This is a genomic window from Pseudomonas sp. NBB (assembly GCF_032701105.1).
Lineage (GTDB): Bacteria > Pseudomonadota > Gammaproteobacteria > Pseudomonadales > Pseudomonadaceae > Aquipseudomonas > Aquipseudomonas asiatica.
In genome coordinates this window covers 113,721-507,500 of sequence record NZ_CP103994.1, presented here as the reverse complement: position 1 = coordinate 507,500, position 393,780 = coordinate 113,721, and the positions used below count along the sequence as shown (strand labels likewise).

310 protein-coding genes, 6 tRNA genes, 7 rRNA genes and 8 pseudogenes (2 of these 331 running past the window's edge) are annotated in these 393,780 nt (G+C 62.2%); 163 read left to right on the top strand and 168 right to left on the bottom strand.

The window, feature by feature from the left end:
* Positions 1-986, bottom strand: the 5' portion of a protein-coding gene (gene tyrS, locus NY023_RS02200; protein WP_013970622.1) for a tyrosine--tRNA ligase. Its footprint begins 214 nt before the window's first position; the window shows 986 of its 1,200 coding nt (coding positions 1-986); it begins with the start codon at positions 984-986; the stop codon falls past the left edge of the window.
* A 213-nt stretch (positions 987-1,199) separates the two neighbouring features.
* Between tyrS and NY023_RS02195 the strand changes: the two genes are divergently transcribed.
* The gene (locus tag NY023_RS02195; RefSeq protein WP_013970621.1) at positions 1,200-2,621 is read left to right on the top strand and encodes a peptidoglycan DD-metalloendopeptidase family protein; all 1,422 of its coding nucleotides are present in this window, start codon (positions 1,200-1,202) and stop codon (positions 2,619-2,621) included.
* 4 nt (positions 2,622-2,625) lie between these two features.
* Positions 2,626-3,717: an anhydro-N-acetylmuramic acid kinase gene (locus tag NY023_RS02190; protein WP_013970620.1), complete on the top strand. Its 1,092-nt coding sequence runs from the start codon at positions 2,626-2,628 to the stop codon at positions 3,715-3,717.
* 59 nt (positions 3,718-3,776) lie between these two features.
* Here NY023_RS02190 and erpA read toward each other — a convergent pair whose 3' ends face one another.
* Together erpA and argC are read right to left on the bottom strand one after the other, a co-directional pair.
* The gene (gene erpA, locus NY023_RS02185; protein WP_015268740.1) at positions 3,777-4,127 is read right to left on the bottom strand and encodes an iron-sulfur cluster insertion protein ErpA; all 351 of its coding nucleotides are present in this window, start codon (positions 4,125-4,127) and stop codon (positions 3,777-3,779) included.
* Between the two features lie 146 nt (positions 4,128-4,273).
* Positions 4,274-5,308 (bottom strand): N-acetyl-gamma-glutamyl-phosphate reductase, encoded by a 1,035-nt coding sequence (gene argC, locus NY023_RS02180; RefSeq protein WP_013970618.1) that lies wholly within the window; start codon positions 5,306-5,308, stop codon positions 4,274-4,276.
* 141 nt (positions 5,309-5,449) lie between these two features.
* Here argC and hemJ point away from each other — a divergent pair, with 141 nt between their 5' ends.
* The 6 genes from hemJ to NY023_RS02150 all read left to right on the top strand — a co-directional run bounded on the left by hemJ (position 5,450) and on the right by NY023_RS02150 (position 9,876).
* Complete coding sequence (hemJ, locus tag NY023_RS02175; RefSeq protein ID WP_003258833.1) at positions 5,450-5,875, top strand: protoporphyrinogen oxidase HemJ; 426 nt, start codon at positions 5,450-5,452, stop codon at positions 5,873-5,875.
* A gap of 28 nt (positions 5,876-5,903) precedes the next feature.
* The gene (locus NY023_RS02170; protein WP_013970617.1) at positions 5,904-6,860 is read left to right on the top strand and encodes an NAD(P)H-dependent flavin oxidoreductase; all 957 of its coding nucleotides are present in this window, start codon (positions 5,904-5,906) and stop codon (positions 6,858-6,860) included.
* 67 nt (positions 6,861-6,927) lie between these two features.
* The gene (locus NY023_RS02165) at positions 6,928-7,710 is read left to right on the top strand and encodes an SDR family NAD(P)-dependent oxidoreductase (protein ID WP_013970616.1); all 783 of its coding nucleotides are present in this window, start codon (positions 6,928-6,930) and stop codon (positions 7,708-7,710) included.
* Positions 7,711-7,773: 63 nt separating this feature from the next.
* A complete protein-coding gene (locus NY023_RS02160; protein WP_013970615.1) occupies positions 7,774-8,112 on the top strand; it encodes a histidine triad nucleotide-binding protein in 339 nt (112 codons plus the stop codon).
* A gap of 65 nt (positions 8,113-8,177) precedes the next feature.
* Positions 8,178-8,825: a 2-polyprenyl-3-methyl-6-methoxy-1,4-benzoquinone monooxygenase gene (gene coq7, locus NY023_RS02155; RefSeq protein WP_003258825.1), complete on the top strand. Its 648-nt coding sequence runs from the start codon at positions 8,178-8,180 to the stop codon at positions 8,823-8,825.
* Between the two features lie 10 nt (positions 8,826-8,835).
* Positions 8,836-9,876, top strand: a complete 1,041-nt coding sequence (locus NY023_RS02150) for a hypothetical protein (RefSeq protein WP_013970614.1) — start codon at positions 8,836-8,838, stop codon at positions 9,874-9,876.
* Positions 9,877-9,964: 88 nt separating this feature from the next.
* Here NY023_RS02150 and NY023_RS02145 read toward each other — a convergent pair whose 3' ends face one another.
* A complete protein-coding gene (locus NY023_RS02145) occupies positions 9,965-10,393 on the bottom strand; it encodes an OsmC family protein (RefSeq protein ID WP_013970613.1) in 429 nt (142 codons plus the stop codon).
* 191 nt (positions 10,394-10,584) lie between these two features.
* On the opposite strand from NY023_RS02145, the gene crp reads away from it, so the two are divergent.
* Positions 10,585-11,229, top strand: coding sequence for a cAMP-activated global transcriptional regulator CRP (crp, locus tag NY023_RS02140; protein WP_012270218.1), 645 nt, complete (start codon positions 10,585-10,587; stop codon positions 11,227-11,229).
* On the opposite strand, the gene NY023_RS02135 is transcribed toward crp, so the two are convergent.
* From NY023_RS02135 to NY023_RS02120, 4 genes are all read right to left on the bottom strand, one after another.
* Entirely contained in the window at positions 11,226-11,930 is a 705-nt protein-coding gene (locus NY023_RS02135) for a biotin/lipoate A/B protein ligase family protein (RefSeq protein ID WP_013970611.1), read from the bottom strand. The genes crp and NY023_RS02135 overlap by 4 nt on opposite strands.
* Positions 11,931-12,096: 166 nt before the next feature.
* On the bottom strand, positions 12,097-12,930 hold the full coding sequence (trpC, locus tag NY023_RS02130) for an indole-3-glycerol phosphate synthase TrpC (RefSeq protein ID WP_013970610.1): 834 nt from the start codon (positions 12,928-12,930) through the stop codon (positions 12,097-12,099).
* The gene (gene trpD, locus NY023_RS02125; RefSeq protein ID WP_013970609.1) at positions 12,927-13,976 is read right to left on the bottom strand and encodes an anthranilate phosphoribosyltransferase; all 1,050 of its coding nucleotides are present in this window, start codon (positions 13,974-13,976) and stop codon (positions 12,927-12,929) included. The genes trpC and trpD overlap by 4 nt, the downstream gene beginning before the upstream one ends.
* A 9-nt stretch (positions 13,977-13,985) precedes the next feature.
* A complete protein-coding gene (locus NY023_RS02120) occupies positions 13,986-14,579 on the bottom strand; it encodes an aminodeoxychorismate/anthranilate synthase component II (protein ID WP_003259809.1) in 594 nt (197 codons plus the stop codon).
* Positions 14,580-14,947: 368 nt separating this feature from the next.
* Here NY023_RS02120 and estP point away from each other — a divergent pair, with 368 nt between their 5' ends.
* Positions 14,948-16,828, top strand: a complete 1,881-nt coding sequence (estP, locus tag NY023_RS02115; protein WP_013970607.1) for an esterase EstP — start codon at positions 14,948-14,950, stop codon at positions 16,826-16,828.
* Between the two features lie 246 nt (positions 16,829-17,074).
* The gene (locus NY023_RS02110; protein WP_013970314.1) at positions 17,075-18,028 is read left to right on the top strand and encodes an IS110 family transposase; all 954 of its coding nucleotides are present in this window, start codon (positions 17,075-17,077) and stop codon (positions 18,026-18,028) included.
* 103 nt (positions 18,029-18,131) lie between these two features.
* Here NY023_RS02110 and trpE read toward each other — a convergent pair whose 3' ends face one another.
* The 9 genes from trpE to NY023_RS02065 form a co-directional block, all read right to left on the bottom strand.
* Positions 18,132-19,613: an anthranilate synthase component I gene (gene trpE / locus NY023_RS02105; protein ID WP_013970606.1), complete on the bottom strand. Its 1,482-nt coding sequence runs from the start codon at positions 19,611-19,613 to the stop codon at positions 18,132-18,134.
* A gap of 69 nt (positions 19,614-19,682) precedes the next feature.
* Complete coding sequence (locus NY023_RS02100) at positions 19,683-20,501, bottom strand: phosphoglycolate phosphatase (RefSeq protein ID WP_013970605.1); 819 nt, start codon at positions 20,499-20,501, stop codon at positions 19,683-19,685.
* Positions 20,498-21,172 carry a ribulose-phosphate 3-epimerase gene (rpe, locus tag NY023_RS02095; RefSeq protein ID WP_013970604.1) on the bottom strand — a complete coding sequence of 225 codons (675 nt, stop codon included), beginning with the start codon at positions 21,170-21,172 and terminating at the stop codon, positions 20,498-20,500. Before rpe ends, NY023_RS02100 begins: the two co-directional genes overlap by 4 nt.
* 194 nt (positions 21,173-21,366) lie before the next feature.
* Positions 21,367-22,194, bottom strand: a complete 828-nt coding sequence (locus NY023_RS02090; RefSeq protein WP_013970603.1) for an ABC transporter permease — start codon at positions 22,192-22,194, stop codon at positions 21,367-21,369.
* 11 nt (positions 22,195-22,205) lie between these two features.
* Positions 22,206-23,453, bottom strand: a complete 1,248-nt coding sequence (locus tag NY023_RS02085; protein WP_013970602.1) for an ABC transporter permease — start codon at positions 23,451-23,453, stop codon at positions 22,206-22,208.
* A gap of 157 nt (positions 23,454-23,610) precedes the next feature.
* Positions 23,611-24,645, bottom strand: a complete 1,035-nt coding sequence (locus NY023_RS02080; RefSeq protein WP_013970601.1) for an ABC transporter substrate-binding protein — start codon at positions 24,643-24,645, stop codon at positions 23,611-23,613.
* Positions 24,646-24,685: 40 nt separating this feature from the next.
* The gene (locus tag NY023_RS02075; RefSeq protein WP_012270208.1) at positions 24,686-25,810 is read right to left on the bottom strand and encodes an ABC transporter ATP-binding protein; all 1,125 of its coding nucleotides are present in this window, start codon (positions 25,808-25,810) and stop codon (positions 24,686-24,688) included.
* Between the two features lie 296 nt (positions 25,811-26,106).
* On the bottom strand, positions 26,107-26,739 hold the full coding sequence (locus NY023_RS02070; RefSeq protein ID WP_169774891.1) for a response regulator transcription factor: 633 nt from the start codon (positions 26,737-26,739) through the stop codon (positions 26,107-26,109).
* A gap of 7 nt (positions 26,740-26,746) precedes the next feature.
* On the bottom strand, positions 26,747-29,134 hold the full coding sequence (locus NY023_RS02065) for a PAS domain S-box protein (protein ID WP_044046875.1): 2,388 nt from the start codon (positions 29,132-29,134) through the stop codon (positions 26,747-26,749).
* 94 nt (positions 29,135-29,228) lie between these two features.
* Between NY023_RS02065 and NY023_RS02060 the strand changes: the two genes are divergently transcribed.
* Positions 29,229-30,227, top strand: coding sequence for an alpha/beta hydrolase family protein (locus NY023_RS02060; protein WP_044046874.1), 999 nt, complete (start codon positions 29,229-29,231; stop codon positions 30,225-30,227).
* 139 nt (positions 30,228-30,366) lie between these two features.
* Here NY023_RS02060 and NY023_RS02055 read toward each other — a convergent pair whose 3' ends face one another.
* Genes NY023_RS02055 through NY023_RS02045 form a run of 3 tightly spaced genes read right to left on the bottom strand, consistent with a single transcriptional unit; the run spans position 30,367 to position 32,823 of the window.
* Entirely contained in the window at positions 30,367-31,134 is a 768-nt protein-coding gene (locus NY023_RS02055) for a TerB family tellurite resistance protein (protein ID WP_013970597.1), read from the bottom strand.
* Position 31,135: 1 nt separating this feature from the next.
* Positions 31,136-31,807: an N-acetylmuramate alpha-1-phosphate uridylyltransferase MurU gene (murU, locus tag NY023_RS02050; RefSeq protein ID WP_013970596.1), complete on the bottom strand. Its 672-nt coding sequence runs from the start codon at positions 31,805-31,807 to the stop codon at positions 31,136-31,138.
* Positions 31,804-32,823, bottom strand: a complete 1,020-nt coding sequence (locus NY023_RS02045) for an aminoglycoside phosphotransferase family protein (RefSeq protein ID WP_013970595.1) — start codon at positions 32,821-32,823, stop codon at positions 31,804-31,806. The genes murU and NY023_RS02045 overlap by 4 nt, the downstream gene beginning before the upstream one ends.
* A gap of 130 nt (positions 32,824-32,953) precedes the next feature.
* Between NY023_RS02045 and NY023_RS02040 the strand changes: the two genes are divergently transcribed.
* The 11 genes from NY023_RS02040 to NY023_RS01990 all read left to right on the top strand — a co-directional run bounded on the left by NY023_RS02040 (position 32,954) and on the right by NY023_RS01990 (position 46,971).
* The gene (locus NY023_RS02040) at positions 32,954-35,758 is read left to right on the top strand and encodes an LPS-assembly protein LptD (RefSeq protein ID WP_013970594.1); all 2,805 of its coding nucleotides are present in this window, start codon (positions 32,954-32,956) and stop codon (positions 35,756-35,758) included.
* Positions 35,739-37,058, top strand: a complete 1,320-nt coding sequence (locus NY023_RS02035) for a peptidylprolyl isomerase (RefSeq protein ID WP_013970593.1) — start codon at positions 35,739-35,741, stop codon at positions 37,056-37,058. The genes NY023_RS02040 and NY023_RS02035 overlap by 20 nt, the downstream gene beginning before the upstream one ends.
* Positions 37,055-38,044: a 4-hydroxythreonine-4-phosphate dehydrogenase PdxA gene (pdxA, locus tag NY023_RS02030; RefSeq protein ID WP_013970592.1), complete on the top strand. Its 990-nt coding sequence runs from the start codon at positions 37,055-37,057 to the stop codon at positions 38,042-38,044. The genes NY023_RS02035 and pdxA overlap by 4 nt, the downstream gene beginning before the upstream one ends.
* Entirely contained in the window at positions 38,041-38,841 is an 801-nt protein-coding gene (gene rsmA / locus NY023_RS02025; protein ID WP_013970591.1) for a 16S rRNA (adenine(1518)-N(6)/adenine(1519)-N(6))-dimethyltransferase RsmA, read from the top strand. Before pdxA ends, rsmA begins: the two co-directional genes overlap by 4 nt.
* A 205-nt stretch (positions 38,842-39,046) precedes the next feature.
* Positions 39,047-39,427: a Co2+/Mg2+ efflux protein ApaG gene (gene apaG / locus NY023_RS02020; protein WP_013970590.1), complete on the top strand. Its 381-nt coding sequence runs from the start codon at positions 39,047-39,049 to the stop codon at positions 39,425-39,427.
* Positions 39,427-40,293, top strand: coding sequence for a symmetrical bis(5'-nucleosyl)-tetraphosphatase (locus NY023_RS02015; protein WP_013970589.1), 867 nt, complete (start codon positions 39,427-39,429; stop codon positions 40,291-40,293). Before apaG ends, NY023_RS02015 begins: the two co-directional genes overlap by 1 nt.
* Positions 40,294-40,307: 14 nt before the next feature.
* Positions 40,308-40,637, top strand: coding sequence for a thiosulfate sulfurtransferase GlpE (gene glpE, locus NY023_RS02010; RefSeq protein ID WP_013970588.1), 330 nt, complete (start codon positions 40,308-40,310; stop codon positions 40,635-40,637).
* A gap of 283 nt (positions 40,638-40,920) precedes the next feature.
* The gene (locus NY023_RS02005; protein WP_013970587.1) at positions 40,921-42,843 is read left to right on the top strand and encodes a PrkA family serine protein kinase; all 1,923 of its coding nucleotides are present in this window, start codon (positions 40,921-40,923) and stop codon (positions 42,841-42,843) included.
* A gap of 129 nt (positions 42,844-42,972) precedes the next feature.
* Entirely contained in the window at positions 42,973-44,244 is a 1,272-nt protein-coding gene (locus NY023_RS02000) for a YeaH/YhbH family protein (RefSeq protein WP_013970586.1), read from the top strand.
* Positions 44,241-45,809 carry a SpoVR family protein gene (locus tag NY023_RS01995; protein ID WP_013970585.1) on the top strand — a complete coding sequence of 523 codons (1,569 nt, stop codon included), beginning with the start codon at positions 44,241-44,243 and terminating at the stop codon, positions 45,807-45,809. Before NY023_RS02000 ends, NY023_RS01995 begins: the two co-directional genes overlap by 4 nt.
* A 55-nt stretch (positions 45,810-45,864) precedes the next feature.
* Positions 45,865-46,971 (top strand): multifunctional CCA addition/repair protein, encoded by a 1,107-nt coding sequence (locus tag NY023_RS01990; RefSeq protein ID WP_013970584.1) that lies wholly within the window; start codon positions 45,865-45,867, stop codon positions 46,969-46,971.
* A 206-nt stretch (positions 46,972-47,177) separates the two neighbouring features.
* On the opposite strand, the gene folK is transcribed toward NY023_RS01990, so the two are convergent.
* Together folK and folB are read right to left on the bottom strand one after the other, a co-directional pair.
* On the bottom strand, positions 47,178-47,687 hold the full coding sequence (folK, locus tag NY023_RS01985) for a 2-amino-4-hydroxy-6-hydroxymethyldihydropteridine diphosphokinase (RefSeq protein WP_013970583.1): 510 nt from the start codon (positions 47,685-47,687) through the stop codon (positions 47,178-47,180).
* A complete protein-coding gene (gene folB / locus NY023_RS01980) occupies positions 47,678-48,034 on the bottom strand; it encodes a dihydroneopterin aldolase (RefSeq protein WP_004375185.1) in 357 nt (118 codons plus the stop codon). Before folB ends, folK begins: the two co-directional genes overlap by 10 nt.
* Before the next feature lie 74 nt (positions 48,035-48,108).
* Here folB and plsY point away from each other — a divergent pair, with 74 nt between their 5' ends.
* Positions 48,109-48,678 carry a glycerol-3-phosphate 1-O-acyltransferase PlsY gene (plsY, locus tag NY023_RS01975; RefSeq protein ID WP_013970581.1) on the top strand — a complete coding sequence of 190 codons (570 nt, stop codon included), beginning with the start codon at positions 48,109-48,111 and terminating at the stop codon, positions 48,676-48,678.
* 3 nt (positions 48,679-48,681) lie between these two features.
* Here the strand turns inward: plsY and tsaD are convergent, their stop codons facing one another.
* Entirely contained in the window at positions 48,682-49,707 is a 1,026-nt protein-coding gene (gene tsaD, locus NY023_RS01970; RefSeq protein WP_013970580.1) for a tRNA (adenosine(37)-N6)-threonylcarbamoyltransferase complex transferase subunit TsaD, read from the bottom strand.
* A 204-nt stretch (positions 49,708-49,911) separates the two neighbouring features.
* On the opposite strand from tsaD, the gene rpsU reads away from it, so the two are divergent.
* From rpsU to nicA, 6 genes are all read left to right on the top strand, one after another.
* On the top strand, positions 49,912-50,127 hold the full coding sequence (gene rpsU / locus NY023_RS01965; protein ID WP_003255575.1) for a 30S ribosomal protein S21: 216 nt from the start codon (positions 49,912-49,914) through the stop codon (positions 50,125-50,127).
* A gap of 303 nt (positions 50,128-50,430) precedes the next feature.
* Complete coding sequence (dnaG, locus tag NY023_RS01960; RefSeq protein WP_013970579.1) at positions 50,431-52,413, top strand: DNA primase; 1,983 nt, start codon at positions 50,431-50,433, stop codon at positions 52,411-52,413.
* Positions 52,414-52,480: 67 nt separating this feature from the next.
* Complete coding sequence (gene rpoD / locus NY023_RS01955; protein ID WP_013970578.1) at positions 52,481-54,331, top strand: RNA polymerase sigma factor RpoD; 1,851 nt, start codon at positions 52,481-52,483, stop codon at positions 54,329-54,331.
* Between the two features lie 212 nt (positions 54,332-54,543).
* Positions 54,544-58,287 (top strand): bifunctional diguanylate cyclase/phosphodiesterase, encoded by a 3,744-nt coding sequence (locus NY023_RS01950; protein WP_013970577.1) that lies wholly within the window; start codon positions 54,544-54,546, stop codon positions 58,285-58,287.
* A 494-nt stretch (positions 58,288-58,781) separates the two neighbouring features.
* Positions 58,782-58,857, top strand: a tRNA-Ile gene (locus NY023_RS01945).
* A 123-nt stretch (positions 58,858-58,980) separates the two neighbouring features.
* The gene (gene nicA, locus NY023_RS01940; RefSeq protein WP_044046873.1) at positions 58,981-60,837 is read left to right on the top strand and encodes a group II intron reverse transcriptase/nicotine-degrading enzyme NicA; all 1,857 of its coding nucleotides are present in this window, start codon (positions 58,981-58,983) and stop codon (positions 60,835-60,837) included.
* A gap of 200 nt (positions 60,838-61,037) precedes the next feature.
* Here nicA and nicB read toward each other — a convergent pair whose 3' ends face one another.
* On the bottom strand, positions 61,038-61,976 hold the full coding sequence (gene nicB / locus NY023_RS01935) for a 6-hydroxy-3-succinoylpyridine 3-monooxygenase (protein WP_004375200.1): 939 nt from the start codon (positions 61,974-61,976) through the stop codon (positions 61,038-61,040).
* A gap of 458 nt (positions 61,977-62,434) precedes the next feature.
* On the opposite strand from nicB, the gene NY023_RS01930 reads away from it, so the two are divergent.
* A complete protein-coding gene (locus NY023_RS01930; protein WP_013970574.1) occupies positions 62,435-62,896 on the top strand; it encodes an Lrp/AsnC family transcriptional regulator in 462 nt (153 codons plus the stop codon).
* Between the two features lie 13 nt (positions 62,897-62,909).
* On the opposite strand, the gene NY023_RS01925 is transcribed toward NY023_RS01930, so the two are convergent.
* A complete protein-coding gene (locus NY023_RS01925; RefSeq protein ID WP_013970573.1) occupies positions 62,910-63,200 on the bottom strand; it encodes a hypothetical protein in 291 nt (96 codons plus the stop codon).
* A 611-nt stretch (positions 63,201-63,811) separates the two neighbouring features.
* Here NY023_RS01925 and NY023_RS01920 point away from each other — a divergent pair.
* The 9 genes from NY023_RS01920 to NY023_RS01880 all read left to right on the top strand — a co-directional run bounded on the left by NY023_RS01920 (position 63,812) and on the right by NY023_RS01880 (position 74,083).
* Positions 63,812-65,494, top strand: coding sequence for a flavin monoamine oxidase family protein (locus NY023_RS01920; protein ID WP_013970572.1), 1,683 nt, complete (start codon positions 63,812-63,814; stop codon positions 65,492-65,494).
* A gap of 14 nt (positions 65,495-65,508) precedes the next feature.
* Complete coding sequence (locus NY023_RS01915) at positions 65,509-66,303, top strand: carbon-nitrogen hydrolase family protein (protein WP_013970571.1); 795 nt, start codon at positions 65,509-65,511, stop codon at positions 66,301-66,303.
* Positions 66,304-66,460: 157 nt separating this feature from the next.
* Complete coding sequence (gene pqqF, locus NY023_RS01910) at positions 66,461-68,761, top strand: pyrroloquinoline quinone biosynthesis protein PqqF (RefSeq protein ID WP_013970570.1); 2,301 nt, start codon at positions 66,461-66,463, stop codon at positions 68,759-68,761.
* Between the two features lie 158 nt (positions 68,762-68,919).
* A complete protein-coding gene (gene pqqA / locus NY023_RS01905; RefSeq protein WP_003243383.1) occupies positions 68,920-68,991 on the top strand; it encodes a pyrroloquinoline quinone precursor peptide PqqA in 72 nt (23 codons plus the stop codon).
* A gap of 78 nt (positions 68,992-69,069) precedes the next feature.
* A complete protein-coding gene (pqqB, locus tag NY023_RS01900) occupies positions 69,070-69,981 on the top strand; it encodes a pyrroloquinoline quinone biosynthesis protein PqqB (protein WP_024086143.1) in 912 nt (303 codons plus the stop codon).
* A gap of 153 nt (positions 69,982-70,134) precedes the next feature.
* The gene (gene pqqC / locus NY023_RS01895; protein WP_024086142.1) at positions 70,135-70,890 is read left to right on the top strand and encodes a pyrroloquinoline-quinone synthase PqqC; all 756 of its coding nucleotides are present in this window, start codon (positions 70,135-70,137) and stop codon (positions 70,888-70,890) included.
* Entirely contained in the window at positions 70,887-71,162 is a 276-nt protein-coding gene (gene pqqD / locus NY023_RS01890) for a pyrroloquinoline quinone biosynthesis peptide chaperone PqqD (RefSeq protein ID WP_004375207.1), read from the top strand. The genes pqqC and pqqD overlap by 4 nt, the downstream gene beginning before the upstream one ends.
* The gene (gene pqqE / locus NY023_RS01885; RefSeq protein WP_013970567.1) at positions 71,134-72,294 is read left to right on the top strand and encodes a pyrroloquinoline quinone biosynthesis protein PqqE; all 1,161 of its coding nucleotides are present in this window, start codon (positions 71,134-71,136) and stop codon (positions 72,292-72,294) included. Before pqqD ends, pqqE begins: the two co-directional genes overlap by 29 nt.
* Positions 72,260-74,083, top strand: a complete 1,824-nt coding sequence (locus NY023_RS01880) for an alpha/beta hydrolase family protein (protein ID WP_041506294.1) — start codon at positions 72,260-72,262, stop codon at positions 74,081-74,083. The genes pqqE and NY023_RS01880 overlap by 35 nt, the downstream gene beginning before the upstream one ends.
* A 134-nt stretch (positions 74,084-74,217) precedes the next feature.
* Here NY023_RS01880 and NY023_RS01875 read toward each other — a convergent pair whose 3' ends face one another.
* Both NY023_RS01875 and NY023_RS01870 read right to left on the bottom strand, forming a co-directional pair.
* Complete coding sequence (locus NY023_RS01875) at positions 74,218-74,376, bottom strand: YqaE/Pmp3 family membrane protein (RefSeq protein ID WP_009681539.1); 159 nt, start codon at positions 74,374-74,376, stop codon at positions 74,218-74,220.
* Between the two features lie 153 nt (positions 74,377-74,529).
* Complete coding sequence (locus NY023_RS01870) at positions 74,530-75,810, bottom strand: aspartate aminotransferase family protein (RefSeq protein WP_013970565.1); 1,281 nt, start codon at positions 75,808-75,810, stop codon at positions 74,530-74,532.
* Positions 75,811-76,018: 208 nt separating this feature from the next.
* On the opposite strand from NY023_RS01870, the gene NY023_RS01865 reads away from it, so the two are divergent.
* Positions 76,019-76,942 (top strand): LysR family transcriptional regulator, encoded by a 924-nt coding sequence (locus NY023_RS01865; protein ID WP_004375209.1) that lies wholly within the window; start codon positions 76,019-76,021, stop codon positions 76,940-76,942.
* 252 nt (positions 76,943-77,194) lie between these two features.
* On the opposite strand, the gene NY023_RS01860 is transcribed toward NY023_RS01865, so the two are convergent.
* From NY023_RS01860 to bioB, 9 genes are all read right to left on the bottom strand, one after another.
* A complete protein-coding gene (locus tag NY023_RS01860; RefSeq protein ID WP_013970564.1) occupies positions 77,195-78,973 on the bottom strand; it encodes an acyl-CoA dehydrogenase C-terminal domain-containing protein in 1,779 nt (592 codons plus the stop codon).
* Positions 78,974-79,096: 123 nt separating this feature from the next.
* Entirely contained in the window at positions 79,097-80,380 is a 1,284-nt protein-coding gene (locus tag NY023_RS01855; protein WP_013970563.1) for a sensor domain-containing diguanylate cyclase, read from the bottom strand.
* Between the two features lie 315 nt (positions 80,381-80,695).
* Positions 80,696-82,501 (bottom strand): phenylacyl-CoA dehydrogenase, encoded by a 1,806-nt coding sequence (locus NY023_RS01850; RefSeq protein WP_013970562.1) that lies wholly within the window; start codon positions 82,499-82,501, stop codon positions 80,696-80,698.
* Positions 82,502-82,787: 286 nt separating this feature from the next.
* Positions 82,788-83,084, bottom strand: coding sequence for a hypothetical protein (locus NY023_RS01845; protein WP_013970561.1), 297 nt, complete (start codon positions 83,082-83,084; stop codon positions 82,788-82,790).
* Between the two features lie 230 nt (positions 83,085-83,314).
* A complete protein-coding gene (bioD, locus tag NY023_RS01840) occupies positions 83,315-83,995 on the bottom strand; it encodes a dethiobiotin synthase (protein WP_013970560.1) in 681 nt (226 codons plus the stop codon).
* A gap of 10 nt (positions 83,996-84,005) precedes the next feature.
* Positions 84,006-84,824, bottom strand: coding sequence for a malonyl-ACP O-methyltransferase BioC (gene bioC, locus NY023_RS01835; RefSeq protein ID WP_023662347.1), 819 nt, complete (start codon positions 84,822-84,824; stop codon positions 84,006-84,008).
* Positions 84,817-85,548, bottom strand: coding sequence for an alpha/beta fold hydrolase (locus tag NY023_RS01830; RefSeq protein WP_013970558.1), 732 nt, complete (start codon positions 85,546-85,548; stop codon positions 84,817-84,819). The genes bioC and NY023_RS01830 overlap by 8 nt, the downstream gene beginning before the upstream one ends.
* Positions 85,541-86,713: an 8-amino-7-oxononanoate synthase gene (gene bioF / locus NY023_RS01825; RefSeq protein WP_013970557.1), complete on the bottom strand. Its 1,173-nt coding sequence runs from the start codon at positions 86,711-86,713 to the stop codon at positions 85,541-85,543. The genes NY023_RS01830 and bioF overlap by 8 nt, the downstream gene beginning before the upstream one ends.
* 1 nt (position 86,714) lies before the next feature.
* On the bottom strand, positions 86,715-87,773 hold the full coding sequence (bioB, locus tag NY023_RS01820) for a biotin synthase BioB (protein WP_013970556.1): 1,059 nt from the start codon (positions 87,771-87,773) through the stop codon (positions 86,715-86,717).
* A gap of 89 nt (positions 87,774-87,862) precedes the next feature.
* On the opposite strand from bioB, the gene NY023_RS01815 reads away from it, so the two are divergent.
* From NY023_RS01815 to rarD, 4 genes are all read left to right on the top strand, one after another.
* The gene (locus NY023_RS01815; protein WP_044046872.1) at positions 87,863-88,594 is read left to right on the top strand and encodes a ComF family protein; all 732 of its coding nucleotides are present in this window, start codon (positions 87,863-87,865) and stop codon (positions 88,592-88,594) included.
* Between the two features lie 157 nt (positions 88,595-88,751).
* Positions 88,752-89,516, top strand: a complete 765-nt coding sequence (locus tag NY023_RS01810; RefSeq protein ID WP_024086132.1) for a TOBE domain-containing protein — start codon at positions 88,752-88,754, stop codon at positions 89,514-89,516.
* Between the two features lie 162 nt (positions 89,517-89,678).
* Positions 89,679-90,653 (top strand): serine/threonine protein kinase, encoded by a 975-nt coding sequence (locus NY023_RS01805; protein ID WP_013970553.1) that lies wholly within the window; start codon positions 89,679-89,681, stop codon positions 90,651-90,653.
* A gap of 64 nt (positions 90,654-90,717) precedes the next feature.
* Entirely contained in the window at positions 90,718-91,605 is an 888-nt protein-coding gene (rarD, locus tag NY023_RS01800) for an EamA family transporter RarD (protein WP_013970552.1), read from the top strand.
* A gap of 332 nt (positions 91,606-91,937) precedes the next feature.
* Here the strand turns inward: rarD and NY023_RS01795 are convergent, their stop codons facing one another.
* Positions 91,938-92,456 (bottom strand): glycine cleavage system protein R, encoded by a 519-nt coding sequence (locus NY023_RS01795; RefSeq protein WP_013970551.1) that lies wholly within the window; start codon positions 92,454-92,456, stop codon positions 91,938-91,940.
* 451 nt (positions 92,457-92,907) lie between these two features.
* Between NY023_RS01795 and NY023_RS01790 the strand changes: the two genes are divergently transcribed.
* Positions 92,908-95,085, top strand: a complete 2,178-nt coding sequence (locus NY023_RS01790) for a malate synthase G (protein ID WP_015268691.1) — start codon at positions 92,908-92,910, stop codon at positions 95,083-95,085.
* A 147-nt stretch (positions 95,086-95,232) separates the two neighbouring features.
* On the opposite strand, the gene NY023_RS01785 is transcribed toward NY023_RS01790, so the two are convergent.
* Positions 95,233-95,772 carry a response regulator gene (locus tag NY023_RS01785; RefSeq protein ID WP_044046871.1) on the bottom strand — a complete coding sequence of 180 codons (540 nt, stop codon included), beginning with the start codon at positions 95,770-95,772 and terminating at the stop codon, positions 95,233-95,235.
* Between the two features lie 116 nt (positions 95,773-95,888).
* Here NY023_RS01785 and NY023_RS01780 point away from each other — a divergent pair, with 116 nt between their 5' ends.
* From NY023_RS01780 to NY023_RS01745, 8 genes are all read left to right on the top strand, one after another.
* A complete protein-coding gene (locus NY023_RS01780) occupies positions 95,889-97,826 on the top strand; it encodes a DUF294 nucleotidyltransferase-like domain-containing protein (protein ID WP_024086130.1) in 1,938 nt (645 codons plus the stop codon).
* Positions 97,823-98,533, top strand: coding sequence for a PolC-type DNA polymerase III (locus tag NY023_RS01775; RefSeq protein ID WP_013970547.1), 711 nt, complete (start codon positions 97,823-97,825; stop codon positions 98,531-98,533). The genes NY023_RS01780 and NY023_RS01775 overlap by 4 nt, the downstream gene beginning before the upstream one ends.
* A 243-nt stretch (positions 98,534-98,776) precedes the next feature.
* Positions 98,777-99,295 (top strand): RNA polymerase sigma factor, encoded by a 519-nt coding sequence (locus NY023_RS01770; RefSeq protein WP_013970546.1) that lies wholly within the window; start codon positions 98,777-98,779, stop codon positions 99,293-99,295.
* Positions 99,292-100,248 carry a FecR domain-containing protein gene (locus tag NY023_RS01765; RefSeq protein WP_041506297.1) on the top strand — a complete coding sequence of 319 codons (957 nt, stop codon included), beginning with the start codon at positions 99,292-99,294 and terminating at the stop codon, positions 100,246-100,248. The genes NY023_RS01770 and NY023_RS01765 overlap by 4 nt, the downstream gene beginning before the upstream one ends.
* Positions 100,249-100,467: 219 nt before the next feature.
* The gene (locus tag NY023_RS01760) at positions 100,468-102,903 is read left to right on the top strand and encodes a TonB-dependent siderophore receptor (RefSeq protein WP_013970544.1); all 2,436 of its coding nucleotides are present in this window, start codon (positions 100,468-100,470) and stop codon (positions 102,901-102,903) included.
* Between the two features lie 141 nt (positions 102,904-103,044).
* Positions 103,045-104,157, top strand: a complete 1,113-nt coding sequence (locus NY023_RS01755; RefSeq protein WP_044046870.1) for a PepSY-associated TM helix domain-containing protein — start codon at positions 103,045-103,047, stop codon at positions 104,155-104,157.
* Positions 104,154-104,339: a hypothetical protein gene (locus NY023_RS01750; protein ID WP_003258635.1), complete on the top strand. Its 186-nt coding sequence runs from the start codon at positions 104,154-104,156 to the stop codon at positions 104,337-104,339. The genes NY023_RS01755 and NY023_RS01750 overlap by 4 nt, the downstream gene beginning before the upstream one ends.
* Positions 104,340-104,405: 66 nt before the next feature.
* A complete protein-coding gene (locus NY023_RS01745) occupies positions 104,406-107,225 on the top strand; it encodes a dermonecrotic toxin domain-containing protein (RefSeq protein ID WP_013970542.1) in 2,820 nt (939 codons plus the stop codon).
* On the opposite strand, the gene NY023_RS01740 is transcribed toward NY023_RS01745, so the two are convergent.
* The 8 genes from NY023_RS01740 to glnE form a co-directional block, all read right to left on the bottom strand.
* On the bottom strand, positions 107,186-108,628 hold the full coding sequence (locus NY023_RS01740) for a lipopolysaccharide kinase InaA family protein (protein WP_013970541.1): 1,443 nt from the start codon (positions 108,626-108,628) through the stop codon (positions 107,186-107,188). The genes NY023_RS01745 and NY023_RS01740 overlap by 40 nt on opposite strands.
* Complete coding sequence (locus NY023_RS01735) at positions 108,628-109,380, bottom strand: lipopolysaccharide kinase InaA family protein (protein WP_003258637.1); 753 nt, start codon at positions 109,378-109,380, stop codon at positions 108,628-108,630. The genes NY023_RS01740 and NY023_RS01735 overlap by 1 nt, the downstream gene beginning before the upstream one ends.
* The gene (locus tag NY023_RS01730; RefSeq protein WP_013970540.1) at positions 109,377-110,111 is read right to left on the bottom strand and encodes a lipopolysaccharide kinase InaA family protein; all 735 of its coding nucleotides are present in this window, start codon (positions 110,109-110,111) and stop codon (positions 109,377-109,379) included. Before NY023_RS01730 ends, NY023_RS01735 begins: the two co-directional genes overlap by 4 nt.
* Positions 110,111-110,917, bottom strand: coding sequence for a lipopolysaccharide core heptose(I) kinase RfaP (gene rfaP / locus NY023_RS01725; protein WP_013970539.1), 807 nt, complete (start codon positions 110,915-110,917; stop codon positions 110,111-110,113). Before rfaP ends, NY023_RS01730 begins: the two co-directional genes overlap by 1 nt.
* Positions 110,914-112,038 carry a glycosyltransferase family 4 protein gene (locus tag NY023_RS01720; RefSeq protein ID WP_013970538.1) on the bottom strand — a complete coding sequence of 375 codons (1,125 nt, stop codon included), beginning with the start codon at positions 112,036-112,038 and terminating at the stop codon, positions 110,914-110,916. The genes rfaP and NY023_RS01720 overlap by 4 nt, the downstream gene beginning before the upstream one ends.
* Positions 112,038-113,096, bottom strand: a complete 1,059-nt coding sequence (gene waaC / locus NY023_RS01715; protein WP_013970537.1) for a lipopolysaccharide heptosyltransferase I — start codon at positions 113,094-113,096, stop codon at positions 112,038-112,040. Before waaC ends, NY023_RS01720 begins: the two co-directional genes overlap by 1 nt.
* The gene (waaF, locus tag NY023_RS01710; protein ID WP_013970536.1) at positions 113,097-114,146 is read right to left on the bottom strand and encodes a lipopolysaccharide heptosyltransferase II; all 1,050 of its coding nucleotides are present in this window, start codon (positions 114,144-114,146) and stop codon (positions 113,097-113,099) included.
* Positions 114,147-114,369: 223 nt separating this feature from the next.
* The gene (gene glnE / locus NY023_RS01705) at positions 114,370-117,303 is read right to left on the bottom strand and encodes a bifunctional [glutamate--ammonia ligase]-adenylyl-L-tyrosine phosphorylase/[glutamate--ammonia-ligase] adenylyltransferase (protein WP_013970535.1); all 2,934 of its coding nucleotides are present in this window, start codon (positions 117,301-117,303) and stop codon (positions 114,370-114,372) included.
* Positions 117,304-117,686: 383 nt separating this feature from the next.
* Between glnE and aceE the strand changes: the two genes are divergently transcribed.
* The 5 genes from aceE (at position 117,687) to NY023_RS01680 (ending at position 126,498) form a co-directional block, all read left to right on the top strand.
* Complete coding sequence (gene aceE / locus NY023_RS01700; protein ID WP_003258640.1) at positions 117,687-120,332, top strand: pyruvate dehydrogenase (acetyl-transferring), homodimeric type; 2,646 nt, start codon at positions 117,687-117,689, stop codon at positions 120,330-120,332.
* A gap of 13 nt (positions 120,333-120,345) precedes the next feature.
* Entirely contained in the window at positions 120,346-121,986 is a 1,641-nt protein-coding gene (aceF, locus tag NY023_RS01695; protein WP_013970534.1) for a dihydrolipoyllysine-residue acetyltransferase, read from the top strand.
* A 359-nt stretch (positions 121,987-122,345) separates the two neighbouring features.
* The gene (locus NY023_RS01690) at positions 122,346-125,036 is read left to right on the top strand and encodes a putative bifunctional diguanylate cyclase/phosphodiesterase (RefSeq protein ID WP_023660611.1); all 2,691 of its coding nucleotides are present in this window, start codon (positions 122,346-122,348) and stop codon (positions 125,034-125,036) included.
* Positions 125,037-125,202: 166 nt separating this feature from the next.
* Complete coding sequence (gene msrA, locus NY023_RS01685; RefSeq protein ID WP_003257532.1) at positions 125,203-125,871, top strand: peptide-methionine (S)-S-oxide reductase MsrA; 669 nt, start codon at positions 125,203-125,205, stop codon at positions 125,869-125,871.
* Between the two features lie 3 nt (positions 125,872-125,874).
* On the top strand, positions 125,875-126,498 hold the full coding sequence (locus NY023_RS01680; RefSeq protein WP_013970531.1) for a glutathione S-transferase: 624 nt from the start codon (positions 125,875-125,877) through the stop codon (positions 126,496-126,498).
* A gap of 165 nt (positions 126,499-126,663) precedes the next feature.
* Here the strand turns inward: NY023_RS01680 and creD are convergent, their stop codons facing one another.
* The 4 genes from creD to NY023_RS01660 form a co-directional block, all read right to left on the bottom strand.
* On the bottom strand, positions 126,664-127,992 hold the full coding sequence (gene creD / locus NY023_RS01675; protein WP_013970530.1) for a cell envelope integrity protein CreD: 1,329 nt from the start codon (positions 127,990-127,992) through the stop codon (positions 126,664-126,666).
* Positions 127,993-128,182: 190 nt separating this feature from the next.
* Positions 128,183-129,619, bottom strand: a complete 1,437-nt coding sequence (gene creC / locus NY023_RS01670; protein ID WP_013970529.1) for a two-component system sensor histidine kinase CreC — start codon at positions 129,617-129,619, stop codon at positions 128,183-128,185.
* Positions 129,619-130,299: a two-component system response regulator CreB gene (gene creB / locus NY023_RS01665; RefSeq protein WP_013970528.1), complete on the bottom strand. Its 681-nt coding sequence runs from the start codon at positions 130,297-130,299 to the stop codon at positions 129,619-129,621. The genes creC and creB overlap by 1 nt, the downstream gene beginning before the upstream one ends.
* Before the next feature lie 93 nt (positions 130,300-130,392).
* Positions 130,393-130,893, bottom strand: a complete 501-nt coding sequence (locus NY023_RS01660; RefSeq protein ID WP_003257529.1) for an ATP-dependent zinc protease — start codon at positions 130,891-130,893, stop codon at positions 130,393-130,395.
* Positions 130,894-131,075: 182 nt separating this feature from the next.
* Here NY023_RS01660 and NY023_RS01655 point away from each other — a divergent pair, with 182 nt between their 5' ends.
* Positions 131,076-131,963, top strand: coding sequence for an acyltransferase (locus tag NY023_RS01655; RefSeq protein ID WP_013970527.1), 888 nt, complete (start codon positions 131,076-131,078; stop codon positions 131,961-131,963).
* Positions 131,964-132,208: 245 nt separating this feature from the next.
* Positions 132,209-133,558: an APC family permease gene (locus NY023_RS01650; RefSeq protein ID WP_024088008.1), complete on the top strand. Its 1,350-nt coding sequence runs from the start codon at positions 132,209-132,211 to the stop codon at positions 133,556-133,558.
* Between the two features lie 214 nt (positions 133,559-133,772).
* On the opposite strand, the gene NY023_RS01645 is transcribed toward NY023_RS01650, so the two are convergent.
* Positions 133,773-134,354: a DUF2780 domain-containing protein gene (locus NY023_RS01645; protein WP_013970525.1), complete on the bottom strand. Its 582-nt coding sequence runs from the start codon at positions 134,352-134,354 to the stop codon at positions 133,773-133,775.
* Positions 134,355-134,550: 196 nt separating this feature from the next.
* On the opposite strand from NY023_RS01645, the gene NY023_RS01640 reads away from it, so the two are divergent.
* Positions 134,551-135,456, top strand: coding sequence for an RHS repeat-associated core domain-containing protein (locus NY023_RS01640; RefSeq protein ID WP_080563728.1), 906 nt, complete (start codon positions 134,551-134,553; stop codon positions 135,454-135,456).
* Between the two features lie 145 nt (positions 135,457-135,601).
* Here the strand turns inward: NY023_RS01640 and NY023_RS01635 are convergent.
* The 4 genes and pseudogenes from NY023_RS01635 to fdhA all read right to left on the bottom strand — a co-directional run.
* A pseudogene (locus NY023_RS01635) lies at positions 135,602-136,072 on the bottom strand (IS5-like element ISPa26 family transposase); the annotation flags it as partial.
* A gap of 59 nt (positions 136,073-136,131) precedes the next feature.
* A pseudogene (gene ltrA / locus NY023_RS01630) lies at positions 136,132-137,399 on the bottom strand (group II intron reverse transcriptase/maturase).
* A gap of 521 nt (positions 137,400-137,920) precedes the next feature.
* Positions 137,921-138,433, bottom strand: a pseudogene (locus NY023_RS01625) (IS5-like element ISPa26 family transposase); the annotation flags it as partial.
* Positions 138,434-138,626: 193 nt separating this feature from the next.
* On the bottom strand, positions 138,627-139,826 hold the full coding sequence (fdhA, locus tag NY023_RS01620; RefSeq protein WP_023660606.1) for a formaldehyde dehydrogenase, glutathione-independent: 1,200 nt from the start codon (positions 139,824-139,826) through the stop codon (positions 138,627-138,629).
* A gap of 271 nt (positions 139,827-140,097) precedes the next feature.
* On the opposite strand from fdhA, the gene NY023_RS01615 reads away from it, so the two are divergent.
* Positions 140,098-140,430 carry a hypothetical protein gene (locus NY023_RS01615; RefSeq protein ID WP_023660605.1) on the top strand — a complete coding sequence of 111 codons (333 nt, stop codon included), beginning with the start codon at positions 140,098-140,100 and terminating at the stop codon, positions 140,428-140,430.
* Positions 140,431-140,436: 6 nt separating this feature from the next.
* Here NY023_RS01615 and purU read toward each other — a convergent pair whose 3' ends face one another.
* The 6 genes from purU to NY023_RS01585 all read right to left on the bottom strand — a co-directional run bounded on the left by purU (position 140,437) and on the right by NY023_RS01585 (position 148,005).
* On the bottom strand, positions 140,437-141,294 hold the full coding sequence (gene purU, locus NY023_RS01610; RefSeq protein WP_013970522.1) for a formyltetrahydrofolate deformylase: 858 nt from the start codon (positions 141,292-141,294) through the stop codon (positions 140,437-140,439).
* Between the two features lie 12 nt (positions 141,295-141,306).
* Positions 141,307-141,939 (bottom strand): sarcosine oxidase subunit gamma, encoded by a 633-nt coding sequence (locus NY023_RS01605; protein ID WP_013970521.1) that lies wholly within the window; start codon positions 141,937-141,939, stop codon positions 141,307-141,309.
* Between the two features lie 182 nt (positions 141,940-142,121).
* Complete coding sequence (locus NY023_RS01600; protein WP_013970520.1) at positions 142,122-145,139, bottom strand: sarcosine oxidase subunit alpha; 3,018 nt, start codon at positions 145,137-145,139, stop codon at positions 142,122-142,124.
* Complete coding sequence (locus NY023_RS01595; RefSeq protein ID WP_013970519.1) at positions 145,136-145,471, bottom strand: sarcosine oxidase subunit delta; 336 nt, start codon at positions 145,469-145,471, stop codon at positions 145,136-145,138. The genes NY023_RS01600 and NY023_RS01595 overlap by 4 nt, the downstream gene beginning before the upstream one ends.
* 14 nt (positions 145,472-145,485) lie before the next feature.
* Positions 145,486-146,736 (bottom strand): sarcosine oxidase subunit beta family protein, encoded by a 1,251-nt coding sequence (locus NY023_RS01590; protein WP_003255680.1) that lies wholly within the window; start codon positions 146,734-146,736, stop codon positions 145,486-145,488.
* Positions 146,737-146,751: 15 nt separating this feature from the next.
* Positions 146,752-148,005, bottom strand: coding sequence for a serine hydroxymethyltransferase (locus NY023_RS01585; protein WP_013970518.1), 1,254 nt, complete (start codon positions 148,003-148,005; stop codon positions 146,752-146,754).
* Between the two features lie 338 nt (positions 148,006-148,343).
* Between NY023_RS01585 and NY023_RS01580 the strand changes: the two genes are divergently transcribed.
* Positions 148,344-149,384 carry a threonine aldolase family protein gene (locus tag NY023_RS01580; RefSeq protein ID WP_013970517.1) on the top strand — a complete coding sequence of 347 codons (1,041 nt, stop codon included), beginning with the start codon at positions 148,344-148,346 and terminating at the stop codon, positions 149,382-149,384.
* A gap of 153 nt (positions 149,385-149,537) precedes the next feature.
* Here NY023_RS01580 and NY023_RS27655 read toward each other — a convergent pair whose 3' ends face one another.
* From NY023_RS27655 to NY023_RS01565, 4 genes and pseudogenes are all read right to left on the bottom strand, one after another.
* On the bottom strand, positions 149,538-150,266 hold the full coding sequence (locus NY023_RS27655; RefSeq protein ID WP_371867753.1) for a methyl-accepting chemotaxis protein: 729 nt from the start codon (positions 150,264-150,266) through the stop codon (positions 149,538-149,540).
* 135 nt (positions 150,267-150,401) lie between these two features.
* Positions 150,402-151,430: pseudogene (locus NY023_RS27650) on the bottom strand (cache domain-containing protein); the annotation flags it as partial.
* Positions 151,431-151,653: 223 nt separating this feature from the next.
* A complete protein-coding gene (locus NY023_RS01570) occupies positions 151,654-151,956 on the bottom strand; it encodes a cell division protein ZapA (protein WP_013970515.1) in 303 nt (100 codons plus the stop codon).
* Positions 151,953-152,183 carry a hypothetical protein gene (locus NY023_RS01565; RefSeq protein WP_003257514.1) on the bottom strand — a complete coding sequence of 77 codons (231 nt, stop codon included), beginning with the start codon at positions 152,181-152,183 and terminating at the stop codon, positions 151,953-151,955. Before NY023_RS01565 ends, NY023_RS01570 begins: the two co-directional genes overlap by 4 nt.
* A gap of 274 nt (positions 152,184-152,457) precedes the next feature.
* Between NY023_RS01565 and NY023_RS01560 the strand changes: the two genes are divergently transcribed.
* Positions 152,458-154,083, top strand: coding sequence for a methyl-accepting chemotaxis protein (locus tag NY023_RS01560; RefSeq protein WP_013970514.1), 1,626 nt, complete (start codon positions 152,458-152,460; stop codon positions 154,081-154,083).
* Between the two features lie 135 nt (positions 154,084-154,218).
* On the opposite strand, the gene gbcB is transcribed toward NY023_RS01560, so the two are convergent.
* Positions 154,219-155,319, bottom strand: coding sequence for a glycine-betaine demethylase subunit GbcB (gene gbcB / locus NY023_RS01555; protein ID WP_015268654.1), 1,101 nt, complete (start codon positions 155,317-155,319; stop codon positions 154,219-154,221).
* Between the two features lie 294 nt (positions 155,320-155,613).
* Here gbcB and gbcA point away from each other — a divergent pair, with 294 nt between their 5' ends.
* Positions 155,614-156,906, top strand: coding sequence for a glycine-betaine demethylase subunit GbcA (gene gbcA / locus NY023_RS01550; protein ID WP_013970512.1), 1,293 nt, complete (start codon positions 155,614-155,616; stop codon positions 156,904-156,906).
* Positions 156,907-156,979: 73 nt separating this feature from the next.
* On the opposite strand, the gene NY023_RS01545 is transcribed toward gbcA, so the two are convergent.
* The 7 genes from NY023_RS01545 to NY023_RS01515 form a co-directional block, all read right to left on the bottom strand.
* A complete protein-coding gene (locus tag NY023_RS01545) occupies positions 156,980-157,867 on the bottom strand; it encodes an RHS repeat-associated core domain-containing protein (protein WP_080563727.1) in 888 nt (295 codons plus the stop codon).
* A 675-nt stretch (positions 157,868-158,542) separates the two neighbouring features.
* Complete coding sequence (locus tag NY023_RS01540) at positions 158,543-159,313, bottom strand: electron transfer flavoprotein subunit beta (RefSeq protein ID WP_013970511.1); 771 nt, start codon at positions 159,311-159,313, stop codon at positions 158,543-158,545.
* 10 nt (positions 159,314-159,323) lie between these two features.
* Entirely contained in the window at positions 159,324-160,556 is a 1,233-nt protein-coding gene (locus tag NY023_RS01535) for an electron transfer flavoprotein subunit alpha/FixB family protein (protein ID WP_013970510.1), read from the bottom strand.
* Positions 160,556-162,508, bottom strand: a complete 1,953-nt coding sequence (gene dgcB / locus NY023_RS01530) for a dimethylglycine demethylation protein DgcB (protein ID WP_013970509.1) — start codon at positions 162,506-162,508, stop codon at positions 160,556-160,558. The genes NY023_RS01535 and dgcB overlap by 1 nt, the downstream gene beginning before the upstream one ends.
* 177 nt (positions 162,509-162,685) lie before the next feature.
* Positions 162,686-164,746, bottom strand: coding sequence for a dimethylglycine demethylation protein DgcA (gene dgcA / locus NY023_RS01525; protein ID WP_013970508.1), 2,061 nt, complete (start codon positions 164,744-164,746; stop codon positions 162,686-162,688).
* 15 nt (positions 164,747-164,761) lie between these two features.
* Entirely contained in the window at positions 164,762-165,292 is a 531-nt protein-coding gene (locus NY023_RS01520) for a DUF5943 domain-containing protein (RefSeq protein ID WP_013970507.1), read from the bottom strand.
* 77 nt (positions 165,293-165,369) lie between these two features.
* The gene (locus tag NY023_RS01515) at positions 165,370-166,347 is read right to left on the bottom strand and encodes a dipeptidase (RefSeq protein ID WP_003257506.1); all 978 of its coding nucleotides are present in this window, start codon (positions 166,345-166,347) and stop codon (positions 165,370-165,372) included.
* Positions 166,348-166,634: 287 nt separating this feature from the next.
* Here NY023_RS01515 and NY023_RS01510 point away from each other — a divergent pair, with 287 nt between their 5' ends.
* From NY023_RS01510 to NY023_RS01495, 4 genes are all read left to right on the top strand, one after another.
* On the top strand, positions 166,635-167,036 hold the full coding sequence (locus tag NY023_RS01510) for a lysozyme inhibitor LprI family protein (RefSeq protein WP_013970506.1): 402 nt from the start codon (positions 166,635-166,637) through the stop codon (positions 167,034-167,036).
* Between the two features lie 115 nt (positions 167,037-167,151).
* Complete coding sequence (locus NY023_RS01505) at positions 167,152-167,868, top strand: hypothetical protein (protein ID WP_230397048.1); 717 nt, start codon at positions 167,152-167,154, stop codon at positions 167,866-167,868.
* A gap of 66 nt (positions 167,869-167,934) precedes the next feature.
* Positions 167,935-168,486: a hypothetical protein gene (locus NY023_RS01500; protein WP_013970504.1), complete on the top strand. Its 552-nt coding sequence runs from the start codon at positions 167,935-167,937 to the stop codon at positions 168,484-168,486.
* 394 nt (positions 168,487-168,880) lie between these two features.
* Complete coding sequence (locus tag NY023_RS01495) at positions 168,881-169,132, top strand: bacteriocin immunity protein (protein ID WP_038408553.1); 252 nt, start codon at positions 168,881-168,883, stop codon at positions 169,130-169,132.
* A gap of 120 nt (positions 169,133-169,252) precedes the next feature.
* On the opposite strand, the gene NY023_RS01490 is transcribed toward NY023_RS01495, so the two are convergent.
* Positions 169,253-170,197 (bottom strand): GlxA family transcriptional regulator, encoded by a 945-nt coding sequence (locus tag NY023_RS01490; protein ID WP_024088002.1) that lies wholly within the window; start codon positions 170,195-170,197, stop codon positions 169,253-169,255.
* Between the two features lie 147 nt (positions 170,198-170,344).
* Here NY023_RS01490 and choX point away from each other — a divergent pair, with 147 nt between their 5' ends.
* From choX to NY023_RS01465, 5 genes are all read left to right on the top strand, one after another.
* Positions 170,345-171,289, top strand: a complete 945-nt coding sequence (gene choX / locus NY023_RS01485; protein WP_013970502.1) for a choline ABC transporter substrate-binding protein — start codon at positions 170,345-170,347, stop codon at positions 171,287-171,289.
* 121 nt (positions 171,290-171,410) lie between these two features.
* Entirely contained in the window at positions 171,411-172,295 is an 885-nt protein-coding gene (locus NY023_RS01480; protein WP_024088001.1) for a 3-keto-5-aminohexanoate cleavage protein, read from the top strand.
* 18 nt (positions 172,296-172,313) lie between these two features.
* Positions 172,314-173,279, top strand: a complete 966-nt coding sequence (locus NY023_RS01475; protein WP_013970500.1) for an L-carnitine dehydrogenase — start codon at positions 172,314-172,316, stop codon at positions 173,277-173,279.
* Positions 173,280-173,289: 10 nt separating this feature from the next.
* Positions 173,290-173,766, top strand: coding sequence for a thioesterase family protein (locus NY023_RS01470; RefSeq protein ID WP_013970499.1), 477 nt, complete (start codon positions 173,290-173,292; stop codon positions 173,764-173,766).
* Between the two features lie 420 nt (positions 173,767-174,186).
* The gene (locus NY023_RS01465; protein WP_003257487.1) at positions 174,187-174,444 is read left to right on the top strand and encodes a hypothetical protein; all 258 of its coding nucleotides are present in this window, start codon (positions 174,187-174,189) and stop codon (positions 174,442-174,444) included.
* A 119-nt stretch (positions 174,445-174,563) separates the two neighbouring features.
* On the opposite strand, the gene NY023_RS01460 is transcribed toward NY023_RS01465, so the two are convergent.
* Positions 174,564-175,670 carry a GlxA family transcriptional regulator gene (locus NY023_RS01460; protein ID WP_015268639.1) on the bottom strand — a complete coding sequence of 369 codons (1,107 nt, stop codon included), beginning with the start codon at positions 175,668-175,670 and terminating at the stop codon, positions 174,564-174,566.
* A 457-nt stretch (positions 175,671-176,127) separates the two neighbouring features.
* Positions 176,128-177,504, bottom strand: a complete 1,377-nt coding sequence (locus NY023_RS01455; RefSeq protein WP_013970497.1) for an L-serine ammonia-lyase — start codon at positions 177,502-177,504, stop codon at positions 176,128-176,130.
* A 453-nt stretch (positions 177,505-177,957) separates the two neighbouring features.
* On the opposite strand from NY023_RS01455, the gene NY023_RS01450 reads away from it, so the two are divergent.
* The 3 genes from NY023_RS01450 (at position 177,958) to choV (ending at position 181,010) form a co-directional block, all read left to right on the top strand.
* Positions 177,958-178,905, top strand: coding sequence for a choline ABC transporter substrate-binding protein (locus tag NY023_RS01450; protein WP_003257486.1), 948 nt, complete (start codon positions 177,958-177,960; stop codon positions 178,903-178,905).
* An 81-nt stretch (positions 178,906-178,986) separates the two neighbouring features.
* Positions 178,987-179,835: a choline ABC transporter permease subunit gene (gene choW, locus NY023_RS01445; protein ID WP_169774667.1), complete on the top strand. Its 849-nt coding sequence runs from the start codon at positions 178,987-178,989 to the stop codon at positions 179,833-179,835.
* A complete protein-coding gene (gene choV, locus NY023_RS01440; protein ID WP_003257485.1) occupies positions 179,832-181,010 on the top strand; it encodes a choline ABC transporter ATP-binding protein in 1,179 nt (392 codons plus the stop codon). The genes choW and choV overlap by 4 nt, the downstream gene beginning before the upstream one ends.
* A 117-nt stretch (positions 181,011-181,127) precedes the next feature.
* On the opposite strand, the gene hisF is transcribed toward choV, so the two are convergent.
* From hisF to NY023_RS01410, 6 genes are all read right to left on the bottom strand, one after another.
* Entirely contained in the window at positions 181,128-181,898 is a 771-nt protein-coding gene (hisF, locus tag NY023_RS01435) for an imidazole glycerol phosphate synthase subunit HisF (RefSeq protein WP_013970495.1), read from the bottom strand.
* Between the two features lie 10 nt (positions 181,899-181,908).
* Positions 181,909-182,646: a 1-(5-phosphoribosyl)-5-[(5-phosphoribosylamino)methylideneamino]imidazole-4-carboxamide isomerase gene (gene hisA / locus NY023_RS01430; protein ID WP_003257484.1), complete on the bottom strand. Its 738-nt coding sequence runs from the start codon at positions 182,644-182,646 to the stop codon at positions 181,909-181,911.
* Between the two features lie 27 nt (positions 182,647-182,673).
* Positions 182,674-182,934, bottom strand: coding sequence for a DUF2164 domain-containing protein (locus NY023_RS01425; protein WP_013970494.1), 261 nt, complete (start codon positions 182,932-182,934; stop codon positions 182,674-182,676).
* Positions 182,935-183,573, bottom strand: coding sequence for an imidazole glycerol phosphate synthase subunit HisH (gene hisH, locus NY023_RS01420; protein WP_013970493.1), 639 nt, complete (start codon positions 183,571-183,573; stop codon positions 182,935-182,937). It abuts the gene before it with no gap.
* Complete coding sequence (gene hisB, locus NY023_RS01415; protein WP_003255736.1) at positions 183,574-184,167, bottom strand: imidazoleglycerol-phosphate dehydratase HisB; 594 nt, start codon at positions 184,165-184,167, stop codon at positions 183,574-183,576. It lies immediately after the preceding gene.
* A 238-nt stretch (positions 184,168-184,405) separates the two neighbouring features.
* Positions 184,406-186,067: an OFA family MFS transporter gene (locus NY023_RS01410; RefSeq protein WP_013970492.1), complete on the bottom strand. Its 1,662-nt coding sequence runs from the start codon at positions 186,065-186,067 to the stop codon at positions 184,406-184,408.
* A gap of 305 nt (positions 186,068-186,372) precedes the next feature.
* Between NY023_RS01410 and NY023_RS01405 the strand changes: the two genes are divergently transcribed.
* The 6 genes from NY023_RS01405 (at position 186,373) to NY023_RS01380 (ending at position 191,807) form a co-directional block, all read left to right on the top strand.
* Positions 186,373-188,619, top strand: coding sequence for an AsmA family protein (locus NY023_RS01405; RefSeq protein WP_023661917.1), 2,247 nt, complete (start codon positions 186,373-186,375; stop codon positions 188,617-188,619).
* Positions 188,616-189,683: an A/G-specific adenine glycosylase gene (gene mutY, locus NY023_RS01400; RefSeq protein WP_013970490.1), complete on the top strand. Its 1,068-nt coding sequence runs from the start codon at positions 188,616-188,618 to the stop codon at positions 189,681-189,683. Before NY023_RS01405 ends, mutY begins: the two co-directional genes overlap by 4 nt.
* The gene (locus NY023_RS01395; protein WP_003257478.1) at positions 189,680-189,952 is read left to right on the top strand and encodes an oxidative damage protection protein; all 273 of its coding nucleotides are present in this window, start codon (positions 189,680-189,682) and stop codon (positions 189,950-189,952) included. Before mutY ends, NY023_RS01395 begins: the two co-directional genes overlap by 4 nt.
* 90 nt (positions 189,953-190,042) lie before the next feature.
* Positions 190,043-190,118 (top strand) — tRNA-Phe (locus tag NY023_RS01390).
* Positions 190,119-190,325: 207 nt separating this feature from the next.
* On the top strand, positions 190,326-191,306 hold the full coding sequence (ppk2, locus tag NY023_RS01385; RefSeq protein ID WP_013970489.1) for a polyphosphate kinase 2: 981 nt from the start codon (positions 190,326-190,328) through the stop codon (positions 191,304-191,306).
* Positions 191,307-191,363: 57 nt separating this feature from the next.
* Positions 191,364-191,807 carry a hypothetical protein gene (locus NY023_RS01380; RefSeq protein WP_013970488.1) on the top strand — a complete coding sequence of 148 codons (444 nt, stop codon included), beginning with the start codon at positions 191,364-191,366 and terminating at the stop codon, positions 191,805-191,807.
* 181 nt (positions 191,808-191,988) lie between these two features.
* On the opposite strand, the gene gabP is transcribed toward NY023_RS01380, so the two are convergent.
* Entirely contained in the window at positions 191,989-193,374 is a 1,386-nt protein-coding gene (gene gabP, locus NY023_RS01375; RefSeq protein WP_013970487.1) for a GABA permease, read from the bottom strand.
* A gap of 665 nt (positions 193,375-194,039) precedes the next feature.
* Between gabP and NY023_RS01370 the strand changes: the two genes are divergently transcribed.
* The 5 genes from NY023_RS01370 to NY023_RS01350 all read left to right on the top strand — a co-directional run bounded on the left by NY023_RS01370 (position 194,040) and on the right by NY023_RS01350 (position 198,373).
* The gene (locus tag NY023_RS01370; RefSeq protein ID WP_003257472.1) at positions 194,040-194,813 is read left to right on the top strand and encodes an ABC transporter ATP-binding protein; all 774 of its coding nucleotides are present in this window, start codon (positions 194,040-194,042) and stop codon (positions 194,811-194,813) included.
* Between the two features lie 11 nt (positions 194,814-194,824).
* Positions 194,825-195,577, top strand: a complete 753-nt coding sequence (locus NY023_RS01365) for an ABC transporter substrate-binding protein (RefSeq protein ID WP_013970486.1) — start codon at positions 194,825-194,827, stop codon at positions 195,575-195,577.
* Positions 195,578-195,631: 54 nt separating this feature from the next.
* The gene (locus tag NY023_RS01360; RefSeq protein ID WP_013970485.1) at positions 195,632-196,324 is read left to right on the top strand and encodes an ABC transporter permease; all 693 of its coding nucleotides are present in this window, start codon (positions 195,632-195,634) and stop codon (positions 196,322-196,324) included.
* Positions 196,324-197,013 carry an ABC transporter permease gene (locus NY023_RS01355; RefSeq protein WP_013970484.1) on the top strand — a complete coding sequence of 230 codons (690 nt, stop codon included), beginning with the start codon at positions 196,324-196,326 and terminating at the stop codon, positions 197,011-197,013. Before NY023_RS01360 ends, NY023_RS01355 begins: the two co-directional genes overlap by 1 nt.
* A 124-nt stretch (positions 197,014-197,137) precedes the next feature.
* Positions 197,138-198,373 carry a methyltransferase gene (locus tag NY023_RS01350; RefSeq protein WP_013970483.1) on the top strand — a complete coding sequence of 412 codons (1,236 nt, stop codon included), beginning with the start codon at positions 197,138-197,140 and terminating at the stop codon, positions 198,371-198,373.
* A 323-nt stretch (positions 198,374-198,696) separates the two neighbouring features.
* Here the strand turns inward: NY023_RS01350 and NY023_RS01345 are convergent, their stop codons facing one another.
* Positions 198,697-198,972: a DUF3077 domain-containing protein gene (locus NY023_RS01345; RefSeq protein ID WP_013970482.1), complete on the bottom strand. Its 276-nt coding sequence runs from the start codon at positions 198,970-198,972 to the stop codon at positions 198,697-198,699.
* A 563-nt stretch (positions 198,973-199,535) separates the two neighbouring features.
* Between NY023_RS01345 and NY023_RS01340 the strand changes: the two genes are divergently transcribed.
* From NY023_RS01340 to NY023_RS01330, 3 genes are all read left to right on the top strand, one after another.
* Positions 199,536-199,784 (top strand): hypothetical protein, encoded by a 249-nt coding sequence (locus NY023_RS01340; RefSeq protein ID WP_003257464.1) that lies wholly within the window; start codon positions 199,536-199,538, stop codon positions 199,782-199,784.
* Positions 199,785-199,882: 98 nt separating this feature from the next.
* A tRNA-Thr gene (locus NY023_RS01335) sits at positions 199,883-199,958 on the top strand.
* A 152-nt stretch (positions 199,959-200,110) separates the two neighbouring features.
* On the top strand, positions 200,111-200,317 hold the full coding sequence (locus tag NY023_RS01330; protein WP_013970481.1) for a DUF3079 domain-containing protein: 207 nt from the start codon (positions 200,111-200,113) through the stop codon (positions 200,315-200,317).
* 109 nt (positions 200,318-200,426) lie between these two features.
* Here the strand turns inward: NY023_RS01330 and NY023_RS01325 are convergent.
* Together NY023_RS01325 and NY023_RS01320 are read right to left on the bottom strand one after the other, a co-directional pair.
* Positions 200,427-201,778 (bottom strand): IS3 family transposase gene (locus NY023_RS01325; RefSeq protein ID WP_372241189.1). Its coding sequence is split into 2 segments (ribosomal slippage): positions 200,427-201,307 and positions 201,307-201,778, totalling 1,353 coding nucleotides; the frame shifts between segments, so codons are not numbered across the junction.
* A 445-nt stretch (positions 201,779-202,223) separates the two neighbouring features.
* Positions 202,224-204,521, bottom strand: coding sequence for a TonB-dependent siderophore receptor (locus tag NY023_RS01320; RefSeq protein ID WP_013970478.1), 2,298 nt, complete (start codon positions 204,519-204,521; stop codon positions 202,224-202,226).
* Positions 204,522-204,661: 140 nt separating this feature from the next.
* On the opposite strand from NY023_RS01320, the gene NY023_RS01315 reads away from it, so the two are divergent.
* From NY023_RS01315 to NY023_RS01305, 3 genes are all read left to right on the top strand, one after another.
* Positions 204,662-205,381, top strand: a complete 720-nt coding sequence (locus NY023_RS01315) for a response regulator (protein ID WP_023661060.1) — start codon at positions 204,662-204,664, stop codon at positions 205,379-205,381.
* A gap of 1 nt (position 205,382) precedes the next feature.
* A complete protein-coding gene (locus NY023_RS01310) occupies positions 205,383-206,771 on the top strand; it encodes an ATP-binding protein (RefSeq protein ID WP_013970476.1) in 1,389 nt (462 codons plus the stop codon).
* A 115-nt stretch (positions 206,772-206,886) separates the two neighbouring features.
* On the top strand, positions 206,887-208,554 hold the full coding sequence (locus NY023_RS01305; RefSeq protein WP_013970475.1) for an FMN-binding glutamate synthase family protein: 1,668 nt from the start codon (positions 206,887-206,889) through the stop codon (positions 208,552-208,554).
* A 117-nt stretch (positions 208,555-208,671) separates the two neighbouring features.
* Here the strand turns inward: NY023_RS01305 and NY023_RS01300 are convergent, their stop codons facing one another.
* Positions 208,672-209,991 carry an OprD family porin gene (locus NY023_RS01300; RefSeq protein WP_013970474.1) on the bottom strand — a complete coding sequence of 440 codons (1,320 nt, stop codon included), beginning with the start codon at positions 209,989-209,991 and terminating at the stop codon, positions 208,672-208,674.
* A gap of 505 nt (positions 209,992-210,496) precedes the next feature.
* On the opposite strand from NY023_RS01300, the gene NY023_RS01295 reads away from it, so the two are divergent.
* Complete coding sequence (locus NY023_RS01295) at positions 210,497-212,575, top strand: TonB-dependent receptor (protein WP_013970473.1); 2,079 nt, start codon at positions 210,497-210,499, stop codon at positions 212,573-212,575.
* Between the two features lie 132 nt (positions 212,576-212,707).
* Here the strand turns inward: NY023_RS01295 and NY023_RS01290 are convergent, their stop codons facing one another.
* Both NY023_RS01290 and aguA read right to left on the bottom strand, forming a co-directional pair.
* Positions 212,708-212,905, bottom strand: coding sequence for a hypothetical protein (locus NY023_RS01290; protein ID WP_080563721.1), 198 nt, complete (start codon positions 212,903-212,905; stop codon positions 212,708-212,710).
* A gap of 184 nt (positions 212,906-213,089) precedes the next feature.
* Positions 213,090-214,196: an agmatine deiminase gene (gene aguA, locus NY023_RS01285; RefSeq protein WP_013970472.1), complete on the bottom strand. Its 1,107-nt coding sequence runs from the start codon at positions 214,194-214,196 to the stop codon at positions 213,090-213,092.
* 279 nt (positions 214,197-214,475) lie between these two features.
* Here aguA and rfbC point away from each other — a divergent pair, with 279 nt between their 5' ends.
* The 4 genes from rfbC to NY023_RS01265 are packed head-to-tail and all read left to right on the top strand — an operon-like array spanning position 214,476 to position 218,736.
* Complete coding sequence (rfbC, locus tag NY023_RS01280) at positions 214,476-215,021, top strand: dTDP-4-dehydrorhamnose 3,5-epimerase (protein ID WP_013970471.1); 546 nt, start codon at positions 214,476-214,478, stop codon at positions 215,019-215,021.
* Between the two features lie 42 nt (positions 215,022-215,063).
* Positions 215,064-216,878, top strand: coding sequence for an ATP-binding protein (locus NY023_RS01275; protein ID WP_024087997.1), 1,815 nt, complete (start codon positions 215,064-215,066; stop codon positions 216,876-216,878).
* Positions 216,875-218,281 carry a sigma-54-dependent transcriptional regulator gene (locus NY023_RS01270; RefSeq protein WP_013970469.1) on the top strand — a complete coding sequence of 469 codons (1,407 nt, stop codon included), beginning with the start codon at positions 216,875-216,877 and terminating at the stop codon, positions 218,279-218,281. The genes NY023_RS01275 and NY023_RS01270 overlap by 4 nt, the downstream gene beginning before the upstream one ends.
* Positions 218,281-218,736, top strand: coding sequence for a YiiD C-terminal domain-containing protein (locus tag NY023_RS01265; protein WP_013970468.1), 456 nt, complete (start codon positions 218,281-218,283; stop codon positions 218,734-218,736). The genes NY023_RS01270 and NY023_RS01265 overlap by 1 nt, the downstream gene beginning before the upstream one ends.
* A gap of 171 nt (positions 218,737-218,907) precedes the next feature.
* On the opposite strand, the gene cysQ is transcribed toward NY023_RS01265, so the two are convergent.
* Together cysQ and nudE are read right to left on the bottom strand one after the other, a co-directional pair.
* A complete protein-coding gene (cysQ, locus tag NY023_RS01260; RefSeq protein ID WP_013970467.1) occupies positions 218,908-219,726 on the bottom strand; it encodes a 3'(2'),5'-bisphosphate nucleotidase CysQ in 819 nt (272 codons plus the stop codon).
* Positions 219,723-220,289 (bottom strand): ADP compounds hydrolase NudE, encoded by a 567-nt coding sequence (gene nudE, locus NY023_RS01255; protein WP_013970466.1) that lies wholly within the window; start codon positions 220,287-220,289, stop codon positions 219,723-219,725. Before nudE ends, cysQ begins: the two co-directional genes overlap by 4 nt.
* A 64-nt stretch (positions 220,290-220,353) precedes the next feature.
* On the opposite strand from nudE, the gene yrfG reads away from it, so the two are divergent.
* Positions 220,354-221,016, top strand: a complete 663-nt coding sequence (yrfG, locus tag NY023_RS01250) for a GMP/IMP nucleotidase (protein ID WP_003257447.1) — start codon at positions 220,354-220,356, stop codon at positions 221,014-221,016.
* A gap of 111 nt (positions 221,017-221,127) precedes the next feature.
* Here yrfG and lysM read toward each other — a convergent pair whose 3' ends face one another.
* Positions 221,128-221,568, bottom strand: coding sequence for a peptidoglycan-binding protein LysM (gene lysM, locus NY023_RS01245; RefSeq protein WP_013970465.1), 441 nt, complete (start codon positions 221,566-221,568; stop codon positions 221,128-221,130).
* Between the two features lie 185 nt (positions 221,569-221,753).
* Between lysM and fdhD the strand changes: the two genes are divergently transcribed.
* The 3 genes from fdhD (at position 221,754) to NY023_RS01230 (ending at position 225,735) form a co-directional block, all read left to right on the top strand.
* Positions 221,754-222,584, top strand: a complete 831-nt coding sequence (fdhD, locus tag NY023_RS01240) for a formate dehydrogenase accessory sulfurtransferase FdhD (RefSeq protein WP_013970464.1) — start codon at positions 221,754-221,756, stop codon at positions 222,582-222,584.
* A 5-nt stretch (positions 222,585-222,589) separates the two neighbouring features.
* Positions 222,590-224,935, top strand: a complete 2,346-nt coding sequence (locus tag NY023_RS01235) for an FdhF/YdeP family oxidoreductase (protein ID WP_024087994.1) — start codon at positions 222,590-222,592, stop codon at positions 224,933-224,935.
* A 317-nt stretch (positions 224,936-225,252) separates the two neighbouring features.
* The gene (locus NY023_RS01230; RefSeq protein ID WP_013970462.1) at positions 225,253-225,735 is read left to right on the top strand and encodes a glycine zipper domain-containing protein; all 483 of its coding nucleotides are present in this window, start codon (positions 225,253-225,255) and stop codon (positions 225,733-225,735) included.
* A 55-nt stretch (positions 225,736-225,790) separates the two neighbouring features.
* On the opposite strand, the gene NY023_RS01225 is transcribed toward NY023_RS01230, so the two are convergent.
* The 3 genes from NY023_RS01225 to hslO all read right to left on the bottom strand — a co-directional run bounded on the left by NY023_RS01225 (position 225,791) and on the right by hslO (position 229,066).
* Entirely contained in the window at positions 225,791-226,231 is a 441-nt protein-coding gene (locus NY023_RS01225; protein ID WP_013970461.1) for an acyl-CoA thioesterase, read from the bottom strand.
* 214 nt (positions 226,232-226,445) lie between these two features.
* A complete protein-coding gene (locus NY023_RS01220) occupies positions 226,446-227,987 on the bottom strand; it encodes a phosphoenolpyruvate carboxykinase (RefSeq protein ID WP_013970460.1) in 1,542 nt (513 codons plus the stop codon).
* Positions 227,988-228,166: 179 nt separating this feature from the next.
* Positions 228,167-229,066, bottom strand: a complete 900-nt coding sequence (gene hslO, locus NY023_RS01215) for an Hsp33 family molecular chaperone HslO (protein ID WP_013970459.1) — start codon at positions 229,064-229,066, stop codon at positions 228,167-228,169.
* A gap of 121 nt (positions 229,067-229,187) precedes the next feature.
* On the opposite strand from hslO, the gene NY023_RS01210 reads away from it, so the two are divergent.
* Entirely contained in the window at positions 229,188-229,982 is a 795-nt protein-coding gene (locus tag NY023_RS01210; RefSeq protein ID WP_023662013.1) for a phosphatase PAP2 family protein, read from the top strand.
* A 129-nt stretch (positions 229,983-230,111) separates the two neighbouring features.
* Here NY023_RS01210 and NY023_RS01205 read toward each other — a convergent pair whose 3' ends face one another.
* Positions 230,112-230,513 carry an RNA-binding S4 domain-containing protein gene (locus NY023_RS01205; RefSeq protein WP_013970457.1) on the bottom strand — a complete coding sequence of 134 codons (402 nt, stop codon included), beginning with the start codon at positions 230,511-230,513 and terminating at the stop codon, positions 230,112-230,114.
* Between the two features lie 175 nt (positions 230,514-230,688).
* Between NY023_RS01205 and NY023_RS01200 the strand changes: the two genes are divergently transcribed.
* Both NY023_RS01200 and rimK read left to right on the top strand, forming a co-directional pair.
* On the top strand, positions 230,689-231,105 hold the full coding sequence (locus NY023_RS01200) for an ATP-dependent zinc protease (RefSeq protein ID WP_230491514.1): 417 nt from the start codon (positions 230,689-230,691) through the stop codon (positions 231,103-231,105).
* Positions 231,102-232,007, top strand: coding sequence for a 30S ribosomal protein S6--L-glutamate ligase (rimK, locus tag NY023_RS01195; RefSeq protein WP_013970455.1), 906 nt, complete (start codon positions 231,102-231,104; stop codon positions 232,005-232,007). Before NY023_RS01200 ends, rimK begins: the two co-directional genes overlap by 4 nt.
* A 114-nt stretch (positions 232,008-232,121) precedes the next feature.
* Here the strand turns inward: rimK and NY023_RS01190 are convergent, their stop codons facing one another.
* Positions 232,122-233,435 (bottom strand): ATP-binding protein, encoded by a 1,314-nt coding sequence (locus NY023_RS01190; protein ID WP_013970454.1) that lies wholly within the window; start codon positions 233,433-233,435, stop codon positions 232,122-232,124.
* Between the two features lie 13 nt (positions 233,436-233,448).
* Complete coding sequence (ompR, locus tag NY023_RS01185; protein ID WP_012270052.1) at positions 233,449-234,189, bottom strand: two-component system response regulator OmpR; 741 nt, start codon at positions 234,187-234,189, stop codon at positions 233,449-233,451.
* A 217-nt stretch (positions 234,190-234,406) separates the two neighbouring features.
* On the opposite strand from ompR, the gene NY023_RS01180 reads away from it, so the two are divergent.
* The 4 genes from NY023_RS01180 (at position 234,407) to NY023_RS01165 (ending at position 239,477) form a co-directional block, all read left to right on the top strand.
* A complete protein-coding gene (locus NY023_RS01180) occupies positions 234,407-236,731 on the top strand; it encodes a Tex family protein (RefSeq protein ID WP_013970453.1) in 2,325 nt (774 codons plus the stop codon).
* Positions 236,731-237,114 carry a PaaI family thioesterase gene (locus NY023_RS01175; RefSeq protein ID WP_003257433.1) on the top strand — a complete coding sequence of 128 codons (384 nt, stop codon included), beginning with the start codon at positions 236,731-236,733 and terminating at the stop codon, positions 237,112-237,114. Before NY023_RS01180 ends, NY023_RS01175 begins: the two co-directional genes overlap by 1 nt.
* A gap of 153 nt (positions 237,115-237,267) precedes the next feature.
* The gene (gshA, locus tag NY023_RS01170; RefSeq protein WP_024087993.1) at positions 237,268-238,845 is read left to right on the top strand and encodes a glutamate--cysteine ligase; all 1,578 of its coding nucleotides are present in this window, start codon (positions 237,268-237,270) and stop codon (positions 238,843-238,845) included.
* Complete coding sequence (locus tag NY023_RS01165; RefSeq protein ID WP_013970451.1) at positions 238,845-239,477, top strand: TetR/AcrR family transcriptional regulator; 633 nt, start codon at positions 238,845-238,847, stop codon at positions 239,475-239,477. The genes gshA and NY023_RS01165 overlap by 1 nt, the downstream gene beginning before the upstream one ends.
* Before the next feature lie 97 nt (positions 239,478-239,574).
* Here the strand turns inward: NY023_RS01165 and NY023_RS01160 are convergent, their stop codons facing one another.
* From NY023_RS01160 to NY023_RS01125, 8 genes are all read right to left on the bottom strand, one after another.
* Positions 239,575-239,790, bottom strand: coding sequence for a molybdopterin-binding protein (locus tag NY023_RS01160; protein ID WP_003255829.1), 216 nt, complete (start codon positions 239,788-239,790; stop codon positions 239,575-239,577).
* 40 nt (positions 239,791-239,830) lie between these two features.
* Entirely contained in the window at positions 239,831-240,643 is an 813-nt protein-coding gene (gene ssuB / locus NY023_RS01155) for an aliphatic sulfonates ABC transporter ATP-binding protein (protein WP_013970450.1), read from the bottom strand.
* The gene (ssuC, locus tag NY023_RS01150) at positions 240,640-241,437 is read right to left on the bottom strand and encodes an aliphatic sulfonate ABC transporter permease SsuC (RefSeq protein WP_013970449.1); all 798 of its coding nucleotides are present in this window, start codon (positions 241,435-241,437) and stop codon (positions 240,640-240,642) included. The genes ssuB and ssuC overlap by 4 nt, the downstream gene beginning before the upstream one ends.
* 10 nt (positions 241,438-241,447) lie before the next feature.
* Positions 241,448-242,596 (bottom strand): FMNH2-dependent alkanesulfonate monooxygenase, encoded by a 1,149-nt coding sequence (gene ssuD, locus NY023_RS01145; RefSeq protein ID WP_013970448.1) that lies wholly within the window; start codon positions 242,594-242,596, stop codon positions 241,448-241,450.
* Positions 242,597-242,655: 59 nt separating this feature from the next.
* Complete coding sequence (locus tag NY023_RS01140) at positions 242,656-243,621, bottom strand: sulfonate ABC transporter substrate-binding protein (protein ID WP_023660886.1); 966 nt, start codon at positions 243,619-243,621, stop codon at positions 242,656-242,658.
* 84 nt (positions 243,622-243,705) lie between these two features.
* Entirely contained in the window at positions 243,706-244,299 is a 594-nt protein-coding gene (ssuE, locus tag NY023_RS01135; protein WP_024087992.1) for an NADPH-dependent FMN reductase, read from the bottom strand.
* 288 nt (positions 244,300-244,587) lie between these two features.
* The gene (locus NY023_RS01130) at positions 244,588-245,226 is read right to left on the bottom strand and encodes a peroxiredoxin (protein WP_013970445.1); all 639 of its coding nucleotides are present in this window, start codon (positions 245,224-245,226) and stop codon (positions 244,588-244,590) included.
* Between the two features lie 165 nt (positions 245,227-245,391).
* Positions 245,392-246,726 (bottom strand): OprD family porin, encoded by a 1,335-nt coding sequence (locus NY023_RS01125; protein WP_013970444.1) that lies wholly within the window; start codon positions 246,724-246,726, stop codon positions 245,392-245,394.
* Positions 246,727-247,234: 508 nt separating this feature from the next.
* Between NY023_RS01125 and tauA the strand changes: the two genes are divergently transcribed.
* The 4 genes from tauA to tauD are packed head-to-tail and all read left to right on the top strand — an operon-like array spanning position 247,235 to position 250,740.
* Positions 247,235-248,206, top strand: a complete 972-nt coding sequence (tauA, locus tag NY023_RS01120) for a taurine ABC transporter substrate-binding protein (protein ID WP_013970443.1) — start codon at positions 247,235-247,237, stop codon at positions 248,204-248,206.
* Between the two features lie 27 nt (positions 248,207-248,233).
* Complete coding sequence (gene tauB / locus NY023_RS01115; RefSeq protein WP_013970442.1) at positions 248,234-249,022, top strand: taurine ABC transporter ATP-binding subunit; 789 nt, start codon at positions 248,234-248,236, stop codon at positions 249,020-249,022.
* On the top strand, positions 249,019-249,858 hold the full coding sequence (gene tauC / locus NY023_RS01110; RefSeq protein ID WP_013970441.1) for a taurine ABC transporter permease TauC: 840 nt from the start codon (positions 249,019-249,021) through the stop codon (positions 249,856-249,858). The genes tauB and tauC overlap by 4 nt, the downstream gene beginning before the upstream one ends.
* A 48-nt stretch (positions 249,859-249,906) precedes the next feature.
* Positions 249,907-250,740, top strand: a complete 834-nt coding sequence (gene tauD, locus NY023_RS01105; protein WP_015268590.1) for a taurine dioxygenase — start codon at positions 249,907-249,909, stop codon at positions 250,738-250,740.
* Positions 250,741-250,866: 126 nt separating this feature from the next.
* On the opposite strand, the gene betT is transcribed toward tauD, so the two are convergent.
* Together betT and epsC are read right to left on the bottom strand one after the other, a co-directional pair.
* Positions 250,867-252,828, bottom strand: coding sequence for a choline transporter BetT (betT, locus tag NY023_RS01100; RefSeq protein ID WP_164842874.1), 1,962 nt, complete (start codon positions 252,826-252,828; stop codon positions 250,867-250,869).
* A 322-nt stretch (positions 252,829-253,150) separates the two neighbouring features.
* Positions 253,151-254,083 (bottom strand): serine O-acetyltransferase EpsC, encoded by a 933-nt coding sequence (gene epsC, locus NY023_RS01095; RefSeq protein WP_013970438.1) that lies wholly within the window; start codon positions 254,081-254,083, stop codon positions 253,151-253,153.
* A 390-nt stretch (positions 254,084-254,473) separates the two neighbouring features.
* On the opposite strand from epsC, the gene tcyJ reads away from it, so the two are divergent.
* From tcyJ to NY023_RS01045, 10 genes are all read left to right on the top strand, one after another.
* Positions 254,474-255,268: a cystine ABC transporter substrate-binding protein gene (tcyJ, locus tag NY023_RS01090; protein WP_013970437.1), complete on the top strand. Its 795-nt coding sequence runs from the start codon at positions 254,474-254,476 to the stop codon at positions 255,266-255,268.
* Positions 255,265-255,933 carry a cystine ABC transporter permease gene (gene tcyL / locus NY023_RS01085; RefSeq protein ID WP_013970436.1) on the top strand — a complete coding sequence of 223 codons (669 nt, stop codon included), beginning with the start codon at positions 255,265-255,267 and terminating at the stop codon, positions 255,931-255,933. The genes tcyJ and tcyL overlap by 4 nt, the downstream gene beginning before the upstream one ends.
* Positions 255,934-255,935: 2 nt before the next feature.
* Positions 255,936-256,694 carry an L-cystine ABC transporter ATP-binding protein TcyN gene (tcyN, locus tag NY023_RS01080; RefSeq protein WP_013970435.1) on the top strand — a complete coding sequence of 253 codons (759 nt, stop codon included), beginning with the start codon at positions 255,936-255,938 and terminating at the stop codon, positions 256,692-256,694.
* Between the two features lie 238 nt (positions 256,695-256,932).
* On the top strand, positions 256,933-257,880 hold the full coding sequence (locus tag NY023_RS01075; RefSeq protein WP_038408539.1) for an IS110 family transposase: 948 nt from the start codon (positions 256,933-256,935) through the stop codon (positions 257,878-257,880).
* A 319-nt stretch (positions 257,881-258,199) separates the two neighbouring features.
* On the top strand, positions 258,200-259,441 hold the full coding sequence (locus NY023_RS01070; RefSeq protein ID WP_013970433.1) for an SfnB family sulfur acquisition oxidoreductase: 1,242 nt from the start codon (positions 258,200-258,202) through the stop codon (positions 259,439-259,441).
* Positions 259,442-259,592: 151 nt separating this feature from the next.
* Positions 259,593-260,774 carry an SfnB family sulfur acquisition oxidoreductase gene (locus NY023_RS01065; protein WP_013970432.1) on the top strand — a complete coding sequence of 394 codons (1,182 nt, stop codon included), beginning with the start codon at positions 259,593-259,595 and terminating at the stop codon, positions 260,772-260,774.
* Positions 260,774-262,165 carry an LLM class flavin-dependent oxidoreductase gene (locus NY023_RS01060; protein WP_013970431.1) on the top strand — a complete coding sequence of 464 codons (1,392 nt, stop codon included), beginning with the start codon at positions 260,774-260,776 and terminating at the stop codon, positions 262,163-262,165. Before NY023_RS01065 ends, NY023_RS01060 begins: the two co-directional genes overlap by 1 nt.
* A complete protein-coding gene (locus tag NY023_RS01055) occupies positions 262,158-262,958 on the top strand; it encodes a MetQ/NlpA family ABC transporter substrate-binding protein (RefSeq protein ID WP_013970430.1) in 801 nt (266 codons plus the stop codon). The genes NY023_RS01060 and NY023_RS01055 overlap by 8 nt, the downstream gene beginning before the upstream one ends.
* A 1-nt stretch (position 262,959) precedes the next feature.
* A complete protein-coding gene (locus NY023_RS01050) occupies positions 262,960-264,069 on the top strand; it encodes a methionine ABC transporter ATP-binding protein (protein WP_013970429.1) in 1,110 nt (369 codons plus the stop codon).
* On the top strand, positions 264,059-264,703 hold the full coding sequence (locus NY023_RS01045) for a methionine ABC transporter permease (RefSeq protein ID WP_008096606.1): 645 nt from the start codon (positions 264,059-264,061) through the stop codon (positions 264,701-264,703). Before NY023_RS01050 ends, NY023_RS01045 begins: the two co-directional genes overlap by 11 nt.
* Before the next feature lie 93 nt (positions 264,704-264,796).
* Here the strand turns inward: NY023_RS01045 and dibA are convergent, their stop codons facing one another.
* Positions 264,797-266,692 carry a phosphodiesterase DibA gene (dibA, locus tag NY023_RS01040; RefSeq protein ID WP_024087991.1) on the bottom strand — a complete coding sequence of 632 codons (1,896 nt, stop codon included), beginning with the start codon at positions 266,690-266,692 and terminating at the stop codon, positions 264,797-264,799.
* A 146-nt stretch (positions 266,693-266,838) separates the two neighbouring features.
* On the opposite strand from dibA, the gene desA reads away from it, so the two are divergent.
* Together desA and NY023_RS01030 are read left to right on the top strand one after the other, a co-directional pair.
* Positions 266,839-268,023, top strand: coding sequence for a delta-9 fatty acid desaturase DesA (gene desA / locus NY023_RS01035; protein WP_013970427.1), 1,185 nt, complete (start codon positions 266,839-266,841; stop codon positions 268,021-268,023).
* A gap of 101 nt (positions 268,024-268,124) precedes the next feature.
* A complete protein-coding gene (locus NY023_RS01030; protein WP_013970426.1) occupies positions 268,125-269,153 on the top strand; it encodes a GGDEF domain-containing protein in 1,029 nt (342 codons plus the stop codon).
* Between the two features lie 214 nt (positions 269,154-269,367).
* Here NY023_RS01030 and NY023_RS01025 read toward each other — a convergent pair whose 3' ends face one another.
* On the bottom strand, positions 269,368-270,600 hold the full coding sequence (locus NY023_RS01025) for a response regulator (protein WP_024087988.1): 1,233 nt from the start codon (positions 270,598-270,600) through the stop codon (positions 269,368-269,370).
* Between the two features lie 244 nt (positions 270,601-270,844).
* On the opposite strand from NY023_RS01025, the gene NY023_RS01020 reads away from it, so the two are divergent.
* Complete coding sequence (locus tag NY023_RS01020; protein WP_158308184.1) at positions 270,845-275,605, top strand: dermonecrotic toxin domain-containing protein; 4,761 nt, start codon at positions 270,845-270,847, stop codon at positions 275,603-275,605.
* Between the two features lie 66 nt (positions 275,606-275,671).
* Here NY023_RS01020 and gabT read toward each other — a convergent pair whose 3' ends face one another.
* The 11 genes and pseudogenes from gabT to NY023_RS00965 form a co-directional block, all read right to left on the bottom strand.
* The gene (gene gabT / locus NY023_RS01015; RefSeq protein WP_013970423.1) at positions 275,672-276,949 is read right to left on the bottom strand and encodes a 4-aminobutyrate--2-oxoglutarate transaminase; all 1,278 of its coding nucleotides are present in this window, start codon (positions 276,947-276,949) and stop codon (positions 275,672-275,674) included.
* A 183-nt stretch (positions 276,950-277,132) separates the two neighbouring features.
* Positions 277,133-278,575 carry an NADP-dependent succinate-semialdehyde dehydrogenase gene (gene gabD / locus NY023_RS01010; protein WP_024087986.1) on the bottom strand — a complete coding sequence of 481 codons (1,443 nt, stop codon included), beginning with the start codon at positions 278,573-278,575 and terminating at the stop codon, positions 277,133-277,135.
* Between the two features lie 339 nt (positions 278,576-278,914).
* Positions 278,915-279,113, bottom strand: a pseudogene (locus NY023_RS01005) (aryl sulfotransferase); the annotation flags it as partial.
* Between the two features lie 104 nt (positions 279,114-279,217).
* Positions 279,218-279,493 carry a DUF971 domain-containing protein gene (locus tag NY023_RS01000; RefSeq protein ID WP_024087985.1) on the bottom strand — a complete coding sequence of 92 codons (276 nt, stop codon included), beginning with the start codon at positions 279,491-279,493 and terminating at the stop codon, positions 279,218-279,220.
* Positions 279,493-280,458 carry a HEAT repeat domain-containing protein gene (locus NY023_RS00995; protein WP_013970419.1) on the bottom strand — a complete coding sequence of 322 codons (966 nt, stop codon included), beginning with the start codon at positions 280,456-280,458 and terminating at the stop codon, positions 279,493-279,495. The genes NY023_RS01000 and NY023_RS00995 overlap by 1 nt, the downstream gene beginning before the upstream one ends.
* Positions 280,455-281,306, bottom strand: a complete 852-nt coding sequence (locus NY023_RS00990; RefSeq protein WP_024087984.1) for an ABC transporter ATP-binding protein — start codon at positions 281,304-281,306, stop codon at positions 280,455-280,457. Before NY023_RS00990 ends, NY023_RS00995 begins: the two co-directional genes overlap by 4 nt.
* The gene (locus tag NY023_RS00985) at positions 281,306-282,088 is read right to left on the bottom strand and encodes an ABC transporter permease (RefSeq protein WP_013970417.1); all 783 of its coding nucleotides are present in this window, start codon (positions 282,086-282,088) and stop codon (positions 281,306-281,308) included. The genes NY023_RS00990 and NY023_RS00985 overlap by 1 nt, the downstream gene beginning before the upstream one ends.
* Before the next feature lie 15 nt (positions 282,089-282,103).
* Positions 282,104-283,510 carry an ABC transporter substrate-binding protein gene (locus tag NY023_RS00980; protein ID WP_013970416.1) on the bottom strand — a complete coding sequence of 469 codons (1,407 nt, stop codon included), beginning with the start codon at positions 283,508-283,510 and terminating at the stop codon, positions 282,104-282,106.
* A 120-nt stretch (positions 283,511-283,630) separates the two neighbouring features.
* Entirely contained in the window at positions 283,631-283,876 is a 246-nt protein-coding gene (locus tag NY023_RS00975; RefSeq protein WP_008096634.1) for a ferredoxin family protein, read from the bottom strand.
* Between the two features lie 143 nt (positions 283,877-284,019).
* Positions 284,020-285,744: a fumarate reductase/succinate dehydrogenase flavoprotein subunit gene (locus tag NY023_RS00970; RefSeq protein WP_013970415.1), complete on the bottom strand. Its 1,725-nt coding sequence runs from the start codon at positions 285,742-285,744 to the stop codon at positions 284,020-284,022.
* Complete coding sequence (locus NY023_RS00965) at positions 285,741-286,490, bottom strand: GntR family transcriptional regulator (RefSeq protein ID WP_013970414.1); 750 nt, start codon at positions 286,488-286,490, stop codon at positions 285,741-285,743. The genes NY023_RS00970 and NY023_RS00965 overlap by 4 nt, the downstream gene beginning before the upstream one ends.
* 380 nt (positions 286,491-286,870) lie before the next feature.
* On the opposite strand from NY023_RS00965, the gene NY023_RS00960 reads away from it, so the two are divergent.
* From NY023_RS00960 to NY023_RS00885, 16 genes are all read left to right on the top strand, one after another.
* Positions 286,871-286,947, top strand: a tRNA-Arg gene (locus tag NY023_RS00960).
* Positions 286,948-287,119: 172 nt separating this feature from the next.
* Complete coding sequence (locus tag NY023_RS00955; RefSeq protein WP_024087982.1) at positions 287,120-288,595, top strand: SrfA family protein; 1,476 nt, start codon at positions 287,120-287,122, stop codon at positions 288,593-288,595.
* Positions 288,596-288,615: 20 nt separating this feature from the next.
* A complete protein-coding gene (locus NY023_RS00950; RefSeq protein ID WP_024087981.1) occupies positions 288,616-291,693 on the top strand; it encodes a virulence factor SrfB in 3,078 nt (1,025 codons plus the stop codon).
* Positions 291,690-294,398 (top strand): virulence factor SrfC family protein, encoded by a 2,709-nt coding sequence (locus tag NY023_RS00945; RefSeq protein WP_013970412.1) that lies wholly within the window; start codon positions 291,690-291,692, stop codon positions 294,396-294,398. The genes NY023_RS00950 and NY023_RS00945 overlap by 4 nt, the downstream gene beginning before the upstream one ends.
* 5 nt (positions 294,399-294,403) lie before the next feature.
* Complete coding sequence (locus tag NY023_RS00940; protein WP_013970411.1) at positions 294,404-295,444, top strand: hypothetical protein; 1,041 nt, start codon at positions 294,404-294,406, stop codon at positions 295,442-295,444.
* Positions 295,441-297,390, top strand: coding sequence for a vWA domain-containing protein (locus NY023_RS00935; RefSeq protein WP_013970410.1), 1,950 nt, complete (start codon positions 295,441-295,443; stop codon positions 297,388-297,390). The genes NY023_RS00940 and NY023_RS00935 overlap by 4 nt, the downstream gene beginning before the upstream one ends.
* 6 nt (positions 297,391-297,396) lie before the next feature.
* A complete protein-coding gene (locus tag NY023_RS00930; RefSeq protein WP_013970409.1) occupies positions 297,397-298,095 on the top strand; it encodes an ABC transporter ATP-binding protein in 699 nt (232 codons plus the stop codon).
* Positions 298,079-299,302 (top strand): ABC transporter permease, encoded by a 1,224-nt coding sequence (locus NY023_RS00925; RefSeq protein ID WP_013970408.1) that lies wholly within the window; start codon positions 298,079-298,081, stop codon positions 299,300-299,302. Before NY023_RS00930 ends, NY023_RS00925 begins: the two co-directional genes overlap by 17 nt.
* Positions 299,292-300,842: a formylglycine-generating enzyme family protein gene (locus NY023_RS00920; protein ID WP_013970407.1), complete on the top strand. Its 1,551-nt coding sequence runs from the start codon at positions 299,292-299,294 to the stop codon at positions 300,840-300,842. The genes NY023_RS00925 and NY023_RS00920 overlap by 11 nt, the downstream gene beginning before the upstream one ends.
* Positions 300,843-300,867: 25 nt before the next feature.
* Positions 300,868-301,602, top strand: a complete 735-nt coding sequence (locus NY023_RS00915) for a hypothetical protein (RefSeq protein ID WP_013970406.1) — start codon at positions 300,868-300,870, stop codon at positions 301,600-301,602.
* Between the two features lie 13 nt (positions 301,603-301,615).
* Positions 301,616-302,119, top strand: a complete 504-nt coding sequence (locus NY023_RS00910) for a hypothetical protein (protein ID WP_013970405.1) — start codon at positions 301,616-301,618, stop codon at positions 302,117-302,119.
* Between the two features lie 46 nt (positions 302,120-302,165).
* On the top strand, positions 302,166-303,398 hold the full coding sequence (locus NY023_RS00905; protein ID WP_013970404.1) for a hypothetical protein: 1,233 nt from the start codon (positions 302,166-302,168) through the stop codon (positions 303,396-303,398).
* Between the two features lie 8 nt (positions 303,399-303,406).
* Positions 303,407-304,672 carry a VWA domain-containing protein gene (locus NY023_RS00900; RefSeq protein WP_013970403.1) on the top strand — a complete coding sequence of 422 codons (1,266 nt, stop codon included), beginning with the start codon at positions 303,407-303,409 and terminating at the stop codon, positions 304,670-304,672.
* A 498-nt stretch (positions 304,673-305,170) separates the two neighbouring features.
* A protein-coding gene (locus tag NY023_RS00895) for an IS3 family transposase (protein WP_085982910.1) occupies positions 305,171-306,333 on the top strand; the annotation gives its coding sequence in 2 pieces (ribosomal slippage) (positions 305,171-305,426 and positions 305,426-306,333; 1,164 coding nt in all).
* A 16-nt stretch (positions 306,334-306,349) separates the two neighbouring features.
* The gene (locus NY023_RS00890) at positions 306,350-307,147 is read left to right on the top strand and encodes a transposase (protein ID WP_316927878.1); all 798 of its coding nucleotides are present in this window, start codon (positions 306,350-306,352) and stop codon (positions 307,145-307,147) included.
* Positions 307,148-308,005: 858 nt separating this feature from the next.
* Positions 308,006-308,443, top strand: coding sequence for a CBS domain-containing protein (locus NY023_RS00885; protein WP_013970400.1), 438 nt, complete (start codon positions 308,006-308,008; stop codon positions 308,441-308,443).
* 6 nt (positions 308,444-308,449) lie between these two features.
* Here the strand turns inward: NY023_RS00885 and NY023_RS00880 are convergent, their stop codons facing one another.
* The 3 genes from NY023_RS00880 to NY023_RS00870 form a co-directional block, all read right to left on the bottom strand.
* Positions 308,450-309,088, bottom strand: coding sequence for a hypothetical protein (locus NY023_RS00880; protein ID WP_024087980.1), 639 nt, complete (start codon positions 309,086-309,088; stop codon positions 308,450-308,452).
* 69 nt (positions 309,089-309,157) lie between these two features.
* Positions 309,158-309,400 carry a DUF2789 domain-containing protein gene (locus tag NY023_RS00875; protein ID WP_013970398.1) on the bottom strand — a complete coding sequence of 81 codons (243 nt, stop codon included), beginning with the start codon at positions 309,398-309,400 and terminating at the stop codon, positions 309,158-309,160.
* A gap of 61 nt (positions 309,401-309,461) precedes the next feature.
* Positions 309,462-309,920, bottom strand: a complete 459-nt coding sequence (locus tag NY023_RS00870) for an aminoacyl-tRNA deacylase (RefSeq protein WP_024087979.1) — start codon at positions 309,918-309,920, stop codon at positions 309,462-309,464.
* Between the two features lie 99 nt (positions 309,921-310,019).
* Here NY023_RS00870 and NY023_RS00865 point away from each other — a divergent pair, with 99 nt between their 5' ends.
* Together NY023_RS00865 and NY023_RS00860 are read left to right on the top strand one after the other, a co-directional pair.
* Positions 310,020-311,366 (top strand): NfeD family protein, encoded by a 1,347-nt coding sequence (locus NY023_RS00865; protein WP_013970396.1) that lies wholly within the window; start codon positions 310,020-310,022, stop codon positions 311,364-311,366.
* 2 nt (positions 311,367-311,368) lie between these two features.
* Entirely contained in the window at positions 311,369-312,121 is a 753-nt protein-coding gene (locus tag NY023_RS00860; protein ID WP_024087978.1) for a slipin family protein, read from the top strand.
* A 110-nt stretch (positions 312,122-312,231) separates the two neighbouring features.
* On the opposite strand, the gene NY023_RS00855 is transcribed toward NY023_RS00860, so the two are convergent.
* Both NY023_RS00855 and abc-f read right to left on the bottom strand, forming a co-directional pair.
* Positions 312,232-312,864, bottom strand: a complete 633-nt coding sequence (locus NY023_RS00855) for a LysE family transporter (protein ID WP_024087977.1) — start codon at positions 312,862-312,864, stop codon at positions 312,232-312,234.
* 134 nt (positions 312,865-312,998) lie between these two features.
* Positions 312,999-314,909 (bottom strand): ribosomal protection-like ABC-F family protein, encoded by a 1,911-nt coding sequence (gene abc-f / locus NY023_RS00850; RefSeq protein ID WP_024087976.1) that lies wholly within the window; start codon positions 314,907-314,909, stop codon positions 312,999-313,001.
* Positions 314,910-314,959: 50 nt separating this feature from the next.
* Between abc-f and NY023_RS00845 the strand changes: the two genes are divergently transcribed.
* Positions 314,960-315,442 (top strand): TIGR02444 family protein, encoded by a 483-nt coding sequence (locus NY023_RS00845; RefSeq protein WP_013970392.1) that lies wholly within the window; start codon positions 314,960-314,962, stop codon positions 315,440-315,442.
* On the opposite strand, the gene NY023_RS00840 is transcribed toward NY023_RS00845, so the two are convergent.
* Entirely contained in the window at positions 315,418-316,437 is a 1,020-nt protein-coding gene (locus tag NY023_RS00840; protein WP_013970391.1) for an AlgP family protein, read from the bottom strand. The two genes, NY023_RS00845 and NY023_RS00840, sit on opposite strands and share 25 nt — an antisense overlap.
* A 378-nt stretch (positions 316,438-316,815) precedes the next feature.
* On the opposite strand from NY023_RS00840, the gene NY023_RS00835 reads away from it, so the two are divergent.
* The gene (locus NY023_RS00835; RefSeq protein WP_013970389.1) at positions 316,816-317,454 is read left to right on the top strand and encodes an FKBP-type peptidyl-prolyl cis-trans isomerase; all 639 of its coding nucleotides are present in this window, start codon (positions 316,816-316,818) and stop codon (positions 317,452-317,454) included.
* 9 nt (positions 317,455-317,463) lie between these two features.
* Here the strand turns inward: NY023_RS00835 and NY023_RS00830 are convergent, their stop codons facing one another.
* From NY023_RS00830 to NY023_RS00800, 7 genes are all read right to left on the bottom strand, one after another.
* Positions 317,464-317,934 (bottom strand): Rsd/AlgQ family anti-sigma factor, encoded by a 471-nt coding sequence (locus NY023_RS00830; RefSeq protein ID WP_013970388.1) that lies wholly within the window; start codon positions 317,932-317,934, stop codon positions 317,464-317,466.
* A gap of 231 nt (positions 317,935-318,165) precedes the next feature.
* Complete coding sequence (locus tag NY023_RS00825; protein ID WP_013970387.1) at positions 318,166-318,672, bottom strand: disulfide bond formation protein B; 507 nt, start codon at positions 318,670-318,672, stop codon at positions 318,166-318,168.
* Between the two features lie 222 nt (positions 318,673-318,894).
* Positions 318,895-320,133 carry a heme biosynthesis protein HemY gene (locus NY023_RS00820; protein WP_013970386.1) on the bottom strand — a complete coding sequence of 413 codons (1,239 nt, stop codon included), beginning with the start codon at positions 320,131-320,133 and terminating at the stop codon, positions 318,895-318,897.
* Positions 320,130-321,230 (bottom strand): uroporphyrinogen-III C-methyltransferase, encoded by a 1,101-nt coding sequence (locus NY023_RS00815; RefSeq protein WP_024087972.1) that lies wholly within the window; start codon positions 321,228-321,230, stop codon positions 320,130-320,132. Before NY023_RS00815 ends, NY023_RS00820 begins: the two co-directional genes overlap by 4 nt.
* A gap of 45 nt (positions 321,231-321,275) precedes the next feature.
* On the bottom strand, positions 321,276-322,043 hold the full coding sequence (locus NY023_RS00810) for a uroporphyrinogen-III synthase (RefSeq protein ID WP_013970384.1): 768 nt from the start codon (positions 322,041-322,043) through the stop codon (positions 321,276-321,278).
* The gene (gene hemC, locus NY023_RS00805; protein WP_013970383.1) at positions 322,040-322,981 is read right to left on the bottom strand and encodes a hydroxymethylbilane synthase; all 942 of its coding nucleotides are present in this window, start codon (positions 322,979-322,981) and stop codon (positions 322,040-322,042) included. The genes NY023_RS00810 and hemC overlap by 4 nt, the downstream gene beginning before the upstream one ends.
* 196 nt (positions 322,982-323,177) lie before the next feature.
* On the bottom strand, positions 323,178-323,921 hold the full coding sequence (locus NY023_RS00800; RefSeq protein WP_013970382.1) for a LytR/AlgR family response regulator transcription factor: 744 nt from the start codon (positions 323,919-323,921) through the stop codon (positions 323,178-323,180).
* A gap of 296 nt (positions 323,922-324,217) precedes the next feature.
* Between NY023_RS00800 and argH the strand changes: the two genes are divergently transcribed.
* On the top strand, positions 324,218-325,612 hold the full coding sequence (gene argH / locus NY023_RS00795) for an argininosuccinate lyase (protein WP_024087971.1): 1,395 nt from the start codon (positions 324,218-324,220) through the stop codon (positions 325,610-325,612).
* 147 nt (positions 325,613-325,759) lie between these two features.
* Here the strand turns inward: argH and NY023_RS00790 are convergent, their stop codons facing one another.
* Positions 325,760-326,422, bottom strand: coding sequence for a glutathione S-transferase (locus NY023_RS00790; protein WP_013970380.1), 663 nt, complete (start codon positions 326,420-326,422; stop codon positions 325,760-325,762).
* Between the two features lie 147 nt (positions 326,423-326,569).
* On the opposite strand from NY023_RS00790, the gene NY023_RS00785 reads away from it, so the two are divergent.
* Together NY023_RS00785 and NY023_RS00780 are read left to right on the top strand one after the other, a co-directional pair.
* Complete coding sequence (locus tag NY023_RS00785; protein ID WP_013970379.1) at positions 326,570-326,878, top strand: hypothetical protein; 309 nt, start codon at positions 326,570-326,572, stop codon at positions 326,876-326,878.
* 69 nt (positions 326,879-326,947) lie between these two features.
* Positions 326,948-327,193, top strand: a complete 246-nt coding sequence (locus tag NY023_RS00780; RefSeq protein ID WP_013970378.1) for a TIGR02647 family protein — start codon at positions 326,948-326,950, stop codon at positions 327,191-327,193.
* 34 nt (positions 327,194-327,227) lie between these two features.
* Here NY023_RS00780 and NY023_RS00775 read toward each other — a convergent pair whose 3' ends face one another.
* The 9 genes from NY023_RS00775 to NY023_RS00735 form a co-directional block, all read right to left on the bottom strand.
* Positions 327,228-329,171: an FTR1 family protein gene (locus tag NY023_RS00775; RefSeq protein ID WP_044039949.1), complete on the bottom strand. Its 1,944-nt coding sequence runs from the start codon at positions 329,169-329,171 to the stop codon at positions 327,228-327,230.
* Between the two features lie 147 nt (positions 329,172-329,318).
* Entirely contained in the window at positions 329,319-329,570 is a 252-nt protein-coding gene (locus tag NY023_RS00770; RefSeq protein ID WP_024087969.1) for a DUF3077 domain-containing protein, read from the bottom strand.
* Complete coding sequence (locus NY023_RS00765) at positions 329,567-329,842, bottom strand: hypothetical protein (protein ID WP_013970375.1); 276 nt, start codon at positions 329,840-329,842, stop codon at positions 329,567-329,569. Before NY023_RS00765 ends, NY023_RS00770 begins: the two co-directional genes overlap by 4 nt.
* A 423-nt stretch (positions 329,843-330,265) precedes the next feature.
* A complete protein-coding gene (locus NY023_RS00760) occupies positions 330,266-331,684 on the bottom strand; it encodes an efflux transporter outer membrane subunit (protein ID WP_013970374.1) in 1,419 nt (472 codons plus the stop codon).
* Positions 331,681-332,556: an HlyD family secretion protein gene (locus tag NY023_RS00755; protein ID WP_013970373.1), complete on the bottom strand. Its 876-nt coding sequence runs from the start codon at positions 332,554-332,556 to the stop codon at positions 331,681-331,683. Before NY023_RS00755 ends, NY023_RS00760 begins: the two co-directional genes overlap by 4 nt.
* Positions 332,553-332,765 carry a DUF1656 domain-containing protein gene (locus tag NY023_RS00750; RefSeq protein ID WP_003255905.1) on the bottom strand — a complete coding sequence of 71 codons (213 nt, stop codon included), beginning with the start codon at positions 332,763-332,765 and terminating at the stop codon, positions 332,553-332,555. The genes NY023_RS00755 and NY023_RS00750 overlap by 4 nt, the downstream gene beginning before the upstream one ends.
* Complete coding sequence (locus tag NY023_RS00745) at positions 332,762-334,849, bottom strand: FUSC family protein (protein ID WP_013970372.1); 2,088 nt, start codon at positions 334,847-334,849, stop codon at positions 332,762-332,764. Before NY023_RS00745 ends, NY023_RS00750 begins: the two co-directional genes overlap by 4 nt.
* Complete coding sequence (locus NY023_RS00740; RefSeq protein ID WP_013970371.1) at positions 334,846-335,298, bottom strand: MarR family winged helix-turn-helix transcriptional regulator; 453 nt, start codon at positions 335,296-335,298, stop codon at positions 334,846-334,848. Before NY023_RS00740 ends, NY023_RS00745 begins: the two co-directional genes overlap by 4 nt.
* Positions 335,299-335,543: 245 nt before the next feature.
* On the bottom strand, positions 335,544-336,338 hold the full coding sequence (locus NY023_RS00735) for a tetratricopeptide repeat protein (protein ID WP_024087968.1): 795 nt from the start codon (positions 336,336-336,338) through the stop codon (positions 335,544-335,546).
* Positions 336,339-336,545: 207 nt separating this feature from the next.
* Here NY023_RS00735 and NY023_RS00730 point away from each other — a divergent pair, with 207 nt between their 5' ends.
* Positions 336,546-337,106, top strand: coding sequence for a WYL domain-containing protein (locus tag NY023_RS00730; RefSeq protein ID WP_013970369.1), 561 nt, complete (start codon positions 336,546-336,548; stop codon positions 337,104-337,106).
* 109 nt (positions 337,107-337,215) lie between these two features.
* Here NY023_RS00730 and NY023_RS00725 read toward each other — a convergent pair whose 3' ends face one another.
* The 9 genes and pseudogenes from NY023_RS00725 to NY023_RS00685 all read right to left on the bottom strand — a co-directional run.
* Positions 337,216-338,079 carry an ABC transporter permease gene (locus tag NY023_RS00725; protein ID WP_013970368.1) on the bottom strand — a complete coding sequence of 288 codons (864 nt, stop codon included), beginning with the start codon at positions 338,077-338,079 and terminating at the stop codon, positions 337,216-337,218.
* 14 nt (positions 338,080-338,093) lie between these two features.
* Entirely contained in the window at positions 338,094-338,957 is an 864-nt protein-coding gene (locus tag NY023_RS00720) for an ABC transporter ATP-binding protein (protein ID WP_013970367.1), read from the bottom strand.
* Positions 338,958-338,963: 6 nt separating this feature from the next.
* Positions 338,964-339,983, bottom strand: a complete 1,020-nt coding sequence (locus NY023_RS00715; RefSeq protein ID WP_013970366.1) for an ABC transporter substrate-binding protein — start codon at positions 339,981-339,983, stop codon at positions 338,964-338,966.
* Positions 339,984-340,001: 18 nt separating this feature from the next.
* Complete coding sequence (locus tag NY023_RS00710; RefSeq protein ID WP_013970365.1) at positions 340,002-340,901, bottom strand: TauD/TfdA dioxygenase family protein; 900 nt, start codon at positions 340,899-340,901, stop codon at positions 340,002-340,004.
* 198 nt (positions 340,902-341,099) lie between these two features.
* The gene (locus tag NY023_RS00705) at positions 341,100-341,441 is read right to left on the bottom strand and encodes a hypothetical protein (RefSeq protein WP_013970364.1); all 342 of its coding nucleotides are present in this window, start codon (positions 341,439-341,441) and stop codon (positions 341,100-341,102) included.
* Between the two features lie 183 nt (positions 341,442-341,624).
* Positions 341,625-357,623: an immunoglobulin-like domain-containing protein gene (locus NY023_RS00700; RefSeq protein WP_316927877.1), complete on the bottom strand. Its 15,999-nt coding sequence runs from the start codon at positions 357,621-357,623 to the stop codon at positions 341,625-341,627.
* An 800-nt stretch (positions 357,624-358,423) separates the two neighbouring features.
* Positions 358,424-358,894 (bottom strand): annotated as a pseudogene (locus NY023_RS00695) (IS5-like element ISPa26 family transposase); the annotation flags it as partial.
* Between the two features lie 59 nt (positions 358,895-358,953).
* Positions 358,954-360,221: pseudogene (gene ltrA / locus NY023_RS00690) on the bottom strand (group II intron reverse transcriptase/maturase).
* A 521-nt stretch (positions 360,222-360,742) separates the two neighbouring features.
* Positions 360,743-361,255: pseudogene (locus tag NY023_RS00685) on the bottom strand (IS5-like element ISPa26 family transposase); the annotation flags it as partial.
* A gap of 421 nt (positions 361,256-361,676) precedes the next feature.
* Here NY023_RS00685 and NY023_RS00680 point away from each other — a divergent pair.
* Both NY023_RS00680 and NY023_RS00675 read left to right on the top strand, forming a co-directional pair.
* Entirely contained in the window at positions 361,677-363,833 is a 2,157-nt protein-coding gene (locus NY023_RS00680; RefSeq protein WP_024087966.1) for a type I secretion system permease/ATPase, read from the top strand.
* On the top strand, positions 363,823-365,196 hold the full coding sequence (locus NY023_RS00675; protein ID WP_013970358.1) for an HlyD family type I secretion periplasmic adaptor subunit: 1,374 nt from the start codon (positions 363,823-363,825) through the stop codon (positions 365,194-365,196). The genes NY023_RS00680 and NY023_RS00675 overlap by 11 nt, the downstream gene beginning before the upstream one ends.
* A 221-nt stretch (positions 365,197-365,417) precedes the next feature.
* Here NY023_RS00675 and NY023_RS00670 read toward each other — a convergent pair whose 3' ends face one another.
* The 3 genes from NY023_RS00670 to lapG all read right to left on the bottom strand — a co-directional run bounded on the left by NY023_RS00670 (position 365,418) and on the right by lapG (position 369,342).
* Entirely contained in the window at positions 365,418-366,368 is a 951-nt protein-coding gene (locus tag NY023_RS00670; protein ID WP_013970357.1) for an IS110 family transposase, read from the bottom strand.
* A gap of 255 nt (positions 366,369-366,623) precedes the next feature.
* The gene (gene lapD, locus NY023_RS00665; RefSeq protein WP_013970356.1) at positions 366,624-368,570 is read right to left on the bottom strand and encodes a cyclic di-GMP receptor LapD; all 1,947 of its coding nucleotides are present in this window, start codon (positions 368,568-368,570) and stop codon (positions 366,624-366,626) included.
* 10 nt (positions 368,571-368,580) lie between these two features.
* A complete protein-coding gene (gene lapG / locus NY023_RS00660; protein ID WP_013970355.1) occupies positions 368,581-369,342 on the bottom strand; it encodes a cysteine protease LapG in 762 nt (253 codons plus the stop codon).
* 204 nt (positions 369,343-369,546) lie between these two features.
* Here lapG and NY023_RS00655 point away from each other — a divergent pair, with 204 nt between their 5' ends.
* The 4 genes from NY023_RS00655 (at position 369,547) to NY023_RS00640 (ending at position 374,392) form a co-directional block, all read left to right on the top strand.
* On the top strand, positions 369,547-370,236 hold the full coding sequence (locus tag NY023_RS00655) for a GntR family transcriptional regulator (protein WP_013970354.1): 690 nt from the start codon (positions 369,547-369,549) through the stop codon (positions 370,234-370,236).
* Positions 370,237-370,347: 111 nt separating this feature from the next.
* Entirely contained in the window at positions 370,348-370,851 is a 504-nt protein-coding gene (locus tag NY023_RS00650; protein ID WP_013970353.1) for a sigma-70 family RNA polymerase sigma factor, read from the top strand.
* Positions 370,852-370,855: 4 nt separating this feature from the next.
* Positions 370,856-371,812 (top strand): FecR domain-containing protein, encoded by a 957-nt coding sequence (locus tag NY023_RS00645; protein ID WP_013970352.1) that lies wholly within the window; start codon positions 370,856-370,858, stop codon positions 371,810-371,812.
* Between the two features lie 165 nt (positions 371,813-371,977).
* Positions 371,978-374,392, top strand: coding sequence for a TonB-dependent siderophore receptor (locus tag NY023_RS00640; protein ID WP_013970351.1), 2,415 nt, complete (start codon positions 371,978-371,980; stop codon positions 374,390-374,392).
* A gap of 243 nt (positions 374,393-374,635) precedes the next feature.
* Here NY023_RS00640 and rrf (NY023_RS00635) read toward each other — a convergent pair.
* The 11 genes from rrf (NY023_RS00635) to NY023_RS00585 form a co-directional block, all read right to left on the bottom strand.
* A 5S ribosomal RNA gene (gene rrf, locus NY023_RS00635) occupies positions 374,636-374,751 on the bottom strand.
* Between the two features lie 108 nt (positions 374,752-374,859).
* A 5S ribosomal RNA gene (rrf, locus tag NY023_RS00630) occupies positions 374,860-374,975 on the bottom strand.
* 129 nt (positions 374,976-375,104) lie between these two features.
* Positions 375,105-377,997 (bottom strand): 23S ribosomal RNA (locus NY023_RS00625).
* 318 nt (positions 377,998-378,315) lie between these two features.
* A 16S ribosomal RNA gene (locus tag NY023_RS00620) occupies positions 378,316-379,852 on the bottom strand.
* A 448-nt stretch (positions 379,853-380,300) separates the two neighbouring features.
* Positions 380,301-380,416 (bottom strand): 5S ribosomal RNA (rrf, locus tag NY023_RS00615).
* Between the two features lie 130 nt (positions 380,417-380,546).
* A 23S ribosomal RNA gene (locus NY023_RS00610) occupies positions 380,547-383,439 on the bottom strand.
* A gap of 250 nt (positions 383,440-383,689) precedes the next feature.
* A tRNA-Ala gene (locus tag NY023_RS00605) sits at positions 383,690-383,765 on the bottom strand.
* A gap of 24 nt (positions 383,766-383,789) precedes the next feature.
* Positions 383,790-383,866, bottom strand: a tRNA-Ile gene (locus tag NY023_RS00600).
* A gap of 85 nt (positions 383,867-383,951) precedes the next feature.
* Positions 383,952-385,488: ribosomal RNA gene (locus NY023_RS00595) — 16S ribosomal RNA — on the bottom strand.
* Together the 16S, 23S and 5S rRNA genes with 2 tRNA genes alongside form the textbook arrangement of a ribosomal RNA operon.
* Before the next feature lie 723 nt (positions 385,489-386,211).
* Positions 386,212-387,432, bottom strand: a complete 1,221-nt coding sequence (locus tag NY023_RS00590) for a CaiB/BaiF CoA transferase family protein (RefSeq protein ID WP_013970350.1) — start codon at positions 387,430-387,432, stop codon at positions 386,212-386,214.
* A 14-nt stretch (positions 387,433-387,446) separates the two neighbouring features.
* Positions 387,447-388,628: an acyl-CoA dehydrogenase gene (locus NY023_RS00585; protein ID WP_013970349.1), complete on the bottom strand. Its 1,182-nt coding sequence runs from the start codon at positions 388,626-388,628 to the stop codon at positions 387,447-387,449.
* 161 nt (positions 388,629-388,789) lie between these two features.
* On the opposite strand from NY023_RS00585, the gene NY023_RS00580 reads away from it, so the two are divergent.
* A complete protein-coding gene (locus NY023_RS00580) occupies positions 388,790-389,695 on the top strand; it encodes a LysR family transcriptional regulator (protein WP_013970348.1) in 906 nt (301 codons plus the stop codon).
* Positions 389,696-389,825: 130 nt separating this feature from the next.
* Here the strand turns inward: NY023_RS00580 and NY023_RS00575 are convergent, their stop codons facing one another.
* Positions 389,826-390,122 (bottom strand): hypothetical protein, encoded by a 297-nt coding sequence (locus NY023_RS00575; RefSeq protein ID WP_144084452.1) that lies wholly within the window; start codon positions 390,120-390,122, stop codon positions 389,826-389,828.
* Here NY023_RS00575 and NY023_RS00570 point away from each other — a divergent pair.
* The 4 genes from NY023_RS00570 to NY023_RS00555 form a co-directional block, all read left to right on the top strand.
* Complete coding sequence (locus NY023_RS00570) at positions 390,115-391,236, top strand: Re/Si-specific NAD(P)(+) transhydrogenase subunit alpha (RefSeq protein ID WP_013970347.1); 1,122 nt, start codon at positions 390,115-390,117, stop codon at positions 391,234-391,236. The two genes, NY023_RS00575 and NY023_RS00570, sit on opposite strands and share 8 nt — an antisense overlap.
* 11 nt (positions 391,237-391,247) lie before the next feature.
* Positions 391,248-391,562 carry an NAD(P) transhydrogenase subunit alpha gene (locus tag NY023_RS00565; protein WP_013970346.1) on the top strand — a complete coding sequence of 105 codons (315 nt, stop codon included), beginning with the start codon at positions 391,248-391,250 and terminating at the stop codon, positions 391,560-391,562.
* A gap of 2 nt (positions 391,563-391,564) precedes the next feature.
* Complete coding sequence (locus NY023_RS00560) at positions 391,565-393,016, top strand: NAD(P)(+) transhydrogenase (Re/Si-specific) subunit beta (RefSeq protein WP_013970345.1); 1,452 nt, start codon at positions 391,565-391,567, stop codon at positions 393,014-393,016.
* A gap of 186 nt (positions 393,017-393,202) precedes the next feature.
* Positions 393,203-393,780, top strand: the 5' end (the start) of a protein-coding gene (locus NY023_RS00555; RefSeq protein WP_013970344.1) for an acetyl-CoA hydrolase/transferase family protein. It continues 916 nt past the right edge of the window; only the first 578 of its 1,494 coding nucleotides appear in the window; it begins with the start codon at positions 393,203-393,205; the stop codon falls past the right edge of the window.

The window sequence follows — 393,780 nt, the reverse complement described above, 5'->3', positions numbered from 1 at the left end:
TCGACCTCCGGCAGATCTTCCGGCAACTCGCCTTCCTTCATGCGGTTACCCGCGGCACGGTGAGCATTGGCCGCAGCCTCTTCGCCATGGAAGCGTGCAACGATCTCTTCCGCCAGCTTGATCTTGATGTCGCGCGGATTAGCGCCATTGGCGACGTCGGTACGGAACTGCTCGATCTCTTCCATGGAACGGAAGCTCAGCAGCTCGAAGTAGCGCCACATCAGGGTATCCGGGATCGAAACCAATTTGCTGTACATCACCCCCGGCGCTTCCTGGATACCTACATAGTTACCCAGCGACTTGGACATCTTCTTCACGCCGTCGAGCCCTTCGAGCAGCGGCATGGTCACGATGTTCTGCGCCTCCTGGCCATAGGCGCGCTGCAGCTCACGCCCCATCAGCAGGTTGAACTTCTGGTCGGTACCACCCAGCTCGACATCTGCCTTCAGCGCCACCGAGTCATAACCCTGCACCAGCGGGTACAGGAACTCATGGATGGCAATAGGCTGGTTGGTGGTGTAGCGCTTGTCGAAGTCATCGCGCTCGAGCATGCGCGCCACGGTGTACTGCGATGCCAGGCGAATGAAGTCGGCCGGGGTCAGCTTGTCCATCCAGGTGGAGTTGAACGCGACCTCGGTCTTGGCCGGATCGAGGATCTTGAACACCTGCTGCTTGTAGGTCTCGGCGTTTTCCAGCACCTGCTCGCGGGTCAGCGGCGGGCGCGTGGCGCTCTTGCCGCTCGGGTCACCGATCATGCCGGTGAAGTCACCGATCAGGAAGATGACCTGGTGCCCCAGGTCCTGGAACTGGCGCAGCTTGTTGATCAGCACCGTGTGCCCAAGGTGCAGGTCAGGCGCGGTCGGGTCGAAGCCGGCCTTGATGCGCAGAGGCTGGCCGCGCTTGAGCTTCTCCACCAGTTCCGACTCGACCAGTACTTCTTCCGCACCGCGCTTGATAAGCGCCAGCTGCTCTTCAACCGACTTCATAGACAAACCCGCAAGGCTCAGATTCAGGGGGAGCCAACCATACAAGATCGGCCGTCAATTACAAGTTTCGCAAAGGAATGTGACCCGAACACACGCTTGCGGCGTCTACGCGCCCTTGCGTGAAAATGGATTTGGTTATATTTTATACAGTTATTTCATCTTCATCATGTCATTCATCTTTTCCATTTCACCTTTTTCAAAGTCACCTTGCCCATGACCAACGAACCGCCTAAAGCGCCCCCGCTTTATCCGAAAAGCCATCTGTTGGCCGCCAGCGGCATCGCCGCCCTGCTCAGCCTGGCCCTGCTGGTGTTTCCCTCCAGCGAAGTGGAAGCCAAGAAAACCACCCTCAACCTCGAGCTGGAGAGCCCTGCCGAGCAGTTGAAGGACGAATCCCGCGCTGCGCCCCTGGTGCAGGCAGAAGGTGAGCAAGGCTCGCCATTCGCCCAAATCGAAGAGACCACCCCCGAGACCCAGAAGGCCGAGCAGGAAGCCCCTGCCGCCGAACCGGTCGTCGAAGCCGCCAAGCAACCCAGCCACCGCGAAGTCACTGTGGCCCGGGGCGATACCCTGTCCACCCTGTTCGCCAAGGTCGGCCTGCCGAGCAACGCGGTGCACGACCTGCTGGCCAGCAACAAGCAGGCCAAGCAGTTCAGCCAGCTCAAGCACGGCCAGGTGCTGCAGTTCGAGCTCGACAAGGACGGCCAGCTGGCCAGCCTGCACAGCAAGGTCAGCAACCTCGAAACCATTCGCCTGACCAAGACCGACAAGGGCTATACCTTCAACCGCGAGATCAGCAAGCCGGTTGTGCGTACCGCCTACGCCCACGGCGTGATCAAAAGCTCGCTGTCGGCCTCGGCCCAACGTGCCGGCCTGTCCCACAGCATGACCATGGACATGGCTCGCGTGCTGGGTTACGACATCGATTTCGCCCAGGACATTCGCCCGGGCGATGAATTCGACGTGGTCTACGAGCAGAAGGTAATGGACGGCAAGGTCGTCGGCACCGGTAACATCCTGTCCGCGCGCTTCACCAACCGCGGCAAGACCTACACCGCGGTGCGCTATACCAACAAGCAGGGCAACACCAGCTACTACACCGCCGATGGCAACAGCCTGCGCAAGGCCTTCATCCGCACCCCGGTCGACTTCGCCCGCATCAGCTCGCGCTTCTCCGCCGGCCGCAAGCACCCGATCCTGAACAAGATCCGTGCCCACAAAGGCGTCGACTACGCCGCCCCACGCGGCACTCCAATCAAGGCAGCCGGTGACGGCCGCATCGAGCTGGCCGGGCGCCGCGGTGGTTACGGCAACACCGTGATCATCCAGCACGGCAACCGCTACAAGACGCTGTACGGCCACATGCAGGGCTTTGCCAAGGGCATCAAGACCGGCGGCTCGGTCAAGCAGGGCCAGATCATCGGCTACATCGGCACCACCGGCCTGTCCACCGGTCCGCACCTGCACTACGAGTTCCAGGTCAATGGCGTGCACGTCGACCCGCTGAGCCAGAAGGTGCCGATGGCCGACCCGATCGCCAGGAACGAGCGCCAGCGTTTCCTGCAGCAGAGCCAACCCCTGATCGCCCGCATGGATCAGGAAAAGGCCACCCTGCTCGCAGCGAACAAGCGCTAAGCCCATGGGGCTCTACCTGGGGGTGATGTCCGGCACCAGCCTCGATGGCCTGGACATTGCCTTGATCGAACAAGGCGAGCAGCTCCAACTGCTCGCCACCCACTACCTGCCCATGCCCGGCGACCTGCGCCAGGAACTGCTGGGCCTTTGCAGCAGCGGCCCTGACGAGATCGCCCGCGCTGCACTGGCGGAAAACCGCTGGGCCAGCCTGGCAGGCGAAGGCATCCGCGAGCTGCTGACCAGGCAAGGGCTGCAGGCCGGAGCCATCCGCGCCATCGGCAGCCACGGCCAGACCATCCGACACGAACCTGCACGCGGCTTTACCGTGCAGATCGGCAACCCGGCGCTGCTGGCCGAGCTTACCGGCATCAGCGTAGTCGCCGACTTCCGCCGGCGCGATGTGGCCGCCGGTGGCCAAGGTGCGCCACTGGTGCCGGCCTTCCATGAAACCCTGTTCAGCCACCTGGGCCAGCGCCTGGCAATTCTCAACGTGGGCGGCTTCAGCAACCTCAGCCTGATCGAACACGACAAGCCAGTCCACGGCTTCGACTGCGGCCCGGGCAACGTGCTGCTGGATGCCTGGATCGAACGCAAGCGCGGCCAGGCCTACGATGCGGATGGGGCTTGGGCTGCCTCGGGCTTGGTGCGAGCCGACTTGCTCAGCGCACTGCTGGCCGACCCGTTCTTCGCCGGAATCGGCCCGAAGAGCACCGGACGCGAAGTATTCAACCTGTCCTGGCTGGAAGGTCACCTGGCCCGCCTGCCTGCTTACCGCGACGAGGACGTACAGGCAACTTTGCTGGAACTGACCGCACGCAGCATCATCGACTCGTTGAGCAACGCCCAGCAAGGCACCGAAGCGCTGCTGGTCTGCGGTGGCGGTGCGCGCAACGGCGCCCTGATGGCACGCCTTGGCCAGTTGCTGCCCGACGCCCGTGTCGCCAGCACCGGCGCCCATGGCGTGGACCCGGACTGGGTCGAAGCCATGGCCTTCGCCTGGCTGGCCCACTGCTGCCTGGAAGGCATCGCTGCCAATCGCCCTAGCGTGACAGCGGCCAAGGGCCTGCGCGTACTCGGCGCAATCTACCCGGCCTGAACCTTACGCCAGAAAGCAAAACGCCGCGCAATTGCGCGGCGTCTTCGTATGGCCAGGCCTCAGATCGAGAACGAGGAGCCGCAGCCACAGGTGGTGGCAGCGTTCGGGTTCTTGATCACGAAGCGCGAGCCTTCCAGACCTTCCTGGTAATCCACTTCGGCGCCGGCGAGGTACTGGAAGCTCATTGGGTCGACCACAAGGGAAACACCTTCGCGCTCGACGATGGTGTCGTCTTCGGCCACGTCCTCATCGAAGGTGAAGCCATACTGGAAGCCCGAGCAGCCACCACCGGTGACGAACACGCGCAGCTTCAGACGATCGTTGCCTTCCTCGGAAACCAGGTTCTTCACCTTTTGCGCAGCGCCGTGGGTGAATTCCAAAGCGGTAGGGGTGAAGGTTTCGACGCTCATGTTGATTCTCCCGGCGTGGTAGCCGCCATAAAACTCGATGACGCGCATTATCCGCTTTCCCGAGAAAATCGGTCAAGAATTGTGCGGCTTTAGTCGCGACCTACAAAAAGGCCCGCACGACGCGGGCCTTTTCGAATGCTGGCGGCTTACGGCAGCAGGCCGGCGTGTGACAAGCCCATGCGCTCGTCCAGGCCGAACAGGATGTTGAGGTTCTGCACTGCCTGGCCGGACGCGCCCTTGACCAGGTTGTCGATCACCGACAGCACCACCACCAGGTCACCACCTTGCGGGCGATGAACGGCAATGCGGCAGACGTTGGCACCGCGCACACTGCGGGTTTCCGGATGGCTGCCAGCCGGCATCACGTCGACGAACGGTTCGTTGGCGTAACGCTTCTCGAACAGCGCCTGCAGGTCGACCGAAGTGTCGGCGACGGTAGCGTACAGGGTGGCGTGGATGCCACGGATCATTGGCGTCAGGTGCGGCACGAAAGTCAGGCCGATATCCTTGCCAGCGGCCAGGCGAAGACCTTGGCTGATTTCCGGCAGGTGGCGATGACCCTTCACTGCATAGGCTTTCATGCTTTCGCCGGCTTCGCAGAACAGCGAGCCCACCGCCGCACCGCGGCCAGCGCCGCTGACACCCGACTTGCAGTCGGCGATCAGGCGCGACGGGTCGGCCAGGCCAGCTTCCAGCAGCGGCAGGAAGCCCAGTTGGGTAGCAGTCGGGTAGCAACCCGGCACAGCGATCAGGCGCGCCTGGCGAATCTTCTCGCGGTTGACTTCAGGCAGGCCGTATACCGCGTCCTTGAGCAGCTCTGGCGCACCGTGCGGCTGGCCGTACCACTTGCCCCACTCGGCGGCGTCCTGCAGGCGGAAGTCGGCCGACAGGTCGATCACCTTGGTACCTGCCGCCAGCAGTTCGCCAGCCAGGGCGTGGGCAACACCGTGCGGGGTGGCGAAAAACACCACGTCGCAGGCGGCCAGGGTCTTGCTGTCCGGCACGCTGAACGCCAGACCGTCATAGTGGCCGCGCAGGTTCGGGTACATGTCCGCCACTGCAACGCCCGCCTCGGAGCGCGAAGTGATGACCGCCACTTCGGCCTGTGGATGCTGTGCCAGCAGACGCAACAGTTCGACGCCGGTGTAACCCGTGCCGCCGACGATACCGACCTTGATCATAACGCTTGCCCCTTATCAACGAGCCGTCTGGAAAGCGCACGATAATAGGGGCGCAAGGCGCCTGTAACAACTCTTCGGGTGACCCTTCGGGCGCTTGACCACTACTATCTGACGACCGTGAATACCTGAAGGAACTCCCCCATGCTTTACCTATGGATCAAAGCGCTGCATATCGTCAGCGTGGTCTGCTGGTTCGCCGGCCTGTTCTACCTGCCGCGGCTGTTCGTCTACCACGCCCAAAGCCAGGACAGCATCAGCCAGGAACGCTTCGTGACCATGGAGCGCAAGCTGTTTCGCGGCATCATGAACCCGGCGATGATCGCCACCTACGTATTCGGCGCGTGGATGCTCTATCTCACGCCCGGCTGGCTCAGCCAGGGCTGGCTGCATGCCAAGCTGACCCTGGTCATCCTGCTGACCGTCTACCATCACATGTGCGGCGCCCAGCGCAAGCGCTTCGCCAGCGGCAGCAACACCCGCAGCCATGTCTACTATCGCTGGTTCAACGAAGTACCCGTATTGTTCCTGCTGGGTATCGTAATTCTGGTGGTGGTCAAACCGTTTTGACATAGCCACCCGCTCAAGGAGCCTTGCCATGTCGCTACCTGCCTCCCTCGAACAACGCCTGCGCCTGCCCGTGGTTGCCGCACCGATGTTCCTGATCTCCAACCCCAGGCTGGTACTGGCCTGCTGTTCCAACGGCGTGGTCGGCAGCTTCCCGGCCCTGAACCAGCGCGACAGTGCCGGCTTCAAGGCCTGGCTGGAGGAAATCGAGGCAGGCCTGGCACTGTTGCAGGCGCCAGCACCCTATGCCGTCAACCTGATCGTCCACCCGACCAACCCGCGCCTGCAGGCCGACCTGGCCTTGTGCGTGGAGCATCGCGTACCGATCGTCATCACCAGCCTCGGCGCGGTGAAGGAAGTGGTCGATGCCGTACATGGCTACGGCGGCCTGGTGTTCCACGATGTCACCACCCGCCGCCATGCCGAGAAAGCCGCCGAAGCCGGCGTCGATGGCCTGATCGCCGTCGCTGCGGGCGCAGGCGGCCATGCTGGCACCTGGAGCCCGTTCGCCCTGGCCGCAGAGATTCGCCAGTTCTTCGACAAGACCCTGCTGCTGGCCGGCTGCCTCAACCACGGCCACGAGATCCTCGCCGCGCAAATGCTGGGTGCGGACCTTGCGTACATGGGCACCCGCTTCATCGCCACCGCAGAAAGCCAGGCCCCGGGCGCCTACAAGCAGATGCTGCTCGATTCCCATGCCGCCGACATCATCCACACCCCAGCGGTGTCCGGCGTCCCTGCCAGCTTCCTGCGCCCGAGCCTGGAGCAAGCTGGCTACGACATGGATAACCTCAAGGGCGGCCACGAGCAAGGCAAGCTCAAGCCGATCGACGATGAAGCCAAGGCCTGGAAGACCGTGTGGTCGGCGGGCCAGGGGGTCGGCGGTATCGACGACCTGCCCAGTGCCAGCGCGCTCATCGGACGGCTGCATGACGAGTACCGGGACGCTCTGGAGCGCTGCCAGGCCCTGCGCGACCGTACCTTGTAGCAAAAGGCAACACCTTGACTGGCCAAGCTGTACACTAGGCGCCCTCTTCAGCCCCCAGGAGCCTTGCATGACCCGTTACGCCATGATCACTGGTGCTTCCAGCGGCCTGGGCCTCGCCCTGGCGGAAGCCCTGGCGCGGCGCGGGCGCAACCTGATCCTGGTGGCTCGCCAGCGTGAAACGCTGGAGCCGGTGGCCATCGAACTGACCCAACGCTTCGGTGTCGAGGTGCTATTCCGCGCCTGCGATCTGAGCCAACCGTTACGCCTGTCAGGCTTCGTGCTTGAACTGGAGGAAGGCGAGCGACGTATAGACCTGCTGGTCAATTGTGCCGGCCTGCGCACCTACGGGCCATTCCTGGCCCATGAGTGGGCGGACGAGCAGGACTTGCTGGAAGTCAACGTGCTGGCCCTGAGCCGCCTGTGCCACGCCATCGGTAACCTGATGGCCGTGCAGGGCGGCGGACAGATCCTCAATGTCGCGGGCCTGGCAGGGGTGGCGCCTGGCCCGTGGATGGCCGCCTATGCCGCTAGCAAGGCCTATGTACTGAGCTTCTCCCAGGCCTTGCGTGAAGAACTCAAGCGCACCGGCATCAAGGTTTCGGTACTGTGCCCAGGCCCGGTGCACTCCTCGCGCCGGCGCATTCCGCGGCTGGATGGCAAGCCACGCTGCCTCAGCCCTGAGGAAGTTGCGCTGTACACGGTACGCGCGCTGGACAAGAACCGCGCGCTGATCATGCCCGGCCGGCGCAACCGCTGGCTGGCGTTCGCCCCGCGTCTGCTGCCGCGCTGGCTGGTGCGCAAGCTGGCCGGTGCCATCCACCGCCGCTATTGCCCGGTTGGTATGGAATAGCTACTGGGCGAGCGGCGCCCGGCTGAGTACACTCGGCCCGACCCTCACCATGGAGCAAGTGCTGTGGACGATTTATTCATCAAGATCATCAACCGGGAAATCCCGGCGAAGATCATCTACGAGGACGACCAGGTTCTGGCGTTCCACGATATCGCCCCCCAGGCGCCCGTGCATTTTCTGGTCATCCCGAAAAAGCACATCCGCACTCTCAATGACTTGACCGAGGAAGACAAAGGCCTGGCTGGTCACATCTTGTTCACCGCCCAGCGCCTGGCCAAGGAACTTGGCTGCGAAGAAGGCTTCCGCGTAGTCATGAACTGCAACGAGCAAGGCGGCCAGACCGTCTACCACATCCACATGCACGTGCTTGGCCAGCGCCAGATGCACTGGCCACCGGGCTGATCCACGGCAAGCGACCCTGCCACTATTGCGGTAAACTGTCGGGCACATTCTTGCGGAGGTGCCCGATGGCTACCGAACGTCACTACTCGCCGCTCGACCGCTTGTTGCTGCAGGCCGATACCGCCATGCGCACCTTGCTGCCCTTCAGCGGCCAACCCGCCCGCCCATCGCCGGCCATCGTCCAGCCGGACGTCGACCTTGACGAACAGCAGGCCCGCCATGTTGCCGGGCTGATGCGTATCAACCACACCGGTGAAGTGTGCGCCCAGGCGCTGTACCAGGGCCAGGCCCTGACCGCCAAGCTGCCCGAAGTGCGCAAGGCCATGGAACATGCCGCCGAGGAAGAAGTGGACCACCTGGCCTGGTGCGAACAGCGCATTCGCCAGCTGAACAGCCACCCCAGCGTGCTCAACCCGTTGTTCTACGGCATGTCGTTCGGTATCGGTGCACTCGCCGGGCTGGTCAGCGACAAGGTCAGCCTGGGCTTTGTCGCCGCCACCGAGCATCAGGTGTGCAAGCACCTCGACGAGCACCTGGAGCAGATTCCGCAGGAAGACGAAAAGTCCCGGGCCATCCTCGAACAGATGCGCGTCGACGAGGAACAGCACGCCGAGTCTGCACTGGAAGCCGGCGGTTATCGCTTCCCTGCTCCGGTTCGCTTTGGCATGAGCCTGTTGGCCAAAGTCATGACCAAGAGCACCTACCGTATCTGAAGGCATCACCATGACGGACCGTTTCGACGCCAAGGACCTGGCGCGCGCCGTGCAAGCCGGCATTCTCCAGCCGGGCCAGGACCAGGCCCTGCTGGCATTCCTGCGCCAGCGACCAGCACAGCGTGGCAGCTTCCAGCTGGCCCATGTCGCGTTCTACTTCGGCGCCATGCTGATCATGGCAGCCATGGGCTGGTTGCTCACCGAAGCCTGGATGCGCATCGGCGACTGGGCGCTACTGCTCATCGCCAGCCTCTATATTCTGCTGCTCACACTGTTCGCCGTTAACCTGCAACGGCGCGTACAGCCCGTCGCGGCCGGGGTACTGGCGGCGGTGGCGGTCAGCATCGTGCCGTTGGCGGTGTTCGCCATCGAACGGCTGGCCGGCTGGTGGCCAATGGATGATGCGCAGGCGAACTATCACCAGTACTACACCTACGTGCAGGGCGGCTGGCTGGCAATGGAAGCAGCCACGGTACTTGCCGGGCTGTTGATGCTGAGGCTGATCCCCTACCCGTTTATCGTCATGCCGATTGCCGTCGCCCTGTGGTTCATGTCGATGGACTTGAGCGAATGGTTTTTCGGCTCGCCATTCAGCTGGGAACAGCGCCGCGAGGTTTCGCTGTGGTTCGGTCTGGGCTTGCTGGTGCTTTTTGTTGGTGTGGACGGCCGCACCCGCGAAGACTATGCCCACTGGGGCTACCTGGCCGGGCTGGCGGCATTCTGGGGCGGGCTGACGCTGGTGGACAGCGGCAGCGAGCTGGGCAAGGCCCTGTACTGCCTGATCAATATTGCCTTGATGGGAATGGCGGTGCTGTTGCGCCGGCCGGTGTTCATGGTGTTCGGGGCGTTGGGTGTGGCGGCTTACCTGGGGTACCTGTCGTACGAGGTGTTTGCCGACTCGCTGCTGTTCCCGGTGGTGGTGACCCTGATCGGGCTGGGGGTTATCGGGCTGGGGCTGGTTTACCAGAAGCGGCGGGAGCGGTTGAGCCGGGTGATGCGCGATTGTTTGCCGGGATGGGTGCGGGCTGCGCTGCCGGCGCTTCGCAGCTGAAATTGCCAGGGCCGCTCCTACAGGTGGTACGCGATCCCTTGTAGGAGCGGCCTTGTGTCGCGATGGGGCGCAAAGCGGCCCCAAAATGTCAGCCTTGACCCAGCTCTACAATCTCGTACCCGTGGCTAATCTCAACCCCGGCACGCTCGAGCATGATCGAAGCCGAGCAATACTTCTCCGCCGACAGCTCTACCGCACGCTTGACCTGGGCCTCCTTCAGCCCACGCCCCTTCACCACGAAGTTCATGTGGATCTTGGTAAACACCTTCGGGTCTTCGCTGGCACGCTCGGCCTCCAGGAACGCCTCGCAGCTTTCCACCGCCTGGCGCGACTTCTTCAGAATGCTGACCACGTCAAAGCTGCTGCAGCCACCCAGGCCCAGCAACAGCATCTCCATCGGGCGCACGCCCAGGTTACGGCCACCGGCCTCGGGCGGGCCGTCCATCACGACGACATGGCCGCTCCCCGATTCGCCGAGGAACATCGCCTCACCGGCCCACTGGATACGTGCCTTCATCTACCCGGACTCCTGATTTACGAAAAAGGGTGTCAGCTTAGACCTTGTACGGCTGTGGGAAAAGTACGAGTCATGTCGGTTTAGTACCGAAACATCCGGTAGTGTCTGATAAGCTGGCGCCAAATGACTGGCGCACTTCGCCAGCCAACCTTTATAAAAAGCCTATGCGTCATGTCGAACAGGATTTCGTGATGGTTGCTTCCGCCCTACCCGCCAAGATCAAGAACATCGACAAGCTGCTGGTGCACTGCCAGCGCCGTCGCTATACCGCCAAAAGCAACATCATCTGCGCCGGCGACCGGGCCGAGACACTGTCGTTCATCATCAAGGGTTCGGTCACCATCCTCATCGAGGACGATGACGGCCATGAAATGATCATCGCCTACCTCAACAATGGCGACTTCTTCGGCGAGCTGGGCCTGTTCGAACCAGTCGAAGGTGAACAGCAGCGCAGTGCCTGGGTGCGCGCCAAGACCGAATGCGAAGTGGCCGAAATCAGTTATGAGAAATTTCGCGAACTGGCGCGCCAGGACCCGGAAATCCTTTATGCCTTGGGCAGCCAGATGGCCCAGCGCCTGCGCAACACCACGCGCAAGGTCGGCGACCTGGCGTTCTTCGACGTTACCGGGCGTGTCGCCCGCTGCCTGCTGGAACTGTGCAAGCAACCCGACGCCATGACCCACCCCGATGGCATGCAGATCAAGATCACTCGTCAGGAAATCGGCCGCATCGTCGGTTGCTCGCGGGAAATGGTCGGCCGCGTCCTCAAGGACCTTGAAGAACGCAGCCTGGTGCAGGTCAAAGGCAAGACCATGGTGGTCTACGGTACCCGCTAGTCCCTGGGCAGGTCGGCCAGCACCTTGGCATAGGCCTGCGACAGCCGCTCGAACCATGGGGCCGCAGGCGCCACTTCGTGCAGGGCGATGTGCGCATCGGCGCGGCAGCGCTGCTCCAGCTCGCAGCACTCGTTGAAGCGGTTGACCGCAGCCACCATCGAATCACGCTCGTTGTCCAGCAGCAGCGCACCGTGCACCAGCACCACCGGGCGCTTTCCACCCAGCCCCTGGCGCCAGCGCTGGGCGGTGCCCACCAGTTTGCGGCCATTGAGGTTGACGTTGTAGCGGCCATCGCAGAAGGCGCCGTCGATTTCGCCCACCGACGCCACCCCGCCCCACTCGCGCAGCACCTCACACAGCGGCAGGCAGAGGCGCTCGTAGGCGTTTTCGATACGGCCGTGGTCGCCTTCGCTGCGGGGGGCAACATAGACCAGGGCTACGTTCACCGTGGAGTGTGACTGCGGCACCGGTTCGCCGCCGGTTTCGCGCAGCAGCACCGGCCAGCCGGCAATCGCCAGCTCCGCGCAGGCGGCTTCGAAGTTTTCCAGACGGCTCATGCGCCGGGGCATGACCAGGGCGTGGTCGGTCGGGCGCCAGAACAGCACGCCACTGTCGCACTCCCCGCGGCAGACGGCGGCCAGCAATTCCTGTTCGGCGTGCAGGCCTTGTTCTACGGTCAGGGCCAGGGGTTGATCGGTCATTGATCCACCTATGTGTTTTTTTTACCGGCCTCTTCGCGGGCTCGCCCGCTCCCACAGGAATTCCACAGATGCCAAAGCCGGTGATCATCCTGTGGGAGCGGGCGAGCCCGCGAAGGGGCCATTACAGACATACAAAAAAGCCGGCAATAACGCCGGCTTCATTCGGTCAGTCCAGTTGCTGAACAGTCTTCTTCACCTGTTCCGGGAAGAACAACCGCTGCAATTCAAGCCCTGGCTGCTCGGCGCGCATGAATGCCTCACCTACCAGGAACGAGTAGACCTCATTGATCGCCATCAGCTCCACATCGGCCCGGTTCAAGATGCCGCTCTCGGTAACCGCCAGGCGATCACGCGGAATACGCGGCAGCAGGTCGAGGGTGGTTTCCAGGCTGACCTCGAAGGTGTGCAGATTGCGGTTGTTCACCCCCACCAGCGGTGTATCCAGGGTTTTCAACGCGCGCTCCAGTTCATCGCCATCGTGCACTTCCACCAGCACGTCGAGGCCAACATCCTTGGCCGTGGCCGCCAGTTCGGCCATCTTCACGTCATCCAGCGCCGACACGATCAGCAGCACACAGTCCGCGCCCAAGGCCCGGGCCTCGACAATCTGGTACGGATCGACCATGAAGTCCTTGCGGATCACCGGCAGCGACACCGCCGCGCGGGCCTGCTGCAGGTACTCGTCGGCGCCCTGGAAGTAATCCACATCGGTCAGCACCGACAGGCAGGTCGCCCCGCCCTTCTCGTAGCTGACGGCGATTTCCGCCGGCACGAAATTCTCGCGAATCACGCCCTTGCTCGGCGAGGCCTTCTTGATTTCGGCAATCACCGCCGGCTGCTTGCGCGCGGCTTGCTCGATCAGGGCCTTGGCAAAGCCACGCGGGGCGTCGGCAGCCTTGGCCAGGGCCTCCAGTTCGGCGAGGCTGACGCGCGCGCTGCGCTCGGCCACTTCCTGAAACTTGCGGGCAATGATCCTTTCCAGCACCGTCGGCACACTCATGCTTCGTTCTCCACCTTGAATACTGCAGTAAAGGCACCCAGCTCCTGCAGCTTCTCCCAGGCCAGCCCGGTGTGCAGAACGTCGTGGGCCAGTTCCACACCGGCTTTCAGGCTCATGGCATGGTCAGCGGCATACAGCGCCGCGCCCGCATTGAGCACGATCATCTCGGCGGCCTTCTGGCCGTTTTCGGTCTTGCGTCGGCCCAGCGCATCGCGGATCAGCTCCAGCGACGCCTGCGGGTTCTCGACGGCCAGGCCGTGCAGGCTCTGGCTCTTCATGCCGAGGTCTTCCGGCTCTACCCAGTATTCGGTGATTTCGCCATTTTTCAGTTCGGCGACGAAGGTCGGCGCAGCCAGGCTGAACTCGTCCAGGCCGTCTTTCGAGTGCACCACCAGCACGTGCTTGCTGCCCAGGCGCTGCAGCACTTCAGCCAACGGGCGGCACAGGGTCTGGGCGAATACCCCGACCACCTGGTGCTTCACCCCGGCCGGATTCGTAAGCGGGCCGAGCATGTTGAACAGGGTGCGCAGCCCCAGGTCGCGACGCGGGCCGGCAGCGTGCTTCATGGCCGAATGATGGCTTTGCGCGAACATGAAGCCGATGCCCAGGCTATCGATGCAGCGGGCCACCTGGGTGGGCGTCAGGTTCAGGTAGATACCGGCGGCCTCCAGCAGGTCGGCACTGCCGCTCTTGCCTGATACCGCGCGGTTGCCATGCTTGGCCACGGTGCAACCTGCCGCCGCCAGTACGAACGACGAGGCGGTGGACACGTTGAAGATGTTGGCGCCATCACCGCCGGTACCGACGATATCGACCACGCCATCGAGGCTCTGCAGTTCGACCTTGTCGGCCAGCTCGCGCATCACCGACACCGCACCGACGATCTCGTCGATGCTTTCGCTCTTCATGCGCATGCCCATCAGGAAGGCGCCGATCTGCGCTTCGCTGCACTGGCCGGTCATGATCTGGCGCATGACGTCGCGCATTTCTTCGGTTGAAAGGTCCAGCTGGCCGACGATACGGCTCAACGCACTCTTGATATCCATGTTCGATCCTTAGCGGCGGCCGCCGGTCTGCTTGAGGAAGTTGGCGAACAGTTCGTGGCCCTGTTCGGTCAGGATCGACTCGGGGTGGAACTGCACCCCTTCGATATTCAGCGTCTTGTGGCGCAGGCCCATGATCTCGTCGACCGAACCGTCAGCATGGGCGGTCCAGGCGGTCACTTCCAGGCACTCGGGCAAGGTTTCGCGCTTTACCACCAGCGAGTGGTAACGGGTAACGGTCAACGGGTTGTTGAGGCCGGCGAACACGCCCAGGTCACGGTGATGTACCGGGCTGGTCTTGCCGTGCATCACCTGGCGGGCACGTACCACATCACCACCAAAAGCCTGGCCGATGGACTGGTGGCCCAGGCATACACCGAGAATCGGCAGCTTGCCGGCAAAATGCAGGATGGCCTCGATGGACACGCCCGCCTCACTCGGCGTGCACGGGCCTGGAGATACGACGATGCGCTCGGGGTTGAGGGCTTCGATCTGGGCGATGGTCATTTCGTCATTGCGAATGACCTTTACCTCGGCACCCAGCTCGCCAAGGTACTGAACGACGTTGTAAGTGAATGAGTCGTAATTGTCGATCATCAGTAACATCGGGTTAAACCTCTTGAATCTACTGACTTCAAAATTCGAACCTTCCTGCTTCTGCCAAAGGCGCAGCTTGGCCATTCAGGGGCGGTGGACAGGAAGGCAAACGGGGGCGGGCCGGACGGGCCGGCAGGGGATAAAGTCAGGCGCGCCAACGCCAACGGGCGTGGGCCTTGATAACGCGCATCAAGAGTTTGCTGACGATCAACACAGGATAGGTCTCGCTCATACGTTCCGGCACAGTAGCCTACCGGGGCGGCGGGCGCAATATGCCCGTAAACACGGGGAAACGAATGGACTTGGGAGGGATGCACTGCGATTTGCTAAGGTCGATGGGGTTGTCCTGATAAAAACAAAGAAAAGGATGTTCCCTGATGCGAAAAGCACCGTTATTGCGCTTTACCCTCGCCTCATTGGCGTTAGCCTGCAGCCAGGCCTTTGCTGCACCCTCGCCCTACTCCAGCATGATCGTGTTTGGTGACAGCCTCAGCGACGCTGGGCAGTTTGGCGGGGTGCGCTTCACCAACCGCGATGCCAATGGCAATTATGCGCCAGTGTCACCGATGATCCTGGGCGGGCGGCTTGGTGTGAGCCCGACCGAGCTTGGCCCCTCCACCTCCCCGGTCAATCCGGTGCTGGGGCTTCCCGACGGCAACAACTGGGCAGTCGGTGGCTACACCACCCAGCAGATCCTGGATTCGATCACCAGTACCTCCGAAACCGTCATCCCGCCAGGGCGACCCGGCGCCGGGCTGGTACTGCGTGATAAACCGGGCTACCTGGCCAACGGTCTGCGCGCCGACCCCAACGCGTTGTATTACCTGACTGGCGGCGGCAATGACTTCCTGCAAGGCCTGGTCAACAGCCCGGCCGATGCCGTGGCCGCCGGCGCCCGCCTGGCCGCCAGCGCCCAGGCTCTGCAGCAAGGCGGCGCCCGCTACATCATGGTCTGGCTGCTGCCCGACCTCGGGCAAACACCGAACTTCAGCGGTACGCCGCAACAAAACCCACTGTCGCTGCTATCCGGCGCGTTCAACCAGTCGCTGCTCAGCCAACTGGGGCAGATCGATGCCGAAATCATTCCGCTGAACATCCCTGTGCTGCTGAGCGAAGCGCTGGCCAGCCCCGAACAGTTCGGCCTGGCCAGCGGCCAGAATCTGGTCGGCACCTGCTACAGCGGCGAAGGCTGTGTGGAAAATCCGGTGTACGGCATCAACGGCGCCACGCCAGACCCGACCAAGCTGCTGTTCAACGACTCGGTCCACCCGACCATCGCCGGCCAGCAACTGATTGCCGACTACGCCTATTCAATCATCGCCGCCCCCTGGGAACTGACCTTGCTTCCGGAAATGGCCCACGCCAGCCTGCGCGCTCACCAGGACGAACTGCGCAACCAGTGGCAAACACCCTGGCAGGCAGTTGGCCAGTGGCAGGCCTTCGTTGCCACCGGCGCCCAGGACCTGGACTTCGACGGCCAGCGCAGCGCGGCCAGCGGCGACGGCCGCGGCTACAACCTGACCCTGGGCGGCAGCTACCGCCTTAACGATGCATGGCGCCTGGGCCTGGCCGGAGGCGTGTACCGGCAGAAGCTGGAAGCCGGCGCACAGGACTCGGACTACAAGCTGGACAGCTACCTTGCCAGCGCTTTCGCCCAATACCGCCAGGACCGCTGGTGGGCCGACGCGGCGCTTACCGCCGGGCACCTGGACTACAGCGACCTCAAGCGCACCTTCGCCCTTGGCGTGAACGACCGCAGCGAAAAGGGCGACACCAATGGCGAGGCCTGGGCGATGTCGGGGCGACTGGGCTACAACCTGGCAGCCGAGAGCAGCAGCTGGCAGCTGGCACCGTTCATCAGCGCCGACTATGCGCGGGTGAAGGTGGATGGCTATGACGAGAAGAGCGGGCGCTCGACGGCGCTGGGTTTCGATGACCAGGAACGTACATCACGCCGTTTGGGCGTGGGGTTGCTGGGTAGCGTGCAGGTGCTGCCAGGTACTCGGCTGTTCGCCGAGGTGGCGCAGGAGCACGAGTTCGAGGATGACCAGCAGGATGTGACGATGCACCTGACCAGCCTGCCGGCGAACGATTTCACCCTGACAGGGTATACGCCGCACAGCGACCTGACCCGGGCGAGCCTGGGGGTGAGCCATGAAGTGGTGGCGGGGGTGCATTTGCGCGGCAACTATAACTGGCGCAAGAGTGATGAATTGACGCAGCAGGGAGTGAGCTTGGGCGTCAGCGTCGATTTTTGAATTGATGGGGCCGCTTTGCGGCCCTTCGCGGGCTCGCCCGCTTGTATGGTTAGACTTGAAGGGGTGGTGGGACTAAATGCCCGATTCTGACTGTTCACAGCAGTACAGACCGTGGGAGACATCGCCCCACCCCTTCCACCAAAGCGCCGATAAAGAATGCATCGTTTGCAAGCGACGATAGAAACAAGCCAGCGCCTCTTGGTGAAACCCCTTCAAGCCGAAAAACCATAACGTGAGGAGCGGCCCATGGCAATGCAGGTAGGTAAGTTGATCGTGGGTGCGGATGTCGCGAAAGCTGAGCTGGTTATCCACCACGATGATCGCGACGAGATCATCAGGCTCAAAAACTCCAAACTCGAGATCAGAAGGTGGCTCAAGCAACAACCCCTCAACACCGCTATCGCTGTTGAGGCGACCAACGTCTATCACTTGGACCTGGTTGAATTGGCCCACAGCCTAGGCTTCGAGGTCTATGTCATCGATGGTTTTCAATTGAGCAACTACCGGAAGAGTGTTGGGGGACGGGTTAAAACCGACCCCTCCGATGCTCGGTTGCTGTCCCGTTTTTTAAAAAATGAAGGCGAGGACCTTCGCCCTTGGAGCCCGCCTCCCGCTGTCTACGGCAAGCTTCAGAGCCTCTTGCGACGCAGAGCCGCCTTGGTGACTGCTCGTACTGCAATGACTCAGAGCTGGGCTAACGAAAGCCTTTTGAAAGCCGCCTTCGAAACTTTTGTGAAGTCGATAGATCGGCTGGATCAGTTGATTCAAAAGAAGATTAAAGAAGTACTGCGAGACGCTGGGCTGCAGGAACAAGTCGCTCGCTGCCAGGCAGTAGAGGGCATTGGTTTTCTCACCGCCGCAGCATTGGTGATGGCTTTTACAAGGGGCGAGTTCAAAAGCAGTGACTCGTACATTGCATTCCTAGGAATGGATTTACGAGTCAGTGATTCCGGACAGAAGAATGGGCGACGTCGCCTCACCAAGCGAGGTTGTTCAGAAATTCGTCGCTTATTGCACAACGCTGCGATGGCGGCCAGCAGATCGGCAGCCTGGAAAGGGCTTTACGAACAGCATCGGAGCAGTGGTAAAGCAACAACCCAAGCGTTGGTAATCCTGGCAAGAAAGCTCGCGCGGGTGGCATTCGCCCTGATGAAAAATCAGGACGAATACGTCACTAAAGGCGCGAAACTGGCTTGCTGAAAACCATAGAATCTCCCACAGGTATTGCACAGGCCTTGCAGCATGTGATTTCCCTGTGGGAGCGGGCATGCCCGCGAAGGGCTGCAACGCAGCCCCGATCAACTTATTTGGCCGAAGTCTGCTCAGCCAACGCCACCGCGCGGAACATCGCTCGGCGCTTGTTGATGGTCTCTTCCCATTCCAGCGCCGGCACCGAGTCGGCAACGATGCCACCCCCGGCCTGCACATGCAGCTCACCGTCCTTGATTACCGCGGTACGGATGGCAATGGCGGTATCCATGTTGCCGTTCCACGCGAAGTAACCGACGGCACCACCGTAAACCCCACGTTTGACCGGCTCCAGCTCGTCGATGATCTCCATCGCGCGAATCTTCGGCGCACCCGAAAGCGTACCGGCCGGCAGGATCGCCCGCAGTGCGTCCATCGCCGTCAGCCCTTCGCGCAGCTGGCCAGTGACGTTGGACACAATGTGCATCACGTTGGAGTAACGCTCGATCACCATCTTCTCGGTCAGGCGCACGCTGCCGGTCGAGGACACGCGACCGACGTCGTTACGGCCCAGGTCGATGAGCATCAGGTGCTCGGCAATTTCCTTGTCGTCCGACAGCAGGTCGTCTTCCAGCGCGCGGTCGGCCTCTTCGGTAGCACCACGCGGGCGGGTGCCGGCAATCGGGCGTACGGTGACCAGGTTGTCCTCGACGCGTACCAGCACCTCGGGCGAGCTGCCGACCACATGGAAGTCGCCAAAGTTGAAGAAGTACATGTACGGCGTCGGGTTGAAGCAGCGCAGCGCGCGGTACAGGTCGATAGGCGCCGCCTTGAAGTCGATCGACATGCGCTGCGACGGTACCACCTGCATGCAGTCACCAGCCAGGATGTATTCCTTGATGCGGCCGACGGCGTTCTCGTAATCCTCGCGGGTATAGCTGGAGCGGAATTCCGGCTCGGCAGCCTGCGGGCCACTCAGGTCCAGGCCACGGCGTGGAGTGATCGGCTGACGCAGGGTTTCCAGCAGGCCTTGCAGGCGTGCCTGGCCCTGTTCGAAAGCCTGCTCTTCCGCCGGATCGACCAGCACGATCGCGTGCATCTTGCCCGCCAGGTTGTCGAACACCACCACCGCATCGGACACCATCAGCAGGATATCCGGCACACCCAGCGGGTCCGGGTTGGGGCTGGCGCCCAGGCGCTTTTCCACATAGCGCACGCAGTCGTAGCCGAAGTAGCCGACCAGGCCGCCGTTGAAGCGCGGCAGGCCAGGGATATCGGCGACCTTGTAACGGTCCTTGAAGGTTTCGACGAAGGCCAGCGGGTCTTCGACATCGTGGCTTTCCACCTCCACGCCATCCTGCAGGATGCTGACGTGGTAACCGTGCACACGCATCACGGTGCGCGACGGCAGGCCGATCATCGAGTAACGGCCCCATTTCTCGCCGCCCTGCACCGATTCGAGCAGGTACGAGTTGGGCTGGTCGGCCAGTTTCAGGTAGATCGACAGCGGCGTGTCAAAGTCGGCCAGGGTTTCGCAGGCCAGGGGAATGCGGTTGTAGCCGGCAGCGGCCAGGCGCAGGAATTCTTCGCGGGTCATGGGTAGCCTCGTGGCAAGCAGCAATAGGTCAGGCAAACGGACGGGCCGGCACGCGCCGGCAGGCTGAAGTCAGGCGCGCCAACGCCAACGGGCCAGGGCCTTGATGACTTTCATCCAGAATTTGCCGGTAACCGCCACGGTGGACTCTCTGTCTTGTGAGGCTTGAAGGTCCGCCAACGTTATCCCAGTGGCCGGGTCTGCGCAACCGGGCAGCAATGCACGCAGGTCGTCGATCACCAGGCTGGGGGATTCGTCGTGGATCGGCCGGCCATGGTTGTAGCCGTAGGTCAGGCCGACGCACTGCACGCCAGCCGCCTTGGCCGCCAGCACGTCACTGCGTGAATCGCCGACAAACAGCGACTGCTGCGGGGTGACACCGGCCATCTGCATGACGAACAGCAACGCCGCAGGGTCGGGCTTTTTCTGCGGCAGGGTGTCGCCACCGATGATCCAGCGGAAGTAGTTGCCGATCTTCATCTGGTCCAGCAGCGGGCCAACGAAGCGCTCGGGCTTGTTGGTGATCAGAGCCATCTCCACGCCCTGCTTGCGCAGCCAGCGCAGGGTGTCCTGCACACCGGGGTAGACCACGGTCAGTTCGTGGCTTTCGGCATAGGCATCCATGAACAGCGCCAGCGCCTGGTCGGCCAGCGCATCTTCCACGGCAGCGTGGTCGATGCCGCCGGCCAGCGCCCGGCGCACCAGCACCTGGGCACCGTTGCCCACCCAGTGGCGCACCGCCTCCAGGCCGGCAGGCGGGCGCCCCAGTTCGAGCAGCATGCGGTCCACGGCGGCGGCCAGGTCTGGCACGGAATCGATCAGGGTACCGTCCAGATCGAACATCACCAGCCTGGGCAGCGTCCCCGGGAACAGCTGCTCGAAGCCGCTCATGGGCGGGCCTGAGCCAGTTCGGCACGCATCCTGGCGATGACTTCCTGGTAGTCCGGGGCGTTGAAGATTGCCGAGCCGGCCACGAAGGTGTCGGCGCCAGCGGCAGCGATCTCGCGGATGTTGTTGACGTTGACGCCACCGTCGATTTCCAGGCGGATATCACGGCCGCTGGCGTCGATCAGCGCACGCGCCTCGCGCAGCTTGTCGAGGGTGCCAGGGATGAACTTCTGCCCGCCAAAGCCAGGATTGACGCTCATCAGCAGCACCATGTCGATCTTGTCCATCACATACTTCAAGGCATCCAGGCTGCTGGCCGGGTTGAACACCAGACCGGCCTTGCAACCACCGTCCTTGATCAGCTGCAGCGAACGGTCGATGTGCTGCGAGGCCTCCGGGTGGAAGGTGATGTAGGTGGCGCCAGCTTCGATGAAGTCGCCGATGATGCGGTCGACCGGGCTGACCATAAGGTGCACGTCGATCGGGGCGGTGACGCCGTAATTGCGTAGAGCGGTGCAGACCATCGGACCGATGGTCAGGTTGGGGACGTAGTGGTTGTCCATCACATCGAAGTGGACGATGTCGGCACCCGCGGCCAATACCTTGTCGACGTCCTCGCCCAGACGGGCGAAATCGGCGGAGAGAATGGAGGGGGCAATAGCGTAGGGCTGCATGGCGCACCTGTTGGCAGAATCACGGTGGCGCGCATTGTAACCCAGGGAAGCGGATGAAGGCTGATTAGCATCAACCTGTACCGACCTCTTCGCGGCTAAAGCCGCTCCCACAGGGACCGCGCAGGCATCGAAAGCTGCACAAATCCTGTGGGACCGGCTTTAGCCGCGAAGAGGCCAGCACAGGCAACATACCTTCAACCAGGCTGCTGGGTCCTCAGCTTCTCGCTACGCCCACGCAACCACTCCAGGGTCAGCAGCAACACTACCGAGAAGGCAATCAGCAAGGTCGCCGCCGCGGCAATGGTCGGGCTCAGGTTCTCGCGAATACCACTGAACATCTGCCGCGGCAGGGTCGCCTGCTCCGGCCCGGCCAGGAACAGGGTCACCACTACTTCGTCAAACGACGTGGCAAAGGCGAACAATGCCCCCGAAATCACCCCGGGCGCGATCAGCGGCAGGGTCACCCGGCGGAAAGTCAGCAGCGGCGAGGCGCCCAGGCTGGCTGCCGCGCGCACCAGGTTGTAGTTGAAGCCCTGCAAGGTCGCCGACACGGTAATGATCACGAACGGCACGCCGAGTACCGCATGCACCAGAATCAGCGAGGTGAAACTGTTGCCCATGCCCAACGGGGCAAAGAACAGGTAGCTGGCCACACCGATGATCACCACCGGCACCACCATCGGCGAAATCACCAGCGCCATCACCAGCGACTTGCCCGGGAAGTCGCCACGGGTCAGGCCGATGGCCGCCAGGGTGCCGAACACCATGGCCAGCACTGTGGCTGCCGGGGCGACGATGATGCTGTTCTTCAAGGCCCGCATCCACTCGGCCGAGCCGAAGAAGTCCTGGTACCACTGCAGCGAGAAGCCCTGCAGCGGGTACACCAGGAAACTACCACTGTTGAACGACAGCGGCACTATCACCAAGACCGGCAGAATGAGGAACAGCAGGATCAAGCCGCAAAGAATGCGCAGGCTGTAGAACCACACCCGCTCCACGGGCGACATGTAAGGGCTCAGCATGACAAGGCTCCTCAGCTCAGGCGCAGGCGGCTGGCGCCGACCAGCCAGCTATAGATCAGGTACAACAGCACGGTCGCCAGCAGCAACAGCCCGCCAAGTGCGGTGGCCATGCCCCAGTTGATGCTGGTGTTGGTGTAGAAGGCCACGAAGTAGCTGACCATCTGGTCATTCGGGCTGCCCAGCAGTGCCGGGGTGATGTAGTAGCCGATGGCCAGAATGAACACCAGCAGGCAACCAGCGCCAACCCCGGCGTAGGTCTGCGGGAAGTAGACCCGCCAGAAACTGGCGAACGGGTGGCAGCCCAGCGAGATCGCCGCACGCATGTAGCTCGGCGAAATGCCCTTCATCACGCTGTACAGCGGCAGGATCATGAACGGCAACAGGATGTGCACCATCGAGATGTACACGCCGGTGCGGTTGAACACCAGTTCCAGCGGCTGGTCGATGATGCCCATGGCCATCAGCGCGCTGTTGATCAGGCCGCCCGACTGCAGCAGCACGATCCACGCCGCCACCCGCACCAGGATCGAGGTCCAGAACGGCAGCAGCACCAGAATCATCAGCAGGTTGCTCTGCCGGGTCGGCAGGTTAGCCAGCAGGTACGCCAGCGGGTAGGCCAGCACCAGGCAGATTGCGGTAATCACCACACCCATCCACAGGGTGCGGGCGAAGATGTCCAGGTAAATGGCCTGGTCCGGGGTGGCCTTGGCCAGTTCGCCAAGGTCATCGATACGGTGGTCGAGCGAAGCCAGCAGGTAGAAAGAGGTGACCGTACTGGTGTTGCGGCGGATTGCCTGCCAGTAGGCCGGGTCGCCCCAACGCTCGTCGAGAGCCTGCAAGGCATCTTTATACGATGCGGGTTCGCTCTTGAACGGCAGGGCCCGCGCGGTCTTTGCCAACAGGCTGCGGTAACCGGCAAGCTCCATGTTCAGGCGCTTGGAAAGGTCGCCCAAGGTCTGGTTCTTGCGCGATTCGGCCAAATCCTGGCTCAACGCCTTGTAAACGTCCTCGCCTGGCAGGCTCTTGCCATCCCACTGGGTGATGACGCCAACGGTGCGCGGCAAGCCGCCAACCACTTCCGGGTTGCCGACGCTCTTGTACAGCAGCGCCGCAATAGGCACCAGGAACACCAGCAGGAGAAACAGCGCCAGCGGCGCGATCAACGCCTGCGCCTTCCAGCGGTTGACCCGCTCGGCATGCTTGAGGCGCTGCTTGAGACTTGGACCTGCGCCTTCTTTGAGGGGCACTGCAATGGCCATGGCGAACTCCGCGATACGAACTGAAAATGGGGCTGCTGCGCAGCCCATCGCAGGCAAGCCAGCTCCTACAGATACTGCGCTGGCTCCAGGGCAGCGGCCCCCTGTGGGAGCTGGCTTGCCGGCGATGGGCCGCAAAGCGGCCCCCTACACTGGTCGTTTACTTCTTCGCCGCCCAGGCGTTGAAGCGCTGCTCCAGCTGCTCGCTGTTGTCGGCCCAGAAGGCCACATCGATCTGCACCTGGTTGGCGATGTTTTCAGGCGTGGTCGGCATGTCCTTCTTCACATCGTCCGACAACAGGCTCACGGCCTTGGAATTGGCCGGGCCATAGGCGATGTTCTCGGAGTAGGTCTTCTGCTGCTCGGGCTGCACGCTGAAGGCGATGAATTTCTTCGCTTCCTCAACATCCTTGGCACCTTTCGGGATGGCCCAGGCATCGAAGTCGTAGATGCCGCCGTTCCACACCACCTTCAGGTTGCTCTCTTTCTGCACCGCAGCGATGCGGCCGTTGTAGGCAGAGCTCATGACCACGTCACCCGAGGCCAGGTACTGCGGCGGCTGGGCGCCGGCTTCCCACCACTGGATGCTTGGCTTGAGTTCGTCAAGTTTCTTGAAGGCGCGGTCCACACCCTCTTTGGTGCCCAGCACCTGGTACACGTCCTTCGGCGCCACACCGTCGGCCATCAGGGCGAATTCCAGGGTGTACTTGGCACCCTTGCGCAGGCCGCGCTTGCCCGGGAATTTCTTGGTATCCCAGAAATCGGCCCAGCTGGTCGGTGCGGTCTTCAGCTTGTCGGCGTTGTAGGCCAGCACCGTGGACCATACGAAGAAGCCCACGCCGCATGGCTGGATGGCACCCGGCACGTAGTCGGCCTCATTACCGAACAGGGCCGGGTCGAGTTCTTCGAACATGCCCTCGTCACAGCCGCGGGCCAGTTCTGGCGACTCAACTTCCACCAGGTTCCAGGACACGCTCTTGGTGTCGACCATGGCTTTGACCTTGGCCATCTCGCCGTTGTACTCGCCTGCGACGATCTTGCCCTTGCCGGCCTTCTCCCACGGTTCGTAGAACGCCTTCACCTGGGCCGCCTTGTTGGCACCACCAAACGAGACAACAGTCAGGTCTGCTGCCATGGCCTGGCCAGCGGCGAACAGCCCCAGGGCCAGGGCGGTCAGTTTCAACTGCTTGCGCATTATTATTCTCTCCACAGTACAGGGTTGGTGAAGCAATCCATCAATGGGCTTCGGCAATCGGATCGAGCGCGCGGGCGTGCTCCACCTCCCAGCCCAGCGGTACCACATCGCCCACGGCCAGGGCCGGGTCGAGCTCGGCAATCGGCTGTTTCACGAAGAAATCGCCCTTGCCGCAAACTTCCAGGCGCACCCGCACGTGGTCGCCCAGGTAAATGAATTCCGCCACCCGGCCCGAGAAACGGTTAACACAGCTTTCGCTGTGGCCATTCAGGCGCACGCGCTCCGGGCGGATCGACAGGGTCACCGGCTCGCCGGCCTGGCCGACATTCACCGCCAGCGCCTCGACCCGCTCGCCACGCGGCAACTGCACCTGGCAGCGCTTGCCATCACTGGCCAGCAAGGTGCCGTTGATGCGGTTGTTCTCGCCGATGAAGTTGGCGACGAAGGTGTTGCAGGGTTCTTCGTACAGCGTGCGCGGGTCGGCGATCTGCTGGATTTCGCCCTGATGGAACACGGCCACCCGGTCGGACATGGTCAGCGCTTCGCCCTGGTCGTGGGTCACATACACCACGGTCACGCCCAGGCGCTGGTGGATATGCTTGATCTCCATCTGCATGTGCTCGCGCAGCTGCTTGTCCAGCGCGCCCAGCGGTTCGTCCATCAGCACCAGCTGCGGCTCGAACACCAGTGCGCGGGCCAGGGCCACACGCTGCTGCTGGCCGCCGGACAGCTGGCCGGGGTAACGCTTGGCGAAGGCATCGAGCTGGACCATGTTCAGCACCCGCTTGACCCGCTCGCTGATGTCGGTCTTGCTCAGGTTGCGCACGGTCAGCGGGAACGCCAGGTTCTCGGCTACGGTCATGTGCGGGAACAGCGCGTAGTTCTGGAACACCATGCCGATGTCGCGCTTGTGCGGCGGCACGTTGTTGATCGAACGCCCGGCCAGCTGGATTTCACCGGCGGTGGGGGTTTCGAAGCCGGCCAGCATCATCAGGCTGGTGGTCTTGCCCGAGCCGGACGGGCCAAGCAGGGTGAGGAACTCGCCCTTGCGAATATCCAGATTGAGGTCTTTGACGATCAGCGACTCGCCGTCGTAGCTCTTCTGCACACCACGGAAGCTGACCAGCGTTTCGCTGGTTGCAGCGTTCGACTTCGCCTCGCTCATGCCTGCACCTTCTTGTTGGATGACTGCGTAGGCATAGACTAGACAAGCGGCAAGCGCCGGAAAATCGGGGGTGCTGAGAGAATGCCATCATCCGGATGGAAGATTTGTTGTAGGGATTCCCCTACAAAGATGGCGGGTTTGGAATATTTCTCTCAGCCCTCCGGCACGCCCCTGTGGGAGCGGGTTCACCCGCGAAGAGGCCAGCCCAGGCACCGCAGATGGCAGGTCAGGCCCTTTCGCGGGTAAACCCGCTCCCACAGGGATTCGCTACAGGACGCAGGAAGCGCATGTCGCAATCAGACCAGCTTGTGCTCCATGGCGTACTTCACCAGCTCAGCCAGCGAATTCACTTTCAGCTTCTGCATCAGGCGCGCCTTGTGGGTGCTGATGGTCTTGCTCGACAGCGCCAGTTGCTGGGCGATGTCGTTGACGTTGGCGCCCTGGGCCAGGCGTTCGAACACCGAAAACTCTCGCTCCGACAGCAGGGTGTGCAACGGCCGCGACTCGGTCAGGCCCACCTCGAAGACCATACGGTCGGCCAGCGCAGGGTCGATATAGCGCCCGCCAGCGGCAACCCGGCGAATCGCGGTCAGCAACAACGCTGGGTCGCTGTCCTTGGTGGCATAGCCCGCCGCTCCGGCCTTCAGCGCCCGCGCCGCCATCTGCGCTTCATCGTGCATCGACAGCATCAGGATCGCCGGGGCGTCCTGCAACGCGCGGATTCGCGGAATCGCCTCCAGGCCATTCACGCCCGGCATCGAGATATCCAGCAGTACCACCTCGCACGGGGTATGGCGCAAGGTTTCCAGCAACTGCTCGCCGTTACCGGCCTCCCCCGCCACCTGCATGTCCTTGGCCAGGCCAATCAACTGCTTGATGCCCTCACGGACAATGGTGTGGTCTTCGGCCACCAGCACTCGAATCACGATCGCTCTCCTACTCCAACGGTATGGCCACGCTCAGGCTGGTGCCTTCGCCCGGTTCACTGTCCAGCGCCATGCTGCCGCCCAGCATCAGCACCCGCTCACGCACCCCTACCAGGCCGAACGATGTGGGCCGAGGCTGGTCGCGGCAAAAGCCCTGGCCGTCATCGCTGACGGTCATGCGCAATTGCCCGTGCTCACGCACCAGTTCGATCTCCACGCTATGCGCCTGGGCATGGCGCATCACGTTGGTCAGCGCCTCCTGGAGGATACGGAACAGCCCGATGGCCTTGGCATCGCTCAATGCTGGCAGATTATCCGGTACTTGCACCAGGCAGGGGATCTGCGTGCGTGCTTCAAAACGCCGCGCCTGCCATTCGATGGCCGAGGCGATGCCGGCATCGAGAATCGGCGGGCGCAAGGCGGTGGCCACATCGCGCACCAGCTGGAACAGTTGGGCGATCAGGCGTTTCATGCTGGTCAGGCGCTCGTTCAGGCCCGGGTCCAGCTCGGCGAAGGCCAGCTCGCACATCGACACCTCGAGCTTGAGCACGGTCAGCATCTGCCCCAGCTCATCGTGCACTTCCCGGGCGATGCGGGCCTTTTCTTCCTCACGCACGCTCTCCAGGTGGGCCGACAGTTCACGCAGCTGCTCCTGGGATTTCGCCAGCGCCAACTCGGCCCGCTTGCCCTGGGTGATGTCCCACACCACACCATCCCACACCACCTGGCCGTTGCCCAGGCGCCGGGTGCTGGCCTTGATGTCGGCCCAGCGCTGTTCACCCTGGCGGGTGAGGATGCGCCCCTGCCAGGACCAGTCCTGGTCGCTGGCCAGGGCCAGGTCCTGCACTCGGTGGTAATCGGCGCGGTCCTCGGGATGTACCAGGTTGCGCAGGCCCATCTGCGGGTGCTGGATCTCGCTAGGCGAATAGCCCACCAAGGCCTCGCTGCCCTCGCTGATGTAGGGGAATTCCAGGTCGCCCTCGGCCGGGTCGCGCTCCAGGCGGAACACCAACCCCGGCACGTTGCCGGCAATGCCCTTGAGCCGCGCCTCGCTTTCGCGCAGGGCCGCAAGGGCGCGGTGGCGCTCGGTAGCATCGGCGAGGTAAACCACAAGGTACTCGGAGTCACGAAAGCGCAGAAAACTCAGCGACAGCTCGACCGGCAGCAGGCTGTGGTCAGCCCGGCGACACTGCGTCTCGAACTGGCCGACACCGCCCGCCCCGGTGCGTGCGCCCTTCCACAGCTCCAGCCAGCGGTCCATGGTCAGGCTGGGTTCAAAGTCGCTCAGCGGCCGCTCCAGCAGCGCGCCTTCGCCGTAGCCCAGCATGCGCTCGGCGGCATGGTTGGCGTAGCGTACGTGGCTGTCCCAGTTGACCCAGAGGATGCCCACCGTGCTCTGGTCGATGGCAAACTGACTCAGGCGCAACGCTTCTTCGCGCAGTTGCCGCTCCACAAGACTTTCGCGCGTGGCCAACAGGCTGCGCTCCAGCTGGCGCTGTTGCCGACGCTGCCACACCAGGGTGGCCAGCGCGCACAACAGCAGCAAGCCGAACAGCAGTGCCAGGTTCTTCCAGAATCCTGTCGACTCGCTCAAGCGTGGGTACTTTGGCTGCAGCCAACGCTGGTGCAGTTGCTCCAGTTCCTTGGCCGGCAGCGCCTGCAGGCCACGCTCCAGCACATCAGCCAGCAGCGGCCAGTCGCGCCGCGAACCGATGCGCAACAGTTGCGGCAGGCCGATATCGCCGACCACAGCCAGCTCGCCGAACTCGCTTTCGCGCGACAGGCGGCTGAGCTGAGCTTCATCCAGCACGGCGAAACTGGCCTGGCCGCCCACCACCAATTGCAGGGCCTCGCGCTCGTTGGGCACCCCTTGCAGGTTGAGGTTGCTGTAGTTACCGCGCAGGTAGTCCGCCAGTTGGCTGGGCATGCGCACCGCCACCCGCTGCTCGGCTCCGAGCGTTTCCAGCTCCACGGCCATCGTCCCGGTGCGCGGCCCCACCACCAGTTGCGGCACGCGCATGTAAGGGTCGCTGAACAGCCACAAACGCAAGCTGGCAGGGGTCTGGGTAAGCCCCGGGGCAAAGTCGATTTCGCCGGCCTGCAGGGCATGCTCGAGGCTGGCCTGGTCGGCGAAGTTGCGCCAGGTAAGGTCCAGCCGCAGCGCCTGCGCCAGGCTGCTCACCAGTTCCACGTTGGCACCGTACAGTTGCTGCAAGCGCCGGTCGAACTGAGCGTAGGGCGCCTGCAACACCAGGCCGACACGCAGGCTCCGATGTGTATCCAGCCATTGCTGCTGGGCAGGTTCCAGGGCAACCGTGGGCACCGCCTCCGGTCTGGCCAATGCAATCAAGGGCAGCCACAAGCAGCCGATAACCAACAGGCGACGCACTCGCTTCATCTACACGCTCGTCTTGGCAAAGCGGCCATGCAGCATGGCCGTCACGGGCAAATACCATTAGGCTGCCGGTATCATTCTGGCCCCGGGTTGACTCATGTCCACACTTTATCGCACGACGCTGGCAATGTGCTGCCTGGCCTCGATCCTTCCACTCGGCGCCCTGGCCGCCGATGCCGAAAAACCATCCACCACCACCGAGGCACCCGTTGCCCAAGCTCCTCGCCCACCGCTGCTGGAACGCAGCCAGGAGGATGCCCAGGCACTTGAACGGCTGGTGCCCAAGGCCGAACAGCAGACCCTTCAGGCCGGTGCCGACAGCTTCCTGGCCTTGTGGAAACCGGCCAACGACAGCGATCCACAAGGCGCGGTCATCATCGTCCCGGGGGCTGGCGAAACGGCTGACTGGCCGAATGCGGTCGGCCCGCTGCGGCAGAAGTTCCCCGATATCGGCTGGCACAGCCTGAGCATCAGCCTGCCCGACCTGCTCGCCGACAGCCCGCAGGCGCGGGTCGAGGCCAAGCCGGCTGCCGAGCCGCAGCCAGACAAGGGCGAAAGCGCCCCGGCCAAGGACGTACCAGCCGATGCCAATGCCAACGTCGCCCAGGCTACCGCAGCCGATGCCGACACCGCAGAGAGCACTGACGCCAAACAGGCCAGCGAACAAACCGACCCAGCCGATGCCGAGCGCATTTTCGCCCGCCTGGATGCTGCGGTGGCCTTTGCCCAGCAGCACAACGCCCGCAGCATCGTGCTGATCGGCCATGGCAGCGGCGCATATTGGGCGGCCCGCTACCTGAGCGAGAAACAGCCACCGCAGGTGCAGAAACTGGTGATGGTTGCCGCGCAGACACCGGCGCGGGTGGAGCATGACCTGGAAAGCCTGGCGCCAACCTTGAAAGTGCCGACTGCCGACATCTACTACGCCACCCGCAGCAGTGACCGCAATGCAGCCGCACAGCGCCTGCAGGCCAGCAAGCGGCAGAAGGACAGCCAGTACCGACAGTTGTCGCTAATTGCGATGCCAGGGAACAAGGCGGCCGAGCAGGAGCAACTGTTCCGCCGGGTGCGGGGGTGGATGAGCCCACAGGATTGATCCAGGAATGCTGGGGCCGCTTTGCGGCCCTTTCGCGACACAAGGCCGCTCCCACAGGTGCCGCGCAAAACCCGAGGGCTGCGCAGTACTTGTGGGAGCGGCCTTGTGTCGCGAAAGGGGTGCGAAGCGCCCCCGCTTTTTAAAGGCCCCGCCGCTTGCGGATCATGGCATAAGCCTGATGCAACTCCCGGGTCCGTTCAGTCGCTTCACGCACCTGCGACTCACTGGCACCAGTACCCGCCAGCTTGTCCGGGTGATGCCGACTGACCAGTCGACGATACGCCTGCTTGACCTTGTCGCCATCGGTATCCGCCTCGACCGCCAGCAAGCGCAACGCCGCCGCATAGGTCATGGCGACCCCTTCCGGCCCCGCCGCCTTGCGTGGCTCGTACTCCAGCGACATGGCCTGCACCTGCCGCCGGCTCAGGCCCAGTTTCTGCCCCCAGTCCAGCAGCAGTTCACGCTCCTTGTTGCCCATCTTGCCGTCGGCCCAGACCATGCGCCAACAGGCACGCAGGGTACCTTCGGCCGCATGCGGCTGCTGGCGAATGCGCCGCAGGTGCCCACCCAGCCGGTCCTTGCCCGCCTTGCCGCGGTTGAACGCAGCAATCGCACGCAGCCGAGCCGCTTCGGCCAGGTCCAGGCGCACCATCTCCTGGCGTGCCTGCTGAATATGCTGCTCGCCCACCCGGCCATCGCACTTGGCCAGGCGCCCGAGCATCACGAACAGCAATTCGTCGTCCTGCAACGCCGGGCGCCCGCCCAGGCGCTCGCGCATGTCCTCCCAGCCTTGCAAACGCAGGCGACGGTCCATGGCCTGTCCGAGCAACGCCCCGAGCAAGGCCCCGGGGATGCTGGCAACGGCAAAGCCGGCACCGACACCAATCACCGTGCTTGGCCACCACATGTCAGGCACGCTCGCCGATCAGGCGCTCGGCCTCGGCCAAGCGTTCGAGCGTACCGACATCAACCCAGTGCCCATGGTAGTGCTCGCCACTGACCTGGCCCGCAGCCATGGCCTGACGCAGCAACGGCGCCAGCTTGAAGGCGCCAGGCTGGCAGCCTTCGAACAGCGCCGGGTGCAGCACCGACAGGCCACTGAAGGTCAGCGTGCCGGGCGCATCGTCACCATCGACCACCCGCTCGCCCACCAGGCGGAAGTCGCCGCGGCCGTGATGGCCTGGGTTGTCGACCAGCACCAGGTGAGCCAGGCCTTGCAGGGGAGCCTGCAGGCGCGCGAAGTCGTAGTCGGTCCAGACATCGCCGTTCACCAACAGGAACGGCGCGTCACCCAGCAATGGCAGGGCCTTGAAGATGCCACCGCCGGTTTCCAGCGGCTCTCCTTCGGGCGAATAGTGGATGCTCAGGCCGAAACGGCTGCCGTCACCCAGATGGTCCTCGATCTGCTGGCCGAGCCAGGCATGGTTGATCACCACCTCGGTGACGCCCGCCGCAGCCAGGGCCCGCAGGTGGTACTCGATCAATGGCTGACCGGCGACCGGGACCAGCGGTTTGGGGGTGTGCAGGGTAAGCGGGCGCATGCGCTCGCCCTTGCCCGCTGCCAGGATCATTGCCTTCATGCACGCGCTCCGGCCCGCAACTCGGCAATCAGCTCACTCAGCTCCGCCAATTCGGGCCGGCGGCTGATCACTTCTTCTATATAGGCGAAGAAGCGCGGTACGTCGCCCAGGTAACGGGGTTTGCCGTCACGGTGGCAGATACGGGCGAAAATACCGATCACCTTCAGGTGGCGCTGTACACCCATCAGGTCGCTGGCACGCTGGAACGCCTCGAAATCGGCCTGCACCGGGATGCCGGCAGCCTGCGCCTTCTGCCAGTAGTCGCGCAGCCAGCCTTCGACCCGTGCCTGCGGCCAGCTGAGGAACGCGTCCTTGAACAGGCAGGTGATGTCGTAGGTGACCGGGCCATACACGGCATCCTGGAAGTCCAGCACGCCGGGGTTGGGCGTGCTCTGCATGAGGTTGCGCGGCATGTAGTCGCGGTGCACCAGCACCTTGGGCTGGGCCAATGCGCTGTCGATCAGCAGCTGGCTGATTCGTTGCCAAGTGGCTTTCTGGGCATCGCTGAAGGCCAGCCCAAGCTCACGACCCACGTACCACTCCGGGAACAACTCGACTTCACGGCGCAACAGCGCATCGTCGTAGCTGGGCAACGGCGCGTCCATCGGCAGGCGCTGGAACGCCAGCAGCGCGTCGATGGCATCGGCGAACAGGCCGTCGGCGTTGTCCGCATCAATGATATCAAGGTATGTCTGGTGGCCCAGGTCACCCAGCAGCAGGAAGCCACGTTCCAGGTCCTGGGCATGGATCAGCGGCACGTGCACGTCGGCGCTGGCCAGCAGGTGATCGATGGCGACGAACGGTCGGCAGTTTTCCTGCGGAGGTGGTGCATCCATGATCACGAAGCTGTGGCCGGCACCCTGCCAGCGGAAATAACGGCGGAAGCTGGCGTCGCTGCTGGCCGCGGTCAAGCTGCCTGCAGGCACGTCGCCCCAGGCATTTTTCCGGAAAAGATCATTGAGCTGCTCATCGAGCCAGACCGTCAGTTGTTGCAGGCGTACATCGTGTTCAGGCATTACAAGGGTCTCCGACGGCCCTAGCCGTCAAGCGGGTCATGCTTTATTATCCAGCATCTTTTTCAGACCATCGAGAGGCGTGCGGCCCCACACGCGGGCAGATGGCACGCAGGAAGCCCGGACTAATAAGATGGCATTGAAATCCCCCGCGTTTCGTAGAAAGTTTCCGTTGCTGGTAACCGGCGGTCTGCTGGCCCTGCAACCTCTGGCCACGTCTTACGTGGTGGCAGCCGAACAGTTCGACTGCCAAGTGTCCGCCTCCGGTGGTTGGGACTGCAAGCCCAAGACCCCAGCCAACAACCTGCCGCCGCGCCCGGTGCACGAGGGTGCTGCCGTCAGCACCGGCACCGAAGCCGCGAGCGAAGGCGAAACCGCGGATCGGCCGATGCTGGTCACCGAGGCCAAGGGCCGTGGCCTGAAGTCGCGTAGCGAAGACTACAGCCACCTGGACTGGGTTCCGCGTGAAAAGCTCACTGCCGCACAGCTGGCCGAAACCGGCCCGTACTGCGGTGGCGCCTACATCGAGCCAACCCGCCCTGGCATGGCCGACACCACGCCGAAGGACGAGTCGCCGACCTACATCAACGCCAAGGTATCCAAGTACCAGCAAGAGCAGCAGATCGCTACCCTCGCCGGTGACGTGGTGATGCGCCAGGGCAGCATGCAGGCCGAGGCCGACGAGGCCAACCTCTACCAGACCGAAAACCGTGGCGAGCTCAAGGGCAACGTCAAGATCCGTGACAACGGTTCGCTGGTGGTCGGTGACGAGGCACAGATCCAGCTCGACACGGGCGAAGCCCAGGTCGACAACGCCGAATACGTGATGCACAAGTCGCACATCCGCGGCAGTGCCCTGTACGCCAAGCGTGGCGAGAACGCCATCATTCGTCTCAAGGACGGTACGTACACCACCTGCGAACCGGGCAGCAACGCCTGGCAGTTGAAGGGCAACAACATCACCCTGAACCCGGCCACCGGTTTCGGTACCGCGACCAACGTTACGCTGCGGGTCAAGGATTTCCCGGTGTTCTACACACCGTACATCTACTTCCCGATCGACGACCGTCGCCAGTCCGGCTTCCTGCCGCCATCGTTCAGCAGCACCAGCGATACCGGTTTCATGCTGGTCACGCCGTACTACTTCAACCTGGCGCCGAACTACGATGCCACGTTGTACCCGCGCTACATGACCAAGCGCGGCCTGCTGATGGAAGGCGAGTTCCGCTACCTGACGCCTTCCAGCGAAGGCCAGTTCGGTGGCGCGTACCTCAACGACAAGAACGACGACCGCAAAGACCAGACTGACTACAAAGAGCAGCGCTGGATGGTCAACTGGCAGCACAAGGGCGGGCTGGACGAGCGCCTGATGACCGAGGTGGACTACACCGACATCAGCGACCCGTTCTATTTCCAGGACCTGGAGTCTGATCAGATCGGTGTTGAAAGCAAGGACATCCTGGATCAACAGGGTGCACTGACCTGGCGCGGCGACAGCTACACCGCGCGACTGAACGTGCACGCCTACGAAATGGCGACTATCTCGCAGATCACGCCGTACGATCGCCTACCGCAGATTACATTCAATGGCAAGCTGCCGTTTGAGCCGGCCGGGCTGAACCTTGCGTATGAGACTGAGGCAGTTCGGTTCGATCGCGACTTGAAGACAGGTCCGGTCTATAACGAAGATGGAATATTGGACACTACAGCTGGCCCCGACGGCCAGCGCCTTGATGAAAATATCGCAGGCATCGCCCGCGCTAACGGCACACGCCTGAATTTCGCCCCATCGATCAGCCTGCCAATGGAAGCCAGTTATGGCTACCTGACACCAAAACTGAAATACGCCTATACACACTACGATCTTGATCTGGACAGCGAAGGCAAAGCCGGCGCGATCACCCTTAAAAATCAGGACCCGGTGGCATACGGTACTTACAGCGGTACGGTGAACCGTGATGTACCAATTTTGAGCGTAGACAGCGGACTGTACTTCGACCGCAATACGTCATTGTTCGGTACCAACTATAAGCAGACCCTCGAACCGCGCATGTTCTATCTCTACGTCCCGTACAAGGACCAGAGGGACATTCCGCTGTTCGACTCGGGTGAAACCCTGTTCAGCTACGACTCGCTGTTCCGCGATAACCGCTTCAGCGGCACTGATCGCATCGGTGACGAGAACAAACTGTCACTGGGCGTGACTACTCGCTGGATCGAGGAAAACGGCTTCGAACGCCAGAACTTCAGCATCGGCCAAGCGCTTTACTTCAAAGATCGCAAGGTCCAGCTTCCGGGCATCAACTATCGTACCCGCGAATCGTCGAACTCCGATGTGTCGCCGTATGCCCTGCTGTACAACTACTACTTCAACCGTGACTGGCGTTTCAATTCGGACTTCAACTGGGACCCGGACAGCCGCAGCACCCGCTCGGGCAGCGCAATGTTCCACTACCAGCCTGAAGAAAACCCGAACAAGGTCGTCAACCTCGGTTATCGCTATCGCAATGACACAATCGCCTACGACTCGACAACGGGCAAATGGACAGAAGGCGGTAGCTATGGCAACCCGGGCGACCCGAACTACATCAAGGACTACTACAAGATCCAGCAGCATGACTTCTCGGTCATCTGGCCGATCGTTCCGCAGTGGAGCGTCATCGCTCGCTGGCAGCATGACTACAACCGCAACCGCACCCTGGAAGCCATGGGCGGTTTCGAGTACGACAACTGCTGCTGGAAGCTGCGTTTGATCAACCGTTACTGGATCGATTACGACGACTTCAGCCAAGCCCTTCCGACAAACGAAAAGGGCGACCACGGCATCTTCCTTCAGATCGTGCTGAAAGGCCTCGGTGGTGTAGTCGGCAACAAGGTCGAATCTTTCCTCGACCAAGGCATTCAAGGTTATCGTGAACGTGAAGACCAAGCTTATTGATCGACTGCGCCCGGCGTTGCTGGGCGTTGCATTGCTGAGTGGCGCGGTGCATGCCGCGGTGCAACCTCTTGATCGCGTGGTGGCCATCGTCGACAACGACGTGGTCATGCAAAGCCAGCTGGACCAGCGTGTCCGCGAGGTCCAGCAAACCATTGCCAAGCGCGGCGGCGGCATGCCGCCTGCCGGTGCGCTGGATCAGCAGGTGCTGGAACGCCTGATCGTCGAGAACCTGCAGTTGCAGATCGGCGAGCGCTCCGGCATCCGCATCACCGACGAAGAGCTGAACCAGGCCATGGGCACCATTGCCCAGCGCAATGGCATGTCGCTGGACCAGTTCCGCGCCGCCCTGGCTCGTGACGGCATGTCGTTCGACGACGCCCGTGAGCAGGTCAAGCGCGAGATGATCATCAGCCGCGTGCGCCAGCGCCGCGTGGCCGAGCGTATCCAGGTCTCCGAGCAGGAAGTGAAGAACTTCCTCAACTCCGACCTTGGCAAGATGCAGATGTCGGAAGAGTACCGCCTGGCCAACATCCTGATCCCGACCCCGGAAGCGGCCAACTCGGAAGCCATCCAGGCCGCCGCACGCCAGGTTGGCGATGTGTACCAGCAACTCAAGCAGGGCGCGGACTTCGGCCAGATGGCCATTGCCCGCTCCGCCAGCGAAAACGCCCTGGAAGGCGGCGAGATGGGCTGGCGTAAAGCCGGCCAGCTGCCACCAGACTTCGCCAAGATGCTCAGCAGCATGCCGGTTGGCGAAATTACCCAGCCTATCCGCATCCCCAGCGGCTTCATCATCCTCAAGCTCGAGGAGAAGCGCGGTGGCAGCGAGAACGTGCTACGTGACGAAGTGCACGTTCGCCACATCCTGATCAAGCCGAGCGAGATCCGCAGCGAGGCGGCCACCGAGCAACTGGCCGAGCGCCTGTACGATCGCATCAAGAGCGGCGAAGACTTCGGCGAGCTGGCGAAGAGCTTCTCGGAAGACCCGGGTTCGGCGCTCAACGGCGGCGACCTCAACTGGGTTGACCCGAACAGCCTGGTACCGGAATTCCGTGAACAGATGGCCAACGCCCAGCAAGGCGTCGTGACCAAACCGTTCAAGACCCAGTACGGCTGGCATGTCCTGGAAGTGCTGGGCCGTCGCGCCACCGACAGCACCGAGCAGGCTCGTGAGCAACAGGCCATGAACGTACTGCGCAACCGCAAGTACGACGAAGAACTGCAGACCTGGCTGCGCCAGATCCGCGACGAGGCCTACGTTGAAATCAAGCTGCCTGGCGCTGACCAGGCCGCCCAGTGAAGCCCCTGCGCTTCGCCGTCACCCCCGGCGAGCCGGCCGGCATAGGCCCTGACCTGTGCCTGCTGCTCGCCGCAGACGCCCAGCCCCACCCCCTGATCGCCATCACCAGCCGTGACCTGCTCGCCGAGCGGGCCACGCAGCTGGGGCTGGCCGTCAACCTGCTGCCGGTAGCGCCGGGCCTATGGCCCGAGCAGCCGGCGCCAGCGGGTAGCCTGTACGTCTGGGATACCCCCCTGGCGGCCCCGGTAGTGCCGGGCCAGCTCGACAAGGCCAATGCCGCGTTTGTGCTGGAAACCCTGACCCGTGCCGGGCAAGGCTGCCTGGACGGGCATTTCGCCGGGATGATCACCGCCCCTGTACACAAGGGCGTAATCAACGAAAGCGGTATCGCCTTCTCCGGGCATACCGAATTCCTTGCCGAGCTGACCCACACCGCGCAAGTGGTGATGATGCTGGCTACCCGTGGCCTGCGCGTGGCCCTGGTTACCACGCACCTTCCACTGCGCGACATTGCCGACGCCATAACTGCCGAGCGCGTCGAGCGTGTAACCCGTATCCTGCATGCCGACATGCGCGACAAGTTCGGCATTGCCAACCCGCGTATCCTGGTGTGCGGCCTCAACCCGCACGCGGGCGAGGGTGGCCATCTAGGCCGCGAAGAAATCGACATCATCGAGCCGACCCTGGCCCGCCTGCGCACCGAAGGCATGGACCTGCACGGGCCGCTGCCGGCCGATACCCTGTTTACCCCCAAATATCTGGAGCACTGCGATGCGGTGCTGGCGATGTACCACGACCAGGGCCTGCCCGTACTCAAGTACAAAGGCTTCGGCGCTGCGGTCAACGTGACCCTGGGCCTGCCGATAATCCGCACGTCGGTCGACCACGGCACGGCCCTCGACCTGGCCGGCACCGGCAAGGTCGACACCGGCAGCCTGCGCGTCGCGCTGGAAACCGCCTACCAGATGGCCGAGAACCGACCATGAACGAGCAATACCAACACCGGGCGCGCAAGCGCTTCGGCCAGAACTTCCTGCACGACGCCGGCATCATCGACCGCATCCTGCGTGCCATCAACGCCAAGGCCGGCGAACATCTGCTGGAAATCGGCCCAGGCCAGGGCGCCTTGACCGAAGGCCTGCTGGGCAGCGGGGCGCAACTGGACGTGGTGGAACTGGACAAGGACCTGGTGCCGATCCTGCAGCACAAGTTCGCCGACCGCAGCAATTTCCGCCTGCACCAGGGCGACGCCTTGAAGTTCGACTTCAACCAGCTAGGCGTGCCACCGCGCAGCCTCAAGGTAGTGGGCAACCTGCCCTACAACATTTCCACCCCACTGATCTTCCACCTGCTCAGCCATGCCGGGTTGATCCGCGACATGCACTTCATGCTGCAGAAGGAAGTGGTCGAGCGCATGGCCGCCGGCCCTGGCGGTGGTGACTGGGGGCGTCTGTCGATCATGGTGCAGTACCACTGCCGGGTCGAGCACCTGTTCAACGTTGGCCCTGGCGCATTCAACCCGCCGCCGAAAGTGGACTCGGCCATCGTCCGCCTGGTGCCGCACGAAGTGCTGCCGTACCCGGCCAAGGATGCAAAGCTGCTGGAGCAAGTGGTACGCGAAGCCTTCAACCAGCGTCGCAAGACCCTGCGCAACACCATGAAAGGCCTGCTCGATAGCGCGGCCATCGAAGCTGCCGGCGTGGATGGCAGCCTGCGCCCTGAACAGCTGGATCTGGCCGCCTTCGTGCGCCTGGCTGACCAGTTGGCCGATCAGCAAGCCTGATATCGCGTGTACCGTCCTCTTCGCGGGTAAACCCGCTCCCACAGGTACTGCAGCCCTCAAAATCTGCGTAGCACCTTGTAGGAGCGGGTTTACCCGCGAAAGGGCCGGGACAGACCACACAAATCCCCAAGCCCCTCACCGCTGGCCCTTCCCCCTCTCAATGGCCTAGACTGCATTATTGCGTCAGTTTGCCCAAGGCCCTTGCATGTCCGACCCTCGCTATAAAATCGACGTCAGCGTCGTGACCCGCTACCTCAAAGAACAATCCGACCCCGAAAACAGTCGTTTCGCTTTCGCCTACACCATCACCGTGCAGAACAATGGCTCGCTGAAGGCCAAGCTGCTGTCGCGCCACTGGCTGATCACCAACGGTGACGGCGAGGTCGAGGAAGTGCGTGGCGCCGGCGTGGTCGGCCAGCAGCCCAACATCGACCCGGGCCAGAGCCACACCTACAGCAGCGGCGCGGTCATCAGCACCCGCGTGGGCACCATGCAGGGCAGCTATCAGATGTTCGCCGAAGACGGCAAACGCTTCGATGCCGAGATCGCCCCCTTCCGCCTGGCGGTGCCCGGGGCACTGCACTGATGGCTACCTACGCCGTCGGTGACCTGCAGGGCTGCCTGCAGCCACTCAAATGCCTGCTCGGACGGGTCAACTTCAACCCCGCCGTCGACCACCTGTGGCTGGTCGGCGACCTGGTCAACCGCGGCCCCGAGTCACTGGAAACCCTGCGCTTCCTTTATTCGATCCGCCAGTCGCTGGTGTGCGTGCTGGGCAACCATGACCTGCACCTGCTGGCCGCCTGGCATAACGTCGAACGCCTGAAAAAAAGCGACACCCTGCGCGAGATCATCGAAGCGCCTGACGCCGACCAGCTGTTCGACTGGCTGCGCCAGCAAAAGCTGCTGCATTACGACGAACCCCGCGGCATTGCCCTGGTTCACGCCGGCATTCCACCGCAATGGACCTTGGGCAAAGCCCTGGAGTTGGCTGCCGAGGTCGAGGAAGTGCTGCGCGACGACGAGCGCCTGAAACTGTACCTTGACGGCATGTACGGCAACGAGCCGAACAAGTGGAGCAAAAGCCTCACCGGCATCGAACGCCTGCGGGTCATCACCAACTGCCTCACGCGCATGCGCTTCTGCACCGCCGAGGGCAAGCTCGACCTCAAGAGCAAGGAAGGCCTGGATACCGCCCCCAAAGGCTACAAGCCCTGGTACGCACACAAAGGCCGCCGCTCGCGCCACGTGAAGATTATTTTCGGCCACTGGGCCGCCCTTCAGGGGCAGGTCAACGAGCCCGGCATCATCGCCCTGGACACCGGTTGCGTGTGGGGCGGCGCCATGACCCTGTACAACGTCGACAGCGGCGAATATCACCGCTGTGACTGCAGCGACGACGGCAACTTACGCCTCCCCGCCCAAACGCCTACACTGAACGATCAATCCTGAAGGAAGCCGTACCCATGAGCGAATTCAAGCGCATCCCTCCCGAACAGGCCCTGGCCCTTCGCGCGCAAGGTGCGGTAGTCGTCGACATTCGCGACCCGCAGGCCTATGCCGCCGGCCACATCACTGGCGCCAAGCATCTGGATAACCATTCTGTCGCCGAGTTCATCCGCAATGCCGACCTCGACGCCCCAACCCTGGTGGTGTGCTACCACGGCAATTCCAGCCAGAGTGCTGCGGCCTATCTGGTGAACCAGGGTTTCTCGGACGTATACAGCGTCGACGGCGGCTTTGAGCTGTGGCGCGCCACCTACCCGGCCGAAACCGCCCAGGGCGCTGCCGAATAATTTTTTCATTTTTACTGCAGCCCGCGCCCCATGCGGGCTTGCGGCTTATCTGACGAACGGTCGTTCGCAACTTCTCCGCCCCTCGCCCTTGACCTTGCGGATAACCAACTATTCTTAAGCGCAGGCCATCCAGAAAAAGGGGAGAGCCGGTACACCGGCGTGCGGGTCATCGGTAGCGTTACAGGGTGTTCTGGGGGGTATACAGCAATCGGCAGCCCCGGTTGCATGCCAGCATCAGCTGACTGATCCGGCGTCGTCTCCACGTATCGAGCGAGGTGACGTCATGAGTATTTTTAGCCACTTCCAACAACGTTTCGAGTCTACGCGCCAGGAAGAACTCTCGCTGCAGGAGTACCTCGAGCTGTGCAAAGAGGATCGCAGTGCCTACGCATCGGCGGCCGAACGGCTGTTGCTGGCCATCGGTGAGCCGGAGCTGATCGACACCTCAACCAACTCCAGACTGTCGCGAATCTTCTCCAACAAGGTTATCCGCCGCTATCCGGCCTTTGCCGACTTCCATGGCATGGAAGAGTGCATCGACCAGATCGTGTCCTACTTCCGCCACGCCGCCCAAGGCCTGGAGGAAAAGAAACAGATCCTCTATCTGCTGGGCCCGGTGGGCGGCGGTAAGTCGTCGCTGGCCGAAAAACTCAAGCAGCTGATGGAAAAGGTACCGTTCTACGCCATCAAGGGCTCGCCGGTATTCGAGTCGCCATTGGGCCTGTTCAATGCTACCGAAGACGGGGCCATTCTCGAGGAAGAGTACGGCATCTCGCGGCGCTACCTGAACACCATCATGTCGCCTTGGGCCACCAAACGCCTGCAGGAGTTCGGCGGCGACATCAGCAAGTTCAAGGTGGTGAAGCTGTACCCGTCGATCCTCAACCAGATCGCCATCGCCAAGACCGAACCTGGCGACGAGAACAACCAGGACATCTCGGCCCTGGTCGGCAAGGTCGATATCCGCAAGCTCGAGGAATTCCCGCAGAACGACGCCGACGCATATGCCTATTCGGGCGCGCTCTGCCGGGCCAACCAGGGCCTGATGGAATTCGTCGAGATGTTCAAGGCCCCGATCAAGGTCCTGCACCCGTTGCTTACCGCCACCCAGGAAGGCAACTACAACAGTACCGAAGGCCTCGGCGCCATCCCCTACTCCGGGATTCTGCTGGCTCACTCCAACGAATCGGAGTGGCACACCTTCCGTAACAACAAGAACAACGAGGCGTTCATCGACCGGATCTACATCGTCAAAGTGCCGTACTGCCTGCGCGTCAGCGACGAAATCAAGATCTACGACAAGCTGCTGATCAACAGCTCGCTGGCCAAGGCGCACTGCGCGCCAGACACGCTGAAAATGCTCGCCCAGTTCACCGTGCTGTCGCGCCTGAAAGAGCCGGAAAACTCCAACATCTACTCGAAGATGCGGGTGTACGACGGGGAGAACCTCAAGGACACCGATCCGAAGGCCAAGTCGATCCAGGAGTACCGCGATGCGGCAGGCGTCGACGAAGGCATGAACGGCCTATCGACCCGCTTCGCATTCAAGATCCTGTCCAAGGTGTTCAACTTCGATCCGCATGAAGTGGCCGCCAACCCGGTGCACCTGCTTTATGTGCTGGAGCAGCAGATCGAGCAGGAACAATTCCCGGCCGAAGTGCGCGAACGCTACCTGCGCTACCTGAAGGAATACCTGGCCCCGCGCTACATCGAGTTCATCGGCAAGGAGATCCAGACCGCCTACCTGGAGTCCTACAGCGAATACGGCCAGAACATCTTCGACCGCTACGTTCTGTACGCAGACTTCTGGATCCAGGACCAGGAATACCGCGACCCGGAAACCGGCGAAATCCTCAACCGTATCGCCCTCAACGAAGAACTGGAGAAGATCGAGAAGCCGGCCGGCATCAGCAACCCGAAAGATTTCCGCAACGAAATCGTCAACTTCGTGCTGCGCGCCCGCGCCAACAACAACGGCAAGAATCCGAGCTGGCTGAGCTACGAAAAGCTGAGGGTGGTGATCGAGAAGAAAATGTTCTCCAACACCGAAGACCTGCTGCCGGTCATCAGCTTCAACGCCAAGGCAAGCAAGGAGGACCAACAGAAACACAACGACTTCGTCACGCGTATGGTGGAGCGTGGCTACACCGACAAACAGGTTCGTCTGCTGTCGGAATGGTACCTGCGGGTCAGGAAATCGCAATAAAGCGACAAGCTACCCACCGCGCGCCAGGGCTGCCATGCCAGCCCTGGGCGGCGGCAGCTGCTTTGCTGCCTTTATGTGCAGCAGCTCGTAGCTTGAAGCGTGCAGCTGTTCCCAGCTACCGGAGGGACCATGAGCTACGTTATAGATCGACGCCTGAACGGCAAGAACAAGAGCACGGTGAACCGCCAGCGCTTCCTGCGGCGGTACCGCGAACACATCAAGAAAGCCGTCGAAGAGGCGGTGAGCCGCCGTTCCATCATGGACATGGAACATGGCGAGCAGATCAGCATTCCGGGGCGCGACATCGACGAACCGGTGCTGCACCATGGTCGCGGGGGCAAGCAGACCATCGTGCATCCAGGCAACAAGGAATTCACTGCCGGTGAACACATCCCAAGGCCACAAGGCGGCGGCGGTGGCAGCGGCCGCGGCAAGGCCGGCAACTCCGGCGAGGGCATGGACGACTTCGTCTTCCAGATCACCCAGGAAGAATTCCTCGAGTTCATGTTCGAGGACCTCGAGCTACCCAACCTGGTCAAACGTCACCTGACCGGGGCCGACACTTTCAAGACCGTGCGCGCCGGTATCGCCAACGAAGGCAACCCGTCACGCATCAACATCGTGCGCACCCTGCGTTCGGCCCATGCCCGGCGTATCGCCCTGACCGGCAGCAGCCGCGCATTACTGCGCGAAGCGCAAAAGGAACTCGCCCGCCTGAAGGTCGAGGAACCGGACAACTTCACCGATATCCAGGAAGTCGAGCACGAGATCGAACGCCTGAAGGCACGCATCAACCGCCTGCCCTTCCTCGACACCTTCGACCTCAAGTACAACCTGCTGGTCAAGCAGCCCAACCCCAGCTCCAAGGCTGTGATGTTCTGCCTGATGGACGTGTCCGGCTCGATGACCCAGGCCACCAAAGACATCGCCAAGCGTTTCTTCATCCTGCTGTACCTGTTCCTCAAGCGTAACTACGACCGCATCGAAGTGGTGTTCATCCGCCACCACACCAGCGCACGTGAAGTCGACGAGGAAGAATTCTTCTATTCGCGGGAAACTGGCGGCACCATCGTTTCCAGCGCGCTGAAGCTGATGCAGGAGGTCATGGCCGAACGCTACCCGGCCAGCGACTGGAACATCTACGCCGCCCAGGCCTCCGACGGCGACAACTGGAACGACGACTCGCCGATCTGCCGTGACATCCTGGCCAAGCAGATCATGCCGCATGTGCAGTACTACACTTACGTTGAAATCACCCCGCGTGAACACCAGGCGCTGTGGTACGAATACGAGCGCATCGGCGAAGCCTTCCCCGACACGTTCGCCCAGCAGCAGTTGGTATCGGCCGGCGATATCTACCCGGTCTTCCGTGAACTCTTCCAGCGCAGGTTAGCCACATGACCGCCAGAGCACAGAGACGCCAACCTATTTCCACCGGGTCCGAGTGGACGTTCGAACTGATCCAGACCTACGACCGGGAAATCAGCCGCCTGGCCGAGCGTTACGCCCTGGACACCTACCCCAACCAGATCGAGGTCATTACCGCCGAACAGATGATGGACGCCTACGCCTCGGTCGGCATGCCGCTGGGTTATCACCACTGGTCCTACGGCAAGCAGTTCCTCAGCACGGAGAAGTCCTACAGCCGTGGCCAGATGGGCCTGGCCTACGAGATCGTGATCAACTCCGACCCGTGCATCGCCTACCTGATGGAAGAAAACACCATGTGTATGCAGGCACTGGTGATTGCCCATGCCTGCTACGGCCATAACAGTTTCTTCAAGGGCAACTACCTGTTCCGCACCTGGACCGACGCCAGCTCGATCATCGACTACCTGGTGTTCGCCAAGCAGTACATCGCCCAGTGTGAAGAGCGCCATGGCATCGATGCCGTGGAAGACCTGATCGACTCTTGCCACGCCCTGATGAACTACGGCGTCGACCGCTACAAGCGGCCTTATCCGATTTCCGCCGAAGAGGAGCGGCGGCGGCAGAAGGAACGCGAGGAGCATCTGCAGCGGCAGATCAATGACCTTTGGCGGACCATTCCGAAGAGCGCCGACAAGGGTAACGAGCGCGATGATGCGCGCTTCCCCGCCGAACCGCAGGAAAACATCCTGTATTTCATCGAGAAGAACGCCCCGCTGCTGGAGCCCTGGCAACGTGAAGTGGTGCGCATCGTGCGCAAGATCGCCCAGTATTTCTACCCGCAGCGCCAGACCCAGGTGATGAACGAAGGCTGGGCGACATTCTGGCACTACACGCTGATGAACGACCTGTACGACGAGGGGCTGATCACCGAAGGCTTCATGATGGAGTTCCTGCAGTCGCACACCAGCGTGGTATTCCAGCCCGGCTTCGACAGCCCCTACTACAACGGCATCAACCCCTACGCACTGGGCTTTGCGATGTATACCGACATCCGCCGCATGTGCGAAAACCCGACCGAAGAAGATCGGCGCTGGTTCCCCGACATTGCCGGCAGCGACTGGCTTTCTACAATCAAGTTCGCCATGAGCAGCTTCAAGGACGAGAGCTTCATCCTGCAGTACCTGTCGCCGAAGGTCATTCGCGATCTGAAGCTGTTCAGCATCCTCGATGACGACCAGCGCGACGACCTGTATGTACCTGCCATCCACGACGAGGCCGGCTACCGGACCATTCGCGAACTATTGGCGGCGCAGTACAACCTGGGCAACCGCGAACCGAACGTGCAGATCTGGAGCGTTGACCGCCGCGGCGACCGCTCGCTGACCTTGCGTCACCAGCAACACAACCGCAAACCGCTGGGCGATTCTACCGATGAAGTGCTCAAGCACCTGCACCGCCTGTGGGGCTTCGACATCCACCTGGAGACCGTCCAGGGCGAGCAGGTGATGAAAACCCACCACATGCCACCACGCGGCGAGCACGGCGAAAGCGCCGACTATGGCCGCATGGATCTGGCTGTCATTCACCACCTCTAGTGCAACTTCAAGGCTGCCGACGGGTTATCCTGTCGGCAGTTATGGAGAGCTGCACATGCACATCTACAAAGTCGGCGGCGCCGTGCGCGACCGCCTGCTCGGCCGCCCTGTCAGCGATATCGACTGGCTGGTGGTCGGCGCCACGGTCGAGGAAATGCACGCCAAGGGCTTTCGACCGGTTGGCGCTGATTTCCCGGTGTTCCTGCACCCGAAAACCGGCGAGGAATACGCCCTGGCGCGCACCGAGCGCAAGAGCGGGCGTGGCTACGGCGGCTTCACTTTCCACGCCAGCCCCGATGTGACCCTGGAAGAAGACCTGATCCGTCGTGACCTGACCATCAATGCAATGGCCGAGGACGAGACGGGTACGGTGTACGACCCCTATCACGGCCAGAGCGATCTCGATCAGCGCCTTTTACGGCATGTTTCCCCGGCATTCGCCGAAGATCCTTTGCGCGTGCTGCGTGTTGCGCGCTTTGCTGCCCGTTATGCGCCGCTGGGTTTCCGGGTTGCCGATGAGACGCTTGAGCTGATGCGTCAGATCAGTGCCTCTGGCGAATTGCAGGCGCTGACCGCCGAGCGCAGCTGGAAGGAAATCGAGCGGGCGCTGATGGAGGCGCAGCCGCAGGTGTTCTTCCAGGTGCTGCATGCTTGTGGGGCCCTGCAGGAGCTGCTGCCAGAGCTTGGTGACGCCCCCCAGGCCCTGGCGGCGCTGGAACAGGCGGCAATGCATGAAAAGCCCCTGCATGTACGCTGGGCCTGCCTGCTGCAGTCGCTGACACCGGCCGCGATCAAAGCCATCAACCAGCGCCTGAAGGCGCCGCGGGAGTGCCAGGAGCTGGCGCTGCTGACGGGTGAGTGCCTGAAGCTGGGCAACCAGGCGCAGGAGCTGCCTGCCACGACACTGCTGGAGCTGTTGCAGAAGTTCGATGTGTACCGGCGGCCACAGCGGTTCGAAGACTTCCTGATCGCTTGCGAGATGACAGCGCTGGGCGAGGGCAAAGCGGGTCATCCACAGGCCGACTACCTGCGAGAGGCAGCGGCGGCGGCGCGGGCAGTGGATGTCAAGCCGTTGGTGCAGGCAGGGCTGACTGGCCAGGCCTTGGGTGAAGCGCTCAAAAGTGAGCGGCTGAAAGCCCTCGAAGCTTACAAGCTCGGTTGAACATACCGGCCCCTTCGCGGCTAAAGCCGCTCCCACAGGGACTGCGTGAGCCTGAGCGAGCATGGCCGCGAAGAACTCAACTCAGTGGATGGCACCGGCTACGCCGGTGTTCGCGGGCTCGCCCGCTCCCACAGGAACCGCGCATTTTCTGAGCCTCGCACCAAACCTGTGGGAGCGGCTTTAGCCGCGAAAGGGCCGGTACAGGCTTACGCGGGAGTCAGCTGCAACCCACGCCACTCAAAGGCAACCGGCGCCAGCACCTGATCAATCCGCGCCTCCTGCCACAACTGCGCCATTGTCTTGCCTACCCCCGGATGCACAAGCTCCGGCGCCAGCAGCGACAGTGGCCACAGCACAAAGGCGTTCTTCAGGATCTCGGCCCGAGGCAACACCAGCCCATCGAACGTGCCGTGCAAGTCGTCATACATCAGCACGTCGATATCCAGCGGCAGCCCCTTGCGGTCCGGGGCATAGCGGCCATTGTCGGCCTCGATGAACTTCAACCGGCGGTCCAGTTCGATCAACGGCAACGCAGTCTGCCCAGTCACCACGAAGTTGATGAACGGACCGCTCTTGATCCCCACCGCCTGGCTTTCGAACGCCGGCGAGCAGCGCATGTCGGTCAGGATGCCTGCCAATGCATCGAGCCCGGCGCACAAATGCACCTCGCGATCAATGTTGCTGCCAAGGCCTAGGTAAACCGTGCTCAGAGACATCCGCGCTCGATCTCCACGCCAACACCGCCACGGGCCGCCGGTACCGCACCCGGCTTGGTCAGCTTCAACCGCACCCACGGGATGTGGAATTCTTCCATCAGCGTCGCCACCAGGCGCTCGGCGAAAGTTTCAACCAACTCGAAACGCGCCTGTTCGGCAAACGCCTGGATACGGGCCGACACACTGGCATAATCCAGCGCCAGGTTCAGGTCGTCACCCGCCGCAGCCGGGCGGTTATCCCAGGCAAAGCTCAGGTCCAGGCGCAAGCACTGGCGAATATCCCGCTCCCAGTCATAGGCACCGATGACGGTATCGACTTCCAGGCCTTCGATGAACACTCTGTCCAAGCACTTCTCTCCACAGCACGACAAGGGCGACTGGCGCCGTTAGAATCAGGGCGTCCTCGCCCGGAATAGTTAGCATGTTTTGGTTACTGGCGTTGCTCGCCTACCTGCTCGGCTCGCTGTCCTTCGCCATCGTCCTCAGCCGCCTTACGGGCAGCCCGGACCCGCGTTCCAGCGGTTCAGGCAATGCCGGCGCCACCAACATGCTACGCTTGGCAGGCCGCAAACTGGCGATCCTGACCCTGCTTGGCGACCTGTGCAAGGGCCTGTTGCCGGTATTGCTCGCCCGCGGTGCCGGGCTGGACCTGCACGCGCAGGCCTGGGTTGGCGTGTGCGCAGTGCTGGGCCACCTGTTCCCGCTGTACTTCCGCTTCCAGGGCGGCAAGGGCGTGGCAACCGCCGCCGGCATGCTCATGGCCCTGTACTTCCCGGCCGCGCTGCTGGCCATTGGCGCCTGGCTGCTGACTTTCTACCTCACCCGCACCAGCTCGCTGGCGGCGCTGATCGCCACACCGCTGACCTTGCCGTTGCTGGCCTGGCGCGAGCCAGAGGCCCTGCTACCGATCACTGTGCTGACGGCGATGATCGTATGGCGCCACCGCAGCAACCTTCGCGACCTGTTCGCAGGCCGCGAACGGCACTTCTAACGCTTAAACCGGCGGCAACTGCTCCATCGGCCAGCGTGCCTGCACGCTGATTGCCAGGTCTTGCTGTTGCCCGGCCAACAACCGCTGGCAGCCGGCATAGGCGATCATCGCACCGTTGTCGGTACAGAACTGCGGGCGCGCGTAGTACACGTTGCCCTTGATGCTGCCGAGCATGTCCTCGAGGGACGCACGCAGTGCCTTGTTGGCGCTGACGCCACCGGCAATGACCAAGCGCTTGAGGCCAGTCTGTTTCAACGCCCGCTTGCACTTGATGGTCAAAGTCTCCACCACCGCCTGCTGGAATGCCAGGGACAGGTCGCAACGGGTTTGCTCACTGTCGTCGCCGGCATCGCGGCACTGCTGCCAGGTGTTCAGGGCAAAGGTTTTCAGGCCGCTGAAGCTGAACTCCAGGCCCGGGCGGTCGGTCATCGGCCGCGGGAACACGAAGCGGCCAGGCACGCCGCGCTCGGCCAGGCGGGCGATTTCCGGGCCACCGGGGTAGTTCAGGCCGATCAGCTTGGCGGTCTTGTCGAACGCTTCGCCGGCGGCGTCGTCCAGGCTCTCGCCTAGCAGCTCGTACTGGCCGATGCCATCGACCCGCACCAGCTGGGTGTGACCACCGGAAACCAACAAAGCGACGAACGGAAACTCCGGTGGGTTTTCCTCCAGCATGGGTGCCAGCAGGTGGCCTTCCATGTGGTGTACGCCAATCGCCGGGATGTCCCAGGCAAAGGCCAGCGCCTGGGCACAGGAGGCCCCCACCAGCAGAGCACCGACCAGGCCAGGGCCCGCGGTGTAGGCGATGGCGTCGATCTCGGTGGCGACGCAGCCAGCCTCATCCAGCACCTGGCGGATGAGTGGCAGCATGCGCTTGACGTGGTCGCGCGAGGCAAGCTCAGGCACCACACCGCCGAACACGCGGTGCAGGTCGATCTGGCTGAACAGCGCGTCGGCCAACAAACCGCGTTCGCTGTCGTATAATGCGACGCCAGTTTCGTCGCAGGATGTTTCCAATCCCAGTACTAGCATGGGTTCGTCCCTTGTGGGGGCTGAATTCGAAGCCGCGCATGATAGTCCCCGTGTCGGATGCCGACCAGCGGTTTTCGATCAGAGGCTTTGCATTCCGGCTTGCTAAGGGTTAACATCCGCAACCCTTGAAAACCGACGTTCTCCAGCACACCTTTGTTTTGCCAGGAGCACGTCTACCCCGGTAATGAATTAAGGTAGCCCTGGATGCCAGCCGTCAAAGTTAAAGAGAACGAACCCTTCGACGTAGCTCTGCGTCGTTTCAAGCGCTCCTGCGAAAAAGCCGGTGTACTGGCTGAAGTTCGTAGCCGCGAGTTTTACGAGAAGCCGACCGCCGAGCGTAAGCGCAAAGCAGCTGCTGCTGTTAAGCGTCACGCCAAGAAAGTTCAGCGCGAACAGCGCCGCGCCGTTCGTCTGTACTAATACAGACGTTCTACGCAAAGCTTCTGCCCTGCCCGGCTAACCGCCGGGCGATTGCAGTGGTCGCTTCAAACTTGAGCAGCTAGCTCAAGGCCCTGCACAAGCTTCATGCGAACTGCACATGGGCAACCTGCCTGAAACGTCAGAGCTGGTCCTCCTTGTTGTATGACCAGACGTGCACGTCCGACTGACGAGCCCTCAGGGGCTGGCGACGAGCACACATTCCCTCGCACTTTCCCAAGCGGCACTCGCCCCATTCGGCGCGTGAGCGATTAGACTTGCCAGCTGCCAGATGACGAGACTGCCATGGCCGGGCTGATTCCCCAGAGTTTCATTGACGACCTTATCAACCGCCTCGACATCGTCGACGTGGTGAGTTCGCGCGTCCAGCTGAAAAAAACCGGCAAGAACTATTCCGCCTGCTGCCCGTTCCACAAGGAAAAAACCCCTTCCTTCACGGTCAGCCCCGACAAGCAGTTCTACTACTGCTTCGGCTGCGGCGCCGGCGGCAACGCCCTGGGCTTCGTAATGGACCACGACAACCTGGACTTCCCCCAGGCGGTCGAGGAGCTGGCCCGCGCCGCCGGCATGGAAGTACCCCGCGAGCAAGGTCGCCGCGACCACAAGCCGCGCCAGCCAACCGATTCGCCGCTGTACCCGCTGCTGGACGCCGCCTCGGAGTTCTACCGCCAGGCCCTGCGCAGCCACCCGACCCGCAAGGCAGCGGTGGATTACCTCAAGGGCCGCGGCCTGTCCGGGGAAATCGCCCGTGACTTCGGCCTGGGCTTCGCCCCGCCAGGCTGGGATAACCTGCTCAAGCACCTGGGTGCCGACACCCTGCAGCAGAAGGTGATGATCGATGCCGGCCTGTTGATCGAAAACGCCGAAAGCGGCAAGCGCTACGACCGTTTCCGCGACCGGGTGATGTTCCCGATCCGCGACAGCCGCGGACGCATCATCGCCTTTGGTGGCCGAGTGCTCGGCGACGACAAGCCCAAGTATCTGAACTCCCCGGAAACCCCGGTGTTCCACAAGGGCCAGGAACTCTACGGCCTGTACGAGGCACGCAAGCACAACCGCAACCTCGACGAAATCATCGTCGTCGAGGGCTACATGGACGTCATTGCCCTGGCCCAGCAGGGCCTGCGCAACGCCGTGGCCACCCTCGGCACCGCCACCAGCGAAGAGCACCTCAAGCGCCTGTTCCGCGTGGTACCCAGCGTGCTGTTCTGCTTCGACGGTGACCAGGCCGGGCGCAAGGCCGCCTGGCGCGCCCTGGAGTCGACCCTGTCGAACCTGCAGGACGGCCGCCGCGCGCGCTTCCTGTTCCTGCCCGAAGGCGAAGACCCGGACAGCCTGGTGCGCGCCGAAGGCACCGACGCCTTCATGGCCCGCATCAACCAGCACGCCCAGCCGCTGGCCGATTACTTCTTCGAGCAGCTAAGCGTCGAAGCCGACCCGCGCTCGCTGGAAGGCAAGGCGCACATGGCGACCCTTGCCGCACCGCTGATCGAAAAGATCCCCGGCGCCAACCTGCGCCAGCTGATGCGCAACCGCCTTAAGGAAATCACCGGCCTCGACCCGCAGCAGGTCGAGCAACTGGCGCAACACGCCCCGGCCACCAGCAGCGTGCCGGACTACGACCCTGGCTACGACTATGACGCCATGGCCAGCTATACCCCCGATTACGGCGACATGCCGCAGCACGACTTCGCCCCCGTTCATCAGGAACAGGAGTGGAAGCCGAACAAGGGCGCTGGCAAGAAGCAGTGGGGCGACAAACCCTGGGACAAGAACCGCAAGGGTGGCAAGCCATGGCAGCAGCGTGACGAAGCACCACCACGCGTACCGGCCCCGGTCGAGCCGCCCACCCTGGCCGCCCTGCGCACCTTGCTGCACCACCCTCTGCTGGCCGGCAAGGTGGAAGATGCCAGCCACTTCGCCGATGAAGAACACTTGTACAGCCAGCTGCTGGTGGCACTGATCGAAGCCGCGCAGAAAAATCCTGGGCTAAGCTCTATGCAGTTGATCGCACGCTGGCACGGCACCGAACAGGGGCGCCTGCTGCGGGCCTTGGCGGAAAAGGAATGGCTGATCGTGGCCGACAACCTTGAACAACAGTTTTTCGACACTATAACTAGCTTGTCCGCCCGCCAACGCGAGCGCAGCCTGGAACAACTGCTCAGGAAATCACGTCAAAGCGAATTGACCAGCGAGGAAAAAACCCAGCTCCTCGCCCTGCTGAGCCGGAATGTTCCCGCACAAACGCCGACCTCATCTGGCGCGTGAGGCCCATGCTCGGGTATAATCCTCGGCTTGTTTTTTGCCCGCCAAGACCTTCAGTGGATAGGGTGTTATGTCCGGAAAAGCGCAACAGCAGTCTCGTATCAAAGAGTTGATCACCCGCGGTCGTGAGCAGGGCTACCTGACTTACGCGGAGGTCAACGACCACCTGCCTGAGGATATTTCAGATCCGGAACAGGTGGAAGACATCATCCGCATGATCAACGACATGGGGATCAACGTATTCGAGAGTGCTCCGGATGCGGATGCCCTTCTGTTGGCGGAAGCCGACACCGACGAAGCCGCGGCCGAAGAAGCCGCTGCTGCGTTGGCGGCAGTTGAAACCGATATCGGCCGCACGACCGACCCGGTGCGCATGTACATGCGCGAAATGGGCACCGTCGAGCTGCTGACCCGCGAAGGCGAGATCGAAATCGCCAAGCGTATCGAGGAAGGCATCCGTGAAGTCATGGGCGCCATCGCTCACTTCCCGGGCACTGTCGACTACATTCTCAGCGAATATGACCGTGTCACCAGCGAAGGCGGCCGTCTGTCGGACGTTCTCAGCGGTTACATCGATCCTGACGACAATATCGCCGCGCCGACCGAAGAAGTGCCGATCCCGGGCACCAAGGCCGCCGCTGCGAAGGAAGAGTCCGACGACGACGAGGACGAATCCGAAAGCGGTGACGACGAGGAAGAGGCCGAGAGCGGCCCGGACCCGGAAGTCGCCCGTCAGCGTTTCGGCGCGGTCAACGACCAGCTTCAGGCCACCAACAAGGTTCTGAAGAAGAATGGTCGCACCCACCAGGAAAGCATCGACGCCCTGCAGGCCCTGGCCGATTTGTTCATGCCGATCAAGCTGGTACCGAAGCAGTTCGAGGTACTGGTAGAGCGTGTTCGTGACGCCCTGAACCGCCTGCGCCAGCAGGAACGCGCCATCATGCAGCTGTGCGTGCGTGATGCCCGCATGCCGCGTGCCGACTTCCTGCGCATGTTCCCGAGCAACGAAACCGACCAGACCTGGAGCGGTGACCTGGCCAAGCGCAACACCAAATGGGCTGCCGCCCTGGGTGAAAAGGACGCTGCCATCGTCGCTTGCCAGCAGAAGCTGATCGACCTTGAGACCGAAACCGGCCTGACCGTTGCCGAGATCAAGGAAATCAACCGTCGCATGTCGATCGGTGAAGCCAAGGCCCGCCGCGCCAAGAAAGAAATGGTCGAGGCGAACCTGCGTCTGGTGATCTCCATCGCCAAGAAGTACACCAACCGTGGCTTGCAATTCCTCGACCTGATCCAGGAAGGCAACATCGGCTTGATGAAAGCGGTGGACAAGTTCGAATACCGTCGCGGCTACAAGTTCTCGACCTATGCCACCTGGTGGATCCGCCAGGCGATCACCCGTTCGATCGCCGACCAGGCGCGCACCATCCGTATTCCGGTGCACATGATCGAGACGATCAACAAGCTCAACCGTATTTCCCGCCAGATGCTGCAGGAAATGGGTCGCGAACCGACCCCGGAAGAGCTGGGCGAGCGCATGGAAATGCCTGAGGACAAGATCCGTAAGGTACTGAAGATCGCCAAAGAGCCGATCTCCATGGAAACCCCGATCGGTGACGACGAAGATTCGCACCTGGGCGACTTCATCGAGGACTCGACCATGCAGTCCCCGATTGACGTGGCCACGGTCGAAAGCCTCAAGGAAGCCACTCGTGACGTGCTCTCGGGCCTGACCGCACGCGAAGCCAAGGTGCTGCGTATGCGCTTCGGTATCGACATGAACACCGACCACACCCTCGAAGAGGTGGGCAAGCAGTTCGACGTGACCCGCGAGCGGATCCGTCAGATCGAAGCGAAGGCGTTGCGCAAACTGCGCCACCCGACTCGCAGCGAGCATCTGCGCTCCTTCCTCGACGAGTGATGACAAAACCCCGGCCTAGGCCGGGGTTTTTCTTTTCCGGCCCTGCGCGATCCCTGTGGGAGCCGGCTTGCCGACGATGGGCTGCGCAGCAGCCCCATTTCCTCATTACCTCCCCCTTCCGACAGCCAGAACACAAAGCCCGTCCTTCCACCGCACACCTACAGCAATGCCCGTCTACACTCGACTTCATACCACTTGAATGTGAGGCCGCTATGCCGCTGATGCCGGCCATCCTGTTGCTGCTCCTGATTTTGTGGAACACAGCGGCCGGCGCCCTGACCCTGACAGACGAGGAGAAAGCCTGGTTGGCTGCCCACCCGCAGCTAAGCCTGGGTGTAGACGCCTCTTGGCCACCGTTCGAGTTTCGCGACCAGGAGGGCCGGTACCAGGGATTGGCCGCCGATTACATCGCCACGATCCAGCAACGCCTGGGCGTGACGCTCAAACCGGTCGAACCCAGCAGCTGGACCGAGGTACTGGCGCAAGCACGCGAAAGCCGCATCGACCTGCTGCCCGGCATCATGTCCACCCCCGAACGCCAAGGCTACCTGGCCTTCACCCGGCCGTACCTCGACTTCCCCATCGTAATCCTCGCCCATAAAGGCGGTGCACAGCCGCGCAACCTGGACGACCTTTACGGCCTGAAGATCGCCGTGGTCGAAAACTACGCCCCGCACGAACTGCTGCGCACCCACCACCCAGACCTCAACCTGGTGGCTCTACCTAACGTCAGCTCCACCCTGCAGGCCCTGGCCACCGACGAAGTGGACGCCGTGGTCGGTGACCTCGCTTCAAGCATCTGGAGCCTGCGCCAGCTCAAGCTCGACGGCCTCTACGTCAGCGGCGAAACGCCCTACCGCTACCAACTGGCCATGGCCGCCCCGCGCGACAAGAAAGTACTGGTCGGCATACTCGACAAAGTGATAGCCGACATGAGCAGCAGCGAAGTCAGCCAGATCCAGCAACGCTGGGTGGGCAATGTGGTCGACCAACGGATGTTCTGGTCGGACCTGCTGGTGTATGGCCTGCCCACGGTGCTGGTATTGATGGCCGTGCTGGCAGCGGTCATCCGCATCAACCGCCGGCTCAGTTCGGAAATTTCACGGCGCATCGCCCTGGAGCAGGAACTGCGCAGCAGCGAGTACCACTATCGCAGCCTGGTCGAGAGCCTGTCCGCCATAGCCTGGGAGGCCGACGCCAACGACTTCACCTACAGCTACGTCTCGCCCCACGCAGAAGGCTTGCTCGGCTACCCATTGGCCGACTGGCTCAAACCTGGCTTCTGGCGCAGCATCCTGCACCCGGAGGATGCCCTCTGGGCCCAGGCCTACTGCGACAGCGAGACTGCCGCCGGCCGCGACCACAGCCTCGACTACCGGGTGATCAGAGCCGATGGCCAGCCACTGTGGGTACGCAACATCGTCAGCATGATCGAGCATGGCCACCAGCCGGTGATGCGTGGCCTGATGATCGACATTAGCGAGACCAAGCGCACCGAGGACGCCCTGCGCCTGTCCGAACAGAAGTTCGCCTCGGTGTTCCAGCAGTGCCCCGACATCCTGCTGATCGCCCGCCACAGCGACGGCTGCCTGCTGGAGGTGAACGAGGCCTTCGAAGAGCAGATCGGCCTCACCCCGAACCAGGTAATTGGCCGCACCGCCACCGAACTCAACCTGTGGGGCGTCGAAGGCGACGGCCCGCGGCTGCTCGAACGCCTGCACCAAGGCGGTATCCGCAACCTGGAAATGAGCTTCCGCCGCAGCAACGGCCAACTCTTCACCGGCCTGACCTCGGCCGAAACCTTTGAACTCGACGGCAACCTCGCGTTCGTGGTGGCGGTACGCGATATCAGCCAGCTCAAGGAAACCCAGGAGCAGCTACAAACCTCGGAAGAGAAATTCGCCAAGGCCTTCCATGCCTCGCCCGATGGCCTGCTGCTGTCACGCCAGAGCGACGGTTTGCTGCTCGAAGTGAACGAAGGCTTCTGCCGCCTGACCGGCTATGACCTCAGCCCGACCATCGACCAGACCTCGCTGGACCTGGGCATCTGGGTCGACCTCAACGAGCGCAAGCGTCTGGTCCAACAGCTAAACCGCGACGGCTTCGTACGCGACTTCACGTGCCACCTGCGCCGCAGCGACGGGCAGATTCGCCTCTGCGAACTCTCTGCACGGCCGCTGCCGATTGCTGGCGACGACTGCATACTGACCATCGCCCGCGACATCACCGAGCGCCATCTGATGCAGGAAAAGCTGCAGCTGGCCGCCACCGTGTTCGAGAACACCGCCGAAGGCGTGCTGATCACCGACATCGACCAGCACATTAGTGCCGTAAACCGCGCCTTCAGCGAAATCACCGGTTACAGTGAGATCGAAGCCCTCGGCCAGACCCCACGCCTGCTCGCCTCCGGCCAGCACGACAGTGCGTTCTATGCCGCCATGTGGCACCAGCTGACCGATGAAGGCCATTGGCAAGGCGAGATCTACAACAAGCGCAAGAACGGCGAACTGTACCCCGGCTGGCTGACCATCAGCGCCGTGCGCAACAGCGAGCGCGAGATTACCCACTTCGTCGCTGTGTTCGCCGACATCTCCAGCCTCAAGCACGCCCAGGCCAAGCTTGACTACCAGGCCCACCACGATCCACTGACCGGCCTGCCCAACCGTGCCCTGTTCGAGAACCGCCTGCAGGCCGCGCTCACCTGCGCGCAGGTCTCCAACCGCAAGGGCGCGGTGCTGTTCCTTGACCTCGACCGTTTCAAGCACATCAACGACAGCCTCGGCCACCCAGTCGGCGATCTGCTGCTCAAGGGCATCGCCCAACGCTTGAAGGAGCAGGTGCGTGATGTCGACACCGTGGCCCGCCTGGGTGGCGATGAGTTCATCATCCTGCTGCCCGGCCTGCACAAACCCAGTGACGCCAGCGCCATCGCCAACAAGCTGCTGACCTGCTTCAACGCGCCGTTCCAGGCTGGCGAGCATGAGTTCTTCACAAGCGCCAGCATCGGCATCAGCCTTTATCCACAGGACGGCACCGACGTTGCCACACTGATTCGCAACGCCGACGCCGCCATGTACCGCTCCAAGGCCAAGGGCCGTAACCGCGTCGAAGCCTACACCCTCGACCTCACCGCCCAGGCCAGCGAACGCATCGCCCTGGAGCACGAACTGCGCCGCGCCATCGAACGCAACGAACTGAGCCTGTGCTTCCAGCCCAAGCTCAGCCTCAAGACACAGAGCCTGGTCGGTGCCGAAGCGCTGATACGCTGGAGCCACCCGACCTTTGGTGAAGTGCCGCCAGAGCACTTCATTCACCTGGCGGAAGAGAACGGCACCATCCTCCAGATCGGTGACTGGGTACTGGAGCAGGCCTGCCGGCAGATGCAGGCGTGGAAGATGCACTACGAACCCTTCGGCCCGTTGTCGATAAACCTCGCCGGCGCCCAGCTGCGCCATCCCCATCTTGCCAGGCGCATCGAACAGTTGCTGAAGCACTACCAGCTCACAGCCGGTGACCTGCAGCTGGAAATCACCGAAAACTTCATCATGAGCCAGGCAGAGGAAGCCTTGGCCGTGCTGTACCAGCTGAAGAAACTGGGCGTGCAACTGGCCATCGACGATTTCGGCACCGGTTATTCATCGCTGAGCTACCTCAAGCGCCTGCCGCTGGACATTCTCAAGATCGACAAGTCGTTCATCCGCGGGCTGCCCGACGATCCTCATGACGCCGCCATCGCCCGCGCCATCATCGCCTTGGGCCGCAGCATGCAGCTGACCATCATTGCCGAGGGCGTGGAAAACCAGGCCCAGCAACGGTTCCTGGCGGCAGAAGGCTGTGAGCAGATCCAGGGCTACATCGTCAGCCTGCCCCTACCCCCGGACGAGTTCGCGGCGACGTTTCTTCGCATAGCACTATCGGATCTTTCAGATGGCACAGGTGCGAAACCCTCGTTATAATCCGGCCACTTACTGAGGGCCTATAGCTCAGTCGGTTAGAGCAGAGGACTCATAAGTGCGCCGTAAGATGGCGCAACAACGTTGTGGTGAAAGCCATACCCCTGTGGCATTTGGGGTTAAACCAGCGGCTTACCGGACCGGGAAACCGGGTAAGGGAACAGAGCATGCCGTGAAAAGGCCTCCTGCGGGTGAGTTTCACACCCAAGAGAGGAGGTCAGGTAGGTAGGTCATGGTCAAGGCTGTATTGCTTGAAGCATAGGTGAAGTGTGGGACGTTCGGGCACCGGGGTGGCATGAGACTGACGCCATTCCCGCTGGATGGAGAAAGACGATTATGAGCTTTCCCCAAGCCACTCCAGCGGCACTAGCGCAGGTAGCGCGAAAGACAACCGAAAGTGCGACCTAAAACCTATACGCGTTGTTGTGTTAACTGCGGGATCACCTAAGGGGAGCAATTCCTACGGTGACGGAAGTTTCGTAGTACCTGTTTGTATTGGGCCGGTAGCATAACGGTTAATGCAGCGGCCTCATAAGCCGTTGAGTGCGGGTTCAAATCCCGCCCGGCCCACCATCTTCCAGACGGTGGCGCCATTCACCGTCCTCAGCTACCACACTGCCCAATCCTATACGTCCGGCTAATCCCCGGAGAAAGGGAAGGGAACTAGGACGCAACTGTCTTAAGGAGAGTGTAGGTATGCGCGATGCAGAACAAAGCTTCACTCGAATTGAGGCTATCAGAAAGGCTAACTCAGACCCATCCTATGTAAATGATCGAATCTATAGACTGATGTACAAGGAAGATCTGTACATCGCAGCCTATGAAAAGATCAAGAGCAAGCCGGGCAACATGACGCCGGGTCAAGATGGCACAACTTTGGATGAGTTCTCGATCAGAACGATCAGGAACATCATCAACAAAATGAAGGACGAAAGCTTTACCTTCAGAGGAGCCAGAAGGGTACTAATCCCCAAGGCTAATGGGAAGACACGTCCGTTGTCCGTCGCCCCACCTACAGACAAAGTTGTCCAGGAGGTCATCAGATCTATCTTGGAAGCTATTTACGAACCCACGTTCAGCAAGAATAGCCACGGTTTCAGGGCGGGGAAAAGTTGTCACACTGCTCTCAAGCAGGTAAGAGAGTCATGGTCTGGAGTTACTTGGGTTATCGAAGGAGACATTAAAGGCTGCTTCGACAACATCTCGCACTCTAAGCTCATCGACCAACTCCGCCTGCGTATCAAGGACGAACGATTTATCAACCTGATTCGGAAAGCCCTAAATGCAGGGTATTTCGAAAACGGAGCCTTCTTCTCTGCAACCCTGGGAACTCCCCAAGGAAGCATCATCTCACCGATTCTGGCGAATGTATTCCTAGATCAGCTGGACCGAAAGGTCGAGCAGCTCATCAAGGATCATCACCAAGGTGAGGAAGGGGATAAAATTACCGACCCAGCTTACCGTAAGCTGCAAAGGCAAAAGACCTCCCTTCGGAAGAAAGCGGAAAAACAGGAAGGCGCGGAAAGGGACGCTACTCTCTCCCTGGCTAGGGAAGCGAATAGCAAACTCCTATCCATGTCCCCCTACCTGACCCGCAACAATGGCTTCATCAGGGTGAAATACGTCAGGTATGCTGACGACTGGATCATCGGCGTCAACGGGCCTAAGCTCCTGGCCGAAGAACTCAGAAGCGTAGTGGGTGAGTTTCTAGAAAATGCGGGTCTCGAACTTAGCATTGAAAAGACGCACATTCGACACGCCAAGAGCGAAACGGCGAAATTCCTGGGTACTAACCTTCGAATAGGAAGCGAAAACTCTAAGATAATGAAGGTTCTTCGGAACGGCAAAAAGTTTCCTAAACGAGTCGCTGGATGGACTCCGGTCATGTACGCTCCAATGAACGAACTGATCGCCAAGCTCCACTCCCGAGGGTTCTGCGACCCTAAGGGTAATCCCACGACAGTTAATAAGTGGATCTTCCTAGACGATAACCAAATCGTTGAGCAGATAGGATCGGTATGGCGAGGCATCATGAACTACTATTCTTTTATAGATCAGTTCTCTATGCTCAGCCGAATCCAATTCATCTTGCAACACGCAGCCGCCAAGACTCTAGCTACGAAACATAGATCGTCGCGTAGCAAAATTTTCTCTAAACACGGAGCCAACCTTCGTGTTAGGATAAGAGACAAGGCTGGAAATGTAATTAGGCAAGTAGAGTTCCCGCTGATAAAAAGCTGGAAAACGTCCCCGAAACGATTTAAGATCGGCACAGTGGACACTAACTTCCTGGAGAGAAGTCTTAGACTGCGAACCAGGTCGAAACTCTACTCACCATGCGTGATATGTGAGAGTGGCGATAGAGTAGCCATGCACCATGTGAGGCACATCAGGAAGATGGGGCAAGAAATCAAAGGATTCAAGCGGGTACTAGTCTCCCTAAACAGGAAACAAATCCCTGTCTGTCATGAATGCCACCTGAAGATTCACCAAGGCAAATATGACGGAATCTCCTTGAAGGACTTCGCCCTGCCTCACACGGCAGCAGCATGATGCGTCTGGAGAGCCCAGTGCTTGGAAACCTGCACGCTGGGTTCGGAGGAAGCTGGTTGGTATCCCTCGTGGAGCTGGTCAGCCATCCTACTCCTTTGGTCCACGGTTCGAGTCCGTGTGGGCCCACCAGATAACTCAAAGGCCTACGTTGCAAAACGTAGGCCTTTGTCTTTTCGGGGACTGCAGTCATGTTCTCCTGACTAGGGCAACTCCTCTTGCTGGGCTATCCAGCTGTGTATGTACTGAAGAACCCGTGTCGCACCTTCGGCAGTTTCCACCAGCTCTATCGGCCGCTCACCACTGAGGAACTGATTGGGCTGCTCCATCCACTTGAACGCTGCCGCCCTGCTTCCGCGTACAGGAATGGCCAAATCCAGAATTTCCTGCAGCAGTTCAGGTTGCCCATACCAGGACTCCGGCTTGATGGTTGGTTTCCTCCCTGGAATCACTCTCGGTAGCTGACAGGCCGCAAGCTCGCCTGAATTGATGTGCTCTCGCTTCCAGTGCGCAAACTTGATCAGGTCGGTATTCGCCGAGCGGTTTTGCCCCGACGTCGGCACAACCACGCCAATCCGCACATCTGTGTGAGCACGAATCATCTGAAGTGCAGGAGCGATGTCAGTATCGTTGGTAACGATGACGGCATGGTCAACCTGCCCCGTGATCGAATCATGGTAAGCCTGGAGGGCCAGATTCACGTCGCTCTGTTTCTCCTCCACCTTCCAGGCCTGGATTTCCCGGCACTCACGCGGAGCCTTGTCCGGATTTTCAGGGTCGACGATCTTCACCTTCATTTTATTGACGGCGTAATAACCTTCGATGAGCTCTATTCGACCATCATGCAGCTTGCGCAAAGCGGTGTGGTAGCGAGCTTGTGACGACACCGAATCGCCAGCACGGGCGACCGACTCGATGATCTTTGCCGTGAAATATTTGATCGAGGGGGATTCCAGGAGCCGCCATGCCCTGATCTGGCCATGGTTGTCCGTGACCAGTATGGAAGGCAAGATGTGCTTTTCAAAGAGAGGCAACAGGTCGAGCCACTTGTACGGTGTGCCGCGCAAGCAGCCGTAGTAGAAGTTGTAGCCGTCGATATAGATACGAGTGCGCAGAGGCTCAGAATCAAGCTTTCTCTGCATTTTTTGCACTCCAGAAACGAAAAAACCGGCTTAAGCCGGCTTTTTCCCCCTCCAACCAGATGGTCATGCCACGCCGGTCGTGAGGGTTAGTTGTTGTCGGCAGTATTGCGCAATGAGGGAGCTGATGCAAGGTGGTAGGCTGGCATCCTCGTCCTCCGAAACACAACGTTCGTGAGAGGGCCATTCTCTGCTCAGGCATGGCTATCTAAACAGCTATAAATCGTTAGATTTTGTGAGCTCCTATTCCACCCTAGACCGCACCTCGACCTGCCGGACCAATCGAGCAGTTCTGTCATTGCGCCCGATGCTTACATGCCGGCGCAGCAGCTGTAGGAGCGGCCTTGTGTCGCGAAGCGGCCCCGGGATTGCAGCACTGATGCAAAGCATGGACAACTGTCTACCCTTGCCCTGCTTACCGCAGGCTAGCTAGGCTAGCGGGTCAACCGTAGAGACTCGCCATGTCGGATTCCCGCTCCATCACGCTGGATGAAATCGATCGCCAGCTGATCGCCCTGTTGCAGATAAACGCCCGCGAAAGCGTCGCCACCCTCGCCCGCCAGCTGGGCATCGCTCGTACTACCGTCAACTCGCGTCTGGAGCGGCTGGAGAAGAACAAGGTCATCTCCGGCTATGGCGTGCGCCTGGGCCAGCGGGTTATGGGTGGTGGGCTGCAGGCATATGTGGGGATCAAGGTGCAGCCGCGCTCGGGCAAGGAGGTGGTGCGGCGCCTGAGTGCCATGGGCCAGGTACAGCAACTGTGCGCAGTGAGCGGCGAGTTCGACTATGTGGCCTGGCTGCGTACGGATTCGCCCGAGCAACTGGACCAGTTGCTCGACCAGATCGGCAGCGTCGACGGGGTGGAGAAGACCACCACGTCGATCATTCTTAGCAGCAAGGTGGACCGCGGGCAGCCTTTCTGAACCTGGCTGGCGGTCAGGCCTCCTGGCCGTCGAGCAGGCCTTCCAGAACCGCCGAAAGGCTTTCGGCGGAATGCTGCATCGACCAGACGATGTCACGGCTGCGCTCGGGGGCGTGATGCTGGGCGTAGTCGGTGGCGATCTGATTGAGGCCACGGGCCAGCAGGCAGGCGTGGACCAAGGCGTCTGCAGCGTCGATGCCGGGGCGTATGGCGAATAATGGCGGATGGCTGGATTCGCAGTTGCAGAAGGTTTTTTCTGCGGTGGGTTTCAGTTTTTCGGGTTGGTCGGGTAAGCGGTTGGTCATGGTATAGCCTCCAAATCACAAGGGTGATCGGCGGCCAATCGCATCCTTCTCACGGGAATTGGGTGGCAGCCATGCACGAGGTGAGAACCGGCGAACTTGGAGGCGCGTCCCGGCCAGGCAAAGCCTGCCCGCGCACAGCTGCCATAGCAGTGCGCCTCCAGAACGGTCCGCGGGTTCTCACGCCCGATCGCCGAATTTCCGGCGACCCAGTGAAGTTAACGATGAAGCGATTCCCGCGATGCCAGACCAAGGCGATAGGGGGCGTAGGGTAATTCGTTATTTCCCGGCATGGGTGTAGGCACTGTCTGATCGACCGCATGGCAAGGGCAACACAGCCCCCCTGTGGGAGCGGGTTTACCCGCGAATGCGTCGGTAGATTGACTGCAGCATTCGCGGGTAAACCCGCTCCTACATAGACCGGTTCAACTCTCGATTACTCAATCGCGCTTTTCGTCATAATACCTATGAATACCTTCATTTCGACGACACAAGCTACATTCAGACAACAATCTGCACCTTAATAACGAACACCCCACTCCCTAAAATGGCCTCCAGGCATCTCCTATACTCAGGCTCCGCCCGCTGCGCAGCCTCTCTGGCAAGGTCACTTCATGAACAAGAAAAACCGCCACCCCGCCGATGGTAAAAAACCCGTCACCATCTTCGGCCCGGATTTCCCCTTCGCCTTCGACGACTGGCTGGAACACCCCGCAGGCCTGGGCAGCATCCCGGCCGAGCGCCATGGTGAGGAAGTGGCAATCGTGGGCGCCGGTATTGCCGGCCTGGTGGCGGCCTACGAGCTGATGAAGCTGGGCCTCAAGCCGGTGGTGTACGAAGCATCCAAGCTGGGTGGCCGGCTGCGCTCGCAAACCTTCAACGGCACCGACGGGATCATCGCCGAACTGGGCGGCATGCGCTTCCCGGTGTCGTCCACTGCCTTCTACCACTACGTGGACAAGCTGGGTCTGGAGACCAAACCGTTCCCCAACCCGCTGACCCCGGCCTCGGGCAGCACGGTGATCGACCTGGAAGGCCAGACCTACTACGCCGAAAAACCCACCGACCTGCCCAAGCTGTTCCACGAAGTGGCCGATGCCTGGGCCGACGCGCTGGAAAGCGGTGCCCGGTTCGCCGACATCCAGCAGGCCATCCGCGACCGGGACGTACCGCGCCTGAAAGAGCTGTGGAACAAGCTGGTACCGCTGTGGGATGACCGCACCTTCTACGACTTCGTCGCCACCTCGCGTTCGTTCGCCCAGCTGAGCTTCCAGCACCGCGAAGTGTTCGGCCAGGTCGGCTTCGGCACCGGCGGCTGGGACTCGGACTTCCCCAACTCGATGCTGGAAATCTTCCGCGTGGTGATGACCAACTGCGACGACCACCAGCACCTGGTAGTGGGCGGTGTAGAGCAGGTACCGCAAGGCATCTGGCGCCATGTACCGGAGCGCTGCGTGCATTGGCCGGAAGGCACCAGCCTGAGCGGGCTGCATGGCGGCGCACCGCGTACCGGAGTCAAGCGCATCGCCCGCGCCGCCGATGGCCGCCTGGCGGTCACCGATAACTGGGGCGACACCCGTCACTACAGTGCCGTGCTCGCCACCTGCCAGACCTGGCTGCTGACCACCCAGATCGACTGCGAGGAATCGCTGTTCTCGCAAAAGATGTGGATGGCCCTGGACCGCACCCGCTACATGCAGTCGTCGAAGACCTTCGTCATGGTCGACCGGCCGTTCTGGAAAGACAAAGACCCGGAAACCGGCCGCGACCTGATGAGCATGACCCTCACCGATCGCCTCACCCGCGGCACTTACCTGTTCGACAACGGTGACGACAAGCCGGGGGTGATCTGCCTGTCGTACTCGTGGATGAGCGACGCGCTGAAGATGCTGCCGCACCCGGTGGAAAAACGCGTGCAACTGGCCCTGGACGCACTGAAGAAGATCTACCCGAAGACCGACATCGCCGGGCACATCATCGGCGACCCGATTACCGTTTCCTGGGAGGCCGACCCGCACTTCCTCGGCGCCTTCAAGGGCGCGCTGCCTGGGCACTACCGCTACAACCAGCGCATGTACGCGCACTTCATGCAGCAGGACATGCCTGCCGAACAGCGCGGCATGTTCATCGCCGGTGACGACGTGTCGTGGACGCCGGCCTGGGTGGAAGGCGCGGTACAGACATCGCTGAATGCGGTGTGGGGTATCATGAATCACTTCGGTGGCCGCACCCACCCGGACAACCCCGGCCCAGGCGACGTGTTCGACGAAATCGGCCCGATCGCCCTGCCGGACTGAGACAAGGAGGCAGCATGCGCATCGCTCTGTTCCAGGGCGCACCCAAGCCACTGGACGTGCCCGGCAACCTGCAACGGTTGCGCCACCAGGCGCAACTGGCGGCCGAACGCGGCGCCAGTTTGCTGGTGTGCCCGGAGATGTTCCTGACCGGCTACAACATCGGCCTGGCCCAGGTCGAGCGCCTGGCCGAGGCCGCCGATGGCCCGACGGCCATGGAGGTGGTGGAAATCGCCCAGGCGCACCGCATCGCCATCGTCTACGGGTATCCGGAGCGTGGCGATGATGGCGCGATCTACAACAGCGTGCAGTTGATCGATGGTCACGGCCGCAGCCTGAGCAACTATCGCAAGACCCACCTGTTCGGCGAGCTGGACCGCTCGATGTTCAGCGCAGGTGCCGATCACTTCCCGGTGGTGGAGCTGGATGGCTGGAAGGTCGGCCTGCTGATCTGCTACGACATCGAGTTCCCGGAGAATGCCCGGCGCCTGGCGCTGGACGGTGCCGAGCTGATCCTGGTGCCGACGGCGAACATGTCGCCGTACGACTTCATCTGCCAGGTGACCGTGAGGGCGCGGGCGCAGGAGAACCAGTGCCATCTGGTGTATGCCAACTATTGCGGCTCGGAAGGCGAGATCCAGTATTGCGGGCAGAGCAGCATCGTCGGCCCGGATGGCAGCCTGTTGGCCATGGCCGGGCGGGACGAGTGCCAGTTGCTGGCGGAGCTGGAGCATGAGCGGGTGGTGCAGGGGCGGGCGGCGTTTCCTTACCTGAGCGATCTGCGCCAGGAGCTGCACCTGCGTAAAGGCTGACAGGGGCCGCTGGGCGGCCCATTCGCGGGTAAACCCGCTCCCACAGGGTAAATCACAGGCCTGAAAGCTATGCCGTGCCTGTGGGAGCGGGTTTACCCGCGAAGAGGCCGGCCCTGCAAACAAATGGGTTAGCATGAACACCTGCCCCGGAGTTTCCATGCCTGACGCCACCCGCCACCTCACCCTCGCCAACGGCCTGCAGCTGACCCTGCGCCACGCCCCGCGCCTGAAGCGCTCGGCCGCGGCCCTGCGGGTGCACGCGGGTAGCCACGACACGCCGACCAAATGGCCCGGCCTGGCCCACTTCCTGGAGCACCTGTTCTTCCTCGGCACCTCGCGCTTCCCTCTCGACGACGGCCTGATGCGCTATGTGCAGGCCCTCGGCGGCCAGGTCAATGCCAGCACCCGCGAACGCACCACCGACTTCTTCTTCGAGGTCCCGCCCAGCGCCCTGGCCGGGGGGCTGGAGCGCCTGTGCCAGATGTTGGCCGAACCAGACCTGGGCATCGAGCGCCAACGCCGCGAACGCGAAGTAATCCACGCCGAGTTCATTGCCTGGTCGCGCAACCCTCAGGCCCAGCAGCAGTTCGCCTTGCTGCAATCGGCAGCGCCCGGCCATCCATTGAGCGCTTTTCATGCCGGTAACCGGCATACCCTGGCCTTGCAGGATCCTGCCTTCCAGCAAGCGCTCGGTGGCTTTCACCAGCGCTTCTACCAAGGCGGCCAGGTCACCCTGAGCCTGTGCGGCCCGCAATCGCTGGATGAACTGGAATTGCTGGGCCGGCAGCATGCCAAGCTGTTCGCAACAGGTGAACGGGTGCCACAAGCTCTGCCACCGCCTTTATCGACGTCCGATACGCACCTGCTGTTCAGCCACGAAAACCTGCCGGCAGGTGCCGAGCAGGCCCTTGAGTTGCTCATCGCCTGCCTCGGCGATAGCCGCCCAGGCACCTGGCTGCATGCACTTCGCCAGCGTGGCTGGCTGCAAAGCTTCAAGGCCGAGGCGCTGTATGCCTTCGCCGGGCAGTTGCTGTGGCACATTGACCTGAAGCTGAGCGAGGACGCCTGCCCAGAGGAAGCCGATGCCCTGTTGCAGGGCTGGTTCGGCTTCATCCGCCAGGCCGCCCCTGAGCAATTGAGTGCCGAATTCGAGCTGCTGCAGCAAAGCCGCGAACGCAGCGCTAGCGCGCTTGAGCTGGCCCGCCGGGACAGCGCCGGCCAGCCGTTCAGCGGTTTGGACACACAAGGCTTGCAGGCGCTCCGTGCCCTGCTGGAAGGCCTGCCGGGCCGCGCACATGGGCATTGGCAACTGCCCGCAGTCGACCCCTTGCTCCTGGCCGACTTGCCTGATGCCAGGCCGCACCCGCTGCCAGCGGCACTGAAAGTCAGCGACCAGCTGCCTGGTGCTCGTCAGTACGCGGCGCTGTACCTGCGCTGGCATGTCCCTTCGCCGTTGCGCCAGCGCCTGCATGCGCTGCTCGAACGCGCCTTGCACCCCCTGCAGGAGCGCTGCGAGCGCGTATCGGCGCAGTTGCAGTTCAGTGCCGCTGGCGAATACTGGCAACTTCGCTGCGCCGGGCTGCCGGCAGCGGTACTGCGCACTGTAGACCAAGCCTTGGCGCTGATGCGCAAGCCCCCGGCAGGCAGCTGGCTGCCCAGTTCGACGCAGCCTCCGGCACTGATTCCCATCCGGGCCCTGCTCAAGCAGCTGCCCGACGCCGTGCTGGGCGCCACGCCTGAACCTGCTGCGGCCTGCACCCTGGCACAGACGCATCTCGACAAACTGTGGCAGCAAGCACGCTGGCACGGCCTGGCTGCCGGCTTCGACGATGGCGCCCTGAACGCATTGGGCACCGTGCTGCAGCACTGCCCTGGGCAAGGCTCAGCGCCTGGCCCTCTGCCCGCCTTAGCCAACCACCGTTGGCAACATGCCGAAGTACCCGGCAGTGAGCATGCCCTGCTGCTGTTCTGCCCACTGCCAGCGGCCATGGAAGCCGCTGGCCGCCTGCTCGCGCAGTTGCTGCAAGGGCCGGTTTACCAACGGCTACGGGTAGAACTGCAACTCGGCTATGCGGTATTCAGTACCTTTCGTCAGGTAGAGGGTGTCGGCGGCCTGCTGTTCGGGGTCCAGTCGCCTCATGCCAGCCAGGTACAGATCCTCGACCACCTGCTCACCTTGCTGCGCCAGGGCGTTACCCTGGCCCCTGCCGCTCGTCAGGCCCTGGCCGGGCAATTCGATGAACCGGCGATGGGCAACGCCGAAGTCGCCGAATGGGCGTGGCAGACATTCCTGGCCACACAACCCGGCAGGCTGGATGCGCTGTGCAGGTCTATCCTGAAAACGCGGCAGACGGATCTGGACCAGTTGCTGAACCACTTGCTCGATAAAGATTCCACTTGGCTATGCCTTGCCAACGCAGTCGCACCAGATACTTCCTGGCTGGGTACAAACCCATGATTGTTACGAAAACCGCAACGGAGTTTTCGAATAATTAACCTTTCGGTACAAATTTTTCTTGTAAGATAGCGCAATCCCAACCTTGGGAACCTCCAGCCAATGGCGGTACCCAAGTAGTAGCTGACAAACCCACCCCCTCATCCGGAAGGAGTAATTCCATGTGGACCAAACCTGCATACACTGATCTGCGCATCGGCTTCGAAGTCACCATGTACTTCGCCAACCGCTAAGCCCGGCTTACGGTTCAACGCCTCGGCCTGCCGGGGCGTTTTCGTTTTTTCGCTACGGTTTCTGCAGAGAGAGTGGCCATGTACATCCAGGTTCTCGGTTCCGCCGCCGGCGGCGGGTTCCCACAGTGGAACTGCAACTGCGTCAACTGCAAGGGCTTGCGTGACGGCACCCTGCGAGCCACGCCACGCACCCAGTCGTCCATCGCCCTGTCCGACGACGGCGTGCACTGGGTGCTGTGCAATGCCTCGCCCGATATTCGTGCCCAGCTCCAGGCCTTTGCGCCGATGCAGCCGGCCCGCGCCCTGCGCGACACCGGCATCAACGCCATCATCCTGCTGGACAGCCAGATCGACCACACCACCGGCCTGCTCAGCCTGCGCGAAGGCTGCCCGCACCAGGTGTGGTGCACCGACATGGTCCACCAGGACCTGACCACGGGCTTTCCGCTGTTCAACATGCTCAGCCACTGGAACGGCGGCCTGCAGTGGAACCGTATAGAGCTGGAAGGCAGCTTCGTCATCGACGCCTGCCCCAACCTGCGCTTCACCCCGTTCCCCCTGCGCAGCGCCGCGCCGCCCTACTCGCCGCACCGCTTCGACCCGCACCCGGGCGACAACCTTGGCCTGCTGGTCGAGGACACCCGCACCGGCGGCAAGCTGTTCTACGCCCCGGGCCTGGGCCAGGTGGACGACAAGCTGCTGACGATGATGCACGGCGCCGACTGCCTGCTGGTCGACGGCACCCTGTGGGAAGATGATGAAATGCAGCGCCGTGGCGTGGGCACCCGCACCGGCCGCGAGATGGGCCACCTGGCGCAGAACGGCCCAGGCGGCATGCTGGAGGTGCTGGATGGCTTCCCGCGCCAGCGCAAGGTACTTATCCACATCAACAACACCAACCCGATTCTCGACGAAGACTCGCCCGAGCGTGCTGAAGTGCTGCGCCGGGGTGTGGAAGTGGCCTTCGATGGCATGAGTATCGAGTTGTAACAGCCAGATCGCACAAGCAACACAGGCCCTGTGGGAGCGGGTTCACCCGCGAAGAATCCCACACAGTGTATGGCACCGGCTTCGCCGGTGTTCGCGGGTAAACCCGCTCCCACAGGGATCGCGCCGAGACTCAGCTATACAGGAGCCAGCCGAATGAGCGACGCACTGCCAATGTCCCCTGCCGAATTCGAGCAGGCCCTGCGCGCCAAGGGCGCCTACTACCACATCCATCACCCGTACCACGTGGCGATGTACCAGGGTCGCGCCACCCGCGAACAGATCCAGGGCTGGGTAGCCAACCGCTTCTACTACCAAGTCAACATCCCGATGAAGGATGCCGCGATTCTGGCCAACTGCCCGGACCGCGAAGTACGCCGCGAGTGGATCCAGCGCCTGCTCGACCACGATGGCGCGCCCGGCGAGGACGGTGGCATCGAAGCCTGGTTGCGCCTGGGCCAGGCCGTGGGCCTGGACCCTGACCAGCTGCGCTCCCAGGAACTGGTACTGCCCGGTGTGCGCTTTGCCGTGGACGCCTACGTCAACTTCGCCCGCCGGGCCAGTTGGCAGGAAGCGGCCAGCAGCTCGCTGACCGAGCTGTTCGCCCCGCAGATCCACCAGTCGCGCCTGGACAGCTGGCCGCAGCACTACCCGTGGATCGACCCGGCCGGCTATGAATACTTCCGCACCCGCCTGGGCCAGGCCCGGCGTGACGTGGAGCACGGCCTGGCGATTACCTTGCAGCACTACACCACCCGCGCGGGCCAGGAGCGTATGCTGGAGATACTGCAGTTCAAGCTGGATATTCTCTGGAGCATGCTCGACGCCATGAGCATGGCTTACGAGCTGAACCGCCCGCCCTATCACTCCGTCACCCAGGAACGGGTGTGGCACAAAGGGATCCCCCTATGAGTTTCGACCGTAATCAAGTGCCAGCCTGGCGCCCCGGCTACCGCTTCCAGTACGAGCCGGCGCAAAAGGGCCATGTGCTGCTGTACCCAGAGGGCATGATCAAGCTCAACGACAGCGCAGCCCTGATTGGTGGCCTGATCGACGGCCAACGCGACGTTGCCGCGATCATCAGCGAACTCGAACAACAGTTCCCCGGTGTCCCGGAAGTGGCCGATGACATCGAGCAGTTCATGGAGGTGGCCCGTGCCGAACACTGGATCGTCCTCGCCTGAGTTACCGCCCACGCCCGCAGTCGGCCTGCCGCTGTGGCTGCTGGCCGAGCTGACCTACCGCTGCCCGCTGCAGTGCCCGTACTGCTCAAACCCACTGGACTTCGCAGCCCAGGGCCAGGAGCTGAGCACCGAGCAGTGGTTCAAGGTGATGGCCGAAGCCCGGGAAATGGGTGCCGCGCAAATCGGTTTCTCCGGCGGAGAACCGCTGGTACGTCAGGACCTCGCCGAACTGATCGGCGAGGCCCGCCGGCTGGGCTACTACACCAACCTGATCACCTCGGGCATCGGCCTGACCGAGGCGCGCATCGCCGACTTCAAGAAGGCCGGCCTGGACCATATCCAGATCAGCTTCCAGGCCAGCGACGAGCAGGTCAACAACCTGCTGGCCGGCTCGAAGAAGGCCTTTGCGCAAAAGCTGGAAATGGCCCGTGCGGTGAAGGCCCATGGCTACCCGATGGTGCTCAACTTCGTCACCCACCGGCACAACATCGACAAGATCGACCGCATCATCGAGCTGTGCATCGCCCTGGAGGCCGACTTCGTCGAGCTTGCCACCTGCCAGTTCTACGGCTGGGCCCACCTCAACCGGCTGGGCCTGCTGCCAACCCGCGCGCAGCTGGAACGGGCCGAACGCATCACCAACGAGTACCGGGACAAGCTCAAGGCCGAGGGCAACCCGTGCAAGCTGATCTTCGTCACCCCGGACTACTACGAGGAGCGCCCCAAGGCCTGCATGAATGGCTGGGGCAGCCTGTTCCTCACCATCACCCCGGACGGCACCGCCCTGCCCTGCCACGGCGCGCGCCAGCTGCCGGTGCAGTTCCCCAACGTGCGCGACCACGACCTGCATCACATCTGGTACGACTCGTTCGGCTTCAACCGCTTCCGTGGCTATGAGTGGATGCCCGAACCCTGCCGTTCCTGCGACGAGAAGGAAAAGGACTTCGGCGGCTGCCGCTGCCAGGCCTTCATGCTCACCGGCGATGCCAGCAACGCCGACCCGGTGTGCGCCAAGTCGGCCGACCACGGCATCATACTCAAGGCCCGCGAGGAGGCGGAAACCGCCCAGCTCACCATTGAAGAGATGACCTTCCGCAATGAACGAAACTCCCGTGTCATCGTCCGCGGCTGAGTTCAGCGCGGCCCAGGCAGTTGCCGCCGGCACCGACTTCGCCGAACTCAAGGTCAGCGCCGCGGGGCTGTTCTGGAACGAGTTTCGCCCGGCCGATGGTGCCTGTCGCATCTGGCACTGGCAGCACCAGCAGGCCCGCTGCCTGACACCTGATGGCTTCAGCGTACGTAGCCGGGTGTACGAATACGGCGGTGGCAGTTTTTGCCTGGGTGGTGATGGGCTGCTGTTCGTCAATGAAAAGGACCAGCAGGTCTATACCCAGGCCCTGGAAGGCGCGGTACCGCGCGCCCTGACTGATGATGCCAGCTGCCGCTACGGCGATGTGCAGTGGCACGACGGCCTGGTGCTGGCGGTCGAGGAGCAGCATGGCGAACGGGTCGAGCATCGCTTGGTCGCCCTTTGGGAACAAGCTCGCGAAGTGCTCGCTGAGGGGGCCGACTTCTATGCCTCACCTACGGCGAGTATCGACGGCCAGCGCCTGGCTTGGGTCGAATGGGACCGCCCGGCACAACCCTGGACCGTCACCAGGCTGATGTGCCGCACACGTGATGCAAGTGGCCACTGGGGGCCCCCGCAATGTGTGGCCGGCGCTGACGAATCGCTGCAGCAGCCGCGCTTCGATAGCGAAGGCCGACTCTACTGCCTGTCTGACCGCAATGGCTTCTGGCAACCTTGGGGCGAGGTCGATGGCTGCTGGCAGGCCCTGCCTGCCGAGCCCGCGGACCACGCTGCGGCACCCTGGCAACTCGGCGCCAGCACCTGGTTGGCACTGGGACAGCAAAGCTATCTGGCCAGCTGGTTCGAAGACGGCTTCGGGCAACTGGGGCTGCGTACTGCCGATGGTAGCCTGGAGCGTTTCGCCAGTGCCTACACGCGTTTTCGCAGCCTGGCCATGGATGCCGAACACCTGTTTGCCATTGCCGCCTCGCCGATCAGCCCGCCGGCGGTCATCGCCATCGCCCGCAGCAACCACGAGGTCAGCGTATTGGCTGGTGGCGCCGAAGTGCTGCCGGCAAGGCATATCAGCCTGCCGCAGTCGATCCACTACGGCAGTGACGGCCAGCGCGCCCATGGCTTCTTCTACCCGGCAGCCCGCTCGCAAGGTGCCGCGCCGTTGGTGGTGTTCATCCATGGCGGGCCGACTTCGGCCTGTTATCCCGTGCTCGACCCGCGCATCCAGTACTGGACCCAACGCGGCTTCGCCGTCGCCGACCTGAACTACCGGGGCAGCACCGGCTATGGCCGTGAATACCGCCAGGCCTTGCACCTGCGCTGGGGCGAAAGCGATGTGGCCGATGCTTGCGCGGCTGTGGAATACCTGGCCGGACGTGGGCTGATCGACAGCCGCAAGGCGTTCATCCGCGGCGGTAGTGCGGGCGGCTACACCACCCTATGTGCCCTGGCGTTCCATGATGTGTTCCGCGCCGGTGCCAGCCTGTACGGGGTCAGCGACCCGGTTGCCCTGGGCCGGGCCACCCACAAGTTCGAAGGGGACTACCTGGACTGGCTGATCGGCGACCCGCTGCAGGATGCCGAGCGCTATCGCCAGCGTACGCCGCTGCTGCATGCGGGGCAGATCAAGGTACCGGTGATTTTCTTCCAGGGCGAACTGGATGCGGTGGTGGTGCCGGAGCAGACGCGGTCGATGCTGGCGGCACTGCAGGCTAACGGGATCGAGGCTGAAGGGCACTTCTATGCGGGGGAGCGGCACGGGTTCCGCAAGGCGGAGAACCTGGCGCATGCCTTGGAAGAAGAGTGGAAGTTCTATTGCCGGGTGTTGAGGGGCTGAGCCTCTGGGGCCGCTTTGCGGCCCATCGCGACACAAGGCCGCTCCCACAAGCGATCGCGCAAACCCGAATGTTGCACTTTACCTGTGGGAGCGGCCTTGTGTCGCGAAAGGGCTGCAGAGCAGCCCCAGCAATTTCAGCGCTTGGCGATGATATACACCGCATGCACGATCCCCGGAATGTACCCCAGCAAGGTCAGCAAGATATTCAGCCAGAACGCCCCGCCAAACCCCACCTGCAGAAACACGCCCAGCGGTGGCAGGATGATGGCGATGATGATGCGTATAAAGTCCATGCGAGTCTCTCCTGAAGGGGTTACATCAGAGACTAGCCGCCCACCACAGAGGTTCAACAGGCAAAAAAAAACGCCCCGGGCCGAATGAAACAGGCCAAGGGCGATGCGCAGGAACGCCAGACGGTTCGTAGAATTCTCGATGTCACCAGGCCGCTAGGCTGGCATTTCACGGCGGGCCTGCTGCTGGGCATGCAGACGGGCAAAGGCACGGGCCAGGCGCAGCAGCATTTCGTCGATGTTGCCCTTGCTCACGGTCAACGCTGGCGAAAAACGCACCACATCCGCCCGCGGTGCGTTGAGCAACAGGCCTTCATGCAAGGCAGCCGCCACCAGCTCGCGGGCCAGGTTTTCTTTCATCTGCAGGGCCCACAGCAGGCCTTGCCCGCGCACTTCGCCCTGGCCATAGCGCCCGGCCAGCCGGCTCAGGCCTTCACGCAGGTGGCGGCCGTTGTCCTGCACCTGGGTGAAGAAGCCAGGCTCCAGCACGGTATCCAGCACGGCCAGGCCGGCGGCGCACATCAGCGCGTTGCCATGGTGGCTGCCTTCCAGTTCGCCAGGCTCGACGCAGCACGCCGTACCCCGGGCCAGCAAGGCCGCCAGCGGCACGCCACCGCCCAGGCCCTTGCCCAGGGTGATGATGTCGGCGCGCACGCCGTAGGTTTCCTCAGCCAGCAGCGCGCCACAGCGGCCGATGCCGGTCTGCACCTCGTCGAGGATCAGCAGGATGCCGAGTTCGCGGCACAGCGTTTCCACACCCTTGAGGTATTCCTGCGTGGCCGGGATGACACCCGCCTCGCCCTGGATCGGCTCGAGCATGATCGCCACGGTGCGCGAGTCCACCTCGGCGTGCAGCGCCGCCAAGTCGTTGAACGGCACCTTGCTGAAGCCCGGCAGGCCCGGCTCGCAGCGGTTGCACGGCAGCGGGTCGGACGCCGACAACGCGCCCAGGCTGCGGCCATGGCAGGCCTGGGTGGCGGTGATGATGTGATAGGCGCCGTTACGGTGCAGCTGGCCCCACTTGCGCGCCAGCTTGATCGCACCTTCGCAGGCTTCGGCGCCGCTGTTGAGCAGGTAGGCCTGGTCGCTGCCGGTGCTCTGGCACAAGCGGTTGACCAGCCCCAGCAGGCCACGGCTGTGGAAGCCCGAGCCCGGGTTGATCAACGCCTGGGCCTGGCTGCCCAGCGCCTTCACCAGCACACTGGGGCTGTGGCCCAGGCTGTTGACCGCACCACCCTGGGTGAAATCCAGGTAGGCATGCCCTTCGTTGTCCCACAACCAGGAGCCCTGGCCACGCACGAATACCTGCGCTGCGCGTTCGGTGCTGGGCATGAGGCACTCACGCGACAGCTGTGGCGCTTCCGGCACGATCACCGGCGCACGCTTGGGCTCGGCGACTGCGGCAGGGGCCGGGCGGCGCAGGTTGAACAGGTTCATCAGGGCTCCAACCAATCACGACAGGGGCGGTCACGGTGCGGTCTTGGTGCGGCACTCGATATTTTGCCTTGCCTATCAAAAGTGTTTTTCATCCGGAGTAACAATCGATCGATTCATCGCTGTAACCCGTTGGAATACGGCGATAGACTAGGCCTCGCGAGGGGTTTCGACCATTTCGTTTTTCCAGCATTTTCGATAAGTATCACTTATGGATTTTCGCCAACTGCGTTATTTCGTCGCGGTATATGAAGAAGGCCACGTGGGCCGCGCCGCCGAGCGCCTGTCGCTGTCCCAGCCAGCGCTTTCCCAGCAGATCCGCCAGCTGGAGCACAGCCTCGACCTGAGCCTGTTCGAACGCAGCAACAAGCGCCTGCTGCCGACTCTGGCCGCCCACACTCTGTACAACCACGCCCTGCCGTTGCTCGATGGCCTGCAGCGCGCCCACGAGGCCATGCGCAACTTCAAGGGCCAGTCGCTGCGTACCTTGGCCATCGGCGTGCTGCAGACCGTGCGGCCGAGCCTGGTGCCGCAGCTGCTCGAACGCCTGCGCAGGGCACAGCCGCACCTGGTGGTGCAGATCTACGAATTGTCAGGGCTGGAGATCGAACGGCGCTTGCTCAATGGCAGCCTGGACATCGGTATCAGTTACCTGCCGCCACGCCAGCCGGGGCTGCATGGTCTGCTGCTCTATGAAGATGAACTGCAACTGGTCATCCCCGCCACCCACCCGCTGAAGGACTTCAAGAAGGTGTCCATTCGCCAGGCCGCCGAGCTGCCCATGCTGATGCTGGGCGAGGAATTCCAGATCCGCCAGATCTGGCAGGCGCAGCTGGCCAGCCAGGGGCGTCGGCCGCAGGTGCAGGCAGAGATGAACAACATGGCGGGGATTCTCGACAGCCTGGCCCATACCGCGCTGGCCACCATCTTGCCGGGGCGGGCCAAGGAGGCCGCCGAGGATGACCAGGGGCTGCTGTGGAAGCCGTTGAGCGAGCCACGGGTACCGCTGAAGGTTGGCTTGGTGTTCCGCGATGCCCAGCGCCAGCAGGCCTCTGTGGAGCTGCTGCGCACGTTGCTGGAGGAAGAGACGGACGCCCGCCTGTTGGGTGCATCACCGTTGGATGTGCTGGGCTGAAAAACACGCGCACAAAGAAAACCCCGCCGAAGCGGGGTTTTCCAGACTGTTTCCCTGTGACATCCGTATCGCCCCGCCATCCTGGCAGGTGGTCCTTCGTCGTCGTCCTTGATCTGTCCTTTGCGCTTCCTGCGCAACGTCCATGTGGTAAAGAATAACCGTGGATCCAATCTGAGAACAGTGGTGAAAAGTCACCACGTTGTGTAGGAAAAAGCTTACACGGCAGGGACTGCTACGCAGTCCCCATATCTGTCAGAACTGTTCGGCATCCAGCAGGTACAACGACTCACTCCCCGCCTTCACCGAAGCCACCAGCGAATTCACCCGCGGCAGCAACCGCGCAAAGTAGAACCGCGCCGTACCCAGCTTGCCCGTATAGAACGCTTCATCCCCCTCACCCGCCTTCGCCGCCCGCGCCATCAGTGCCCACATGTAGGCGTAGGCGACATAACCAAAGGCCTGCAGGTACTCGACCGAAGCCGCCCCGATTTCGTTCGGGTTGCCCTTGGCCTGTTCCAGCACCCACTCGGTCAGCCCGTCGAGCTGATCGAGACAGGCACCCAACGGCTTGGCAAATTCATCCAGCTCGCTACCTGCGCTGGCAATGAACTGGCGAATCTCGTCGGAGAACAGCCGGTAGTATGCCCCACCACTGGCCACCACCTTGCGCCCCATCAGGTCGAGGGCCTGGATGCCGTTGGTGCCTTCGTAGATCTGCGTAATGCGCACATCGCGCACCAGTTGCTCCTGCCCCCATTCGCGAATGTAGCCATGCCCGCCGAACACCTGCTGGCCGTGCACCGCGCACTCCAGGCCCAGGTCGGTGAGGAAGGCCTTGGCAACCGGCGTCAGTAGTGCCACCAGTTCTTCGCTGCGCTTGCGCACGGCGGTGTCTTCGCTGAACTTGGCACTGTCCAGCTGCATGGCCACATAGCTGGAGAAGGCACGGCCACCCTCGATCAGCGCCTTCATGGTCAACAGCATGCGGCGCACGTCCGGGTGGACGATGATCGGGTCAGCGGCCTTGTCCTTGGCTTGTGGCCCGGTCGGGGCGCGGCTCTGCAGGCGGTCGCGGGCGTACTCCACGGCATTCTGGTAGGAGCGCTCGGCCGACGCCAGGCCCTGGATACCAACGCCAAGGCGCTCGTAGTTCATCATGGTGAACATGGCCGCCAGGCCCTTGTTCGGCTCACCGACGATATAGCCGACCGCTTCATCGAAGTTCATCACGCAGGTGGCCGAGGCCTGGATACCCATCTTGTGCTCGATCGAGCCGCAGGTGGCGGGATTGCGCGCCCCCAGGCTGCCATCTTCATTGACCAGGAACTTCGGCACCAGGAACAGCGAAATGCCTTTCGGCCCCGCCGGTGCGTCCGGCAGCTTGGCCAGCACCAGGTGGATGATGTTCTCGGTCAGGTCGTGCTCGCCGCCGGTGATGAAGATCTTGGTGCCGCTGACCTTGTAGCTGCCGTCGGCCTGGGGCTCGGCCTTGGTGCGGATGATGCCCAGGTCGGTACCGGCGTGCGGCTCGGTCAGGCACATGGAACCGGCCCACACGCCGGCGTACATGTTTGGCAGGTACTTTTCCTTCAGCGCTTCACTGGCGTGGGCATTGATCGACAGACAGGCGCCAGCAGTCAGCATCGGGTACAGGCCGAAGGACAGGCTGGAGGCGTTGACCATTTCCTCGACCTGGGCCGAGATGACCTTGGGCATGCCCATGCCGCCGAACAGCGGGTCGCCACCCACACCCACCCAACCGCCTTCGGCGTAGGTTTTGTACGCCTCGATGAAACCGGCTGGGGTACTTACCGCGCCGTTTTCCCAGTGACAGCCCTCTTCGTCGGCGGCACGGCTGAGCGGTGCGATGGACTTGGCGGTAACCTTGCCGGCTTCTTCCAGCACGGCCATGGCTGTGTCGGCATCGACAACCTCGGCCAACCCGGGCAACTGCGCCCACTGCTCGGCCACGTTGAAGACTTCATTCAGTACGAAGCGCATGTCGCGCAGGGGCGCTTTATATTCAGCCATGACAACCTCTCGCTAGTCGGGTCGGGGCGGTCTCGGGGAACCGCGACACTGGGTTGCAGGCAGTGTAACCGAACAACTTTTACGAGACATAGGGTCATCAATAGACCGTATAGTCTGGCTCGGTCACGCCGTGCGCACCGCCCCTCGCTGCGCTTGTTGCCCATGAACCATGACACAATTACGCCCTGCGCCCTTGGCGCTGTACAGCGCCTGGTCGGCGGATTTCAGCACCGCTTCGGGGTTACGATGATCGGCATGGCGCTCCGCCACACCGATGCTGATGGTGACCGACACCGTACCCCCACTGCTGCCCGCCCGCCGCTGGCGCCCGGCGGTATCATCCTGCGGACGGTTGTGCTGGTCGCGCAGGTGCATCACATAGTTGGCGATCATTTCGCGCACGGCTTCCACATGGGGCACGCATTCCTCGGCGGTCTTGCCGGCAAACACCAGAGCGAACTCCTCGCCGCCATAGCGGTAGGCACGGCCACCCCCGGTTACCTTGGACAGACGGCTGGCAACCAGGCGCAGCACCTGGTCGCCGACGTCGTGGCCGTGGGTGTCGTTGAATTTCTTGAAGTGGTCGACATCGGTCATGGCGATCACATAGTTGCGTCCCAGGCGGTGCATGCGCTCGTTCAGCGCACGGCGCCCCGGCAGGCCGGTCAGTTCGTCGCGGAAAGCCATCTGGTAGGCCTCGTGCGCCACCGCTGCGGCGATCATCAGCATGACCTGGCTGCACATGATGTTCAGGGTAAACGGCAGGATGAAGGTTTGCGGCAACATCCAGAAGATACCCAGCAGGCCCATCACCTGCGCAGCGTGGAGCGGCCGTGGCGCACGCAGGTATTGCACCACCAGCAGGATGAACACGCCGAGGAACAGCGGATAGACCATCTGGATCAGACTCATCCATTGGCCATGCAAGGTTGGCCAGCGGATTTCCGCCAACCAGGTCAGTAGTGCTTGGGGGTAGCTTTGCTCCAGGGCCACCGCCACGCTACCGACGGCGAACAGCACGGCGCCACGGGCGACCAGGTCCTGCAGCAGGTGGGTGCGCTCCTGCCAGGCACCATACAGCCCGAACAGGGCGGGTAGCAGCAGGCACACGAGATGGAAGATCACCGCCGCGTCCTCGCGAACGCGGCCATGGTCACGGTAGAAGTCGGTCTGGGTGTCGAGCAGGTAGTAGGCGATGTACACCGTAAGCATCAGGAACAGTTCGCGCTGGCGACGGTACACCGCACAGTAGGCGCCACCCAGCAGCAGGACCAAGGTGGGCAGGACGTTGAACAGCGATGTGAAAAAGACACTGAGGTCTCTCACATAGGCCGCGGCGAGTCCTGCCAGCAAAAGAATCAGCGAAGGCAGGAAGTGGCTCGCGCGAACAGCGTTAAAACGAAACAAGGGTAATCTCCAACCCGGCAGATCAATGATGGCATTGTGCCCTTACTTCATCGGCAGTGCACATGAACAGTTGAGTATGCGGATTGAATGAACAGGAAATTCCGGCGTGCACGCGATCATTGTGGGAGCGGCCTTGCGTCGCGAAAGGGGCGCGAAGCGGCCCCAGCTTTTTGTATCACAGCCGAAATTGCCGGGGTTGCTACGCAACCCTTTCGCGACGCAAGGCCGCTCCCACAGGGGATAGCGTTCAGCTTTCCAGAATGTAAAAACCCGCCTGCCGGTGAAGGCAGGCGGGTTTGCTTTACAGCGGCAGGATCAGTACGACAGACCGAAGTGCTCTTCGTCCATCGCCATCAGGTTGTTGGCACCCGACAGCATGGTCGCCACATGGGTACGGGTACGCGGCAGGATGCGCTGGAAGTAGAAGCGCGCGGTCTGCAACTTGGCGGTGTAGAACGCTTCTTCGCTGGTGCCGGCAGCCAGTTTCTCGGCCGCCAGGCGGGCGATGTCGGCCCAGAAGTAGGCCAGGCAGGCGTAGCCGGAATACATCAGGTAATCGACCGAGGCCGCACCCACTTCTTCGCGGTCCTTCATGGCGGCCATACCCACTTTCATGGTCAGCTCGCCCCATTCCTTGTTCAGCGCCGCCAGCGGTTCGACGAACTCCTTGACCGCTTCGTTGCCCTCCTGCGCCTGGCAGAACTTGTGCACGATCTTGGTGAAGCCCTTCAGCGCTTCGCCCTGAGTCATCAGCACCTTGCGGCCGAGCAGGTCCAGGGCCTGGATGCCGGTGGTGCCTTCGTACAGCATGGAAATGCGGCTGTCCCGTACGTTCTGCTCCATGCCCCATTCGGCGATGAAGCCGTGGCCACCGTAGATCTGCACGCCATGGTTGGCTGCTTCGAAGCCGACCTCGGTCATGAACGCCTTGGCGATCGGGGTCAGGAACGCCAGCAGGGCATCGGCCTTCTTGCGCTCTTCTTCATCCTGGCTGTACTTGACGATGTCCACCTGCTTGGCAGTGAAATACACCATCGCGCGGTTACCTTCGGCGAAGGCCTTCATGGTCAGCAGCATGCGACGCACGTCCGGGTGGACGATGATCGGGTCAGCAGCCTTGTCCGGTGCTTTCGGGCCAGTCAGGGAGCGCATCTGCAGGCGCTCACGGGCGTACTTCAGGCCACCCTGGAACGCGACTTCGGCGTGGGCCAGGCCTTGCAGCGCGGTACCCAGGCGAGCGGTGTTCATGAAGGTGAACATGCAGTTCAGGCCTTTGTTGGCCGGGCCGATCAGGTAGCCGGTAGCGCCGTCGAAGTTCATCACGCAGGTGGCGTTGCCGTGGATACCCATCTTGTGTTCGATCGAGCCGCAGCTCACGCCGTTGCGCTCGCCCACACCGCCTTCGGCGTTGGGCAGGAACTTCGGCACGATGAACAGCGAGATGCCCTTGGTGCCAGCCGGTGCGTCCGGCAGGCGGGCCAGGACGATATGGACGATGTTGTCGGCCATGTCGTGCTCACCGGCCGAAATGAAGATCTTGGTACCCGACACCTTGTAGCTACCGTCGGCCTGTGGCTCGGCCTTGGTGCGCAGCATGCCCAGGTCGGTACCGCAGTGCGGCTCGGTCAGGCACATGGTGCCGGTCCACTCGCCGGATACCAGCTTGGTCAGGTAGGTGTGCTGCTGCTCGGGGGTGCCGTGCGCAGAGATGGTGTTCATCGCGCCATGGGACAGGCCCGGGTACATGCCCCACGACCAGTTCGCACCGCCGACCATTTCGCTCAGCGCCAGGCCCAGCGACTCCGGCAGGCCCTGGCCGCCGTGCTCGACGTCATGCGCCAGGCTCGGCCAGCCGCCTTCTACGAACTGTTCGTAGGCCGCTTTGAAGCCGGTCGGGGTTTTAACGCCCGCCTCGCTCCAGGTGCAGCCTTCCTGGTCACCCACGCGGTTCAGCGGCGACAGCACCTGCTCACAGAACTTCGCGCCTTCTTCGAGGATCGCGTCGACCATGTCGGGCGTGGCGTCCTGGCAACCCGGCAGGCTCTGATAGTGCGCCTCATAGCCGAGCAGCTCGTCGCGAACGAAGCGGATATCACGCAAGGGGGCTTTGTAATCAGGCATTGCGATGAACCTCTAGGTGAGTTCTGTGGGGTGACCAGCACTTGGCGGCCGTCGATCAAACAGTTGTTTGAAACTTACGTTTAGCTCCGCCTTATGTCAAGGATGGACTATGGTGCCATTTGCGCCACGAAAAATGGCAAAAGCGTCAATCAATGATAAGTCCCCCTGTGGGAGCGGGTTTATCCGCGAATGGGCCAGCCCGGAAAACAGAGGTTTCCGGGCGGACGCATTCGCGGGTAAACCCGCTCCCACAGGGATAGCGTTATGTTCGGGAAGGGCCGCCGGGTCAGGCGTAGGTGTCGATGATCCGGCCGAGCATTTCGTCGGATGCCTTGGCGACCTTTGCGCCAAGCTCTACTTCGAGTTTGCCCAGAGTCAGCTGCACGGTGCTGGTGGCCAGGTCCATCTGCTGGCTGCGGTCGACCGCGCGCAGGCGTTCGGCCTGAAAATCGCTGGACTGGCTGGTGGCGCTACGTTCGGCGGTGGTGCTGGCGATCTGGCTGGCAGCCTGATCGACGCGGTTCTGGCCGGTCTGGACTGCGCTCAGGCCCGCGTAATAGGCGGAGCTACCGGTGATGTCCATGTCAGGACTCCATTGACGCTGGATGACGAACAGGCCCAATTAAAGCAGGCCAGGGGTGAAAAGGCCCGTTTAAATCCCTAATGGCCTGGTGCCATTTGATAGGCCCTGGGTATTCCTGCACGGGCCTCTTCGCGGGTAAACCCGCTCCCACAGGGTCTCCACAGTTTTCGAGACTTGTGCAATACCTGTGGGAGCGGGTTTACCCGCGAAAGAGCCGGGCCTGGAAACGGCTAATCCAGAAGATCCAGCTGAAGGTGTTCAGCAACCATGTCGGCACTGGCCTGCTTCAACTTGGGCACCCGCCCCAGGCATGGCGCCGGCAAACGCTCGGCCAGGCTGGCCAGGTTCTCTTCCAGGCGCGAAGTACGCGGCTCGATGATGTTCGCCACCCATCCAGCCAATTGCAGCCCGTCACGCTCGATCGCCTCAGCGCTTAACAAGGCATGGCTGATACAGCCCAGCCGCACCCCGACCACCAGAATCACCGGCAGCCGCAGGGCCACCGCAAGGTCGGACAGGTTTTCCAGCCCCGACAACGGCACGCGCCAGCCTCCGGCTCCCTCGATCAGGGTGAAATCGGCATTTTGTTGCAGCACATTCCGCATCGCTGCCAGCAGGTCCGACACGGCCAGCGTCACCCCTGCCTCACGTGCTGCCACATGCGGCGCAATCGCAGGCTCGAAGGCAAACGGGTTGACCTGTTCGTAGGGCAGCTTGATCGTGCTTTCATCAATCAGCGCCTGAGCGTCGCTGTTGCGCAAGCCTTTGGGCGTCATCGTGCAACCGGAGGCCACCGGCTTGGCCCCCAGCGTGCTCAAGCCTTGCGACCGTGCCGCATGCAACAGCCCGGCAGCGATGGTGGTCTTGCCAACATCGGTATCGGTACCGGCAATAAAATAGGCCTGGCTCATCTCGCTCCCCTTAAGCCTGTGGCTTGCGCAACACACCATAGACCACCTGGTAGGTGGCTGGCAGCCCCTCGGGCTGGCGAAACGCCTCGTAAGCCTGCAGCAGGCCCTGCATGCGGGCCCGGCCGGTAAGCCCGGAAGGCCGGCCAGGGTTCAGGTTGTGGGCGCCGAGTGCCTTGAGCTCATGGGTCAGGCTGCGTACATCCGGGTAGTGCAACACGTGCGGGCAGCGCTGCAGCCCAAGCTGCTCGAAGCCGCTGGCTGCGCACAGGCGCTGATAGTCCTCGAAACGGCGGAAGCGGTTCACATGCACCAGGCCATCCACCACCTGCCAACTGGCGCGCAGTTCATCGAGGGTACCCACACACAAACTGCTGAAGGCCAGCACGCCGCCTGGGCGCAGCACTCGCAGCGCTTCTGCCAGCACGCTGGCGAACTGGCCGCACCACTGCACGGCCAGGCTGGTGAACACCAGGTCGACACTGGCATCACGCAGCGGCAAACGCTCGGCGTCACCGGCCACGTGATAGAGCGCCCCGCCCTGTTCGTTGCGGGCATGGCACAACATGCCCTCGGCGATATCCACCGCAACGCCGCTGGCCTGGGTGAACCGCTCGGCCAACGCCCTGCTGAAATGACCGGTGCCGCTGCCCAGGTCCAGCCAGCGTGACGGCTGCAGGCCTTCCGGCAACTGCTCCAGCAAGCTCGAACCCACCGCACGCTGCAAGGCTGCCACGCTGTCGTAGCTAGCTGCGGCGCGGGAGAACGAGGCCGCTACCTGGCGCTTGTCGGGCAGCGCGCCGGGTAGGGTCGGACGGGAAAGGTCAGTCATCGCCACTCTCATGCAGGAAACTCTTGATGCCCGCCGCCAGTTCCTGCGGGTATTCCAGCAGGAACGCGTGGGAACTGTCTTCGACCAGGCCCACTTCCACATCGGGCAGCAGCTCGCTCAGCGCTTTTGCCGCCTCTGCCGGCACCAGCGCATCGCTGCCGGCGAACAGGTGCAGTTGCGGGCCACCGTAGGCCTGCAGTGCTTCGCGGGTATCCAGCTTGGCCAGCACTTCAAGGCCGGTGGCCAGGTACAGCGGGTCGGTGTCCGGTACGCCGACACCCAGTTGGCGCAGCAGGGTGCGCGGTTGCAGGGCACCGTCACTGCACAAGGTACGGAAGCGCTTCAGGGTGACCTGGGTATGGCTGCGGCAGCCGTCGAGGAACGTGCCAAAAGTGTCTTCGGCCATGCCGTGGGGCCAGTCGGGGCGAGCCACGAAACTGGGGTTGCTGGCCAGGGTCAGCAGGCCGCAGCAATGGTCACCGCGCTTGTGCGCCAGCGCGCTGGCCAGCATGCCGCCTAACGACCAGCCACCCAGCCAGACATCACTCGGCAGCTTGCGGTCGAGGTGGTCGACCCAGGCCTGCACATCGCTGTGGGCCAGTTCCGGCAAGGGCACCAGCTCTACCTGCAGGCGGGCGTCCTGGCCACGCAGGCTGGCGGCCAGCGGCTCCAGGGAAGCAGTGCCCAAGCCCCAGCCAGGCAACAGAACAAGTCGATTACGCATCGGCGCTCTCCAACTGTGGATAACACTCGGCCAATGCATTCAACAATAGCTGCACCTGCGCCTCGCTGTGCGCGGCGCTCAATGTCACCCGCAGGCGTGCGCTGCCCGCCGGCACGGTGGGCGGGCGGATGGCCGTCACCAGCAAGCCGCGCTCGCGCAGCATGCGTGACAGGCGCAGGGCCTTTGCGCTGTCGCCGATGACGATGGGCTGGATCGGCGTCGGGCTGTCCATCAATTCCAGGCCGATCTGCTGTGCACCTTCACGGAACTGGCGGATCAGCGCGGCCAGGTGCTCGCGGCGCCAGGTTTCGCGGCGCAGCAATTCCAGGCTCTTGAGGGTGGCGCAGGCCAGCGCCGGTGGCTGGCTGGTCGTATAGATGTACGGGCGGGCGAACTGCACCAGCGCCTCGATCAGCTCTTCGCTGCCGGCCACAAAGGCACCGGCGGTACCACAAGCCTTGCCCAGCGTACCGATCAACACAGGCACATCCTCAACGCCCAGACCGAAGTGCTCGACGATACCGCCGCCCTGGGTGCCGAGGGTGCCCAAGCCATGGGCATCGTCAACCATCAGCCAGGCACCGCGAGCGCGGGCGACATCGGCCAGCGCCGGCAGGTCGGCCAGGTCGCCGTCCATGCTGAACACGCCATCGGTCACTACCAGGGTATTGCCTACGGCCTTGTCCAGGCGGCTGGCCAGGCTGGCCGGGTCGTTGTGCAGGTAGCGGTTGAAACGGGCACCACTGAGCAACCCGCCATCCAGCAGCGAAGCGTGGTTCAGGCGGTCCTGCAGCACCGTGTCGCCCTGCCCCACCAGCGCGGTGATGGCGCCCAAGTTGGCCATGTAGCCGGTGGAGAACAGCAGCGCGCGCGGGCGCCCGGTGAGTTCGGCCAAGGCCTCTTCCACCTGATGGTGCGGCGTACTGTGGCCGATCACCAGGTGCGAGGCACCGCCACCGACACCCCAGCGCTCGGCGCCGGCCTGCCAGGCGGCAATCACCTCGGGGTGGTTGGCCAGGCCCAGGTAGTCATTGCTGCAGAAGGCCAACAAACGCTGGCCATCGACCACCACTTCCGGTCCCTGCGGGCTTTCCAGCAGTGGCCGCTGCCGATACAGGTCTGCGGCGCGCCGTTCGGCCAGGCGCGCCGCCAGGTCAAAGGCCATTTCAGGCAGTCGCGGCGTTGTAGAACATCTCGCTGCTGCGCTGCTCGACCAGCGCCTGCTCGATGGCCGCCTGGTGCACTTCGTCGGCGTGCTCTTCACGCGCTTCGGGCTTGATGCCCAGGCGTGCGAACAGCTGCATGTCCTTGTCGGCCTGCGGGTTGGCGGTGGTCAGCAGTTTTTCGCCGTAGAAGATCGAGTTGGCGCCAGCCATGAAGGCCAGGGCCTGCATCTGCTCGTTCATCTGCTCGCGGCCGGCGGACAGGCGCACGTGCGACTTGGGCATGAGGATACGGGCCACGGCCAGCATGCGGATGAAGTCGAACGGGTCGACGTCCTCTTCCTCGGCCAGCGGCGTGCCGGCCACCTTGACCAGCATGTTGATTGGAACCGACTCCGGGTGTTCGGGCAGGTTGGCCAGCTGGATCAGCAGGCCGGCGCGGTCGTCCAGCGACTCGCCCATGCCGAGGATGCCGCCGGAGCAGATCTTCATCCCGGCATCGCGCACGTAGGCCAGGGTCTGCAGGCGCTCGCTGTAGGTGCGGGTGGTGATGATGCTGCCGTAGAACTCAGGCGAGGTGTCGAGGTTGTGGTTGTAATAGTCCAGGCCGGCCTGGGCCAGGGCCTTGGTCTGCTCCTGGTCGAGCTTGCCGAGGGTCATGCAGGTTTCCAGGCCCATGGCCTTCACGCCTTTGACCATCTCCAGCACGTAGGGCATGTCTTTGGCCGACGGGTGCTTCCACGCCGCGCCCATGCAGAAGCGTGTAGAACCGATGGCTTTGGCGCGGGCGGCTTCTTCCAGCACCTTCTGCACTTCCATCAGCTTCTGTTTTTCCAGCCCGGTGTTGTAGTGGCCGGACTGTGGACAATATTTGCAATCTTCCGGGCAGGCGCCGGTCTTGATCGACAACAGGGTCGAAACCTGCACGCGATTCGGGTCGAAATGCGCGCGGTGCACGGTCTGCGCCTGGAACAGCAGGTCATTGAACGGTTGCTGGAACAGCGCCTTGACCTCGGCCAGGGACCAGTCGTGACGTGTTGTTGCAGTTGTGCTGGCGCTCATTGGCGTTTCCTTGTTTAGGCTGAAGCAGGCGCCGGGACAGGAAAGCCCGCCAGCGCATCACGGATAGCTCGCATAGTCATGGAAGGCCTATGAACTGTCAACCATACTGGAAAATGCTGGTTTACAAGTGCTCACTTATTAACCAATCGTGTTTGCTGTGCGATGAACCTGCCGAGCAGGCCTACCCGCTGTGCGTCGCCTGCGAGCAGGAACTGCCCTGGCTGGGCGATCATTGCCTGCGCTGCGCCCTGCCATTGCCGATAGCCGGCCTGACTTGCGCTCAATGCCAGCGCCGCGCACCGGCCTTCGAGCAGGTGCTTGCACTGTGGCATTTCGGCTTTCCGGTGGACACGCTGATCAGCCGTTTCAAGCACAACCGCCAGTGGCCCTTGGGCCGCCTGATGGCCGAATTGCTCGCGCATGGGCTGCTGCACCGCTTTACCGAAGGGCTGCCGCGCCCCGACCTGTTGTTGCCTGTACCCTTGGCCAAACGTCGACTACGGGAGCGGGGGTTCAACCAGGCGGGGATGCTCGGGCGCTGGCTGTCGTCGCACGTGGGGGTACGTTGCGACGAGCGGTTGCTGCTGCGCACACGGGAGACACCTGCGCAGCAACAACTGGACGCCAAGGCCAGGCGCCGCAACTTGCGCCAGGCGTTTACCGTCACGGGCAAGCTGACGGGCAAGCATGTCGCCATTATCGATGACGTGTTGACCACCGGTGCGACCGCGCAAGCGGTTGCCGAAGTGCTGCGCAAGGCCGGTGCGCGGCGGGTGGATGTGTATTGCCTGGCGCGTACACCGAAGCCGGGGTATGTATGACTTGTGGGAGCGGCCTTGTGCCGCGAAAGGGCTGCGCAGCAGCCCCAGGATCTCCGCCACAGCAAAAATCGCTGGGGCTGCTACGCAGCCCTTTCGCGACACAAGGCCGCTCCCACACAAGCTACACTTCGCTGCCACTTACAATGACCGAATGCCCATGCCCCTACCCCCCCACCTCACCCAGCACATCGCCCGCCGCCCCCAGCGCATCGCGCTGCTGCAGCACATTGCCGAAGAAGGTTCGATCACCCGCGCCGCCAAGGCTGCGGGCATCAGCTACAAGGCCGCCTGGGACGCCATCGACGAACTCAACAACCTGGCCAGCCAGCCCCTCGTCGAGCGCAGTACCGGCGGGCGTGGTGGCGGTGGTGCCCGTCTGTCGCCGGAAGGCCAGCGGGTGCTGCGCCTGTACCAGAGGCTGCAGGCCCTTCAGGCGCAAATCCTCGAAGCGGCCGAGGAGTCCAGCGACCTCGACCTGCTCGGCCGGCTGATGCTGCGTACCAGCGCGCGCAACCAGTTGCAGGGCCAGGTCAGCGGCCTGCGCCGCGAAGGACGGCATGATCGCGTCAGCCTGGCGTTGGGCGGAGGGTTGGAGATTGAAGCGTTGATCACCCACGACAGCACCGCACGGCTGGAACTGACGCTGGGGACGACGGTAGTGGCGCTGCTCAAGGCGGGGTGGGTGAGGTTGCTGGCCGACGAGGAACAGGCCGAAGCGGATAGCAATTGCCTACGGGCGACGGTGGAGGAGGTGCTGGCGGAGGCTGATGGGCCTGGTGAGGTCCGGTTGGCGTTGGGGAATGGGCAGACGTTGTGTGCGTTTGCCGAGACGGATTGGTTGGCTGGGCAGCGGGTAGCAGCAGGCAGTTCGGTGCGGGTTCAATTTCATCCCTCTTATGTATTGCTTGGGATTCCTGCATAGCCTGGCCGCGCTTTGCGTGGTTCGCGGGTAAACCCGCTCCCACAGGTGCATCGTTTCCCTGGCGGCTGCGCCGTCCATGTGGGAGCGGGTTTACCCGCGAAGAGGCCAGTACAGGCATAACGCGCTACCATGGCCCCCACGCCGCCTACCCCCGGAGCCACCATGTCCCACCCCTTCGATACCCTCACCCCCGACCTGGTCCTGGACGCCGTGGAAAGCCTGGGCTTTCTCAGCGATGCCCGGGTGCTGGCGCTGAACAGCTACGAAAACCGCGTCTACCAGGTGGGCATCGAGGGCGCGCAGCCGCTGATCGCCAAGTTCTACCGCCCAGGCCGCTGGAGCGACGCGGCCATCCTCGAAGAGCACAGCTTCACTGCCGAACTGGCCGAATGCGAAGTGCCGGTGGTCGCCCCGCTGCAGCACGACGGCCGCACCCTGTTCGAACACCAGGGTTTCCGCTTCACCCTGTTCCCCCGCCGCGGCGGCCACGCGCCAGAGCCGGGCAACCTCGACCAGCTCTACCGTCTTGGCCAGTTGCTCGGCCGCCTGCATGCCGTGGGCGCCAGCAAACCGTTCGAGCACCGCGAAGCGCTGGCTGTGGACAACTTCGGCCACGCCTCGCTGAATACCCTGCTGGAAGGCGATTTCGTCCCTCGCGAACTGCTGCCGGCGTTCGAATCGGTGGCCCGCGACCTGCTCAAGCGAGTGGAGGACATCTATGCCCGCACCCCGCACAAGCTCATCCGCCTGCATGGCGACCTGCACCCCGGCAACCTTATGCACCGCGACGAGGTGTACCACGTGGTCGACCTCGACGACTGCCGCATGGGCCCGGCGGTGCAGGACCTGTGGATGATGCTGGCCGGCAGCCGCGAGGAGCGCCTGGGCCAACTGGCCGAACTGATCGACGGCTACAACGAGTTCCACGATTTCGACCCGCGCGAACTGGCCCTGATCGAACCCTTGCGCGCCCTGCGCCAGCTGCACTACAGCGCCTGGCTGGCGCGGCGCTGGGACGACCCGGCGTTCCCGCCGAGCTTCCCCTGGTTCGGCCAGCCACGCTACTGGGGAGACCAGATTCTCGCCCTGCGCGAGCAAATGGCCGCACTGGATGAAGCGCCGCTGAAATTGTTCTAGAAGCACGCCCGCCTCTGTCTACAATAGGCGTCGCTTTATTTAGCTACCTAAGCAAGGATTCTGCATGCACGCCGCAAACCCGCGTCGCGGGTACCTACTGGGCCTCAGCGCCTACATCATCTGGGGTCTTTTCCCCCTGTACTTCAAGGCAATCCAGAGCGTTCCGGCGGTGGAGATCATTGTCCACCGGGTGCTCTGGTCGGCTTTGTTCGGCTCGTTGCTGCTACTGGTATGGAAACACCCAGGCTGGTGGCGTGAACTGCGTGACAACCCGCGCCGGCTGGGCATCCTGGCCCTGAGCGGGGCGCTGATCGCCGGCAACTGGCTGACCTACGTATGGTCGGTGAACAACGGGCGCATGCTTGAGGCCAGCCTGGGTTACTACATCAACCCGCTGATCAATGTGCTGCTGGGCATGCTGATTCTTGGCGAGCGCCTGCGTCGGCTGCAATGGCTGGCCGTGGCCATGGCCGCCGTGGGTGTGGCTCAGCAGGTGTGGCAGGTGGGCAGCCTGCCGTGGGTGTCGCTGGTACTGGCGCTGAGCTTCGGCTTCTATGGGCTGATTCGCAAACAGGCACCGGTAGCGGCGCTGCCGGGCCTGGTGGTGGAAACCTGGATGCTGGTACCGCTGGCCCTTGGTTGGCTGTTGCTGCACCCGGCGGCGACAAGTGCCCAGGGCGCGTTCTACACCAGCAGCGAAGCGTTGTGGCTGATGGCTGCGGGGCCGGTGACACTGGTGCCGCTGGTGTGCTTCAACGCTGCCGCGCGGCACTTGCCGTACACCACGCTGGGCTTCCTGCAGTACTTGGCGCCGACCTTGGTGCTGCTGCAGGCGGTGCTGCTGTTTGATGAGCACTTGTCGTCGAGCAACTTGGTGGCGTTCATGTTCATCTGGGCAGGTTTGGCGATTTACAGCGTCGATGCGTGGGTCAGTTTGCGCAAGCGTAGTTGATCAGAAAATGATCAAAACTCTGCAGGCCTTGTGATTCGTGGCCTGCAGAGACATCTCCAAAGGTTATCCACACCCTCGTCCCCGTGCTTTGTGCACAAGCTGCTGATTTTTGGGTGTTTTTTGATCACGGCCGTGCAAGGCGCGAGCGGCCTGGGCTGGAGAGGGGAACCCCCAGGTTATCCACAGGGCCTTCCCCGTGATATCGGGATAACCGCAGGGGGCTGCTTTGCAGCCCATCGCGACACAAGGCCGCTCCTACAGGGGAACGCGTAACCCTTGTAGGAGCGGCCTTGTGTCGCGATGGGCCGCGAAGCGGCCCCGGCAATCTCGGATCAATCCTCCGGCCGCAGCTTCAACTCCACCATCAAGTCATCCGCCAGGCTCTCCAGTCGCTGCTGCAGTTCTTCGAGCGGTAGAGTCAACGGCAAAGCCAACAACGCATCTGCATGAAACAACGGCTCGCTGCTCATCGGCGCCGGCCGCACTTCTGTTGAAAACCGCTCGACGTTCACCTGCAATTCAGCCAGCAAGCGGGTGATATCACGCACGATCCCTGGCCGGTCATTACCTACCAGCTCCATGGCAATCGGTTTCCAGGTGCACGACGGCTCGATGCCGCTCTCGGCGATCAGCACGCGAATGTCATATCGGACCAACCCCTGCAGCGAAGCCACCAGCTCGTCGTAGTTTTCCGCCGGCACCGCCACCCGCAGGATGCCGGCAAACTGCCCGGCCATGCGCGACATGCGGCTTTCCAGCCAGTTGCCACTGTGGTCGGCGATGCACTGGGCAATGCGCTCGACCTGCCCGGCCTTGTCAGGGGCAATCACAGTCAGTACAAGATGATCCACAAGCCCTTCCTCGTGTCGGACCGCGCCGTGCGGCAGAAAATCGGGGGATCGACTCAGTATAGGCAAGGCGCGGCAACCTGCCGCAGGGCAATCCGCATAACGAATCGTGTACTGTTTCAAGATTTATCTGGAACAATCCACCTGTTTTTTGCGAACATACTCACTCCCAGCGTGACCATACGCGACCAACGGGTCGCATAACGGCGCTTTTAGTCTGATTTTGCCCCGCCTACTGCTTCATGTAGTATCCCGTGGCGCGGACTACAAAACGTCGTTTGGATGTCTGCCAAGGCGCCTGTGAAAATACGCACACTGTCTGCCAGCCGGTCTGGCAGGCCGCACCCAGCCGCGCTCGGGGCTTTACTCGGGGGCATGCACTGGTGCCGTGTTTAGAGAAGCGCTACAGGCTTAATACAGAAGAGCGAAATAGCTGAGCAGAGTGAGGCAAGCAATGACTGGATACGTTCAAGTCGGTGGCCTTCAGGTCGCCAAGGTCCTGTACGACTTCGTGAACAACGAAGCCATCCCAGGGACCGGCATCGTCGCCGAGCAGTTCTGGGCCGGTGCAGAGAAGATCATCAATGACCTCGCTCCAAAGAACAAAGCCCTGCTCGCCAAGCGCGACGAGCTGCAAGCCAAGATCGACGCCTGGCACCAGGCACGCAAAGGCCAGGCCCACGACGCCGTAGCCTACAAAGCATTCCTTCAGGAAATCGGCTACCTGCTGCCACAAGCCGACGATTTCCAGGCAACCACCCAGAACGTGGACGAAGAAATCGCCCACATGGCCGGCCCGCAGCTGGTCGTACCGGTGATGAACGCCCGCTTCGCCCTGAACGCCGCAAACGCCCGTTGGGGTTCGCTGTACGACGCGCTGTATGGCACCGATGCCATCAGCGATGAAGGCGGTGCCGAGAAAGGCCAGGGCTACAACAAAGTACGTGGCGACAAGGTCATCGCCTTCGCCCGCGCCTTCCTCGACGAAGCCGCGCCACTGGCAGCCGGCTCGCACGTCGACTCCACCGGCTACCGCATCGAAGGTGGCAAGCTGGTAGTTGCCCTGAAAGGCGGCAGCAACAGCGGCCTGCGTGACGATGCCCAGCTGATCGGCTTCCATGGCGATGCCGCTGCGCCGACTGCCGTGCTGCTCAAGCACAACGGCCTGCACTTCGAAATCCAGGTCGACGCCAGCACCCCGGTCGGCAGCACCGACGCCGCCGGCGTGAAAGACATCCTGATGGAATCGGCGCTGACCACCATCATGGACTGCGAAGACTCGGTTGCCGCCGTGGACGCCGACGACAAGGTAATCGTCTACCGCAACTGGCTGGGCCTGATGAAAGGCGACCTGGCAGAAAGCGTTAGCAAGGGTGGCAAGACCTTCACCCGCACCATGAACCCGGACCGCGAGTACGCCGCGCCCAACGGCGGTAGCGTGACCCTGCATGGCCGTTCGCTGCTGTTCGTGCGCAACGTTGGCCACTTGATGACCAACCCGGCGATCCTCGACGCCCAAGGCAACGAAATCCCCGAAGGCATTCAGGACGGCCTGTTCACCAACCTGATCGCCCTGCACAACCTCAATGGCAACACCAGCCGCAAGAACACCCGCACCGGCAGCGTGTACATCGTCAAGCCGAAGATGCACGGCCCGGAGGAAGTAGCCTTCGCCGCCGAAATCTTCAGCCAGGTCGAAGACCTGCTGGGCATGAAGCGCAATACCGTCAAGGTCGGCATCATGGACGAGGAGCGCCGTACCACGGTCAACCTCAAGTCGTGCATCAAGGCCGCAGCCGAGCGCGTGGTGTTCATCAACACCGGCTTCCTCGACCGCACCGGCGATGAAATCCACACCTCGATGGAAGCCGGCGCCGTGGTGCGCAAGGGCGCCATGAAAAACGAGAAGTGGATCGGTGCCTACGAGAACAACAACGTCGACGTTGGCCTGGCCACCGGCCTGCAAGGCCGTGCGCAAATCGGCAAAGGCATGTGGGCCATGCCCGACCTGATGGCAGCCATGCTCGAGCAGAAGATCGCCCACCCCCTGGCCGGTGCCAACACCGCCTGGGTGCCGTCGCCGACTGCAGCCACCCTGCATGCTCTGCACTACCACAAGGTGGACGTACAGGCGCGTCAGCGTGAACTGGCTTCGCGCACACCCGCGTCGGTGGATGACATCCTCACCATCCCGCTGGCCGCCGACACCAACTGGTCGGCCGAAGAGATCCGCAACGAACTGGACAACAACGCTCAGGGCATCCTCGGCTACGTGGTGCGCTGGATCGACCAGGGCGTAGGTTGCTCGAAGGTGCCAGACATCAACAACGTCGGCCTGATGGAAGACCGCGCCACCCTGCGCATCTCGGCCCAGCTGCTGGCCAACTGGCTGCGCCATGGCGTGGTCAGCCAGGAGCAGGTGCTGGAAAGCCTCAAACGCATGGCCGTGGTGGTGGACCAGCAGAACGCCAGCGACCCTCTGTACCGCCCGATGGCACCGAACTTCGACGACAACGTCGCGTTCCAGGCGGCGGTAGAACTGGTGGTGGAAGGTGGCAAGCAGCCGAACGGCTATACCGAGCCGGTACTGCACCGCCGTCGCCGCGAGTTCAAGGCGCGTAACGGGTTGTAAGCAACATCTGCGACAGGGGGCCGCTTTGCGGCCCTTTCGCGACACAAGGCCGCTCCTACATGTACCGCGCAAGGCTGAGGTCTGGCGCGGTACTTGTAGGAGCGGCCTTGTGTCGCGAAAGGGCTGCAAAGCAGCCCCACTCCTGCACTACTCGATCTTCAGTTCTTTCTTCACCAGTTCCAACAGCCTGCCCAGATCCACCGGCTTCAACAGAAAATCCACCACCCCCAGGTGCATCACGTCCACCGCCTCTTTCACGTCGGTATCGCCCGACACCACGATGATCGACAACGCCGCCCGCTCTGATTCGCGAACCTTGCGGATCAGGTCCAGGCCATCCTCCGGTTGCATGCGCAAATCCGTAATCATCAAGCCAATCCGTTGCTGGTAGTGCAGGTACAGCCTGGCCTCCTCGGCCCCATCCGCCCCGACACAGTCAATCCCCCGGCTTTTCAGGTACAGGATCAGCGCCTCACGATTCACCGCATTGTCATCCACCACCAGCACCAGCGGCTTGGCAGCCACGGGCGCACTTACGACGGCCAATGCCTCGCGCTCGGCGTCGCTCAGGATGTCGTGTTGCTCAGGCATGCTCATCTCGTCAAAAAATTTCCGCTTCAGCATTAGGACCGCAGAACTTGCGTAACCCGGCTGGCCTTTCGTCGGGTCTTTGACAGGGGCTCTCATAGACTTACGTCCAATGGGCACCATCCCGCCGCAAGCCGACCATGGAGGCAGAGAACAACATGGCCGGCACCTATATATATAGATATATAGTTCGGCATAGCGATACGGTCAGTTTCATGAGCAAAAAGGACGCCTACAGCCAGGCGGGCAGGACGGCAGTGCTGCAGAACATCCAGGGCACCTTGCAGTTCCTGCAGCGTTTTCCGCCGTTCAACCAGATGGAACACAGCCACCTGGCCTACCTGGTCGAACAGTGCCAGCTGCGCTTCTATGCCAGCGGCGAAAGCATCGTCAAACCTGCCGACGGGCCGGTCGAGCACTTCTACATCGTCAAGCAGGGCCGCGTGGTCGGCGAACGCCAGCATCTGGTCAAACCTGGTGTGGAGACTACCTTCGAGATCACCAGTGGCGAATGCTTCCCGCTGGCTGCCCTGCTCGGCGAGCGGGCGACACGCACCGAACATCTGGCCGGCGAGGACACCTTCTGCCTGCAGCTGAACAAGGCCGCGTTCATCCGCGTGTTCTCGATGTCGGAAGTGTTTCGGGATTTTGCCCTGCGCGGGGTCAGCAGCCTGCTCGACCAGGTCAACCAGCAGGTACGCCAGCGCGCGGTGGAAACCCTCGGCACCCAGTATTCGCTGAACACGCCACTGGGTGAACTGGCCATGCGCCACCCGGTGGTGTGCAGCCCCGACACGCCCCTGCGCGACGCCGTGCGGCTGATGCACGAGCAGCAGGTTGGCAGCATCGTGGTGGTCGACCCGCAGCGCTACCCCACCGGTATCTTCACCCTGCGCGACCTGCGGCAGGTGGTGGCGGCGGCCGATGCCGACCTGGGCGCGCCCATCGCGCGGCACATGACCGCCCAGCCGTTCTACCTCAGCCCCCAGGCCAGCGCCTTCGACGCAGCCATGGCCATGACCGAGCGGCATATCGCCCACGTATGCCTGGTGGAAAACCGACGCCTGTGCGGTGTGGTTTCGGAGCGCGACCTGTTCTCCCTGCAACGGGTCGACCTGGTGCACCTGGCACGCACCATCCGCCATGCGCCACGCCTGGATACCCTGGTCTCGCTGCGCGGCGAAATCAGCCAGCTGGTCGAGCGCATGCTGGCCCATGGCGCGTCCTCCACGCAGATCACCCAGATCATCACCCTGCTCAACGACCACACCGTGTGCCGGGTGATCGAACTGGCGCTGGCCGAGCGCGGTGACCCGGGCGTGCCGTTCAGTTGGCTGTGCTTTGGCAGCGAGGGGCGACGAGAACAAACCCTGCACACCGACCAGGACAACGGCATCCTCTTCGAAGCCGCCGACAGCACCGAAGCCGACGCCATCCGCGCACGCCTGCTGCCGCTGGCGCAATACATCAACCAGTGCCTGGCCCAGTGCGGCTTCACCCTGTGCAAGGGCAACGTCATGGCCGGCAACCCCGAGCTGTGCCTGTCGCGCAGTGAATGGGCGCGGCGTTTTGCCGGTTTTGTCCGCGAAGCCAGCCCGGAGAACCTGCTGGGCTCGAGCATCTATTTCGACCTGCGCGTGGTGTGGGGCGACGAGCAAGGTTGCGAGCAGCTGCGCCAGGGCCTGCTGGACCAGGTGGCCGACAACCGCATCTTCCAGCGCATGATGGCTGACAACGCCCTGCGCCAGCGCCCGCCGGTGGGCCGCCTGCGCGAGTTCGTGCTGACCCGCCAGGGCAACGACAAGGCCGCCACCCTCGACCTCAAGGTCCAGGGCCTGACACCCTTCGTCGATGGTGCGCGGCTGCTGGCCCTGGCCAACGGCATCGGTGCCTGCAATACCTTGGAGCGCCTGCGCCAGCTCGTGGCCAAGGGCGTGATCGAGGCACTGGATGGCGCAGCGTATGAAGAGGCCTACCACTTCATCCAGCAAACGCGCATGCAGCAGCACCAGCGCCAGACCCGCGACAACCTGCCCTATTCCAACCGCCTGGACCCGGACAGCCTCAACCACCTGGACCGGCGCATCCTGCGCGAGTCCCTGCGCCAGGCCCAGCGCCTGCAAAGCAGCCTGGCCTTGCGGTACCAGCTATGAGCCTGTTCGCCTGGCTGCGCCCCAGTGCGCCGGAACTGGACCACGCCACGCGCCAGCGCCTGGCCCGGCTGCCCAAGCCAGCGCCATTGGGGGTGTGTACCCTGCGCGAGCAACGCTGGGTGGTGCTGGACCTGGAGACCAGCGGCCTGAACACCAACCGTGACCAGGTGCTATCGGTTGGTGCCGTCGCCATCGAAGACGGCGCCATCGACTTTGCCCAGCAGTTCGAACGCACCTTGCACCGGCCTTTGCAGAAGACCAACGCCAGCGTGCTGATCCATGGCCTGGGCCCGAGTGCCCTGGCTGCCGGTTGCGACCCGGCCGAGGCCTTGCTCGACCTGCTCGACTTCATTGGCAACAGCCCGGTGCTGGCATTCCACGCGCCGTTCGACCAGCGCATGCTGGCCCGTGCGCTGAAGGAAAGCCTGGGCTATCGCTTGCACTCGCCCTTCCTGGATGTTGCCGAACTGGCACCGATGCTCAACCCCGACACAGTGCTGCGCGAGGCCGGGCTGGATGACTGGGTCGCGCGGTTTGGCCTGCAAGTCGAGGAGCGCCATCATGCCAGCGCCGATGCCCTGGTTACCGCCGAACTGGCGCTGATCCTGTTCAGCCAGGCCCGGCGCCAGCAGCTGGACAGCCCGCTGCAGCTGGAGCAGCGCTTGCGCGGGTGGCGCAGGCGCAAGGTGCACAACCACGGCCTGTAGCTTTTCACCGCCCTTGCTGGCCTCTTCGCGGGTAAACCCGCTCCCACAGGGACTGTACTGCCTTTGATGCCCTGGAGATCCTGTGGGAGCGGGTTTACCCGCGAAGAGGCCAGCACAGGCATAACATCTGCACGACTTGGATGATGGCCATCCGATAAGCGTCCATTGCACCCACCCCCTCCCCTCTGCAACAATCGCGAATAATTATCGTTAGTTAATGCATTCGTTCCGGGGGGACGCTGCTTGTCTTCTGCACAGAGCCCACACGCCGATCTGGTCGGTGCGCTGTACCGCGACCATCGCGGCTGGCTGCTCGCCTGGCTGCAACGCAGCATGGCCTGCCGCCAACGTGCCGAAGACCTGAGCCAGGACACCTTCGTGCGCCTGCTCGGCCGTGCGCAACTGGATACGCCCCGCGAACCCCGCGCGTTCCTGGCCGCCGTGGCCAAGGGCCTGATGTTCGACCACTTCCGCCGCGCCGCGCTGGAACAGGCCTACCTGGCCGAACTGGCCCTGATGCCGGAAGTCGAACAACCTTCCCCGGAAGTGCAACACCTGATCCTTGAGGACCTCAAGGCCATCGACCGCCTGCTCGGCAAGCTCTCGAGCAAGGCCCGCGCAGCATTCCTGCACAATCGCCTGGACGGTATGAGCCATGCCGAAATCGCCGAGCACATGGGGGTTTCGGTTTCGCGGGTGCGCCAGTACATCGCCCAGGGCATGCGCCAGTGCTACGTGGCCCTGTACGGGGAGCCGACGTGAGCAGTTCACCGGTTTCGTCCCGGGTGCTGGAAGCCGCCATTGCCTGGAAGCTCAGCCTCGACAACGGCAGCGGCACACCTGACGAGCGCAGCGAATTCATGCGCTGGCATGCCGCCAGCGAGGAGCATGCCCGCGCCTGGCGCCAACTCGGTGCCATGGACCAGCGCGTGAGCGCCGCTGCCGGCCCGGCACGCCAGGCCCTGCTGCAATCGCGCGCCGGGCTGCGCCGACGTATCGGCAAGGTCGGCGGCGGGCTGGCCGGCATGTTTCTGCTGGGCTCGCTGCTGGCCTGGGTCGGCGCACCATCGCTGGCACCGAGCTACTGGCTGGCCGACCAGCGCACCGCCACCGGCGAACTGCGTACCCTGCGCCTGGAAGACGGCACCTTGTTGAGCCTGAACAGCCACACGGCCGTGGATATCGACTACGCCGGCAAGCAACGGGTGATCGTGCTGCACCAAGGCGAGATTTCGGTCGAAACCGGCCATCAGGACCCGCGCCCGCTGCTGGTGCGCACCGACGATGGCCGCCTGCGCCCATTGGGCACGCGCTTCCTGGTACGCCGCGAGGACGACGGCACGCGCCTGGAAGTGCTGCAAGCCTCGGTCGCCGCCATGCCGCTGAACAGCGGTGACGAACAGGTGCTGCGCGAAGGCCAGCAGGTGCTGATGAACGCCAACGGCCTTGGCCGGATCGGCACGGTGCCAGCCGGTGCCGACGCCTGGACCCGCGGCATGCTAGTGGTGGACAACGTGCGCCTGGCTGACCTGCTGGCCACGCTTGGCCAGTACCGCAGCGGTTACCTCGGGGTAGACGACCAGGTCGCCGATCTGCGGGTGACCGGCAGCTTCCCGCTGACCGATACCGACCTGGCACTGTCGTCGCTGGTGCCGGCACTGCCAGTGAAGGTCGAGCGGCATACGCCGTGGTGGGTGACCGTCGTTCCCAAATAAACCTGCACCGGCCTCTTCGCGGGTAAACCCGCTCCCACAGGGTTGCACCAGCCTCAAAGCCCCCGCGATCCCTGTGGGAGCGGGCAAGCCCGCGAAAGGGGCGGTACAGGCGAAAACCAACTTCAAATAATTCTCAATTTTTTTCATATTCGCCCTGTCACTTTTCAAATCTCGCTCGGCAAGGAAGCAGAAAGCACTTATCCGTCGAGGAGCCTCTGCATGTCCCGTGCTGTTGATCGTATCCTGCGCCCCAGCCTGATGGCCCTGGCCATCGCCGTGACCGCACCATTGGCCAGCCCTGCCCTGTTCGCCGCCGAGCAATCCGCTCAGCGCGCCTACGACCTGCCCAGCGCCCCGCTGGCCACCACTCTCAACCAGATCGCCAGCCAGGCCGGCATCGCCCTGGCCATCGACCCGGCACTGGTCAGCGGCCGCACCTCGGCCCCGGTGAGCGGGCAGTTCGATGGCCTTGGTGCCCTGCAGGCCGCCCTGCGCGGCACCGGCCTGCAACTGCAGCAAAGCAGCGTGGGCAGCTACAGCCTGGTGGCTACGCCGGAAGGGACACTGGCGTTGCCGGAGACTGCGATCAATGCGACTTCCAGCTATGAAAGCGCCTGGGGGCCGGTAGACGGTTACACCGCGACCCGGACAGCAGCGGGCACCAAGACCGACACCGCCATCGCCGAGCTTCCCCGCTCGGTAAGCGTGATCACCCGCCAGCAGATGGAAGACCGGCCGGTGCTCAGCCTGAACGACGCCCTTCGCTACACCGCTGGCGTGCAGAGCAGCGGCTATGGATCCGACTCGCGCAGTGACTGGTTGCTGGTACGGGGTTTTGTGCCTACCCAGTTCCTCGATGGCCTGCCATTGCCCAAGGGCAACTACGCCACCCCCAAGATCGAGCCCTGGAACCTGGAGCGCATCGCCGTGCTGCGTGGCCCTGCCTCTTCGGTCTACGGCCAGACTCCACCAGGCGGCCTGCTGGACATGACCAGTCGTCGGCCGCAATTGGAAAGCAGCCACGAAGTCGAAGCCCAGGTTGGCAGCAACAACCACAAGCAGATCAACTTCGACAGCACTGGCAAGCTCGACGATGCAGGCCAGTTCCTGTACCGAGTGAGCGGCACCGTGCGTGACAGCGGTTCGCCGGTAGACCACATCCCGGACAAACGCTACAACATCGCGCCCAGCCTGACCTGGAACATCAACGACGACACCAAGCTGACTTTCATCAGCCAATACACCCGCGATGACACCGGCATCACCGGCCAGTTCCTGCCACTGCAAGGCACCAAGCTGGATAGCCCCGCAGGCAAGATTTCGCACCACAAGAACCTGGGCGACCCGGATTGGGAGTCCTACGACCGCACCTACTACCACCTGGGCTATGCGTTCGAGACCCGCCTGAACGATACCTGGCAGTTCCGTCAGAACCTGCGCTACGCGCGTAACGAACTGGACTTCAAGGGCATTACCGCCGGTGGTTCGATCTGGCCAGCCGGCCCGGACGAAGCTGTCAGCGCCGATGGCACCGTGCAACGCACCGCCGGTATCGTCGAGGAGGACATCTCACAGTTCGCCTTGGACAACAACTTCCAGGCCGACTTCCAGACCGGGCAGGTTGCCCATACCCTGCTGCTGGGGCTCGACCACCAGCGCTCGGACAGCAATGCCCGCTGGCGCTGGGGCTCGGCGGGTGTGCCACCGAGCAATATCCACAACCCCATCTACGGTCAGGATTTCTCGAACGTTCAGTACTTCGACATGTACGACTACGACCAGAAAACCCAGCAGACCGGCCTGTATATCCAGGACCAGATGGCGTTGGACAACTGGCGCCTGACCCTTGGTGGCCGTGAGGACTGGGTGCACACCGGCACCACCTTCCACAATCAAGGCGACGCAACCAACACCCAACGCGACAAGAAGTTCAGTGGTAACGCAGCTCTCAGCTATGTATTCGATAACGGCCTGACGCCTTACATCTCCTATGCCGAGTCGTTCCAGGCTGCCACCGGTTCCACCGTCAACAGCACCGATGCCTTCGAACCGACCGAAGGCAAGCAATACGAACTGGGCATCAAGTACCAGCCTCCAGGCAGCAATAGCCTGTTCACCGCTGCTGTGTTCGACCTGACACAGGAGAACATGTCGGTGACCGAGGGTGGTGTCACCCGCCAGGTAGGCGAAGTGCGCGTAAAAGGCCTGGAGTTGGAGGCTACCTCGGATGTGACCGAGAACCTCAAACTGGTGGGCTCGTACACCTACAACGACAGCGAAATCATCAAAGGCACCAGTGACGAGAAAGGCAAGCGCATGGCGCAGGTGCCGCGCAACCAGGCTACTGCCTGGGCTGACTACACCTGGCACAGCGGACCACTGGATGGGTTCGGGGTCGGCGTTGGCGTGCGCTACGTGGGCGACACCTACGGTAATACCACTAACACCGATTGGGGGCATGTGGGGTCCTACACCGTGTACGACGCTTCGGTGCACTACGACCTGGGCCGCCTGAACAGCACCCTCAAGGGGGTGACCGTAGCCGTGGATGCGAAGAACCTGTTCAACAAGGACTACTTGTCTACCTGTGACGGGTACTACTGCTACTACGGCGACGAGCGCAACGTCGTAGCCAGTGTCAATTACAAGTTCTGAGTGAACGGGGGCCGCTTTGCGGCCCTTTCGCGACACAAGGCCGCTCCTACAGGAAAACGTGCTCCCCTGTAGGAGCGGCCTTGTGTCGCGAAAGGGCTGCGCAGCAGCCCCAGCTTCCAACAGGCAAAAATCGGTACCGTGATGAAAAGCCCAACCATCCGCCGCTGGTCGGTGATCCACACCTGGAGCAGCCTGGTCTGCACCCTGTTCCTGCTGTTGCTGGCAGTCACCGGCCTGCCGCTGATCTTCCACCACGAGCTCGAACACCTGCTCGGCGACGCCCCAGAACTGCGTGAAATGCCAGCCGATACACCACATCTGGACCTGCAGCAGTTGGTGATCAAGGCCGAGCAGCACCGCTCCGGCGAGGTCATGCAGTACTTCGGCTACGACGAGGACGAAGCCAACGGCGTAGTGGCCATAACCGCCGTCACCGCCGGCACCGAACCCAATTCGTCGCACACCTTCATGCTCGACGCCCGCACCGGTGAAGCCGTGGCCATGCCGGCCGCCAACGGCGGCTTCATGATGACCATGCTGCGCCTGCACGTGGACATGTTCGCCGGCCTGCCCGGCAAGCTGCTGCTGGCCTTCATGGGCGTGCTGTTCGTCGTGGCGATCATCTCCGGCACCGTGCTCTATGCACCGTTCATGCGCCGCCTGGACTTCGGCACGGTGCGCCACGGCAAATCCCGTCGCCTGCGCTGGCTCGACCTGCACAACCTGATCGGTGTGGTCACCTTGGCATGGGCACTGACGGTAGGCGTGACCGGTGTCATCAGCGCGCTGTCGGACCTGGTCATCGCCGCCTGGCGCAACGACAGCCTGGCCGCCATGGTTGCCCCGTACCGTGATGCCCCACCGCTCACCGAACGCGCCCCGGCAACTCACCTGCTGACCATCGCCGAACAGGCCGCCCCCGGCATGCGCCCGGACTTCATCGCCTTCCCCGGCACACGCTTTTCCAGTGAGCACCACTATGCGGTGTTCATGAAGGGCGCCACGCACCTGACCTCGCACCTGCTCACGCCCGTGCTGATCGATGCGCGAACACTGGCAGTGACCGCCGTCGGCGAACGCCCCTGGTACATGGATGCCATGGGCCTGTCGCAACCACTGCACTTCGGCGACTACGGCGGCCGGCCAATGCAAATCCTGTGGGCGCTACTCGATGTGCTGACCATCATCGTCCTCGGCAGCGGCTTGTACCTGTGGTGGGGCAAACAACGCACGAAGCGGGAGGCGCGGGCATGAGCCACAAGTCACAGCCGACCTGGCGCATCTTCATCTGGCCGATGGTCGTGGCCCTGCTCACTGCCGTGGGGCTATTTGCCGCCTTGCTGGGGGACGGGGTCTGGGACAGCCTGGCCTGGCTCGGCCTGGGGCTGTCGGCGGCTCTTGGCCTGCAAGGTTTCTACCCTCGTCCACGGCAGTAGCCGGGTAATACCCGCACCCTCTTTTGCCGCGACATGGTTGGCTGCCATTTTCCAAGGAGCCTTACCATGACACCTTTGCAGCGCCTCGAAGCGCTCGATCAACAACTGATCGCCCTTGAGCAAGGCAAACCCGAACTGGCGGGCGAAACGGAGCCGGCCGCCATGCGTCAGCGTTTTTTCGGTGACCTGGCAGCGTTCTGGAACGACCCTGTCGAAGCAGGCCACAGCCGCGCCCGACAACTGCGCGAACTGCGTCATGAGCAACTTCTGGCCGAGCTGGAACTGCGCCTCGCCGACCAGACCCTGGACTACAGCCACATCAGCCTGCTGCGCACCTCCCTGGAGCTGCCGCTACCCTGGCAGCGCAACCACCTGCCAGACACCCACCGGGCCCAGGTTTATCGGCCGGTATTCAACCGTTTAAGCCCCCATGGCCGGTTGCCGTTACCCGGCGTGCTGGTACTGTTGGCAGAAGCACCGGAAGGGGCCGTTGCCGAGCCTGCAACAGCCACAGGCCAGGCACTGCTGTGCAGCGTTTCTCATGGCGTTGAAGGCTTCGCCAACCTGGCCGAACTGCATAGGGAGCTGTGCGAGCGCCTGGACGACCCCATGCAAAGCCGGCCAATGCTGCAATTGCTACCTCGCCTGCAGGACCAGCAACTGGTCCGGTGTGCCGACCGGCTGCGCTACGAGTGGTTTACCGGCGACCTGGTCGAGCAACAGGCCACTGACGTGATCGACGCGCAGCATCAACGGCTCACCATCGCCTGGCACGCCGCCTGGGCGCTTGACCAGAACCCGAATCTACCGGCACTGAAAAGCACCCTGGCCAAACAGCAGTCACTGACCGATCTCATGGGCAGCCAATATGCGTTGTCCACCCGTTATGCGCTGCTGCTGGAAAAACACCTGCCCGCCTGGCTGCGCCAGAGCTCCACGCAAAGCCTGACGCACATCATGCAAACGATCCAGGAGCTCGCCGGGGCCATCACACAGGCCGCTGCACCCGGCCTTTTGACCCTTGAGGCGTTCGGCAATCGCCACCACCTGCTGGCATGGGTGCGCGAACGCCTCGGCAAGGCGCTGCGGCGCGAATTCTCCATCGAATTGCCTGCCGAAAAAGTCTGCATAACCGTCACACTTGCACACCGCACCGGCCCGCTGATCAACCCGCTGGCACCTTCGGGTTACGTGGCCGTTGCCAACCGTCGCCATGTCGGTGGCACCATCGAACTGGTAACCACCACCTACCGCCTGGACGAGCTGGCCCTGTTGAACATCGGCTGGTTCGACGTCGATTACTGGCTGACTGCCCGAATACACCACGAAGACGGTTCCACGCTGGAATCAATATCCGCGGAAGGGGTAAAGCGCCTGGTGCGTGAGCTAGACGCCGGCAGTGGCTACATCCGCTACCTGCGAACCCACCTGCTGGAGTCTCCAGGTGCGCGCTGGCGCATGCAATGCCACGGCAACATGAACCGCGCCCGCATGCGCGCCGAGGCGGCCAAGGCCCGCTATGCCAGGCACTTTCTGAACGATACCCACGAGCGGGGCTATCGCTGGGTCAAAGCCGTCACCGACCACCCCGACAACAATTGGCGCCCTACCATCGACGAGCATCGTATCGCGGTGCGCCAACTGATCATCGACGGGCACACGCTGCAAGGGGTACTGCTGCTCAATGCCGAGAGCGACAACCAGCCGTCGCTGGTGCTGTATACGCCGGACGCTCCCGATCGGCGCGCATGGCGTGAATACCCCGATACCCGGGCGCTGCTCAGAACCCTTCGCAGCACGCCTTCCTTGCGAAAGTACCTGATCCAGCGCGCGCCTCTGGCTGATGGCAAGCGGCTCGACAAGTTGGTGCGCAAAGGCCGCCTCGGGCCATATGTGCAAAGGCCAATGATCAACGGCAACCTCTTCGATGCCCTTTACAAGGCCCAGGTCCACGCCATGATCGCCGAGGCCGATACCAACAGCCGCAGCAACCGCGAGCTGCTCGGCGAGTACGGGCTGTCGACGCTGCGCCTGGTTCTCGACATGATCAGCCTCGTGCTACCGGCCCCGACAATGTCAGCCCTGGCCTTCGGCCGTATGTCGATTTCGCTGTGGGACGGCTTCGAAGCCCTGGAAAAAGAGGATTATGCAGCAACCTTCCACCACGCCATGGCCGCTTTGAGCCACAGCGCCGATGGGTTGTCCAGTTTCGCTGGTTCGCCCCTCATGCGCAGGGCGATGCGCGGCCTGCCACCGCAACCTCCGCGCCCACTGCCGAATACCCACGAAGCGGCCGTGGATGTGAGCAAGCTGCGCTACCGGATCGACGGCGTTCATGGCGAGGAAGTGTACGAACAGATCAACAGCGTGCCAGGTCCGGACCGGTACTTCGTCAACGACAGCCAGGGGCGGTTGTACAACGTCCACTTCGACGGCTATCGCTGGCGGGTACTCGACCCCAGGCAGCCGGATGCCTACGCGCAACTGCCGATCAAACGGCTGCGCAACGGCAATTGGGTGGTCGATTCCATCGTGCTTTGGCATGACGGGTTGCCTGACATAGCCCACCTGTTGGAAGAGGTACGCCTGCAACAACCATTAGCGGGCGAACCGGTGGCAGGGGACGCCGACCTGCACGACGATGGGGGGCAACTCTATTTGCAGTTGGGTAACCATCAGTTGCCGGTTCGACGGCACCTGCTTGCCGGGCAATACCATTTGCTGCTGCCCGAGAAGGCACTGGGCGCAGTCCACGCCTGGGCAGTATTGCGCCAACAGGGCGGCCAATGGCGCATTCGCGTGCGCCAGCCAGGCCGCAGCAGCGACTGGCTGGCACTGCCGGCGGATTACTCGGCCAGCTTGGGCAGCAGCCGGTCCAGCCGCTGATGCAAGGCACTGCCACTCGGCCAGTTGCGCAGCAGCCGCGCCCGATCACGGGCGTAGGCCGGGGCGAAGCTGAGCTGGGTGGCGTGCTGGCACATGGCGTCAAGGTCGATCAGCGACCATTGGCCGTTGTGCCAGAACAGGTTGTGGCCCTTGAAGTCACCATGGCTGATACGCTCGCGAATCAGCTGCTGCATCACATGCACCAGGGCATCCACCTGCTCCTCGGGCGCATCGCCGTTATCCACGTAGGGCGCGAAGCATTCGGCCAGGTCTGGGCCATCGATATACTCGGTGACCAGGTAGGCACGGCTTCGCAGCCCCATCACCCGTTGCTCCAGCACCGCCAGTGGACGCGGCGTGGCAATGTCGAGGAATTCCAGGCGATGGCCTTCGATCCAGGAATGCCAGGCCCGGCTCGGGCGCCAGAAGCGCTTGAACCAGTGCGCGGTGTTCTTGATGTTGTAGCGCTTGAGCACCAGCGTGCGGCCGCCAACCTCGATGCGCGCCACACTGGCCGCACCACCGGTCTTGTACAGGTGACCCTGGTCGATCAACGCGTCGGCCTGCTCCAGTACCGGCAGCATGGCTTCGACCTCGTCGCGGCGGATTGCCCGCAAGCCCGAAAGGCTGCGCTCGACACTGAACAGGCTGCATTCACGACCAGCCTTTTCCAGGTAATCCTTCTGGCGCCAGCTGCGCACCTTGTCCACCTGCTTCTGCAAGGCTTCCAGCGGCAGCGCATGCTCGGCGTTGGCCAGCAGGTAGTGCACCAGCAGTTCTTCGATGAAAGGCTCCAGGCGCTTGGGGAGCTGAGCGAAGAACACCCCCAGGTTTTCCAGCACACGCGGGCGTGACAGCTGCTGGCCAGGCGTTTCGGCCTTGATGCCGGCGCCGTCGATCAGGTACAGCTTGCCGCCGTGGCGCAGCAGGTTGTCCAGGTGCAGGTCTTCCTGCCACAGGCCCCGGGCGTGCATGTGCGCCACTGCAGTGAGCGCCTCGCCCAGCACCAGGTGCTGCTCGTCGGCCAGTACCGGCAAGCTCTCCACTGCCGCCCAGGCATCGGCCAGGCTTTCGGCGCCATCGAGGAATTCGAACAGCAGCCAGCCGCCCTCGCCTTCCTTGAGGCCGTCGGCCAGTAGCTTCGGCGTGGTCAGGCCCTGCTCGGCCAGCAGTTTCACGCCTTGCAGTTCGCGCTGGAAATGCCGTGCAGCGTTACCACCGACCAGCAGCTTGGCCAGCACCGGGGTACCGCGCCACACGCCGGCACCCACATAGCGCTGGCCCGGCAGCACGCGCAGCAGGCTGAGCAATTGCAGGTCGGCCGTGCCGGCGGCATCGGCCAGGGTGATGCTCAGGGGCAACGAGGGGCTGCGCCCGGCCTCTTTCAATTCAGACAAACGCATCAGCGGGCCTCTTTTTCACGACGGCGTTGCGTCAGGCGTTGCAGCCAGGTATCGACCAGCGTGCCATCGGCAGGCTGCGCCAGGTAGCTGGCCAGCAAGGTACGTACATCGCGCTCGCCCCAGACCGGTGCGCGGCGCAGCAACGGCTCCAGGTCCTTGAGGCGGTCACGCATGCCGAACAGCAGGGGTCGGGTCTTCTCCAGGTCGATCAGTTGCGCGTCCCAGCCTTCGCGGCGCTGACGCAGGAAGATGTGCTTGGGGTAGAAGCAACCATGCACCTGGCCGGCGCTGTGCAGGGTGCGCGCCAGCTGGCCGCAGGCATGCAGGACACCATTGCGTTCGGCATCGCTCAGTTGTGGCCACCGGGCCAGCAAGCTGTCGAGGTCGGCCCATTCGTCCAGAGCACGAGTCATCAGGATCGCCCGATGCGTGCCGCCTTTCTTGCGCTCGCCGTAGAACACCGCCTGCAAGGCCGGAATCTGCAGTTTCTGGTAACGGCTGATGTTGCGGAATTCGCGGGCGAAGGTCGGCTCGCCGAATGGCCGGTGCAGGGTACGGGTCAGGTAGTCGCTCTGGCGCTTGAGGTAGTAGCCCTTGCCCTCGAGCTCCAGGCGGTACACGCTGCTCCAGCCACCGCGGCCGGTGTTCGGTTCGTCCACGGCATCCAGTTGCAGCGCCCACAGTGCCTCGAAGTCGTCCAGGCCATGGCGCTTGAGCAGCGCGAGGTCCGCGCTGGCCAGGTAATCGGTCATTCCCTTCCCTCGAAAAAGCTCACCACCTGGCGAATGCGCTTCTTGTCACGCACATTCAGCCGGTCGCGGCCACGATATTGCAGGTAGAAACGCAGGCGCTGGGTCGCCGACAGGTGGTATTTGGCCACTTTGTCCAGGCATGCCAGGTCCTTGATCATCCGGTGCCGCCACATGAAGCCGCGCCAGAAATCGCCGGTGGGGCAGTCGATGAAGAATAGCGTGCCCTGGTCGTCGACCAGTAAGTTGCGCCATTTCAGGTCGTTGTGGGCGAAGTGGTGCTGGTGCATGACCCGGGTGTGGCGCGCCAGCTGGCTGCTGACATGCCCGACCCAGGCGCGATCGGCCAGGCGTGCATCGTTACGCTCGGCCAGCGCCGACAAGTCTTCGGTATGCGGCAGTTCGCGGGTGATCATGGCCCCCCGGCCAAAGGCCAGGCCATTGCGCTCCAGGCCCCAGGCCACCACTTCGGCAGTGGGGATGCCCCACTTGTCGAACTGCTTGAGGTTCTGCCATTCGGCCTTGATCCGCGGCCGGCCCAGGTAACGGCGCATGTGCTTGCCGGCCCCGGTGTAGCGCTTGACGTAATAATTGACCCCGTCACGCGTGATACGCACCACCTCACTGAGCGGGTCGCGGGTCAGGCGCTCGCCTTGCAGGGCAAATACCGCTTCCAGGCTGCCGAAGTCCGCCGCCAGGTGTTGGTAGCCTGGCGCCAGTGTCCACCCCGCCATCAGAGTGCATCCCCATAACGTTGCTTGCGGTCATAGAGTTTCTGCGCCTTGCGCTCCAGCCAGGCGAGCAGCGCGGCTTCATCCTTAAGGACCTGCCGCAGCGGGCGCTGGAAGTAACCGCGCAGGAAGCGCAGCTTGTCGCGTTGGGTCAGGCCGATGTCCAGCGCCGAGAAGTACAGCGCGGCCAGGTCCTTGTCGCGCCAGCGGCGGCTGATTTTCGCCCGGGTCTGCGCGCGGTGCAGGTCGATTACCGACAGTTTGAAGTCTTCCGCCGTCACCGGGCGGTCGGTGTGCAGCAGGAAGTGGCAGATGTAGCAGTCGCGGTGGTTGACCCCGGCGCGGTGCATGCCGCCGGTCATCTTCGCCACTTCGGCGATCAGCGCGCGCTTCAGGCGCGGCTCGGGCGGCTGCCTGACCCAGTCGATGCTGAAGTCTTCCAGGCTGATGGTCGGCGCCAGCTCTTCGGTGATGATGAACGAGTGCTGCGCGGCCGGGTTGCTGCCACGCTCGCCATAGGCGACGGCAGTCATGGTCGGCACGCCAACCTGGTGCAGGCGCTGGATGGCCTGCCACTCCTGGCCGGCGCCGAGTACCGGCAGCTTGGCGGTAAGCAGGTTCTTGAAGATCTCGCCCCAGCCGATGCCGCGGTGGATCTTGACGAAAAAGCCCTCGCCAGCGACTTCGGTGCGCAGCGTGCGGCGCCCTTCCAGTTCGCGATAGACCTCGCCTTGCAGCGCCTCCACGGCATCGAAGGCATCACGCCCGGCCCACAGGCGCTTGAACGGTTCGGCCAGTATCAGCTTCATGCGGACTCCTGCCCCAGGATCACGTCGGCGGCATGCTGCGGCATGCTGTACAGATCGGCGGTTTCAGCAAACGCCAGGCCGTTGCGCGACCAGCTGGCGCGGGCCTGCTGGTCTTCGAGCATGCGCTGCAGGTAGCCATTGAGCTGTTCCTGCTCGAACGGCTCGTCCAGCACCAGGCCGCTGTCGGCCTCGGCAATGTAGTGGGCGTAGCCGCACACCTTGGAGACCAGCACCGGCAGGCCGGCCACCAGTGCCTCGAGCAGCACCGTGCCGGTGTTTTCGTTGTACGCCGGGTGGATCAATAGGTCGGCGCCCAGCAGGAAGCGCGGGATGTCGCTGCGGCCCTTGAGGAACTGCACCTGCTCGCCCAGGCCCAAGGTAGCGCTTTGCAGCTGGAACACCTTGGGGTCATCCTGGCCAATCACCATCAGCCTGGTGCGTTTGCGCAAGGCCGATGGCAGCGCGGCCAGGGCCTTGAGGCTGCGGTCAACGCCCTTGGTCTTGAAGCCCGAGCCAATCTGCACCAGCAGCAGGTCGTCATCGCCCAGGTTGAATTCCTTGCGGAACTCGGCGCGGATTTCGCCAGCATTGGCCGGCGCGCGGCGGTCCTGGGAAATGCCCGGCGGCAGCAGGTGGAAACGCTCCACCGGGGTGCCGTAGTGCTTGATGAACAGCGGCTGCTGCACTTCGGAAATCATCAGCACTTCGGTATGGGCGTCCTTGGCGAACACCGCACGTTCGTACTCGGCAAAGTGCCGGTAGCGGCCCCAGCGGCGGTACAGGCCGCCACGCAGGGTCTGCGCCTTGTCCTCGAAGCAGCCGTCGGCGGCGTAGTACACATCCAGCCCAGGCATCTTGTTGAAGCCGATCAGGCGGTCGACCGGGCGTTTGGCCAGGTCGGCGGCCATCCAGGCGCTGAGCTTCTCGTTGCGGCGGTGATTGAAAATCGCCTTCACCGGCGCCACCAGCACTTCGAAGCCCGGCGGAATGTCACCCTCCCAGATCAGCGTGTACACACGGATCTGGTGGCCCCGCTTCTGGCATTCCAGGGCAATGCGCATGAAGTCGCGCTGCAGCCCGCCGAAGGGGAAATATTTGTAAAGCACGAAAGCCAGTTGCATCAACGGACATCCTCAGCCAGCAGCAACGCGCTCAAGCGGCTCGCCACATGCTCGGGATTCAGGCGAGTGAAGCACAGCGGCCACTCGCGTTTCAGATCGAACCGGCGCAGGTCGTCGGCGCTCGGTTTGTAGGTGCACTTCTTCTGCAGGCAGGGCGCGCAGGGCCAGTCACTGGCCTGGTGAATCTGGGTCCGTCCGTAGGCGCCGGTCAGGCCCGGGTTGGTCGGGCCGAACAGCGAAATGGTGGGCACATCAAGTGCCGCCGCCAGGTGGCCGAGGCCGGTATCGACCGCCACACAGGCTTTTGCCGCCGCCAACACGCGTGCGACGCCGGCAAGGTTCAATTTGGGGAGCACCTGGCAGTTGTTCAAGCCCTGGGCGATGCGCTCGGCCCGCGCCTTCTCGGCCGGGTTGCCCCACGGCAGGCGCACTTCCAGCTTGCGCCGGCCCATGCGCTCGGCCAGTTCGCGCCAGTAGGCTTCGGGCCAGTGCTTGGTCGCCCAGGTGGTACCGTGCAGGAACACCACATAGGGGGCGGCCGGCGGCAGTTGCAGGCGCTCGAGGTCGAGGCCGTAGTTGCCGATGCCTTCCGGCAGGTCGTAGGCCAGGGCCATGGCGAACAGCTGGCGCACCCGCTCCACCGCATGCTGGCCGGTGGCAACCGACAGGCGCCGGTCATAGAAGCGGCTGGCCCAGCCCTCCCGGGCCGAGTAGCGGTCCAGGCCAGCCACAGGCGCCTTCACATAGCGGGTCAGCCAGGCCGACTTGACCAGGCCCTGGGCGTCGATCACCAGGTCGTACTTGCGCTCGCGTACACGCTGCTTGAATGCCTTCCACTCACCGCTCTTGATGGTTTGCCAGAGGTTCTTGCGCCAGCGGCGAATGGCCACCGGGATCACCTGGTCGACCGCCGGGTGCCAGCTGGGGATTTCGGCGAAGCCTTCTTCCACCACCCAGTCGAAACGGATGCCCGGGATGGCCTGGGCGGCATCGGTAAGCGCCGGCAAGGTGTGGATCACATCACCCAGCGACGAAGTCTTGATGATCAGTACCCGCACTTAGTCGACCTCGGCCACGGTATCGATCAGGTCCGGCCCGGTCAGGCTGTGCAGGGCAGCGATGACTTTGCCCGGCTCCAGCAGGCGCAGGCAGTTGTAGTGGCCGAAGCGGCAGGTGCGGTCGAAGCACGGGCTGCACTCGATGCCGGTGCGCACCACTTCCACATGCTCGGCCAGCGGCGGGGTGAAGCCCGGCGAGGTCGAGCCGTACACCGCCACCAGCGGGCGGTTCAGCGCGGCGGCCACGTGCATCAGGCCCGAGTCGTTGGACACCACGGCATGGGCGCAGGACATCAGGTCGATGGCCTCGGCCAGCGAGGTTTCGCCGGCCAGGTTGGACGACTCTTCACGCAAGCCCGGGATCAGCCGATCGCGAATCTGCTCACCGACCGGGTGATCGTTCTTCGAGCCGAACAGCCACACCTGCCAGCCCTGGCGGATCATCGCATCGGCCACGGTGGCGTAGTGCTCGGCCGGCCAGCGCTTGGCCTCGCCGAACTCGGCACCGGGGCACAGCGCCAGCACCGGGCGGTCCAGCTCCAGGCCGAACTTGGCAAGGGCGGCGTCGCGGCTTTGCGCTTCGATCTGAAGGCTGGGGCGCGGGTACGGCTGCGGCAGCTCGGCGCCGGGTGCGTAGGCCAGGGCCATGAAGCGCTCGATCATCAGCGGGTAACGGGCCTTGTCCAGCTTGCGCACGTCGTTGAGCAGGCCGAAGCGCATTTCGCCGCGCCAGCCGGTGCGCTTGGGGATACCGGCAAAGAACGGCACCAGCGCCGACTTCAGCGAGTTGGGCAGCAGGATGGCCTGGTCGTACTGGCCGGCCAAGGACTTGCCGATGCGTCGCCGCGTGGCCAGTTCCAGTGCGCCGTGGCCGAGCGGGAAGCTCAGGGCCTGACGGACCTCGGGCATGCGTTCGAGGATCGGCCGGCTCCACTCGGGGGCCAGCACATCGATCACGCAGTCGGGGTGCTGCTGTTTCAGGCACTGGAACAGGGTCTGCGCCATCACCATGTCGCCAACCCAGCTGGGGCCAATGATCAGTATTCTCATGCTTAGTCCAGAAACGCTCGGGGAGGCTACAGGCTGCGGTACAGCCTGGCCTCCCCTCTTTATATTCAGGCTATGTGGCGGACAGTGTACCACTCAGGCATATCCGCCGCTGATTGCAGACCCTGTGGGAGCGGGTTTACCCGCGAACACCGGCGAAGCCGGTGCCAGGCACCGCGTGGCCTTATTCGCGGGTGAACCCGCTCCCACAGGGTTGGCGGGGCCTTCAGGTAAGGCCCAATTCACCCCAGATCCGCCGCACCTCACGGCGTTCATCGGCAAACTGCGCCGCATCGATAACCCCGGCCTGCTTCTGCAGGGCCTGGCGGTGCGAGGCCGAGCGGAACGCCTTGTACACTTCACGCAACAGCACCGCGTCACTGGCCGGCATCAAACCCGCCTGCTCCAGCTCTTCCAGAATGCGGATGTTATCGGTCCATCGGAGTATGGCCGGGTGGTCGTGGGACCAGGCCAAAGCGGCGTATTGCACCATAAATTCGATATCGACGATACCGCCGGCATCCTGCTTGATATCGAACGGTACACCGGCCTCGAAGGCGTTGGCCGCGGTACCGGCAGCGGTGGCCTTGGTGCCGAGGTTGTCGCGCATCTTGGCGCGCATTTCGCTCACTTCGCTGCGCAGTTTTTCCAGGTCGCGGGCCTGGCCCAACACCTTGGCGCGCACACCTTCGAACGCCGTGCCCACCTGCTTGCAGCCCACCAGCACCCGGGCCCGCACAAGGGCCTGGTGCTCCCAGGTCCAGGCCTCGTTCTGCTGATAGCGCTCGAACGCTCCCAGCGAGCTCACCAGCAGACCCGAGGCACCCGACGGGCGCAGGCGCATGTCCACGTCATACAGCTGGCCCGAGTTGGTCTGGGTGGTCAGCAGGTGAATGATGCGCTGGCCGAGGCGCGTGAAGAACTGCGCACTGTCGATCGGCTTGGCGCCGTCGGTTTCCGCCTGCGGGTCGCCGTCATGGATGAATACCAGGTCCAGGTCCGAGCCGTGGCCCAGCTCCAGGCCACCTACCTTGCCGTAGCCGATGATGATGAAGCCCGGGTCGCACAGGCTGCCGTCGCTGCGCTTGGGCTGGCCGTGGCGGGTCACGGTCTGGCGCCAGGCGAGGGCCAGTACCTGGTCGAGGATGGCCTCGGCCAGCCAGGTCAGGTAGTCGCTGACTTTCATCAGCGGCAGGTTGCCGCTGATTTCCGAAGCGGCCACGCGCAGGCTGTGGGCCAGCTTGAAGTGGCGCAGCGCCTCCATTTGCTGTTCCAGGTCGTCCTCGGGGATGCGCGTCAGGCGCTCGCGCAGTTCGCTGGCCAGCTCCGGCGCCAGTGGCGGGCTGAACAGGCGGCCTTCGTTAAGTAGCTCGTCGAGCAGCAGCGGGTAGCGGGCAATCTGCTCGGCAATCCACGGGCTGGCGGCGCACAGTGTCAGCAAGCGGCGCAAGGCCCCGGGGTTTTCGGTGAGCAGCACCAGGTAGGCGGAACGCCGTGCCACGGCCTCGACCAGCGGCAGCACGCGCTCGAGCACCAGGTCGGGGTTGTCATGTTCCACAGCCTGAGCCAGCAACCGTGGGATAAAGGCGTCCAGGCGCTCACGGCCAATCCGCTGCATCGAACGCAACTGCGGGCTGGAGCGCAGCGCGGCCAGGCGCCGCAGGGCTTCGGCAGGCTGCCGGAAACCGGCCTCTTGCAGCTGACGGCCAGCCGCATCTTCATCCTGTGCCTGCTCCCACAGCGGTGACCATTCCCCCCCCACCACCAGCTCGCCCTCGCCGTCTTCATCATCCGGGTCGGCGATCACTTGGCGGAAGTGCCAGTCAATACGGCCACGCCAGTGCGTCAGCTGGTCATGGAAGCTTTGCCAGTCGGCATAGCCAAGCATGTAGGCCACCCGCGCCTGATCGATCTCGTTGTCCGGCAGCATCTGCGTCTGGCGGTCGGCGATGGCCTGGATGGCGTGTTCGGTATAACGCAGGAACTCATAACCCTCGCGCAGCTCGGTGACCACGGCTGGCGGCAGGTAGCCCTGGCCCTCGAGGGTGGCCAGCACTTTAAGCAGCGGCCGCTGTTGCAGGCTGAGGTCGCGCCCGCCGTGGATCAGCTGGAAAGCCTGGGCGATGAATTCCACCTCGCGAATGCCACCGGCACCCAGCTTGATGTTGTCGGCCATGCCCTTGCGCCGCACTTCCTGCTGGATCAGCTGCTTCATGGTGCGCAGCGCTTCGATCGCGGAAAAGTCCAGGTAGCGGCGGTACACGAACGGCCGCAGCATCTCCTGCAACTGTGCCCCGGTCGCCTGGTCGCCGGCCACAACCCGCGCCTTGATCATCGCGTAGCGTTCCCAGTCACGGCCCTGGTCCTGGTAGTACTGCTCCAGGGCATTGAAGCTGAGCACCAGCGCGCCGGCCGAACCATACGGGCGCAGGCGCATGTCGACGCGGAACACGAAACCGTCGACGGTGACCGGGTCCAGCGCCTTGATCAGGCGCTGGCCCAGGCGGGTGAAGAACTCCTGGTTGTCCAGCGAGCGCTTCACCCCTTCGGTTTCGCCGCCTTCGGGGAAGGCGAAGATCAGGTCGATGTCCGACGACAGGTTCAGCTCCACTGCACCCAGCTTGCCCATGCCCAGCACCACCATGTGCTGCGGCTGGCCGCTGCGGTTGCCGACAGGCGTGCCGAACTGCTGGCAGTGGCGCGGGTACAGCCATTGGTAGGCTTCGTCGATGGCGGCGTCGGCCAGGTCGGACAGGTCGCGGCAGGTTTCGCCCAGCGCGGCCTGGCGGGTGATGTCGCGCCAGATGATGCGCAGCTGTTGGCGGTTGCGCTCGCGGCGCAGGTTGCGCGCCAGCTCGTCCTCGCTCTGCGCCGCCTGGGCGGCTGCAGCGATGTGCCCGCGCAGTTCACCCGCGGCGTAACGCCGATCCAGCTCGCCACTGGCCAGCAGGCCGAACAGCATGGCCGGCTCGCGCCGGACCAGGCCGAGCACGAAGTCGCTGGCGGCGGCTACCTGATCGAACTGTTGCCGGTGCAGCGGGCTCCAGGCCTGGAGGTCGAGTTCCGGGTGGGTAGCCACCGCATCGCTGATGAATTGCTGGTTGCGCGCGACCAGCGGCTGCAGGGTAGCGGGCAGATCGGACGGCAAAGGTAGGCGCATGGTCTATCCTTGATCGGCGTGAAATAGAGGGGAAGAAGCGGCCAAGGGGAAGCCGGACCACGGTTGGACTGTCGTACAAAAGTTGGAAATAGCTGAAAGAAGCGAAAAAATGGCAACAAACATCAAGAATTACCCGTTCGCGACACAATGCCAACCAACATGAACGTTTTTCCTCACAAGCCAACATGCGACGAAACGTCGCACAAATGTAGTTTTACTACTACTCGTGTCGTGTAAAAGCATGAAATGCGAAAGCAAATGTAGTAAAACTACACGGCGCCGGAGGACACCCCGGTAATCCAAGAATTCACGACGTCTGCCCATAAGGCCAGTCGCAATCTCAGGCAATCGATTCTGGTTGCCTTTCCGCCCTGGAGCAAGCCATGCAAGACCTCGATCCAATCGAAACCCAGGAATGGCTGGATGCCCTGGAGTCGGTCCTCGACAAAGAAGGCGAAGACCGCGCTCATTACCTGATGACCCGTATGGGCGAGCTGGCCACCCGTAGTGGCTCCCAGCTGCCGTATGCGATCACCACGCCATACCGCAACACCATCCCTGTCACCCACGAAGCACGCATGCCTGGCGACCTGTTCATGGAACGCCGCATTCGCTCGATGGTGCGTTGGAACGCCCTGGCCATGGTCATGCGTACCAACCTGAAAGACTCGGACCTGGGCGGACACATCTCCAGCTTCGCCTCCAGCGCCACCCTGTACGACATCGGCTTCAACTACTTCTTCCAGGCCCCGACCGAAGAACACGGCGGCGACCTGATCTTCTTCCAGGGCCATGCTTCGCCAGGCATCTACGCCCGTGCGTTCATGGAAGGCCGCATCAGCGAAGACCAGATGAACAACTTCCGTCAGGAAGTGGACGGCAACGGCCTGTCTTCGTACCCGCACCCATGGTTGATGCCTGATTTCTGGCAGTTCCCGACCGTTTCGATGGGTCTGGGCCCGATCCAGGCCATCTACCAGGCACGTTTCATGAAGTACCTGGAAGCCCGCGGCTTCATCCCGGCCGGCAAGCAGAAGGTCTGGTGCTTCATGGGTGACGGCGAGTGCGACGAGCCGGAATCCCTGGGCGCAATCGCCCTGGCCGGCCGCGAGAAGCTGGACAACCTGATCTTCGTCATCAACTGCAACCTGCAGCGCCTCGACGGCCCGGTTCGCGGCAACGGCAAGATCATCCAGGAACTCGAAGGCGTGTTCCGTGGCGGTGGCTGGAACGTCAACAAGGTCGTGTGGGGCCGCTTCTGGGACCCACTGTTCGCCAAGGACACCAACGGTGCCCTGCAGCGCCGCATGGACGAAGTCATCGACGGCGAGTACCAGAACTACAAAGCCAAAGACGGCGCGTACGTTCGTGAAAACTTCTTCAACACCCCAGAGCTCAAGGCCATGGTCGAAGACCTGTCCGACGAAGAGATCTGGAAGCTCAACCGTGGCGGCCACGACCCGTACAAGGTCTACGCGGCGTACCACCAGGCGGTCAATCACAAGGACCAGCCTACCGTCATCCTGGCCAAGACCATCAAGGGTTACGGTACCGGTGCCGGCGAAGCCAAGAACACCGCGCACAACACCAAGAAGGTCGACGTCGACAGCCTGCGTCACTTCCGTGACCGCTTCGACATCCCGGTCAAGGATGCCGACCTGGAGAACCTGCCGTTCTTCAAGCCGGAAGAAGGTTCTGCCGAAGCCAAGTACCTGGCCGAGCGCCGTGCTGCCCTGGGTGGTTTCGTGCCACAGCGCCGCGCCAAGAGCTTCAGCGTACCGACCCCTCCACTGGAAACGCTGAAAGCGATCCTGGACGGCTCGGGCGACCGCGAAATCTCCACCACCATGGCCTTCGTGCGTATTCTGGCGCAGCTGGTCAAGGACAAGGAAATCGGCCAGCGCATCGTCCCGATTATCCCGGACGAAGCCCGTACCTTCGGTATGGAAGGCATGTTCCGCCAGCTGGGCATCTACTCGTCGGTCGGCCAGCTCTACGAGCCAGTCGATAAAGACCAGGTGATGTTCTACCGCGAAGACAAGAAGGGCCAGATCCTCGAGGAAGGCATCAACGAAGCCGGCGCCATGTCGTCGTTCATCGCTGCCGGTACCTCGTACAGCTGCCACAACCAGCCGATGCTGCCGTTCTACATCTTCTACTCGATGTTCGGCTTCCAGCGTATTGGCGACCTGGCCTGGGCCGCTGGCGACAGCCGCACCCGTGGCTTCCTGATCGGCGGTACTGCCGGCCGTACCACCCTTAACGGTGAAGGCCTGCAGCACGAAGACGGTCACAGCCACATGATGGCGGGCACCATCCCGAACTGCCGCACCTACGATCCGACCTACGGCTACGAGCTGGCGGTGATCATCCAGGACGGCATGAAGAAGATGACCGAAGAGCAACAGGACATCTTCTACTACATCACCGTGATGAACGAATCCTACCAGCAGCCAGCCATGCCGGCCGGTGTCGAGGAAGGCATCATCAAAGGTATGTACCTGCTGGAAGAAGACACCCGCGAAGCCGCGCACCACGTACAGCTGATGGGCTCCGGCACCATCCTGCGCGAAGTCCGCGAAGCAGCGAAGATCCTGCGTGAAGAGTTCAACGTCGGTGCCGACGTGTGGAGCGTCACCAGCTTCAACGAACTGCGTCGCGACGGCCTGGCCGTGGAACGCGCCAACCGCCTGAAGCCTGGCCAGAAGCCACAGCAGACTTACGTCGAGCAGTGCCTGAACGGTCGCAAGGGCCCGGTCATCGCCTCCACCGACTACATGAAGCTGTTCGCCGAGCAGATTCGCCAGTGGGTACCGAGCAAAGAGTTCAAAGTCCTGGGTACCGACGGTTACGGTCGCAGCGACAGCCGCAAGAAGCTGCGTCACTTCTTCGAAGTCGACCGCCACTTCGTGGTGCTGGCTGCCCTGGAAGCCCTGGCTGACCGCGGCGAGATCGAACCAAAGGTTGTTGCAGACGCTATCGTCAAGTTCGGTATCGACCCGGACAAGCGCAACCCACTGGACTGCTGAGGAGTATTTTTAAGTGAGCGAACTCATTCGCGTACCTGACATCGGCAGCGGTGAAGGTGAAATCATCGAGCTGTTCGTCAAGGTCGGTGATCGTATCGAGGCTGACCAGAGCCTGCTGACCCTGGAGTCCGACAAGGCCTCCATGGAGATCCCGGCCCCGAAAGCCGGCGTCATCAAGGAACTGAAGGTCAAGCTGGGCGACCGCCTGAAAGAAGGCGACGAGCTGCTGGTCCTGGAAGCCGAGGGCGCCGCTGCAGCGGCCCCTGAGGCTCCGGCCGCCGCTCCGGCCCAGGCCGCTGCGCCGGCTCCGGCCGCCGAAGCCGCCCCTGCCCCAGCTCCGGCAGCAGCCCCGGCTGCCGCCAGCGTGCAGGACATCCACGTGCCGGACATCGGTTCGTCGGGCAAGGCCAAGATCATCGAAGTGCTGGTCAAGGTCGGCGACACCGTCGAAGCCGACCAGTCGCTGATTACCCTGGAGTCCGACAAGGCCTCCATGGAAATCCCGTCGCCGGCTGCCGGCGTGGTCGAAGAAGTCCTGTGCAAGCTGGAAGACGAAGTCGGCACTGGCGACCTGATCTTCAAGCTGAAAGTCGCGGGTGCTGCCCCGGCTGCTGCTCCGGCACCTGCCGCTGCTGCCCCGGCCAAGGCTGAAGCGGCTCCGGCCGCCGCACCTGCCGCTGCTGCCCCGTCTGCTGCTCCTGCACCGGTTGCTACCGCACCGGCTGCCGGTAGCAACGCCAAGGTTCACGCAGGCCCGGCGGTTCGTCAGCTGGCCCGTGAATTCGGCGTCGACCTGGGCGCGGTTGCCGCGACCGGTCCGCACGGCCGCATCCTGAAAGAAGACGTGCAGGTCTACGTCAAGGCGATGATGCAGAAGGCCAAGGAAGCACCGGCAGCCGCCGGCGCAACCGGTGGCGCCGGCATCCCGCCGATCCCTGCCGTGGACTTCAGCAAGTTCGGTGAAGTGGAAGAAGTGGCCCTGACCCGCCTGATGCAGGTCGGTGCTGCCAACCTGCACCGCAGCTGGCTGAACGTGCCGCACGTGACCCAGTTCGACTCCGCCGACATCACCGAGCTGGAAGCCTTCCGCGTTGCGCAGAAGGCCGTGGCCGAGAAGGCTGGCGTTAAGCTGACCGTGCTGCCCCTGCTGCTCAAGGCCTGCGCCTTCCTGCTCAAGGAACTGCCAGACTTCAACAGCTCGCTGGCGCCAAGCGGCAAGGCCATCATCCGCAAGAAGTACGTCCACATCGGCTTTGCCGTGGACACCCCGGACGGCCTGCTGGTCCCTGTGATCAAGAACGTCGACCAGAAGAGCCTGCTGCAACTGGCTGCCGAAGCGGCTGCGCTGGCCGAAAAAGCCCGCACCAAGAAGCTGTCGGCCGACGAGATGCAAGGCGCCTGCTTCACCATCTCCAGCCTCGGCCACATTGGCGGCACCGGCTTCACGCCGATCGTCAACGCGCCGGAAGTGGCGATCCTGGGCGTCTCCAAGGCGACCATGCAGCCAGTCTGGGATGGCAAGGCCTTCCAGCCGAAGCTGATGCTGCCGCTGTCGCTGTCCTACGATCACCGTGTGATCAACGGCGCTGCCGCCGCGCGCTTCACCAAGCGCCTGGGCGACGTGCTGGGCGATATCCGCACCATGCTGCTGTAAGGCAGCCCGCTGCCCCTCCCTGCGAGGGGCAGTATGCTTTTCGAGCTGCCACGCTCGTACCTCAACCCCGTCGATTGGCGGGGCTTTTTTTGCCTTGAGAAAGCAGGGAGGGCTTTGCCCTCCTATCGCGACACAAGGCCGCTCCCACAAGGTACCGCGATCGCCTGTGGGAGCTGGCTTGCCTGCGATGGGCCGCAAAGCGGCCCCGGAAATATCAGCCAGACTACAGATTCCCGCCCACCAGCCGATAACCCGTCCACAGCATCACGCATGGCTGCTTGCCAGCCCCCGGGACATGATGCAACCTTGCCAGACCTGCCGCCCCCAAAGGCCGCGTTTCCTCTTCAAGCGAGTCTTCGATGAAAAGCCAACCCGATGCCGCCAGCCGTGTGGCGGCCGAGGTCGTCACGCAGTTACCCGTGCCCTCGCGGCTCGGCATGCTGCGCTTCGAAAGGCTCAACGAAGCCACTTGGGCGATGCTTTACCTCGACCCGGCCTGCGAGCGCCAGTTCGGCCTGCACGCTGGCGAGCTCTGCGCCCTGGTAGACGCACCCTACGCCAGCCTGATGGAACCCGAGGCCCGCTACCGGCTGCACGACGAGATCCAGCTGCAACTGGCCCAGCGCGGCTACTACCGCGTGCGCTACACCTTGCACACGCCAACTGCTTCGCTACGCCTGCTGGAGGCTGGGGAAGCCTACAAGCAGCACAACCGCCATCTGTTGCGCGGCTTCCTGAGCGTGCTCGACGACCTCGCCGAAGATACCAGCGAGGCCGGTGCCAGCGACCTGGAATCGCGCAACAACCGCCTGCAACTGGCACTGCAACTGAACCAGCGCGCGCAGCAGGAACAACTCGAGCACCTGGAGCGGGTACGTGGCCAGCAAGACCTGATCCTGCGCCTGGCCCGCCAGCGCTACAGCGCAGGCAACTCTCTGCGGGAAGCCGCCCAGCTGATTACCCAGAGCGCCTGCGAAATCTACAAGGTCGATATTGCGAGTATCTGGCACCTTGAAGACCAGCGCCTGGAGCCGATCATCGCCTGGTACCGGGACGCGCAAGAACACCGCCAGCCCGAAGCCATCGATGCCAGCCGCTTCCCCGACTACCTTGACGCGTTGCACGCCAGCCGCGCCATCGACGCCCACAATGCCAGCCACGACCCGCGGACCCGCGCCCTGACGCAAAGCCTGTGCCCGGATAACAAGGCCATGCTCGATGCCAGTATCCGTGTCGATGGCCAGGTTGTCGGCGTGCTGTGCCTGGAGCAGACCGGCCAGACACGGGCCTGGCAGTCGGACGAAATCGCTTTTGCCGGCGAACTGGCCGACCAGTTCGCCCAGGTCATCACCAACCACAACCGGCGCACCGCCGCCAGCGCCCTGCACCTGTTCCAGCGCGCAGTCGAGCAAAGCGCCAGCGCCTTCCTGCTGGTCAACCGCGACGGTGTGGTGGAATACGTCAATCCCAGTTTTACTGCCATCACCCAGTACAGCACCGAAGAAGTGCAAGGCCGCCACCTGGCTGAGCTGCCAGCGCTGGAGAACCTGAGCGAGCTGCTGTTCGACTCGCCGTCGAGCCTGGCCATGGGTAACAGCTGGCAGGGCGAGTTCAAGAGCCGGCGCAAGAACCTCGAACCCTACTGGGGGCAGCTTTCGATTTCCAAGGTATATGGCGACAACCGTGAGCTGACCCACTACATCGGCATCTACGAAGACGTCACCCAGACGAAGCTGGCCCAGCAGCGCATCGAGCGCCTGGCCTACACCGACAACCTGACCAACCTGGGCAACCGCCCGGCGTTCATTCGCAGCCTGGACGAGCGCTTTGCCCGTGATGGCGAATACTCGATGTGCCTGCTGCTGGTGGACATCGACAACTTCAAGCGCATCAACGACAGCCTCGGCCACCAGACCGGCGACAAGCTGCTGATCAGCCTGGCCCGGCGCCTGCGCAACAGCTTGCACTCCGGCGGTATCCTGGCGCGCTTTGCCAGTAACGAGTTCGCCGTACTGCTCGACGATACAAGCCTTGAAGATGGCCAGGGCGTCGCCCAGCAATTGCTGCGCACCCTCGACAAACCGATGTTCGTCGACAACCAGCTGATCAACGTCACCGCCTCGGTGGGCTTGGCCTGCGCGCCACTGCATGGCGCCGACCCGGCCAGCCTGATGAAGAACGCCGGCCTGGCGCTGCACAAGGCCAAGGCCAACGGCAAGCATCAGGTGCAGGTGTTTACCGAAGTGCTCAATGCCGAAGCCAGCTACAAGCTGTTCGTCGAGAACAACCTGCGTCGTGCCCTGACCCAGAACGAGCTGGAGGTGTTCTACCAGCCCAAGCTGTGCCTGCGCAGCGGCCGCCTGCTGGGGCTGGAAGCACTGCTGCGCTGGAACCACCCCGAACGCGGCATGATCCGCCCGGACCAGTTCATCAGCGTGGCGGAAGAAACCGGCCTGATCATCCCCATCGGCAAATGGGTGGTGCGCCAGTCGTGCCGCATGAGCCAGCAACTGCGCGAAGCCGGCATGGGCAACCTGCATGTGGCCATCAACCTGTCCCCCAAGCAGTTCTCCGACCCGGACCTGGTGGCATCGATCAGCACGATCCTTGAGGAAGAAGCCTTGCCCCCGCACCTGCTGGAGCTGGAGCTGACCGAAGGCCTGCTGCTGGAGGCCACCGAAGATACCCACCGCCAGCTGGATGAACTGAAGGCCCTGGGCCTGACCCTGGCCATGGACGATTTCGGCACCGGTTATTCGTCGCTGAGCTACCTGAAGAAGTTTCCGATCGACATCCTCAAGATCGACCGCAGCTTCATCAACGAGATCCCGGACAACCAGGACGACATGGAAATCACCTCGGCGGTGGTAGCCATGGCTCACAACCTCAAGCTGAAGGTGGTGGCCGAGGGTATAGAGACACCGGAGCAGCTGGCGTTCCTGCGTCGGCACCGCTGCGACGTGGGCCAGGGCTACCTGTTCGACCGGCCGATTCCGGGGCGCGAGCTGGCTGAACGGCTGAAGCGCTATCCGCGTGGTCCGGTGGCCTGACAGCCGCGCAAACCTCGGGCACTATAGAGCCCATACGGGCCCCTTCGCGGGTGAACCCGCTCCCACAGGTACATCACAATATTCGAAATCTGTGCAGGACCTGTGGGAGCGGGTTTACCCGCGAATGCCCCCAGCCCCCATCTCAAAGATCTACAGAGGAACGGCCATGGTCCTGCGTTCGGAAATCCTGGTGAACAAAAACGTCATGCCAACCGCGGAACAGGCCCTGCCTGGCCGCGAAACGCCAATGAGCCTGCCCGAGTTCCACTACGTGTTCAAAGACACGCCGCTGCTCGGCCCATTCTTCGAAGGCGCCATCGACTTCGCCATCTTCGGCCTGGGTTGCTTCTGGGGCGCCGAGCGCCGCTTCTGGCAGCGTGAAGGCGTGGTCAGCACAGTGGTCGGCTACGCAGGCGGCTTCACCCCCCACCCCACCTACGAGGAAGTGTGCTCGGGCCTGACCGGCCACACCGAAGTGGTGCTGGTGGTGTTCGACAAGGACAGAGTCAGCTACCGCGAGTTGCTGGCGATGTTCTGGGAACTGCACAACCCGACCCAGGGCATGCGCCAGGGCAACGACATCGGCACCCAGTACCGCTCGGCCATCTACTGCACCAGCCCTGAGCAGCTGGAACAGGCCAAGGCCAGCCGCGACGCCTTCCAGGCCGAACTGAGCAAGGCCGGCTTCGGTGAGATCACCACCGAAATCGACCAGGCACCGACCGTGTACTTCGCCGAGGCCTACCACCAGCAGTACCTGGCCAAGAACCCGGACGGCTACTGCGGTATCGGCGGTACCGGCGTGTGCCTGCCACCGAGCCTGCAGGGTAACTGAAGCATGAGCACGATGACTCTGTTCCACTCGCCGTTGTCGCCTTTCGTGCGCAAGGTCATGGTGGTGTTGCACGAGACCGGCCAACTTGAGCGCGTGCAGCTGCAGCCGGTGAACATCAGCCCGGTCAGCGGCGACCCACAGCTCAACCAGGACAACCCGATCGGCAAGATCCCGGCCCTGCGCCTGGAAGACGGCACCGTGCTGCATGACAGCCGGGTGATCTGCGAGTACCTCGACCTGCAGCACGTCGGCCTGCCGCTGCTGCCGCGCGAAGGCTCGGCACGCTGGCGGCGCATGACGCTGGTGTCGCAGGCCGATGCCATCATGGATGCGGCGGTGTCGAGCCGCTACGAGAGTTTCCTGCGCCCTGTAGACAAGCGCTGGGATGGTTGGCTGCAGGCACAGGGCGACAAGATCCGCCGTAGCCTGGCCAATCTGGAGCAGGAGCATTTGCCCGAGTTGATGTCCGGGTTCGACCTGGCAGCGATTGGCGTGGCCTGTGCGCTGGGGTATCTGGATTTGCGCCAGCCCGAGTTTGGCTGGCGTGAGCACCAGCCTGGCTTGGCTGCGTGGTATGCCGAGGTGGTCAAGCGGCCGTCGATGGTCGCAACCTCTCCGGTGGCCTGAAGGGCCTCTTCGCGGGCATGCCCGCTCCCACAGGAATAGCGCCAGGTTCGAAATGTGCGCCGTACCTGTGGGAGCGGGTTCACCCGCGAAGGCCTTACCTCGGTATCAAAGGAAACAGCTGCCCGATTCTGAGAGCCAACCACCGCCCGATCTCTCTGTCCTCCCTCATGCCACCCTCCCCACCCGGGCCCAATCCAGCCGCCGGGTCAGCACCATGAATACCCCCAGCAGGCCAAAGCACAGCAACGAGCCCATCAACAGCGCATAGTCCTCGGCACTCAGCAGCCCGTAGAGCAGCGCATACAACGTCGCCAACCCCACCGCAAAGCCCACCCCACGCCCCAGGCTGCGCAGCACATGGCCCAGGTAGAAGCCGATCAGCAGCACACACGCCGAAGCTGACAACCCATACGCCAAACCAAAGCCGATGTGCTCGGACAACGACAGCAACAGCAGGTAGAAGAAAGCCAGCGCCACCCCCACCAGGATGTACTGCACCGGGTGTACGCTGAGGTTCTTAAGCACTTCGAACAGGAAGAAGCCGGCGAAGGTCAGGGCGATGAACAGCAAGGCGTACTTGATCGCCCGCTCGCTCTTCAGGTACTGGTCCACCGGGTCGACGAAGCTGACACCGAAGCTGCGCTCGCTGAAGTCCGCACACTGCCCGGCGGTGGCGCACTGGCGCAGGGCGTCTTCGAGGTTGGTGGCAAAGAACGAGGTCTGCCAGTGGGCACTGAAGCCGTGGGCGTCGATATCGCGGCGACTGGGCAGGTAGTTGCCGACGAAGCTTGGGTGCGGCCAGTTGGCACGCAGGTCCACGGCACTGGTGCGGCCCACCGGCACTACGTGCAGCTGGCCGGTGCCTTGCAGTGCGAGATCGAAACCATAGCTGAATTCACGCGCCTGCAGGCCGTCCAGCCCCGGCAGGCTGGCGTGCACGCCGCCGCGCATCCAGTCGAGCCGGGTACCGGCTTCGAACGGTACTTTCTGCTCGCCGATGCTCAGCTCAAGGCCGTTCTCGATGCCGCGGATATCGCTGATACCCACCACCAGGAACGGCTTGTCGAAGCGGTAGTCGTCGAAATCCTTGTCGATGCCCCAGCGTTCCGGGAGCTTGAAGCGGCCACTGATACGGCCCTTGGCGTGGAACAGCCGGGCCTGGTAGATGCCACGGGCGCGCAGTTCGGTGTCCACGCCCAGGTCGGCGGCGAAGGTTTCCGGCAGGAAGTACAGGTGGCCGGCAATGGTGCTGGTTTCCTGGGTGCGCTCGCCGTCCTTTTCGATCCAGCGGCGCTGGTACTTGCGGTAGGGCACCACCAGCAGCGGGCCACTGAGTTGCTGATCGAAGCTGGCGCTCTGGGCGATATCGCGCAGCACACTGTCGCGCAGGGCCTGGCGTTCACCGATCAGGCCGCTGATCAGCAGTAGCGGGACGAGCAGCAGCAAGATCAATACGGCGATCATGCCGAGTTTGAAACCGAGGGTCTTGTTCATGGGGCCTCCTGTGGCAGTGGGCGCAGTGTCTGCGCCTTGCGTGGAGGCCTCGGGGAGATGGTGTGGAGATTGTGTGTTTTTGGGGCCGCTTTGCGGCCCATCGCGACACAAGGCCGCTCCTACAGGAGGACGCGCGCTCTTGTAGGAGCGGCCTTGTGTCGCGATGGGCTGCGCAGCAGCCCCGGCAATGTCAGCTGATACGTCGCACCGGCAGCCACAACCTCACCCGCACCCCTCCATCGACGTTATCCACAGCCAACGCCCCGCCATGCAGCTGCATCACCTCGGCCACAAAATTAAGCCCCAACCCAGTGCTCTTGCGCCCACTCCCCGGCCGCGGCAGCGAGTAGAACCGCTCGCTCACCCGCCCAATGGCGTAGGCAGGTATCGCCTGCCCCTGGTTGAACACACTCAGCGCCACCCGTTCGCCATCGCGCTCCAGGTCGAACAACAGCGCGCCTCCCTCCGGGGTGAAGTCCAACGCGTTGTCGAGCAGGTTGGCCAGCGCCTGGCGCATCAGGAACGGGTCACACAACAAGCGCAAGCCAGCCGGCACCCGCTGGCGCACCTGCAAATCGGCACCTTCGATACGCGCCGCATGGGCCAACAGCAACTCGTCCACCAACGCCGCCAGCGCCACCTGCTGCTCATCCTCCAGCGCCTGCATCTGCTCGACCCGGGCCAGGTTGAGCAGGCGTTCGATCATCTGCTGCAAACGCTCGCTCTCGCGCTCGATGTTGCCGGCAAAGCGCGCCCGCTGGTCAGCCGGCATGTCATCGCCCTGCAACAGCTCAGACGCGCCACGAATGGCCGCCAGCGGGCTTTTCAGCTCGTGTGTCAGGGTATGCACATACCGCTCGACATAAGCCTTGCCTTCCAGTTGGGTGCGCATGCGCTCGACCGCCTGGGCCAGGTGCGCCAGTTCGCCACCCTTGTAATGCGGCAGGGCGGCGCGCTCGCCCTCGCTGACCGCCTGGGCGTAGCGGGCCAGCCGGCGCAGCGAGCGCGCCAGCCACCACGACAACGCGGCACCGATCAGCAGGCCCAGGCCGATCAGCCCCAGGCCCAGGGTAAGCAGGCGCCGTTCGGAGCGGTCGATGTACGGTTGCAGCGAGCTGTTGGGCTTGGCCACGGTGACCACGCCGATGATCTTGCCATCGTCGATGATCGGCGCGCCCACGTGCATCACCGAGGTGCTTTCATCGTCGGGGTCGCTGCGGGTGGAGCGGGCGCCGTACTGGCCACGCAAGGTCAGGTACACGTCATTCCACTTCGAGTAGTCCTTGCCCAGGTCCTCGCCGCTGGAGTCCAGCAGTACGGTGCCCTTGGCATCGGTGACGTAGATGCGGTGGCTGACCTGGTTCTTGGCCAGCCCCCAGATCTGCGCACCCGGGCTGCGCGAGCCGTAGGCCTTGAGCACTTCGGGCAAGCGGCTCTGGTTCAGGGTGCCGGCCTTGACGTCATCGTGCAGGATCTCGGCCAGCAGGTTGGCGGTGTCCACCAGCGTTTCTTCCGAGGACTGTCGCACTACCGGACGGATCTGTTCACGCACCGTGTTGAGCAGAAAGTAGCCCGCCAGCCCGACGAACAGGAAGTACACCAGGAAGATCCGGATACCCAGGCGCATCAGGCATGGTCCGGGCTGTAGCTGTAGCCGAGGCCGCGGTGGGTCTGGATCGGTTCGGCGTCGCTGGCCACCTGGCGCAGCTTGGCGCGCAGGCTCTTGATATGGCTGTCGATGGTGCGCTCGTACCCCACGTCAGAGGCCACGCCCACAGCGTCGAGCAACTGTTCGCGGCTGAATACCCGGTGCGGTTGCTCGAGCAGGCATTGCAGCAGGCGGAATTCGTGGCGGGTAAGGGGAAGAGGCTGGCTGCGGTAGGTGATCTGCATGCGTAAGGTATCGAGCTGGAACAGCGTGGTCTCGACAGCTGGCTCGACCCTGGGGCCCATGCGCTTGAGGATCGCCCGTACTCGCGCCGCCACTTCACGCGGGCTGAAGGGTTTGACCACATAGTCGTCTGCGCCGATTTCCAGTCCCACCACCCGGTCGATTTCGCTGTCGCGGGCGCTGAGGAACATTACCGGTACTTCGCTGAAGCGGCGCAGCTGACGGCAGGTTTCGAAGCCACTGATATCGGGCAAGCCGATATCGAGGATGACCAGGTCGGCCGGGCGCTGGCGCTGCTGGTCGAGGGCGGCGCTGCCCAGGGTTACCCATTCGGTGCTATGGCCGTCGGCCTGCAGGGCATAGACCAAGGTGTCGGCGATGGCGGCTTCGTCTTCGACGATGAGGATGTGGGGCATGGCGTCCGGCCTAACTGGGGGCAGACTGGACTTTTAACTTACCGGCCTCTTCGCGGGCAAGCCCGCGAAGAGGCCGGCACAGGTGGCTTGCGATCAGCAGTCAGGCTTGCCAGCGGTGAACTTCTTGGCCGGGTTGACCGCCGCCTTGAACTCGCGCAAAGCCTTGGAGCCCACCAGCAACGGGTAGTTGAAGCTGCTGCGGTCCACCAGGTTGACCTCGACGGTGCGCTTCACGTCCCCCAGGCACAGCTCCAGGTCGACCACCGGGCGCTTGGAGATTTCCGGCGCATCGCCTTCCTCCTCTTCATCGGCACGGCCCTTGATCTTGCTGATGCGCGAGACCTTGTGCTCATACACCTTGCCGTCCGAGTCCTTGGTGGCCAGACGGAAGCGCACCCACTCGTCGCCATCACGGGTGAACAGCTCGATGTCCTTGGCCGACAGCGACGCGGTGAAGGCACCGGTATCCATCTTGGCTTTCAGGGTTTCGCCCAGTTCGGGCAGGGCTATGTTCTCGTAACGGCCATAGATTGTGGGCTCGGCGGCCATGACCGGCAGCGCCAACAACGACAACAGGGCAAGCAGAGGTTTCACAGGCAAGCTTCCTTGAGGAGAGTCAGTGCTTAGACTGCACTGGCAGGATAGGTTCGCTGTCACAAGCCTATCCAACATAATGTGAAACATTTGTCCTCGCCGCAGGGCACTGGAAATTTGGCGTAGGCCACTGCCCTGCTTATCATTGCCAACCGTTTATCTCCCACAACAAGAGTCTCTTTATGCGTCGCCTGCTGACCGGCATCCTCACTACCACCCTGCTGCTGCTCAACACCCTGGTGTTGATCTGCCCGCTGCTGGTCTTCGCCCTGCTCAAACTGGTGCTGCCGGGGCGTGGGCGTGACTATGCCTCGTGGGCGGTGATGTGGGTGGCCGAGACCTGGTCGGAGATCGACAAGGCCATCTTTGCCCTGTGCATTCCTACCCAGTGGGATATCCGCGGCGTCGAGAACCTGCGCAAGGACACCTCGTACCTAGCCGTCAGCAACCACCAGACCTGGGTCGATATCCCGGCGCTGATCGAGAGCCTCAACCGCCGTACACCGTTCTTCAAGTTCTTCCTGAAGAAGGAGCTGATCTGGGTGCCGTTGCTGGGCCTGGCTTGGTGGGGCCTGGATTACCCGTTCATGAAGCGCTACAGCAAGGCCTTCCTGGAGAAACACCCAGAGCTCAAGGGCAAGGATCTAGAGATCACCAAGGCGGCCTGCGAGCTGTTCAAACGCCAGCCGGTGACCGTGGTGAACTACCTGGAAGGCACACGCTTTACCGAGGCCAAGCACCGCGAGCAGCAATCGCCCTATCGCTACCTGCTCAAGCCCAAGGCTGGTGGCGTGGCGTTCGTGCTGGCGGCATTGGGCGAGCAGCTGGATGCCTTGCTGGACGTGACCATCGTGTACCCCGGCAACAAGGCGCCGGGGTTCTGGGATTTGCTCAATGGCAGCATCAGCCGGGTGATTATCGACATTCGTGTACGTGAACTGGACCCGATGCTGTGGGCGGGGGATTACGAGAATGATGCTGAGTTCAGGCAGACCGTGCAGGCCTGGGTGAACCAGTTGTGGGTTGAGAAGGACTTGCGGATCGAGCAGCTGCGGGTGGAGATGGGCTGAGATTTCCATTGCCTGACCAGGCCTCTTCGCGGGTAAACCCGCTCCCACAGGTACTGCGCAGTACTCAAGACCTGTGAGCCCCCTGTAGGAGCGGGTTTACCCGCGAAGAGGCCGGTACAGGCATTACAAGAATCCGATTAAAAACCTGGCTAATAATCAGCATTAGGATTACTTCTTTGTCACACCCCACCTAAGTGGATAAAAATCGACCAAAGCACAACTACAAAAAAGCTCTGGATCGAACGATGGCCAACCCACCCAGCTCCACCCCCGTCCAGCTCCGCCGTGTCCTCGGCCTGCCCGCCCTGGTATTCTTCGGCCTGGTGTACATGGTCCCGCTGACCATCTTCACCACTTACGGCATCGTCACCGAACTTACTGGTGGCCGCACGGCCGGCGCCTATATCGTCACCCTGGTGGCCATGCTGTTCACCGCCACCTCCTACAGCTTCATGGTCAAACGCTTCCCGGTCGCGGGCTCGGCGTACTCCTACACCAACATGGCCTTCGGCCCGAACGTGGGCTTCCTGGCCGGCTGGTCGCTGCTGCTCGACTACCTGTTCCTGCCGATGATCAACTACCTGCTGATCGGCCTGTTCCTGAACATCGCCTTTCCGGCCATCCCTGCGTGGTCGATCGCACTGGCTGCTATCGCCCTGGTCACGGTGCTCAACGTGGTCGGAATTCACTCTGTGGCCAAGACCAGCAACCTGATCGTCGGTGCACAGATCGTCTTCATCGTGGTGTTCGTCGCCCTGTCCTGCCAGTCCCTGGCCGGCCAACCGCTCGACCTGCTTTCGCCACTGCTGGGCGACGGCTCGCAGCCGGGCTTCGGCGCGCTGATGGCTGGTGCGGCGGTGCTGTGCCTCTCGTTCCTCGGCTTTGACGCTGTCTCGACCTTGGCCGAAGAATGCCGCGATGCCCGCCGCGATGTGCCACGGGCAATCATCCTCACCACCCTGTTCGCCGGCGTGCTGTTCACCGTGCTGGCCTATGTCAGCCAACTGGTACTGCCCGGCACCACCTTTGCCAATGCCGATGCGGCGGCCAACGAGGTAATGTTCAAGGCGGGTGGGCAATTCCTGGCCAACTTCTTCACTGCGGCCTATGTAGCTGGGAGCCTGGGCTCGGCGCTGGCCTCGCAGGCGGCGGTGTCGCGCATTCTGTTCACCATGGGTCGTGACAAGGTGCTGCCGCAGCGAACGTTCGGCTACCTGTCACCGCGCTTTGGCACGCCGGTGTTCGCCATTCTGCTGGTTTCGGCGTTCTCGTTGCTGGCGTTGATAATCGACCTGGCGACCCTTGCCTCGCTGATCAGCTTTGGTGCGCTGGTGGCGTTTTCGGCAGTGAACCTGGCGGTGGTTAAGACCCACCTGGTGGACGATGGCTCGCAGCGCAGCCTCAAAGGGCTGCTGAGCTATGGCCTGGTGCCGCTGGTGGGGTTGGGGCTGACACTGTGGCTGTGGACCAGCCTGTCGGCGCTTACCTTGGTGATCGGCTTGTGCTGGTTTGCGCTGGGTCTTGCGTACCTGGCAGTACTGACCGCCGGCTTCCGCCGCCCGGTACGCCTAGTAGACTTTACCGAAGCGACCTGACATGACGCGATTCCGTGTTTGCGGGATACACCATTCTCATTGCCTGCGCTGGCCTTTGTAGGAGCGGCCTTGTGTCGCGAAGGGCCGCAAAGCGGCCCCAGGATTTCAGCGTCACCACACAGATTGCCGGGGCCGCTTCGCGCCCCTTTCGCGACACAAGGCCGCTCCTACAGGTACAGCGTCAGCCTTCAAGGCTGTGATGCTGGCAAAACCCTCAGACCGAAGGTCGGGTCAATGGAGCAGGAGTGGTCCACAAACTCCCCAGGTTCTGCAACAGCGACCCGGCAATCCCCTGCTGCCCCAGGTACTGCAGCAGCAACGGCGCAAACTGCCCGATCATCCCGGTATCCATGCCCAGCGCCTTGAACGCATTGTCCAGGTCGCTGCGGTTTTCCACATTGTTGCCCAGCGCATTGCTCAACGCCGACTGGCTCTCGCTGTTCTTGCCCAGCAACTCACCCAAGCCACTCAAGCCACCCAGTGCATTGGCCCCGGCAAGCAGGTCCAGCCCTGGCACGGCCTTGGTCAGCTGACCGTAGTCGTCGGAACTCAGGTTGTTGCGCGCCAGCCCCAGCATGGCCCCTGCCCCGCCCACGGCCTGCTCTGGGGTGATATTCAATTGGCTACCCAAGGTGTTGAGCAGGTTTGCCTGCGCCTCGGGTGCCTGCACCTGGCCTTGCTGGCTTTGATTCTGGTTCTGCATGGCCGACACGGCGTTAGCGGCGTCGCTGAGGTTGAAGGCGAACACCGGGCTTGCGGCCAGGGTCATCAAGGTTGCCAAGGTGAATGCTTTCATCGGGTGGGACCTCGTGGGCCGGGATGGCCTGGGAAACGCGACATCTGACTGGCTTTTTGCAGGTTTGTTCCGACCCGGCTGTCGACCACCTTTGCAATCCGCCACAGTGCTCACGACCTGTTAAAACTGCTAGTTGTGATGGTTTTACAGGACCCGCAAAGTAATCGACACAGCAATCACCACTCAGGTCACCATCATGCCTACCTCTTCCACAAGCAAGAACGATCAGGGTCTGGCTCCCCAGCGTAGCCTGCACTTCTACAAGAGTGAGAATCTGACAACTGAAATAGCCGCGCAGGGCAATCGTCGCTTGTTATGGGCAAATGACATGGCGCTAGCCCAACTGGATCAGGCACCATCGGCAAAGATGCTTCGAGTTGACCTTGCCAATTCAGTCCTCGGTATTGGTTCTTGGCCAATGGCGTATTCACCCTATGGATACTTGGCCACCGACAGATTGGAAGCGTTGCTGGGATTCACTGGGCAGAGGTATGACCGGGTTACTCAAGGGAACCCCCTGGGTGCGGGGCGTCGGTTTCACTCACCCGGACTTATGCGCTTGTGCACCGAAGACCCGTCGAGCCCATTCGGAAAAGGCGGTCTGAATTCATATGCCTACTGCGTGGGAGACCCTATCAATCGGGATGACCCAACGGGTGAATCTTCCCGGTTGCTGCTTTTCCGCGCTTTCAACTCGTTCAAGAAAGCATCGGTCAATTTTGCTATTAATGGGGGTCACGGATTCGTAGGAAAAGGCGCCAGCAGAAAAAAAGCAGGCTTTAATAACATTGCAAATAACGCCACCACGATAACTGCAAATCCCTCCACATTAGCAGGTACTGCTCCAGCATCTACATCGACTGGCTCCAAAGCTTTGACAATCGCCCCAGAAAAACCCGTTGAACCCGTTTTTTCGAATATTGATAAGATCCACACCCCTGCGGTCAGAAAACCGACTCAACCTAGCGAAGTCAGAGTTAACCGTATCATTGGAGACAGACGCAGCTCCAATATGCTTGGAGGGATATTCGGGGTTCTTTTTGGCGGGATAATTGTCGGGCTGGCTGTTTGGGCAATAATGAGCAATGCTCGAAGAAATTAAGGATGGTCTGAAGTAGCCCCTGTTTTCCGGCTACTTCGCCATCGACACTTTCAAAAAACGGTAGCCGCTCAAATCCCGGTCAAACCTGCCGTCTATTTCAGCCTTTTTTGCCGCTGCAAGCACCTCGCAGCAGTCACTTCACTCTTCACGGACGCACCTCTCCTGCATTGGAGAGCAAATGTCGACGCGCCATCCAAATGTTCGACAGGGCGAACAGCGTCACCATCTGAGCAGTGTTTTTCACCAAGCCTCGGAAGCGCACTTTCGTATAACCAAACTGGCGCTTGATCACCCGAAATGGATGCTCAACCTTGGAGCGAACCTGGGCCTTGGCTCTTTCGATCTTACGTATCGCTTTGTATAACGCGCTGCGGTTACCGTGCTTTTTGTAAGTGCTGCGCCGGGCTGCAATCTGCCAGATGACTTGGCGCCCCTCATGCTCTTCACGCTTCTCTACACCGGTATAGCCCGCATCAGCGCAGACCACGTTCTCACCACCGTGCAGCAGTTTGTCGACTTGGGTTACGTCCGCGACGTTGGCCGCAGTGACCACCACGCTGTGCACAAGCCCGGACTCATCGTCGACACCAATGTGAGCTTTGGCACCGAAGTGGTGAGTCGGCCACAGGAACTGCCCCCGTAGCCGCTCGCAGAACCGTACGTGACACTCTCGCGTCATACGGCTCCCGTTATCCAACCTGTTGCTCGGTTACTTGCCAGTGATAAAACAGTCGAGGGGCAGCCTTATGCACCGTGTCCAACCATTTAGATATACGCCGCTTGCGCCCGTGAAGTATTTTGTACTTACGACCGGCCCAACGCTTGAGCGCGCTATCGATATGTCGAAAGATACCAAGCATGGCCGTCCGATAGAACGCGCCATAGTACTGCCACCAACCTTGTATCACTGGGTTGTAAAGCCGAGCCACAGCAGCCAGCGTCACATGAGTTTGGCGGCTGACCCGCCACTCGCGCACTGCTCGCCGCATCCGCTTCAACGCTTGCGCACTGACTCCCGGAAGGAAGCTGGTGAAAAGCTTGTTCTGCTGGCCGATTGCCTTCCTAGGTCTAAAAGTGAAACCAAGGAAGGTAAAGCTCACATGCGGATACCCTGCGCGTCGATTGCTGTCCTTGCAGTACACGATTTTCGATTTCTCGGGATGCATCGTGAGGCCACAAACCGCTAGACGTGAAGCGATTGAACGCATCACGTGTTCTGCTTGCCTCTGGCTACGACAATGCACTACCGCATCATCGGCATACCGGGCAAAAGGACAGTTTGGGCTATTTCGTTGCATCCATGCGTCAAAGGCGTAATGCATGAACAGATTCATCAACATGGGACTGATCACGCCGCCTTGCGGGGTGCCACGTTCGCGTTGAATGCGAACGCCATCTGCTGCCTCGAATGGAGCAACCAGCCATCGTTCGATGTACAGCAGTATCCAATCCTCTTTGATATGGGTTCGCACCGCTTTCATCAGCAGTTCATGATCAATGTGATCGAAAGCCGCCTTGATATCAAACTCCACCACCCAGTCGTATCGCCAGCAGCGTTCGCGTGTGATCGCTATGGCCTGTTTGGCTGAACGTCCTGGTCGGTATCCATATGAGTCCGGATGGAAAAGCGCATCCAGCTTTGGCTCGATGAGGAGTTTGACTACAGTTTGTGCGATACGGTCGCTGACCGTCGGCACTCCCAACCTGCGTATACCCCCCGATGCCTTCGGTATCTCAACAGCCTTGACCGGCGGCGGGAAATAAGACCCCGACGACATTCGATTCCATAGCTTGTAAAGATTCTTCGGCAGGTTCCGCTCAAAATCGGCAATGGTCTCATCGTCGATTCCAGCAGCTCCCCGGTTGGTTCTGACCTGCTGATAGGCCTCCCATATCACGCGCTTCGCTATGTTGTAAGGTTTGTTCGAACTCACACCGCTCATCCCCTGAGGTTGGCGGCGTTCGTTGACAGGATAACGCCTCCCCTTCGCTCCAGCTTCATTACAAAGCCTTCATCACTACTACAGGAGGCTCCGCCCCTTATTCCAGCATTGGTATTCTTCCTCATGGTTTTAGCCATTTGTCATTTTCCTTTGCATCTGGAACAAGGTTCTCACGTTCCGTACCCAAGCCTGTATGAAGATCATGCCGCCTTTACACCGGCTGCCACTGGGGCCGTAAGCAGGTAACGCCCCAACTCGTCCTGAAGCCAATACTCAACCTCAGTTTCGACAGCACTTTAGGGAATAACGATGCGTCATCGGACGGTTTGCTCTCGCTCATCTTCTCCATACTCACCTGCCATCATCATGGGATGACTTTTCCTCGGTCGCTCACCACCGCACCTTTTGGATGCAGCAGCACCGGGTGGTTTGAAGCCTGCTCCTGCAAGCCGACTTCGGAAGGCCTACTTCCATCTTCGGTACAGCATCACAGGTCATACGACCTGTGTTCGTGACACACAATACTGGTTGCCCTTCTTGGTCTGATGCATTTCCGGGTCGCGTTTGCCGTCCTTGTTCTTGGTCGAACTGGGCGCATGAATCAGAGTGGCATCGACGATGGTGCCTTGTCGCAGTGACAAGCCACGGTCGCCCAAATAGCCATTGATCACGCCGAGAATACCGGTGGCCAACTCATGCTTTTCCAGCAGGCGACGGAAGTTGAGGATGGTGGTTTCATCCGGGATTCGCTCCAGGCTCAGACCGGAAAACTGGCGCAGGATCGTCGTCTCGTACAGCGCCTCTTCCATCGCCGGATCGCTGTAACCGAACCAGTTCTGCATTAGATGAATCCGCAGCATCGCCATCAGCGGATAGGCTGGACGGCCCCCTTCGCCCTTTGGGTAATGAGGTTTGATCAGAGCAATCAAACCCTCCCAGGGTACGACCCGATCCATCTCTATCAGGAACAGCTCCTTGCGGGTCTGCTTGCGCTTACCGGCGTACTCGGCATCGGCGAAGGTCATTTGTTTCATCATCGAAAAGCTCGGCGATTGGTGTCCGGGGATTTTGCCAAATCAGGAAGTCTTTTTCAGGATTTCCTTAAGTATTGCATCACGTCTCGCCACCACCAAATCACCAGCACGGCCGCTACAGACAAGCTTAATGCGCTGGCGCACCCATGCAAAAAGCCCCTCAGTATGAGGGGCTTCTCGTTACATCATGGCATCACGCCGCACCCCACATCTTGTGCGGGTCGATCACGAACTTCTTCGGTACACCTGCATCGAACTCGCCATAACCTTCCGGCGCCTGATCCAGGTTGATCACCTGCACACCAACCACTTCAGCGATGTTGATTCGATCCCACATGATTGCCTGCATCAGCTGGCGGTTGTACTTCATGGTCGGGGTCTGGCCGGTGTGGAAGCTGTGCGACTTGGCCCAGCCCAGGCCAAAGCGAATGCTCAGCGCGCCGATCTTGGCGGCAGCATCCACCGCACCCGGGTCTTCGGTCACGTACAGGCCCGGGATACCGATGTTGCCGGCAACGCGGGTAACCTGCATCAGCGAGTTCAGCACGGTGGCCGGGGCTTCATGCTTGGCACCTTCATGGCCATGGCCGCGGGCTTCGAAGCCGACGGCGTCGACGGCGCAGTCCACTTCCGGCTCACCGAGGATATCGACGATCTGCTCGTGCAGCGGGGTATCCTTGGACAGGTCGACCACTTCGAAGCCCTGGGACTTGGCGTGAGCCAGACGGGCCTGGTTGAGGTCGCCGACGATGACGCAAGCAGCACCCAGCAGGCGCGCCGAGGCAGCGGCAGCCAGACCGACCGGGCCGGCGCCAGCAACGTAGACGGTGCTGCCTGGGCCTACACCGGCAGTCACGGCACCGTGGTAACCAGTAGGCAGGATGTCAGATAGGCAGGTCAGGTCACGGATCTTCTCCATGGCCTTGTCGCGCTCGGGCAGTTTCAGCAGGTTGAAGTCAGCGTACGGCACCAGCACGTACTCGGCCTGGCCGCCGGTCCAGTCGCCCATGTCGACGTAACCATAGGCACCGCCAGCGCGGGCAGGGTTGACAGTGAGGCAGACACCGGTATGCATTTCCTTGCAGGAGCGGCAGCGGCCACAGGCGACGTTGAATGGCACCGAGACCAGGTCGCCAATCTGCATGCGCTCGACGTCACGGCCCTTCTCGACGATCTCACCGGTGATTTCGTGGCCCAGGACCAGGCCGACCTGGGCAGTGGTGCGGCCGCGGACCATGTGCTGGTCGGAGCCGCAGATGTTGGTGGAGACCACCTTCAGGATCACGCCGTGCTCGATCTTCTTGCCGCGTGGGTCCTGCATTTTCGGGTAGTCGATCTTCTGCACCTCGACCTTGCCGGCGCCGAGATATACCACTCCACGATTGCCAGACATGCTCTTACCTCGCTTGATTTATATTTATGCAGCGGTGGTTGAACGCGCCGCCATCCGTGGGCGGCATGTGTTACTGGAATGCAGGGAATTGTGGGCCTGATGGGGACGGATGCGCTGACTGGAAACGACAGGCAAATGCCTCTGAACGGCAATCGGCCAGGTGGTGGTCGCGCGCATGCCCGGGACGATGAATATCTACCGCAATACGTCGGCGACCGAGTGTTTCGATAGGGATGCAGTAACCCATCGTCTATCAAACTGGAGAACCACCATGACGGATACTGAGCGCCCCGAGGACGCCTTCTGGCCCTACTGGGTCGAGGCTGCCAGGCAGCAGGGCTTCGACCCAGACATCGAAGCAGCATTGTTCGGCAAACAGCGGTACTTTCTGGACGCCGATAAGATCTTCTATTACGCGGCTTATGGTCCCGGCTACGACTTCGACGAAGAAGCCGAAGACATGGATCTTCACGAGTTCAAAGCAGGCTGGGTGGACCGCGACGGCGATCCAATCCCAGGCAACAAACTGGGTGCGGACATGCGCCAGAGGTTCGTTACAGCCATCCGCGAAACCCTGAAAGCCCATGCCCGCGATAAAAGCTAGACGCGGTCAGAGCACCACAGTCCTGTTCGCATTGAGGAACACTCGTCGCTCGATGTGATACCCCACCGCTCGCGCCAGGGTCAGGCACTCGATGTCGCGCCCTTTGGCAATCAGGTCTTCGGGGTAATGGCTGTGGTCGACCACCTCCACGCCCTGGGCGATGATCGGGCCTTCGTCCAGGTCGTTGTTGATGTAGTGTGCCGTAGCGCCAACCATCTTCACGCCCTTGTTGTACGCCTGGTGATAAGGCTTGGCACCCTTGAACCCTGGCAGCAACGAGTGGTGAATATTGATCGCCCAGCCATCCAGACGCCGGCACAGCTCCGGTGACAGCACCTGCATGTAGCGCGCAAGAATCACCAGTTCGGCGCCGGTTTCCTCGATCACCTGAAGTACCTTGCGCTCTTGCCCGGGCTTGTCCTTGGGGTCGAGGGCAAAGTGGTAGTAAGGAATCTTGTGCCAGTGTGCCAGTGGTTCGAGATCAGGGTGGTTGGATACCACCGCGACCACGTCCATGGCCAGCTGACCGATACGCTGGCGATACAGCAGGTCGTTAAGGCAGTGGTCGGCCTTGGACACCATGATCACCACCTTGGGGCGATGGTTAGGTGCGGTCAGCTCGAAGGTCATGCCGAACGCCTCGCTGCGCTCGGCAAGGCCGGCCCGGAAGCCGGCTTCATCGAAATCATCCGGCTGGCGGAACTCCACGCGAATGAAGAAACGCCCCGACAGCCGGTCATCGAAGGAGTGGTGCTCCGTCACGTAGCAGCGCTGCTCGAAGAGGTAACGCGTCACCACGTCGACGGTGCCGAGCATGCTCGGGCAGTCGGCGGTGAGAATCCAGGTATCCGGTGCCCGACTCATGTTCTGTTCTCCTTAAGCCTCGATGCTCAGGCCGTACTCGGCCGAAGCGTCCTGCAGCCACAGCCACCAGTAGTCGGCGAAGCTGCGGCGAATCACCAGCTCCCAGGTATCTTCGGCGGTGCGGCGGATCACCAGTTGCGACTTGGCGAACACGGTGCCGACTGCCTTGCCCACCGGGAAGTTGTTCGGGTGAACATCATAGCTGGTGGATTTCATCAGCACTTCGCGCACGTTCGGGCCGCGCAGTTCCAGCAGGCTCTGCCCGCCGCTGACATTGACCACCTGGATGTGCTGGCCTTCGAGGGCTGCGCGCAGCTTTTGCTCAACGGCAAACTCCTGGCCACCCGGGACGATCAGCAACCACTCGTCGGGGCCCATCCATTGCAGCGACATTTCGTTGTTGGCGACCACGGTCAGTGCCACTGGCAGCTCCAGGCCCAGGGCCTTGTGCACGCCGGCAGCGAACTCCGGGTCGTGGCCATCGCCACGAATGGTCAGGTGGCCGAGGAACTTGCGTTCACGCAGGGTTACGCCTGCGTTCTTGCGGCCTTTGCCAACCAGGCTGGCCAGGTCGGCGTGGTGCAGTGGCGACTGGGCCTTGGCCTCGGCACCGGGGTTTTGCTGGAAGACGTTGATAGCGCTCATTTCTTACCTGCCTTGAATTCTGTTGATCGCGAAGACCTGAGGTAGAACCTGTAGTCACAGACTGAGGAGACCCATTGTGGGAGCGGGTTTACCCGCGAAGAGGGCGGTGAATCCACCATCGCATTCGCGGGTGAACCCGCTCCCACAGAGGCCGCATTCCAATCAGAGCTACCGGTGAAGCCTCAAACGTTCTGCCGCTCACCCTTCGGATCGAAGAACACCGAAGACACGATCTCCGCCTCGATCACGCTGCCATCCGCCTGCGGCGAGTAGACGCGCTCGCCCATGCGCTTGAGGCCGCCTTTGACCACACCCATGGCGAACGAGTAGCCCAGGGAGTTGGACGCATAGCTGGAGGTGACGTGGCCAACCATATCCATCGGGATCGGCTGTTTCGGGTCGAATACCAGCTGGGCGCCTTCCGGCAGCCACTGGTTCGGGTCGACCGGCTTCAGGCCTACCAGTTGCTTGCGGTTCTCGCGCACGCAGTCTTCGCGGTTCATGCCACGCAGGCCGATCCACGAGTACGGCTTGTTGCGGCCTACGCACCAGCTCATGTTCAGGTCGTCCGGGGTCATCGAGCCGTCGGTATCCTGGCCAACAATGATGAAGCCCTTCTCGGCACGCAGTACGTGCATGGTCTCGGTACCGTACGGGGTCAGGTTGTACTTCTTGCCTGCCTCGATGATCTGTTCCAGCACGCCCATGGCGTAGTTGGCCTGCACGTTGACTTCGTACGACAGCTCGCCGGTGAACGAGATACGGAACACCCGGGCCGGTACGCCGCCGACGTTGCCTTCCTTCCAGGTCATGAACGGGAAGGCTTCCTTGTCCATGTCGATGTCGGTCAGCTCGCTCAGCAGCTTGCGGCTGTTGGGGCCGGACAGGGTCATGGTGGCCCAGTGGTCGGTGACCGAGGTGAAGTACACCTTCAGTTCCGGCCATTCGGTCTGGTGGTACAGCTCCATCCACTGCAGCACGCGGGCGGCGCCGCCAGTGGTGGTGGTCATGATGAAGTGGTTGTCGCCGACGCAGGCGGTTACGCCGTCGTCGAAGACCATGCCGTCTTCCTTGCACATCAGGCCATAGCGGGCCTTGCCCACGTCGAGCTTGGTCCAGGCGTTGGTGTAGATGCGGTTGAGGAACTCACGCGCATCCGGGCCCTGAATGTCGATCTTGCCCAGGGTCGAGGCGTCCAGCAGGCCCACGCTGTCGCGCACGGCCTTGCATTCACGGGTCACGGCGGCGTGGATGTCTTCACCGGCTTTCGGGAAGTACCACGGGCGTTTCCACTGGCCGACGTCTTCGAACTCGGCGCCGTTCTTCACGTGCCAGGCATGCAGGGCGGTGAAGCGTACGGGCTCGAACAGGTGACCACAGTGACGGCCCGCTACTGCACCGAAGGTAACCGGCGTGTAGTTGGGGCGGAACATGGTGGTGCCCATTTCAGGGATGGTAATGCCGATCGAACGGGCGGCGATGGCTAGGCCGTTGATGTTGCCCAGTTTGCCCTGGTCGGTACCAAAGCCCAGCGCGGTGTAGCGTTTTACGTGCTCGACCGACTCGAAGCCTTCGCGGGTGGCCAGTTCGATTGCGGCCGCGGTGACGTCGTTCTGCTGGTCGACGAACTGCTTGGGTGCGCGGGCAGTGCCCTTGTCGTGCGGCACCTGGAACAGTGCCACGGTGGCCTCTTCCTTGCGCGCAACGGTTTTCGGCAGGCTGCCGACGGTGGCCTTGAAGCCCGCTTCGGTGGCTGCGCGAACGCCGCCTTCGAAGCCATCGGCGATCACGTCGCCCAGGGCGTAGACGCCGTTGATGCCACCCACGCATTCGCGTTTCTGCGGAGCATCGCCCGGCACGAAGCCGAGGATATCTTCACGCCATACCGGGCGACCGCCCAGGTGCGAAGCCAGGTGCACGATCGGGCTGTAGCCGCCGGAGGTGGCGATCAGGTCGCACTCGAGAGTTTCGCCAGGGCTGGTGACCTTGTGTGCCTGCACATCGATGGCGGCCACACGGGCGCCGCTGACGTGCTTGCTGCCCTTCGCCTCGATCACGGCGCTGGAGGTAAGGATGCGGATGCCTTTGGCACGTGCTTCTTCAACCAGCGAGCCACGTGGGTTGTGGCGGGCGTCGGCAATGGCGACCACTTGCAGGCCGGCGTCGTGCCAGTCCAGCGCGGCGCGGTAGGCGTGGTCGTTGTTGGTCGACAGCACCAGCTTGCGGCCCGGGGCCACGCCGTAGCGGCGTACGTAGGTGGACACGGCACCGGCCAGCATGTTGCCCGGCAGGTCGTTGTTGCCGTACACCAGCGGGCGCTCGTGGGCGCCGGCAGCCAGCACCACGCGCTTGGCGCGGACGCGGTGCACGCGGTGGCGTACCTGGCCGATAGGGGCGCGATCGCCGAGGTGGTCGGTGAGGCGCTCGTGGATGGTCAGGAAGTTATGGTCGTGGTAGCCGTTGACCGTGGCACGTGGCAGCAGGGTCACTTCCGGCAGGCTTTCCAGCTCTTTGACCACAGCGCTGACCCAATCGGCAGCAGGCTTGCCGTCGAGGGTTTCGCGGGTGTCGAGCAGGCTGCCGCCGAACTCTTCCTGCTCGTCAGCCAGGATCACGCGGGCACCGCTGCGGCCAGCGGCCAGGGCAGCGGCCAGGCCGGCAGGCCCGGCGCCGACGATCAGCACGTCGCAGTGCTGGTTCATGTAGTCGTAGCTGTCCGGGTCGTTCTGCAGCGGCGCGCGGCCAAGGCCTGCGGCTTTGCGGATGTACTTCTCGTAAGTCATCCAGAACGATTTCGGGTACATGAAGGTTTTGTAGTAGAAGCCCGGCGGCATCATGCTGCCGCCAACCTTGCCCAGGATGCCCATGACGTCGTTGTTGACGTTCGGCCAGCCGTTGGTGCTGGTAGCTACAAGACCTGCGTACAGCGCCTGCTGGGTGGCACGCACGTTGGGGATCTGGGTGGCTTCGCTGGAGCCGATCTGCAGGATGGCGTTCGGCTCTTCGGTACCGGCGGCGATGATGCCGCGTGGACGCGAATACTTGAAGCTGCGGCCGACGATGTCGACGCCGTTGGCCAGCAACGCGGCGGCCAGGCTGTCACCGGCATAACCCTGGTAGGTCTTGCCGTTGAAGCTGAAGTTAAGGACCTTGCTGCGGTCGATACGGCCGCCGCTGGCGAGGCGATAGGTCTGGCTCATACTTTTTCCCCTTGGCCTTTGACGGTCGACGCGGCGCTGTTCTGCTTGCCGCTGGCGGTCACTTGCGGCTTCTCGCCAATCTTGTAGGTTTCCAGAATCTCGTAGGTCACGGTGTCACGGGTGACGTTGAAATACTGGCGGCAGCCGGCAACGTGGTCCCACAGTTCGTGGTGAATACCGCGTGGGTTGTCACGGTAGAACATGTAGGTACCCCACTCCTCGTCGGAGCAGGCGTTAGGGTCCAGCGGGCGGGCGATGTGCGCCTGGCCAGAGGCGTGGAACTCTTCTTCGGAGCGCAGCTCGCCGCAGTGGGGACAGAAAATATGCAACATGACGGTGTCTCCGGTTAGTGGGCGACGGCGGCGGCGCCGTGTTCGTCGATCAGTGCGCCGTTGTAGAAACGGTCCATGGAGAACGGCGCGGCCAGTGGGTGCATTTCGCCCTTGGCCAGGCTCGCGGCGAAGACGTTGCCCGAACCCGGGGTCGCCTTGAAGCCGCCAGTACCCCAACCGCAGTTGAAGAACATGTTCTTGACCGGGGTCTTGGTGATGATCGGGCAAGCGTCCGGCGAGGTATCGACGATGCCGCCCCACTGGCGATTCATGCGCACGCGCGAGAGGTTGGGGAACATCTCGACGATGGCCTGCAGGGTGTGCTCGATCACCGGGTACGAACCGCGCTGGCCGTAGCCGACCCAGCCGTCGATACCGGCACCGATCACCAGGTCACCCTTGTCGGACTGGCTGATGTAGCCGTGCACGGCGTTGGACATGATCACGCTGTCGATGATCGGCTTGATCGGCTCGGATACCAGTGCTTGCAGCGGGTGAGATTCCAGCGGCAGGCGGAAGCCGGCCAGCTTGGCCATGTGCCCGGAGTTACCGGCGGTGACCACGCCGACGCGCTTGGCGCCGATGAAGCCTTTGTTGGTTTCCACACCGATGACCGCGCCGTTTTCCTTGCGGAAGCCGATCACTTCGGTCTGCTGGATCAGGTCCACGCCCAGGGCGTCGGCGGCACGGGCAAAGCCCCAGGCCACGGCGTCGTGACGCGCCACGCCGCCACGGCGCTGCACGGTGGCACCGAGGATCGGGTAGCGGGTGTTCTTCGAGCAGTCCAGGTACGGGATCTCGGCCGCGACCTGGGCGGTGTTGAGCAACTCGCCGTCCACGCCGTTCAGGCGGTTGGCGCTGACCCGGCGCTCGGAGTCGCGCATGTCCTGCAGGGTGTGGCACAGGTTGTACACGCCGCGCTGGGAGAACATCACGTTGTAGTTGAGGTCCTGGGACAGGCCCTCCCACAGTTTCATGGCGTGCTCGTACAGGTGCGCCGACTCGTCCCACAGGTAGTTGGAACGCACGATGGTGGTGTTACGGGCGGTGTTGCCGCCGCCCAGGTAGCCCTTCTCGATCACGGCAACGTTGGTAATGCCGTGTTCCTTGGCCAGGTAGTAGGCCGTGGCAAGGCCATGGCCGCCACCGCCGACGATAACCACGTCGTAGACCTTTTTAGGGGTTGGCGTGCGCCACATGCGCTGCCAGTTCTCGTGGTGGCTGAGGGAGTGCTTGAAAAGGCCGAAGCCCGAGTAACGTTGCATGGTGTGTGACTCCACTCAGCGGTAAACAGGGAAATCTGCGCACAGGGCCGCGACGTTCTTCGCCACATCGGCTTCGACGTCTGCGTCACCGAGGTTGTCGAGGATGTCGCAGATCCAGCCGGCCAGGGCCACGCACTGAGCGACCTTGAAGCCGCGGGTGGTAACGGCCGGGGTACCGATGCGCAGGCCCGAGGTGACGAATGGCGACTGCGGGTCATTCGGCACGGCGTTCTTGTTGACGGTGATGTGCGCGCGGCCCAGGGCGGCGTCGGCATCTTTGCCGGTGAGGCCCTGGCGGATCAGGCTGACCAGGAACAGGTGGTTGTCGGTGCCGCCGGAAACCACGTCGTAGCCGCGGTCGATGAACACCTGGGCCATGGCCTGGGCGTTTTCGATCACTTGTTGCTGGTAGGCCTTGAATTCAGGCTCCAGCGCTTCCTTGAAGCAAACGGCCTTGGCGGCGATCACGTGCATCAGCGGGCCGCCCTGGGCGCCTGGGAACACCGCGGCGTTCAGCTTCTTCTCGATCTCTTCGTTCGACTTGGCAAGGATCAGGCCGCCACGTGGGCCGCGCAGGGTCTTGTGAGTGGTGGTGGTAACCACATCGGCGAACGGGATCGGGTTCGGGTACAGGCCAGCGGCAACCAGGCCGGCTACGTGGGCCATGTCGACGAACAGCAGCGCACCGACCTTGTCGGCGATGGCGCGGAAGCGTGGGAAGTCGAGGGTCTTGGAGTAGGCCGAGAAGCCGGCAACGATCATTTTTGGCTTGTGCTCGACAGCCAGGCGCTCGACTTCGTCGTAGTCGATCAGGCCGGTGTTAGTGTCGATGCCGTATTGCACAGCGTTGTACAGCTTGCCCGAGGACGACACCTTGGCGCCGTGGGTCAGGTGGCCGCCGTGGGCCAGGCTCATGCCGAGGATGGTGTCACCAGCCTGCAGCAGGGCCAGGTAAACCGCAGCGTTGGCCGAGGAGCCGGAGTGCGGCTGGACGTTGGCGTAGTCGGCACCGAACAGCTGCTTGGCGCGCTCGATGGCCAGGGCCTCGACCTTGTCCACGTGCTCGCAGCCACCGTAGTAGCGCTTGCCCGGGTAGCCTTCGGCGTACTTGTTGGTCAGGCCGCTGCCTTGGGCCTGCATCACGCGCTTGGAGGTGTAGTTTTCCGAGGCGATCAGCTCGATGTGGTCTTCCTGGCGCTGCTCTTCGGCATTCATCGCCGCCAGCAGTGCATCGTCGTAACCCTGAATCTGGTCTTGCTTGCTGAACATCGTGTATCTCCCGGCAGCGATCGTTTTTTGTCGTGGGGCACTGTGGCCCTTTGTGGCGATGTTATGACTGGCCGGGGCGGGTCAGATGCCTGCGCACGCCTTGCAATGGCGCGTTTACGACATTCGCTTTTGTGTTGACCGTGCCGGCCCTTTCGCGGGTGAACCCGCTCCCACAGGTACGGCGCTGCCTCAATGCTTGCAATCTCCCAGTGGGAGCGGCTTTAGCCGCGAATAGGCCAGTACAGGCAATGCCGAAATCAAACGCTGCACCGCTTGTATAGGCAACTGCTGAATCGATGGTTTAGAGTGCTGTTCTGCGTCGTTCACAGGACAGTGTCATGACAGATAAGAGCCAACAATTCGCCAGCGACAACTATTCCGGCATCTGCCCCGAAGCCTGGGCAGCGATGGAAAAGGCCAACCATGGCCACGACCGCGCCTACGGCGACGACCAGTGGACCGAACGCGCCGCGGAATACTTCCGCAAGCTGTTCGAAACCGACTGCGAGGTGTTCTTCGCCTTCAACGGCACCGCCGCCAACTCCCTGGCGCTGGCCTCGCTGTGCCAGAGCTACCACAGCGTGATCTGCTCCGAGACCGCCCACGTCGAAACCGACGAGTGCGGTGCGCCGGAGTTCTTCTCCAACGGCTCCAAGCTGCTGACCGCGCCCAGCGTCAACGGCAAGCTGACACCACAGTCGATCCGCGAAGTGGCGCTGAAGCGTCAGGACATCCACTACCCCAAGCCACGGGTGGTGACCATTACCCAGGCCACCGAGGTGGGCACCGTCTATCGCCCCGACGAGCTGAAGGCGATCAGCGCCACCTGCAAAGAGCTGGGGCTGAACCTGCACATGGACGGCGCACGCTTCAGCAATGCCTGCTCGTTCCTGGGCTGCAGCCCGGCAGAGCTGACCTGGAAGGCCGGTGTCGATGTACTGTGCTTTGGCGGCACCAAGAACGGCATGGCGGTGGGCGAGGCGATCCTGTTCTTCAACCGCCAACTGGCCGAGGACTTCGACTACCGCTGCAAGCAGGCCGGGCAACTGGCATCGAAGATGCGCTTCCTGTCGGCGCCTTGGGTGGGCCTGCTGGAAGATGGCGCCTGGTTGCGCCATGGCGCGCATGCCAACCATTGCGCGCAGTTGCTCGCCTCGCTGGTGAGTGATTTGCCGGGAGTGGATCTGATGTTCCCGGTTGAGGCCAACGGGGTGTTCCTGCAGATGCCGGAGCATGCGATCGAGGCACTGCGCAGCAGGGGATGGCGGTTCTATACCTTCATTGGTAGCGGCGGGGCGCGGTTCATGTGCTCGTGGGATACCGAGGAAGAGCGGGTGCGCGAGCTGGCGGCGGATATCCGCGCCATCATCGGCGCCTGACAGGCCGCATTCGCGGGTAAACCCGCTCCTACAGGGATCGCGCAGGTTTCAAGGCCTGAGGTGAGCCTGTGGGAGCTACAGGTACAGCTCTGCCCTCAAGAGCAATGATGAACCTGTGGGAGCGGGTTTACCCGCGAAGAAGCCAACACTGATCTAAAGCCTGAACCCACCCATCTGCCGCGCCAGGTCATCCGCCAAGCCACGCAGCGCCTGGCACTCTTCACGACAGCCCTGCACCTCCGCCGCGGTCTCCCGCGCCAGGTCGGAAATCCCCTGCACCGTACGATTGATCTCCTCGGTCACCGCCGACTGCTCTTCGGTCGCAGTAGCTACCTGATGGTTCATGTCGCTGATGTGCTCGACCTGGTCAGTGATCGCCCCCAATGACGCTCCGGTGCGCTGGCTCGACTCCACCCCGCTACCCGTCGCCTGCTGCCCAGCCTGCATCGAACTCACAGCCGAACCCGCGCCCTGCTTCAAGCGCTGGATCATCTGCTGCACTTCGTCGGTGGACAGCTGCGTGCGCCGGGCCAAGGTACGCACCTCATCGGCCACCACGGCAAACCCACGGCCCATCTCCCCTGCCCTGGCCGCCTCGATGGCGGCATTCAGCGCCAGCAGGTTGGTTTGCTCGGAAATACTACGGATCACCGCCAGAACTTCGTCGATCGAAGCTACTTCCTCGGCCAGCTGGCTGACTGCATCGGCAGCCTTGCCGATATCACCCGACATCCCTTCGATACCACGGATCGAGCGTTGCACCACTTCACGCGCCTGCAAGGCTTCGTCCCTCGCCGACTGCGAGGCCTGGGCCGCATCACCGGCATTGCGGGCAATGTCCTGCACGGTCAAACCCATTTCGTGCACGGCGGTAGCGACCATTTCGGTCATTTCCTGCTGGCGCCCGGAACGCTCGGCGGTGTTGTCCACCACCTGTGTCACCTGCTCGACCGCCAGGTGCAGCCGCTCGGAAGTGTGCAATATCTCGCCGATCAACCGGCGCTGGCTGTCGAGGAAGCGGTTGAAGCCACGCGCCAGGTCGCCCAGTTCGTCCTGGCGTGAATCGTCCAGCCGGTGGCTGAGGTCGCCCGCGCCACTGCCAATCTGCACCAGCGCCGCTGTCACGCGGCGGATCGGCCGCACCAGGCCACGCGCCAGCAGCACCACCAGCAGCAGCGATACCAGGGCCACGGCACCACCGATCAGGCTGGTCAGCCATACCGCCTGGTGCATTGGCGCGTAGATTTCCTCCTCCGGCACCTCGGCCACCAGGGTCCAGTTGAGGTCGCGCAAGGGCAGGCCGAGCGCCAGGTAGCTTTCGCCGTCACGGCTGAAGCGGCTGCTGCGCAGGCCCTCGTCGCCGGTCATCAGCGCCTTGGCGGCATCCGCGCCGAGCTGTTCGGTGAGCTGGCGTTTGCCGCTGAAGGCAGCGTCCGGATGAACCTGGATCAGGCCATCGTTACGCACCAGGAACACCCTGCCGTGCTCGCCAAATTTGAAGTCATGAATCAGCTTCGACAGTTCGGTCATGCGCAGGCCCATGCCAGCCACACCGACCAGTTGGCCATTCTTTTCCACGCGATAGTCGATGAACAGCGCGAGCTCGCCGGTGGCACCGTCGATGTCGATGTTGATCAGGCGTTCGGCACCGCTGTCGATGTAGCCGTAGAACCATTTGTCCTTGGGGTTGCTGCGGCTGAGAGTACGGTCCAGGCCATTCTCGTTGTAGTAGTGGCCGGTTTCGGTCGAAACGAACAAAGTGGTGAAGGCCTGGTTGCGCTGCTTGGCGGCGGTCAGGTATTCGATGAATGGAGCGGCATGGGCGGGGTCTTCACCGGCGGCAAGCCAGTCGCGCAGCAGGGTGTTGCCGGCAATATCCGCCGCCGCCACCAGCGGCTGGCCGAGCATGCGCTCGATGTCGTTGCGGATGGCCTCGATGCTGGCGGGCAGCGCGGTATCGACCAGGTAGCGTTCGGTGAGGCGGTTTAGCGCCACCGTGAAAATGATGACCACCACCAGGATGCTCGCCAGCAGGGCGGCGCCCATGCTGGTGATCAACTGCCACTGGATGCTTTTACGCCAGATACGCATGCCCTACTCCCCGCATAATTATTGTTTTGCGGAAAGTGTATACACTTGCGTATGCAGTTAATCCAGTGACCTGAAGCAATCAGATACCCTGTGGGAGCGGGTTTACCCGCGAATGCGATGCTGAATGCACTGACGCATTCGCGGGTGAATCCGCTCCCACAGAGGTCGATGCAAGGCCTTATTGTTCGGCTATGGTCCGCACGATGGCGTCCACCGTGGCATCGATCTGCGCCTGGGTACGCTCCAGCGTCTTGCGGTGCTCATCCTGCAGCTCGATCTGCCGCGAACACAGGTTCAGCGCGGCCAGCACCAGCAACTTGTCGCCGATCAGGGTCGGGTACTGACGCTTGGTCTGGGCCAGGGCGGTGTTGAGCATCTGCACCGCCTGGGCCAGGGTCGCTTCCTGGCCTGCAGGCGCCTTGATCGAATAGTCGTTGCCGAGGATCGACACGACATTGATCGGCTGCGCTCGCAGTGTCATGCGCCTACGACGCCGGCGTTGGCGCGCTCGAGCAGGGCCTGCAGGCGTGCGGCGGTGCTGCCGTTCTTCTCTTCCTGCTCCATCAGCGACAGCTGCAGGGTTTCGTTCTCTTCCTTGGCCTGGGCCAGTTCCTGACCGAGGGCGGCGTTCTGCTCGGTGAGTTGAGCGTTCTTCTGCATCAGGTCGCTGACCAGTTGCTCGATTTGATTCAGGGAAGCTTCCAGCATGGGTCTATCTCAGGTTGTTGCGAGGGGCGCACACGATAAAGAAAAGTGCGGCCCATCGCCATTAAATATCGGATTCACAAAGTGTCTAACCCGCAGATTGACAGGGTAACCGGCCCCTTGTTCCGACCTGGGTCAACCGCCGGTCAGGAACAACCGGGCCAACTCGGAGTTTTGCCAGGCGCGCACTCAAGGCTGACGGGTCACGACCGATACTCAGAGAGACACATTCTGTCGCACTGGAAGCGTCTCCTTCACTTGCCTGGATCTGCCCACCATGTCATTACGCAACATCAATATTGCCCCACGCGCATTGCTGGGCTTTGCGCTCATCGGCCTGCTGATGCTCGGCCTCGGTATCTTCTCTCTGATGCAGATGGGCAACATCCGCCAGGCCGGCCTGGTCATCGAGCAAATCAGCGTCCCCGCCATCAAGACACTGGATGAGATCAGCGCGCTGAACCTGCGCCTGCGCAGCCTCTCCTACCGCCTGCTGGTGAACCGCGACCCGCAAAACCAGCAGGAAATCCTCAACCTGATGGACCAGCGCAACCAGCAGATCGACCGCGCGCGAGAGGCCTACGTGCCGCTGATCACTGCCGCCGACGAACAGGCTGCGTACGACCAGTATGTTCAGTTGCTCAACCAGTATCGCCAGCTGGAGGCGCAAATGCGCAGCCTCAACCAGGCCGGCCGCCTCGACGAGCTGAGAGATGTTCTCAACCGTGACTTGCAGGCCAACTCCGAGCAGATCAACAAGATCATGGAGACCCTGGTGGGCATCAATACCGAGCAGACCCGTGACACCAACGCGAAAGCCGCCAGCCAGTATGACGCGGCCTTCTCTCTGGTGATCGGCCTGCTGGTCGCCGCCACCGTGCTGACTTTTGTCTGTGCCCTGCTGTTGACCCGCAGCATCGTCAAGCCGATCGACGAGGCGCTTAGATGTGCCGAACAGATTGCCGACGGCGACCTGACCCATGTCATCCATGCCGAGGGTACCGACGAAGCTGCCCGCCTGCTGCGCGCCATGGCCCGCATGCAAGACAAACTGCGCGACACCTTGCAGCTGATCGCCGGGTCGGCGACACAGCTGGCCTCGGCTGCCGAAGAGCTGAACGCCGTCACTGACGAAAGCGCCCGCGGCCTGCAGCAGCAGAACAACGAAATCGAACAGGCCGCCACGGCGGTGACCGAGATGACCAGCGCCGTCGAAGAAGTAGCGCGCAATGCAGTCAGCACCTCGGAAGCCTCCAGCGAAGCCAGCCGTTCGGCGGGCGACGGCCGCGACCTGGTCATGGAAACCGTGGGTGCCATCGAGCGCATGAGTGGCGATGTGCAGGCCACCGCCAAACTGGTCACCCACCTGGCCGAACAGTCGCGCGATATCGGCAAGGTGCTGGACGTGATCCGTGGCCTGGCCGACCAGACCAACCTGCTGGCGCTGAACGCCGCGATCGAGGCGGCACGTGCCGGTGAGGCGGGCCGGGGCTTTGCCGTGGTGGCTGATGAGGTGCGAGCGCTGGCTCATCGTACCCAGCAGTCGACCAGTGAGATCGAGCGGATGATCGGCAGTATTCAGGGCGGTACGGAAGAAGCGGTGGAATCGATGCGCACCAGCACCGAGCGTGCCGAATCCACCCTGAACATTGCTCGTGGCGCAGGCATGGCGCTGGACACCATTGCCGGGGCAGTGGCGCAGATCAACGAGCGTAACCTGGTAATTGCCAGCGCGGCGGAAGAGCAGGCGCAGGTCGCGCGGGAAGTGGACCGCAACCTGGTGAACATCAATGACCTGTCGGTGCAGAGTGCTACCGGGGCGCATCAGACCAGTGCGGCGAGTGCGGAGTTGTCGCGGTTGGCCGTGGATCTGAATGGCTTGGTGGCGCGGTTCCGTACCTGACTTTAAAAAGCCGGGGCCGCTTTGCGGCCCTTTCGCGACACAAGGCCGCTCCCACATTGGCCGATGTAACCGGAGCCTTTGTGGGAGCGGCCTTGTGTCGCGATGGGCTGCAAGGCAGCCCCCTGCATTCCCGGATCAGTAATCGATCCGCACATCCCCTTTCGGCACGCTGCAGCACGACAGAATGTAGCCCTCGGCTTCGTCCTCTTCAGTAATGCCGCCGTTGTGTTCCATCTCCACTTCGCCGCCCAGCTTGAGCACCTTGCAGGTGCCGCAAATGCCCATACCGCAGGCTTTCGGGATCATCAGGCCAACCTTGGCCGCCGCCGCGTGCACGGTCTCGCCCGGGGCGATGCGGATGCTCTTCTCGCTACCGATGAACTCCACCAGGTTGAGGTCGGCCGCATCCAGTTCCGGCGCGTCGGCAGCCTGCTCGGCATGCTCCACCGCATCGGCCTTGGCCTCAGGCGGCGTCGCACCGAACGATTCCTCGTGATAGTTCTTCATGTCGAAGCCGACCGCTTCGAGCATGCGCTTGACCGCAGTCATGTATGGCGTCGGGCCGCAGCAGAACACCACACGGTCCATGTAGTCCGGCGCGATCAGCTCCATCAGGCGCTGGTTGAGGTAACCGCGATAACCCGCCCACGGCTCACCCAGGCCATGCTTTTCACAAATGATGTGCAAGCTGAAATTGGGGATGCGCGAGGCCATCTGCTCCAGTTCACGATGGTAGATGATGTCCTTCGGCGAACGGGCGCTGTGCACGAACACCATGTCGACATTGCCGTTGGTGTCGTAGAACCAGCGCGCCATCGACATGACCGGGGTGATCCCGACACCGCCCGAGAGGTACAGCACCTTCTGCGCCGGGAAATCGATGGCGTTGAACAGCCCCACCGGGCCGTGCACCGGCAGCTCGGCGCCTTCGTGCATGGTGTCGTGGAGGAAGTTGGACACCAGGCCGCCCGGTACACGCTTGACGGTGATCGAGAAGCTGTAGGGCACCGACGGTGAACTGGAGATGGTGTAGGAACGCATCACCGGCTTGCCTTCGATCTCCAGCTCCAGGGTGACGAACTGCCCCGGCTTGAAGAAGAACATGATCGGTTGATCGGCCATGAAGCAGAAGGTGCGCACGTCCCAGGTCTCCTGGATGACCTTGACGCAGCGCACGATGTGGCGGCCGTTGGCCCAGGTCTGGGTAGTGACCGGATTGAGGAAGGTATCGGACATGTTCATCTCCAGCAGCCGACTATTGGCCGTTTTATGGCTTGGATAATGCGCAAGCTGAAGACGACGTACATTCCTGCCAGCGACATCGGCGTGCTTATCGCGACCAGCCCCGCACTGCAAGGGCTGGCGCGTCGTAATTCAAATCGGCCATGTCGCCCATGGATACGGTTCATGACGCCTTCGGACGCACACTCCACGGCAAAACAACTAGCTGTTTCTGATGAGCAGCCTTGCGGCACCACAACAACGATTAGCCACCTTTTGCCGGCCGCACACGGCCCCGAGGAATACACGATGGACGTCACCGCAACCCTGAGCCTGGGCGATCCACTGGAACCTGCACGCAAGGCCACCGCCGAGATGCTGCAGACCCGCGAGCGCACCTACTCGCTGCCCCAGCCTTTCTACACCGACGAGCGTCTGTTCCAGATCGACATGCAGGAGATCTTCCACAAGGAGTGGCTGATCGCCGGCATGACCTGCGAGATCCCGGCCAAGGGCAACTACATCACCCTGCAGATCGGCAAGAACCCGATCATCGTGGTGCGTGGCGCCGAAGGTAAGGTGCACGCCTTCCACAACGTCTGCCGCCACCGCGGTTCGCGCCTGTGCGTCAGCGACAAGGGCAAGGTGGCCAAGCTGGTCTGCCCGTACCACCAGTGGACCTACGAGCTGGACGGCCGCCTGCTGTTCGCCGGTACCGAAATGGGTGCCGACTTCGACATGAACCAGTATGGCCTGAAGCCTGTGAACGTGAAGGTCGCCGGCGGCTACATCTTCATCAGCCTGGCGGAAAACCCGCCTGCCATCGACGAGTTCCTGGCCACCCTGGACCACTACATGGAACCGTACGACATGGAAAACACCAAGGTGGCGGTACAGACCACCTTGATGGAAAAGGCCAACTGGAAGCTGGTGCTGGAAAACAACCGCGAGTGCTACCACTGCAACGGTTCGCACCCGGAGCTGCTGCAAACCCTGCTGGAATGGGACGACACCAACGACCCGCGCGCCAGCCAGGAATTCAAGGACCACGTGGCTGCCTCCGCCGCCGCCTGGGAAGCCGAGAAGATCCCGTACCTGCACAAAAGCCATGGCCTGCGTAACCGTATCGTGCGCATGCCGCTGCTCAAGGGCACCGTGTCGATGACCATGGACGGCAAACAGGCCTGCCAGAAGCTGATGGGTCGTATCCAGAACCCGGACTTGGGCTCGATGCGCATCCTGCACCTGCCGCACTCCTGGAACCACTGCATGGGCGACCACATGATCGTGTTCACCGTGTGGCCGATCAGCGCCCAGGAAACCATGGTCACCACCAAGTGGCTGGTGCACAAGGATGCCGTGGAGGGTGTGGACTACAACCCCGAGAACATGCGCAAGGTGTGGGACGCCACCAACGACCAGGACCGTCGCCTGGCCGAGGAAAACCAGCGTGGTATCAACTCCACCGCTTACCAGCCTGGGCCATACTCGAAAACCTACGAGTTTGGCGTGGTCAACTTCATTGACTGGTACAGCCAGCGCTTGCTGAACAACCTGGGGGCGGAGCCGGCGGCGTATCTGAAGGAAGTTCAGGCACAGTAAACGATGATGCCGTGCCTCGTCCGGTATGACGAGGCACGACACACCTGCGTTTCAGTAAGGGGCGCTAATAGCATCAACTCCCTCTAACGACAAGGACAGCTCTCAGAACTTCTCCTCCATCATCGCTATGTACCTTGGCCATCACCCTCCCCGGCACACGGTAGGCCCCGGCTATTCCGCTACCGAGCGCTTCCGCTGCCCATTGCCCCGCCTGCAAACTCCCCCTCCTGACGAAAGGTGGGAGCAAGACTTGCCCTATGGCCTCGGCCACCACGCTCCACCGGTTGATGCCATGTTGATCTGCGAGTTGCGTCCATGTTTGATACACCGAATAGCCGTTTAAATTGGTGCCTATGGCAACGCCAGAACTTCCCCCAGCTCCGGTCCAGACAAGCTGACTGACCAGTGGATCTGCCGGCGACACAGGTGCATTGAGGATATTTCGGGCGAGATTGGCAACAGCCCCCATAGGGATAGAGGAATAAAACTGGAGCGAGTCTGCAAGCTCTGCGCGCACAAGTTCCTGGTCGGGTAACTCCCCGTTCATCCTCTGAATCCGCTGTCTAACCACAGCAAGCGACCTGCGGTTAACCGCGCCGAGTCCTGTTGAAACACTAGAGGCGGCCTGAGCCAGTGGAGGTATCCACTGCCAAACGCGGCCCGTTGAATCGTGCCTGTTAATCGGGTCCCCCTCACAATAGGCGTATCCATTGATTCCGCCCTTGGAGAATGGGCTAAGCGAATCCGGCGTGATGAACCGCATCAGGCCCGGGCTGTAGGAGCGATGGCCACTGCCCAACAGATAATTATGCGTCAACGGATCTTGGTATTGGCCACAAAAAGCCAGCCCTGAACCCAGGGAACCGCTAAGGAAGCCATAGGGTGAGTAAGCGCGCGGACCCAAGGAAAGCGCGCCCAGTACAGAGTGCTGCCGATCGATATTCAACAGGGATGTCGCCATGGTTGACTCACACTGATCGCATGTGGACAGGGTAACGACGGACGCCAGGTTTGCGTACTGGCAAAAATATCAGACAAACCCCTGATCATTGTTTGATCAAACCGGCCAGGATGGCGTGGATATTGGGCTACAGCGGACTTCTTACACCTTGTCCACAGAAACACCAACAGAGTTTGTGAGCAACTGATGCAGTTTGTGCAATCGGATTGTGGATAAGCCACTCACGACCATGATTATCAAGGATCGAGCAGGATTATGGCGAGATTGATCACTTTCTGAACAAACCTGTCAAAGCCTTTAACTATGTGGCTTACAGGTGCTACCGAACAGATTATCCACAGACCGGCTAACAGTGATTGTGGACAAAATCCGGAGGGTACTGCCGCGCGTTGCATGCGAAGGCAGGGATAATACTGGTTGTTTTTTGACCATAATCTTGGAGGCGCCGTCACACAAGGGCTGCGGCCATGCGCCAACACTTTATCCACATCTTGGCGAACAGATTCGGTGGGCAAAAGCGCTCGATCGAGGCTGTGTATGGAATGTAGGAGCGGCCTTGTGTCGCGATGGGCCGCAGTGCGGCCTCAGGATCTCGACTATGAGTCAAGATTGCCGGGGCTGCTGCGCAGCCCATCGCGACACAAGGCCGCTCCCACACCGGGACCGCGTGAGGCTCTAGCGCAGCACGCCCTCTTCCACCAGCAGCTTGAGGATGGCCTCGGCGCCTTCCTGTGGAGAAACGTCCTTCAACACCTTGCCACCGCCGCCACTGGCCTTGGCCGTCGCCGCCTTCATCCGGTCGGCACCGCTCTTGGCCTTGATCACCTTCAGCCGCTTGGGCCGTGGGCGGGCTGGTTGCAGTTCGGCTTCGGCCAGCAGTTCGTCTTCGACGATAGCCACGTTGCGTGCCGCCAACACACCCCGACGCGCCGGCCCGAAAGCACTCTGGCGCGGCTTGGGCGCGGCGTTATCCACAGTCGCCAGCAACGGCAGGCGCACCTTCAGCCGACGCCGCTGACCGCGCGGCAGCGCCTGCAATACCTGGGCGGTGCCGTTTTCGATCGACTCCACTTCAGCCAACCCCACAATCAGCGGCCAGCCGAGCTTTTCGGCCAGCAGGAACGGCAACATGCCCGACCCTTCGCCAGTCTCGGCCTGGCTGCCGGTCAGCACCAGCTGTGCCCCGGCATCGCGCAGGTAATCCCCGAGCACGCCCAGCACGTCGGCGCCGGCCGGCTGCTCCAGCACATCCAGGTGGTCCAGGCCCATCCCCAGGTAGGCGCGCAGCGCCTCTTCCCGTGGGTCGCCGGCATGCACCACCTGTAAGTTATCCCCAGCCAGCTGCAAACCCAGCTCCACGGCGCGCGCATCCTGCTCGGCGCGGCGAGCGCGGCCGGAGCTGGGGTGGGCACCGATGGAAACCAGGCTGATCACTTTCGTACTCATGCTCGTGCCCTTATGCCGCGTCGCGCTGGCCGCCGCTGCGGTAGTTGTCCACAGCCTCGATCAGTGCCTGGAGAATCGCCGAACTGTCACCAATCACCGACAAGTCCGCCCGTTTGATCATGTCGCAGCCCGGGTCCATGTTGATCGCTACCACCTTGTCGCAGGCGCCGATGCCCTGCAGGTGCTGGATCGCGCCCGAGATACCCACAGCCACGTAGACCCGCGCGGTAACCCAGGTACCGGTGGCACCCACCTGGCGGTTGCGCGGCATGAAGCCGTCGTCCACCGCCACCCGCGAGGCGCCTTCGGTGGCGCCAAGGGCCGCGGTGGCCTTGTGATACAGGTCCCAGTCCTTGACCCCGTTGCCGCCCGAGATGATGAACTCGGCTTCGGCCATGGCAATGGTGGCCGGGTCCACGGCCACCGAACCGAGGTCTTCGATGCGCGACAGGCTGCGCGCCACGCTTGTGGACAACTCCACGGGCAGCGCTTCGTGACGGGTTTCGCTGACCGGCTCGGCGCACTCGGCCGCCGCCAGGATCAAGCGTGGTACGGCGCGCTGCAGGTCCTGCTGGCCGGCACCGGCACGGCCGATGCACTGGCCGTCCTTGACCTGCCATACCCGCGTCGCCGGGCGCTCGCCCAGTGCCGCGCCCAGGCGCCGGCCCAGTTCGCCACCACCGGTGCGGCTGTCGGGCAGCAGCCAGTGGCGCGGGGTGAACTGGTTATCCACAGCCCGCAGGCCTTGTACCAGTTGCTCCGGTGCATAACCTTCGAACGCCTCGCCTTCGATGACCAGCAGGCGGTCGACCCCGGCTGTGGAAAAGTTGCTTTCCTTGTGCTCGCCAAACACCACTGCCAGCACCGCACCGTCGCTGCCGGCCAGGCTGTGGGCCAGGCCGAGCAGGTCGCGGTCGTGGCTGCTCAGGCGGCCACCGACCATGTCCGGCACCACGGCGATGTAGAACGCCGGCGCCGGCACCTGGTGCAGCGGCAGCTTGACCTCGGCCGCCGCCGTGCGTCGCCCGCCCACGGCGGTGCCCTGCTGGGCGCCGCTGCGGTCGATGCGCTTGATGCCGGCCGGGCCGATGAAGCCTGCGGCAATCGCATGGGGGTTCTTGCGGATGAGGCCGTTGGGCCCCATCCAGCTGGTCTGCTGCGTCTGCATCGCTGCATGCAGCGGGTGCAGACGGTTACGGGCGATCCACTCGGCGCGTGGGTCGCGGCGGATAATGTCGCTCATCAGTGCACCTCCGCAGGTTCACGTTTGGCCGTTTGCGGCTTTGGGGCAGAGGGCGCGTCCTCTTCGATCAGCACGTCGGCCACCAGTTCGGCCAGGTCCTTGATCTGCGGGCGCGGTTCGACCACACCTTCGAGCATGGCGGTGCATTGTGGGCAACCCACGGCCACCAGCTCGGCCTCGGTCTCGCGGATGTCGTCCATGCGCATGTCCGGGATACGCTGCTTGCCAGGGATGTCGGTGATCGGCGCACCGCCACCACCGCCGCAGCAACGGGAACGGAAGCCCGAGCGCTGCATCTCGCGCACTTCGATACCCAGGGCCTTGAGCACGGCACGCGGAGCTTCGTACTCACCGTTGTAACGGCCCAGGTAGCACGGGTCGTGGTAGGTGACGCTGCCGCCCTTGTGCTGGCCGAGGTTGAGCTTGTTGGCCGCGATCAGTTCGGCGATGTACGTGCTGTGGTGCTGCACCTGATAGTCGCCGCCCAGGGCGCCGTACTCGTTCTTCAGCACATGGAAGCTGTGCGGGTCGCAGGTGACGATGCGCTGGAACTTGTACTTGGCCAGGGTCTGGATATTGCGTTTGGCCAATTGCTGGAAGGTCGCTTCATCGCCCAGACGGCGCGCCACGTCGCCGCTGTCGCGCTCTTCCAGGCCGAGCACGGCAAAGTCCACGCCCGACGCCTTGAGCACTTTGACGAACGAGCGCAGGGTGCGCTGGTTGCGCATGTCGAAGGCACCGTCACCGACCCAGAACAGCACCTCGGTGGTTTTCACCTCCGACAGCAGTTGCAGGTTGAGGTCGGCGGCCCAGTTCATGCGCCCGCCAGGGGCGAAGCCGCCCGGGTTGTCGGTAGCGATCAGGTTGTCCAGCACTTCGGCGCCCTTGTTCGGGGTGGCGCCTTTTTCCAGGGTGAGGTGACGACGCATGTCGACGATGGCATCGACGTGCTCGATCATCATCGGACATTCCTCGACGCAGGCACGGCAGGTGGTGCACGACCACAGCGTTTCGGCGTCGACCAGGCCATTGACGATCGGCTGGTGCGGGTGGCCGCCATGCTCACCGATCGGTTTGCCCGGGTATGGGCTGCCGGCGAACTGCGCGTCGGTGCCACCGGCCAGGCCGATGACCATGTCCTGGATGAGCTTTTTCGGGTTCAGCGGCTGGCCGGCGGCAAAGGCCGGGCACATGGCTTCGCATTTACCGCACTGCACGCAGGCGTCGAAGCCCAGCAGCTGGTTCCAGGTGAAGTCCACCGGCTTTTCCACGCCCAGCGGCGCGTTCGGGTCTTCCAGGTCCAGCGGCTTGAGGCCGGTGGAACGGCCGCCGCCGAAGCGTTCGGCGCGGCGGTGCCAGGCCAGGTGCAGGGCACCGGCGAAGGCGTGTTTCATCGGGCCGCCCCAGGTCATGCCGAAGAACAGCTCAGACACGCCCCACAGCACGCCCAGACCGAGAATGCCCACCATCACCCAGCCACCGGTGTTGGCCGGCAGGATGCCGGCGACCGGCAAGGTGGCGATGAAGAAGCTCACGGCAAACGCCAGCAGGCTCTTCGGCAAGCGCATCCACGGGCCCTTGGACAGGCGCGAAGGCGGGTTGAGGCGGCGCTTGAAGACGAAGATGGCGCCGCTGAACATGATCACCGTGGCCACCAGCAACGCGTAGCCGAGGATCTTGCTCTGCAGGCCGAAGCCGTGCACCAGGATCGCCAGCACGGCCGACAGCACGAAGCCGCCAGCGGTAGCCACGTGGGTCTTGGACATGTACTTGTCGCGCTCGACCACATGGTGCAGGTCCACCAGGTAGCGGCGTGGCATGGCCAGCAAGCCGCCGATCAGGTTGACCTTGGACGGCCGGCCACGCCGCCACATGCGCACCCGGCGCAGGGCGCCGAGCACTGCCAGGCCAAGGGCAGCGAACAGCAGGATAGGTAGAAGGGTGTTCAACATGGGAGGCTCCCACAACAGCTGGATTCTTGCGCCACTCTGAAGATGGGATCGGCCCCTTGTGGGAGCGGGTTCACCCGCGAATGCGTCAGATCAGACAACTTTGTTGCTTGTGCTGACGCTTTCGCGGGTGAACCCGCTCCCACAGGGACCGCGCCCGGTGGCGACGATTTTTCTCGATCAGAAGTCCTTGCACAGGCGCAAGGCGTCGTAGATCGCCGCATGCACGTTGCGCTGGGCCACGCAGTCGCCGATGCGGTACAGCAGGTAGCCTTCGCCCGGCTGGCTGAGGATCGGCTGTGGCTTGATGGCGAACAGTGCCTCCACGTCGATCTGGCCTTTGTTGCGCGAACCTTCCTTCAGTGCGTAATACAGCTGCTCGTCAGGACGCACGCCGTTCTCCACCACCACCTGGTCGACCACGCGCTCTTCCTTGGCGCCGGTGTATTCGTTTTCCAGCACCGCCACCAGCTTGTCGCCTTCGCGGTAGACCTTTTCCAGCATCATGTCGCCGGTCATGATCACTTCTTTCGGGTACATGCTGCGGTAGTAGGTCGGGAAGGTAGTACCGCCCATGGCCACACCCGGCTTGATGTCGTCGGTGACGATCTCGACCTGGCTGCCCTTGTCGGCGATGAAGTCAGCCACCGACATGCCGGTGAACTCGCAGATGGTGTCGTACACCAGCACGTTCTTGCCCGGCGCAACCTTGCCGTCGAGCACGTCCCAGCTGCTGACCACCAGCCCTTCGGCGGCGCCCCAGTGCTCGTTCTGCTCCAGGAAGGAATGCCCACCCACCGCCAGCACGATGATGTCCGGGCGCAGGTCCTGGATGGCAGCCACGTCGGCGGCGGTGCCCAGGCGCAGGTCGACCTTCAGGCGCGCCAGCTCCAGCTGGTACCAGCGAGTGATACCGGCGATCTGGTCGCGCTGCGGGGCCTTGGCGGCGATGGTGATTTGCCCGCCGATCTGCTCCTTCTTCTCGAACAGGGTCACATCGTGGCCACGTTCGGCAGCCACGCGGGCCGCTTCCATGCCGGCCGGGCCGGCGCCAACCACCACCACCTTGCGCTTGGCGCCGGTGGTCTTCTCGATGATGTGCGGCACGCCCATGTATTCACGGGAGGTCGCGGCGTTCTGGATGCACAGTACATCCAGGCCCTGGTACTGGCGGTCGATGCAGTAGTTGGCACCGACGCACTGCTTGATCTGGTCGATCTGGCCCATCTTGATCTTGGCGATCAGGTGCGGGTCAGCCATGTGCGCACGGGTCATGCCGACCATGTCCACGTAGCCGCCTTCGAGGATGCGCGTGGCCTGGTTCGGGTCCTTGATGTTCTGCGCGTGCAGCACCGGGACCTTGACCACTTCCTTGATGCCGGCCGCCAGGTGCAGGAACGGCTCCGGCGGGTAGCTCATGTTCGGGATGACGTTGGCCAGGGTGTTGTGGGTGTCGCAACCCGAGCCGACCACGCCGATGAAGTCGAGCATGCCGGTGGCGTCATAGTAGGCAGCGATCTGCTTCATGTCCTCGTGGCTGAGGCCATCGGGGTGGAATTCGTCGCCACAGATACGCATGCCCACGCAGAAGTCGTCACCGACTTCGGCGCGCACGGCCTTCAGTACTTCCAGGCCGAACTTCATGCGGCCTTCGAAGGTGCCGCCCCATTCGTCGGTACGCTTGTTGACCCGTGGGCTCCAGAACTGGTCGATCATGTGCTGGTGCACGGCCGACAGTTCCACGCCGTCCAGGCCGCCTTCCTTCGCACGGCGGGCAGCTTGCGCATAGTTGCCGATCACGCGCCAGATCTCCTCCACCTCGATGGTCTTGCAGGTGGCGCGGTGCACGGGTTCACGGATACCCGACGGCGACATCAGGGTCGGCCAGTTGAAGCCGTCCCAACGCGAGCGACGGCCCATGTGGGTAATCTGGATCATGATCTTGGCGCCATGCTTGTGCATGGCGTCGGCCAGGTTCTGGAAGTGCGGGATGATGCGGTCGGTCGACAGGTTGACCGACGACCACCACTCCTGCGGGCTGTCGATGGCCACCACCGACGAGCCGCCGCAGATCGCCAGGCCGATACCGCCCTTGGCCTTTTCTTCGTAGTACTTCACGTAGCGGTCGGTAGTCATGCCGCCGTCAGTGGCGTAGACCTCAGCGTGCGCGGTGCTGAGCACACGGTTGCGGATGGTCAGTTTGCCGATCTGGATCGGCTGGAACATTGCTTCGAATGCCATGACGCTATCTCCGGCTTACAACGGCTTTGTAACGAACAGGCCATCTTCGTGGCCTTCTTCCGACCCGCCATAGACCTGTTCGGCCACGGTGCGGATCGAGCTGCCGCGGGCAGCGAGAATCTGGTCCATGGCGCCGGCGAACCAGCCGGTGAACATGTAATCGACCTTGCGGCCGCACTTGCCATAGACGTACACGAACGCGGAGTGCTTGAGCTTGACGCTGCAGGTGCCTTTGTCGAGGTCGATGTCCTGGATCTCGAACAGGCCCCAGCCACGCTGGCTCAGGCGCTTCATGTAGTGCTCGAACACCGCCACGCCTTCCAGGCCATGGCACTCGGCCTCTTTTTCACACCAGTGCCAGGCGGACTTGTAGCCGGCCTTGTAGAGGATCTCGGCGTACTTGTCGGCGCCCAGGACTTCTTCGATGCCCATGTGGTTGTTGACGAAGAAATGGCGCGGCACATACAGCATCGGCAAGGCGTCGCTGGTCCAGACACCGGTCTCGCTGTCTACTTCGATTGGCAATTGCGGGGCGATCTTGGCCATGGAAACTCAACTCCATAAAATTTTTTATCGGGATGCCCCGGCGTTGCTGGCAGGGGCTTTCAGGCTTGGAGAGCGGCTTATTCGCCCCACACGTCCTTGAGGACGTTGACCCAGTTCTCACCCATGATCTTGCGCACCACGCGCTCGGAGTGGCCGCGCTTGAGCAAGGTTTCGGTGAGGTTGGGGAATTCGCCCACAGTGCGGATGCCCAGTGGGTTGATGATCTTGCCGAAGTTGGTCAGGCGACGGGCGTAACCCTTGTCGTGGGTCAGGTATTCGAAGAAGTCCTGGCCGTGGCCCTGGGTGAAGTCGGTACCGATACCGATGGCGTCTTCACCGACGATGTTCATGGTGTACTCGATGGCTTCGGCGTAGTCGTCGATTGTCGAGTCGATGCCCTTGGCCAGGAACGGCGCGAACATGGTCACGCCAACGAAACCGCCGTGGTCGGCGATGAACTTCAGCTCTTCGTCCGACTTGTTGCGCGGGTGCTCTTTCAGGCCCGAAGGCAGGCAGTGCGAGTAGCAAACCGGCTTTTTCGACTCGAGGATGACTTCTTCGGAGGTCTTGGAGCCCACGTGGGACAGGTCGCACATGATGCCGACGCGGTTCATTTCGGCAACGATCTCGCGACCGAAGCCCGACAGGCCGCCGTCACGCTCGTAGCAACCGGTACCGACCAGGTTCTGGGTGTTGTAGCACATCTGCACAATGCCCACGCCCAGCTGCTTGAATACGTCGACGTAGGCGATCTGGTCTTCGAAGGCGTGGGCGTTCTGGAAGCCGAAGAGAATGCCGGTCTTGCCCAGTTCCTTGGCCTTGCGGATGTCGGCGGTGGTGCGTACCGGCATCACCAGGTCACTGTTATCGCGGATCAGCTTCTGGCTGGCGGCGATGTTGTCGACGGTAGCCTTGAAGCCTTCCCAGACCGACACCGTGCAGTTGGCCGCAGTCAGCCCGCCTTTGCGCATGTCTTCGAACAGCTCGCGGTTCCATTTGGCAATGATCAGGCCGTCGATGACGATGCTGTCGGCGTGAAGTTCGGCTGGGCTCATCAGGCTGTCCCCTTTTATTGAATGGGTTTGCGCCAAACCTTATTGCCGGCGCTTTGGGGCCAGCATATGCCTGTGCCCAAAGGCGCCCCGATGCAAAAACGACAGGGGGTTTGCCGAAAGCGTCAATGCGCGACATCGCGCCCTCTGGCGCGCCGTCTGGCGATGAGAGACAGTCTCGATAACGACATTTCCGACCGTTTCATGAACATTTCTTCAGGGAGCTATCGTCTTGTCGGCGGCTGAGCGAGAATCCAGCCGATTCGTCAGCCTTGTTGAGGAGAAAACGGATGAAATCAATGGCATGGCTGGTACTGCTGGCTGTCGTATCGGGCGCCCAGGCCGGCGAGGAAGAAAGCACCCCGTGCGACAACGTCGAGACCGACCAGCAGACATTCGCTTGCGCGGCGTTCAACAAGCAGACGGCCGAGCGTGAACTTAAGTCGGCGTATGACGACCTGATACAGCGCATTCGCGACCAGTACGCCGACGAAGGCGACAAGGCAGACGCCTTGGCCGAGCGTATGGAGGCGGCCGAGAAACTGTGGACGCAACTGCGCGATGCCGACTGCAAGGTCGAAACCTATGCCGAGAAACCGGGCAGCAAGGCGTTCGAAGCGGCGTGGAACACCTGCGTGGCACAACGCAGCGATGACCGCTCGGAGTACCTGCAGTCCATCGGCCAGCAGTAAGGGAGTTCCTCGGCAGGAAAGGCTTTCGGCTTATCTGTCTTGACGATCCGAACCAAAGTGCGTCCCCGGCGCCTCACCCGAGGTGCCGATGATGAACTCGATCGGAAACCAAGACATGACCTCTACTATCAGCAAGACCGACATGAACAGCGCCATTGCCGCCCTGAAGAAAGAAGGCGAAGAACGCGCCGTCATGGTTGCCAACACCGTCTGCATCTTTGCCCCGGATGTACCTGCCAGCGTTGCCGAAGACGTGCTCGATGGCATGCGCTTGATGAACCTGTCGGCAAACAAGAAGTTCGACAAGGAAACCCAGCAGCGCGAGTGGTACAACTTCTACAACGACGGCCTGGGCAAGTTCGGCTGGACGCTGACCGGCGCCGCCCATGTCGAGGAAGCAATCGACAAGGACACCCACACGCTGGCCACCCTGGTGCCGCAGATCGTCACCGTCCAGATCGGCGCCAGCCACCGCCTGAGCCGCTGTGTAAAACGCTCCTTCGAAGTGATCGTGCAAACACCCAAGGCGCAGCAACTGCTCGAAGAAAGCAGCGTGAGTGTTTCGGGCAAATCCAGCACCATCCAGATTTCGGCCTGCGAGATGACACCGCAAGGCCTGCCGATCATGCACATGACCAGCGTTCAGCTGAGCTATGACAAGGCCGAGAAAGCCGCAGGGTCCGCTGGCCGCATCATCGACAAGTCGAATACCCGTGTATACCGGGCCTCGCAACAGGGCTCGTTCAGTGTTCGCCACTTCGACGCCATGCGCGAAGCCGTCAGGATGAAGTTGGCCAGCCAGGCGTTCGACATCCTGGCGCTGGAACTCTGACCTGCACCTGGCGCCGCCCAGCGGCGCCAGGCTCCCCTTCCTACGCCTGCAGCGAGGACCACAAGCATGCCCACCAAACTCGCCAACCAACCCTGGGAAGACCTTCATGCCTGCCTGCGCCTGGCGCAACTAGAGGCCAACCAGGCTCACGATCGCCAACAGGATGGCCAGCGCTGGTTCAGCCGTTTTCTGCAGGGCCTGGAGAACAGCGGTGTCGAACTGATCGAACGGACGACGAAAAGCATCAACTGCGTACCCACGGATGCTGTGTTTCAAGACGTCTTCAACGGCTGGATTCCAGCGCCCCAGCGTCGCAACCTCAAGTTCGAGCGGGTTGCCAACGACATACTTAATGGCTTGAAACAGCCAGACCTCGCCCTGCTGCGCAGCACTTCGGCCAGCTCGCACCTGCGCATCGAATTTGACCTAGATGACAGCGGCAGCCCGCTGGCGATCGTCTTCAACCTGTGCTGTTCGACCGACCCGGATGCCCCACGTACGCGCCTTGCCCTGCAACTGGACCACATGGGCGCGAAACTCGACGCCCGGGCTTTCGAGGCGCGACGAGTACAGGTGGAAAACCGCCTCCAGGCGCTTTCTGACCTCGATCAGTTCTAACCAGGCGGCATTGCACGCTCCACGGCTGAGGGTGGTCGCCACCGTGCAAAGGTTAGTCGCAAGAACGCATGGCCCAGAGCATGGGCCGCGTAAAGGATTTCAGTTACTTTTTCACCCTGTTTGGCTTCTGCTCGGTAGACAACTTGGCCGATTCGCTCGATACCTCCTACCGATTGCGCCATGCTCAGCCCCTTAGGCAGCGGATGTTCCTGATACATGTCTGGGACGTTGAACGCCCCTTCATATCTGCCCCGACAACTGCGGTGAGCAGGCACGCCGTAAGTTGGCCCAACAGACCAAAGAGGCCATAAGAAGGGAAGCGCTGCAATAACGCAGAGAGCATTCTCCTTATAACTGCCGGCCTCCACATCCAAATTCACCAAGGTGATTAAAGATGAATGATTCGATTAACAATATTAAAGAAATAGAATTTTTGGAGTTTGTGAACAAAATTTACGTAGTTGACTACCCTAGCGACGAAGCGCACCGTAGCGCTGTGGAGAAGTTTGAGAAACTGTCAGAGCACCCCGCTGGATCAGATCTTCTTTTTTACCCAGAGGAAGGGAAAGATAGTCCTGAGCAAATTGTGGCCGAGGTGAAGGCTTGGCGTGCTGCAAACGGCAAACCAGGATTTGCTCAACCCTAATATGTGCCCCCCCGATCAGTTGTAAAGGCGGTCAAAAAACTAATCGGGGTTCCCACCTCGTCTAACCAAACAAGTTTCCAAGGAGGTGAGAGTTGAACCTCCATGGCTCACGAGGACCAGTCACACCACCCGGGCCAACCGATCCTCCCGCGGACACCGCTCGAACCGTGCCCGGTAGCTGCGTGTAAAATACGACGCCGACTCGAACCCGCACGCCACCGCCACCTCCAGCACACTCATGTCGGTCTGGCGCAATAACTGCCGAGCCTTGTCCAGTCGCAATCGCAGATAGAAGCCACTGGGCGTGTCGTCCAGATGCAAGCGGAACAGGCGCTCCAGTTGCCGCCGGGTCACCTGCACTGCATCGGCCAGCACCTGGCTGTTGAGCGGCTGCTCGATATTTCGCTCCATTTCTCCGATCACCTTCACGAGCTTCTTGTTGCTGATGCCGTAACGGCTCGCGATTTGCATGCGCTGGTGGTCCTGGCGCTGGCGAATGCGCCCGAGCACGAACTGCTCGGACACCTGCACCGCCAGCTCGCTGCCATGGGCCTGGCCGATCAGGTCGAGCATCAGATCGATCGACGCGGTACCGCCTGCGCAGGTGATGCGACGCCGATCAATCTCGAACAGCTCCTGGGTCACCTGCAAGCGTGGATAGCGCTCCTTGAACGCCTCCAGCGCCTCCCAGTGCACGGTGGCGCGGTGGCCGTCGAGCAGGCCGGCCTCGGCCAGCACCACCGCGCCGGTATCGATGCCACCCAGAACCACCCCCTCATGGTCCAGGCGGCGTAGCGCCTGCTGCAGCGCCGGCCCATAACAGGCCAATGGCTCGAAACCGGCGACGATCAGCAGGATGCCACCAGGCTCGCCCGCCGCCAGCGCTGCATCGGCGTTCACCGACATGCCATTGCTGGCCAGCACCGCCCCGCCGTCCAGGCTCAACACCTGCCAGCGATACAACGGGCCCTTGAAGCGGTTGGCCACCCGCAGTGGTTCCAGGGCACTGATGAAACCCATGGCCGAGAACCCGGGCAACAACAGGAAGTGAATGATTTGCGGCATTGCATGCTCCACGGCAAAGGTGGTCGCCTCCGTGCAAATGTTGGTCGCCAGGGTGCGATTTTCCACCCTGACAGCAGCGTAGCTTCTTCATACGACCCAGAGAGGTCGAACCCCAATAACAATATGCACTGCCGATGGAGAGCCACCATGCACAGCTTGATCCGCCGCAGCCTGTTGACCCTTGCCCTGAGCAGCATCGCCACTTCCCCACTATTCGCCGCCGAGCCCGCGGCTTGCAAGAACGTCCGTCTGGGCGTGGTCAACTGGACCGACGTCATCGCCACCAGCGCCATGGCGCAGGTGCTACTCGATGGCCTTGGCTACCAGACCAAGCAGACCAGCGCTTCACAGCAGATCATCTTCGCCGGCATCCGCGACAAGCGCCTGGACATGTTCCTGGGTTACTGGAACCCAATCATGACCCAGACCATCACACCGTTCGTCGACGCCAAACAGGTCAAGGTGCTCGACAAGCCGAGCCTGGAAGACGCCCGCGCCACCCTGGCGGTGCCCAAGTACCTGGCCGACAAGGGCCTGAAGACCTTTGCCGACATCCACAAGTTCGAGAAGGAACTGGGTGGGAAAATCTACGGCATCGAACCAGGCTCCGGCGCCAATACCCAGATCAAGGCGATGATCGCCAAGAACCAGTTCGGCCTGGGCAAGTTCCAGCTGGTCGAGTCCAGCGAGGCCGGCATGCTCGCCGCCGTCGACCGCGCGGTGCGGCGCAACGAGGCAGTGGTGTTCTTCGGCTGGGCACCGCACCCGATGAACGTGAATATCGACATGGTCTACCTGGGCGACAGCCAGGACGCACTGGGCCCGGACGAAGGCCGCGCGACAGTGTGGACGGTGACCGCGCCGGACTACGCCGAACGCTGCCCCAACGCCCACCGCCTGCTGGCCAACCTGAATTTCAGTGCCGAGGACGAGAGCCGCATGATGCAGCCGCTGCTCGACCACAAGGATGCGCTGGAGTCGGCCCGCCAGTGGCTCAAGGACCACCCCGAGGACAAGGCCCGCTGGCTGGAGGGTGTGACCACCTTCGATGGCAAGCCGGCTGCCGACAACCTAAACCTCACTGCCAACTGATCCGGCCCATTCGCGGGTAAACCCGCTCCCACAAGGCATGCACATGCCAGGGGCAACATCGTCCCCTGTGGGAGCGGGTTTACCCGCGAAAAGGCCACCAGACACCACAAGGAACCCCGCCATGAACCACGACGTCATCATCACCTGCGCCCTCACCGGCGCCGGCGACACCGCCTCGAAAAGCCACCTTGTTCCAGTCACCCCCAAGCAGATCGCCGAGTCTGCCGTAGAGGCCGCCAAAGCCGGCGCCACCGTGGTCCACTGCCACGTGCGCGACCCGCAAACCGGTCGCTTCAGCCGTGACGTGGCGCTGTATCGCGAAGTCATGGAGCGCATCCGCGAAGCCGACGTGGACATCATCGTCAACCTTACCGCGGGCATGGGTGGCGACCTGGAAATCGGCCCGGGTGAAACACCACTGGAGTTCGGCGCGGGTACCGACCTGATCGGCCCACTGGAGCGTCTGGCCCATGTCGAAGCGCTGCTGCCGGAAATCTGCACCCTCGACTGCGGCACTCTCAACTTCGGCGACGGCAACTCGATCTACGTCTCCACCCCGGCACAACTGCGCGCCGGCGCCAAGCGCATTACCGAGCTGGGGGTAAAAGCCGAGCTGGAAATCTTCGACACCGGCCACCTGTGGTTCGCCAAGCAGATGATGAAGGAAGGCCTGCTCGAAGACCCGCTGTTCCAGCTGTGCCTGGGTATCCCGTGGGGCGCTCCGGCCGATACCACCACCATGAAGGCGATGGTCGACAACTTGCCGCCAAACGTCACCTGGGCCGGGTTCGGTATCGGTCGCATGCAGATGCCGATGGCCGCACAGGCGGTGCTGCTGGGCGGCAACGTGCGGGTGGGCCTGGAGGACAACCTTTACCTGGACCGTGGCGTGCTGGCCAGCAACGGCCAGTTGGTCGAGCGCGCGGTGGAAATCATTTCGCGCCTTGGCGCCCGTGTGCTGACCCCGGCCGAAGGCCGGGAAAAGATGAACCTCAAACGCCGCTGACACCTTCAGGAGCTCAACATGACCTTCATCACCGAGATCAAGACCTTCGCCGCGCTGGGTAGTGGCGTGATCGGCAGCGGCTGGGTCGCGCGCGCCCTGGCCCACGGCCTGGACGTGGTCGCCTGGGACCCGGCGCCAGGCGCCGAGCAGGCCTTGCGCAAGCGCATCGCCAACGCCTGGCCGGCATTGGAAAAACAAGGCCTGGCACCAGGAGCATCACAAGACCGCCTGAAGTTCGTCGCCACCATCGAGGAATGTGTCCGCGACGCCGATTTCATCCAGGAAAGCGCCCCTGAGCGCCTGGACCTGAAGCTCGACCTGCACGCAAAGATCAGCGCCGCCGCCAAACCCGACGCGATCATCGGTTCCAGCACCTCGGGCCTGCTGCCCAGCGAGTTCTACGAGTCGGCCACCCACCCCGAGCGCTGCGTGGTCGGCCACCCGTTCAATCCTGTGTACCTGCTGCCGCTGGTGGAAATCGTCGGTGGCAACCGCACCGCCCCCGAAGCCATCGAAGCGGCCCGGACCATCTACACCGCCCTGGGCATGCGCCCGCTACACGTACGCAAGGAAGTGCCCGGGTTCATCGCCGACCGCCTGCTCGAAGCGCTGTGGCGCGAAGCACTGCACTTGGTCAACGACGGCGTGGCCAGTACCGGCGAGATCGACGATGCCATCCGTTTCGGTGCCGGCTTGCGCTGGTCGTTCATGGGCACGTTCCTCACCTACACCCTGGCCGGTGGTGATGCGGGCATGCGTCACTTCATGGCCCAGTTCGGCCCGGCGTTGAAACTGCCCTGGACCTACCTGCCGGCGCCGGAACTCACCGACAAGTTGATCGACGATGTGGTCGAAGGGACATCCGTGCAACTGGCGGATCGCAGCATCGCCGCGCTGGAGCGCTATCGTGATGACACCCTGTTGGCAGTGCTGGAAGCGGTAAAGACCAGCAAGGCCAGCCACGGTATGGCTTTCGGCGACTGAGGAGACCGCGATGCCCGCACTGATCACCTACCGCACCCCGGTCCAGGAGGACTGGGTCGACTACAACGGGCACCTGCGCGATGCCTACTACCTGCTGATCTTCAGCTACGCCACCGACGCGCTGATGGAGCGCATCGGCCTGGATGCCGACAGCCGCGGCCAGAGCGGTAACTCGCTGTTCACCCTGGAGGCGCACATCAACTACCTGCACGAAGTAAAGCTGGGCACCGAGGTATGGGTGCAGACGCAGATCATCGGCTTTGATCGCAAGCGCCTGCATGTCTACCACAGCCTGCACCGGGCAGGGTTCGCCGAAGCGCTGGCGACCAGTGAGCAGATGCTGCTGCATGTGGACCTGGCGGGGCCGAGGTCGGCACCGTTCAGTGAGCGTAGTGTCGAGTTGCTGCAAGGGTTGGTGGATGAGCAGCAGGATGTGCCCCCGGCTGAGTTCGTCGGACGGGTGATGGGTTTGAACACCCGATCCTGAACAAAACTGCGTACCCTGTGAGAGCGGGTTCACCCGCGAATGCGATGGTGAAGCTACCGACGCATTCGCGGGTGAACCCGCTCCCACAGAGGCATGCATGCCTGCAAGTATTGAGCAAGACAGTGAGCCAACAGCGGTGGCGGTGTTGCTCCGGGCAAAAAAATAACCCCGGAAAGCCGTGAGCATCCGGGGCCAAGAGCGAGCAACATCCACTGTACACGAACGAGGGTGACCAAACCCTCCGTTGCGGCAGATGGCTTGAGTTTGCGCACTTCCCGAACACTGGATTTAGCCGTAAACGACCTGTTCTTAGCCAAAGCAGCCATGGCGCCATTCTGTTGTTGCGGGCATGTCGCCGGCGTCACAGAATCGGTCGTAAATCACAGCAGCACTCTCTTAGCGATAAAAGGGACAACAGCCATGATGCATGCGGATTTGATTGACCAGGACGATCTGGCAGGCCACCTGCGCGCGCGCGGGTTCGAGATTCCGGCCGGCGCTACTGCCGAGCAGGCGTGCGAAGCGGTGGTGCGTGGGTTGACCGAGCCCAATGCACGGGCGCTGAAGGGGATGGTGGAGCAGATGTATACTGGTAGTGCGACGATCCTGCCGGCGGTGCGCCAGGCCATCGACAAACAGCTGTTGCCGGCGTTGGCGCAGTTCAACAAGCGCGGCTGATTCGTTTTCCTGTACTGGCCTCTTCGCGGGTAAACCCGCTCCCACAGGTATCGCACCGCTTTTGAATCCGGTGCAGTACCTGTGGGAGCGGGTTTACCCGCGAAGAGGCCAGTGCTGTTTCAGAGCCTTACACTGGCAAAGGTCGACTCGTTGCGCGCCTGGCTCAGGGCCGCCATCGGCCCGCTGTGCGGCGACAGGGTCATGGCCTGCGGGATCGGCATCATCGCCACCTGCTGCGCGGTGTTGGAGCCCACGCGCTCGTCACGCGGCGGAATGCCGAAATACTCGCGGTAGCATTTGGAGAAGTGCGGGGTAGACACGAAGCCGCACACCGACGCCACTTCGATGATCGACATCGGCGTCTGCTTCAGCAGCTGCCGGGCGCGGATCAGGCGCAGCTTCAGGTAGTAACGCGACGGCGAACAGTGCAGGTACTTCTGGAACAGGCGCTCGAGCTGCCGGCGCGATACCGACACGTATACCGCCAGTTCGTCCAGGTCGATCGGCTCTTCGAGGTTGGCCTCCATCAGCGCAACGATTTCCTGCAGCTTCGGCTGGTTGGTGCCAAGCATGTGCTTGAGCGGCACGCGCTGGTGATCCTGCTCGTTGCGGATGCGCTCGTAGACGAACATTTCGGAGATCGCCGCCGACAGTTCACGGCCGTGGTCGCGGCTGATCAGGTGCAGCATCATGTCCAGCGGCGCAGTACCGCCGGAGCTGGTGAAGCGGTTACGGTCGAGGGTGAACAGGCGGGTGCTCATGTTGACGCGCGGGAAAGCCTCTTGCATCGCGGCCAGGCATTCCCAGTGCACACTGCAATCGAAACCATCCAGCAGCCCGGCACAGGCCAAGGCCCAGCTGCCGGTGCATACCGCGCCCAGGCGGCGCGACTGGCGGGCCTGGGTTTGCAACCAGGTGACATGCTCGCGGGTGACACTGCGCTGGATGCCCACGCCGCCGCAAACAATCACGGTATCGATGGGAGGCGCACTGTGCATCGCGGCGTCAGGGGTTATCTGCAAGCCATCGCTGGCCCACACCTGTCCACCATCGGCGGTGAGGGTGTGCCAGCGGTACAGCTCGCGGCCGGACAGCTGGTTGGCCATGCGCAGCGGCTCGACGGCCGACGCCAGGGAAATCAGGGTGAAATTGTCCAATAGGAGAAACCCGATGGACTGGGGGGCTGTGCGGTTCTGGGTTGGGTTCCCGGAGGTGTACGACGTCATCGCGATTTCTCCTCACACAAATGCAGGGGGTGCCTCAGGCGAGCACTGATTTCTTGTTATGTATGGCCCCGGTTTCATGTGTGGGGGCCTTGGTACCAATCTCTACGCAAACGCCGTGCCTGAAGTTGAACGGCCATCCAAAAAAACCTGAAAACGACGCCTTTGTTAGGCAAATCAGGTGCTTTGATCGAGTTGGTCAATCATCGTAGAACGGGCGTGCTAGGCGGTGTGCGTGGAATGGCTGAGCAATTTGGTGACACGCGCAGTGTAGGATGCCCAGAAACGACACTCTTGAGTGTCACCGACAATGCCCGCACTGATTACGACACCCGACGATTGGTATGCGTCGCACTGCACCATAAGGATGCATTGGGGGGGCTGTGCTGCACCTGCGTCAAACTCAAGGGCCTCTTCACGGTTTCACCCGCGAAGAGGCCCTTGAGGTCCGGTCAAGCTATCAGCACTCGATCGCGCTGACCGCCAAACCACCGCGCGAAGTCTCTTTATACTTGTCGTGCATGTCGGCCCCGGTATCGCGCATGGTGCGGATCACCTGGTCGAGGGAAATGAAGTGCTCGCCGTCACCACGCAGGGCCATCTGCACAGCGTTGATGGCCTTGACCGCGGCAATCGCGTTGCGCTCGATGCACGGAACCTGCACCAACCCACCGACCGGGTCGCAGGTCAGGCCCAGGTTGTGCTCCAGGGCGATCTCGGCAGCGTTCTCCACCTGTGGCGGGGTCGCGCCCAGCACTTCGGCAAGCCCCGCCGCTGCCATGGCGCAAGCCGAACCGACTTCCCCTTGGCAACCCACTTCGGCACCAGAGATCGAGGCGTTCTTCTTGCACAGGATGCCCACCGCGGCAGCACCGAGGAAGAAGTCGACCACGCTGGACTCGTCCACCGCATCGCTGAAGCGCATGTAGTAGTGCAACACCGCCGGGATGATGCCCGCCGCACCGTTGGTCGGTGCGGTAACCATACGCCCGCCGGCAGCGTTTTCTTCATTGACCGCCAAGGCGAACAGGTTGACCCACTCCATGGCGCTCATGGTCGAGCCGATCACGTTGGGTTTGCCGATTTCCTGCAGGCTGCGGTGCAGCTTGGCGGCGCGGCGGCGCACGTTCAATCCGCCGGGCAGCGTGCCTTCGTACTTGAGGCCGTTGTTGACGCATTCCTGCATGGCTTCCCAGAGCTTGTGCAGGCCGGCGCGGATCTCTTCCTCGCTGCGCCAGACCTTCTCGTTGGCCATCATCAATTGCGACACGCTGAGGTCGTTTTGCTTGCACAGGCGCAGCAGTTCGGCAGCGCTATTGAAATCGTAAGGCAGCACCGTCTGGTCAGCATCCAGCACGCCGCTGGCGGCCTGGGCGGCATCGACCACGAAGCCGCCACCCACCGAGTAGTAGGTGTCGCGGTGCAGCTCGCCCTGTTCGCCTTCGGCAACCAGGGTCATGGCGTTGGGGTGGTACGGCAAATTCTCGTCCAGCAACAGCATGTCGCGGGCCCAGACGAATTCGATGGGCAGGCGGCTGTCCAGCTGCAGGGTGTTGGTTTCGCGCAGGTCGGCTATACGCGGCACGATCTGGGTCGGGTCGATGGCGTCAGGCCATTCACCCATCAAGCCCATGATGATGGCATTGTCGGTGCCGTGCCCCACACCTGTGGCCGACAGCGAGCCATACAGGCGCACTTCGATCCGCTTCACACGTTCCAGCTCGCCGCGTTCGCGCAGGCCCTGGACGAACAGGGCGCCAGCACGCATGGGGCCTACGGTGTGGGAGCTGGAGGGCCCGACACCGATCTTGAACAGGTCGAACACGCTGATGGCCATTGTCGAATCACCTCTTGCTGGGCTTGTCTCTGCGCGCCATGCGCAGGGCGGGGCAACTGCTAGGCTGAAGCAGCGGGCCGCCTTGAATGCACGCATCATCGGGCTTTTACCAACCCCCTCGCCGTCTGCAACCGACGTACTTTTGTCCAGCAGCGCCGCGCTGTTTTCAACCGGGGAGCTGCCCTTGCCACGCCGCTTTACGGCGGCCTGGTGACGTAAAAATGCGGCTGAGGGGGTGGAAAAATCCATAAACGACATCGCCCATACTGGATACGACCCGTTCCGTACTGGTTACGACCCCACCAGTAGGCGATTGCCCGGCGCTGGAGGATTATCGAAAGCGACTCGTAAAGCACGGCCACGCATCCTGCCCTCTGCAGGCCTGGTCGACCGGACCCTGAGAAAGCCCGGCGACCCACGCGAACCCGAAGACAAAATCACAGGAGTCCATCCATGAAAGGTTCACCCTCGCTGTTGCTGGTTGCGTTGCTGTCCGCGCCTTTGCTGGCCCAGGCCGCCGAACCCGAGCAATGCCAGACGGTACGGTTCTCGGATGTCGGCTGGACCGACATCACGGTCACTACCGCGACCACCAGCGTTGTGCTCGAAGCACTGGGTTACAAGACCCACACCACCATGATCTCGGTACCGGTGACCTACAAGTCGCTGGCCACCGGCAAGGACCTGGACGTGTTTCTCGGCAACTGGATGCCGACCATGGAGAACGACATCAAGCAGTATCGCGACGCCGGCACCGTGGAAACCGTGCGCGCCAACCTGGAAAACGCCAAGTACACCCTGGCCGTGCCCCAGGCGCTGTATGACAAGGGCCTGAAGGATTTCAGCGACATTCCCAAGTTCAAGCAGGAACTGGACGGCAAGATCTACGGCATCGAGCCCGGCAACGATGGCAACCGCACCATCCAGAGCATGATCGACAAGAACGCCTTCGGCCTGAAGGACGCCGGATTCAAGATCGTTCAGTCCAGCGAGGCCGGCATGCTGTCGCAGGTCGACCGCGCGCAGAAACGCGGCGAGGCCATCGTGTTCCTCGGCTGGGAACCGCACCCGATGAACACCCGCTTCAAGATGCAGTACCTGACCGGCGGAGACGAATTCTTCGGCCCCGACTTCGGCAAGGCGACCGTATTGACCAACACCCGCAAGGGCTATGTGCAGGAGTGCAGCAACGTTGGCCAGCTGTTGAAGAACCTGTCGTTCGAGCTCAAGGATGAAAGCACCATGATGGGCTATGTCCTGGACGACAAGATGAAACCCGAGGCGGCTGCCAAGAAGTGGCTCAAGGACAACCCTGGCAAACTGGATGCCTGGCTGGCCGGCGTAACCACCGTGGATGGCAAACCCGGCCTTGAGGCGGCCAAGGCCAAGCTGACGCAATAACGAAATACGCAATAGCGCTACCTCGGGGCAGGACCGTGCCTGCCCCGGGTTGAGTTCATTCTATGCAGGTGGAAGCTCGCTATCATGCTTATCGATCAGAAAATACCCCTGGGCCAGTACATCGCGTCGTTCGTCGAGTGGCTGACCCAGAACGGCGCGAATTACTTCGACGCCATCGCGCAAGGCCTGGAGTTCATGATCCATGGCGTAACCAGTGCCCTGACTTTCTTCAATCCGTTCGTGCTCATCGCTCTGTTCGCCGCCCTGGCGCATTTCATCCAGCGCAAGTGGGCGCTGACCGCATTCGTCGCCCTGTCGTTCCTGCTGATCCTCAACCTGGGTTACTGGCAGGAAACCATGGAAACCCTGGCGCAGGTCACCTTCGCCACGGTGGTTTGCGTGGCCATCGGCGTGCCACTGGGCATCGTCGCCGCGCACAAACCGATGTTCTATACCGCCATGCGCCCGGTACTCGACCTGATGCAGACGGTACCTACCTTCGTCTACCTGATCCCCACCCTGACCCTGTTCGGCCTGGGTGTGGTGCCGGGGCTGATCTCGACAGTGGTGTTTGCCATCGCCGCGCCGATCCGTCTCACGTATCTGGGCATCTGCGACGTCCCGCAGGAGCTGATGGATGCCGGCAAGGCATTTGGCTGCTCACGGCGCCAGCTGCTCACCCGTATCGAACTGCCGCACGCGATGCCAAGCATCGCCGCCGGCGTTACCCAGTGCATCATGCTGTCGCTATCGATGGTGGTGATCGCCGCCCTGGTCGGCGCTGACGGCCTGGGCAAACCTGTGGTCAACGCACTGAACACCGCCGATATTTCCCTGGGCTTCGAAGCGGGCCTGGCGATCGTGCTGCTGGCGATCATGCTCGACCGTATCTGCAAGCAACCGGACCTGCCGGTAAGGGGTGAAGCATGAGCATCATTCGTTTCGAAGACGTCGACGTCATCTTCTCCAACAAGCCGCGCGAAGCGCTGGCGCTGCTCGACCAAGGCCAGACCCGCGAGCAGATTCTCAAGCAGACCGGCCTGGTGGTGGGTGTCGAGAAGGCCAACCTGGATATCCAGAAGGGCGAGATCTGCGTGCTGATGGGCCTGTCCGGCTCGGGCAAGTCGAGTTTGCTGCGCTGCATCAACGGCCTCAACACCGTCAGCCGCGGCAAGCTGTTCGTCGAGCACGAAGGCAAGCACATCGATATTGCCCACTGCACCCCGGCCGAACTGAAGATGATGCGCACCAAGCGCATTGCCATGGTGTTCCAGAAATTCGCCCTGATGCCCTGGCTGACGGTGCGCGAGAACATCAGCTTTGGCCTGGAAATGCAGGGCCGCCCCGAGAAGGAACGGCGCAAGCTGGTAGACGAGAAGCTCGAACTGGTGGGCCTGACCCAGTGGCGCAACAAGAAGCCGGACGAACTGTCTGGCGGCATGCAGCAGCGTGTGGGCCTGGCCCGGGCGCTGGCGATGGATGCCGACATCCTGCTGATGGACGAACCGTTCTCGGCACTGGACCCGCTGATCCGCCAAGGGCTGCAGGACGAGTTGCTTGGCCTGCAGGCCAAGCTGAGCAAGACCATCGTGTTCGTCAGCCACGACCTGGACGAGGCACTGAAACTGGGTAGCCGCATCGCCATCATGAAGGACGGGCGGATCATTCAGTACAGCAAGCCGGAAGAGATCGTGCTCAACCCGGCCGACGAGTATGTGCGTACCTTTGTTGCCCATACCAACCCACTGAACGTGCTGTGCGGGCGCAGCCTGATGCGCAGCCTGGACAACTGCAAGCGGGTGAACGGTTCGGTGTGCCTAGACCCCGGCATCGACTCGTGGCTGGACCTTGGCGAAGGCGGCTCGATCAAGCGCGCACGCCAGGGGCAGAACGGGCTTGACCTGCAAAACTGGGCACCAGGGCAGGATGTGGAGCTGCTGGGCCGCCGCCCAACGTTGGTAAATGCCGATATCGGCATGCGCGAGGCGCTGCAGATTCGTTATCAGACCGGCAACAAGCTGGTGTTGCAGGATAACGACAAGGTGGTGGGGATACTTGGGGATACCGAGCTTTATCACGCATTGCTCGGCAAGAACCACGGCTGATGCCATTGGGGCCGCTTTGCGGCCCTTTCGCGACACAAGGCCGCTCCTACAGGGGAACGCATATCCCTGTAGGAGCGGCCTTGTGTCGCGAGAGGGCAAAGCCCTCCCAACAATGGGTCAGCGAACGACGATCCCGCGCGAAGCCATGTAGGCCTTGGCTTCCGGCACCGTGTACTCACCAAAGTGGAAGATACTGGCAGCCAGCACCGCACTGGCATGCCCTTCCAGAATGCCGTCAGCCAAGTGCTGCAGGTTACCCACACCGCCCGAGGCAATCACCGGAATACCCAGCGCATCACTGATCGCACGGGTAACACCCAGGTCGAAGCCGTTCTTCATGCCGTCCTGATCCATGCTGGTCAGCAGGATCTCGCCAGCACCCAGGCCTTCCATCTTCTTCGCCCATTCAACGGCATCCAGCCCGGTCGGCTTGCGCCCGCCGTGGGTGAAGATTTCCCAGCGTGGTTCTTCGCCCGGCCCGGACACCTTCTTGGCATCAATGGCGACAACGATGCACTGCGAACCGAAACGGTCCGCTGCCTCGCCGACGAACTCTGGGTTGAACACCGCGGCCGTGTTGATCGAGACCTTGTCGGCACCGGCATTGAGCAGGTTGCGGATGTCCTGCACGGTGCGCACGCCACCGCCCACGGTCAGCGGGATGAACACCTGGCTGGCCATGCGCTCGACGGTATGCAGGGTAGTGTCGCGGCCGTCGACGCTGGCAGTGATGTCGAGGAAGGTGATTTCGTCGGCACCTTGCTCGTCGTAGCGACGGGCGATTTCCACCGGGTCGCCGGCATCACGGATGTTCTCGAACTTGACGCCCTTGACCACCCGGCCGTTGTCCACGTCCAGGCAAGGGATGATGCGCTTGGCCAGTGCCATGGTTCAGTCCTCAGCCTTGGTAGTTGTCGCAGAAGGCCTGGGCCTCGGCGACATCGAGGGTGCCTTCGTAGATGGCACGGCCGGTGATGGCGCCGATGATGCCCGGGGCCTTGGCGTCCAGCAGGGCCTTGATGTCGCCCAGATTGTGGATGCCGCCCGAGGCGATCACCGGGATCGAGGTAGCTTCTGCCAGCGCCTTGGTGAACGGCACGTTGCAGCCCTGCATCATGCCGTCCTTGGCGATGTCGGTGTAGACGATCGCCGAGACGCCATCGGCCTCGAAACGCTTGGCCAGGTCGATGACCTGCACCGAGCTCACTTCAGCCCAGCCGTCGGTGGCGACGAAGCCGTCCTTGGCGTCCAGGCCAACGATGACCTTGCCCGGGAAGGCCTTGCACGCTTCGGCGACGAACTCCGGCTGCTTGACCGCCTTGGTGCCGATGATCACGTAGCTGACGCCAGCCTTGACGTAGTGCTCGATGGTTTCCAGCGAGCGGATGCCACCACCGATCTGGATCGGCAGGGTCGGGTAGCGCTTGGCAATGGCGGTGACCACTTCACCGTTGACCGGCTGGCCTTCGAAGGCGCCGTTGAGGTCGACCAGGTGCAGGCGGCGGCAGCCACCCTCGACCCACTTGGCGGCCATGCTCACAGGGTCGTCGGAAAATACCGTGGAGTCTTCCATGCGGCCCTGGCGCAGGCGCACGCAGGCACCGTCCTTCAGATCGATAGCGGGGATAATCAGCATCTTGGGAACCTGTCTGTTCTTGGGGTTTCAGGGCTTCTCGAGCGCCCACAGATCGCTTTCGATGCTCTCGAACCGCTCCTTGAGGTGCAGCTGAACATCGACAATCGCCCTGTTGTAGTAAAGGGGTGCAATTTCTTTGCTGAACAGTTCGAGGACTTCGGCCACTTCGAACGACCCCAGCTCCAGCTCGAAACGGTCTTCGAGGAAGCGCTTGAGCGTGTGCAGCGCTTCGCGCTCCTGCTCGGGGGCCAGGGTGATGACCGGGGCCTTGGTCTTCGACCTGCTCATTTACCAGCGCCCGTCCCAGGCGACGAAGTTCTGCAGCAGCTGCAGGCCATGGGTATGGCTCTTCTCCGGGTGGAACTGCACGGCAAAGCGCGAGCCATCGGCCAGTGCAGCGGCGAAATCGACACCGTAATGGCCGCGACCGACCACCTGGGCCGGCTTGCCTGCATTGATGTAATAGCTATGCACGAAGTAGAACCGCGCACGGTCGGGGATGTCGTGCCACAGCGGGTGGTCGTTGGTCTGGCCGACTTCGTTCCAGCCCATGTGCGGCACCTTCAGGTGCTCGCCGTCTTCCTGCAGGTCTTTGCCGAAGAAGCGAACCTGGCCGGGGAACAGGCCGATACAGTCGACACCGTCGTTTTCTTCGCTGTGGTCGAGCAGTGCCTGCATACCCACGCAGATGCCGAGGAACGGGCGGTCCTGGCTGACTTCACGCACCAGGCTGTCGAAGCCCAGGCGGCGGATTTCTGCCATACAGTCGCGAATCGCGCCCACGCCCGGGAATACCACGCGGTCGGCTTCGCGGATGACCGTGGCATCACTGGTGACCAGCACCTTGCCGGCACCTACATGCTCGAGCGCCTTGGCCACCGAATGCAGGTTGCCCATGCCATAGTCGATTACGGCTACCGTCTGCATTTACAGGCACCCTTTGGTGGAAGGCATCTGCCCGGCCATGCGCTCGTCGAGGGTAATGGCCATGCGCAGGGCGCGGCCGAAAGCCTTGAACACGGTCTCGATCTGGTGGTGGGTGTTGTGGCCACGCAGGTTGTCGATGTGCAGGGTCACCAGGGCGTGGTTGACGAAGCCCTGGAAGAACTCCTGGAACAGGTCGACATCGAAGCCACCGACGCTGGCGCGGGTGTACGGCACATGCATCTGCAGGCCCGGGCGACCGGAGAAGTCGATGACCACGCGCGACAGCGCTTCGTCCAGCGGCACATAGGCGTGGCCGTAGCGGAAGATGCCCTTCTTGTCACCGATGGCCTGGGCAAATGCCATGCCCAAGGTGATGCCGACGTCTTCGACGGTATGGTGATCGTCGATATGCGTGTCACCCTTGCACTCGATATCCAGATCGATCAGCCCATGGCGGGCAATCTGGTCCAGCATGTGTTCAAGGAAAGGCACACCGATATCGAATCGGGCCTTGCCACTGCCATCGAGGTTGATCGAGCACTTGACCTGGGTTTCCAGGGTATTGCGCTCGACGGAAGCCTTACGTTCGACCATCACCAGCTCCGCAAAATCATTAGGCGAAAAGGGCTTCATTATAGGCCTAGAACGCGCCGGCTTGAAACGCGGATGACATATGGCAAAACGAGGAATTACGCAGGCTGGATACCGTTACAGGTCTATACAACCGCATGGCTTGGGGCTGCTTTGCAGCCCATCGCGACACAAGGCCGCTCCTACAGGGGTCGCCTGTAGGAGCGGCCTTGTGTCGCGATGGGGCGCAAAGCGCCCCCAATCAATGGAACAGCACAGCCGTCTTCTGCAAGGTAATCCAAACGCCCCAGGCCAACGGCACGACCACCACAGCCCAGGCCAGCAGTACCAGCGGCAGGCTACCCGGCGCCGCCTTCCACTCCAGCGAGCGCGCCCCGTCGGCGCCCTTGTCATGGCTCAAAGCCCGCTCGGCAGCCAGTTCGGCATCGCTCATGAAGTGCTTGTCGGCCACCGGTCGTACCAGCATGTTGCAGACAAAGCCCAGCACCAGCAGGCCGGCGAGGATGTACAGGGTCATGTCATAAGCAGCCGCACGCTCCACCCCGGCCGCCAATTGGTACTCGCGCAGGTAGGTGATAAGCACCGGCCCCAGCACCCCCGCCGCCGCCCAGGCAGTCAGCAGGCGGCCATGAATTGCGCCGACCATCTGCGTACCGAAGAGGTCGGCCAGGTAGGCCGGTACCGTGGCAAAACCACCACCGTACATCGACAGGATGATGCAGAACGCCGCCACGAACAGCGCCACGTTACCCAGGTGCCCCATGTTCGGCACCAGGCTGTACAAGCCCACGCCCAAGGCAAAGAAGGCGAAATAGGTGTTCTTGCGGCCAATGTAGTCCGAGAACGACGCCCAGAAGAACCGCCCGCCGATGTTGAACAGGCTCAGCAGGCCGGTGAAGCCGGCGGCGATCGCGGCAATCTGCGCCAACTGGGCGCTGTTCAGCTCGCTGAAGCTCAGCCCGTTGCCCAGCAGCTTGCCGGCGAACACTTCCTGCAGCAACGGCGAAGCCATGCCGAGGATGCCGATACCCGCCGACACGTTCAGGCACAGCACCAGCCAGATCAGCGCGAACTGCGGGGTCTTCCAGGCCACGCTGACGTGAACGTGGCGGTCGGTGACCATGGTGTTGCCAGCTTTCTTCACTGGGGCGCTCCAGCCTTCGGGCTTCCAGCCGGTTGGCGGTACGCGATACGCCAGGGCACCAGCGGTCATGAACACGAAGTAGATCGCCGCCATGACGACGAAGCTCTGCCACACGCCCACTTCTTGCGCATTGCCGAAATGGCCCATCAGCGCGGTGGCCAGCGGAGCACCGACCATGGCCCCGCCACCGAAGCCCATGATCGCCATGCCGGTGGCCATGCCGCGCTTGTCCGGGAACCACTTGATCAGGGTCGACACCGGCGAGATGTAGCCCAGGCCCAGGCCGATACCCCCAATTACGCCGGAACCCAGCCACATCAGCCACAACTGATGGGTTTTCACGCCAATCGCCGAAATCAGCATGCCACCGCACCAGCACAGCGCCGACACCAGGCCGGCCTTGCGCGGGCCGGCGTGTTCCAGCCAACCACCCAGCACGGCCGCCGAGCAACCGAGGAAGACGAAGAAGAGGGTGTAGATCCAGCTCAGCATGGAAATCGGCCAATCGCATTCGGCGCTGAACATGCGGGCCATGAAGCCCATGTCCGCCGCGCAGGCGACCGGGGCGGTGATGCCTAGGGCTTGCGACAGCGGCAGCCAGAACACCGAGAAGCCATAGGCCATGCCGATGCACAGATGGATGGCAAGGGCGGCCGGTGGGACCAGCCAGCGGTTGAAGCCCGGACGGGCGATGATGCGCTCCTTCGACAGGAAGCTTGGCGCACTGGCCAAGGTCCCCGCCGCGACGGTACTGCTCATGGATCAGATCCTTCTTATAGGGAGGGTGCAGGCAAAGCGGCGCAAGGGTAGCAGCATCAAGTAGCGTGAAAGCAATCTGATATCGTTAATTTTTGCTCGGCTGAAACGGTCATGTTGCCTATACCGGCGATAGGGCCAGTACAGGCCACACATTCGGAACTGACAAAATCATGGCTGTCGAAAGCCGTACCATCTGTTGTACGCGTAGGAAATGCCCCGTATCTCTAGTCGAATACGCAGGGGTAACCACTGCGGCGCTATACTCTGGCGCTTGAATTTCAAAAACGGACTACAAGGACTCGCCCATGAAAGCGTTCGGCAAAATCCTGGGACTTGGGCTTCTCGGGTTGCTGCTGATCATCGTGGCGCTGGGCTTCGCCCTGACCCACCTCTTCGATCCCAACGACTACAAAGACGAGATTCGCCAGCTGGCACGTGACAAGGCTCACGTCGAGCTGACCCTCAACGGTGACATTGGCTGGAGCCTGTTCCCGTGGCTGGGCCTGGAGTTGCACGATGCGAGCATCGCCACCTTGAACAAACCCAAGGAGCCGTTCGCCGACCTGCAGATGCTGGGGCTTTCTGTACGTGTGCTGCCACTGCTGCGCCGCGAAGTGCAGATGAGCGACGTGCGCGTCGAGGGCCTGAACCTGACCCTGGCCCGTGACGAACAGGGCCATGGCAACTGGGAAGACATCGGTAAACCGCTGCCCGCGCAGAACGGCGCCAGTGCCGATGGGCAGGCCAGTGCTCCAGCCCAGGCACCGGCCGAACAGGCGTCGGCACCGGTCGCCAGCAACGAACGCGCCGTCAAGCTTGACATCGACAGCCTGACCGTGAACAACGCCCGCGTACAGTACACCGATGCCAAGACCGGCCAGAGCTACAGCGCCGAAAGCATCCAGCTGAGCACCGGCCCAGTCCACGAAGGGGCGAACATTCCGCTCAAGGCCAGCGCCTTCCTCAGCGCCAGCCAGCCGAACATCAAGGCCCGCACCGAACTGGCCGGCGAGCTGCGCTTCGACCGCAAGCTCAAGCGCTACAACTTCGAAGACATGCGCCTGTCGGGCGAAACCTCGGGTGAGCCCACCGGCGGCAAGACCGTGACCTTCGCCGCCCAAGGCCAATTGCTGGTCGACCTGGCCGCCAATGTCGCCTCGTGGAACGGCCTGAAAGTCTCGGCCAACCAGCTGCGCGCCCTGGGCGAGCTGAACCTGCGAGACCTGGACAAGGCACCGCAGCTGAGCGGCGGCCTGTCCATCGCCCAGTTCGACCTGCGCACCTTCCTCGACAGCATCGGCCGCCCGCTGCCGGCCACCAACGACCCGGCGGCCTTCGCCAAGCTGGAACTGGTCACCCGCCTGCAGGGCACGCCGAACAGCCTGGCCCTGGAAGACCTGGCGGTGAAGCTGGACGACAGCACCTTCACTGGCCGCGTGGCCGTCGAAGACTTCGCCAAACAGGCCCTGCGCCTGCAGCTCAAGGGCGACACCTTCAACGCCGACCGCTACCTGCCGGCCAAGAGTGAAGAGGCCAAGGGCGCCACCGCCGCGCGTCAGGCCGAGGTCAAGCAACAGGAAACCACTGCGGTCGCCGGCCCTGGCACCACGCCGCTCCCCAATGCCCCGACCCAGGTCGCCTGGAGCGACGACAAGCTGCTGCCGGTCGATCGCCTGCGCGCCCTCGACCTACAGGCCGACCTGGCCTTCGGCTCGCTGACCCTGGACAAACTGCCGATCGAAGACGCCCAGCTCAAGGCCATCGGCCAGGGCGGCCTGCTGACCCTGCAAACCCTGCGCGGTGAACTGTACAACGGCACCTTCGAGGCCAAGGGCACCGTCGACGTGCGCCCTGCCGTGCCGCAACTGGGCGTCAACACCAGCATCCAGCGGGTGCCGGTCGAACACTTCATCAAGACCGAGGGCAAGGAACAGACGCCACCGGTCAAAGGCCTGCTAACCCTGACCAGCGACCTGACCGCCACCGGCAACAGCCAGAAGACCCTGGTCGACACCCTCAACGGCAACGCCAACTTCGTCATCAACGATGGCGTGCTGGTCAATGCCAACTTGGAACAGCAACTGTGCAAGGCCATCGCCACGCTGAACCGCAAGTCGCTCAGCGGCGAGCCGCGTGGCAAGGACACCCCGTTCCAGGAACTGCGTGGCAGCCTGGTAGTACGCAATGGCGTTGCCAGCAACCCGGACCTCAAGGCACGAATTCCGGGCCTTACCGTCAATGGCCATGGTGACCTCGACCTGCGTGTACTGGGCATGGACTACAACGTTGGCGTGGTCGTCGAAGGCGACCAGCGCGCCATGCCGGACCCGGCCTGCCAGGTCAACGAACGGTATGTCGGTGTCGAAATACCGCTGCGTTGCCGCGGCCCGCTGGAGCTGGGCGCCAAAGCCTGCCGCCTGGACCAGGACGGCCTGGGCAAGGTTGCCGCCAAGGTGGCCGGCAACCGTCTGCAAGACAAGATCGATGAAAAACTCGGAGACAAAGTGAGCCCAGAATTGAAAGACGCGCTCAAGGGGCTGTTCAAGCGATGAGCCCCGAGCAGTTCTCCAGCGCTGTGCTGGATTGGTATGACGAACACGGTCGGCACGACCTGCCCTGGCAACAGGGCATCAACCCGTACCGGGTGTGGGTGTCGGAAATCATGTTGCAGCAGACCCAGGTCAGCACCGTGCTCAACTACTTCGACCGCTTCATGCAGGCCCTGCCGACCGTGCAGGCCCTGGCCGAAGCGCCGGAGGACGAGGTGCTGCACCTGTGGACGGGCCTGGGCTACTACACCCGGGCACGCAACCTGCAAAAGGCCGCGAAGATCGTGGTCGAACAGCATGGCGGCGAATTCCCGCGCAGTGTCGAGCAGCTCACCGAGCTGCCTGGCATCGGCCGCTCCACCGCCGGCGCCATCGCCAGTATCAGCATGGGCATCCGCGCACCGATCCTCGACGGCAACGTCAAGCGCGTGCTGGCCCGCTACACCGCCCAGGCCGGCTACCCCGGCGAACCCAAGGTGGCCAACCAGCTGTGGGCCACGGCCGAACGCTTTACCCCACAGCAGCGCGCCAACCACTACACCCAGGCGATGATGGACATGGGTGCCACGCTGTGCACCCGCAGCAAGCCCAGCTGCCTGATCTGCCCGCTGCAGCGCGGCTGCGAAGCGCACCTGCACGGTGAAGAAACCCGCTACCCCGAGCCCAAGCCGCGCAAGGCACTGCCGCAGCGCCGCACGCTGATGCCGCTGCTGGCCAACCACGAAGGCGCCATCCTGCTTTACCGCCGTCCGTCCAGCGGCCTATGGGGTGGTTTGTGGAGCCTGCCGGAACTGGACGACATTGCCCAACTCGACGACCTGGCCTACCAGCACGGCCTGCGCCTGGCTGACAGCCGCGCCATGGACGGCCTGACCCATACCTTCAGCCACTTCCAGCTGGCGATCGAGCCCTGGCTGGTGCGCGTCGACCCGGTCGGCCAGCACGTGGCCGAGGCCGACTGGCTCTGGTATAACCTCGCCACCCCGCCGCGCCTGGGCCTCGCCGCCCCGGTGAAAAAGCTGCTCAAACGCGCGGCCGACGAACTGATTGCAGGAGACGCCCGATGACCCGCACCGTGATGTGCCGCAAGTACAAAGAAGAACTGCCAGGCCTGGAGCGCCCGCCCTACCCCGGCGCCAAGGGCCAGGACATCTTCGAACACATCTCGCAGAAAGCCTGGGCTGACTGGCAGAAGCACCAGACCATGCTGATCAACGAAAAGCGCCTGAACATGATGAACGCCGAGGACCGCAAATTCCTCCAGGGCGAGATGGACAAGTTTTTCGCCGGCGAAGAATACGCCCAGGCGGAAGGCTACGTTCCACCCTCGGAATGACCCCACGGAACGTAAGCGACGGAATTAATTTAAAATTTTTTCAAAAAGTCGTTGACGAGCGGTCTGAAAGTCTATTTAATTCACCTCGTCGCCCAGATAGCTCAGTCGGTAGAGCAGAGGATTGAAAATCCTCGTGTCGGCGGTTCGACTCCGTCTCTGGGCACCACCTTCAAGCTTCTGGTGGTTGCAAAGTTACCCGAAGCGACAACAAGAAACCCGCCTAGTGCGGGTTTTTTGTTGTCTGTGAATTTTCATAATCCAACAGCTTCAATCCTCAAATCCCCTCACGTCTCATTGATAGACATCAAATAGCTATCACTCGCTCACCTTCACAATCGAAGACGGACATCCGACTCGACCCGCAAGGACCTCCATGAGCGAAGAATCCCCCCTCCTGCTCCCCGCCCCCAGCGAGCCCGCCATCACCCCAGCCCGCACGCGTCGCCCACGCCAGCGCAAGCCGGAGCCGACGATCACCAGCATCAGCCAGCAACCTGCTGCACTGGAAGTCGCCACCGCCCCCAAGGGCAGCAACGAAGACAGCACTTCGGCCCGCTTGCCCACCAGCTACCCGTACCGCACCCGCATGCGTCGCCAGGACTACGAGAAGGCCAAGCATGCGCTGCAGATCGAGTTGCTGAAGGTACAGAGCTGGGTGAAGGAAACCGGCCAGCGCGTGGTGATCCTGTTCGAAGGGCGCGATGCCGCAGGCAAGGGCGGCACCATCAAGCGGTTCATGGAGCACCTCAACCCACGCGGCGCGCGCATCGTGGCCCTGGAAAAGCCTTCCGAGCAGGAAAAAGGACAGTGGTACTTCCAGCGCTACATCCAGCATCTGCCCACGGCAGGTGAAATGGTGTTCTTCGACCGCTCCTGGTACAACCGCGCCGGCGTCGAGAAGGTGATGGATTTCTGCTCGCCACTGCAGTACCTGGAGTTCATGCGCCAGGCGCCGGAGCTGGAGCGCATGCTGTGCAACAGCGGCATCCTGTTGTTCAAGTACTGGTTCTCGGTGAACCGCGAAGAGCAGCTGCGCCGCTTCATCTCGCGCCGGGACGACCCGCTCAAACACTGGAAGCTGTCCCCCATCGACATCAAGTCGCTGGACAAGTGGGAGGACTACACCGCAGCCAAGGAGGCGATGTTCTTCCATACCGACACGGCCGATGCACCTTGGACGGTGATCAAGTCCGATGACAAGAAGCGTGCGCGGATCAATTGCATCCGGCACTTCCTGCATTCGCTGGACTACCCGGGCAAGGACCGCAGCGTGGCGCATGCGCCGGATGCGCTACTGGTCGGGCGAGCGTCCCGCGGCTTCGAGGAAGATGAGGCAGAGCCGCAGGCCTGTTGAATCGGCGTGCCTGCTGCGCTTCAATACGCGCAATTTCCGCCCCACCAAGGATTCACCATGGCCACCCCAACCAAGCAACAGAAACGCGCCAAGCGCGCCGCCAGCAAGGCCAAGCAGAACCGCATGGTACGCAGCGGCCAGGCGGTCAAGGCCAGTGCTGGCGACAGCGCCAGCATCGAGCAGGTGTACAACAAGGCCATGGAGTCGGGCAGCTACGACCCGCTATTCAAGAAGATGAAGGAAGCCCAGGAAGGCGGCCTGGTACCGATGATTTCGGTGTTCCTGGTAGATCCGCTGCTGGCCCTTGTGCTCAAGGGACACAAGGAAGAACACGCCACCGATTACATCGTGCTGGTGTTCAACGCCTACCGCAAATGGCTGGATGGGGCCGACGAAGAAGCCACCATGGCCTGGCTGGAGAGCGATGAGTTCCAGGCCGCCTACGTGGCGGCTTCGGAGCTGGTTGCCAAGCAGCAACAGCAGCAGAAGCAATTTGGCTGACAGGGCTGTGTAGCCTGACCGGGCCCTATCGCCGGCAAGCCGCCTCCTTACAGGTACACCCCAGGCCCAAAGGCAATGCCGTCCCTGTGGGAGCGGGCAAGCCCGCGAAAGGGCCGGAACAGGCAACAAAAAAGGCCGCGCCCTTCACAGGGCGCGGCCTTTTCATTTCAGCCAGCGCGGATCAGTTATCCAGCGCCACCCGCCCGGCAGCTTCACGCTTGCGGTGCACCAGCAAGCCAGCCGCCACCACACCAATGCTCAGCAGCGCGGTCGCGATGATTTCGGCGCGGTGGTCCTCACGCAGCGCCATTACCACCAGAATGGCAATGATGAAGGCAATGGTCGCCCAGGTAAGGCCCGGGAACAGCCACATCTTGAAGGTGATCTTCTCGCCGCGGGCCTCACGCTGGGCGCGCATGCGCAGCTGCGATACGGCAATCACCAGGTACACCAGCAGCGCAATGGCACCAGAGCTGGCCAGCAGGAACTCGAACACCTGGGCCGGGGCCACGAAGTTGGCGAACACACAGAGGAACGCCGCTGCAGTGGACAGCAGAACCGCCACATGCGGGGTAGCCGACTTGGTGGTGCGCTGGGCAATGGCCGGAGCGTCACCACGCTTGCTCAGCGAGAACAGCATGCGCGACGAGGTGTACAGCGCCGAGTTCAGGCAGCTGGTCACGGCGATCAGCACGACGATGTCGACGATCAGCTTGGCATTCGGCACGCCGATGCGGCTCAGCACGGTCTGGTAGGAACCGGTCTCGGCCAGGGCCGGGTCGTTCCACGGCACCAGGGCCACGACCAGGAAGATCGACACCAGGTAGAACAGGCAGATACGCCAGATCACCGAGTTGGTGGCGCGGCTGATCTGCTTGCCCGGGTCCTTCGACTCGGCAGCGGCGATGGTAACGATTTCGGTACCCATGAACGAGAACATGGTGGTCAGCATGGCTGCCAGCACCGCGCCCAGGCCGTTAGGCATGAAGCCCTGGGTGTCGAACAGGTGGCTGGCACCGCTTACCTGGCTGCTCGGCACAAAGCCGAACAAGGCAGCACAACCCACAGCGATGAAGCCGATGATCGCCAGCACCTTCAGCAGAGCGAACCAGAACTCGAACTCGCCGTAGTTCTTCACGCTGCACAGGTTGGTCAGGGTCAGCGCCAAGGTGATGACCAGGGAGAACGCCCACAGGTCGACCGCAGGGAACCAGGCATGCAGGATGGCCGCGGCGGCGTTGGCCTCCAGCGGAATTACCAGTACCCAGAACCACCAGTACAGCCAGCCAATGGTGAAACCGGCCCAGCGCCCGATGGCGCGGTCGGCATAGGTAGAGAACGAACCGGTGTCAGGCGAGGCGACAGCCATTTCACCCAGCATGCGCATGACCAGCACGACCAGCGTACCGGCGGCAGCGTAAGCCAGCAGCACGGCAGGGCCGGCAGCAGCAATGGCGTGGCCGGAGCCAACGAAAAGGCCGGCACCGATGACGCCAGCGATGGACAGCATGGTCACATGCCGTTGTTTGAGCCCCTGAGCGAGGTCATTGGAATTGTTACCGCTCATTGAAACTACCTTTGTAAGGAGTGGACCACTCCGACTGCGGTTACGGAGCGCGCCTGGGGTTGACCTGGGCGTCGCTGCAATCGGCGGTTTCCTACTGGCAATAAGCGCGCCATGTGCTGAATACATTCGTCAGAAAAGTCGGTATCCCTTTTAGCATGCGGTTTGGAGGGCTTTCGGCCAACGGCTGACCGAAAGACCATCAAATCATCGGATTACTGAAATACCCACTTACAAACGCACCAAAGGTGCTCCCCGGTAACACCTGTGCACCGCTGCAATGCAAAAAAGTGCAACCTAGAGGTACAACCTGAAGACCTGGCCGCCCCCGTTCGCGGGCATGCCCGCTCCCACAGGTCAGGTGCAACCATTTGAGCCCTTTTAAAGAACCTGTGGGAGCGGGCGTGCCCGCGAAAGGTCTAAAACCGCTTCCATGAGCGGGCCAAAGCTGGCACCATCGCGCCTTTTTTCATCAAGGCTCTGGTGCTGGGCGACACCTTCGCGGACATCCGCGCGACGTTGCGCTGCAACGATGCGACAAACTGCCCCACCAGCGCCCCGAGTCCCCAGCGACCCTGTTGGCCGTGATAATGCCGCTATGCTAGCGTGGCGCACGCCAGGAAGGCCGCCAACAGCTGGGAACGCACCCGTACACATGAGGACCGCACATGGCTCAGGCCACGCCCGCGCTGGAAATCCGCAATCTGCACAAACGCTACGGCGAGCAGGAAATTCTCAAGGGCATTTCGCTGACCGCACGCGACGGTGACGTGATCTCCATCCTGGGGTCGTCCGGCTCCGGCAAGTCCACCCTGCTGCGCTGCATCAACCTGCTCGAAAACCCGCACCAGGGCGAAATCCTGGTTGCCGGTGAAGCCCTCAAGCTCAAGGCCGCCAAGAACGGCGACCTGGTCGCCGCCGACAACCGCCAGATCAACCGCCTGCGCAGCGAGATCGGTTTCGTCTTCCAGAACTTCAACCTGTGGCCGCACATGTCGATCCTCGACAACATCATCGAGGCGCCACGCCGCGTGCTCGGCCAGAGCAAGGCCGAGGCCATCGAAGCCGCCGAAGCCCTGTTGAACAAGGTGGGCATCTACGACAAGCGTCACAGCTACCCCGCCCAGCTTTCCGGTGGCCAGCAGCAGCGCGCCGCCATTGCCCGTACCCTGGCCATGAAGCCCAAGGTCATCCTGTTCGACGAGCCAACTTCGGCGCTCGATCCGGAAATGGTCCAGGAAGTGCTAAACGTTATCCGCGCATTGGCCGAAGAAGGCCGTACCATGCTGCTGGTGACGCACGAGATGAGCTTTGCCCGCCATGTGTCCAGTGAAGTCGTCTTCCTGCACCAGGGCCTGGTCGAAGAGCAGGGATCGCCGCAGCAGGTCTTCGAGAACCCGACCTCGGCGCGTTGCAAGCAATTCATGTCCAGCCACCGCTAACGGAGCAATACATGCACACTTACAAGAAGTTCCTCCTGGCAGCTGCTGCCACGCTGGTGATGTCGGCCAACGCCCTGGCCGCAGAAAAACTGCGCATGGGTATCGAAGCCGCCTACCCACCGTTCAACAACAAGGATGCCAGCGGTAACGTGGTCGGCTTCGACAAAGACATCGGCGACGCCCTGTGCGCCAAGATGAAAGTCGAGTGCTCGGTCGTCACCTCCGACTGGGACGGCATCATCCCGGCCCTGAACGCCAAGAAGTTCGACTTCCTGGTGTCGTCGCTGTCGATCACCGACGAGCGCAAGCAGGCCGTGGACTTCACCGAGCCGTACTACTCCAACAAGCTGCAGTTCATCGCGCCGAAAAACGTCGACTTCAAGACTGACAAACCTTCGCTGAAGGGCAAGGTCATTGGCACCCAGCGCGCAACCTTGGCTGGCACCTACCTTGAAGACAACTACCCGGATGTCGAGATCAAACTCTACGACACCCAGGAAAACGCCTACCTCGACCTGGTTTCCGGCCGCATCGACGGCATCCTGGCCGACAAGTACGTGCAGTACGAGTGGCTGAAGAGCAAAGACGGCTCGAACTTCGAGTTCAAGGGCGAGCCAGTGATGGACAGCGACAAGATCGGCATTGCCGTGCGCAAGGGTGACACCAAGCTGCGCGACGACCTGAACAAGGCCCTGGCAGAAATCAAGGCCGACGGCACGTACAAGAAGATCAACGACAAGTACTTCCCGTTCAGCATCGAATGATCCGCCCCGACCGGCGCGCCCTTGCGGCGCGCCAGTCCCTAGAATGACCTGCCCATGAATATCGACCTGCACGGATTCGGTCCGGCCATGATGGCCGGCACCCTGATGACCGTAAAACTGGCGCTTTGCGCCTTGCTGCTGGGCCTGGTCCTGGGCCTGCTCGGCGCCCTGGCCAAGACTTCCGCAATCAAGCCGCTGCAATGGCTTGGTGGCTTCTATTCGACCCTGGTTCGCGGCGTGCCCGAACTGCTGTGGGTACTGCTTATCTATTTCGGCACCGTCGGCTTGATGAACGCCCTCGGTGAAGCCCTGAACATGCCAGGCCTGGAGCTCAGCGCCTTCGCTGCGGGCGTGATCGCCCTGGGCCTGTGCTTCGGCGCCTACGCCACCGAAGTGTTCCGTGGCGCCATCCTGGCAATCCCCAAGGGCCACCGTGAAGCCGGCCTGGCGCTTGGCCTGTCCAAAGGCCGCATCCTGTCGCGGATCATCCTGCCGCAGATGTGGCGCATCGCCCTGCCCGGCCTTGGCAACCTGTTCATGATCCTGATGAAGGACACTGCCCTGGTATCGGTAATCGGCCTGGAAGAAATCATGCGCCACGCACAAATCGGCGTGACCGTGACCAAAGAGCCGTTCACCTTCTACATGGTCGCGGCCTGCATCTACCTGAGCCTGACCATCATTGCCATGACCGGTATGCACTTCATGGAAAAACGCGCCGCTCGCGGCTTTGCGAGGGCCGAATAATGAATTGGGAAGTCATCATCAAATGGCTGCCACGCCTGGCCCAGGGTGCGACCCTGACCCTGGAGCTGGTAGCCATCGCGGTGGTTGCCGGGTTGGTCCTGGCCATCCCGCTGGGCATCGCCCGCTCCTCGCGCCATTGGTATGTGCGCGCGGTGCCGTTCGGCTACATCTTCTTCTTCCGTGGCACGCCGCTGCTGGTGCAGCTGTTTCTGGTCTACTACGGCCTGGCGCAGTTCGACATGGTGCGTTCGAGTTCGCTATGGCCGTACCTGCGCGACCCGTTCTGGTGCACCGTGCTGACCATGACCCTGCACACTGCTGCCTACATCGCCGAGATCCTGCGCGGCGCGCTGCAGTCGATCCCCAAGGGTGAGATCGAGGCGGCGCGGGCGCTGGGCATGTCGCGAGGCAAGACGCTGTTCTACATCATGCTGCCACGCGCCGCGCGCATCGGCCTGCCGGCGTACAGCAACGAAGTGATCCTGATGCTCAAGGCCAGCGCCCTGGCCAGTACCGTGACCCTGCTGGAACTGACTGGTATGGCCCGTACCATCATCGCCCGCACCTACCTGCCGGTAGAGATCTTCTTTGCCGCCGGGGTGTTCTACCTGGTGATCTCGTTCGTGCTGGTGCAGGGCTTCAAGCTGCTGGAGCGCTGGTTGCGCGTGGATGCGTGCCAGGGCCGCTGAGACCTCACTGACTGCTTCGCGGGTGAACCCGCTCCCACAGGGACCCCACAGCCCTCAAGCTGTGCACTATACCTGTGGGAGCGGGTTCACCCGCGAAGAGGCCCTCAAAACCAACACACATCCCATGCCCAACCACCTCCACAGCCCCCACCTAAGCACCCGCTTCCAGGCCCTCGACCAGTTCCTGATCGAGCACCAGCAACTGTGGAAACCCCGCCCCTTCACCAGCCTGAAGCTGGCTTGGGAAACCGCCCACCCCGAGCTTGCCGCCCACCTGCGCCAATGCTCCCTGGAAGACGCCGAAACCGACACCACCGCTGCCCGGTTGCCCGCCCCGTTCCCGCAACTGGCCCAGCAAGCCCGACAGCTTTCGGCACTCGGCAACCTCCCGGCAACCGACCTGCCCCCCGCCGCGCATCGCCTCGACGTAGCCGTCCCGGGCCGCAAATGGCAGCAGATCGAAGCCTTCGCCAGCCACCTGGCCTTCCGCGAACAGCCCCGTCACTGGCTGGACTGGTGCTCCGGCAAAGGCCACCTGGGCCGCCGCCTGCTGCAACCCGGCCAACACCTGACCTGCCTGGAATACGATGCCGAACTGGTCGCCGCCGGCCAGGCCCTGAGCACGCACCACCACTTGCCGGCGCAGCATGTGCACCAGGATGTGATGGCCAACGACAGCGCCCGCCACCTGGCTGGCGACAAAAGCGTGGTTGCCCTGCACGCCTGTGGCGACCTGCATGTGCGCCTGATGCAACTGGCCAGCCAGCAAGGTTGCCGACAACTGGCCGTGGCCCCCTGCTGCTACAACCGCATCGCGGCGCAGCATTACCAGGCGTTATCCACAGCCGCCCAAGCCTCCAGCCTGCGGTTGTCACTGGATGACCTTGGCCTGCCCTTGAGCGAAACCGTTACCGCCGGCGCCCGCGTGCGGCGCCAGCGCGACACCTCGATGGCCCGGCGCCTGGGCTTCGACCTGCTGCAACGCCAGCAGCGCCAGACCGACGAGTACCTGCCGACACCGTCGCTACCCGTGGCCTGGCTGGAGAAGCCCTTCGAGCAGTACTGCCGCGACCTGGCCGAACTCAAGCAATTGCAGCTGACTGGCAACCCGGACTGGGCAGCCTTGGAAGCCGCCGGCTGGCAACGCCTGGCCGAGGTCCGCAACCTGGAGCGCGTGCGCAACCTGTTCCGCCGGCCGCTGGAGCTGTGGCTGGTTCTCGATCGGGCCCTGTTCCTCGAAGAACAAGGCTACAACGTGCGCCTTGGCTTGTTCTGCGACTACCCACTCACCCCGCGCAACCTGCTAATCCTTGCCGAACGCGACCGTTGGCCGCAGCACAACCTGTGGATAACTCTGTGAACAAGCTTGTGATTACCTGTTGGATCCAAGCGCTATTTCAAGCGTTTGGCTTATTCCGGCTTGCGCGTCAAGGCCAGTAAAAACAGGCGTTTGCGCAAAGACCGGCGGTGTATCGATCCGGCATGCCTTTCGCGCAAGTCGCCGATGCCACTTGTGCATAAACATTTCTTATGGTTGGCGCAAGCATTGTTTGCACGGCCTTTGTAGGCTCTTTTTTTCTCGCTCAAAAACCGGCAGGTTTACGCGATTCCTGTGGGAGCGGGCGTGCCCGCGAACACGGGCGAAGCCCGTGCCATGCAACGCGGTGCCCACTCCCACACCTTTCAATGCGCCTTGTTCTTGGCAATCTCGATATCGTTCATCAGCGCCTTGGCCATGTCGCACAGATAATCGGCGGCGCCCAGGAATTTATGGTCATCCTCCATATCCCCTTCGCGCACCAGATGCTTGATGTAGCCCATCAGGATCGAGACATGCTCATAGGCAGCATCGACGGGGACACCAGGCTCGACGCGTAGCAGATTGAGGGATGGGTTACCGGCTGCGAGGAAGGTTTCCACGCCTGCGGTAGTGATGGGTTCGATGATGGTTTTCTTCATGGCATAAATCCTTACTCGGGGAGGGGACTGCCAGAAATCTTTCTCACGGATTTGGGTGGCAGCCGTTCGCGGGGTGAGAAACCGGTCGAATAAGGAAGCCCGGCCAGACCGAAGTCTGCCCGCGTACGGCCACCATAAATGGGTAGCGCTTATTCGATCAGGGTTCTCACACCCGGTCGCCAGAGCGACCCGAAAACGGTATCCGTGAGCCATTTCCCCGACAACAGCGATACTTCGGCGGCGCGCGTAGGATAGTTCCGAAGCCACCAACCCCTGAAGCTGTTAGCCCTAAAGTTCAGAATCTTCGTACAGCTGATGGCCTATTCGCGGGCGCGCCCGCTCCCACAAGTACTACACAGTTTCAAGGCTTGTGGAGATCCTGTGGGAGCGGGCAAGCCCGCGAATAGGCCATCACAAGCAACACAAAGCTAATGCCTGACCACCGCAACGGTGTATCATCCGCCCCCCAAATGATTAAAAAGTGACGTCGCGCGCTGCCCGCCAGCCCCGCGACCTTCTGGCGTTGCGCCAGAGCCGACAATGGACTAACGGACCCGACCATCGTGACCCAAGCCAAGCCCCTCGCCCTGCTGACCCTCACCCTGGCCCTGACCGCCTGCGCCAGCGGCACCGCTCCCCACCCCACCAGCAGCCTGGGCTGGAACCACCCCGGCATGCAGCTCGGCGGCGACAACGGCCTGCCCCTGCGCACCGAAAGCCCCTGCCGCAAGCGCGGCTGCGACAACGACAAGCTGTTCTTCAACCCGGGCAAAACCGAGCCGAGCGTCACCACCATCCATCGCGGCTGGTAGGAAAATTCTTCTTTCAGGTCGGTGACTTAGGTCATTTGCGAACATTCGCAACGAAGTGGTTTACAGGCGCCAACCGATCGTTATAATGACGCCCCATTGCCGGTATAGCTCAGATGGTAGAGCAACTGACTTGTAATCAGTAGGTCCCGGGTTCGATTCCTGGTGCCGGCACCATACGCAGTATCAAAAAAGGCTCACCGAAAGGTGGGCCTTTTTTGTTTCCAGCACGCTCTGCATGACCCCTTCCTCCAAGATTGATCTCAATCAAGCCTAACGCCGGCACGCAGCTTAGCCTGAGATCAGTCAGCCCTTGAGGGAAGGAAACCATGGCCAAGAAATTCCCCAAAACCCCCAGCCACCCGGAGCGCATCTGCTGGGGCTGCGACCTGTACTGCCCGGCCAAGGCATTGGCCTGTGGCAATGGGTCGAGTCGGACCATGCACCCGGTGGAACTGTTTGGCGAGGACTGGGACAGTTTCGAGGACCGGCTGGAGAAGCCGGTTGATTGCCAGCAAGAGACTGGCCCTAGGTGAAATAGGGCAGCTTTGCGGCCCATAGCCGGCAAGCCAGGCTCTCATAGAACTGCACATAACTCATTGAATTAGCGGGGGCCCTAGACTGCCCCCGAAAAGTTGGACAGTTTTAGCCAGTGGCCTGAGTCCTGTAGCTGACAGGGCTCAGGCCATTGAGTTTCAGCCTGATGCGGTCATGGTTGTAGTAATGGATGTACTCCTCCAGGCCCGCCTTCAGCTGTTCGACGCTTTCAAAGCGCTTCAGGTAGAAGAACTCTGACTTCAGTGTGCCGAAGAAGCTTTCCATCGCTGCATTATCCAGACAATTGCCCTTGCGAGACATGCTCTGCTTCACACCGCGCGCTGCGAGCTTATGGCGGTATTGGGGCTGCTGGTAATGCCATCCTTGGTCTGAGTGGATCACTAGCTTGGGCTTTTCACCCAACCCATCGAGCGCCTTTTCCAGCATGTTCCCGACCAAGCCATAAGTAGGCCGGCAAGCTGTTTCATAGGCGATGATCTCACCGTTGTACAAGTCCATCACGGGCGACAGGTAGAGCTTTTGTTGGGCCACTTTGAACTCAGTGACATCGGTCACCCACTTCTGGTTGGGGCGTTGCGCGACGAAATTACGCTCCAGCAAATTCATTGCCACCTTGCCGACAATGCCGCGATAGGATCGATACTTCTTCGGGCGTACAACGGACTGCAAACCAAGCTCAGCCATCAACCGTTCAATGACCTTCTTGTTGACCAAGGTCCCCTGATTCCTGATGGCAAGGGCAATGCGGCGGTAGCCATACAGCCCTTTCTCCTCGTGATAGACACGCTGCACCAACTCCTTGAGCGAGGCGTGCCTGTCCGGCTTTTGCTGGCACTTGATCTGGTAATAAAAGGTACTGCGTGCCAACCCCACCATCTGCAAGAGATCAGGCAGCGGATATTTATGTCTGAATTTACAGACGATCAGGGCTTTTTCGTCCGTGTTCGCTCCTTCTCCTCTCGCAGAGCCTTTAACTCCTTTAGGACATCATTCTCCATGCGCAGATACTCGAGCTCGCTCAACAACTGCTCACGAGATTTCTCTGCGTCATTGGTATCTGTCGGCTTGATGGGCTTAATTTTCTTCGGCACGGCTGATTTTCTTTGTTTGGCGAGAGTGGCTTCAGGACTGCCACTGTAGTGCTGCCGCAGCCAAATGCCTATCTGTGAGGACTGTCCAAGGTCAAAGTGCGCCGCTGTTTGGCGCAGGGACAGGCGATGCTCAAGCATGTACTTGAGCACCCGCCGCTTGAATTCCTCGGTGTAGCGGCGACCATGCGAGCGAGGGCCGAGGCTGGCATCGACTTGGTAGCCAGCAACCCAGCGCCGAAGCAGGCTGAAATCGATGCCAAAGTGTTGTGCCACCTTGCGAAAGCCCCGGCTGCCCTCTAGGTAAGCGGTGATAGCCGTGAGCTTGAACTGCTCTGTGTATTTACCCATAGATCCCCCAAGGGTTGGATTGGTGTCCAACTTCTTGGGGGCAGTCCACCCTGTGGGAGCGGCTTTAGCCGCGAACACCGGCGCAGCCGGTGCCATACACCGCGTTGGATTCTTCGCGGCTAAAGCCGCTCCCACAGGGTACGCGGATTGCTTGCAATTTCAGTTATCTTCACGACAGCGCAGCCCAAAGGGCTGGGCCATCTACCACAGGTACAGCGCATGGTTTGAGCCTGGCGCCGACCCAGCGAATGAGGTGCTGCGGTGGATGGCACGGGCTTCGCCCGTGTTCGCGGGCACGCCCGCTCCCACAAGGATCGCGCCACCTGTTAGAAATTGAGCAAGGCAGTTGCTACCAATGGGGAGCGCCGGGCTCAAGGTGTGCGCTGTACCTGTGGGAGCCCGGCTTGCCGGCGATGGGCTGCGCAGCAGCCCCAGGTGCGGTTGATCAGAACGCTGTGCTGACCGTCAGCGACAGGTTGCGTGGGTCACCATAAATCGCCCCGGCATAGAACCCGTAGCGGGTGTAGTAGTGCTTGTCGAACAGGTTATTGGCGTTAAGGCTGACGCTGGTGTCGTCGGTCAGCTGGTACTTGGCCATGGCATTCCAGATGGCATAACCGGACCAATTCACGTCAGTGGCACCGGTGCTCACACCATTGCTCGGCTGGCCCGCCGGGCTGGAGATTGCGCGGATGTTGCTCTGCGCAGTAACCCCGGCACCCAGGGTCAGGCGGTCGAGCGGGCCGGAAAGGCGGTAGGTGGTCGAAGCCTTGAACAGGTGCGATGGGTCGCTGCGGCCGTCGCTGTCGAGGCGGCGGAAGTGCAGGTAGGTGTAGCCGGCGTACACGTTCCAGCTGGGGGTCAGGGCGCCGGCGATTTCCAGGTCGATACCGTCGGTTTCCTGGCCGGAACCGGCCTTGTAGGCGTCGCCACCGGTCGGGGTGGTCAGGTCGCCGTCGAGCACTGCCTTGTTTTCCTGCTTGGTGCGGAAGTACGCCGCCGAGGCGTTCAGGCGGCCATCGAACCACTCTCCCTTGATACCCGTCTCGTAGCTTTGCCCGCGAATCGGCTCAACCTTGCTGCCGCTGCTGGTTTCGGCGGTTTGCGGGGTGAAGATGTCGGTGTAGCTGGCGTACAGCGAGTAGTTGTCGTTGAGGTCGTACACGGCGCCCAGGTACGGGGTGACGATGCCGTTCTCTTCCTGGCTGGTACGTGCGCCAGCCACGCTGCGGGTGGTGGCCGAGTAGTTGCTGGTGCGCACACCGAGGATGACCGACAGTGGGTCGGTGATGCTCAGGCGGGTTGCCGCGTACATGCCCTGCAGGCGGGTGGTGGTCTTGCTGTGGCGGCCGGTGCGCGAGGCGATGATGTTGTAGTCGTCATCCACACCATTGCGCCAGTCGGTCAGCGGGAAGCCGTTGTTGGCGCGGAACTGGCAACCCAGCGCAGGCGCACTGGCCATGCCGTCGCCAACCATGGTGCAGGTGTATTCCGGCGACCAGGCCACGGTGCGGCTGTCGTTGTAGCCAACCATCGCCTGGTGGGTACGGCCGAACAGCTGGAACGGGCCGGACAGGTCGATCTGCGCCGACTGTTGGGTGGTGTCGGTGGAGCTGTGCAGGCCGTTGAGCACGGCACCGCTGCCATCCTGGTCCCAGTAGCCACCGTAGCTGCCACGGCCCGCCGAGTTGACCTTGGCCAGGCCGCGGTGGTTTAGGGTTTCGGCGGTGCTCTGGGTGGCTTTCAGGTCCAGCGTCCAGTCGTTGTCGAAGTGGTGTTCCAGCGAGCCGAACGCGGTGCGGGTGGTGTACTCGCCAAAGCTCCAGCTGGGTACCACGTTGGTGCTGCGCGGCAGGTCGGTCTTGCTGCCATCGCTGTACCAGATCGGGATGTTCGCACCCCAGCCACCGCCGACAATCTTGTTGTACTCGTACTGGTAGCCGGCACCGAGAGTGGTGGCGTCGTCCAGGTCGAACTCGAAGTTGGCCAGCGCTGCGCGGGAGCGCTCGGACTGGTTGTCGCGGAATGAGTTGGCGTCCTGCTGGGTCATCACGAAGCGCGAACGCAGGCGACCGTCTTCGGACAGCGGCAGGTTAAGGTCGGCGCCCAGGCGGCGCTTGTCCCAGCTGCCGTAGGTGGCATAGGCGCTACCGCCGAACGTCCTGGTCGGTGCCTTGCGGATCAGGTTGACGGTGGCCGACGGGTCGCCGGTACCGCCCAGCAGGCCGTTGGCGCCGCGCACGATGTCGATGCGCTCGTACAGGTCCATGTTCAGTGCGTTGCCGCCGCCACTGAAATCGGACCCGCCCTGGAACTGCAGGCCATCGACCTTCCAGTTGCTGATCGAGTAACCACGGGCACGGTAGTCGGTACGCCCGCCCACTTCGGACTTGCTCGCGGTCACGCCTGGGGTGGTTTCCAGCGCTTGCTCGATGGTGTGGATGTCGCGGTCATCCATTTGCTGGCGGGTAATGGTGGTGACCGACTGCGGCGTCTGGCGCGGCGTCAGGGCCAGGCCGGTGGAGCTGCGGGTGCTTTCGACGGTGTAACCCAGCTGACCAGCTTCGTCGGCAGGCAGCAGGGCGCTGTCTTCGATCTGCGTGGCCTCCAGTTCCAGGGGCTTGCTGTCGGCAGCCATCGCGCCACCGCTGACGGCCACGGCAATGAACAGGGCCAGCGGTTTGAGGCGCGTGCCGCCTCGGCTGATGGAGGGGAAGGCGTTCGGGGTGCTCTCGGAGTTCATTTGGGAAGGCTTCGTATTTGCAGATGATTTTTTGTTAGGATTCTAGGGATCGGCCCCCCGGGCTCCAGACCCGGCTTGTACGGGGATGTAATCGAACGTAACGAGCGCTACCAGCCCTAACCGAACAGGTGTTTTTCTGCATGAGCACAACTTTGCTTGTTGTCGACGATGACGACGAGATCCGCGAACTTCTATGTGATTACCTGACAGATGCCGGCTATAACGTGCTGGCAGCGGCTGACGGCGAGCAGATGCGCGAGCATCTGGCCCGGCACAAGGTTGAGCTGGTGGTGCTGGACCTGATGCTGCCGGGCGAAGATGGCCTGAGCCTGTGCCGCCAGCTTCAAGCCACGCCGGGGCTGGCGGTGATCATGCTGTCGGCCAAGGGCAGCACGCTGGACCGCATCATCGGTCTGGAGGTGGGTGCCGATGACTACCTGGCCAAGCCCTTCGAGCCACGCGAGCTGATCGCCCGGATCAAGGCCGTGCTGCGTCGTCCGCAACGCCTGGATGCGCCCGCCGTAGAGCCGGTAGAAGATGCCCAGCTGTTCGCCGGCTTCCGCCTGGAACACGTGAAACGCCTGCTCACCCGCCCCGATGGCGAGACCCTGACCCTGCCCCGCTCCGACTACCGCGTACTACGCGAGCTGCTGGAAGCCAACAACCGCGTGGTGTCCCGCGACCAGCTGACGCGCAGTGCGTTCGGCCGCGACCACCTGCCCGACGACCGTTCGGTGGACATGTGCGTCAGCCGCCTGCGCCAGCACCTGCGCCACGCGCCGGCGGGTGCCGCGCAAATTCTCACCATCCGCAACGAAGGCTATTTGCTGAGCATCGCCGCCAACGGGGCCGATGCCTGACATGCGCTGGCTGCGCCGGCTGTGGCCACGCACGTTGTTCGGCCAGTTGCTGCTGATAATGGTCAGCGGCACCGTGCTGATCCAGTTGATGTCCAGCAGCATCTGGTTCGATGTGCGTTTTGCCCAGGTTCTCGAGGCCCCTGTCCGGCTGATTGCCGCACGCAGCGCTCCGTTGATCGCCCAGGCCGACTGCCGTGCCGGTGCACTGCAGGCGCCAGCCCATTACCAACTGCGGTGCAGCGAAGCCCTGCCCACGCCGGTGCAGGACGAGCGCCGCGGGCGCAGGCGTGTCGAGCTGTTGCTGCACCAGGCCCTCGAGTACGAGTTGGGGCATGCCCAGGACGTGCGCCTGATGAAGGTGCAGTTGACCGACGAACAGGGCCAGCCGATCGTCTGGCGCAGCCTGTTCGGCCTGCGCACGGCCCAGGCGCATCTGCAGTTTGCGGTGCCGTTGGCCGATGGGCACTGGCTGACCATCGAGGGCCAGGAACTGCAAGGCTGGAGCGGCGAGTCGGCCTGGGTGCTGATCAGCGATTACCTGTTGCGGGTGTACGCGCTGCGCATCGTCGCGGTATTGCTGGTGTGCCTGATAGCCGTGCGCCTGTGCCTGCGCCCGCTTCGGCGCCTGGCCGATGCCGCGCGCGGCCTGGGTAGCAACCTCGAGCAGCCGCCCTTGGCGCTGGATGGCCCGGAGGAAGTGCGCCAGGCGGCCCAAGCCTTCAACGCCATGCAGCAGCGGCTGATCGCGATGGTCAACGACAAGGCCTACTTTCTGGCCGCCGTGTCCCACGACCTGCGCACCCCGCTGACGCGCATGCGCCTGCGCCTGGAGCGCTTGCCGGACGACGAAAACCGGCAACGCCTGCGGCAGAACATCGCGCAGATGGACAACATGATCGGCCAGGTGCTCGATTACCTGCGCGCGGGGGAGCAGCAGAACTTGCAACAGGTAGACCTGGACCGGCTGGTGGTGCGCCAGTGCGCGGAGCTGGCCACTGCCGAAGAGCCACTGCCGGTGCATGGCCAGGCGGGCAGCCTGCAGGCCGATGCCCTGCTGCTGCAGCGCTGCCTGCAGAACCTGCTGGTCAATGCGTTGCGTTATGCCAAGGAGGTTTCGGTCACGCTGGAGCAGGCGACCACGGGGGTGTTCATCCATATCGATGACCGCGGCCCGGGGATTGCGCCGGGCCTGCTGGCGACCATCATCGACCCGTTCGTGCGCGGTGACGGGTCGCGCAATCAGGCGTCCGGGGGGTATGGGCTGGGGTTGAGCATCGCCCAGCGGATTGCTGCCAGCCATGGGGGCGAGTTGCTGTTGGCGAACCGCGAGGGGGGTGGGTTGCGGGTCAGCGTGTTGCTACCCAATCAGCCTTTACGCGCCCCCCTGTAGGAGCGCATGAGCCTGGAAATACGCGATCAGGTAACAGTCTTTTACCGATTACCCAGGTTTTCCCCTCCCCGCCTTTGCCTATCCTATGCCCGGTCATCCTGCCTGCGATGGACCCATGAAACACTCTCTACCCAGCCGCTACGCCTGCCTCGCCCTCTGCCTGCTGTTCACCTTCGCCAGCCTGCCGCTGCTACCCCAGCATGCCTGGTTGTGGCCGTTGACACTGATTACCACGCTGCTCAGCCTGGTCGGCCTGAACGACCTGCGGCAAAGCCACCACGCCGTGCGCCGCAACTACCCGATCCTGGGCAACATCCGCTACCTGATCGAAACCATCCGCCCGGAAATCCGCCAGTACCTGATCGAGGGCGACGACGACAAGCTGCCGTTCTCCCGCTCGCAGCGTTCGCTGGTCTACGCCCGGGCCAAGAACGAAAGCGCCGAGAAGGCCTTCGGCACCCTCAACGATGCCTACAAGCCCGGCTTCGAGTTCATCAGCCATTCCATGCTGCCAGTGGCCACGCCAGACCCGGCATCGTTCCGCATCGCCATTGGCGGGCCGCAATGCCGCCTGCCCTATTCGGCATCTATCTTCAACATCTCGGCCATGAGCTTCGGCGCCCTCAGCGCCAACGCCATCGCTGCCCTGAACCGCGGTGCACGCATGGGCCGTTTTGCCCATGACACCGGCGAAGGCAGCATCAGCCCGTACCACCGCGAACATGGCGGTGACCTGATCTGGGAAATCGGCAGTGGCTACTTCGGCTGCCGCACCGAGGACGGCCGCTTCGACCCGCAGCGATTCGCCGAGCAGGCGCGCTCGCCGCAGGTGAAGATGATCGAGATCAAGCTCAGCCAGGGCGCCAAGCCGGGCCACGGTGGCATCCTGCCGGGGCACAAGGTCAGCCCCGAAATTGCCGCAACCCGTGGCGTGCGCGTGGGCGAAGATTGCATCTCGCCAGCGGCGCACAGTGCCTTCCGCACGCCAGTCGAGTTGCTGCAGTTCGTGGCCAGCCTGCGCGAGCTGTCGGGCGGCAAGCCGGTGGGGTTCAAATTCTGCCTGGGCCACCCTTGGGAGTTCATGGGCATTGCCAAGGCCATGCTGGCCACTGGCATCACTCCGGACTTCATCGTCGTCGATGGCAAGGAGGGCGGCACCGGTGCGGCGCCACGCGAGTTCAGCGACAACATGGGCGTGCCGATGCGCGAGGGCCTGATGTTCGTGCACAACACCCTGGTCGGCCTGAACCTGCGCGCCAGTATCCGCATTGGCGCGGCAGGCAAGATCGTCAGCGCCTTCGACATCGCCAGCGTGCTGGCCATCGGGGCGGACTGGGTCAACTCCGCGCGCGGCTTCATGTTCGCCATTGGCTGCATCCAGTCGCAGAGCTGCCATACCAACAAATGCCCGACCGGGGTGGCCACGCAAGACCCGCTGCGCCAGCGCGCCCTGGTGGTGCCGGACAAGGCCGAGCGGGTGGCCAGCTTCCACCGCAACACGCTGCATACGTTGGCCGAAATGTTGGCTGCCGCGGGCCTGGAACACCCTTCGGAGCTCAAGCCCAAGCACCTGGCGCGGCGTATCAGCCCTAGCGAAATCGGGCTGTTCTCGGACCTGCACACGTTCCTCAAGCCGGGCGAATTGCTCAGTGGCTCGATTGAAAGCGAGTTTTATGCGCGGATGTGGCGGATGGCGCGTAGTGACAGCTTTGCGCCGGAGACTGGGGAGGGAGAGGTGAAGGTTGCTGGGGTGCGGCGCAGGGAAGTGGTGGAGACGGCGTGAAAGCCGGGGGCCGCTTTGCGGCCCTTTCGCGACACAAGGCCGCTCCTACAGAATCGTGTGGGAGCGGCCTTGTGTCGCGATGGGCTGCAAAGCAGCCCCTAGGCCATCAGATCAGGATCAGAAGATGCTGATCGGGTACTCGACGAATACGCGGACTTCGTTGCCGTCGTCGTTGTAACCGTTCTGCTGCACGGCGTTGTTGGTACGCACGAACGAGCTACGCAGCTTGATCGACAGGTCCTTGGCCGGGCCGTCCTGCACCACGTAACGGATCTGGTTGAAGATCTCGCGCTCTTTACCTTCACCGAAGCCCTGCGGGTTGTCGACGTTGCGGGTGTTGATGTTGTCACCCACCACGTAGGCCAGCTTGTAGGTCAGGCCCGGGATGCCGTAGGCACCGAAGTCCAGGCCGTAGCCCAGCTGCCAGGAGCGCTCGTCTTCGGCGTTGAAGTCGGACCAGTACGAGTTGGCCAGGTAGATGGTCGAACCACCGTCACCCACGCCACCCTCGTTCTGGTACCAGCCGTAGTTGTAGCCGGTGCTGCCGGTGCTGCGCTGGTGGGCGATGGTGAACGAGTGGGCACCGTAGGCGTAGGTGGCTGCCAGGCTCCAGATAGTGTTGGAGTCGCCGTTCAGCCCAGCGGATTTCACGAACTTGTTGTCGATGTCCGACTTGTAGCCGTTGAAGTCCAGGGTCAGGGACTGGTCGTTGGCAATCGGGAAGACGTAGTTCAGGCCCAGGTAGTGCTTCTTCATCACGTCTTCGTTGTCGGCGGTGTACAGCGAAGCGGTGAAGTTGTCGGTGAACTTGTAGCTACCACCAAGGACGTTGATCGACTTCAGGCCACCACCGTCACGGCGCTCGGCGCTCTTGCGCGCTTCCTGGGTGAAGCGGCCGGCGTTCAGTTCCAGGCCCTGAATCTCTTTGGAGGTGATCAGGGTACCGGTGAAGCTTTCTGGCAGCAGACGGGCGTCGTCGTACTGCAGCACTGGCAGTGCCGGCATCTGGTCACCGTACTTGAGCACGGTGTTGGAGATGCGGAACTTCACTGCAGCGCCACCACGGGCCAGGTTGTGCGGCGAGTTGGCGTTGCCGTTCTCGTCCTTGAAGTCCGAAGGCTTGAAGAAGTCGACACCGGCGCCACCGTTGTGGCCCTTGCCGCCGTCCAGACGCACGGCGTACAGGCCGAATGCATCGACGCCGACACCGACGGTGCCCTGGGTGAAGCCGGAGGAGAAGTTGGCGATGACGCCCTGGCCCCATTCGATCTGGTCGTCGGTGCCGTGCTTCTTGTCACGATTGATGTAGGCGTTGCGCAGCAGGACGTTGGCGTGGCTGTCCTCGATGAAGCCTTTGCTGTCGGCCTGATCATTGGCCTGTGCCTGGGTCGCGGCGATCATCGCCAGGGCGACCAGGCTGATCCTGGTTTTCAACATGTTGTTTTCCTTATTTGTTAATCAAAAACGCTCTGCAATATGACGCCAGGAACCAACGCCCCTTCGTAGGTTCGACGCTATGCGGATCCAGACTGGAAGGCCTGCCGGTAATCACACGGCGGCCTCTGGCAGCAGCATGGCCAAGATCATGGCCAGCAGGCGTTGGCCGAATCCTAGCCGTGTGCGATTACAAATGTCAAAAAGTCGTGAAATGCAGGTTGATATAACCAAAATTGCCTATGGGTCTGGTGCATTTCCATGCAGGTTTGCGCTATCAGCGGACAATTTATCTTGTGTGGGAAATAGCCTTTTGATCGAACGGACAATTTTCCTGTCAGGGCGCCTTCGCAGCGCAAGGCTGCTCCTACACGGAAACGCGGGGCGGCAGAGACCGTAACAAACTGACACAGATGTAATGACAAGCCTTTACAAATACTCAAGCAATAGCAAATAACAAGCATTACCATCCGCACCTCTTTTTCACCTGCTCGCTCCGGATGTGCTCATGCTTGTACCCTGCCGTCTTTCACCCCTGACGCTTGGCCTGTCGCTGCTGTTCGGCGCCGGCCTGGCCAGTGCCGCCACCACCACCCTGCCGGAACTGTCGGTAACCGCCGACAGTGAACGCGAAGAGGACAACCCGCGGGTCAAGGAGGTAAGCACCGCGACCCGCACCTCGACGCCAGTACGCTATGTGCCGCAGGCCATCGACACGGTGAAGACCGTCAACGTGCTGGATTACGGCAGCAACACCCTGGGCAAGGCGCTGGAAGGCATCCCCAACGTCAGCAGCGGTGCCGACACCCGCTTCGACAGCGTGCGCATCCGCGGCTTCGAAGCCAGCAACGACTTCTACCTGGACGGCATTCGCGACGACAGCCAGTACATCCGCGACCTGCATAACATCGAGCGGGTCGAAGTGCTCAAGGGGCCGGCAGCGGTGCTTTATGGCCGTGGCAGCCAGGGCGGTATCGTCAACCGGGTGAGCAAGGCGCCGGAGCACGGCCGCCGTTCGAGCATCGAGGCGCAGGCCGGCAGCGAAGACCTGCGCAGCCTGTATGCCGACCTCAGTGCCGACCCCAGCGACACCGTCAGCCTGCGCCTGAACATGGGCAACCAGGACAACAACAGCTTCCGCGACGGCATCGACGGCAGCCGCCAGCTGTTCGCCCCGTCGATCAGTTGGCAGGTCACCTCCGACCTGAACTGGCTGGTGCAATACGAATACAGCCGCTACAACCGCACCCCGGACCGAGGCATCCCCGGGGTCAACGGCCGCCCGGCCGATGTCGGCCGTAGCACCACCTATGGCGACACCCAGCGCGACTACATCGACGACCGCGCCCAGTCGCTGCGCTCGCGCCTTAACTACCAGTTGAACGAAACCTGGCAGTTGCGCCATACCCTGGGCCTGTTCAAGCTCGACAGTGAGTTCGACAACACCTACGTCACGGGCTACGACGCCAGCACCGACACCTTGACCCGCCAGCGCTGGCAGCAGGACCTGAACACCAGAAACCTGTTCAACACCCTGGAGGCCGAGGGCGACTTCGACACCTTGGGCCTGGAGCACAAGCTGTTGCTGGGCCTGGAGTTCGGCAACCAGAAGCGCGACCCGGTGCTGTACAAAGCGGTCGACCAGAAATTGCAGGGCCTGGGCAAGCCCGGCCGCAACCAGCAGCTCAATGGCCCAATGACGTTGTTTAGTGACAACCATACCGTGGTCGATAGCCGCGGCCTTTATCTGCAAGACCAGATCCGCCTGAACGATCAGTGGCAGGTTCTTGCCGGTGTACGCTTCGACCAGTTCGACGTGCAGACCACCAACAAGGATGGCGTGCGCGAAACACAGGACAGCAACAGCACCAGCCCACGCTTGGGTGTGGTCTATACACCGTGGCGCGACCATTCGTTCTACGCCTCGTGGAGCAAGACCTTCTCGCCGGTTGGCGGCGGGCTGATCGGCATCACCCCAGGCGCAAAAGGCAACGGTAACGACGCCAAGCCGGAAGAAACCCGTCAGAAGGAAATCGGCGTGAAGAGCGACTGGCTCGACCAGCGCCTGACCACCACCCTGGCCATCTACGAGCTGGAGCTGTACAACCGCCGCACCCGCGACCCGCTTGTCCCGGAAAACATCTTGCTCAGCGGCATGCAGCGTTCGCGCGGTATCGAGCTGACCGCCACCGGCAACATCGTTGGCAACTGGTACGTGCGCGGTGGCATCGGCCTGCAGGACGCGACCATCGTCAAGGACAACAACGGCCAGGAAGGCAACCGCATCAATGACGTGGCCAAGCGCAACGGTAGCCTGTTCGTGACCTGGAAACCGGAACTGGGCTGGTACGCCGAAACCGGCCTGACGTTGGTAGGCGAGCGTTATGCGGACAACCAGAACACCACGGTGCTGCCGGGGTATGGCCGCTGGGATGCACTGGCGGGGTACCGCACGCATGACTGGGATGTGCGGGCGGCGCTGAGCAATATCGCCGACAAGACCTACTACAGCTCGGCGACCAGTGCGGCGCAGATCGAGGTGGGTGAGCCGCGTAGCCTGGTGGTGACTGGTAGCTACAGCTTCTGATCTTTATTGCCTGTGCCGGCCTCTTCGCGGCTAAAGCCGCTCCCACAGGTACCCAACATGTATCGAGCCCAGTGGGGTACCTGTGGGAGCGGCTTTAGCCGCGAAGGGGCCAGCACAGGTTTAAGCAATCGATCAGTGCCACACCGCCATCAGCGCCTGCATTTCTGCTTCGCTGATCAGCCCTTGGGGGTATCGTCCGGCAAGCAGACGTCGTGGGTCGGTCGTCCTGACCCTGATGCTTCCATGGTGTTTCAACCACTTCGCCACAAGCCTGAGCGATTGGTGATTCACTGCCGATGGGCGCAAAGCCGACTCACTTGCTGCGTTCATTTCTACACGTACTCCCTGGCCCGTGAGCGGCTAATCTACGTAAGGATTGTTACAGGTCCGAGAGCGCGGCATGGCCGAGCTATCTCACTGAAAACAATACAAAACTTATGCCAGCACCAGCCTGCGGACGGCCCTCGCGAATAAAAAAGGCCCGTCATGACGGGCCTCTTGATTCACCGTGCGCTCAACGCTTTACCGGTGCCGGTTGCTGCTGGGTCAGGCAGTGGATGTTGCCACCACCCAACAGCAGCTCACGACCAGGGATCATCACCACCTCGTGGTCGGGGAAAATCTTCGCCAGGATCGCTCTGGCCTCGGCATCTGCCGGGTCGTCGAAGCTAGGCGCGATGATGCCGCCGTTGACGATCAGGAAGTTCACGTACGAGCCTGCCAGGCGCACCGATGGGTCACGCTCCTGGCTGCCTGCCACCTGATCGACCCCGGCACACTCTTCGGCAGTAGCGAACAGCGGGCCCGGGATCGGCATTTTGTGCACGATGAACTCGCGGCCCTTGGCATCGCGGGTGTTCTTCAGCACCTCCATGGCGGCATGGCAGCGTGCATAGTTGGGGTCGTTGGAATCATCGGTCCAGGCCAGTAACACTTCGCCCGGGCGCACGTAACAGCAGAAGTTGTCGACATGGCCATCGGTCTCGTCGTTGTACAGGCCATCCGGCAACCAGACCACGGTGTCCACCGCCAGATGATCGCGCAGCACCGCTTCGATCTGCTCGCGGTTCAGGTGCGGGTTGCGGTTGCGATTGAGCAGGCATTCTTCGGTAGTAATCACCGTGCCTTCGCCGTCCACGTGGATCGAGCCGCCCTCGAGCACGAAGCTTTCGGTGTGGTAGCGCTGGCAGCGCTCCATTTCCAGGACCTTGGCCGCCAGCTCCTCGTCACGGTTCCACGGTGCGTAAAGGCCGCCGTCGAAGCCGCCCCAGGCATTGAAGCCCCAGTCCACACCACGCACTTCACCCTGGTCGTTGATGACGAAGGTCGGGCCGGTGTCACGCACCCAGGCATCGTCATTGCTGATCTCGACCACGCGAATGTTCGGCTGGTCGAGCTGGCGGCGGGCATTTTCGTACTGGCCAGCGGAAACCGCGACGGTTACCGGCTCGAAGCGGGCAATGGCCTTGGCCAGGGTCACATGGGCAGCCTGCGCCGGCTTGCCGCCAAGGCGCCAGTTGTCCGGGCGCTCCGGCCAGACCATCCACACCTGGGTTTGCGGGGCCCACTCGGCGGGCATGTGGAAACCATCGGCACGGGGAGTGGAGTTGAGGGTTTTCATGATTGACCTCTGTGATGGCCCTGAGCCGGACTGTGCTGGGGCGTTTGTCAATTTATAACCGATATATATCGATATTTGAAGCCCGATAATCGGGAAAATCATGAGAATGCAAGGGAATTAAATCGATAACAATCGATAAACCCCCAACCTTGACCGAGAAGCAAAACGGCACGACATCTACCATAGCCAGCCCTTGTGAACGCCGTTGAAGCCCGAGGCGGAAAAAACGGCCAGACCGGCTAGGGTCAATACATGAGCAGAACGGGCCAGCGAACCGCCATGAACATCATCCCTACCGCGATCCCTGAAGTACTGATCATCGAGCCGAAGGTTTTCGGTGATAGCCGTGGTTTTTTCTTCGAGGCATTCAACGCCCGTGAGTTCGCCCGGCAAACCGGCGTGAATGTCCAGTTCGTCCAGGACAACCACTCGCGCTCCATCAAGGGTGTGCTGCGTGGCCTGCACTACCAGGTGGAAAACACCCAAGGCAAGCTGGTGCGCGTGGTGCAGGGGGAAATCCGTGATATTGCCGTGGACGTGCGCAAGAGCTCGCCAACCTTCGGCCAATGGGTCGCGGTGCAGCTGTCGGCCGACAATCATCGCCAGTTATGGATTCCCCCCGGCTTCGCCCATGGCTTTGCGGTGATGAGCGAGTCGGCCGAGTTCCTCTACAAGACCACCGACTACTACAACCCGGGCGCCGACCGCTGCATCCGCTGGGATGACCCGACGCTGGCCATAGACTGGGGGTTGCAGCAGCCACCCGTGCTCTCGGACAAGGACAAGCTCGGCCTGCCGCTGGCAGAGGCGGAACTGCTGCCTTAACTAGCGCATAATTGCGGCAGACCTTTCTGGCGCATTTACCTGATGATTGCAAAACCCACGCCCCCACGCCGTCCCCGCTGGCGCAGCCTGGCCCTGTTGGCCGTGTGCCTGGTTCCGTTGTTGTGGCCCCTGCATCACCTGGCCGAACGTTACTATCAGGAAGAACTGGCCTCGCAGAACCGACAGACCCTCGACCTGTACGTCGCCAACCTGCTCGGTACCCTGCACCGCTACGAAACCTTGCCGCAGATACTCGGCGACCTGCCGGCGCTGCGCGGTGTGCTGGCCGACCCGCTCCGCCTGGAGGCAGTGACCAATGCCAACCGCCTGCTCAAGGACATCGTCCAGCAGACCGGCGCCGAGGTGATGTACCTGATGGACGTCAGCGGCAATACCCTGGCTGCCTCCAACTGGGACAAGCGCGACAGCTTCGTCGGCCGCAACTTCGCCTTCCGCCCCTACTTCAACGAAGCCATGGCCGGCCGCCTGGGGCGCTTCTTTGGCCAGGGCACCACATCGGCAAAGCGCGGTTACTTCTTCGCCGCCGCCGTGCGAGACCGTGAACGCATCGTTGGCGTACTGGTGGTCAAGGTCGACCTCGACCACACCGAAACCCTGTGGGGCCGCACCCCAGAGCAGCTGTTGCTGACCGACCACAATGGCGTGGTCATCCTGACCTCGCGGCCCGACTGGCGCTTCCGCGCGACCCGCGCGCTGACCGAGGCCGAGCGTCAGGCGATCATCGCCATCCAGCCCTACCCGACCCAAGCCCCGCAGCCGCTGGTGCTCAACCCGGACGCCTGGATCAGCCAGACCCGCGACATCAAGGAAACCGGCTGGCAGGTCAGCATCCTCGCCCCGCGCATGCTGGTCGACCGTTCGGTGCAAACCGTCATGGCCATCGGCGCGGGCACCCTGCTGGTGCTGATACTGCTGGCCGGCCTGGTGATGCAGCGGCGCCGTCACTACATCGACCGCATCGACTTCGAGGCACGCGGCCGCCAGGAACTGGAAAAACGCGTGGCCGAGCGCACCGCCGACCTCGAAGGCCTGAACACCCGGCTCAAGAGCGCCGTACTGGAGCGTGAGAACGCCCAACAGGAGGCGGTGCGCGCCCAGGACGAACTGGTACAGGCCGGCAAGCTGTCGGTGCTCGGCACCATGTCGGCCAGCATCAGCCACGAACTCAACCAGCCGCTGGCCGCCATCCGCAGCTACGCGGAAAACGCCGAGATCCTGCTCGACCACCAGCGAACCGAAGAAGCCCGCGGCAACCTCAAGCTGATTGGCGAGCTGACCGGGCGCATGGCCTCGATCATCGCCCACCTGCGCGCCTTCGCCCGCCGTGACCGCCATGCCCCGGAGAGCGTGGCCTTGCAGCCGGCCCTGGACGACGCCCTGGCGCTGCTGGCCAAGCGCCGCCGGGCGATGGCCGTGGAGCTGATCCGCGACCTGCCGGAAGCCACCTTGTGGGTACAGGCCGGCGAGACCCGCCTGCGCCAGGTGCTCGGCAACCTGCTGGCCAATGCCCTCGACGCCCTGACCGAAAAAGCCAACCCGCGCCGCCTGTGGCTAAGTGCCGAACAGCGCGATGACTGCGTCTACCTGTACATTCGCGACAACGGCCCCGGCTTCAGCCGCCAGGCCCTGGAGCACGCCAAGGAGCCGTTCTTCACCACCAAGACCCGCACCCAGGGCCTGGGCCTGGGCCTGGCCATCTGCGAAAGCCTGATGCGTGCCCTGGGCGGTGAACTGCTGCTGGCCAACCACCCGGAAGGTGGCGCACTGCTGACCCTGCAGCTGCGAGTGGCCGCGCCTGGCGCTACTTTGCCCAATTCGGAGGACCCCTCGGCATGACCACCGAGACACTGATCGACAGCCGAGCCCAGGTCATCCTGGTCGATGATGACCCGCACCTTCGCCAGGCCCTGAGCCAGACCCTGGACCTGGCCGGGCTCAAGGTGGTCGCCCTGGCCGACGCCCAGGGCCTGGCCGAACGCATCGAGGCCGACTGGCCCGGCGTGGTGGTCAGCGACATCCGCATGCCGGGTATCGATGGCCTGCAGCTGCTGGAACAACTGCACGGCCGTGACAACGAGCTGCCGGTATTGCTGATCACCGGCCACGGTGATGTGCCGCTGGCGGTGCAGGCAATGCGCGCCGGGGCTTATGACTTCCTGGAAAAACCCTTTGCCAGCGACGCCCTGCTGGACAGCGTGCGCCGCGCCCTGGCCCTGCGCCGCCTGGTGCTGGACAACCGCAGCTTGCGCCTGGCCCTGAGCGACCGCCAGCAACTGGCCACCCGCCTGGTGGGCCAGTCGCCGTCCATGCAGCGCTTGCGCGAGCAGATCGGCGCCTTGGCCGGCACTCGCGCCGACGTGCTGATCCTGGGTGAGACCGGTGCCGGCAAAGAGGTGGTGGCCCGCGCCCTGCACGACCTGTCCAGCCGCCGCGACGGGCCGTTCGTGGCGATCAACGCCGGCGCACTGGCCGAGTCGGTGGTCGAAAGCGAGCTGTTCGGCCATGAGCCCGGGGCGTTCACCGGCGCGCAGAAACGCCGCATCGGCAAGTTCGAGTTCGCCAACGGCGGCACGCTGTTCCTCGACGAAATCGAGAGCATGAGCCTGGATGTGCAGGTGAAACTGCTGCGCATGCTTCAGGAACGGGTGGTCGAGCGCTTGGGTGGCAACCAGCTGATCCCGCTGGACATCCGCATCATCGCCGCGACCAAGGAGGACCTGCGCCAGTCCGCTGACCAAGGGCGGTTCCGCGCCGATTTGTATTACCGCCTGAACGTGGCGCCGCTGCGTATTCCACCGCTGCGCGAACGCGGCGATGACATCCTGGTGCTTTTCCAGCACTTCGCCGACGCCGCCAGCGAGCGCCATGGTCTGCCGCCACACTCCCTGCAGCCGGCCCAGCGCGCCATGCTGCTGCGTCACGACTGGCCCGGTAACGTACGCGAGCTGCAGAACGCCGCCGAGCGTTTCGCCCTTGGCCTGGAACTGGCTCTGGACGGCCAGGCGCCGCCGGCGGCAATGCCTTCGGCACCGATGCCGAGCGGCAACCTCAGCGAACAGGTCGAGCAGTTCGAACGCTCGCTGATCGCTGCCGAACTGGCCCAGCCACACAGCTCCATGCGCAGCCTGGCCGAGGCGCTGGGTATCCCCCGCAAAACCTTGCACGACAAGCTGCGCAAGCATGGCTTGAGCTTCGATGGCGGTAGCGGCGGGCATGACGATCAAGAGGACAACCGTTAATGAACACCGATAGCCAGTACCTGCAGACCGTCCTGCACGGCGACATCCCCCTGACCCGCGAAATGGGCCTGGAAGTGCTCGATTGGCAGCAGCACACCCTGCGCCTGCAATTGCCGCTGGCGGCCAACGTCAACCACAAGAGCACCATGTTCGGCGGTAGCCTGTACTGCGCCGCAGTGCTGGTGGGCTGGGGCTGGCTGCACCTGCGCCTGCGCGAGTCGGGTATCGATGACGGGCATATCGTCATCCAGGAAGGGCAGATCAGTTATCCGCTGCCGGTTACCGGGGCGGCGGTGGCGCGCTGTGCGGCGCCGGATGAGAAGACCTGGGAGCGGTTCCTGACCATGTACCAGCGGCGCGGGCGGGCACGGTTGACGCTGGAGACCACGGTGAGCAATGCCGGTAGTGACGAGCCTGCGGTGAAATTCAGCGGCCAGTACGTGCTGCACCGCTGACACGGACCACTTGGTAACAGGCTGGCACGATCTCTGTGGGAGCGGCCTTGTGTCGCGAAAGGGCCGCAAAGCGGCCCCAGAAAAATAGGCGGCGAACTATGAACACTGGGGCCGCGCTGCGGCCCTTTCGCGACACAAGGCCGCTCCCACAAGATCGTGCCGAAGCGGCGATCAGATCAGGCTCAGGAAGGCTTCGCGCCAAGCAGCATTTGCCGGCAACGCCAGGAAATGCGGGTTGAGCAACGACTCCCGCGCCGGGTACCGGAACGGCAAGCCATCCAGCCCGATTACCTCCCCACCAGCCCCTTCCACCACCCCCTGCGCCGCCGCGGTATCCCACTGCGAGGTCGGTGCCAGGCGGGGATAGCAATCAGCGCTGCCCTCGGCCAACAGGCAGAACTTCAGCGAACTGCCGATATTGGCCAGCTCCAGTTCCCCCAACGCAGCCCCCAACCCGGCCAACAGCGCTTCCTGTTCCGGGCTGGAATGGCGACGGCTGGCAACCACGGTGAAACGCCCACCTGCCGGCGGCGCGTCGCGAACCTGGATCGGCTGCGGAGCCTCACCCGCTTCCGCACGCCAGGCGCCCAACCCACGCCCACCGAAGTAGCAGCGCCCGTTGGTCGGCATGGATACCACGCCGAACACCACCTCGCCGTTTTCGACCAGGGCGATGTTGACCGTGAACTCCTCGCTGCCGGCGATGAATTCCTTGGTGCCATCCAGCGGGTCGACCAGCCACCAGCGGCTCCAGCCCTGACGCTCGGCCAGCGGAATGTTGCAGTCCTCTTCGGACAGCGCCGGGATCTGCGGCGCCAGCGCCAGCAGGCCATCGGCAATCACCCGGTGCGCCGCCAGGTCGGCGGCGGTGACCGGCGAATCGTCGGCCTTGTTGGTCACTGCCACATCGGCGCGCCAGAACGGCAAGATCGCCTCGCCCGCCAACAGGGCCAGCTTGACCACTTCGTGCATCAGTTGCAGGTCGTTCATGCTTCCAGCAGCCCCCGCTGAATCAGCAGGTCACGCGCCAGGTACAGCGCCGCCAAGGCACGCCCCTCGGTGAACTGTGGGTGCATGGCCAGGGCCGAGAGCTCGCGCAGGTTAACCTTGTCGACCCGCATCGGCTCCGGCTCATCGCCCTCCAGGCGCTCCTCGTAGAGGTCGCTGGCCAGCACCACCTGGATCTTCTGGCTCATGTAGCCCGGCGACAGCGACAGCTCGGTAAGGTGCTCCAGCTGGCGAGCGCCATAGCCGGCTTCCTCCTTGAGCTCCCGGTCGGCTGCCGCCAGCACGTCCTCGCCCGGCTCGATCAGGCCTTTGGGCAACGACAGCTCGTATTCGTCGGTGCCGCCGCAGTATTCCTCCACCAGCACCGCGTGCTCGGCATCGAGCATGGCCACGATCATCACCGCGCCGTAACCATTACCTCGGCCCACCAGGCGCTCGTAGGTACGCTCGTTGCCATTGCTGAAGCGCAATTGCACGGCTTCGACGCGAAACAGGCGGCTGCTGGCGACGATTTCGCGGCTGAGGACGGTGGGTTTCTGGCGCATGGGGCGGCTCCTTGGCGTGAACGGGTTACTATACCGTGGCTTGCCGACTGATCGAGAGTTTCCCATGCCTGTTCTTCCCTGGTCCGCCATCGATACCGTCCTGCTGGACATGGATGGCACCCTGCTCGACCTGCATTACGACAACCGCTTCTGGCTGGACCACCTGCCCCAGCGCTATGCCGAGCTGCACGGGGTGAGCCGGGCCATGGCGGAAATGGAACTGCAGCCGCTGTTCGAACGCAATGCCGGCACGCTTAACTGGTATTGCCTGGACTTCTGGAGCCGCGAACTGCGGCTGCCGATCCGTGAGCTGAAACAGGAAATCGCCGACCTGATCGCCCTGCGCCCGGATGCCGACACTTTCCTTGCCGCGATCCGCGACGCGGGCAAGCGCGTGGTGATGATCACCAATGCGCACCGGGATTCGCTGTCACTGAAGCTGGAGCGGGTGGAGCTGGCGCCTTACTTCGAACGGCTGATCAGCTCGCATGACTACGGCTACCCGAAGGAAAGCCCGCAGTTCTGGGATGCATTGCAGGCGGACATCGGCTTTGAACCGGAGCGCAGCCTGTTCATTGATGACACCTTGGCGATTCTGCGCAGTGCGCGACGGTTTGGCGTGGGGCATCTGCTGGCGGTGCGCCAGCCGGATAGCCAGGCCGGGCCGCGCGATACCGAAGAGTTTGCGGCGGTCGAGGATTACCGGGAATTATTGGTAGGCTTGTGAAGGCCCTTTCGCGGGTAAACCCGCTCCCACAGGATCACCACAGGTCTGAACTGTGTGCGATCCCTGTGGGAGCGGGTTTACCCGCGAAGAGGCCGGTACAGGCTGCAGAGATCAGTCAGGAATACGCAGCACCTGCCCCGGATAGATCTTGTCCGGGTGCTTGAGCATCGGTTTGTTGGCCTCGAAGATCTTCTGGTACTTGTTGGGGTCGCCATACACCTTCTTCGAAATCGCGCTCAACGTATCCCCCTTCTCCACCGTCACGAACCGCGCGGCCTGGGCCACCGGCCCGGTCACGGTGATCTGGTCGTCGACACTGGCAACGCCTTCGACATTACCCGCCGCCAGGATGATCTTCTCCTTCTCCTCCTGGCTGGCCACCTCACCCTTGAGGATGATCGTGTCTCCCTCTACAGTGGCCGTGATATTCGGGTTGCCCAGGCCGACACTTTCCACGTGTTTCTTCAGTTGCTCTTCGGCATTGGCATTGCCGGGGGTCAGCAGGTCGATCAACTTCTCGCCCGCTTCCTTGACGAAACTGAACAAGCTCATAACGCTCTCCTTGTTGACGAAACCTCGGACACAGCAGTCTAGGCCAGCTTTTCCCCTGGCGCCCCATGCGACCAATCGACGCGGTCTATCAAGGCATAGACCCTAGCGATTAGACGCCGCCGGCCCGCACGCCTAGGCTTGTGCTATCTGAAAGTTGCCGATAGTCCGATGAACAGTCAGCCCCGATGAACAGCAAGCCTCCGGTCTGCGCGGCCTCATCGCCCTTGACCATGCCCGCCGCCAGCAACACCTACGATTACGTCCAGCTCAACGATGCCAGACGCGACAGCACGCCCCTGGCCGAAGAAGTGGCCCTGGCCATTGCCTACAACGGCCTGAACCAGGCGGTGATGCTGGTCAGCCCCACCGACCTGGAAGACTTCGCCGTCGGCTTCAGTGTCGGCAGCGGCATAGTCGAAGGCACAACGGAAATCTACGACCTGAAACTCTCCGGCAGCGGCTCGGCAATGTACGCCGACCTGGAGATTTCCAGCCGTGCGTTCTGGAACCTGAAAAACCAGCGCCGCCAAATGGCCGGCACCAGTGGTTGCGGCCTGTGCGGGGTCGAAGCGCTGGAGCAGGCACTGCCAGAGCTGGCCAAGCTGCCTGGCGCACCTTTGCCACCCGCGCAATGGTTGGTCGGCCTGCGTGAGCGCATCGATGCCTTCCAGCCCCTCGGCCAACACTGCGGCGCGGTGCATGCGGCGCTGTTCATGGACCGCCATGGCGAGCTGCTGCTAGGCCGTGAAGACATCGGCCGACACAACGCCCTCGACAAGCTGATCGGCGCCTTGCTTCGCCAAGACATCGACAGCCAGGGTGGCCTGGCCATCGTCACCAGCCGCTGCAGCCTGGAGCTGATCCAGAAGGTGCTGCGGGCCGGTATCCAGACCCTGGTCAGCCTGTCGGCGCCCACCGGCCTTGCCCTGCAATGGGCGCGCAAGCACAACCTCAACCTTATCCATCTGCCCAAGCACAGCGCACCGCGGGTCTACAGCCCAGCGGCGGAGTCGTAACAGTCGTGACCTCGTACCAACACCTCCCGGACAACGCCCCAGCCTCTCCACCTCGTTACAAGCCCTACCACGGCCCCGCCGGTGGTTGGGGCGCGCTGCGCAGCGTGGCCAAGGCCTGGGTTGGCAGCGATAACGCGCTGAAGAACATTCGCGCGCTGCTCAAGACCAACCAGAACGGCGGTTTCGACTGCCCCGGCTGCGCATGGGGCGACTCGCCGGAAAGCGGCATGGTCAAGTTCTGCGAGAACGGTGCCAAGGCAGTGAACTGGGAGGCGACCAAGCGCCGCGTCGATGCCGCCTTTTTCGCCCGCTACAGCGTCACTTCGCTGCTGCAGCAGAGCGACTACTGGCTGGAGTACCAGGGGCGCCTGACCGAGCCGATGGTCTATGACGCGTCCAGCGACCGCTACCAGCCGATCAGCTGGGAAGCCGCCTTCACCCTGATCGCTCGCGAGTTGAACAAGCTGGCCAGCCCTGACCAGGCCGAGTTCTACACTTCGGGGCGCGCCAGCAACGAAGCAGCGTACCTGTACCAGCTGTTCGTGCGGGCCTACGGCACCAACAACTTCCCCGACTGCTCGAACATGTGCCACGAGGCCAGCGGCGTGGCCCTGGGGCAAAGCGTCGGGGTCGGCAAGGGCACCGTCACCTTCGATGACTTCGAACACGCCGATGCGATTTTCGTCTGGGGCCAGAACCCCGGTACCAACCACCCGCGCATGCTTGACCCGCTGCGCGATGCGGTAAAACGCGGCGCCCAGGTGGTGTGCATCAACCCGCTCAAGGAACGTGGCCTGGAGCGCTTCCAGCACCCGCAGAACCCGTTGGAAATGCTGACCAACAGCGACCGGCCGACCAACACCGCATTCTTCCGCCCGGCCTTGGGCGGCGACATGGCGCTGCTGCGCGGCATGGCCAAGTTCGTCCTGCAATGGGAACGCGAAGCCCAGGCCAACGGCGAACCGGCAGTCTTCGACCACGCCTTTATCGCCGAACATGGCCATGGCGTCGACGACTACCTGGCGGTAGTGGATGCCACCCCGTGGGAGCACATCCAGACCCAGTCCGGCCTGGCGCTGGCCGATATCGAACTGGCCGCGCGCATGTACTGCCGTGGCAAGCGGGTGATCATGTGCTGGGCGATGGGCATTACCCAGCACCGCCACTCGGTGCCGACCATTCAGGAAATCGTCAACCTGCAAATGCTGCGCGGCAATATCGGCGTGCCAGGTGCCGGCCTGTGCCCGGTGCGTGGTCACAGCAACGTGCAGGGTGACCGAACCATGGGCATCAACGAGCGCCCGCCGGTGGCCCTGCTGGACGCCATCGAGCAGCGCTTCGGCTTCCCCGTGCCCCGGCACAACGGCCACAACACCGTCGAGGCGATCCACGCCATGCTCGACGGCCGGGCCAAGGTATTTATCGGCCTGGGCGGCAACTTCGCCCAGGCAACGCCAGACACCGAGCGCACCGCCCAGGCACTGCGCAACTGCGAGCTGACCGTGCACATCAGCACCAAGCTCAACCGCAGCCACCTGGTGCACGGCAAGCAGGCTCTGATCCTGCCGTGCCTGGGGCGCACCGACATCGACCTGCAGGCAGAAGGGCCACAGGCGGTAACGGTAGAGGACTCGTTCAGCATGGTCCACGCCTCCAATGGCCAGCTGAAGCCGCTGTCGACGCAGATGCGCTCGGAGCCGGCGGTCATCGCCGGTATCGCCGCCGCCACCCTGGGCAAGAAGCCCGTGGACTGGCACTGGCTGGTGGCTGACTACGACCGTATCCGCGAGCTGATCGGCGACACCATCGCCGGCTTCAGCGGCTTCAACCAGCGCCTGCGCGAGCCGGGCGGTTTCTACCTGGGCAACAGCGCCGCCAGCCGCGAATGGAATACCAGCACCGGCCGCGCGAACTTCAAGGCCAACCTGCTGCCCGACACGCTGCTCGACGAGCGTGTACGCGCCAGCGGCCAGGTGCCAGACTTGATCATGCAATCGATGCGCTCGCACGATCAGTACAACACCACCATCTACGGCCTGGACGACCGCTACCGTGGCGTGCGTGGCCAGCGCGAGGTGCTGTTCGCCAACGAAGCCGACATCATCCGCCTGGGCTTCCAGCCTGGGCAGCAGGTCGACATCGTGTCGTTGTGGGGGGATGAGCATGTACGCCGCGTGCATGGCTTTACCCTGCTGGCCTTCGACATCCCGGCCGGGCAGGCGGCGGCGTACTACCCGGAGGTGAACCCGCTGGTGCCTCTGGAAAGCATTGGCGATGGCAGCCATACGCCGACGTCGAAGTTCATTGCCATCAAACTGGAGCGGGCGCGGGACGACGGGCGCATCCTGTAGGAATGGTGTTGGCTTTTCGCGGGTAAAACCGCTCCCACAGAGGTAACTCAAGGTCTGAGAGCGGTGGTATCCCTGTAGGAGCGGGTTCACCCGCGAAGAGGCCGGAAGCCGTGCCGCCAAAAACGAAAAAAGCCCTGTTCCATCAAGGTTCAGGGCTTCGTCATAAAGGTCTCAGACAGCGAAAAAACGATAAAGTTTCACAGTAAATACAGTAAGTTAGAGAATTGTGTACAACTCGTGTTACTCGTCGGATTTCCGTTGCCAGCCGCGCCTGTAAGGCTCAAAAATCGCCCCGTCATCCTAATGAGGCTCTCTTGATGAAGAAGTACTCCTCGATACTGTTGTTGTCTTTCAGCTTGCTCAGCGGCGTTGCCATGGCAGGCGGCACCACCGAGGCCGGCATTGGCGGCGCATTGGGTGGGGTACTGGGCTCCGTGGTGGGCAACTCCATCGGTGGTAGCACCGGCGGCGCCATTGGTGCCGGCCTGGGCGGCGCGGCTGGCGGTGCCTTGGGTGCCGACAAGCATCAGCGTGGGGAAGCCGCAATCGGCGGCGCGCTGGGCGCAGCAGGCGGTAACGTGGTCGGCCGCTCCGTGGGCGGCACTACCGGTAGCTACATTGGCGCGGCAGCCGGCGGTGGTGCCGGTGGCGCACTGGGTAACTACATGGGTAAGGAGGCCGACAGAGACGATTACCACGATGGCCGCCGCTACCGTCGTGGTTATGACGACGACCGTCGCCACTGGGACCGTGGCCATCATTACGGCCATCGCAAGCACAAGCGCCACTGGCGCGACTAACGCCTGAGGGCCCTGCCCCGGCAACAAAAGCCCCGCCCCTGCCAGCGGGGCTTTTTTATGCCTGCTGTTCCAGCAGTACACCAGACAGGATCACCTGCAGCGTCTCTGGCAATGCCACCGGCCGGCCACTGGCGCGTTCGATGAACACCTGCACCACCGTGCCTGCCGCACACGCCTCCGGCTCCCCTGGGCGGAACAGGGCCAGGCGGTACTCCACCGTGCTGCCCGCCAGGCGCATCACCCCCAGCCCCACTTCCAGCACATCCGGGAAGCCGGGCAGTGCGTAGAAATCCGCCGCCGAACTGACCACGAAGGCCGCCAGCTCGCCGTCACGCAGGTCCAGTTCGGCCTGTTCGACGAGGAACGCTTGAATGGAGGTTTCGAAAAAGCCATGCACGGTGGCACCGGCGACGTGGCCATTCAGGTCATTGTCCTGGGGGCGAGTGAGGATGGGGTGGAAGTGGGAGAAGGCAGTGCGCTGTGGGGATTCGGTCATCTGGCTGGCTCTTGTCTTCGCAATGAATGCTGACAGTGAAACAGAAAAACCGGTTTCCCGCTGCTTGTGCCGGCCTCTTCGCGGCTACACCACCAACGTTGAATGCAGTGCAGTACCTGTAGGAGCGGCTTTAGCCGCGAAGAGGCCGGTACAGGCAGTAGAAAACGAAAAGGCCGCCCATTGGGGCGGCCTTTTCGTTACCGGCAAGCTCAGCTTACAGCTGCGGGCCAGCGGCCTTGATGGCGTCGGAAACTTCGAACTTCTTGAAGTTTTCGATGAACAGCTTGGCCAGGCCTTTGGCAGCCTCGTCGTAGGCAGCCTTGTCAGCCCAGTTGGTGCGCGGGTTGAGCAGCACGGTATCAACGCCTGGAACGGCCTTAGGCACGTCCAGGTTGATGATGTCCAGGTGCTCGGTTTCGGCACCGATCAGCGCGCCGCTCTGGATCGCAGCGATCACGGCACGGGTGGTCGGGATGCTGAAGCGCTTGCCAACGCCGTAGCCACCGCCGGTCCAGCCGGTGTTGACCAGGTAGACCTTCGAGTCGAAGCCCTTGATACGCTTGATCAGCAGCTCGGCGTATTCGCCAGCCGGGCGCGGGAAGAACGGGGCGCCGAAGCAGGTGGAGAAGGTCGACTTGATGCCGCTGCCCGAACCCATTTCGGTGGAACCGACCAGCGCGGTGTAGCCGGACAGGAAGTGGTAGGCCGCCTGCTCGTTGTTCAGGATCGAAACCGGCGGCAGTACACCAGTCAGGTCGCAGGTCAGGAAGATGACTGCGTTCGGCTCGCCGCCCAGGTTCGCTTCGGAACGCTTGGCAACGTGCTCCAGCGGGTAGGCCGCACGGCTGTTCTGGGTCAGGCTGACATCGGTGTAGTCGGCGTGCTTGTTGGCGTCGAGAACGACGTTTTCCAGCACGGCGCCATGCTTGATGGCTTTCCAGATGACCGGCTCGTTCTTCTCGGACAAGTCGATGCACTTGGCGTAGCAGCCGCCTTCGATGTTGAAGACCACGCCCTCGCCCCAGCCGTGCTCGTCGTCACCGATCAGGTAACGGCTTTCGTCGGCCGACAGGGTGGTCTTGCCGGTGCCGGACAGGCCGAAGAACAGGGTTACATCGCCTGCTTCGCCGATGTTGGCGGCGCAGTGCATCGGCAGTACGTCGGCAGCCGGCAGCAGGAAGTTCTGTACCGAGAACATGGCTTTCTTCATTTCGCCGGCGTAGCGCATGCCAGCGATCAGAACCTTCTTCTGAGCGAAGTTGATGATCACGCAACCATCGGAGTTGGTGCCGTCACGCTCAGGCTCGCACACGAAGTTGGCGACGTTGAGGACCTGCCACTCGCCACGACCAGCCGGGTTGTACTGCTCCGGGTTGATGAACAGGCAACGACCGAACAGGTTCTGCCAGGCAGTCTGGGTGGTCATCTTCACCGGCAGGTAGTGCTCGGCGGCCGCCCCTACGTGAACGTAGGAAACGAAGTGATCCTGGGCGTTGTTGAACGCCTCGACGCGGTCCCACAGGGCATCGAACTTGTCGGCCGGGAACTTGCGGTTGATCGGGCCCCAGGCAATGGCATCCTGGGTGGAAGGTTCTTCGACGATGAAACGGTCAGCCGGCGAACGGCCTGTACGGTGACCAGTCTCCACGACCAGTGCGCCAGTATCGGCTAGTACGCCTTCACCGCGTTGCAGCGCTTCTTTTACCAGCTCATCGACGCTCAGGTCGGTGTACACGGTGTTTTTGGCTTGCGTCATGAGATACCCCATCCGGCCCGAGGCCGAGTGCTCCAAACGTTTTGTAGTTGTCTTGAAAAAACTACTACAGCGAAAAAAGTGGCCGGATTATGCCAGAAACGCCCAAAAAAAGTAGGCCCCTCCTGTCAGAACTGCGCTTTTGCGCAATTCGACAGGAGATTATCCTGTAGTTAAACGTTTCAGTGACGAGTTTCTGAGGCTACGTCAGTGCCGCCACCAGCAAACAGTTGCGCCACATCGCTGGCGTCGAAGAAATAGCGCTCGTTGCAGAACTGGCAATCGATCTCAACCTGGCCGCCACACTCTTCCACCAGTGCCTTGGCATCGTGCTCGCCCAAACTGACCAGCGCATTGCCGGAACGTTCGCGAGAGCAGCTGCAGTTGAAGCGCAGCGGCTGGATATCGAACAAGCGCACGGCATCTTCGTGGTACAGGCGGTGCAACAGGGTTTCGTTGTCCAGCGCCCACTCATCGGCCTTGAGCGTGGTGGCCAATGCCACAACATGCTGCCAGCTTTCTTCACGCTCTTCATCGTCCGGCTGGCGATCGCGCGGCAGTTGCTGCAGCAGCAGGCCACGGGCCTTGCCGCCTTCGGCGTTGAGCCAGAAGCGCGTGTTGAGCTGTTGCGACTGGACGAAGTAGTTGGTGAAGCACTCCGACAGGGTGGCGCCGTCGAGGTCGACAGTGCCCTGGTAGCGCTGGCCCTTGACTGGATCAATGGTCAGGGTCAGGTGGCCGTCAGGCATCAGCTGCGACAGGGTCGCATTCGCCGGGATCTGGTCCGCTTCGTAGCGGGCCATGCCACGGATGTCCCGGTCACCCGAACATTCGACCATCAACAGCGGGATCGGCCCTGCGGAACGCGCCTGCAGAATCAGCAGGCCGTCGAACTTCAGCGCCCCCACCAGCAAGGCGGTGGCGGCCATCAGCTCGCCCAGCAGTGCCTGCACCGGCTGTGGGTACTCATGACGCGCCAGCACCGCGGCGTAGCTGTCATCGAGAGACACCCACTCGCCGCGCACATCGCGCTCGTCGAAGATGAAACGTTGGGTGAAATCGGTATCAGGCAAGTCGCTCATAGGTTTTGGCTATCTGAAAAATGATGACAAAATGGTTACAAGGGTTGTCGGAAAACATGCGAGAACCCGTGACAGAGCGCTCACAAGGCGCTCCGATTCCTGTTTGCAATAGAGGTATTTTATGGACAATCGACCACTGTTCCAAGCAAGGTGGTCCTGGGGGCCATTGGCAGCCTGTACGCTGCTTCCTATCGCTCTACTGTGTTTCTGGTTATGGCCCATTGGCCAGATCTTGTGCCTGACTTTCGACGAGTGGCTATTCCACAGCCTGAATGCGCCGCTGGCCGACAACACCACCTGGCGCTACATCTGGACCGTCGGTAGCCTGCGCCCATTCGACATCGTCGTCGGCCTGATCCTTCTGGCAGTGCTTATCCGTGGCGACTGGGTGTTCAAGGCAACCCAGGTGCGCCAGGCCTTTTTCGGCTTCCTGGTCACGCTAATCCTCTTAGTGGTGATTCGCGCGCTGTTTTCCAAGTGGGTGGATGCAGCCGGCTGGCAGCACAAGAGCCCTTCGATGATGTTCGACGAGGTGGTGCACCTCAGCGACTACTATCCGAACCTGGAGGCGGTCTGGGAGCTCAAGGACCGTTCCAGCAAGAGTTTCCCGGGCGATCATGCCTCGGTGCTGCTGGTCTGGGCGCTGTTCATGAGCGTGTTCAGCCGCCGCCTGGTGCAGTACCTGGTGGTCTGGGGGTTGGCGGTTTTGTTCATGTTGCCGCGCCTGGTGGCCGGTGCCCACTGGGGGCAGGATGACTACATCGGCGGGCTGCTGATGGCGGTGCTGGCGTTGGGCTGGAGCTGCTACACGCCGCTGGCGGCCAAGGGAAGTGCGGTGCTGATGCGCTGGACGGCGCCAGTGTTCGCGATCACGGCCAAGTTACCGCTGGTCGGGCGCTTGGCGGTGACCCGCTAGATCCTTGGGGCTACTGCGTAGCCCATCGCGACACAAGGCCGCTCCCACAAGTACCGCACAAGGCATTCAGGCAACGCCCTGCTTGTGGGAGCGGCCTTGTGTCGCGAAAGGGCCGCAAAGCGGCCCCGGCTATTCGAAGCTCCCATGCAACTGATGAATCTGCCGCCGCTGCTTCTTGGTCGGCCGCCCATCGGTGGTCACGCCCATCGCCCCGGCCTTGCGCAGTTCCGCCGCCTGTTCACGCCGGCGCACGCTGTCCTCGGTCTCTTCGTACAACGTCTGCGCCTCTGGCGCCCCACGCCGCACCACCGACAGAGCCTTCACCACCACGGTGCGCTCGTCGAACCCGGTGCGCAGCACGAACTCGTCACCCACCCGCGGCTCCTTGCCCGGCTTGCAGCGCTCACCCCGGCAATGCACCTTGCCGCTCTCGATCGCCGCCTTGGCCAGCGCGCGAGTCTTGTAGAAGCGTGCCGCCCACAGCCATTTGTCCAGGCGGACCTTGTCGTCGTCTTCGGCTTTTTGTGCCATCCCGTTACCTCGAACGCTGTGTTTCATCGAACTGTACTACCGTAACGATCGGATGCAAAAAATCCCCGCCGTGCTTACAGTTCACCACCTCATCCGCAGGGTGCGTTTCGTGAAGACATTTGACCATTTGACTGTGATCGGCCTGCGCGAGTGGGTCGCCCTGCCCGACCTCGGCGTGGCCGGGCTGCGCGCCAAGATCGACACTGGTGCCAGCACCTCCAGCCTGCACGCCACCGAGGTGGAACCGTTCGAGCGCGACGGCCAGCCCTGGGTCCGCTTTACCGCACATCTTGGCTCGGTGGTGCAGTTGCGCCACCGCCGCTGCGAGGCACCGCTGGTGACCATGAAAACCATCAAGAGCTCCAACGGCCAGGCCCAGACCCGCTATGTCATCCGCACGTCACTGGCCCTGGGCGATGGTGTGTGGGAAGTGGAGTTCACCCTGGCCTGCCGCAAGAACATGCGTTATCGCCTGTTGCTGGGTTCCAAGGCCCTGATCCATGGTCAACTGGTGGTCAACCCTGGCCTCAAATACGTACAAGACAAACCGGCCTTCCCGGCCACCCTTTCTACTGCCACAGGTGCTGCATGAAGATCGCTGTGCTGTCGCGCAATCCGCGTCTGTATTCCACCCGCCGCCTGGTCGAAGCCGGTACCCAGCGGGGCCACGAAATGGTGGTGATCGACACCCTGCGGGCCTACATGAACATTGCCAGCCACAAACCGCAGATCCACTACCGCGGCAAGCCGCTGGAAGGCTTCGACGCGGTGATCCCGCGCATCGGTGCATCGGTGACCTTCTATGGCTGCGCAGTGCTGCGCCAGTTCGAGATGATGGGTGTGTATCCGCTCAACGAGTCGGTAGCGATAGCCCGCTCCCGCGACAAGCTGCGTTCACTGCAATTGCTGTCGCGGCGCGGCATCGGCCTGCCGATTACCGGTTTCGCCCACTCGCCGGACGACATCCCCGACCTGATCCAGATGGTCAACGGCGCCCCGCTGGTGATCAAGGTACTGGAAGGTACACAGGGCATCGGCGTGGTGCTGTGCGAAACCACCAAGGCCGCCGAATCGGTGATCGAGGCGTTCATGGGGTTGAAGCAGAACATCATGGTGCAGGAATACATCAAGGAAGCGGGTGGCGCGGATATCCGCTGCTTCGTGGTCGGCGACAAGGTCATTGCGTCGATGAAGCGCCAGGCCAAGCCAGGCGAATTCCGCTCCAACCTGCACCGCGGTGGAGTGGCCAGCCTGATCAAGATCACCCCGGAAGAACGCATGACCGCCATTCGCGCGGCCAAGGTAATGGGCTTGAGTGTGGCGGGTGTGGATATCCTGCGCTCCAACCACGGGCCGCTGGTGATGGAAGTGAACTCATCGCCGGGGCTGGAAGGCATCGAAGTGACCACCGGCAAGAACGTGGCCGCCATGATCATCGAGCATCTGGAGAAGAATGGTGGGCCTAATCAGACTCGGACCAAGGGTAAGGGCTGAGATTTTGGGGCTGCTGCGCAGCCCATCGCGACACAAGGCCGCTCCTACAGGATTACGCGATCCTCTGTAGGAGCGGCCCTGTGTCGCGAAAGGGCCGCAAAGCGGCCCCGGCAATCACACGGCATTGCGCGGTAGCAACAGCCCCAAAGGCAACCGTACCCGCGCCTCGATCCCGCCACCAGAGCGATTGCGCAACTCCACATTCCCACCATGCTGCGCCGCGATCCGCTTGACGATCGCCAGCCCCAGCCCGGTGCCCTTGCCCCCCCGGGCCCGGTCACCACGAATGAACGGGTTGAAGATGGTCTCCAGCTCCGACTCGTCGATCCCCGTCCCGCGGTCCAGCACGCTCAGCACCACATACGGCGCACTCTCGTCGCCCGACACATAGGCGGCCACCTCGACCCCTTTGCCGGCGTGGTGCAGGGCGTTGCCGATCAGGTTGCCCAGCATGCGCTTGAGCGAAACCCGGCGCAGCGGGAACGGTGGGATCGGCTCCAGGCACAACCGCACCCGTTCTTCCGGCTGGTTGTACGGCGCCACCACTTCGCGCACCAGGTCGGCCAGGTCGACCTCCTCAACCGGCTCGTCACGCCCATCGCGGATAAAGGCCAGGAACTGGTCGAGGATCGCGTCCATGTCCTCGATATCGCGGACCATGTCGTCACTCAGTTCGCTGTCGCTGTCCAGCAACGACAACGACAGGCGCAGGCGCGTCAGCGGTGTACGCAGGTCGTGGGAAACCCCGGCCAGCATCAGCTCGCGCTCGCGCCCGGCCTGCTCGACATCCTCGGCCATCTGGTTGAAGGCCTTGTACACCTCGGTCATCTCGCTGGGCGTATCGCTGATCGGCAGGCGCACGCTGCGCCCCTGGCCCAGCTGCCGGGCGGCGAACACCAGGCGCTTGAGCGGCTGGTTCAGCTGGCGCACGAAGATCCAGGCCGAAGCTGTGGACAACAGGCCGATGGCCAGGAACCAACCCAGCACGTTCCAGATCTTCTGCCCACGCAGCGGGTGCGGGTACAGCGGTACCTTCAACCAGCCCGGCCCCAGGCTTGGCGCATTGACCCACAACGCCGGCGGCGCATGAATGCGCAGCCGTACCTCGGTGTCTTCACCCAACTCGGCCTGCATCTGCCGTTGGTAGATTTCGCTGTAGGGCCAGTGCTGCTCACCCTCGGGCACGCCCGAGCCGGTGACCCGGATAAGGCCTGCCGCTTCGGCGATCTTGTCGCGGTTTTCTTCGTCGGCCGCCCAATAAGCGCGCAGGGTCAGCGCAACACCGTGGCTGTACTGACGGTCGACCAGCACGTCCTCGTTCATCAACAGGTAGACCAGGGTCAACGCCTTGGAGAACAGGACGACGATCAACACCAGCCACAGGGTGCGGGCGAAGAAACTTTGCGGAAACCAGAGCGGTGTTTTCATCGACGGCGCGGCATCATTTACCGGCGTTTCCGTCCGGCACGAACACGTAGCCCACGCCCCACACGGTCTGGATATAACGCGGCTTGGACGGGTCCGGCTCGATCATGCGGCGCAGACGCGAAATCTGCACGTCGATGGAGCGTTCCAGCGCATCCCATTCGCGGCCACGCGCCAGGTTCATCAGCTTGTCGCGGGTCAGCGGCTCGCGTGCGTGCATCACCAGCGCCTTGAGCACGGCGAACTCGCCGGTGGTGAGCATGTGCACTTCGTCGCCACGCTTGAGTTCGCGAGTGGCCAGCGACAGCTCGTAGTCGCCGAAGGTGACCGACTCGTCTTCGCTACCAGGCGCACCCGGCACGCTCGGTGCCTGGCGGCGCAGCACGGCCTTGACCCGGGCCATCAGCTCGTCCGGGTTGAACGGCTTGCCCAGGTAGTCGTCTGCGCCCAGCTCCAAGCCCTTGATACGGCTGAGCTCGTCACCCTTGGCGGTGAGCATGATGATCGGGATCTGGTTGTTCTGCTGGCGCAGGCGCTTGCACGCCGACAGGCCATCCTCGCCGGGCAGCATCAGGTCGAGCACCACCAGGTTGAACACCTCACGCTGCAGCAGGCGGTCCATCTGCTCGGTGTTGGGCACCGCACGGGCACGGTAGCCCTTGCTGGTGAAGAAACGTTCCAGCAGGCTGCTCAGCCCCGGGTCGTCGTCGACGATGAGAATCTTGTCACCTTCAGCGGTGTTTGGCGTGCCGGTCATGAATAACTCCTCTGATATCGCCGCGCATTATGGCGTAGCCATTGCTGCACGTTGCGTGAGCATTGTTAGCAGATTTTTCCCCCGGCGCCAGTTCCGGCTGGCCGGGCGCCATCACCGCAAGCCGTTTGCGATGGGTATAATGCGCGGCTTTCATCCAGCGCCGCCGGGCGACAGGCCCACAGGCGACCCCCGTATTCACAAATGTCAGGTGGTTTACATGGACAGCATCAACAGCCGTATCGCCGAGGAACTGGGCGTACGCCCCCAGCAGGTCGAGGCGGCCGTGGGCCTGTTGGACGAAGGCTCGACCGTGCCCTTCATCGCCCGCTACCGCAAGGAAGTGACCGGTAGCCTGGACGACACCCAGCTGCGCCATCTGGAAGAGCGCCTGCGCTACCTGCGCGAACTCGACGAGCGCCGTGCCAGCATCCTGGCCAGCATCGAGGAGCAGGGCAAGCTGACCCCGGAACTGGCCCGCGAGATCAAGCTGGCCGATACCAAGACCCGCCTCGAAGACCTGTACCTGCCGTACAAGCAGAAGCGCCGCACCAAGGGCCAGATCGCCCTGGAAGCCGGCCTCGGCGAGCTGGCCGACTGCCTGTTCAACAACCCAGACCTCGCCCCGGAAAGCGAAGCCGCACGCTTCGTCAACGCCGACAAGGGCGTGGCCGACGTCAAGGCCGCGCTGGAAGGCGCCAAGTACATCCTCATGGAGCGCTTCGCCGAAGACGCCGCCCTGCTCGACAAGCTGCGCAGCTTCCTCAAGCAGGAGTCGGTGCTCAGCGCCCGCGTCGTGCCTGGCAAGGAAGAGGAAGGCGCCAAGTTCCGCGACTACTTCGCCCATGACGAACTGCTGCGCAACGCCCCGTCGCACCGCGCCCTGGCAATTTTCCGCGGGCGTAACGAAGGCGTGCTGAGCGCCTCGCTGAAAGTCGGCGAAGAACTGCCCGGCACCCTGCACCCGTGCGAACTGATGATCGGCAACCACGTCGGCATCGAGAACCGCAACCGCCCGGCCGACAAGTGGCTGGGCGAAGTGGTGCGCTGGACCTGGAAGGTCAAGCTGTACACCCACCTGGAAACCGACCTGTTCGGCGAGCTGCGCGACAACGCCGAAGGCGAGGCGATCAATGTGTTCGCCCACAACCTGCACGACCTGCTGCTGGCCGCCCCGGCCGGCCCGCGCGCCACCCTGGGCTTCGACCCGGGCCTGCGTACCGGCTGCAAGATCGCTGTGGTCGATGCCACAGGCAAGTTGCTGGACCACACCACGGTCTACCCGCACGCGCCGAAGAACGATTGGGACCGCACCATTTCGATCATGGCTGCGCTGTGCGCCAAGCACTCGGTGGAGCTGATCGCCATCGGTAACGGCACCGCCAGCCGCGAAAGCGACAAGCTGGTGGCGGAGCTGGTCAAGAAGTACCCAGCGCTGAAGATCACCAAGATCATGGTTTCCGAGGCCGGCGCTTCGGTGTATTCCGCATCGGAACTGGCCGCCCGCGAATTCCCGGACCTGGACGTGTCGATCCGTGGCGCCGTGTCGATTGCCCGCCGCCTGCAGGACCCGCTGGCCGAGCTGGTGAAGATCGACCCGAAATCCATCGGTGTCGGCCAGTACCAGCATGACGTGTCTCAACTGAAACTGGCGCGCGGCCTGGACGCCGTGGTCGAGGACTGCGTGAACGCCGTGGGCGTGGACGTCAACACCGCCTCGGTGGCCCTGCTGACGCGCATCTCCGGCCTTAACGCTACCCTGGCGCAGAACATCGTCGCCCACCGCGATGCCAACGGCCCGTTCGCCACTCGCGCGGCACTGAAAAAGGTCAGCCGCCTGGGTGAGAAAACCTTTGAACAAGCCGCCGGCTTCCTGCGTGTGATGAACGGCGACAACCCGCTGGATGCCTCTGCGGTGCACCCCGAGGCCTACCCGCTGGTGCAACGGATTGCCGCCGATACCGGCCGTGACATCCGCTCGCTGATCGGTGACAGCAGCTTCCTCAAGCGTCTGGACCCGAAGAAATTTACCGATGAAACCTTCGGCCTGCCGACCGTCACCGACATCCTGCAAGAACTGGACAAGCCTGGCCGCGACCCACGCCCCGAATTCAAGACCGCCACCTTCCAGGACGGCGTCGAAGACCTCAAGGACCTGGAACCGGGCATGATCCTCGAAGGCGTGGTGACCAACGTCACCAACTTCGGCGCCTTCGTCGACATCGGCGTGCACCAGGACGGCCTGGTGCACATTTCGGCGCTGTCGGAGAAGTTCATCAAGGACCCGCGTGAAGCGGTCAAGGCCGGCGACGTGGTCAAGGTCAAGGTCATGGAAGTGGACATCCCGCGCAAGCGTGTCGGCCTGTCCATGCGCATGAGCGACACCCCTGGCGAGAAGGTCGATGGCAACCGCGGCGGTAACCGTGGCAATGGCGGCAACCGCCAGCAGCAGGCGCCGCGCCAGCGCGAAACCGCCACCGCTGCACCGGCCAACAACGCCATGGCAGCCCTGTTCGCCAACGCCAAGCAGCTGAAGAAGAAGTGATGGACGTTCCACGCGAATACGTCGAAAGCGCCTTCAGCCAGCTCCTCGGCTGCCGCCTGCAACGCCTGGAAACAGGTGTTGCCGAGGTAGCCCTGGCGCTCGAGCCACACTTGCGCAACCGTGGCCAGAAGCTGCACGGCGGGGCGATCTTCAGCCTGGTGGACATCGCCATGGGCCTGGCCTGCTCGGCCAGCCATGGCTTCGACCAGCAAAGCGTCACCATCGAGTGCAAGATCAACTACATGCGCGCCGTCAGTGACGGCGAGGTGCTGTGCACCGCCCGCGTGCTGCACGCCGGGCGGCGTACCCTGGTGGTCGACGCCGACGTAGTTCAGGGCGACAAGCTGGTGGCGAAAGCGCAAGGAACCTTCGCGGTTCTCTAGCTCACCAAGCATTATCTGCGGTATTTTCAGCAGTGCGCTGGCACTGCTGGATCCGCGTTAACCAGGCGACAACGCCAGTTCCTTTCTTCCTACCCTTGTAGACCGTTATCTCTACCCCCATATTGGGGCGACTGACGCGTGAAGGAATACATCTTGAGCGACCTCCTCAACCGCCGCCTGAGCCTGCTCGGCGCCAATCTTCCCCTGCTCAAGCAGTGCCTGCACGGTATTGAGCGCGAATGTCTGCGCGTGACCGACGAAGGTCGCCTGGCCCAGACCCCGCATCCGCAAGCCCTGGGATCGGCGCTGACCAACGAGCAGATCACCACCGATTATTCCGAGTCGCTGCTGGAGTTCATCACCCCGGCCCTTCCCGACCCGGCCAAGGTGCTGGAAAGCCTCGAAGAGACCCACCGTTTCGTCTACAGCAAGCTGGGCGACGAATACCTGTGGAGCCCGTCGATGCCTTGCACGCTGCCGGCCGAGGAGGACATCCCGATCGCCGAGTACGGCAGCTCGAACATCGGTAAGCTCAAGCATGTCTACCGCAAGGGCCTGGCCCTGCGCTACGGCCGCACCATGCAGTGCATCGCCGGTATCCATTACAACTTCTCGCTGCCCGAAGCGCTGTGGCCGTTGCTGCGCTCCGCAGAAGGCGGCAGAGAAAGCGACCGCGACTACCAGTCGTCGGCCTATATCGCGCTGATCCGTAATTTCCGCCGCTACAGCTGGCTGCTGATTTACTTGTTCGGCGCCTCGCCGGCCCTGGACAAAGGCTTCCTGCGTGGCCGCCCGCACCAGCTCGAAGAGCTGGATGCCGAAACCTTGTATCTGCCCTACGCCACCAGCCTGCGCATGAGCGACCTGGGCTACCAGAGCAACGCCCAGGCCGGCCTCACGCCGTGCTACAACAACCTGGCCAGCTACACCGACAGCCTGCGCAAGGCGGTGGGCACGCCCTACCCTCCTTACGTCGAAGTCGGCACGCACGTGGATGGCGAGTGGGTACAGCTGAACACCAACATCCTGCAGATCGAAAACGAGTACTACTCGAACATTCGCCCCAAGCGCGTCACCTACACCGGCGAGCGGCCGATCCAGGCCCTGACCTCGCGCGGCGTGCAGTACGTGGAAGTGCGTTGCCTGGACATCAACCCGTTCCTGCCGGTGGGCATCGACCTGACCGAGGCGCGCTTCCTCGACGCGTTCCTGCTGTTCTGCGCGCTGGAAGACAGCCCGCAACTGGACAACGGCGAATGCGGCCAGTGCACCAACAACTTCCTGACCGTGGTCAAGGAAGGCCGGCGCCCGGGCCTGGAACTGCGCCGCAATGGCCAGCCGATCGGCCTGAAGACCTGGGCCAGCGAGCTGATCGAGCGTATCCGGCCACTGGCCGATCTGCTCGACCAGGCGCAAGGCGGTGCAGAGCACGGCAATGCCCTGGATGCCCAGCAGGCCAAGGTCGACGACGCCTCGCTGACCCCGTCGGCCCAAGTGCTGGCGCGCATGACCGAGCATAACGAAAGCTTCGTCAAGTTCGCCCTGCGCCAGAGTCGTATTCACGCCGAAACCTTCCGCGAGCAGCCACTGCCGGTCGAACGCCAGCAGGCCTTCGAAACCCTCGCCCGCGACTCGCTGGCCGAGCAGTCGCGCCTGGAACAGCAGGAAGTCGGCGACTTCGACCTGTTCGTCGGCGCCTACCAGGCCAGCATCCTGGCGATCAGCAACTGATGACCCGCACTGCCACCCCGCGCAAGCCGCGCGCCAGCAGCCAGGCCAGGATCGAGGCGATCCTGGCTGCTGCACGCGAGTTACTGGCCGAGCTGGGAGTGGCGAGCCTGTCGATCTACAGCGTGGCCGAGCGCGCACAGATACCACCGTCGTCGGTGTACCACTTCTTCGCCAGCGTGCCGGCGCTGCTGGAGGCGTTGACGGCCGATGTGCACCGGGCCTTCCGGGAAGCGCTGAGCGCGCCGATCGACAGCAGTGCGTTCAACACCTGGCACGAACTGTCACGGCTGATCGAGCAGCGCATGCTGGATATCTATAACGAGGACGCGGCGGCGCGGCAACTGATCCTGGCCCAGCATGGCCTGAGCGAAGTGGTGCAGGCCGACCGGCAGCACGACATGGAACTGGGCGACTTGATGCACAAGTTGTTCGGCCAGCATTTTCATCTGCCGGTGATGCCGGCGGATGTGGACGTGTTTGCCCTGGCCATGGAATTGAGTGACCGGGTGTATGCGCGGTCGGTGCAGCTGCATGAGGCGATCACCCCGCGCATGGCCGAGGAAGGCAAGCGAGTGTTCGAGGCGTATCTGGGGTTGTATCTACCGCCATTTCTGGCGAAGCGTTCCAGCTGAGATCATTGGGGCCGCGCAAAACATGAAACCTGCGCAGTACCTGTGGGAGCGGGCGTGCCCGCGAAGGGCTGCACAGCAGCCCCATGGCCAACACCCATCACAGCTTGGCGATGGACACTTCAGTCGATTTCACGAAGGCAATCACTTCACTGCCCACCTGCAGCTCCAGCTCACGCACAGAGCGGGTGGTGATGACCGAAGTGACGATGCCCGAGGCAGTCTGCACGTCGATTTCCGACAGTACCGGGCCTTCCAGGATTTCCTTCACGGTGCCTTTGAACTGGTTGCGAACGTTGATGGCTTTGATGGTCATGATTTGATTCCTTCTCTATGGCTTCAGTCTGGTAAGTGAGTCAGTGCGCCCAACGCAGTTGCGTGGGCAAAGGGGCTACAGGATCCGGCTCGGGCGCAGCGCCCGGGGCCGACAGAACACGGTTGAGCACTTCGCTTTCCAGCGCGGCCAGGCGGTGCGAACCACGCGCCCGAGGCCGTGCCAGGTCGACAGTGAGGTCGAGCCCGACTTCGCCGTCCTCGATCAGGATCACCCGGTCAGCCACGGCGACTGCCTCGCTGACATCGTGGGTAACCAGCAACACGGTGAAGCCGTGCTGACGCCACAGGCGTTCGATCAGTTGCTGCATCTCGATACGGGTCAATGCATCCAGCGCACCGAGCGGCTCGTCCAGCAGCAGCAGGCGCGGCTGGTGAATCAGCGCCCGGGCCAGGGCCACACGCTGCTTCTGGCCACCCGACAGAGCCGCCGGCCATTCATTGGCGCGATCGGCCAGGCCAACCGACTCCAACGCTTCCAGCGCACGCGGGCGCCAGTCGCCAGACAGGCCCAGGCCAACGTTGTCGATCACCTTCTTCCATGGCAGCAGGCGCGCGTCCTGGAACATCAGGCGGGTTTCTTCGCGGGCCTGCTCCAGCGGCGCCGCACCGGCCAGCAACTGGCCTGCAGTGGGCTGGTCGAGACCGGCCAGCAGGCGCAGCAAGGTGCTCTTGCCGCAGCCACTACGGCCGACGATGGCGACGAACTGGCCGGCAGGAATATGCAGCTCGATCCCCTTCAGCACTTCGCGCTGGCCAAAGGTCTTGCGCAGGCCGCTGGAAGCCAGCGGGATGCCACGCAGCAGGCGTGGCGGCTGTTCCTTGAGTACGGTCATGCGCCCTCCTTCTTCGCCACTTGATAGGCCGGGTGCCAGCGCAGCCACACACGCTCCAGGCCCCGGGCTGCGAGGTCGGCAAGCTTGCCGAGCACGGCATACAGGACGATGGCCAGCACTACCACGTCGGTCTGCAGGAACTCACGGGCGTTCATCGCCAGGTAACCGATGCCGGCATTGGCCGAAATGGTTTCGGCAACGATCAGGGTCAGCCACATGAAGCCCAGGGCAAAGCGCACGCCTACCAGGATCGAAGGCAATGCTCCGGGCAGGATCACCTGGCGGAACAGGCTGAAGCCGGACAAGCCATAGCTACGCGCCATTTCCACCAGCGCAAGGTCGACGTTGCGGATGCCGTGATAGGTGTTCAGGTAGATCGGGAACAGCGTGCCCAGCGCCACCAGGAAGATCTTTGCCGACTCGTCGATACCGAACCACAGGATCACCAGCGGGATCAGCGCCAGGTGCGGCACGTTGCGAATCATCTGCACCGAGCTGTCGAACAGGCGTTCGCTCCAGTTCGACAGGCCGGTGATGAAACCCAGCACCAGGCCGATGCTGCCACCGATGACGAAGCCCAGCCCGGCACGCCAGCCACTGATGGCCAGGTGGGTCCAGATCTCGCCGCTGCGCACCAGCTCGACGCCGGCGCTGACCACGGCGCTGGGCGCGGGCAGGATGCGCGTCGACAGCCAGCCGGCGCTGACCGCCAGTTGCCAGGCAGCCAGCAGCAGTACCGGCAGCGCCCATGGCGCCAGGCGCTGGCCAAGGTTGTTGGAAGTTGCACGACTCATGGCCTGGCCCTCAGCTCTGCGCAACGGACTTGGGCAGGATGTCGTTGGCCACCATTTCGCCAAACGGGCTCACATAGCCGCCGGCCTTGGCTTGCTCCGGGCGTTGCACATCCAGGTGCGGGAACAGCAACTCGGCCACCCGGTACGACTCTTCCAGGTGCGGGTAGCCGGAGAAGATGAAGGTATCGATGCCCAGCTCGGCGTATTCCTTGACGCGTGCCGCGACGGTCGGGCCATCCCCCACCAGCGCGGTACCGGCACCGCCACGCACCAGGCCGACCCCGGCCCACAGGTTGGGGCTGACCTCCAATTTGTCACGGTTGCCGTTGTGCAGGGCGGCCATGCGTTGCTGGCCGACCGAGTCGAAGCGCGCCAGCGAGGCCTGTGCACGAGCGATGGTGTCGTCGTCCAGGTGCGAGATGAGCTTGTCGGCAGCGGCCCAGGCTTCTTCGTTGGTTTCCCGCACGATCACGTGCAGGCGGATGCCGAAGCGCACTTCGCGGCCCTGAGCAGCGGCTTTCTCACGCACCTGGGCGATTTTTTCAGCGACCGCACTCGGCGGCTCGCCCCAGGTCAGGTACAGCTCGACCTGCTCGGCGGCCAGGTCCTGTGCGGCTTCGGAGGAACCACCGAAATACAGTGGCGGGCGTGGTTGCTGGATCGGCGGGTAGAGCAGCTTGGCGCCCTTCACCTGGATGTGCTTGCCGTCGTAGTCGACCACCTCGCCTTCCAGCACCTTGCGCCAGATACGGGTGAACTCTACAGAGGCTTCATAACGTTCCTGATGGTTCAGGTGCAGGCCGTCACCGGCCAACTCGTCCGGGTCGCCACCGGTCACCAGGTTGAACAGCGCGCGGCCATTGGACAGGCGATCAAGGGTTGCTGCCTGGCGTGCCGCCACGGTCGGCGAAATGATCCCGGGGCGCAGGGCGACCAGGAACTTCAGCCGCTGGGTCACCGGGATCAGCGATGCCGCGACCAGCCAGGAGTCCTCGCAGGAGCGCCCGGTAGGTATCAGCACGCCACCAAAGCCGAGCCGGTCGGCCGCCTGGGCGATCTGCTGCAGGTAGCCATGGTCGACTGCGCGGGCGCCATCGGAGGTGCCCAGGTACTTGCCGTCACCGTGGGTAGGAAGAAACCAGAAGATGTCAAGGCTCATTGGAGTTGTCTCCTCAAGGGGGGCTCAGCCAGGGCGGCGCCCCGGCGCAGGCGAATCAATCAAGGCGCACTGGCGACCTTGGCCGGGGGAGTCCAGATCACGTCCTTGATGCTCAGCGGCTTGGGAATCAGCTTCAGTGCCTGGAACGTGTCGGCGATCTTCTGTTGCGCGGCCACCACTTCCGGGGTGAGCGGCGCGGCACCGTAGCCTTGGCGCTTGACCGAAGTCAGGGTGATATCGGCGGGCAGGCCGAGCAGCGGCGCGACCTGGTCGGTCACTTCCTGCGGGTTGGCCTGGGACCATTCACCTACGGCACGCACTTCTTCGATCAGGGTGTTGATCACCGCCGGGTGCTGGGTCGCGTAGTTGCGAGTGGCCAGGTAGAACTGATGGTTGTCGACCAGGCCCTTGCCATCGCGCAGGGCATGAGCCTGAAGCTGTTTCTCGGCGGCAGCCTGGTACGGGTCCCAAATCACCCAGGCGTCCACGCTGCCGCGCTCGAAGGCGGCGCGGGCGTCGGCCGGGGGCAGGTACACCGGCTGGATGTCGCTGTATTTCAGGCCGGCGTCTTCCAGGGCGCGAACCAGCAGGTAGTGAACGTTGGAGCCTTTGTTGAGAGCGACTTTCTTGCCCTTGAGGTCTTTGACCGACTGGATCGGCGAGCCATTCGGCACCAGGATCGCCTCGCTGTGCGGTGCTGGCGGCTCGTAGGCGACGTACAGCAGGTCGGCACCGGCGGCCTGGGCGAACACCGGCGGGGTTTCACCGGTGACGCCAAAATCGATGGAGCCGACGTTCAGCCCCTCAAGCAGTTGCGGGCCGCCGGGGAACTCGGTCCATTGCACCTGCACGCCCTGCTCGGCCAGGCGCTTTTCCAGCGTGCCCTTGGCTTTGAGCAGCACCAGGGTGCCGTATTTCTGGTAACCGATACGCAGGCTCTCGGCCTGGGCTTGGGTGATGGCGCCGAAGGACACAGCCGCCGCAAACAGGGCGACCAGACCGCGACGCAAGAAGACTGTGCGCATGGCGCTCTCCTGTGCGAGTGGGTTCGGGTTGCACCTGCTTGCCTCGTTGTCGGGCGAGTAAGGTGGTGAAGCGGGTTGGGCCGGTCAGATGCTCCAGCGAGCGCTGATCAGGCGTTCGTTCAATACGCCGGGCGCCACGGGGCGCGGCCGGCGGGCTAGTGCAACGTGGAAGGTTTCCAGCGCGTCCTGCAGGCGTTCTTCCAGCGCCGCTACCAGCTGCGCGGGCCTGGAGCCTTCTGCGTAGGCGACCTGGCTGTCGTCGGCGAAGATCCCTTGCAGGGTCTCTTGCGCCTTGAGTGCCGACAGCACGGGTTTCAGTGCGTAATCCACCGCCAGCATGTGGGCGATGCTGCCGCCGGTGGCGATAGGCAACACGATCTTGTGTGCCAGGGCGCGTTCGGGCAGCAGGTCGAGCAAGGTTTTCAGGGCTCCGGCGAACGAGGCCTTGTACACCGGCGTGGCGACGATCAGGCCATCGGCCTGGGCGACCAGCTGCTGGAAGTGCTGCACCTGCGGGCTGTCGAAACGGGCGTGCAGCAGGTCTTCGGCGGGAAAGTCGCGCACCTGGAACGTCACTACCTCGACGCCACGGTCCTGCAGCCACTGGCGAGAACGCTCCAACAGCACGCCGGAGCGTGAACGGGTACTGGGGCTACCACCGATTGAGACGACCAGCATTGCAGCGCTTCCTTGTGTTCTGTTGGAGGTGACATTAACAGCCCCCGCATATATCTAGAAATCATATTTTTTCATTTATTTATTCCATTTTTGTTTTTATCTTCAAGGGCCTATTCGCGGGCACGCCCGCTCCCACAGGTTTTGTAGCAAAGCCAAGTCCTGCAATGTTCCTGTGGGAGCGGGCATGCCCGCGAAGAAGCCAACGCAGTTTCAGCAGGCATAAAAAAGGGCCGTCGAAACGGCCCGAATATCCCTGCTTTGGCTAAGAGCAATGCAACGAGGAATCCTTTAACGATTGGGCTGCGGGGTCAGCCGCAGATAGGGTTTGACCGCCCGGTAACCTTTGGGGAAACGCTGCTTGATCTCTTCCTCGTCCTTCAGCGAGGGCACGATTACCACGTCGTCACCGTCCTGCCAGTTACCTGGCGTGGCGACCTTGTGGTTGTCGGTCAGCTGCAGCGAGTCGATCACCCGCAAGATTTCGTTGAAGTTGCGCCCGGTACTGGCCGGGTAGGTAATGGTCAGGCGCACCTTCTTGTTCGGGTCGATGACAAACAGCGAGCGCACGGTCAGGGTGTCGCTGGCGTTCGGGTGGATCAGGTCGTACAGGTCGGACACCTTGCGGTCGGCGTCGGCAATGATCGGGAAGTTGACCACGGTGTTCTGGGTTTCGTTGATGTCATCGATCCAGCGGTGGTGCGAATCGACCGGGTCCACCGACAGGGCGATGGCCTTGACCCCACGTTTGGCGAAATCGTCCTTTAGCTTGGCGGTAAGGCCCAGCTCGGTGGTGCACACCGGGGTGAAGTCGGCTGGGTGAGAGAACAACACCCCCCAGCTGTTGCCCAGCCACTCGTGGAAGCGGATCTTGCCTTCGCTGGAATCCTGTTCGAAATCGGGGGCGATATCGCCGAGTTTTAGGCTCATGGGCTGCGGCTCCTGTGCTGGGTTCTGTGCCGTGTGGGTTCAATGTGCCTGCATTCGATTAAAAATAAAAAGAATAAATACTGATTTGTTTATAACCAAAATACACATGAAATTGCAGACACAAAAAAGCCTCGCACTAGGCGAGGCTTCTTGTTCAGCTACGGCTTACAGGAAGTTGTAAGTGTAGTTCACGATGAAGCGAGTCTGGTCTTTGTCCCCGATGCTTTCGCCGCTACCACGGTAAACACCCTGACGCAGGCTGAAGCCCAGGCCTTTGAGAGTGCCTTGCTGCAGGGTGTAGTCGACGCGTGCGTCACGTTCCCATTCGTTGTAGCTGCCGTCGCCCGACTTGTTGCGGATGTCGTCACCACGCAGGTAGGCCACCGAAGCCTTCAGGCCTGGAACGCCCAGGGACGCGAAGTCATAGGAGTACTGACCGAAGGTGGTGTTCTCACCGGCACGAGCGAACTGGTTGATCATGCTGTCGGTGAACAGGTAGAAGCTCGAGCCGCCATTGCCTTCCAGCGACGAAGTGGAGCCGTCCTTGCGGACACTACCTTGGTTCAGCCAGACGAAACCACCATCGTCACCTACCTGCTGGTGACCGACCATCAGCGCATGGCCACCCAGGGTGTAGGTGAACATGGCGCTCCAGGTCTTGTTGTCGACCTCGCCTGTGTTCTTCGCGTAGCCACCGTTGTTGTCGAAGGCGTAACCGGTCTCGCCATTCTTGCCGTCGCTGCGGCTATCGAAGTAGCGCAGGTCGGTCTTGAACGACTGGTTGTCGGCGATCTTGAAGACGTGGGTAGCACCCAGGAAGTGCTGCTTGTAGAAGTCTTCCAGGTTCGAGTAGTAGTACTGCAGGGTCAGGTCGGGAGTGAGCTTGTAGTCACCACCGGCGAACTGGAACTTGTTGCTGTCGCGGAAGGCGCCAGAAACGGAAAGACCGGTACGGTTGCTCGAAGCACGACCCATGGCGTGGGTCAGTTGACCTGCGTTGAGGGTCAGGTTGTCGATTTCCTTCGACTGGAGGGTGCCACCCTCGAAGGTCTGCGGCAGCAGACGGCCGTCGTTGGAGACCAGGATCGGCAGCATAGGCGCCAGGGCGCTACCGTAGTGGACCTCGGTCTTGGAGAAGCGAGCCTTGGCGTTACCACCAATGCGTGCCCAGTCGTGAACTGCCGAACCATCGGAGTCGCTTGGGAAGAAGGTGTTGTTGGCATCTGGACGGCTACCACGGCCACCATCCAGGTGAATGCCCCACAAAGCCTGGACGTCGACACCAAAACCTACGGTGCCTTCGGTGAAACCAGACAGGTAGTCGAGCTTGAAGCCCTGACCGCTTTCTTTCTGGTCGATACCGCTTTCGCGGTTGTCATCGTTGAAGTACATGGTGCGCGAGCTGAGCGACAGCTTGCTGTCTTCAACGAAACCGGCAGCGCCTGCTTGTTGGGCGAGAACCCCCAGTGCCACGGCCAGGGCCAGGCTGGACTTGTACATGTTTTGCTCCTCTACGTTCTAATTCTTGTGTATCTCTGGTGGCGGGATCTGCTGCCCCGCTCACCGTGGATTGGCGATTTAGTCCCAAAGGGTGACCGTAAAGTCAATCGTTTCTAAACGTTTCGCGACTTTGGTCTAAGACGCCAGCTGCGCTACAGGATAATGACAATCCTATAAATCCAAAATGACCGTTTTATGAATTGGTAAGATTTTTAAGGAATATGTTAGGAATTGTTACTGCTATTCGTTAGAAGCAGCCCACTCATCATAACCAATGGTTATTTGCAAACGTTTGCTCATAACCTAATTCCGTATCGTTCTATCGGGACAAAAAAGCCTAGCAGCACTCTCGGATTTCATCATTGAGCGAAATCACAGCGTTTCCCTGTTAACGCGTCTCAAACCATTGGCTCCTAAGCTAATGCAAAAAAGTTATTTATTTTACATTTCTTAGATCAATTAGCCTTCTCGTCATCCACCACACCGATTGCCTGACGAGAGGTTCACCATGATCCCGCACGCCCCGCTGCGCCTGTTCGCCGCCCTGACCCTCGCCAGCGCCAGCTGGTTGGCCCAGGCTGCTGACCTGACCGTGGCCTACCAGACCACCGTCGACCCGGCCAAGGTGGCGCAGGTCGATGGCGATTACGAAAAAGCCAGCAAGGCCAGCATCGACTGGCGCAAATTCGATAACGGCGCCGACGTGATCACCGCCGTAGCCAGCGGCGATGTGCAGATCGGCTACCTGGGCTCCAGCCCGCTGGCCGCCGCAGCCTCCCGCAAGCTGCCGGTCGAGACCTTCCTGATCGCCACGCAGATTGGCGCCGGTGAAGCACTGGTCGCCCGCGACAGCATCAAGACTCCGCAAGACCTGGTCGGCAAGAAAGTCGCCGTGCCTTTCGTCTCCACTGGCCACTACAGCCTGCTGGCCGCGCTGAAGAGCTGGAACATCGACCCGGCCAAGGTGCAGATCCTCAACCTGGCGCCACCGGCAATCATTGCCGCCTGGAAGCGCGGCGACATCGATGCCACCTACGTCTGGGACCCGGCCCTGGGTGTGGCCAAGGAAAACGGCAAGGTGCTGATCACCTCCGGCGAGCTGGCCGAGAAAGGCGCACCGACCTTCGACGCATGGATCGTGCGCAAGGACTTCGCCGCCAAGCACCCCGACGTGGTCAAGGCCTTCGCCAAGGTCACCCTCGACGCCTACGCCGACTACCGCAAGAACCCGCAAGCCTGGCTGGCGAACCCCGACAACGTGAGCAAGCTGGCCAAACTTTCGGGCGCCAAGCCTGCCGACATCCCGGTGCTGCTGCAGGGCAACGTGTACCCACTTGCCGTCGACCAGGCCAATGCACTGGGTGCATCGACCACCCAGGCGCTGACCGACACGGCCACCTTCCTCAAGCAGCAAGGCAAGGTCGACGCGGTGCTGCCGGACTACTCGCCCTACGTCAGCGCCAAGTACCTCCCCAACTAAGCCTGTAGAAACCGACCGGAGCCTGCCATGGCCTTGCTCGAACTGGAGCGCATCAGCGCACAGTACCCCGGTGCCGAAACCCCGGTACTGGCCGACATCAACCTGAGCCTGGGGCCGCGCCAACTGCTGGTGGCCCTGGGTCCTTCCGGCAGTGGCAAGACCTCGCTGCTCAACCTCATCGCAGGCTTCGTCGCCCCCAGCGGCGGGCGCATCACCCTGGACGGCGTGCCCGTCCAGGGCCCCGGCGCCGAGCGCGGCGTAGTGTTCCAGGACGATGCGCTGCTGCCCTGGCAGAACGTGCTGGGCAACGTCGCATTCGGCCTGGAACTGGCCGGCGTGCCACGCGCCGAGCGTGAGGCCAAGGCCCGCGAAATGCTGGCCCTGGTCGACCTCGACGGCTTTGGCGAACGGCGTATCTGGCAATTGTCCGGTGGCCAGAAGCAGCGTGTTGGCCTGGCCCGGGCGTTGGCAGCCGATCCACGAGTGTTGCTGATGGACGAACCGTTCGGCGCACTTGATGCCTTCACCCGCGAGCAGATGCAGGAGTTGTTGCTGCAGGTATGGCAACGCACCGCCAAGCCGGTGTTCCTGATTACCCACGACATCGAAGAAGCCGTGTTCCTCGCCAGTGAACTGGTACTGCTGGCGCCCAACCCGGGGCGCGTGGTGGAGCGCCTGCAACTGGACTTCGCCCAGCGCTACGCAGCGGGTGAATCGGCGCGGGCCATCAAGTCCGACCCGGCTTTTATCGAAACCCGCGAGCACGTACTTGCGCGGGTGTTCTCTCAACGCCAAAGCCTGCAGGAGCGCGCATGAGCAGCCTGGACCTGCCGGTCACCGGCAAGCGCAATACCCAACCCCGGCCAGCCACCAAGCTGCGCCGCCCCCTGCCCACCCGCTGGATCAGCACTCTGACCCTGGCCAGCCTGCTGTTGGCCTGGTGGCTGGTGACCGCGGTCGGCTGGATCGAGCCGCTATTCCTGCCCTCGCCCGCCGACATCCTGGCCAAGGCCGGGACCCTGCTGACCCAAGGCTATATGGATGCCAGCCTGTGGCAGCACCTGGGTGCCAGCCTGGGGCGCATCGGCGTGGCCCTCCTTGCCGCCACCCTCACCGCCATCCCGGTGGGTATCGCCATCGGCTACAACCGCGTGGCCCGCGGCATTCTCGACCCGCTGATCGAGTTCTACCGGCCGATCCCGCCGCTGGCCTACCTGCCGCTCATCGTCATCTGGTGCGGCATCGGCGAGCTGTCCAAGGTGCTGCTGATCTATCTGGCAATCTTCGCCCCCATCGCCATTGCCACCGCTACCGGCGTGCGCACTGTCGACCCGGCCAAACTGCGTGCAGCGCAGTCACTGGGCGCGACCAAGGCCCAGCTGATCCGCCACGTGATCCTGCCCAGCGCCCTGCCCGACATCCTCACCGGCATCCGCATTGGCCTGGGGGTTGGCTGGTCGACCCTGGTGGCCGCCGAGCTGATCGCCGCCACCAGCGGCCTGGGCTTCATGGTGCAGTCGGCGGCGCAGTTCCTGGTTACCGATGTGGTGGTGCTGGGGATTTTGCTGATCGCCCTGATCGCCTTCGCACTGGAAATGAGCCTGCGTGCCCTGCAACGCAAACTGGTGCCTTGGCACGGGCAGAACCACTGAATCCTGTTGACCACGCCAGCAGCCTGGCGCCTGATTGAAGAGACCGACATGAGCCTGACCATCACCCCCCTCAGCCCGGCGCTCGGCGCCCAGATCAGCGGCGTGGACATCAGCCGCGATATCACCGTCGAAGAACGAGACGCCATCGAGCAGGCACTGCTGCAGCACCAGGTGCTGTTCTTCCGCGACCAGCCGATCAACCCGCAGCAGCAGGCGCGGTTTGCCGCCCGCTTCGGCGACCTGCACATCCACCCTATCTACCCCAACGTGCCGGAAACCCCGCAGGTGCTTATCCTCGACACGGCGGTGACCGATGTGCGCGACAACGCCGTGTGGCACACCGATGTGACCTTCCTGCCGACCCCGGCCCTGGGCGCGGTACTCAGCGCCAAGCAGTTGCCGGCCTACGGCGGCGACACCCTTTGGGCCAGCGGCATCGCTGCCTTCGAAGCCTTGTCGGCGCCGCTGCGCGAGATGCTCGACGGGCTGACAGCCACCCATGACTTCACCAAGTCGTTCCCGCTGGAGCGCTTTGGTACCACGCCGGAAGACCTGGCGCGCTGGGAAGCAACCCGGCGGAACAACCCGCCGCTGTCGCACCCGGTGGTGCGCACGCATCCGGTGAGCGGGCGCAAGGCGCTGTTCGTCAATGAGGGGTTCACCACGCGCATCAATGAGCTGGGCGAACTGGAAAGCGAGGCACTGTTGAAACTGCTGTTCGCCCATGCGACGCGGCCGGAGTTCAGCATTCGCTGGCGGTGGCAGGAGAATGACGTGGCGTTCTGGGACAACCGCGTGACCCAGCATTTTGCGGTGGATGACTACCGGCCGAACCGGCGGGTGATGCATCGGGCGACCATCCTCGGGGATGCGCCCTTCTGATAGAGATGCATCAGCAGTGCCGGCCTCTTCGCGGGTAAACCCGCTCCCACAGGTACCGCACCGGTATTGAAGCCAGTGTTATACCTGTGGGAGCGGGTTTACCCGCGAAGAGGCCGGTACAGGTTATTACCTGACCAGATGCAGAAACTGCATGTGCCTTTCGTACTGGTCGAGGATGTCGTTGATGATCTGCTCCTTGCTGTAGCCCACCAGGTCATAGTTCTGGCTGCCTTCGCTCAGGTGCACCTCCGCCCGGTAGTAACGGCGGTTCTTCAACTCCTGGGTACCCAGCCCAGCCAGGGCGAACGATGGCGTGAAATAGCCACGCATCTGCACCTGGTAAATGAACGGCTGCTCCTCGCCATGGCCAATCTTCAGGCTGACGTTGTCGTGGCTCGGGTCGTCCTGGGTAATCAGCACCAGGCCCTTCTGCTCGAACACTTCACGCACATCGGCAATTGCCGGGCGCACCACGTCGTCCATGAAGCGGTACACCTCATCACGCGACGGGAAGTGCACCGCCTGGCTCAGGCGCTGGCGCCAGCCGCCACGGCCGCGGCGTGACTGGGCGAACGGGGCCAGCGAATGCATCTGCGCGATCTGCCGTTGCGACTCCAGGTAGAACGCCTTGTGCAGCCCCCACATCATGCACAGCAGGATCAGCGAGAACGGCAATGAGGTCAGCACCACCGCCGACTTCAGCGAGTCGATGCTTCCGGCGAACAGCAGCGCGCTGGTGATCAGCGCGGTCATCGCCCCCCAGAAGATACGCAGCCAGTTCGGCCCATCCTCGTCCGCATCACCGCCCTTGGCCGACAAGGTCGACAGCACCACGGTGCCCGAATCGGCCGAGGTGACGAAGAACACAAAGCTGATGAACACCGTCACGGCGATCACCGTCTTGCTCCAGGGGTAGGTCTCCAGCAGCAGGTACAGGCTCATCGACGGGTTATCCAGCGCCGACTGGCCCAACGCTGTCATGCCGTGGTTGATGACTTGGTCCAGGGCACTGTTGCCGAAGATCGACATCCACGCCAAGGTGAAGCCCAGCGGAATCAATAGCACGCCAAAGACGAACTCGCGAATGGTGCGGCCACGGGAGATGCGGGCGATGAACAGGCCCACGAACGGCGCCCAGGCAATCCACCAGGCCCAGTAGAACACCGTCCAACCGCCCAGCCAGTCGCGGTTCTCGCCGTAGGCATAAACGTCGAAGCTCTTGCGCGGCAAGGCACCCAGGTAATCGCCGAGGTTCTGGATCAGCGTGTTGAACAGGTGCTGGGTAGGCCCGGCGAACAATACGAACAGCAGCAGCGCGCAGGCCAGGAACAGGTTGATGTCGCTCATCACCCGCACCCCCTTCTCCACCCCGGCCACGGCCACGGCCACCGCCGCGCCCATCATCAGGGTGATGAGCAGTACCTGCACCCACTGGCTGTGATCGATGCCGAACAGGTAGTCGAGGCCGGCGTTCAGGTGCAGCACGCCAAAACCCATATCGGCACCCAGGCCGAACACCGTTGCGATGATGCCGAAGCCGTCCACTGCATAACCGATCGGCCCGTTGATGCGCTTGCCGATCAGCGGGTACAACGCCGATCGCAAGGCCAGCGGCAGGTTGTGCCGATAGGCGAAGTAGGCCAGGGCCATGCCGACGAAGGCGAACACCCCCCAGCCATGCAGGCCCCAGTGCAGAAACAGGATCTGCATCGCCTGACGCCCGGCCTCGGCCGTGCCCGCTTCGCCCTGGGGCGGCTGCAGCATGTGGGTCAGGGGTTCGGACACGCAGAAGAAGAACAAGGTGATGCTGATGCCGGCGGCGAACAGCATGCCGGCCCACGACAGGTAGCTGAACTCGGGTTCGTCGTGGTCGGCACCGAGCTTGATCTTGCCGTAGCCGGACAAGGCGGTGACCACCACGAAGACCAGATACAGCGTCATCGCCAGCATGTAGTACCAGCCGACCGTGTTGGCCGCCCAGTTCTGCGCCGCCAGCAACCAGTCGCCTGCTGCTTGCGGATAGGAAATGACCACGAGGCCGAAGATGAGGATGAAACTTGCCGCGAAATAGAACACCGGGGGGTTCATGCGGATCTTGCCATTGGCAAGGGAAGGGGTCGGTGCACTCATTGGGGGCGCACCTCGTCGAATGACGTAAGGCTCGGAATGAACGGGTTCAGCAAAGGAATCCTCCTGTTGAACACCGGCAGCGGACCAGCGTTTTTTCATTGAACAAGCGTTCAAGTTAAACATGGATCGGATTTCAATGCGAATTGGGGCGCTGATTGGTGCCCTCATGTTCCGGCCCTTTCGCGGGTAAACCCGCTCCTACAGGTACTGCACAAGATGCAGAATCTGTGGGAACGGGTTTACCCGCGAAGTGGCCGGTACAGGCCAATGAAATGCCAGATCAGTTCTTGTCCTGGCAATCCAGCTGCAGGTTGGCCTGGGTAATGTTGCTTTCGGCCGGCACACTGCGGGTCAGCCACACATTACCGCCAATGGTCGAGCCTTTGCCGATGGTGATCCGCCCCAGCACCGTGGCCCCCGCATAGATCACCACATCGTCCTCGACGATCGGGTGGCGTGGCAGGCCCTTGTGCAGGGTGCCCGATTCATCGCTGGGGAAGCGCTTGGCGCCCAGGGTCACCGCCTGGTAGATGCGCACACGCTCGCCGATGATCGCGGTTTCGCCGATCACCACGCCGGTACCGTGGTCGATGAAGAAGCTCGGGCCGATCTGCGCCCCGGGGTGAATATCGATCCCAGTGGCCGAATGCGCCAGCTCCGAGCTGATCCGCGCCAGCAGCGGCAGGCCGGCCTGGTACAGATGGTGCGCCAGGCGATGGTGGATGATCGCCAGGATGCCCGGGTAGCACAGCAGCACTTCATCGACACTGCGCGCAGCCGGGTCGCCGTGATAGGCGGCCAGCACGTCTGTGTCCAGCAGCACGCGCAGCCCCGGCAGGGCGGCGGCGAATCCCTGCACCAGGCTCAGCGCATGGGCATCGACGCCGGCCAGTTCGCCCTTGCGTTGTCGTGCGGCGTAGCGCAGCTCCAGGCGGGCCTGGGCCAGCAAGGCGGTCAGGGCGGCATCCAGCGTATGGCCGACGTAGAAGTCTTCGCTTTCTTCGCGCAGGTCGACCGGGCCAAGGCGCATGGGGAACAGTGCGCCGCACAGTTGCTCCAGGATGTGCCGCATCGCTTCGCGCGAAGGCAGCTCACGCCCGCCCTGCTCGCCGCTGCTGCGGCCATTGCGGGTGCGCCATTGTTCACGGGCGCCGCGCAGGCCGGTGACGATGCTCTGCAACTGCCAGTGCCCGGATGAAGGTTGTTCGCTCACGGTTTTCTCCTGCCTGAAGAGGCCAACTATTTTTATCGCCAGGCCAGGCCTCTTCGCGGGTAAACCCGCTCCTACAGGGACTGCACAGGTTTCGATGCCTGTGCGGTCTCTGTAGGAGCGGGTTTACCCGCGAAGAGGCCGGACCTGCCTACATGCAATTCACTCTACGGCAAATCCATCCCTTGGAAAAAACAACGCTTTATTCCATCCTGCGCTAAGTCAGGCATAAGCCGCGATGACGGAGCAGGCAACCTCGCCTACCCTCAATGCAGCCAGCACCTGGCAAAAACCAAAAGGAAATAACAAAATAATTTTTTAGTATTTCCTGGCCTAAGCAGCCGACCCTATAGTCGCCACCCACTACTTACACAACAAGCGCGGGGCTCTGAAATGTCGAAATTCGCCAAACCGCTACTCAACGCCAGCCTGGCACTCCTGCTGGGTGCCGGCCTGCTCAGTCAGGCCTTCGCTGGCGAGCAGCTGAAGACCATCCAGGAAAAAGGCGTGATCAACGTCGGCCTCGAAGGCACCTACCCACCGTTCAGCTTCCAGGACGAAAACGGCAAGCTGACCGGCTTCGAAGTGGAACTGTCCGAGCTGCTGGCCAAGGAGCTGGGGGTAAATGCCAAGGTGCAGCCGACCAAGTGGGACGGCATCCTCGCCGCACTGGAATCCAAGCGCCTGGACGTGGTGATCAACCAGGTGACCATTTCCGAAGAGCGCAAGAAGAAGTATGACTTCTCCGAGCCTTACACCATCTCCGGCATCCAGGCGCTGATCCTGAAGAAGAAGGCCGAGCAGCTGAACATCCACAAGGCCGCAGACCTGGCAGGCAAGAAGGTCGGTGTAGGCCTGGGCACCAACTACGAGCAATGGGTCAAGAAGGACGTGCCACAAGCCGATGTGCGCACCTATGAAGACGACCCGAGCAAGTTCGCCGACCTGCGCAACGGCCGTATCGACGCCATCCTGATCGACCGCCTGGCCGCGCTGGAATACGCGCAAAAAGCCAAGGACACCGAACTGGCCGGCGATGCCTTCTCGCGCCTGGAAAGCGGCGTGGCCCTGCGCAAGGGCGAGCCGGAACTGCTGGCAGCGATCAACAAGGCGCTGGACAAGCTCAAGGCTGACGGCACGCTGGCCAAGCTGTCCGAGAAATACTTCGGTGCCGATGTCACCAAATGATCGCTGAAAGCCTGCAACTCGTTGTCGACTCCGCGCCCTTCCTGCTGAAGGGCGCGGGCTATACAGTGCTGCTCAGTGTTGGCGGCATGTTCTTCGGCCTGGTGCTGGGCTTTGCCCTGGCACTGATGCGGTTGTCGAAGATATTGCCCCTGAACTGGCTGGCGCGGGTCTACGTGTCGTTCTTCCGCGGCACGCCGCTGCTGGTGCAGCTGTTCGTCATCTACTTCGGCATGCCGCAGATCGGCATCGAACTCGACCCGATCCCGGCTTCGCTGATCGGCCTGTCGCTGAACATGGCCGCCTACATCTGCGAAATCCTGCGCGCGGCGATTTCCTCGATCGACCATGGCCAGTGGGAAGCCGCCGCCAGTATCGGCATGACCCGCGTCCAGGCCATGCGCCGGGCGATCCTGCCCCAGGCCTTGCGCACCGCACTGCCGCCGTTGGGCAACAGCTTCATCTCGCTGGTCAAGGACACTGCCCTGGCGGCAACCATCCAGGTGCCCGAGCTGTTCCGCCAGGCCCAGCTGATCACCGCACGCACCTTCGAAGTGTTCACTATGTACGTGGCGGTAGCGGTCATCTACTGGGTGTTGTGCAGCATCCTCGCGCACTTCCAGAACCGCATGGAAGCGCGAGTCAACCAGCATGACCAGGAGCATTGAGCATGATTGAAGTCAAAGGCCTGACCAAGCGGTTCAAAGGCCAGACCGTGCTCAACGGTATCGACCTGACCGTACAACCCGGCGAAGTGGTGGCCATCATCGGCCCCAGCGGCTCGGGCAAGACAACCTTCCTGCGTTGCCTGAACCTGCTGGAAACACCCGATGCCGGGCAGATTCAGATCGGCGATATCAGCATCGACGCCAACCGCCCGCTGGGTGGGCAGCAAAGTGCGATTCGCCGCTTGCGCCAGCAGGCCGGGTTCGTGTTCCAGAACTTCAACCTGTTCCCTCATCGCACCGCCCTGGAAAACGTGATCGAGGGGCCGGTGATCGTCAAGAAGACACCCCGCGAGCAGGCGATCGAACTGGGCCGGCGCCTGCTGGCCAAGGTCGGCCTGGCCGGCAAGGAAGACGCCTACCCGCGGCGCCTGTCCGGTGGCCAGCAACAACGGGTGGCCATCGCCCGCGCCTTGGCAATGGAGCCGGAGGTGATCCTGTTCGACGAGCCGACCTCGGCGCTGGACCCCGAACTGGTGGGTGAAGTGCTGGCGACCATCCGCGGCCTGGCCGAGGAGAAGCGCACAATGATCATCGTTACCCACGAGATGAGCTTTGCCCGGGATGTGGCGAACCGGGTGATCTTCTTCGACAAGGGCGTGATCGTGGAACAGGGCGAGGCCAAGGCGCTGTTTGCGGCGCCGAAGGAAGAGCGTACCCGGCAGTTCTTGCGCAAGTTCCTGGGGACTGCTGCCTCCGAGTAAACCTGCACTGGCCCTATCGCCGGCAAGCCAGCTTGTATGGTTAGACTTGAAGGGAGGAGGAGGGACAAAGCCAGCTTCTGACTGTTAGCGCAGTACAGACCGTGGGAGATCTCGCCCCTCCTCCCTTTTCACCCAAGCGCCGATAAAGAATGCTTCCGGGCTCAGACCGACGAAAGACACAAGCCAGCGCCTCTGGGTGACCCTTCAAGTGCTTCAACACTATCGAGGAGAGTTGCTCATGGCAATGGTGGTTGCTGATTCAAAGCGGCTGATTGGCGTGGATGTGGCCAAAGCGGAACTGGTCATCTGGGACGATGAATCAGCAGAGCTCATAGCAATCCCCAATACCAAAGCAGCTATTAAGAAATGGCTCAAAGGCCTCTCGGGTGCGATGTCCGTGGCCATCGAAGCGACCAACATCTATCACGTTCTGTTTACGGATCTGGCCTTTGAGTTTGGGCATACGATCTACGTGGTAGATGGTTACGCCCTGAGCCATTACCGCAAAGGCGTCAACGTACGCGCTAAGACAGATGCAATTGATGCCCAGCTGTTGGCCCGCTATCTGAAGAACGAAGGACAGGACCTTACGCCTTGGGCGCCGCCACCGGCTATCTATCGACAACTTCTGAGCCTGTTTCGGCGACGTGCGGGACTGGTCCAGGCACGAACCAGCCTGTCTCAGGGATGGGCTAATGAACCGCTACTTAGAGCCGCCTTCAAGACACATCTGCGTGCGATGCAGCGGCTTGAGCTGCTGGTGGAGAAGATGATCAAGGGTCTGCTGGAAAAGGCCGGACTGATGCCTCAGGTAAAGCGCTGCATGAAGGTCGAGGGGATTGGTTTTCTAACGGCTGCACGCCTGACTGCGACGTTTCAGCGTGGCAACTTCAGCGGGGGTGATGCGTTTATCGCCTTTTTGGGTATGGATCTGAGGATTGCGCAGTCGGGGCAGAAAAAAGGGCAATCCAAGCTCACGAAGCGAGGAGACCCCGAAGCTCGACGCCTCCTTCACAACGCAGCCATGTCGGCATGCCGCACGGCAGTATGGAAATCGTACTACGAAGAGCGCCTGGCACGTGGTTTTAGCACGACAGCATCGCTTGTCATGCTCGCACGCAAATTGGCGCGAGTAGTATTTGCCCTACTGAAAAGCGGAGATGAGTATCGGTCAAAAGCCGCTTAAAAAACTTCCCTAAAACCATAGAATCTCCCACAGATACCCCACAGTAATCAAAACCTGTGGCGTCCTGTGGGAGCTGGCTTGCCGGCGATAGGGCCAGTACATCCACAGCAAATCCCTCCTTCTATATATATTCCAAAGAGTTAGTTCATAAACTTTTTATAAAGCATTAGGGTATATAAACCGGACCACCGGACCAGCACACATCTGTCGCGATCAGCTGTTAGCGACACAATTCATTTGCGAGGTCAGGAATGGTCAGGATCACGATCACCCCAGTGCGGAACGCCAGGGCATTGAGTGCAGCCAAGGAGCGGTACTGATGTCCAGCCAACCCGATACCCAATTCCACAGCGATCTCGACAGCTCGCCCCTGCTGCTGCCGGCCAAGGTTCTACGCAACGACGCCGAAGCCTTGCAAGCAGCCCGCGAACTGGCCGAGGTCGCCCGCGAGCAGGCCGCCCGCCGCGACCAGCAACGCAAACTGCCATGGGCCGAGATCGAACTGTTCACCCGCAGCGGGCTTGGCAGCATCTGCGTACCCAAGGCACATGGCGGCCCGGAGGTGTCATTCGAGACCGTGGCTGAAGTGTTCCGCCTCATCAGCGCCGCCGACCCGGCCCTGGGGCAAATCCCGCAGAACCAGTTCGGCATGCTGCAACTGCTGCGCCTGACTGCCACCGAGGCGCAGCAGGCGGTGATCTTCCGCAGCGTGCTCGATGGCTGGCGCATCGGCAATGCCGGCCCCGAACGCAGCACCAAGGACACCCTGACCCTCAAGGCCAGGATCACCCGCGTCGGCGACAGCTATCGCATCAGCGGCGAGAAGTTCTATTCCACCGGCGCCCTGTTCGCCCACTGGGTTGCGGTCAAGGCACTGGACGACAAAGGTCGCCAGCGCCTGGCATTCGTCCGCCGAGGCAGCCCGGGGCTGCGCATCGTCGATGACTGGTCCGGTTTCGGGCAGCGCACCACTGCAAGCGGCACCGTGCTGCTCGACCAGGTCCCGGTGGATGCCGACCTGGTGATCGACAACTGGCGCCAGCGCGACATTCCCAACATCCAGGGCGCTGCCTCGCAGCTGATCCAGGCGGCGATCGATGCTGGCATTGCCGAAGCAGCGATCAAGGACGCCATCAGCTTCGTGCGCGAAAAGGCCCGGCCATGGATCGAAGCCAAGGTCGACCGCGCCAGCGACGACCCTTACGTAATCGCCGACATCGGCCGCCTGAAGCTCGAGCTGCACGCCGCCGAAGCCCTGCTGCGCAAGGCCGCGCGGGTCCTCGACGAGGTCAACGCCGAGCCGATCGATGCAGCAAGCGCAGCGCGGGCCTCGATCGCTGTGGCCGAGGCCAAGGTACTGACCACCGAGATTGCCCTGCAGGCCAGCGAAAAGCTGTTCGAGCTGGCCGGTAGCCGCGCCACCCTCGCCGAGTTCAACCTCGACCGCCACTGGCGCAATGCCCGGGTGCACACCCTGCATGACCCGGTGCGCTGGAAGTACCACGCGGTTGGCGCTTACCACCTCAACGGCACCTTGCCTGCACGGCATTCCTGGATCTGACTTGAGGGCCTTGGGGCTGCTTTGCAGCCCAATCGCCGGCAAGCCAGCTCCCACAGTTCCTGCACTGCCTTCAAGACCTGTGCGGTCCATGTGGGAGCTGGCTTGCCGGCGATTGGGGCGCGAAGCGGCCCCTAGGGTCCCGGAGAGCAATATGACGACAGCAATCATCACCAGCGACACCCAGGCCCTGAACGTCGCCGAAGAAGTCGCCCGACACCTGCGCCGCGACAGCGCCCTGCGCGACCGCGAGCGCCGTCTGCCGCACGCCGAACTGGAACTGTTCACTCGCTCCGGCCTGTGGGCCATCAGCGTACCCAAGGCCTTCGGCGGCGCCGGCGTGTCCAACATCACCCTGGCCAAGGTAATCGCCCGCATCGCCCAGGCCGACGGCTCGCTAGGGCAGATCCCGCAAAACCATTTCTACGGCCTGGAAGTGCTGCGGGTAAACGGCACACCCGAACAGCAACAGCGCTTGTACGCCGAAGTACTGGCGGGCAACCGCTTCGGCAACGCCCTGGCCGAACTGGGCACCAAGACCGCCAACGACCGCACCACGCGCCTGTCCCGCGACGGCGATGGTTTTCGCATCAACGGCCGCAAGTTCTACTCCACCGGCGCCATCTACGCCCAGCGCATTCCCACCTCGGTGGTCGATGAACAGGGCGTGCAGCACCTGGCCTTCGTCCCGGCCGACAGCCAGGGCCTGCAGGTGATCGACGACTGGAGCGGCTTCGGCCAGCGCACCACCGGCAGCGGCTCGGTGGTGTTCGATAACGTGTATGTCAGTGCCGCCGACGTGGTGCCGTTCCAGAGCGCCTTCGAACGCCCCACCCCGGTCGGCCCGCTGGCGCAGATCCTTCATGCCGCCATCGATACCGGCATCGCCCGCGCCGCATACGAAGATGCCCTGCACTTCGTGCGCACCCGCAGCCGCCCCTGGGTCGACTCCGGCCTGGACAAGGCCAGCGATGACCCGCTGACGCTGAAGAGTTTCGGCCATCTGGCGATCCGTCTGCACGCCGCCGAAGCCTTGCTGGAGCGCGCGGGCGAATATCTGGACCGCGCCCGCGACGACAGCACTGCCGAAAACGTGGCCGCCGCGTCCATCGCGGTGGCCGAGGCCCGCGCCATCAGCACCGAGATTTCCCTCGCGGCCGGCACCACCCTGTTCGAACTGGGCGGCAGCCAGGCCACACTGGCCGAACACAACCTTGACCGCCACTGGCGCAACGCCCGCGTGCACACCCTGCACGACCCGGTGCGCTGGAAGTACCACGCCATCGGCAACTACTACCTCAATGATGCCAACCCACCACGCCGGGGGACCATCTGATGGCCAAGCAGATCCTGCTCAATGCTTTCAACATGAACTGCATCGGGCACATCAACCACGGCCTGTGGACCCACCCACGGGACACCTCGACCCAGTACAAGACCCTGGACTACTGGACCAGTCTGGCGCGGCTGCTGGAGCGCGGCTTGTTCGACGGGCTTTTCATCGCCGACATCGTCGGCACCTACGACATCTACGGCCAGTCGCTGGACGTCACCCTCAAGGAGTCGATCCAGATGCCGGTCAACGACCCGCTGCTGCTGGTCTCGGCCATGGCCGCCGTCACCCGCCACCTGGGCTTCGGCCTTACCGCCAACCTCACCTACGAAGCGCCGTACCTGTTCGCCCGGCGCCTTTCCACCCTGGACCACCTGAGCCATGGCCGGGTGGGCTGGAACATCGTCACCGGCTACCTCGACAGCGCCGCCCGGGCCATGGGCCTAGCGCAGCAACCCGAGCATGACCGCCGCTACGACCAGGCCGACGAGTACCTGCAGGTGCTGTACAAGCTGCTGGAAGGCAGCTGGGCTGACGATGCCGTGGTCGCCGACCGCCAGCAGCGCGTCTATGCCAGGCCCGACAGGGTGCGCAAGGTCAACCACCAGGGCGAGTTCTACAAGGTCGACGGCTACCACTTGTCCGAGCCCTCGCCGCAACGTACTCCGGTACTGTTCCAGGCCGGCAGCTCGCAGCGTGGCCTGGCCTTCGCCGGCAACCATGCCGAATGCGTGTTCATCAGTGGCCAGGACAAGGCCGCCACCCGCGCCCAGGTCGACAAGGTGCGCGCCGCCGCCCAAGCCGCTGGCCGCGACCCGCAAGCGGTCAAGGTGTTCATGGGCATCACGGTGATTGTCGCCGCCACCGAGCAGCAGGCCCAGGCCAAGCATGCCGAGTACCTGCGCCATGCCAGCGCCGAGGCCGGGGTCGCGCACTTCGCAGCGTCCACCGGCATCGACTTCGCCGCCTACGCCCTGGACGAGCCGATTGCCTTCAGCCAGGGCAACGCCATCCAGTCGGCCACGCGCCAGTTGCAGGACAACGCCTGGACCCGACGGCGCCTGCTGCAGCAGCACGCCCTGGGTGGCCGTTACGTGACCCTGGTCGGCGCGCCCGAGCAGGTGGCCGAACAGCTGATCGCCTGGGTCGATGAAACCGGCCTGGACGGTTTCAACCTGACCCGCACCGTAACCCCGGAAAGCTTCGAGGACTTCATCGACCTGGTCATCCCGCAGTTGCAACAGCGTGGCCGCTACAAGACCGCCTACGCCGAAGGCACCCTGCGCGAGAAACTGTTCCAGGCCGACCACCCGCATTTGCCCGCCGACCACCCTGGCTCGGCTTACCGCTTTACCTCTACCCCTGCCCCGACTGGAGCCCTGCACCATGCTTGATAAACTGTTCCGGCCCGTCGCGGCCATTGCCCTCACCCTCGGCCTGTCCGCCAGCGCGCTGGCTGCCGAACCGCTGAAGATCGGCACCACCTCGGCCTTTGCCATCCCGCTGGAAGCCGCAGTGGAAGAAGCGCACAAGCAAGGCCTGGAAGTGAAGCTGGTCGAGTTCAGCGACTGGATCGCACCCAATGTCAGCCTCAACAGCGGCGACATCGATGTGAACTACTTCCAGCACATCCCGTTCCTGGAAAACGCCAAGGCGGCTGCGGGCTTCAACCTGGTGCCCTACGCCCCGGGCATCATCAACAACGTCGGCCTGTACTCGAAAAAGTACAAGAGCTTCGCCGACCTGCCCGAAGGCGCCAGCGTGGTCATCGCCAACGACCCGATCAACAGCGGCCGTGGCCTGCAGCTGCTGGCCAAGGCCGGGCTGATCACTCTCAAGCCGGGGGTCGGCTACAAGGCCACCGAGGACGATATCGTCGCCAACCCGAAAAAACTGAAGATCCTTCAGGTCGAGGCCGTACAGCTGGTTCGCGCCTATGACGACGCCGACCTGGTGCAGGGCTACCCGGCCTACATCCGCCTGGCCAACAGCTTCGACGCCGGCTCCGCACTGCTGTTCGACGGCCTGGAGAACAAGGAATACGTGATCCAGTTCGTCATTCGACCGCAAAGCAAGGACGACCCACGCCTGGCCAAGTTCGTCGACATCTACCAGCACTCGCCAGTGGTGCGCGCAGCCTTGGACAAAGCCCACGGCAACCTCTACCAGGCCGGTTGGGAGGGCTGACATGAGCCAGGCCAGCGCGCTGCGGGCGCCCACCGCACAACCACTGCCGCCAACGGCCAGGGAGCAGGCCTTGCGCCCGGAGGTCAATGAAGCCCATGTGCGCTTCATCGGCCTGGGCAAGACCTACCCGGGCCAGGCGCAACCGGCCTTGCAAGGCATCGACCTGAACATCCGCCATGGCGAGATCTTCGGCATCATCGGCCGCAGCGGCGCCGGCAAGTCATCGCTGCTGCGTACCATCAACCGCCTGGAGCAACCCAGCCAGGGGCGGGTGCTGATCGACCAGGTGGACATCGCGCCCTTCGACGAGGAGCACCTGGTAGCCCTGCGCCGGCGTATCGGCATGATCTTCCAGCATTTCAACCTGATGTCGGCCAAGACCGTGTGGCAGAACGTCGAGCTGCCCCTCAAGGTGGCCGGCGTGGCCAAGGCGGAGCGCCAGTGCAAGGTACGCGAACTGCTGGAGCTGGTGGGCCTGCGGGAAAAGCACCACGTGTACCCGGCGCAGCTGTCCGGCGGGCAGAAGCAGCGCGTGGGCATTGCCAGGGCGTTGGTGCATGACCCCGAGATCCTGCTGTGCGACGAGGCCACCTCGGCGCTGGACCCGGAGACCACTGCTTCCATTCTCGAACTGCTGCGCGACATCAACCAGCGCCTGGGCCTGACCATCGTGCTGATCACCCACGAGATGGCGGTAATCCGCGATATCTGCCACCGGGTGGTGGTGCTTGAACGTGGAGAAGTGGTCGAGCAGGGTGAGGTCTGGCGGGTGTTTGGCTCACCACGCCACGAAGTCACCCGTACTCTGCTGGCACCGTTGCAAGCCAGGTTGCCAGCCGCGCTGCAAGCCAGCCTGCGGGCCAGCCCGGCAAGCCGCGACAGTGCCGTGGTGCTGAGGCTGACCCTGCTCGGCGAACCCGAACTGTCTGCCCTGTTCAACGAACTTGGCGGCCGCGTGCGCCTGCTGCAGGGCGGTGTGGAAACCATTGGCGAGCATGCCCTGGGGCAGCTGATCCTGTCGGTGCAGCACTCAACGCACGACACCCATCAATTGCTGGAGCGCGCCCGCCGCTGGGCCGAGGACGTGGAGGTACTGGGCCATGTGGTTTGATCGCCTGCTGGAAGGTTTGCTCGATACCCTGCTGATGGTCGGCGTGTCGTCGCTGATCGCCCTGCTGGTAGGCGTACCGATGGCGGTGCTGCTGGTCACCAGCGACAAGGGTGGGATCTTCGAGGCGCCGCTGCTGAACCGGGTGCTGGGTGCATTCGTCAACCTGTTCCGCTCGATCCCGTTCCTGATCCTGATGGTCGCGCTGATCCCCTTCACCCGCTTGGTAGTGGGTACCACGTATGGCGTGTGGGCGGCAGTGGTGCCACTGACCATTGCCGCCACGCCGTTCTTCGCGCGGATTGCCGAGGTCAGCCTGCGCGAAGTCGACCACGGCCTGGTGGAGGCTGCACAGGCCATGGGCTGCCGGCGCTGGCACATCGTCTGGCACGTGCTGCTGCCCGAGGCGCTGCCGGGAATTGTCGGGGGCTTCACCATTACCCTGGTGACCCTGATCAACTCCTCGGCCATGGCCGGAGCGATCGGTGCCGGGGGCTTGGGGGATATCGCCTACCGCTATGGCTACCAGCGCTTCGACAGCCAGATCATGCTGACCGTGATTGCCATGCTGGTGGCGTTGGTGGCGTTGATCCAGCTGGGTGGCGACCGGTTGGCGAAAGGCTTGAACAAGCGCTGAATTCTTCGCGGGCACGCCCGCTCCCACAAGTACTGCACAGGGCTTGAATACAACGATATCCCTGTGGGAGCGGGCATGCCCGCGAAGGGGCCTTCAACCCCAGCGAAGATGCCCGGCAGGCACCGGCCGCCCGAACCAGTACCCCTGCCCAAGCTGACACTGCTCATGCAGCAGGAAGCTGGCCTGCTCGGCCTGCTCGATGCCCTCTGCATGCACTTGCATGCCCATGCTGCGGGCCAGGGCGATGATCACCCGAACGATCGCGATGTCGTCCTCATCCAGCGGCAACCCGGCAACGAAGCCTTGGTCGATCTTCAGCTTCTGCACCGGCAAGCGCTTGAGCCGCAGCAGCGAAGAATAACCGGTGCCAAAGTCGTCAATAGCCAAGGTCACCCCCAGCTCGCGCAGGCGATGCAACTGCTCCAGCGCCACCTCCGGGTCCTCCATCACCGCGCTCTCGGTCACCTCCAGCTCCAGCAAGGCCGGGGCCAGGCCGGTGTCGTCCAGCACCTCGGCCACCTGCTGGTACAGCTCGTGCTGGCCAAACAGGCGGCTGGAAATGTTCACCGCCACGAATGCCAACTGCCGCCCTTCACCCTGCCATCGCACCATCTGCCGACACGCCTGGCGCAGTACCCAGGCGTCGATCTCGGCAATCAGCCCGGTACGCTCGGCAATCGGGATGAACTCGCCCGGTGGCACCAGGCCGCGCTGAGGGTGCTGCCAACGCACCAAGGCTTCGACGCCGACCTGGCCGCCGGTCGCCAGGTCGTGCACCGGCTGGTAGAACACCCGCAGCTCGTCCTGCTCCAAGGCTCGGCGCAGCTCGCCGGCGGTCTCGACCCGGTGTTGGGCGTGAGCGGTCAGTTCTTCGGTGTACAGCGCATAGCAGGCCCGCCCATTGCTCTTGGCCTTGTACAACGCCGAGTCGGCATTGCGCAGCAACTGCTCGGCACTCAAGGCATCGCTGGGGAACAGGCTGATGCCCACGCTGACGCTGATGAACAGGCGGTGACCGTCGAACTGGAACGGCTCGCGCATGCGCTCGATGATGCCCTGCGCCAGCTTGCCCGCCTGGCCAACCTCATGGCAGTTTTCCGCCAGCACGCCAAATTCGTCGCCCCCCAGGCGCGCCAAGGTCACGCCGCTGCGCAGCACCTCTGCCAGGCGCTCGCCCACCAGCTTCAGCAACTGGTCGCCAATGGTGTGGCCAAGGCCGTCGTTGATGCTCTGGAAATGGTCCAGGTCCAGCAACAGCAGGGCACAACCACGCTTGTTGGCCTGGGCTGCGGCCAGCGCCTGCTCGACCCGGTCGTTGAACAGCAGGCGGTTGGGCAAGCCTGTCAGCGGGTCATGGTGGGCCAGGTAGGCCAGTTCCTGTTCAGAATGCTTGATCGCGCTGATGTCGCTGAACACCGCCACGTAATGGCTGAGCTCGCCTTGATCGTCGCGGATGGCGCAAATGGTCTGCCATTGCGGGTAGATTTCACCGCTCTTGCGCCGGTTCCATATTTCGCCGCTCCACTCGCCCTTTTCCGCCAGCGTGGCGAAGATCTGCTGGTAGAACGCCAGGCCATGGCGGCCCGACTTGAACTTGTTCGGGCGCTGGCCGATGACCTCGTCCTGCTGGTAGCCGGTGATACGCATGAAGGCACGGTTGACGTGCACGATCAGGCCATGGCGGTCGGTCACCAGCACGCCTTCGAGGGTGCTGTCGAACACTGCCGCAGCCATGCGCAGGCGTTCACGGTCTTCACCACGCATACGCGCGCCAACACCGATGAAGTCGAGCAGCCGCACCCGCGACACATAGATCAGCACGGCGCTCAGCAGCACCCAGACCACCACGTTGATCTGCCGGCCCACGGTCAGTGCCAGGGGGTCGTCGGTCATGCCGTGCAACACCACCTCGGCCAGCGTCAGCCAGAGGATCGAGAGCACCACATACAGCGCAGCCATGCGCAAGGCGTCGCGAACGGAAACAGACATGTCGGGTGCAATTGCCCATGAAAAATGATGGGGCATTATAAAGGCTGAAACATGTCGTGACTTCCTATCTGAACGGGTGACTGTATTTATTTCCTGCCCAAGGGATAATCAGCCCCTCCTCCCGCATTCCGAGGGTATTTACACCTATGTGGTACAACGGCCTGCTCGACTTGTCGGCCTGGCAACTGGTCGGCACTACCCTGCTGATGACCCACGTGACCATCGTCAGCGTCACGGTCTACCTGCACCGCTACTCCGCGCACCGGGCCCTGGAGCTCAATGGCGCGCTCAAGCACTTCTTCCGTTTCTGGCTGTGGCTGACCACGGCGCAGAACACCCGCGAATGGACCGCCGTCCACCGCAAGCACCACGCCAAATGCGAAACCCCCGACGACCCCCACAGCCCGCTGTACAAGGGCCTGGGCACGGTGCTGCGCAAGGGTGCCGAGCTTTACCGGGAAGAGGCGCGCAACCCCGAAACCCTGCGCATCTACGGCAAGAACTGCCCGGACGACTGGATCGAGCGCAACCTCTACTCGCGCTACAAGCTGGGCGGCATCGCGCTGATGGCGGTAATCGACCTGCTGCTGTTCGGCACCATCGGCATCACCATCTGGGCAGTGCAGATGATGTGGATTCCGTTCTGGGCCGCCGGCGTGGTCAACGGCCTGGGCCACGCTCTCGGCTACCGCAACTTCGAGTGCCGCGACGCCGCGACCAACCTGGTGCCGTGGGGCATCGTCATCGGTGGCGAAGAGCTGCACAACAACCACCACACCTACCCCAACTCGGCCAAGCTGTCGGTCAAGCGCTGGGAGTTCGACATGGGTTGGGCGTGGATCCGCCTGTTCTGCCTGCTGCGCCTGGCCAAGGTACAGCGCGTGGCGCCCATCGCCCACCGGGTGGCAGGCAAGGCCAGCCTGGACATGGACACCGCCATGGCCATCCTCAACAACCGCTTCCAGATCATGGCCCAGTACCGCAAGCTGGTAATCGGCCCGCTGGTCAAGCAGGAGCTGGCCCGCGTCGATGCTTCGCTGCGCCACCACTTCCGCCGCGCCAAGCGCCTGTTGTCGCGCGAGACCAGCCTGCTGGAAGACCGTCACCATGTGCGCATCGAGTGGATGCTCGCCCACAGCCAGGCGCTGAAGACCATCTACGAAAAACGCCTGGCCCTGCAGCAGATCTGGGCGCGCACCAGCGCCAACGGCCACGACATGCTGGCCGCCATGAAGGACTGGGTACACGAGGCCGAAAGCAGCGGCATTCACGCTCTGCGCGACTTCGCGGCACAGCTCAAGACCTACTCCCTGCGCCCGACCGGCGCCTGACCGCCGTTGATCGGCACGCCCCCTTGGCGGGGCGTGCCGCCCGGAACTTCACCCCCTGGTTGCCACTCAAATCCGGCACATCGCCCCGCGTGGCGGGCCGGATGCTGGCCGCACGCTTTCCTGTCGAGACCTGCTCCGTGCACATGGCCAAGAACATTCCAACGACACTGCCCGGCACACCCCCTCCCGAGGCCGCCCAGACCCTGCTTGCGCTGCTCCACGCCCAGGGCGAAGTTGCCCGCCTGAGCGAGCGCGAGCAGCTGTTCAGCTCGTTGCTCGACAGCGTCAATGCAGTGCTCTGGGCCTTCGACTGGGAAACCCGCCAGGTGCTGTACGTAAGCCCCGCCTACGAGCGCATTTTCGGCCGCCCGGCCAGCCTGGTGATGGCCGACTACAACGAATGGCGCGACAGCATCTACCCCGACGACCTGGAGTTCGCCGAGCGCAGCCTGGCCCAGGTGCTGCTCAAGGGCTCGGTGGAAGACCGCGAGTACCGCATCCTCACGGCCGACGGCCAGCTGCGCTGGCTGAGCGACAAGTGCTACATCAACCAACAACGCGATGATGAGCGGGTGATCATCGTAGGCATCGCCGAGGACATCACCGAGAAGAAGCAGCTCGAAGGTGAATTGCAGCGCCTGGCCACTACCGACGTGCTGACCCAGAGCAGCAACCGTCGGCACTTCTTCGAGTGCGCCCAGCAAGCCTTCGACAGCGCCCGCGAAAACGGCACGCCGCTGGCCTTCCTGCTGCTGGACATCGACGATTTCAAGCACGTCAACGACAGCTACGGCCACCAGGAAGGTGACCAGGTGCTGCAACGCATCGCCGACAGCGGCAAGGCCGTGCTACGCCGCGGCGACCTGTTCGGGCGCATTGGCGGCGAGGAGTTTGCAGCGGTGTTCCCGGGCTGCAATGCGCAGATGGCGGAGCAGATTGCCGAGCGCCTGCAGCGGCAGATTCAGCACTTGAGCTTCAGCCATGGGCAGCAGACATACGGGGTGACGGTGAGCCAGGGGCTGACCGGGCTGACTGACGAGGATGTGGCACTGGACAGCCTGTATGCCCGGGCCGATGCGGCGATGTACCGGGCCAAGCGGCAGGGCAAGAACCAGATCGTCCGCGGGTGACACTTCAAGACCGCCGCCACCCTGTGGGAGCAACTGTCTTGCATTGCCTGGGCCGGCCTCATCGCCGGCAAGCCGGCTCCCACAGGTACTGCACAGGTTTCAGCCTAACGCTATCCCTGTGGGAGCGGCTTTAGCCGCGAACACCGGCAAAGCCGGTGCCATAAACTGCGCGGGACAAGCCCGCTCCCACAGGGTTTGCGCCGAGTTCAACGACTTAGGCTGTCGGCTTGGTTTCGGCGCTCTCCACCTTGCGCAGCCGTCTCAGCTCCGGCAGACCGACTTTGAGCAACCGCGCGGTCTTGCCACTGGCCAGCCTCTCCAGCCCCTGCTCGGGCGGCAGCCGCGACAGCTGCCCAGCCAGGTTCATGGCCAGGATCTCCCGTGAATACACGCCGCCGCCCAGCTGGTAGATGGCCGCGACCAACTCGCGCAATGCCAGCGGCAACCGCCAACGGGTACGCAACGCCGAGCCAAACGCTGCACCGAACTCGTTGAGCGACAGCTGTACCTTGTCCTCGTCCAGCTCACCCCCGGCCTGCCGCCATTCCTGCAGGCAGCGCAACACCGCCAGGTCGCCCAGGCAATGCAGCAACCCCGCGCAATAGCAGCGCCCCTCGTCCAGCTCGAACATGCGCGCCAAGGTCCGGCCATATTCGGCAGTGTGCAGCGAAAGGCCCCAGTAATAGGCCGCATGCTGCGTCAGCAGCGGGTCGCTGAGCCGCGCGCTGCGCTTGAGGGTCATGCCCAGGATCAGGTTCATGCTCTGGGTGCTGCCAAGCTTGTTCAAGGCCTGTAGCAATGTTTGCACAGGCGCGTCGCGGTGCATGGCCGCACTGTTGGCAGCGGCAATCAGCACCGCGGTGATCTGTGGGTCGCTACCCACTTCCTCTTCTAGCACCTTGAGGTTCAGGCCCTGGGGGTTGAGTGCGCGTTTGATCGCGACCTGCACGTCGGCAAACAGCGGCCCGCCGTCGGCGATGGCGCGGCGCTGTTCAAGAAAAGCAGGCAAGCTGACACCAGGCTGCAAGGACGGCACCGGGCAGGCGACTTGTTCGCCAACGGCCAGCAGCAGCTCTTCCAGGCGCTTGCGCAGGTTGTCGAGGTTCAGCGGCTTGCTCAGGTAGGCCGTGGGGTGCAGGGGCAACGCTTCTCGCACACTGGAGCTATCACTGCGCTCGCTCATGAGGATGAACGGCAGGCCGGGGTTGTCTCGCTTGGCGCGCACCTTGCGTAGCAGATCGAGGCCATCGACACCGGACAGCTCACGAGCGGCGATGATCAGGTCGGGCTTGCTCGACAGCGCGGTCATGGCCTGGGTGCCGTCGGCACAGACCTCCAGCCGGGCATCGCAGCGCACGCTGAGCAGCATGTCACGGAGCATGTCACGCACCCAAGGATCGCCTTCGACGATCAGAACGCGGGGTGGGTGGGGGTCTGCGGCGCTCATGGGCGACTCCTGAATGATCCTGGCACACGATCCATCGCAGCTTCCAAACATATCCGTCGGTTAACGATAGCGCCCCCTGCAGCGAATTGGCACAAAAATCCCGCAATGGCGGGCAGTTCACAGTTTGTTCATGTTCGCCACCGCGCCGCTATGAGCATTAACTACCAACTGGCTCACAACATGATCCGTTTCAGTGGTGCTCCACATGACAAAGCCGTATCGCAGACACGGCCAGAGGAGCCCCATGACGCGTACCCTTTCATCTGCAACTCGACAAGCGCTCTCGACCCTGAGAGCTAGCATCGACCAACGCCTTGCGCAGCACCCCTCGCTGGACAGCATGGGGCTGGCCAACCTGGACCGGGCACTCACGGCGAGTGAAGCGACAAGCGCCCTGCTTACGATCAGGAATGCCACGCACGCCTATTGGGAGTCGGTCGAAAAGACCGATCTGGTTCGCCGCCAGTGCCATATAAAGGATATCGAAGCCACTCTGCGCCAATTGCTCGAGGTCCAGGTCACTGCCGGCACGATCCACTCGATGTACGCGGCCTGCCTGCCCGCCTCGCTCGTTCAGCACGACTTGAAAATCAACACCTTGGGCTTGAAGATCGCAGCAAACCACACCGCCACGCTGCATGGCTGCCTGATGTTCAGCCTGGACAGCGGCCCGACCCTGCTGTGGCTGGCGGGCCGGCAATGGGCCGCGTTCGCCACCCCTGCGTTGGCTCTTGCGGCACTGACCACGCTGGTGAACAAGTCAGTGGCACGGGCCAGCATCACCGATACCCTGACCGGTGCACAGCGCCTCGCGATGACGCAGGCCTCGGCAGTGCAAACCTACGAACAACGCCACTGGGTGATCGAACCCATTCACCGCAACGCATTCGCCGAACTGCACCATCAACTGCGCGCCCTGCAACTGAGCGATATCAAGCTCGCTTTGCAGCCCTCGCCAGTTACCGACGAGTCCCGCTCGGGGCGGATCGAAGATGCCCTTCGCCTGCCTCTGCTACTCGGCCCAGGCAGCAGCCTGGAAGCCATCCTGAACGAAGCCCTCACGCCGTCGCCCAAGGCGCCCCACTGGTTGCGGTACGCGCCTGCGGACCAGGCCGATCAGTGCCTGAATGCACTTATGGAGTATGACCACAGCCGCGCTGCCTTGCTCAGTGTGCTGGATGGGTGCGACAGCAGCGAAAGCTTCGCGGTGAAGCACCTGCGCAGCAAAATCGCCAATGACCTGGGCCTGGCGGTCGACCCGCAGCAGATCGTGTTGGTGACCCAGCGTACGTTACCTGAAACCCTGGCCCCCTACGAAACCCGGCGCAGTCTTGTGAAGCTTGCGCTGCAAGGTCTACACGACGGCGACGCGCAGCCGATGTCGAGCTTCATGATCGGCACGCGCCTCGAACGGCAGGGCAAGCCCCTGCCAGACTCGTATGCCACGCTCACCCCCGCCTATATCGCCAAGCTAGTAGAAACGCTGGCGCTGCACGGCAAGTTTGCCTCTGCCCAGAAAGCCGCGCACAAGCATGAGAATGCCCGAGCGCAGATGAACGCCACCCTGTTGCGGCAGATCGCTGCCCAAGCCTGGTGCGCGCGCCTGCAGGGCCAGATCAAGCCCGAAGACCAACAGACCCTTGCGACCTTCGTTGCCGGAAGCGGAACAGGATACGACAGGTTGTCCAGCGCCAACCTGCTATTGGCAGACCAGTACCTACTGAGCGATGCCCTGCTGGTTCGCCAGGAAAGCGCCGACGGTGCCCTGCAGCGCCTGCTGCTCTGCTGCCCGCATCACCCCAAAAAACCTGTAATGGGTTTCGACAACGAACGGCAGTTGCTCATCGAAGTAGTGGGCTGGTTCGCCCATAAGAAGACACAAGACTACCTGCTGACGAACGTAGCTACCCAGCAGCGCTCCACATTCGCAACCTTGATAAAGAATATCGCCGACAAACCATCCCCGAACGAACATCAGCAGCCTGCCAGCACCGAAACGCAAAATTGGGACAGCTGGTACCTCGACTTCCACCGGCAGCGCCAGCAGGTCCCGAGCCTGACAAAGCCCTACGAACAGTTCATGACGCTGGTGCGTTTCACCGGCCAGGAAGGGATCAAGGCGCTGACACGCAACCGCATCGACGTAGCCGAGACCAACACCGCCACGCATACGCCCACCTGGCTGGCAACGGCCAGTGCCTCCCAGCGCGGCCAACTGACACGGCTGGAGGACCAAATCCTGGCTGCCGTTTCGCAGTATGCCGAGGCTGAACACACCCAGCTGCCCAATTTCGAGGCGTATGTCCATGCCCAGGCCAAGGAAAGGCTCGAACAGTTGCTCGGGGATGGCGCTGTCAACGTCGACCCTGACACCGTGGTCATCAAGTCACCCAGGGAAACCCTGACCTATACCCAATTGGTACGCAACGGCTATGACGACAGCCTCGGCCTGCTCAACCCCACCGCCGACACTACGGCAACCTTCGAAGGCCCTGCCGGAGTCGACCTCTCGGCGTTGACGCCGCAATCGGTCACAGGTTCGATTCGCGGCCTGTGGGTATCCGATCGCTACGTCAGCCTGATCGAGCAAACCCTGCTGTCGCCGTTACATACTGGCTACGCTTGGCGCCGTCGGCACAGCGTGCTGATCGTACAGCTGCAGATGCAGCAGGCGGCGCTGCGCAGCCTGTTGCAAGGGCACCTGGATGCGGACCAGTACGCCTGGGTGCTGGCGAGCATCCACAGCATGCACCGCACCACTAGCGCGGATCGGGAACGTCATGCGTTCTACCGATTGGTGGTGCGTATCGACAATGAGTTCCTGGCCGACGAGCCGATAGTCGGCAAGTTGTTCAACGAACTGTATCGGATCATGGGCAAGACGCCGCCCTATCGTGAAGAAGTCATCCACGGCTGCTACTTGCTCAAACCGCCTGGAGGGCAAGACGCGCAGACGCTGCTCTACACCCCCGCGGCGGCCGATGGTATCGCCTTCCGGCCTTTCGGCAACTTTGTACAGTCGCTCAAGACCCCTGGCATGATCGACTACTACAAGGACCGCAGCCGCAGGCAAGCCGGGCAACTGCTGAGTTTCCTGTTCAGGGACCTTAGCGAGGGCGGCCCGAGCCTGGTACCGACCTTGCCTGAAGCGCCGGCGGACGACCTACGCACCTTGTGCTACAACGAGCCGCTGCAACAACGTATCGTCGATGTGCGCGATGTCAGCAAGGGCCGGGCCGACATGATCGCAAGCATTGTCTGGAACACGCTGGAAACGGTTGTCCAGGTCGTGACGCTGCCCCTGCCTCCTGCTGCGTTCGCGGTGGGGGCCGTCCTTGCCCTGCGCGATTACGTGGCAGCGCTGAGCACTTTCATCAACCGGGATGCCGGCAGCGCAAGCCTGTATCTGTTGTCCTCCCTGCTCAATGCCACCGGTGCCTATGGCGACCTGACGCATGGCCTGAAAGGCTTCGGCGGTCTGCTGCGCAATGCCGAGCGACTCCCCAGCCAACCGCGACGCTGGGCAGAGACGAAAAAGGCATTGCGCGGGCTCACCGAGCGCGAACTCAAGACCGTGGAGCTCAACGGCCAACCCCTGCTGATCGGCACCCCTTCCCCAAAAGGATTGGCGCGGGTAGCCCGGCGCAGCGAAAGCGGTGAACTGATCGATACCGGACATTATGCCCTGCAGGACAAGCTTGGCGACTGGACGCCGGTGGAAAGCATCGGCAGTGCATCGGCTACAGCAGCGCCCGAGAGGTACGCCGTCAACATCTCGCTGGAAAGTGGTACCCCGGCCGGAAATGCACACGCGCAAGGCATCACCCTGGTCAATGACCGCCCGTATGTGAAGATCGACGACCGGGTGTTCCAGGTACAGTTCGACCCCCACACCAGCCAATGGGCGATCATCGACCCGGACAACCCCTTCGCCTTCTTCGGACGCCAGCCAGTGGTGCGCCAGGCCGACGGCACCTGGAAGCGTGCCGACGCCGGGGGGCTGCGTGGCGGAAACCCTGGCGACAACGGCCAGGTCACCACGCCCAAACCCCCGACCACGCCCGAAACCGAAACGCCCGCCGCGGCAGGTGGCGACACTGCTGTACCCCTGCGCAGCGACCGTTCGAGCTTCTGGGATACCTGCATGAAACCGGACAAGACGCAAAGAGAGCGGCTCGCGAACCAGGCCGAGGACCGCCACCGCGCTCTGCTGGACGATGCCGATATCGCTCGCCTGAACGAAGGCGAGGAACCGCTGATGGACGAGCATCAGTTCGAGCATCTAGAAACCGAGGAGGGCATCACCTATACCTATAACGATGGCGACGACTACAAGAACTTCCTGATCGGCCAATACACTGACGAAAACGCACAGGTCAACAGCTACCTGCGCCGCGGCGTGCATGAGTTCCCGTTTTGCGACTCGGACACTTTCGTCGACAAGCTTGTCGACTCGCTGGAAGCCCTGCCCAAGGACAACAAGGTTCCCCTGTATCGGGGTGGACACGGCTCAAGGAGCACCTCAGGCGAACATTTTCGCAAAGGCAAGCTCAAGAAGGGCGATGTGCTGGTCAACTCGGACCTGGCTTCCTTTACGGAAAACCCTTACGTCGTACGCGATTTCGCCACCGATAAGCTCGCATCGGCGGACAACATAACGGGCAGTTTCGACAATACATCGGTGGTCTTTGAGCTGCCTGCCGGTCAGTACCACAGCGGCGCCCCCATTGCGCCGCTGTCATGGTCCAGCACAGAAGCGGAAACACTGTTCCCACCGGGATGCCGCTTCCAGATCGATGACATCGGCGAAGTGGTTGGTGACGATTTCCGTTTCGTCAATGTGAAGCTCAAGGAAGTCCCAGACGAGGTTCCTGTGGAACACCCCGTATTCGACCTGCGCACAGGCAACCCCTTCAAGCGCGACGAGTATGCCGCGATGCTGAAAAACGACGACTTGGTCGAGCGCTTCTTCCCAAGCGCAGTCTGGGCATCCTCCGACACCTGAACACCAGGCGAAAAAAAACCGCCCGGGCATTGCCCGGGCGGTTTTCTTACTGGGGCGAATCAGCGATCACGCCAGTTCGGCGAAGCACTCTTCGATGATGGCCAGGCCTTTGTCCAGCAGTGCGTCTTCGGCGGTCAGCGGAACCAGGATACGCAGGACGTTGCCGTAGGTGCCGCAAGACAGCAGGATCAGACCCTTCTCACGTGCCTTGGCCACAACCTGGCCAACAGCAGCAGCGTTCGGGGTGTGAGTGCCTTTCTCGAACACTTCGACGGCAATCATCGAGCCCAGACCACGGACGTCGCCGATGATCGGGTGCTTCTTCTGGATTTCGCGCAGGCCAGTGGTCAGGCGCTCACCCACAGCCTTGCTGCGGTCCAGCAGTTTTTCTTCTTCGAACACTTCGATCACGGCCAGGGCCGCGGCGCAAGCGATCGGCGAACCGGCGTAGGTACCGCCCAGGCCGCCCGGGGCGATGGCGTCCATGTACTCGGCCTTGCCGCACACACCGGCCAGCGGGAAGCCGCCAGCGATGGACTTGGCGAAGGTGGTCAGGTCAGGCGCAACGCCCATCTGCTCCATGGCGAAGAAGGTGCCGGTACGGCCAGCGCCAGTCTGCACTTCGTCGGCGATCAGCAGGATGCCGTGCTGGTCGCACAGGGCGCGCAGGCGCTGCATCAGCTCTTTCGGCGCTGGCAGGAAGCCGCCTTCGCCTTGTACCGGCTCGAGGATGATCGCGGCGATATCGCGCGGCTCGGCGTCGTTCTTGAAGATGCGCTCGACCGAGGCGATGGCGTCGTCAACGCTGATACCGTGCAGTTCGCTCGGGAACAGGGCGCGGAAGATGCCGCCTGGCATCAGGCCCATGCCAGCGGAGTACGGTACGACCTTGCCGGTCAGGCCCAGGGTCATCATGGTACGGCCGTGGTAGCCGCCGGTGAAGGCGATGACGCCAGCACGGCCAGTGGCGGCACGGGCGATCTTGACGGCGTTTTCAACGGCTTCGGAGCCGGTGGTGACCAGCAGGGTCTTCTTGTCGAAGTCGCCTGGTACCAGCTTGTTGATCTTTTCGCACAGCTCTACATAGGGTTCGTAGGCCAGCACCTGGAAGCAGGTGTGGCTGACCTTGGTCAGCTGATCTTGCACGGCCGCAACCACTTTCGGGTGCAGGTGGCCGGTGTTCAGTACTGCGATGCCGCCGGCGAAGTCGATCAGTTCGCGGCCTTCAACGTCGATCACGGTCGAGTTCTTCGCGGTGTCGACGAAGATCGGGTGGATCTGGCCAACGCCACGTGGGACGGCAGCTACACGACGTTGCATCAAGGATTCGTTGGTCTTGCTCATAATGCCCTCATTGCGCCGGTTTGGAGTGGCGCTTTTATTCGGGGGTGGCTGGGTGAGCCCGCGAACAGTATTCGTTGATCGACTGCCGTGAACGCCCTGGCCACCAGGTACTGCGATGTCAAAAAGGCCAGCGAGACGTCGCTCTCGCGCCCCGCTGGCAGAGGTAAAGCCGTTACCGTGCGATCAGACGCTGATGCACAGGTATTTGATTTCGAGGTAGTCCTCGATACCGTACTTGGAACCTTCACGGCCCAGGCCCGAAGCCTTGATGCCGCCGAAAGGTGCCACTTCGTTGGAGATCAGGCCGGTGTTGATACCCACCATGCCGTATTCCAGGGCTTCGGCAACACGGAACACACGGCTCATGTCGCGGGCGTAGAAGTACGAGGCCAGGCCGAACTCGGTGTCGTTGGACATGGCGATGACTTCGGCTTCGTCCTTGAAGCGGAACAGCGGCGCCAGTGGGCCGAAGGTCTCTTCCTTGGCGACAGCTGCGGTCTTCGGCACGTCGACCAGGATGGTCGGCTCGAAGAAGTTGCCTTCGATGATCTTGCCACCGGCCAGCACCTTGGCGCCTTTGCCAACGGCGTCTTCGATGTGTTCCTGGACCTTGGCCACAGCCTTGCCATCGATCAGCGGACCGGTGGTGGTGCCGTCTTCCAGGCCGTTACCGATCTTCAGCTTGGCCACTGCGGCGGCCAGCTTCTCGGCGAACGCGTCGTAGACGCCGTCCTGTACGTAGATACGGTTGGCGCAGACGCAGGTCTGGCCGTTGTTGCGGTACTTGGAGATGATCGCGCCCTCGACCGCCTTGTCCAGGTCGGCGTCGTCGAACACGATGAACGGGGCGTTGCCACCCAGCTCCAGGGAAACCTTCTTGATGTCCTTGGCGCATTCTTCCATCAGCTGGCGACCGATTTCGGTCGAGCCGGTGAAGGACAGCTTGCGTACCAGGGAGTTGCCGGTCAGCTCGCCGCCGACTTCGCCAGCGCTGCCGGTAACCACGCTCAGCACGCCAGCCGGGATGCCGGCGCGGTGGGCCAGCTCGACCAGGGCCAGGGCGGAGTACGGGGTCTGCGAAGCAGGCTTGAGCACCATGGTGCAGCCAGCGGCCAGGGCCGGGCCGGCTTTACGGGTGATCATGGCGGCCGGGAAGTTCCACGGGGTGATGGCCGCGGTAACGCCGATTGGCTGCTTGATGACGATCAGGCGCTTGTCTGGCTGATGGCCAGGGATGGTGTCACCGTAGACGCGCTTGGCTTCTTCGGCGAACCACTCGATGAACGAGGCAGCATAGGCGATTTCGCCCTTGGCTTCGGCCAGTGGCTTGCCTTGTTCGGTGGTCATCAGGCGAGCCAGGTCGTCCTGGTTCTCGATCATCAGTTCGAACCAGCGACGCAGCTTGGCCGAACGCTCCTTGGCGGTCAGTGCACGCCAGGCCGGCAGGGCCTTGTCGGCGGCTTCGATGGCGCGGCGGGTTTCCGCGGTGCCCATCTTCGGCACTGTACCGATGACTTCACCGGTGGCCGGGTTGGTCACCTTGATGGTCTGGCCATTGTCCGCATCCAGCCACTCACCATTGATGTAGGCTTGCTGGCGGAACAACTGAGCGTCTTTGAGCTGCATGTCGGCTTCCCGAATTGTTGATTGTTGAAAAGCGCCCAAGGCAGGGCATCGAGCGTTTGAAATCTCAAACGAATGCTAAGCGGCTGCTGGGGTGTTGGACAATAGGCTGTTCGAAAAAAAGAACGAATGGTTGAACAGCCTGCCCGAAATTTCATGAATCTGTGCTGTGGCAGCCGGCCCTATCGCCGGCAAGCCAGCTCCCACAGGGACCCCACAGGTGCTGAAATTTGTGGGGTCCCTGTGGGAGCTGGCTTGCCGGCGATAGGGCCAGTACAGGTTAGACGATTGAGCTGAAAGAAATGTGATGGGAGGACCGACGGCCCTCCCGGAAGGGGTGAGTCAGAACGCCTTGGCCGGGTCGATCACCAACGCCCGGTAGCCCACGCTACCCGGCTGCCGGCTATGCACCTTCAGCTCCACCAGCACCCCCTGGGTCCCGCGCCGTACCCCGTTGAGCACCGTGGTGCTGGGTATCGGTCTCTGGCCGGTAGGCCACCACCGAGGTCACCGGGCTATACCACTCGTCGCCACGCTCCTGCCTGCATGCACTGGCCTCATCGCCGGCAAGCCGGCTCCCACCTCTACCGCATCGCGCTCAAGGCCCAAGTACCTGTGGGGCTTGCCGGCGACGGGCCGGACCTGTCAACCAAGCTCGCGCAGGTAGGCCCAGGGGTAGATACCACGCTCGTGGCCATCGCTGAATATCAACTGCACCCCATACCCCTGCGCCACCACACGCTCCACACGCACATCATCCCTTACCAACGAAACCCGCCCCTGCAACCGCGCCGCCCGGCATTGCGAGCAGGGGCATGCGCCACGCAGGCGGGCGTGGCTGACGACCTGCTCGGCCTCCTGCCATTGCACGATCAACTGCCTCGCCTCGCGCTGGTTATGTATCGCGTCCGGGCTGTTCATCACACGGCTCCGCGCAACTGCGCCAAGGCAATGCGCACCGCCTTGCGCACTTCCGGGTCACTGTCGGCCTCGGCCGCCTGCAGCACCGGCAAGGCGCGGGGCAGGCCTAGTTCGCCAAGCGCCAGCGCGGCTTCCTTGCGCAGGTTGGCGATGCCGTGGCTGAGCAACCCGGCCAGCGCCCCCAGTGCCTCGGCATGGCGCAGGCGGCCCAACGAGCGGGCGGCGCGCAAGCGAACCTGCCAGAAGTCATCGCCCAACGCGTCGACCAATGCCTGACCGGCCTGGGCATGACCAACCTTGCCCAGGGTCGTCGCGGCCTCTTCGCGCACCTGCCAGGCAGGGTCATGTAATGCACCAATCAAAGCCGGCAACACGCTGCTGTGGCGAGCAAGGCCCAGGGCGCCAATTGCCGCGCGACGTACCTCAGTGTCGGGCTCATGCTCGGCCAGTTTCGCCAGCGCGGGCAACGCCGGCTCATGCTTGAGCCAGCCCAGGATAGCAACGGCTTCGCGCCGTACAGCGGAGTCCTGGTCCTGCAGTGCCAGCAGCGCCGGCCTGGCGGCATCCTCAAGGCGCAGCTCGCGCAGGGCACGCAACGCACTGGCACGGACGAAGGCATCGGCATGGCCGACCCACGGCAGGATCAACTGCCCGGCCTCTTGGCTCTTCAGCTCGCTGAGGCTCTGCGCGGCGGCAAGACGCACCGTTTCGGCGCTGTCGGCCAACGCCGCACACAGCGCCTGTACCACTTCCGGCTCTTCCCAGGCCTCCAGCAAGCGTGCGGCCTCGGCGCGCACCTCATCGGCACCATCGACCAGCAGGGCATCGGTCAGCCATGGCAAGGCTAGCGGATCTTCCAGGTCGGCCAGTTCGATCAAGGCGATGCGCCGCACGCCTGCGTCGGCCGCTTCGAGACGTGGCAGCAGTTCGAGAATGTCGGGGTTGTCGATGTGTCGTTCAGTCATAGGGCAATCCGTAGCGGCGGGTGGTCGCTGGCTGGCAGGCCAAGTGGTGTCAGGCGCGGAAGTTCGCGGCCTTCTTCATGGCGTAGCAAGGCCAGGCAATGGCGCTTCAAGTGGGTGAACTCAGGGCTGGTCAGCAGGCTGGCGCGGCGTGGGCGCGGAAAGCCCAGGCGCAGGTCCTCGATAAAGCGGCCGGGGCGCGGGCTCATCACCAGGATACGGTCGGCGAGGAACAGCGCCTCGTCGATATCGTGGGTGACGAACACCACGGTGGTACGGATGCCTGCCCAGATGTCCAGCAACAGCTCCTGCATGCGTGAACGAGTTTGCGCATCGAGGGCACCGAAGGGTTCGTCCATCAGCAATAGCCGCGGCCGGTTGATCAGCACCCGAGCGATCTCGGCCCGTTGCTGCATGCCTCCGGACAGCTGGCTGGGCCAGCGCCCGGCAAAGTCGGCCAGGCCCACCAGTTGCAGCATATCGTGAGCCTGCTGGCGACGTTCGACGCGGCCCAGGCCTTGCATCTTCAGGCCGAAAGCCACGTTGTCGAGCACGCTACGCCAGGGCAGCAAGGTGTGGTGCTGGAACACCATGCCACGCTGCGGTGACGGCCCGGCAACAGCCTGGCCGTCCATGCTCAACTGGCCGCTGCTGGGCAGCAGATGCCCGGCCAGGGCGCCGAGCAACGTCGACTTGCCACAACCGGAGGGGCCGAGGATGCAGACGAACTCGCCGGGCTCTACGGCGAAGTCCACTCGCTGTACCGCCTCGAACGCTTCGCTGCCGTGCCCCAGGCGTATCGACAGGTCACGGCCTTCGATACGCCCTGGCAGCTGTTGATAGCTGTTCATCAGCTGGCCCTCCGCGTGCGGTACCAAGGCGTGGCCAGCTCCCCGAGGCGCTTGACCAGGGCGCTGCTGCCCATGCCCAGCACGCCGATCAGCAGCATGCCGACGATGATGTCCGGGTAGTTTTGCAAGGTGTACGACTCCCAGGTGTAGTAGCCGATACCGAACTGCCCGGAAATCATCTCGGCGGTGACCAGGCAGAACCATGAGGTACCCATGCCGATGGCCAGGCCGGTAATGATGCTTGGCAGTGCGCCAGGCAGCACCACTTCGCCCAGGATCGCCCAGCGCCCGGCACCGAGGCTGCGCGCCGACGCCACCAGCCGAGGGTCGACGGCCTCGACGCCGTGCACGGTGTTGAGCAGGATGGGGAACAACGCGCCGGTGAAGGTGATGAACACCATCGACAGCTCCGACGATGGGAACATCAGGATCGCCAGCGGGATCCATGCCACCGCCGGGATCGGCCGCAGCACTTCGAGCGGCGGCAGCAGGGTGTCTTCGGCCCATTTCCAGCGGCCGATCAGTACCCCCAGGGCCACACCCAGCAACGCCGCGGTGGCATAACCGGCAAACACCCGCGACAGGCTGCTGCCCAGGTGCGCCAGCAGGGTGTTGGAGGTCAGCAACTGCCAGGCTGCTTCCAGCACTGCCTTCGGCGTGGGGACATAGGTGAACGTCAGCAGACCGAGGTCCAGCTTGACGCTTGCCGCCAACTGCCAGAACAGCAGGCAGCCCAGCAGCGAAGCCAGGCGCACCGGCCAACGCGTGAGGTTGCAGGTCATGTCGGTACCTCCCGGTCAGCGCTGGGCGACCAGCTTCTGGTTGGCGCTGACGAAGTCCAGCGCTTCACCGCCATGGGCCTGGGCATATTGCTCGGCCTGGTCCTTGAGCAGGAACGCCGCCAGTTCGCCCTTGGTGTTGCGCACGAACCAGGCCTGGTTGGCCAACAACTTGATGCCGCTGTCGGCGGCCTGGGCGTAGATCGCGCGGATGTCCTTGCCCTCCTGCTCCAACTGGGCCAGGGCGCCGAGGGCGGCCTCCGGCGAAGCGTAGTGGCGGACCTTGTCTTCACCGCGCACCCAGATCTGCGCCAGGCGGCTGAAGTCGGTGATCGGTTTGCCGGTCAGCGCGTCATTGGCCTTGAGTGGCAGCGGCTCGTAATCTTTCAGCGCCTTGTCGTAGTCCAGGCCAGCCTGCTTGAAGGCCGCACGGATGTACTGGTCGTCGATGAACTTGTCGGTGTCGAGGCCACGGTCGGTCTTTTTCAGCAGCTTGAGCGTATCGATGGACGTAGCGACTGCCTGGCGGTATTCAGGCTTCCAGGTCAGGTCGCGGGTCTGCAGGCCGAGCGGGCCGTGGAACAGGTAATTGACCTCCGCTTCAATGCCGGTGACCTTTTCGATCAACTCGCTGTACTTCTCCGGCTCGGCGGCGATCAGGCGGTCGGCTTCCAGGCTGGCACGCAGGTAGGCGGTGACCACTTCCGGGTACTTCTTCGCATAGTCGGCATCGACCAGGGCGCCATGGAAGGTCGGCGCGTTGGCCTGGGCGCCGTCGTAAATCTTGCGGGCGAAGCCGCGGTTGGGGAACAGCTCGGCAAACGGCACGAAGTCGGCATGCGCTTCGATGCGGTTGCTGCGCAGGGCGGAGCCGGCGATCTCCGGTGCCTGGGCAATGATCCGCACATCCTTCTGCGGGTCCCAGCCCTGGGCTGCGACGGCGCGCAGCAACATGCCGTGGGCGGTGGAGGCGAACGGCACGGAAATGGTCTTGCCCTTGAGCTCGCCAAGCGACTGCACGCTGGACGCCGCCGGTACGACGATGCCGTTGCCGCTGCCATGCACACTGCCCGACAGCACGCTGATGAACAGGCTGCGCTTGCCGGCATCCAGGTGCGCGACGCCGTTGAACGACCCTGGGAAGTCGGCCATGGCGCCGAAGTCGAGTTTGCCGGCGACCATTTCGTTGGTCAGCGGCGCGCCGCTGGTGAAGTTTTTCCACTCGACCTGGTACTTGGCATCTTTGTATTTGCCGTCATGCGGCAGGTACTTGTCCAGCAGGCCCAGTTCACGTATCAGCAGGCCACCGGTGGCGCAGTTGATGGTGGTGTCCTGGGTGCCGATGGCGATGCGGATGGTTTCGGCGCTGGCATTCAGGCCAGTGAGCGCCAGCGCTAGGCCGGCCACGGTTGCAACAAGGCGCATGGGTATTTCCCCTCGAATCGTTTTGATTTATGGAGTCGTCTCCGCCACCGGGCTTGGGTGGTGGGAAACGAGGGGCATTGCAGGAGGGCGTCCGGTGGTTCGCCGGATGGCTGGGGTGCTTCAGCGCAGCAGGTACGGAATGTCGACTTTCACCGCACCGGTGGGGCAGTCCTTCTCGCAGGGCATGCAGTACCAGCATTCATCGAAGGCCATATAGGCCTTCTGCGTGGCCGGGTTGATCGCCAGCAGGTCCATGGGGCAGACCTCGACGCATACGGTGCAGCCTTTTTCGGCGATGCACTTGTCTTCGTCGATGGTGACCGGGGCGCTGCTGCGGAAGAAGATTTCTTGCGGCTGGTAGGCCATTTCACGGAGTCCTTGGGGCCTTCATGGGCACCCGTTTCTGGAAGTTTCTGCATTCGCTGTGGGAGCGGGTTTACCCGCGAATGCGGTGGTCAACGCACCGACGCTTTCGCGGGTAAACCCGCTCCCACAGGGCACAGCGTCGCCTAGGCGGCATCGGCTTTCACTCTCAAGCGGTCGTAAGCGGCCTGCTCTTCGGCATCCAGCGGGATCAGGTAAGGCTCCACGGCCTTCTTGAAACTGGTCATCTCGCCGTGCTCGCCCTTTTTCAGGTGGCAGTGGCAAAACCATTCGCCATCGTTGCGCTCAGGGAAGTCCACCCGATGGTGGTACAGCCCCCAACGGCTTTCCTCGCGGAACAGCGAGGCCCGTGCAGCCATCTCGGCGCAATCGCGGATCACCGACACTTCCATCGCACGCATCAGTTCATGCGGGTTGCCGGCTTTCATCTGCTCCAGGTCACGTTCGATCTCGGCAAAGCGTGCCAGGCCGATTTCCATCTTCTTGGTCACCTTCGGCGGCTGCAGGTAATCGTTGACCATGCGCCTGAGCTTGTACTCGACCTGGGCTGGCGGCAGGCCATGCTCACGCTGCAGCGGCGCAAACACCCGCGCGCGCTCGCGCTCTACCTGCGCGGCATCGACCTCGGCGAGTTCGCGCCCGGCCACGTACCGAGCAGCGTTCACCCCGGCAAACCAGCCGTAGGTGAAGGCGCCGAGCATGTAGTTGTGCGGCACCGCGGCCATGTCACCGGCGGCATATAAACCCTTGACGCTGGTCTCGGCCTTTTCATTGACCCACACGCCCGAGGCCGAATGCCCGGAACAGAAGCCGATTTCGGAGATGTGCATCTCGACCATGTGCTGGCGATAATCGGTGCCACGCCCGGCGTGGAACTGGCCACGGCTGGGGCGTTCGTTGCTGTGCAGGATCTCTTCGATGTTCTGGATGGTCTCTTCGGCCAGGTGATCGAGCTTGAGGAACACCGGGCCATTACCGCCTTCGAGTTCCTGGTGGAACTCCCACATCATCTGCCCGCTCCAGTAGTCGCACTCGATGAAGCGCTCGCCCTTGCTGTTGGCGGTGTAGCCGCCCAGTGGGCCGGTGACGTAGGCGCAGGCCGGGCCGTTGTAGTCCTTGATCAGCGGGTTGATCTGGAAGCACTCGAGGTTGGCCAGTTCGGCGCCTGCATGGTAGGCCATGGCGTAGCCATCACCGGCGTTGGTCGGGTTCTCGTAGGTGCCCATCAAATAGCCCGACGACGGCAGGCCCAGGCGCCCGGCAGCACCGCAGGCGAGGATCACCGCCTTGGCCCGTACCACGCGAAACTCGCCGCTGCGGCAATCGAAGCCCAGTACACCGGCAGCGGCGCCTTCGCCATCGAGCAGCACACGGGTGCAGACCATGCGGTTGCTGATCTCGACCCGGGCACGCTTGAGCTGGCGATACAGCACCTTCTTGATGTCGTGGCCTTCGGGCATGGGCAGCACGTAGGCCCCCATGTGGTGAACCTGCTTCACCGCATAGTCGCCAGTCTCGTCTTTCTCGAACTTCACGCCCCAGCGGTCGAGCTGCTCGATGGTCTCGAAACTGTGGGTGGCGTAGGCATGCACGGTGGCCTGGTTGACGATGCCGTCATTGGCCACTGTGATTTCCTTGGTGTACTGCTCCGGCGTGGCATGGCCGGGAATGATGGCGTTGTTCAGGCCGTCCATGCCCATGCTGATGGCACCGCTGCGCTTGACGTTGGCCTTGTCCAGCAGCAGCACGCGCAGGCTTTTGTCCTGCTCCTTGGCCTTGATCGCCGCCATCGGCCCGGCGGTGCCGCCACCGATGACGATGATGTCGTAGTCCTGGGTGTGGATGCTCATGCCTTGCTCCCCTTCTGGCGGTCGATGCGCAGGCGGTACTGGAAAGCATCGCCGCGGTAGTACAGGTGTTCGAAGTCCAGCGGCGTACCGTCGGCGGCGTGGGTCAGGCGCTCGATGCGCATGATCGGCGCGCCCTCCTCCACCCCTAACGCCTGGGTCAGGTCGCTGTCGGCCAGCACCGCATCGATGGCCAGGTCGGCGTGGCCAAGGGCGATGCCGCAGTCGTTTTCCAGCAGCAGGAAAATGTCGCGGGTGACCAGGTCGGCCTTTTCCAGTTTTTCGCCGACGGCCTTGGGCAGCCAGGTCAGCTCCAGCGATACCGGCTCGCGGTTGATCAGCCGCACCCGGCGGATCTCGGTGACCAGGCTACCCTCCTCGACCTGTAGCCGCGCTGCCACCAACGCGTTGGCCGGCACATGGCGAAAGCTGCGCAGGCGGTTGAGCACTTCGTAGCCCATCTGCGTCATCGACTCGCCCAGGCCCTGCAGGGTGCTGACGTTCTGGAACGCCTTGGGCTTGGCGACGAAGGTGCCCTTGCCGTGAATCTTGAAAATCAAGCCTTCCTTCTGCAGGTCGCCCAGCGCCTGGCGCACGGTGATGCGGCTGACGTCGAAGGCCTTGCCCAGTTCGCTTTCCGAGGGCATGCGGCTATGCGGCGGATAAGTGCCGTCGAGGATGCGCTCGCGCAGCAATTCCTTGAGCTGGGTGTAGAGCGGTACCGGGGACAGGGGGAGCAGTTCGGCCATGGGTCTCTTCGCTGATCGATGACTTGTTATAACAAGCTGTGACCAGAGACTAGCGGGTATAAGAACCGGCAAGGAAATACTGATATCGAATATGGATAGATGGATTTGCATTGGCCTGTGCCGGCCCTTTCGCGGCTAAAGCCGCTCCCACCTCGAACGCACAGGCCTCAAACCTGTGGGAGCCACTGTCTTGTATTGCCTGGACTGGCCTCATCGCCGGCAAGCCGGCTCCCACAGGTACTGCACAGGGCTTGAGGCTATGCGGTCGAGGTGGGAGCGGCTTTAGCCGCGAAGGGGCCGGCACAGGCCACGAAGGAAAAAAGGCCATAGATCAAGGCGATGGACGCGACCGGCGCAGATGGGTATCATGCGTGCGCGTTGCACTCGTAGCTCAGCTGGATAGAGTACTGCCCTCCGAAGGCAGGGGTCGTGGGTTCGAATCCCGCCGAGTGCGCCATATCAAAAAGCCCTGGGAGATCTCCCGGGGCTTTTTCGTTTCTCCTTGACGTCAAAAAGCCATCAAGATGAATTGACGAAAAAAGCACTTTGCCATTAGTGTTGCTCAGTTTTTCGGTATTGAATAATGGATACCGAACGGATTCGGCTAATAGACTAGGTAGGTCTCAAGGATGCGCGGAGTATTACTACGCAGCGGTAGAAGTGAGCACTTCACAGCATTGGGCGAGACTGGCCAGCCCGTCTATCGCGCTGCTTTGCAGATCCGCGAAGCGATTCGCCGCAAGTACCCGGAGCACCCAGAGCTGATCGAGCACCTGGCCATCCCCCAGAGCGATGAACAGGGCAGCACCATCGACTGGTACAGCGACCGCCCCGGCGATGTGATCCCCTGGAGCAGCGCCACCGAGGAAGAGCGTGCGCCGGCACGGGTGCAGCTTGAAGTGTTGCAGAGCAAGATCAACGCCCTGAGCAACACCTTGTTGGGCCTGGATGCCAATGGCCAGCCTACGGCCACCAGCAAGAAAGCCGCCCAGGGCGACAACGCGGTGTTCGGCAAGCTGCTGACCTGCGTGGTGCCCTTCCCCGACGAGAACTTCGTCTACCTGGTCGATGGCCGCCCGGTACTGACCTTCTGGGGCTTCATCCATGCCGGTGCCGAGCGCAGCCGGCAGCCCCTGCACTGCCTTTATCCACGCACCACGCCCATCGCCGAGCCCGTGGCTGCGCCGTTGGCACCTGCTGCTGCCCCCATGGCCCCGCCAGCACCAGCTCTAGCACCAGCGGCTGCGGTCGCACGCTTGCCGTGGTGGCGCAATTGGCGCTGGCTGCTGCCTTTGCTGTTGCTTTTGGCACTCCTGCCCCTGCTGCTGTTCGGGCTGCGTGGCTGCATCCCGGGGGTCGATCTTTCCGGTCCAGGCATGCCGGATCTGGACCGTAATAGCGCTACCCAGGCCAACGACATCGCTACCCTGGCAAGCGGTTCGCCGTCCGTTGTTGGCGCACCGAACGGCAATGTCCAGGTGCCGACCTCCGGCACCCCGGGGGCAGTGGTTGCTCCGGTTCCCGCGCCTACCGGCCAGACCGATGCGGGCGATGAACCGCCACAGGCCGGCAACCAAGCAGAAGGTACACCAGAAGCGACGCCAGTTCCGGACGAGCAGCCAGCAGCAGAGGAAACGGCTGGCACTCAGGCCCCCGCCTCCTCCGGCGACAACACCCCGCCAGCGCCACCACAGTTGGCCGACGAGCAACCGCCAACCACAACAGCACCAGCCGCGCCAAACCCGTTGAGCATCCCGCCAGATGCGGCGGACGGCACTGCCGATTTCCTCAACGGCAACTGGGCCGGCGCTGGCATCCAGGAGGTAGGTACAGGCAAACCGCTACGCCTGAAATACGACTTCCAGGACGGCAAGGGCCAGGCCACCGTCAGCCGCTCCGACGGCGTGCAATGCCAGGCACCCGTTACCGCCGCCATGCAGGGCGGACAGTTGTCGATCAACAGTGCAGGCCAGGCTGCCTGCGCCGACGGCAGCAGCTACGAGCTGCCGCAGGTGGATTGCATACCCAACGCCAACGGCGCGGCTGACTGCACCGGCAACTACGGTGCCCAAGGCTTCCCGATGCTGATGAACAAAGCCGGCTAATCACACGAGAAACGCAGAAGATGTTGCCCGAAATCACCCAGTTCGAAGAAACGGTCACGCTGGTCAGCGATACCGGAATTCAATTCATGGATTTCGCCCTGCGTCTCGGCCCGGATGGCGAGCAGACCGGCAAATTCGTCCAGCTCAACAACGGCATGGTGCCTACACGCCTGCTGTGGTCCAAGGAATACAAGGACTTCTACGAGCCCGAGCCGGACAAAGTGGTACAGGTGGAGTTCGACACCAGCGAAGAAAGCCACTTCCGCCTGCCCATGGAAGACAGCCTGAAGCTGCTGGACGGGGTATGGTTGCCCATCCCGTTCCTGCGCTTCACGCCCCCCTATCGCTTTGATGAAGGCCCGAACAACTGGGCGCGCATGCGCCTGGTCAAGCTCGCCGAGCCTGACCTCGACGGCAACACCCACCGCCTTACCCTCGGTTTCGACAGCCGTACCATGCCGCTGGTAGCCGGTGCACCGTACCTGGCACCCAACGAAGACGACGTGCGCGCGGGCGTGGCGTTCAAGCTGGCCTGCAGTGCCCGCGAATATGGCTGGTTCCTGACCCACACCTGGATCCGCGACTGGCTGACCGAGGTGTACACAGAGGCCCGCGCAGAGTGGACGCGCGAACGCCTGGAACGTGACCTGCAGGGTAACCGCCACCTTGGCCACTACCTGAACCTGCTGAGCCTGTTGCGCCGCCCGGTGCCGGCCGAGCAGAGCGGCGAAAAACCAAAGGTCGAGATCCCGGAAATCAAGGTGATCGCCAACGAGGCCAATGGCATCGTCAAACCGATCCCGGTGGACCTGGTGCTGGACGTAGGCAACTCGCGCACCTGCGGCATCCTCATCGAGGACCATGGCCAGGCGGGTTCGGGCATGCGCCACAACTACGTGCTGGCGCTGCGCGACCTGAGCGAGCCGGAAAAGGTCTACAACCAAGCCTTCGAGAGCCGGGTCGAATTCACCCATGCGGCCTTCGGCAAAGACCACCTGTCGATCAAGAGCGGCCGGCACAATGCCTTCCAGTGGCCGACCATTGCCCGGGTCGGCGGCGAAGCCAGCCGCCTGGCCAGCCGCAACCGCGGCACCGAAGGCTCGACCGGCCTCTCCAGCCCCAAACGCTACCTGTGGGACGAAAAGGCCTACGGCCATGGCTGGCGCTTCAACACCGCCTACGTCAAGACCGACAAGGAGCCCATGGCCGTCGCCGCGCCATTTGCCAACCTGATCAACGACCGTGGCCAGCCGCTGTACCTCAAACCCTTCGACATGCCGGTGTTCAACCCACGCTATTCGCGCAGCAGCCTGATGACTTTCATGCTGGCCGAAGTGGTGACCCAGGCGCTGAGCCAGATCAACAGCCCGGCCCAGCGTTCGCGCCAGGGCCATGCGCGGGTGCCGCGCCAGCTCAACAGCATTACCCTGACCGTGCCGCCTGGCATGCCCCAGGCCGAACGCAGCCTGCTCAGCAACCGCCTGTACGAAGCCATCGGCCTGGTCTGGAAAAGCCTGGGCTGGCACCAGGACGAGAGCAACCCGTTCAAGGGCAAGGACGTCAAGACCCGTACCCCGTTCCCCAGCGTGCGTGTGGAGTGGGACGAAGCCAGCTGCGGCCAGCTGGTTTACCTGTACAACGAGGTCAACGAAAACTTTGCCGGCCACCCGGAAGAATTCTTCGTCGCCCTGGCGCGCCCGGACAAACAGGAACACGAACAGATCAGCCTGGCGACCATCGACATTGGCGGTGGCACCACCGACCTGGTGATCACCGATTACCGCCTGGACCGTGGCGCAGGTGGTGGTGCCGGCGCCAACGTGCATATCGTGCCGACCCAGCGCTTCCGTGATGGCTTCAAGATTGCCGGTGATGACATCCTGCTGGACGTGATCCAGGAGTTCATCCTGCCGTCCTTCGCCAATGCACTGCGCACTGCCGGCGTTCCGGCACCCGATGCGCTGATGTCGCGCCTGTGCGGCAATGGCGATGCCACGGCCCAGGAGCGCCTGCTGCGCCAGCAATTGAACCTGCAAGTGTTCGTGCCGCTGGGCCTGGCCCTGCTCAAGGCCTATGAGCAATTCGACCCGGCGCAACCGCAGGCTGCCGTGGAGCAGACCTGGCAGCAGGTACTGGGCGAGGCCAGGGTCAATGACAGCGTACTGGCGTTCGTCAACGCCGCCGTGCGCCGCGAAGTCGGCCGCGACGGTGCCCTGGACCTGCTGCAGACGCCCATTGTCTTCGACCTCGAGCAGGTCCACGCTGCCTTCATGGGTGGCCAGATCAACATCACCAAGGTGCTCGGCGAACTGTGCGAAGTGGTATTCAACTACCCCTGCGACATGCTCCTGCTGACTGGCCGCCCGTCGCGTCTGCCCGGCATCCAGGCCTTCATTCGCCAGCGCCTGCCGCTGCCGCCAGGGCGCATCCTGCCGATGCAGAACTACCGCACTGGCGGGTGGTACCCGTTCCACCGCAATGGCCTGATCGACGACCCGAAAAGCACCGCCTCGGTGGGTGCGATGATCTGCCTGCTGTGCTCCAAGCACAGCGTGCCGAACTTCTACTTCCGCACTGCCGCGCTCAAGCCGTATTCGGTCATCAAACACTTCGGCCAGATCGACAATGCCGGCACCATCAAGCACGCCGACGTGCTCTACCACGACCTCAAGTCCGACAAGGGGCTGATCGAGTTGCCGATCGTCGGCGAGGGTGAGGAGCGCGGTACGCCCTGGCTGGAAATGCGCGGCGACATGCACCTGGGTTACCGCCAACTGGCCGCCGAGCGCTGGTCGGCCTCACCGCTGTACACCCTGCGCTTCACCCCCTCGGGCAGCGCAGCGTTTTCCCGCGCGGTGGGCAAGAACGGCGAGGCTCCTGTGCTGCGCATTCGCCTGGAAATCGAGCAGTTCGACCAGGAAGAACGTGACCAGGGGCTGATCAGCGACAAGCTGGTCATCCAGAAGCTGGAATCGAACATCCTGGATGCCGACTTCGATTTCGACCGGGATCTTGAACTCTCACTCAACACCATGCCGACCATGAGCTTGAGTGACAGCGACTATTGGCTCGACAGCGGGAACGTCAAAGGAAAATGAGCGACCTTACGCCAAAGCAACAGCAGTTGATGGGTGCCTGGGGCGCCATTCACAAAGGCGCCGGCGAGGCCCTGGACTGGATCGAGCAGGTGCGTGGCAATGCCGCCAGTGTCGAGGCCGAGGCCGATGGCCTCAACCTGCGCCTGCGCCAGGCCCGCAACCGTGCCAAGGACCTGCAGCGTGCCGCCTCCACGCCCATGGTGATCGGCTTCTTCGGCCTGTCCCAGGCGGGCAAGTCGTACCTGATCTCGGCATTGGCCGCCGACCGCAGCGGGCGCCTGGAAACCGATTTCGGTGGCCGCACCCTGGACTTCATCGAACATGTGAACCCGACCGGCCTGGGCAAGGAAGCCACCGGCCTGGTCACTCGCTTCAGCCGGCGCGCCAAGCCCAGCCCGGATGCCAACCATCCGGTCGAGCTGAAGCTGTTCAGCGAAATCGAAGTGGCCAAGATCCTGTCCAATGCCTGGTTCGAGGATTTCGACCAGGAAAAACTGGATTACACCTATACCGACGAACGTATCCAGGCCCTGCTGGCCAGCTTCGAGGGCGGCGAGAACAAAGGCCTGCAACCGGGCGTCAACGGGGATGACGTGGTTGCCTTGTGGGACTACCTGAAAGGCAACTACGAAAAGTCGGTGCGCAAGCTCAACGAGCTTTACTGGCCACGGGTGATCAAGCTGGCGCCACGCCTGAACCCGCGTCAGCGCGCCAAACTGTTTTCGGTACTGTGGGGTGAACAGGACGCCCTCACCGAAATCTATGAACTGCTGGTCGGCGGCTTGCAGAAGCTGGGGTTCCCCGACACCGTCTACGCCCCCTTGAGCGTACTGGTGAAGGAAGAGAACGGCGCCTACACCCAGGCCAACAGCATCATGAACGTCGATATTCTCGGCCGCCTGGGCACTGGCCGCGACCTGCCAGTGAACGTCCTGCCGCTGCACGGTGACAAGGTCCAGGGCAGCGTTTCACTGTCGGTCGCGCAACTGGCGGCACTGACTGCCGAAATGACCTTCCGCCTGACCAACAGCCCCAAGGACCCGGTAGTAGAGGAAGTCGACCTGCTCGACTTCCCCGGTTACCGCACTCGCCAGAAGCTGCTGCGTATCGAAGATGCAGCAAGCCCCGACGTGGTCGAGGAGGTCAACCCGGCCGCCAGCCTGATCCTGCGTGGCAAGGTCGCCTATCTGTTCGAGCGCTATACCGACGCCCAGCAGATGAACGGCCTGGTGTTGTGCACCAGTTCGTTCAAGCAAAGCGAAGTGGTCAGCGTCGGGCCGGTGCTGACCCGCTGGATCCACAAGACCCAAGGCGCCACGCCCAAGGAGCGCAGCCAGCGCACCCCCGGCCTGATCTGGGCGCTGACCATGCTCGATGGCTTCATCGGCAACACCCTCAGCCTGAGCGAGGGTCAACTGCCCGAAGGCTGCGAGAACATGATGAAGCTGACCATGATCGAGCGTTTTGGCAGCCAGGAGTGGATGAAAGACTGGTCCGGCGTACCGTTCAATAACACCTACCTGGTGCGCAAGCCACGCCTGGATACCGCGTTCATCGAACGCGACACCGGCAACGGCGAAGAAACCTGCCTGAACGAACGCCATGCACCGCGCCTTGTGCAGTTGCAACAGTGCTTTGCGCAAAGCCCGTCGGTGCTGCGTCATATCAAGGACCCGGCCGACGCCTGGGCCGCGATGCTCGAACTCAATGACGGTGGTATCAGCCGCTTCAGTGGCAGCTTCCAGGGCATCAGCAACATCGACTTCAAGCTCACCCGTATCGAAGAGCAACTGGAACAGTGCCGCACCGACCTGCTGGAGCACGGCCTGAATACCTGGCGCGAGGAAGACTTCGAACAGCTGCTGAACAAGAAGCGGGAAAAGACCCAGTACCTGCTCGACAACCTGGGTGCCGACCCGGATGCGATCAGCGAACTGATCCATGCCTTGCAAGTGCCTGTCGAACAGCTGCGCGATCTTTACCTGGGCGGCGTGTACGACATCGATGGCATTGACGGCGACGCCGCTGAAGAGCCGGAACAAGCCGCCAAAGCCCCGGCCAACAAGGCCCCGGCCATCAGCTTTGGCAACCTGTTCGCCAACACTCCTGCCGCCGCACCAGCACCGGCTGCCAAGCCGCTGGCCAAGCGCCTCACCTCTGAGCAGCGCTTTGTCCGCGCGGCGTTGAAGGCGTGGATCAAGCACATGCGCGACCTGGGCACGCAACCCATGCGCCTGAGCAGCCTGCGCATCAGCCGTGAAGTGGTCGAGGCCCTGGTCGAAGAGCTGGTCAGCGCGGTACGCCGCCCGCTGTTCATCGAGCAACTGGACACCGCCGTCATGCGCCGGGTGCTCAACGGCATGCGCCGCGACCAAATGGTCCAGCGCCAGGTGCTGACGGTGCAGTTGGCCATGCGCGACTTCCTTTCCTGGTTCGGCTTGCTGGAGAAGCCCGCCGATGAACGCCCGAACAGCCTGCTGGGTTCGCGCGAGCCAGTGTTCAACTTCTACCAGAGCGTGCCCCAGGGCGAGCTGCCGGTACTGCCGGAACAACCGCCGCACCATGAACAACGCTTCCTGGTCGACTGGCTGTCGGGCCTGGCCTGGCTGACCCAGGAAAACGCCAAGAGCGGCGCCGACCCGGAAATCACCACCGAGCAGCGACGCCAGTTGGCGGTGCTGCTGAACACCTTTCAAGCGAGTTGATTGCAATGGGTATCAGAGTTGATGTGCTGCCACTGGAAGTGAACACGCCGGGCCAGGGCCTGCTGCGGATCACCGGCTGGGAGGGCGCCAGCGAAGGGCTGCAATGCTCCCTGCAAAGCAGCCAGTCCCATGAGTTCCTGCATGAAGGCGGGCACTGGGGCAACGTCGCCCACTGGTTCCGCCTGGATAACCTGATTGCCGTTGCAGGCGCGCCAGCCATCGAGACGCGGATCGGCCCCAACCTGATCAACCCGTTGTTGCAGGCCAGCGGCACCGCTACGTTCCGCATCGAGGTCAGCAACCCGCAGACCGGGCACAGCGACCTGGGCATGGTGCGCATCAACAATGCCATCGTGGCCTCCGTCGAGTCGGGGCCGGCGCTGGAGAAGTCGCCGCCACCGGCACCGTTGCCGAGCGCGTCGGTGGTTATCGAGCCACCGGCGGCGAGCACGCCGGAGCCTGCTCCTGCAGTGGCTGCAGACCCCGAGCCCGAGCCCGCGCCAGCCCCTCAGCCAGCGCCAGTCGCTGCGCCGCCGACGGTGGCGGCCAAACAAGGCAACAAGTGGCTGCTGCCCCTGTTGATCCTGATCCTGCTGGCGCTTGCCGCCGGGGGCGGCTGGTGGTGGTTCAATCGCAACGCCGCCGAAGCACCTGCACCCGTACCGCCTGAAGACCAGCCCGTCGCCCAAACCGAAACGGCCAAACCATGCTCGCTGGAAAGCATGAAAGGCCAGACATCGCTGGCATTCCTGCAGTCTTGCATCCAGAGCAAGCCAGACAGCGCCGCGCTGCTTGAGGTGATCAACCTGGCCAAGGCCAACGACCAGTGCGACGTGGCCCAGCGCCTGTATGCCAACCGTGCCAATGCCGGTGACATCCAGATCGCCACGGCCTACGCCCACGAATACGATCCCAAGTACCACCAGCCAAGCAACTGCTTCAAGGCCCCGGAAAGCGCCACGGCAGCCTCCTGGTACGAGACCATCCTCAGCTTCGATGAGAACAACGCCGAAGCCAAGCAGCGCTATGAGGAGCTCAAGCCATGAAGCTGCGTATTGGCGCCGCATTGCTGGCCTTGTCGCTCAGCCCTGCCCTGCAGGCAGCCGAGAAGCCCCTGCTGCAGGATGGCAAGAAAACCCTGTTCCAACGCGTGCTGACCACCCCTGGCTGCAAGCTCAGCGATAGCGCCGGTGCCGCCCCTGGTGCCGCGCAGCCGACTTTCAGCCGCTTCTATGTGTATGAACGTGCCCAGGCCGACGCCCGCGAGTGGCTGCGGGTGGGGCCCGACACCCAGGGCAAGAGCATCGGCTGGCTGCCTGCGGACTGCACCGTCGAATGGAAAATGCAACTGACCCTGGCCTTCACCAACCCGGCCAACCGCGACCGGCTGATGTTCTTCAAGGAACGTAACCAGCTCGAAGGCATCCTCAATGCCCCCGACCCGGTCAGCCATGTGGCGCCGCTACGCGCCAAGCTCAAGCATGGCACCGAGGCGCCAGGGGTACTGGCCGAAGAGCCCGAGTACTTCGTCGACCTGCAAAAGAACTTTTACCTGCTGCCAGTGCTCAGCGGCGAAGAAGTGATGACGGAAGAAGGCTTCCGTACCCGCATCCTCAACGTGGCTTCGGTCAGCAAGGCCGATAGCGCCGCAGCGGCTTCGCCTGCACCCAGCCAGGCCGCTGCCAACCAGCAGTTGAAGGCGTTCAGTGCCGCGGTGGTGTTCGTCATCGACTCGACCATCTCGATGGACCCGTACATCGACCGCACCCGTGAGGCGATCAAGCGCGTGTATGCGCAGATCGAAAAGGAAAACCTCGGCAAACAGGTCAAGTTCGGCCTGGTGGCCTACCGTTCCAGCACCAAGGCCGTACCGGGCCTGGAGTACGTCAGCAAGATGTACGCCGACCCCAACACGGTGAAGGACGGTGCCGACTTCATGGCCAAGGTTGCCGACCTCAAGCAGGCCAAGGTCTCCAGCAGTGAGTTCAACGAAGATGCCTACGCCGGCGTGATGTCGGCCGTGGACCAGATCGACTGGAGCCAGTTCGGCGCACGCTATGTGGTGCTGATCACCGATGCCGGAGCCATCGACGGGGGTGACAAGCTGTCCAGCACCGGCCTTGGCGCCGAGCAGGTCAGGATCGAAGCCAGCAACCCGGGCGTTGCGCTGTATACCCTGCACCTGAAAACCCCGAGCGGGGCGAAGAACCACAGTAGCGCCGAGGCACAGTACCGCACGCTGTCGAACTACCCGGGTACCAATACCTCGCTGTACTACCCGGTCAATGCCGGTGATGTGCAAGCCTTTGGGCGCAAGGTCGACGGGCTGGCTGCGGCCATCACCCAGCAAGTGCGAGCCGCCTACATGGGCGAGGCCGCCATTGGCAGCGCCACCAACGCCAAGGCCGACCCCGCCGAGAAGAAAATGCTCGAAGATGCCGCGCTGATTGGCCACGCCATGCAGCTGGCCTACCTTGGCAAGGCCACCGGCAGCCAGGTGCCGCCGGTGTTCCAGGCCTGGATCAGCGACCGCGACCTGATCAAGCAGAATGTGCCGACCACCGATGTGCGCGTCTTGCTGACCAAGGCCCAGCTCAGCGACCTGAGCGATGTGCTCAAGCAGATCCTCGATGCGGCCAACGAAGGCATGATTTCGCCTGACGAAATGTTCACCCGCCTGCGCTCGGTTGCAGCGACCATGGGCGCCGACCCGAACCAGCTGAAGCAGGGCTCGAGCACCCGTGTGGCTGACCTGGGCGTACTGGGCGAATACCTGCAAGACCTGCCCTACCAGAGCGAAGTGCTGAACCTCGACGAAGAAACCTGGAAAGGCTGGGACGGCCTGGCCCAGGAGAAATTCATCCGAAGCCTGAGCACCAAGCTTCGCCATTACCAGCGCTACAACGCTGACGTCGACCGCTGGGTCGCTCTGGCTCCGGGCAGTGACAGCCGTGACAACGTCTACCCGGTACCACTGGAAATGATGCCCTGACCCCACATGCTCGAGATCAAGGGATTACGGGTTGTTCGAGGCGAAGGATCGCAGGCTCACCGGATACGGCTGGACGCGCTGTGCCTGCAGGCCGGCGAGATTCGCGCCATTACCGGCGAAAGCGGCTGCGGCAAGAGCACCCTGCTGGAAGCCATCGGCCTGCTGCTCAAGCCTGAACAACTGACGCATTACCGGCTTGGCCCGCAACGCCAGGATGTGGCCAGCCTGCTGGCCACCGACCAGCAGCCGGCGCTGGCGGCATTGCGCTCACGCGAACTTGGCTTCGTGCTGCAGAACGGTGGGCTGCTGCCCTTCCTCAGTGTGCGTGACAACATTCTGCTGCCGCGCCGCCTGCTCGGCCTGGCACCTGCCAGCGCAGCGGTGGACAAGGCCGTCGAAGCACTGCGCCTGGCACCGCTGCTGAGCAAGCTGCCCCAGGCGCTGTCCATTGGCGAGCGCCAGCGGGTGGCCTGCGTGCGCGCCATCGCCCACGAGCCAAAGGTGCTGTTGGCCGACGAGCCAACCGCCGCACTGGACCCACACAACGCCGAGCGGCTGTTCGAGCTGCTGCTGAATCTGGTGGCCGAGCTGGGGCTGAGTGCCTTGGTCGTGTCACACGACTGGGCGCTGGTCGAACGCTTCGGCCTGCCACGGCTGGGCGCCATCAACGGTCAAGGGGAAACACGCTTTGAACCCGTGGCATAAACGCCTGCTGCTACTGGTCAGGTTGTCCCTGGCCGACCTGTGGCACGACCGCAACGTTTCCCTGTGCATGGCGGCCTCGCTGGTGGCCGTCATCGCGCCCCTGCTGCTGCTGTTCGGCCTCAAGCACGGAGTGGTCAGCCAGTTGCAGCAGGAACTGCTCAGCGACCCGCGCAACCTCGAAGTCAAGATGCTCAGCAGTGGGCACTACGACCAGGCTTGGTTGCAGCGCCTGCAGGCACGCCCGGAGGTAGGCTTCGCCATTGGCCAGACCCGCTCCCTGAACACCCAGGCCGACCTGCTCGGGGCACATGGCCGCTTTGCCGACAATGTCGAAGTCATTCCTACCCGAGCCGGCGACCCGTTGCTGGCGACAGACCTGAGCGAGCTGGCGCCCAACCAGCTGATCCTCAGCGAACGGGCCGCCGAGCGCCTTGACGCCAAGGTTGGGGACACCCTGCGCTTGCGCGTCGCCCGGCGCCTGAACGAGGTCAACGAGCGTGGCGAGCGTGCCCTGCAGGTACGCGCCATCGTCGGTTCGGTGCGCTTCGCCCGGCCGGCTGCTTTCGTCAGCCCCGAGCTGCTGATGGAGCTGGAGCACTACCGCGATGGCTACCTGGTCACCAGCCTGGGGGCCAGCAGCGGCCAGGCCCTGGACGCCTTGAAAGTCGGTTACGCCCGGGCGCGGGTCTATGCGCGAGACATCGACAGCGTGGCGCCGCTGGAGCACTGGCTCAATGAACAGCGTATCGAGACCACCAGCCGCTTGGCAGAGATCGACAACGTCAAAGCGATCAACCACGTGCTGGGGCTTATTTTCGGCGTTATTGCCGGGGCCGCACTGATTGGCTGCATCGCCTCGCTGGTCGGCGCCTTCCTGGCCAACATCGACCGCAAGCGCCGCCACCTGGCAGTGCTGCGCCTGCTGGGCTTCAGCAGTGCCGCAGTGTCCGCCTACGTGGTACTGCAAGCGCTGGTGCTGAGCCTGGCAGGCTACCTGGGCGGGCTTGGCAGCTACTACCTGGGCAGCCTGCTGTTCGACCGGCTACTGGTCAGCAGCCAGGCAACCGGCGCCTTCATCTGTCACATCACCGTCTGGCATGGCCTGGTCGCCCTGCTGCTGGCCTTCCTGGTCGCCGGCCTGGTCGCCCTGATCGGCGCCTTGCGTGCCATACGGATACAACCTGCGGAGAGCCTGCGTGAACTCTAAAGCCTATAGCCGCCTGCTTCTGGCGCCACTCGGTCTCGGCTTCGCCCTACAGGCAGCAGCGGCAAGCTGGGACGAGAAGTACTACAACCCGATGCCTGATGCCGACGACGTGGTGCTGCCCATGCCCTGCGACGGAGCCATGGTGTTTCGCAAGGTGATGATCCCGGTGGCCGGGCCGCTGGACGACTACCCGATCAACATCGGCCAGGACAGCGCCGAATGGGGCTATGTCGAGCAGACCCGACCCGCCTTCATTGCCGGTAGCTTCACCAGCGCCAAAGGCGAGAAGTCGCGCTATTACCTGCTGGCCAAGTACGAGATGAGCCAGTTGCAATACAAGGCGTTGATGGACGAGACCTGCCCGACCGCCGCCAACAAGCAACGCCTGCCGATTGTGTCGGTTTCCTGGCTGGATGCCCTGCAGGCCGCCGACAAGTACAACCGCTGGTTGCGCGCCAATGCGCCAGACAAGCTGCCCCGCGAAGATGGCGCCCAGGGGTTCCTGCGCTTGCCGACCGAGGTGGAATGGGAGTTCGCCGCGCGCGGTGGCTTGCAAGTCAGCACAGCCGAATTCCGCGATGGCCGCTACCCCATGCCCGAAGGCCTGAATGCCTACGAATGGTTCGCCGGTGCCCAGTCCGCCAACGGCCAGTTGCAGCTGAGCGGCCTGCTCAAGCCGAACCCGCTGGGCCTGCACGACATGCTCGGCAATGCCAGCGAGATGATGTTCGAGCCGTTCCGCCTGAACAAGCTCGACCGCCAGCATGGCCAGGCTGGCGGCTACGTGGTGCGTGGTGGCAACTACCTGACCAGTGAGGGCGACCTGCGCACCTCGCTGCGCCAGGAAGAGCCGTATTACAACGCCGAAGGCGCCGTGGCCAAGAAAACCAACGGCCTGCGCCTGGCCATGGTTTCACCCACCCTGACTTCGCGGGACCGGGTAAAGAGCATCGAGAAAAGCTGGAGCAACCTGGGTAGCGATCAACCGGCCACCGAGAGCAAACAGAAAGGCACCGTCAAGGCGCTGGAAGAGCTTGCCTCCAACGTCGAAGACGAAGCCCTCAAGACCCAGCTGAAAACGGTCGAAAACCAATTGCGCGCCAGCAACCAGCAACAGCAGGAAGCCCGCGACCAGGCAATCCGCGCCAGTCTCAACCTGGGTGCCTTCCTGTGTACCAAGATGCTCGACGATGGCCAGTACCTGGACTTCCTGCAGAAAAATTACGCCAGCAACTGCAAGGCCGGCGAAGAGGACCCGACCTGTGGCGTGCGCAAGGTCAAGCTCGAAGAGCAAGAGCAACGCTTGCACAAACTCAGCCGTTACTACGCCAGCTCCCTTGTGGAGTCCGGCTCGCTGTACGGCAAAGACTTGATCGAAGCCCAGGTCCCGGTGCTGGACGGCTCGTTCAAGGCCAACAAGAACCTCAAGGAACTGTCGCCGTACCTGCAAACCCACTGGGCCAACCAGGTGTCGTTCCTGAAGACCCAGAAAATTGACGCCACCGCTTGGCTGAACAAGTGCAAGACCGTCGCACACTGACTCAAGGACATCCAGGAGCTGCAACATGAACACCACCCCATCCAGCCGTATCAACCCTTGGCTCAGCTTGCTGATGGCCGCGTGCCTGGCCTTCACCGGATGCGCCAGCACCGGCAGTTCGCTGACCGGTGGCGGCGGCACCGCCGACCCGCGCCTGACTACTGGCAATGATGCGAAGTTCTTCAGCACTTCGGGCTTCCAGGCCTGCGCCCTTGCCGCTGGCGGCGGTATCCTTGCCTGCATGCTGTCCAACTCGGGTAACAAGGCGGCTTGCTCGATCATCGCCGGTGTCGCGGCATGCGGCGTGGCAATGGGCGCCAACTACTACCTGGACCAGCGTCGGGCCAAGTATGCCGATACCACTGAACGCCTGAACGCGATGACCACCGAAGTACAGGGTGAAACCGCCAAGGTGGCGGAGCGTACCAACACCCTGCAACGCGTCATCAATGACGACAAAGAACAGATTGCCAGCATCCAGAACAGCATCAAGGCCAAGACCATAGACATGGCCAAGGCCCAGCAGGACATCGCCAACATCGACCAGAACATCAGCTTGATGCGCAAAGACCTGAACAACATGAAAACCCGCGTTACCGAGTACCAGCAGGTGGCCAAGCTCGAACGAGACGGCGGCGCCAGCCCAGCCGAGGTGCAGAAGGTGGAAGCCGAAATCGCCAAGATGAACACCAAGGTCGCGTCGCTGCAGCAAGAGGTCGACGGCCTCTACAACCAGCGTTCGGCTATCACCTTGGGCTGAGGGAGAGCACGCCATGTTCCTGCGTAACTGCCTGTGCCTGGCCCTGCTGGCCAGCCTTGCGGGGTGTGCGACCACTGCTTCGCAGTGCAATGCCTCTGACAGCGACACCAGCCTGATTGGCAAACTCAACTGTGACTATGGCGGAGGCTATGCCGAAGGCGTACGCAACAGCGAGCAGAGCCTGCTGAGTGCCCAAGAGCAGAACCGCCAGTTCAACGAGGTCTACGCACAGTTGAGCGCGCTGCAGGCCTCGACCCGCCAGGACCTGCAAAGCCAGCAGCGCCAGCAGGCCAGCCTGGAGAAATCGTTGAATGGCCTGCTGAGTACCCTCAAGGCCCGCCATGGCAACAAGAGCGATGTGCAAAAGCAGATCGCCGCCCTGGAGCAGCAGCTCAAGGCCAACCAGGCTGCGCCCTCGCAAAACGCCAGCAGCGCCCAGATCGAAGCTCGCAAGCAGAAACTCAAGGACCTGCAACAGCAGGTCAGCCGCCTTCAGCTAAGCCTGGGTTACGAGTAAAACCTTTTCGGCAGCTTCGGCTGCCGAATCTTTTCAGGATATCCACATGCAGCGGGTTACCCGCGACACCAGCCCGGCCAAGGACGACCTGCGGGCACTCGAAGAGGCTATGGCGATCATCGTCAGGCACTTTCCCCCAAGTATTGCCCACCTGTTTGCCACACCACGCACTGGCAAGGACGGCCTGCGCGAATGGTGGTCGGACCTGCAAGGTCAACCGCACCGTTACCACGACCTGGGCGCCGAGCAGCAGGCAGCCTTGCTGCGCCTGTACGACGAACGCCAGGAAGCAGTACGCCAACTGGTAGGCAAGCTGGAAGGGCTGGGCCAGGCCAACGAGGCGGCCCTGTTACGCAAGCTGATCGGCCCTGCCAACCTGGACAACCTGTACAGCGTCAACGGGCAACCACTGGTCGTACGCTGGGTCGAGCCGGCACCAGTCAAGCCCGCGCCGGTGCCCGTACCGCCACCTGCGCCGGTGGCCCGCCGGCGCTGGATATGGCTGCCGTGGTTTCTGCTGCCGCTGCTTGGCCTGCTGTTGCTGGCCCTGGCCTGGTGGTTCGGCTGGCCGCACCTGCAGCACTGGCTGGCCAGCCGCGACACAACGCCGTTCGCCTGCGTGAAGGACACGCGGATACAGCCGCCGGAATTTTCCGTGGTGCTCGATACCTCGGGCTCGATGCTGCTCAACGTCGCCGCTACCCCGGAAGACGAAAAATGGTTCTTCCAGCACATCAATGATGATCCGAACATCGATCAGCAACGTGTTGCGCAACTTACCCAGGCCCCCATACGCATGGACGTGGCCAAGAGCAGCCTGACCCACCTGATCAACGACCTGCACCCGGCGGTCGACATGCGTGTGGTGACTTTCGATGGCTGCCGTGCGCCGCTGGACCATGGCGTGTTCAAGCTTGCCCAGCGCCCGGCCCTGATCGAAGGTATCCAGGCACTGGTACCCAACGATGGCACCGCCCTGGCAGCCAGCCTGGACATGACGGCCAGAACCATGAACGGCCGCGACCGCGACGGCATGATTCTGATGTTCATCGACGGCGCGGACGGTTGTGAGCAGGACGTTTGTGCCGTGGCGCAACGAATTGCCCGCGAGCAGCCACGCCTGCGCGTCAACCTGATCAACATCAGCAACAGCAACCTGGCCAGCTGCGTCGCCGAGAACACGGGTGGCCGAATCTATTCCGCCAACGACGCCGAGCAGATAGCCGCAGCCCTCAAGGATGCCAGCCAGGAAGTCTCCAGCACGGCTGATTGCGACTAGGAAGAACCATGCAAAGGGTAAACCGCGACACCGATGCCAGCCAGGATGCTGCCAACGCCCTCGAACAGAGGGTGGCCCTGATTCGCCAGCATTTTCCACCGGGTATCGCCAACCTGTATGCAATACCCAGGCAGGGCCGCGACGGCATACTGGAATGGTGGTCCGAGCTGGAGGGGCAACCACATCTGTATGCCACGCTCGGACGAGAACAGCAGGCAGCCCTGCTGAAACGCTACGAAGAGCGCCAGGCTGCTGTCGGGCAGTTGGCAGACGAGCTGCAAAAGCGCGGCCAGGCACCTGCCGCAGAGGCGTTGCGCACACTGGTCGGGCCACCGGATCTGGCCAACCTGTACAGCATCAACGGGGAACCTCTGGTGATTCGCTGGGGGCAGCCGACACCTGTCGCGCCACCGCCAAAGCTAGCGTCGGCCAAGCCAAAGCCCGCGCCAACGCCAAAACCCGTGGAAACGCGCACCACAGTGATGGTCGAACGCCGCCCCCTGCGCCTGTGGCCCTGGTTGCTGTTTGGCCTGCTGTTGCTACTGCTCTACTGGCTATATAGCAGTTGGCCGGCACTGTACCAGCGCTGGCAAAGCTACCCGCAGACTGCAATCTGTACGCCAGGCGGTGCCTTCCAGGCGTCGGAGTTTGCAGTGGTGCTGGACACCTCCGGTTCCATGGACCAGCGCATCAGGGTGAAAAAGGAGGATGACCCTTGGTATATCGCCTTGCTGGCCCGCATTCCCTACGTCGATGAGCTGCTGGCCAACAACCAGCCACAACGGCTCACCCGCATGGATGTGGCCAAAAGCTCGCTGACCTCGGTGATTGGCGACCTGGACAAGGATGTGGACATGCGCCTGGTCACCTTCGATGGTTGCCGCAGCCCGGTCGATCACGGTGTCTTCGGGCAAGGCCAGCGCGCCGACCTCATCAAGCGTGTAGCCGACCTGAATGCACGGGGCGGGACAGGCCTGGGCATCAGCCTGCAAGCGGCAGCCAGCAAGATGAACGGGCGCGACCGGGATGGGGTGATCGTGATGTTCGTGGATGGCCGGGACAGTTGCGGCACCAGCGTGTGCAACGTGTCGGAACAAATAGCCAGAAGCCAGCCACGACTGCGGATCAATGTGGTCAACATCAGCGCCAGCACCGGCTCGAACTGCGCAGCCAGCAACACCGGCGGGCGGGTGTACACCGCCAATGATGCCGCCGCCGTTGCCGCAGCGCTCAAGGAAGCGAGCCAAGAGGTGGCGGCGAGCGGTTGCCTGTAGACACGGGCTTGCCCGCGAAGCATCCAGCGCGGTGCATGGCACCGGCTGTGCCGGTGTTCGCGGCTAAAGCCGCTTGTGTCTTCAAGGTCTCTTAAACTCGAAAGGGTGAGAGCAGTGGATGGCAGACTGAAAGCCAGGTGTGCTCTAAAGCACGAGTGGGAGCCTAGTCGCCATCCACCTCCCACTCTGACCTAAGCCCGAACAGTTGAATGAGTGGCGAACTCGCAGTCACAAGCTAGGGCTAAGTCAGAGTGCTCTCACTTCTTGAGTGTAAGAGGGCTTGGCGATGATTTCCTACTTCGTTGGTCTCGACGTTTCGAAAGCGACTCTGGATGTGGGCTTTCTTCCTGAAAGTATTCCCCAGTTCCAGGTCAGGAATGACTCTGAGGGCTTTGCGCAACTGATCGCATGCCTGAACGAGCTTGAGGTCGAACTGTAGTGGTCTACTAACCCCGGACACCTTTTTAGGCGAAAATGGTCGCCACACAGAGGTGTTCGATGAGCAGACAACGACGTACTTTCACCCCCGAATTCAAGCGCGAGGCAGCCGGCCTGGTGCTCGACCAGGGCTATAGCCTTACTGAAGCCGCCCGGTCGCTCGACTTGGTTGAATCGGCGCTGCGCCGCTGGGTGAATCAACTCCAGTCAGAACGTGGCGGTGCTACGCCAACGAGCAAGGCGCTGACCCCCGAGCAGCAGAAGATCCAAGAGTTGGAAGCTCGGATCAACCGGCTGGAACGGGAGAAATCGATTTTAAAAAAGGCTACCGCGCTCTTGATGGCCGAGGAACACGAGCGCTCGCGTTGATTGATCAGCTCCGCCGCGAGGAGCCTGTCGAATTACTCTGCTCGGTGTTTGAAGTCACTCGCTCGTGTTACTACGCGCATTGCCATAAACGGCGATCTCCGGACGTTGCGCGACTGGCACTGCGCGTTCGGGTTAACGAGCTATTTACACAGAGCCGTAGTGCCGCAGGTAGTCGAACCATCATGTGCATGATGCGCCAAGAAGGCATTCAGATCGGCCGCTTCAAGGTGCGCAAGTTGATGCGCGAAATGAAGCTGATCAGTAAGCAACCGGGTTCACATGCCTACAAGAAGGCCACAGTAGAGCGCCCTGACATCCCGAACGTGCTGGAGCGCGCATTCGATGTTACGGCACCGAATCAAGTATGGTGCGGCGACATCACGTATGTGTGGGCTCAAGGCCAGTGGCACTATGTGGCGGCAGTTATCGACCTTTTTGCACGTCGCATGGTGGGCTGGGCGTTTTCACCCAAACCGGACAGCGAATTGGTCATCAAGGCGCTGGACATGGCGTACGAGCACCGCGGGCGGCCGCAGAATGTACTGTTTCACAGTGATCAGGGCAGCCAGTATGGCAGCCGAGCTTTTCGTCAGCGGTTGTGGCGTTACCGCTTCAAGCAAAGCATGAGCCGCAGAGGTAATTGCCTGGACAATGCGCCTATGGAGCGTTTGTTCCGCAGCCTGAAAACGGAGTGGGTGCCAAGTGTGGGCTACATGAGTGCTGCGCAGGCACAGCAGGACATCGGCAGGTTTCTGATGCAACGCTACAACTGGGAGCGACCGCATCAGTTCAACGGTGGGTTACCTCCGGCGATTGCCGAGGAAAAACTTAATCCGGTGTCCGGGATTAGTTGACCACTACAAACGGGTCTTGCTGGAAGCCACCGGTGGCTATGAACGGGCCGTATTCAAAGCCTTGCGACTGGAGGGTTTGAACGTCGTCAGGGTCAACCCCAGGCGCTGTCGGGACTATGCGAGTGCCATGGGCAAAATTGCCAAGACTGACAAGATCGACGCCCAGATGCTGGCGCGGTTTGCCAGGGACTTCGAGGACTTGCCGCAGATAGAGCCTAATCAAGATCGGGATGAACTGGGAGAGCTCATCAAACTCCGTGGCAATCTTGTCCAGCATCGGGATGATGACAAGCGTCGGATGAAACAAACCACTTCAGCTACGGCCATTACCGTTTATACCGAGCATGTCGCTTACCTGAATGATCAGATTAAGGCCTTGGACAAGGCGATTGAGCGTGCCTCGAACGTGCTGGATCGCACGACAGCCATGCGGCTAAGGTCTGTGAAAGGGATTGGCGTCATCAGTTGTGGCACCTTCATGGCCTACCTACCTGAGCTGGGAAGCGTGACGGGGCGCGAAATTGCAGCCTTGGCTGGGTTAGCGCCGTACAACAAAGACAGCGGCAAGAAGAGTGGCCCGAGGAAGATCGAAGGCGGGCGTTACAGAGTCCGCAAGGCGGCCTACATGTCGATCTGGTCAATGATCCAGCATGTCCCAGAAGTTAGAACCCGCTATGAAGCCCTGATAGCCCGAGGCAAGCGCGCAAAAGTTGCCGCAGTGGCGTGCATGCGCGTGTTGCTGGTGCGCCTGAACGCAATGCTGCGTGACGGAACGGAGTGGAAAGAGCTCAAGCCTCAGGTACCCGCACCCTGATCACGAACGAGGATCGATTTTCTACAAATGCGGGCTTCGCCAGCGACACCGCTACGCGGTATCGAGCGAAGCCCTGCCCGAATGGCACGCTTGAAAATAAATTTCTAAAGACAGTTGCTCCCACAGGGATAGCGTGCGCCCAAAGCCTGCACAGTACCTGTGGGAGCTCGCCCGCGAAGAATCCAGCGCGGTGCATGGCACCGGCTGCGCCGGTGTTCGCGGGCATGCCCGCTCCCACAGGGATGGCGTGCGCCCGAAACCTGCACAGCACCTGTGGGAGCGGGCTCGCCCGCGAAGAATCCAGCGCGGTGCATGGCACCGGCTGCGCCGGTGTTCGCGGCTAAAGCCGCTCCCATAGGGATAGCGTGAGCCCAAAGCCTGCACAGAACCTGTGGGAGCGGGAGGGCCCGCGAAGAATCCAGCGTGGTGCATGGCACCGGCTGCGCCGGTGTTCGCGGCTAAAGCCGCTCCCACAGGGATAGCGTGAGCCCAAAGCCTGCACAGAACCTGTGGGAGCGGGCGGGCCCGCGAAGAATCCAGCGCGGTGCATGGCACCGGCTGCGCCGGTGATCGCGGCTAAAGCCGCTCCCACAGGGATGGCGCGAGCCCAAAGCCTGCACAGAACCTGTGGGAGCGGGTTCACCCGCGAAGAATCCAGCGCGGTGCATGGCACCGGCTGTGCCGGTGTTCGCGGCTAAAGCCGCTCCCACAGGGATAGCGTGCGCCCGAACCCGGCACGGCAACCACCGATGACGTTTTTCAATCGACTCCATGCCGTTTCCTGCATTGCCGTGCAGAGCGCCGTGCCGGATGCTTTATTTACTCAGAGAATCGCTTTTTCCACCCGCAGAGGCCCGTATGAAGAACGTCGAACAAATCCTCAAGACCAAGTCCCAGCACCAGACCGTGTACACCATCGGCCCGGATGACTCGGTACTCGACGCCCTGAAACTGCTGGCGGAGAAAAACGTCGGTGCGCTGCCCGTGGTCGAGGGCAACCAGGTGGTGGGTATCGTCAGTGAACGGGACTATGCGCGCAAACTGGTACTCAAGGGCCGCTCTTCCGCCGCTACCCCGGTGCGCGAAATCATGAGTGCCCCGGTGGTCACCGTGGAGCCGAAGCAGAACCTCGAGTACTGCATGAACCTGATGACCAACCGCCACCTGCGCCACCTGCCGGTGGTCAACAACGGCGAGCTGCTCGGCCTGCTGTCGATCGGCGACCTGGTCAAGGAAACCATTGCCGAACAAGCCAGCCTGATCCTGCAACTGGAGCAATACATCCGCGGCGAATGAAGCGCCTCAATGGTAGGCGCGCTCCAGCTCGTCCAGCTGATGGTCGAAGCTGCGCAGGCGCGCCGACCAGGTATACACCAGCACTTCCAGGTCACGGTTGAGCACGGCGGTATTGCCATGGCCGCTGCTGCTTGGCTCGCCCAGATCCAGCTGGTAGCGTTCGCGGGCCATGGCTTGGGCCACGCTGGACAGGTCGCGGGCATTGGCCAGCCAGTGATGATGGTGGTCATGAACTTCACGGTCGAGCAACCGGCACTGGCGCTTCAGGGCATCCAGGCTCTGCTCCAGCGGCGTGCCCCTGAGCTCACCCATGACCTCTTCGAAGGTACGCCCCGAATGCCAGTAGCTGCCCCAGAAATAGCGGTCGAACACCGTCTCGACGCGGCGCAGCGCGACCTTGGTGTTCCAGATGGCCAGCAACGTTCGCCCCTGCACCACTTCGCGCTTGTTCAGGTGCAGTTGCTGCCAGGCGATCCAGGCCAGCGCCACCAGCGCAACCGCCACAGTGACAGCCGCGGCTGCATACAGGAAATGCACCGCCTGAGTCATCTGTTGCGTGTGCCTGATGCCGTAGAAGTAACTGGCCGTCAGGGTGCCCAGGATCGTCACGGAGCACCAGAAACCTGGTGCGTAGGGATCTTTCATCGCGCTATCCCCTTATTGTTTTCCTGAGCATAGCAACGGCCAATCACTCGTCAGGTGCCGCTCGGCGCTTTATTTTCGAGGGCGGCGCAATGCTTCGTTGAGTTGATCGAACGGCACCGCCCAATCGGCATCTTCAATGATGCTGTCCTTGAGGAAACTACGCTGGGCATCGGTCCAGAACGGCGCATCCACCAGCTTGATGTCGTTCTTCAATGGCGAGTGGCTGGCGATGAACTGATCGATGCTCACCGCATCGTCAGCCAGCCCCAGTTGTTTGAACAAGTCTGCAAAGGGATGGATCGGCGCTTCCATGGTTCCTCCTGAGAGCCAGGCAAGCCGTCCACGACGCCCGCCTGGCATTGGTTTGAAAACATCAGCAAAGCTCGCGCACTTCGGCGTGCGGCACCAGTTTCATGTACTGCTCCATGCTCATGTGGATCAGGTGATCGTGATCACCCGCCTCAAGGTAGACATCACCTTGGCGGGTAAGGCTCGGGTCGAGCAGCATTTTTATCTGGTAGGCATCGCCAAGCGCTGGCACGGCGCCGCGCTCGCAGTCGCCGAACAGGCTCGGCAGGCCGCTTTCACGGGTCAGTTGCCAGGCGCCGGACATACGCACCTTGCTCATGTCCAGATGCCGGTTGGCCGGTAGCACGGCCATGATGTAGTTGCCATGACGGTCATCGAGCATCACCGACTTGGCGACCCGCTCGGCGGGCACGCCGGCCGTGCGGGCCGACTCCAGGCTGGTGGCCGAATGTGGATGGGGAATGATGTCGTAATCGCAGTTGGCCTTGTCCAGGCGATCCTGCAGGGTCTTTGCCATACGCATGATGCACCTCCGGTTTCGCCCCCCAATCTCCAATTTTAGGCCTGCCATCGGCAGGCAGGGCTAAACTTGTGCAAATAGAGGCGAACGAGGTGACGACAGGTGCTCACCCGCTGCTGGCGCTGGCTATTGCTGCTGTTGCTGCTTGGCATCACGCCAGGCGGCCAGGCAGCGCCCGGCGCGGTGTGGGTGCTGGGCATCGATGACGCCATCGGCCCGGCCAGCGCCGACTACCTGGTGCGCAGTCTCGGCCAGGCCCAGGAGCAGGGGGCGCAGCTGGTGGTTATCCGCATGGACACCCCGGGCGGGCTGGACAGTGCCATGCGCCAGATGATCAAGGCGATTCTCGCCAGCCCCGTGCCGGTTGCCACCTACGTCGCCCCCAGCGGGGCCCGCGCCGCCAGCGCCGGCACCTATATCCTTTACGCCAGCCATGTCGCGGCCATGGCGCCGGGGACCAACCTGGGCGCCGCCACGCCCGTGCAGATCGGCGGCCCGCCAGGCGCGGCCAAGGACGACAAGGCCAAAGACAGCGATGAAGACACCCTTGCGCGCAAACAGGTCAACGATGCTGCGGCCTACATCCGTGGCCTGGCGCAACTGCGCGGACGCAATGCCGACTGGGCCGAGAAAGCCGTGCGCGAAGCGGTCAGCCTGTCAGCCAGCGAGGCCTTGCAGCTGAACGTGATAGACCACGTGGCCGATGACCTGCCCGACCTGTTGCGCAAGCTCGATGGCAAGACGCTCGATGTCGCCGGTCAACCCCGCCAGTTGCAGACCGCCAATGCCAGCCTGGTCGAGCATCTGCCGGACTGGCGCACACGGGTGCTAGCGGTGATCACCAACCCCAGCGTGGCGCTGATCCTGATCATGATCGGCGTGTACGGCCTGCTGTTCGAATTCATGAACCCCGGCTCGACGGTGGGTGGCGTGGTCGGCGGCATCTGCCTGCTGCTGGCGCTGTATGCCCTGCAACTGTTACCGGTGAGTTTCGCCGGTGTGGCGCTGATTCTGCTCGGCATCGCCTTCATGATCGCCGAAGCCTTCGTGCCCAGCTTCGGCGTGATCGGTTTTGGCGGCATCGTCGCCTTCGTGATCGGCGCGGTGATCCTGATCGACACAGATGCCCCCGGTTTCGGTATCCCACTGGCCTTGATCGGCACCCTGGCGCTGCTTTCGGCGCTATTGATCGGAGGGGTGCTGGGCATGGCCCTCAAGGCCCGCAGCCGGGCGCTGGTCAGCGGTGACGCCGGCCTGGTCGGCAGCCTGGTCACTGTCACCCAGGTAATGGCAGGCAACCCGTTCTGTGGCGTTGTGCTGGCCCAGGGCGAGCAATGGCAGGTGCAGTGCGCAACGCCGCTGCAGGCTGGCCAGAACGTGCGGGTGACCGCGCGCCATGGCGTCATGCTGGAAGTGACCGCCGCTGCGCCCGCGGCGCAAGGAGAATGACCATGTTCATGCAATTTGGTTTTGGCGCCGTGCTGCTGGTGCTGGCGATGCTGTTACTGTCGGCGTTCCGCATCCTGCGCGAATACGAACGCGCCGTGGTGTTCCAGCTGGGGCGCTTCTGGCAGGTGAAGGGGCCGGGGCTGATCCTGTTGATCCCGGTGATCCAGCAAATGGTGCGGGTCGACCTGCGCACCGTGGTGCTGGATGTGCCGCCGCAGGATGTGATCACCCGCGACAATGTCTCGGTCAAGGTCAATGCCGTGGTGTACTTCCGCGTGCTCGACCCGCAGAAAGCGATCATCCAGGTCGAGGATTTCCTCGTGGCGACCAGCCAGCTGGCCCAGACCACGCTGCGCGCGGTGCTCGGCAAGCACGAACTGGATGAGCTGCTGGCCGAACGCGAGCAGTTGAACTCGGACATCCGCCAGGTGCTGGATGCGCAGACCGATGCCTGGGGCATCAAGGTGGCCAATGTCGAGATCAAGCACGTCGACCTCAACGAATCGATGGTACGCGCCATTGCCCGCCAGGCCGAGGCCGAGCGCGAACGGCGGGCCAAGGTGATCCATGCCGAGGGTGAGTTGCAGGCGTCGGAGAAGCTGATGCAGGCAGCGCAGATGCTGAGCAAGGAGCCGGGGGCGATGCAGTTGCGCTATATGCAGACGCTGGGGGCGATTGCCGGGGACAAGAGCTCGACCATCGTCTTTCCGCTGCCGGTGGACTTGCTCAAGGGGTTGGTGGACAAGCAGAAGTAGCGTTGGCCCATTCGCGGGCTCGCCCGCTCCCACAGGTACTGCGCCGGTCTCAGGGGCGGCACATCACCTGTGGGAGCGGGCAAGCCCGCGAATGGCCGAGATGCGGTCTATCAGATTGGCGCCCGGCGCAAGGTAGCCAGGAACGTGGCCGCGCCGATGAACAGCCCGGCAAAGGTCCGGTTCAAACGCTTCTGCTGCTTGGGCGTACGCAGCAAACGCAATACCCGCGCAGCCAAGCCTGTGTACCCCGCCATCACCAGCATGTCGACAGTGATCATGGTCACGGTGATCGCCACGTACTGCGGCAACAGTGGGGCATGCGGGTTGATGAACTGCGGCAGCACCGCCAGCATGAACACCAACGCCTTGGGGTTGCTGACGTTGACCAGGAAGCCACGGAGCACCAGGCTCAGCGGTTTGCCAATCGGACGCACGCCGGATTCATCGGTCATGTCCATCGGCAGGGCGCGCCACTGCTTGTAGGCCAGGTAGACGAGATAGGCGACGCCGAACCACTTGATGACCTGGAAGGCCGTGGCCGAGGCGGCCAGGATGGCACCGACGCCAGCGGCGATGATGGCGATCTGCACGATCAGGCCCAGTTGCAGGCCCAGGGCGTTCCAGTAACCACGCCAGAAGCCGTATTGCAGGCCGCTGGACATCGAGGCGATCGCCCCGGCGCCGGGTGAAAGACTGATCACCCAACAGGCGGCAAAGAAGCCCAACCACACTTCCATCGACATCACACACCTCGCTCGACATATGTTGCAAAACGTTAAGCTAAGGTGTTGGTGAAAAAATAACCAGTGTTTTTTTGGCGCTTTGAATTGGTTGTGTTGGGGAGAATGTCCTCCCCCAACACCATCTCAACCCTTGCTCACGACAACGCCTCAAGCTCGGCCTGCATGCTTTCGAGGGTTTCCAGCGCTTCCATCCAGGCTTCTTCCAGCTCACCTTCGCGCTGCTTGAGTTTGCTCTGGCGCGCCAGCAGGTCACGCAGTTCGTCCTTGCGCGCCGCGTCATAGAGGCCACCGTCACCCAGCGCGGTTTCGATCTCGGCCAATTGCGCGTGCACCTGGTTGAGCTCGGTTTCCAGCTTGTCGGCGGCCTTCTTGTGCGGTGCCAACTGCTGGCGCAAGGCTGCGGCCGCCTGGCGCTGGGCCTTCTTGTCGGTCTTGTCCGGGTTGACCGGAGCACTGCTGGCCGGCGCGCTGCGCTGGCGGTACTCGACCAGCCAGCGGCTGTAATCGTCGAGGTCGCCATCGAAGGTATCGACCTTGCCGTCGGCCACCAACAGGAAGTCGTCGGTAGTGCTCTTGAGCAGGTGACGGTCGTGAGACACTACCACCACGGCTCCGGCAAATTCCTGCAACGCCATGGTCAGCGCCAGGCGCATTTCCAGGTCGAGGTGGTTGGTCGGTTCGTCGAGCAGCAGCAGGTTCGGCCGCTCCCAGGCAATCAGCGCCAGCGCCAGGCGAGCCTTTTCGCCACCGGAGAAGTTCACCACCGGCTCGTCGCAGCGAGCGCCATGGAAATCGAAGCCGCCAAGGAAGTCGCGCAGGGTCTGCTCGCGTTCGGTGGGGGCAATGCGCTGCAGGTGCAGCAGCGGGCTGGCCTTGTCGTCCAGCGAGTCCAGCTGGTGCTGGGCAAAGTAGCCTACGGCTAGGTTCTCGCCACGCACCAGGCGGCCCGACAGCGGCTCCAGTTCACCGGCGAGGTTCTTGATCAGGGTCGACTTGCCGGCACCGTTGGGACCGAGCAGGCCAATACGCGCACCTGGGGTGAGCTGCAGCTTGACCTTGTCGAGGATGGCCTTGTCGCCATACCCCAGGCGGCCTTCGGACATGTTCAGCAATGGGCTGGAGATTTTCTGCGACTCGCGGAAGACGAAGTCGAACGGCGAATCGACATGCGCCGCCGACAATTCTTCCATGCGCTCCAGGGCCTTGATCCGGCTCTGCGCCTGGCGGGCCTTGGTGGCCTGGGCCTTGAAGCGGGCGATGTACTTTTCCATGTGCGCGCGCTGGGCCTGTTGCTTCTCGTAGGCCTGTTGCTGCTGCGCCAGGCGCTCGGCACGGGTGCGCTCGAAGGCGGTGTAGCCGCCCTTGTACAGGTTCAGCTTGCGCTGCTCGACGTGCAGCACATGGTCGACCACGGCATCGAGGAAGTCACGGTCGTGGGAAATCAGCAACAACGTGCCGGGGTAGCCCTTGAGCCAGTCCTCCAGCCACAGGATCGCATCCAGGTCCAAGTGGTTGGTGGGCTCGTCGAGCAGCAGCAGGTCGGACGGGCACATCAGTGCCTGGGCCAGGTTCAGGCGCATCCGCCAGCCACCGGAGAAGTCGCCGACGCGGCGGTCCATCTGCTCGTTGGTGAAGCCCAGGCCGGCCAGCAACTTGCGCGCACGGGCGTCAGCGGTGTAGCCGTCGGCGCTTTCCAGCTCACTGTGCAGGCGCGCCAGGGCGGTGCCGTCGTGAGCCTGCTCGGCCGCGGCCAGTTCGGCCTGGACCTTGCGCAGGCGCGCGTCGCCATCGAGCACATAGTCCACGGCCAGGCGGTCGAGGGTGTCGACCTCCTGGCGCATGTGGGCGATGCGCCAGTCACCGGGCAGCTGGCAATCGCCGGCATCGGGCGACAGCTCACCGCGCAGCAAGGCGAACAGGCTGGATTTTCCGGCGCCGTTGGCGCCGATCAGGCCGGCCTTGTGACCGGCGTGCAGGGTCATCTCGGCGCCTTCTAGCAAGCGCTGCGGACCACGCTGTAAAGTGAGGTTGGATAGTCTGATCATGATGGTCGCGGAGTCTACCAGCTTCCTCGACCCATAGCGCGAGTGGAACCATGAACACCGACCTGTGGAATCACGCCCTGGCCCTGTATGCCAGGCCTGGTGTGGAAGCGGCCTGCCTGGACCTGCAGGCGCAAGGTGGCGACGTCTGCCTGCTGCTGTGCGCAACCTGGCTGCAGGCGCGTGAGGTGGCGGTACTGGACGAGCGCGCACAGGCGTTGCGAGACGTTGCCGAGCCCTGGCAGCGAGACGTGGTCAGCCCGTTACGCAGCCTGCGCCAACAGTGGCGCTCGGCAGCGCAGGGGGATGCGCAGCTGGCGGCGTTGCGTGAACAGCTGAAGGGGTTGGAACTGCAGGCCGAGAGGGCCTTGCTGGAACGCTTGCAGGAGCGTTCGCGACAGTGGCCCGCAGGCTCCCATGAGCCCACGGACGACTGGCTGGCCCGACTGGCGCCGGACCCGGCCCGACACCACGACGCACTGAATCAGTTGCGCGTCGCGGCGGCAGCGCTTCAGGACGCCGAAGAAGACGCCTGAGCCGGGGTGCTGGCGGGTGCCGATGGTGCTACCGGGGTGGCCGGGGTGGCCGAGTTGGTCGCAGCGGCCGGGGTGCTGGCAGCAGGTGTAGCCGGTTTGGCTTCGGCTGGCTTGCTGACTGCAGGCTTGGCAGCTGGTTTTCTGGTCGCACGTGCTGGCGCCTTGGCGGCAGCTGGTTTCGCAGCAGCGGTTTTGGCTGGGGCTTTGGCAGCTGGCTTGGCTGCAGGTTTCGCAGCAGCAGTGGCTTTGGCAGCTGGCTTGGCTGCAGGTTTCGCAGCAGCGGTAGCTTTAGCTGCTGGCTTGGCTGCGGGTTTCGCAGCAGCGGTAGCTTTGGCTGCTGGTTTGGCTGCAGGTTTCGCAGCAGCGGTAGCTCTGGCTGCTGGCTTGGCTGCAGGTTTCGCAGCAGCGGTAGCTCTAGCAGCTGGCTTGGCCGCAGGTTTTGCAGCTGCGGTGGCTTTGGCAGCTGGCTTGACTGCAGGTTTTGCAGCAGCGGTAGCTCTGGCAGCTGGCTTGGCCGCAGGTTTTGCAGCTGCGGTGGCTTTGGCAGCTGGCTTGGCAGCAAGTCTGGCAGCAGCCGGCTTGGTGGTTTTGGCCGCACGCAGATCAAGGGCCTTGACGGCAGCTTCGCGAACCTTGCCTACACCCTGGGCCAGCTTGAGGCTGTCCTGGGCATCACGCTTGAGTTGTTGAATATAAGCGCGCGTCTGGGTTTGACGTTCCTTGAGGGAATCGAGCAGTTCTTCAAGTTCGCCGATGGCTTTTTGCGCCTTGGTTTGCGCCTTGGCTTTACCGGCCTTGGCTGCGTCTTGCAGTTTCAGGCGACCGTTGTGCAGTTTTTCCTGAGCCTTGCCACGCTGCTTTTCCAACTTGGCCAACAGTTTTTCCGCATCAGCCAGCGCTTGCGAGCAGGCCTCTTCCAAGTGTTCGAGCAGGCTGCTCGAAAGTTGCTGGAGCAGGTGTAACGGCGTACTTACTGGCTTCTTCTTGGCCGACATGGTTTACCTCCTGGCTGACGAGATTGCGGCTCATACTATGCTTCTGCTGCTACCGCCGCTAGGGCATGTTGACAGTAATATTTACGCCGCGTTGCATGCCTGGGCAAAGTTGTTATCTTGCAGCTCCGTGCAAGTGTAGTTGCTGAATAAATCATTGCTGATATTTGGCAGCTATCTGTCTTGCAGCGCGCCCTGCAGGAACGGCCTTGTGTCGCGATAGGGGCGCGAAGCGCCCCCAGGGTTTGTGCATCACGCTGATACTGCCGGGGCCGCTCTGCGGCCCATCGCGACACAAGGCCGCTCCTACAGGGACCGCGAGCACACAATAGAAAACTGAACACTGGCATACTTCCACGCTCATTGGCGCAGGAACCAACCATGCCTCGATATCTTGTCTTAGGTTTATGCCTGCTGGCGCCCATCGCCCTGGCCGACAGCGACGAACACGACCTCGCCTACAGCCTTGGCGCCAGCCTCGGTGAGCGCCTGCGCCAGGACATGCCAGGCCTGCAACTGGATGCGCTGGTCGAAGGCTTGCGCCAGTCCTACCAGGGGCAACCGCTAAAGCTCGACAAAGCCCGCATGCAGGCCGTGCTGCAGCAACACGACGCCCAGGACGGCGACGCTGCCACGCAGAAGCTGCAGGCTGCCGAAACACGCTTCATGGCCAACGAACGCGGGCGTTATGGTATGCACGAACTACCGCAAGGCGTGCTCTACAGCGAACTGCAGGCAGGTACCGGTGCGCAACCGAAAGCCGGCGGCAAGGTGCAGGTACGCTATGTGGGCATGCTGCCGGATGGCTCGGTATTCGACCAGAACCAGACACCGCAGTGGTTCAGCCTGGATTCGGTGATTGAAGGTTGGCAAGTGGCCTTGCCGCAAATGCACGCCGGCGCCAAATGGCGCCTGGTGATTCCGTCAGCACAAGCCTATGGCGCCGAGGGCGCGGGTGACCTGATCGCACCCTATACACCCTTGGTGTTCGAGATCGAACTGCTGGCGGTTGGCGACTGACGCCAACCCTCAGGCTTCGACTGCGCCCTCTTCCTTGTGTGCGTTATGCAACACCTCGATCAGGCAGTCTTCAAGTTCGAAGCGCTCATGCAGCAGGGCACCCAACTTGGTCAGCTTCTCGGCGAAGCGTTCGGTGTCCTTGCACTCGCCCTTGGCGCAATGGTCATTGAAGGCCAGTGCGATCTGAGTGCTTTCATCAATACGCGGATTGATCTGCGTGGCCAACTCCAGGCCTCGCGTGTCACCAAATGCCTTGGCTTCACTGACCAATTGTTCGCTGACCTCGAAATGCCACGCCGAAACGTAGTCGACAAGGAGCGCGCAAAAGTCCCCGTTGGTGTCCTTGTCGGCGAAGGCCGGCTTCACATCGCGCAGCGCGCGGAAAGCCTGCACCAGTTCCTGGCGCTCCTTCAGCCAACGGTCGATCAGATCGTGAACCCCACCCCAGCGTTCCTGGGCGTTCTGACAACTATCGAGCATGGCGATCTCTTCCCTTCTGGGTAGATGCCGCTGCACCTCGCACCACGACCGCGCGGCACAAAGGTGACATCAGCAGGACGGCATCGAGCAGTTGTGTTTTCGGTATGCGTGCTGGGAGATTATTCCCGCGCGTGCTGACCATCAAGGTACGCAGCGGACAAAGTTCATACAAGTGTTTAATACCCCGTTACATCGCCATTGGTCGCGCTAATGGCCAAGCCTTGCGTCAGGTCAAGGTATTGCCAGGGTGCGGAAACGATACGCCAGCAGATAACTCAAGGGCAGCGCCGCCAATAGCAGGAAGGCCAGCAGGCTCCATTCAGGTAGCGTCAGGTCGAGAAAGCTCCAGGTCAGCGAGTTGCAATCCGGGCCGCCGAGCAAAAGTTGCCGCGCGGCCTCGCCCCAGGATTGCTCGAGCACACGCCAGATCGGCATCGGGCATACATGGCTAGCACCCTCGGCCCCCTGCAACCAGACATGCCGCGCCGCCAACGATGCCCCGGCCAGCGAGCAGCCCAGCATCGCCCTTCCGTAACGGCGTATGCCCAGCGTTCCTGGAGCCTGCACCACTGCCGCCAGGCACAGCGAGGCGTACACGCCAAGCAGCAGCCGCTGGCTGAAACACAATGGGCACGGCACCAGCCCCAGGACGTTTTCCAGGTGGAAGGACGCGACCAATACCGCCAGTGCGGCCAGGCAGGCAGGAAGAAAAAAGGTGCGCAAACGGGCCGGCAGCATGGGCGGTGAAGGTCCCGGAGGTGATGAAGTGGCTTGAAACGGTAGAGGAAAAACGCAGGATGTTTCAAGGCGCGACAGCAATGACAAGTCGCTGAATCGCGAAGGAAATTTCCAACCACGCAGTAGGAAGCGTCTGAAGAAATGGACTGCAGATGTAACTTACATCGATAGATAAGTCACCCGCCCCCTGGGCCCGCACCTTCGCGCGGGCCCAGGGGTAGGTCAGGCGCGTACGCCTTCTGGCAAAGGCAGGGCCAGCAGGCGCTCGTCCAGCAGACCGAGGCCCTCCTGGAACAGCTGGTTGCTGCGTTCGGTCTCGCCAAGGCCGGCGAGCAGGCGAGCCAGCTCGGCACAGGCCTCGGGGTTGCGTTCCATGCGCAGGCTGCTTTCCAGGTAGTCACGCGCCTTGCCCCACAGGCGGTTCTGCAGGCTCAGGCGGCCCAGGGTCAGCAGCAGGCTGGCGTCTTGCGGGTGGTCCTTGAGCCAACCTTCGGCGGCCTGCAACTGGCGCGCCGGGTCATCGCCACGCACCAGGCCGTACAGGCGCGCCAGGTGGCTTTCGTAGCCTCGCTTGAGGGCCGTGCGCAGTACCTGCTCGGCTTCGCTCTGGGCGCCCACCTGGCGCAACTGCTCGGCATAGGCCAGCACCAGTTGAGGCTCCTGGCGCTGGGCTGCGGTCAATTGCTGCCAGGCGCGCTCCAGGGCCTGACGCGCGGTTTGTGCGTCCTCGCCACGGGCCGTGGCCAGGCTCAGGTTCTGGCCCCAGGCACGTTGCTCCAGGGCGGCCAGCTCGGCAGCCGGCAGCACCTTGCCCTTGCGCAGGTCTGGCAGCAGACGGATCAGCGCCGACCAGTCACCGCGCTCCAGATGCACACGCTGCAACAGGCGCAGCACCTGGCTGCTGTGCGGGTGGCGCTCGTGCATGGCCAGCAGGGTTTCCAGGGCCCCATCGCTTTCGCCGCGGTCCATCTGCAACTGGGCATGGGTCAGGGCAATGGCCAGCTCCGCTTGCGGCTGGCGCTCCAGGGCACGCTCCAGCAGGTTGTCGCTGTCTTCAATACGGCCTTGCTCGTTGGCGGCACGCGCGGCACCGAGGTAGTACAGCAGCGGCTGGCGCTCAGCCTCGGCGGCACGATGCAGGTGGCGCTGGGCACTGGCCCAGCGGCCCTCGGCGAGGTCCAACTGGCCCTGCTCGATGGCCACGCGAATACGCCGGCTGCGGTTACGCCGCGACCACGGGTTGACCACACCGCTGGAGGTCAGCATCAGGCCGACCAGATAGCGCAACAGCCACAGCAGCACGACGATCGCCAGCAACCCGGCCAGGGCCGCCCACAGCCCCGACTGGTAGCGGAAGCCGCCATAGGAGATCAGCACGTAGCCACTGTGCTTGGCGACAGCGATACCCAACGCCGCGGCGATCACGATCGCCAGCACGGCCAGCAGGTAGACACGCTTCATGGCTTGCCCCCTTCAGCCTCGGCCGGCAGGTGACGGCGCTGGATGTAGGCCTGCACTGCTGCCAGGCTTTCGCTCAGGTCGGGGGTGACCACCGACACCGGCTGCTCGGCCAGGGCATTGAGGCTGTCTAGCATGGCCTTGCTTTGCGGGTTGTCGGCGTTGAAGTTGGCCAACAGCACACTGCGGGCATCGTCCAGCGCCTGGGTATAGACCTTGGCCTCGCCATTGAGCGCCGCCCACTGCGCCTGCTCGATGGTCAGGCTCAGGGCCAGACGCAGCTGGTTCAGTTGCTGCCCGGCGAGCAACGGGCGTACGTTGTCATCGGCGTTGAAGTCGATCTGGAAGTACTTGGAGATCTCCGCCCACCACTGCGACAGGCGGCTAGCGCCATCGCCGTCGGCGGTCAGCGCACCAAGGGCATCGGCGTTGCTGTCGAATTCGGGTGACTGGGCGCTTAGCTGCTGCACCAGCTCACGTTGCGCGGCCAGTTGCAGGAACAGGCCGGTACGGTCCGGTTGCTGGGTGCTGCTGAGGGTCGCCAGGCTGCGCGCCAGTTGCTCGCGGGCAGCGAAGGCCCCCGGGTCGCTCTGTTCGCGCAGGATTTCGTCGGCACCTTCGACCAGGGCCTTGGCACTGGTGATGTCCTGCAAGGCCGACAGGCGCAGGGTGGCCAGGCGCAGCAGGTGCTCGGCTTCGGCCAGGCGCCACTCCTTGCGGCTTTCGCCGAGCACGGTTTCCAGACGCTGGCTGAGGCGTTGCTGGTCGCCTTGCAGCTGCGCCACCAGGCGGCGGCGGTCTTCCAGCTCGCTGGCAGCCGGCAGGCTGGCCAGTTGCGCGCTGATCTGCTGTTCGCGCTGCTGCAGGGCCTCGGCGCGCTGGTTCAACGCCTCGATGTGCTGGCCCTGGTTGAACTCGTTGCCTTGCAGTTGACGCACCTGCCAGACACCCCAGCCACCTACTGCCACCCCGGCCGCGCCCAACAGCAGGGCCAGCGCTGCCAGGCCACTGCCGGAGCGCTTGGCAGGTGGGGCGGTGACGGGATCCACCGGCGCCTGTGCCGACGGTTGATCGTTGTTGGACAAGACAGTCTCGCTCACGTATCCATCCTTTGCATGGGGGCGCATCGCGTTCAGCTTAGCGCCTTAAGAGGCAGGTGCAGCGCTGCGCTGCACGGCTGCCAGCAAGGCCGCGGCACTGGCGCCACGGCAATCCAAAACCTGTTGGGCCCCGGCGGCCCGGGCCTGATCGGCGACCCGCGGGCTGGGCACGAACAGCGGCAGACGCGCCACCAGGGGCCAATCGGCACCAGCCATCTGCTGCAAATGTTCGAACCCCTGCCCACTGCTGACCACCAGGCCATTGAGGCGTTCCGCTTCGATGCGGCGCATCAGGGTGCCCGCCGGGTAAGCCGGCAGACAGCGTCGATACAGTTCCAGATAATCGACACTAGCACCTTGCTCTGCAAGACGCTCTGCCAGCAGTTCGCGACCTCCGACGCCACGCACGATCAAGATACGCGGCGCAGGCACGGCAACCGCCTGCCGCAGGGCCGGCAGCGCCAGCAAAGCTTCGCTGTCATCGCCACGCGGCGGGAAGCTCACCACCAGGCCCGCGCCCTGCAGCACCGCTGCAGTGGCCTCGCCAACGGTGAACCAGCCTTGCCGTGGCGGCTGCAAGCTGGCCTGGGCAAGGTGTTCAAGCAACAACCTGGCAGCTGGCTTGCTGACCACGATGATCGCCTGGAAGCCAGGCAGGCCCTTCAGCAATGGGCGTTGCCGATCGCCCAAGGCGACGGGCTCTATCGCCAGCAGCGGCAGGCAACTGCTGCCCACCCCTGCCGCCGCCAGGCTTTGCGCCAATGCCGCGCAGTCCTCGGCAGGCCGGGTCAGCAGCAGGCGCCATTGGCTCACGGGTGGCCGGCCTCGCCGTAGACTTCCTTGAGAATGGCCTCGGCGCCCTGGCCAAGCAGGTCCTCGGCCACCTGTACACCCAAGGTCTCCGCTGCCGCGCGGGGGGCGCGCGCATCGGCCAGCAACAGGGTACCGCCGCTGGGCTGGCCGACCAGGCCGCGCAGCCACAGCTGGTCACCTTCAAGTACCGCGTAGCAGGCAATCGGCACCTGGCAGCCGCCATTCAGACGCTTGTTCAGGGCGCGTTCGGCCACCACCCGGTCGGCGGTGTCGGCATGGTGCAGCGGCGCCAGCAGTGCGTGGATCTGTTGATCGGCGCTGCGGCACTCGATGCCCACCGCACCCTGGCCGCCAGCCGGCAGGCTGTCATCGACGCTGATGGTGGAGGTGATGCGGTCTTCGAAGCCCAGGCGGATCAGGCCGGCGGCGGCCAGGATGATGGCGTCGTACTCACCGGCATCCAGCTTGGCCAGGCGGGTGTTGACATTGCCACGCAGGAAGCGGATTTGCAGGTCAGGGCGGCGCGCCAGCAGCTGGGCCTGGCGGCGCAGGCTGGAGGTGCCGACGATACTGCCGGCCGGCAGCGCGTCGAGGCTGGCGAAGCGGTTGGACACGAAGGCATCGCGCGGGTCTTCGCGTTCGCAGATACAGTACAAGCCCAGGCCCTCGGGGAAGTCCATGGGCACGTCCTTCATCGAGTGCACGGCGATGTCGGCTTCATTGTCCAGCAGGGCGGTTTCCAGTTCCTTGACGAACAGGCCCTTGCCGCCGATTTTCGCCAGCGGCGCGTCGAGCAGCTTGTCGCCACGGCTGACCATGGGCACCAGGGTCACCAGCAAACCGGGGTGCGCCTGCTCGAGGCGGGCTTTGACGTATTCGGCCTGCCACAGGGCCAAGGCACTTTTACGGGTGGCAATGCGGATTTCGCGAGTGGACATGGAACGCCCCGATCCAGAGAAATGCCGCCGATGATAACAGCATCGCCGGTATCGCTTGCAGATGTGGATCAGGATCCTGTGCTTGCCTGTACCGGCCTAATCGCCGGCAAGCCAGCTCCCACAGGAACCCTGCACGGTTCAAGGTAGGCGCTGTACCTGTGGGAGCTGGCTTGCCAGCGATTGGGCCGATACAGGTTCAGAGGGTCTGCATCATCTTGCGCACACCGGCCACATGGCGCCGGCTGACAGTCAAGGCATCACCGTCCAGGCCCTTCAGGTACAGCTGAAAATGCCCCAGCGGGGTACGCTGCAGGCGTTCGATACGTTCACGGGCAACCAGCGCGTTGCGGTGGATACGCACGAAGCGTTCGCCAAACTCGTCTTCCAGGGCCTTGAGTGGCTCGTCGAGCAGCACTTCCCCGGCCTCGTGGCGCAAGGTCACGTACTTGTGGTCGGCAATGAAGTAGATCACCTGGGGCAAAGGGATCAGCTCGATGCCTTTGCGCGTGCGGGCACTGATGTGGCTGCGTGGGCCGCCACCTTCATTGGCCGGCCGGGTGAGCGCCGCCAACTGGGCACGGTTGGGTTTTTCGGCCTTGCGCAAGGCATCGCGCAGCGCCTGGGCGTGGAAGGGTTTGGTCACATGGCTGAGGGTGCTGTCCTTGAAGGCCTCGGCACCGTATTCATCGTCGCCGGTGCAAAACACTACCGCCGGCGGTGCCTCGCGCTCGCACAGGCGAGCGGCCACCTGCAGGCCATCCAGGCCTGGCATGCCGATGTCCAGCAGGACCACATCGGGCTTGAGGCTTTCGATCAGCGTCAGGGCCTCATCGCCGTTGGTGGCGCTAGGCTCCAGCACGGTATAACCCTCCAGTTCGCCGAGCAGCCGGCTGAGGCGTTCACGGCCTTGGGGTTCGTCATCAACGATCAGGACATTCATAATTGCGCTGGATTCCTGAATGAGTCTCGCACAGGTATAGCGTAGACAGGTGTGGTTCGAGCGACACTGCGGTCACGCTCTAGACCGGTGCGATGGCCAAAGATTCACTCGGCCGGCAGATTCACTGCCAGTCTTCTGTCCAACTGTAGACGGTCCGTGGAACACTGCCGTTCATTCCTTGAAATCCGTCTCTGCCGTTTTCCGGGCATTTCTCTCGACCGGCGCCCTGCGGCAGCCAGCCCAACCCTGCTATCATCGGTGCCACTTTTTCGTTCACGCCTGCAATGAGTGAATCCATGAGCACCGACAAGACCAATCAGTCCTGGGGCGGCCGCTTCAGTGAGCCCGTCGACGCCTTCGTCGCCCGTTTCACCGCCTCGGTCGATTTCGACAAGCGCCTGTACCGCCACGACATCATGGGTTCGATCGCCCATGCCACCATGCTGGCGCAGGTCGGCGTGCTCAGCGATGCCGAGCGCGACACCATCATCGATGGCCTGAAGACCATCCAGGGCGAGATCGAGGCGGGCAACTTCGACTGGCGTGTCGACCTCGAAGACGTGCACATGAACATCGAGGCACGCCTGACCGACCGCATCGGTATCACCGGCAAGAAGCTGCACACCGGCCGTAGCCGCAACGACCAGGTGGCCACCGACATCCGCCTGTGGCTGCGCGACGAGATCGACCTGATCCTGGCCGAAATCACCCGCCTGCAGCAGGGCCTGCTGGAGCAGGCCGAGCGTGAAGCCGAAACCATCATGCCCGGCTTCACCCATTTGCAGACGGCGCAGCCGGTTACCTTCGGCCACCACCTGCTGGCCTGGTTCGAAATGCTCAGCCGCGACTACGAGCGCCTGGTCGACTGCCGCAAGCGCACCAACCGCATGCCCCTGGGCAGCGCCGCGCTGGCCGGTACCACCTACCCGATCGACCGCGAACTGACCTGCAAGCTGCTGGGCTTCGAGGCCGTGGCCGGCAACTCGCTGGACGGCGTGTCGGACCGTGACTTCGCCATCGAATTCTGCGCGGCGGCCAGTGTGGCGATGATGCACCTGTCGCGCTTCTCCGAAGAGCTGGTGCTGTGGACCAGTGCGCAGTTCCAGTTCATCGACCTGCCTGACCGCTTCTGCACCGGCAGCTCGATCATGCCGCAGAAAAAGAACCCCGACGTGCCAGAGCTGGTACGTGGCAAGACCGGCCGTGTGTTCGGCGCCCTGACCGGCCTGCTGACCCTGATGAAAGGCCAGCCGCTGGCCTACAACAAGGACAACCAGGAAGACAAGGAACCGCTGTTCGACGCCGCCGACACCCTGCGCGATTCGCTGCGCGCCTTCGCCGACATGATTCCGGCGATCAAGCCCAAGCACGCCATCATGCGTGAAGCGGCCCTGCGTGGTTTCTCCACCGCTACCGACCTGGCCGACTACCTGGTACGCCGTGGCCTGCCGTTCCGTGACTGCCACGAGATCGTTGGCCACGCGGTTAAGTATGGTGTGGACACTGGCAAGGACCTGGCCGAGATGAGCCTGGACGAACTGCGCCAGTTCAGCGACCAGATCGAGCAGGACGTGTTTGCCGTGCTGACCCTGGAAGGCTCGGTGAATGCGCGTGACCACATTGGTGGTACGGCGCCGGCGCAGGTGCGTGCGGCCGTCGTTCGCGGCAAAGCCCTGTTGGCGTCTCGCTAAGCCCCAAGGCGAGGGCTTCGCCCTCGTTCGCGGGCACGCCCGCTCCCACAGGTACTGCACATGGCTTGAAACCGATGCGGTCGGTGTGGGAGCTGGCTTGTCGTGGCGACGAACCGCGGCGATGGGCTGCGAAGCAGCCCCAGGCTTTTAGCGCTTGCCGCTACGAATAATCTCCATGAAGGCCGGCATCGCCGCCTCCTTGTCCGCCACGATCCGCGCCATGTGCGGGTTCTCGCCCATCAGCTGCAGCAACGCCTTGGCTTGCGGGAAATCCGCCAGGAAGTCGATGTTCAGCACCTTCTTGCCCACGGCATAGGCCAGGTCGACCGAGAAGCAGAACATCAGGTCGGCCAGCGTCAGTTGCTCACCCGCAACATAGGGTGCGAAACGCCCATTGCGCTTGAGGGTGGCAAACCCGGCCAGCAGATCGGCCCGGGCCTTCTCCTTGACCAGCGGCTCCACCGACATGCCAAAGAACGACTCGGCGTAGCAGGTACGTGCCGGCAGCTCGATATACAGCTCGATTTCCTTGAGCAGTTCACGCACCTTGGCCTGCCCGAACGGATCAGCCGGCAGCAGGGCCTTGCCGCCCTGGGTCTGCTCGATATAGTCGAGGATCACACTGGTTTCGCTGAGGAAGCCGTGCTCGGTCTGCAGCACCGGCACCTTGCCTCGTGGGCTCACTTCCAGCGCCTGTGGCGCCTGGCCGCCATAGAAGGTGATTTCCTCGAAAGGCAGGCCTTTTTCCAGCAGGGCCAGCTTGACCATGTTGTAGTAGTTGCTGACCGAGAATCCATGAAGCTTGAGCATGAGGTGACAGCCTCCAGGCCGTAAGGGGTTGGCCCGGCTTTTATAGACCGTACGCCTGCCCCTGACCAGCGTCATGCGCCTCGTCAATGCCCGGGCATTGCCGCCACAGGCGTGGCACACTACTTACCTGAACATTGGAGATCTGCCATGAGTGAATACGACGACGATTTTTATGATGACGATGATGATGGGGAGCTTGCCAGAGAAGCGCTAATTGAAGCCGTCCAGAACCAAATCGAAGCAGGAGATCCGCCTGCGGCCAAAGCGACGTTCAACAAGCTGACCTTGGTCGGCTACGAGCGTCAGGACATCCTGACCCTGATGGGGCAGGTGCTGGCGGTCGAGGTTTATAACATGATGACGGAAAAACGGGCGTTCAATCTGGAATGGTATGAGAGCGCTCTGCGCGCTTTGCCTGAGTTGCCTGCTGAGTTGAGTCAAGGCGACGACGAATAACCCAGCTACACTCGAAGCTCAGGCACCTCCACCGGTGCCGCCATCCTTGTCTGGAAGTCAGGAGTCGCCATGTCCTTTACCCCCGATCTGATCGCTGAACTGGAAGTACTCGCACTGTTCAAGCACGACAGCAGCCAGGAAGGCATCAAGATAAGCAGCACCGCATCCCCCGCCCTGATCGCGGCGGCGCAACGCCTGCATGAGAAGGGGCTGACCGATCAGCCTGATGGCGGCTACCTGACCAGCCTGGGTCATGACGCCGTCGAAAGCGTTCAACTGCTGCAGAACATTCTCAAGGCGCCACAACCGGCCTGATCCAAGATTGCAAGGGGCTGCCATGCAGCCCCTTTCAGTTGGCGGTTGCCCTGCGCTTTTCTGCCAGGCGCGAGCGCCCATACAGGAACACGATGGCCGCCAAGGCCACCGCCTGCGCCGACAGCGAGTAGCCGTCGGCATGAATCCCCAGCCAGTCGAACTCGAAGAACGCCACCGGCCGCGTGCCAAGCACCCCGGCTTCTTGCAGCGCCTTCACGCCATGCCCGGCGAATACCACCGACAGTGCGCAAAGCAGCGCGGCGTTGATGCTGAAGAACAGCGACAGCGGTAGCTTGGCCGAACCACGCAGGATCACCCAGGCCAACCCCACCAACAACACCAGCGCCGTGGCGCCACCAGCCAACACCGCCTGGTGCCCGGCAGGGCCTGCCTGCAGCCACAGGGTTTCGTAGAACAGAATCACTTCGAACAGTTCGCGGTACACCGAGAAGAACGCCAGCATGGCAAAGCCGAAGCGCCCGCCGCCGCTGACCAGGCTGCTCTTGATGTAGTCCTGCCAAGCAGCAGCTTGGCGGCGGTCGTGCATCCATACACCGAGCCACAGCACCATCACCGCAGCGAACAGCGCCGTGCAGCCTTCGAGCAATTCACGCTGAGCGCCACCCACGTCGATCACGTACGCCGCCAGGGCCCAGGTGGCGAAACCTGCGACTAGCGCCAGCGCCCAGCCGATATTGACGCTGCGCACCGCCGATTGCTGGCCAGTGTTACGCAGGAACGCCAGGATCGCGGCCAGTACCAGAATCGCTTCGAGGCCTTCGCGCAGCAGGATCAACAAACCGGAGATATAGCTCAGCGACCAGCTCAGACCATCGCTGCCCAGCAGCTTGGCGGCCTGCTCGAGCTTGGCCTTGGCTTCGGCCAGGCGTTGCTCGGCCTGGGCTACCGGCAGGCCGTCCTGCAGTGACTGGCGGTAGGCCATAAGGGATTTTTCGGTGTCCTTGCGCGCCTGGGTATCGATGTTGTCCAGCGAGCTTTCCACCAGTTCGAAGCCTTCCAGGTAGGCCGCCACCGACAGGTCATAGGCTTGGTCGTGGTCACCTGCGCGGTAGGCCGCCAGGCTCTTGTCCAAAGTGCTGGCGGTGTATTCGAGCAATTGCGCCGGGCCACGCTTGACCTGCGGCGGCTGGGCACGCTGGGCGCGGAATGCTTCCACGGCCGCGGTGCCTTCATTGGCGGCGACTTCGGCCGGGGTCTGGCGGGCCAGGTCGGCGATGCTCCAGGTCTTGTCGCTTTTGGCGGCCTGCGGATTGGCGGTGAAACTGGCGATGTACGCAGCCACATCCCAACGCTGGCGGTCGTCCAGCTGGTCGGCAAAGGACGGCATCTCGGTGCCGTCGATGCCCAGGGCCAAGGTGTTGTAGAGGTCGAACAGGCTCAACTGGTCAAGGCGCGAGACATCGCGCAGGTTGGCGGGTGCAGGCTCCAGACCGATGCCCGCCGGGCCATCGCCGGCGCCGGTATCACCATGGCAGATCGAGCAGTTTTGCGCGTACAGCGAAGCGCCACGGGCCGGGTCCGGGGTGATCACCGGGGCCTGGCTGACCTCGTAGGCCACTGCTAGGCGTGCGCCCAGCTGGCGTGCCTGCCTGGCGACTGCCGCGCCTTCCTGACGCTGGTCGATGGCCTGGCGCAGCGCCTGCACGCCCTGTTGCAAAGCCGCTTGTTCGGCATGCGCAGGCAGGCCTTTGACCAGATCGGCCAACACCGCACTGAACTCCTGCTGCTCGCGGTATTCGCCAGCGTCGATCACCTTGCCGTCCTGCACGGTCGGCGGGTAGTCAGCGCCAATGTAGTCCAGCAGGTGCAGGGCCTTGCTGGCCTCGGCGGGGGCTTCAGCCAGCGCCAGGGTGCTGCACAGCGCAAGCACCGGGCCGAGCAAGAACGCCGGTAACCAGGCAAGCAAACGGGAACGGGTATTCATGGCCAATCTCGAAGGGAATGCGAAAGAGAACATTGTTCACTCCCACTTTGCTTCTCTCAAGGGTGCCGGGCAGATTTCATGAAAAATCTTGCTACAAATTAGATGAAGCGGGACAGCCCGGAACCTGTGGGAGCTGGCTTGCCGGCGATGGGCCGCACAGCGGCCCCAGGTTCTTGAAGGCTATTGAAGAACCTTGCTCATTCCTCGCTCCATATCATCGATCAGCGCCTTGGCCATCTCGCTGAGTATCCGCGCTGCACTGCCGGCAACACGGTCATTTTCCATTTCCGCTTCGGTGGTCAGGTGGCGGATACAGCCGAGCAAAACCGATAGCTGCGAAAAGGCATGGCTGAACGGCACATTGGGCTGCAGGCGGAACAGGTCGAAAGTTTCCACCCCTGCGGTTGCAGAGTCTCTCGGATCATCGCTCATCGGGTTGCTCCTTGATCGTGGCAGGTTGCATGAGTGTGGTCGCACACGGCGTTGATCAGGCGACAGAGCAAGCGAATGTTCATTCCCATGGCATCGCGCATGTCGCCAGGAGGGTTGTCGAGCAGGGCTGTGGTGGTGTGGTCGATGGTCAGGGTGAGGGCGCTGATCAGCTCTTCGCAGTCTTTGGGGGTGAGTGGGTCGATTAGCGAAAGGGCGGGAGGGTCGAGCAGAAGCAGATCGGTAACAGGTGGATCGGGGACAAGCTTATTCATGGCAGAACTCCGTATGGTGGATTGAACTGCTCTCCTCCTTGTCTCACGAAGTTGGGTGGCAGTCGTGCACGGTGTGAGACACGGGACATACGGTAACCCCGGCCAGGCCGAAGCCTGTCCGCACACGACCGCCATAAAGCGGTGCTACCGAATGAAATCCGGGTGTCTCACGCCCGATCGCCTTGCGAGGCGACCCATGGACCTTATTCCCAGAGCATATTCCAGCCAAGTCAGCACCTTTCGACAGCGGCTGTAGGATAATTCGACATGGATTCAGAACTGAAGCAATTGGCAGCAGGTTCAGAAATGTCTTACAGCTCTAGAACCTAGGCGAGGGCTTTGCCCTCGATCGCCGGCAAGCCAGCTCCCACAGGTACTCCACTGCTATCGAGACCTGTGATTCACCTGTGGGAACTGGCGGCCTCAAGGCTTGGCGGTGCCCTTCCAGCCTCCGCCGAGCGCCAGGAACACGCCAATCTGCCCTAACGCCACCTGGCTGTTAGCCGCTGCCAGTTGCGCACGCATATCGGTATAGGTCCGCGTCGCCTGCAAATCCGCCAGGAACGACTCGCGCCCCGCCTGGTAGTAGCGATGCGTCTGGTCTGCCGCTTCCTTGGCCGACTTCTCCGCCTCGGCCAGCGCATCGCGCCGGTCCAGCAGGGCGCTGTATTGCGCCAGGCGGGTCTGGGTCTCGCGGATGGCGTTCAGCACCACGCCGTCGAAATTCGCCAAGGCTGCTTGCGTAGAGGCTTCGGCCATGCGAATGCGGGCACGGGTGCCGTTGGTGGGGATGGTCCAGCTGATTTGCGGGCCGAAGCCCCAGCGGTTGGTCGCAGGCTCGCCAAGATTCTCCAGGATACCGATGGTGCCAACCTGGGCACCGATGCTGATGTCCGGGTACAGCGCACCTGTGGCAACGCCGATGTACGCGGTGGCGGCAGCCAGCTGGCGTTCGGCCTGGCGTACGTCGGGGCGGCGTTTGAGCAGGGCCGCGCCATCGCCAACCGGCACCAGCTGGTTCAGGTGCGGCAGCTCGGCGCAATCGGCGGTGCCGGCGGGCAGTTGATCCACCGGCTTGGCCAGCAAAGCAGCCAAGGTGTACATGCCAGTCTCGCGCTCAGCCTTGAAGCGCGGCAGTTCGGCCCGCAAGGACTTGAACTGGGTCTGCGAGCGGGTGACCTGGGTTTCGTCGCCACGACCGGCATCACGCAGGCGCTGGTTGAGCTTCACGCTCTGCTCCTGCAAATCCAGCGACTCGCGGGCGATGTGGTATTCCTCGTTGGCCGAGCACACCTGGGTGTAGGCCTTGACCACATCCGCCACCAGGGTAATGCGCGCGGTATCGGAAGCGGCCTGCACCGCGTCGGCATTGGCCTTGGCGGCCTCGGTGCCGCGCTTGAAGGTGCCCCACAGGTCGAACTGGTACGAGGCGCTGATGATGGCCTCGCCAATGTTGGCCACCGGCACCTTCTCGGGCAGCAGGAAGGCTTCGCCAGACTCCTGCAAGCGCTGGGCGCCGAATTTGACGCCACCGTTGAAGCCACCTTGCGACTCGGCCACCTCGACCTGGGCGCGGGCCTTGGCGATGTTGGCCGCGGCTACGCGCAGCTCGGTATTGGCACTCAGGGCCTGGCGCACCAGCTCGTTCAGCCGTTGATCCTGATACAGCTGCCACCAGTCCTCGGGCACCGGCGCCGAGACCACGCTGTCGGCATCCTGGCGCAGCGGGCCATTGAGGTCGCTGCGTTGCACCGCCGCGTCCTTCGGCACCTCATAGTCGGGGCCGACCATCATGCAAGCCCCCAGCGACAGGCACAGGCCAGCCAGGATCAGCTGTTTCATGGGTGCTGGCCCTCGATGATCGACACCGTGGCGGTACGCCCGGCGATCATGCGGAAGTCCTCAGGCACTTCGTCAAAGGCGATGCGCACCGGAATACGCTGGGCCAGGCGTACCCAGCTGAACGCCGGGTTGACGTTGGGCAGCAGGTTGGCACCACTGCTGCGGTCGCGGTCTTCGATGCCGGCGGCAAAGCTCTGCACATGGCCGCGCAGGCGGGTGTTGTCGCCCATCACGCGGATATCCACGGCATCGCCGATGTGGATGCCGCCAAGCTTGGTTTCTTCGAAGTAGCCATCGACGTGGTACGAGGCACTGTCGACCACCGACAGCACCGGGCGGCCGGCGGTGACGAATTCGTGGTTACGCGGCGCACGGTCGTTCAGGTAGCCATCTACCGGGCTGCGTACCACCGAGCGGTCAAGGTTGAGCTGGGCGGTATCGACTGCCACCTGCGCCTCGCTGACGGCCGAGCGGGCGCGGGCCTCGCGGGACTGGCTTTCCTCCAACTGCTCGGCAGCCACCAGGTTGCCCAGCTTGCGGTTGCGCTGTGCTTCGCGGGAGGCCTGGGCCAGGGTTTCCTGGCGCTCGCCGAGGGTGGCCTTGGCTTGGCGCAGGGCCAGGGTGAAACGGTCCTGGTCGATGGTGAACAGCACGTCGCCGCGCTTGACGGTCTGGTTGTCGCGTACCTCGACCTTCTGGATCAGCCCGGACACGTCCGGGGCGATCTGGATCACGTCGGCGCGAATGTGACCGTCGCGGGTCCAGGGGGCAAACATGTAGTACACCACCATCTGCCACACGAGCACGGCGGCGAAGGTCACTACCAGCAAGGTCAGGACCACACGGCCCAAGGTCAGCAAAGGTTTTTTCATGGCAGCATCAGGTTTCGGCAAAAATGATCCACCGCGCCAAGCAGCACGGCATACAGGGCAACGTTGAACAACGCCCGGTGCCAGACCAGGCGGTAGAAATGCAGGCGCACCAGCACCGCGTGCACCCCCAGGAACAGCAGGTAGGTGCCAAACATCATCACCAGCAGCGTGGGCAGGAACACCCCGCTGATATCCAGTTCACCAATCACAGGGGCGCTCCGTCGAGGCCGGGGGGCAGTTGCGGTTGTTCCGCTGGCTCGAGCATCACCTCGACACCCGGCAGCAGGGCCAGGCGCAGGCCGCTCAGGGCATGCAGCAGGTGGGTGCGGGCATCGCCGCGCTCGTACAGCTCATCCAGGTTCAGCGCCAGGCGCGCACGCTCCATGTTGCGCAGCAACGCGGCCGGGGCATGCAGGCGTTCGCCGGCACGCAAGCAGGCGGCGTAGTGCGCGCCGACTTCCTCGATCACCGTGTGCAGCCGCTCGCGGGCCTGCTGGCCGGCGCGGGGCATGTAGGCCAGCAGGTCGAGCAGGTTCAGCCCCACACGCAGGTCGCGTAGCGCCACGCCGCTGTCCTGGCCGGTTTGCGACAGGCGCGGCAAGTGCTGCATCAGGCGGTCGAGCATCTGCACGCCCACCTGGCGGTGCTCGGCCAAGGTGGCGGGTTCGGTCATTTCGACGATGTCGCGCCAGGCGAAGCGGGTCATGCGCTTGGCCGCCAGCTCCACGCCGAACGGGCGCATGACCAGGGTCCAGATGAAGGCGAACAGCAAGCCCACGGGGCCCGCCAGGTTGGAGTTGAGGAAGGTGAAGAAGTCGGCGTCGTAGGCGCCCTGGATACTGATGAAGGTCGAGGTGTTGACGATGGTCAGCAAGGTGCCCAGGTAGAAGCGCGGCTGCACGGTCAGGGTGCCGACGCAGATGAACGGCACGGCGAAGGCCAGCACCAGCATCGGGAAGTCGTGCAGGTTGGGCAGCACCAGGAACAGGTACAGGCTGGAGAAGATGACCGACAGCAGCGTCCAGAAGAAAAACTTGTAGATCTGCGGCGCCGGGTCGTCCATGGCGGCGAAGAAGCTGCACGCCACGGCGGCGAGAATCACCGCACTGGCGCCGTCGTTCCAGCCCAGGCCGATCCACAAGCCACAGGCGACGATGATCGCCAGTACGGTGGAGGCCACCGAGTACAGCATCAGGCCGCGGTCGAAGAACGCCGTCAGGCGGCCCAGGCGCCAGTGGCGGTACACCGCGCGCCAGGGCTTGGCGTCGTCGGTGCGCAGGGCGTGTTGCAGGGTGCAGCAGTCCTGCCACAGGTCGGCCCATTCGGTCAGGCGATAAAGGGCGTTGGACAACAGCAATTCGGCGCGTTGGTCGAGGGCGGCGGCGCCGGGCTGCAAGCGCTCGATATGCTCGTGCAGGGCCGCCCAGCGCGCTACCGAGGCGCTATCGGCAGTGCCCTTGAGCCATTCGCGGGCGGCCTCCAGCAGCGGCTGCAGCTGGGCGAACTGTGCCGGAGCGCGGCCTTCGAGGGCCACCAGGGCATCGTCGAGGGCGTCGATCACCGGCAGCAGGTGGATCATCCGCCCGCGCAACTCGCGGGCGTTCTTCAAGGTGTGCGGGCCGGCGCCTTCGTGGCCGAGTTGGCCAATCATCAGCTCCAGCGAGTTGAAGGTGGTAACCATCGCCCCACGCCTGCCACCGACCTGGTCCGCGCTGGCCTGGCGGGCCAGATAGGTGTCGCTGTAACGGATCGCCTCGGTGAACCAGTTGCTGGTGGCACCGACCACGACCGGGGACAGGCGGCGTGGCCAGAAGATGGCACCGACCACCGCCGCGCAGACGATCCCCAGGCAGATTTCCTGGGCCCGGGAAGAGGCCACGTCGAATACCGCCAGCGGGTTGTCGACCACCGCCAGGGCGATCATCGGCAGGGTGTAGCCAGCCAGCATCAACACGTAGTTGTTGGCCGTGCGCAGGTTCAACGAGAGGAACAGCAAGGTGCCGGTCCACAGGGCGATGGCGATGCTCAGCAGCAACGGCGACTGCACCAGCGGCGGTACCAGGAAAATCGCACCACCGGCACCGAGCAGCGTGCCCACGGCGCGGTACAGGGCCTTGGAGCTGGTCGGGCCGACGAACGGGCTGGAGACGATGTACACCGTGGCCATGGCCCAGTAGGGGCGCGGCAACTGCATGAGCAGGGCGATGTACAGGGCGATCATGGAGGCGGCGAAGGTACGCACGCCGTAGAACCAGTCGCGGGCCGGAGGGACGGAGCTGAAGAAACCGTTCATGCCAGGCCACCGGTGCTACCCAGGCCGGCAGCCTCGAAGGCGCGCAGCACGCGCAAGGCGGCTTCCAGGTCGGCCTTGTCGATGCCGTGCAGCACATCGCGGCGCAGACGCACCAGCTCGGCTTCGATGGCTTCGGCCAGGGTGCGGCCTTCGGCGGTCAGGCTCAGGGCCTTGGCGCGGCGGTCCAGCGGGTCCTCGCTGCGGCATACCAGGCCAGCCTTGCACAGTTGGTCGAGCAGGCGTACCAGCGACGGGCTTTCCAGGCCGGCAGCCTGGGCCACGGCCACCTGATGCACGCCATCGCCCAGGCGCACGATCATCAGCAGCGGCGCGGCGCAGGCCTCGGAGATGCCGTAACCAGTCAGGGCGGTGTGGCAGATGCGCCGCCAATGGCGAGCGGCAACCACCATGCCGCTGCTGACTTGCAGGCGCAGGAGATCAAGGGGCATGAAAGGAACCAAGGATATTCATAGTTTGCTAACTATCAATATACGCCTGGCCCTCCCCCTGTCGTCAACAGGGGGCGACGGCGGGTATGGATGAATTGTTGTTCATGCTGGGGGTTTTGCCTTGCCTGTGCCGGCCCTATCGCCGGCAAGCCAGCTCCCACCCCGACCGCATAGGCCTCAAGCCCTGTGCAGTACCTGTGGGAGCTGGCTTGCCGGCGATAGGGCCAGTACCAGCAACAGAAAGCTCAGGGCTGAATCTGGTCTTCCAGCTTCATGGTCAGTGCCAGTGTGCTGCCCATCTGCACCGCCCGGTCCCGCCACTCTTGGTAGCGCATCGGGTCACGGCTGCTGAAATGCACCGCCAGTTCTTCGGCTGCCTGCACCACCCCTGCCGCTGCGGCCAACTCCAGCCAGTACAGCGCGGCCTTGAGATCGGCCTCTACATACAACCCGTGCATCAACCGATAACCCACTTCAAAACGACAGCGCGCCTCGCCCCGCTCCGCCCCGCGCAGGAACCACTGGTAGGCCTGCACCAGGTCGACCCGCCATTGCAGGTTGCCATCGCACACCTCCTCCTCATACAGGTCACCCAGCGCGGCGGCGGCATGTAGCAGGCCCAGCTCGAAGGCCTGCCGGTAGCACTCTGCTGCCTGGACGTAGGAGATGTCGATGCCTTTGCCGAAGTAATGCTGCTGCCCGAGGTTGAACCAGGCCGCGGCATTGCCCTGCATGGCCGCCATGCGCAGCAGGTGGCCCGCCAGCACGGTGTCAGCACGCCAGTATTTGCCGTTGAGCCAGATCCAGCCGAGGTCATTCAGCGCCGCCACGTTGCCTTGCAAGGCTTGGCGGCGCAGATCGACATACACCGCCTGCACGTCGCTGGCTTCGTCCAGGCGGTTGACCAGCAACGAGCGCTGATTGGGCAGCCCTACCCCGACAAACAGCCGCTGTCGCCTCCCGACAGGGACCGGTGGGGCAATCACCCGCTCGGGTAGAAGACGGGCGAGCAGCGAATGGATATTGCTGGCAGCAGACATGTTCATCCTCATTGAACGACGCACAACCCCAACCTTCGGCTGTGATGAGGCGTGATTCTGCGTGATGTCACGTCAAAACCTGTCGCGAACGATTCGGCACCAGGCAACCAAATGCGACTTCCTTGATCTGAGCAGGCCGTGGCCAATTGCCATGACCCACGTGTGCCGCCATCCTATTGCGGCAAGCCTAGACAAGGACGTTATCTTTTGCCGTTCGCCACCACTCGCGCCACCCTCAGCCGTCAGTGGGCGCTGCTGCGCCAGCTGCCCAGCCGCTCCCCTGGCATCACCAGCGCCGAGCTGGTCTGGCGTCTACGTGACGTGGGCTTCACTGTCAGCAAACGCACCGTCGAGCGCGACCTCAATGAGCTTTCGCTGATTTTTCCGCTGGAGCGCAATGACAAGAGCATCCCGTTCGGCTGGCACTGGTCGGCCAGTGCCGTGGGTGAGTTGCGCGGCAATTTCGACTTGCTGACGCATCTACGGGGGGATGCGTTGCAATCGGCTCATGGTGAAGGGGTAGAGTTGGTGGCGTGGGTCAGCGATGCGCTCGCCCGGCAACTGCGGGATGCACCGTTGAGCAGCGACATGCAGCTGACGGCGTTGGAGCATGGGCACCGGGTGCGGGCTACGGTGAGCGATGGCTGGCCGTTGCGCTGGTGGCTGTTGAGCCATGGCGATGGGGTGGTGGTGGAGCAGCCAGCGGGGTTGCGCGAAGAGATTGGCAAGATCCTCAGCAATGCGGCTGCTCAGTACCAGAATTTGTAGCCTGTACTGGCCCTATCGCCGGCAAGCCAGCTCCCACCTCGACCGCATGAGGCTCAAGCCCTGTGAGTACCTGTGGGAGCTGGCTTGCCGGCGATAGGGCCGGTACAGGTCAGCGCTGCATTCCCCAGCGCCGCACGGTCAGCCGCTCCAGGGTATTGAACACCAGCCCTTCCACCAGCAAACCGATCAGGATCACCACCGCCAACCCGGCGAACACCTTGTCGGTATACAGCTCGTTGCGGTTCTGGAAGATGTACCAGCCCAGCCCGCCTTTGCCACTGCTGGCGCCGAACACCAGCTCGGCAGCGATCAGGGTGCGCCAGGCAAATGCCCAGCCGATCTTCAACCCCGACAAGATCGACGGCAAGGCTGCCGGCACCAGGATGTGCAGCACCAGCCGCAGCCCCTTCAGGCCATAATTGCGACCGGCCATGCGCAGCGTTTCCGACACGCCGAGGAAGCCGGCATAGGTATTCAGCGCCAAGGCCCATAGCACCGAGTGCACCAGCACGAAGATCAGGCTGTTGTCACCCAGCCCGAACCACAGCAGGGCCAACGGCAGCAGGGCAATGGCCGGCAACGGGTTGAACATCGAGGTCAGCGTACCCAGCAGGTCCCGGCCCAGTTGGGTCGATACCGCCAGGCTGGTCAGGCCGAAGGCCAGCACTATGCCGAGCACATAACCCTTAAGCAGAATCACCAGCGAGACGCCGACCTTGGCCGGCAGCTCTCCGCTGATCAGGCCGTCCCACAAGGCCGCGGCGGTTTGCACGAAGCCCGGCAACAGCAGGTCGTTACCCTGGTAGCGCGCGACGGCCTCCCACAGCACCGCGAGCACCAGCAAGATGACCGCTTTGCGCAGCCAGCCTTGCTGCCACAGGCGCTGCACCAGCGGTAGTTGTCGTTCCACAGGCACACTGAGCAGCGGCTCCAGCTGCACCTCGTATTCCTGGCGTACAGGTGTAGTGGTCATGGCTGAAGCTCCTGTCAGTAGGCGATGCGGATATCGTTGAAGCCAAGTTGATCCGGCTGCTCGGGGGTATCCGCTTCGTCGAACAGCAAACGATGGATACGTCGAGCACTGGCCTGGAAATCGCTGCCGCCAAGGCTGCCCAGGTCGTACTGGTGGCTATGCACTTCGGCACGCACCCGCCCTGGGTGTGGCGACAGCAGCAGGATGCGATTGCCGACCACCAATGCCTCTTCGATGGAGTGGGTAACGAACAGCAGGGTGAAACGCACCTCCTCCCACAGCAGCAACAGCTCTTCCTGCATCTTGCGCCGGGTCAGCGCATCGAGTGCGGCGAACGGCTCGTCCATCAGCAGGATCTTCGGCTGCGTGGCCAACGCCCGGGCAATCGCCACGCGTGCCTTCATGCCGCCCGACAAGGTATGCGGGTAGGCATCGGCGAAGGCTGCAAGGCCGACTTTTTCCAGGTAATGCAGCGCACGGTCCTCGGCCTCGGCGCGCTTGAGCTGGCCAGATACCAGCAGCGGGAACATGACGTTCTGCTTCACCGTCTTCCACGGTGGCAGCTGGTCGAACTCCTGGAACACCACGATGCGGTCAGGGCCTGGGCCGCGAACCGGCTGGCCCTGCAGCAGAATCTGCCCTTCCTGGGGCGGGATGAACCCGGCCACGGCCTTGAGCAAGGTGGACTTGCCGCAGCCGGAGGGCCCCAGCAGCACGAAGCGGTCGGCACGATCGACTTCGAAGCTGACCTGGTGGGTGGCACGCACCACGCGCTGCGCGGTGCGGTATTCGAGGCTGAGGTTATCCACCTTGAGCAAAGGCGGCGTTGCGACACGGCTCAGGTTGCTGGCCGTGTGGCCTGGCAATGGGGCGGTCATGATCGATCAGCTCCCCTGCAGCGGGCGTTCATCCTGGAAGAAATAGTCCTTCCACGATTCCGGCTTGTGCTTGATGGCGCCTACCCGGTAAAGGAACTCGGCCAGCTTGTATGTGTTCTTTGGCGTGACGGTGAATTCGTATTGCGGGTTGTCGATCAGCTTTATCAGCGCGTCGCGGTCGATCTTGGCCTTGGTCACACGGATGTAGGTGTCAGCGGCGGCGGCCTTGTCTTTCTGGGCAAAGTCCGCAGCCTCGGCCAGGGCATCGACGAAGGCCTTGTAGGTCTTGGGGTTGTCCTTGCGGAACTTCTCGGTGGCGAACAGCAAGGTCGGCGAGTTGGGGCCGAGCAGGTCATAGCTGTTGAGCACCACGTGCACATCCTTGTTGGCCAGCACCTGGTCCTGGAACGGCGGGTTGGAGAAGTGCCCGTTCAGCTCGGTACCGCCGGCCAGCAGCGCGGCGGTGGCATCCGGGTGCGGCACAGCCAGGGTGTATTTGTCGAGCCGGTTGTATTCCTTGTCGCCCCACTGCTGGGCGGAGGCGTACTGCAGGAAGCGCGACTGCACCGAAACCCCTACCGCGGGTACGGCGATGCGGTCCTTGTCGGAGATGTCGGCGATGGTCTTGACGTTGGGGTTGCTGCTGACCAGGTAGTACGGGAAGTTGCCCAGCGAGGCCACCGCCTTCACGTTCTGCCGGCCCTTGGTGCGATCCCACACGGTGAGCAGCGGGCCGACGCCAGCGCCGGCGATGTCTACCGAGCCAGACAGCAATGCGTCGTTGATGGCCGAACCACCCGACAACTGAGCCCAGTCAACTTCGATGTCGATGCCCTGCTCTTTGCCGTGTTTTTCGATCAGGTGCTGGTCACGCACCACGTTCAGCAACAAGTAGACGATGCCGAACTGCTCGGCGATGCGGATCTTGCCTTCGGCCTGGGCCACGGCGGGGGCAGCCAGGCTGCCTAGACCCAAGCTCGCGCCCAGGCCGATGCTTGCCGCCAGGCGGCTGATGGATTTGCGCATGATGGTTTTCCTCAGTCGTCAGAACGGGGCATCGCCCTGGATGGTGGTGCGGTACAGCTTGCGCCGCAGGTGTGCGGGGCAGCCGGTGGCCAAATGGATCAGCGAGCGGTTGTCCCAGAACACCAGGTCATGGGGCTGCCACTGGTGGCGGTAGATATTCTGTTCCAGCACGCTCAGGGCATACAGCTGTTGCAGCACATCGCGGCTTTCATCGTCTGGCAGGCCGACGATACGGGTGGTGAAGCCTTCGCTGACGAACAGTGCCTTGCGGCCGTTTTCCGGATGGGTGCGGACCACCGGGTGAATGACTTCCTGTACCTGCGCCAGCTGCTCGGTGGTCAGGGTCGGGCGCCAGTTGCCTTCGAACTTGGTCTCGGCATAACGCGCGGTGTAGGAGTGAGCGGCGCTGCGGCCCTCGACCACTTTACGCAGGGCTGCGGGTACGGCGTCCCAGGCCTTGTGCATGTCGGCGAACAGGGTGTCGCCGCCTTCGCTGGGCAGCTCCTGGGCATGCAGCATGGAGCCGAGGCTTGGCAGCTCTTTGTACGACAGGTCCGAGTGCCAGAACTTGCCGGCATCACCCAGGCCGATGTTGCGACCGTCTTCGATGATGTTGGAAACGATCAGGATCTCGGGGTGGCCTGCGAGCAGGAACTGCTTGAGCACATGGATCTGCAATTGGCCGAAACGGCGGCTGAAGGCAATTTGCTGTTCAGGGCTGATGCGCTGATCGCGGAACACCAGCACATGGTGGTCGAGGTGGGCACGATGGATACGCGTGAAATCCTCGGCGTTGACCGGCTTGGCCAGGTCCAGGCCTATTATCTCGGCGCCTACGGCGCCGGCGAACGGGCGGATTTCGAAGATTTGCGGCTGGGCGCTGTCGATGGTCGACAAGGCGTTCGAGGCGGCTGACATTTTTCACTCCCACGCAGTGCGCGACGTCGATGGCGCGCAACGATCAGAAACGCACGGGGTTTTCCCGTGTGGGTTCAAGTCGTGCGGCGCATCGATTGGTCGACGGGTACGCAGTGGAAATGACTATAAAGTCATAAGAGCAATAATTTAAATACCGTTAAAGAATAACCATATCACTGGTGCTGGGGCGCTGCGCGATCAGATCAGGCCGCCCTGCTCTTCTTCATCGATGAGGTTGTTCAGGCTGCTCAGCGCCTTGCGCGCCGTGGACCGGTTAAGCAGCTTGGCCTGCGCCCCGGCGGGCAGGTCGGTGATCTTGAACACACCCTTGGCAGTCAGCACGTCGATCAGGTCCTCGAGCACGCGGATCATGTCCAGGTCGCTTTGCTTGAGCTGGTTGAGGCTGTTTTCCACGAGGTCATCGGCAAACCATTCCTGGATATCGGCGTGGTCGGCAGGGAGTATTTCGGTGAATTCGTCAAAAGCGGCTGCTTCTACCCGCAGCAACTGGCCGGCGGCGTCGCGTTGCACGTAGAACATGGCGGTGTCCCTCGTCACGTTGGTTCTTTGCTGGTAGACAGCAGCATAGGTAAAGATCGCCAGGCATACAGGCCCGGCGCCTGAGTATGCGCTGTCGCAGAGTTGCGGGAAAGGCCAGCGCTGCCCATATCCGGTTAACGCGGCCCCTCCTACAGAGACCGCGCCCGGCAGGCATGGGCCTTGTCAGCTGTCCTTATTGTCGATGCGGATCAGCGGGTCGCTACCAGTGATCAAGGACTTGATCGTGTCGTTCGACCAGTTGACTCCCTCCAGTTTGATCGTGACATCGGCGTTGGCGAGGCCGCCCGTAGTGTTGAGCTTGCCCTCACTGCTGATCTGCAGCGTGGTCGAGCCGTCTGCGAAGCTCATCTTCAGGAAGTTATCGATGGTTTTACCGCTCTCGTGGCCAAGCAGGTCCTTAAGGTCGATTCGGTCACCCTCTGCAGACTTGAAGTCCTTGATTACATCATTACCATAATCACCGGCCTTCCATACGAAGGTGTCCTTACCGCTCCCGCCGATCAGAATATCGTCGCCCTGACCACCGATGAGGACGTCGTCACCACTGCCGCCCAACAGGATGTCGTTACCTTTTCCACCGTCCAGCTGGTCGATACCACCTTGGCCGAAGAGGATATCGTTGCCATTGCCGCCATTCAGGAAGTCCTTGCCATCGTTGGCACCGGAGATATCGAACTCGGTGTAGTGCTCGGTGATGTATTGGTGAACATTTCGCGTCTCGAGCGCACTTGCATCAACACCACTCTTCTGAGCGACGTAGTCCTTGAGTGCTTGATAGCCCTCGGTAACGACACCGTTGAGGGTGATCAGGTCACCGAAGATAATGTCGTTACCATTACCTCCGTTGACAGTGTCGCCACCTGGTAACGTAGCCTCGGTATGACCGAGAATCGCCTTGGCCAGCTCCTCTGGTTTGATGCCCGATTGCGGCGAGCCTTCACTGTCGTACGCTTTCAAGTCGTTCAGGCTAACACCACTGTTGATACCGATGGCTTTGACTTTTGACAGTTCAGCCAAGTAGTCGAAACTTGTGGTGGAGCCTGCATCCGCGGCCTTCATGTTCTGTTTGTCATCGGTACCGTTCCCTGAAAGGGAAGACGTTTCATAAGTCCCGTCGCCCTGCGCATGGAGGGTGCCAAGGTTCCGCCAGTCCACGACTTTGTCGCCTGACCACGTATATACGTACGCCTGCCCGGTCGCGCCGTCGATATAAAGGCTATGCGTGCGGTCTATCATCTCGTGATAGGTATCACCCAATTTATAGCTATTGACGTTAATCTGGTCATCCAGATTCTTGTCGCCGGTCAGCCATGGGTTGATTCTTTCTCCCGACTGATAATAGGTAGGTTTGCCGTCGGTGATGAAGTACGTCAGGTTTTCGGCCTTGGTATTGCTGGTTGCAATGGTGCTATTGAAGAAGTTGGCAGTTGCCTTGAACACATCTTCATAGTTGGTGCCGCCACCGTTGAGCTCACCGCCCACCATCGAGTCAAGCACCTTCTGAAGTTTGCTCAACGCGTCCGGATCAGCAAGATTGACCGCCACGTTCATGTTGACCTTGGTATCGAAGTCGGCAAGGAAAATGGTCACCTTTCCAGACGATTCGGCACCCAGGCTATTCTTGAGCGACTGGAATACAGACGCCAACTGATTTTTCGCAGCGGCGACCGATTGGGTAGTCATACTCCCGGAACTGTCGACCATGAAAGCAATGTTGTAGTTTTTACCCGGAACGACGTTCAGCCCTGAAATGTCGGCGACGATAATGTCATTGCCTTCGCTGCCATTGATTGTATCGCTACCTTTAGTACCTACATCAGGGCGGTAATTCGCTTCGTAGACCTGCACCGTAATCTTGTCGATGGCACTGTCGGAGCCACCGAGGCGTTCGGTGGCCGTCGAGGTTACAGTGATGTCGAACGAACCCTTGAAGTAGGTTGGCGGCTTCAGCGTCAGACCACTAAGCGTCCAGCCCGTCACATTCACAGGCGCTGTGCCTACCGTGACCGTATGACCAGCACCATCACTCAACACGGTGCCTTTCGGAATACCGCTGAGCGTTACGTTCAGGCTTTCGGAACCGTCAGTGTCGGTCAGGGCAGTGGAAATACTGACCAGTTTGACCGAGCCACCTTCTGGCCCTTCGTTAAGCTTGTAGCCGTCGTAGTAGCTCTGACCATCCACGGTGTGCAGGTCGGACACGCCCAAGCCAGCTTTGGCCATCTCGGTCACGTTCTGGTACATCTTGATGTTCGAACTGCTGAGGTCAGTGACAGGCCCCGAACCTGCCTGGATGTTCAGGTCATAGCTGCCAGGGCCGGCCTGGTTGGCGTGGTAGACCTCGATTGGGTAGTAGCCGCTGGTTTTCGGCACGAAGGTTCCGCTGAACTGGGCGTTAGCACCCCAGGTTGCGGTAACCACGGTCTTGCCACCAATGGTGACCACGAAGCTGTCGTCGGCCGTGCCGCTGAAGGTGTAGGTCTTGCCGGCTTCCAGGTAGATCAGGCCCGAGGTTTTCGAGCCTGTGCCCTCGGTGACACTGCCATCGGACTGCACATTGGTGGTGGTTCCACTGGAGCTGGCGTCGCCGGAATTGGCAAAGACCGTTTTCAGATCCTCGCCGGTGATGCCATAGCCGTTAGTACCCAGCCCTTTGAGTTTGCTCCAGACTTCTTTGGTCAGGCCTTTGGACTCGATATCGGTGCTGCCGAAGCTCAAGGTCGGCTTGTCGGCAACCGGGCTGATGTCGACCTTTAGGGTCGCCTCGTTACCTGCTGCGATACCGTCGGTAGGCTTGAACTTGATCTGGGCGTAATCGGCCTGTTTGTTGCCAACTCCCGTTCCGCCGTAGCCGTCGATCCCCGACTCGTTGAGTTTCGGTACGAAGCGCAGGTTACCGGCTGCGATATCTGCCTGGCTGACGGTCTGGTTCTGGGCAACGCTGACCCAGGCGGTGCCGTTGAACAATTGCAGGGAGCCCGCTGTGGGCAGTTGCGTGAAAGTCACGCCCAGGCTCGACAAGGCGCTGTCGACGTCGGAAACGTGGAAATCGCTCCAAGTCAGCACCAACGGCGTATCTTCGACGCCGCTGACGGCACCGCCGGTGGTAACCGGAGCATCGTTGACGGCAATGACATTCACCGTAGTCGTGGCTGTGTTCGAGGTGTTCACACCGTCGGTTACCGTCACGGTGATGATGCGCGGCGTGGTGCTCGGGTTCTCGCTACTGTTGATGAAGGTGATGTTCTTGATCGCCTGGATATAGTCGGCCAGCGATGCACTGCCGCTCAGAATCAGGACGACCTTGCCTTCAGTGCTGTTGGTGTTGATTGAGATGCCGTTGACACTATTGTCCAGGTTCAGCGCGTCGCCTGGCTGGCGGTTGGTCAGAATGACCGTTGCCCCAGTGAGCTGCGAGCTGTCGAAGTCGGTAATGGTGACGTCCACATCGCCGATCGACACACCGCTGCCCGGCTGGTTCTCGGTGAAGGTGGTCTGGTAATCGGCACCGGTCTTGCCGCTGGAGTCGTTGCCATCCAGGTCCAGAACCGGAGCCGGCTCGAAGATCTGGGTAGTCACGCTACCGGCAGTGGTGCTGATATCGAGCTTCTCGAAGTTGCCGCCAGTGGCCGAATCAATCTTGACAGTGAAGTGCTCAGTACCTTCAGTGTTGGTGTCCTTGATGGTCGGGATGGTGAAGACAGCGGTCGAGCTATTGGCCTTGATCACCACAGTGGCCACACCGGTATAGTCCGAGCCGTCGGCGGCATTGCCCGAGTAGACCAGCTTGACCGTGACATCGGTCTTCGCTGGATTGGTCAGGCTCAGCGTGTAGGTCGCATTGTTACCCTCGGCTACCGCCGTGGTGCCGCTGATCGACAGAGTGGTGGTGTCGACGGTGTCAGCGATGATGGCCGTAGCGGTGGCGCCGGTCACGCTGGTGGCTTCGAAGTTACCGCCGTTGATCACAGTGACCTTGGCGGTGACCGCGCTGGCATCCAGGTACGCGTCTTCGCCATTGGTGTTGGTCACCACCAGCTCACCTTTGCCGGTAGCATCGATAGCGACAGTACGCGTCACGCCATCCACATCGACGGTCAGCGTCGTAGTGCTGCCAGCCTGCGGCGGGTTGCTCAGCTGGAAGTGGAAGGTGATGTTGGCATCACCCTCTTTTGCCGGATCGGCCGTCACGGTCACCGTCGTAGTGTCGACGGTGTCCTTGATTTCAGCCGTAACGCTGGCGTTGCTCAGGTCTACCGCTTCGAAGTTGCCACCGGTGACCCCTGTGACCTTGGCGGTGACCGCGCTGGCATCCAGGTACGCGTCTTCGCCATTGGTGTTGGTCACCACCAGCTCACCTTTGCCGGTAGCATCGATAGCGACAGTACGCGTCACGCCATCCACATCGACGGTCAGCGTCGTGGTGCTGCCAGCCTGCGGCGGATTGCTCAGCTGGAAGTGGAAGGTGATGTTGGCATCACCCTCTTTTGCCGGATCGGCCGTCACGGTCACCGTCGTAGTGTCGACGGTGTCCTTGACTTCAGCGGTGACGCTGGCGTTGCTCAGGTCTACCGCTTCGAAGTTGCCACCGTTAACAGCGGTCACTTCGACAGTCACGGTGCTGCCGTCGGTGTAGACATCTTCACCGTTGGTATTCGCGACGTTGAGGGTGCCTTTGCCGGTAGCATCGATAGCGACAGTACGCGTCACGCCATCCACATCGACGGTCAGCGTCGTGGTGCTGCCAGCCTGCGGCGGGTTGCTCAGCTGGAAGTGGAAGGTGATGTTGGCATCACCCTCTTTTGCCGGATCGGCCGTCACGGTCACCGTCGTAGTGTCGACGGTGTCCTTGACTTCGGCGGTGACGCTGGCGTTGCTCAGGTCTACCGCTTCGAAGTTGCCACCGTTAACAGCGGTCACTTCGACAGTCACGGTGCTGCCGTCGGTGTAGACATCTTCACCGTTGGTATTCGCGACGTTGAGGGTGCCTTTGCCGGTAGCATCGATAGCGACAGTACGCGTCACGCCATCCACATCGACGGTCAGTGTCGTGGTGCTGCCAGCCTGCGGCGGATTGCTCAGCTGGAAGTGGAAGGTGATGTTGGCATCACCCTCTTTTGCCGGATCGGCCGTCACGGTCACCGTCGTAGTGTCGACGGTGTCCTTGATTTCAGCCGTAACGCTGGCGTTGCTCAGGTCTACCGCTTCGAAGTTGCCACCGGTGACCCCTGTGACCTTGGCGGTGACCGCGCTGGCATCCAGGTACGCGTCTTCGCCATTGGTGTTGGTCACCACCAGCTCACCTTTGCCGGTGGCATCGATAGCGACAGTACGCGTCACGCCATCCACATCGACGGTCAGTGTCGTGGTGCTGCCAGCCTGCGGCGGATTGCTCAGCTGGAAGTGGAAGGTGATGTTGGCATCACCCTCTTTTGCCGGATCGGCCGTCACGGTCACCGTCGTAGTGTCGACGGTGTCCTTGATTTCAGCCGTAACGCTGGCGTTGCTCAGGTCTACCGCTTCGAAGTTGCCACCGGTGACCCCTGTGACCTTGGCGGTGACCGCGCTGGCATCCAGGTACGCGTCTTCGCCATTGGTGTTGGTCACCACCAGCTCACCTTTGCCGGTGGCATCGATAGCGACAGTACGCGTCACGCCACCCACATCGACGGTCAGTGTCGTGGTGCTGCCAGCCTGCGGCGGGTTGCTCAGCTGGAAGTGGAAGGTGATGTTGGCATCACCCTCTTTTGCCGGATCGGCCGTCACGGTCACCGTCGTAGTGTCGACGGTGTCCTTGACTTCGGCGGTGACGCTGGCGTTGCTCAGGTCTACCGCTTCGAAGTTGCCACCGTTAACAGCGGTCACTTCGACAGTCACGGTGCTGCCGTCGGTGTAGACATCTTCACCGTTGGTATTCGCGACGTTGAGGGTGCCTTTGCCGGTAGCATCGATAGCGACAGTACGCGTCACGCCATCCACATCGACGGTCAGCGTCGTGGTGCTGCCAGCCTGCGGCGGATTGCTCAGCTGGAAGTGGAAGGTGATGTTGGCATCACCCTCTTTTGCCGGATCGGCCGTCACGGTCACCGTCGTAGTGTCGACGGTGTCCTTGACTTCAGCGGTGACGCTGGCGTTGCTCAGGTCTACCGCTTCGAAGTTGCCACCGTTAACAGCGGTCACTTCGACAGTCACGGTGCTGCCGTCGGTGTAGACATCTTCACCGTTGGTATTCGCGACGTTGAGGGTGCCTTTGCCGGTAGCATCGATAGCGACAGTACGCGTCACGCCATCCACATCGACGGTCAGCGTCGTGGTGCTGCCAGCCTGCGGCGGATTGCTCAGCTGGAAGTGGAAGGTGATGTTGGCATCACCCTCTTTTGCCGGATCGGCCGTCACGGTCACCGTCGTAGTGTCGACGGTGTCCTTGACTTCAGCGGTGACGCTGGCGTTGCTCAGGTCTACCGCTTCGAAGTTGCCACCGTTAACAGCGGTCACTTCGACAGTCACGGTGCTGCCGTCGGTGTAGACATCTTCACCGTTGGTATTCGCGACGTTGAGGGTGCCTTTGCCGGTAGCATCGATAGCGACAGTACGCGTCACGCCATCCACATCGACGGTCAGCGTCGTGGTGCTGCCAGCCTGCGGCGGATTGCTCAGCTGGAAGTGGAAGGTGATGTTGGCATCACCCTCTTTTGCCGGATCGGCCGTCACGGTCACCGTCGTAGTGTCGACGGTGTCCTTGACTTCGGCGGTGACGCTGGCGTTGCTCAGGTCTACCGCTTCGAAGTTGCCACCGTTAACAGCGGTCACTTCGACAGTCACGGTGCTGCCGTCGGTGTAGACATCTTCACCGTTGGTATTCGCGACGTTGAGGGTGCCTTTGCCGGTAGCATCGATAGCGACAGTACGCGTCACGCCATCCACATCGACGGTCAGCGTCGTGGTGCTGCCAGCCTGCGGCGGATTGCTCAGCTGGAAGTGGAAGGTGATGTTGGCATCACCCTCTTTTGCCGGATCGGCCGTCACGGTCACCGTCGTAGTGTCGACGGTGTCCTTGACTTCAGCGGTGACGCTGGCGTTGCTCAGGTCTACCGCTTCGAAGTTGCCACCGTTAACAGCGGTCACTTCGACAGTCACGGTGCTGCCGTCGGTGTAGACATCTTCACCGTTGGTATTCGCGACGTTGAGGGTGCCTTTGCCGGTAGCATCGATAGCGACAGTACGCGTCACGCCATCCACATCGACGGTCAGCGTCGTGGTGCTGCCAGCCTGCGGCGGATTGCTCAGCTGGAAGTGGAAGGTGATGTTGGCATCACCCTCTTTTGCCGGATCGGCCGTCACGGTCACCGTCGTAGTGTCGACGGTGTCCTTGACTTCAGCGGTGACGCTGGCGTTGCTCAGGTCTACCGCTTCGAAGTTGCCACCGTTAACAGCGGTCACTTCGACAGTCACGGTGCTGCCGTCGGTGTAGACATCTTCACCGTTGGTATTCGCGACGTTGAGGGTGCCTTTGCCGGTAGCATCGATAGCGACAGTACGCGTCACGCCATCCACATCGACGGTCAGCGTCGTGGTGCTGCCAGCCTGCGGCGGATTGCTCAGCTGGAAGTGGAAGGTGATGTTGGCATCACCCTCTTTTGCCGGATCGGCCGTCACGGTCACCGTCGTAGTGTCGACGGTGTCCTTGACTTCAGCGGTGACGCTGGCGTTGCTCAGGTCTACCGCTTCGAAGTTGCCACCGTTAACAGCGGTCACTTCGACAGTCACGGTGCTGCCGTCGGTGTAGACATCTTCACCGTTGGTATTCGCGACGTTGAGGGTGCCTTTGCCGGTAGCATCGATAGCGACAGTACGCGTCACGCCATCCACATCGACGGTCAGCGTCGTGGTGCTGCCAGCCTGCGGCGGATTGCTCAGCTGGAAGTGGAAGGTGATGTTGGCATCACCCTCTTTTGCCGGATCGGCCGTCACGGTCACCGTCGTAGTGTCGACGGTGTCCTTGACTTCAGCGGTGACGCTGGCGTTGCTCAGGTCTACCGCTTCGAAGTTGCCACCGTTAACAGCGGTCACTTCGACAGTCACGGTGCTGCCGTCGGTGTAGACATCTTCACCGTTGGTATTCGCGACGTTGAGGGTGCCTTTGCCGGTAGCATCGATAGCGACAGTACGCGTCACGCCATCCACATCGACGGTCAGCGTCGTGGTGCTGCCAGCCTGCGGCGGGTTGCTCAGCTGGAAGTGGAAGGTGATGTTGGCATCACCCTCTTTTGCCGGATCGGCCGTCACGGTCACCGTCGTAGTGTCGACGGTGTCCTTGATTTCAGCCGTAACGCTGGCGTTGCTCAGGTCTACCGCTTCGAAGTTGCCACCGTTAACAGCGGTCACTTCGACAGTCACGGTGCTGCCGTCGGTGTAGACATCTTCACCGTTGGTATTCGCGACGTTGAGGGTGCCTTTGCCGGTAGCATCGATAGCGACAGTACGCGTCACGCCATCCACATCGACGGTCAGCGTCGTAGTGCTGCCAGCCTGCGGCGGGTTGCTCAGCTGGAAGTGGAAGGTGATGTTGGTATCGCCCTCTTTTGCCGGATCGGCCGTCACGGTCACCGTCGTAGTGTCGACGGTGTCCTTGATTTCAGCCGTAACGCTGGCGTTGCTCAGGTCTACCGCTTCGAAGTTGCCACCGGTGACCCCTGTGACCTTGGCGGTGACCGCGCTGGCATCCAGGTACGCGTCTTCGCCATTGGTGTTGGTCACCACCAGCTCACCTTTGCCGGTGGCATCGATAGCGACAGTACGCGTCACGCCACCCACATCGACGGTCAGTGTCGTGGTGCTGCCAGCCTGCGGCGGGTTGCTCAGCTGGAAGTGGAAGGTGATGTTGGCATCACCCTCTTTTGCCGGATCGGCCGTCACGGTCACCGTCGTAGTGTCGACGGTGTCCTTGACTTCGGCGGTGACGCTGGCGTTGCTCAGGTCTACCGCTTCGAAGTTGCCACCGTTAACAGCGGTCACTTCGACAGTCACGGTGCTGCCGTCGGTGTAGACATCTTCACCGTTGGTATTCGCGACGTTGAGGGTGCCTTTGCCGGTAGCATCGATAGCGACAGTACGCGTCACGCCATCCACATCGACGGTCAGCGTCGTGGTGCTGCCAGCCTGCGGCGGATTGCTCAGCTGGAAGTGGAAGGTGATGTTGGCATCACCCTCTTTTGCCGGATCGGCCGTCACGGTCACCGTCGTAGTGTCGACGGTGTCCTTGACTTCAGCGGTGACGCTGGCGTTGCTCAGGTCTACCGCTTCGAAGTTGCCACCGTTAACAGCGGTCACTTCGACAGTCACGGTGCTGCCGTCGGTGTAGACATCTTCACCGTTGGTATTCGCGACGTTGAGGGTGCCTTTGCCGGTAGCATCGATAGCGACAGTACGCGTCACGCCATCCACATCGACGGTCAGCGTCGTGGTGCTGCCAGCCTGCGGCGGATTGCTCAGCTGGAAGTGGAAGGTGATGTTGGCATCACCCTCTTTTGCCGGATCGGCCGTCACGGTCACCGTCGTAGTGTCGACGGTGTCCTTGACTTCAGCGGTGACGCTGGCGTTGCTCAGGTCTACCGCTTCGAAGTTGCCACCGTTAACAGCGGTCACTTCGACAGTCACGGTGCTGCCGTCGGTGTAGACATCTTCACCGTTGGTATTCGCGACGTTGAGGGTGCCTTTGCCGGTAGCATCGATAGCGACAGTACGCGTCACGCCATCCACATCGACGGTCAGCGTCGTGGTGCTGCCAGCCTGCGGCGGATTGCTCAGCTGGAAGTGGAAGGTGATGTTGGCATCACCCTCTTTTGCCGGATCGGCCGTCACGGTCACCGTCGTAGTGTCGACGGTGTCCTTGACTTCAGCGGTGACGCTGGCGTTGCTCAGGTCTACCGCTTCGAAGTTGCCACCGTTAACAGCGGTCACTTCGACAGTCACGGTGCTGCCGTCGGTGTAGACATCTTCACCGTTGGTATTCGCGACGTTGAGGGTGCCTTTGCCGGTAGCATCGATAGCGACAGTACGCGTCACGCCATCCACATCGACGGTCAGCGTCGTGGTGCTGCCAGCCTGCGGCGGATTGCTCAGCTGGAAGTGGAAGGTGATGTTGGCATCACCCTCTTTTGCCGGATCGGCCGTCACGGTCACCGTCGTAGTGTCGACGGTGTCCTTGACTTCAGCGGTGACGCTGGCGTTGCTCAGGTCTACCGCTTCGAAGTTGCCACCGGTGACCCCTGTGACCTTGGCGGTGACCGCGCTGGCATCCAGGTACGCGTCTTCGCCATTGGTGTTGGTCACCACCAGCTCACCTTTGCCGGTGGCATCGATAGCGACAGTACGCGTCACGCCATCCACATCGACGGTCAGCGTCGTGGTGCTGCCAGCCTGCGGCGGATTGCTCAGCTGGAAGTGGAAGGTGATGTTGGCATCACCCTCTTTTGCCGGATCGGCCGTCACGGTCACCGTCGTAGTGTCGACGGTGTCCTTGACTTCAGCGGTGACGCTGGCGTTGCTCAGGTCTACCGCTTCGAAGTTGCCACCGTTAACAGCGGTCACTTCGACAGTCACGGTGCTGCCGTCGGTGTAGACATCTTCACCGTTGGTATTCGCGACGTTGAGGGTGCCTTTGCCGGTAGCATCGATAGCGACAGTACGCGTCACGCCATCCACATCGACGGTCAGCGTCGTGGTGCTGCCAGCCTGCGGCGGATTGCTCAGCTGGAAGTGGAAGGTGATGTTGGCATCACCCTCTTTTGCCGGATCGGCCGTCACGGTCACCGTCGTAGTGTCGACGGTGTCCTTGACTTCAGCGGTGACGCTGGCGTTGCTCAGGTCTACCGCTTCGAAGTTGCCACCGTTAACAGCGGTCACTTCGACAGTCACGGTGCTGCCGTCGGTGTAGACATCTTCACCGTTGGTATTCGCGACGTTGAGGGTGCCTTTGCCGGTAGCATCGATAGCGACAGTACGCGTCACGCCATCCACATCGACGGTCAGCGTCGTGGTGCTGCCAGCCTGCGGCGGATTGCTCAGCTGGAAGTGGAAGGTGATGTTGGCATCACCCTCTTTTGCCGGATCGGCCGTCACGGTCACCGTCGTAGTGTCGACGGTGTCCTTGACTTCAGCGGTGACGCTGGCGTTGCTCAGGTCTACCGCTTCGAAGTTGCCACCGTTAACAGCGGTCACTTCGACAGTCACGGTGCTGCCGTCGGTGTAGACATCTTCACCGTTGGTATTCGCGACGTTGAGGGTGCCTTTGCCGGTAGCATCGATAGCGACAGTACGCGTCACGCCATCCACATCGACGGTCAGCGTCGTGGTGCTGCCAGCCTGCGGCGGGTTGCTCAGCTGGAAGTGGAAGGTGATGTTGGCATCACCCTCTTTTGCCGGATCGGCCGTCACGGTCACCGTCGTAGTGTCGACGGTGTCCTTGATTTCAGCGGTGACGCTGGCGTTGCTCAGGTCTACCGCTTCGAAGTTGCCACCGTTAACAGCGGTCACTTCGACAGTCACGGTGCTGCCGTCGGTGTAGACATCTTCACCGTTGGTATTCGCGACGTTGAGGGTGCCTTTGCCGGTAGCATCGATAGCGACAGTACGCGTCACGCCATCCACATCGACGGTCAGCGTCGTAGTGCTGCCAGCCTGCGGCGGATTGCTCAGCTGGAAGTGGAAGGTGATGTTGGTATCGCCTTCTTTCGCTGGGTCGGCCGTCACCGCCACGCTGGTGGTATCGATCGTGTCAGTTACCTTGACCGAAGCGGCGCCACCAAACTGCAGGTTCTCGAAGGTCGCGCCAGTGACGTCAACGGCCGATTGGATACCCAGGACGATTTGACCAGCATCCAGGTAAACGTCGTCGCCTTGAGCGTCATGGGTGTACGGCTCGCTCGAAGTCTGACCTGCCTTGATGGTCACGACTGCGTTGTTGCTCAGGGTCACGGTCAGGTCATGCGCCAGCACCGTGTTGATGTGCACGGTGAAGGTCGGTTTGACGTTCTCGGCCACCGAGTCCTGGTCAGCGGTGATGGTGACCTTGACGATGTCGCCTTCGTTACACGGAGTGCGTGGTTCATCGGTGACTTCTGTGCTGACCTTGGTGTCATCCAGCGTCAGCTGCTCGAACTTCCAGGCATCGGCGCCACTGACGTATTTCAGGCTCTGCTCGACCGCTGCGTTGGGGCCCGTGTAGACGTTGTCCGGCGCGGTCACGGTGACCGAACCGGTGGTGCTGTTGGCCGGCACGGTGACCACGGTCTTGCCGTCGCTCAACGTGAAGTACAGCGTCGAGTGATTGTCGATCGGCAGTCCGTCTTTGCTGGTCAGCGTCACGGTGTAGGTGATCTCGCCGCCTTCGGTGACCGACTCGGTGGCGGTCAGTTTGGCCACCACTTCGTTAATGGTATCGGTGACTTTCACCGAAGCCGGGTCGCCCAGTTGCAGGTTTTCGAAGGTCGCGCCAGTAGCGTCAACCGCCGACTGGATGCCCAGAACGATTTGGCCAGCATCCAGGTAAACGTCGTCGCCTTGAGCGTCATGGGTGTACGGTTCGCTCGAAGTCTGACCTGCCTTGATGGTCACGACCGCGTTGTTGCTCAGGGTCACGGTCAGGTCATGCGCCAGTACCGTGTTGATGTGCACGGTGAAGGTCGGTTTGACGTTCTCGGCCACCGAGTCCTGGTCAGCGGTGATGGTGACCTTGACGATGTCGCCTTCGTTACACGGAGTGCGTGGTTCATCGGTGACTTCTGTGCTGACCTTGGTGTCATCCAGCGTCAGCTGCTCGAACTTCCAGGCATCGGCGCCACTGACGTATTTCAGGCTCTGCTCGACCGCTGCGTTGGGGCCCGTGTAGACGTTGTCCGGCGCGGTCACAGTGACCGAACCGGTCGTGCTGTTGGCCGGCACGGTAACCACGGTCTTGCCGTCGCTCAACGTGAAGTACAGCGTCGAGTGATTGTCGATCGGCAGTCCGTCTTTGCTGGTCAGCGTCACGGTGTAGGTGATCTCGCCGCCTTCGGTCACCGACTCAGTGGCGGTCAGCTTGGCTACCACTTCGTTGATGGTATCGGTGACTTTCACCGAGGCCGGGTGACCCAGCTGCAGGTTCTCGAAGGTCGCGCCAGTGGCATCAACGGCCGATTGAATACCCAGGACGATTTGGCCAGCATCCTGGTAAACGTCGTCGCCTTGAGCCTCGTGGGTGTACGGTTCGCTCGAAGTCTGACCCGCCTTGATGACCACGACCGCGTTGTTGCTCAGGGTCACGGTCAGGTCATGCGCCAGCACCGTGTTGATGTGCACGGTAAAGGTCGGTTTGACGTTCTCGGCAACCGAATCCTGGTCAGCGGTGATGGTGACCTTGACGATGTCGCCTTCGTTGCCCGGAGTACCTGGCTCGTCAGTGACGGTGGTGCTGACCGGGGTCTTGTCCAGGGTCAGTTGCTCGAACTTCCAGGCATCCGCACCGCTGACTGCATCGATGGCATTGACCACCGGGTCGTTGGTGCCCACATAGACGTTGTCTGGCGCAGTTACAGTTTCCGAGCCGGTAGTGCTGTTCGCTGGCACCAAGACCACGGTCTTGCCGTCACTCAGTGTGAAATATAGGTCCGAGTGGTTATTGATCGGCAGACCATCTTTGTTGGTCAGCGTCACCGTGTAGGTGATCTCGCCGCCTTCGGTGACCGAGGCAGTCGCCGTCAGCTTGGCCACGACTTCGTCGATGGTGTCGGTGACTTTCACCGACGCATCACCACCCAGTTGCAGGTTTTCGAAGGCTCGACCGTCGATATCCACTGCAGATTTGATACCCAGGCTGATCTCGCCAGCATCCTGATAAACGTCGTCGCCCTGTGCGTCATGGGTGTACGGCACGCTGGTTTCACCAGCCTTGATGGTGACCTGGGCATCGTTGCTCAAGGTCACGACCAGGTCATGATCCAGTGCGGCGTTGATGTGCACGGTGAAGCTCGGCTTGACGTTCTCGGCCACCGAGGCCTGATCTGCCGTGATGGTGACCTGTACCAGATCACCCTGGTTACCGGTGCCCGGAGTGCCCGAGCCTGGCTCATCAGTTACCGAGGTGGTGACGGTATCGCCGCTGAGCGTCAACTTCTCGAAGCTGTCTGCGCCCGATACCGACTCGAGTTTGTTGGCAATGGCAGCCTGACCACCGACATAAACATCATCGTTGACCGTGATGGTCGCGCTGCCCGAAGCGCTGTTGGCCGGGATGGTGACTTTCGTACCATCGGTGAGGGTGAAGGTCAGCGCGCCGTGCTGGGTGACGGACAAGCCCTGTGCATTGGTCAATGTGACGGTGTAGGTCACCTGACCACCTTCAGCCACACTAGCCTTGTCGACGGTCAAGGTAGCGACGACTTCGCTTATGGTGTCCGATATTTGAACGGTAGCCGGGCCGCCGAAGGTCAGCTTCTCGAAGGTGGCACCCGAAACGGTGGCGTCGGTAATGCTCAAGGTGACGGAGCCGGCATCCTTGATGACGTCATCGCCTTGGGCGGGGGTCTTGTATTCGACTTCAGTTTTGCCAGCCTGGATGGTCACGGTGTCGCCGTTCGACAGCGTTACGGTCAACGGACGGTCCAGCGCCTGGCTTACCTTCACAGTAAAGGAAGGCTGCTGGTCTTCGGTCACATTGCCATTGCTGACGATGCTTACGGTAACGGTATCGATGCTGTCGTTGATGACAGTCGCAGCCGGCGTCGGGTTGGGGGTCAGCTGTTCGAAGTTACCGCCTGTGGCGCTCTGGATGGTGACGCTGACGGTCGAACCGTTGTTGTAGACGTCGTTGGCCGGGGTCTGGAAGTCGACGCTGCCTTGGGTCTTGCCCGCTTCAACGGTGATGGTCTGGCCGTTGGACAGGGTCACGGTCACCGGGGTTTGAGCTGGATTGCTCAGGGTCACGGTGTAGGTGATCACGCCGCCTTCGGTCACCGACGGGTTCGCCGTCAGGGTCGCGGTGGTGATGTCGATCGAATCGTTGATCGTGGTCTGAGCCGGCGTCGGGTTGGGGGTCAGCTGTTCGAAATTACCGCCCGTGGCGCTCTCGATGGTAACGCTGACGGTCGAACCGTTGTTGTAGACGTCGTTGGCCGGGGTCTGGAAGTCGACGCTGCCTTGGGTCTTGCCCGCTTCAACGGTGATGGTCTGGCCGTTGGACAGGGTCACGGTCACCGGCGTCTGGGCCGGGTTGCTCAGGGTCACGGTGTAGGTGATCACGCCGCCTTCGGTCACGCTTGGCGAAGCAGTCAGCGTAGCGGTGGTGGTGTCGATGGTATCAATGACCTGGGTAACCGCTGGTGTTTGCGGCAATGTCACCGTCAGCCCGTTGCCACCGGTGGTACCCGTTACGGTCGCCGAGATCTGACCGCCATCGATATACGGCGTGTCGTTCGCAGGGATAACGACGTTGACGCTACCGCTGGTCTGCCCGGCAGGAATGATGATTACAGCACCGTTGGACAGGGTGACGACCAGATTGGTAGTCGGCGCCTGGCCCACCGTGGCGGTATAAACGATCACGCCACCCGCTTCGCTGATGGAAGGAGTGGCGCCAAGAATCAGGTCGGTAGCGGCGTCGGCGTCCGTCGTCGGCGTAGTCACCAGGCTGTTACTGGTGGTGTCCAGCACACCAACCTCTTCGCTACCGAGTACTGCAGCAAAGCCCAGCCCGTCAGTCGGGAAGCCGACGGTAGGATCGACCCTGCCTGCAGTTTCTTCGAGCATCACGAAACTGTGCCCACCGCCCAGCGCACCACCGCCTGCTGCCGACGGGCCGGCCGCGGTAGCTTCCAGTTCGGTGGTCGGGTCGACACCTGCAGCGATCGCCTGTTGCAGCTCTTCCACCGACGGTGCGGCCTGGGCGGTCGCCTGGCTCAGGTCGGTGCTGCTGTCAGGTGCATCGGCGCTCCACTGGCTGTCACGACCCAGGTCGAGCAGACGGCCGTCGGCCAGTTCCAAAGTAACCGCACCGCCCGGGCCAGTGAGCACTTCCTCACCGGTCAATAGACGGTCCCCTTCGATGAGTACACGCCGGATGCCCTCTGGGGATACCGCGATAACCTGGCCGACAATACTTTTGACGATGGCTACAACGCTGCTCATTGGACTCTCCGTGCGACCCGATGGGGTACTTCCCTGCCAGAGCGGCACTTGTAGGCCACTTCAGGCGGAACTATGTCGATGATCTCTTGACGCCTTTTGACGTCAATATTCCGTCTACAGCTAATTGGAACTACTTAACTGCCAAACTATTGACCTTATACATGCCATCCTAAACAATCAGCAATGTAATGTCACATTGATATTTGAACCTTAGCCAACCGTTTCTCAAGGACAAATGCCGTACATCAATTACAAGCGCATTCATCGGCCGGTTTGCGTACCTTCTCCATACCCCAGCGGCTGCACGTAATGCTGCCGGGCAACCGTCCATCGGCAATTGCCAAGGTTCAGGCGTCAATATTTCAGAGCTCTCCGCTCGTCCAGGCGGCTGCTTGTCTACAAGCACGAACCTTGCCTGAAGACAGGCATGCAGTGGCCGTGGAACCAGGCAGAATCGGGCCCGTACGACAACGCAGGTCGCAAGGTCCCGCTCTGCTTTACGTAACCAAGACCAGCGACTTGCCGCAGATCAAATAGATAGCGAACGACTGCGCGAATACTGCCAACCCGACAATGGCAAAGCATTGCAGATTATTGAATCCAGACCTGTCAGCGACTTGTTTTTTATAGATGATTTTTGACTAATTAGTTCTAGGGATGGTCTGAAGTAGCCCCTGTTTTCCGGCTACTTCGCCATCGACACTTTCAAAAAACGGTAGCCGCTCAAATCCCGGTCAAACCTGCCGTCTATTTCAGCCTTTTTTGCCGCTGCAAGCACCTCGCAGCAGTCACTTCACTCTTCACGGACGCACCTCTCCTGCATTGGAGAGCAAATGTCGACGCGCCATCCAAATGTTCGACAGGGCGAACAGCGTCACCATCTGAGCAGTGTTTTTCACCAAGCCTCGGAAGCGCACTTTCGTATAACCAAACTGGCGCTTGATCACCCGAAATGGATGCTCAACCTTGGAGCGAACCTGGGCCTTGGCTCTTTCGATCTTACGTATCGCTTTGTATAACGCGCTGCGGTTACCGTGCTTTTTGTAAGTGCTGCGCCGGGCTGCAATCTGCCAGATGACTTGGCGCCCCTCATGCTCTTCACGCTTCTCTACACCGGTATAGCCCGCATCAGCGCAGACCACGTTCTCACCACCGTGCAGCAGTTTGTCGACTTGGGTTACGTCCGCGACGTTGGCCGCAGTGACCACCACGCTGTGCACAAGCCCGGACTCATCGTCGACACCAATGTGAGCTTTGGCACCGAAGTGGTGAGTCGGCCACAGGAACTGCCCCCGTAGCCGCTCGCAGAACCGTACGTGACACTCTCGCGTCATACGGCTCCCGTTATCCAACCTGTTGCTCGGTTACTTGCCAGTGATAAAACAGTCGAGGGGCAGCCTTATGCACCGTGTCCAACCATTTAGATATACGCCGCTTGCGCCCGTGAAGTATTTTGTACTTACGACCGGCCCAACGCTTGAGCGCGCTATCGATATGTCGAAAGATACCAAGCATGGCCGTCCGATAGAACGCGCCATAGTACTGCCACCAACCTTGTATCACTGGGTTGTAAAGCCGAGCCACAGCAGCCAGCGTCACATGAGTTTGGCGGCTGACCCGCCACTCGCGCACTGCTCGCCGCATCCGCTTCAACGCTTGCGCACTGACTCCCGGAAGGAAGCTGGTGAAAAGCTTGTTCTGCTGGCCGATTGCCTTCCTAGGTCTAAAAGTGAAACCAAGGAAGGTAAAGCTCACATGCGGATACCCTGCGCGTCGATTGCTGTCCTTGCAGTACACGATTTTCGATTTCTCGGGATGCATCGTGAGGCCACAAACCGCTAGACGTGAAGCGATTGAACGCATCACGTGTTCTGCTTGCCTCTGGCTACGACAATGCACTACCGCATCATCGGCATACCGGGCAAAAGGACAGTTTGGGCTATTTCGTTGCATCCATGCGTCAAAGGCGTAATGCATGAACAGATTCATCAACATGGGACTGATCACGCCGCCTTGCGGGGTGCCACGTTCGCGTTGAATGCGAACGCCATCTGCTGCCTCGAATGGAGCAACCAGCCATCGTTCGATGTACAGCAGTATCCAATCCTCTTTGATATGGGTTCGCACCGCTTTCATCAGCAGTTCATGATCAATGTGATCGAAAGCCGCCTTGATATCAAACTCCACCACCCAGTCGTATCGCCAGCAGCGTTCGCGTGTGATCGCTATGGCCTGTTTGGCTGAACGTCCTGGTCGGTATCCATATGAGTCCGGATGGAAAAGCGCATCCAGCTTTGGCTCGATGAGGAGTTTGACTACAGTTTGTGCGATACGGTCGCTGACCGTCGGCACTCCCAACCTGCGTATACCCCCCGATGCCTTCGGTATCTCAACAGCCTTGACCGGCGGCGGGAAATAAGACCCCGACGACATTCGATTCCATAGCTTGTAAAGATTCTTCGGCAGGTTCCGCTCAAAATCGGCAATGGTCTCATCGTCGATTCCAGCAGCTCCCCGGTTGGTTCTGACCTGCTGATAGGCCTCCCATATCACGCGCTTCGCTATGTTGTAAGGTTTGTTCGAACTCACACCGCTCATCCCCTGAGGTTGGCGGCGTTCGTTGACAGGATAACGCCTCCCCTTCGCTCCAGCTTCATTACAAAGCCTTCATCACTACTACAGGAGGCTCCGCCCCTTATTCCAGCATTGGTATTCTTCCTCATGGTTTTAGCCATTTGTCATTTTCCTTTGCATCTGGAACAAGGTTCTCACGTTCCGTACCCAAGCCTGTATGAAGATCATGCCGCCTTTACACCGGCTGCCACTGGGGCCGTAAGCAGGTAACGCCCCAACTCGTCCTGAAGCCAATACTCAACCTCAGTTTCGACAGCACTTTAGGGAATAACGATGCGTCATCGGACGGTTTGCTCTCGCTCATCTTCTCCATACTCACCTGCCATCATCATGGGATGACTTTTCCTCGGTCGCTCACCACCGCACCTTTTGGATGCAGCAGCACCGGGTGGTTTGAAGCCTGCTCCTGCAAGCCGACTTCGGAAGGCCTACTTCCATCTTCGGTACAGCATCACAGGTCATACGACCTGTGTTCGTGACACACAATACTGGTTGCCCTTCTTGGTCTGATGCATTTCCGGGTCGCGTTTGCCGTCCTTGTTCTTGGTCGAACTGGGCGCATGAATCAGAGTGGCATCGACGATGGTGCCTTGTCGCAGTGACAAGCCACGGTCGCCCAAATAGCCATTGATCACGCCGAGAATACCGGTGGCCAACTCATGCTTTTCCAGCAGGCGACGGAAGTTGAGGATGGTGGTTTCATCCGGGATTCGCTCCAGGCTCAGACCGGAAAACTGGCGCAGGATCGTCGTCTCGTACAGCGCCTCTTCCATCGCCGGATCGCTGTAACCGAACCAGTTCTGCATTAGATGAATCCGCAGCATCGCCATCAGCGGATAGGCTGGACGGCCCCCTTCGCCCTTTGGGTAATGAGGTTTGATCAGAGCAATCAAACCCTCCCAGGGTACGACCCGATCCATCTCTATCAGGAACAGCTCCTTGCGGGTCTGCTTGCGCTTACCGGCGTACTCGGCATCGGCGAAGGTCATTTGTTTCATCATCGAAAAGCTCGGCGATTGGTGTCCGGGGATTTTGCCAAATCAGGAAGTCTTTTTCAGGATTTCCCTAGATAAGCGTCAACAAGTCAGCGCCTGTTTCCTGACGGCGGCATATATCGAAACCGGAGCGCACCTCTGTCGCCAGTTGAATGGCAGGCTATGATACCAACTAGATTCAAGCTGAACCTTGGCTGGATCAACAATGAAACATTCACTGCCCGGCTACGCTTGGTAAAAATGCAGCACGTAGAATTGTTTACTCAATACCGATTCAAGGCGACCATTGGCCGCTGCCCGAGCGTCAGGGTGTCGTCGCCCTCATCGCCACGGTTGACAGCACCATTGAACGCCAGGGTGAGCCGGCCCGGTCTGAATGACGGCACACCCACCCTACCCACCACAAGGATCAAGAGAGCGCCGCGTGGAATCCGAAGTCAGTCGAGTTCAACTCAGTCACGATCCACGCAGTCAGCATGACGATCCCCTGCTGGATAGTCTGTTGAGCCTGTGTGTCCTGCATCAGAAACCCGCCAGCCGGGTCATGCTGACCACCGGCCTGCCGCTGCCCGCCCAGCGCCTGAGCCCCGAGCTGCTGCCCCGCGCCGCCGCCCGGGCTGGCCTGCAGGGGCGCCTGCTGCAGCGCAAGCTGGAGCAAATCCCGGGCATCGCCATGCCGGCCATGCTGCTGCTCAAGGAAGGTCGCAGCGCCGTCCTGTTGGGCTGGGAGAACGAAGACACCGCGCGCCTGCTGCTCAGCGAGAGCGACGGCGGCGAGGTGCATGTCAGCCGCGAAGCCTTGCAAAGCGACTACAGTGGCCGGGTGTTCTTCGCCCAGCCGCAGCACAAGTTCGACGTCAACCACGGTAACCTCATCCCGCGGGCCAAGTCGTGGTTCCGCGATACCCTGCTGCGCAGCAAGTGGCTGTACATCGATGCCATCGCCGCCAGCCTGGTGATCAACCTGATCGCCCTGGCCGCGCCGCTGTTCGTGATGAACGTGTATGACCGCGTGGTGCCCAACCAGGCCACTGCGACGCTTTGGGTGCTGGCCGTCGGCATCGCCGGCGCCTATATCTTCGACCTGATCCTCAAGGGCTTGCGTGGCTTGTGCCTGGACCTGGCCGGCAAGAAGACCGACCTGATCATTTCGGCGACCCTTTTCGAACGCATCGTCGGCATGTCGATGAAGTACCGCCCGGCACGGGTCGGCAGTTTTGCCCAGAACATTCACGAGTTCCAGGGCCTGCGCGACTTCCTCGCCTCGCTGACCCTGACCAGCCTGATCGACCTGCCGTTCACCATCCTGATCCTGATCGTCATCGCCATCATTGGCGGGCACCTGGTATGGATCCCGATCATCGCCTTCCCGTTGGCCCTGGGCATCGGCTACGCCCTGCAACGGCCGCTGATGGCGACCATGGAGCGGACCATGGCCCTGGCCTCGGAGCGCCAATCCAGCCTGATCGAGACCCTGGCCGGCCTGGATGCGGTGAAGGTCAACAATGCCGAAAGCGAACGCCAGTACATGTGGGAGCAAACCCTCGGCACCCTCAGCCGCCTGGAACTGCGCGTGAAGGTGCTGTCGAGCCTGGCAATGAACATCACCCTGCTGATCCAGCAACTGGCGGGCGTGGCGATGATCTGCACCGGCGTGTACCTGATCATCGACGGCAACCTGAGCATGGGCGGCCTGGTGGCCTGCTACATGCTCAGTGGCCGGGCCCTCGGCCCACTGGGCCAGCTCAACGGCCTGCTCGCCCGCTACCAGCAGGCCAAGGTGACCATGGTCTCCACCGACCACATGATGGAGCTGCCGCAAGAGCGCAACTTCGAGGAGCGGCCACTGAGCCGCAAGGTGCTGCAGGGCAGTGTCGAGTTCCGCGGGGTCGACTTCACCTACCCGAACCAGCAGAACCTGGCCCTCAAGAACATCAACCTGACCATCCGCCCCGGTGAAAAGGTGGGCATCATCGGCCGCAGCGGCTCGGGCAAGAGCTCGCTGGCCAAGCTCATCGTCGGCCTGTACGAGGCCGATGGTGGCTCGCTGCTGGTCGATGGCGTGGACATTCGCCAGATCGATGTCAGCGAACTGCGCCATAACATCGGCTACGTCCCCCAGGACATCCAGCTGTTGGCCGGCACCCTGCGCGACAACCTGGTCAGCGGTGCCCGCTACATCGAGGACGAGATGATCCTGCAGGCGGCCGAGCTGGCCGGCGTGCATGAGTTCGCCCGGCTGCACCCGGACGGTTACGAGCTGCAAGTGGGTGAGCGCGGGCAGAACCTGTCCGGCGGCCAGCGGCAGAACGTTGCCCTGGGCCGTGCGCTGCTGCTCAACCCGCAGATTCTGCTGCTGGACGAGCCGACCAGCGCCATGGACAACACCGGTGAAGAACGCCTCAAGCAACGCCTGCAAGCGGTGGTGGAAAACAAGACGGTACTGCTGGTCACGCACCGTGCCTCGCTGCTGTCGCTGGTGGACCGGTTGATCGTCATCGATCGCGGGCAGATTGTCGCCGACGGCCCGAAAGCCGCGGTCATGGATGCGCTGAAGAAGGGGCAGATCAGTGTCGCATAAGCTGGAAGTGGGGCAATTCAAGGGCCTGCGCCGCTATTTCAAAGGCTCCGACTCGCTGGGCGGCCAGCCGCTGCCAGAGATCAACAAGGCCCTGATCGAAGACGCGCCGCGGGTTGTGCGGCTGACCATCTGGGGCGTGATCCTGTTCTTCGTGTTCCTGATCGTGTGGGCCAGCGTCGCTCCCATCGACGAAGTCACGCGGGGCGAAGGCAAGGCCATTCCATCCTCCAAGGTGCAGAAGATCCAGAACCTGGAGGGCGGGATCGTTGCCGAGATCTTCGCCAAGGAAGGGGAGATCGTCGAAGTGGGCCAGCCATTGTTGCGCCTGGATGAAACCCGCTTCGCCTCCAACGTCGGCGAAACCGAGGCCGACCGCCTGGCCATGGCCTTGCGGGTCGAGCGCCTGAGCGCCGAGGTCGAGGACAGCCCACTGAAAATCGATGAGGCGCTACGCAAAGCCGCGCCAAGCCAGGCAGCCAGCGAAGAGTCGCTGTACCAGAGCCGGCGCCAGCAATTGCAGGACGAGATTGGCGGCCTGCAGCAGCAGCTTGTCCAGCGCCAGCAGGAACTGCGCGAATACAGCTCCAAACGCGCCCAGTACGCCAACAGCCTGGGACTGCTGCGCAAAGAGATCAGCATGTCTGAGCCACTGGTGGCCACCGGTGCGATCTCCCAGGTCGAGGTGCTGCGCCTGCGCCGTGCCGAAGTGGAGAACCGCGGCCAGCTGGATTCCACTGCACTGGCCATACCACGGGCCGAGGCGGCCATCCGCGAAGTGCAGAGCAAGATCGAAGAGACCCGCGGCAAATTCCGCAGCGAAGCGCTGACCCAGCTGAACGAGGCGCGCACCGAGCTGAACAAGGCCACCGCCACCAGCAAGGCGCTGGACGACCGGGTGCACCGCACCATGGTCACTTCGCCAGTGCGCGGTATCGTCAAGCAACTGCTGGTGAACACCATTGGCGGGGTGATCCAGCCTGGCAGCGATATCATCGAAATCGTGCCGCTGGACGACTCTCTGGTTATCGAAGCGAAGATCCTGCCCAAGGACATCGCCTTCCTGCATCCGGGCCAGGAAGCGACGGTCAAGTTCACGGCCTATGACTACACCATCTACGGTGGGCTCAAGGCCAAGCTGGAGCAGATCGGCGCCGACACCATCACCGATGAAGACAAGAAGACCACCTACTACCTGATCAAGCTGCGCACCGATCGCAGCCACCTGGGGACTGACGAGAAACCGCTGCTGATCATTCCGGGGATGGTGGCGACGGTGGATATCATGACCGGCAAGAAGACCATCATGAGCTACCTGCTCAAGCCGATCATGAAGGCGCGTTCGGAAGCGCTGCGCGAGCGTTGATGATCCTGGCCACTGTATTCAGTGGCCCCTCTGGCCTTATCGCCGGCAAGCCAGCTCCCACAGGTACAGCGCATGCCTTGAGTTTTGCGCTGTACCTGTGGGAGCAACTGTCTTTAGAAATTTATTTTCAAGCGTGCCATTCGGGCAGGGCTTCGCTCGATACCGCGTAGCGGTGTCGCTGGCGAAGCCCGCATTTGTAGAAAATCGATCCTCGTTCGTGATCAGGGTGCGGGTACCTGAGGCTTGAGCTCTTTCCACTCCGTTCCGTCACGCAGCATTGCGTTCAGGCGCACCAGCAACACGCGCATGCACGCCACTGCGGCAACTTTTGCGCGCTTGCCTCGGGCTATCAGGGCTTCATAGCGGGTTCTAACTTCTGGGACATGCTGGATCATTGACCAGATCGACATGTAGGCCGCCTTGCGGACTCTGTAACGCCCGCCTTCGATCTTCCTCGGGCCACTCTTCTTGCCGCTGTCTTTGTTGTACGGCGCTAACCCAGCCAAGGCTGCAATTTCGCGCCCCGTCACGCTTCCCAGCTCAGGTAGGTAGGCCATGAAGGTGCCACAACTGATGACGCCAATCCCTTTCACAGACCTTAGCCGCATGGCTGTCGTGCGATCCAGCACGTTCGAGGCACGCTCAATCGCCTTGTCCAAGGCCTTAATCTGATCATTCAGGTAAGCGACATGCTCGGTATAAACGGTAATGGCCGTAGCTGAAGTGGTTTGTTTCATCCGACGCTTGTCATCATCCCGATGCTGGACAAGATTGCCACGGAGTTTGATGAGCTCTCCCAGTTCATCCCGATCTTGATTAGGCTCTATCTGCGGCAAGTCCTCGAAGTCCCTGGCAAACCGCGCCAGCATCTGGGCGTCGATCTTGTCAGTCTTGGCAATTTTGCCCATGGCACTCGCATAGTCCCGACAGCGCCTGGGGTTGACCCTGACGACGTTCAAACCCTCCAGTCGCAAGGCTTTGAATACGGCCCGTTCATAGCCACCGGTGGCTTCCAGCAAGACCCGTTCGACCTCAAGCTCGTTCAGGCATGCGATCAGTTGCGCAAAGCCCTCAGAGTCATTCCTGACCTGGAACTGGGGAATACTTTCAGGAAGAAAGCCCACATCCAGAGTCGCTTTCGAAACGTCGAGACCAACGAAGTAGGAAATCATCGCCAAGCCCTCTTACACTCAAGAAGTGAGAGCACTCTGACTTAGCCCTAGCTTGTGACTGCGAGTTCGCCACTCATTCAACTGTTCGGGCTTAGGTCAGAGTGGGAGGTGGATGGCGACTAGGCTCCCACTCGTGCTTTAGAGCACACCTGGCTTTCAGTCTGCCATCCACTGCTCTCACCCTTTCGAGTTTAAGAGACCTTGAAGACACAAGCTGGCTTGCCGGCGATAGGGCCGGAACTGCAAACCCGACACTCACCCCCAAGGCGCAGGCTCGCCCACCAGTTGCCCCTGAATCCCGCTCACGCCCATTTCCTGCAACACCAACCGCTCCCCTTCCGTTTCGACCCGCTCGGCAATCAACGGCAGGTCGATGCTGTGTGCCGCGCGCTGGATCGCTTCGATGAACAGCCGCTTGTGCTGCTCATGGTCGATGTTGCGGATATAACTGCCGTCGATCTTCAGGTACGCCAGGCCCAGGTGCGCGAGGTTACCGATCATGCTGAAGCGCCCGCCAAAGCGTTGCAGCGCCAGGCCGAAGCCGAGCGCGTGCAGGCGCCGGGTCAGTTGCTCGAGGGCGGATTGCTCGGGCAACTGCTCTTCGCCGATCTCGAAGATCAGGCGTGGCCCCAGCGCCGTATGCTGGCCCAGCAGTTCGTAGACACGCTGCAAGGCCTTGGGGTCGGCCAGGGTGGCAGCAGACAGGTTCAGCGCCAGCACCTGGTCATGCCCACGCAGGTGCGCCAGTACTTTCTCCAGCACCAACATGTCCAACCGCGACATCCAGCCGAAGCGCTCCAACCAGGGCAGGAAGCGCCCCGCCGGCAGTGCCTCGCCCTGGCTATCCTTCAAGCGCGAAATCACCTTGTGGTGCAGCACCCGTTGCCCAGTGCCGCAATCCACCACCGGCTGGAAGAACAGCTCGAAATGCCCGTTGGTGAACGCCTGGTCGAGCCGTTCATGCCAGGCATGCTGGCTGTCTGCGGCAACTGCGGCGACACCTTGTTCAAGGCATACCCAGCCCGGCGTCGGCTGGTTCTCGGCGCGGGCCAGGGCCTCGTCGGCAAGTTTGAGCAGCGCCTGGGGGGCGTCACCGGGGCTGTAGGGCGCAAGGCCGATGCAGGCCACCGGGTCGATATCACTGGCGCCGGTTTCATGCAGGCTCTGCAACGTCGCTTCCAGGGCCTGGGCGAGCTGCACCGCCTCTTCATGCACCATGCCCGGCGCCAGCACGGCGAACTCGCCACCGCGGCTGCGGGAAATCAGGTCGTTGGTTTCCGGGTAGCTGGCACAGGTGCGGCGCAGTTGCTCCCCCACGGCCTGCAGCAACTGGTCGGTACGCTGGCCACCCAGTCGGGCATTCAACCCTGCCAGCCCCTGGACCCGCAGTAATAGCAGGTAGCCGGCGCGCGCTTCCTCCAGGTTGCTTACCCGGGTGTTCAACTGCATCTCGAAATAGCGGCGGTTGGACAGCCCGGTCAGGCTGTCCTGGTAGGACTCGGCACGCAACCGTTCACTGCGCTCGGCCTGCTCGGTGAACAGTGCCTTGAGCTTCTCGACCATCTGATTCATCGCCTGCACCACGCGGCGCAGTTCTGGCGTGCGCGGCAGTTCAGGCAGGCTGAGGAACTCGCGACGGGCAATGGCGTGGGACTGCTCGACCATGTAGTCCAGCGGCCGCAACTGGCGGCGCAACAGCAACGCGCCGAGCACGGCACTGGCCGCGCCGCACAGCAGCAACCAGCCCAGGCTGCCAAGGGCGCTTTGCCATAGCTTGGCAATGGCGAACATCGGGTGGCTGATCACTTCAACGCGCGCAGCCTGCTGCCAGCCGCGGCTGACGATGGCATCGCCACCGGCGGCCTCGAGGCCGATCAGGTGCACGAACCAGCGCGGCACACCGGCAGGATCAGGCTCGGCGTGACGCTCCACCAGTACGGCATTGGACCCCAGGTCGACGACCTTGATGCTTGCGTAATAACCACTGTCGAAGATCGAACTGACCATCAACTCGACCATCGCCGGGTCGTCGATATTCGGCGTCAGCGACAGCGCCAGCGCGGTAGCCGCATCCTGGGCGTGCGAGCGCAACTGGTTGACGTACTGGCTGCGCGAACTTTCCAGGCTGACCATGAAACTGCCACTGAAGGCGACCACCAGGAACAGGCAAATGGCCAACAGCAATTGTTTGAACAGTGACATCTGTGCTCCTTCAGTAAACCGGCTCGGCCGGGAACCCTTCGGCCTGCATTTTCTTCAGCAGATCCTGCCAGCGTGACAGCCGCTTGGTATCGCCGACCTTCTTGTTGCCTGCGGCCCCCGTCAGCCACAGCCCTTCGCCATTGAAGGCGTATACCGGCAGCAGGTCGGGACGCTGGCTGGCCGGCTTGATGGCATCCATCAGGCTGTCGAGCACCAGGGGTTGTGCCTGTGGGCTTGAATAATAGGTCAGGACCATGTGCGCCCGGTTCTGCCGCAATGCCTTGACGTAGGTGATGCGCAGTTTCTCGCTCGGGATACCCATACGCCGCAGGCTGAAATATTTGGCGATGGCGTAGTCCTCGCAGTCCCCTGCGCCCTTGATCAGAGCCTGCACAGGCGTGGCCCAGTAATCGACCTCATGCCACAGGTCGATGTCTTCGACATAGCGCAATTGTTGGTTGAAGAAGCGGTTGGCCGCCTGCAACCGCTCAAGCTCCGTGCCCTGCTTCTGCGTGGCCATCAGGTTCTGCCAGGCATCGATACGGCCCTTCCCGGCACCCAGCGGGCCGTACAAGGCCTGTGACTTGCGGCTGATCTGGGAAAAGTCCCAATCCGCGTGCAAGCCGCCCAGCAGCAAACTGCCCAGCAGCGCGGCCAAGGCGGCACGTTGCACAACGGTTTTGAGCATCCAGGATATCGCCACTGCGAAGCCCTGTTCAGGCCAGTCGAAAGCAGCGATGGTGCGGCTTGCCACGGCAAAAGACAATGGCACCCTGCAATCATGCACCCTTTGGTCAGCCGACCTACACTTTCTAATTAGATCGTTCTATAGGCCGCTTCCTTTGGCAGGCGACTTCATCCACCATAGCCGCGCTTTTGGGGCGCTCGTTCCACTGCGGGTACAGGTTTGACACCCTCACGAGCTGCCACTAGTGTCATTGGATCCAACTTTAGTCATCGTTGAGGCAGGCGTCGCGTGGCCGAAAAAATCAAATTGAGCAATGTGCTGGCCAGCGAGCAACTGTTGCCGCACCAGGCCCGCGGCGTGATCGAAGAACGCCTGCGCAGCGCCATTCTCGATGGCCGCTTGCCCCCAGGTACCGCTGTGCGACAACAAGAGCTGGCCACCTTGTTCGGCGTCAGCCGCATGCCCGTGCGTGAAGCCCTGCGCCAGCTCGAAGCGCAATCGCTGCTGAAAGTGGAGATGCACAAGGGCGCGGTGGTTGCGCCATTGATCGGCGAGGATGCGGTGGACACCTATGCCCTGCGCGTCCTGCTCGAAAGCGAGGCGCTGCGCCAGTCCATCCCGCTGCTCGATGCCAGCGACATCGCCAGCGCTCGCGGGTATATCCAGCAACTGGAGAACGAAACCCGGCATGCCGAAATCGGCCGCCTGAACCGCCTGTTCCACATGGCGTTGTACAACAAGGCGCCGAACAAGAAGCTGCTGCGCCTGATCGAAAACGAATTGAACGAGGAAGAGCGCTTCCTGCGTTTTCATCTTTCGTCCATGGGCCTGGGCAAGCTTACCCAGGATGATCACAACGCGCTGGTGGACGCAGCCAGCGACAAGCTGGTGGACAAGGCGATAGCGGTGCTGGAACAGCACCTGAATACCGCGGCACGGGTAATCCGCAAGTACCTGGATACGCAGCTGAGGCGCTGATGCGTGGGTGACTGCACGCACGGCGCAGTCAGATGGGTTGCAAATTGATTGAGCCGCGCCAACAATGAGACTAATTATCATTCATGTCCATTGATGCCAGCGCCCTCCTCCATGCCCAGCAACGACTCCGTGCAAACGCTCTACAGTGACCACCACGGCTGGCTGCATGCCTGGCTGCGCAGCAAGCTGGGCAATGCCGCCGATGCCGCCGACCTGGCCCAGGACACCTTCGTGCGCCTGCTGCAGCGTCGCGAGCAGCTGCAGTTGAACACACCCAGGGCCTTCTTGCGCACGGTTGCGCGCGGGTTGGTGATCGATCACTGGCGCCGCGAGGAGCTGCACAGGGCCTACCTCGAGGCACTGGCCCACATGCCGGAAGCACAAACCCCTTCAGCCGAAACCCGCGAGCTGCTGCTGGAGTTGCTGGAGCGCATAGCGCGCATGCTCGATGGTCTCAAGCCCAAAGTACGTCGCGCGTTCCTGCTGGCCCAATGCGAGGGGCTGAAGCACCAGGCCATCGCCGAGCAGATGGGGATATCCGTGCGTACCGTGGAGCGTTACATCGCCGATGCGCTCTACCATTGCTACGTCCTGCGCTATGAAGACGAGTGCTGAAGCGATGACCGCCGCACACCCTGGGGCAACAGCGGTCAAACAGGCCATTCAGTGGATGCTGAGGCTGCGCGAGAGCGGCCATGACCCTGCCCTGCAGCAACAGTGCGCGCAATGGCGCAGTGCCCGCCACGAACACGAACAGGCCTGGCAACGGGTGCTGCACTTGCATCAGGAGCTCGACCTGCGTGCCATCCCTGGCGCCGGGGTCGCCTTGCAGACTCTGGAAACCAGCCAACGGCGCCTGCACCGCCGGCAGGCGCTGAAGCTGCTTGGCGGCGTTGCCATGGCGGGGTCGGCTGCATGGCTGGGCAAAGACCTCGATGCGGTCAGCGCCTGGGCAGCGGACTATGCCACCGGTACGGGTGAACGACGCAGCTTCCCGCTTGCCGATGGCTCGCTGATGCAACTCAATACCCGCAGTGCCGTGGACGTGGTTTTCAATGACCAGCAGCACCTGATCCGCTTAAAGCAGGGGGAACTGATGATTACCTGCAATTCGCAGCGTCCCTTGCTGGTACAAACTCGCGACGCGTTGCTGGAAGGGTTCGAAGGGCGCTTTGTCGCACGTCAGGACAGCGACTGTACTCGGGTCAGCGTCAGTCACGGCAAAGTGGCGATACACCGGCCCGGCAATGGCCAACTGCAGTGGATCGAAAGCGGCCAGAACTGGCGCCTGGATGCTCAAGGTGCGCACCGGCTGGAAAGCGTGGACATGGACGCGATGGCCTGGAGCGAAGGGCTGATCGTCACCCGGGACATGCGCCTGTTCGACTTCCTCGCACAGGTCAGCCGTTATCGCCATGGCTACCTGACCTGCAGCGACGAGATCGCCGATTTGCGGCTGTCGGGTGTGTTCCGCCTGGAAGACCCCGAGCAACTGCTGCAGTTGCTCCCACGCACGCTACCTGTGCGGGTTCGCCAACGTACACGCTGGTGGGTGCGGGTGGAGGGCCTGGCCTGATCAGGCTTTTCTGGTTTTTGGCGGGTTTTCAACGCCGGTCCGGCTAGGACAGTAAGCGACACCTTCTGCCCTTCAACACCTCACGGACCACTCATGCCTATCACCCCGGTGCAAACGCACACGTGTAACACGAATGATTTTCGACCTGTCTTGCAATCCGCACTATTGCGCAAGGCCGTCCGCGCTGCCCTGTTTGGCACCGCCTTGGGCCTGACAGCAGCCCCGCAACTCTCCGTGGCGGCTGAGACAGCGCAGGTCAGCCACCACTATGCGATCCCGGCCGGACAGTTGGATGACGTGCTTAACCAGTTCGCTCGCCAGGCCGGCATCACCCTGTCAAGCACGCCTCAGCTCACCGATGGACTACACTCCAACGGCCTGCAGGGGCAGTACACCACCGATCAGGCCCTACGCCAGCTGCTCAATGGCAGCGGCCTGGAAGCCGTCAGCCAGGGCGGACGCAGCTACGTGCTGCAGGCACAACCGCAGGACGCAGCTCTGTCGTTGCCAGACACCGATATCCGAAGCTTTACCCTCGGCAATGCACTGGGCAGCACCGACGGTTACAACGCCACGCACAGCCAGGTGGCAACCAAGACCAGCATGCCGTTGGTGGAAACGTCCCAATCCGTTTCGGTGGTTACCCGCCAGCAGATTGATGACCAAGGCTCGCAGACCGTTGCCCAGGCCATGCGTTACACGCCTGGGGTACTGACCAACCCATACGGTGCGACCCATCGCTATGATTATGTGGCCATGCGCGGTTTCAACGACGGTTCGGTGGACAATATCTACGTCGACGGGCTCAAGTCGATGGGGGACAACGGCACCTACAGCACCATGCAGGTGGACCCGTACTTCCTCGAACGCATCGACATTCTGAAAGGGCCGTCTTCGGTACTGTATGGCCGAAGCTCGCCGGGAGGCCTGGTGGCACTGACCACCAAGAAGCCGCTGTTTACCCCCTACCATCAGGTCCAGGCCACGGTCGGCACCCAGGGGCAGCGTGGCATGGGTTTCGACTTCAGCGGCTCTGTGGATGACGATAAGCGCATTGCTTATCGCCTGACAGGCCTGGCGGATGCTTCCGACACACAGTTCGACCACAACAAGGAAGAACGCTACGCCATCGCGCCGGCCGTCAGCATCGACTTCACCGAAGACACCTCGCTCACCTTGCAGGCCTATCTGCAGCATGATCCCAACGGCGGCTACCACGGCGGCAACCCGGCAGACGGCATGCTGCACAAGCGCAACGGCTTGCGCCTGTCAGACCACTTTTTCGAGGGCGAGCCGGGTATCGACAATTACGAGCGCACCCAACAGTCCTTCAGCTACCAATTCGAGCATCGCTTCAACGATGTCTTCACCGCGCGGCAGAACTTCCGCTACCAGGATTCCGACGTGTCGATGGACCAGGTGTACTCGGCCGGTTGGGCGGATGCCGACAGCAATATCCTCAACCGCGCCTATACCGGTGGCGACGAGCGCCTGCATTCGTACATCATCGACAACATGCTGCAGGCAGAATTCTTCACTGGAGCCGCCAAGCACACCCTGTTGCTGGGCGCCGACTACCAACGGCGCAAGGCCGACGTGACGTGGCGTTATGGTACGGTCGACCCTCTGGATGCCGGCAACCCGCAGTACGGCAATGGCAACCTTCAGGTGCTGGGCGAAAATCGCTACCAGCGCCGCTTGCAGCAAACAGGCGTGTACCTGCAGGACCTGGTGGAGCTGGACCAGTGGCGCTTCTCTTTGGGGCTGCGCCAAGACTGGGTGAAGGTGTCCGAGGAGAATCGGGACAGCAACACCAAGGTCAGCGATCAACGCTCCAAGTTCACTACCCGGGCTGGGGTGCTCTACCTGTTCGAGAACGGCATTGCGCCGTATGTCAGCTACTCGGAGTCGTTCAACCCCAATACCGTCTCCGACCAGGAAGGTCGCCCGCTGGCACCGACCGAGGGCACGCAATGGGAAGCTGGCATCAAGTATCAGCCACCGGGCAGCGACAACCTGTTCACCGCATCGGTGTTCCGCATCGAGCAGGAGAACCTGGCCTCGAAACAGCCTGATGAAGACTTCTATCGCCCTGTAGGCCAAGTTCGCTCGCAAGGGCTGGAGCTTGAGGCTCATGTGCAGCTGACCGACAGCCTCAAGCTGCTGGGTGGCTATACCTTTACCGATATCGAGTATTCCAAGTCGATGCCGAGCCTGGTGTCGGGCAACCTGGACAACAAGGGCAATTCGCCAACCCAGGCGCCGAAGCAGATGTTCTCGCTGTGGGCTGATTACATCTTCCGTCAGGGGGCCCTGGATGGCCTGCGGCTGGGCGGTGGGGTGCGGTATGTGGGGTACAGCTGGGTGGATGCGGAAAACAGCATGAAGGTGCCTTCCTATACCCTGCTCGACGCCTCGATCGGCTATGACCTGGGCAAGGTCGGCCTCAAGGGCGTGGATGTGCGCCTGAACGCCAATAACCTTACCAATGAAAGCTACATCACCTCGTGTGCCAGCCTGAACTACTGCTACATGGGTGAAGAGCGCAACGTCAGCGCAACGGTCAGCTATCAGTTCTGATCTGACGACGGCCGCGAATACACGGTTTTGTAGGAGCGGCCTTGTGTCGCGATCGGGCGCGCAGCGGCCGCAATTCAGGCGCCGCGGTTTGTCTGGGTGATCGGGGATGCAGGTTTTGCGGCCGCTGCGCGCCCGATCGCGACGCAAGGCCGCTCCCACAGGAACCGCATATACCTTGGGAGCTTTAGGCCCGGAAAAGACAAAGCCCCTGTCTGCATCGCAGACAGGGGCTTTGGGTTTGAATCTTGACGATGACCTACTCTCACATGGGGAAACCCCACACTACCATCGGCGATGCATCGTTTCACTGCTGAGTTCGGGATGGGATCAGGTGGTTCCAATGCTCTATGGTCGTCAAGAAATTCTGTGTGCTGGCCCGTCCCTCGGACGTGCCTGCGAATCTCTGTAGTTCCTACTTAAAGGCAAAACCCCTACCTGCATGCGCAGATAGGGGTTTGCGAAATGAATCTTGACGATGACCTACTCTCACATGGGGAAACCCCACACTACCATCGGCGATGCATCGTTTCACTGCTGAGTTCGGGATGGGATCAGGTGGTTCCAATGCTCTATGGTCGTCAAGAAATTCTGTTGCCAGAATGTCCAGATGGACAGCCCAGCGAATTCGGATATGTGAATTTGTGGTTGCGAACTTTCGGTTCTTTCGTCTTCACCACCGCAATCTGCGCTTGGCAAATTGCTTGGGTGTTATATGGTCAAGCCTCACGGGCAATTAGTATTGGTTAGCTCAACGCCTCACAGCGCTTACACACCCAACCTATCAACGTCGTAGTCTTCGACGGCCCTTCAGGGGATTCAAGATCCCAGTGAGATCTCATCTTGAGGCAAGTTTCCCGCTTAGATGCTTTCAGCGGTTATCTCTTCCGAACATAGCTACCCGGCAATGCCACTGGCGTGACAACCGGAACACCAGAGGTTCGTCCACTCCGGTCCTCTCGTACTAGGAGCAGCCCCTCTCAAATCTCAAACGTCCACGGCAGATAGGGACCGAACTGTCTCACGACGTTCTAAACCCAGCTCGCGTACCACTTTAAATGGCGAACAGCCATACCCTTGGGACCGGCTTCAGCCCCAGGATGTGATGAGCCGACATCGAGGTGCCAAACACCGCCGTCGATATGAACTCTTGGGCGGTATCAGCCTGTTATCCCCGGAGTACCTTTTATCCGTTGAGCGATGGCCCTTCCATACAGAACCACCGGATCACTAAGACCTACTTTCGTACCTGCTCGACGTGTTGGTCTCGCAGTCAAGCGCGCTTTTGCCTTTATACTCTACGACCGATTTCCGACCGGTCTGAGCGCACCTTCGTACTCCTCCGTTACTCTTTGGGAGGAGACCGCCCCAGTCAAACTACCCACCATACACTGTCCTCGATCCGGATCACGGACCTGAGTTAGAACCTCAAAGTTGCCAGGGTGGTATTTCAAGGATGGCTCCATGAGAACTGGCGTCCCCACTTCAAAGCCTCCCACCTATCCTACACAAGCAAATTCAAAGTCCAGTGCAAAGCTATAGTAAAGGTTCACGGGGTCTTTCCGTCTAGCCGCGGATACACTGCATCTTCACAGCGATTTCAATTTCACTGAGTCTCGGGTGGAGACAGCGCCGCCATCGTTACGCCATTCGTGCAGGTCGGAACTTACCCGACAAGGAATTTCGCTACCTTAGGACCGTTATAGTTACGGCCGCCGTTTACCGGGGCTTCGATCAAGAGCTTCGCTTGCGCTAACCCCATCAATTAACCTTCCGGCACCGGGCAGGCGTCACACCCTATACGTCCACTTTCGTGTTTGCAGAGTGCTGTGTTTTTAATAAACAGTCGCAGCGGCCTGGTATCTTCGACCGGCATGGGCTTACGGAGCAAGTCCTTCACCCTCGCCGGCGCACCTTCTCCCGAAGTTACGGTGCCATTTTGCCTAGTTCCTTCACCCGAGTTCTCTCAAGCGCCTTGGTATTCTCTACCTAACCACCTGTGTCGGTTTGGGGTACGGTTCCCAGTTATCTGAAGCTTAGGAGCTTTTCTTGGAAGCATGGTATCAACCACTTCGTCGCCTAAAGGCAACTCGTCATCAGCTCTCGGCCTTGAAATCCCGGATTTGCCTAAGATTTCAGCCTACCACCTTAAACCTGGACAACCAACGCCAGGCTGGCCTAACCTTCTCCGTCCCTCCATCGCAATAACTGGAAGTACAGGAATATTAACCTGTTTTCCATCGACTACGCTTTTCAGCCTCGCCTTAGGGACCGACTAACCCTGCGTCGATTAACGTTGCGCAGGAAACCTTGGTCTTTCGGCGTGCGAGTTTTTCACTCGCATTGTCGTTACTCATGTCAGCATTCGCACTTCTGATACCTCCAGCAAGCTTCTCAACTCACCTTCACAGGCTTACAGAACGCTCCTCTACCGCATCACCAAAAGGTGATACCCGTAGCTTCGGTGCATGGTTTGAGCCCCGTTACATCTTCCGCGCAGGCCGACTCGACTAGTGAGCTATTACGCTTTCTTTAAAGGGTGGCTGCTTCTAAGCCAACCTCCTAGCTGTCTAAGCCTTCCCACATCGTTTCCCACTTAACCATGACTTTGGGACCTTAGCTGACGGTCTGGGTTGTTTCCCTTTTCACGACGGACGTTAGCACCCGCCGTGTGTCTCCCATGCTCGGCACTTCCAGGTATTCGGAGTTTGCATCGGTTTGGTAAGTCGGGATGACCCCCTAGCCGAAACAGTGCTCTACCCCCTGGAGTGATACATGAGGCGCTACCTAAATAGCTTTCGAGGAGAACCAGCTATCTCCGAGCTTGATTAGCCTTTCACTCCGATCCACAGGTCATCCGCTAACTTTTCAACGGTAGTCGGTTCGGTCCTCCAGTCAGTGTTACCTAACCTTCAACCTGCCCATGGATAGATCGCCCGGTTTCGGGTCTATACCCAGCGACTAAACGCCCTATTAAGACTCGCTTTCGCTACGCCTCCCCTATTCGGTTAAGCTCGCCACTGAATATAAGTCGCTGACCCATTATACAAAAGGTACGCAGTCACCTAACAAAGTAGGCTCCCACTGCTTGTACGCATACGGTTTCAGGTTCTATTTCACTCCCCTCTCCGGGGTTCTTTTCGCCTTTCCCTCACGGTACTGGTTCACTATCGGTCAGTCAGTAGTATTTAGCCTTGGAGGATGGTCCCCCCATATTCAGACAAAGTTTCTCGTGCTCCGTCCTACTCGATTTCATTGACAAGAGATTTTCGTGTACGGGGCTATCACCCACTATGGCCACACTTTCCAGAGCGTTCCACTAATCTCAAACCAACTTAAGGGCTGGTCCCCGTTCGCTCGCCACTACTAAGGGAATCTCGGTTGATTTCTTTTCCTCAGGGTACTTAGATGTTTCAGTTCCCCTGGTTCGCCTCTTGCACCTATGTATTCAGTACAAGATACTCAGCTTGTGCTGAGTGGGTTCCCCCATTCAGAGATCTCTGGATCACAGTCTGTTTGCCGACTCCCCAGAGCTTATCGCAGGCTACCACGTCTTTCATCGCCTCTGACTGCCAAGGCATCCACCGTATGCGCTTCTTCACTTGACCATATAACCCCAAGCAATCTGGTTATACTGTGAAGACGACATTCGCCGAAAATTCGCATTTCGCTCAATTAAGAGCAGAACTCACAAATTTTACCTTAGCCTGATTAACCAGCAGTGAAACTGGTCATCAGTCTATATCTATCACATATCCGAATTTTTAAAGAACGATCTGACAAAAGTCAGAAATCAACATTCGAAGCGAATGCTCATTTCCAAGTTCTGATCAGGAACAACATTAGATCTATAGAGACCTTGATCGCCTTCAACCATGAATCAAGCAATTCGTGTGGGAGCTCATCAGCAGGCTGATGTCGTCGATTAAGGAGGTGATCCAGCCGCAGGTTCCCCTACGGCTACCTTGTTACGACTTCACCCCAGTCATGAATCACACCGTGGTAACCGTCCTCCCGAAGGTTAGACTAGCTACTTCTGGTGCAACCCACTCCCATGGTGTGACGGGCGGTGTGTACAAGGCCCGGGAACGTATTCACCGCGACATTCTGATTCGCGATTACTAGCGATTCCGACTTCACGCAGTCGAGTTGCAGACTGCGATCCGGACTACGATCGGTTTTGTGAGATTAGCTCCACCTCGCGGCTTGGCAACCCTCTGTACCGACCATTGTAGCACGTGTGTAGCCCAGGCCGTAAGGGCCATGATGACTTGACGTCATCCCCACCTTCCTCCGGTTTGTCACCGGCAGTCTCCTTAGAGTGCCCACCATGACGTGCTGGTAACTAAGGACAAGGGTTGCGCTCGTTACGGGACTTAACCCAACATCTCACGACACGAGCTGACGACAGCCATGCAGCACCTGTGTCAGAGTTCCCGAAGGCACCAATCCATCTCTGGAAAGTTCTCTGCATGTCAAGGCCTGGTAAGGTTCTTCGCGTTGCTTCGAATTAAACCACATGCTCCACCGCTTGTGCGGGCCCCCGTCAATTCATTTGAGTTTTAACCTTGCGGCCGTACTCCCCAGGCGGTCAACTTAATGCGTTAGCTGCGCCACTAAAATCTCAAGGATTCCAACGGCTAGTTGACATCGTTTACGGCGTGGACTACCAGGGTATCTAATCCTGTTTGCTCCCCACGCTTTCGCACCTCAGTGTCAGTATCAGTCCAGGTGGTCGCCTTCGCCACTGGTGTTCCTTCCTATATCTACGCATTTCACCGCTACACAGGAAATTCCACCACCCTCTACCGTACTCTAGCTCGCCAGTTTTGGATGCAGTTCCCAGGTTGAGCCCGGGGCTTTCACATCCAACTTAACGAACCACCTACGCGCGCTTTACGCCCAGTAATTCCGATTAACGCTTGCACCCTCTGTATTACCGCGGCTGCTGGCACAGAGTTAGCCGGTGCTTATTCTGTCGGTAACGTCAAAACAGCAAGGTATTAACTTACTGCCCTTCCTCCCAACTTAAAGTGCTTTACAATCCGAAGACCTTCTTCACACACGCGGCATGGCTGGATCAGGCTTTCGCCCATTGTCCAATATTCCCCACTGCTGCCTCCCGTAGGAGTCTGGACCGTGTCTCAGTTCCAGTGTGACTGATCATCCTCTCAGACCAGTTACGGATCGTCGCCTTGGTGAGCCATTACCCCACCAACTAGCTAATCCGACCTAGGCTCATCTGATAGCGCAAGGCCCGAAGGTCCCCTGCTTTCTCCCGTAGGACGTATGCGGTATTAGCGTTCCTTTCGAAACGTTGTCCCCCACTACCAGGCAGATTCCTAGGCATTACTCACCCGTCCGCCGCTGAATCAAGGAGCAAGCTCCCGTCATCCGCTCGACTTGCATGTGTTAGGCCTGCCGCCAGCGTTCAATCTGAGCCATGATCAAACTCTTCAGTTCAATACTGCTTGGGTTTTTAAGAAACCCTAAACTTGGCTCAGCAATCTCAAATGACTATGTGATTTCTCGCATGGCCACTTGTGATGCTGATAATCTTTTTGACTATCAGTCCGTACTCACAAGCACCCACACGAATTGCTTGATTCGATTTGTTAAAGAGCGGTTGGTTAAGAGCTTTTCGTCTCAACCGAGGCGCGCATTCTACGCTTTCCTCATTTGCTGTCAAGCGTTTATTTTGAAGTTTTTGGCGAGAAACTCGTTTAACTTCAGACACTTGACTCGCTTCGATCTCTCGTCGCGGGAGGTGAATAATACAGCATTCAAAAACGCTGTCAACCACCTTTTTACCACCACTGGCTGGCTGCGTAGCCTACCAGGAGAAGCGATAGCTTCTACTTAAAGACAAAACCCCTACCTGCATGTGCAGATAGGGGTTTTGCGAAATGAATCTTGACGATGACCTACTCTCACATGGGGAAACCCCACACTACCATCGGCGATGCATCGTTTCACTGCTGAGTTCGGGATGGGATCAGGTGGTTCCAATGCTCTATGGTCGTCAAGAAATTCTGTTGCCAGAATGTCCAGATGGACAGCCCAGCGAATCCGGATATGCGATATTTGTGGTTGCGAACTTTCGGTTCTTTCGTCTTCACCACCGCAATCTGCGCTTGGCAAATTGCTTGGGTGTTATATGGTCAAGCCTCACGGGCAATTAGTATTGGTTAGCTCAACGCCTCACAGCGCTTACACACCCAACCTATCAACGTCGTAGTCTTCGACGGCCCTTCAGGGGATTCAAGATCCCAGTGAGATCTCATCTTGAGGCAAGTTTCCCGCTTAGATGCTTTCAGCGGTTATCTCTTCCGAACATAGCTACCCGGCAATGCCACTGGCGTGACAACCGGAACACCAGAGGTTCGTCCACTCCGGTCCTCTCGTACTAGGAGCAGCCCCTCTCAAATCTCAAACGTCCACGGCAGATAGGGACCGAACTGTCTCACGACGTTCTAAACCCAGCTCGCGTACCACTTTAAATGGCGAACAGCCATACCCTTGGGACCGGCTTCAGCCCCAGGATGTGATGAGCCGACATCGAGGTGCCAAACACCGCCGTCGATATGAACTCTTGGGCGGTATCAGCCTGTTATCCCCGGAGTACCTTTTATCCGTTGAGCGATGGCCCTTCCATACAGAACCACCGGATCACTAAGACCTACTTTCGTACCTGCTCGACGTGTTGGTCTCGCAGTCAAGCGCGCTTTTGCCTTTATACTCTACGACCGATTTCCGACCGGTCTGAGCGCACCTTCGTACTCCTCCGTTACTCTTTGGGAGGAGACCGCCCCAGTCAAACTACCCACCATACACTGTCCTCGATCCGGATCACGGACCTGAGTTAGAACCTCAAAGTTGCCAGGGTGGTATTTCAAGGATGGCTCCATGAGAACTGGCGTCCCCACTTCAAAGCCTCCCACCTATCCTACACAAGCAAATTCAAAGTCCAGTGCAAAGCTATAGTAAAGGTTCACGGGGTCTTTCCGTCTAGCCGCGGATACACTGCATCTTCACAGCGATTTCAATTTCACTGAGTCTCGGGTGGAGACAGCGCCGCCATCGTTACGCCATTCGTGCAGGTCGGAACTTACCCGACAAGGAATTTCGCTACCTTAGGACCGTTATAGTTACGGCCGCCGTTTACCGGGGCTTCGATCAAGAGCTTCGCTTGCGCTAACCCCATCAATTAACCTTCCGGCACCGGGCAGGCGTCACACCCTATACGTCCACTTTCGTGTTTGCAGAGTGCTGTGTTTTTAATAAACAGTCGCAGCGGCCTGGTATCTTCGACCGGCATGGGCTTACGGAGCAAGTCCTTCACCCTCGCCGGCGCACCTTCTCCCGAAGTTACGGTGCCATTTTGCCTAGTTCCTTCACCCGAGTTCTCTCAAGCGCCTTGGTATTCTCTACCTAACCACCTGTGTCGGTTTGGGGTACGGTTCCCAGTTATCTGAAGCTTAGGAGCTTTTCTTGGAAGCATGGTATCAACCACTTCGTCGCCTAAAGGCAACTCGTCATCAGCTCTCGGCCTTGAAATCCCGGATTTGCCTAAGATTTCAGCCTACCACCTTAAACCTGGACAACCAACGCCAGGCTGGCCTAACCTTCTCCGTCCCTCCATCGCAATAACTGGAAGTACAGGAATATTAACCTGTTTTCCATCGACTACGCTTTTCAGCCTCGCCTTAGGGACCGACTAACCCTGCGTCGATTAACGTTGCGCAGGAAACCTTGGTCTTTCGGCGTGCGAGTTTTTCACTCGCATTGTCGTTACTCATGTCAGCATTCGCACTTCTGATACCTCCAGCAAGCTTCTCAACTCACCTTCACAGGCTTACAGAACGCTCCTCTACCGCATCACCAAAAGGTGATACCCGTAGCTTCGGTGCATGGTTTGAGCCCCGTTACATCTTCCGCGCAGGCCGACTCGACTAGTGAGCTATTACGCTTTCTTTAAAGGGTGGCTGCTTCTAAGCCAACCTCCTAGCTGTCTAAGCCTTCCCACATCGTTTCCCACTTAACCATGACTTTGGGACCTTAGCTGACGGTCTGGGTTGTTTCCCTTTTCACGACGGACGTTAGCACCCGCCGTGTGTCTCCCATGCTCGGCACTTCCAGGTATTCGGAGTTTGCATCGGTTTGGTAAGTCGGGATGACCCCCTAGCCGAAACAGTGCTCTACCCCCTGGAGTGATACATGAGGCGCTACCTAAATAGCTTTCGAGGAGAACCAGCTATCTCCGAGCTTGATTAGCCTTTCACTCCGATCCACAGGTCATCCGCTAACTTTTCAACGGTAGTCGGTTCGGTCCTCCAGTCAGTGTTACCTAACCTTCAACCTGCCCATGGATAGATCGCCCGGTTTCGGGTCTATACCCAGCGACTAAACGCCCTATTAAGACTCGCTTTCGCTACGCCTCCCCTATTCGGTTAAGCTCGCCACTGAATATAAGTCGCTGACCCATTATACAAAAGGTACGCAGTCACCTAACAAAGTAGGCTCCCACTGCTTGTACGCATACGGTTTCAGGTTCTATTTCACTCCCCTCTCCGGGGTTCTTTTCGCCTTTCCCTCACGGTACTGGTTCACTATCGGTCAGTCAGTAGTATTTAGCCTTGGAGGATGGTCCCCCCATATTCAGACAAAGTTTCTCGTGCTCCGTCCTACTCGATTTCATTGACAAGAGATTTTCGTGTACGGGGCTATCACCCACTATGGCCACACTTTCCAGAGCGTTCCACTAATCTCAAACCAACTTAAGGGCTGGTCCCCGTTCGCTCGCCACTACTAAGGGAATCTCGGTTGATTTCTTTTCCTCAGGGTACTTAGATGTTTCAGTTCCCCTGGTTCGCCTCTTGCACCTATGTATTCAGTACAAGATACTCAGCTTGTGCTGAGTGGGTTCCCCCATTCAGAGATCTCTGGATCACAGTCTGTTTGCCGACTCCCCAGAGCTTATCGCAGGCTACCACGTCTTTCATCGCCTCTGACTGCCAAGGCATCCACCGTATGCGCTTCTTCACTTGACCATATAACCCCAAGCAATCTGGTTATACTGTGAAGACGACATTCGCCGAAAATTCGCATGTTGCGCTTGCGCGCAGAACTCACAAATTTTACCTTAGCCTGATTTCCAGCAGTGAAACTGGTCATCAGTCTATATCTATCACATATCCGAATTTTTAAAGAACGATCTGACAAAAGCCAGAAATCAACATTCACACTGGAATGTTCATTTCTAAGTTCTGATCAAGTGCAACACTTCACAACCGCAGAAAGTGGTGGAGCCAAGCGGGATCGAACCGCTGACCTCCTGCGTGCAAGGCAGGCGCTCTCCCAGCTGAGCTATGGCCCCGTATTCTACGGCTGAACCATGTAATGGTAGGTCTGGGCAGATTTGAACTGCCGACCTCACCCTTATCAGGGGTGCGCTCTAACCAACTGAGCTACAGACCTATAACAGGGTCGCGTTACAGCATCGTCTTTTACAATGAATCAAGCAATTCGTGTGGGAGCTCATCAGTAGGCTGATGTCGTCGATTAAGGAGGTGATCCAGCCGCAGGTTCCCCTACGGCTACCTTGTTACGACTTCACCCCAGTCATGAATCACACCGTGGTAACCGTCCTCCCGAAGGTTAGACTAGCTACTTCTGGTGCAACCCACTCCCATGGTGTGACGGGCGGTGTGTACAAGGCCCGGGAACGTATTCACCGCGACATTCTGATTCGCGATTACTAGCGATTCCGACTTCACGCAGTCGAGTTGCAGACTGCGATCCGGACTACGATCGGTTTTGTGAGATTAGCTCCACCTCGCGGCTTGGCAACCCTCTGTACCGACCATTGTAGCACGTGTGTAGCCCAGGCCGTAAGGGCCATGATGACTTGACGTCATCCCCACCTTCCTCCGGTTTGTCACCGGCAGTCTCCTTAGAGTGCCCACCATGACGTGCTGGTAACTAAGGACAAGGGTTGCGCTCGTTACGGGACTTAACCCAACATCTCACGACACGAGCTGACGACAGCCATGCAGCACCTGTGTCAGAGTTCCCGAAGGCACCAATCCATCTCTGGAAAGTTCTCTGCATGTCAAGGCCTGGTAAGGTTCTTCGCGTTGCTTCGAATTAAACCACATGCTCCACCGCTTGTGCGGGCCCCCGTCAATTCATTTGAGTTTTAACCTTGCGGCCGTACTCCCCAGGCGGTCAACTTAATGCGTTAGCTGCGCCACTAAAATCTCAAGGATTCCAACGGCTAGTTGACATCGTTTACGGCGTGGACTACCAGGGTATCTAATCCTGTTTGCTCCCCACGCTTTCGCACCTCAGTGTCAGTATCAGTCCAGGTGGTCGCCTTCGCCACTGGTGTTCCTTCCTATATCTACGCATTTCACCGCTACACAGGAAATTCCACCACCCTCTACCGTACTCTAGCTCGCCAGTTTTGGATGCAGTTCCCAGGTTGAGCCCGGGGCTTTCACATCCAACTTAACGAACCACCTACGCGCGCTTTACGCCCAGTAATTCCGATTAACGCTTGCACCCTCTGTATTACCGCGGCTGCTGGCACAGAGTTAGCCGGTGCTTATTCTGTCGGTAACGTCAAAACAGCAAGGTATTAACTTACTGCCCTTCCTCCCAACTTAAAGTGCTTTACAATCCGAAGACCTTCTTCACACACGCGGCATGGCTGGATCAGGCTTTCGCCCATTGTCCAATATTCCCCACTGCTGCCTCCCGTAGGAGTCTGGACCGTGTCTCAGTTCCAGTGTGACTGATCATCCTCTCAGACCAGTTACGGATCGTCGCCTTGGTGAGCCATTACCTCACCAACTAGCTAATCCGACCTAGGCTCATCTGATAGCGCAAGGCCCGAAGGTCCCCTGCTTTCTCCCGTAGGACGTATGCGGTATTAGCGTTCCTTTCGAAACGTTGTCCCCCACTACCAGGCAGATTCCTAGGCATTACTCACCCGTCCGCCGCTGAATCAAGGAGCAAGCTCCCGTCATCCGCTCGACTTGCATGTGTTAGGCCTGCCGCCAGCGTTCAATCTGAGCCATGATCAAACTCTTCAGTTCAATACTGCTTGGGTTTTTAAGAAACCCTAAACTTGGCTCAGCAATCTCAAATGACTATGTGATTTCTCGCATGGCCACTTGTGATGCTGATAATCTTTTTGACTATCAGTCCGTACTCACAAGCACCCACACGAATTGCTTGATTCGATTTGTTAAAGAGCGGTTGGTTAAGAGCTTTTCGTCTCAACCGAGGCGCGCATTCTACGCTTTCCTCATTTGCTGTCAAGCGTTTATTTTGAAGTTTTTGGCGAGAAACTCGTTTAGCTTCAAACACTTGACTCGCTGCGATCTCTCGTAGCGGGAGGCGAATCATACAGCGTTTAGAAGCGCTGTCAACCATCATCTCGACCGCTATCGACCGAAGGATCGAAGCGCCTCCAGTACTACCTGGATAGCTTAACTCTTTGAATTTCAAGGAGTTTTTCTTTCCGACTACGCTGGAAGTGCGGCGCATTATAAGGGGATTAGGAAGCCCGTCAACCTTTAATTTCAAGAAAGTGAAATATAAGAGGAAAAGATGGCATCAGGGCCACCAGGTGCTCGCCACAACACATTCTGCGCCTATGAGATCGAGCGCCAGAGAACCCAAGGCAGGCACCTCTCAAAGCCAACACCATCTCAAAACAGCCCCTGAGCGCCCTGCCTCAACCAAGCAGCCAAAACCCTAAAAGCAAAGCAGGGAGGCCTGACGGCCTCCCCGCTTTTCAGTAAAACCCGCTGCCTCTAGAGCACACCAGCACCACGCAAGCGCTGCACCTCAGCGGTATCCAGGCCCAACACCTCCCCCAGCACCATCTCGGTATGCTCGCCCAGCAGCGGCGGCGCCCGGCGATATTCCACCGGTGTCTCCGACAACCGTATCGGGCTCGCCACCTGCGGCACGCTACCCGCCAATGGATGCGGAATATTCACCGCCAACCCACGAGCCAGCACCTGAGGATCCTGGAACATCTGCGCCAGGTCATTGATAGGCCCACACGGCACCCCCGCAGCCTCCAGCTGGCTCACCCACTCGGCCGTGGTCTTGAACACCGTAGCCTGGCGGATCAATGGAATCAGCTCGGCCCGGTTGGCCACCCGCAGCTTGTTGGTAACGAAACGCGGATCATCCGCCCATTGCGGCTGCCCGGCCACCTCGGCGAACCTGCGAAACTGGCTATCGTTACCCACGGTAAGAATGAAGTCGCCATCCGCCGTCGGAAAATCCTGGTAAGGCACGATATTGGGATGCGCATTCCCCAGGCGGCGAGGCGGGTTGCCCGTGGTCAGGTAGTTCATCGCCTGGTTCGCCAAGCAGGCTACCTGCACATCGAGCAACGCCATGTCGACATGCTGGCCCACCCCGGTCTGGTCCCGATGGGCGAGCGCAGCAAGGATGGCTACCGTGGAATACAACCCGGTCAGGATGTCGGTCAGTGCCACCCCAACCTTGACCGGCCCCGCACCTTCCTCGCCCTCCGGGCGACCGGTCAGGCTCATCAGCCCGCCCAAACCCTGGATCATGAAGTCATAACCCGCGCGCTTGGCATAAGGCCCAGTCTGACCGAAGCCGGTGATGGAACAATAGATAAGCCGCGGGTTGACCGCCTTCAGGCTCTGATAGTCCAGCCCATAGGCAGCCAACCCACCCACCTTGAAGTTTTCGATGACGATATCCGACTTCGCCGCCAACTCATGCACCAGGCGCTGCCCTTCGGACTGGGTAAAGTCGATGGTCACCGAGCGCTTGTTACGGTTGGCCGACAGGTAATAGGCCGCCTCACCGGTGTTCTCACCCTGGGTGTCCTTGAGGAAAGGTGGCCCCCATGAACGGGTATCGTCACCACTGCCAGGGCGCTCGACCTTGATCACGTCGGCGCCAAGGTCAGCGAGAATCTGGCCAGACCATGGGCCGGCCAACACGCGCGAAAGGTCCAGCACCCGCAGATGTGATAGCGCGCCCATGGGCTGGCTCCTTATCAATAGAAGGCCTGGATACCGGTTTGCGCACGCCCCAGGATCAGTGCATGCACGTCGTGGGTACCTTCATAGGTGTTGACCACCTCCAGGTTGACCAGGTGACGGGCCACCCCGAACTCGTCGGAGATGCCATTGCCACCCAGCATGTCACGCGCCATGCGGGCGATATCCAACGCCTTGCCGCAGGAGTTGCGCTTCATGATCGAGGTGATTTCCACCGCCGCGGTACCTTCGTCCTTCATCCGCCCCAGGCGCAGGCAGCCCTGCAGCGCCAGGGTGATTTCGGTCTGCATGTCGGCCAGCTTCTTCTGGATCAGCTGGTTGGCAGCCAGCGGGCGGCCGAACTGCTGACGATCCAGGGTGTATTGACGTGCGGTGTGCCAGCAGGCTTCGGCGGCACCCAATGCGCCCCAGGAGATGCCATAGCGGGCCGAGTTCAGGCAGGTGAACGGACCTTTGAGGCCGCGCACATCCGGGAAGATGTTTTCTTCCGGCACGAACACATTGTCCATGACGATTTCACCGGTGATCGAGGCGCGCAGGCCGACCTTGCCGTGGATCGCCGGGGCGCTAAGGCCTTCCCAGCCCTTTTCCAGAACAAAGCCGCGGATATCACCCGTATCATCCTTGGCCCAGACCACGAACACATCGGCGATCGGGCTGTTGGTGATCCACATCTTGCTGCCGGTAAGGCGGTAGCCGCCATCGACCTTCCGGGCACGCGTGATCATCGAGCCCGGGTCAGAACCGTGATTCGGCTCGGTCAAGCCAAAGCAACCGATCCACTCACCACTGGCCAGTCTGGGCAAATACTTCTGCTTTTGCGCCTCGGTACCGAATTCGTTGATCGGCACCATCACCAGCGACGACTGCACGCTCATCATCGAGCGGTAACCCGAGTCGATACGCTCCACTTCGCGAGCGATCAGGCCATAGCATACGTAATTGAGGCCGCTACCACCGTACTGCTCGGGAATGGTGGCGCCCAGCAGCCCGACCTCACCCATCTCGCGGAAGATCGCCGGATCAGTCTGCTCATGACGAAAGGCCTCGAGCACACGCGGGGCCAGCTTGTCCTGGGCGAACTGATAAGCGCTGTCACGTACCATGCGCTCTTCTTCAGTGAGCTGCTGATCGAGCAGCAGCGGGTCGATCCAGTTGAAGCTTGCTTTACCGGCCATGAGCGAAATCCTCGAAATAGGGGGCAGTTTCTTGTGCCTTTGAGCCTAGGCCTGATCGGCCGCCGCGACAAACGAGGATTGCGCACCAATTAGTGATAATTTGTCACTTCGTGAATCGGCAAAACGCCATATTGACAGCCTTACAAGTGAGGTTGACGTACATGCGCCGCAAGATCCCCAGTACCGCCGCCCTGGTTTGCTTCGAGGCGGCGGCACGCAACGAGAGCTTCACCAAGGCCGCCCAGGAACTCGCCCTGACCCAGAGTGCCGTCTGTCGGCAGATCGGCGGCCTGGAGGCCTTCCTCAATGTGGAACTGTTCCGCCGCTCGCGCCGCGGCGTGAAGCTGACCGAAGCCGGCCTTTCCTATAGCCGCCAGGTTGCCGCCCAACTGGACGCAGTGGAACGCGACACCCTGTCGGTGATGCGCCAGCAGGGCGCCAACGTGATCGAGCTGGCCGTGGTGCCGACCTTCGGCACCCAGTGGCTGCTACCGCGGCTCAAGGACTTCCAGCAATGCCACCCGGAGGTCACGGTCAACCTCACAAACCGCACCCGGCCATTCCTGTTTGCCGACACCACCTTTGACGCCGCTATCTATTTCGGCGACGCCGACTGGTCCGGTACCCAGTCGCACCGGCTGATGGGGGAAAACCCGGTACCAGTGTGCAGCCCGGCGCTGCTGGACGGGCAGGGCATGCTCGAGGCGCGCCGCATCGCGCAACTGCCACTGCTGCAGCAAAGCACGCGCCCCTATGCCTGGCGGCAATGGTTCGGCAGCGTCGGCATGAATGTAGAGCGCGACATGACAGGCCCGCGCTATGAACTATTCTCGATGCTCGCCCAGGCGGCCATGCACCAGATGGGCATCGCCCTGATTCCGCCGTTCCTGATTCAGCGCGAGTTGGAGGAGGGGAGGTTGGTGGTCGCTAACAGACATGCCCTGAGTAGCGACAAGGCCTACTATCTGATGATCCCAGAGCGGAAGGTGGAGTCGGCCTCGCTGCGCGCCTTTCGCGACTGGCTGCTGAGCCAGGCCCTGGCGTATACCGCAAGAGCGATAAGCTGACTTCGTAGTCAATTATTTTAAACACCTACAGATATATGTATTTGTCGCATATACATAAACTGTTATGCACCCCAGAAAAATACCCTTTAACCCTGCTGACTACGCGGCTTTGCAGGTTATTTTGCGACATTCACCAAGCCATAAGCGGATTGAGCGCAATTTTTTTGATTTTTTCTCCTAAGCTGCCAATAGCCCATGCTTGAGGGGCTGCAGCCTTATCGTTGCGACATACGGTCACAGGGTGACTTGTAGTTTTAACTTCGTTTCGCTCCAGAACCGGTTGAAGGCCTCTGGCTTCGTCTGCAAAATGCTTCGCCCGCCCGGGATTCGGCGGGTTGGCGCTCCACAGCCGCCCCAGCGCACCATCCGAAGTGTGCTGGCTTTTACAAAGACAAAAGGTCACCGCAGGAGAAATAGTCGTGCACATTGGTGTTCCTCTCGAGACGCAGACCGGTGAGACAAGGGTCGCTGCGACCCCAGAAACCATCAAGAAACTGATTGGCCAGGGCCATCAGGTCACCGTCCAACGGGGGGCAGGGCTCAACGCCAGCATTCCGGACAGTGCCTATGAGGCCGTGGGTGCTTCCCTGGGGAGCGCAGCCGATGCCTACGGCGCCCAACTGGTCCTCAAGGTGGTCGCTCCCAACGACCAGGAACTGGCGCTGATCAACAGCGGCAGCCTTCTGGTGGGCATGCTCAACCCGTTCAACAGCGAACTGATCGGCAAGATGGCTGAACGCGGTATTACCGCCTTTGCCCTTGAAGCGGCGCCGCGTACCTCGCGGGCGCAGAGCCTGGACGTGCTGTCGTCGCAGGCCAACATCGCCGGTTACAAGGCGGTATTGCTGGCTGCCCATCACTACCCACGCTTCATGCCCATGCTGATGACCGCCGCCGGTACCGTTAAGGCCGCGCGCGTGTTGATCCTGGGCGCAGGCGTTGCCGGCCTGCAGGCCATCGCCACGGCCAAGCGCCTGGGCGCAGTGATTGAGGCCTCCGATGTACGCCCGGCCGTGAAGGAGCAGATCGAGTCGCTGGGCGCCAAGTTCATCGACGTGCCCTACGAAACCGATGAGGAGCGCGAGTGCGCCGAAGGCGTCGGCGGCTATGCCCGACCAATGCCGGCCAGCTGGATGCAACGCCAGGCCCAGGCCGTGCATGAGCGCGCCAAGCAGGCGGATATCGTCATCACCACGGCGCTGATTCCCGGCCGCAAGGCGCCGACGCTGCTCAGCGCCGAGACCGTGGCGCAGATGAAACCCGGCTCGGTGGTCATCGACCTGGCCGCAGCCCAAGGCGGCAACTGCCCGCTGACCGTGGCTGATCAGGTGGTGATGGAGAACGGCGTGATCATCGTCGGCCCGACCAACCTGCCGGCCCAGGTGGGCGCCGATGCCTCGGCGCTGTATGCACGCAACCTGCTGGACTTCATGAAGCTGCTGTTCGACAAGGACGGCGCGTTGGTCATCAACCTCGAAGACGATATCGTCGCGGCCTGCCTCATGTGCCGTGATGGTCAAGTCGTCCGCAAGAACGGCTAAGGAGCACGACAATGGAAGACATGCTGATTTCCCATGGCATCTACAACCTGATCATCTTCGTGCTGGCCATCTATGTGGGCTATCACGTGGTGTGGAACGTCACCCCGGCGCTGCACACGCCGCTGATGGCCGTGACCAACGCCATCTCCGCCATCGTCATCGTCGGCGCCATGCTGGCTGCCGCACTGACCGTGACCCCGGCAGGCAAACTGATGGGTACTCTCGCCGTGGCCCTGGCCGCGGTCAATGTGTTCGGTGGCTTCCTGGTCACCCGCCGCATGCTTGAGATGTTCAAGAAGAAAGCCAAGAACGAGGCGCAGAAGTAAGCATGAGCATGAATCTGGTAACGCTTCTCTACCTTGTCGCCTCGGTATGCTTCATCCAGGCGCTCAAGGGTCTGTCGCACCCGACCACCTCGCGGCGCGGTAACCTGTTCGGCATGATCGGCATGGGGATCGCCATCCTCACTACGGTTGGCCTTATATATAAGCTGGGCGCGCTCTCTGTTGGCAACGGCAGCGCCACCGCCGGCATCGGTTACGTCATCGTCGGCCTGCTGGTCGGCGGTACCGCCGGTTCGATCATGGCCAAGCGCGTCGAGATGACCAAGATGCCGGAGCTGGTCGCCTTCATGCACAGCATGATCGGCCTTGCCGCCGTATTCATCGCCATCGCCGCCGTGCTGGAGCCGCAATCGATGGGCATCGTTGCCGCGATCAGCGACCCGATCCCCACCGGTAACCGCCTGGAGCTGTTCCTCGGCGCTGCCATCGGTGCCATTACCTTCTCCGGTTCGGTGATCGCCTTCGGCAAGCTGTCGGGCAAGTACAAGTTCCGCCTGTTCCAGGGCGCACCAGTACAGTTCGCCGGCCAGCACAAGCTGAACCTGATCCTCGGCCTGACCACCATCGCCCTGGGCCTGCTGTTCACCTTCACCGGCCACTACAGTGCCTTCACCCTGATGCTGATCCTGGCCTTCATCATGGGCGTGCTGATCATCATTCCGATCGGTGGCGCCGACATGCCAGTGGTGGTGTCGATGCTCAACAGCTATTCGGGCTGGGCGGCAGCCGGTATCGGCTTCTCGCTGAACAACTCGATGCTGATCATCGCAGGCTCCCTGGTCGGCTCAAGCGGTGCCATCCTCTCGTACATCATGTGCAAGGCGATGAACCGTTCGTTCTTCAACGTCATCCTCGGCGGCTTCGGCGGCGATACCGATACCGGCGCGGCACAAGGCTCGAAAGAGCAGCGCCCGGTGAAATCCGGCTCGGCCGACGATGCCACCTTCCTGCTGAGCAACGCCGACAGCGTGATCATCGTCCCGGGCTACGGCCTGGCGGTGGCCCGTGCCCAGCACGCGCTGAAGGAACTGACCGAGAAACTGAGCCACAACGGCGTGACCGTGAAGTATGCGATCCACCCGGTGGCGGGGCGTATGCCTGGGCACATGAACGTGCTGCTGGCCGAGGCCGAAGTGCCGTACGACCAAGTGTTCGAAATGGAAGACATCAACGCCGAGTTCGGCCAGGCCGACGTGGTACTGGTGCTGGGCGCCAACGACGTGGTCAACCCGGCGGCGAAGAACGATCCCAAGTCGCCGATCGCCGGCATGCCGATCCTTGAAGCGTTCAAGGCCAAGACCATCATCGTCAACAAGCGCTCCATGGCCAGCGGCTATGCCGGCCTCGACAACGAGCTGTTCTACCTGGACAAGACCATGATGGTGTTCGGCGACGCCAAGAAGGTCATCGAAGACATGGTGAAGGCGGTGGAGTGACAGCCGCCGTTGCAAACCAGCTGATATAAAGGAAGCCCCGGTCAGAAACGGCCGGGGCTTTTCTTTTATTGATCCGGATCAACGGCTCTATTCCAAGGCTTCTCATACGACCATGGTCGTGGGACGGCAACGGGCGAAATCTCTAGACTGCGCTGCAGTAGCTTCAGTAGCCCGAGATAACAATCCATGTACCGTGATCGTATCCGCTTGTCCTCCCTGCACAGCAAGGTAATGAGTGCGGCTGATGCCGCTGGTCTGATCGAGGACGGCATGACCGTCGGCATGAGCGGTTTCACCCGCGCCGGCGAAGCCAAGGCCGTACCACATGCACTGGCCGAGCGTGCCAAGCAATCGCCACTGAAAATCAGCCTGATGACCGGCGCCAGCCTGGGCAACGACCTGGACAAGCAACTGACCGAGGCCGGCGTGCTGGCCCGCCGCATGCCGTTCCAGGTCGACAGCACCCTGCGCAAGGCCATCAACGACGGCCAGGTGATGTTCATCGACCAGCACCTGTCGGAAACTGTCGAACAACTGCGCAACCAGCAACTGAAACTGCCGGACATCGCGGTCATCGAAGCCGTGGCCATCACCGAACAAGGCCACATCGTACCGACCACCTCGGTGGGCAACTCGGCCAGCTTCGCGATCTTCGCCAAGCAGGTGATCGTCGAGATCAACCTCTCGCACAACACCAACCTCGAAGGCCTGCACGACATCTACATCCCGACCTACCGCCCGACCCGCACGCCAATCCCGTTGGT

Bases quoted from the DNA above. Each gene is read 5' to 3' on its own strand.
- NY023_RS00930 (WP_013970409.1), top strand. From the start codon at position 297,397: ATGCTCGAGATCAAGGGATTACGGGTTGTTCGAGGCGAAGGATCGCAG.
- NY023_RS01020 (WP_158308184.1), top strand. From the start codon at position 270,845: ATGACGCGTACCCTTTCATCTGCAACTCGACAAGCGCTCTCGACCCTG.
- NY023_RS02120 (WP_003259809.1), bottom strand. From the start codon at position 14,579: ATGTTACTGATGATCGACAATTACGACTCATTCACTTACAACGTCGTT.
- NY023_RS01465 (WP_003257487.1), top strand. From the start codon at position 174,187: ATGATGCATGCGGATTTGATTGACCAGGACGATCTGGCAGGCCACCTG.
- waaF (WP_013970536.1), bottom strand. From the start codon at position 114,146: ATGAGAATACTGATCATTGGCCCCAGCTGGGTTGGCGACATGGTGATG.
- NY023_RS01355 (WP_013970484.1), top strand. From the start codon at position 196,324: ATGAATTGGGAAGTCATCATCAAATGGCTGCCACGCCTGGCCCAGGGT.
- estP (WP_013970607.1), top strand. From the start codon at position 14,948: ATGCGAAAAGCACCGTTATTGCGCTTTACCCTCGCCTCATTGGCGTTA.
- NY023_RS02100 (WP_013970605.1), bottom strand. From the start codon at position 20,501: ATGAGCGGCTTCGAGCAGCTGTTCCCGGGGACGCTGCCCAGGCTGGTG.
- NY023_RS02085 (WP_013970602.1), bottom strand. From the start codon at position 23,453: ATGGCCATTGCAGTGCCCCTCAAAGAAGGCGCAGGTCCAAGTCTCAAG.
- tcyJ (WP_013970437.1), top strand. From the start codon at position 254,474: ATGTCGAAATTCGCCAAACCGCTACTCAACGCCAGCCTGGCACTCCTG.
- NY023_RS01775 (WP_013970547.1), top strand. From the start codon at position 97,823: ATGAGCCTGTTCGCCTGGCTGCGCCCCAGTGCGCCGGAACTGGACCAC.
- NY023_RS01995 (WP_013970585.1), top strand. From the start codon at position 44,241: ATGACCGCCAGAGCACAGAGACGCCAACCTATTTCCACCGGGTCCGAG.
- pqqF (WP_013970570.1), top strand. From the start codon at position 66,461: ATGCCTGACGCCACCCGCCACCTCACCCTCGCCAACGGCCTGCAGCTG.
- NY023_RS01050 (WP_013970429.1), top strand. From the start codon at position 262,960: ATGAGCCAGGCCAGCGCGCTGCGGGCGCCCACCGCACAACCACTGCCG.
- rpe (WP_013970604.1), bottom strand. From the start codon at position 21,172: ATGCAGCCCTACGCTATTGCCCCCTCCATTCTCTCCGCCGATTTCGCC.
- tauB (WP_013970442.1), top strand. From the start codon at position 248,234: ATGGCCTTGCTCGAACTGGAGCGCATCAGCGCACAGTACCCCGGTGCC.
- pqqB (WP_024086143.1), top strand. From the start codon at position 69,070: ATGTACATCCAGGTTCTCGGTTCCGCCGCCGGCGGCGGGTTCCCACAG.
- NY023_RS01405 (WP_023661917.1), top strand. From the start codon at position 186,373: ATGAAAGCGTTCGGCAAAATCCTGGGACTTGGGCTTCTCGGGTTGCTG.
- NY023_RS01515 (WP_003257506.1), bottom strand. From the start codon at position 166,347: ATGAGCCCAGCCGAACTTCACGCCGACAGCATCGTCATCGACGGCCTG.
- ssuC (WP_013970449.1), bottom strand. From the start codon at position 241,437: ATGAGTCGTGCAACTTCCAACAACCTTGGCCAGCGCCTGGCGCCATGG.
- ssuE (WP_024087992.1), bottom strand. From the start codon at position 244,299: ATGCTGGTCGTCTCAATCGGTGGTAGCCCCAGTACCCGTTCACGCTCC.
- NY023_RS01740 (WP_013970541.1), bottom strand. From the start codon at position 108,628: ATGCGTTTGTCTGAATTGAAAGAGGCCGGGCGCAGCCCCTCGTTGCCC.
- trpC (WP_013970610.1), bottom strand. From the start codon at position 12,930: ATGAGTGTGCCGACGGTGCTGGAAAGGATCATTGCCCGCAAGTTTCAG.
- hslO (WP_013970459.1), bottom strand. From the start codon at position 229,066: ATGAGCGACTTGCCTGATACCGATTTCACCCAACGTTTCATCTTCGAC.
- hemC (WP_013970383.1), bottom strand. From the start codon at position 322,981: ATGTCCACTCGCGAAATCCGCATTGCCACCCGTAAAAGTGCCTTGGCC.
- NY023_RS01495 (WP_038408553.1), top strand. From the start codon at position 168,881: ATGAATGATTCGATTAACAATATTAAAGAAATAGAATTTTTGGAGTTT.
- NY023_RS00965 (WP_013970414.1), bottom strand. From the start codon at position 286,490: ATGGCCGAACTGCTCCCCCTGTCCCCGGTACCGCTCTACACCCAGCTC.
- NY023_RS01730 (WP_013970540.1), bottom strand. From the start codon at position 110,111: ATGGCGGGGTGGACACTGGCGCCAGGCTACCAACACCTGGCGGCGGAC.
- NY023_RS00955 (WP_024087982.1), top strand. From the start codon at position 287,120: ATGCGCGGAGTATTACTACGCAGCGGTAGAAGTGAGCACTTCACAGCA.
- NY023_RS01450 (WP_003257486.1), top strand. From the start codon at position 177,958: ATGAAAGGTTCACCCTCGCTGTTGCTGGTTGCGTTGCTGTCCGCGCCT.
- NY023_RS01225 (WP_013970461.1), bottom strand. From the start codon at position 226,231: ATGACCGAATCCCCACAGCGCACTGCCTTCTCCCACTTCCACCCCATC.
- NY023_RS01605 (WP_013970521.1), bottom strand. From the start codon at position 141,939: ATGAGCGCTATCAACGTCTTCCAGCAAAACCCCGGTGCCGAGGCCAAG.
- NY023_RS00870 (WP_024087979.1), bottom strand. From the start codon at position 309,920: ATGCGTATGGCAAAGACCCTGCAGGATCGCCTGGACAAGGCCAACTGC.
- NY023_RS01585 (WP_013970518.1), bottom strand. From the start codon at position 148,005: ATGTTCAGCAAGCAAGACCAGATTCAGGGTTACGACGATGCACTGCTG.
- glnE (WP_013970535.1), bottom strand. From the start codon at position 117,303: ATGCGCCTACCTTTGCCGTCCGATCTGCCCGCTACCCTGCAGCCGCTG.
- NY023_RS00835 (WP_013970389.1), top strand. From the start codon at position 316,816: ATGCCTCGATATCTTGTCTTAGGTTTATGCCTGCTGGCGCCCATCGCC.
- NY023_RS00590 (WP_013970350.1), bottom strand. From the start codon at position 387,432: ATGGGCGCGCTATCACATCTGCGGGTGCTGGACCTTTCGCGCGTGTTG.
- NY023_RS01580 (WP_013970517.1), top strand. From the start codon at position 148,344: ATGACAGATAAGAGCCAACAATTCGCCAGCGACAACTATTCCGGCATC.
- NY023_RS00575 (WP_144084452.1), bottom strand. From the start codon at position 390,122: ATGTGCACGACTATTTCTCCTGCGGTGACCTTTTGTCTTTGTAAAAGC.
- NY023_RS01045 (WP_008096606.1), top strand. From the start codon at position 264,059: ATGTGGTTTGATCGCCTGCTGGAAGGTTTGCTCGATACCCTGCTGATG.
- NY023_RS01875 (WP_009681539.1), bottom strand. From the start codon at position 74,376: ATGGACTTTATACGCATCATCATCGCCATCATCCTGCCACCGCTGGGC.
- aceE (WP_003258640.1), top strand. From the start codon at position 117,687: ATGCAAGACCTCGATCCAATCGAAACCCAGGAATGGCTGGATGCCCTG.
- NY023_RS00980 (WP_013970416.1), bottom strand. From the start codon at position 283,510: ATGCGCCTTGTTGCAACCGTGGCCGGCCTAGCGCTGGCGCTCACTGGC.
- NY023_RS00975 (WP_008096634.1), bottom strand. From the start codon at position 283,876: ATGGCCTACCAGCCGCAAGAAATCTTCTTCCGCAGCAGCGCCCCGGTC.
- folK (WP_013970583.1), bottom strand. From the start codon at position 47,687: ATGTCTCTGAGCACGGTTTACCTAGGCCTTGGCAGCAACATTGATCGC.
- NY023_RS02045 (WP_013970595.1), bottom strand. From the start codon at position 32,823: ATGCCTGAACACGATGTACGCCTGCAACAACTGACGGTCTGGCTCGAT.
- NY023_RS01590 (WP_003255680.1), bottom strand. From the start codon at position 146,736: ATGCAACGTTACTCGGGCTTCGGCCTTTTCAAGCACTCCCTCAGCCAC.
- NY023_RS00935 (WP_013970410.1), top strand. From the start codon at position 295,441: ATGAAGCTGCGTATTGGCGCCGCATTGCTGGCCTTGTCGCTCAGCCCT.
- erpA (WP_015268740.1), bottom strand. From the start codon at position 4,127: ATGAGCGTCGAAACCTTCACCCCTACCGCTTTGGAATTCACCCACGGC.
- NY023_RS02040 (WP_013970594.1), top strand. From the start codon at position 32,954: ATGGCATTGAAATCCCCCGCGTTTCGTAGAAAGTTTCCGTTGCTGGTA.
- NY023_RS00900 (WP_013970403.1), top strand. From the start codon at position 303,407: ATGCAAAGGGTAAACCGCGACACCGATGCCAGCCAGGATGCTGCCAAC.
- dgcB (WP_013970509.1), bottom strand. From the start codon at position 162,508: ATGTTGAACACCCTTCTACCTATCCTGCTGTTCGCTGCCCTTGGCCTG.
- NY023_RS27655 (WP_371867753.1), bottom strand. From the start codon at position 150,266: ATGGTCGCTACCGCCGTGCACGAAATGGGTTTGACCGTGCAGGACATT.
- NY023_RS01360 (WP_013970485.1), top strand. From the start codon at position 195,632: ATGAATATCGACCTGCACGGATTCGGTCCGGCCATGATGGCCGGCACC.
- NY023_RS00990 (WP_024087984.1), bottom strand. From the start codon at position 281,306: ATGAACAGCTATCAACAGCTGCCAGGGCGTATCGAAGGCCGTGACCTG.
- NY023_RS01790 (WP_015268691.1), top strand. From the start codon at position 92,908: ATGACTGGATACGTTCAAGTCGGTGGCCTTCAGGTCGCCAAGGTCCTG.
- NY023_RS01370 (WP_003257472.1), top strand. From the start codon at position 194,040: ATGGCTCAGGCCACGCCCGCGCTGGAAATCCGCAATCTGCACAAACGC.
- NY023_RS01925 (WP_013970573.1), bottom strand. From the start codon at position 63,200: ATGACCAACCGCTTACCCGACCAACCCGAAAAACTGAAACCCACCGCA.
- gbcA (WP_013970512.1), top strand. From the start codon at position 155,614: ATGGACGTCACCGCAACCCTGAGCCTGGGCGATCCACTGGAACCTGCA.
- NY023_RS01310 (WP_013970476.1), top strand. From the start codon at position 205,383: ATGCGCTGGCTGCGCCGGCTGTGGCCACGCACGTTGTTCGGCCAGTTG.
- NY023_RS01190 (WP_013970454.1), bottom strand. From the start codon at position 233,435: ATGAAAACACCGCTCTGGTTTCCGCAAAGTTTCTTCGCCCGCACCCTG.
- NY023_RS01055 (WP_013970430.1), top strand. From the start codon at position 262,158: ATGCTTGATAAACTGTTCCGGCCCGTCGCGGCCATTGCCCTCACCCTC.
- NY023_RS01750 (WP_003258635.1), top strand. From the start codon at position 104,154: ATGAGCCACAAGTCACAGCCGACCTGGCGCATCTTCATCTGGCCGATG.
- NY023_RS02015 (WP_013970589.1), top strand. From the start codon at position 39,427: ATGGCTACCTACGCCGTCGGTGACCTGCAGGGCTGCCTGCAGCCACTC.
- NY023_RS00775 (WP_044039949.1), bottom strand. From the start codon at position 329,171: ATGTTCTCTTTCGCATTCCCTTCGAGATTGGCCATGAATACCCGTTCC.
- NY023_RS00875 (WP_013970398.1), bottom strand. From the start codon at position 309,400: ATGGAAGCGCCGATCCATCCCTTTGCAGACTTGTTCAAACAACTGGGG.
- NY023_RS00915 (WP_013970406.1), top strand. From the start codon at position 300,868: ATGAACACCACCCCATCCAGCCGTATCAACCCTTGGCTCAGCTTGCTG.
- argH (WP_024087971.1), top strand. From the start codon at position 324,218: ATGAGCACCGACAAGACCAATCAGTCCTGGGGCGGCCGCTTCAGTGAG.
- NY023_RS01990 (WP_013970584.1), top strand. From the start codon at position 45,865: ATGCACATCTACAAAGTCGGCGGCGCCGTGCGCGACCGCCTGCTCGGC.
- argC (WP_013970618.1), bottom strand. From the start codon at position 5,308: ATGATCAAGGTCGGTATCGTCGGCGGCACGGGTTACACCGGCGTCGAA.
- NY023_RS01025 (WP_024087988.1), bottom strand. From the start codon at position 270,600: ATGAGCGCCGCAGACCCCCACCCACCCCGCGTTCTGATCGTCGAAGGC.
- apaG (WP_013970590.1), top strand. From the start codon at position 39,047: ATGTCCGACCCTCGCTATAAAATCGACGTCAGCGTCGTGACCCGCTAC.
- hisA (WP_003257484.1), bottom strand. From the start codon at position 182,646: ATGCTGATTATCCCCGCTATCGATCTGAAGGACGGTGCCTGCGTGCGC.
- NY023_RS00740 (WP_013970371.1), bottom strand. From the start codon at position 335,298: ATGCCCCTTGATCTCCTGCGCCTGCAAGTCAGCAGCGGCATGGTGGTT.
- NY023_RS00705 (WP_013970364.1), bottom strand. From the start codon at position 341,441: ATGTTCTACGTGCAACGCGACGCCGCCGGCCAGTTGCTGCGGGTAGAA.
- NY023_RS01205 (WP_013970457.1), bottom strand. From the start codon at position 230,513: ATGGCACAAAAAGCCGAAGACGACGACAAGGTCCGCCTGGACAAATGG.
- msrA (WP_003257532.1), top strand. From the start codon at position 125,203: ATGGTCCTGCGTTCGGAAATCCTGGTGAACAAAAACGTCATGCCAACC.
- NY023_RS01565 (WP_003257514.1), bottom strand. From the start codon at position 152,183: ATGCTGGAAGCTTCCCTGAATCAAATCGAGCAACTGGTCAGCGACCTG.
- purU (WP_013970522.1), bottom strand. From the start codon at position 141,294: ATGAGTCGGGCACCGGATACCTGGATTCTCACCGCCGACTGCCCGAGC.
- rsmA (WP_013970591.1), top strand. From the start codon at position 38,041: ATGAACGAGCAATACCAACACCGGGCGCGCAAGCGCTTCGGCCAGAAC.
- NY023_RS01075 (WP_038408539.1), top strand. From the start codon at position 256,933: ATGGCAATGGTGGTTGCTGATTCAAAGCGGCTGATTGGCGTGGATGTG.
- bioB (WP_013970556.1), bottom strand. From the start codon at position 87,773: ATGAGCGCCAGCACAACTGCAACAACACGTCACGACTGGTCCCTGGCC.
- gbcB (WP_015268654.1), bottom strand. From the start codon at position 155,319: ATGTCCGATACCTTCCTCAATCCGGTCACTACCCAGACCTGGGCCAAC.
- murU (WP_013970596.1), bottom strand. From the start codon at position 31,807: ATGAAGGCAATGATCCTGGCAGCGGGCAAGGGCGAGCGCATGCGCCCG.
- NY023_RS01505 (WP_230397048.1), top strand. From the start codon at position 167,152: ATGACCTCTACTATCAGCAAGACCGACATGAACAGCGCCATTGCCGCC.
- choX (WP_013970502.1), top strand. From the start codon at position 170,345: ATGCACAGCTTGATCCGCCGCAGCCTGTTGACCCTTGCCCTGAGCAGC.
- coq7 (WP_003258825.1), top strand. From the start codon at position 8,178: ATGGCTACCGAACGTCACTACTCGCCGCTCGACCGCTTGTTGCTGCAG.
- ssuB (WP_013970450.1), bottom strand. From the start codon at position 240,643: ATGACCGTACTCAAGGAACAGCCGCCACGCCTGCTGCGTGGCATCCCG.
- abc-f (WP_024087976.1), bottom strand. From the start codon at position 314,909: ATGATCAGACTATCCAACCTCACTTTACAGCGTGGTCCGCAGCGCTTG.
- rimK (WP_013970455.1), top strand. From the start codon at position 231,102: ATGAAGATCGCTGTGCTGTCGCGCAATCCGCGTCTGTATTCCACCCGC.
- creC (WP_013970529.1), bottom strand. From the start codon at position 129,619: ATGCGCCTGGGTATCCGGATCTTCCTGGTGTACTTCCTGTTCGTCGGG.
- NY023_RS00905 (WP_013970404.1), top strand. From the start codon at position 302,166: ATGCAGCGGGTTACCCGCGACACCAGCCCGGCCAAGGACGACCTGCGG.
- NY023_RS00745 (WP_013970372.1), bottom strand. From the start codon at position 334,849: ATGAACGGTTTCTTCAGCTCCGTCCCTCCGGCCCGCGACTGGTTCTAC.
- NY023_RS01540 (WP_013970511.1), bottom strand. From the start codon at position 159,313: ATGAGTACGAAAGTGATCAGCCTGGTTTCCATCGGTGCCCACCCCAGC.
- bioF (WP_013970557.1), bottom strand. From the start codon at position 86,713: ATGGCCTTTGACCTGGCGGCGCGCCTGGCCGAACGGCGCGCCGCAGAC.
- glpE (WP_013970588.1), top strand. From the start codon at position 40,308: ATGAGCGAATTCAAGCGCATCCCTCCCGAACAGGCCCTGGCCCTTCGC.
- NY023_RS01780 (WP_024086130.1), top strand. From the start codon at position 95,889: ATGAGCAAAAAGGACGCCTACAGCCAGGCGGGCAGGACGGCAGTGCTG.
- NY023_RS01410 (WP_013970492.1), bottom strand. From the start codon at position 186,067: ATGAGCAGTACCGTCGCGGCGGGGACCTTGGCCAGTGCGCCAAGCTTC.
- tauC (WP_013970441.1), top strand. From the start codon at position 249,019: ATGAGCAGCCTGGACCTGCCGGTCACCGGCAAGCGCAATACCCAACCC.
- NY023_RS01365 (WP_013970486.1), top strand. From the start codon at position 194,825: ATGCACACTTACAAGAAGTTCCTCCTGGCAGCTGCTGCCACGCTGGTG.
- NY023_RS02135 (WP_013970611.1), bottom strand. From the start codon at position 11,930: ATGACCGATCAACCCCTGGCCCTGACCGTAGAACAAGGCCTGCACGCC.
- NY023_RS01600 (WP_013970520.1), bottom strand. From the start codon at position 145,139: ATGAGCCAGACCTATCGCCTCGCCAGCGGCGGCCGTATCGACCGCAGC.
- NY023_RS01350 (WP_013970483.1), top strand. From the start codon at position 197,138: ATGCCCAACCACCTCCACAGCCCCCACCTAAGCACCCGCTTCCAGGCC.
- NY023_RS00670 (WP_013970357.1), bottom strand. From the start codon at position 366,368: ATGATTTCCTACTTCGTTGGTCTCGACGTTTCGAAAGCGACTCTGGAT.
- NY023_RS01290 (WP_080563721.1), bottom strand. From the start codon at position 212,905: ATGAACGCAGCAAGTGAGTCGGCTTTGCGCCCATCGGCAGTGAATCAC.
- NY023_RS01615 (WP_023660605.1), top strand. From the start codon at position 140,098: ATGACGGATACTGAGCGCCCCGAGGACGCCTTCTGGCCCTACTGGGTC.
- lapD (WP_013970356.1), bottom strand. From the start codon at position 368,570: ATGTCACTGTTCAAACAATTGCTGTTGGCCATTTGCCTGTTCCTGGTG.
- NY023_RS00580 (WP_013970348.1), top strand. From the start codon at position 388,790: ATGCGCCGCAAGATCCCCAGTACCGCCGCCCTGGTTTGCTTCGAGGCG.
- NY023_RS01920 (WP_013970572.1), top strand. From the start codon at position 63,812: ATGAACAAGAAAAACCGCCACCCCGCCGATGGTAAAAAACCCGTCACC.
- NY023_RS01230 (WP_013970462.1), top strand. From the start codon at position 225,253: ATGAAGAAGTACTCCTCGATACTGTTGTTGTCTTTCAGCTTGCTCAGC.
- NY023_RS00800 (WP_013970382.1), bottom strand. From the start codon at position 323,921: ATGAATGTCCTGATCGTTGATGACGAACCCCAAGGCCGTGAACGCCTC.
- NY023_RS00885 (WP_013970400.1), top strand. From the start codon at position 308,006: ATGAAGAACGTCGAACAAATCCTCAAGACCAAGTCCCAGCACCAGACC.
- NY023_RS01030 (WP_013970426.1), top strand. From the start codon at position 268,125: ATGCTGGCCGCACGCTTTCCTGTCGAGACCTGCTCCGTGCACATGGCC.
- nicA (WP_044046873.1), top strand. From the start codon at position 58,981: ATGCGCGATGCAGAACAAAGCTTCACTCGAATTGAGGCTATCAGAAAG.
- NY023_RS00760 (WP_013970374.1), bottom strand. From the start codon at position 331,684: ATGAAACAGCTGATCCTGGCTGGCCTGTGCCTGTCGCTGGGGGCTTGC.
- NY023_RS01785 (WP_044046871.1), bottom strand. From the start codon at position 95,772: ATGAGAGCCCCTGTCAAAGACCCGACGAAAGGCCAGCCGGGTTACGCA.
- pqqC (WP_024086142.1), top strand. From the start codon at position 70,135: ATGAGCGACGCACTGCCAATGTCCCCTGCCGAATTCGAGCAGGCCCTG.
- NY023_RS02005 (WP_013970587.1), top strand. From the start codon at position 40,921: ATGAGTATTTTTAGCCACTTCCAACAACGTTTCGAGTCTACGCGCCAG.
- NY023_RS02145 (WP_013970613.1), bottom strand. From the start codon at position 10,393: ATGAAGGCACGTATCCAGTGGGCCGGTGAGGCGATGTTCCTCGGCGAA.
- yrfG (WP_003257447.1), top strand. From the start codon at position 220,354: ATGCCTGTTCTTCCCTGGTCCGCCATCGATACCGTCCTGCTGGACATG.
- creB (WP_013970528.1), bottom strand. From the start codon at position 130,299: ATGCCCCACATCCTCATCGTCGAAGACGAAGCCGCCATCGCCGACACC.
- NY023_RS01860 (WP_013970564.1), bottom strand. From the start codon at position 78,973: ATGGCTGAATATAAAGCGCCCCTGCGCGACATGCGCTTCGTACTGAAT.
- NY023_RS01850 (WP_013970562.1), bottom strand. From the start codon at position 82,501: ATGCCTGATTACAAAGCCCCCTTGCGTGATATCCGCTTCGTTCGCGAC.
- NY023_RS01070 (WP_013970433.1), top strand. From the start codon at position 258,200: ATGTCCAGCCAACCCGATACCCAATTCCACAGCGATCTCGACAGCTCG.
- creD (WP_013970530.1), bottom strand. From the start codon at position 127,992: ATGAACAAGACCCTCGGTTTCAAACTCGGCATGATCGCCGTATTGATC.
- NY023_RS00725 (WP_013970368.1), bottom strand. From the start codon at position 338,079: ATGACCACTACACCTGTACGCCAGGAATACGAGGTGCAGCTGGAGCCG.
- NY023_RS00565 (WP_013970346.1), top strand. From the start codon at position 391,248: ATGGAAGACATGCTGATTTCCCATGGCATCTACAACCTGATCATCTTC.
- nicB (WP_004375200.1), bottom strand. From the start codon at position 61,976: ATGCAGAGAAAGCTTGATTCTGAGCCTCTGCGCACTCGTATCTATATC.
- hemJ (WP_003258833.1), top strand. From the start codon at position 5,450: ATGCTTTACCTATGGATCAAAGCGCTGCATATCGTCAGCGTGGTCTGC.
- NY023_RS01480 (WP_024088001.1), top strand. From the start codon at position 171,411: ATGAACCACGACGTCATCATCACCTGCGCCCTCACCGGCGCCGGCGAC.
- NY023_RS00720 (WP_013970367.1), bottom strand. From the start codon at position 338,957: ATGACCGCCCCATTGCCAGGCCACACGGCCAGCAACCTGAGCCGTGTC.
- NY023_RS01745 (WP_013970542.1), top strand. From the start codon at position 104,406: ATGACACCTTTGCAGCGCCTCGAAGCGCTCGATCAACAACTGATCGCC.
- plsY (WP_013970581.1), top strand. From the start codon at position 48,109: ATGTTTTGGTTACTGGCGTTGCTCGCCTACCTGCTCGGCTCGCTGTCC.
- NY023_RS02075 (WP_012270208.1), bottom strand. From the start codon at position 25,810: ATGAGCGAGGCGAAGTCGAACGCTGCAACCAGCGAAACGCTGGTCAGC.
- NY023_RS00700 (WP_316927877.1), bottom strand. From the start codon at position 357,623: ATGAGCAGCGTTGTAGCCATCGTCAAAAGTATTGTCGGCCAGGTTATC.
- rfaP (WP_013970539.1), bottom strand. From the start codon at position 110,917: ATGAAGCTGATACTGGCCGAACCGTTCAAGCGCCTGTGGGCCGGGCGT.
- hisB (WP_003255736.1), bottom strand. From the start codon at position 184,167: ATGGTCGAACGTAAGGCTTCCGTCGAGCGCAATACCCTGGAAACCCAG.
- ppk2 (WP_013970489.1), top strand. From the start codon at position 190,326: ATGAGCGAAGAATCCCCCCTCCTGCTCCCCGCCCCCAGCGAGCCCGCC.
- NY023_RS01300 (WP_013970474.1), bottom strand. From the start codon at position 209,991: ATGTTGAAAACCAGGATCAGCCTGGTCGCCCTGGCGATGATCGCCGCG.
- fdhA (WP_023660606.1), bottom strand. From the start codon at position 139,826: ATGTCTGGCAATCGTGGAGTGGTATATCTCGGCGCCGGCAAGGTCGAG.
- NY023_RS01545 (WP_080563727.1), bottom strand. From the start codon at position 157,867: ATGGCGACATCCCTGTTGAATATCGATCGGCAGCACTCTGTACTGGGC.
- nudE (WP_013970466.1), bottom strand. From the start codon at position 220,289: ATGCGCCAGAAACCCACCGTCCTCAGCCGCGAAATCGTCGCCAGCAGC.
- gabD (WP_024087986.1), bottom strand. From the start codon at position 278,575: ATGCAGCTCAAAGACGCTCAGTTGTTCCGCCAGCAAGCCTACATCAAT.
- NY023_RS01640 (WP_080563728.1), top strand. From the start codon at position 134,551: ATGCCTACCTCTTCCACAAGCAAGAACGATCAGGGTCTGGCTCCCCAG.
- NY023_RS00645 (WP_013970352.1), top strand. From the start codon at position 370,856: ATGACCGCCGCACACCCTGGGGCAACAGCGGTCAAACAGGCCATTCAG.
- NY023_RS01655 (WP_013970527.1), top strand. From the start codon at position 131,076: ATGCGTCGCCTGCTGACCGGCATCCTCACTACCACCCTGCTGCTGCTC.
- NY023_RS01130 (WP_013970445.1), bottom strand. From the start codon at position 245,226: ATGAGCCTAAAACTCGGCGATATCGCCCCCGATTTCGAACAGGATTCC.
- tsaD (WP_013970580.1), bottom strand. From the start codon at position 49,707: ATGCTAGTACTGGGATTGGAAACATCCTGCGACGAAACTGGCGTCGCA.
- mutY (WP_013970490.1), top strand. From the start codon at position 188,616: ATGAGCCCCGAGCAGTTCTCCAGCGCTGTGCTGGATTGGTATGACGAA.
- NY023_RS01315 (WP_023661060.1), top strand. From the start codon at position 204,662: ATGAGCACAACTTTGCTTGTTGTCGACGATGACGACGAGATCCGCGAA.
- NY023_RS01345 (WP_013970482.1), bottom strand. From the start codon at position 198,972: ATGAAGAAAACCATCATCGAACCCATCACTACCGCAGGCGTGGAAACC.
- rarD (WP_013970552.1), top strand. From the start codon at position 90,718: ATGCACGCCGCAAACCCGCGTCGCGGGTACCTACTGGGCCTCAGCGCC.
- NY023_RS02065 (WP_044046875.1), bottom strand. From the start codon at position 29,134: ATGAAGCGAGTGCGTCGCCTGTTGGTTATCGGCTGCTTGTGGCTGCCC.
- gabP (WP_013970487.1), bottom strand. From the start codon at position 193,374: ATGAGCGGTAACAATTCCAATGACCTCGCTCAGGGGCTCAAACAACGG.
- NY023_RS01270 (WP_013970469.1), top strand. From the start codon at position 216,875: ATGACCACCGAGACACTGATCGACAGCCGAGCCCAGGTCATCCTGGTC.
- NY023_RS01760 (WP_013970544.1), top strand. From the start codon at position 100,468: ATGTCCCGTGCTGTTGATCGTATCCTGCGCCCCAGCCTGATGGCCCTG.
- NY023_RS01560 (WP_013970514.1), top strand. From the start codon at position 152,458: ATGTCATTACGCAACATCAATATTGCCCCACGCGCATTGCTGGGCTTT.
- NY023_RS01210 (WP_023662013.1), top strand. From the start codon at position 229,188: ATGGACAATCGACCACTGTTCCAAGCAAGGTGGTCCTGGGGGCCATTG.
- NY023_RS01140 (WP_023660886.1), bottom strand. From the start codon at position 243,621: ATGCGCACAGTCTTCTTGCGTCGCGGTCTGGTCGCCCTGTTTGCGGCG.
- NY023_RS01320 (WP_013970478.1), bottom strand. From the start codon at position 204,521: ATGAACTCCGAGAGCACCCCGAACGCCTTCCCCTCCATCAGCCGAGGC.
- NY023_RS00985 (WP_013970417.1), bottom strand. From the start codon at position 282,088: ATGACCTGCAACCTCACGCGTTGGCCGGTGCGCCTGGCTTCGCTGCTG.
- NY023_RS01220 (WP_013970460.1), bottom strand. From the start codon at position 227,987: ATGACGCAAGCCAAAAACACCGTGTACACCGACCTGAGCGTCGATGAG.
- NY023_RS02165 (WP_013970616.1), top strand. From the start codon at position 6,928: ATGACCCGTTACGCCATGATCACTGGTGCTTCCAGCGGCCTGGGCCTC.
- NY023_RS00710 (WP_013970365.1), bottom strand. From the start codon at position 340,901: ATGTCAGCCGCCTCGAACGCCTTGTCGACCATCGACAGCGCCCAGCCG.
- NY023_RS00780 (WP_013970378.1), top strand. From the start codon at position 326,948: ATGTCCTTTACCCCCGATCTGATCGCTGAACTGGAAGTACTCGCACTG.
- hisF (WP_013970495.1), bottom strand. From the start codon at position 181,898: ATGGCACTGGCCAAGCGCATCATCCCTTGCCTGGACGTGGACAACGGC.
- NY023_RS01165 (WP_013970451.1), top strand. From the start codon at position 238,845: ATGACCCGCACTGCCACCCCGCGCAAGCCGCGCGCCAGCAGCCAGGCC.
- NY023_RS02060 (WP_044046874.1), top strand. From the start codon at position 29,229: ATGTCCACACTTTATCGCACGACGCTGGCAATGTGCTGCCTGGCCTCG.
- NY023_RS01275 (WP_024087997.1), top strand. From the start codon at position 215,064: ATGATTGCAAAACCCACGCCCCCACGCCGTCCCCGCTGGCGCAGCCTG.
- tauD (WP_015268590.1), top strand. From the start codon at position 249,907: ATGAGCCTGACCATCACCCCCCTCAGCCCGGCGCTCGGCGCCCAGATC.
- NY023_RS01915 (WP_013970571.1), top strand. From the start codon at position 65,509: ATGCGCATCGCTCTGTTCCAGGGCGCACCCAAGCCACTGGACGTGCCC.
- NY023_RS02150 (WP_013970614.1), top strand. From the start codon at position 8,836: ATGACGGACCGTTTCGACGCCAAGGACCTGGCGCGCGCCGTGCAAGCC.
- NY023_RS01160 (WP_003255829.1), bottom strand. From the start codon at position 239,790: ATGACCATCAAAGCCATCAACGTTCGCAACCAGTTCAAAGGCACCGTG.
- NY023_RS01845 (WP_013970561.1), bottom strand. From the start codon at position 83,084: ATGGACATCACCGGTAGCTCCGCCTATTACGCGGGCCTGAGCGCAGTC.
- NY023_RS00845 (WP_013970392.1), top strand. From the start codon at position 314,960: ATGAACACCGACCTGTGGAATCACGCCCTGGCCCTGTATGCCAGGCCT.
- tauA (WP_013970443.1), top strand. From the start codon at position 247,235: ATGATCCCGCACGCCCCGCTGCGCCTGTTCGCCGCCCTGACCCTCGCC.
- NY023_RS01125 (WP_013970444.1), bottom strand. From the start codon at position 246,726: ATGTACAAGTCCAGCCTGGCCCTGGCCGTGGCACTGGGGGTTCTCGCC.
- NY023_RS01175 (WP_003257433.1), top strand. From the start codon at position 236,731: ATGGACGTTCCACGCGAATACGTCGAAAGCGCCTTCAGCCAGCTCCTC.
- NY023_RS00770 (WP_024087969.1), bottom strand. From the start codon at position 329,570: ATGAGCGATGATCCGAGAGACTCTGCAACCGCAGGGGTGGAAACTTTC.
- NY023_RS01735 (WP_003258637.1), bottom strand. From the start codon at position 109,380: ATGACCGATTACCTGGCCAGCGCGGACCTCGCGCTGCTCAAGCGCCAT.
- NY023_RS02110 (WP_013970314.1), top strand. From the start codon at position 17,075: ATGGCAATGCAGGTAGGTAAGTTGATCGTGGGTGCGGATGTCGCGAAA.
- rpsU (WP_003255575.1), top strand. From the start codon at position 49,912: ATGCCAGCCGTCAAAGTTAAAGAGAACGAACCCTTCGACGTAGCTCTG.
- NY023_RS01330 (WP_013970481.1), top strand. From the start codon at position 200,111: ATGGCCAAGAAATTCCCCAAAACCCCCAGCCACCCGGAGCGCATCTGC.
- NY023_RS02190 (WP_013970620.1), top strand. From the start codon at position 2,626: ATGGGGCTCTACCTGGGGGTGATGTCCGGCACCAGCCTCGATGGCCTG.
- NY023_RS01180 (WP_013970453.1), top strand. From the start codon at position 234,407: ATGGACAGCATCAACAGCCGTATCGCCGAGGAACTGGGCGTACGCCCC.
- NY023_RS01810 (WP_024086132.1), top strand. From the start codon at position 88,752: ATGCCCCTACCCCCCCACCTCACCCAGCACATCGCCCGCCGCCCCCAG.
- tcyL (WP_013970436.1), top strand. From the start codon at position 255,265: ATGATCGCTGAAAGCCTGCAACTCGTTGTCGACTCCGCGCCCTTCCTG.
- ompR (WP_012270052.1), bottom strand. From the start codon at position 234,189: ATGACCGGCACGCCAAACACCGCTGAAGGTGACAAGATTCTCATCGTC.
- rfbC (WP_013970471.1), top strand. From the start codon at position 214,476: ATGAACATCATCCCTACCGCGATCCCTGAAGTACTGATCATCGAGCCG.
- NY023_RS02000 (WP_013970586.1), top strand. From the start codon at position 42,973: ATGAGCTACGTTATAGATCGACGCCTGAACGGCAAGAACAAGAGCACG.
- NY023_RS01305 (WP_013970475.1), top strand. From the start codon at position 206,887: ATGAAACACTCTCTACCCAGCCGCTACGCCTGCCTCGCCCTCTGCCTG.
- NY023_RS00560 (WP_013970345.1), top strand. From the start codon at position 391,565: ATGAGCATGAATCTGGTAACGCTTCTCTACCTTGTCGCCTCGGTATGC.
- NY023_RS01865 (WP_004375209.1), top strand. From the start codon at position 76,019: ATGGATTTTCGCCAACTGCGTTATTTCGTCGCGGTATATGAAGAAGGC.
- NY023_RS00825 (WP_013970387.1), bottom strand. From the start codon at position 318,672: ATGCTGCCGGCCCGTTTGCGCACCTTTTTTCTTCCTGCCTGCCTGGCC.
- NY023_RS00970 (WP_013970415.1), bottom strand. From the start codon at position 285,744: ATGAGCATCCACACCCAGGACTACGACATCATCGTCATCGGTGGCGGC.
- NY023_RS01645 (WP_013970525.1), bottom strand. From the start codon at position 134,354: ATGAAAGCATTCACCTTGGCAACCTTGATGACCCTGGCCGCAAGCCCG.
- NY023_RS01570 (WP_013970515.1), bottom strand. From the start codon at position 151,956: ATGACACTGCGAGCGCAGCCGATCAATGTCGTGTCGATCCTCGGCAAC.
- NY023_RS01470 (WP_013970499.1), top strand. From the start codon at position 173,290: ATGCCCGCACTGATCACCTACCGCACCCCGGTCCAGGAGGACTGGGTC.
- NY023_RS00735 (WP_024087968.1), bottom strand. From the start codon at position 336,338: ATGTCTGCTGCCAGCAATATCCATTCGCTGCTCGCCCGTCTTCTACCC.
- NY023_RS00945 (WP_013970412.1), top strand. From the start codon at position 291,690: ATGAGCGACCTTACGCCAAAGCAACAGCAGTTGATGGGTGCCTGGGGC.
- NY023_RS02055 (WP_013970597.1), bottom strand. From the start codon at position 31,134: ATGTGGTGGCCAAGCACGGTGATTGGTGTCGGTGCCGGCTTTGCCGTT.
- gabT (WP_013970423.1), bottom strand. From the start codon at position 276,949: ATGAGCAAGACCAACGAATCCTTGATGCAACGTCGTGTAGCTGCCGTC.
- bioC (WP_023662347.1), bottom strand. From the start codon at position 84,824: ATGACTGACCTTTCCCGTCCGACCCTACCCGGCGCGCTGCCCGACAAG.
- dnaG (WP_013970579.1), top strand. From the start codon at position 50,431: ATGGCCGGGCTGATTCCCCAGAGTTTCATTGACGACCTTATCAACCGC.
- fdhD (WP_013970464.1), top strand. From the start codon at position 221,754: ATGAACAGCAAGCCTCCGGTCTGCGCGGCCTCATCGCCCTTGACCATG.
- NY023_RS01690 (WP_023660611.1), top strand. From the start codon at position 122,346: ATGAAAAGCCAACCCGATGCCGCCAGCCGTGTGGCGGCCGAGGTCGTC.
- NY023_RS01930 (WP_013970574.1), top strand. From the start codon at position 62,435: ATGTCGGATTCCCGCTCCATCACGCTGGATGAAATCGATCGCCAGCTG.
- NY023_RS00880 (WP_024087980.1), bottom strand. From the start codon at position 309,088: ATGAAAGATCCCTACGCACCAGGTTTCTGGTGCTCCGTGACGATCCTG.
- NY023_RS01830 (WP_013970558.1), bottom strand. From the start codon at position 85,548: ATGCGTAATCGACTTGTTCTGTTGCCTGGCTGGGGCTTGGGCACTGCT.
- NY023_RS00765 (WP_013970375.1), bottom strand. From the start codon at position 329,842: ATGAATAAGCTTGTCCCCGATCCACCTGTTACCGATCTGCTTCTGCTC.
- NY023_RS00755 (WP_013970373.1), bottom strand. From the start codon at position 332,556: ATGAAAAAACCTTTGCTGACCTTGGGCCGTGTGGTCCTGACCTTGCTG.
- lysM (WP_013970465.1), bottom strand. From the start codon at position 221,568: ATGAGCTTGTTCAGTTTCGTCAAGGAAGCGGGCGAGAAGTTGATCGAC.
- NY023_RS01950 (WP_013970577.1), top strand. From the start codon at position 54,544: ATGCCGCTGATGCCGGCCATCCTGTTGCTGCTCCTGATTTTGTGGAAC.
- NY023_RS01510 (WP_013970506.1), top strand. From the start codon at position 166,635: ATGAAATCAATGGCATGGCTGGTACTGCTGGCTGTCGTATCGGGCGCC.
- NY023_RS01295 (WP_013970473.1), top strand. From the start codon at position 210,497: ATGCTTGTACCCTGCCGTCTTTCACCCCTGACGCTTGGCCTGTCGCTG.
- NY023_RS01720 (WP_013970538.1), bottom strand. From the start codon at position 112,038: ATGCAACTGGCTTTCGTGCTTTACAAATATTTCCCCTTCGGCGGGCTG.
- NY023_RS01425 (WP_013970494.1), bottom strand. From the start codon at position 182,934: ATGAGCAGGTCGAAGACCAAGGCCCCGGTCATCACCCTGGCCCCCGAG.
- NY023_RS01595 (WP_013970519.1), bottom strand. From the start codon at position 145,471: ATGTTGCATATTTTCTGTCCCCACTGCGGCGAGCTGCGCTCCGAAGAA.
- pqqD (WP_004375207.1), top strand. From the start codon at position 70,887: ATGAGTTTCGACCGTAATCAAGTGCCAGCCTGGCGCCCCGGCTACCGC.
- NY023_RS00650 (WP_013970353.1), top strand. From the start codon at position 370,348: ATGCCCAGCAACGACTCCGTGCAAACGCTCTACAGTGACCACCACGGC.
- dgcA (WP_013970508.1), bottom strand. From the start codon at position 164,746: ATGGCATTCGAAGCAATGTTCCAGCCGATCCAGATCGGCAAACTGACC.
- NY023_RS01065 (WP_013970432.1), top strand. From the start codon at position 259,593: ATGACGACAGCAATCATCACCAGCGACACCCAGGCCCTGAACGTCGCC.
- NY023_RS01500 (WP_013970504.1), top strand. From the start codon at position 167,935: ATGCCCACCAAACTCGCCAACCAACCCTGGGAAGACCTTCATGCCTGC.
- tcyN (WP_013970435.1), top strand. From the start codon at position 255,936: ATGATTGAAGTCAAAGGCCTGACCAAGCGGTTCAAAGGCCAGACCGTG.
- NY023_RS02090 (WP_013970603.1), bottom strand. From the start codon at position 22,194: ATGCTGAGCCCTTACATGTCGCCCGTGGAGCGGGTGTGGTTCTACAGC.
- hisH (WP_013970493.1), bottom strand. From the start codon at position 183,573: ATGCAGACGGTAGCCGTAATCGACTATGGCATGGGCAACCTGCATTCG.
- trpD (WP_013970609.1), bottom strand. From the start codon at position 13,976: ATGGATATCAAGAGTGCGTTGAGCCGTATCGTCGGCCAGCTGGACCTT.
- crp (WP_012270218.1), top strand. From the start codon at position 10,585: ATGGTTGCTTCCGCCCTACCCGCCAAGATCAAGAACATCGACAAGCTG.
- NY023_RS01060 (WP_013970431.1), top strand. From the start codon at position 260,774: ATGGCCAAGCAGATCCTGCTCAATGCTTTCAACATGAACTGCATCGGG.
- NY023_RS01475 (WP_013970500.1), top strand. From the start codon at position 172,314: ATGACCTTCATCACCGAGATCAAGACCTTCGCCGCGCTGGGTAGTGGC.
- NY023_RS01395 (WP_003257478.1), top strand. From the start codon at position 189,680: ATGACCCGCACCGTGATGTGCCGCAAGTACAAAGAAGAACTGCCAGGC.
- NY023_RS01805 (WP_013970553.1), top strand. From the start codon at position 89,679: ATGTCCCACCCCTTCGATACCCTCACCCCCGACCTGGTCCTGGACGCC.
- dibA (WP_024087991.1), bottom strand. From the start codon at position 266,692: ATGTCTGTTTCCGTTCGCGACGCCTTGCGCATGGCTGCGCTGTATGTG.
- bioD (WP_013970560.1), bottom strand. From the start codon at position 83,995: ATGAGCCAGGCCTATTTTATTGCCGGTACCGATACCGATGTTGGCAAG.
- NY023_RS00860 (WP_024087978.1), top strand. From the start codon at position 311,369: ATGTTCATGCAATTTGGTTTTGGCGCCGTGCTGCTGGTGCTGGCGATG.
- NY023_RS02080 (WP_013970601.1), bottom strand. From the start codon at position 24,645: ATGCGCAAGCAGTTGAAACTGACCGCCCTGGCCCTGGGGCTGTTCGCC.
- NY023_RS01755 (WP_044046870.1), top strand. From the start codon at position 103,045: ATGAAAAGCCCAACCATCCGCCGCTGGTCGGTGATCCACACCTGGAGC.
- NY023_RS01490 (WP_024088002.1), bottom strand. From the start codon at position 170,197: ATGCCGCAAATCATTCACTTCCTGTTGTTGCCCGGGTTCTCGGCCATG.
- NY023_RS01815 (WP_044046872.1), top strand. From the start codon at position 87,863: ATGAACTGTCAACCATACTGGAAAATGCTGGTTTACAAGTGCTCACTT.
- ssuD (WP_013970448.1), bottom strand. From the start codon at position 242,596: ATGAGCCTTGACATCTTCTGGTTTCTTCCTACCCACGGTGACGGCAAG.
- NY023_RS00715 (WP_013970366.1), bottom strand. From the start codon at position 339,983: ATGCGCAAATCCATCAGCCGCCTGGCGGCAAGCATCGGCCTGGGCGCG.
- NY023_RS01265 (WP_013970468.1), top strand. From the start codon at position 218,281: ATGAACACCGATAGCCAGTACCTGCAGACCGTCCTGCACGGCGACATC.
- NY023_RS01000 (WP_024087985.1), bottom strand. From the start codon at position 279,493: ATGAACAGCCCGGACGCGATACATAACCAGCGCGAGGCGAGGCAGTTG.
- NY023_RS00585 (WP_013970349.1), bottom strand. From the start codon at position 388,628: ATGGCCGGTAAAGCAAGCTTCAACTGGATCGACCCGCTGCTGCTCGAT.
- NY023_RS00855 (WP_024087977.1), bottom strand. From the start codon at position 312,864: ATGTCGATGGAAGTGTGGTTGGGCTTCTTTGCCGCCTGTTGGGTGATC.
- NY023_RS01380 (WP_013970488.1), top strand. From the start codon at position 191,364: ATGGCCACCCCAACCAAGCAACAGAAACGCGCCAAGCGCGCCGCCAGC.
- trpE (WP_013970606.1), bottom strand. From the start codon at position 19,613: ATGACCCGCGAAGAATTCCTGCGCCTGGCCGCTGCCGGCTACAACCGC.
- rpoD (WP_013970578.1), top strand. From the start codon at position 52,481: ATGTCCGGAAAAGCGCAACAGCAGTCTCGTATCAAAGAGTTGATCACC.
- NY023_RS00995 (WP_013970419.1), bottom strand. From the start codon at position 280,458: ATGACTGAACGACACATCGACAACCCCGACATTCTCGAACTGCTGCCA.
- aguA (WP_013970472.1), bottom strand. From the start codon at position 214,196: ATGAAAACCCTCAACTCCACTCCCCGTGCCGATGGTTTCCACATGCCC.
- NY023_RS00820 (WP_013970386.1), bottom strand. From the start codon at position 320,133: ATGAAGCGTGTCTACCTGCTGGCCGTGCTGGCGATCGTGATCGCCGCG.
- NY023_RS00785 (WP_013970379.1), top strand. From the start codon at position 326,570: ATGAGTGAATACGACGACGATTTTTATGATGACGATGATGATGGGGAG.
- betT (WP_164842874.1), bottom strand. From the start codon at position 252,828: ATGAACCCCCCGGTGTTCTATTTCGCGGCAAGTTTCATCCTCATCTTC.
- NY023_RS02195 (WP_013970621.1), top strand. From the start codon at position 1,200: ATGACCAACGAACCGCCTAAAGCGCCCCCGCTTTATCCGAAAAGCCAT.
- NY023_RS00840 (WP_013970391.1), bottom strand. From the start codon at position 316,437: ATGTCGGCCAAGAAGAAGCCAGTAAGTACGCCGTTACACCTGCTCCAG.
- NY023_RS01455 (WP_013970497.1), bottom strand. From the start codon at position 177,504: ATGGCCATCAGCGTGTTCGACCTGTTCAAGATCGGTGTCGGGCCCTCC.
- cysQ (WP_013970467.1), bottom strand. From the start codon at position 219,726: ATGAACGACCTGCAACTGATGCACGAAGTGGTCAAGCTGGCCCTGTTG.
- NY023_RS01870 (WP_013970565.1), bottom strand. From the start codon at position 75,810: ATGAACCTGTTCAACCTGCGCCGCCCGGCCCCTGCCGCAGTCGCCGAG.
- NY023_RS01535 (WP_013970510.1), bottom strand. From the start codon at position 160,556: ATGAGCGACATTATCCGCCGCGACCCACGCGCCGAGTGGATCGCCCGT.
- NY023_RS00910 (WP_013970405.1), top strand. From the start codon at position 301,616: ATGTTCCTGCGTAACTGCCTGTGCCTGGCCCTGCTGGCCAGCCTTGCG.
- NY023_RS00950 (WP_024087981.1), top strand. From the start codon at position 288,616: ATGTTGCCCGAAATCACCCAGTTCGAAGAAACGGTCACGCTGGTCAGC.
- NY023_RS00790 (WP_013970380.1), bottom strand. From the start codon at position 326,422: ATGCTCAAGCTTCATGGATTCTCGGTCAGCAACTACTACAACATGGTC.
- NY023_RS01650 (WP_024088008.1), top strand. From the start codon at position 132,209: ATGGCCAACCCACCCAGCTCCACCCCCGTCCAGCTCCGCCGTGTCCTC.
- NY023_RS01880 (WP_041506294.1), top strand. From the start codon at position 72,260: ATGAACGAAACTCCCGTGTCATCGTCCGCGGCTGAGTTCAGCGCGGCC.
- choV (WP_003257485.1), top strand. From the start codon at position 179,832: ATGAGCATCATTCGTTTCGAAGACGTCGACGTCATCTTCTCCAACAAG.
- NY023_RS01520 (WP_013970507.1), bottom strand. From the start codon at position 165,292: ATGGCCAAGATCGCCCCGCAATTGCCAATCGAAGTAGACAGCGAGACC.
- NY023_RS01460 (WP_015268639.1), bottom strand. From the start codon at position 175,670: ATGACGTCGTACACCTCCGGGAACCCAACCCAGAACCGCACAGCCCCC.
- desA (WP_013970427.1), top strand. From the start codon at position 266,839: ATGTGGTACAACGGCCTGCTCGACTTGTCGGCCTGGCAACTGGTCGGC.
- NY023_RS00940 (WP_013970411.1), top strand. From the start codon at position 294,404: ATGGGTATCAGAGTTGATGTGCTGCCACTGGAAGTGAACACGCCGGGC.
- NY023_RS00830 (WP_013970388.1), bottom strand. From the start codon at position 317,934: ATGCTCGATAGTTGTCAGAACGCCCAGGAACGCTGGGGTGGGGTTCAC.
- NY023_RS01680 (WP_013970531.1), top strand. From the start codon at position 125,875: ATGAGCACGATGACTCTGTTCCACTCGCCGTTGTCGCCTTTCGTGCGC.
- NY023_RS02170 (WP_013970617.1), top strand. From the start codon at position 5,904: ATGTCGCTACCTGCCTCCCTCGAACAACGCCTGCGCCTGCCCGTGGTT.